Below are 436851 nucleotides of genomic sequence, written 5' to 3' on the forward strand. Positions count from 1 at the left end.
GATGTAGAAGTCGTATCCGGGCACTTTCTCCCACACGGTGTATTTCTTCTCTCCGTTGTATTCGTACTCTACGTATTTCTCTCCACCTTTCTTTGCCTCTTCAAACGCTTTCTCAAAGCCTCCAAGCTCTTTCACCTCTTTCATGAAGTTCCCCATGTCTTTGTGGATCAGTACCTTTCCGTCGCTTGTGACAAGAAGCCCGTAGCCGCTCTTGCTCGCTTTCCCTTCTTCTACAACCGCTTTCCAGAGATCGGTGTTCTCAGAGAGGGATATACCTAATGCTATCAGTCCAGATGGTTCTGAACCGAACGTTGTAACTCCCTCCACGAAAAGCAAAACAGGCTTTCCATCGATGGATTCGGCAAGGACAAGCGAAGTTTTGTTTTTTTCCTTCATAAGGCTGAGGTACTTTTCGTACTCTGAATAGTTCTTCTCTTCTATTTTTTCTGGTAAAACCAAATAAGCGGATTCGCTCATCTCATCGACAACAATACCAACGGAGACTGTATCCGTAGCCCCCTGAAGAACAGACTGAAGGTTCGAAGCAATCGTGTACCCTCCTATGAGAGAGCTACCAAGGAGGGTTTTCAGATTTCTTTGAACCTCGTTCAGCTTCTGGGAGATGTATTTTGAAAGAGAAGACACCGACTTCTCCATGTAATCTTTTGCGTTGCTGATGAGAAGAGACGAGGTACTTCTCTGAACCAGATAAGCACTGAGAACAAAAGAAACAAGAACCACAACCATTATGAATATGATTCTGAATCTTATGTTCATCTCGCATCTCTCCTTTTATGTTTCTGAAATACCCCCGGCGCAAAGCACCGGGGATGTGTCTCATTGAGGGCTCACCGTGACATCATCGAAATAAATCGTAGTTGCCGTTCCTTCTCCGAGTTCGAAACTGATCTGAACGACCTCATCCGCATCGTCTGGATGCGTGTAGGTGAACGTGAACGTCTGCCAGTCCGCTGTGAGATTCACCGTTTGAGCAAAATAGTTGGTCCAGGGATCGTGATTCTGCAGAATTTTCACATTTATAGGTCTTGGTGTATCCGCTTTTGCTTTGAAAAAAATGGTGTAGGTTTTTCCTCTGTAAAGACCTATCCACTGGTTGAACTGAATATGCCACGTGTCAGTTCCAGGATCGGCTATCGTGATATAAGCGTAGCCATCCCTGACACCGTAATCGGAGACCCTGGCACCGCTGATCCCGTAATCTCCCGCCTGCCAAATGAACCATTCGTCCGGGTTGTTGGCCTGATCGTTCACAATAGGTTCGTCGAAAGTGCCGTTATTTATCTGTTCATAGGTCACCTCGGGACCTGCCTGCTGCTGTGCTTGTTCATATTCGCAGTCATCCACTTCCCCGGTGATTGTTTCCGGATTCATATCTTTATAGACTCTGATGTAGTCGATGTACATTCTCTGCGGGAATTGGGTGGTTTCGTCGGGATAACCTGGCCAGTAGCCTCCCACGGCAACGTTCAGAATGAGGAAGAACGGATGGTCGAAAACCCACTCAAGACCGAGTTCGGCCAGTTCATCCTTGCTGAGGACGTGGTAGAGCTGTCCGTCCACGTACCACTCCACTTCGTCTTCGTCCCATTCGATGGAGAAAATGTGGAAGTCTTCGGAAAAGTCCGGTACTCCTTCTGGAAGATGATAGGCAACACCTATACCCGCACCACCAGAATATCCCGGACCGTGTGCTGTTCCATAAACGGTTCTGGTGTCGTGGCCAAGCATCTCCATGATGTCGATCTCACCACAGGTGGGCCATCCGACCTCTCCTATGTTGTTTCCGAGCATCCAGAGAGCGGGCCAGATACCTTTTCCCTTTGGAAGTTTTGCCCTTATTTCGATTTTCCCGTATTTTATTTCGAATTTACCTTCTGTGGTCATCCTGGCTGAGGTGTAATCGTAAGTTCCATACTCATCGGAAACCTGTTCTTTTCTTGCCTCAATCACAAGACAGCCGTTTTCAACGAACGCGTTTTCGTCTGTATAGTACTCGAGTTCCCCGTTACCCCAGCCTGGAATACCTTTTGCATGACCGTTTCCTATCTCGAAGTTCCAGATGTTCGGATCGATAACACCGTCATCGAACTCCTGACTCCAAACGAGCTGCCAGTCTTCCACTTTGTCTTCATCCTCCTCGGTGTAGATTTCGTTTTCCTCACCGCTTACCTCGAGAACACCGATGTCCTCCATCACTACGTCGTCTATCCAGACCGTGCCGGTATACTTTCCAAGCTGAAACTCGAAACGAGCATTTTCATCGGTCTCCTGTCTCATGACGAATTCGAACTCGTACTTCTGCCAATCTGTTCCGAGCTCGAAGACCATGCCGCCGGATTCGTCGGTACCGGGGTTGTACGCGGTCCATCCTCTTCCGGCCGTTCCTCCTATCTTCACCCCGATGTTTCTCTGAGAGGAGGCTTTGGCTCGGAAAGAAACTCTGTACTTGTGGAGTTTCTCAACACGTATGGGAGCCTGTATGATCTGAACCGACCAGGTGTGATCTCCTCCGTTTGTTATCTCAACCACGAGAACGCCGTTTTCAACTCGAGCCGTTCCCTCACCGTTTGAATTGGTGAAGAATACCCAGTTTCCTCCTGTGTCTATAGAGCCATCCTCTGCGGGTGGGTCTATATCCACACCTGCGATGAGAATTGGTTCATCGAAAGAAGCGTTGCCAAGGATGTTTTGAGCCAGAATGAAAACAGGAAAGAGAAGCAGAGCGAAAACCAGCCTGCTCATCATATTACCCCCTTTTCATGGTTTGAATCTCTTCTCTCCCTCAACCAGAAAAATATCTCTCAACCTTATATCCCTCGAAGATGCACCGACCCTGACCTCGTATTCTCCTGACTCGACAACCCATTCTTTCCCATCGAAACTCGCAAGATCTCTAAGAGGAATTTCCAGAAAGATCTTTTCGGATTCGCCCGGGTTCAAAAGTTTTGTTTTGTGGAACGCTTTCAGCTCCTGGAAGGGCTTGTCTATTTTCCCTTTTGGAGCTTTGATATAAACCTGTGAGACTTCCTTTCCAGCTCTGTTCCCGGTGTTTGTGATCGTGTACGACACTCTGAGTATATCTCCGTCGATAGCGATCTTTAAATCTTTGTATTCAAACTTTGTGTAAGAGAGGCCGTAGCCGAACTCGTAGGCAGGTTCCACACCAAAGGTGTCGTAGTACCTGTATCCCACGTAGATGTCTTCCTCGTACACCACTCTTTGCGGATTGTCCTTTGGCTCTCCTGGGAACGTCCAGGATGGAACGTCCGAGTAATCCTTCGGGAAGGTCGTTGGAAGTTTTCCGGAGGGATTAATCTTTCCCACAAGAACATCGGCCACTATTCTTCCCATCTCCTGTCCCGCCTGCCAGACAAGAAGAATTCCATCCACAAGGTCTCTCCAGCTTGCGACTTCGATGGGACTTCCGATGTTCAGAAGAACCACAACTTTCTTACCCTGATCGTGGAATTCTTTCGAGACGGTTTTTATGAGTTCCAGCTCGTCATCGGAGAGGTAGAAATCACCTTTCACCGGCTTTCTGTCGTATCCCTCACCGGAGATCCTGCTGATCACAACAACTGCAACATCGTTTTTCTTTGCAGCTTTCTTTATCTCTTTTTCTGGGAGGAAGTTCTCTGGAAGTTTCGGTTTTATGGCCGTTCCCCAGGAGTCGGTTCTGGGTTTATATTCCTCTGTTTCTCTCATCTTTTTTATGTACTCCTCATAAGTGGAAGCGAGTTCTTCGTCGAACTTCATGTTTCTTTCTTTTATGCCTTCAAGGATAGAGATCGTGTATCTCGGATGGGTGTCTCCACTTCCCGTTCCTCCCTTTATTGTTTCGATTTGACCGGTGCCAAAGACGGCGACATGGGTATTTTCATCGAACGGAAGAACACCGTTGTTCTCAAGAAGGACAACACCCTCCGCACCTGCTTTGTAGGCGACTTCCGCGTGAGATTCGAGATCCGGTTTGTTTGAGTACCTGTACCCTTTGAAGGAAGGCGCGTTCACAAGAACTTTGAGAATGTTTCTCACACACTCATCGAGAACCTCCTCACTCAACTTTCCCTCCTTCAACGCCTCCATGATTTCTTCTATTTCATCTCTTCTTTCCGTGTTCACCTGATACGCTTTTCCAGGCATGATCATATCGTTTCCGGCCTTGAGCTGTTCTACAGGGTTGTCTCCCGCGTACCAGTCGCTCATCACGAAACCGTCAAATCCCCATTCTTCCCTGAGAACCTTCTTCAAAAGCCATTCGTTCTGTGAACAGTATTTTCCATTCAGTTTGTTGTAAGCGCTCATCACGGTCCAGGGTCTTGCTTTCTTGACGGCAATTTCAAAACCTTTCAGATATATTTCTCTGAGGGCTCGCTCGGACACGATCGTGTCCACTACCATCCTGTTCGTTTCCTGGTTGTTCGCGACAAAGTGTTTTATGCAGGCTCCCACCCCTTGAGATTGAACTCCCTTGACAAAGGCTGAAGCCATTTCACCGGAAAGGACAGGATCTTCTGAGTAGTACTCGAAATTCCTTCCACAAAGAGGGTTTCTGTGAATGTTCATCGCAGGTGCAAGAAGCACATCGACACCGTATTCCCTAACTTCTTCTCCCATGGCTTTTCCCACTTCTTCCAGAAGGTCTCTGTTCCAGGTAGAAGCAAGCATGATTTCAACGGGAAATGCCGTCGTGTAGTAAGTGTTTTCATCGTTTTCCCTTGTGGGATTTATTCTGAGTCCTGCGGGACCATCTGCCAGGACAAACGCAGGAATTCCAAGTCTTGGAATGGGATGTGTTTCTCCAGCCGCACCCGCCACTCTGGAATGTGGGTTTCCAAAAAGTCCTGGAAGACCGACCCCCACAACGAGCTTCACCTTTTCCTCTGTAGTTAACTGAGAGAGGATTTCATCGATCCTTTCCATCGTCTTCTTCCCTCCTCTTTTTCTTTTCTCTGACGACAAGAAACACAAGGAAAGGTACAGTGAGTCCGAGGAGTCCTAAATTTAGGTAGAACTCCACTGGCCTCAAGCCGCGCCACAGGTAATAAAACAGAACTATCAATTCAAGAACCAGAGCCCAAGAAAAAATGGAGAGAACCGCTTTTGTAAACATCACAGATCCTCCAGTTTCCTGTAAAGCTTCGGGATGCTACCGACGAGGAGCTTGGTGTATTCGTGGGTCGGCTCGAGAACCACTTTGTCTGGGTGTCCCCTTTCCACGATTTCACCGTTCTTCATAACGAAAATGTTGTCGGAAACGTAATAGGCAAGCCCCAGATCGTGTGTGATGAATATGATGGACGTTCCTTGTTCCTCTCTGAGCTCTTCGAGGAGTTTTATGATACCTCCTCTGGAGGAAGCGTCTATCATGGATGTGGGTTCGTCCGCTACGATCAAAAGAGGCCTCAAGATCCAGCATCTTGCTATCATGATTCTTTGTTTCTGTCCACCAGAAATCTGGTGCGGGTACTTTCCAAGTACATCCTTCGGATCTATCCCCACTCTGAAAAGCGACTCCTTTATGAGTTCGAGCGCTTCTTTCTTGTTTGAAGGCTTGTTCTCGAGAAGACTTATGGCCTGCCAGAGAGTTCTCTCGACTGGATAGAAGGGATTGTAACTCGCAAAAGGATCCTGGAAAACCGCGTGGACCTTCCTTCTGAATTCAACCAGAGATTCCCTGTCCTTTATATCTTTCCAGATATCTTTACCTTCAAAGTAGATTTCACCGGAGGTAGGGGGAAGGAGCCTCAGTATCATCTTTGCGGTGGTTGTTTTTCCGGAACCGCTTTCTCCAACGAGTGAAACGATTTCTTTTTCCTTCACCTCAAAAGAAACATTCTTCACCGCCTCTATACGACGCTTGGAGAAGAATCCAAGTGAAAAGATCTTTGTAAGGTTCTTCACGACGAGCCTGCTCATGCTCTCTCCTCCATGTAAAGCCAGCATGCAACTCTTCTTCCCGGTTCTATTTCCGTTAGTGGTGGTTCTTTTTCTTTACAGACATCCATCGCGTGAGGGCATCTAGGATGGAATCTGCAGCCAGATGGAGGATTTATGAGATTGGGTGGAGCACCAGGAATGGAGGTGATTCCTCTCTTTTTCACCTCTGGTTCTGGAGTGAGAACCGAATTGAAAAGCCCCTGGGTGTAAGGATGAAGCGGTTTTTCCAGGAGACTTTCCACAGGTGCGAACTCAACTATCTTTCCAGCGTACATGATAATCATTCTGTCTGCGATCTGCCTTACAGTCGCTATGTCATGGGTGATGAAGATTATGCTCTTCACGATTCCTTGGCGTTTCATCTGCATCAGGACTTTCAAAAGAACCTTTTGATTCACAACATCCAGAGCGGAAGTTGGCTCGTCAGCTATGAGAAGGCTCGGATTCAATATAGTTGCGATCGCTATCACGGCTCTTTGTCTCATTCCACCACTGAGCTCAAAAGGATACCTTTTAATCCAAAGTGGATCGAGCCCCACCTCTTCAAATCTTCTTCTGGCTTTCTCCAAAAGTTCCTCTTCGTCTATTCCGTGCGATTCCGCAAGATGCCTCACATACTTTTCCATCCTGATGGTGGGCATCAGTGCGTTCATCGCTGCTTGGGGTATTATCGTTATCTCTTTTCCCCAGAATTTTCTTTTCACTTCGTCTCTTGTCATGGACGACAGCTCTACAAACTCTCCGTTAACTCTCAGAAATATCTTTCCATCAACGAGTGTCAACGGCTTTACCATGTTCATGAAGATCACGTTCGAGAGAGTTGTCTTTCCACAACCAGATTCACCGACAACCCCTATAACTTCGTCTTCCAGTATTTCAAAAGACAAACCATCCACAGCTTTGACAGAAACCTTTTCCAGTTTATAGTAGGCCCTCACATTTTCTGCTTTCAAAAGTATTTCTTTCATTCTTCACTCCTCCCTCAAGCGTGGATTGAAGACTTCATCCATTGCAGTACTGATGACCAGCAAAGAAGCAGTGACAGCCACAATGGCGAGTCCTGGTGGCACGAACCACCACCACAGACCTCTTCTCACTGCCTCCATGAGAACTGCCCACTGAAGCATGATTCCAAGGGAGATTCCCTGGGTGGGACCGAGCCCTATCAAGCTCAGACCTGCTTCTCCCATGATTCCTCCGTTTATGAAAAGAACAAAGGACATGAAGGCGTAAGTCGCAATCGTTGGGATGAGGTCTTCTATCACCAGTCTGAGATCGGAATAGCCGGCCATAACAGAAAGGTACACGTACTCCCTCGACATCACACTCATGAGTTGTGCTCTTATCGCTCGCGCAAACCAAGGCCACTGGAATAAGCCCAAGATGACCGCAACCATTTCAACACTTCGTACCTTCAAATAACTCGCTATCAAAATTGCTATGAGTATCGAAGGAGTAGTAAGGACGATGTTTGTTATTCCCATCAATACATCATCCACAATACCCCTTTTCACGGCGGAGAAACTTCCTATGATCGTACCTATCACAAGCGAGATGATTGCAGCCAGAAAACCGATGTAAAGCGAAGAACGAATTCCATGAAGCAGTTGTGCAAGGACGTCTCTACCGTACGTGTCCGTTCCGAGAGGATGCGCGCTGGAAGGAGGTTGCTCGTAATCCCAGGTCATTTCCATAGGATCCACTTTGTAGAACACTGGCCCAAAAATTCCCAGGAAGAGAAAGAAGAGAAAAATCGAAAAACCTATTATGAACTTTTTGTTCTTGAAAAGTGGTCTTATCATCGTTCGAAACATATTTTATGCCTCCTGTCCCAGTCTTATTCTTGGATCTATCAAAGCGTAAAGGAAATCCACAATGAAGTTAGCGAGATAGATAGAGGCAATAAGAATCACAAAGATCCCCTGAATCAATGGATAATCGAGTGTAGTCAAAGCCCTGAAGAGTAGATATCCCGTTCCAGGGTAATTGAACACGATCTCAGTGATGAGGGCTCCTCCTAAAACCCCTCCTAAGCTCAAAGCGAGTCCCGTAATCTGTGGGAGGAGGGAGTTTCTGAAGACATACTTGAAAATTCTCTTGTCTTTCATACCAAGGTATTCAGAAAACATCGCATAATCGCTTCCAAGCTCGTATATCACCATGAGCCTCATTCCTATCGCCCATCCACCCATTGCAGAAACGACGATGGATGCAAAGGGCATTATGTAGTGCTTCAAAACATCAACGAAGAACGACCAGCTCAGGTTCGGTATCGTTCCCTGAGAATAAGCCCCTTGAACAGGAAGCCAGCCGAGTTTAACTCCAAAAAGGAAGATGAATATCATTCCAAGCCAGTAATATGGGATCTGAGAAACTATCAGGGAAGTTGTAAGGACTCCCTTGTCAATCCATGTGTTTCTTTTGTAAGCCGCTAAAGCACCGAGGCTGTTACCCAGAATCCAGGCGACTATCGTTGCTGGAAGAAGGAGTGCCAGTGTCCACGGAATAACTGGAATGATCAGGTCAATGACTTTCCTGGGGTAGAAAGTAATGGATGTTCCAAGATCTCCTCGAAGTGCCTTGGTGATGAATTCGAAATACTGAACGTACCAGGGTTTCCCGAGACCAAATTCTTCCATTAACGTTTTCTCAGCTGCTCTTATAGCCTCTGGATTCGCCTGAGCCACCCTTGAAAGGTTGGAAAGGATTTGAGATAAAGGATTCCCAGGAATCGCTCTTGGAAGTATAAACACAATAGTGGTTGCCACTATGTAGGTAACAAGCAGGAAGATGAAACGTCTCAAAAGGTACTTGAACATCGATTTCGATCCCATTCAATTCTCACTCCCCACTCTGTTTTTGTGAAACCCGGCCCCGAAGTGGGGCCGGGGAAAGATCACATGGCCGCTTTCTGGAGATCTTCGAAGATCTTCGCGGTGGGTATCTCGATTCCTCCTTCATCAACCGTTCCAAGCCAGGACGGTACGGGCTGTGGATCGCTCTTCTTGGAGATGATGAAGAGAGTCGGCCAGGTGTCCGCGTGCCATGGAGAAGGTCTGAACCAGGCTGGATTGTCCTCGCTCGGCCAGTTGATCCAGTACTTCGTCGAGTATTCGTACCAGTGAGCCGTGTAGAACGCGGGTATGCTCGGCATATCTCTGTAGATGATCTGCTGGATTCTGAAGTACGCCTGTTTTCTCACCTCAGGATCGAGTGTAGAAACTGCTTTGTCGAGGAGTTCGACTACCTCATCATTATCGTACCTTTCCCAGTCTCCAGCCCACGTGACTTCACCTACAGGAGCAGACAGCCTCTTATCGAGCACAAACCTGTATATGTTGAACGGATGATCGAAGCTCGGACCAACACTCCAGGATATGATGAGGTCGAACGTTCCTTTCGTCATTCTGTCTGCCCATACAGAGTAATCTGGAAATTCAGTTCTTACATCGATACCTATGCTTCTCAGATTCTTTGCGATCATCTCACACATCATCATCCAGTCAGTCCAGCCGTACGGAACAGATATCGTGTACGGACCAAGTTTCGTGCCATCGGGGCCAACCCTTACACCATCAGGTCCTTTTTTGTACCCTGCCTCGTCCAAGATCTTGTTTGCCATATCGAGATCGAACGGGATTCTTCCATCTTCAGTTCCAAAGGTTTTCTTTGCAAGGTCGTAATCGATGTACTGCTTGTACGGTTCGAAGAGATCGATCACCATGGACGGGTGAGCCTGGCTTCCATAACCGAAGTAAGCCTTTTTGAGCATTTCGTTGTACGGAATAGCGTAAGCGATCGCTTTTCTCACAGCTGGGTCGCTCAAACCAGGTTTGGTATTGTTTACGTACACGAATCCCACACCGTCGGGAATGAAGTAAGGTTCCTTTTTGTACCACGTTCCAACCGGAAGGCCTTTCTTCTCCCACAGTTCCCAGACACTCGGAATGAAGAGTCCGTTCCAGTCAATGTCGCCTCTTTCGAACGCGAGACTGGCACTCGGGTTGTCCTTGTAAATGACGTGAGCCAGATACTTGGGTCTTGGAAGTCCGAAAATGTCTTTACCCCACCAGTCGTCAACTCTCTGGTACACAACGATGTTCGGGTCGTAGTAGTAGAGTTTGTAAGGACCAGAAACAACCTGTTCTTCAGGTTTGTCGTTGATCCAGTCTTTTATGTTCATCTGTGCTCTGATCCTTTCGTAGACGTGTTTGGGCATCGGTTGTGCACCGAGGGAGTAGGAAAGGAACTGGAAGTAATTGAGATTCTCTTCTTTCGCCTTGAATTCAACCACTTTTGTGTCAACAGCTTTCACGTATTCGATGTAGGTATCCCATCCACCGCCGGGGCCTATTCCGAGTTCTTTGGTGAGCTCCAGAGCGTAGACAAAATCCTCTGCGGTGATAGACACCCCATCGCTCCATCTTGCTTCAGGTCTGATGTAGATCCTCAGAGTTTTGTCGTCCACGAATTCGTATCTTTCTGCGATGACAGGAATCCAAGCGTCTCTTCCAAGGTCGTACTGGAACGCCGGAAGGTACATGAACTGATCAGTACCCCACGTGGACTGCGGTGCATAGAGGTTCCAGGTGGTTGCAGGACCCCAGAGGGCTCCTCCGATGTAGACTGTGTCTTCACGTGGCAGGGACACCTGTGCCATCAAACTGGAAAGAACCAAAAGAGCCAGTAACAGTACAAGTGACTTTCTCATACCCACACCTCCTTTGTATATGGATAAAGGTTAAGTTATTTGTCTCAGAAACTCTTCTATCGCCAGAACATTTCCTCCAACAAGGGACGGTGAAATTTCCTTGAAAATGGTATCTCTTATGAGAACATCGGCAATTTCTCTGTCTATTATCTTTTCAAGTTCTCTTTTTATAAAAGAACCAAATGTATCCCAGAGATCGTTGACAACACCGCCGAGTACTATCACACCAGGATTCAGAAAGTAGATGATGTTCTTTAAAACGACTGCTACATATTGTAGGAATTCTTCCATTGTTTCTTTCACGTTCTTTTCCCCTGAAAACCATAACCTTTTGATGTGTCGAAACTTCTCATCCAGCGTTTCTCCCTGAAGTTCTACAAATTTCTCTATCTTTTCTATGAGTTTTGATATAGAGAGAAACTCCTCCACTTCTTTTCCGCTTTCTACATCGAGGACAACATGACCTATTTCCCCAGCAGCGAAATTTTCTCCCCTGACGATTTTGCCGTTCACCGAAATCGCTCCACCGATTCCTTCACCGAAATAGAGAAAGAAAGCAACATCACTTTCCTTTACATCCTGAGAAAAGAATTCTTCAGCCAACAGCGAAAGGTTGGAATCGTTTTCTACCAGAACTTCCAAATCTAGATTCCCAAACTCCTTCTGAAAATCAATATCTCTCCATCCAAGGTTCGGTGCGTGGATCAAAAACTTACTTTCCGTGTTCACAATACCTGGAAGAGAAAACACCACTTTCGATATGTTTTTGTTCAGAACATGGCTTTTGAGAATGTTTTCATAGGAAGAAGTGACTCTTTGTTTGAATTCACCAAAATCTTTCGGAGTAGAGAACCTCTCAATTATTCTCCATGCACCATCCAGAAAACCAACTGCAACCAGCGTCTCAAGTACCTCCACGTTGTATATGATTGATGTGATGAAAGATCTTGTTGGACCGTAAGTTACGGCTTTTCTGCGACGACCAGTCGCTGTTCCCTTTTCTTCTACCAATCCCTCATTCACCAGTTCTTCAATGATCCTCCATATTGCGCTCTGAGCGAGTCCTGTTTTTCTGGCGATTTCCACCCTGCTGTGCGGTCCACTCTCTATCAGATATCTCAGAACCATCTTTTTGTTTTCCGTTTTCATGGATTTTGGATTCAGCTTTTTATGCACTTCATATTCCTCCTGCTTTTTATCTATCTTCCTCAGAAAGAAATTATAACGATATGAATCAAAAAGTACAAACACAAGTAATACTCATTTTTTCATGATTATGAGTGAATAATGGGAATTATTTCAAATTATAGTTCAAATTCTAATATTTTCTTTGAGTTACAACTGATTTTACTCCCGATGCTCTTTCTAAAGAGTTCAATACATTCTCAAAGTGAGAAGAATGTGTGTAACAAAAAATCCGTCGAAACCATAAGTTATTGACTCCATGTAATGATCGGTTGCCGTTATTTTTTATGTTAAAATTACAACATACTCGAAGTGAATTCTGCATCAAAGGGGGTGTAATCACGAGAAGAGGAGCGCTGTTTTTTATTTTCATGGGAATTCTTTCTATACTCTTTGCGCAGGAGGATGTTACTGTGAACGGTGTAACTCTTATTACAAAAGTCTTTCCGGAAGGTGAAAAAGCCTGTGCGGTCGTCATCGAATATCCCGTTGAGATCGATGGTCAGAAACTCTCACCGGATCGGTTCTCGGTGAAAGTGAAAACTAGCGATACCTACTCTTCAAGAACGATTACAAAAGTCTACGCAAACAACAGCGGAGATCTCTCTTTTAGCATTTTCAACAACCGCGGAAAGTATGTTGTTCTGGAACTCTCCACCGAAGATTTACACTCAAACACCATTGTTTTCGGGCCTAATTTTCTCAACACCCGCGTGAAACTGGACTACATCGTTTCACAGCTTGTTCCCATTTTTGACGTAGACGGGAACGAAGTGGAACCTTTTACGTCGAAACAAACGGATGAGAAACATCTCATCATCGATGATTTCCTCGCATTCACTTTCAAAGACCCAGAAACAGGTGTTGAGATACCTTACAGGTTGTTTGTTCCAAAAGATGTGAATCCTGACAGAAAATACCCGCTGGTTGTCTTCCTACACGGAGCGGGAGAGAGGGGAACGGACAATTATTTACAGGTCGCTGGGAATCGTGGAGCGGTTGTCTGGGCCCAGCCGAGATACCAGGTGGTTCATCCGTGTTTTGTTCTCGCACCGCAGTGTCCACCAAACAGCAGCTGGTCCACACTCTTCACTGACAGGAAAAATCCTTTCAATCCAGAAAAACCCCTCCTTGCGGTGATAAAGATCATTAGGAAACTTCTTGACGAATACAACATAGACGAGAATCGAATCTACATCACCGGGCTTTCGATGGGAGGTTACGGCACCTGGAGTGCCATCATGAACTTTCCGGAACTCTTCGCAGCTGCAATACCGATATGCGGTGGAGGAGACGTCAGCAAAGTCGAGAGAATAAAGGACATACCCATCTGGGTTTTCCACGCAGAAGACGATCCTGTTGTCCCAGTGGAGAATTCGCGTGTTCTTGTGAAAAAGCTCGCAGAGATTGGAGGAAAAGTCAGATACACCGAGTACGAAAAAGGTTTCATGGAGAAACACGGGTGGGATCCACACGGATCGTGGATACCTGCCTACGAAAGTCAGGAAGTCGTAGAGTGGCTGTTTGAACAAAGTAGATAGTTGTGGTAGAATTTAAGTGAAAAATCATATACCTCAAGAGAGCCCTGCTGGGCTCTCTTTTTAATTCTCAAAAAAGGAGGGATTCACATGCCAGCAAAGGTTTATTTCACAGACATGACGACCAACCCAAACATGAACATGCTTCAAAAGTTAGAACTTCTTTTGAAGAAAGTGGAACTGGAAAAGATCATCGAAAAAGACAAGTTCGTGGCTGTAAAACTCCATTTCGGTGAATACGGAAACCTCGCATTCATAAGACCCCAGTACGTGAAAATCATTGTGGACCAGATCAAGAAACTGGGTGGAAAACCTTTCCTCACCGACGCGAACACGCTCTACACCGGCCACAGATCGAACGCTGTGGATCATCTGATAAATGCCTACCTGAACGGTTTCACCTACGAGGTGACGGGGGCTCCTGTGATCATCGCGGATGGTCTCAGGGGTTCAGATGAGATAAAGGTGAAAATAGATGGAAACTACGTAAAAGAAGCGAAGATAGGTGCAGCGATAGCCCTGGCAGATGCGATAGTCGCTGTAACACATTTCAAAGGGCACGAAGCAACAGGTTTTGGTGGAACGATAAAAAACGTCGGAATGGGAAGTGCATCCAGAGCTGGAAAGATGGAACAACATTCCGAATCCAAACCGTACGTGGTTGAAGAAAAGTGTGTCGCCTGTGGAACATGCGCGAAGTTCTGCCCGGTTGGAGCAATCACCGTCACAAAAGTGGCAAAGATCAACTACGAGAAATGTATCGGCTGTGGACAGTGTATCGCCATGTGTTCCTACGGTGCCATGTCTCCAAAATGGGACAGCTCGACTGACTCTTTGAGTAAAAAGATGGCTGAATACGCAAAAGCGGTTCTCAAAGACAAGAAAGCGGTCTTCATTTCGTTCATCATGAACATCTCTCCAGACTGCGACTGCTGGAACATGAACAAACCTCCCGTGGCTCCCGATATAGGAATCGCGGTCAGTACAGATCCGGTCGCCCTGGACCAGGCCTGTATCGATCTTGTCCTTCAAAAAACGGGCAAAGATCCGTTCCTTGAGGTTCACCCAGATGTAACCTGGAAGACACAGCTCGAATACGCTGAAGAGATCGGTCTTGGAACAAGAGAATACGAACTCGTGAAGGTGGCTTGTGATTTGAAGTGAAAAGTGGTTTAATAGAGGTGGCAAACTTTATGAGGAGGTCTTATTGTGAGAAAACTTGCTTTGATCAGTTTGGTTCTTTTAGCGGTCCTTGGAATGCCCCAGGAATGGGTTTCACGATCCTTCGGTCCCATCAGCTGGCAGCAACCGTCGGACTGGCAGGAAACACCTCCACTGGCTTTCAATTCGACCGGAGTTTTCAAGGGAATGGGTGATGGCCAGACGCTCAATCAGGGAGTTGGTGTGTTCTTCATCTACGACACAGGTGTCGAAGTAGCACTCGTTTATGGACTATCCCAAGATGCCTCTCTCGTCGATCAGGGTGAGACAGAGTGGAAAGGATTCAAGGGAAGATACTACAAGTTTGAGGGAAACGACCTTTCTTTCAATGTTCAGACCTTTACACTCGGAATGAGAGATCTCGCTTTCTGGAGTTTTGTAGTTGGAGAACCCGCAGACGAGGATTTAAAAACTCTGGAGAAGATTCTCTCAAGCATCGACTTGAACGATCGATTCAGATTCAGCAGATGGAGCTCGCAGGATGGAACGCTTGAGATGTACCAGAACGGCAATCACTTCGAAGGATCTTTTGGAGAGAAAACCTTGGAAGGAATAGTGATCGAAAACGGTATTTTTGGATGGTGGAAAAAATCAGACTCGACCGGCAGCGTGGGACCGTCTTGGTTCTGGGATGGTGCCTTCAACGGAAAGTTCGTAGAAGGGAAACTGCAACTGCTGTTCTCCAACTTGGAAGATCCGTTTCACTCACTGGAAGGAACCACTGTGACCTTTGAAAACGTTTCTGGAAAATTCGAAAGTTCCGCAGCAGAAGAAGTTTTCGTCACAGAATCCCTTCTTTGCAGAAGTGTCTACGAAAACGCGCCTTTCGCTACAGACACTGCGTTCACACCTTTTGACAAACGAATCGTCATGTGGAGCGCGACAAAGCCATTCGAAAACTCCCATATATTCAAATGGGAATGGTACGATCCAGATGGAAATCTTAGAGAAAACGTCTATTACATCGTTGCCACAACGATAGAAACAGGTTACGATTATTACGACAGCGTGTGGGGCTGGATGACAACCGACAGATTCAGAGAAGATGCGTTCGGTGACTGGAAAGTAGTGGTTTACGCGGACGGAAAGAAACTGGATGAAAGCTCCTTTACACTGGTTCGAGAACCCAAAATGAAAACCATCGAGACAGAAACCTTCAAATTGAACGTTCCTGCTTACACATATTATCAGCTTTCTGAAGGAATCCACTACTTCATTTTTGATATCGCTGATTTGATCTTCGCAGAAGCACATTACGAAACAGAACCACTCAACGGTGAGGTTTACAGAACTTCGAACTATGAGGTTAACTTCGTAGAAACATCCATGCCGGATTATCAGACTGGACAGAATTTCACTTACTGGGTCTTTCAATTTCCAGAGAAAAATGGTCAGTACCTCTACATGAGCTTCTACGCTCCAGAAGAAGACTTCAAGAGACTGGAAGGTCTGTTTGAAAAGATTTTAAACAGCGTTGAATTAAAATGAAAATCCTGATCACCGGAAGGCCAGGTGTCGGGAAAACCACTTTAATCAAGAAACTATCACGCCTCCTGCAGAACGCAGGGGGCTTTTACACTGAAGAGATGAGAGAGGACGGAAAAAGAATCGGTTTCAAGATCATCACCTTAGATGGTGAGGAAGGAATATTAGCAAGAACAGACCTCCCTTCTCCATACAGAGTGGGTAAATACTACGTGAATCTAAAAGACCTGGAAGAGATCGGTGTAAGATCGCTCGAAGGAGCCCTTCGGGAGAAAAACCTGATCATCGTAGACGAGATAGGAAAGATGGAACTCCTATCCAGGAAATTCCGGGAGGTAGTCGAAAAAATCTTCGATAGCGAGAAAGATGTGGTAGCCACAATCAAGAAATCGAGCGATCCATTCGTAGAAAAGATCAAAAACAGAAATGATGTCGTCATCTTTGAGCTGAACGAGAAAAATCGTAACTCTCTGTTGAACGAAATTCTGTCTGTTTTAAAATTCAATCGAGGTGAAAAACAATGATACAGATGTTGATTAATTTATTAAAAACGATCCCTTCGCTGGGAAGACACTCATTTCAGGTCGCTTTTCTTTCCGCTCAGATCGCAGAAAAAATGAATCTTGATTCCAACGTTTCATTCTTATCTGGATTGATCCACGATCTGGGACTGATTCTGCCATACGAAGGGAAAACGCTGCTGGATGAAATAGACGACACCTTCGTTATTGTACGGGACACCCCGAGCAAACCTCTTCATCTCCACAGCGTTTTGGGAAGTTTCATCACTGATTATGTTGAAAAACTGAAGCCCATATCCCCCATCGTTTTGAAACATCATTTCCCCGCTACGTATCTGGACAGAACAGAAGAGAATCTGATCTCCAACATTGTCTTCATCTCGGACCAGGTTTCAAGATACACAATGGTAAATTTGGATGCTTCACCCAGAGACATTATTATCGCTCTCGAAGATATGAAAAGCTTTTTCTTCCCGGAGATATTTGAAGCTTGCAAAGAGGTCTTGACCACGGAATTCGTCCAGTGGCAGCTTGAGAACATTCTTGAGGGGTCCAGTGCTACAGATCTGCTACAAGATTACATAAGAAACTGTCCAGACTGTGGTAAAAAAGACTTGATTCAAGCTGGAAAAGTCGTGTCGTTCATCGTCGATACCAAAAGTGAATTCACTACCAGCCACACCTGGAGAGTCGCTGTTTTTTCAGAGAAAATGGCAGAAAAGGCTGGTAAAAACAGCGAAGATCTCTTTATCGCTGGACTGTACCACGACATTGGAAAGATCAGTGTGAGTTACAAAATTCTCGAAAAACCAGCAAAACTCAGTGATGAAGAATACGCTATTATGAAAAAGCACGTCTATTTCTCCTATCTCATCCTTCTCCCCTACAAAGATGAAAACTGGTTTTTCCCTGCGGTGAGACACCATGAAAGACTCGACGGTTCCGGCTATCCCTTTAAACTGAAAGAGGAAGAAATGACCCTTGAAGACAAAATAATCCAGGTTGCCGATGTGTTCACTGCACTTTTAGAAGAAAGGCCCTACAGACCCGCGACCCCCGTGAAAAAAGCTTTGGACATGGTATACGAAGAAGTGAAGAAAAAAAAGTTATCTCAAGAAGCCTTCGAGCTACTTGAATCATCTCTGAAAGATCTTGATCTCAGCAGCATCGAGGTGGGAAGAGAGATTAGAAAAGAAATCAGAGCGTTTGTGGAGAGAGTGGTCGAAAAATTCGGAAACTATGTTCTTTAGAGGTGAGAATATGATCCTGGTGAAGAAATTTTCTTTCGAGGCCGCACACAACCTGACTAAATACCACGGAAAATGTGAAAAGCTCCACGGTCACACATACAGACTCGTTGTTAAGATAGAAGGCCCCCTGAACGAAGAGGAAATGGTCATGGACTTCGTTGAGTTGAAAAAGATCGTCGAAGAACAGGTTGTTTCTAAACTCGATCACTCGTATCTCAACGACATGTTCGACCAGCCCACCACGGAAAGAATAGCGATATGGATATGGAGTCAGCTCTCGAAAGAGATGGAAAAACGCGGTGTCAGGCTCCACGAGATAGAACTGTGGGAGACAGAAACGAGCGGCGTTGTGTACAGGGGTGAGAAGGTTTGAAGGATGTTCAGAACGAAAAAGACCCGAGAATGGTCCCTCTGAAAAAGGTGGGAATAAAGGATCTACACTGGCCTCTCAAGGTGATTCTTAAAGAAGATGGATACCAGTCTACCGTTGCTCGGATAAGCTGTTCGGTGGACCTTCACCGTGAAAAAAGAGGGATACACATGAGCAGATTCATAGAAGTTTTAAACAAACTGGAAGTGATAACTCCTCAAATCTTCGAAGAGATCCTGGATAGCCTGATAAAAATCATGGAAGCAAAAAGGGCACATCTGGAAATCCATTTTCCTTACTTCACATGGAAAGAGTCTCCTGTTTCCAGAAAGAAGTCACCGTTGAAGGTGGATTGTTTTGTTGAAGCAGAAAAGGAGAAGAATTTTTCTTTCAAAATTGGAGTCAGAACACCCGTTCACACACTCTGCCCGTGTTCCAAAGAGATCAGCGATTACGGTGCTCACAACCAGAGGGCTTTTGTTGAAATAACGGTGAAGACCAGAAGGTTCATCTGGTTCGAAGATTTGGTAGAAATAGCGGAGAGAAACGCAAGTTCTCCTCTTTACACCCTACTGAAAAGGCCTGACGAAAAGTTCGTCACGGAAAAAGCTTATGAGAATCCCAGGTTTGTGGAGGATGTGGCAAGGGACGTGGCCTTGGAACTGGAGAAAGATCCAAGGATCACCTGGTACAGAGTCTATGTGGAAAGTATGGAGAGCATACACAACCACAATGCGTTTGCATGTGTAGAGAAAGGAGATTTCGTTCTGGAGGGATGAAACGTGGTTTACACAACTCCGTGGAACAGAAAGATCGAATTCGGAAAGACAATGCTTATGGGAATAATAAACGTCACACCAGACTCTTTCTTCTCCGGTTCCAGAAAACAGAGCGTGCTCGAAGCGGTGGAAGCTGTAAAGAAGATGATAGAAGATGGTGCTGACATAATAGACGTAGGGGGAATGTCCACCCGTCCTGGGTCGGATCCCATCGATGAGGAAGAAGAATTGAACAGAGTGATTCCCGTGATAAAAGCGATCAGATCGATAACCGATGTTCCAATTTCCGTAGATACGTACAGGTGGAGGGTAGCTTTGAAAGCTCTCGAAGCCGGGGCAGACATCGTAAACGATATCAGCGGCTATCAATTCGAACCAGATATCGTCAGGGTAGTTTCTGAAAACAACGCCCCTTACGTTCTCATGCACATAAAGGGGACACCAAAGACAATGCAGGAAAATCCTCATTATGAGGATGTGGTGAAGGAGATAAAAGAGTACTTCTCAGAAAAAATAGAGCATTTAAAAGAAAAAGGTGTGAGCCAGATCATTCTGGACCCTGGTATCGGATTTGGGAAAAGATACGAAGACAACCTCGAAATTCTTCGAAGAATCGACGAGTTCAAAGAGTTCAAACTTCCCATCCTCGTAGGTGCTTCAAGAAAATCTTTCATAGGAATCACCTTGGGAAACGTGCCTCCTGAAGAACGGCTCGAAGGTACTCTTGCGGTCACTGCGTACTGCACACTGAAAGGAGTAGATATAATTCGAGTACACGACGTTCTCCCTAACAAGAGAGTGATAAGAATGATGGAGGCGATACTCTGGCAAAGGTTGTAATAGCGCTTGGAAGCAACCTTGGTGACCGACAGAAAAACATAGAGAAAGCCCTTGAGGAGATGAACAAAAGAGAGATAAAGGTGGAAAAAGTATCCACCATAATCGAAACAGATCCCTACGGCTACGAAGATCAACCGAAGTTCCTGAACGCGGTCTGCATTGCACGAACCTCTCTTTCTCCTCGCGAACTACTGAACACACTCCTTCAGATAGAGAAAAGCATGGGAAGGGTGAGAACGATACGGTGGGGACCCAGAATCATCGATCTTGATATCGTATTCTATGAAGAACTTGTTCTTAACGAGGAAGATCTCACAATACCCCATCCCGACGCGCACAACAGAATGTTCGTTTTAGAACCATTGTGTGAGATAGCCCCAGATTTAATCCATCCTGTGTTTGGAAAGACAGTAAGGGAACTACTGGAAGATCTCAGACAACGAAGATAGACCTCGGCAATGTGGTGAGTATTTCACAGCCCTGCTCTCTCAAGACCACATCTTCTTCTATCCTTATACCGAACTTTCCCTCCAGATAAATTCCGGGTTCCACGGTGAAAACAGCGTTTTCTGGAAGTGGAGAATCGTTTCTGAAGCTTATGGCCGGTCCTTCATGTACTTCGAGGCCTATTCCATGTCCCAAACTGTGCCCGAAGAACTCACCGTAACCTTTCTCCCGTATAAAATCCCTGGCAGCCGAATCGAGTAGCTTTCCCGTCACTCCTGCCTTTGCCACTTTGAGAGCCCTTTCCTGTGCTTTGAGAACTATACTGTGAACTTCCTTCACTTCATCGGAGGGTTCTCCTATGGAAACAACACGGGTAATATCGGCACAGTAATTCTCATATATAGCTCCAAAATCTATTACAATCACGTCTCCTCTCTCAATTACCTTGTCCGAGGCTTTGCCGTGTGGAAGTGCGGACCTATATCCTGAGGCCACTATGGTGTCGAAAGCCACACCCTCCGCTCCTTCTTTTCTCATCGTGTACTCGAGAAGTGCGGCGATCTCTTTTTCTGTCATTCCAGCTCTGATCTGCTGTACCGTTTCGAGAAAAGCCCTTTCAGAGATCTCTATTGCCCGTTTTATCTTCTCTATTTCTCCTTCGTCTTTCACCATTCTCATTTGTTTGACTTCGTCATCTATTCCTACAAACTTTCTATCTCCAAAGGCGCTCGAGATTCTCCGAAAAAGTGAAAGAGAAATCCTTTCTTCTTCCAGGGCTATCGTTCTTATTCTCAGATCATCCACCGCTTTTTTGAGAACATCAATGAAATCTCCACCTTTTACTTCCCTCACCTCGAAATCCGTTTCCTGCTTGGCCTGAACTGTGTATCTGGAATCGGTTATGAGAAGCCTCGTGTTTTCGGAGATGAGAATGATGGAAAAAGATCCGGTGAACCCGGAAAAATAAACCGAAGATGCCTTGGCGGAGTTTTCTATGTTCATTATCAGAAAAGCGTCTGCTTCTTTTTCGGAGATGAGTTGAATCAATCTTTCTGATCTGTCCATTGTTTTCCCTCCCTACGCATTTTCGAACTGTATCTTGTAAAGGTTGTAGTAAAATCCTCTCTTCTCTAACAGTTCATAGTGATTGCCTTTCTCTACAATCCTACCATTGTGGACTACCACTATCTCATCGACGTCTTTCACAGTAGAGAGTCTGTGTGCGATCATTATCACAGTTCTATCCTTTGAAAGCTCCTCTAAGGCCTCCTGAATCTTTGTCTCTGTTATAACATCTACGTTGCTTGTTGCCTCATCGAGAATGAAAATCTTCGCATCAAACAAAACAGCCCTCGCGAGCGCTATGAGTTGTCTCTCACCCGCTGAGAGAGTAGTTCCTCTTTCAACTATTTCGTAATAAACACCTCCAGGTAACCTCTCTATTATATCCAGAGCATGGACTTTTTTCAGGGCTTCAAGAACCCGTTCTTCCGGTATGTTTTCATCGAAAAGCCTGATGTTATCGAGAATCGTTCCACTAAACAGCAGTACATCTTGCGGGACAGCCGCTATTTGTTTTCTCACAAGCTTTAAATTGTATTCCAGAAGCGGAATCTCATCAATGAATATGCTTCCCTTCTGCGGTATGTAAAGACCATTTATCAAGCTCATGAGAGTGGATTTACCACCACCTGTTTCTCCCACTATTGCGTACAGTTTTCCCGGTTGAAAATCCAGATTTATGTCTTTCAACACCCAGTTTTTCCCATCGTAAGAAAACCATACGTTCTCAAAACGAACATAACCTTTTGATATCTTATCCGGTCCATCTGAATTTCCCGTGACCTCTGGCTTTTCTTTCAAGAGGTTCAAAATTTTCTCGGAGGAAGCCATGGAATTCTGGATTATATCGTACTTTTCGGAGAGATCTCTGAGAGGTCTGAAGAACATATCAAGGTAAGACACAAAAGCGTATAGAGAACCGAAGCCAAGGGTTTTATCCGCGATATATCTGGCACCGTACCACAGAACAAGACTCACTCCAAGAAAGTAAAGAAAATCCATGAGAGGACGAAAGACACCGAAGACGTAGAGTTGTTCCATCAGTGACCTGTAATACTCTGTGGCTACTGTGGAAAATTCCTTTTCTTTGTGTTTTTCCAGATTCAAAATTTTTATCACGCCGATACCCGCTATGTGTTCCGCCAGAAAGGCATTGAGACGGGCAAGGTTGGTTCTGACCTTACGATAAGCCCTCCTGTCGAAGTATCTGAACAGGAGGATCGAAATGACGATGAGGGGTAAGAGGTAATAAACGTGGCCAAAAAGTTCTCGGCTGAGCTGGATGAGAGAAACAACAACCGCTCCCAAAAGGAGAACATCCATAATCACGCTGGTCACAACGGAAGAGAAGAACTCCTGGATATTCTGTGTGTCGTTAACGATCCTGGTGGTAACCACTCCGGAAGGTATTCCTGTGAAAAAAGAATACGGAAGAGAAATAACATGGGAAAACACATCTTTTCTCATCAGAAGAACTATCTTTGAGCCTGCGTAACCTGTTACATAAGAATTCGCAAACCCCACCAGAAAGGAAAGGGTATTAATTCCCAGAATAAAGAAAGCTGTTAACACAATCCCTTTCAATCGTTCAACCGAAGAAACGGTGTTCCCAATAAGGAACTTATCTATCGCCGTTTTCATCAAACGGGGTGGAAGGACTTCCAGCACCGTGAGAATCAGAGAGAACACAGTTCCTACAAGAAAAAGATACCAGTATTTTTTAGCGTACCTTAGCAGAAACCTTTCTGGGCTCAAAATCACCACCTCTGTCTTGATATTTTACCACTTCTGTGTGTTATAATTGAACATGGAAAATTTCATTATAAGGAGGGAGTTTTCATGAAAAAGTTTCTTGTGATTCTTCTCGCGGTAGTAGCAGTGGGAGTGTTCGCTTTCTCGTTGGAAGAATTGAAGGTTAGTGTCTTTGGAAATTATAATTTTGTCATTTCTGCGACATCTACAACTTCTGATGCCACGGCCGCTAATTACTTGGATTTTGGTATCGATCTCACGTATCCAGTAGCAGAGAATATGGAGCTGGGTCTTGGACTTGGTTTTGCATATCTCCTCGGTACTGACGCTACTCCTCTTTTCTCTGTTGATGCGACTCCAAGCCAGAGCGCACTCGATCTATTTGCTGTTTTCAAGTATTCCATTGAACTCGACAGAGAATCCAGAGTTGTCATAAGAGGTTTCGGAGGTCCCAGCTGGCCTATGAACAAGTTCGATTTTGGTAGATTCGGTTGGGTCTTTGGTATCGGTGCCAGCTACACAAGAGACTTCGAAGGACTTGTAGTTGGACTCGGTGCCGGTGTTGAAATGAGAATCTACGAGAAAAACAACGTGATCGCAGTCCCCGTAGGAGGAAACTTTGAAATCAATTTCTGACGAAGTTCAGAGAGAAACGGGGGCATCTGCCCCCTTTTATTTTGGGGTGATGTAGATGGACAAGGAAAAATACGTGAAAGGAATAGAAAAAGCACTTCAGAAGATAGCGGTCCGTGAGTTAAAAACCGTCGATATCTCTGAAATATGGATCGAAACGGCTCTTCCAAAAGATCTCATAATTGAAATACTTAAAGAAGAAAAGCTTAACATCCCATCTGACATTGAGACCATAAAAGACGGGAGGGATATCATCTGGAAAAGGTCTGGTTCCTGAACATCTCCAGTTATGAAGAAGTCAGCGCAAGGCTCAGAGAACTCCTTGACCAGCACTTTTCCTACCTGTTTTCACCATCCGATAAGGTTCTTGTCAAACCCAACCTCATATCCGCTCGAAAGCCCGAAGAAGCAGTTACAACTCATCCTATTATTTTGAAAACTGTTCTCGAATTTCTGCTTGATCTCGGTACAAAACCATTTGTGGCGGACAGTCCAGCTTTTAGCAGTTTCAAAAGAGTGGTGAAAGTCACAGGTGTTGAGGATGTTTGTGAAAATCTGGGCGTCCCATGTGTTCCTTTAGACGATCCGGTGGAAGTCAATGGAGAGGTGTTTCAAAAGATAAAAATCTCCAGGAAAGTTCTCGAAGCAGACAAGGTGGTTAATCTTCCAAAGTTAAAGACCCACTCTCAAATGGTTATGACACTCGGAGTAAAAAACACCTTCGGATGTGTGGTGGGACTTGAAAAATCTTCTTGGCATATGAGAGCAAAGAATTACGACGATTTTGCGAATCTGCTGATAGACATTCACCGAATCGTATCTCCAGTTCTCACGATCCTCGACGGTGTGGAAGGCATGGAAGGAAACGGCCCCACAAACGGAAGAAAGAAACACTTTGGCCTTGTGGCTGCTTCGAAAAACGCTTTCGCTCTCGACGACGCTATTTGCAAAGCTTTAGGAATAGATCACGTTGTTTACACAGTTCAACAAGCGAGAGAGAAGAGAATAGTCCCCAATTATGAAACCATAGGAACATTCCACGCCTCCATAGAACTTCCTTCCACCGTCTCGACTCTTGATAGGCTCTCTAGAACCTTCTCAAGATTCTTCGTGAAGTATCCAAAGATCGACACCAGAAAGTGTGTGAAGTGCCGGCTCTGTGAGGAGCGATGCCCCGCCTCGGCCATAGATATCTCCTCCCAGAGAATCAACTACCAGAAATGCATAAGATGCTACGTCTGTCATGAGGTCTGTCCTCAGGACGCTATAAGACTCGTCAGAAGACTCATATAGATGCTATATAGAAAAAGTATATATTGAAACCATTCACGTGATGGTGATAAAATTAATCTGTGGTTTTTTTGAGAATCATTCTCAAAAAGGGGGGCAAGGCTGTGAAACTTTCAAAACTCGTACCAGGAGTTCGCGCAAGAATAAAAAGACTTGAAGTTCCTGGGGAACTACACGAAAAACTCGTAGGAATAGGATTCATTCCAGGTGAAGAAATAGAAATCGTTCAAGTCGCTCCCCTGGGAGATCCTCTCGTTTGCAAGATTGGGAATAGGAACATCACATTGAGAAAAAAAGAAGCAGATTTCATAGAAGTGGAAGTTGTAGATGAGGAATTACCTCTGATCCTCGCAGATGATGGAACTTATGAGATAACCAGATTAGACGTTGGCAGGAGATTTCTCCTCAGAATGAAGAATCTTGGAATCGATCCAGGCAAGAAAATCCAGATTTCGGGAGGGAGATACTACATAGAAGGAAGAGAAATAGATTTGGGATACGGTGAAGCAGCCAAGATATGGGTGAGGAGGGTTAGTGATGCCGGTGAAAAGTCCCACTCGCAGAAGTGAAACTTCTCAAAAAACCGTGAAAGTTGCTCTCGCGGGATGTCCAAACGTTGGAAAGACAAGCCTTTTCAATGCTCTGACCGGCACAAAGCAGTACGTCGCCAACTGGCCCGGTGTGACAGTCGAGAAAAAAGAAGGTATCTTCACATACAAAGGATACACCATCAATCTGATAGACCTCCCTGGAACCTACTCGCTCGGATATTCATCAATAGACGAAAAAATCGCCCGCGATTATTTACTGAAAGGTGACGCCGATCTTGTAATTGTCGTTGCGGATTCGGTCAATCCAGAGCAGAGTCTTTATCTTCTCCTTGAAATACTCGAAATGGAGAAAAAGGTGATCCTTGCCATGACAGCCATAGACGAAGCTAAAAAACTGGGAATAAAAATCGATCGTTATGAACTTCAGAAACACCTGGGAATCCCGGTGGTTTTCACTTCTTCAGTCACAGGAGAGGGTCTGGAAGAACTCAAGGAAAAAATAGTGGAGTACGCGCAGAAAAACACGATTCTCCACAGAATGATTCTGAACTACGGAGAAAAAGTAGAATCTGAGATAAAAAAAGTAGAAAATTTCCTCAAAGACAAAAAAACGAGAATAAAACCAAGGTATTTCGCTTTGAAATACCTCTCAGGAGACCAGGAATTCTATTCGGAAGGTATGAAGCTGGGACTTCCGGAACTGAGTGAGGAAGAAAGAATCGGTTATCGTCTTCTCATATCAAAAAGAAAAAGAGAATACGTTGAGAATGTGGTGAAAGAGGCCTTCGCGGATGCAGGATCAAAATCTCTCTCTCTGTCTGAAGCCATAGATCATGTTTTGACCCACAAATTCCTCTCGTTTCCACTGTTCTTTGCCCTCATGTATCTCGTCTTCAAATTCACCTTTGACATCGCACAGGTCTTTTCGGATTTGCTGGATCTGCTCTTCTCCCAGTTAGGGTCTGCTGTTGTCAGCGTTTTTGGAGAGAACGCTTTCACATCGTTGATATCCGATGGAATAATCGGTGGAGTGGGAAGTATTCTGGTGTTCACTCCCAATATCTTTGCCATGTTCCTCGCACTCGGTTTTCTGGAAGAAAGCGGGTATCTTCCCAGAGCCGCGTTCGTGATGGACAGAATCATGGAAAAATTCAAGCTGAGCGGCAGAGCGTTCATGTCTCTCATACTTGGGTTCGGCTGTAACGTACCTTCCATAATGGCCACCAGATCCATCGATGACCCAAAAGAAAGGCTCGTTGCGATTCTCATCACCCCGTTCATGAGTTGTAGTGCAAGACTTCCAGTTTACCTTCTCATCCTGAGAATCTTTTTCCCAGAATATTCGGCTGCCATGCTCTTTTTGATCTACTCCCTGAGCATTCTGATAACTCTCCTTTCATCGGTTGTCATAAATTGGCTGTTCTATCGGGGAAGAACTTCGCCACTCATTCTGGAGCTACCGAGGTACAGAATGCCAACACTCAAAAATCTGTATATCTACACCTGGAACAGAGGAAAACACTTTTTGAAAAAAGCCGGAACGATCATATTCGTTTCTGCCATTCTTATCTGGGTTTTGAGTTATTTCCCAGCAGGTGGAGACATTGAGAACAGCTTCTCCGCGATGATAGGAAAATCCTTGGAGTGGATCTTCAAGCCTTTTGGATACTCCTGGAAGATAGTGACATCGCTCTTCTACGGGGCCGTAGCGAAGGAAGTTGTTGTCTCGACTATGTCGATGCTCTATGGATTCGAGGAAGAAACGTTTCTGGGTGCAAAAGAAGCTCTGTCAGCGGAAATGGACCCCGTGTCTGCCATAGCGTTCCTTGTCTTCGTCATGGCGTACATACCGTGCTTCGCAACCGTCGCAACCATATACTCTGAAACGGGAAGCCTGAAGTGGACTCTCTTCTCAATAGGGTACTCCTTTGCAGTTGCGTACGTATTGTCCCTGATCATACTTTATACCGGAAAACTGGTGGTGATGCTCATATGAACGTTCTGATGTTCATTTTGGCGCTGATTTCTGGTATTCTTTACATGAAGATCGATCTTTTGTTTGGAATCTTCTTAGGAGTTGTTTCACTCGTTTTCCTTGCGGGACAATTCGAAACATCTAAAGAAAAGTACCGTGCGCATCTGTTCGTTGGAAGTATCATCGTTTTGTTCTTCGCTGGAATGAGTTTTCTTGAGTACCTGACAGGGTTTTTGAGACCCATTCTTGAAGAAGAAAGAATCACCTTGTCAGCGGGACATTACACCCTCTTTCTAACGGGATTGATGGCACTCTTCATGATATTCAAGAAAAGGATGAGATCAGAATGAGATTCTTTCTGGTTGCGATTGTTCTTCTTGGTGTACCAATGTTTGGCTTCAACATCATTCTGGAATCCACACCCACACTCTACGATGTGGTGGAGTACTACGCTGGGAACTGGTGCATATTCAGGATGGTGTACGACGGAACCGTCGATCCATACAACCCTCCCCTTCTCGAAACCAACGCCACGGTCATTGGAAAGGTGATAAAATGGCAAAAACCAGAGGAAAAACTCGTCGAAATATACAAAGAAGGTTCTTCTCTCAATCTCGTAGTGATACACGGAATGGATCCAAGGGAATACACGGGTGAGATGACCGAGTACAAGAAAGAGATTGAGAAGGTGTTCGAGGAAATAGGAGAAAGACTGAGAATAAACGTCTACCTGTTCATCTACCCAACTCTTCTTGCAGATCCGGAAAAGTCAGCCGAAAGATTCATCGATTTCACAAAAAACATGGAAAACATCATCATCTTTGCACACAGCATGGGAGGAATAATAGCGGAACATATCGCTGCCAAGCACCCTGAAAACGTGAAAGGGATAATCTTTGCGGGAACACCTCATTTAGGAAGTCCGCTTGCCAACGTTCTGTTCACTGATCCGGATCGATATGAAGAAGAGTTCCTCATAGACAAAAAGACTGCAGAAAATCTCAGGGCAGCTCTTCTAATATCCTATGCGGGGTTCAGTGCAACGTACGCCCCGGGTTACAAATACCTTCTCTGGAAGAGAAAACCACTGGATTTCTCAACAATTCCCTTTGTGAATCTTGTCGGAACTGTTTCCCTCAACAGTGTAGAAAGTATTCCAGGAATTCTTCTGAACATCATGACAACATCTGCATGGGACACACTGGGATTGATCGGTTTGAAACTTCTCGCAAGTAGCATTTCCACAATGAAAGATGATTTCGAAGAGACGGATGGAATGGTACCGTACAAAAGTGCCTCATACGGAGGAAATGCGCTCGTTTTCGACGCCGACCATGAAGATCTTTACAAAAAGAAAGACATAATCCTTGAGGGGCTCTCATATATTCTTTTTAGGGTACTGGAAAACGAGGTGATTTCAAAGAAGGGGGGATTGTAATGAAAGTTCTTTGGGTTTCCACTGTTCTGTTCAGTCTTATCCTTGCTGGATGTATGTTGACCACGAGTTTTCAAACACCACCAGGTACCGGAGAGATTTCGGAGGAAACACTAATGACGTTTGTTGACCCGGAAGAATCTTCGGAATCAACGATCACTACTGTAGTAGATAATAGTTTACCCGATGCCGATCAACACGGAACTGTTCTCTACGTTTCTCCTGCTTCAACAGATGTCACCGGTTTCATCAGCGTGTGGTTCGATCTAAAGAAGCTCCTTGAAGGAAAAGCTTTCAAAGGAGACATCGTTAAGTTTTATATCGACATACTTCAAACCAGAGAAGACCAGGCGACTGTCACTATGAACATCTATGAAGAAACCAGCGACAGCACCTCACTCACACCGATAGCCACGGCTCTTTTGAAGAAAAATGAATGGACGACCGTGGAAGGTACCACGACCGTCCCTGATCTTGACAACATCGAAAAATACCTACTCGGTGTATGTGCTTCGGAACCTGCCACACTCGATTTCTACATAGACAATTTCGGATGGGAAATCATACATCAACAAGGTGGAGCAACCTGATCATGGATATATCTTTCTTCCCCTTTCATCAGGGATACCTGTTCTCCTGTAAAAGTACGTGTTGATTACATCACACCACTCCTTCGCGTGCTCGAGTTGCATGTGAAGACGCTCTTTCACTCTCTCAAAAATATCCGATGGTACCCTGTCTTTCAGTTCCTCCCATTTTTTTATGAATTCTTCTACTTCCTCAACTCCTTCAAAGTGGAGATCGTACATCGTCTGGAGAAGTGTTTTCCCGGATTTCAAACGATGATCATATCGCACCCTGTGGAAGAAAAGAAGAAGATCCTCAGGACACGTGTTGATATCATCGTATATCTCCTTCCACGGTGAATGGTATTGAAGGGTGTAACCAGTGCCTTTGGAAGTTCTATCGACACCGATCGCTTCCCAGTTGGCTCTGTGGTAAGTGCCCCATTTCGAATATTCGTATCCCTCCGGATTTGGACCGTAGTGGTGACCGGGATTTACCATCCATCCAAGCCCGAACGGAGTGGTGTATTTCTCATACGTTCTGTGGGATTTCATCAACATGTATGAAACATTTTTCAGAACCTTTTCATCATCACCGAAAGTGAGTTTTATCCATTCTTCAACTACCCTTTCGATTTCTTCATCGGGATTCCACGAGAGTCTTCCGAACGCATAGAGATTCGCCTGAGCAAGATCGTGACCCGTCCAGTTAACACTGTCGCCAACATTTGATACTCCGGCAAAACCATTGTTTTTGCGATCAAAGAGAGTTCCATCCACGATTCTCTTCACGTAAGAACCCTCACCCTTAGCAAACGTGTCGAATTCCAGTATCTCCTTCCAGAGGGTTCCTAAAAAGCACAGATGAATCTGCTGACCTGTGTATTCCTGCGTGATTTGAAGCTCAAGGATTTGATTTGTCTTCTCCATCCCCCCGAAAAGCGGGTTGACAGGTTCTCTCACCTGAAAATCCATAGGACCATACTTTATTTGAATGATCACGTTGTCATCGAACTGCCCGTCAAGAGGTTTGAAGTTGTCATAGGCCGCCTTTGCTCTGTCCGTCTTGTAATCTCTCCAGTCTTGAAGGCAGTTGTAAACGAAAGCTCTCCATATTACTACTCCTCCGAACGGTGCCAATGCCCTTGCAAGCATGTTTGCACCTTCTGCGTGCGTTCTTCCAAACATGTACGGTCCAGGATTGAACTCAGAATCGGCCTTGACAAGAAATCCTCCAAAATCCGGAATATAATCGTATATTTCCTTCGCTTTTTCTCTCCACCAGCGAGCCACTCTTTCGTCGAGAGGATCGGCTGTATCCAGTCCCCCTAAATAAACAGGAGAAGCGAAGTTTATACTTAGATAGATCTTAATTCCATACTCTCTGAAGATATCGGCCAATTTCTTCAATTTTTCAAGATAGATAGAATCTATCAAATAAACTTCTCGCTTTTTGACGTTCACATTGTTTACAACAACACCGTTTATACCTATTGAGGCTAAAAGTCTGGCGTAGTCTTTCGTCCTCTGATTTATGATAATTCTGTTGTCTTTGAAAAAAATGGAGCTCCCTGCGTATCCTCTCTCGATCGTTCCATCGAGATTGTCCCAGTGGTTAAGCATACGAAATTTCGCTTTCGGCTTCTCCAGGACGTTCATCTTTTCAATATCCTCGCCGAGTCTTATTCTCTTCATCAAATCAAAAATCCCGTAAACAAGCGACTTCTCCGTCTCGCCAGTTACAATCAGGACTTTCGAACCGTTCCACTCGATCGTTTTCAGTATGAAACCTTCCTCACCAAGATTCTCATCGAACTTGATGGGAAGGGATTCCAAACACCCCACCATGATGTATTTTTCTTTCTTCAGAGGTCTGGAATAAAATCCGGGAGTGATACCAATCGATCTTTCAGAAAACCTTCTGATCTCATCTTTCAAAACTGAGGAACCGGGTTCCAGAATGGAAACACTTGAAAACCAGTCTTTGAGTTTTTTGGCAACGTCAGCTGGTAGACCTCTGTACTCCAGCCAGCACATCCTGTAGTCCACAGCATCTCCCTCCTTGAAAGTTTTGAAACCCCCGGCGTTTGCCGGGGGCTCTGATTCATTTCTGTTCGATGAAGAACTGCATCGGCATGGCATTCAGAGGCGTTCTCAACACATCGTCCGTTACGAGGAATTCCGGTACGTTTCTGAAGTTGTTCTTCGCTATGGCAGGCGAAAGGTCCTCTCCGACGGTTCCTATCATCCAGAGATTTTCTCTATGGATCTTCGTCGCTTCTGCCATGAGCTCTTTGATTTTATCGGGATTCGGCGTGGAGGCTATCTGGTAGTACAGATCGACAAGTCTGTAGACTACTTCTGGTGGTTCAGATCCTTCGGGTACTTCTTCGGGTTCCACGCCTCTTATGTTCTTGTCGATGTAGTACGAGATCCAGTCACTCCATCCTATGTACCAGAAGTCTGCTATGTCCTCGGAACCCGGGAAGATAACCATCGGTGAAGAGAGTGGTTGAGCGGCCCTATCCATGTTCCACACCATCGCATCGAAGTCACCAGCATCGGCTCTTTCGTAGAAGAGAGACCTTTCAACGTTCTCGATTTCTACCCAGACACCTATTTGCTTCCAGTATTCTTTTACCATCGTCCAGACGTCAACATGGAACTGTCCGGTCACGGTGATTGTGAATCGGAGCGGTCTACCATCCGGTAAGAGTCTGTACTCGTGCTTGTTATCCCACTTCAATCCCATCTCATCGAGAAGTTTGTTCGCCCTGTCTGGATCGTACTCTGCGTACGCTTTTTCCCATTCGGAATCGAAGTACGGGGATCCACTCACGAGAGATGCCTGCCTCGGCTCAGCGAGACCGTTGAAGAGGATCTCGTTGATTTCTTCCCTGTTGACAGCGAGTGAAAGAGCCTGTCTGAACCTCACATCGTTGAAGACTTTCCTCATCACCTCGTCGGAGTGAGCGTAGTTCAGTGAGATTCTGCTGGCAGAACCGTTCGCAGCGATCCATTTCAGCACCCTGTATCCTCCACTCTGGGCGTTCTCCATGAGCAGTGTGAAGTTTCCTGCTCCCGCTCCCAGTCCCCCGATGTGTCTCCACTGCATATCGATTTCACCGGAGATCGCCTTCAGGAGTATGACTTCGTCGTTCTTGACGTATTCGTGCCGCACATAATCGATGTACGGAAGCTGGTTACCTTCGATATCAACCGCCCAGAAGTACGGGTTCCTCTCGAGTATGTAGAACTGCTCCGTTGGATCGGTGATAGGCTTCCACGGTGAGAGTGTTGGAAGCTCGGTGTTTTCAAGGAAGTCGTTTTTATCGTTGAAGAGGTCCACCCAGGTGTTGTGCACGCCCTTTACCATCTTCTTCTCTATTTCTTCCATCGGTGTGTACTTTGGATGGAACTGTTTCAGATAGTGTGCTGGTGCTCCGGTAAATCCACCGTATGGAACTTTCAGAAGGAACAATCCGTAAGGCTTGCTGAATTCAAACTTCACCGTGTAGTCGTCGAGCGCCTCGACTTTCACGCCAATGTTGTACCAGTCGGGTTTCGAAGGTGTGATATCGTCGTTTCCTACGATGTCATTAACCCAGAACACAATATCGTGGGCCGTGTACGGTGCTCCATCAGACCACTTCACACCCTTTCTCAAATGGAAGATGTATACCCTTCCGTTTTCCAGAACTTCCCAGCTCTTTGCGAGCCCCGGAACGAGCTCTCCACCCTCTTTGTCCCAGAACGCGAGTTTCACTTCGATGAGCTTGGAAATGCCCCACCTGTCAGAAGGCCCTTTCCAGACCCTTCTCCAGGTACCACCGAACTGTCCAACTTTCTCAACAGGCTGAACCACGAGCGGTTCCTCCGGGAGCCTCTGCTCAACGGGTGGAAGTTTTCCTTCTTTGACGAGTTTGGCAAGCATCGGTGATTCGTGGTACTCAGTAATCTTTTTTCCTGTAACCTTGTAGTACTCCTCCGGTGTTGCGTAAAAGACCCATGTGTCGTTGGCAGCAAGAACAAAAACAACCAAGAGCACAAGTGACAACAAGACAAACAACCTTCTCACAACTAACACCCCCTCACAAAGTGATTTTCACGCCTCTCAATTTCAAACTTTCGGCGAAATGACAGGCCACGTAATGTGGTTTGTCTTCCGTTCTAAGATTTCTGAACTCGGGATACTCTTCCTTACAGATACTTTTTGTATAAGGGCATCTTGGATGGAAGTAACATCCTGATGGAGGATTCGCCGGATTTGGAACCTCCCCTTCTATTGGAACGAGTTCTTCCCTCAAATCCGGATCAGGCTTTGGAACGGACCTCAAAAGCGTCTCCGTGTATGGATGCTTTGGATTTTCGAATATCTCCTCGGTGCTGGCAAGCTCCACGATCTTTCCTAAGTACATCACCGCAACTCTATCAGATATGTGTTCCACAACGCTCAGGTCGTGTGTGATAAAGAGATAGGTGAGAGAAAACTCTTCCTGAAGATCCATCAGAAGGTTCAGTATCTGTGCTCTTATAGAAACATCCAGCGCAGATGTCGGTTCATCACACACCACCAGTTTTGGCCTCAGAGCGATTGCTCTTGCTATAACGATTCTCTGTCTCTGTCCGCCAGAGAAAGCGTGCGGATACCTTATCATATACTCCGGTCTCAATCCAACCGCCTTCAAAAGCTCTGCCACTCGATCTTCCAGTTCTTTTCCCTTCGCTATACCGTTCACCAGAAGTGGTTCACCAACGATCTCTTTGACCTTCATTCTTGGGTTGAGAGAGGTATAAGGATTCTGAAAGATCATCTGCATATACCTTCTGTAGGGTTTCAGTTCATCTCTGGAGAGCTTTGCTATGTTCACGTCCTTTCCATCCAGATGAAGAATAACATCTCCATCTGTGGGATCTATCGCTCTGAGGATACTCTTGGCTGTCGTCGTTTTTCCACACCCACTCTCTCCCACCAGTGCGAGAGTTTCACCCTGTTTTATATCGAAACTGACATCATCCACTGCTCTGACGTAACCTACTACCTTCTTGAAAAAACCCTTCGTCAGCGGGAAGTACTTTTTCAGTCCCTTCACTTCGAGTAGTTTCATTCTTTTTCCCCTCCATAAAGGAAGCACTTTACTTTGTGGCCGGGTTTTACCTCTACCTCGGGAGGTTCTTTCACATCACACAATCCTTTCATGAATTTCTCACATCTGTTGTGGAACCTGCAACCTGTTGGAAGATTGTACGGATCCGGTACCATGCCCTTTATGGTCTCGAGTCTCGTTTTCCTTATTCCAATCTTCGGAATGGATCTCAGCAGAGCCTGTGTGTAAGGATGGAGCGGATTCTTGAAGAGTTCGAAGACCTCTGCCGTCTCCACAATGTTTCCGAGGTACATCACAGCTACTCTGTCTGCCATCTGGGCCACGACTCCCATATCGTGCGTGATCAGAAGGATCGAAGAATGGTACTCCTTTTGAAGTTCCTTCATTAGATAAAGAATTTGTGCCTGTATAGTCACGTCCAGAGCAGTCGTGGGTTCATCCGCTAAAAGCAACGTGGGATTCAGAGACATAGCCATTGCGATCATACATCTTTGAAGCATTCCACCGGAGAGTTCAAAAGGATACATATCCACTACCTTCTCGGCGTTTGGAATCTTCACCTTTTTGAGCATCTCTACAACGCGCTTTCGTGCTTCTTCCTTTGAAATGTTCTCGTGAAGTAATATCGCTTCTACCATCTGTGCACCAACTGTGTACACAGGGGAAAAAGAGGCCATCGGTTCTTGAAAAATCATCGATATATCCTTCCCTCTTATATCCCTTATTTCTTCACCTTCAGGATCGAGTCTCGTGAGATCTAACGTTTTCCCATTTCTGTGAAACACAATCTCTCCATTAACTATTCGAGCGCTTTTTGGAAGGATCCTCAGTATGGACTGTGCCGTGACACTCTTGCCACAACCACTTTCACCAACGAGACCCAGTATTTCTCCCCTTCGAATATCGAACGAAACTCCATCAACCGCTTTTACTGTTCCTTCAGTGAGATCAAAATAAACTCTTAAATCTCTTATTTCAAGAACCTTTTCCATGACTCTCCTCCCTTCATGTCTTGTATGGGTCAGCGGCGTCTCTCAGACCATCACCGACGAAGTTGAAGCAAAGGACAGTGATGATCACAAAGAGACCAGGTATCAGAAGCCATGGATAGAGAGCGACAGTTCTTATGTTCTGTGCTTCCTGTAGAAGAACACCCCAGCTGATCGCAGGTGGTCTGAGTCCCAGTCCCAGAAAGCTGAGCCCAGTCTCACCGAGTATCATCCCGGGTATCGAAAGCGTGGCAGAAGCTATAAGGTGACTCGTCAGAGATGGAAGCATGTGTTTGAAAATGATCCTCCATTCCGAAGCTCCAGCAAGCCTTGCAGCTACAACGAAGTCTTCGTCTTTGAGCGAGAGAAATTTACTTCTCACGACTCTCGCAAGCCCTGTCCAGCCTATCAATGAGAGGATCACGGTGATGGCAAAGTACACCTTTATCTGTGACCAGTACCTTGGAAGCGCCGCAGCCAGTGCCATCCAGAGAGGAATGGTTGGAATACTGATCAGAAACTCTATAGTTCTCTGGATGAAGTTATCGATCTTTCCTCCGTAGTATCCAGATATGCCCCCTATGATGATCCCAAGAACCATGCTGAGAAAAACACCTACCAGTCCTATTGTGGTGGAGATCCTGGCACCGTAAAGGATTCTGGAAAAGACATCTCTTCCGAGTCTGTCAGTTCCAAAAAGGAAGATAGTACCTTCTTCTACTCCAAAGAAATGAACGTCGGATTCCCACGTGTTCCAGAGTTTGTACTTGTCACCGTGAACAAAGAGCTTTATTTTATATATCTTCGTTTTGTCTTCCTTGTAGATTCTTCTGAACGTCTCTGGATCTCTTTCCATTTTGTATCCATAAACAAAGGGACCTATGAATTTTCCTTCATGGAAGAAGTGAACCTTCTGTGGAGGAGCGTATACGTATCTTGCAAAGATCTTGTTTGGATCGTACGGTGAGAAGAATTCGCAGAAAATACCAAGAACGTAGAGTATTCCGAGAATCACCATTCCAATAACTGCGAGTTTGTTTTTCTTGAACCTCCACCACATCAACTTCCATTCTGAAGCAAGATACAGTTCTTCTGTTTTGTCCATCTTCTTCCTCTTCCACACACCTATCACCTCATTCAAATCTTATTCTGGGATCGAGCCAGGCAAGTAAGATGTCGGATATGAGAGTTCCTATGATCGTGAAGACACTCAGTATCAAAACGAGACTCCCTGCAAGGTACATATCCTGGGAAGTGAGTGCGTCAAGAAGAAGCGTACCAACCGTGGGAAGGTTCAAAACGATACCCGTTACAACTGCTCCCGAGACTATCTGAGGAAGTGCCCATCCAGCAGTGGAAGCAAAAGGAATGACGGCAACTCTCAACGGGTATTTCCAGACGAGCTCCCTCTCAGGTACCCCTCTTGCTCTCGCTGCAACCACATAAGGCTTGTTTATTTCATCAAGGAGATTCGCTCTCAAAACCCTTATGAGACCGGCCATGCTTCCCGTTCCCAAAACAACAACAGGAATCCAGATGTGCCTCAAGAGATCAACAAATTTGGCCCACGACCAGGGAGCAACGGCATATTCTGGAGAAAAGAGCCCACCCAAGCTAACACCGGTCGTTACAAACATGAACCACAAAAGAATCAGAGCGAGGAGGAAATTAGGTGTGGCGAGTCCTATATAACCAAGAACAGTGAAAACATAATCACCAATAGAATACTGATGCGTACCTGAATACACACCTATCAAAAATCCGAAAACCCACGCAAAAACCGTTGAAAGAATGGATATCAGTATTGTCCACCAGACTCTCTGATTCAACAAATCACTGACAGGTTTTTCCCACATGAAAGAGTATCCGAAGTCACCTTTCGTAATGATGTTGCCGATCCAGTAAAAGTATCGGACTATCACTGGTTTGTCCAGACCATACCTTTTCTTCAGAACTTCCAGAGCCGCCTGATCGATGGTCTCTCCACTTTGCCTGAGCGTCATAACATATGTGGTGAGATAGTCTCCTGGAGGAAGTTCGATGATGATGAAAGAAACAATAGAGATAACGAACAACAAAGGAATGGCGTAGAGAACTCGTTTTGCTATATAAGCGAGCACCCAGTACACCTCCTCGAAAATTGTTTTCGAAATCAGAAGTTACAATCGCGGGTTACATCGTTCCTTCTTGGAATGAATTCTACACTATCACATCAAAAGAAATCAAGCACCATTAACGGCGATTACACCACATTAACTTCGAATAGCAGAAATTATTGCAGAATATCTTCGTTTTTCTAATTTGAAAGTTCCTTTCACAATAATGGTATAATTTCTTATCGAAGAAGCCCAATTTTTTCTTTACAAAAAATAACTTTAGGGTGATATAATTTCCCAAAAGAAGGTTGGTTAATTTTATGCAGGGAGGTGTGTGAATCTATGCAAGTCAGGAAGAGACGGGGTCTTCTGGATGTTTCAACCGCCGTACTGGTGGGGATTTTAGCGGGTTTTCTCGGTGTCGTACTGGCAGCATCGGGTGTTCTGAGTTTCGGGAAAGAAGCCTCCTCTAAGGGAGATTTTTCTCTCGAAACAGTTCTTGCTTTGAGTTTTGAAGGAACAACAGAAGGTGTGGTCCCATTTGGAAAAGACGTTGTTCTCACAGCTTCTCAGGATGTAGCAGCAGATGGTGAGTACTCTCTAAAGGTCGAGAACAGAACCTCCCCATGGGATGGGGTAGAAATCGACCTGACCGGAAAGGTAAAATCCGGAGCAGATTACCTTCTTTCCTTCCAGGTCTATCAATCTTCTGATGCTCCACAGCTGTTCAACGTAGTCGCGAGAACAGAAGATGAGAAGGGAGAGAGGTACGACGTCATACTCGACAAGGTTGTCGTATCAGATCACTGGAAAGAGATCTTAGTACCGTTCTCACCCACGTTCGAAGGCACACCCGCAAAATATTCTCTCATCATTGTAGCGTCTAAAAACACGAATTTCAATTTCTACCTTGACAAGGTTCAGGTACTTGCTCCAAAAGAATCGGGCCCAAAGGTCATCTATGAAACATCCTTTGAAAGCGGTGTTGGAGACTGGCAACCCAGAGGAGACGTGAACATCGAAGTCTCATCTGAAGTAGCACATTCAGGTAAGAGTTCACTCTTTATCTCCAACAGACAGAAGGGCTGGCAGGGTGCCCAGATCAACCTGAAAGGAATTCTGAAAACAGGAAAAACTTACGCCTTTGAAGCCTGGGTCTATCAGAACTCCGGTCAAGATCAAACGATCATCATGACGATGCAGAGAAAGTACTCATCCGACGCGAACACACAGTATGAGTGGATAAAATCAGCTACTGTACCATCTGGTCAGTGGGTACAGCTCTCTGGAACGTACACGATCCCGGCCGGAGTTACCGTGGAAGATCTCACGCTTTACTTCGAATCTCAAAATCCAACTCTCGAGTTCTACGTAGACGACGTGAAGATAGTGGATACAACTTCCGCAGAGATAAAGATTGAAATGGAACCTGAAAAAGAGATACCTGCTCTGAAAGAAGTACTGAAAGATTACTTCAGAGTCGGAGTTGCACTGCCGTCCAAGGTCTTCCTCAACCCGAAGGACATAGAACTCATCACGAAACACTTCAACAGCATCACCGCAGAAAACGAGATGAAACCAGAGAGCCTGCTCGCAGGCATCGAAAACGGTAAGTTGAAGTTCAGGTTTGAAACGGCAGACAAATACGTTCAGTTCGTTGAAGAAAACGGCATGGTCATAAGAGGTCACACTCTTGTGTGGCACAGCCAGACACCCGACTGGTTCTTCAAAGACGAAAACGGAAACCTCCTCTCCAAAGAAGCGATGACGGAAAGACTCAAAGAGTACATCCACACCGTTGTCGGACACTTCAAAGGAAAAGTCTACGCATGGGACGTGGTGAACGAAGCGGTCGATCCGAATCAACCGGATGGGATGAGAAGATCCACGTGGTACCAGATCATGGGACCTGACTACATAGAACTCGCCTTCAAATTCGCAAGAGAAGCAGATCCGGATGCAAAACTCTTCTACAACGACTACAACACGTTCGAACCCAAAAAGAGAGATATCATCTACAATCTTGTGAAGGATCTCAAAGAGAAGGGGCTCATCGATGGGATAGGGATGCAGTGTCACATCAGTCTTGCAACAGACATCAAACAGATCGAAGAGGCCATCAAAAAGTTCAGCACCATACCCGGTATAGAAATTCACATCACAGAACTCGATATGAGTGTCTACAGAGATTCCAGTTCCAACTACCCAGAGGCACCGAGGACGGCACTCATCGAACAGGCTCACAAAATGATGCAGCTCTTTGAGATTTTCAAGAAGTACAGCAACGTGATCACGAACGTCACATTCTGGGGTCTCAAGGACGATTACTCCTGGAGAGCAACAAGAAGAAACGACTGGCCGCTCATCTTCGACAAAGATCACCAGGCGAAACTCGCTTACTGGGCGATAGTGGCACCTGAGGTCCTTCCACCACTTCCAAAAGAAAGCAGGATCTCCGAAGGCGAGGCTGTGGTAGTGGGGATGATGGATGACTCGTACCTGATGTCGAAGCCGATAGAGATCCTTGACGAAGAAGGGAACGTGAAGGCAACGATCAGGGCGGTGTGGAAAGACAGCACGATCTACATCTACGGAGAGGTACAGGACAAGACGAAAAAACCAGCAGAAGACGGAGTGGCCATATTCATCAACCCGAACAACGAAAGAACACCCTATCTGCAGCCTGATGACACCTACGCTGTGCTGTGGACAAACTGGAAGACGGAGGTCAACAGAGAAGACGTACAGGTGAAGAAATTCGTTGGGCCTGGCTTTAGAAGATACAGCTTCGAGATGTCGATCACACTGCCGGATGTAGAGTTCAAGAAAGACAGCTACATAGGATTCGACGCTGCGGTGATAGACGACGGGAAGTGGTACAGCTGGAGCGACACGACGAACAGCCAGAAGACGAACACGATGAACTACGGAACGCTGAAACTCGAAGGAATAATGGTAGCGACAGCAAAATACGGAACACCGGTCATCGATGGAGAGATAGACGAGATCTGGAACACGACAGAGGAGATAGAGACGAAAGCGGTGGCTATGGGATCGCTTGACAAGAATGCGACAGCAAAAGTGAGAATGCTTTGGGACGAGAACTACCTGTACGTACTTGCGATCGTGAAAGACCCCGTTCTGAACAAAGACAACAGCAACCCGTGGGAACAGGATTCCGTGGAGATCTTCATCGACGAGAACAACCACAAGACAGGATACTACGAAGACGACGACGCACAGTTCAGGGTGAACTACATGAACGAGCAGACGTTTGGAACGGGAGGAAGTCCAGCGAGGTTCAAGACAGCGGTGAAACTGATCGAAGGAGGATACATAGTTGAGGCAGCGATCAAGTGGAAGACGATCAAACCCACACCGAACACGGTGATAGGATTCAACATCCAGGTGAACGATGCGAACGAGAAAGGGCAGAGGGTCGGTATCATCTCCTGGAGCGATCCCACAAACAACAGCTGGAGAGATCCTTCAAAGTTCGGTAACCTCAGGCTCATCAAGTGAGGGGGGAGATTTCCCCCTCCTTATTTGATCATAATCTTAAGGGGGTAGATAGATCATGAAGAAATGGTTTTTGATGAGGGAGTTTTCGCTTTTCTGATCATCCTTTCAGGATGTGTCTCTGCACCTGGTACGGGAGGAGCATTGAACAAGGTTCTAAAGGTAGAAACGGGTGATCAAGGCTGGAAAACGGCATGGTTCTATGGTATTGGGAACTACATCAACGCAGATGCAACCTACACCTACAGCGTCAGAATCTACCACGAAGAAGCCACATCTGTGAAGTTCAACCTCACGTTGAAGACAACAACAAATCAGTACAAATCCATATTCTGGGGAAGAGAAGTGCTACCCGCAACATGGGTGACGATCGAGGCAACCTACACGTTGAACTCCTCTGATGGAAATCCCTCGGACATCTACATCGAACCTCAGACCCCCGGTATCACCTTCTACCTCGACGACTTCGTGATCAAAGATGAGAGTGGCAAAGTTGTTTTGAAAACTGATTTCGAAGACGGTACAGAACAGGGCTGGTCAGGTAACAACGCCACTGTTTCGGTTGTGTACGATCCTGCTCAATCTCAATGAGCTGAGACATCAAAAAACAACCCCCGCTCGTGCGGGGGGTTATTCTTCATACACTGTGTAGATACTCATTTTTCAAATATCTGGAGGAAACGAAAATAAGAAGAGATCCACCGATGAGCTTCAGGAGGTAGATGATGATTTCCGGTAATCCCAACTTATAACCGACCGAGAAGAAAAATGGAGCCTGAAACCCTGCCCAAACAAACATGAGGATTCCTGAAACTGTGAGAACCGCCCTTAGAAGATCCTTCATACTACTTTCCACTTTTTTCCTGAAGTAACTCTCACTGAATATGAAAAATCCAAGGAACGCGATGCCCAAAACTATCACAACGAATTTGTCCACAGCGTTTATGGTTTGTAAACGAGCACTTGTGAGTCCAAGCAAGGTGAAGAAGAATCTTCTACCTTCCATGAATATCACGTAAAATCCAAGAACACTCGTCACTGCAAGAAAGAGATAGGCCAAAACGTAATTGAAAATTTTTTTCATAATTTCCCCCCTCATCCAAAGAAGAGAGCTTTCGGGCCATCGTAACTAACGTGCTTCACGAGTTCTCTTGCTTCCTTAATAGGAATCTGCCCCTTTTCAACCATCTCTCCCACCACATTCGAAAGAACCCTCCTGAACATCTCTGTTCTGGAACCGAAGGAGAGAAGTTTTCTGGAATCTGTGACCATTCCCGCAAGGTTGTACAGAAGATCGACTGAAGCGAGGTATTTCAGGTGCATCTCCATGCCAAATGGACTGTCGTTGAACCACCATGGAGCACCGACATAAACATTCGGAAAAGCACGTGCAATGGTGGATATCGTTGGAAGATGCGTGGGATCGAGTACATAGAGAACGATCTTGAGCTTTCCGTCGAACTCGTTCAGAAAGTACCTCAGCCCTTCTGCGATTCTCAGAAAGTTCGTCGAAATATCTCCTCCTGAGTCCGGTCCGAGCGTTTTGAAAAGGCTGTCTCTATAATCTCTCAAAGCACCGATGTGAAGCTGTGTCACCCAGTTCGTTTCCTGGTTCATTTTCCCAAACTGAACCATCATAAAGGCCTTGTAATCGTTTATTTCATCCTGAGTGAGTTTCTCCCCACTGAAGGCTTTTTCATGAACTGCCCTTGCTCTGTTTTCGTCCACATAGTATACCGATGGCTCCAGGAGAGCATGGTCACTCGCCACACAACCATGCTCTTTGAAATGTTCGTGTGACTTCCAGAGCGCGTTCAGAAAACCATCGAGTGTAGAGGTGTCTTCACCGTAACGCTCCCCCATCTTCTCCACGTACTCTCTCCATCCCTCTTTGTCTACGTTCATTGCTCTGTCTGGTCTCCAGGTGGGAAGGATGGTAACACCTTCCACCGCTTCTTTTGCCTTCCTGTGATGTTCCAGAGTGGAAACAGGATCATCTGTTGTGCAAAGGATCTCCACCTTCATGTCTCTGAGAAGTTTCTGAGGTGTCATCTCAGGAAGCTTCTTTTTCGTTTCTTCCCATATCTCTTCTGCCGTCTCTTCTGAAATTACCTTCTTTATGTTGAACCTTCTCCAGAGATCAAGGTGTATCCACTCGTAGGTTGGATTTCCCACAAATCTTGGAAACACCTTTGCGAGGGCAAGCCATTTTTCTTTGTTACTTCTCGATCCAGTTATGTACTCTTCCGAAACACCACAGCGTCTCATGAGTTCCCACACATAATGATCTGTCGCACCCTCTACTTCCCAGATATCGTTCCAGGGTTTGTTCTCAACGATGTCTTTCGCATCCAGATGGTTGTGTGGATCCACAATGGGAAGATCCTTGACCTCATTGAACAATCGCACAGCTGCTCTGTTTGTCAGAAGGTAATCCTCTCCAAGAAACATACATCCACCTCCATTTGAAAATGGTTTTCTCAAAAAGAAAATCTTCATGGTATTATTATAATTGATTGTAGACAAAGAAGAAAATCAGGGAGGCAGAGAATTTGAATACCCTCAAAAAAGCCTTCGAAATACTGGATTTCATCGTAAAGAATCCTGGCGATGTAAGCGTTTCTGAAATAGCCGAAAAGTTCAATATGAGCGTTTCAAACGCATACAAATACATGGTTGTTCTCGAAGAGAAAGGGTTTGTTCTCAGAAAAAAAGACAAGAGATACGTACCGGGGTACAAATTGATAGAGTACGGTTCATTCGTTCTGAGGCGCTTCAACATTAGGGATATAGCTCACGACCATCTCGTGGATATCATGAAAAGAACGGGGGAAACAGTACACCTGATTTTGAAAGATGGCTTCGAGGGAGTTTACATAGACAAGGTGGAGGGTGAGCAGAGCATTCCTATGGTCTCAAGACTTGGTATGAAAGTCGACCTTTACTCCACAGCCTCTGGTAAATCCATTCTCGCCTTCGTTCCCGAAAAAGAATTGAAGGAATACCTGAAAATTGTGGAACTAAAACCAAAAACCCCAAACACCATCACGAATCCCAGAGTACTGAAGAGAGAGCTTGAAAAAATTAGAAAGCGAGGATACGCCGTAGACAACGAAGAAAACGAAATAGGTATCATGTGTGTGGGAGTTCCTATATTTGATCACAACGGATATCCGGTGGCTGGAGTGAGTATTTCCGGGGTTGCACGAAAGTTCACAGAGGAAAAAATAGAAGAATACTCCGATGTACTCAAAGAAAAGGCAGAAGAAATATCCAGAAAACTTGGATATTGAAACCCGCAGATTTATGGTTTTTGTTTTTTTGAAATATGATTAAATATCACATATCAGGAGGGATGAAGATGGAAGAGCTCTTCAAAAAACACAAGATTGTAGCCGTGCTGAGGGCAAACAGTGTGGAAGAAGCGAAAGAAAAGGCGTTGGCTGTTTTTGAAGGAGGAGTTCACCTCATCGAAATCACCTTCACTGTTCCAGACGCTGACACAGTCATCAAAGAACTCTCGTTCCTCAAGGAAAAAGGTGCCATAATAGGTGCAGGTACAGTGACGAGTGTCGAACAGTGCAGAAAAGCTGTAGAAAGTGGAGCAGAGTTCATCGTCAGTCCACACCTTGACGAGGAAATCTCTCAATTCTGCAAAGAAAAAGGTGTCTTCTACATGCCCGGTGTGATGACACCCACCGAACTTGTAAAAGCCATGAAACTCGGTCACACGATTTTGAAACTCTTCCCTGGAGAAGTGGTGGGACCTCAGTTTGTAAAAGCGATGAAAGGACCGTTCCCCAATGTGAAATTCGTGCCCACTGGAGGCGTGAATCTGGACAACGTGTGTGAGTGGTTCAAAGCCGGAGTCCTCGCTGTTGGTGTTGGAAGTGCGCTTGTGAAAGGAACACCAGACGAGGTGAGAGAAAAAGCAAAAGCGTTCGTAGAAAAGATCAGGGGGTGCACAGAATGAAGGTGGTAACTTTTGGAGAGATCATGTTGAGACTCTCACCACCAGATCATAAGAGGATCTTCCAGACAGACAGCTTCGACGTCACCTACGGCGGAGCAGAAGCGAACGTAGCGGCTTTTCTTGCTCAGATGGGACTCGATGCGTACTTTGTGACAAAACTACCAAACAACCCGCTGGGGGACGCTGCAGCAGGACATCTCAGAAAGTTCGGTGTGAAGACAGACTACATAGCAAGAGGTGGAAATCGAATAGGTATTTACTTCCTTGAGATAGGGGCTTCTCAGAGACCGAGTAAAGTTGTCTACGACAGAGCACACTCTGCCATTTCTGAGGCAAAAAGGGAAGACTTCGACTGGGAGAAAATTTTGGATGGTGCGAGATGGTTCCACTTCTCAGGAATTACTCCTCCTCTTGGAAAAGAACTTCCTCTCATCCTTGAAGACGCTTTGAAAGTCGCTAATGAAAAAGGTGTGACGGTGAGCTGTGATCTAAATTACAGAGCAAGACTCTGGACAAAAGAAGAGGCACAGAAGGTGATGATTCCATTCATGGAATACGTGGATGTTCTGATCGCAAACGAAGAAGACATAGAAAAAGTTCTTGGCATCTCGGTTGAAGGTCTCGATCTTAAGACAGGAAAACTGAACAGAGAAGCGTACGCGAAGATAGCAGAAGAAGTCACTAGGAAATACAACTTCAAGACGGTTGGTATCACTCTCAGAGAAAGCATATCCGCAACTGTGAATTACTGGTCCGTCATGGTTTTTGAAAATGGTCAGCCCCATTTCTCGAACAGATATGAAATACATATCGTGGACAGAGTGGGAGCCGGAGACAGCTTTGCAGGAGCTCTCATCTACGGAAGTTTGATGGGATTTGACTCGCAGAAAAAGGCCGAATTCGCGGCAGCCGCTTCCTGTCTCAAGCACACAATACCCGGGGATTTTGTGGTGCTCAGCATAGAAGAGATAGAGAAACTCGCGTCCGGTGCTACCTCCGGTCGAGTGGAAAGATAAGGAGGTGAAAACGTGCGTCTCAACAGGGAAACGATAAAAGATAGAGCGGCTTGGGAAAAGATAGGTGTCAGGCCTCCGTATTTCGATCTCGACGAAGTAGAGAAAAATACAAAAGAACAACCGAAATGGGTTCATTTCGGTGGTGGAAACATATTCAGGGGATTCGTTGCGGCAGTGCTTCAGAATCTCCTCGAAGAGGGAAAGGAAGACACTGGTATAAATGTGATAGAACTCTTCGACTACGAAGTCATAGACAAAGTTTACAAACCGTACGACAATTTATCGATAGCGGTCACAATAAAACCCGACGGAGATTTTGAAAAGAGAATCATAGCGAGCGTGATGGAAGCTCTCAAGGGAGATCCTTCGCATCCAGACTGGGAAAGAGCAAAAGAAATCTTCAGAAATCCTTCTCTTCAGCTCGCTTCTCTCACCATCACAGAAAAAGGCTACAACATAGAAGATCAGGCCGGGAACCTCTTTCCTCAGGTGATGGAGGACATGAAAAACGGTCCTGTCTCACCCCAAACATCGATGGGAAAAGTGGCTGCACTTCTTTACGAAAGATTCAAAGCGGGAAGACTTCCTATCGCTCTTCTCAGCCTCGATAATTTCTCAAGAAATGGCGAAAAACTCTACAGCTCTGTGAAAAGAATTTCCGAGGAGTGGGTTAAAAGCGGTCTGGTGGAAAAAGATTTCATTGATTATCTGGAAAAAGACGTTGCTTTCCCATGGAGTATGATAGATAAGATTGTACCGGGTCCTTCAGAATTCATAAAAGAGCACTTAGAAAAACTTGGAATAGAGGGAATGGAAATCTTTGTGACATCCAAGAGGACCCACATCGCTCCTTTCGTAAACATGGAATGGGCTCAGTATCTGGTGATAGAAGACAGCTTTCCGAACGGCCGGCCAAAACTCGAAGGAGCAGATAGGAACGTTTTTCTGACAGACAGAGAAACTGTTGAGAAGGCAGAAAGAATGAAGGTGACAACCTGTCTCAATCCTCTTCACACAGCGCTGGCCATCTTCGGTTGCCTTCTGGGATACAAAAAGATCGCAGACGAAATGAAAGACCCCCTCCTGAAAAAACTTGTAGAAGGTGTGGGAGAAGAGGGAATAAAAGTTGTGGTAGATCCTGGTATCATAAATCCAAGAGAATTCTTGAACGAAGTGATAAACATCAGACTTCCCAATCCGTATCTGCCAGACACACCGCAGAGAATAGCAACGGATACCTCTCAAAAGATGCCTATCAGGTTCGGCGAAACTATAAAGGCATACCACGAAAGACCAGATCTGGATCCAAGGAATCTGAAATACATACCACTTGTGATAGCGGGATGGTGCAGATACCTCATGGGAATAGACGATGAAGGAAGAGAAATGCAGCTCAGTCCAGATCCCCTTCTTGAGAACCTGAGGTCTTACGTTTCAAAGATAAAATTCGGCGATCCCGAATCCACGGATGATCATCTGAAACCGATCCTTTCCAGCCAGCAGCTTTTCAGAGTGAACCTGTACGAAGTAGGACTTGGAGAAAAAATAGAAGAACTGTTCAAGAAGATGATCACAGGGCCACGAGCTGTGAGGAAAACACTCGAAGAAGTCGTTGGGAGGGAAGATGGATGAAGCTTGTCTTCAGATGGTATGGTGAAAAACACGATACCGTGACACTGGAACAAATACGTCAGATCCCAGGAGTAGAAGGAGTCGTAGGGGCTTTGTTTGACATACCTGTGGGAGAAGTCTGGCCATTTGAGGAAATAATGAAGCTGAAAGAAACCGTTGAAAAAGCGGGATTGAAACTCGAAGTTATCGAGAGTGTGAACGTCCACGAAGACATAAAACTGGGTCTTCCCACAAGGGACAGGTATATAGAGAACTACAAGGAAACGATCAGAAACCTGGCAAAGGCCGGTGTGAAGGTAGTCTGCTACAACTTCATGCCCGTATTCGACTGGATGAGAACGGATCTACACAAAAAACTCCCGGATGGTTCTGAAACGATGGAGTACGATCACCGTCTCATCGAAGGGGTAACACCAGACGAACTCATAAAACGAGTGAAAGAGGGCTCTCAGGGTTTCGTCCTCCCAGGATGGGAATGGGACAGACTGGAGAAACTGAGAGAAACCTTCGAACTCTACAAGAACGTAGATGAAGAAAAACTCTTCGAAAACCTGGTTTATTTTCTCGAAAGAGTTATCCCCGTTTGTGAAGAATGCGATGTGAAACTCGCAATACACCCGGATGATCCACCATGGAGTATTTTTGGCCTGCCAAGGATTATAACAAACAAGGAAAACATAGAGAGAATGTTGAAAGCTGTTGACAGCCCCTACAACGGAATAACGTTCTGCATGGGATCACTCGGAGCAAATCCTGAGAACAACATACCTGAGATGATCAGATATTTCGGAAAGATGGGCAGGATCCACTTTGCACACGTGAGAAACCTGAAGTTCACCGGTGAGAAGAGTTTCTACGAAACTGCACATCCTTCCTTCTGCGGTTCTCACGATCTCTTTGAAGTGATGAAAGCGTTTCATGACATAGACTACGAAGGGTACATACGTCCTGATCATGGAAGGCTGATCTGGGGTGAAAAGGCACGTCCCGGCTATGGACTCTACGACAGGGCACTCGGTGCAACCTACATTCTCGGCCTCTGGGAAGCCATCGACAAAATGAAAAAGAGATACTGCTGAAAATAAGGGGGCATCGCCCCCTCATTTTCTTTCTTCTATCTTTTTCTCCAGCACCTCTTTTATTGCGTAATAACAAGGCTTGGGGTTGTAATTCTCATCGAAGAGCAACGCTTTTCCGTACCCTTTGAAAAAGCCGGGAACCCAGGAGTATTTGTCTGTGAATCCCCAAAACTGGATCGCTTTAACCGCAGGGTTGTCCAAGCATATATCGAAGATCTTCGCACAAATTTCGGCCTGTTTTTTCAAGTAATAATCTTCCGAACCACTGAGAGGAATTCTCACATCCATCTCTGTGATGTATATTTGAAGACCGAGTTCCGCAAACCTCTCCAAATTCCTTCTGAAACTGTCATAATTGAACCCTCTGTAGTCTATGTGCATCTGAAATCCTATCCCATCTACAGGCACTCCCTTTTCTTTCAACTCTTTTATCATGTTGTAGACGAAGTTCGATTTCGCGTTTATTTCTTCTATGCTGTAGTCGTTGTAGATGAGAATCGCATCTGGATCGGCTTCTTTTGCCCATCTGAACGCTTTTTCAATGTATTCAGGACCGATCGTCTTGTACCACACGCTTTCCCTGTAGGTTCCAGAATCGCTCACCGCTTCGTTCACCACATCCCAGATCTTCACTCTACCTTTGAAATGAGACACCACCGTTTTTATGTGGTCTTCAAGAACGCTCAGAAGTTCTTCCTTTGTCCATTCTCTACCAGTGATCCATCCAGGAAGCTGGTTGTGCCAGACAAGAGTGTGTCCATGCACGATCATGTTGTTTTCTTCTGCAAACTCAACGTGTTTTTCAGCGGGAGTGAAATTGTATCTGTTTCTTTCTGGATGGATCGTATCCCACTTCATCTGGTTCTCAGGGGTCAGGATGTTGAATTCTCTTCTCGCAACTTCCATGTACTTTTCTGCGTCGGAAAGAGACCAGAAATTGTTGATTGCGGCAAAACCAATATAGATGTTCAGCTTTTCTGCGAGCTCTCTCAGAGATACATTTTGAGAGCTGAAAACCGGAACACATCCCAACAAAAGGATCAACACAGAAGGTAATATTTTCATAACATGAAACCTCCTTCTCTATGATTTAACGAAAATATAATACCAGAAAGGAAAAAAGAGAAAAAAGAAGAAAAACGACAATATTTTGAAATAATCTTTTACAAGTGCAGATAACCTCCATTATCCCAAAAAAACGCACCTTGATTTTCTCGGAGATTTACATTAAAATATTTCCCGAAAGGAAAAAATATAACATACAATCAAGGGAGGTGAGTTTTCATGAAGAAGTTTCTTGTAGTTTTGTTCGTCATTTCCATGTTCAGTCTGTTCTTTGCACAGCAGTTGCCACCAGGTATTCCCAGAAACGAAACACTCATAGCTCAATATCTTACGGGAAGGGCAGCAAACGCTGGAAACTTCAACATCTGGGCCACTTGGGTTTGGAACGACAGGGGTATTCAAAACCTGCTCCTTGAACCTCTGTGGTGTGTTGAGTACGCTACAGGAGAAATTATCAATGCACTCGCCGCAGAACCTCCGAAGTACAACTCTGACTTCACAGAAGTTACCATCAAACTCAGGAAAGGTGTTTACTGGAGCGATGGTGTACCGTTCACAGCGGACGACCTCATCTACACTATTGAACTTGCAAAGAACACCGAAGGATTTGGTTACCATGCCCAAATGCAGCAAGTAAAAGAAATAGTGAAGGTTGATGACTACACAGTCCTGATAAAACTCGAAGAACCAAACTCCAGGTTCCACACTTATTTCCTCGACAGATGGGGCGCTCTGAGACCGCTTCCAAAGCACGTGTTTGAAAAGGTGGAAGATCCTCTCACATTCGATTTCAATCCACCTGTTGGAACAGGGCCCTACGTTCTTCACAGTTACGATCCAGGAGGATACTGGACGCTCTGGCAGAGAAGAGAAGACTGGGATAGAACACCAACTGGTATGCTTTACGGAATGCCGCAGCCAAAATATGTATTGATGATTTTCCATAGTGCTCCAGAAAAGAGAGTTCTTGCGATGGCACAGCATCAGCTTGACATTTCAGATATGTCACTTGAAGCTCTCAAAGCGGTTCTCAACAGGGTTAAGACAGCCAGAGCCTGGAGGAAAAACTTTCCGTGGACTGTCAACATAGACCCGTGTGTGACAGGTCTCCACTTCAACACTGCCAAAGAACCCTTCAACAATCCTGAAGTGAGATGGGCTCTTGTTCTTGCAATTGATATCGTTGAATACGCTGCTAACGCATTTGACGGAGCAGTAACGTTGAGCCCAATTCACATTCCTCTCACAACCGCATACTACAACTGGTACTTCACAAAACTTGAAGACTGGCTGAAGAACTTCGAGCTTGATCTTGGAAACGGCGAAAAGTTCAAGCCATACGATCCCGAGGCTGGATTCAGGCTGGCAGAGTACGCAAGAAAGAGAGGATACCCTGTCCCAGATAATCCCGAGCTGATCAAGAGGATCTTCGGACCTGGTTGGTGGAAGTATGCCCCCGATGTTGCAGAAAAGCTTCTGGAAAAGAACGGATTCTATAGAGACAAAGACGGAAAATGGCATCTACCAAATGGTGAACTCTGGAAGATCACTATCAATACAGGTATGAATCCTGCTGGACCTGCCGAAAGGAACGCTTTTGCAGCTTCTCAAGCCTGGAAAAAGTTTGGTATAGACGTAGTTGTTCAGCCGACAGAACTAGGTGGTACTCTCCATCCACAAGGAGAATTTGAAGTATCTACAGATTGGCCAGCAGCAGAGCCATGGGGAGGACATCCTGATCTGTTCAGAACGCTTGAGCCGTTCCATTCCAAATACCTTGTTCCTCTAGGTGAAGATGCGCCGTGGGGTAACTACGCAAGATGGACCAATCCCGAAATGGACAAGATCATAGACGAAATACAGAAGACGGCCTGGGGAGACACAAAGAAACTCATTGAACTCGGAGTGGAGGGCTTGAAACTTCTTGTCAAAGAAATGCCAACAATCCCGACGTTTAACTATCCTGGTGTGGTAGTATACGATGAATATTATTGGACAAATTATCCAACAGCGGAGAACATGTACGCACAACCGTATACACATTGGCCGAACTTCAAGTACATGCTTCCGTTCCTGAAACCAACCGGTAGAAAATGATGTAAAATACTTTCAAACAGGGGGCCGGGGGGAACACCCCCGGTCCTTTAAAGAGAAAAGGAGGGCAGATACCTTGAGTTTTGTAAGAAGATACCTGCTTCCGAGATTGATAACTTATTTTCTTGTCATCTGGGTAGGAATTACTATGATTTTCTTCATTCCGAGATTCCTACCAACAGATCCAGTTCAACAGTTCATAAGTCGTCTTGTGACACAAGGAACGTACATGGATCCAAAGGCGATAGAAGAGATGACAGAAACCTTGAAAGAACTTTATGGGCTGAAAGGAAGCCTGTGGGATCAGTACGTCAACTTCTGGAAAAGACTTTTAAAAGGCGATTTTGGTCCTTCATACTTTCAGTTTCCAACTCCTGTGATGAAATTAATAAGACAATCACTGCCCTGGACTGCCTGGCTCTTGTTTGTAACGACTGTCATTTCCTGGATCATAGGAAACATTCTTGGAGGACTCGCAGGATACTTCTCTGACAGAAAATGGGTGAAGATTCTCGATGGTATTGCGATGGTGATAAGACCGATGCCGTACTACATCCTCGCACTCGGACTTTTGATCCTCCTTGCGTATATACTTCCCATCTTTCCAATCGGCGGAGGTTTTGCAATAGGAATGAAATTCACCTTCAGCTGGGAAAACCTGCTGATACTCCTAAAACACGCTTTTCTTCCCGCGCTTTCTTTACTTTTAATAGGAATATTTGTTTGGTTCCAAGCCATGAAACTCGTGGTTCAGAGTGTGAAATCAGAGGACTATGTGAAATACGCAAAGATGGGAGGAATAGAAGAAAGAAGAATCGTTCGAAGATATGTCATAAGAAACGCTATGTTACCACAGATAACGGGTCTTGCTCTCTCTCTGGGACAGATCTTTGGAGGTGCTTTGATCACGGAGATCGTGTTCTCCTATCCTGGCATTGGAACACTTCTCTACAACGCCATTTTTACAGGTGACTACAACCTTTTGATGGGAGTGAGTACACTCTCCATTCTTTTGATCACAACCAGTATTCTTTTGATAGATCTTCTCTACCCACTATTCGATCCAAGGGTGAGATACAGATGAAAAAGGAGTGGAAAAAATGCAGGTGTTGAAAGATCTGTTGAGAGATACACGTTTCAGATTCGGCTTCATAGTTCTTCTGGTACTTTTGACACTCTCTATCCTGTCTTTCTTTTCACCGTACAACCCGTACCTGTGGAATCAGGTCCCGAGGGATCTTCCACCCCATTGGCCTCACATACTTGGAACCAACTCGATGGGACAGGACATTTTCTGGAAACTCACTTTCGCTGTGAGAAACTCACTTGTCATGTCACTGATCGCGGGACTTGTATCGAGAGTCATAGCCATGATCGTTGGTATGATAGCCGGATACAAAGGAGGAGCCGCAGATAGAGTTTTGACATTTCTCAGCGACTCCTTCTTGGTTATACCACTTTTTATCATCATTGTTCTTATTGCTACAATAGTAAAAGGACGTTTAAATTTACCCACACTTGGGCTTCTCCTTGGAGTCTTTGGCTGGGCATGGGATGCGAGGGTGATCAGGTCTCAGGTTTTGAGTTTGAGGGAAAGGGATTTCACCTACACCGCTCTTCTCTCTGGATCAAAAGCCCTTTCGATCGTTTTCAAAGAGTATTTACCGTTTCTGATACCGCTCATATTCGCCACTCTCATAGGTAACATGTCCTGGGCTATTGGAATGGAAATCACACTCGCGATACTGGGTGTGTCGAACCTGGACATACCCACACTCGGCACCATGCTTCAGTGGTCGATAAACTACCAGGCCCTTCTACTGGGATACTGGTGGTGGGTGCTGACTCCTGTTGTAACGTCTATCTTTTTGTTCATAGCGCTGTACTTGATTTCCATCAGCATCAGTGAGTACTTGGATCCGAGGATGAGGATACAGAGAATAGGACAGGCATGAGGTGATAGCGGTGGAAGTGTTGAGAACAGAAAATCTCAAGTCTTATTACATTCTGGACATATTCGGAAAAAAGAGAGTAGTGAAAGCAGTGGACGACGTGAACATTTCGATCATGGAGAACGAGATATACGGTATCGCAGGAGAGAGCGGCTGTGGAAAGAGCACTCTTTTGAGAGCTCTCTTTGCTGCAATAGAACCACCACAGAGAATAGTGGGAGGAAAAGTCTTGTACAGAGAAAACGGAAAAGAAGTGGATGTTTACTCTCTGAACGAGGAAGAGAGAAGAAGGCTCAGATGGAGTTTCATTTCTTACGTTCCACAGGGATCGATGAGCGTTCTCAATCCCGTGGTGAAGATAAAGGAGACCTTCAAGGATTTCATAGAAAGCCACACGACTGGAAAGACGAAAGAAGAAGCCTATGAGATGGCAAAAGAACACATAAGAGAGCTTGGCCTTCCGATAGAAATTCTCAACGCCTATCCACACCAGCTATCTGGTGGAATGAGGCAGAGGGTGACGATCGCTCTTGCAACCGTTCTGTCACCGAAAGTCATCATAGCAGACGAACCAACGACCGCTCTCGACGTTGTAACTCAGAGAGGTGTGGTCCAGCTCCTTAAGGAGATACAATCTTCAAGACAGAACACCATCATCCTTGTCACACACGATATGGGGGTCCATGCGAACGTGACAGACAGGATAGCGATCATGTACGCAGGAAAGATCATAGAAGAAGGGAAAACAGAAGAGATCTTTGAAAACCCCATGCATCCCTACACGAAGTATCTGATCTACTCGCTTCCAAAGTTTGGAGACAAAGGAAGGAGAGAAAGCGCTCCTGGAAGTCCTCCATCACTCGCCGATCTTCCACCAGGATGCAGTTTCCATCCAAGATGTCCACATGCGTTCGACAGGTGTAAAAAAGAAGTACCCCCTCTCAAGGAATACCTGCCGGGCCACAGAGTTGCATGCTGGTTAGTAGAGGAGGGAAAGAATGCCGCTTCTTGAGATAAAAAATCTGACGAAGATCTTCACCATAGGGAGTATCTTCTCCAGAACGAGGATAGTGGCTGTAGACAACGTGAACTTCGATATAAACGAAGCAGAGATCTTCACCCTCGCTGGAGAGAGCGGCTGTGGAAAGACCACGACCGCCAAGATCATCCTCGGCTTTGAAGAACCCACCTCCGGTGAGATCATCTACAAAGGAAGAAAGATCGATCGTGTGCATCAGAACGAAAAGGAAAGAAGAGAGCTTCTAAAAGAAATACAGGCAGTCTTCCAGAATCCGTTCTCCACGTTCAACCCCCTCAGGAAGGTGGACAGGTACTTCTATGAGACACTCTTCAACCTTGGCATAGCGGATACAAAAAAGAAGGCAGAAGAGATCATCAAAGAGAAACTCTCCGCAGTCGGTATCTCCTTTGAAGAATTCTCCGAGAAGTACCCAAGTGAGTTCTCGGGAGGTCAGCTTCAAAGAATTTCCATCGCAAGGGCGCTTCTCACGAATCCTTCTCTTCTTGTCGCAGACGAACCCGTCTCGATGGTCGACGCTTCTTTGAGAATGTCGATCGTGAACCTCTTCAAGGATCTCAAAGAACAGTACGGTGTGAGCGTGCTCTACATCACCCACGATCTCACAACGGCCTACTACGTCTCTGACAGAATCGCCGTCATGTTCAGAGGAAACATAGTGGAACTGGGACCTGCAGAGAAAGTTCTCATGGAACCAAAGCATCCATATACCCAGCTTTTGAGGGAATCCGTCCCAGAGCCGGATCCGAAGAAAAAGTGGGACATCAGGATAAAACTGTCCGAGACAGAGCAGGCAGAGTATCTGAGACAGGGCTGCAAGTTCGCAGGAAGATGTCCAAAGGCCATGGATATATGCAGAAAGGAGCCTCCTCCGTATTTTGAAGTTGATGGTGTGCAGGTGAAATGCTGGTTGTACAGATGATCTTTATGGTTTCAATAACAGATGAGGAGGGAAAAATATGGAACTGTACAGGGATCCTTCGCAACCCATCGAAGTGAGAGTGAGAGATCTTCTTTCCAGAATGACGCTGGAAGAGAAAGTGGCCCAGCTTGGGTCTGTCTGGGGTTACGAACTGATAGACGAGAGGGGAAAATTCAAAAAAGAAAAAGCAAAAGAACTCCTCAAAAATGGTATAGGCCAGATCACAAGGCCTGGTGGATCAACGAACCTTGAACCTCAAGAAGCCGCGGAACTTGTGAACGAAATACAGAGATTTCTTGTGGAAGAAACACGCCTTGGAATTCCTGCGATGATACACGAAGAATGTCTCACCGGTTACATGGGACTTGGAGGAACCAACTTCCCTCAGGCGATAGCAATGGCGAGTACATGGGATCCAGATCTCATAGAAAAAATGACCACCGCCGTCAGAGAGGATATGAGAAAGATAGGGGCACATCAGGGTCTCGCACCTGTTCTGGATGTCGCAAGAGATCCAAGGTGGGGGAGAACAGAAGAGACGTTCGGAGAATCTCCCTATCTGGTGGCGAGGATGGGAGTCTCTTACGTGAAAGGCCTCCAGGGGGAAGATATCAAAAAAGGTGTCGTTGCCACAGTGAAACACTTCGCCGGATACAGCGCTTCTGAAGGTGGAAAGAACTGGGCACCAACGAACATTCCGGAGAGGGAATTCAAAGAGGTCTTTCTCTTTCCGTTCGAAGCGGCCGTTAAAGAAGCGAATGTGCTTTCTGTGATGAACTCCTACAGCGAAATAGACGGTGTCCCATGTGCAGCGAACAGGAAACTCCTCACAGACATTCTCAGAAAAGACTGGGGATTCGAAGGAATCGTCGTTTCTGACTATTTTGCTGTGAAAGTTCTGGAAGATTATCACAGAATAGCAAGGGATAAGTCAGAAGCCGCAAGACTCGCACTTGAAGCGGGGATAGATGTTGAACTTCCGAAGACAGAATGTTATCAATATTTGAAAGACCTTGTTGAAAAAGGCATCATCTCCGAAGCTTTGATCGACGAGGCAGTCGCCAGGGTGTTGAAACTAAAGTTCATGCTCGGACTCTTCGAAAATCCCTACGTTGAGGTGGAAAAAGCAAAGATAGAAAGTCACAGAGACATCGCACTCGAGATAGCAAGGAAATCCATTATCCTTCTCAAGAATGATGGAATTCTGCCTCTTCAGAAAAACAAAAAAGTTGCCCTGATCGGACCGAACGCGGGTGAGGTGAGAAATCTCCTCGGAGATTACATGTACCTTGCACACATAAGGGCTCTCCTCGACAACATAGACGACGTCTTTGGAAATCCTCAGATCCCGAGAGAAAACTACGAAAGACTGAAGAAGAGCATAGAAGAACATATGAAGAGCATTCCGAGTGTTCTCGATGCCTTCAAAGAAGAAGGGATCGAATTCGAATATGCAAAAGGCTGTGAAGTGACAGGGGAAGACAGAAGCGGTTTCGAAGAGGCGATAGAAATTGCAAAGAAATCCGACGTTGCCATCGTTGTCGTAGGGGACAAATCTGGACTCACCCTTGACTGCACAACCGGTGAGTCCAGAGACATGGCAAACCTCAAGCTTCCAGGAGTCCAGGAAGAACTCGTCCTCGAAGTTGCAAAGACAGGAAAACCCGTCGTTCTTGTCCTCATCACGGGAAGACCCTATTCACTCAAAAACGTCGTCGACAAGGTGAACGCGATCCTTCAGGTGTGGCTTCCTGGAGAAGCGGGAGGAAGAGCGATCGTTGACATCATCTATGGAAAGGTGAATCCCTCTGGAAAACTCCCGATCAGCTTTCCAAGAAGCGCTGGTCAGATTCCTGTCTTCCACTACGTCAAACCATCCGGGGGAAGGTCTCACTGGCACGGAGACTACGTGGATGAGAGCACAAAGCCTCTCTTCCCGTTTGGGCACGGTTTGTCTTACACGAAGTTCGAGTACAGCAACCTCAGAATCGAACCGAAGGAAGTGCCACCGGCCGGCGAAGTGGTGATAAAGGTGGACGTGGAAAACATCGGAGACAGAGACGGAGACGAGGTGGTTCAACTTTACATCGGTCGTGAGTTTGCAAGCGTCACAAGGCCTGTGAAAGAGCTGAAGGGCTTCAAGAGGGTTTCTTTGAAGGCGAAAGAGAAGAAGACTGTTGTGTTCAGGCTTCACATGGACGTGCTCGCCTACTACAACAGAGACATGAAACTCGTGGTTGAACCCGGTGAGTTCAAAGTGATGGTGGGAAGCTCTTCTGAAGACATCAGACTCACAGGTTCTTTCTCCGTCGTCGGTGAAAAAAGAGAAGTGGTGGGAATGAGGAAATTCTTCACGGAAGCCTGCGAGGAGTGAAAAAATGGCCTTCTTCGATTTACCACTCGAAGAACTGAAGAAATATCGTCCAGAGCGGTACGAAGAGAAAGACTTCGATGAGTTCTGGGAAGAGACACTCGCAGAGAGCGAAAAGTTCCCCTTAGACCCCGTCTTCGAGAGGATGGAGTCTCACCTCAAAACAGTCGAAGCGTACGATGTCACCTTCTCCGGATACAGGGGACAGAGGATCAAAGGGTGGCTCCTTGTTCCAAAACTGGAAGAAGAAAAACTTCCCTGCGTTGTGCAGTACATAGGATACAACGGTGGAAGAGGATTCCCTCACGACTGGCTGTTCTGGCCTTCTATGGGTTACATATGTTTCGTCATGGATACTCGAGGTCAGGGAAGCGGCTGGCTGAAAGGAGACACACCGGATTACCCTGAGGGTCCCGTTGACCCTCAGTATCCAGGATTCATGACAAGAGGAATACTGGATCCCAGAACTTACTACTACAGACGAGTCTTCACGGACGCTGTCAGAGCCGTTGAAGCTGCTGCTTCTTTTCCTCAGGTAGATCAAGAAAGAATCGTGATAGCTGGAGGCAGTCAGGGTGGCGGAATAGCCCTTGCGGTGAGCGCTCTCTCAAAGAAAGCAAAGGCTCTTCTGTGCGATGTGCCGTTTCTGTGTCACTTCAGAAGAGCAGTACAGCTTGTGGATACGCATCCATACGCGGAGATCACGAACTTTCTAAAGACCCACAGAGACAAGGAAGAAATCGTGTTCAGGACTCTTTCCTATTTCGATGGAGTGAACTTCGCAGCCAGAGCGAAGATCCCTGCGCTGTTTTCTGTGGGTCTCATGGACAACATTTGTCCTCCTTCAACGGTTTTCGCTGCCTACAATTACTACGCTGGACCGAAGGAAATCAGAATCTATCCGTACAACAACCACGAGGGAGGAGGCTCTTTCCAAGCGGTTGAACAGGTGAAATTCTTGAAAAAACTATTTGAGAAAGGCTAACGGTCTTCCTGTGACAGGATGTTCAAGTACCACGAATTCCGTTTCGAATGTATTCCGGAGCACCTCTTCGGTCACCACCTCTGGGGGTGCTCCGGTTTTTATCATCTCACCGTTTTTCATAACGCCTATTCGATCACACAGAGCAGATGCCACGTTTATGTCGTGGAAAACGGAGATGATGGTTTTTCCCGATTCTTTCAACCTTTTCAAAACGTTTCCCACAAGACTCACGTTGTTGTAATCCAGATGGGCTGTGAGTTCATCGATGAGCAGGATTTCCGTGTCCTGCACAATCGCTTTCGATAGCACAACCTTCCTGCGCTCTCCAGAGCTCAATGTCCAGAAGTTTCTGTCGACAAATTTCAATGTTCCGGTTAGCTCTAGGCTTTTCAGGACTATCTCCTCATCCTTTCTGGATGTTCCACTCAGAAGACTCAAGTGTGGAAGCCGTCCCATCTCGACTATCTCTTTTACAGAAAAGTCGTAGGAAGGAAAGAAATCCTGAGAAACGAGGGTTACTATCTTCGCCATCTCTTTTCTCGAAGTCTCCCACGGTATCCTACCGAGGAGCTGAACCGTTCCTTTCTGAGGACGAAAAATCCCCACAAGGATCTTTAAAAGAGTAGTCTTTCCGGAACCGTTCGGTCCGATGATACCGAAGAACTCCCCTTTTTTCACAGAAAGATTTATGTTTTTCAGAGAGAATCCTCCTTTGTATCGGAAGAACAAATTTTCAATCTTTACGACCTCCACTTCACACACCTCTTTTCATGAGGAAAGCAAGGAAAGGTGCTCCGATCAACGCTGTTACAACGCCGACTGGAAGCTCCGTGGGAGAAAAGAAGGTTCTGGCTGCCGTGTCGCAGAGTGTGAGAAGAACTCCTCCCATGATCAAACTCGAAAGGACGGACTTCAGAAAATTCGGACCAACGAGGTAGCGAGAGATGTGAGGAACTATGAGACCGACGAAACCGATAACACCACTTCTGGAGACCAGAAATGCCGTGATGAAATTTCCAAAAAGAAAAGTGACAACCTTCAATCTCTCAACGTTGACTCCGAGAACGAAGGCCTCTTCTTCTCCAAGCGCCATGGCGTTCAGATGTTTGGAGAAGATCAAAGAGTAAAGTAGAAACGGGATGACGACCATCAGATAGAAGAGAACATCCCCCCACGTGCTCCCTGAAAAGCTTCCAAAGAGCCACATAGAGATGGTGGTTACATTCCTTTTCAAAAGAACGATCGTCATGTAAGTGAGAGAGCTGAACAACGTACTTACCACCACTCCAGAAAGCACGATGGTTGTTACCGGAAAGCGGCCCTCTTTCCTTGCAATGAGAAGGGTCAAGAGTGACGCTATCATGGAAAAACCGAAGCTGAGAAGGGGAATTCTGTATATCCAGGAGATTCCGAGGGTTTCAGCGAGGTAAAACGACACAACAGTACCGAAAGATGCACCCGAGGAGATTCCAAGGAGATACGGATCAACAAGAGGATTCTTCAAAAGATTCTGAAACGAATTTCCCACGATCGAAAGACCGGCTCCAACCAGAAAACTTGCCAGAACCCTTGGAATTCTGAGAGAAAGAATCCTTTCGACCCCGGGGTTTTCTTTCAAACCAAAGAGGACCCCCAGCACTTCAAGGGGGTCCAGAGGCACACTTCCAAAGAAGATTCCAAGAAGAAAACTGAGTATCAGTATCGGAAAAACGAGTTTTCTCACTCACCTTTTCCTCCGTAGAAAAATTCATAGAACAAATCGAGGAGTTCAAACACATCGGGAGAAGGTTGAGAGGCCACGTTTCCGTCCACTGCGAAGACTCTTTTGTTCTTCACTGCGTTTATTTCTTTGAAAGGTTCAAAATTGAGTATCTTCTTTATCTCTTCGTTCTCCGTTCCAGGGATGTAAACTCCAACTATTATCACATCAGGATTTTGAGACACAACATACTCAAGAGAAAGCTGTGGCCAGCCGTTCGGCCCTGCGATTCCAGAAGCAATGTTCACTCCGCCCGCCAGAGAGATGATCTCGTTGAGATAGGATCCCATTCCACACGTCCAGATCTCCTTCACATCAGGACCGGGAGATGAGATCAGGTAGAGTACCTTGGGACGCTTCGATGGAGGAACGTTGTAGGTCTTCTTTCCTATCTCAAGCATTTTTTCTCTCAGCTTTTCCGATTTCTCCAGAGCAAGGTCTCGACGATCAAAGATTGTTCCAAGAAGGACCACGTCTCTAATGATGTCATTGAGAGAATTCGGATTCACAACAAAGACCTTTAAGCCTGCTTTCTCAAGTTTTGGAACTTCGGGAAGCTGGAATCCGCCGAACATCAGAACGAGATCGGGATTCAGACTCACCACCTTTTCGATGTTCACAGGGACCATCGCACCGACTTTTTCAGCTTCGTAGCTGTCGTAATCGGTGACTCCAACGATTTTGTTTTCCAGGCCGAGGAACACAAGAAACCTCGTTGCGGCGGGAGACAGACTGACCACCCTTTCGGGTGCGGATGTGATCTCCACCACTCTTCCAGCATCGTCCACAACCGTTACGGCGAGCGCAACAGCGGTGACAAAGAGAAGGATCAAAGAAACCAGTTTTCTGAACACTTCCATCCCTCCCTGAAAAAGAATATTCCCACCTTCCTGGTGCCGAGGAAGGTGGTTCCCCTTCACCGCGGGCGGGTTTCCCGGCTTCCGGATCATCCTACTCCCCGCGCCTTCCCAGGGTGATCGCCCCAGTGGCGTTCTGCGGGTTTCGTCCCCGGTCACGGTGGCGGCCCCGCGCCGGATTTTCACCGGCTTCCCCTTTGAACCCCGAAGGGTACCGCACGGTGAGGGAGGCTTCTATTTGAAAATCATACCACAGTCTTTGAACGCTCTATCTCTTCGGAAAGGAGGTGTCTCAACTGGTAATCTTCGTTCTCCAGTATCGTTTGAATTCCCTTCTTTTTCTTTTGATTCAAAATTATCGGTGCCCTGAGATTTATCGTGGTCTTTTCCGGTTTTCCTGGGGGAATCGTTAACACACAGAAGAAAAGGAGCGCTTCCTGATTTTCGGCTTCGATCTCCTCGAGATCTTCACTTGGCACTGCGGGATCGTAATCGGCTCTCACGAGCTTTGGATCCACAACGGGAAGTCCCACTTCCGAATCCTCGAGTGAAAGCAGCCATCCTATGGGAAAGGTTTCCTGAGGAAAAACGAGTGCGAACTTTCGCAGATGTTCGAATCCGGGGATTCCTTTTTCGAACGTGAAGATACTTTCATCCGAAATTTCTATCTCTCCGAGTTTGGTTTTGTAAACCACGTTATCACCTCACGAAGTCTACCAGGGTCGCCTGAAGCACTCGACTGGCCGATTTCAAAGCGGCTTCAAGAACCGACTGCTGCATAGCAAGATCCGTCACGAGTTCTGTGATGTCCGCGTCTCTCTCCTTTGAAAGGTACTCGGTGAAGAAGAAATCGAGATCCTGCACCCTCGAGTTCACCATATCGATGAACCTGCTCACACCACCGACCTTTCCTATCGTTCTGGTTATACGCTCTTCGAAGTAGGATAATTCCTTCAAGAAAACGTTCGACACACGTTCAGATATCTGAGTTTCGTTGAGATTGGAACGAAGAGCGGCGGAAACCTCTTCAAGCATCTGGAACACATTCTTTCCGCTGTCCACTTCAAAAACCTCACTGGCTGTGACACCGTAATCAATGGAATGTCCCAGCACCAGAACAGAGCGACTCTTATTTGAGGCCGGAAGTGTTGAGATCTTCCAGGTGCCGTTTTCGTTTTCAACCGGCTGGCTGAAAACATCGTATCCAGAAAAGATGTACTCGTTTCCTATTTTTGTGTTCGCCACTTCCACCAGATTCTCTTTGATTTTATCGATCTCCTCTGCTATAGCCTCCCTCTCTGCTTTCGAAAGAGTCCCATTCGCTGCTCTAACCAGCAGCTCTCTGAGTCTTTGAGTAATGGAGGAAACGGTTTGAAGGGCACTGTCGTACGCGTTCACGTAAGTTTGAACATGATTCACGCTTCTTTGAAACTGTTCGAGCTCTCTCTTTCTCGTCAGAATGTCACTGGCCCTCTTCGCAACAACGGCATCGTCACTTGGATACCTCACCTTGTATCCCGAAGAGAGTTGATCGTGGAGCTTCGCTATTCTTTTCAAACTCGTCTGTATGTTGAACAACACTCTGTCACTGATCATTTTGTTTGTAACCCTCATTCAGATCACCCCACCATGTTGATCACGGTCTGTATCATCTGATCGACAGCGGTGATGACTTTGGCAGCAGCGCTGAACGCGTGCTGATACTCTATCATGTTCGCCATCTCCTCGTCGAGAGAGACTCCCTTCACCTCTTCACGGGCATTGTCGATCTCCTGTCTGAGGATTTCCGTGTTGTTCTTGAGATTGCTGGCAGTTTCCGCCTCCACACCGAGCTCCGAGACTACTCCCCCGAAGAACTCGTAGAAACTCTCCTTGCCGTTCGATAACATCTTTCTGGTGTAAAGATTCTGTATGGTTTCAAGAAGCTCTGGATTGGCTCCACCCGAAGGTTTGATACTCGTCGCGTTCCAGTCGGAATTTTCCAGAGCGTATCCTACATCGACCGCGAGGTTCGCCGGGTTCGTAATAAGAGAAGAACTCACCTCGAACTGATTGACGATGTTCAAGGGTTCATCGTACGGTGCCCTGTCGAAAGTCAGAATATCCGCAACCTTGAAACGTTCGCTCAACGTGGTGAAATCGTCAGATTTTGAAACCAGGGTGAAAGAAGTGTTCCAGTCAAAAGTAGTGGGATCACCGTCTGGATCAACAAATCCGACGGCTTCGAAAAACCCCTGCGGACCTTTTATTTCCATCATTCTGAGATCGAAATCGTAGAGCGACGACGCCCTGAAGACGAGCGAATGATGGGGTGTCAAATCCGCGAGAACTCCCGTGTTCTTTTCGTTGATCTTTTCAACGAGTGTTTCCAGAGTGTCCACAGCTGGATCTATTTCTATATCCGTGGAGTTAATAGTGATCGTGAAAGGCCTTGTTGGGTCAAAACCGGTTTGACCGTAGAAAATGTTTTCCAGAGTGTCTTTGTATTTCAACACCTCGTAATTTCTCACGAACGCGTTAGACTCCGTGAAGAAGTCATCGTCGCTCAACACCTTGACAGCCGAAGGATCGAAATTGAGCTGCTCATCTGGAACGATCACAAGCATGTTTTCTCCAGTGGATGGATCCGCGTAAATCTGCGCCCTCAAATGCGAAGAAGAATTTATGGAAGCTTCTATATTCGAAAGGTTCACCCCGGAAGAAAGATCCACGCTGATTGTTTCTGTCTGTCTTGTGCCATCTTCAAGGGTGTACTCCACGTTTATGTTGTAAACACCGGAAGACAACCCGGAAAGGTCGGATTCTTTTATGGTTATATACCCTTTTGTCTCGGTGTCGAATCCCATCTGTGACAGAGAATCTCCCAGTGAGAGGAAAAGCCTGTTTCTCAGAGAACCGGTGTTGTCCTCCAGGTAAAGTCTGTATCCTCCCGCATGTGAGCCCACCCTAAGAGAGGTACCGAGCAGGTTCCATGAACCAACGAGGTCACCAATGGTCGTTCCAGCCGAGACGTTCAAAACGTTCGATGAACCGCCACCGAAAGAGAGAACGATGTCATCAAAGTTGAAGCGTCTTCCTTCTATTTCAACTTGGCTGCTTGCGGAATGAAGTCCCGTTACAGTGTGGTAGGGTCCCATCTCGAGCTTTCTGCTTCCTTTGATCCTGAAAATGGAAGGATCATCGCTGAAGGCCTCAATTTTCTTGAAGAAGTTGAGGTTCGTTGTCACTCCGTTCGACTCAAAACCATCCCTGTGAACAAGATTCAATGAGTCCGTTATAAAAAGCACGAATTCATCGAGTTTTCTCATGTACTTCACTATGCTGGAATCCCTCAGATCCATCAACGCCTTCAGCTTCCCATCCGAGAGAATCAACTGAGAGTTTCCAACGAAGAGCTCATGGTATCCTTTTCCGTAAGGTCTTTCCAGCGCCCTAAGCTCTCTATAAGTAGAACCGTTCAAAACGATCTGATTTCCTATCCTCAGGGTGATCTGGCCATCTTCCGCCTCGGTGTAGTTGATATTCGCAAGATTGGAGAGCTCGTCAAGGATCCTGTCTCTTTCATCGAGAAGGTCGTTCGGTGGAGAGTTGAGCATCATGCTGGTTCTGATCTTGTTGTTGAGATCTGCCAGTCTTTTTATCATCTGGTTTATCTCGGACACTCTCTGAACGATCTCATCGTCTATATCTTCTCTGAGCTGCTCCAGTCTTCCGTAGAAATCTTTTATCTGAGAAACCATCTGCTGTGCCCTGGAAACAACCTCCGCCTTCGAGGCTGTGCTGCTGGGGTCGGACATGACTTCTTTGAAAGCGTTCCAGAAGTTGTCCACAAGGCTTCTTATACCATCTTCACCTGGCTCTGCCAGAAGCTGCTCTATGAAATGAAGGTTGGAAAGGACAGTGTCCCAGTAGTTGTATCTGTTGTTCACCTGTCTGTACTGAACGTCGAGGAAGGCATCTCTCAACCTCACAATCGTTTTAACCCTTGCACCGGTTCCCATCTGCAAGGGAAAAGAAGGCTGTGTCAGGGTAGTGAGGGGGATGGGAGGATTCGCCTCTATGACTGGTCTCTGTCTCGAGTAACCGGGTGTGCTGGCATTTGCGATGTTGTGCCCCACAACGTTCATCGCCAACTTGTGCGCGTGTATTCCTGTGAGCGCTGTGTTGAGTATTCCAAACATGGACATATCAGGCATATTCAGGACCTCCCGTTGAACATCGAAGGACCGTCTCTATCGAAGGATCCATTTCGATTGTAGGTGAGTTCATTCCTCTGGAGATTGAACACAAAATCTATGTAATTCAAATGAAAACCTATTGCCTGTTTTAACTTTTCTATCTCGAAGACCAACTTGTTCAGCGTTTCAAAGAAACTCCTTAGCTCTGAGAGCATTTCTTCATCGTCCTTGTAGATTTCCAGAAGATCGATGAGCTTTGTGCCATTTCCATGTGATTCCAGTGAAGATTTCAATCTCTCGTTGCAGGTTTCCATAGAAACGGAAAGTTCCTCAATGCGCGGCAGGATGCTTTCAAGACGTTCGAAGTCCTTATTTATGATCGCTTCTAATTCTTCCTCTAGAAGATTCCTCATGTTCTCCATGAGTCTTATCTTCTCTGTGAGAACCCTCTTCAATTCCTCTCTCATTCGGACAGCTCCTCCAGAATTTTTCGGGCAAGTCTTTCGGTATCGATGAAGTAATTCCCACTTTCTATGGCTTTTTTCAGCTCCTCTACCAGCTGTTCGCGGACAGTTGAGATGTTTTTCGCCTCTTCAGCGAATTTTCTGACATCTTCAACGTGTCGAAGTTCCACATTATCGGTGCTTTCCTTTTTCCTCTTCTCCTTTGATTTTTCTACAGAAGGCTTCTTTATTCCTTCGATGGGATTTATGTCTCCCGGTCCGTTTATTCTGTCTATCATCATTCCACCTCCTTCCGTATAATATTATCGGGTGCTTTTTTGCAAACTTGAATCAGGAGGAAGAAAAGTGTCCAGCATAAAGAAAACGCTCGCTTTCTCTCTGGGAACCTTTTTCTCCCGTATCACGGGTCTCGTTCGTGATATAATTCTCGCAAAAACCTTCGGTGCTTCCTCTACTCTCGATGCCTACTATGTTTCCATAGTCTTTCCGTTCTTCCTCAGGAGGACCTTCGCTGAGGGTGCGATGAGCTCAGCCTTCATGGCAATCTACAAAAAGCTGAAGAACAAAGAAGAAAAAGCACAATTCACCTCGGCCGTACTCACCTCTCTCGGGCTTGTTACTCTCGTCATTGTCTTTCTTTCCGAAGTTTTTCCTTACTTCATGGCATCTATCTTCGCCACAGGTGCCGACGAAGAAGTGAAATCGCTGGCAGCCGATCTCATACGCCTGACAGCTCCATTCATAACCATCGTTTTTGTGTGGGCAGTTTTTTATTCGGTACACAACGCCTCACACAGATACTTCCTTCCCGCGTTGACTCCGATGTTTTCGAACGTAGGTGTGATAGTGGGATGTCTATTCGGTGATGTAAGGTGGGCAGCCGCCGGATTCACGATAGGAGGTCTGGCTGCACTACTGGTTTTACTTCCCTTCGGAAAATTTCGATACAGACCAACATTCAAAGGCCTTGGAGAATTCTACAGACTCTTCTTTGGAACGTTTATGACAATGGCAGTCTCTCAAGTAACCACACTGATCGATGTGAACGTTGCCTCTTTTTTAGACCCAGGTTCTCTCTCTTTGATCCAGCTTTCCAGTCGTCTTTACCAGCTTCCACTCGGTATCTTTGGTGTTGCGGTATCCACCGTTGCACTGTCCACCCTCAGCGAAAGCGAAGGGGATTTTCACGAGAATCTGAAAGATTTCATAAGCAAAAGCCTCTTTCTGACGCTTCCTTCCTCGATTGGATTGATGGCTCTTTCCGAGAGAATCATTTCTCTACTTTTCGGATATGGAGCGTTCACCCATGAAGATGTGAAAAAATCGGCTCAGATACTCTTCATGTACGCAATTGGATTGTGTTTTGTGTCCCTGTTTAACCTTTTATCCCGAGCCTATCACGCTTCGAAAGAAGTGAAGACTCCCTTCTTTGCCACTCTGCTCGTTTCTGCTGTGAACATATCGCTCGACGTGATACTCGGTTTCACCATGGGAGCCTCGGGCATCGCACTTGCGACGAGTGTTTCATACATTGCAGGATTCGTTTTTCTCGCTTTAAGGATGAAACCTTCCTTCGACAAAAAGATTTTCAAAATCAGCCTGGCTTCTGCGGTCATGGGAACTGTGATTCTTCTACTGAGAGGTTCATTCAAAGGGAATCTCGGAACGATCTTTCTGGTACTGATCGGTGTGTTCGTTTATGTGTTGTTTTCGAAACTTCTGAAAATAGAAGAACTCGAAGAGATTCTCAGAAGAGGATCGCACTGAGATATCCAACAACCTCCAGCGTATCGCCCGAAACGTCTCCGCTGGTCGCGTGTTTCAAAATCCTGACATTCTCAAAATCCATGTTCAAAATGGTGGCCACTCCACCGTACCCACACATGCTGATATCTTCTCTCACGAGATATTCGTATAGAAGACTTGGATCCATACCTTCTATCGCTTCTATGATATAAGAATCTTTCCTCAGAGTTGTTCTCTGATCCTCGTAGTGATTCAGATCCGTTGAGGCTATTATCAGAACACCCGGAAACTCAGCCACGAGTTTTGCCAAAGCGCTCGCGAGATCTTCAGCAACCGCAGGACTTTGATCCATCAGACATATGGGAACTATGGAAACCTCTCCGAACACAAACTGAAGAAACGGAATTTGGACCTCAATAGAATGCTCTCTGATGTGAGACATGAAGTCTTCCTCGGCGTATCTGGAATTGCTCAAGATGATCTCCACTGCTCGTTCATTCACCGGAACGACTCCAAGTGGAGTCTCCCATTCCCCCTCTGGCCACACACCCACAGGCCTTCCCAGACCCGTGTGATTTGGTCCGATAATAACCACGACAGAAGGTTCGCCGAACTTAACTGCCTCGAGAAATCCCCACGCAGCAACAGGCCCACTGTAGATGTAACCAGCATGGGGAGAGACAAGGCCAATGGGATTTTGAAGCTTTGTTTCGACAGGGCCAGGCAACTTGCCCGGCCCAATCCTTTTGTCAAGAAAGCACATCCTGATTTGTTCGATGAGTTCATCTCTCCTGGAAGGATAGAAGAGGCCGGCCACAGCCGGCTTTCTTTTCATGGTTCCACCACCCTCACGGTGAGGAATATGACAAGATCTCGTTTTTCTTTGTTTTCGGACTTTGTTCTGAAGAACTGACCTATCACCGGTAGATCACCGAGGAAAGGTAGCTTGCTTTCTGTCACGTTCGTTACTTCTCTGATCAAACCTCCTATCGTTATGGTACTTCCATTCTTCACGATGAGGTGCGTCTGGGCTTCTCGCGTCCTTTCCCCCGGCACTTCATTTATGTAGTTTCCGGGTTCACTGGCCTTCACAAAGAGATCGAGCTCTATGGTGTCGTCGCTTCGCACGAACGGTGTGATACTGAGTTCTATACCGGTCTCGAGGAATTGCACTTCTGGAGTTCCGTCTCCGTTGGTATCTGTAACGTACGGTATTCTGTCACCTATCAATATTCTCGCCTCTTTTCCGCTGGTGGTGACGATTCTGGGACTTGCAAGAATGTCATCGAGAGTGTTGGTCTTTTGATATGAGAATTGAAGGGAAAGGGTATTGTTCAAAATCTCTCCGAAGATCTTTTCGAAATCAAGGTAGTCGGTCACGGAAAAAGATATCTCTACGCCAGAGGACCCTACATTCACATTTTCTCCAGTCAATTCGAGACCAGTTTCTTTACTCAATCTGTCAATCAAAGATCTATCAACTATCTTTGCGGATATCTCTATCTGTTTCGTCGGCTTTTTCAATTTTTCTATGATATTATCCAGCTCTTTCTTTATCGTCTCAGAAATCCCTGTTACCACCATGAAGTTGTTCAGAGAATCCACATAGACCGTTCCTCCGTAGAATTCGATCAAAGCCTTTATTTGATCGAAATTGTGCGGCACATCGTAGATGTAGCGCCTTGCAAGATCCTGTTTGGGTTTTGAGACAACGTACACACCGTTTTTGTTGTCAAATAAATAACCATAGTTCTGAGAGATCAGATCAATAAACTTTTCCCATGCGACATTATCTGCCTTCATCGTGATCTTCTCCGAAGGGATGGAAACAAACATCACCGAAATTCCGAGTTCACTGGCGATCTCTTCGAGAAGATCGTAAAGCGAAGCATCCTCTGCGTTTATAGTCAACTTACCATCCAAAACTTTCACGTAGTCTTTCCTTTCCTTCAAAACGATCTTTTCTTTTTCCGCTTCTACGAGTTCTACAGCTTTTTCCACTTCGTTCTCTGGCCCCTCTACGATCATCTGGCCCATGTTCGGGAAGACCGTGATCTCGACATTTCTGAGGAGTTTCTTCAAGTAAGAAGAAAGTTCGTCAGGATTCACACCGGAAGGTATGGTGACACTTTTCACCGCTTTCTTTTCTGATACAGCTTCTTCCTTTTTCAAGAACGTATCGAGGAGACTTTTCACTCTCTCTGACTGTGAAACAGGAACTTCCACCAGAAGCAGGTTCAACTTGTCAAGATAGACAACTTGTTTGACTTCTGGAACGAGGACTTCCAGGAAGGTCTTGAATTCCTCGAAAGAAAAACCGCTCGGAACTTCCAGCATGAGCCGATCGAACACGTTTTCTTTCACTATCTTCTGGTGTCTCTCGAAGAAAGAACGATACATGCTCGAAAGATCTTCCACCGCTTCTGAAGATCCCTTGAGAACCAGAAGGCCCAGTTGATCGAGACTGAAACAGGTAACATCCGGATACAGCTTACCGGAGAGGTTTATAAATTCATCAACAGGGAAGGAAGAATTCGCTTCGAGGAATTCCACTGTTTCTTCCTTACGTACTTCTCCAAGTTTTTCCACTATGTCTGAGAAGAGTTCCTTTGCCTTCTCGACGTTCTCCTTTGTCCCTTCAAAGTAAACTACTCCGTCCAGTATTTCATAAGTGATTCCGGCGCTGTTTTTCACAACTTCGAGGAGTTTCTCTGGTTCATCAATCCAGCCGGGCAACTTCACAAAGTCGCGTGAGATCTCTACTTCAGAAGAGAAGATTTTCTGAAGAAGATCAGCAGCCTTTTCGACTTCTTCTCTTTCACCGATGACGACAAGTTCATTCCCTAACTCTTCTATGGATACACTGTACAGTTGCAAAACAACGTTTTTCGCTTTATCGATCGGTACATTCTCAGTCTTTTTCACGAATCTTATGATCCTCTCCTCCGAAGAAATTATCTGCAACTCTTCAGCGGCCTTTTGAACGTTTTCTTCTTCCTTCCCACTCAGCATTGCCACCTTCAGAGAAGAAAAGTACTCGAATTCAACACCGTACTTTTCCTTCATGAATCTGCCCAAATCTTCCACATTCTCAGTTTTTAAGGCGATTTTCAAAAATTGTGTGTGTTCACTCAGGAGTTTCTTCAGTTGCTCTTCAACGTTTTCAACGGAACTCCTGGCTCCCTCTATGAAGAGGAAGTTCCCTATTTTTTCCATAGAAACCCCGTACATTCTCGTTATCGCGTCTATCATCTCCTGCTGAATCTCCTCTTTCAATTCCACACTTTTCACGATGAAATTCTTTCTTCTGAGTGACAACAATTTTTCCAGAACGGGGGATACTTTCTCATAGGCTGCTTTTGGAACTGAGATAGCGGCTTTTACATTCTCACCATCGATGTTGAGAAATTTCAGCCTTGAATCCGGTATTCCAAGAAACTGTGCCGCTTCTCTGAGAAAATCCTCTTCACCTTTTTTAATATCCAGATAGAACATCTCACCGAGTTCCAGATTGTTTTCCGCGATGAAATCAATCAGCTTCTGTTCTTCATCTATTGGCACCTGGCACACCACCAAGTTCATGTCCTTGAAAGGCTGGGCATCTATTCCGAGAAGCAAAGTGATAAGCGAAGCAGCGGATTCTGGGTCGTAGGCATAAAAGACAAATTTTTTAGCCGGAATCTGGACCTGTTCTTCTACAGACACCTGCTCGCGAGTTTCCAAAATCTTGATATATCTTTCCACTTTCGAAATCGTCTCAGAATCTCCCACAAGAATCATTCTGGATACCGGCTTTAAGAGATGATACTCGAACTGATACACACTTTTGAGAGCGGTCAGGAGCTCTTCCACTCTCCCTGAATCTACCGAAAAGGAAACTTCCTTTTGCTGGAGGGGTGGAGAAACAGAAAGAAGGCTCGCCACGAGGTCATGTTCTTCCGAGGTTCCATAGACGAAGAGAACAGATTTCGACGGAAGGTAGTCTATCATGGCTTCCTGAGAAATGAGACTCTTTATCCTGTCGGCGACGGTCTGGTTCTCTACCCTGTATATACCCCAGAATCTCTGAAACCTTCCGGATACTTCTTCGTATTTTCCTATGAACATAGTTCCATCCGGGAAATAAGCGTAGGCAACCTCTCCGAACGTAACAAGAAGGTCTCTCAGCGCATCTTCGGGTGTGACATCGTTCAGCTTCAAACTCGTTGTTGCACTTTTGACGCTATCGGAAACAATCACGTTGAGATTTAACCTTTCAGCGAGATATTTCACCATATCTTCGAAAGGCATGTTTTCAAAGGACACATCGATTCTTTCCTTACTTCTTGGGAATTCCATCACTATCGTTTTGTCTTCTACGCGGTAACTCCCTGAGAATGGGACCAGCAGACTCGCGGATACCATAACCCCATTGCCAACGTTCACCACTCGTACACCTTCAACAGGACCAACACCAACGGGAACCATGAACCTGCTGATCTTCATTTGAACCCCTTTCATGAAAATGGAGAACACAGTCTTTGAAGAATTCATTTCTGCCGAAACATCTTCAACCGGTGAAGAAATCTGGATCTCTATGATCACCCGATCATTCTCTATCTTAGGAAGTACCCCTACGAGCTCTGCAGAGAACAACACACTGAACATCAACATGACAAGAATAAGAAGTATTCTCCTCACAGATACCACCCCTCCTCATCTTATTGAAAAAAATCTACCATTTTCCACGTCGAGAACCAGAACACCGAGACTCGAAACGTAGGTGACCACATAATTCCCAAAAGTTGGGCTCTCGCCCGACACCTCAAAGAGCTTTCCTCCATCGGAGAGAAATATTTTTAATCCATCACCCGTTCTTATGAAACCCAGGAATCGATATTTCAGGGTAGGAAGTGTCACAATCAGAGTGTCAGCCGCCTCTTTCCCAAAGCTGAGCGTCACGGAATTGAAAACCCTGTACGAGAATTCTGGAGGATTTTCCTGAGCCGTTTTCTTGAGCAAGGGGTTGATCTGTATTTTGTTCACCAGCGCCGTAAAATCCGTTGGCCTTTCCACCTGAAGAGTTCCGGATTCTCTGTTGCCAGCGAATAAATAGAAAAGAACAAATGACCACACAACCCCCATAATTACGAGAAGAATCACTGTTCTTCGGTTCATTGTTTCACCCTTTCCAATTCAAGGGAGATCTTCACACTGGGTTGAGATATTGAAGTACCGAAAAAGTTGATCGGTATAACTCTTTTCGCATCAATGGTCAAGGTCTTCACTGTCACCCTTCGTGTCTCAGCAAGTTCCTTTAAGAGATCTTCAACTTCTTCAACACTGATTTCTTTTTCGGTGAAATTGTATTGAAATTCAGGTGTATTCATGATCGTCTTTATTATTTCCTCGTATTCCCTTTGCTTCAAGGTGAAAACCTTGAAAGCAGGTGCCAGGTTTTGAAGTCGTTGTTCTAACTCCTTTGTGTTGAACATGAAAATCACAAAATCTGGTACCACAAAGCCAAAGACCAGCACGAGGAGAGTCAAAACGGCGAACCAGATAGCGAACTTCCTGTTTATTCCCCTCACTTTTCCACCGCCTCGTACTCAAGCCTGTACTTTCTCAGGTAAAAACCTTCCGGTAGTTTTTCTTCAAACAGGAGACTTGTACTCACATTCGAGTTTTGAAAAGTACTACTTACAACGTTTTTGGAAACTTCGTAAAACTCAACAATGGCTTTTTCCTGAGAGAAATCAAGATAGCACAGAGTGCGATTCTGATCTTCAAAAATATTCAGCAAAACCTTCACAAAATCCTCCCATTTCTTCCTCTTATCAAGGAAAGCATTCAGTTGATTGACTCTCACTTCCAATGATTTTATTTGGTTCATAAAAACGCTTTCCACACGGGAGATTTCCTCCAGATTTTTGGAAGAATCTTTCGAAAGCTTCACAGAATATGCTCTCAAAACCTCGGAGTAATCACTTTGCAGTCTTTCTATCATTTGTTCTTTCGCATAACTAAAGTAAATATTAAAGGAAACGGGTGGCAGCAACATAACGGCCAACAGTACCAGAAAAGTAGATAACTTTACCTTTCGCTTCTTAAACGGATAGATGTTTAACTTTTCCAATTTCCCTGCCCCCCCTTATCATCAAACCAAGGGTTCCTAAAGATATACCAGGTTTGAAAGAAGGAACGATTCCTTGCTTCAATGCTACTCCTTCGAACTTTTCCAGTGACTGAGAAAGAACTGGTGAAAAGATTGGAGGATCAACGATGTAGAAGAACTGATTGACCCTGCTCAGATTGACTTCATCCAAAGACACTTTGACTTCTCTGTCGAGTTCGATCAAAAAATCTCCAAAATATGGTTGCAAGAAACTAAGATCAACATTCACTGTTCCTTCTATCAATTCCTTGGGTTGAATACCAGTGTTCTCCACCACAATGTCCATATAGTCCCAGAACATCGAAAAGAGCAACCTGAGGGAACGATAGTGGTTGTTTTCGAGAACAACTATGGAATAATAGTCACTCAAGAAAGAAATCACCGTAAGAACACTGGTTCCTTTCAAACGCTTCCCAAAATAAAATTCGAACACTTCAAGATATTTAACGATATCGGGAATAACCACATCCGTTTCTGGGAATTCTTTTTTCATGAGGTCTGTTACAAAACTCTTCACCTGATCAACCTTTGAAACAAAAAACAATCCTTCACCGCCACGAATATCCAACGGAGCAACAACAAGCTGTTCAGGGAGTATACCAAGATTTCTTGATATTTCCATCGTGGCATACTCTACAGCATTTTGCTTGTTCAACGTAGGAGGAACTTTTATATTCATCACCAGCACGTTTTCCATGGACACGTTCGCAACGACTATATCTTCAAGATCTTTTTTCACGTTTCTTGAAAGATTCAGTATAATTTCATCTGATTTCTCCTCATCTGTTATTTCCAGAAGAGATAATTTGTGATCTAACAGCTTCAATTTGGACCCTCTCATTCTCGCACGGGATATCTCCACACAATGTGAACACCAATTTAGGGAAAGGATATCATTGTAGAAAAGCTGCAAGCTATCTCCCCCCGTACAATCTCATTCTGCCAGTGACTGGTTCCACGGTGATCCACCACCCATCTCCATAGACAGTACCTGCTGTGGAGACAAATCCATTTTTGAAAGTGATGTCTTCTCCATCTACAGCTACTTTGGAGAGAAAAATGAATGGAAATTCATAGATTTTCTTTTCATTCTTATGAGGATCGTAAGTTACTATTTTTCCATTGTCTTCTATTATCAAAAGTCCGTTTCTGGATGTTTTTTCAATCATTCTAATCGTCATCACCTTAAAAGCAACAGCCTGATGATCTTTTCCCAGCTTGAACATCAGAGTTGGTATGAAAAATCCCATTATCATCAATGAAATAGCGATGACGATGAGAACTTCGATAATGTTCATCCACCTATACTCCTCTGAAGCTGGAATACCGTGGTGTATATCGAATACGCGAGGAAAGCCACAAATCCACCAACACCTGCTATCAATAGAGGCTCTACCAGAGAAACAAGCTGCTTCACACTGTTTTTCACTATGTCCTCGTAGAAGTCGGCCACTCTTTCCATCACTTCGTCGACTTTTCCAGTCTCTTCTCCTGTTCCGATCATCTCATAAATCAATTGTGGAAAAACTCCACTTTCTGCAAAAGTATCTCGAAGGGTTTTACCTTCAGATATCTTCCGAACCATTTCTTCGGTTTTTCTGATAATGGAAGGTGAACTGGAAGCCTGAGCGGCCATCTTTATGGCATCGGTTATTCTGACACCACTACCCACAAGAATTCCCAGTGTTCTGGCAAATCGTTCGAGCCCCATGTTCTGTCTGAGCTTCCTGACAGGTGGAAAAATAAAGGATAGATATTCCTTTATGTAAACACCGTATTTTGACTTCATCAAAACGAAAATACCGGCTATGATACCCGTCACAAGCACCGAGAACCACGGCCAGTTTTCACTCAAAAATTCATTGGCTTTCAGAAGAGACCGAATCGTGGGTGAGAGTGGAATAGAAGTTCCAAAAGCCCTGACGAGGTTGGGGAGTATGTAGAAACTGATCACAAGGACAATTACCACTGCAAAGAAGAGAACAAAGAGAGGATAAGCCATGGCAGATTTTACCTCATCCTGAAGTCTTTTCATACTTTCGTAAAAGTCCGCAGCCCTCTTCAGGGTTCTGTCAAGGACTCCACCTTCTTCTCCCGCTTCTAACATACTGATCAAAACGTTGTCGAAAACACCTGTTTTTCTGAAAGCTTCTGCTAAAGAGTCCCCCGTTTCAACGTTGAGAGCGATTTCCAGTATAACTTTTCTGAAACGTCTTGAAAAAACCGTTTGACGTGCCAGAATGTTCAACGCTTCTTTTATCCTTATACCGGCTGAAATCATTATGGAAAGCTGTCGGCAGAACGTAGCTATTTCGCTGATTGAGATTTGGAAAAACGTTGAACTTCTCTGCGCTTTTTTTCTCTCCTCCACACGAACAACCATCAATCCTCTCTCAGAAAGGATCGATATCGCTTTCAATTTGTTCTCTGCCTCTATGACCCCCGTTATTTTCTTGCCATTCCCCTCCACGGCCACGTATTTGTAGAAAGGCATATCAGGTGATCATCCCCTTTATCCTGAGGAGTTTTACCACGTGCTGTTTTTCCTGCTCTATAATACCTTTAACAAGAGATCTTGCTTTCTCATTCTTCAAGAGCTCTAAAATTTCGTAATAAAAGATGATGGTTTCCTTTTCAACCGATATAGAAAAATCTATTGCTTCCTCGACAGACTTTTCTTTCAGATATCTTTCCATAACTTCAGGAGATGGAAAGAATTTCCCCTCCACAAAGCTTTTGAGATATTCTTCGGTGTCTTCCATATCGAGGTAAGTCTCCTCTTCGGCTCCCACCTCTTCTCCGATCTTTTCAAAGGTTCTGGCATGTTCGGCTTCCTGTCTGGACATGTAAGAGAAAAATTCCTTTATGTCCGGCTGAGTGAAACGTTCGGCAATTTTTCTGTAAAACTCTTCTCCCTCTTTCTCTACTCTGACCGCTATGTTCAGCAATTCCTTTGCAGAAAACATGCTCACACCTCCTTGATGAAATTATAAAACATTTCTTTTAGATTTTGAACATCTTCTATTTTCATAATTTTCTCTCTGAATCTCCTTGCGCCTTTCAGATCTTTTGTATAACCTGCCAGAAACTTTCTCATTTCCACAACCGCTTTTCTTTCACCCTTCGTCTTTATCAACAGCTCGAGATGTCTTTCGAACGTTCTAAGAATCTCTTCCCGGGACGGTTCAGAGTACTTTCCGCTTCGGAGGAAATCCTTTATCTGTTTGAAAATCCAAGGTCTTCCTATAGCACCTCTCGCTACCAGAAGACCATCACATCCGCTTTCTTCCAGAGCCCTCTTGGCGTCTTCTGGAGTGAAGATATCACCACTCACAAAGGTAGGAATTCTCTTTTCCAGAACACTCAACGCCTTCCATTCAGCCCTCCCAGTGAAACTCTGAACCACCGTTCTCGTGTGAATGAATACCTCATCCACCCCTTCCTCAACGAGTATTCGATATATCTCCTCGACTTCATTTTTCTCCCATCCAAGGCGAGTTTTCACAGAAAATTTGCCAGAAACACTCTTTCTGAGCTCCCTCACAATGTATCGAAAATGTCTCAAATCTTTCAACAAAGCTCCGCCTGCTCCTTTTTTTACAACTTTTCTCACAGGGCAACCAGCGTTCAAATCTATCCACTTGTACTTTTCAGAGAGAATCCTCGCTGCCTCAGAAAGTTCGTTCGGTTCGCTTCCAAAGATCTGGACCGCCACGTTTCTTTCATGTGGTTGTGGTAAGAGTTCTTCTGTTTTTTGAGAGTTCATGAGAAAACCCTTTGCACTCACCATTTCAGAGAAAGCAAAATCCGCACCCCATTCGAAAGCCAGAGTGCGGAATGCTGAATCAGTGTATCCAGCCATCGGCGCAAGACCGACTTTAACCTCCATAGAAAACCTCCACTTCCTTCCTGATCTCCTCTGGTACAAACCCTTTCAAAGTCTTCCCGAGTCTGGCCCTTTCGCGGATCTCCGTAGAAGAAATTTGAACGATAGGCATATCCAGAAACACAATCTCGCTCAGATCTCCTAATACTCTCCTGGCGTGCTCATGATAAGGTTTCCCGCAGTACCTCGGATAAACAACCAGGGTGGATTTTTTTAGGATATCGCGGTATCTGTACCATTTCTCAAAGTAGGAGAGCGCATCTTCACCAACGATAAAGAACGGTTTTGTTTTGTAGATCTCTGAAAAATACTCTATCGTGAAGATAGAGTAAGAAACGCCCCCTCTCCTCTTCTCATAATCATTCACTTCCACCTTCTCCATCCCTTCGAAGACTTTTTTCAACCACTCGAATCTCTTTTCAAAGGGGGCGACTGTTTTCTTGTGTGGCGGATTGAAAACGGGTACAACGATCAACCGATCCAGATCGAGAATTTCAAGCGTATAGACACTCACAAGTACATGACCGGTATGAACGGGATCGAACGAGCCCCCAAATATGCCTATTCTATTCCCTGTATTCAAACTCGAAGTCTCCGATCCTGACAACATCCCCTTCCTTCACCCCGGCTTCTTTTAACTTATTGTTTAGACCGTTTTTCTCCAGAACCTGTAAAAGCATCAATCTCGCGTCCCTCTGATTCAGGTCGAATCTCTCTATCCAGACTCTAAGGTTCTCTCCTTCAACCACCCAGTATCCCTCATCTTCTTTGACGACCTCTAAATGGAATTTCTCAGGAAGCCTCCTCCAGACAGGTGAAGGCTTCACGAATCTTTCTTCTTTTCTTTCTGGTTTCTCTACCTTCATTTCCCTGACGATGGAGGCCAGCTTCGAAACAAGCAGATCTATTCCTTCACCTGTCACAGCAGAGACAGGGATCACCTCTCGGTCGGTAGCATCTCTCAGTCTCTTCAGAATTTTCTCCCGTTCTTCTTTGCCGAGAAGGTCTATCTTGTTTGCAACCACTATTTCGGGCTTCTCCAAAAGGAACGGGGAGTACTTCTTCATTTCTTCTCTTATGACGAAGTAATCTCTCACCGGATCTTCTCTCTCATAGCCACTCACATCGATCACATGGGCTATCAAGTAGCACCTTTCAACATGCCTCAAAAATACGTTTCCAAGACCTACTCCTTCACTTGCACCTTCGATGAGACCGGGAATGTCCGCCACCACAAAGCTGAAGTCATCGTATTTCACCACTCCCAGATTAGGTATGAGTGTTGTGAACGGATAATTCGCTATCTTGGGTCTTGCGTTGCTGATGCGCGATATGAGGGAAGACTTTCCCACGTTCGGGTATCCAACGAGTCCAACATCTGCCAGTATCTTCAGTTCAAGTTCGAGCCATCTGGACTCACCTTTTTCGCCGCGTTCTGCTATCAAAGGAGCCTGCTTTGTGGATGTTGCAAAATGGGCGTTCCCTCTCCCACCTCTTCCACCACGTGCCACACATACGATCTTTCCCGGTTCGTTCAAATCGGCGATGACTTCTCCAGTAACGGCGTCCTTGACCACAGTCCCTACCGGCACGTCTATGAAAAGATCCTTACCGTTTCTTCCTTTCATTTTCTTTCCCATGCCGTGCTTTCCGTTTTCTGCCACGAATTTCCTCTTATTCACAAACTCTATCAATGTGGAGACGGAAGGATTGGCCCTGAGGAAGACGAATCCTCCATCACCGCCGTCTCCACCATCAGGGCCACCCTTTGGAACGTATTTCTCTCTTCTGAAGCTCACACAACCGTTTCCTCCGTCACCGGCTTTCACGAAGATTTTCACTCTGTCAACAAAATCCGCTCTCTCTATGTTCAACTCGAGACCCTCCTGAACATCTTATCAATCGTGTCTATCTTTTTCAAAAGATCCAGATTTTCCAGTTCCTCCAGTGCATCTCTTATCAAGACCTTTTCTTTTTTGAAAATGTTCAGATTTATAAGGAGGTCAACCGTTCCTTCTGTTGTCTCCAATTGTTTAGCCAATGAGGCTTTGAATCTGTCCTTGTACTTAGAGATTTCATGAAATGGAGAAAGACGGAAGTTCTTTCCATAGTGTATTCTATCTCCAATCGCCGAAAGCTCCAGGAAGACCTCTCCCGCTGTTTCTCTTAGGAAACTGTAAAGAAATATTGTTTCTAACCTGCTCAGGTTAAACGTCTTGAAGAAATTTCTCGGTCTGATATGAACCTTTGGAGCTTTTGAAGGCTTGGGAAATTTCATTTTTTCCAATTCCTTCAACACTTCCGATTTCATGGCACCGGCTGCCACTGAAAAGATCAACCCACCACCAATTTCCAGGAAGATCTGTGGAGGGAGTGCCAGCAATTTGCGAACTGCCTCCAGAAGACTTTCCGCTTCGTCAGAAGTTCCCCAGACCTTGAGTTTAGAGAATTCCGCATCAATGTGCTTTGAAACATCGAAGTATTCGGGAAGTTCTTTCTTCAGAATTCCCACAAGGTCATCGAAGGTTCTCAACAGAGAACCTCGCAATTCAGGAGGTTCGTGTCTCCAGCCAATGTTGAAAACCATCGAAAAACAAAAGCTCTTCAGTGGTTTTCCCTCGAATATCAACTCCATTCCTTCCAACTCCTCATTATCTCGTCGAAGTTGTATCCCTTCAATTCTGCTCTTTTTCTGACAAACTCGAGGAATTCTTCCTCACTCATCATTTTTACTTTCAACATCTTCGCTCTTTCGTACTTGGAGCCGGGATTTTCACCCACTATGAGATAATCCGTGTTCCTGCTCACAGAGTTGACGACTTTTGCTCCCAGCTTCTCGAGGAACTCTATTATTTCTTCCCTTGTAAAGTTCTTCAAGGTACCTGTCACGGCGAAAGTCAATCCCCTCAGGATATCGAGTTTCACAACTTTCTCTTCGAGCTTCACTCCGGCTTTTTTGAGTTTTTCAATGATTTCCCTTGTTTTTGGATTTCGGAAGTACTCAACGATGCTCTTTGCGATTTCTGGACCGATTCCCGGTATGTCCTTTAGTGTTTCATAAGAAGCATCTGCAATTGCTTCCAGGGATTTGAAATGCTCCGCGAGAATCTTTGCCGTCTTCTGACCTACCATGGGAATTCCAAGACCCGTTATCAGTTTGTGAAGCGGTCTCTTCTTCGCCTCTTCTATCTCTTGGAGAATCTTCGCTATCGTTCGCTGACCGATCCCCGGTCCAAGCTGAGCGAGATCGAAAGGAGTAAGGTAGAAGATATCTGCTATATCCTTTACGAGACCAGCATCGACTAGTCTGTCTATCAGCTTCTCCCCGAGTCCTTCAATATCGAGAGCCTCTCTGGAAACCAGAGTCCTCAAAGCTCTCTTCAGTTTAGCAGGACAATGCGGGTTTAGACACCTGATAGCAACCTCGTCGGGATTCAACTTTCCTACTTTCCCACCACAGACAGGGCACTTATCGGGTGGTTTTATTTCCTTTTCGTTGCCAGTTCTCAATTCTGGTATCGATTTGACTATCTGAGGAATGATTCCACCGGCTTTTTCCACAAAGACGTAGTCTCCTATTCTGATATCTTTTTCTCTTATGTACTCGAAATTGTGCAGTGAAGCTCTCTTCACGATCGTTCCAGCGAGCTGAACGGGTTCGAGCTCGGCAACGGGTGTGAGAACACCTGTTCTTCCAACCTGGATGGTGACATCCAGCACCCTAGTTCTTGCCTGCTCAGCAGGAAACTTGAACGCGATAGCCCATCGTGGTGCTTTCGATGTCTCACCGAGAATTCTCTGGAAATCGAATCTGTTCACCTTCACCACAACGCCATCAACCCAATAATCCAACTCCCTTTTTCTTTCTTTCCATTCCTTCCAGTAATCGATCACTTCCTGAATGTTTTTGCACAGTCTGGAGTGTGGATTCACCTTGAAACCGAGTTCTTTCAGAAACTGAAGAGCTTCCCATTGTGTTTTCAGACCGTAGTTTTCAGGATGAACCACATAGTAAATGAACGAATCCAGACGCCTTGCCGCAACAAGAGCCGTGTTCAACTGCCGAAGCGTTCCTGCAGCGGCATTCCTTGGGTTGGCAAAGGGAGGAAGTCCTTCTTCTTCTCTTTCATCGTTCAATCTTTTGAATTCATCCACAGGCATGTATATTTCCCCTCTCACTTCTATGGTGACGGGCTTTCTCAGACGAAGTGGAATACTGCGTACGGTTTTCACATTCTCGGAGACGTCTTCTCCTTCTATTCCATCTCCTCGTGTCGCTCCCAGAACGAACCTTCCGTTCTCATATCTAAGAGCTATGGAAACGCCGTCTATCTTCAGCTCGGCAACGTACTCGACTTCTGCCTCCTGAAGAGCTTTTTTAACACGCCGATCGAATTCGAGAATCTCTTCTTCGTTGTACGTGTTATCCAGACTCAACATAGGAACGGAATGCTTTACCGTTTTAAAACCTTCGAGTACCTTTCCCCCTACCCTCTGAGTTGGCGAATCCGGTGTAACCAGTTCTGGATACATCCTTTCCAGTTCAATGAGCCTTCTCATGAGTCTATCGTACTCTTCGTCCGTAATAACTGGATCGTTCAAAACGTAGTATCTGTAGTTGTGATACTCGATCTCCTCTCTGAGCCTTTCCACTTCTTCAATTACTTCCTTTGGGATCTTTCTCTCACTCATTCTTGATCACCCCTTGTCTATAGTATAATCCCGAATGGGGAGTTGAGACGATGAAAAAATGGATTTTTCTGTTCTTGTTATTTCTGGTTGTACCCGTTCTTTCCTATGCCATCGATTTAGAAAATGTCACCGCACAGTTTCAAAAGCTGGTGGAAGATTACGAAAGTGGATTCCCCCAGGATCCATTCGTGAGTTATGTAAAAGAAAACATCCCTCAACTTCAAAAGTACAGAATCTTTCGAAGATTTCTTGCAGGAAGTGTGGAAAAAACTGAGTTTGCAAAGACTCCGGGTGACTACCTGTTCGTGCTCTATCAGAACTGGAAAGAAACCAACTGGGAAAGAAAACTCTCCAACGTTCTTTTCCTCTCTTACCTGCAGTCCATGATGTCCGGTTCAAAGCCTTCAGAGAGTGTCCTGAAAAATTCTCCTGCCTTCAATTCCTTCTTTGCCGAATACAGAATGTTCGTTCGCTCCAACGCGTTGAACCTTCTCAGATGGATTCTAGCCTATTACACAGGAGGAACAAACACCCCTCCACCTGTTGAATTTAACCTGGGTATCAGAAACACAGGGTTCTCTTTCAATGTGAATCATGATGTTCATCCAGATATTTTGAAAGTCCTACCTGAAGATCTGGAAGCGAAATTAAAAGAAGCGATCGAGGAAATCGCCTCTTCGAAAAACCAGGCCGAGTACACTCGAAACATAAACAGGCAGGCGAGTCTTCTGTGGAAAGAATTCGAAAGTAATATCTCTGCGCTTCAGAACGAAGTAGCGGACGTTTTTGAAAACACCTCGCCATCGATCTCCAACTTCTGGTGGATCCGGTTTGTCGTCTACGGAATTCTTCTGGTGATTTTCCTGAGAAAGTATCGAACGATACTGCAGTTCATCATCGCCGCAGAGATTCTGTTCATCTGGGTGACAAAATCGCTGTATCTCAACACCGTTGAAAATATGATCTTTTCGACAGTTGTCGTTTTCATGTTCATCTTTTTCAATTTTATCCTCCTTGTCAGAAGAAGGTATCTTTATCCACTGCTCTCACTGATATTTGTTTTCCTCCTTTTCATCCCGTCGTACATCTCAATCAGGGAGATGGGTATGGATAGTGCTTTTGAGAACTCACCGTATTACGATCAACTGAAATTTGAGGTGTTTGAAGGTTCTGACTCGCCTGTGAAAACGGCCATCAGAAGAATGAACACGATCGCTCTTTCAAGCAAAGAACACACAAAGCAAATAGTAGAAACCTTGGGGTCTCTACCAGAAGAACTGTTGAAAATTGGAGCTCTAAAATCGATAGAACCCACCAAGAACGGACTTTTCTTTCTGTTGAATGAACGTTCAAAATTCTTCACCACAGCCGGGTTCGAAGACAGATTGGATTTAACCGGTAAAATCGAAGGCGATCTGAGTGATTACCTCTCACAGGAAAAATCCAGGTACAGAAAATACAGAAGAGAAATCAATTCACTGGACCAGCTCATAAAAAAGATCACCTCGTACACTTCCGAAAAATTCTCACAGGATTTCGAAAGAGAACTGACAAACACCATTGAAAGGTACCCACTCATTGCAGGTGTTTCTTTCTCCTATTCAACGGAGAAAAGCTATCTTTCGCTGAAACCTTATCGCACTATGAATGGATTGATCGGCATCTTCACTTTCTTTTTGCTTTTCTTCTCCGCTGTTCTTGGAGGAAGATACTTGCTCTTTCCCGCAGCGGCGACTCTGTTCACTTCCATCCTTTCGATGATCAAATGGAAACACCTCGAAGTCTTCGTGGAAAGCGGTATTTTCCCTCTGATCATCGAAACTTCGTCCACTCACACCTTCCACATCGAGGTGTTCTTGATATTCGTTTCCCTGTTTCTTCTCTATAAAAACTTCATGAAAAGGAGGGTGAAAGCATGAGAAAGTTTCTCGTTATTTCTTTGATGATTTTCGCGGTTGCTCTGTTTGGTTTCAAAGTCATTATGGTGACGGACGTCGGGGGACTCGGTGACAAATCCTTCAACGACGGAACGTGGGCAGGAATAAAGCAGGCCGCAGAAGAACTCGGAATAGAAGCGAAAGTGATACAATCTTACGAGCAGTCCGACTACATACCGAACCTCAGCAAAGCAGCGGAAGAAGCTGATCTCGTGTTCGCTGTTGGTTTCATGATGACGAATGATCTCTTTAAAGTGGCAAAGCAATATCCGGACACGTACTTTGTGGGAATAGACATCACGCCTCCCGAGGGCCAGATTCTCCCGAACGTACTCACATTCACCTTCAAAGAACAGGAAGCCGCTTTCTTGGTGGGGTACGTGGCAGCCGCCATGACGAAGACCGGAATGGTTGGATTCGTCGGAGGAATCCCGATACCCCCCGTGGAAAGGTTCAGATACGGTTACGAGGCTGGTATAAAGACCTATTCGGTTCTCCACAAAAAGAACGTGAAAATCTTGAGAGGCTACACACAGGATTTCGAAGATCCGAAGAAGGGTAAAGACCTCGCCATGTCTCAGTTCGCGGAAGGAGCCGACATCGTGTTCCACGCCTCCGGTGCCTGTGGAAACGGAGTTATAGAAGCTGCCAGGGAGAAGTTCTCAGCACTGGCTGGTTCCGACAAACTCGTTGACCTTATAGATTACTACACAACGAACGGAAAGGGATTCTTCGCCATAGGAGTGGACATGGACCAGGATTACATGGCTCCCGGTGCTGTTCTGACAAGCGCGATGAAGAGAGTGGACGTAGCGTCTTACTACGGAGTTGTCTGGGCGTACGAAGGAACGTTCGAAGGTGGGCACAGGGTTCTTGGAATCTCCGAAGACGCAGTTGGAATAAGTCCGATGAAGTACACGAAAGGACTCGTTCCCAACAGAGTCATAGCCGAACTTCTTTACCTTGAAAAATTGATGAAAGAAGGCACTCTGAAAGTCCCAGAGACTCAGGAAGAGCTTGACGCTTTCGAAGTTCCACAAATCGAATTCCCATTCTGAGGGGGAGTCCTCCCCCTCTTTTCAGGGGTGATCCGGTGGAGTACGCAGTTGTGATGAAGGGAATCGTTAAAAGGTTTCCCGGAGTTCTGGCAAACGATCACGTGGATCTCTTCGTCGAAAAGGGCGAAATCCACGCTATCGTTGGTGAAAACGGCGCTGGAAAAACCACTCTCATGAAACAGCTCTACGGCCTTTTAAAGCCCGATGAGGGGGAAATTTACATAAACGGAAAAAGAGTAGAATTTTCCGGTCCCGCTGACGCGATAAAAAGCGGTATAGGTATGGTTCACCAGCATTTCATGCTCGTTGACAACCTGACGGCTTACGAGAACGTGATCATCGGGATGGAACCAAGGAAAGGAATTCTTCTGGATAGGAAAAAGGCGAGGAAAGAAGTTAAAAGACTCTCGGAAGAGTACGGATTAACAATAGACGTCGATATGAAAATAGAGGACATGCCCGTGGGGTTGCAGCAGAGAGTAGAGATCATCAAGACACTCTACAGAGGAGCAGAGATTCTCATCTTAGATGAACCCACCGCCGTCCTCACTCCACAGGAAACAGAGGAACTCTTCGAAGTCTTGAAACGATTGAAAAAGAGCGGGAAAACGATCATATTCATTTCGCATAAATTGAACGAAGTGATGGAGATCTCCGATAGAATCACCGTTATGAGGCAGGGAAGGGTCACAGGAAACCTCATCACTTCACAAACCACACCACAGGAAATAGCGAGATTGATGGTGGGAAGAGATGTTGTTCTCACGGTTGAGAAAAAACCAAAAGAAGCCGGTGAAACACTCCTCAAAATAGAAGATCTCTGGGTCAAGGACAACAGAAAACTGGACGCTGTAAAGGGAGTTTCTTTCGAGGTAAAGAGGGGAGAGATAGTAGGGATAGCCGGTGTTGCTGGAAACGGTCAGTCCGAACTGGTGGAAGCGATCACAGGACTTCGCGGAGCGGAACGAGGAAGAGTCTACTTCAAAGGTGAAGATATAACGGGATACGACCCAAAAAGATTGCGAGATCTCGGAATGTTCCACGTTCCAGAAGATCGACTCAAAAGAGGTTTGATAGTGGATTTTCCGGCATATTTCAACACCATTTTGGGAAGGCACATGATAGAGCCTTTCGTGAAGAGCGGTTTTCTCAACATGAAGGAAATAAAAAGATTTTCAAAACAACTTTTTGAAAAGTTCGATATCAGGCCGAGAAACATAGAACTCCTCGCGGGAAGTTTCTCCGGTGGGAATCAGCAGAAGATCATCGTTGCACGTGAAATGAGTTTCTCCCCCGAACTTCTCGTTGTGGCTCAACCGACACGTGGTCTGGACGTGGGTGCGATAGAATTCATTCACAAAACACTCGTATCGATGAGAGATGCAGGTGTCGGTGTTCTTCTCATATCCATGGAACTGGACGAAATCTTCTCGCTCAGCGACAGAATACTGGTTATGTACGAAGGACAGATAATGGGAGAAGTCAAACCGGAAGAAACCACTCCAGAGGAAGTAGGGCTCATGATGGCAGGTAAAAGACTGGAGGAGATCAGAAGATGAACAACAGGGTGTGGTCATTTCTTGTCCCGTTCTTTTCGGTCATCATAGCACTTCTTATAGCGGCCGTGGTGATCATTCTGATCGGGCAAAACCCCGTGATAGCGTACAAAGCCATGATCGAAGGGGCTTTTGGAAATATCCAGGCTCTGGCCGATACGGTGATAAAAACCACGCCGCTCATCCTAACAGGACTCGCCGTTGGATTTGGTTTCAGAGCAGGGCTATTCAACATAGGAGCGGAAGGACAGATGATCATGGGAGGGATTCTGGCAACTGTCGTTGGAATGCACATGAGAGGAATACCGCCAGCACTCGCTATCCCTCTTACGATGATTGCCGGCATGCTGGGAGGTGCCGCCTGGGCCTCTATAGCCGGTTATCTGAAGGCAAAAACGGGAGCACATGAAGTTGTGTCAACCATAATGCTGAACTGGATCGCAACCTACATATCCTCTTACCTCATCACGGGACCACTGGCAGTGGGATCGGGTACTCCCAAAAGTCCAGAAATCGCTCCTTCTGCCAAACTTCCTCCTATCGTTACAGTTGGCGCTTTAGAAATGACCTCCGGTATTCTGATTTCAATTCTTTCAGCGGTGGTTATATACATCGTTCTGGAGAAGACGAAAACTGGCTATGAGGTGAAAGCAGTTGGATTCAATCCGTACGCGGCAGAATATGGAGGAATAAACATCTCAAAGAACATCGTCATGTGTATGGCAATAAGTGGAGCGCTGGCGGGCCTTGCTGGAGCCCTAGAAGTGATGGGATTGCACCACAGGTTCCTAGGAACACTCTCCGGCGGGAAGGGCTTCGACGGAATCTCGATCGCGCTGATCGGACAAAACCATCCCATAGGCATCATCTTCGCCTCATTTCTCATAGCCGCTCTGAGGACTGGATCGAGCAATATGCAGTTCGTTGGGGTACCAAAACACATTGTCACAATCATACAGGGTATCGTCATATTCCTCGTTGCAGCCGACAGGATCGTTAAAACCCTTCTCAGGTTCAGGAAGGTGAAAAGATGAAAATACTGGAAGTGCTCTGGAACATTTTCTCGAATCCCCTCTTTTACAAGCTCACTCTCACAGCTTCCACTCCTCTTCTTTTCGCATCTCTTGGAGGTGTTTTCAGTGAAGTTACAGGGGTTGTGAACATCGCCCTTGAAGGAATAATGCTCCTTGGAGCGTTTTCTTCGGTGGTGATCACATATTACACCGGAAACGTGTGGCTCGGTTTCTTGCTTTCCATCCCCATAGGGATCGGGTTTTCCTGGTTCCACGCCTGGGCGAGTATCAAATGGAGAGGCAACCAGATAGTGAGCGCGACGGCGTTGATACTGGTGGCGCAGGGTCTGACAGGTTTTCTCATGGAACCGATATTCGGTCAGCCGGGGCAGACACCTTATGTGGGTCGAATCGAAGAGATCACACTACCTGGAATTTCCTCCATTCCTTTCATCGGAGAAGCCATCGGAACCATCAGTCCAATAGTTCTCATAGCCTTCGCAATGGTCTTTTTTGCGTGGTTTCTGATCTACAAGACCCCACTGGGTCTCAGAATGAGGGCAGTAGGTGAAAATCCCGAGGCTGCCGATACTCTCGGTGTTGACGTCTTCAAAATAAGGTACTTCGGAGTTCTCATGAGCGGTGCTCTGGCGTCCATGGGAGGAGCGTTCCTTTCCATAGGAGAGGTCGGTAACTTCAGGGAACTCATGACGGGAGGAAGGGGCTTCATTGCCCTTGCGGCCATGATCCTTGGAAACTGGAATCCCATAGGTGCCATGTGGGCCTGCCTCATGTTTGGTATGTCAGAAGCTCTGGCCAATCAACTTCAGAGTAGTCCCATTCTCAACGTACCTGCTACGGCAAAACCGTTGTTCAATCTCTTTCCGTTCGTTGTTACCCTCGTTGTCGTGGCTGGCCTGATAGGAAGAACAAGACCACCAGCAGCCGATGGTGTTCCCTACGAAAAAGAAGAGTAAGACCTCATGAAATCCAGGACCAGCTTCGTTGCTCTCACATCATCCTCGTTGTACAGGAGCATCTGCTTTAGAAGCTCCTCGTTTCTCGTTTTTTTCCATTTCTCATAAAGCCGCAGTATTTCATAACCATTCAGGGACGTTCTCCAATCGTACCCCAGATACTTAGCGATTCTTTTGAGCGAGTAGGACATAACAGGAAAAACGAAATGATTCCTCAGGATCGAGAACACATCGAGAAAATTCATCCTTTTGTTTCTGCCGATCAATGAAATCAGCTTTCTCTTCTCCGGTCCATGATAGTGATAGAAAACACTCTCATCGTCCAGAGAATTCAAAAATGCGATCAGATCTCCTTGATCCTCTTCCAGAAAATATCTGTACTCATCACCTATTAAAAACCCATAGAGAAAATCCCTCTCTTCTGACGGATGATACTCTATGTCAACTATTGTTCCTTCTGGAAGATCCTCCGGAGGGGTTATCATTATCACTCTATTCTCGAGAAACGCCCTCGCCGCCATAACGAATCTTTTTCCTTTCTCTTTTCCAAATACCTTTTCCAGGATTCTCTGGTCCGCCTCCGCGAGATCTTCCAGCGTTTCTATACCCATTCCATAGAGAACCCTGTACGTTTCTTCTCCTATCCCGTTCACCAGAAGCAAACTCTTCTCTTCAAAAAACTTCCCTTCGCAATCTTCGAGGAAATCACAGTATCTACAGTGTCTTCCCACTCTGGGGTGAGGATCATCATCTATTGTCAACATTTCTCTCAAAACATCTTCGACGATGGGTATCAGATTTTTCCAGTTTTCCATCTTTCTTGAGAAGCTGTCAGATACGATCTCCACGCCCGAAACTTCCAGGCCAGCCCTTGAGAAAACCAGGGCATGATAAGCGCTCTCAAGGATGTATTTGTCTTTAAACCTTTTTGCGCTCTTTCTCAGAATAATTCTCCATCCATCCCTGTCTTTCACAATCAGATCGGGATTTGAAACCAGTTCATGACCCTCAAACTCACACACGATCACAGGATTTTCGAGCGGGAATCCAGCCTCCATTAACTCCTCCGAAAAGTTCGGAGAAACCTCTTTTGAAATTTTTTTTGAAAGGTAATATCGCCTTGGGCACACCAAGAAATTTTCTACATCCTCGTAGCTTATTGTCATCGAATCCTCCCTCCACATTTTCAACGTGGTAGAATATTTCTGAAGTTTATTATACTGACAATTGGGGGTGCTCAACATGGATGAACGCACGGAACTTTTGAAAAGAATAGAGGAACTGGAAGAGAAACTGCGGCAGTGCCAGCAGAGAGAGCAGGAGCTCGAGGCTCTGATAGAAGAATACAACGAAGTCATGAAGAAACAATTCCAGGTGTTCGACGATTTCTTTGAAAAGCTGGGAACTACAAAAATGATCGATCCACTGACAAGAGTGTACGCGAAAGACCATTTCCTGAGACTCCTATCTTATCAACATCAGAGGGCCTTCGAAGAGAACACACCTTACACGATATTCTTTGTGAAAACAAAGGTATCTAAGAATGAAAGAGAAAAAGCGCTGATGAAGATAGGAAAAATTCTCAAAGAATGTGTGAGAGTACCCTTAGACAGTGTGGGCAGATACTCCGATGATACTTTTGCACTCTTCGTAATCGGTGTTGGAAAAGAAACGGCCCCGAATATAGAAGAGAGAATAAAAAATCACATCGAAAGTATAGGAGGCATCGAATACTCGATTGCATACAAAAGCTATCCTGAAGATTTCATGGATCTGGAAAAGGCGATCCTTGATCTTGAAAAGGCGGTGGCTTGATTGGGTAAACTGGTCGTTCAGGGTGGCGCCGTTCTCGAAGGAGAAGTGGAGATATCGGGTTCAAAAAACGCTGCTCTTCCAATAATGGCAGCAGCGATTTTGTGTGATGAGGAGGTAATTCTCAAAAACGTACCGAGACTCCAAGATGTCTTCGTCATGATAGACATCCTGAGATCCATTGGATTCAGAGTGGAATTCGAGGAGAACGAACTGAAGATCAAAAGAGAAAACGATATCTCACAGGAAGTGCCTTACGAACTTGTCAGGAAGATGAGGGCGTCCTTCAACGTGCTCGGTCCGATCGCTGTGAGAACTGGAAGGGCGAAGGTTGCTCTTCCAGGTGGGTGTTCCATAGGAGTCAGACCTGTGGACTTTCATCTTGAAGGCCTCAAAAAAATGGGATTCTCGATAAAAGTGGAACATGGCTTTGTTGAAGCCTGCTTTGAAAGAAGAATCGATTATGTGACGATTACCCTTCCTTTTCCAAGCGTTGGTGCCACGGAGCACCTGATGACCACAGCGGCTCTCTTAAAAGGTGCCCGTGTAGTGATTGAAAACGCCGCAATGGAACCTGAAATCGTAGACCTTCAAAATTTCATAAACAGAATGGGTGGACATATTGAAGGAGCCGGAACCAGCCGGATAGTGATTGAAGGCGTGGAGAAAATGCAGGGAGTTGAATACAGCATCATTCCCGATCGAATAGAAGCTGGAACGTACCTGGTAGCCATCGCAGCAAGTCGTGGAAAAGGTCTGGTGAAGAACGTAAACCCGGATCACCTCACAAACTTTTTTGAGAAACTGGAAGAAACAGGGGCGAAACTTAAAGTTCTTGGAAACGAAGTAGAGATCGAAATGAGAGAAAGACCAAAAGCGGTGGATGTTACAACGAATCCGTACCCTGGTTTTCCCACGGATCTTCAGCCTCAGATGATGGCGTATCTATCGACAGCGTCGGGAGTCTCGGTTATAACCGAAAACGTCTTCAAAACGAGGTTCTTACACGTGGACGAGTTGAAAAGAATGGGAGCGGACATAGAAGTTTCTGGAAACGTCGCCATAGTGAAAGGCGTTGAAAAACTCAGCGGTGCCCCCGTTGAGGGAACGGATCTCAGGGCAACCGCTGCCCTTCTCATAGCGGGAATCATAGCAGATGGAGTCACTGAGATAAGCAACGTCGAACACATATTCAGAGGTTACGAAGATGTCATAGACAAATTCAGTGAACTGGGAGCAAAAATCGAGTATGTTGAAAAAGAAAATTGAAAGAATAAAAGAGATCGAAACCACACTGTGGGGCAACCTTGAAAAATGCGAACTCTGTCCTCGAAAATGCGGTGTTGATAGATACAGAACCACCGGTATCTGTGGACTACCCGCCAGAGCGAAGATATCCAACGCGGTTCTTCACTTCGGTGAAGAACCTCCCATTTCTGGAAAGACGGGTGCGGGTACGGTGTTCTTCAGCGGTTGTAACATGAAATGTGTATACTGTCAAAACATGGGATTCAGTCAGAAAGGGATAGGAACAGAGGTTGAAGTGGAAGACCTTGCGGAGATATTCTTGATCCTACAAAAGCACGGTGCGAAGACCCTGAATCTTGTCACCCCCACACCACACCTTCCGTTCATAATCTCAGCCCTGAGAATCGCCATTGAAAACGGATTGAACCTCCCCATCGTCTACAACACCAGCGGATACGAAGATCCTGAGATTCTCAGACTTTTAGAAGGTGTCGTTGATATCTATCTTTCCGATGTGAGATATTCGGACAACGAAGCTTCTAAGAAGTACTCAAAAACCCCGGATTACTGGACAGTTGTTCAGAAGGCCATCGTTGAGATGTTCAGACAGGTGGGAATCTTCGATGAAGAAAAAATGAAAGGTCTCATTGTGAGAATTCTTGTTCTTCCTGGAAACGTGGTGGATTATTCTGAAATTTTTTCTTTCCTTTCAAGCTTGTCCACACGGATTCCTCTCTCCATAATGAATCAATACATCCCTCACTTTGACGCCCAGAAATTTCCCGAAATAAGCAGGAAACTGAACCAGAACGAATACGAAAAAATTTTAGAACTGGCTGAAAGATACGGTTTTACCGAAGGATGGTATCAATCTGAAGAAAAAGAGAGAGTAACCACCAGAGGCCTGAAGGAAATCTCCGAAAAATTGCAATTTTTAAGGTTAAAAACCCATAATTCCTATTAAACAGCCAAAAAAGGAGAAAATAACAGATATCCGACCTTGATTTTAAATTATTTCCTGCATATAATTAATGTGAACATAATATTGAGATCCAAAAGGAGGAATCGAAGTTGAAATACAACTCACCAAGAATAAAAATCCTCAACAAAAAGAGCATTCTCAAAGTGATTCACGAAAACCATCCCATTTCCAGATCGGACATATCGGAGGTCACAGGGCTCACGCCGAGCAGTGTAACAAGACTCACGAAAGAACTAATAGATGAAGGTTATATAAGAGAGATCGGTACAATGGGAAAAAATTCTCCTGGAAGAAGAAGAATTCTCCTCGATCTAAGAAAGAACGCCTTTCTGAGTTTAGTCTTCGATATAGGAGTGAATATAACGACCTACGGTATTGGATTTTTCGATGGAGAAGTGGAACCAAGGGGAACTTTCAACACACCAAAGGAACCAGTGGAATTCTTCAACATAGTCAAAGAAATCTACGAACGTATCTCAGGTGAATATAGAATTTCAAGAATCTCTCTTTCCGTTCCAGGAATGGTGGATATGGAAGAAAAGAAAATACTTCTTGCCCCAAACCTCGAGTGGGAGAACGTGAACATAAAAGAGCTCCTCAAAGTCGACGTTCCTGTTCTTGCAGACAACGAGGCGAATCTTTCCATGCTCGCAGAAAAGTACCACTCAGAAGATCTGAGAAACGTGAAAGAAGCCGTTTTTATCATCATTAGAGAAGGTGTTGGAACGGGATTGATGATCGATGGAAAGATCTTCAGAGGGCCTTCCTTCACAGCGGGTGAAGCAGGACACATGACAGTGAACATGTACTCCGACAGGCAGTGCCACTGCTCTAACTGGGGTTGCTGGGAGCTCGTTTCTTCGATCAACTGGACGATCGAGCAGTACGGGAAAGAACTACCTGGAAAAAACGCCATAGAGAAATTCCAGGCACTGAAGCAGAGAAACGATGCGAAAAGAATACTGATGAAATTTGCGGAAAACATAGCGGTCGGCATCGTGAACCTGGTGAACATATTGAATCCTGAACTCGTGATCCTTGGTGGGGAAGTCGTCGATCTTGGTGATAGTTTTCTCGATATTGTAAAAGACTTTGTCCATCAAAGAGCTTTGAAGGCCGCTGTGAAAGATCTGAAAATCAGGACTACGGAATTCAGAAACATCAGTTCTAACCTCGTGGGTGCGGCCGTATTGGCTGTCGAGGACATAATAGAAGAAGTCAAATGAAGGAGGTGGCAACATGTTCAAAATTTCGTTCTATCTTCCAACGGAGATCATTTTCAGGGTGGGAGCGGTGGACGAACTGGAAAGGAAGGCAAAAGAACTCGGAAAAAAAGCACTGATCGTGACAGGACGATCCAGCACTAAGAAGACTGGCCTTTTGCAGAGGGTGGTAGATCTTCTCAAGAAAGCGGGAGTGGAAAGTTTCGTCTTCGACAAAATAGTTCCCAACCCGATATCGGATCACGTCGATGAGGCTGCAGAAATCGTGAGAAAAGAGAAGATAGATTTCATCATAGGACTTGGTGGAGGAAGTCCCATAGACAGCGCAAAAGCGATCTCTATCACCGCTCCGAACGAAGGAAAGTTCTGGGATTACGTTCCCGTAGGTGGTGGAAAGATTCCAGAAAAATCCATCCCCGTTGTTGCTATACCCACCACACACGGAACGGGAACCGAGGCAGACCCATTTGCGGTGATTACAAATCCTCAAACGAAAGAAAAAGTGGGAATAGGCTATAGAAACACCTTTCCCGTTCTCTCCCTTGTGGATCCTGAAGTGATGAAGACACTACCGAAAGACCAGACCGCGTACACCTCTATGGATGCGTTCTATCACGCCATAGAAGCCTTCCTAAACGTAAATGCGAATCCTTACTCGGATGTTCTTGCCCTGGACGCCATGAAAAGAATCGTGACTTACCTTCCCGTTGCTTACGAGAATGGAGAAGATATGGAAGCCAGAACGAATCTCGCCTGGGCCAGTACTGAAGCAGGAATTACAGAGACTCTGACTGGTGTGATCGCAAACCACGCGCTGGAGCATGGTCTCAGTGGTTTCTATCCAGAAATCACCCATGGTCTTGGTCTGTGCATCACAGGTCCGTACCTGTTCGAGTACATCTTCGATCACGCCTACGAGAGACTCGCCATCGTTGGAAGGGAAGTGTTTGGCGTTTACGAAACAGACGATAGAAAAGCTGGAAGGCTCGCTATCAAGAAACTGAGAGACTTCCAGGAGATGTTCGGTCTCAACAAGAGACTCAGTGAACTGGGTGTGAAAAAAGAGGATATTCCAAAGATGGCAGAAACCGGCTACAGGATACTGAATGGAGTGGTTGTCGTAACTCCCGGTAACCTAACCGCAAAGGATATGGAGGAGATATTCAACAGGTGTTACTGAGGGGGAGATAACTTGGCTTCGAAATTTAAGAAGAGAACTTTCAGAGAACTCGGTCCTTTAGTTGCTCTCGTCAGTCTGGCTGTTTTTACGGCTATCTTGAATCCTCGCTTTCTGACGGCATTCAATCTTCAGGCTCTCGGAAGGCAGATCGCGATCTTTGGCCTTTTAGCTATCGGGGAAACCTTTGTCATCATCTCCGGGGGAGGAGCCATCGACCTCTCCCCCGGTTCCATGGTGGCGCTCACAGGGGTAATGGTTGCATGGCTCATGACTCACGGTGTTCCCGTGTGGATCTCTGTAATTCTCATTCTGTTGTTCTCTATAGGAGCAGGTGCGTGGCATGGCTTGTTTGTCACAAAGCTCAGAGTTCCCGCTTTTATCATCACCCTTGGAACTCTGACGATCGCCCGAGGCATGGCAGCCGTGATCACAAAGGGATGGCCTATCATCGGACTCCCGTCTTCTTTCTTGAAAATCGGGCAGGGTGAATTTTTGAAGATACCGATCCCGGTGTGGATTCTCCTTGCAGTGGCTCTTGTGGCAGATTTCTTCCTCAGAAAGACCGTTTATGGAAAACACCTGAGGGCTTCCGGCGGTAACGAAGTCGCCGCAAGATTTTCCGGAGTGAACGTAGACAGAGTGCGAATGATAGCGTTCATGGTATCGGGATTCCTCGCCGGTGTGGTGGGGATAATCATTGCGGCAAGGCTTTCTCAAGGGCAACCAGGTGTCGGTAGTATGTACGAACTCTATGCCATAGCCTCCACTGTAATCGGTGGAACGAGTCTCACGGGAGGAGAAGGAAGTGTTTTAGGAGCAATCGTAGGCGCGAGTATCATAAGTCTTCTCTGGAACGCTCTCGTTCTTCTCAACGTTTCGACGTACTGGCACAACGTAGTCATCGGAATCGTCATAGTTGTGGCAGTAACTCTCGACATATTGAGAAGGAGACTTGCAAGCAAATAACAGGTGGGTGGGTCATGAAAAGACTTCTGGTTTTTCTTTCGATCTTTTTGACAACAGTTTTGCTTTTTTCAACTGATTCAAAAGTGAACTTCGGGGAGGAAAACGGAGTGAAACTGGTGGCGCTCACTTTCGATGACGGTCCTGATGTAAAACTCACCTCCGCAGTACTGGGTACTCTTGAAAAACACGGTGTTGTAGCTACCTTTTTCGTTGTGGGACAGAGGTTGAACGAAAGTACTCGAGCTATTCTTGAAAGAATGATATCTATGGGATGTGAAATAGGAAATCACTCGTGGAATTATGAACCACTTGACAAAAAAGATCCTGAGACGATAAAAGATTACATCGAACGTACGAAGGATCTCATCAAGAAATACACAGGAAAAGAGCCTCGATTCTTCAGACCACCCAATCTGGCGGTGAGCGATACCATGTTCGATGTGATAAACATGCCGTTCGTGAGCGGCATTCTCGGCTACGACTGGGCGGGATGTGATAGAGATCCCCAAAAGATCGTAAGCAACGTGTTGAAAGACATAAGAGATGGTGCAATAATTCTTCTTCACGACGTACAACCAGAGCCGCATCCGATCGTCGAAGTTCTAGAGATACTGATCCCGGAATTGAAAAAACGTGGATACGGATTCGTCACTCTGAGCGAGCTTTTCAAAAGAAAAGGAGTGAACCCTGAAGATCCGGTGTACAGAAAAAAGATGTGGGTGTATGTGGAATAAAACATCTTTACAAGGGGGTGTTATCATGAGGAAACTTCTGGTTTTTCTTTCGGTTCTCCTGGTTGCTGGTCTGTCGCTGGCTCTCACCATAGGTGTTATCGGAAAATCCGTCCATCCTTACTGGTCACAGGTAGAACAAGGTGTTAAAGCGGCGGGGAAGGCACTTGGAGTGGATACGAAGTTCTTCGTTCCACAAAAGGAAGATATCAACGCTCAGCTTCAGATGCTCGAATCTTTCATAGCCGAAGGTGTAAACGGTATTGCGATCGCGCCGTCCGATCCAACTGCAGTCATCCCCACCATCAAGAAAGCCCTTGAGATGGGTATTCCTGTTGTCACTCTCGATACAGACTCTCCGGACAGTGGAAGGTACGTCTACATCGGAACGGACAACTACCAGGCAGGTTACACAGCTGGTCTCATCATGAAAGAGCTCCTTGGAGGAAAGGGTAAAGTTGTCATAGGAACGGGTTCACTGACAGCTATGAACTCCCTTCAGAGAATCCAGGGATTCAAAGACGCCATCAAGGACTCGGAGATAGAAATAGTCGACATCCTCAACGATGAAGAAGACGGTGCGAGAGCAGTGTCTCTAGCGGAAGCCGCTCTCAATGCCCATCCAGATCTCGATGCATTTTTTGGTGTGTATGCCTACAACGGACCTGCCCAAGCACTCGTGGTGAAAAATGCTGGAAAAGTTGGAAAAGTGAAGATCGTCTGTTTCGATACAACACCTGATATTCTTCAGTACGTGAAAGAAGGAGTTATCCAGGCAACGATGGGGCAGAGACCCTACATGATGGGATACCTGTCAGTCACAGTTCTTTATCTGATGAACAAGATAGGTGTTCAAAACACTTTGATGATGCTCCCGAAAGTCAAGGTTGATGGAAAGGTTGACTACGTGATCGACACAGGTGTTGATGTGGTCACACCAGAGAACCTCGATGAATATTTGAAGAAGATGGAAGAACTCGGAATTCCAATAAAATTCTGAAAAACACGAGGAGGGGTGTTTCCCCTCCTCGCTTTCCGGGGTGATCGAATGGAGATACTGAAAGCAAAGGGCATAGTGAAAAGATTCCCTGGAGTTGTGGCTGTGGACAACGTCGATTTTGAGGTTTACGAAAACGAGATTGTCTCTCTGATAGGTGAAAATGGTGCTGGTAAATCCACCCTCATAAAAATTCTGACGGGTGTCCTCAAACCTGATGCGGGAGAAATTCTGGTCAACGGCGAAAGGGTAGAATTTCACTCTCCGGTCGACGCGTTCAAAAAGGGCATAAGTGTTATCCATCAGGAGCTGAACCTGTGCGACAACATGACTGTGGCGGAAAACATCTTTCTCGCCTATGAAGCTGTCAGGGGACAGAAAAGAACCCTTTCCAGTAGAGTTGATGAGAACTATATGTACACAAGATCTAAAGAACTGCTCGATCTCATCGGCGCCAAGTTCTCTCCAGATGCTCTGGTGAGAAACCTCACCACCGCCCAGAGACAGATGGTGGAAATATGTAAGGCACTGGTTAAAGAACCCAGGATCATCTTCATGGATGAACCCACATCGTCGCTTACTGTCGAAGAGACAGAAAGACTCTTCGAAATCATAGAAATGTTGAAAAGTAGAGGTATTTCTGTTGTTTTCGTTTCACATAGACTGGACGAAGTTATGAGGATAAGTGACAGGATCGTTGTGATGAGAGACGGAAAAAGAATCGGCGTGTTGAAAAAAGGAGAATTCGATGTGGACACGATCATAAAAATGATGGTAGGACGTGAAGTGGAGTTTTTCCCACACGGAATAGAGACCAGACCCGGAGAAATTGCCCTTGAAGTCAGAAACCTGAAGTGGAAGGATAAAGTGAAGAATGTTTCTTTTGAAGTGAGAAAGGGAGAAGTTCTGGGATTCGCGGGACTTGTGGGGGCTGGAAGAACTGAAACGATGCTCTTGGTGTTCGGAGTGAATCAAAAGGAATCCGGAGACATATACGTTAACGGAAGGAAAGTTGAAATAAAAAATCCGGAAGATGCTATTAAGATGGGGATAGGACTCATTCCTGAGGACAGAAAACTTCAGGGGCTTGTTTTGAGAATGACTGTGAAGGACAATATCGTGCTCCCATCACTGAAAAAAATCAGCAGATGGGGGCTCGTGCTCGATGAAAGAAAAGAAGAAGAGATCTCAGAAGACTATGTAAAAAGACTCTCCATAAAAACGCCTTCCATTTATCAAATAACAGAAAATCTATCGGGTGGAAACCAGCAGAAAGTGGTCCTTGCCAAATGGCTCGCCACGAACGCGGATATTCTGATCTTCGACGAGCCAACACGCGGAATAGACGTTGGTGCAAAGGCAGAAATACACAGGATGATCAGAGAACTCGCCGCACAGGGCAAAGCTGTGATCATGATCTCTTCGGAACTCCCAGAAATACTGAATCTCAGCGATAGAATAGTCGTCATGTGGGAAGGTGAAATCACAGCCGTTCTGGACAACAGAGAGAAAAGAGTCACTCAGGAAGAAATAATGTACTACGCATCTGGACAGAAAAAACAGAACGGGAGGGTCGCATAATGAACCTGTACGTGGGACTCGATGTGGGAACGACCGGTGTCAAGGGAATTCTTGTGAACGAGAAGGGAGAGATTCTTGCAACAGCGAATGAAAGACTAACCATGTTCACTCCTCAGCCTGCCTGGGCGGAGCAGGATCCCCTCTCCTGGTGGGAGGCGGTGAAAAAAATATTGAAGAACCTCTCCGACAGATCGAAAGAAATGGGCGGCAAAATAAGAGCGATCTCCACCAGCGGGCAGATGCACAGTCTTGTGGCAATCGATGACAACGGTAAAGTCCTGAGAAACGCTATCCTCTGGTGCGATCAGAGAACATACAAAGAGTGCGAAGAAGCCACCCAGATCCTCGGCGGAGAGGAAAACGTTCTCAAGCTCGTCGGAAATCCCATTTTGCCCGGTTTCACGCTCCCAAAGATACTCTGGATCCGAAAGCATGAACCTGAGATCTACGGAAAAATTTCAAAAATCATGCTGCCAAAAGATTTCATAAACTACATGCTCACCGGTGAGATGAAAACGGAGCATTCCGATGCCTCCGGAACGGTGATGTACAGTGTATCAAAGATGGAATGGAACAAGGACGTATTGAAAGAACTCAACATACCGGAAAGTGTTCTCCCAGAGATAATACCGTCGAACGGCGTGGTTGGAAATGTGAAACCCGAAGTAGCGTCGGATCTTGGTCTCTCCGAAGACACGCTTGTGATAGGCGGAGGAGCTGACAACGCCTGTGCGGCTCTTGGAATAGCCGTCGTAGAACCGGGTGATGTGATGGTGAGCCTCGGTACTTCGGGAACCGTTCTGGCACCCACAAAAGGGGATCAGCCCGATCCAAAGGGTAGAGTCCATTTCTTTGCACACACCGTTCCAGAAACAAGATACCATATGGGTGTGATGCTCTCCGCTACCTATTCACTGGAGTGGTTCAAGGAAAAATTCCTGAGCGAAGATTACGAAACAATCAACGAAGAGGTGGATAAGGTTCCCGTGGGATCAAACGGGATAATCTTCCTGCCGTATCTCAACGGTGAAAGGACACCACACAGAGATCCATTCGCGAGGGGTGTTTTCTTCGGTATATCCTCGTACAACACCAAGTGGGATATGGTGAGAGCCATATTCGAAGGCGTTGCCTTCGGTATCAAAGATTCGTTCGATATACTGAGAGAACTCAAGGTGGATCTCAACAATGTGAGAATCACAGGAGGAGGTTCAAAGAGCAGGGTATGGAACAAAATGCTCGCAGATATGACAGGATTGAGAATACAAAAACCAGCTGTGGATGAAGGGGCGTCTTACGGTGCAGCGATCCTCGCTGTGTCTGGCTCAATGGGAGAAAATCCAGCGAAAATTTCGAAAGAGTGGTTCCGCGTGAAGAGTTACACTGACCCTGTTGTTGAAAACACAGAAATCTACGAAAAACTACACGAGAAATTCAAAAAACTCTACGCATCTCTCAAAGAGATGTTCAGATCTTGAAAAGAGGGCGTTCTGCCCTCTCTATTCTTGAAAGAATGCAAGTAGTTCTTTTCGAGTTCTTTCGAAGTACTCATCCTCAAGTGCCCAGGAAAGTCCGAGTTTCCCATAAAAATCCTTTACGCGCCATCGATAGTGCATGTCGTCGATAAACACGCGATCCACGTGAGGTTTCAACATGCTTGCCAGTTTTTTCGGGTTCATTGGAAGCATGGGACTGATGAAAGCACAGGTCCTTATTCCATTTTCTTTCAGCACCTTCAAAGTTTCCACTCTCTCCTCTATGGAACTCGAGTTGGGCTCGAACATCTTTCGGATTTCGTCGTCATCAGTTGTGACGCTGAGTCCAACCGAGATTCTTCTCATCTTCTTAAACAGATCCAAGTCCCTTAAAACGAGTGTGGATTTTGTGAGAATCATCACCTCGATTTCCAGAAGCGGGAACTCCAGAAAGACTTCGAGACATCTTCGGGTGAGCTTGTACTCTTTCTCGATAGGTTGATACGGATCGCACATGGTGCTCATGAAAACGTGGTGTGGTTTCTTCTTGATGATATCTTTTCTGAGAACTTCGGCTATGTTTCGTTTCACAATGATTTCTAACTTCCAGTTCATCTCTCTGTATCGTCGCGCGTAATCACTTGCGTAACAGTACACACAGGCATTGGTGCAGCCCACGTAAGGGCTGAGGGTGTACCTTCTTTTCGATTCGGAATAAGTCAGCGCACTCCTGACACTCATCTTTTTTACTCTCATCTTCAAAAGGATACCATGGGAAATTCTTTAGAAATTTTCCGATACTGTTTCAGATTTTCACCGGGATGGTGATGTATAATTTCTCGGGAAACCCTACCACATGTTGAATTACTGTGAAAAAACACACAATATGTTGTTTAAAAACAGGAGGGAGAACATGAAATTGTCCGATTTGATCTCAAGGTGGATCGACGTTGAACCTTCAAAAAATGCTCAGATAATTCTCAGAGACAGGTATTTCATGAAGGATCTGGATGGGAATTATCTGGAAACGAAATGGGAAGATGTGGCAAGAAGGGTGGCGAGAGTTGTAGCAACAGCAGAGCTTCTGAACCCATCGTACAAGAAGAACGAAAAACTCGACAGAATAAAGGAATGGGAAGACATCTTCTTCAGAGTTTTGAAGGCGAGACTCTTCATTCCAAACAGTCCCACCCTCTTCAACGCAGGACTCGGTGTGAAGCACGATCTCCTGTGGAAACCCATCGATCAGATGACACTAGAAGATTACGAAGAAATTTACAGATCGAGAAATCATCTTCATATGCTCTCCGCATGCTTCGTAGTACCCGTCGGCGATAGCATCGAAGAGATTTTCGAAGCGGTGAAAGAGTACGCGCTCATAACGAAAGTGGGAGGAGGAGTGGGAAGCAACTTTTCTGAGTTGAGGCCGAAGGGCAGCTTTGTGGCAGGCACACACGGAAAAGCGTCCGGTCCCGTTTCTTTCATGCACGTCTTCAACTCTGCTATCTCTGTTGTGAAACAGGGTTACAGAAGACGTGGAGCGCTGATGGGTATTTTGAACATAAACCACCCCGACATAGAAGAATTCATAGACGCAAAGAAAGAAAACACGGGAGAAGCGGTGCTGAACTTCTTCAACCTCTCTGTTGGATTTCCAATGGACAAGAAAGAGATTCTGAAACTCTACGAAGAAGATGGCGAACTCGAGCTTTCCCATCCAAGAAGCACGATCAGGAAGAAGGTTAAGATCAGAGAACTCTTCAGAAAGATCGCTACAAATGCTTGGAAGAGTGGAGACCCGGGACTTGCCTTCCTCGGAGAGATGAACAAATACTATCCACTTTACCCGCACAGAAAGATCAACTCGACCAACCCGTGCGGTGAAATCGGGCTTTCAGATTACGAAGCCTGCAACCTCGGTTCCATCGATGTTGCAAAGTTCTACAACAATGGTTTTGTGGATTTAGAAGCGCTTCAGGAACTCGTTCAGATAGCCGTTCGTTTCCTCGACAACGTCATCGACGTGAATGTGTTTCCAATAGACAAGATTACAAAAGCGGTCAAAGAGAGCAGAAGACTCGGTCTTGGTATAATGGGATTTGCCGATCTTCTCTACAAGCTCGAAATTCCTTACAATTCTCAGGAAGCTCGTGATTTCGCGGCCAATCTCATGGCTTTCATAGCGCTCCACGCGCACAGAACTTCCTATGAACTTGGAAAAGAAAAAGGAAACTTCCCACTCTTTGAGATCTCGAGGTACAGGACGGAAGACAACTTCGTGCCTTTCGCTATGGGTATGAGCAACTACGACGATGAGATAAGAGAAACCATGAAGATGACAAAAGAGTTTAGAAGAAACGTCGCTCTTCTGACGATCGCACCCACCGGTTCGATCTCGAACATAGCGGACACTTCGTCGGGACTGGAACCAAATTTCCTCCTCGCGTACACCAGATTCGTGACGAAGGAAGACGGGACGAAAGAGCCTCTTCTCTACGTGAACCAGGTGCTCAGAGAGAAGTTGAATCCGGAGATTCTCAAGAAGATAGAGAAAGAACTCATAGAAAAGGGAAGCTTGAAGGATATCCCGGATGTTCCGGAGAAGATAAAGAAAGTCTTTGTGGTCGCACTCGATATAGATCCGATGGATCACCTGCTCATGCAGGATGCTTTCCAGAGGTACGTTGATAACAACATCTCCAAAACAATCAACATGCCTCAGAGCGCAACCGTGGATGATGTTCTCAACGTATACCTTGAAGCTCTCAGAACAAACGTTAGGGGCATCACCGTGTACAGAGACGGTTCTTTACAAACACAGGTGCTGACGAAAGCCTTGAAAACACCGGAGGCTCCAAAGGTTCAGTTCTTCGTCGTCGATGAGAAGCTGAAGCTCCACCCAAGACCGAGAAAAGATACTCTCAGAAGCGTCACGAGAAAGTACAAGAGGCCCGATGGTACCACTTACATAACGATATCTTTCGACGACACGGGAGAAGCAGTGGAGATATTCATTTCCAACGGCAGTGAAATGGCCGAAGCGATAGGAAGACTCTCCTCAATAGCTCTCAGAGCGGGAGTTTCCATAGATGAAATAGTAGAACAGCTTTCGAAGGTGAAAGGAGAGTACTGCAAGGGTCTAGCTGAAGAAATCAAGAAAGCGCTTGAAGACTTCGCAAAACTGTGGCTCAGAACGGGTGAAGAAGCACCAGAGAGTGAGGAAGAACCGATCGAAAGAGAAAAATTCATAGTGGCGCACAACCTCAGATGGCAAAGCGGTTACTACGTGGATGACGAAGGAAACGTGTACTGTCCCGTTTGTCTCTCAAAGAATTCCCTGATAAAGCAAGAGGGATGCGTGAGCTGTAAGAACTGCGGCTGGTCAAAGTGTGAGTGAGGAGATGAGAGCATGAAGGTTGTGCCAGCCCAGAGGTGTGTATACTCGTTTTCAGCGAACATGGCACCCGTAGAAGAGGTATACCCTGGTGAACAGGTCGTGTTCGAAACACTCGACGCACTCGGTGGTAGTTACGATAAAATCGATTTTTCGAAGGTGAATCCAGCGACGGGACCTGTATTTGTCAACGGTGTAAAGCCCGGAGACACACTGAAGGTTCGGATAAAGAGGATAGAACTTCCTCGAAGAGGAGTGATCGTAACTGGCAAGGGGTTCGGAGTTCTCGGTGACGAAGTAGAGGGTTTTCACACAAAAGAACTGGAAATAGAGAAATGGGCCGTTCTGTTCGATGGTGTGAGGATTCCAATTCATCCGATGGTAGGAGTGATCGGGGTCGCACCTCAGGAAGGAGAGTACCCAACGGGAACGGCCCACAGACACGGAGGAAACATGGACACGAAAGAGATAACAGAAAACGTCACAGTGCACCTTCCAGTGTTCCAGGAAGGTGCACTTCTTGCTCTGGGAGACGTCCACGCGACAATGGGAGACGGAGAAGTGTGTGTCTCCGCGTGCGAAGTCCCTGCAAAAGTGGTCGTGGAGATCGATGTATCCAAAGAAGAAATCAAATGGCCCGTGGTTGAGACAAACGATGCCTACTACATCATCGTTTCTCTTCCAGATATCGAAGAGGCTCTGAAAGAAGTCACACGCGAAACAGTGTGGTTTATCCAGAGGCGGAAAACCGTTCCCTTCACAGATGCCTACATGCTCGCCAGCCTCTCCGTTGATGTGGGTATCTCCCAGCTCGTGAATCCCGCTAAGACTGCGAAGGCTCGCATTCCAAAATACATCTTCACGGGGGTATGAGGATGCTCTACGACCTTGCAAAACAGCGAAAGACCGTGAGAAAATTCAGAGAAGAAAAGCCTTCCATTGAGAAGTTGATGTACTGTCTGAAGGTGGCGAACGAGGCTCCTTCGGGAATGAATGCTCAACCCTGGAGATTTCTCGTCGTGGAAGATGAAGAAACGAAAAGACAAATCAGGGAAACCTGTGAAAAGGCCGAGAAAGACTTCTACGAAAACGTGAGAGGAAAACTTAAAGAATGGCTCAACGAAAACAGTTTCAACTGGAAAAAACCCTTTCTCGAAGAAGCACCATACCTTCTACTCGTGTTCTCAAAAAAAGACGCACCCTATTCGAGAGAATCTGTCTGGCTCGCGATCGGATATCTTCTCCTCGCACTGGAAGAGCAGGGACTTGGAACCGTCCCGTACACACCTCCGAATCCCGATGAACTGACAAAAATCGTGAACACACCATCAGATTTGAGATTTGAGGTGATACTCCCGGTTGGATATCCGGACGATCCGAAACCCAAGTATCCAAGAGAAGAAATGAAAGTGAGTTTCAACCACTTTTAATCCCCCGGCAGGGGGATTCACACGGTGTATTCTTCCAAAAGTTCACCGTAGTCGTCGAACCAGAGCGCCTGGGGATTCCTCTTGTACACCATGACTTTTCTTCTATTCTTCTCATCGTGTGCTCTATGGTATTTGAAAACGATGAAATCTTTCGTGAGGGCTGCGATTTCTATCTTCCCTGTTCTGTGAGACATAACGTATCTGACCCGCTTGGCGACACCAGATATGTTCGAAATCGCTTTCGTGAAGATCTCGTAACCCTCTTCAATCGGAACGGCGAATTTCCTGTTTCCAGAAACAGGCCTGTTCTGGAACACGTAGTAGGGAGTCACTCCAACAAAGGAAAGTCTGTCCAGAAGCTCACCGAGCACTTCAGGATCGTCGTTTATTCCCCTCAGAAGAGGAGTCTGATTGCAAAGCACCGCTCCTGCGTCTTTCAAAAGATTCACCGCTTCTATCGCTTCCCTGGTCAGTTCCCGGGGGTGGTTGAACTGTGTCATCACGTATATCTTCTTCTCTTTTGTGCTGTACTTTCTGATCATCTTCAACAGATCCGGATCGTCTATTATTCTGTAAGGGTTAAACGCTGGTATCTTACTACCTATTCTGATAATTTGAACGTGATCTATCTCTCTCAAGGAACTCACTATCTTTTCCAGCTTTTCTGTCGATAAAAGCAGCGGATCTCCTCCCGTGAGCAAAACGTTCGTTATCTCTTTGTGAGTGCGGATGTAATCGAGTTGAGGTGTGATGTCTCGTATGACTTCGGCTCCAACGTTTATGAAGAGTCTCTTCCTGAAACAAAATCTGCAAAATCCACCACAAACATCGTTCACAAGAAAGAGGGCCGTGTCCGGGTATTTGTGCTGAAGCCCCTTCGCAACGGTGTAAGATTTTTCGTTAGAAGCATCCAGCGTTCCCCATTCTTCTAGCTCGTCCTTCTCGGGTACTATGATCTTCCTGATAGGGTCATCAGGGTCTGACCAGTCTATGAGACTCAAGTAATAAGAGTTGGCTCTGAATCGGTACTTTTCCTCTACCCTCTTCAACCTCTCTCTTTCTTCAGGAGACAATTGTTCCACCTGTGTTATGCTGGTGTAGTATTTCACCTTCAATCGAATCACCTCCTGATTTTTGTTTTAACAAAGTTATATTTTCTAAAATAAACCCCTTAAAAAAATCGAAGAACTCAGCTTCGACGAATACGACATCTGCCATCCATTTTCATTATACCATAATACGGTATAATCGGAGAGCACGATGAATACTGAGAAATATATCATCAGTACAATGTTTGAATGATATCTTGAAATCAGCAACTGTGTGTAGTACAATATAACTTGCAAATGCTTTGCATTTGCAGGTGAGAGTATGAGGATGACAAAAAACAGGGAAGCCGTTCTTGAGATAATCGAATCTTCCAGAGTCCCTCTCACTGCCGAGGAGATACATCGAAAACTGGATGTGAACCTCTCCACGGTCTACAGGGCATTGAAGTTTTTAGAGGAAAGAAACCTCGTGGGTTCTTTCAGTGTGGGTGGCCCGAGATACTTCTTCAAGAAGAAAAGACACTATCACTTTTTGATCTGTGAGAAATGCGGGAAGCTCTTTCCTTTCGAAGAATGCGTGGATGAATTTCTTGAAAAACTCCAGAAAAAGTACGATTTCTCTGAAGAAAGTCATCTGTTTTTGATTCACGGAATCTGTAAGGAATGCAAAAAGGAGGTGGAAAAATGAAGAGGATTCTTCTCCTTCTAGTACTCATTGTCGCTGTTTTGAGTTTCGGCAAAACTATCGTGACCACGATAAACCCGTACTATCTCATCGTTTCTCAGCTACTCGGTGATACAGCGAGCGTAAAGCTCCTTGTTCCCCCTGGAGCAAATCCACACTTGTTTTCACTAAAGCCTTCCGACGCTAAGACTCTGGAAGAATCGGATCTGATCGTAGCGAACGGACTCGGATTGGAAACGTATTTGGAAAAATACAAAGAAAAGACAGTTTTCGTTTCAGACTTCATTCCAGCACTTCTTCTCATCGACGAGAACCCTCACATCTGGCTCGATCCTTTCTTCCTCAAATACTACATCGTTCCTGGACTGTACCAGGTTCTCATCGAAAAATTCCCAGAAAAAAAGAGCGAAATAAAACAGAAAGCAGAAGAGATCATAAGCGACCTAGACACCGTGATCAGAGATTCCTTCAAAACACTCCTCCCTTACACCGGAAAAACGGTAGTGATGGCTCATCCGAGTTTTACGTACTTCTTCAAGGAATTCGGCCTGGAATTGATACCACTCTCCAGCGGTCATGAACACAGCACGAGTTTTTCCACGATCAAAGAGATCCTCAGGAAAAAAGAACAGATTGCTGCCCTGTTCAGAGAACCGCAGCAGCCGGCAGAGATTCTTTCGAGCCTCGAAAAAGAACTGAGAATGAAAAGCTTCGTGCTCGATCCCCTCGGAGTGAACGGAGAAAAGACGATCGTGGAACTCCTGAGGAAGAATCTTTCTGTGATCCAGGAGGCGTTGAAATGAAAATCGTGGAAGTGAAGAATCTGACCTACAGAATAAACGATTTTGAGATCCTGAAGAATATAACCTTCTCCGTGGAAGAAGGTGAATTCGTTGGGATAATCGGCCCGAACGGAGCAGGAAAAACCACACTTGTGAGAATTCTGGTGGGGGAGATAAAGAATTATGAAGGCAAGGTAAAAGTCAGGGGGAAGATAGGTTACCTTCCACAGCTCCATCAGGTTCAGAGAGAGTTTCCCATCACCGTAAAAGAGTTCGCTGCGATGGGAATGTACGGCAGGTACAGAAAGATAGACTGGGGAAAGGTGAGATCGACCTTGAAAGATGTGGGGATCCTTCACAAAGAAAACGATCCGATAAAGAACCTCTCAGGTGGTGAATTCCAGAGACTCTCACTCGCAAGGGCCCTTCTTTCAGATCCGGATATTCTCGTATTGGATGAACCTGAGGCTGGAGTGGATGAAATGGGAAAGGCTTCCTTTTACGAGCTTCTGAACCGATTGAGGAAAGAAAAAAATATCACAGTCATCATGATCAGCCACGACATCGGAATGGTGTTCAAAGAATGCAGCACCATCATGTGTCTCAACAGGACCCTTCACTGCCATGGTCCAACTGAAACGATCAACCCTGAAGACCTCAAGAAAATCTTCACAGACTTCGACATATGGATCAGAGGAACAAGACACTACGAGATCTACCATGGGAGGGAGAGAGATTGAGCTTCTTTCACGATCTCGCTGAGTACAGTTTCTTAAGGACAGCTTTCGTTGGGGGAATCCTGGTCGCGTCTTTATCGGGCCTTGTTTCTCCAATAGTGGTTTTTAGAAGGATGGAGTTCATAGGAGACGGAACCGCACACGCAGTCTTTGCCGGGCTTGCCGCAGCCACTCTCATCGGAGCGGATCACAGATTGATCGCCTTTGCCACGGCTCTTCTTTTCGCTTTTGCGGTAAGTCTCTTTTCTCGCTCCAGGATCAGCGAAAGCAGTGCCATAGGTATCCTCCTTCCCTTCTTCATGGCCGTTGGAGTGGTTCTCTTCTCTGTTTCGGGAAGGTATCAGACAGATGTGATGGGATATCTGTTCGGTGACGTGCTTCTTGTGAACAGCACCGACGTCGCGATAACGGCCGTTGTCCTTGCCCTGAACGTGATCCTCACCGTGGTGTTCAGATGGGACATCAAGTATTTCATAGTGGATGAAAAAATGGCCAGGTTTTATGGCATAAAAACAGATCTCATCCGTTTTCTGATCACCTCGTTCATCGCTATCACCGTGGTGACGACCGTTAAAGTGGTTGGTGTGATCCTCACAGGTGCCCTTCTGATCCTTCCTGGTCTCGTTTCGAAAATATTTGGAAAGTCTTTTTGGTCACTCACAACAATATCCGTCATCTTCAGCACCGGCGTTTTCTTCGCGGGGTTTCTGACCGCCTACACTCTTGACCTGCCACCTGGTCCGGTCATTGTGATCATTGCTTTCGTTTCTTTCCTTCCAATGCTAAAATTCTCATGATGTGGAAGATAGCCGTTGTGGATGACGACAAGAATATTCTGAAAACGGTGAGTGAAAAACTCCAGCAGTTGGGACGGGTGAAGACCTTCCTCACAGGAGAGGATTTTTTGAACGACGAGGAAGTCTTTCATGTTGTGGTTCTGGACGTCATGCTTCCAGACTACAGTGGTTACGAGATCTGCAGGATGATAAAAGAAACCCGACCCGAAACCTGGGTGATACTCCTAACGCTCCTTTCCGATGATGAAAGCGTTCTGAAAGGATTCGAAGCGGGGGCGGACGACTACGTGACAAAACCGTTCAATCCAGAGATTCTCCTCGTGAGAGTGAAAAGATTTTTGGAGAGGGAAAAGAAGGGACTGTACGACTTCGGAGATCTGAAGATAGATGCCTCTGGTTTTACTGTGTTTTTGAAGGGGAAAAGAATACATCTTCCCAAAAAAGAATTCGAGATACTGCTCTTTCTCGCAGAAAACGCCGGGAAAGTCGTCACGCGTGAAAAACTCCTGGAAACCTTTTGGGAAGACCCTGTCTCACCAAGGGTTGTAGACACAGTCATAAAGAGAATCAGAAAAGCCATAGAGGACGACCCAAACCGTCCTCGATATATAAAGACTATCTGGGGTGTGGGTTACATGTTCACGGGGGGAGAAAGATGATATCTCTGAGAACCTTTCTCATCACCTTTCTTGTGAATATAGCCTTACTTGGAATCTTCTGGGGAAACAGAATGAACTTTGTGGATGTCGTTATTTTCTCTTTCTTTTCAGCGCTCTTTGTTAGTCTCGCTACTCATATTCTGGTGACCAGCAGACTGAGGAAGCTCAGAGAAGCTGTAGCCAGAAAAAATCGATTCGAAGATTTCCTGAACGATGAGATCACAAAACTCGCCGAAGAGGTGAATTCGGTAGTCGAAAATTCGCTGATTCAGGAAAAAGAAACGGAAAAATTGAAAGACATCGTCACAGGTTTTGTGCACGATGTGAAATCGCTCGTATGGAATGAGGTTGAGGACGAAAATTTACAGAAGATCATAGAAGAATTCTACGAATTCGCCAAGCTCGAAGCTGGTCTTGAAAGGTTGAGAAAAGAGCCGGTTAATCTCGTCGAGCTCGTGAACGACGTGGTGGAAAAATTCCCAGGAAAAGTCATTTTCAAGTACGATGACGTCGTGGAAGTCGAAGCTGATCCCATGAAGCTTTTCAGGGCCTTTTACAACGTGATAGAAAACGCTGTGAAGTATTCAGGACCGGTGGAGGTCCACGTGAAAAAAGACAGGATCATCGTGAAAGGTCCCGGGCCAGAGATCCCCTATGAGGTACGTGCAAATCTTTTTGAGAAAAAGAAAAAAAGCAAAGGCACAGGACTGGGCCTGTACCTCGCAAGGGAATTTTTCGAAATGCATGGCTTCAGAATCGCTTACAGGAGAGAAGGAAATCACAACGTTTTTGAGATTTACACTGGATACACCGGCATGTCATCGGTAAAGTCAGAGAGAGATTCGAGATAGTTGAAGTCCACGCCGATCTTCTCCTCGTACTTCTTCCTCAAAAATTTCCTGCCAACCTCTCCCAGGATCACGGCGATGAGGAGGTCTTCGTCCGTTTCGACAAGTATTCCCAACTCTTTCCTTGTTTTATCCAGTTCGGGTTCCAAAAGATCAGCAGGTCTGCAATCTATGGGTTTCTCATCACCAAGAATCTTTCTCATCAGTTCTGGATCGATCGGTGCGGGTGGTCTGCCATAAAGCCCTTTCACGTAGTTCCTCGTTTCGTTGGTTACTCGCTCGTATCTACCATAGACCACGTTGAGAAACGCCTGAACACCCACGATCTGACTCGTTGGTGTGACGAGTGGTGGATAACCGAGGTCTTTTTGAACCCTCGGAACCTCTTCGAGGACCTTATCCAGCAGGTGCTCCATTCTCTGCTCCTTCAGCTGTTTGAGAAGGTTGGAGTACATCCCACCGGGAATCTGTGAGAATATGATCCTCGAATCTGGATACTTCATCCCCACGTCGTACTCAACGTATTTCATTCTCACTTTCGTGAAGTGATCTACCAGAAACTTCAGCGCTTCTCTGTCAAAATCCTCTTTTCCGTTTCCTTTGAAGGCGTAATACATGGTTTCAAAAGTTGGCTGAGACGTTCCCATGGAAAACGGAGAAATAGCCGTATCGAAGAAATCCGCCCCTGCTTCGTAAGCCGCTTGATACGCAAGGGGAGCAAAGCCCGTGGTACAGTGAGAATGGACCTCAACGGGAACACCGAATTTCTCCTTCAAAGCCCTGACGAGTTCGTAAGCCCTTTTTGGAGTGAGAAGCCCCGCCATGTCCTTTATACAAATCGAGTCCACTCCCATATCCAGAAGTTTTCTTGCGAAGTCAAGATAGTAATCGAGAGTGTGGACAGGACTCACCGTGTAACTGATCGCTACCTGAACATGAAGACCGTGCTTTTTTGACTCTTCAATAGATTTCTGCAGGTTTCTTTCATCGTTCAGCGCATCGAAGATACGTATGATATCCAGTCCATACTCCGCCACTTTCTTTATGAAAAGCTCCACAACATCGTCCGCGTAGTGCCTGTAGCCAACGAGATTCTGTCCTCTCAGAAGCATCTGAATCTTCGTGTTCTTCAAACCCTCTCTTATCTTTTTCAACCTCTCCCATGGATTTTCGTTCAGAAATCTAACGGCGACATCGAAGGTTGCTCCTCCCCAGACTTCCATGGAGTGAAAATTCATTCTGTCGAACGCTTCGAGAGCAGGCAGCATATCTTCCGTTCTCATCCTCGTCGCGATCAGAGATTGATGTCCATCTCTTAAGGTTGTATCAACGAACATTTTTTTCACCTCCAAGTTTTCTCAAAAGATGTACAACCAGATTCACTCTATCTTCAAATTGATCGAGTCTTGCGTATTCATCCTCGGAGTGCATCTTACCACCGGGAATACCCAGACCGTCTATGGAAGGAACGCCGTTCTGCGAGAAAAACGCCACGTCTCCTCCACCCGTTGCCCTCACAAAACTCACAGTCATTCCAATCTCTTCGGCAGACATCTTCACGATGTTCACAAAATCAGGATCTTCTTTCATGGGAAGCCTTCTGAGTTTCAAGGTGTAAGAAACGTTCGCTTCAGGATGTACAGCAGAGAGTCGTTTCAGTGTTTCTTCGAGAAACTCGTACTCTTTGTCGTCGTAGTACCTGACATCGAAATAAACCTCTGCTTTGTCCGGTGTCACGTTGCTTTCCGCACCACCCTTTACGATTGTTGGATTCAGAGTAAGGTTTGGAAATCTCCCGTTCAATGAAAAGAGTTCCACCGCTTTGAAAGCCAGTTCAACGATCGCGTTGGCTCCTTCGTCCAGTCTTGAAGCGTGTCCTTTTTTTCCGCGAGCGAACAACCACAGTGAGATGATTCCCTTCCTGGAGGATATGAATTCTCCGTTTTCTCTTCCCGGCTCGAAGGATAGACAGTGAGAACTCATACCGGAAACTTCTTTGAACACTTCTCCACTGAGCGGTGATCCCAGCTCTTCATCCACGTTCAGAACCACGCAGAGATCGGTGTCGTTCTGTTGGAGGAATCTTTTCAAAGACTCAAGGAGGATCACAACTCCTCCTTTCATGTCACAAACACCAGGACCCTTGGCGATGTTTCCTTCTATTGTGAAAGGTCTTCTCTTCGATTCACCTTCGGGAAAGACGGTGTCGAGATGTCCTATGAGGGTAACGTAAGGCGGTTTTCCGCGGAAGGCCACGTAAGCGGCTCCCCTTTTCTCCACTCTGAAACCAAGGTCTTCGAGAATCTCTGTCAGAAACGACGTTCGTCTCAGCTTCTCCTCGAATGGAAGATCGGGCCCTGTGTCGATGTTCACGAGTTTTTCGTAAATTTCGATCCACTTCATTTTTATCCCTCCAACTACATTATACTATTCTTTAAGAAAACCCCGGTGAGGAGGGATGTTATGTCCAGAAAAAAGGCCTTCCTATTCATCGTGCTTTTGGGGCTGGTCAGTCTTTTCGCGGACGTTACTTACGAAGGGGCAAGGAGCATCATCGGACCGTTCATGAAGACACTGGGAGCGAGCGCCGCCGCTCTTGGATTTGCCGTAGGGCTCGGTGAACTCACAGGATACGCCTTCAGATTGATTTCGGGAATTCTGAGCGATAAAACACGAAAGTACTGGCTTTTCACCATCCTGGGATACGCGATAAATCTCTTTGCGGTACCGGCTCTCGCGCTTGCAGGAAACTGGCAGACAGCGCTTGTTCTCATCATCGCCGAAAGATTTGGGAAGGCCCTGAGAACTCCCGCAAGGGATGTCTTGCTCTCTTTCGCTTCGGAAGAAGTTGGAATGGGCAAAGGCTTTGGCATTCATGAGGCGCTAGATCAGATCGGTGCCATCTTGGGACCTCTTGCGCTCACATTCGCCCTCGCATTTGGAAAAAGCTACAGGTTCTGCTTCTTCATTCTTCTCATACCGGCTCTCGTTGCAATGGTTCTTCTCCTCACAGCACGTATAACTTTCCCGGCTCCTCAGGAAATGAAAAAGAAGAAAGACAATCCAGTGGATCGAAATCTGGGAAAGACTTACTGGTTCTATCTTACCATCGTTTCTATGGTGGCCTTTGCTTTCGCTGATTTTCCCATCATCGCATACCACATGAAGAGTTTCGAAGTCGCAAAAGATTTCTTCGTTCCTGCGACTTACTCACTCGCGATGGCCGTGGATGCGGTGGCTGCGCTGGTTTTCGGTCATTTGTTCGATAAAAAGGGTTTCGTTGCCCTGGCCTACGCGGTTCTTCTCTCTTCTTTCTTTCCCGTGCTTTCTTTTTCGAACAGTTTTCCGCTCATCTTTGCCGGAGTGATTCTCTGGGGAATCGGTATGGGAGCGCAGGAATCGATCATGAGAGCGGTTGTAGCGAAGATCGTACCTGCAGAAAAGCGTGGATTCGCTTACGGAATGTTCTTCACCGTGTACGGTGTTTTCTGGTTCTCTGGATCGTGGATCATGGGAACACTCTATGATATCAACCGGTTCTATCTGATACTGTTCTCTTTCGTAATACAGTTTGCAGCGGCTCTGCTCCTTCTTAGAATGAAAAGATACGAATGGTGAACCATCCTGCCTCCTATGAGGTAGGGTTTTCTGCTTCAACCCGTGATGGCTCGTAGACCCTTTTTAGGTTCCGCCGCCAGAGCACGGTCAACGGGCATGAACTCGGACGGCTCCCGCCCTACTGATAGCATCAAGCCATACCTGGCTAGATTCTTTGCAGCGTCCCTATCATGATGCGCTCCACTCTTTGGCTTCTTTATTTATGTATCCACATTCACTGCATAGCTGACTTGAGGGATAGTATCTGCTTGCTTTTATCACTTTGATCCCACAGCGCTTTGCCTTAAATGTTGAGATCTTTCACCACGATCTTTCCAGTTTGGCTTTCGCTGACAAGATCGCGGATGATTTGTAAAGCCAGTCGTTCTTTACTATTCTTATCACGTAGTTTTCTTTGCACGTTCTGATAAAATTCATTATGGAAAGGGGGGATTTAGGATGAGGGTGAACGACGTAAGTCTGATGCGGTACATTCAGCAACTCAGCCTTGAAAGAAAAGCCCCCACACCGGGAAGTTTCCTCTTCAACACAGTATCTGAACTTGCCGTTCAGCAGAAATTGAGAGGACAGATAGAAGGATACAAAGCGACTCTCTCTCAGATATACAACGGAATGGGCCTTTTGAACACGACTGACGCGGGACTTGAAAGCATATCAACAGCGCTTCAGAGGGCAAGAGAACTCGCCGTTCAGGCTTCGAACGCTACTCTCACAGACGCAGAAAGATCCATGATACAGAAAGAATACGAGGAGATAATGCGCGGTGTGAAAAGGATTATCCAGCAGACAACTTACAACGAACAGAGGGTGCTCGCCGGAGACGTTCGAAACCTTGTGATCCAAACTGGACCCAATGAAGGACAGAACGTAACGGTGAACATACCAAACCTCGAAGAGACTCTCTCCGAACTGTTTGAAGTGGACCTTTCCACCTTCGAAGGAGCACAAAGATCTCTTGAAACCATAGATCAAGCTCTGGAAAACATCTCTCAGATCAGAGGAAACGTTGGATCCTGGATGAACAGGCTGGAGTCTTCAGCAAGAAGTGTGATGAACAGCTACACGGAGCTCTTCAAAACAGAAAGCCTTTTCGAACCGAGCGTGGCAGAACTTCTCCTCGAGTCAACGAAGGAAGACATTTTGAGACAGACGGCACTGACCGGAATTCTCTTCAGAATGGAAAATGCGGGAAACGTACTCAAACTCTTGATGTAGTATGTTTTATTTCCCAGAAAGAGAAAAGAAAAGATTCACTTTGAAAAGGCCGGCACTTCTCATCATCGATCTTCAAAATTATTTCACCTCTCCTGACTCCCCAGCATACCTTCGGGGAGTGGAGGTTGCTATCGAAAACATCAGAAAACTGAAGATCTCCTTCGAAAGAGCGAAACTTCCCGTGATAGCCACGGTCCACGTGGGAGCGTCTCCGATGATGAAGAAGTGGTGGGGAAACGAAGTGGATAAAAGGTGGGCCGTTCCCGTTTTTTCCGATGTTCTTCTTTTTGAAAAGAACACGTACGACGCGTTTTATTCAACGAAACTCGAAGAAGAGCTCAGAGCAAGAAACGTCAACCAGCTGATCATAACAGGTGTGATGACACATCTTTGCTGTGAAACTACAGCCCGAAGCGCTTTTGTGAGAAACTTCGAAGTGATAATGGTGGAAGACGCTCTGTGGGATAAAAACGAATGGTACCACTTCTCTTCACTGAAAAACCTGGCACATGGAGTTGCGTACATCGCTAAGACGGAGGAGATCCTGTGCGCGTTGGAATCGTTGGAGCAGGGCCAGCGGGAGTAGCAGCCGCTGTGTTTCTGAGGAGGTACAACGTTCACGTTACAGTGTTCGAAAAAAACAGGGTGGGAGGACTTTTGCGGAACGCCCATCTCGTTGAAAACATCCCGGTTTTGCCTCCAGCCTCCGGTGAAGAGATCTGCAAAACACTGGAGAAAAGATTATTTGAATCTGGTGCTGAACTCATATGGGAAGAAGTTGTAAAAGTGGAAAACGAAAAAATTCTGACAGAAAGAGAAATTCATTCGTTCGACTACGTGATCGTTGCAAGCGGCACGATTCCAAGGAGAATTCCAGAGTTCGAAGTATCTGAGAAGGTGGTCTATGAGTTCATCGATCTTCCAGAATTCGAAAAACTCGCAATCTATGGAGCAGGAGACGCTGCATTCGACAGTGCTTTGAACGCTCTTGTGAGAGGAAAAGAGGTACATCTTTTCAACAGAGGCAGCAGAATCAGAGCGCTTCCCCTTCTGGTCGAGAGAGCGAAAAAATACGAGAAATTCTATTATCATGAAAGATGCCCCATCCTCAAAGTGGAAGAAGAAAGCAAAATGGTTAAACTGAAAACAGAACACGGTGTTTTCACCTTCGACGCTCTCCTTTTGTCTGTAGGCAGGGTTCCAAACACTTCTTTCGTTGAACCTGGAGAAAGAAATTTCATCGTCGGAGATGCGAGAGGTGGCTTCAGGCAGGTATCGATAGCGATGGGCAGTGCCATCGAAACAGCGATGGAGATCCTGAGAAGAGAGGGAACAGTGTCAGCTACCCTCCCTCTGAAGGAGGGCTTGCTCAACCCAAACGGGGAGCATCAGGCCGGCTGACAACGGCCCCTAAAAGCTTTTCAAGATTGACCTGCTGGTCTTTGGCAAGAACTCTCAGGGCTATGTTGATCGCACCAACTATGTCTGCGTGTTCTTCGTAGCCGCAGCTTTGACATACAAAACGCTCTCCATGGTCTGGTCTGTTTTCTTTCGAGACGTGGCCGCACCTGGGACAGGTTTGCGAGGTGTAGCTGGGGTCGACCTTTTCGGACTGAACTCCGTAGTACAATTTCGCTTTGTACTCTATCTTTTGCTGAAGACTTGCAAACGGCCATTGTTCTGACTGTCTTCTTGCTTCTTTGTCTTTGCCGCGGTAGGTGATTCTGTTAGCTCTGATCTGAGTCAGGTCTTCGAGAACAAACCTGGCACCAGGGTGGCTTGTGGTGAGCTTTTTTGCAATGATGTGCAGTACGTTCTCAGTGAACCGTTTCTCTCGCCTGCTGATCCTGGCAAGCTTTCTCTTAGCAGAGCGAGTGCCTTTTGACATGAGCTCAGAGCGCAGACGCTGATAGTGTTGTTTTCTTTGTTTGAACTCTTCAGGAAGGTCTATCAGATACCTGGTGCCTTTGGTCGAGGTGGCAGCAGCAATGTGTCTTTCTCCAACGTCAACACCGACGATTTCTTTTGGTTGATGTTCCTGAACTTCAAGAGTCACAGGAACAAGCAAGAAGAAGGTTTTGGATGATTTGTCGTAAGTCAGTATCGGATCGCCGATCTTGCAAGACTTGAGGTACTCAAAGTGTTTGGACCAGCCTTTCATCGGGATCCATTTGATTCGACCTTGAAGTGTGGACAAAGAAGCGTGCCACTCTCCGTTGATCTTTTTGAAGCTTGCAGTTCGGTTGTACGTGTATTTGACGATCAAGCTCTTTCGCTTCGGTGGTTTATCCCAGAACTTCTTGACAGCTTTTGAATCAGGTTTGCGGCGCTTGAGTTCTTTGAACTGAGCCCAGAGAGTTTTGTACATTGCAGAGACGTCTCTGTTTACGTTAATAGCCATCTGTGCTGGAAGGTCGAAGTCTTCGCGGATGGTTTTGTAGTAAAGTCTGTGGAGTTTTTTGACGTTCGTCGATTTGTCCTTGAGGTTTTGTTCGAGCACATAGTTGACGGCGTTTGTGTAAGCCGTCGCAATATCCAGGAACTGCTGTTTTTGGTCCTTGCTGAGTTCGAGTTTGAATCTACAGGTCAGAGTCACAGTCATTTGTTCAATCACCTCATCTATATATTAACACTATTGAATCTGGAGGTGGTACACATGTCTGCTTCCTCCCAATCCCCTAAAGGGGATGGGCTTTTGCAAACAATTTCTGTGAAAATTCTCAAGAGAGTAGGAAAAGAAGAAGTCGCATACGTGTATCTTGGAGAAACTTCCAGGGGAAATCTGGTGGAATTCGTTGAATCGATTCAGCCCCCCGTTCCCCGCGAAAAGAAATGGGTTCTCATCGTTTCAACACTCGCTGGATGTCCCGTGGGATGTCTCATGTGCGACGCTGGAGGTTTCTACAGAGGTAAACTCTCCGCCGATGAAATCTTCGAACAGATCGATTTTCTGGTGAAGAGCAGGTACCCAAACGGAAGGATCCCTTCGGAGAAGTTCAAAATACAATTTGCAAGGATGGGAGAGCCCGCACTGAACGAAGCCGTTCTCGATGTTCTGAAGGAACTTCCAGCAAGGTACGAAGCACCGGGACTGATGCCTTCGATCTCCACAGTTGCCCCTTGCGGGACGGATTCTTTCTTCGAAGATCTTCTTAAAATAAAGGAAAAACACTACAGAGGTAAGTTCCAGCTTCAGTTTTCCATTCACTCTACAGACGAGAAAGAAAGAGACCAAATCATTCCCGTCAAAAAATGGTCTCTCGAAAAGATATCAGAGTTCGGAAAGCGGTTCGTGAAAGAAAACGACAGAAAAATCACCTTGAATTTCGCTGTGGCACAGGAGTACTCGCTGGACCCGAAAGTCATCATAAGAGTTTTCGATCCCGAGAAGTTCCTTGTGAAAATCACACCGGTGAACCCCACCTATCGTTCAAAGGAGAACAATCTGAATTCAGATGTTGACGTCGAAAGAAAAGAACTTCTGAAGCATCGGAACTTCATAGAGGAGCTCAAAAAAGCTGGTTTTGAAGTGATCCTGAGTATCGGTGAACTCGAGGAGAACAAGATCGGCAGTAACTGTGGTCAGTACGTCCAGAGACACTTGATGAGCGAAAGAAAGATCGTGGATGGTTACCAATACGTGTGAAAAACCCCGCGCGGGCGGGGTTTTCATTTTCCGAGGAGTTCTTTTACTTTCTCAACAACCTTCCTGGGAATCTCATCCTTCGGATTTTCTTCCATTATTCTCACAAGAGCACTTCCGACGATCACACCGTCGGCGATCTCCCACACCTTTTTCACCTGTTCGTGCCTGGAGATTCCAAAACCCACGAAGAGAGGAAGTTTTATTCTTTCTTTCACCCTCTTTATGTGATCCGCGAAAGGAAGGTCTTCCCTCTCACCTGTGACACCGTACCGGGATATGTAATAGACGAACGGAGCCTGAACGGAATTGATCAAATCTATTTCCTCGTCTTTGGTGTTCGGTGCAACGAAGGGAACTATGGGATACGCTATATCGACGTTCTTTACCTCCCTCAAGGGCAGGTCAGGTATGATCAAGCCCTTCACACCGAGTTTTTTCAATTCATCGAGGAGTTTTTCTTTTCCCTCTGGATAGTTCACTATCGGATTCAGATAACTCATCAGGTAGAGATCGTAATCAACAGATATTTCACTCAGCATCTCCAGAATCTTTTTTATAGTGACACCGTTTCTCAAAGCCACGCTGTGGGCAAGCTGAATAACAGGACCGTCTGCGACCGGATCGGAGAACGGAACTCCTATCTCCACACCTGTGATGCCGAGTTCGTTGAGAGCGATCAGTATTTTCCTTGTTGTTTCAAGATCGGGAAATCCAGCGGGGATGTATGCAATAAAGCCCTTCATCTTATCCTCTCCCTGACGTACGGATGGTTCAAAACTGATTCTAAATCCTTGTCGCCGCGCCCTGAAAGGTTCACAACGACGATCTTACCCTTTATATCGATCTTTTTCAGATAAGCCAGTGCGTGCGAGCTTTCGAGTGCTGGAATGATCCCTTCCAGCCTTGAAAGTTCGATGAAAGCATCGAGAGCCTCTTCATCCGTCACCGCATCGTACAGAACTTTTCCAGTCTCTCTCCAATAAGCGTGTTCAGGACCTACACCGGAATAGTCCAGTCCCGCCGAAACCGAGTGTGTCACCTGAACCTGGCCCCAATCGTCTTGAAGAACGAAGGTTTTACTCCCATGTAGGTATCCAACTTTCCCTTTGAGAAGGGAGGCTGCATGCTTGCCGGTTTCGAGACCTTCTCCGCCAGCCTCCACCCCAATCAGTCTCACACCGGAATCTATGAACGGATAGAAGATACCGGCGGCGTTGCTTCCCCCTCCAACACACGCAACGATGTAATCCGGCAATCTTCCTTCCTTCTCGAGGATCTGTTTCTTTGTTTCTTCACCAATCACCTTCTGAAAGTTCCTCACGATAACTGGATAAGGATGAGGACCCACGACGGATCCAATGACGTAATAGGTGGTTTGAAGGTTCGTGATCCAGTCCCGAAGAGCTTCGTTTATGGCGTCTTTCAGCGTTCTGCTTCCGCTCTTCACGGGAACCACTTTCGCACCGAGGAGTTTCATTCTCTCAACGTTGGGTTTCTGTCTGATCGTGTCTTCTTCGCCCATGTATATGACACACTCCATTCCAAAGAGCGCAGCAGCCGTCGCGGTGGCAACTCCGTGCTGTCCCGCTCCTGTTTCCGCTATTATTCTTGTTTTTCCCATCCTCTTCGCGAGAAGCACCTGACCTATGGCGTTGTTTATCTTGTGAGCGCCTGTGTGAAGAAGATCTTCGCGCTTCAAATAGATCCTGGCACCGTACTTTTCACTCAACCTTCTGGCAAAGTAAAGAGGAGTGGGACGCCCAGCGTAATCCCTTAGAAGGTCGTTTAACTCCCTCCAGAACGATTCATCCTTTATGATTTCCTCATAAGCCACCTCGAGTTCTTCAAGGGCGGGCATGAGAATCTCGGGAACGTACTGACCTCCGTAAGGACCGAAGTAACCTTTCATTCTCACAACTCCTTTGCATTTTTAATGAACTTTTTTATTGAATCGTGATCTTTCTTTCCTGGAAAGGCCTCAACACCGGAAGATACGTCCACAGCGAAAGGCCTTACCACGTCTATCGCACTTCTGACGTTCTCAGGATTCAAACCTCCCGATAGCACGAGATACCTGAATTGGTCTCTGTACGGAAGGATCAAAGACCAGTCGAACGTTTTGCCACTTCCACCATACTCCTGTGTTTTCGTGTCGAGAAGAACCGGAAACTCTCTGTAGTACAAGGCACGTTCTACATCCCTTTTGTTCGAAATCCCAACTGCTTTTATCACCAGTATTCTCTCCGCTATTTTCCTGCACAGTTCGATTGGTTCTTCTCCATGTAACTGGACTGCGTTCAGCTGAACGTGAGAAGCTACATCCAGAATTTTTTCTGGTTCTTCGTTCACAAAGACTCCCACTCGAAAGACGAAGGGAGGTAATTCAACAGAAATCTTCCTGGCATCCTCAGGAGAGATGTATCTTTTACTTTTCGGATAGAAAACGAATCCCACAGCGTCAGCGCCACTTTCCACAGAAAACAGCGCATCTTCCAAGTTAGTTATCCCACAGATCTTCACTCTGACCATGCTCTCATCTCTTCCAAAAATCTTCTTGGATTTTCGGCTTTCATGATGGATGTACCAACGAGGACCGCGTTCACCTTTCCTCGCAGATCTCTGAGTTCTCTGGGATCTTTTATACCGCTTTCAGCGACCAAAACCGTATCATCCGGCACGAGCGGCAGAAGTTCCCACAGCACATTTTTCTTTATCTCAAAAGTGTCCAGATCTCTTGTGTTGATACCGAGTATCTTCGGTCTGATCACAGAAAAGACCTTCTCCAGATCATCTCTAGAATGGACTTCTACGAGACTGTCCATTCCGAGTTCTTCCGCTGCTTCATAGATCTCTTTTATTTGCTCCACAGTGAGTATTCGAGCGATGATAAGAACGGCGTCCGCTCCCACGCTGGAAGCCAGTTTCACCTGGACTGTGTCTATATAGAAGTCCTTGGCGAGAATGGGTCTGTCGGTCAGTGTTCTCGCCGTTCTTACGAAGGCAGGATCTCCTTTGAAATAGTGCTTTTCCGTGAGGATGCTGATCGCGTCTGCCAGCTCGTCGTACATCCTTATGAAATCTTCCAGAGAAGCATCAGCGTTTATATCTCCAGCAGATGGAGAAGCTTTCTTGAATTCCGCTATGATCTTTACTCTCTCTTTTCCTGACAGAACTTCCAGAAATCTGTGGTTCCTTCTTTGAACGATCAAGTTCTCGTCGTTTATCTCCAGAATATCTTTCTTTTTGGTCTCAACTATTTCCCAGAGCCTTCTGATAGTCCATTACCTCCCTCATTTTCTTGTAGGCCTCGCCCGTTCTGATGAGATCGAGGGCCTTTCCGACACCGTCCTTTACGGTGTCACATTCACCTACCAGCCAGAAGACAACCCCTGCGTTCAAAGCCACCGTCTCCACCTGTGTTCTGCTGGCTTCTCCTTTTAGAACACTTTCCATCAACCGGTATGCCTCTTTGGGATCGGAAGGCCCTTTCAACTCTTCGGGATCTCCCCTCTTCAATCCGAGTTCTTCGGGATCCAGCGTCATGGGAACGATCTCTTCCTGGGTAACGAGGAATATGTTGTTCTTACCACATGTGGTGAGTTCGTCCGTGAAACCTCCGTTGACCACTGCCGAACGTTCTGTACCAAGACGTTGAAGGGCCGTTGCGAGTTTGGAAGCGAAAGAAAGATCGAAGACTCCCACCATCTGGTACTTCACTCTGGCGGGATTCGTTATGGGACCAAGGAGATTGAAAGCCGTTCTGATTTTCAGCTGTCTTCTTGCGGGCATCACGTGCTTCATCGCTGGATGAAGAAGCGGTGCGAAAAGGAAAGAAAAACCGGTTTCTCTGAGCTCTCTTTCCATCTCCTCCGGTGTCTTTTCAAGTTTGTACCCACCGGCTTCAAGAACGTCGGCACTTCCCACCTTGCTTGAGACAGACCGGTTACCGTGTTTTGCAACGGGAATACCAGCCGCAGCAACGACAAAGGCCGTTGTCGTTGAAATGTTGAACGTGCCAAAACCGTCTCCACCGGTTCCACAGGTGTCGACCGTTCTTGGAGAAGGTGCTTTTATATGAACCGACTTCTCTCGCATGACGCTGGCCATTCCACCGAGTTCATCTCCCGTTTCTTCTTTCATCCTGAGTGCCACAAGGAAACCCGCGATTTGAGCGTCCGTGGCATTCCCGGACATGATGAAGTTCATCACCTGACGACTCTCTTCAAAAGTGAGATCTTCAAACTCTACGAGTTTTTTGAGAGCGGAAACGATGTCAATTTCCACTTCTTCGAAAGCCTTCTTTCTCTGAATATCCCGGATGTTCAGGAAGTTCTTTATGATTCTCCTTCCTTCTTCGGTCAACACGGATTCTGGGTGAAACTGAACTCCAAAGGTTGGGTGCTCTTTGTGCTGGAGTCCCATGATCTCTCCATCGTCACTTTTGGCGGTGATTTCCAGAACCTCAGGAATGGATGCCTCTTCAACAACGAGTGAATGGTATCGCGTAGCAACGAGTGGATTTCTCACACCGGAGAATACACCCCTTCCGTTGTGCACGATCTTTGATGTTTTCCCATGAAGAATCCTCTTTGCATGCACGATCTTTCCACCAAAAGCGTAGCCGATCACCTGGTGTCCGAGACACACACCGAGTATTGGAACCCTCCCGCTGAAGTGTCTCACAACATCAACGGAGATACCCGCTTCTTCGGGTCTTCCGGGACCAGGAGATACGACTATGTGAGTAGGATTTTTCCTCTCTATCTCTTCGATCGTTATTTCGTCGTTTCTGAAGACTTCGATTTCACAGTCTGGTTCTGCCTCACCGATGTACTGAACGATGTTGTAAACGAACGAATCGTAGTTGTCTATAACGATCACTCTTTTCAAAACAATCCCCCCTGGATCTTCTGCGCAACTTCCAGGCTCCTGAACAACGCCCTGAGTTTGTTCAGGGTCTCCTGATACTCACGCTCTGGGACAGAATCGTAAACGATACCCGCTCCTGCCTGAAGCCATCCCTGTTTACCTTTGAAGAAAAAAGACCTGATAGTGATAGCAGAATCCATATTCATCTTTCCCTTATCATCGGGGAAAGAGAAATACCCGACGGCTCCAGCGTACGGTCCTCGTGGAGTGGGTTCGAGTTCCTCTATGATCTCCATCGCTCTCACTTTAGGAGCACCAGAAACTGTTCCCGCGGGGAAAGTCGCTTCGAACACATCTACAGCATCTTTATCGTCTTTCAACTCGCCGCTCACCTGCGAGACTATGTGCATGACGTGAGAATACCTCTCGATAACCATCTTCTTCTCCACTTGCACGGTTCCTTCCTTACAGACTCTTCCAAGATCGTTTCTTCCAAGATCCACGAGCATAACGTGCTCTGCTATCTCTTTTTCGTCGTTCAAAAGTTCTCTCTCCAGTTTCAGATCTTCCTCAACAGTTCTCCCCCGCGGTCTGGTTCCGGCAATTGGCTTCACAGTGGCCTTGTCTCCTTCCACTTTCGCCATGGTTTCGGGAGAAGATCCCAAAACAACCGTGTCTCCGAACTTCAGATAAAACATGTAGGGAGAAGGATTAATCATCCTTAGCGCCCTGTAGATGTAGAACGGGTCCAGCGTCGTCTTGAAAGTGAAAGCCTGAGAGAGAACCACCTGGAATATGTCACCTTCTATAATGTATTTTTTGGCCTTTTCAACCACTTTGTAGAACTGCTCTCTCTCGAAATTTGATACAGGTTCTGTCACAAAAACGTTTTTCTCTGGTTTCTCTTCAAAAGGACTCAAGACCTTCGATGCGAGTTCCTCAGGGCTTTCGCTGATGATGAAGACGTTATTTTTCAGGTGATCGAATATTATGAGATGCTCGGGTACCACAAAATAAAACGTGGGAAACACAGAGGCTCTGACTTTGACTTTCTCTATGTAAGAAATGTAGTCATAACTGACGAAGCCAACGGCTCCTCCTCTGAACGAAGGAAGTTCGTCGTGTTTGACGTTGTATCTATAGACCTCAAGCCAGTCCTTTATCGCCTTGAGAGGAGAGGAAGTATAATCGAGCTGCTGATTTGAGGTTCTCAAGATTCCCTTTTCAAAAACGATCTCGTCTTTTTTTCCAATGCCTATGAAGGAATGCCTTCCAAAAGCAGAACCGAGTTCTACGCTTTCGAGCAGGAAAGCGAATTCTTCTCCTCTGGAAACTTTCATGAAGGTGGAAACCGGTGTTTCCAGATCCGAAACGAGTTTCAGCACGTGCATGATATCACCCACTGTGATTTTTCAGTTATTATATCACTTGACCTCCCGATTCCCTAAAGGGGATGGGATTCTTCGTGCGGTGTGCTCAACTTACGAGACTTAACCACACCGGACTGGCCAAAATCCCTACTCCTACCCTCTTTGGGCTCGGAGATATCTTTTTCTGGTGCGACCTACTAAGATTTTAGCACTTCTAAACCAAATAACCATTCATCACGATCACCTAAAGGGAACGTGCTTTCTGGCTTATATCACGTAGCGATCTTTTCCAGAACGCTTAGCTGTGTAAAGTTTTCTGTCAGCTTCCTCTATCAATTCCACCGGTGAGGACTCTTTCTTTGAAAACGCAACTCCTCCACTCAGAGTTACTTTCTTTTCACTTCCGAATATCTTCTGCCAGTCGAAATTTCTGATGTTCTCCATGATGCTATCCATCGTTTTTACCACCGCGTCTCGCTCACCCGTTTCAAACACCACCATGAACTCCTCTCCACCGTATCTTCCCGCTTTTCCATTCTTAACAGTTTCTCTCAGTATGTTTGACACTGTTTTCAACACCTCATCTCCCATCGGATGACCGAACGCGTCGTTTATCTTCTTGAAATCGTCTATATCCATCATAGCTACCGCAATATTTTTTCCGTTTCGAAGAACTTCTTCCAGAAATCTCATGATTGCCCTCTTGTTAAACAAACCCGTCAATCCGTCTGTTTCTGAAGCTATCACGTAATCTCGAAAGTCGTTCAGATTTCTGAAAAGAACCATCAGACTCGAAAGAGAATCCTCTAAAACACTTCTCAATAGGAATGGATTTTCAACATCCTCAAACAATATAACCCCGAGTTCTGTTCCGTCATCTTTCACGACTGCAAAAACGTTATCATCCGAAATCGAGCCCTCACCGAAAACACCATAAAAGGACCAGAAGGATGGAGATGTTGGCTTTTCCAGTTTGGAGATCAGAAACTTCCTGAGAACTTCTTTATCAACCGATTTTCCAAAGGAGTAAATCCTTCCTTCACTTGTGGAAAGAAGAAGCACTCTGAAGCTTCCGAACAGGGAGAAATTTCTGAACAGCATAACAAGAAGAGAAATCACGTATCGCTCGTCGCGGGAGTACCTGAGATAAGAGAGAATTTCTTTCTCAAGAATCTCCCTCTTCAATCGCTTTTCAACGATATGAAAAACGTTTCCAGATTCGTCGCTCTCACGGTTTTTGAAAGACTCGTACGGAGTGTTCAGAAAAGCCTGAAGTTCTTTCTCGATTTCCTCTTTCTTTCCTTTGTTTATGAACAAGTTCGCCCCACTCTTTTTCGCCCAGAAGGGATTGACTGTGTCAGAAGATGCGGTCAATATGACTATTCCTGCGTCTTTGAAAGCTCTCATTTCTCTCAAAACAACAGAAAGGTAGAGTCCAGAAAAATCAGGCATGTTGTAATCGATGATGAAGTAGTCAGGCCTGTGATTCAAAGCCTTCTGTAACCCATCCATTCCACCCTCTGCGAGGAGAATATCCACGTCCTTTTTGATATTTTTCACGATATCAGAAACAACAAGCCGCCAGAATTTGCTGTCGTCAACGATGAGAACTTTCTTCATCAATCTCCACCCTATCCCGAGTTTTTATAATAAATTATATATCAATGAGGAAAAAACGAGTTGAACTGGCGACAGATTAATGGTATCATTTAAAAATGGATCGGGGCGTAGCGCAGGTGGCTAGCGCGCCTGCCTTGGGAGCAGGAGGTCGCTGGTTCAAGTCCAGTCGCCCCGACCATTTTTTATCGAAGGAGACAAAGCACTATTGAAGGAGGTGAAAGACTTGCCAATCTATAGATATGTCTGCGAAGAATGCGGATACGAAACAACGGTCATGCATGGCATAAACGAATCACCAGAGGTTATCTGTGAAGAGTGTGGTGCCAGAATGAAGAGAACGATAGGAAGAGTGGGAATTATTTTCAAGGGAAGTGGCTTTTACATAACAGATTCAAGAAAGGGCGAGAAAAAGAAAGAAACAGCGTCCGCTTCAAGCGAAAAGAAAGACTAAACATTCAAGTTGGGATCGGCGTTCAAACTCAAGGGGGAGAATATCCCCCTTTTTGCTTTTTCGTACCCCGCCTTTGCAACCATCAGAGCGTTGTCCGTACAAAGTTCCAACGGTGGAAAGAAAACCTCGTAGTTCCATCTTTCCGCCCTTTTTTGTACCTCTTCCCTCAACATAGAATTCGCGGCAACACCACCGACGAACGCTATCTTTCCAATCCCAAGATTTCTCGCCAGTCGGAAGGTTTTTTCAACGAGAATATCAACAACCGCCTTCTGGAAAGAAGCCGCAACGTCTTCTACCTTGTAGTCTTTTTCCCTCTGGAGGAAATATAGAACGGAGGTTTTCAAACCCGCAAAGCTGAAGTTGTAACTCTCATCATCCAGCATTGGACGAGGGAAGCTGTACTTTTCAGGATCTCCTTTCTTTGCCACTCTGTCGATCACGGGACCTCCGGGATATCCGAGTCCGAGGAGGCGAGCCACCTTATCAAACGCCTCCCCCGCCGAATCATCGAGAGTTTCCCCCAGCACTTCCATGGAATAGTCTTCATTCACTTTCATCAGCTGTGTGTGTCCTCCTGAAACCATCAAAACAACGAGAGGCGGTTTCAGATCAGGGTTCGCCAGAAAAACCGCCTGCACATGAGCTTCTACGTGATTCACTCCAACAAATGGTTTCTCAAGCGATATGGCAAGTCCTTTTGCTGCGGACAGGCCAACAAGAAGAGCACCGATAAGACCAGGTCCAAAGGTGACCGCAACGACATCTATTGTCTCCGGTGGGACTCTTTCAAAAGTTTTCTTCAAAAGAATGGGTAAACTTTTGAGGTGGTGCCTGGCCGCCACTTCAGGCACCACCCCTCCAAACTTCTGGTGGATTTCTATCTGAGAAACTGTGAAATTCACAACAACATTTTTACCATTGTCCAGAACAGCGACCGCTGTTTCATCGCAGGACGTTTCTATTCCAAGAACTCTCATGCCGATTCCCTCATAACAACGATGGGTTTTTCTTTTCCAAGAGCAACTTCTTCCGTAATAACGACCTTTTCTACGTTCTTCAAATTTGGAAGTTCAAACATCATATCCATCATCATTTCCTCAAACACGTTCTTCAGAGCACGTGCACCTGTACCTCTCTTGATAGCCTTCCTCGCTATGATCCTGAGAGCTTCGTCCGTTACTTCCAGCTTCACACCGTCGATCTCGAACAGTTTTTGATACTGCCTCACAACGGCGTTCCTCGGTTCCTTCAGTATCCTGATGAGGTCGTCTTCCGACAAATCATCGAGCGTCGCTATCACAGGAAATCTTCCAACAAATTCTGGAATGAGACCGTACTGTACCAGATCGTCCGGTGTTACATGTTTCAGGATCTCTCCAAGTCTCATCTCTTTTTTGCTCTTTATTTCCGCTCCGAATCCCATGGTGGTACTCTGGATACGTCTCTTTATGATTTCCTCAAGACCGTCGAACGCTCCGCCGGCTATGAAAAGGATGTTCCTTGTATCCACCTTTATGAACTCCTGGTACGGATGCTTCCTTCCGCCCTGTGGTGGAACGTTCGCTATCGTTCCCTCCAGTATCTTGAGGAGAGCTTGCTGCACTCCTTCACCGGAAACGTCTCTTGTTATCGAAGGATTTGGAGATTTCTTGGCTATCTTGTCGATTTCATCTATGTAGATGATCCCGTACTGAGCCCTTTCGACGTCAAAGTTCGCCGCCTCCAGCAATCTGAGAACAACGTTCTCCACATCCTCTCCTACATATCCAGCTTCTGTGAGAGGTGTTGCATCAGCTATAGCGAATGGAACATTGAGAATTTTAGCGAGAATTCTCGCAAGATAGGTTTTCCCTGTGCCTGTGGGACCGATGAGAAGAACATTCGATTTCTCTATCTCCACATCGTTAGAATCCAGGTTTGAGAACACTCGTTTGTAGTGGTTGTAAACGGCCACAGAAAGGACTTTCTTTGCCCTTTCCTGTCCTACTATGTATTTGTCGAGTTCAGCCTTGATTTCCGCAGGTGTTGGAATTTCCTTTATCTCGTTTTTTATACGGACTTTTCTATCGCTTCTCAGAAGATCGTGAAACAGATCGATGCACTCGTTGCATATGTAAACGTTGTTGGGACCAGCAATCAGCCTTTCCACCTGCTGAATATCGCGTCCGCAAAAACTACAGAACTTTCCAGCCATTCTCTCATCCTCCTCAAATACTTATCCTGTCCGCGTCTATCCAAAGCCCTTCAAGATCGTAGAAATCTCTTCCTTTCTCCGTAAAGATGTGGATCACAACACTACCCGCATCTATGATCAACCACTCGTATTCTTCGCCTTTGTCGTAGTAAATTAAAGGTAACGACAATTCCTTTATCAGATCGATCAGTTCGTCCCTCATCGCCCTCATATGGGTGTAGGAATTCGCCGTAAAAATCACAAAGTAGTCCGTTGGAACAGGTGTTTTTCTCATATCGAGCACAACCGGGTTCTCTCCGCCTTTTTCAGAAATCTTTTTCAGGATTTTCCTCAAAACATCTATCACCTGGTTTCACCTCCAAATTATTCCACGGTGACACTCTTCGCGAGATTTCTGGGCTTATCTGGATCCAGTCCTTTCAAATCCGCTATATGATAAGCAAACAATTGTACAACAGGTGCCATCATAAGCGGATAGAGACTCTCGTGGGTTGGAGGAACATGGATGATATCACCTGTGATCTCTTCGAGGCTTCTGTTACCCTCCGTTCCCAAAACGATCACAGGCGCATTCCTCGATTTAGACTCGATCACGTTACTCTTGGTTTTGAAGAACAGGCTATCGTCCGGCATCACAGCGAAAACTGGAAAATCAACATCCAGGAGGGCTATGGGACCGTGTTTGAGTTCGCCCGCCTGATAAGCTGTGGCATGTATGTACGTTATTTCCTTAAGCTTCAAAGCGCCTTCCAGTGCGGTGGGATAACTGTATCCTCTTCCTATGTACATGAAGTTCCTGTAATTCTTGTATTTTTCAGAAAGCTCCCTTATCTGGGGATCCTTTCTCAGCACGTTCTCCAGAAGTTCCGGCATACGAACGAGCTTGTCCAGAATATCTTCTGCTTCCCTGTCCCAGTATCCGTTTATCTCCATTATCTTCAGTCCAAGAAGGTACAGCACCGCGAGTTCGGCCACGTAGGTTTTCGTCGCGGCAACTCCTATTTCGGGACCCGCGTTCATGAAAAGCGTCACATCGGATTCTCTGTCGAGCGTGGAACCCACCACGTTCACAATCGAGACGATTTTCGCGCCGTGTTTTTTGGCAAGCCTAACGGATTCAAGGGTATCTGCCGTTTCCCCAGATTGTGAGATGGCTATCAGGATATCTCCTTCTTTTATATGAGGCCTTTTGTATCTGAACTCGGAGGAAACCTCGATTTCAACATCTATATCTGTGTGATTCTCCAGGAAGTATTTGAACACCAACCCTGCATAGTAACTGGTCCCACACGACACCACGCGGATTCTATCTGCACCCTTCAGAAGTTCTTCATAGTACTCGAGCTCTTCAAAAAATGGTCGATCGTTCTTCACTCTTCCGACGAGTGCATTTACGAGGGCCTGCGGATCCTCCATTATTTCCTTGTACATGAAGTACTTGTATCCACCTTTTTCTGCCGCTTTTTCATCCCAGTCAACGTGGTAAATCTTTCTTTGTTGCTTCACTCCGTCCGTGTTGTAAACTTCAAATCCATCCTTTCTCAAAACCATCACGTCGCCGTCTTCAAGAAAAACGACGTCTTTCGTAAACCTCAAAAGGGGAGTCACATCCGACGCAAGAATTCCCACACCGTTTCCAATTCCAGCGACAAGGGGACTGCCTTTCCTTGCAGCAACAATGGTGTCAGGAACACTTTTGTGAACAACTGCGATCGCGTAGGCTCCTTTCAACTTTTTAACGGCTTTCAGGACGGCATCGAGCAGATCCCCTTCGAACTCTTCCTCCACAAGATGAGCGATCACTTCGGTATCCGTTTCCGATGAAAAAATGTGTCCCCGTTGTTCCAGAAACTCCCTTATTTCTCTATAATTCTCAATTATGCCGTTGTGGACCACCGCAATTTCTTCTTTACAATCCATGTGAGGATGTGCGTTTATATCGTTCGGTTCACCATGTGTGGCCCACCTCGTGTGAGCGATTCCAACAAAGAATCTATCGTTCAGCTTTTGTTTGAGCCCGTTCCTTAGGACATCTATCCTTCCCTTCTTTTTGTACACTCCGAAATTATCTCCCAAATAAGCGATACCCGCCGAATCGTAACCTCTGTATTCGAGTTTCTGAAGAGATATTACGAGATCTTCGAGTTTCAAATTCTCACCGACCATCCCCACTATTCCGCACATGGGAAATCCCCCTCTCTATCTCCTGAACGATGTTCATTCTAATACCCTTCTCCGCAACTTTTATGGCATGCTTTATGGCTTTTGCATCCGAAGATCCATGCGCTTTCACGACGATTCCTTTCACTCCCAGTATGAAGGTACCTCCATAGGACCTGGGGTCGAGTTTCTCTTTCATCTTGTCAAAACTTCTTTTCATGAGAAGCGCCCCAAGAAGAGAAAGAAATCCTCCATCCTTTATAGACTCCTTCAACACACTCGTGATCAACTTTGCAGTACCCTCCATGGTTTTCAACGCGACGTTCCCTGAGAAACCATCGGCCACCACAACATCAACAGTGCCAAGGTTTATATCATGGCCTTCAACGTTTCCAAAAAACGTATCCCCGAGAAACTCCTTCAAAAGCTGATAAGCTCTTTTGATATCATCCGGTCCTTTGTTTTCCTCAGATCCCATATTCAGAAGGCCAACCTTTGGACTTTCCGTTCCCAGAACTTTGGAGTAAACGATTCCCATGAAAGCAAAATCAACCAGATGCTCTGGCCTGACCCTAGCATTCGCTCCGGCATCGATGAGAACGGTGGCTCCTTTGAGTGAAGGTACGGCTACTCCGAGAGCTGGCCTTTCAATGCCTTCCAGTTTACCAACAATCGAAGTGGCACCAAGAAAGAGGGGCCCGGTAGCGCCAGCACTCACAAACGCGTCCACTTTTCCTTCGGAGAGTAATTTCAAGCCCACGTGCATTGAAGAATTCTTCTTTCTGAGAACTTCCAAAGGGGAATCGTCCATTTTAACAGTCTCAGAGGCGAAAACACAGGGAAGCCCTCTGTTCTTCACAATTTCCTCAGGCCCGATTAGTACTATCTCTCCTTCAACCTCTTTTGAAGCCAAAAGAGCGCCCTTCAAAATTTCATCGGGCGCCCTGTCACCACCCATTACATCGATCGCTATTTTCACTCTATCACTCCGATATCTCAAGCACCTGTCTTCCCTTGTAATAGCCGCAGTGCAGACAAACTCTGTGTGGCATCTTGTATTCTCCACAGTTTGGACATTTCTCAAGAGGCACACTTATCGCTCTGTAGATCTTTGCTCTCTTGTGGTGTGTTCTCGATCTTGACCTTTTTTGCTTTGGAACAGCCATCCTTTATACCTCCCTGTTTTTGAGTTTATTTCTTAACCCGGCAAGAATTTCGAATCTGCTATCGACTACAGGAATTTTATCACATTTGTGATCGGGCTCTTCATTCAGATTAGCACCGCAGTAAGGGCATAGTCCTTTACAGTCTGGATTGCACAGAACTTTTTCTGGAATGTCAACCACTATCGCTTCAATGATTCTTTCTGACAGATCAAATTCCGTTTCATGATAGTATACGATGTTTTTCAAAGATTCAAGTTTCTCTTCTTTTACATTTTTCCTCATGCTTTCCGGTAGATAGAGAGCTTCTATAACTCCTCTTATTTCGACACGAGCGGGTTCAAGACATCTGGCACAGGGATGTTCTATTGCCGTGTGAACATATCCACCGACGGTGAAACCATCTTTCGTCTTTGCAACGACCATTTTTACCCGAACAGGTTCTAGGAATCGGCAAAAACCAACATCGAGTTCTATACCGTCTTTTTCGAAAATGCCCTCCAAAAAAAAGCGTTTCTTCTTTTCTATTTCCGAGAGTTCTACCTTCCAGTTCATTTTTTACCACCTCTTTTCAGATCAATTATACTGCTATTATTAGTAGTAGTAAATAATAAGGTACACAGGTGGTAGGTTTCAAGGATTGAAATTTTTGAATAAGCTTTTGATGAGACTTTTAATGATGTCTGCAACTTACCACCCGGGTGGTAGGTAAGTGGTAGGTAAGTGGTAGGTTTCTCTGAAATCAGCTTGGATACTGGATTTTAGGTGGTAGGTTTTCTGTAACGCTCATTAGAAGCACGTTGTAGAATCTCAGATCTGAACGATAATATTATTTGTAAAGACTAAAGTAGTCTATTGATGAGAGATTCAGAAACCTACCACTCTGAAATTAGCCTCAAATGGTCGATACAGAGTCTGGTGGTAGGTTTGCTTTGCATATATTCGATTCTATGCGATTATTTGTTAATTTAATACAATATATAGTGTATCTTTAAAAATCAGATACCACGAAATGTATACAAAACCTACCACTAAACCTACCATTTTAGTTTCAGTTAATAAGATTTTCTCTATAAATTACACAAATTCGACAAAAGGAGGTATAGAGTTATGAGTTTGAGAGATGAACTATGGCTTTGGAAAAAGGAAAAACTTGCAGAGCACGTAGCTAACAACTTAAGGAAGAAAAAACACGAAGTGTGGATTGTTCGTGATCGTGGAGAGGTTCTTGAAAAGGTGAAAGAGCTTATCCCGGAGGGTGCAACCGTATCGGCTGGTGGTTCCCTCACCCTCGCAGACACGGGTGTTATTGAACTTTTGCGCAGTGGCAGGTACAACTTCCTTGACAGGGCGGCTGCCAAAACGAGGGAGGAAGTGGAGGAGATATACAGAAAGAGTTTCTGGGCCGACTATTACTTCACCAGCGCGAATACCATAACGGAAGATGGAAAATTGGTCTTTCTCGATGGGAACGGTAACAGAGTGGCCGCCGTTGTTTTTGGACCAAAAAACGTGGTTGTGATAGCGAGTGTGAACAAGGTGGTGAAAGACGTAAAAGAAGTGCGAGAAAGACTGAGATACATCTCTCCTATGAATTCAAGAAGATTGAATTTGGAAACACCGTGTACAAAAACGGGATTCTGCGCGGATTGTACCTCTCCCCAGAGGATCTGTAACTACTTTCTGGTAGTGGAATCCGGGGTGAGACAGCCGGGAAGGTTCAAAGTGATTCTGACACTGGAAGACTTCGGACTTTAAAAAGGCGGGGAATCCTCCCCGCTTTAAAAATTCATCGGTATGATCTTGAGATAGTCATTGAGAGATCCATCGTCGAGGCAACACTGAATGATTTCCCTTCCTACGGGATTCAGATCCTCGGTTAGGAATTTCTTCAGTTCTCTCTTGAAGAAGTCTTTCAAGTCTTGAGCACCTTTCTCGTAGGCTTCTTCACCTACTTCAGGCTGGAGATTCGGTTGTAAGAGTTCCTTTGGAATGGTGTTTCCTTCAATCTTCATCTCTTTGAGAGAAAAACCGAGGAGTGAACATTTCGATGGGACGAGTTGATCTGGCCTGAACCTGACACCGCCTCTCCTTGAGAGATATTCTCTTGCGAGCCACTCCGGCATGAATCCTACCCTGTAAGCACCGATGTATTGATTTGGTACAAGTATGTATCTTGTCTCCGGTGTGTCTATAATCTGTTCAAGAAGGATGTTGGCGAGTCTCACCATTTTTCCAGAAGAGAAGGGCCAGAAGGATCCCACTCCTTCGCTGGTCATGCCTTTGGTGCTGACTATACTTGGGTTTGCGTGTCCTCTTGGTGCTACCAGTCTCCAAAGCCATGCCAGTGCAGGGGGCAAAATCTGCATCAACCCAACGATTCCATACGTTGGCTTCTCTTTCGTGCAGGGGGGTGTTCTCACTCCAAAGCTTCTCACGTCCACTTTCACAGGTTCAGAAATCGCGTTTTTCATAAAACGTTTCGGTATTATGACGCGCGGGTTTGGACACGGTTTTCCTGGTTCGTCCTCGATGTGTTCCCAGATCAATGCGGTTGAGTTTGGAACAGCATAGATGTTGAGGAATATGAGCGGTTCAGGCGGATGTATGGTCAACCTTTCAAGATCTGGAGCGCTTCCGTATTCTGTTATGTGGTCAACCCTTATAAACCATCCAGCTTCTGCATCTTTAGCAACGAGTTTCTTTCCCGTCTGGAGATTTGGATGACATAGAAACATATCATCGGCTACAGGCATGAGAACACAGGATTGTTTCAGCTCCATGTAGAGTTTTTCACCGGTTACGATGTTTTCGGCGAACTTTATCCTCCCATCCGGTTCTCTGTGTATCTCTTCGAGGATTTCACTTTTTCCCCCACCGCTTGCCCCTTCGTGCATGATCACGAGTTCATTTTCGTAGGGAGTGATGACTTTCACCGCAGATGCGTGGGCGGTAATCCATTTTTCTTTTTCGCCAACATGAAGGAGAAATCCATAAACTCCTTTCTTGGCGCTGGGCCCAGGATAGAGATTGTAGGAAAAAATCTCATAGTGAGAGTTGTGTCTGTAGTGAACGACTACCTGTTTACCGTCGAAGTGTGTGTGCCTGAATGGCGGGGCCAAGAACAAGTAGAGCTTGGGTTTGAAATTCTCGGGAACTTCACTGGCTGGTACAAAGAACTGTAGATCGGCGAGACCGCCGACGAAGAACCCGGCGTTCTTTGGGGCTATAAGAACGGCAGGATAACCGTAATCGTATCCACCGGCCATGAAAGGTAACAGGATTAACTCCTGTTTTTTCAACCACTCAAAAGTTTCCTGTCGAACAGGTTCGAAATCTTTTCCGAATCTCTCTTTGAAACGTGGTTTGTCTGTTTCTAGATCGTCGCCGACTACGAGCGCATTTGGATCTCTTCGCCTCATGTATGGTTCAGAATAATTGACCACCAGACCATTTTTACAGCGGGTAACCGTCGCCTCGACCACGAACCCTTTGCCGGGAACCTCGTAACCTACCTCGAAAAGGTCTCTACCGGCTATGGCAAGATCGAGTATTTCTTTCCTGCTCCCTGGTATTATTATCTCGGGGGCGTTTTCTATGACATCCTTAACTTCGTCAGAAAACACGAATCTGTCGAGAACAGCCGTTTTCACATTATCACCCCTCCATGATATGGTGTTCAAACCAGATTATACCACGTATTATGTGCGTAATAATTATGTGTAAATTCGAATTTTCTTGTATGCAATTTGAAATTTCCTTTAAGAGAACAAATGAGGAAAATCAATTGATGATTAAAATTTCTATGTTATAGAATATTTTGAGAAATCGGAGTTCAGGGAGGTTGGATAATTTGAAGATTTATGTTTCCGGGAAAGGGACTCTTATGGACACCTTGAGAAAAGAATTGGAAGAGCCAGAGTGGCAACTTACTGAATCGATTGAAGACGCGGATCTCATCGTCTCGAGCGAGATTCTGAAGATATCATTTTCGAATCAGAGGATCGTGGATTTCTATCCTATCAAGGAAAAATCAGTCCCATTCTACAGGGAAAAATCGATTCGGTTTGCGAGTATTTTTCCGATCTTTCATGGAGAATTCGCTTACTCTGAGTTTTATGTTGTTGAAAAGGTCACCGATGAAGCGATAGAGAATTTTCTCGATTTTCTGAGAAGATTGGGTGTTGTGGTAAAGGACGTTTCGTGGGATGATTATGAGAAACTTCTGGACGAGTCGTGTTCTGTTTTCTATCTTGGTTCAGCGTTTCGGGATCCCTTTTTGATCGATCATGTTTCCTATCTTCTTTCCTGGAAGGAAGAGAGAGAAACGTTTCTTAGAAGGGGAAAAGAAGTTGTTGTAAGTCTCGGTGAAGGGAGTGTTCCTGAAGAAACACCCAATATCATTGCGAAGGTCCTCAACGCTTTGAGAGCCCCTTCCAATATCACTGAGATGAGGCATAAGATCAGGTTGATAGATTTCATACTGCTCAGATTTATCGAGGAAAGAATGAAGGTGGCGAGAGATGTCGCAAGAGAAAAGAAAAAAACAGACTCTCCCATCGATATAAGGGATATAGAAGAGCAGAAGATAAAGGAGATCCTGGACAGAACAGATCTCAATCCCGTTAGAATGAGGCACATATTCGAAGAAATAATGAAACTTGCCAAAGAAGAGGAGTACAGATTACTTGGAATTTCCAGGACGGTGGCTGTGCTAGGGCCCATGGGAAGTTTCAGTGATGAGATGGCCATGAAATTGATAGGTTCAAGAATACCCCTGAAATACTGCTCCACAACTGACGAAATCATAGAAATGGTGGAAAAAGGTGAGGTGGATTACGGGATCGTACCTATTGAGAATTCCACCTACGGGACGGTAATCCCCGTACTGGATGCCTTGCTCAACCACGAAGTGGAGGTGTTCGGTGAAGCAAAGCTCGAAATACACCACTGCCTTGTGGCGAAGAAAAAACTGGATCTGAAGGAGATAAAAAGGATCTACTCTCATCCTCAGGCCATATCTCAATCTCTTGGATTCATAAACACGTACCTTTCGCACGCTGAGATTCGATACACTTCTTCAACGAGCGACGCTGTGAACCTTTTGGACGACGAATCTGCTGCCATCATGTCGGAGAACGCAGCGAGGATGTATGGATTGCTCATATTGAGGAGAAGCATCCAAGACTTGAAAGAAAAGAATATAACGAGGTTTTACATCATAAGGAGAAAGACAGGAAAGATGGAAGGAAGATACACCTCTCTGTTCTTTGGAGTTCAGGACAGACCAGGCTCTTTGAAGGCAGTTCTGGATATCTTCGCGAACAGAGGGATAAACCTCAGAAAACTTGAATCAAGGCCCGCAAGGACGTTCTTGGGAGATTACGTGTTTTTTGTGGAAGTTGAGGCACCTTTGAGAGAAGAGGATATTAGGGACCTGGAAAGGGTTACGGCGTTTTACAAAATCATAGGTGTGTTTGACGAGATAGGGGAGCTCGATGTGTTCAAATGAGGGGCGGAGTGCCCCTCATTTCGTTGCGGGTTCTTTCAGAAGGGGATACTGAAGGGAGTAACCGGTGAGTTTCATTATGATCCTTGGGATCTCGGTGTTGTCGAGAAATCCAGCGAAGTTTTCGGCACCCGGGCCAAAAGCGAAAATGGGAACGAGAATTCCTGAATGTGTCGTAGTGGTCCATCCAACGCCAACCTTTTCTCCAAGGATCCTTCCGAGTGCGATCTTTGGATCTTTGGACGTGGAAATCCTGTCCAGATCCTCATCAGAGAGAGTCAAACCGAAATACTCCTCGACAACCTCTTTGAATTTTTCCCGATCCTTTGGAGAGTAATTCGCCATGATCCAGTCCGTTGTTCTTTTGAAGTTTCTGATTTTGTCCACATCGACTCTGTAATCGCCAGAGGAAAGCCCCAATCCACCCGTCTCGTGGTCGGCAGTCACGATGACAAGAGTGTCTCCTCTCTTGAGTGCAAAATCGAGCGCTACTTGAACGGCTTTGTCGAATTCCACGACTTCTTTCCAGACCCCGTAGATGTCGTTATCGTGAGCTTCCCAATCTATTTGGGAGCCTTCCACCATGAGGAAGAAGGGTTCATCATCTTTCGACAGTATCTCGAGTGCTTTTTCCACCATTTCATAGAGCATCGGCTGCTCTTCTCTTCTGCTGCTTGCAGGATCCAGATGGCTCGGCGCGAAGAGTGCGAGAACCTTATCCGAATTCGCGGGGATTTTCAAGAGTTCTTCTTTTGTTCTTACGTATGTATAACCCATTTTCTTTGCAAGTTCGATCAGGTTGAGGTTATCATCTCGTTTTCCGCCGAGATCCTTGGGAAGAAAGTTTGCCCAGCCTCCGCCCATCACAACATCGACTGTTTCGCTCTCAACGAGCTGTTTTGCAATTTCGTTCTCTTCATCTCTACTCTTGACGTGTGCGTAGAAAGCGGCCGGTGTTGCGTGTGTTACCCTGCAGGTGACTACGATTCCCGTTCGAACTCCATAAGCCTTCGCCACTTCAAAGATGGTGGGTACCACCGTTCCGTCAGGGAGAACGTTGATCATACCATTGTTTGTTTTGAACCCCGAAGCCAGCGCTGTACCCGCCGCTGCGGAATCGGTCACCCAGCTGTTCGCGGAGTGTGTTTTCACAAGTCCAATGTAGGGAGTCTTCATGAACGAGAGGGGTTTTCCTTCGAGCATACTGGTGAGATAAATCTGAGATAGACCCATACCGTCTCCAATGAGGTAGATAACGTTCTTCACCTGAGAAAAAACGAGCGCGGCCAGCAAAGAGATCAGAATCAGTGTAAAAATCCTTTTCATCCTCGATCACCTCCCGACACCAGTGTACATGGACTTTTTTCGGGCTGTTTTAAGAAACGAAAAAAAAAATAAAGGCAGGGTTCGTCCCTGCCTTTCACAACAGTTCGTGTTCTCCGAATATGAGAGGAGGCTCATCTCTCAGTACTTTCTGTCTTCGCACAGTTCCGAGGTAGACGATGTGATCACCCGCTTCAAATTGTCCGGCCTTGTCGCATTCGATATAAGCGATCGTTCCTTCTGGAATGGGAAGGTTCCCTTCGCTCATCGTGTACGGGTACTTTTTGAACTTGTCTGTGTTTCTACCGGAGACAGTTCCAAAGTATTCAGCTATTTCTTTTGCGTTTTTTCCAAGAATGCACACGGCGAAGGAATCTGTCCTATCCATGAGTTCTCTTGTGTATCTGGTTTTTCCTATCGAAACGGCTACCATGGGAGGTTGCCAGGAAACCCTCGTCACCCACGCCACGGTGATTCCGTTGAGTTTCCCTTCCACGTTCACGGTTACTATAGCGGTCGAGGTGTAAAGTTTCCCCAGAGCATCCATTATTTCACCCCCTAAAAAATGGTATCATACTCACTGTGGGGGTGGAAGTGTGAGCTTTGTTTCCTTTGGGAGAAAGGTGTTTCTTCCAAGAGAAAGAGTAATAGCTGTTATGCCCATTAGTGCTTCTGTGGAAAAGAAACTAAGGAACGTGAATTTTTACGCTAACAAGATAATAAATGCGTCGTTTGGAAGACAACCGAGAACCGCAGTAGTCATGGATAGTGGGCATGTTGTACTCATTCCCACCCGATATAAAATAGCACTGAGGGTTATCTGGGGGCGGAGAAGAAAATGAAAAAATTCCCCGCTTTTCTCTCAATTGCTGCTGGATCGACGCTTTTCTCTGTTTTTCTGTTTATTTTTCTATCGAAGGTTTTCAGCGGAGAAATTCTGCTCAGCAGGTATATATTTCGAATTGGTGAATTTGAACTCAGATGGTATTCAACTTTGATTCTCACGGGCTTTTTGATCAGTTACTTTGTGGCAAGAAGGAGAGCGAAGAGTGAAGACATAAACATAGAAGAATTCGATGAGCTCATTTTCTACGGAGTGATAGCTGGTATCGTTGGAGCGCGCCTTTACTATGTTTTGTTCAATCTGAAGTATTACAGAAATTTGTGGGATGTTTTGAAGATCTGGGAAGGGGGACTTGCCATACACGGAGCTGTGATTGGAGCTTTCCTCACATGTTTCCTGTATGTCAGGTTGAAGAAGCCCTCCTTCACTTTCTTGCAGGCAACAGATCTGTTCACCTCCGTGTTGCCGCTAGGACAGGCAATAGGAAGATGGGGAAATTTCTTCAACTACGAGGCATTCGGTGTTCCCACGAACCTTCCGTGGAAAATGTTTGTGCCGGAGCCGTATAGGCCCGTTGTATACAAAGATTATTCCTTCTTTCATCCAACGTTTCTTTATGAGTCCATATGGGATCTGCTGGTGTTTTTCATATTGAGTGTTTATTTCAAAAGGTACGGGAGAGGGCACGGGGAAGTAACGTGTCTCTACTTTGTCCTCTACTCCCTTGGAAGAATCATGATAGAGAGATTGAGGGTCGATAGCCTCATGATTGGAAGCGTAAAGGCTGCTCAGCTACTGAGTGCCGTGCTGATTCTTCTGGGATTCATCGGTTTCCTGATTCTAAGATCTTCTCAAGAACTGAAAAGAGTTTTCTGAAGGCCTTCGATCTGTGACTGATTTTTTCTTTGAGATGAGGAATTTCGCCAAAGGTCTTGTCGTATCCATCTGGTATGAAGAACGGATCGTATCCGAAACCCCCTGTCCCTCTTATTTCGTTGGCGATTCGTCCTTCTACTCTGTCTTCAACAGAAATGAGAGTGTTTTCCACAGGATCAAAGAAGGTGGCACTACACACGAAAGCGGCTTTTCTATCTTTTCCTTCAAGCATCTTCAGTATGGTTCTCATCTTCTCTTCGTAGGAGTATTCCTCCATGAACCGGGCAGATATGACACCGGGGAATCCTCCCAGGGAATAGATGACCAGTCCAGAATCGTCGGCCATCACAGGACGTTTGATTTTTTTTCCGTAGACCAAAGCCTTTTTCATGGAGTTTTCTAAGAACGTTTCGCCGTCCTCGATTACTTCGATTTTCTCTGGAGAGGGCAAAACTTCCACCCACTCTGGAGCGATCATCTTTATTTCTTCAACTTTGTGCGGATTTGTCGTGGCAAGGTAGACGATCAGTTTTTTCATGTTCTCTTCCTCCTTTCAAATAGGATTCTACAGGAACTGAACGGTACCTTTTTCGTATTGAAATTTAGTTGTAAAATAAGGTCTGGTGCAGAGTGTTTTGGAAAGGAGGGAACTGTCTTGAGAAAAGCCTGGGTGAAGACGCTGGCGTTCGATAGAGTGAGTAACACGCCGGTTGTTATACTCGGTATCGAAGGTACAAATAGAGTGCTTCCTATATGGATAGGAGCGTGTGAAGGACACGCTCTGGCCCTCGCAATGGAGAAAATGGAATTTCCACGTCCTCTGACTCACGATCTCCTTTTGAGCGTTCTCGAATCTCTCGAAGCACGTGTGGACAAGGTGATCATTCACTCTTTGAAGGATAACACTTTCTACGCGACCCTCGTGATAAGAGATCTCACGTACACAGATGAGGAAGATGAAGAAGCCGCTTTGATAGACATCGATTCCAGACCTTCTGATGCGATCATACTCGCTGTGAAGACCGGAGCTCCCATTTTTGTATCGGACAGTCTGGTGGAGAAACACTCCATCGAATTGGAAATAAACGAAACACAAGATGAGGAAGAGGAGTTCAAGAAATTCGTTGAAAATCTAAACATAGATACCTTCAAACAGATGATAGAAAAGAAGAGGGAAGAAGATGAAGAAGGAGAAAGTTGAGGAAAAGATACACGAGATCTTGAAGCCTGGATGGAATCTTCTCACAGAAGAAGCCATGCTGTATTCCACGGTGGCCGGGGGGAAGAGGATCCGCCCTCTCCTCGTTTTGACACTGGGCGAGGACTTGGGGGTGGAAGAAGAGAAACTTTTCAACGTGGCGGTGGCCGTGGAACTATTTCACACGGCTTCGCTGATACACGATGACCTTCCTCCAATAGATAACGCGGATTTTCGGAGAGGAAGGCCTTCCTGTCACAGGGCCTATGGTGAAGATATCGCCCTTCTCGCAGGAGATGGACTGTTTTTCCTCGCTTTTTCCCAGATATCTAAAATCGGAAATTCAAAGATTTTTGAGGAATTTTCGGAAACGGCCTACAAGCTTCTCTTGGGAGAAGCAATGGATGTGGAGTTCGAAAGAAGAAAGATGGAGGTTTCACGGGAGATGGTGGAGAGAATGTACGCTTTCAAAACAGGAGCGCTCTTTGCCTTCTGCTTCTCTGCTCCATTCATCCTGAAGGGAAAAGATCACACCAGAATGAAACTCCTTGGAGAGAGATTCGGGGTGGCTTTTCAGATATACGACGATCTGAAAGACATTCTTGGATCTTTCGAAAAGGTAGGGAAGGACCTTGGAAAAGATGTGGGAAAGGTGACGATTGTGAAAAAAATAGGAATTCAGAAGGCTCGTGAAATGGCCGATATGTATTATGAAGAGGTCCTGAGAGGTATTGAATCGGAAAGACTCTTTCGCACACTGGCTCTTCTGAGAGAACTCAAACAGATGGTGGAGGAGAGATGAGTTTTTTAAAAAAACTCCTGGAAATTGTTTTGAAAAGAAAGATTCTGTTTTTCACCCTGATGTTTATAAGCATAACGGTGTTTCTCCTTCTGTTCTTTTTTCAAAAAGAAGGCTCCTTGAAAATTGGAAAAGAAGGGGCAGAGTCTGGTTTTGTCAATCTGAGGGTGGAGATACCACCTGGTGCTTTTGGAAGACAAAAGGTTTTGAAGATCACAAGAGTTTCTGATGAGGAAAGGAAATTTTACTCGAATGTGTTTGTGGGAGATCTTTACAGGGTGGAATTTGCGGACGGTGTAGATGAATTTGCTTTGAAACCGATACGTCTCAAATACTATTTCGACGCCAAATATCTCAGAGGTGAGAATTACAACAATCTCGCCCTTGCGTATGCGACAAATGATGGTGGATATCGTATCATTCCCGGGTCAATGATAGGAAAGGACGAAAGGGGCTATTTTGTAGAGGCCTTCACGTATCATCTTTCTGTTTTTGGAGTGATTTTGAGATCGACCGGTTTTCAAAAACATGGAATAAGGCTTCTGAGGGAAGCTGTGAACAGTTCCGGGCCGGCTGTTCTTCTGGTCCCAGGAGAAGATCCTACCTTTGAGGGTGTCGTTAAGGACAACAACATATGGGAGACGATTTTCCCCGATAGAACGATAATGACGTACGAATATGCCCTTTATGGATCACGTTCTCTGGCTTATAGTGAAATGTACAGGAATTTCATAAAAAAGGAAGGAAGGAGAAGTTTCATCGACTTCGAAGCGGATTTCCTCTCCCAAGAGATCTTGAAATATTCCCAGTATGAGTTCGATATCCTTGCACATGGAACGGGTGGATTGATCGTCTTGAGAATGTTGCAACGTCATCCCGAAGTGAACAACGTCAGAAAAGTTGTACTTCTTTCAACACCGGTTCAGGGTACCAACGTGGTGAATCCCCTCTACTTCTCTTCTATCTTCTACGGCAAAGATCCAGAGGTGTTGGGGGACATATTCGGAATAGAGTGGACGAAGCTGAAGATGTTGACATTGCACATCAGAAATCTCATAGACACATTGGGTGAGGTGGTACAGGAGATCCTTCCAGATTCTCAACTTGTGAAAGAACTCGGGGAATTTTCAAGAAACGATGTGGAAATAGTATCCATCTGTGGAGACACACCGCCTTACGGAGTTGATGTGTCTGGAACGGAACTCGAAAGGTTCTATCCGGAGTTCGTAAAAGGAAGGGGAGATGGTTTTGTTTCCGTTCAGTCCTGTCGGGTGGGTAAAGTTGAGCAGTTGAAGGGGAATTTTTACGACCTCTATTCCCGCGAGGAGAACGTATCCCACATAAGAGATCTCTTGAAGTACGAAGTTCAGATGTTTTCTGGTTTCAGAAGCGATGATTATGAGGAATACCTCTCATCGAAAAACCCAGAGCTCTCTGAGAAAGATATTCAAGAAGTTGTTGAAGTAAAAAAAACGGAAGACACTGAACTTCCTGTTCTGCCAGTTAAGATTCTCTTTGAAAACTTTTTAGAACGGATCCGATCTCTGGAGCTTTCTTCCTATTTGTCGGGAGCCTTGGTAGGTAAGGAAGTCTACATCGCTAACGAGTCGGGAGTTTTTGCTTGGAACAAGAAGGTTTTCGACAAGAAAATAGAATTTTTTAAAAAGGTAGAAGATTACGTATCGTTTGTAGGTGAAGGCGACATTTTCATAATAGACAACATAGGAATAAAAAAATACGCACCTTTTTCTCTTACCGGTGATATTAGCGACGCTCTGATAACAAGAGACGCGATCCTCCACGCCAGAGTGGTTCCTGGCGGTGTGAGGTACTATCTTTTCAGGAGTGGAACGGAAAAACTACTCGCCACCTCTCCCGGTACAGCGGTTCATATAAAATCGGAGAGTAGAAACTACCTTCTCATAACGGACGGAGAAGTCATTGCAATAGGTTTGGATTTCAAGGAGAAGGGAAGAGTACTGAGTTCTCTGTTCGGAGAGAAAGTGAAGATAGTAGATGCTTCTTTCAAAGACGATGCGTTCTATATTTTGCTCAACGATGGATCTATCGCTTTCATTTCCAGCAGTAAATCAGAAATAAAAAACTACGGTTTCGCTGTTCCAAAAAAGATTCTGAACATTCAGGACAGAATACTGGTTGTTTACGATGGCGTCATTCTGGATCTTTCTGATGGAAAAGCTCAGCGGTTCGACAGGAGAATTATCGATGCATTCCCGGGGAACGAGGGTCTTTTCATTGTGTTCGATGAGAAGGTGAGAGTATCGATAGAAGAGTGGCGGTTGTCAAAGGATTGATTTTGATTTTCATCGTGTTTTCTCTTGTTTCTGTTGCCAGTGATCTCTATTCCAGTGCTTTGAACGCGTACCTCGAAGGCGATTACAGAAGGGCACTCGAACTCTTTGAAAACGCGCTTCGAGAGGATCCAACCATTGAAGAAAGAGACCCCCTTGTGAAGCTGAAAATGGGAATTTGTGCTTACGCAACAGGTGACTACGAGAAAGCTCGTGCATATCTTTCAAATTTTCCAGACAACGTGGTGGCACAAGAAATTTTGAAGAGATTGAGTGTGCCGGAAGAGGTCTGGAAAAAATACATAGAGACCGAGAAGGCAGGTTCTGAATCAAAAAAGGCTGAAGCTACAAATAGTATTCCTTTTTGGCTGCCGGTGGTTGTTTCTGCTGCTACCTTCTTATCGGTTTTCTATCTTCAAAGGCTCTTGATGAAGCGCCTGGTGATACGTTCTGAGAAGAAATCCAGTGTTACCGAAGAGACTCCAGAAATTGTTGAGAAACTGCCAGAAAGTACTATCGAAGAGATTTCGGAGGAATCAAGTGAAGCTTTTTCGGAAAAGCTCGATTTTCTGGAAGAACTCCTCGGTAAGGTCCAGGAATCTAATCGTGAAGGATATGTGGATATCGATGAGGTGAAAAACAGAGCCAGAAAAATCCTCGAAAATTCAGCGGAAGTACCAGATGATCTCACGGCAGAGGAAGTGAACCTTGATGTAGAAGAGGTCATCAAAGAGCTGGAAGAGAAAGAAGCGTACGATGAAAAAGATGCAAGGAAACTTGTTCTTGCGGCCAAGAAGAAACTCAGGGAGGAATGAAAGTGTGGTTCTTCTTTTCAGGCGTCCTTATGGGAATAGCGAACGTTGTACCGGGTGTCAGTGGTGGGACAATCGCCGTTCTTATGGGTATCTATGAGAAACTGATAGAATCCGTGAATTCTTTTTTCCATGGAGATTCGAAATCTCTGAAGATGCTGATACCAGTGGGAATGGGTATCTTAGCAGGAATATTTGGTGTAGCACACTTTTTAGAAATCTTCCTCTCGAAGTACCCAGTTCCAACGCATTTCTTTTTTTTAGGACTCGTCATCGTTAGCTTTGTAAAAACAAAGGAGTACTTCTCGATCAAACCCGTGAACGTATTTTTTGTCCTTCTTGGGATGGTTCTGATTTTCGTGTTGCATTTTTCAAGTGGAACAACTGCGAAAGAAAACTTGTTCTTTCTCGTTTTGGCGGGTTTCATAGCGGCGATGGCCATGGTGGTGCCCGGTATAAGCGGTTCGCTGATCCTTCTGATTTTCGGTGTTTACGATCGCGTTCTCTATCTGGTTTCGCACCTGATAGTTGGTGAACTTTTGATATTCTCCATCGGAGTTGTCGCCGGCATTTTCGCCTCCGTGAAGATCATGAACTTTCTTTTGAAGAAGTTCCGGGAGGAAACTTACAGTTTCATCGGTGGGATGATCCTTGCGTCTCTCTACGAGGTTTTTCCGAAAAAGATGGATACAAACGTTATTTTACCCTCTATTTTGAGTTTTGTGCTCTCACTGACTCTTGGATTCGTATTGCTTCGTATTGAGAAGAAACTATCTGTGACTCAGAAACTTTAAGGCTTCTTTTATCAATTCGGATGTTTTCATTCCCTCTTTGTACACGTGTTTCACGGCTTCTCTTGCCTGTTTCTCCGGATATCCCAGTGACACCAGAGCTTCTAAGGATTCGTGGTAGATTCTCATGTCTTTTATTCCAGCACTCTCGAATTCATCTTTCAATTCCATCACGATTCGTTCCGCTGTTTTCTTACTGATACCGGGGAGCTTTGAAAGGCCCTCCACGTCCTGTGAGGCGATCATTGCCACCAGTGTTTCCGCATCTTCATTCGAGATGATTTTCAAAGCCGTTTTTGGTCCAAGCCTGGAGACCTTTATGAGGGAAAGGAAAAGCTCCTTCTTCGTTTCGTTTGAAAACCCGTAGAGAGTGATGCCGTCTTGTGAAACGCTCAAAAACGTGTGGAGGAAACATTCCTTGCCTTCTTCCACTTCCTCACTGGTCTGAACGTCACAGACGATTTCGAAAACGACACCGGATTTTGTTTCCACGAGGAGAACGTTTCCACTCTTTTTCAAAACTCTTCCAGAAACTCCCGCAATCATATTTTCCACTCCTCGCTTATCTTTCCGGTTGTCAGATATTCTCTCACGTATCCCACCAGAAACAGTGAACCTGTAACAACCGTGGTCCCTTCACTGGATTCAATCGCTTCTAGAGGGTCTTCTGCGACTTCCACGTTTTTGAAGAACTTCTTCGCTGTGTCAACAAGGCCGCTCATGTCTTTCATACGAGGTGAAGGAACGCGTGTGACTGTGACCCTTTCAAAGATTCCGGTATACTTTCGAAGAATATCCTCCCGGTTCTTGTCGTCCAGAATGCCTATTACCAGGTTCAAAGACTCGTTGCTGAAGTACAATTTCAAGCTTCTGGCGAGGCTTTCCGCTCCGTGAGGGTTGTGCGCTCCATCGAGGACGTACGTCTTCCCGTCTTTCTCCAAGATTTCAAATCTCCCCAGGTTTTTTGCATTCTTCAAGCCTTCGCGTATTGCTTTCTCGCTCACCGGAAGTCCTGCTGCTTCAATGGTCTTCAAGGCAACCCCGGCGTTTTCTACCTGGTGAAGACCGTTCATGGTCAGGACGAGATCTTCGAAGGTGTTTTCCCCGTAATAATCGAATTTATTTTCGTGAAGCTTCAGAGATTTAACCCTGACAGAGAAGTCTCTGTCTATGACGTACACCTTTGAATTCTTCTTTCTAGCGACATCTTCCATCACCTTGAGGGCTTCTTTTTTTCGCTCTCCGGTCACAAGTGGAACTCCCTCTTTTATTATTCCGGCTTTCTCCCATGCGATTTGCTCTATGGTGTATCCCAGTGTTTTTTCGTGATCTCTGTCTACCGTGACGATGGTGGAACAAAGAGGGAACACAACGTTCGTTGCGTCCAGTCTGCCTCCAAGGCCAACTTCCAGAACGGCAATGTCGACGTTTTTTTCCGCAAAGTAGAGAAAAGCCATCGCTGTCACGACTTCAAAAAAGCTTGGGGAGAGTATTTCTTCTTTATCGAGCTCGTTCAGAATTGGCTCCATCTTTTCGTAAATCTTCACCACGTCCTCCTCGGATATGTATTCTTCGTTTAACCTTATCCTTTCTCTAAACGTGCTCAGATGAGGGGAGTAATAGGATCCCACTCTGTATCCCTGAGATATCAAAACATGACTTATCATGTTCGTTACGGAACCTTTCCCATTCGTGCCGCCTATGTGTATGGTTTTGTATTTCAGATGGGGATTTCCCAGTTTTGAAAGCAGCATTGAGATCCTTTCAAGGCCTGGTTTCACTTTTCCCATAGGTCTTTTGTGATAAAGGTATTTGAGAACGTCGAGGTATACCATAGTCTCATCTTTCACCCCCATATGAGGTCTTTGAAAGAGGTGCCGTTTTCAAGGGAAGGAACTCCGAAGATATCGGCGATGGTTTGGCCAAGGTCGGCGAAGGTTTCTCTGATGCCAACGTCCACATCTTTTTTCAGTCTACTGCCGTACCCAAGGAGAGGGACCATTTCCCGAGAGTGATCCGTTGAGGGCGTTGTGGGATCACATCCGTGATCTGCCGTGATGAAAAGAACGTCATCCTCTTTCAGATTCTGAATGATCTCAGGCAATCTTGCATCGAACTCCTCGAGGGCTCTGGCATAAGAAATGGGGTCGTTTCTATGACCATACTTGGTGTCAAAATCCACAAGATTTGTGAAGATCAGACAATCATGATTTTTCTCCTTCATGAGAGAGATCGTTTTGTCTATTCCATCGTTGTTGTCCTTCGTTTTGTAATTTTCCGTCACACCTCTTCCGGCGAATATATCTGCGATCTTGCCAACACCGTAAACGGGTATTCCGTTCTCTGTGAGAGCATCAAGGAGTGTTTTACCTTCCGGTTCAAGCGAGAAGTCTTTTCTTTCGGGTGTCCGAACGTAGTTGGGCCACTCCCCCGTGAAGGGTCTTGCGATGACCCTGGCAACTTTGTATCCCATCTCGTCCAAAAGTTCTCTGGCGATCTTGCAGTACCTGTAGAGTTCCTCTACGGGAACGATCTCTTTCTTTGCCGCTATCTGAAACACACTGTCCGCTGATGTGTACACGATCAGAGTACCGGTCTTTTCGTGGATAGGACCGAGTTCTTTTATGATTTCCGTACCAGATGCTGGTTTGTTACCTATGACTTTTCTCCCCGTTCTTCTCTCAAATTCTTCTATCAGTTCCTTAGGAAAACCATTTGGAAACAGGTCGAACGGCTTCTTGAGAACGACACCCGCTATTTCCCAGTGTCCGGTCGTCGTGTCTTTGCCGGGGCTTTTTTCCATCATTTTTCCGTAGATACCTTCTGCGGGTTTCACAGGTTCAACTCCTGGTATGTTGTCGAGGTTGCCGAGCCCCAGCTTTGCCATGTTTGGAAGATGCAAACTGCCCACCGCTTTCGCGGTGTTCACAATGGTGTTGCTCCCTTCATCACCGTACAGATGAGCGTCGGGCATCTCACCAATTCCCACGCTGTCCAAAACTATCAGTACCACCCTCATCCTTCCAGCCCCTTTCCGAAGAATTCTATCACAAATGGCTGAAAAATCTGATATTATTAACTTTGAGAAGGAAATATCAGGAGGTGTAGACATGAAGGAATACAGACCACAGGAAATAGAGAAAAAATGGCAGAAAGTATGGGAAGAAAAGAAGGTTTTCTATACACCTCAGAGGTCTGAGAAACCCAAGTATTATGCCCTCGTGATGTTTCCGTATCCCTCTGGAACTCTCCATGTGGGGCATGTGAAAAACTACGTCATAGGTGACATAGTCGCAAGATACAAGAGGATGAGAGGATACAACGTCCTTCATCCGTTCGGATACGATGCATTCGGACTTCCCGCCGAGAACGCTGCGATCGAAAAGGGAATCCATCCTGAAGAGTGGACGCGGAAGAACATCAACACTATTCGAGGACAGGTGAAAAAACTCGGTATAAGCTACGACTGGAGCAGAGAAATAGCGACCTGCGACGAAGAGTACTACAAGTGGACCCAGTGGATATTCCTCCAGCTCTACAAGAACGGGCTGGCTTACAAGAAGAAGGCAGCTGTCAACTGGTGTCCCAAGTGTAAAACAGTTCTTGCGAACGAGCAGGTGAAAGACGGAAAGTGCGAAAGGTGTGGAACGAGCGTCACCATAAGGCACCTCGAGCAGTGGTTTTTCAAAATCACGGATTACGCGGAGAGACTGCTGAACGACCTAGACAAGCTCACAGGATGGCCAGAACATGTCAAAACCATGCAGAGAAACTGGATAGGAAAGAGTACCGGTGCGGAAATAGACTTTCCTGTCGAAGGATCGGATACAAAGATCAAGGTCTTCACAACCAGACCTGACACACTCTGGGGAGTCACTTTCATGGCCCTTGCACCGGAATCCCCCCTCGTCGAAGAGCTCGTTCTTGAGGAGAAAAAAGAAGATCTTCAAGAGTTTCTTGAACGTGTAAAGCAACAGGACAGATTCAGAAGGACCTCTGTCGAGGCCGAGAAAGAAGGGTTCTTCCTGGGAAGGTACGCCATAAACCCAGTGACCGGTGAGAGGATACCAATCTACGTGGCAAATTACATCCTCATGGAGTACGGAACAGGTGCCATCATGGGAGTTCCCGCGCACGATCAGAGGGACTTCTCCTTTGCCAGAAAGTACGGGATACCGATAAGGGTTGTGATCAAACCGGCAGACAGAGATCTCGATCCGGAGAAGATGGAAGAAGCCTACGAAGACGAGGGTATTATGGTGAACTCCGGACCGTTCGATGGAACACCGAGCAACGAAGGAATAGAAAAAGTCATAAACTGGCTCGAGGAAAAAGGCATTGGAAAGAGGTCGGTCCAGTACAAGTTGAGAGACTGGCTCATATCGAGACAGAGGTATTGGGGTGCTCCAATCCCCATCATCTACTGTGAGAAGTGCGGCGTTGTACCCGTTCCAGAGGAGGACCTTCCTGTGAGGCTTCCAAAAGACGTGGAATTCCTTCCGACGGGTCAATCTCCTCTCTCTTTCCACGAAGGTTTCAAGAAGACAAAGTGTCCCGTCTGTGGTGGAGAAGCCCAGAGAGAAACGGACACCATGGACACTTTCGTTGATTCTTCCTGGTACTTCCTCAGATACGTGAATCCTCACTTGGAAGACAAGCCTTTCGAGCCCGATGACGTGAACTATTGGTTACCGGTAGATCAGTACATCGGAGGGGTGGAACACGCCGTACTGCATCTGCTGTACTCCAGATTCGTAACCAAGGTATTGCACGATCTTGGTTATCTCAATTTCGACGAACCTTTTACAAACCTCTTCACGCAAGGAATGATTTACAAAGACGGTGCCAAGATGTCCAAGTCGAAAGGAAATGTGGTGTCTCCAGATGAAATGATAGAGAAATACGGAGCGGATACCCTGAGAATGTACATACTCTTCATGGCACCTCCAGAGAAAGACGCCGAATGGAGCGACGCCGGTATCGAGGGTGTTCACAGGTTCATCAAAAGGCTCTGGAACACCTTCTACACGGTTCTTCCGTTTGTGAAAGAAGAAAACACGGAGAATCTTGTCTTGAAAAACTCCACAGAAAAGGAACTCAGAAGAAAGCTCCACAGTATCATCAAGAAGATAACGGAGGATATAGAGGGTGGATTCAAGTTCAACACCGCTATAAGCGGTTTGATGGAACTCGTGAACCACCTGAGTCAGTACTTGAACAGTGTACCGCAGGAAGAATGGAACAGGAAACTCCTGCGAGAGATAGTAGAAAAACTCACGCTCGCTCTTTCTCCTTTCGCACCGCACCTTGCAGAAGAGTTCTGGCACGATCTTGGAAACGATAGTCTTGTTGTCCAGCAGTCCTGGCCTTCTTACGATCCGAAAGCGCTCGAAGTAGAGGAAGTCGAAATCGCCATCCAGATAAATGGAAAGGTGAGAGACAAAGTGGTTGTGCCCGTGGATATCTCTGAAGAGGATCTGAAAAAGATCGTCCTCGAAAGAGAAAGAGTCAAGGAACACGTCGATGGCAAACCGATAAAGAAGTTCTTCTATGTAAAGGGAAGAATCGTAAATATCGTGGTATGAGGTGATAGAATGGCGGAAAAGATACCGAAGCCCGTTTCAAAAAGGTTGGTAAGTTATTACATGTGCCTTGAAAGGCTCCTCGATGAAGGTGTAGAGGTGGTATCCTCGGAAGAGCTCGCAAGGAGGCTCGATCTCAAAGCGAGTCAGATAAGGAAGGATCTGTCCTACTTTGGGGAGTTTGGAAAGCGCGGGGTTGGCTACAACGTGGAACACCTTTACGATGCGATTGGTGAGATTCTCGGTGTCAAGAAAGAGTGGAAGCTGGTCATTGTGGGAGCCGGAAACATAGGAAGAGCCGTCTCGAACTATGCTGTAATGAGAGAGAAAGGTTTCAAAATAGTGGGTATTTTCGATAGTGATCCGTCGAAGATAGGAAAGGAGGCGGCACCTGGGCTCGTTGTGAGTGATGTGAGTGAACTCGAAAAATTTGTTGAAGAACACGGCGTCGAAATAGGAGTGATCGCTGTTCCCGCTGAACACGCTCAAGAAATAGCTGAAAGACTGGAAAAAGCAGGCATCATGGGTATTTTGAATTTCGCCCCCGTGAAGATAAAGGTGTCCGTCCCGGTGGAGAACATAGACATAACCGCTTCTCTGAGAGTTCTCACCTTCGAGATCGTGAGGAGGAACAACTGACATGGAATACGACGTTTACGTGAGGGTTTCAAAGGAGGATGTTCACCTTCTGAACTATCTTCTCGAAGTGGAAGAGCATATGTTCAACATCAGAAAATATGAAGATGGAGTTTTAAAGATAATCACTCCTTTTCCCGAGGAGGCCATAAAGCTCCTTGAAGGATGTAAGGAGATGGTGGATCTTGAGATCCTCGAGATAAAGGAGAATCCCGGCGAGGCATGAAAGTCGAAAGAGTTGAAAAGGTCGAAGATATAGACTTCGAAAGTCTTTTGAAAGAAGGCTACACCTGTTTCTTTTTCGATTTCGATAACACCATTGTTCCGTGGAAAGAGAGCAAACTCGAAGAGAGTAAGAGAAGGTTGTTGATCGAACTGGCAAAAAGAGCTCGTGTGGTTGTCGTTTCTAATGGAAAACCAAGGAAGGTCGATCTTCCAGTTACGTTCGTCTGGAGAGCGGGGAAGCCTTTCAGTCTGAAGCTCTGGAGATTCCTGAAAAAGGAAAAAATCGATCCAGAGCGATGCATGATGATAGGAGATCAGATTTTTACAGATGTGCTCACTGGTAAGATTTTCGGATTTCGTGTGATAAAAGTAAAACCGATCAGTGAAAGAGAGTTCTTTGGAACAAAGATTCTGAGATTTTTTGAGAAAATACTGGAGGGAAAAGAGCGATGAAAACTGGCGAAATGAAGATAAACTGGGTTTCAAGATACATGCCTCTTTTGAACAAAATCGCTGAGGAGTATTCAAGTGAAAAACCGCTGTCTGGTTTCACCGTTGGAATGAGCATACACCTTGAAGCAAAAACGGCTTATCTTGCGATTACTCTGTCGAAGCTTGGAGCGAAAGTGGTGGTTACAGGAAGCAACCCACTTTCAACACAGGATGATGTAGCGGAAGCGCTCAGATCGAAAGGAATAACCGTTTATGCGAGAAGAACACACGACGAGAACGTCTACCGTGAAAATCTCATGAGGGTTCTGGATGAAAGACCGGATTTCATAATAGACGATGGAGGGGATCTCACGGTTATTTCTCACACCGAAAGAGAGGACGTTCTCGAAAATCTCAAAGGAGTTTCTGAAGAAACCACGACAGGCGTGAGACGTTTAAAGGCATTGGAAGAAACAGGAAAACTGAAAGTGCCTGTTATCGCTGTGAATGATTCCAAGATGAAGTACCTTTTCGACAACAGATACGGAACGGGTCAGTCCACATGGGATGCCATCATGAGAAATACGAACCTTCTCGTTGCTGGAAAGAACGTTGTGGTGGCGGGATACGGATGGTGCGGAAGGGGGATCGCTCTCCGTGCGGCAGGACTTGGGGCCAAGGTGATCGTGACAGAGGTCGATCCTGTAAAGGCTGTCGAAGCAATCATGGATGGATTCACAGTTATGCCTATGAGGGAAGCCGTTAAGATTGCTGATTTCGTGGTGACAGCCACAGGAAACACCGACGTCCTCTCAAAGGAAGATATTCTTTCACTCAAAGACGGGGCAGTTCTGGCAAACGCGGGGCATTTCAATGTGGAGATCCCGGTGAGAGTGCTGGAGGAAATTGCGATTGAGAAGTTCGAAGCGCGACCGAACGTAACAGGGTACACTCTGGAGAACGGTAAAACGGTCTTTCTGCTCGCGGAGGGAAGGCTGGTCAACCTGGCAGCGGGGGATGGCCACCCAGTAGAAATAATGGATCTGTCCTTTGCGCTTCAGATCCTCGCCGTGCTTTATCTTCTCGAAAATCATGGAAAAATGTCACCGAAGGTGTACACGCTTCCAGATGAAATAGACGAAAGAGTGGCCAGGATGAAGCTGGATTCTCTGGGAATAAAGATAGACGAACTAACAGAGAAACAAAGGAGGTATCTGAGAAGTTGGCAGTGAATTCCAAATACCATCATTCTTGCATCAACTGTGGGGGATTGAACACCGATGAAAGAAACGAAAGGGGACTTCCTTGTGAGGTTTGCCTTCCCGAGGAGTCCCCTTCTGACATTTATGGGGCCCTTCTTGAAAGAAAGACTCTGAAGGAGTATCGTTTCTACCACGAATTCTGGAACGAGTATGAAGATTTCAGGAGTTTCTTCAAGAAAAAATTCGGGAAGGATTTGACGGGTTATCAGAGGTTGTGGGCAAAGAGGATCATTCAGGGAAAGAGTTTCACAATGGTCGCACCAACCGGTGTAGGAAAGACGACTTTTGGGATGATGACAGCCCTGTGGTTGGCAGAGAAAGGAAGAAAATCTGCCCTCATTTTCCCAACCGTTGCCTTGGTGAAACAAACTCTCGAAAGACTTCAAAAGTTTTCCGATGGAAAAGTGAAAATCCTCGGTTTTTATTCCTCGATGAAAAAAGAAGAAAAGGAAAAGTTCGAGAAAAGCTTTGAGGAAGACGATTACCACATTCTGGTTTTCTCCACTCAGTTCGTTTCGAAAAACAGAGAAAAACTCTCCCAAAAAAGATTTGATTTTGTTTTCGTGGACGATGTGGATGCTGTTCTCAAGGCCTCCCGGAACATAGACACGTTGCTCATGATGGTTGGAATACCGGAAGAGATCATAAAAAAGGCTTTCTCGGCTATAAAGCAGGGAAGGATTTACGAAAGGCCAAAAAACCTGAAGCCAGGTATTCTTGTGGTTTCTTCTGCCACCGCCAAACCGCGTGGGATAAGGCCCCTTCTCTTCAGAGATCTCCTCAATTTCACCGTCGGAAGGCTGGTTTCAGTGGCGAGAAACATCACCCATGTCAGGATTTCCTCCAGATCGAAAGAAAAACTGGTAGAGCTGCTGGAGGTTTTCAGAGATGGGATACTGATCTTCGCACAAACTGAAGAAGAGGGTAAAGAGCTTTATGAATACCTGAGAAGATTCAAATTCAATGTGGGAGAGACCTGGTCTGAATTTGAGAAGAATTTCGAGGATTTCAAATCGGGAAAACTCAACGTTCTGATAGGTGTTCAGGCGTACTACGGAAAATTGACGAGAGGTGTCGATCTTCCCGAAAGAATAAAATATGCGATCTTTTGGGGGACACCTTCCATGAGATTTTCCCTTGAGCTCGACAGAGTACCGAGGTTTGTTCTTGCCAGGGTTTTAAAGGAAATGGGATTGATAAAAGTCCAAGAGAACCCGGATGTTGAGGGACTCAGGAAGATGGCAAAAGAACGTTTATCTCAAGAGGAATTCGTTGAGAAGGTGAAAGAGATATTCAGAGGAGCGGTTGTTAAAGATGAAGACTTGGAGTTGATTATTCCAGATGTTTACACTTACATACAGGCGTCCGGTAGATCCTCCAGAATACTGAACGGCGTTTTGGTCAAGGGTGTTTCTGTGATCTTCGAAGAAGACGAAGAAATTTTCGAATCACTGAAAACAAGACTCCTTCTCATAGCAGAGGAAGAAATAATAGAGGAGTCCGAAGCGAACTGGAAAGAACTGGTTCACGAGGTAGAGGAAAGCAGAAAAAGAATTGAAGGGGAACTGACCGACACATCAAAATCTCTCCTGATCATTGTGGAGTCTCCGACCAAAGCCGAGACGCTCTCCAGGTTCCTTGGAAGAGCTTCTTCTCGGAAAGAGAGAAACATAATTGTCCATGAAGCGGTGACAGGCGAGGGAGTGGTACTCTTCACCGCGACGAGGGGACACGTCTACGATCTTGTTACAAGGGGAGGAATCCACGGAGTAGAAGAAGAAGATGGAAAATTCGTTCCCGTGTACAACTCTCTGAAAAGATGCAGGGATTGTGGATATCAGTTCACGGAGGATAGGGATGAGTGTCCTGTATGTTCTTCGAAAAACATAGATGATAAGACAGAAACGCTCAGAGCCCTAAGAGAGATTTCTCTGGAGGCAGACGAAATCCTTGTGGCAACAGACCCGGATGTTGAAGGAGAGAAGATATCCTGGGATGTGACTCAGTATCTTCTTCCGGCCACCAGATCTTTGAGGAGAATAGAAATGCACGAAATCACAAGATACGGTTTCAAAAAAGCGAGGGAAAACGTCCGGTTCGTTGATTTCAATCTGGTGAAGGCACAGATCGTGAGGAGAGTGCAGGACAGGTGGATAGGGTTTGAACTCAGTGGAAAACTGCAGAAAAGATTTGGAAGATCGAATCTCTCGGCAGGCCGGGTGCAATCCACCGTTCTGGGATGGATAGTAGAGAGAGAAGAAGAATACAAAAAGAGCGAAAAGGATTTCACTCTCCTTGTTCTGGAAAACGGTGTGAATCTGGAAGTCGAAGGGAAAATCGCAGATGACGTGGTAACCGTTGTAGAACTACAGGAAGTCGAAGAAGAAAGAAATCCGCTACCACCCTACACAACGTCTTCGGCACTATCAGAGATTTCACAAAAATTGCGGCTCGGTGTTCAAGAAGTGATGGACATCCTTCAAGATCTTTTTGAAAAAGGTTTCATCACCTATCACAGAACGGATTCAACAAGGATTTCTCTTGAAGGTCAGAACGTCGCGCGAACCTACCTCAAGAAGATAGGAAAAGAGGATATATTCATGGGAAGAAGCTGGTCAACAGAAGGTGCTCACGAGGCGATAAGGCCCGTGAAGCCTATAGATGCCAGGGAACTCGAGGAGATGGTCGAGGAAGGTTTGATAGCCGATCTCACCAAGAAACATTTGAGAGTTTATGAACTCATCTTCAACCGCTTTCTTGCCAGTCAATCCGCGGCTGTGAAGGTGAAGAAACAGATCGCAACGGTCGAATTGAATGGCAAACGGTTAGGAATAGAACAGATAATCGAGGTTTTGAAAAACGGCTGGAATCTCTTCGTGCCGTTAACAGTTTCTCCAAGATTTGAACACAGAAACTACAAGATAAAAGAAAAAAAGTTTTACAAAAAACACACCGTTCCTCTCTTTACTCAGGCTTCTATTGTGGAAGAAATGAAGAAAAGAGGTATTGGAAGACCTTCTACTTATGCAAAAATAGTAGAGGTGCTTTTCAGAAGAGGCTATGTGTACGAAGACAAATACAAAAGAGTTCGACCAACCAGACTTGGTGTAAAGGTTTATTCCTATCTGAAAGAGCGTTATGAGAAATACGTCACAGAAGAGACCACACGAAGATTAGAGGAGATCATGGATAAGGTGGAAAGGGGAGAGGAAGATTATCAAGCAACTCTGAGGCTTTTATATGAAGAAATAAAATCTCTCATGGAGGAGGGGTAATGTATGTGGCTGCTCTTTTTAATTCCGCTTGTTGCACTCGGTTTTGCTGCCGCAAACTTCGCAGCCGTCGTCAGAAAACCAGAGGGGACCGAGCGGATGAAAGAGATTTCCTCTTACATCAGAAGTGGAGCAGATTCCTTCCTTGCACACGAAACAAAAGCCATTTTTAAAGTTGCCATCGTCATAGCGATACTCCTCATGATCTTCACAACCTGGCAGACGGGTGTGGCGTTTCTCCTGGGAGCCGTTATGAGTGCATCTGCTGGTATTGTGGGAATGAAGATGGCCACCAGGGCAAACGTCAGGGTGGCGGAGGCTGCCAGAACCATAAAGAAGATAGGCCCCGCTCTGAAAGTGGCGTATCAAGGTGGAAGCGTTATGGGTCTTTCCGTTGGTGGATTCGCTCTGCTTGGACTCGTTCTGGTGTATCTGATCTTTGGGAAGTGGATGGGACAACTGGACAATCTTAATATATACACGAACTGGCTTGGAATAAACTTCGTTCCTTTCGCGATGACCGTTTCTGGATACGCCCTTGGATGTTCAATCATTGCCATGTTCGATAGGGTCGGTGGAGGAGTTTACACGAAGGCCGCTGATATGGCAGCCGACCTCGTTGGAAAAACCGAATTGAACCTCCCGGAAGACGATCCCAGGAATCCGGCAACGATCGCAGACAATGTGGGAGACAACGTGGGAGACGTTGCGGGGCTCGGAGCGGACCTTTTGGAGAGCTTTGTTGGAGCGATAGTTTCTTCCATAATCCTCGCTTCTTACATGTTCCCGATCTACGTTCAGAAGATAGGTGAGAATCTGGTACATCAGGTACCAAAGGAGACGATACAGGCGCTCATAAGCTATCCTATCTTCTTTGCTCTTGCCGGTCTCGGCTGTTCGATGCTTGGAATACTGTACGTGATCGTAAAGAAGCCATCTGATAATCCTCAAAGAGAACTCAACATCAGCCTCTGGACATCTGCGCTGCTCACAGTTGTCCTCACAGCCTTTCTGACGTATTTCTATCTGAAAGATCTTCAGGGACTCGATGTAGTTGGATTCCGATTTGGAGCCATCTCACCTTGGTTCTCAGCGATCATAGGTATCTTCTCGGGAATCATCATAGGATTCTGGGCCGAGTATTACACGAGTTACCACTACAAACCGACCCAGTTTCTGAGCAAATCTTCTATCGAAGGGACCGGAATGGTCATTTCGAACGGACTTTCACTTGGTATGAAGAGCGTGTTTCTCCCCACTCTAACACTTGTTCTTGGTATCCTCTTTGCTGATTATTTTGCGGGTCTCTACGGTGTGGCGATTGCCGCGCTTGGAATGCTTTCGTTTGTTGCAACATCCGTCTCTGTTGACAGCTACGGTCCCATTGCGGACAACGCGGGTGGAATAAGCGAAATGTGTGAACTGGATCCCGAGGTCAGAAAGATCACGGATCACCTCGACGCGGTCGGTAACACCACCGCAGCCATAGGAAAGGGATTCGCTATAGGATCCGCTATATTTGCAGCGCTTTCACTCTTTGCGTCTTACATGTTCTCCCAGATCAGTCCTTCTGATATTGGGAAGCCTCCTTCACTCGTGCTTCTTCTGAACATGCTCGATGCGAGGGTCATAGCAGGCGCCCTCCTTGGTGCAGCCATCACATATTACTTCAGTGGATATCTTATTTCGGCAGTTACCAAGGCAGCTATGAAGATGGTGGATGAGATCAGAAGACAGGCTCGAGAAATCCCAGGACTGCTGGAAGGTAAGGCCAAGCCTGACTACAACAGGTGTATTGAGATCACCAGCGACAACGCTCTGAAGCAGATGGGTTATCCTGCGTTCATAGCGATTCTCACACCGCTTGTGACTGGTTTTCTCCTCGGAGCGGAGTTCGTTGGAGGAGTGTTGATAGGAACGGTCCTCAGTGGTGCGATGCTCGCAATTCTGACGGCCAATTCTGGAGGAGCCTGGGACAACGCGAAGAAGTACCTGGAAGCGGGTAATCTGGAAGGGTATGGAAAAGGTTCCGAGCCGCACAAAGCTCTGGTTATAGGAGACACGGTTGGAGATCCTCTCAAGGACACCGTTGGACCTTCTCTTGACATTCTCATAAAGATCATGTCGGTGGTCTCGGTGATAGCGGTCTCCATATTCAAACACGTTCACCTGTTCTGATAAACGGGGGCTTCGGCCCCCTTTAAAATTGTGGTAAGATTTCATGGGGGGACTTCACGTGGAAAGGAAAAAGCTCATGGCGAAATTTGTCGAAATCGCGTCAGAGAAAATGGGGAAAGATCTTGAAACGGTTGATGAGGAAAACACATTTGAAGAGCTTGGATTCGATTCGATAGACGTGATAGACCTTGTGATGTTCTTCGAAGATGAATTTGCCTTGAGAATAGAAGATGAGGAGATATCGAAAATTCGAAAGGTTAAGGATCTGATCGATATAGTAATCAAGAAGCTGGAGGAGATCGATGATGAGGTATCTGAGAGCTGACGAAAGATGTCTGATCTGCAGCCTCAGACAGGCGGAGAATCTTCTGAAGAAAACCATAACTTCTCCTGAAAAGAGATGGGTGATCTTCAGGGAAGTTTTCAGGATTATGAGTGAAATGAAGTGGGGTATGAAGCCTCTCGAAGTGAACGGAGAGGTTCACAGGTTCATAATGGAGTACATAAAGGAAGAAGATCCGTTCAAAGAAGAGAAAAGAAGATCGAACGATATGGCCATGAAACTCGTTGAAATGTTCAGGCCAGAGATTTTGAACTCTCCTGACCCTGTGTATTCGGCTGCAAAACTCGCCGTTTCTGGGAATCTGATAGATCTCGGGATACCGGGATGGAGTGTTGAGGAAATCTTTGAAAAACTACACGAGGCTTACGAAAGGCCGTTCGACAGAGAAGATTTCGAGGAATTCAGGAATGTGTTAATGAACGCTTCCACTCTGTTCTATGTGGCTGACAACGCGGGAGAAATCGTGTTTGACAAGTTCTTCATAGAAGTCCTGAAGATGGAGAATCCATCGCTGGAGGTAGTTGTGGCGGTTCGTGGCAAACCCATTATCAACGACGCAACCATCGAGGACGCGAAGTACATAGGTTTAGAGGAAATCGCCACTGTTATTAGCTCTGGAGTGGACGAACCTGGCGTCATGCTTGATAAGGCGAGTGAAGAGTTCAGAAAGGCGTTCTTTGAGTTCGATGTTGTGATCTCCAAAGGCCAGGGAAACTTCGAAGGTCTCTACGAAGAGGGGAAAAAGAATCTCTTCTTCCTCCTGACAGCAAAGTGTGATTTCGTTGCCGAAGTACTGAACGTTCCTCTGGGCGGTAAGGTCTTCATCTCTTCTTCCTCCCTCTGATTTTTCTCATGGAGGTGAAAGAAGTTGATAGAAAAAATCAAAGAGTACGTGCTGAGTACTCTTGGAACGTTGATCACTGCCGTTGGGCTCGTTGTTTTCCTCATACCGAACGACATAGCAGCCGGTGGGGTGAGCGGTCTTTCGATAATACTTCACAGTTTTGTGCCGATCCCCGTTGGTGTGTGGATGTACATACTCAACGGTTTGCTCTTTTTGATAGCTTTCTTGACGATAGGATTCGATTTCAGTGCGAAGACTATTTATTGCACCTTTGTTTTTAACTTCTTCGTGGATCTTTTCGACCGCATTATTCCCCTTCCAAAGTACACCGGTGACGATCTGTTCCTTGCCGTGTTTTTTGGAACCATACTCACAGCTTCCGGCCTTGCCATAACTTTCTCCCAGAACGCTTCCACAGGAGGAACGGATATTCTGGCCAGGATTCTGAACAAGTACTTCTGGATATCTATGGGAACGGGGCTGCTCATGGTGGATGTCGCGATAGCGGTGCTTGCAGGACTTGTTTTCAGTGCCAGAACAGGTATGTACGCACTTCTTGGAGTTATTTTGAACGGTATAATGGTGGATTTCATGATGAGAGGTATTGAGCAGTCGAGTGAGGTGATCATTATCTCTGAAAAATGCGACGATATAAAAGACTTTGTGCTGAACGTTCTTCAAAGAGGGGCTACTTACATTCCCGCAAAGGGAGCTTACACCGGCAAAGAAAAGAAGATACTTCTGGTGGTAGTGAGGAGGAGAGAATTGAACGAACTGATCAGGTTCATAAAGAAGGCTGATCCAAAAGCCTTCGTCATAATCAAGGAAGTGAGGCAGGCCCTCGGAGAAGGGTTCAAAGAACTGGAGGAGTTGTGAGATGTACTACAAGGTGGCTGTCTCCGGTTTGGGAAAAGTGCTTAATGTTTTCTCTTCAGAAGAGCTTTTGACTGGTGAAAGAGTGTGGTTGAAGTGGCGAAACGAAAAAGTCAAGGGCTACGTACTGGAACGATCATTTTCACACGAAAACGAAGCAACGCTCAGTGAAAGGGATGGTAAAAGTTTTCTAAGCGAAGGACATGTGAAAATAGCAGAATGGGTGTCTGAAAGGTTTTTCTCACCCGTAGGAATGGTTTTCGATCTGTTTTTCCCACAGGGTATCGACGATTACAAAGAGGAAGTGGTTGTTTCGGAGAGTCCGTTTCTGGATTTCGACAGGATGACTCTACGCGATTTTCTTGAAACTTTCGGGGAAAAAACCCTGAAAGAAATGGTGAAAAAAGGCCTGGTGAGGGTGGAGAAAAATTTCTATGTGAAAGAGCCAAGACCTCGTGTGAAAAAGCGATTGTTTCTGAAAAAGGGAATAAGTGAAATCGTTCGAGAACATTTAACTGTGAAGCAGAGAATGGTGGTGGAATACCTTCAATTCAATGATGGGGTTCATCTTGAGGAGTTGCTGGAAGATCTGGAAGTTTCAAGGAGTGTGATCGAGACTCTTCAAAGAAAGAATATAGTGGAAATAGTGAGAAGCGACGTTCTTCCGAAAAAGAGAAGGATTCTCCGCAGTGGTTTCAAAGAAAATATTTCGAGGGAAAATCTTTTTTTCGGTCCAACGGGGAGCGGAAAAACCGAGGCTTTGTTCGAGTTAATTGATGTGTATTCAAGGAAAGGAACCGTTCTTTTCCTCGTACCGGAAGTTTCTGTTCTCACCCACACACTTTCACGCCTGAAAGGAGCCTTCCCGGACTTGAAAATAGGGATTTATCACAGCTACCTTTCCAGAGCGAGGAAAAATCTGGAATGGTACAGGGCGGTTAGCGGAAAAATCGATGTGCTTTTGGGGACACGCAGTGCTGTTTTTGTTCCAGTTAAGAATCTTTCTCTCTTGATAGTTGACGAAGAACACGATGAGAGTTTCTATCAACACACTCGACCTTCTTATGATGCCGTCGTGGTTGCAAGGAAAATTTCTGAGGTTTTCGATGTTCCAATAATTCTGTCTTCTGCAACACCGGATCTGTGGACCTACAGAGACGCAAAAGAGGGTCGCATCAGAATGTTCAATTTTAGGAGAAGGTTCGGGAATCTGTCTGTGGAAGTTGTCGATATGCGAAATGAAGAGAAGATAGGAAGTTTTGCGAAGAAGACCCTCGACAGAATAGAGGAGACCCTCGAGGAAGGCAAGAGAGTACTTATCTATGTGAGGAGAAAAGGTTTCTGGGGGCGCGTCCAGTGTGAAGTGTGTGGGCACGTGCTCAAATGTGAGAATTGTGATGTGTCTCTGGTGTACCATTCGGATACGCATTCGTTGAAATGTCATCAATGCGGTCATGAATATGGATTTGTTGAATCCTGTCCTCGATGTGGAGGGCGCCTCGTCGGAAGAGCAGCGGGGACGGAAAGAGTGGAAAGGGAACTGAGAAGGTACTTTCCGACCCGCAGGATAGCGAGGGTCGACAGAGAGGTTGTCGATAACATCATGGAGCTGGAAAGTTACATAGACAAATTGATCAGAGGCGAGATAGATATCCTCGTTGGAACCAGGTTGATCACGAAGAGTCTCAATGTACCCGAAATAGGCCTTGTATGTATCACAGATGTGGATTCTTTGATCTTCAACCCTGATTATTCGTCTTCACTTCGTACGTTTCAGTTGATCGTTCAGACTCTGGGAAGGGCATCGAGAGGAGATCAGGGGAAGGCGATTATCCAGACCTATAATTCGGAGGACACGATCATCAAAAAAGCCTTAGAAGAAGATGTGGATGGTTTTTATGCCGAAGAACTCGAAAGAAGAAAAGCCCTTGGTTATCCTCCATATCGCCACCTCGTTCAGGTTGCTGTGAAGTCCAAGAATCCGGAATTTGGAAAGAATTCTCTGAGCTCTCTAAAAGAATTTCTAAAAGGCGAGGAGGTTCTTGGACCCGTTGAGCACTGGGTTTTCAAGCTGAGAGGATTCTACAGGTACCATCTCATTGTGAAAACAGAAGACTTGGAGAGAGTACTTTCGAAACTGGAAAAAGCGTTGAGAATACTGGGAATCGATGCGATTGTTCGGATCGATCCGCCCACACTCGAGGTATCGGATTAACCTTGATGTTACTTTATCGTATCTTTTTCTTAATTGAAAGAGGTTGAAGGGGATGCTATTATTAATCTCGGCGACGTTGAGATGAAGGGTCTTCAGAAAGCGAAAAAGAAGAATAGAACCCGGAAAGAGAAGTTACGAACTCGGAGCCGAAGCAAACTTCAAGGTTTTTGTCCCCGGGTCATTGAAATATGGATAGCAGCCCCCCAGTTTGTTGAGCCTGGATCGAATCTTATATGGAGGGTTTGATCCTGGCTCAGGGTGAACGCTGGCGGCGTGCCTAACACATGCAAGTCGAGCGGGGGAAACTCCCTTCGGGGAGGAGTACCCAGCGGCGGACGGGTGAGTAACACGTGGGTAACCTGCCCTCCGGAGGGGGATAACCAGGGGAAACCCTGGCTAATACCCCATACGCTCCATCAACGCAAGTTGGTGGAGGAAAGGGGCGTTTGCCCCGCCGGAGGAGGGGCCCGCGGCCCATCAGGTAGTTGGTGGGGTAACGGCCCACCAAGCCGACGACGGGTAGCCGGCCTGAGAGGGTGGTCGGCCACAGGGGCACTGAGACACGGGCCCCACTCCTACGGGAGGCAGCAGTGGGGAATCTTGGACAATGGGGGAAACCCTGATCCAGCGACGCCGCGTGCGGGACGAAGCCCTTCGGGGTGTAAACCGCTGTGGCGGGGGAAGAATAAGGTAGGGAGGGAATGCCCTACCGATGACGGTACCCCGCTAGAAAGCCCCGGCTAACTACGTGCCAGCAGCCGCGGTAATACGTAGGGGGCAAGCGTTACCCGGATTTACTGGGCGTAAAGGGGGCGTAGGCGGCCTGGTGTGTCGGATGTGAAATCCCACGGCTCAACCGTGGGGCCGCATCCGAAACTACCAGGCTTGGGGGCGGTAGAGGGAGACGGAACTGCCGGTGTAGGGGTGAAATCCGTAGATATCGGCAGGAACGCCGGTGGGGAAGCCGGTCTCCTGGGCCGACCCCGACGCTGAGGCCCGAAAGCCAGGGGAGCAAACCGGATTAGATACCCGGGTAGTCCTGGCCGTAAACGATGCCCACTAGGTGTGGGGGGGTCATCCCTCCGTGCTGAAGCTAACGCGTTAAGTGGGCCGCCTGGGGAGTACGCCCGCAAGGGTGAAACTCAAAGGAATTGACGGGGGCCCGCACAAGCGGTGGAGCGTGTGGTTTAATTGGATGCTAAGCCAAGAACCTTACCAGGGCTTGACATGCCGGTGGTACCTCCCCGAAAGGGGTAGGGACCCAGTCCTTTGGGACTGGGAGCCGGCACAGGTGGTGCACGGCCGTCGTCAGCTCGTGCCGTGAGGTGTTGGGTTAAGTCCCGCAACGAGCGCAACCCCTGCCCCTAGTTGCCAGCGGTTCGGCCGGGCACTCTAGGGGGACTGCCGGCGACGAGCCGGAGGAAGGAGGGGATGACGTCAGGTACTCGTGCCCCTTATGCCCTGGGCGACACACGCGCTACAATGGGCGGTACAATGGGTTGCGACCCCGCGAGGGGGAGCCAATCCCCAAAACCGCCCTCAGTTCGGATCGCAGGCTGCAACCCGCCTGCGTGAAGCCGGAATCGCTAGTAATCGCGGATCAGCCACGCCGCGGTGAATACGTTCCCGGGCCTTGTACACACCGCCCGTCACGCCACCCGAGTCGGGGGCTCCCGAAGACACCTGCCCCAACCCGAAAGGGAGGGGGGGTGTTGAGGGAGAACCTGGTGAGGGGGGCGAAGTCGTAACAAGGTAGCCGTACCGGAAGGTGCGGCTGGATCACCTCCTTTCTAGGAGATGAACGGGGGCTGCTATCCATATTCCAATGGCTCGGGCTCGTAGCTCAGCCGGTCAGAGCGCACGCCTGATAAGCGTGAGGTCGGTGGTTCAAGTCCACCCGAGCCCACCATTGGTGGGGACGTAGCTCAGCTGGGAGAGCGCCTGCTTTGCAAGCAGGAGGTCAGGGGTTCGAATCCCCTCGTCTCCACCAAGGTGAAGGGTCATTGAAAACTGCATAGGGGAAAGTAGGAGGTCAAGGTACTAAGGGCACGCGGTGGATGCCTTGGCGGCGGGAGGCGATGAAGGGCGTGGCAAGCTGCGATAAGCCCGGGGGAGCCGCAAGCAGGCGTTGATCCCGGGATTCCCGAATGGGGAAACCTGGGTGGCCGTTGAGGCCACTCGCCGCCGAAAGGCGGTGCGATACCGGGGGAAGTGAAACATCTCAGTACCCCGAGGAAAAGAAATCAACCGAGATTCCCCTAGTAGCGGCGAGCGAACGGGGAGGAGCCCAAACCAGCGTGGTGTCAAAGCCCGTGGGCGTTGCCACGCTGGGGTTGCGGGACACGGCCGGGCGAGGCCACGGACTCGCCGGGGAGTTACAAATCCCTCCTCTAGCCGAACCACCTGGGAAGGTGGGCCGGAGAGGGTGACAGCCCCGTAGGCGAAAGGGGAGGGACTCCCTGGGCCGTGCTCCCGAGTACCGCGGGACACGTGGAATCCCGTGGGAAGCTGGGGGGACCACCCTCCAAGGCTAAATACTACCCGCCGTCCGATAGTGCACCAGTACCGTGAGGGAAAGGTGAAAAGCACCCCGGAAGGGGAGTGAAAGAGGACCTGAAACCGCGTGCCTACAAGAAGTCGGAGCCCCCATTTGGGGGTGACGGCGTGCCTTTTGATTAATGAGCCCGCGAGTTGCCGTCGGTGGCGAGGTTAAGCCGATGAAGGCGTAGCCGCAGCGAAAGCGAGTCCGAACAGGGCGTTCAGTCACCGGCGGCAGACCCGAAGCCGGGTGAGCTACCCCTGGGCAGGGTGAAGGTGGGTTAAAACCCACTGGAGGCCCGAACCGGTGGACAGTGAAAAGTCCTCGGATGACCTGGGGGTAGGAGTGAAAAGCTAACCGAACCCGGTGATAGCTGGTTCTCCCCGAAATGCATTGAGGTGCAGCCTCGGGCGGTCTGTGCAGGGGGTAGAGCACTGATGGGGCTAGGGGGGTTTCCTCCGAACCCCGTCAAACTCCGAATTCCTGCACACAAAGCCCGGGAGTGAGCCCGCGGGGGATAAGCTCCGCGGACGAGAGGGGAACAACCCAGACCGCCGGCTAAGGGCCCGAAGAGGTGGCTAAGTGGTAAAGGATGTGGAGTGCCTAAGACAGCTGGGATGTTGGCTTAGAAGCAGCCATCATTTAAAGAGTGCGTAACAGCTCACCAGCCGAGGCGCTCTGCACCGAAAATGTAACGGGGCTCAAGCCACCCCCCGAAGCCGCGGGTCAGTGCCTCCGCTGGAGGTACTGGCGGTAGGGGAGCTTTCCGCTGTAGGGTGAAGGCGGACCCGCGAGGGCCGCTGGACGAGGCGGAAGTGAGAATGCGGGCATGAGTATACGAAAGGAGGGTGAGAATCCCTCCCCCCGTAAGCCCAAGGGTACCTGGGGAAGGGTCGTCCGCCCAGGGTTAGCCGGGACCCTAAGGTGAACCCGAAAGGGGTAGCCGAAGGGAAGCCGGTTAATATTCCGGCGCCATCTGCGGTCGATGGTACGAGGGGTGACGCAGGAGGGTAGGCGCCGGGGGCAAGTGGCATGCCCCTCCAAGCGGTTAGGGCGATGACGGGCGTAGGTAAATCCGCGCCCCGAGCCTGAGCCGTGATGGGGAGGTCCCTTCGGGGACCAACGGCGCTGACCCCACACTGCCGAGAAAAACCTCGCGTACCGCTTGAGACCGTAGGTGCCCGTTCCGCAAACCGACACAGGTGGGCGGGCTGAGAAGGCTCAGGGGAGCGGGTGAACCCTCGCCAAGGAACTCGGCAAATTGGCCCCGTAACTTCGGGAGAAGGGGTGCCGCGTTAGGGTGAACCCAGGGGAAGGGGCAACCCGGAAACTGGGGGAGCCCGAGGCGGTCGCAGTGACAAGGCCCTGGCGACTGTTTACCAAAAACACAGGTCTCTGCTAACTCGGAAAGAGGAAGTATAGGGACTGACGCCTGCCCAGTGCCGGAAGGTTAAGGGGAGGGGTGAGGCTCCTCTTGTGGGAGCGTAGCTCCGACCCGAAGCCCCGGTAAACGGCGGCCGTAACTATAACGGTCCTAAGGTAGCATTCGCTGCCTGCCCACAGGGAAACCTGTGGGGCAATACCCGGCTGTATGCGGGGAAGCCCTTAGAGCCCTTCTTACCTGGGGGCTGCGGCCAGCCCAGGTAAAAATGGAAGGGATTGGGTAATCCGCAGGAAACCCCGTGAGGGGGATCCTCAGAGACTGTACGCCGGGCATCCAGTCCCCGTGAGAAGGGGTGGAAATCTTGGATCTCAAACCTGATTGGGTTGTTGGATTCGTCGATGGTGAAGGCTGTTTCTATGTGGGTGTTAATAGAAATCGCACCATGAAAACAGGTTACCAGGTTCTCCCTGAATTCAGGATCGTTCAACATGAAAGAGATATACAGGTTTTGTACGCATTGAGGAAGTTTTTCGGATGCGGTGTTGTTCGAAGAAACCACGATGATCGATACGAGCTTCGGATCCGGAAGAGATCTTGCTTGAAAAAAGTAGTGGAGTTTTTCGAAAAACACCCTCTGAAAACGAAGAAGAACGTCGACTTCAAGAAATTCAGAAGGATAATCCTGATGATGGAACGGGGAGAACACCTGACGAAAGAAGGTCTCATCAAGATCCTGGAAATAGCCATGGAAATAAACACAGGTAATCACGAGAGACTACGACGAGTCCTTGAAGAGATCCGGGGACTGGATGAAGATACAGTCCACCCCCATTCCGAAAGGATGGGATAAAGGTGAGCGAAATTCCTTGTCGGGTAAGTTCCGACCTGCATGAATGGCGTAACGACTGGGGCACTGTCTCGGCGGGGGGCCCGGTGAAATTTCAGTCTGGGTGAAGATGCCCAGTACCCGCGGCTAGACGGAAAGACCCCGTGGAGCTTTACTGCAGCCTGGTATTGGGCTCCGGTGCATCGTGTATAGAATAGGTGGGAGGCTGTGAAGCCGCCTCGCCAGGGGCGGTGGAGCCGCCAGTGGAATACCACCCTCGGTGCACTGGAGTTCTAACCTGACCCTGTGAAGAGCAGGGTGGGGACAGTGCCAGGTGGGCAGTTTGACTGGGGCGGTCACCTCCTAAAAGGTAACGGAGGTGTGCAAAGGTCGGCTCAGGTGGGTTGGAAATCCACCGCAGAGTGCAAGGGCATAAGCCGGCCTGACTGCGAGGCCGACAGGCCGAGCAGGGGGGAAACCCGGCCCTAGTGACCCGGCGGTCCCGTGTGGAAGGGCCGTCGATCAACGGATAAAAGTTACCCCGGGGATAACAGGCTGGTCCCGCCCGAGAGTTCACATCGACGGCGGGGTTCGGCACCTCGATGTCGGCTCATCCCATCCTGGGGCTGAAGCAGGTCCCAAGGGTTGGGCTGTTCGCCCATTAAAGGGGTACGTGAGCTGGGTTCAGACCGTCGTGAGACAGGTCGGTCCCTATCTGCCGCGGGCGTAGGAGGCTTGAGGGGGGTCCTCCCTTGTACGAGAGGACCGGGAGGAGGGGGCCTCTGGTGTACCGGCTGTCGCGCCAGCGGCATACGCCGGGTAGCTATGCCCCTAAGCGATAACCGCTGAAAGCATCTAAGCGGGAAGCGCGCCCCAAGATTAGGCCTCCCATCCCGTTAAGGGAGTAAGGCCGGTCCGAGAAGAGGACCTTGATAGGCCAGGGGTGTAAGCGCCGCAAGGCGTTGAGCCCACTGGTACTAATCGGCCGAGGCCTTGACCTCCGAAATCCCCTATGCAGTTTCCAGTGACCCTTCGAAGTATCCCCGGGTGCCGATACTGGGGCGGGAAACACCCGGTTCCATTCCGAACCCGGCCGTTAAGCCGCCCTGGGCCGATGGTAGTATGGGGGTAGCCCCATGCGAGAGTAGGTAGCGCCCGGGGATTTGTTTTTTTATAGATCACCTTTTGTTATAATAGTAACAAGGGGGTGATATCGTGGCGGAAAAACTTCCTATAAAAACTGTGATGGCAATCCTTGTGGAAAACAGAAGAGAAACAGCAGAGAAAGTTCAAAAGATTCTCACGGCTTGGGGCTGTCTGATCAAGACAAGACTCGGCCTCCATGATGGTGTTCTCGACAACTGTTCAGAAGCGGGTCTCATAGTTCTTGAACTTGTGGGAAGTCCTGAGCAGCACAGAGAACTCTGTGACAAACTCAACAAACTTCCAGGTGTGAAAGCAGACTACATGGAACTTTCATTCGATGAAGAATGAAGCCCCTCGAAAAGAGGGGCTTTTGTTTTACCAGGCGGTCCAGGTGACCCAGAGCCTCACGTTGGTGATGGTGACCGTGACGGTGGCATCAGTGGTGGACTCGTATTCGTTTTGACCAAAAATCACCCATAGAGTGACATCTTCGCCGTTGTTTATCTTGTCGAGTGCTGCTTTCAAGGCGCTTGAGTCGTTGGCGGAGATGGAAAGAGAGTATTCGGTTTTTTGAGAAGTATCTATATCGATATTCACATCTCCAGTCTCTGGAATGGACGTTGGTTCTTCAAGTGAAAAATCTATGAAACCATTAAATGTGAGGCTTCCTTCAACTGTGATCTTTCCAGACACTTCGATGTTGTGGAAATGTACTGTTCCAGGAACTCCCGCACTTTGCTGCGCGCTTTTCACATCTTCTGCTTTGATCGTGAAGCTTGTCCACCTTGCTTCTAGTGTAGTAGAACTTCCCGCTGGTACTTCGAACACCTGAGGTTCGATACCGGGGTTCCCAAGGTCGATGGGGATAGGCACCGGGATACATCCGGAAACCAGCATGAGAATACCAGCTGTGATCAGAGCCAACCAGGTGAGCACCTTTTTCATATTTTCACCTCCTTCTCTCTGAATGATAACACTTTGAAATTGTTTCTCAAAGCGTGTTAAAATCACCATGAGAGGTGATTGTATGCCGGTCACGTTTCTCACAGGCACTGCAGAGACTCAGAAAGAAGAATTGATAAAGAAACTACTGAAGGATGGAAATGTGGAGTACATAAGGATCCATCCGGAGGATCCTGACAAGATCGATTTCATAAGGTCTTTACTCAGGACAAAGACGATCTTTTCCAACAAGACGATCATTGATATCGTCAATTTCGATGAGTGGAAAGCGCAGGAACAGAAGCGTCTCGTTGAACTTTTGAAAAATGTACCGGAAGACGTTCATATCTTCATCCGTTCTCAAAAAACAGGTGGAAAGGGAGTAGCGCTGGAGCTTCCAAAGCCATGGGAAACGGACAAATGGCTTGAATGGATAGAAAAGCGCTTCAGGGAAAATGGTTTGCTCATCGATAAAGATGCCCTTCAGCTGTTTTTCTCCAAGGTTGGAACGAACGACCTGATCATAGAAAGGGAGATTGAAAAGCTGAAAGCTTATTCCGAGGACAAAAAGATAACGGTAGAGGACGTGGAAGAGGTCGTTTTCACCTATCAGACTCCGGGATACGATGATTTTTGCTTTGCCGTTTCCGAAGGAAAAAGGAAGATCGCTCACTCTCTTCTGTCGCAGTTGTGGAAAACCACAGAGCCCGTGGTGATTGCCACTGTCCTTGCGAATCACTTCCTGGATCTCTTCAAAATCCTCGTTCTTGTGACAAAGAAAAGATACTACACCTGGCCTGATGTGTCCAGGGTGTCCAAAGAGCTGGGAATTCCCGTTCCTCGTGTGGCTCGTTTCCTCGGTTTCTCCTTTAAGACCTGGAAATTCAAGGTGATAAACCACCTCCTCTATTACGATGTGAAGAAGGTTAGAAAGATACTGAGGGATCTCTACGATCTGGACAGAGCCGTGAAAAGCGAAGAAGATCCAAAACCGTTCTTCCACGAGTTCATAGAAGAGGTGGCACTGGATGTATATTCTCTTCAGAGAGATGAAGAATAACTGGTACAGCCTCGCGGCCCTTCTCTCAACCATATACAGCAGGCACCTCGATGTGGAAGCAAGACCTGTGAAGTTTGAGGAAATAAAGAAGTTCCCTCCAGAAAAGACCATCGTTGCCTATTCCTTCATGAGTTTTGACCTTGATACCGTCAGAGAAGAAGTCAAAACATTGAAGGAAAGGGGATACACACTCATCGCGGGAGGACCACATGTGACCGCCGATCCAGAAGGCTGCTTGAGAATGGGATTCGATCACGTTTTCACGGGGGATGGAGAGGAGAATATTTTGAGGTTCTTGATGGGGGAGAGAAAAAAGATCTTCGATGGTATCTCAAAGAGGGTCAACCTGAACCACTACCCACCTTTCCTACCTTCGAAAGGGATCTACATGCCCATCGAAATCACGAGGGGCTGTCCGTTTTCTTGTGCGTACTGTCAGACACCGATCATCGCTGGAAGACAGGTGAGACACCGTGATGTGGACGTCGTTGTTCACTACGCGAAACTCGGTGTGAAACACGGAAGGAAGCTCGCTCGTTTCATAGCTCCCAACTCCTTCGGCTATGGTTCGAAGAATGGAGTAACACCCAATGTAGAGAAGATAGAAGAACTCCTGTATGGACTCAAAAGGGTTGGTATCGAAGAAATATATTTCGGAACGTTTCCTTCCGAAGTGAGGCCAGAGTCTGTGACCGACGAAGTACTCAAAGTGGTGAAAAAGTACGTCAACAACCGTTCCATAGTGATAGGTGCCCAGAGCGGAAGCGACAGGATCTTGAAGATCATAAAGCGTGGCCACACGGTTGAACAGGTAGAGGAAGCGATAGAAAAGATCTCTCTTCACGGTTTTATTCCACACGTTGATTTCATATTCGGCTTCCCGTTCGAAACGGAAGAGGATGTGGAGAAAACTTTCAGCTTTATTGTTAAAATAGTGGAGAGATACGGCGCAAAGATCCATGCGCACACCTTCATGCCGCTTCCCGGGACGGAACTTTTCAATGCTGGGCCCGGAAGACTCACAGAGGTTCATTACAAATTTCTGGGGAGGCTCGCTTCAAAGGGTATTCTCGACGGTTACTGGATGAAGCAGGAAATGCTTGCGAGGAAGGTGTACGAAATTGCGAGTGGCGGCAGTACAGATGTTACCAGCGATCGGTGACTTCGAAGGAAATCTGGAGAGAATAGAACAGTTCATAGAGATGGCTGTTTCGGAAGGAGCCGAAGTCGTTGTCTTTCCGGAGCTCACAATCAGTGGGTACACCTGGGACGAGGCGATTCTGAAAAGGGGAGCCTTGTTTTTTTCAGAAGTCGCAAAGAAAAAGCTCTTGAAGCTTTCAAGGGAAGGACAGATACTGATAGCTGTTGGTACACCAAGGATCGTTCTGGGAAAGCTCAGAAACTCGCTTGTGATTTTCAAGAAGAAAAAGGAATTGCTTTTCTACGATAAAACACATCTCTTTCGTGGAGAGAAAAACGTCTTTGAACCTGGGGAGTATTTTCTTGTGTTTTCTTACAGAGGGGTAGTTTTTGGCACGTTGATCTGTTATGAGATCGGCTTCCCTGAAATATCACGTATTTTAACATTCAAAGGGAGTAAAGTGATTCTCTCAGCCTTTGCTTTTGGGAAGGCTCGGGGGCACACGTACGATGTTGCCACGAGATCCAGGGCAGTTGAGAACGGAGTTTTCCTTGTGGCATCCTCCATGTGCGGCGAAGGTTTTGTGGAATTCGTCGGAAGAACGAGGATAGTGGGTCCAAACGGAAAGGTTATGAACGAGATAGAGAGCGGTGAAGGTTTGATCTGTGAAGATCTCGATCTAGATGCTGTTTATCATTACAGATACGACGAAGAAGGAGATTCTCACGCTTACCTTAGAAACTACATGTCCCACCTTTACACGCTTCAGAAGGGGAGGTTATGAGGGTGAAATACTTCGGAACCGACGGAATAAGGGGAATCTTTGGTGAAACACTCACAGATGAGCTGGCCTTCAAGGTGGGCAAAGCGCTGGGAGAGATTGTCGGAGAAGGAAGAGTCATTGTGGGAAAGGACACGAGAGTTTCGGGGGATTCGCTCGAGGCGGCTATTTCCGCTGGCCTCACGTCTATGGGGGTGGACGTCCTTCTGTGCGGCATCATTCCAACACCAGCGGTGGCTCTCCTCACGAGGATCACCAGGTCGTTCGGTGTTGTCATTTCGGCTTCTCACAATCCTCCAGAATACAACGGTATAAAGGTGTTGAAGGGTGGATACAAGATACCGGACGAGATGGAAGCGGAGATAGAGGAGAGACTGGAAAACGGGAGTTTCCCGCCCCGCTTGGTTGTCGGCAGGACAAAATCGTTCAGAGAAGGAAGAGACATGTACATCGGAGCGGTTCTTGAAATATTCAGGGATCTCGATCTCACGGGTGAGATGGTATCCCTTGACCTTGCGAACGGTGCCACCACGACAACGGCCAAAGAGGTTTTTGAATTCCTTGGAGCGAAGGTAGAGGTGTTCAATGACTCCCAGGACGGACTTCTCATAAATCAAGGGTGTGGCGCCACTCATCCCAGGTTTTTGGCTGAAGAGATGAAGAACGGGAAGGTAGGATTCACCTTCGATGGTGATGGAGACCGTGTGATAGCTGTAGACGAAGAAAGAAACGTTGTGAACGGAGATAGGATCATAGGAATCCTCGCAGTTGGGTTGAAAGAAGAGGGGCGTCTAAACAGCGATACCGTGGTGGGTACCGTTATGACGAATGGAGGCCTCGAAGATTTTCTCAAAGAAAAAGGAATAAAGCTTCTTCGAACGAAAGTTGGGGACAAATACGTCCTTGAAAAGATGCTCGAAAGTGGAGCGAATCTGGGAGGAGAGAGATCCGGTCACATAATAATCCTCGACAGAAGCACTACGGGAGATGGTTTGATAACCGCTTTGGAGCTGATGAGAGTTCTCAGGCGATCAGGAAGAAATCTTTCTGATTTTGCGAAGGAGATACCAGATTATCCGCAGATCACAAAGAACGTAAGGAGAACGGAGCGAATGTCTCTCGAAAATGAGAATCTGAGAAAGATCGTTGAAGAGAGCACTTCCAGGGGCTACCGTGTGGTGATAAGACCGTCCGGTACAGAGCCCGTTATAAGAATCACGGTTGAAGGGAAAGACAGAGAGGAGATAGAAAAGATCGTGGAGGAGATTTCAAGGGTTCTCGAGAGTTGATATCCCGTATTCTATCCATATCTTCGCGAGGGTCAACATTTCTCCCCATCCGACTGCACACTCGAGCTTTATTTTCATGTCCTCTTCGTTGAGGACAATTGTGTGGTCTTCCACTTGAACCCAGGTGCCGGTGTAGCTTGAAGGGAAGAACTCCATCTTGACGCGGGATCTGAATCCATCTTCGTATGTGTTCCAGGAGAACTCTATGAGATTGGGGGGTTCTAACCTATGGATGATGCCTTCGTCCGTCACTTCCTCCCCGAACGTTTTTCTGAACCACCTGAAGAAGATCTTTCCCCCTTCTTTGAGTTCCATCTTCATACCATCGGTGAACCAGCCGTCCCAGCCGTTTTCGTTAACGAATACCCTCCACACCTTCTCCAGAGGAGCTCTGATGTGAACGCCTGCCGTTGTTGGAGGTATCTTCATCCTTCTCCCTCCTGTAGACATCAGTTATTTCTTTTTCCAGTTTCAGGAAGGCTTCGACTACTTCTGGTGAATAGAGCTTTCCGGAGAGGGATTCTATCTCTCTGAACGCTTCTTCAAGTGGTTTTGGGTTTTTGTAGGGTCTTTTGGAAACCATGGCGTCGAAACTGTCCGCCACCGCTACGATGAGACCAGAAATGGGTATTTCTCTCCCCTTCAGTCCCCTGGGATACCCGGCCCCATTCCATCTTTCGTGGTGCGTGAGAGCGATCTCCGCTCCGAGTTGAAGGATAGGGGAGTTGCTCCGGCTGAGGATTCTGAATCCGATGGTGGTGTGCTGTTTCATGATTTCGAACTCTTCCGGTGTGAGAATACCGGGCTTCAACAGAATTCTATCGGGTATTCCGATCTTTCCAATATCGTGGAGGGGAGCAGCGAACTGAATCTCTGTGACGAAAACCTCGCTCATTCCCATCTCTTCAGCGATCCTTCCTGAGAGCCATCCAACCCTCTCTGTGTGTTTGTGTGTCTCCATGTCCCTGTATTCGGAAAGCATGTTCAGTATTTCCAGAACTTCGAAGAGAAAGTCTTCGTATTCTGTGAAGAACTCCTCCGCAGTTTTTTCCAAAAGGAAAAGTTTTTTCTTCAACGATTTCAGATAGCTGTTTCTGTACATATGGAAGACTCTGTTTCTGAGGGCGTGGGTTATTTTCAGTCTCAAAAGTTCGAGATTGACAGGTTTTTTAATAAAATCGTCGGTTCCCACCTCCACACATTTTTTTATTATTCCGGTGTCGTCATACGCAGTTACGACGAAGACCACACAGGATGGATTCTTCGCTTTTATCTTGTTCACCACTTCTATTCCACTCATCCCTGGAAGCATCACATCCACCAGTGCGACATCGACGTCTTTCGAAAGTTCGACGGCTTTCTCTCCGTTTTCTGCTTCGATCACGTCGATGCCTGAGAGTTTCAGATACTGTCCCATGGCTTCCCGTGTGATGTCATCATCCTCTACGATCAGTACTGTCATTTTTATCCCTCCTGAGGGGAAGGGTTATTATGAATGTGGTACCATCCTTTTTTATGACCTCCATCGAACCCTTCAGATAGTTCACCAGTTTCTTCACTGTGAATAGTCCAAATCCGTTCTGTTCTTTCAGCCCCGGTCCTGTGTCGGAAACACGCAAGTTGATTTTATCATTTTTCTTTTCTATTTTGAGAGCCACTCTTCCGGAGGAAGTGTACTTCACCGCGTTCGAAAACAGGTTCGTGACCAGTGCGAGGAAAGCATCTCTGTCGATTTCGAGTTCGTCGAATTCCATTTCGATATCTGTTTCGAGGTTCTTGAGCCGAGCCATTTCCAGAAGCGGCTCCAGGGCTTTTTCCAGGTCATCTTTTCTCAGAACTTCGTTTCTTCCTATCGACGCTTTGAGAATCCTTTCTATCTCTTCTGTCATCTCGTGGCAGAGTTTTTCTATGTTTCTAACCACGGGCGAGGTCTCCGGGAACTGTCGTTTCAAGAGCTGAGCACTCACGTAAATGGCATTCACCGGGTTTTTCAAATTGTGTGCGAGGTTTTTGGTGAGTACAACGTACATGTCCTGGAATTTTTGTTTTTCTTCCAGGAAAGATACGTACTCCTCGACAAAGTTCGAAAAAGTGTCTCTTAACTCTGGAAAGCATGAGGACAATTCTTGCGAAAAATATTTGTTGAAGATCTCTCTCACTCTGTTTTGATCTTCCTCACGCAAAATTTCCGGTATGATTCGCAGGACTTCGATGAGAAAATTGTAAAGGTTCGTGACGACAGAAGAGATTCGTTCGGGAGGGATTCCGAGTTCCTTTGAGAGCTTTTCCGCTTCTTTTTTGGGTGTCTCCACGTACTTTTTCACGAAATGCCACATCAAAAAGATGCTGCCCGATGTTACATGATAGGGGTATGCACTTCTGAAAAAGTAAAAGAAGATCGAGGAAATGGAATAAAGAAACAAACTCACTGAAAGGAGTGTTGTCTGTGGTTTCCTGATGAAGAGGAAAAGCAAAAAGAGAACGAGCGAGGCGCTCTCGAAGTAGAAAGCCAAATTGAATCTCAAGACCGATACAGCAAAAAGGATTGCGAATATGAGAACAACGAGCCATTTGAAATAATTCTTTTTCTTCCCGATCAGGAAGAGAAAGAAACCTTCAGCGAGGATCAGCTTGGAGCTACTCAAAAACATCCACGCGTTTTCTGGATTCATGAGGAAAACTCGAAGAAAAAAGAGAGAAAACAGAGAGGAAAGCAAACACGAAAAAGTGAGGACGTTCAAATCCTCGTCTTTTCTTGAGCTGGTGTAGTGTGTGAAAAACGAGAGAAAAAGCGCTACAAAATTCAGAACGGAAACGACCACCACGTTTGTCGTTTCAGGAAAGAAAAAATACATAACGACCATACCAAAAAGCGAAATTATAATAAAGGGTCCATACTATCTATCCCCTGATTTAATCTAACATATAAAACCGGGGTATGTCAACAAATATTATAAACTATCGTTTTTTTGATTATTATAAAACTCATTTTAATTGTTGATTCTTTATCATAACGAATTCAAATATGTTTTTATGCATAATATTTACAGAGTACGATGATTCCCCAACCAAAGTTTTATTTCTATAAAAATCTCCGAGCGAAGACTTGAATAAAGGGAAGAGATCGAGTATAATAAATCACGGATGTGGGGCCGTAGCTCAGCTGGGAGAGCGCTACCTTCGCACGGTAGAGGTCGTGGGTTCAAATCCCATCGGCTCCACCAAAGAGCCCCTGCGTGTGCAGGGGGTTATTTTTTTAATTTAAAGGGGGAATTGAGGATGTTTCTGTTGAAACAGATTGGTGTGATTAGATCTCCTTTCAAAAGTCCTTCCGAATGCCCTTTCCAAGGGAGATTTTCTCAGGAAAGATTTACGATTGAACTCTTTCCTGAATACGAAGAAGGGCTGAAGGACATCGAAACGTGTACACATCTGATCGTTCTTTACTGGCTTGACAGAGCGAACAGAGACAGATTGATCGCCATTCCACCGTTTGACAAACGTGAGCATGGTGTCTTCGCGACGCGCTCTCCCCACAGACCGAATCCCATCGGTTTTTCTGTTGTGAAACTTTTAGAAGTGAGAGGTAGGGAGCTGGTTGTGGAGGGACTGGACGCTGTTGATGGAACCCCCGTCGTCGATATCAAACCGTATTCTTCGAAAATAGACTGCGTAGAGAACGCCAGAATTGGATGGTTCGAGGAGGTGTAGAGAAATGAAATTCAAGGTTTTCATCTCTGTTTTTCTGATTCTCTCGATCGTGTTGTTTTCGGAAGGAATTGTGATAAAGGATCTTCTTGGAAGAGAAGTAGAAGTTCCTTCGAACGTGAATCGAATCGTGGCGGTGGGTCCCGGGGCGCTCAGGTTGATTGCGTATTTGAAAGCCACCGATATGGTTGTCGGTGTGGAAGACTTTGAGAAACTCAGACCTTACGGGAGGCCTTACATAGTTGCGTATCCGGAGCTCAAGGAACTTCCGAGTGTTGGCCCTGGAGGACCAGGAAAGCTTCCAAATCTGGAGTCTTTGATAACTCTGCAACCCGACGTTGTCTTTATAACGTACGTTGACAGAAAGACGGCGCAGGACATACAGGAGAAAACGGGGATTCCCGTTGTCGTACTCAGTTACGGAGATCTCGGGACATTTGAAGACGAGGATCTCTTCAGATCGCTCGAACTGGCGGGAAAGATTCTTGGAAGAGAAGAAAGAGCCCATGAAGTGGTTGATTTCATAAAGAAAGCGCAGGAGGATCTCTCGACTCGATCTGAGGCTGTCGAAAGTCCTACTGTCTACGTTGGTGGAATCGGATACAAGGGAGTTCATGGAATCGATAGCACGGAGGCGAAGTATCCTCCTTTCGTGGTCCTACACGCGAGGAACGTTGTGCACGGGTTGGGAGAAGGACACAAATTCATAGATCCTGAGAAGCTACTCGTTTGGGATCCAGAGTACATTTTCATCGATGAAAACGGTTTGAGCCTCGTACTGGACGATTATTCGAAACACAGAGAGTTCTATGAGAGTTTAAACGCTGTTAAAAGAGGGAAAGTTTACGGCATTCTCCCTTACAATTACTACACCACCAACATCGGAACGGCTCTGGCCAATGCGTACTTCATCGGAAAAGTCCTCTATCCCGAACGTTTTGCCGATATCGATCCGGAGGAAAAGGCGGATGAAATTTATGAATTCCTTCTCGGAAAAAGGGTTTACGAGGAGATGGCTGAGCAATTTGGAGGATTTGGAAAGATAGATCTTTCTTCAGGAAAGATCCTCCGTGGAACATGGTGATTTACAGAAATTACGTTGCGAGAAGAATTTTCACGATTCTACTTTTATCGTTTTTGCTGGTGCTTGTAGGGATCTATTCTCTATCACATGGCGGCTATTCTCTGTCGTTCAAAGATATTATCGGCGCATTTCTGGGGAAGGGTGACAGGAAAGCACAACTTGTGATCTGGAGCGTCAGATTTCCAAGGGTGGTCGCTGGTATCCTCGTTGGTGCTTCCTTGGCAGTCTCCGGAGCTGTTATGCAGGGAGTTTTGAAGAATCCTCTTGCCAGTCCCTTTACAACGGGTACATCTCATGGTGCTATGTTCGGCGCTTCCTTAGCCATCGCACTGGGAGCGGGGTATTCTGAGAGTACTGGTAGTGTCACACTGAACAATCCCTACACTATTGCTCTCTTCGCTTTTCTCGGGGCGATGAGTTCTTCTCTCGTCATTTTTTTGATGGGAAAACTAAAAGAAATCACTCCGGAAGCGATGGTGCTGATGGGCGTTGCCATGGGTTCTCTTTTCACGGCTGCCACCGCGTTGATCCAGTACTTTGCCGATGATCTGGAACTCGCCACGATGGTTTATTGGAGCTTTGGAGATCTTGGAAGGACAACCTGGAGAGAAAACATCATACTTCTGGTGGTCTTTTTGACGGTTTTCGCTTACTTCCTCTGGAAGGCGTGGGATATCAACGCGATGGTTGTGGGAGATGAAATCGCAAAGTCGACGGGGATTGAAGTGGAAAAAGTGAGATTGATTCTGGTAGTGCTTTCTACTTTGCTGACAGCTATCAGTGTGGCGTTCGTCGGTATAATCGGTTTCATAGGACTGCTGGCACCCCACATGATGAGAATCCTCTTTGGGGAAGATTACAGATTTTTGATTCCCCTCTCAGCGCTGTGTGGTAGTGTTTTGCTGTTATCGGCCGATACTGTGGCACGTGTTCTTCTCTCTCCTACAGTTCTTCCTGTGGGGATTGTGACTTCTTTTCTCGGGGCACCTCTTTTCATCTATCTGCTCCTTCAAAGTAAGGAAAGGTGACAGAGATGCTTCGAATAATGAACCTCTCGTTCAGTTACAGAAGCAAAAAAGTTCTGGATAATGTCACTTTTAGCGCGCGGAAGGGAGAGCTCATCGCTATCCTGGGGCCAAACGGTGCGGGAAAGAGCACGTTGTTGAAGTGCGTAGCGGGTATCTTGAAGTGCCAGGGTGTAGAGATTTTTGGTAAACCTCTCGAGCACTACACCAGAAGAGATCTGGCTAGGATAATAGGGTACGTTCCACAGCGATTCGATCCCGGTATGTTGAACGTTTACAATCTGATCCTTCTCGGAAGAAAGCCATACGTAAGCGTCAGCCCTTCAAAGAGGGATATCGAAGTTGTAAACAGAGTGGTTGAACGATTGAATCTCCAACATCTGGTGTTTCAGAGAGCGAAGAATTTGAGCGGTGGTGAGCTTCAAAAAGTGAGTATTGCCAGGGCACTCGTTCAGGAGCCGGAGATCCTTTTACTGGATGAGCCGACGAACAACCTCGATCCAAAGAATCAGATCGAGATCATGGAGATAGTTCAAGATTTCGTGAAATCAGGAAAGATTGCACTAGTCGTGATGCATGAGATAAACCTGGCTCTGCGATTTGCTGATAGGTTCATTTTCATGAAAGATGGAAAGATCGTAAGCGACGGTGAAAGAGCGATTTTGACACCTGATCTGTTCTGGGAAGTGTACGGGGTGAACGGAGTTGTGAGGGAGATTCTCGACACACCTGTTTTTGTTCTGAGGGGCAAAGAATCTCCGGGACCCCGTGAAAATACTGACTAACAAAACAAAAATCCCCGCACTTGCGGGGATTTCGTTCGTTTTTCTCGTCAGAATTCAATCTTTTGGGAAGACAATGAACTTGATTGCCGTTCTGGTTTCTCCGTTGATCTGAACTTCTGCAAAGGCGGGAACGCAAACAAGGTTGATCCCACTTGGAGCAAGATAACCTCTTGCGATGGCTATAGCTTTCACGGCCTGGTTAACAGCACCCGCGCCAATTGCCTGAAGTTCGGCCTTCCCCTTTTCTCTGATAACTCCTGCGAGAGCTCCTGCGACTTTGTTTGGATTGGAATTAGAAGCAACTTTGAGTACTTCCATGTGTTCCTACCTCCTCTACGGTGAGTGTTCTTCTATGCTTTTCAGCGACATTGGTTTATTGGTTTTCGAGTGGCGCGCCCGGCAGGACTCGAACCCGCAACCATCGGATCCGAAGTCCGACGCTCTATCCAGTTGAGCTACGGGCGCGTCTCTGGGGTGACCAGCGGGACTCGAACCCGCGACCACCTGATCCACAGTCAGGCGCTCTACCAACTGAGCTATGGTCACCACGAAAAAATGGCGCGCCCGGCAGGACTCGAACCTGCAGCCCTCGGATTAGAAATCCGATGCTCTATCCTGTTGAGCTACGGGCGCACCAGAAACGTTGGAGCGGGCGACGGGACTCGAACCCGCAACCCTCGGCTTGGAAGGCCGATGCTCTACCAGTTGAGCTACACCCGCCCTTCAAAGACCCTCCAAGCACTAAAAATATTATCATAACTCTCTGGGAACGTCAAGTGGGGTGTACAATGCATGAGTTTTGGTGACATTAAACGATCAGCTGATCTTCTCTGTTGAAGAAAGCTTTGTATCCCAGATAGAGAAACACACTCACACTGATCGTGACTCCACCAAGTATTCCAAGCATTATTGCGATCTGATACTTTATCGCAGTGATCGGAGATGTTCCAGAGAGGATCTGTCCCGTCATCATGCCGGGGAGAAACACGATGCCCATACCAATCATGGAGTTGAGTGTTGGTAGTATCGCCGAATCGAACGCCTTGTCACTGAACATTCTCACGGCATCTTTTGGTCTTGCACCCAACATCAAAGCCATTTCCACGATATTTTTTTGAACCGTTATTGACTCGGAAAGGGCTTTCACTCCGAGTGAAACACCGGTCATGGAGTTTCCGATGATCATACCCGCAAGGGGAATCACGTACCTTGGATCGAACCAGGGAGAGATTTTGACCACCACGTACAGAAAGTAAACAAGGCTGAGAAGCGTTCCCGTACTCACAGAGATCGCTATGAAGAATTCCAAACGTTTTTTTACCCTCGCTGGAAGAGAAAGCCTTGCTCTTTTGTAAACATTGTAGATGGCGAAGATCTCCATAACGAGAACTGCCAGGATCGTGTAAAGTGGTGAAGGATGATCGAGGATGTAACTCAGGACAAACCCTGCCAACACCAGTTGAAAGGTCATTCTGATGGATGCCACCAGAACTTCTTTTTCTCGCGGTATCCTTCTTATTCTCAGTATGAACATCAAAGCAACAACAAAAACATAGGCACTCAAAAGCTGTATCAGGCTGATATCAACTGGTCCCATCACAAAACCCTCCCGTTTTTGAGTTCGATCAACACATCAGCGAATTTTTTCAATTCCGGGTTATGAGTCACCACGACAAGCGTCTTCCCCTGATTTTTTGCAAAATCGGACACCTTTTTGATGATTTCAATACCGGTTTTCTCATCCAGAGAGGAAGTGGGTTCATCGAGGAGCAGCACCTCAGGATCCATGAGAAGAACCCTTGCCAGAGCGAGTCGCTGTTTTTCGCCTCCGGAGAATTTTTCTGGATCATCGTTCAGGTCTTTTTCGAGCATAACGAACTTTAAGATGTTTCTCAACTCTTCATCGTGTGGTATCTTTTTTCTAGAAAATTTCAAGCCTAAGATAAGATTTTCCTTCACGTTTCCGGGAAACACAACAGGAAACTGAGGAAGCATCACCACTTTCCGTCTGAGTTCAACCGAATCGATCTCTTTCAATGGTGTACCTTTGAAGAAAATCTCTCCACTATCCGGTGAAATAAGTTTGTTCAGCATCTTTAGAAGAGTTGTTTTTCCTGTGCCGCTCTTTCCTGTAATAACGGTAATTTTTCGAGCCGGTATGTGGAGTTCTTCAATGTTTAATATGTCCTTGTATTTCACATTCTTTAAAACAAACACGATTTTTCCTCCCCTTGAATATTCCTGAATATGTTGCTATAATAAATGGCAGGTGGAGAGGTGGCCGAGCGGCCTAAGGCGCTTGCCTGCTAAGCAAGTGTGGGGGTTTCCCCACCGTGGGTTCGAATCCCACCCTCTCCGCCAGTTTTTTATATATGTGCCCGTAGCTCAGTTGGATAGAGCGCCAGACTGCGGATCTGGAGGTTGGGGGTTCGAATCCCCCCGGGCACGCCATCTTTTTTCAAGGATCTCCCACACTATTCCGTATCTATAACCTTTGGTGCTCACCGTCATCTTCGGCGAATATTTTCTCAAAAGAGCAATGGTCACGATTCCTCCCGCAAGTATTGTTTTCTCCCTTCCTTCAGGAAGTACTTTCAGATTCTTCACGTCTTCAAAGCTCATCCTTTTGATCTTGGCCACGAGTTTTTCAACCTCTTCTAATTTTAAAACGCTTCCGTGAAGAATTTCCAGGTTCCAATTTCCTTTCATCAACGCGGCGAGTGCGACAAAACTTCCTCCAACTCCAAAAAGCTCGTCCTTTTTTACCTCAGGAAGTCGCTTCATCACGTATTCAACTATTCCGTCCACCGATTCGATGTATGGAAGCGTCAAGGAAAAAGTGCGATTCAGTACATGTGTTCCAAGTTCTAAACTGACGTATCCGTCTTTCCAGGCGAGTTCGAGGCTACCTCCACCGAGATCAGCCACCATGATATCCCTTTTCCCGAAATCTTTCGCCACAGAAATATAAGAGTAGTATGCTTCTTTTTCTTCCGGTAAAATTTCTCCCCTACCCCCTGTTATCTCCTGGAAGATGTCGGGATGCTTTCTGAAAAATGCCGTTCCAAATACGTGAAGTTTAGCCCCCATTTTTTCAGCTTTTTCCGCGCATTCTTTGAACACTTCTTTCGCCTTCTCGAGGCTTCCAGAGGCTATTCCGACTTCGTGGACCTCTTCGAGAATGGTCTCTCCCTTCTCCGAAACGACAAGAAGAATGAAGGAGTTGCTCCCCATGTCCAATACCGCGACCATTTCCTCACCTCCTGATGTTAGAATATTCCTGGGAGGTGAAAACGTGAGTGTGCAGCTTGAAGTTGTGGATGTGTCCATTCCTGAAAATGCCAATATTATTCTGGGACATTCTCATTTTATCAAGACGGTTGAGGATCTGTACGAGGTGATAGTGACAACTAATCCGAATCTCAGGTTCGGTATAGCTTTCAACGAAGCGAGTGGACCATGTCTCATCAGGTACGAAGGAAACGACGAGGAGCTGGTGAATCAGGCGATCGAGACGGCAAAGAAAATAGGTGCCGGTCACACCTTTGTGATCTACATAAGAGGTGGTTACCCCATCAACATTCTGAATCAGATCAAAAGTGTTCAAGAGGTATGCAGGATATACACGGCAACGGCGAATCCTTTACAGGTGATCGTGGCTATCACTCCCCAGGGAAGAGCGGTACTCGGAGTGGTTGACGGGTACTCACCCAAGGGTGTGGAAGGTGAGGAGGACAAAAAGAAAAGACACGCGTTTCTCAGGGAGATCACAAAGTACAAAAAATGATCCCCCGCTCATGCGGGGGCTTTGTTTTTCCTTTTCTCTACTTGCTTTCTGAGTCTGCAGAAGGAACACACTTCTGCCGTCGTTGGATAACCACACTCTTTACATTCTCTGAGTCCTTCCACTTCGAGTTTCGGCTCTTTCTTTCTTTTCAAAAACCCAAGATAGAAATTCAGTGTGATTCCTGGTTGTTCTTCTTCGAGCTCCCGCAGGATCTTCTTGTATACGAGTGAAGTCGCTCCCACGGAGAATGGACAGGCCATTTCGAGGTGTGGTATCTCGTTCAGGGTTGCGTACAGTTTTATATCTTCTTCGTAGTTCAAAACGAGTGGTTTGGCTTTTGGAACGAGTTTTTCATGGGTTTTCGGAAGGAGCGGCCACTGCCTCTCCATATATCCTTCCTGCCAGTGAAGGATATTCCCCAGCAAAACAGACGCTTCATCGTTCAGGTTGTGCCCCGTGACCACCACGTCGTAGCCGTTTTCGTAGGCGAATTTGTTCATCAGATACCTTCTCACGACTCCACAAATAGAACAAACAGGTCTCCTCAACATGATGGAGATTTCCTGAGTGGAAAGGCCTTCGAAGTATTCCGTCGCATCGACTATGTGAAGTTTGGTGTTGAGAAGCTCTGCGTTTTTTTCAACGATTTCCTGGGCTTTTTGGACCATTCCGCTTTTTCCAGCTCTGATGAACAGTGCGTCCACCTCGTGGCCGAGTTTTTTCAGCATGTGCCACAGGGAAACGCTGTCCTTTCCTCCGGAGACGGCTATCAATATTTTCGAATTTCTGTCAAACATTTTGAACTTTTTTACGGCTTTCTCCACCCTCTGTTCTATGAATTCGTTGAAATGCTCTTTGCAGAGCTTTATGTTGTAGTGTCTCAATTTAACCGAAGCGGGTTTTCCACACTTTGTACACTTCATTTTTTCCCTCCTTTCAAGGAAAGTGTCGTTTAAATTCGGTTCGATTAAATTGTATCACGGATATTTCACCGGCTGTAAATCCGTACGAGAAATTAAATTCGGTGAATCTAATTGTTACCTTTTGCTTTCCTTCCAGGCAAATTTTGAACATTTTTGAAAGGTGTTATGTCCATAAGGGTGATATAATGAAATTGGAAGACCCGGAGGTGATACTATGTTTGATAAGTTCTCGGAAAAGACAGCCCAGATATTCGTAACAGCCCAGGAGGAGGCAAAAGAACTCGGGCATTCGTACGTCGGAACAGAGCATCTTCTGCTTGCAATCTTGAAAGTAGATAGAGGACCCGTCGTCGAACTCCTGGAGGAAATGGGCGCTTCGTACTCTAAGGTGAGATCGGAGATCATCTCCATGGTTGGTATGGGGATGAGGGGTTTCGTCCCCTCTCCACAGATGACTCCAAGAGCCAAGAGAGTGACCGAACTCGCATACGAAGAGGCGAAGATCCTTGGAAGTGACAAGATAAACCCGGAACATCTTCTCCTTGGTATCCTGAGAGAGGGAGAAGGGATAGCTATCCATATCTTGAGAAAACTCGGAGTAGACATCGCCACTCTGAGAAGAGAGATCATTGATATCTACTCCTACTCTTCGAACAAAAGTCTGGAATATGAAGAAGAAGAGGATTACACTTACAGAAGTGTGAAACAACTTGAAGGCTTCGGTGTGAACCTCACGGAACTTGCAGCCAAGAAAGAACTCGACCCAGTTATTGGAAGGGAAGAAGAGATAGAAAGAGTGATGCAGGTTCTTGTCAGAAGGAAGAAAAACAATCCTGTTCTCATAGGAGATCCCGGGGTTGGAAAAACGGCGATAGTTGAAGGTCTGGCTCAGAGAATAGTCACTGGAGATGTGCCTGAAATCTTGAAAAACAAGGTGATCTTCTCTCTTGACGTGGCAGCGCTGGTTGCAGGAACCAAGTACAGAGGTGAATTCGAAAAGAGGATGAAAAAACTTCTCCAGATTGTAACCAAGGATAAGAACATCATCCTCTTCATAGACGAGATACACACCATAGTGGGTGCTGGATCGGCTGAGGGAGCGATCGATGCCGCGAACATTTTGAAACCCGCTCTCGCACGTGGAGAGATAAGTTGTATAGGTGCTACCACACCAGATGAGTATAGAAAGTACATTGAAAAAGATGCTGCTCTGGAGAGAAGGTTTCAGAAGATATATGTGAAAGAACCAACCGAAGAAGAAACACTCGAAATACTGAAAGGTTTGAAGAGAAAATACGAGTCGCATCATAAGGTGATTTATACCGACAAGGCTCTGGAGGCGGCCGTTTATCTTTCCAAGAGATACATAACCGACCACTATTTACCGGATAAGGCGATCGATGTGATAGACGAAGCAGGTGCCAGAGCGAGGTTGAAGGTTTTCGTGCTTCCTCCAGAACTGAAGAGTATGAAATTAGAACTAGAGAGGATAAGGAGTGATAAGGAGCTCGCTGTTCTGAATCAGGATTATGAAAAAGCGGCCCAACTGAAAGAAGAGGAAATGGAGCTGGAAGCGGAATATAGAAAGAGGTACGCGGAATGGAGAAGACACGCGGAAACGGCCGTAGTGAGGGTAGACGTGGATGATGTGGCTGAGGTGGTGTCTTCCTGGACGGGTGTACCTCTCAAAAAGATCGAGGAAACGGAAGTCGAAAAGCTCCTCAATCTCGAGGAGGCTCTCCACCAGAGAATTGTTGCTCAGGACGAAGCTATAAAAGCCGTAGCCAGGGCCATAAGAAGAGCAAGAAGCGGTCTGAAAGATCCAAGAAGACCGATAGGTGTGTTCTTGTTCCTCGGTCCAACGGGTGTTGGAAAGACAGAACTCGCAAAAGCACTCGCAGAGTATCTGTTTGGGGATGAAAGGGCTCTCATCAGGTTCGATATGAGTGAATACATGGAGAGGTTCTCCGTTTCAAGACTCATAGGTGCTCCTCCGGGATACGTTGGTTACGAAGAGGGAGGAACTCTCACGGAGAAAGTGAGAAGAAGGCCGTTCTCGGTGATCCTGTTCGACGAAATAGAGAAGGCGCATCCAGATGTATTCAACATACTGCTCCAGATAATGGACGACGGAAGACTCACGGATTCTCAGGGACGTGAAGTCGATTTCAGGAATACGATCATCATAATGACCAGCAACATCGGAAGTTCTTACATCAACAAATCCAAGAGAACACTCGGGTTTGTGGGTGACAACAACGAGGAGAAAGAATTCGAGAAAATAAAGGATCTCGTTCTGGAAGAGGTGAAAAGAACGTTCAGACCCGAGTTCCTGAACAGGATCGATGAAACAATTATCTTCCATCCATTGAATAAAGAACACATCGAGCAGATCATCGATATACTCTTGAGAGATCTAAGGAAGAGACTCTCGGAGAAGAACATGAAGCTTGTACTGACAAAGAGTGCAAAAGAGTTCCTGGTCGAAAAGGGATTCGATCCGGTTTACGGAGCAAGACCTCTGAAGAGAGCTATACAGAGATACGTGGAAGATCCTCTCTCCGAGGAAATTTTAAGAGGCAAGTTCAACGAAGGAGATACGATTGTCTGTAGTGCACGCAAAGATGCTCTCCGATTCACCAGAAAGGGTGAAAAGAAAGAGAAGGTGGTTCAGTGAAGAAGTTCATCTGTTCCAACTGTGGCTACGTTTCTCCAAAATGGTTCGGAAAATGCCCTCAGTGCGGTGAATACGATACGGCAGAAGAAGTGATTCAAAAGAGGAAAAACAGGGAGGGAAACCCCTCCCTGTTTTTAAATTTAGAAGACGCTGGAGAAATTTCCCTTGAAAGGTTATCCACAGGTTTTTCAGAACTGGACAGGGCTTTCAGGGGAGGAATTGTCCCCGGACAGGTGATCCTGCTCTCTGGTGAACCCGGGATAGGAAAAAGTACGATAGCGCTTCAGATCGCCGAAAAGTTCGCTGAAAGGGGACTGGTTGTTTACGTTTCTGGTGAAGAATCCCCCCAGCAGTTGAAATTGAGAGCGGACAGGCTCCTGATGAAAAGGAAAAAAAACATCCTTTTGACCTTAGAGAACGACATCGATGAAATAATATCCTCTCTGAGAAATGAAAGAGTGAGTTTCATGGTGGTTGACTCCATTCAAACGGTTTTTTCCTCAGACCTTGGAAGCAGCCCCGGAAGTATCTCTCAGGTGAAAAACGTGACGATGAAAACAATTGACTTTGCAAAGAAAAGAGGTGTGCCGGTTCTCTTAGTGGGACATGTGACAAAAGAGGGGGAAATAGCAGGACCGAAACTGGTGGAACACATGGTGGACACTGTAGCATATTTTGAGGGAGACAGGCGTACAGGATTGAGACTCTTGAAGATCACAAAGAACAGATTCGGACCTTCCGACGAAGTGGCGGTCTTTGAGCTCAAAGAAAACGGTTTCGTCCAGGTGGAGAATCCTTCCTTTACGGAAGGAGATACAGACCTTCCAGGAAACGTCCTCACGTGTGTCTTTGAAGGCACAAAACCCTTTGTTGTACAGATACAGGCACTCGTCTCCAAAAACAGAACGTTTTCTCCCAAGAGGGTGTGTAAAGGTGTAGATGTGAACAGGGTGATACTTCTGATTGCCGTGATCAGCAAATATCTGAGGCTTCCCATAGAAACGCACGATGTTTATGTCAACGTTGTGGGGGGACTCAGGATAACGGATCCTGCGGCGGATCTCGCGATAGCTCTTTCCATTGTGTCTTCCTATCTGGAAGTTTCTCTACACGATACGGCGGCCGTTGGTGAAATTGGTTTGGATGGAAGGGTGAGAAAGGTTTACAATATTAATAGAAGATTGAACTCTTTGAAGAATTCGGGGAGGATAATAGTTCCTCCGATCGAAGAAGAGAAAAAAGGAGTTTTTGTAGTGCGCGACCTCAAGGAGGCCGTCTTTATAATTGGGGGTGAAATCCTTGGTTCCCCAGGAATTGATTGAAAAAATAAAGCTCATATCACCAGGGACAGAGTTGAGGAAAGCGCTGGATGACATAATCAATGCTAATTTTGGTGCGCTTATTTTTCTTGTTGATGATCCAAAAAAATACGAGGATATCATTCAAGGAGGATTCTGGCTGGACACCGATTTCTCTGCGGAGAAACTGTACGAGCTTTCAAAAATGGATGGTGCGATAGTTCTCTCTGAGGATATTACAAAGATATACTACGCGAATGTTCATCTCGTACCGGACCCCACGATACCGACCGGAGAAACCGGTACAAGACACAGAACAGCGGAAAGGTTGGCGAAACAAACGGGGAAAGTCGTGATAGCAGTTTCGAGGAGGAGAAATATCATATCGCTCTATTATAAAAATTACAAATACGTTGTGAATCAGGTAGATTTTCTCATATCGAAAGTGACACAAGCGATCAGCACTTTGGAAAAATACAAAGATAACTTCAACAAACTTCTTTCGGAACTTGAAGTTCTGGAACTGGAAAACAGGGTCACTCTCGCTGACGTGGTGAGAACACTGGCAAAGGGGTTCGAGCTTTTGAGGATAGTAGAGGAGATGAGACCCTACATAGTAGAGCTCGGCGAGGAAGGAAGACTCGCAAGAATGCAGCTCAGGGAGTTGACGGAAGACGTGGACGATCTTCTAGTTCTTCTCGTAATGGATTACTCTTCTGAAGAGGTGGATGAAGAGGCGGCGCAAGACATCATGCAGGACTTTGTTAAGAAAAGAGATCCCTCTCCCATTTCAATTTCGAGGGCCCTGGGATACGATGTACAGCAAGTTGCACAGTTGGATGATGTGCTCGTTTCCGCGAGAGGTTACAGGCTCCTCAAAACCGTCGCGAGAATTCCGCTCAGCATTGGATACAACGTGGTTAGAATGTTCAAAACGCTCGATCAGATCAGTAAAGCCTCTGTTGAGGACTTGAAGAAGGTCGAGGGAATAGGAGAGAAAAGAGCGCGGGCCATTTCAGAAAGTATCAGTTCCTTGAAGCATAGAAAAACTTCCGAGTAGTTGTGGTAATATATCCCAATGAGGGGGTCTTTTTAAAAATAATTTGAGAAATTTATCACAAAATAGTGAAACCAATCCTGTGAGGAGGTGCTTTGCCTTGGCGGACGTGACGGTTGTTATAAATGGTAGAACGCTTACAGTACCTGATAACCTGACGGTCATCGAAGCCTGTGAGAAGGCAGGAATAGAGATTCCAGCTCTGTGTCATCATCCAAGGCTCGGGGAATCAATAGGTGCGTGTAGAGTCTGTGTCGTTGAGGTGGAAGGGGCGAGAAACCTCCAGCCTGCGTGTGTGACAAAAGTGAGAGATGGCATGGTGATAAAGACCTCCTCTGACAGGGTGAAAACGGCCAGGAAGTTCAACCTTGCATTGCTTCTCTCCGAACACCCCAACGACTGTATGACATGTGAAGCGAACGGAAGGTGTGAGTTCCAGGATCTGATCTATAAGTACGACGTGGAACCCATTTTCGGATACGGTACTAAAGAAGGACTGATCGACAGAAGCAGCCCTGCCATAGTCAGAGATCTTTCCAAGTGTGTCAAGTGTCAGCGCTGTGTGAGGGTTTGCTCTGAAATTCAGGGAGTAAACATCTATTCTATGGTAGAAAGGGGTTATAGAACTTATCCCGGTACACCTTTCGACATGCCCGTATACGAAACAGATTGTATAGGCTGTGGTCAGTGTGCCGCGTTCTGTCCAACGGGTGCTATAGTCGAAAATTCGTCGGTGAAGGTTGTCCTGGAGGAACTGGAAAAGAAGGAAAAGATCCTCGTTGTTCAAACCGCACCCTCGGTGAGGGTGGCGATTGGTGAGGAATTTGGATACGCTCCCGGCACCATCTCCACTGGCCAGCTCGTAGCCGCTCTCAGAAGGCTCGGATTCGATTACGTTTTTGACACGAACTTTGGGGCAGACCTCACCATAATGGAAGAAGGAAGTGAATTTCTCGAAAGACTTGAAAAAGGAGATCTTGAAGATCTCCCCATGTTCACTTCCTGCTGCCCGGGCTGGGTGAACCTTGTGGAGAAGGCCTATCCCGAGCTCAGAACGAGGCTTTCCTCTGCCAAGTCACCCCAAGGTATGCTTTCTGCTCTGGTGAAAACCTACTTCGCAGAAAAACTCGGAGTGAAACCGGAGGACATTTTCCACGTATCCATCATGCCCTGTACAGCGAAGAAGGACGAGGCATTGAGAAAGCAGCTCATGGTGAACGGTGTTCCTGCGGTGGATGTTGTTCTCACCACGAGGGAACTTGGAAAGCTCATAAGGATGAAGAAGATACCGTTTGCGAACCTTCCCGAAGAAGAATACGACGCACCGCTTGGAATCTCCACGGGAGCGGCGGTGCTCTTCGGTGTTACAGGTGGAGTGATGGAGGCTGCCCTGAGAACCGCGTACGAACTCAAGACGGGAAAGACACTACCGAAGATAGTCTTTGAAGAAGTGAGAGGACTCAAAGGTGTCAGGGAAGCCGAAATAGATCTGGACGGCAAGAAGATAAGGATCGCTGTGGTTCACGGTACGGCCAATGCAAGAAATCTGGTGGAGAAGATTCTGAGAAGAGAGGTAAAGTATCACTTTGTTGAAGTGATGGCGTGTCCCGGTGGATGTATCGGAGGCGGAGGCCAACCTTACAGCAGAGATCCGGAGATCCTCAGAAAGAGGGCAGAAGCCATCTACACCATCGACGAAAGAATGGTTTTGAGGAAATCCCACGAAAACCCTGCCATAAAGAAGCTGTACGAAGAGTACCTCGAACATCCGCTCAGTCACAAAGCTCATGAACTGCTTCACACCTATTACGAAGACAGGTCGAGGAAGAAAAGACTTGCGGTAAAATAAACAGGGAGGGGAAATCCTCCCTTTCTTTTTTAGGAGGTGATTAGATGAAGAAAGTAACGGTTGTGGTTTTGCTCCTGACGATATCCATTCTTTTCGGGGAAACACTTTTGAATCCTTTCGGACCCGCACTGATACCCGTTGTTCCTATCATGGACGGGAAGATACCGGCGGATGTGAAGATCGAAATCTGGAAAAATCCGGAGGAAGCGGTTGCGAGGATAGTTTCAAAAGAGGTTGATTTTGCTGTTCTTCCCGTGACCGTTGGTGCGAATCTCTACGGGAAGGGAATAAGGATAAAACTCGTGGGTGTACACGAGTGGAAGGTGTTCTATCTTGTTGCATCCGACGATGCTACCTTCGATGGATGGAGGAGTCTACGAGGGCAGGAAGTTTATACACCTCACGGAAGAGGACAGACGGTGGATGTTCTGCTGAGATATTTTCTATCGAAAGCAGGACTCACTCCCGACAGGGATGTGAAGATACTCTACGCACCTCCCCAGGAAATAGTCGCACTCTTCAAATCAGGAAAAGTGAAGTACGCTGCTCTTCCTGAACCATTTGTTTCCATGTGTCTTGACAGAGGAAGGGTAGTGCTCGATTTTCAGAAAGAGTGGGGAAAGGAACTGGGAGTACCCGGTAGAATACCAATTGCCGGTCTGTTCGTGAGAGAAGGCGTGGACGTAGAAGCTGTTGAAAAAGTCGAGAAAACTCTCGTAGACTCCATCAAATGGATGAAAGAAAATCTCGATGAAACCGTTCAGCTTTCTTCTGAAAAGTTAGGTATCCCTGCAGGGATTCTGAAATCGTCACTTGAGAGGATAGAATTCGAATACGTACGCGTTGAAGAGTGCAGGGAAGAAGTTGCGACCTTTCTGAAAAAGCTGAACGAACTCTATCCCGAAGGTCTTGAAAAAGTACCGGACGAAGGATTCTATTGGAAATGAGAGTGGTTTTTGGGATACTTCTTGTTTTGATAGCGTGGTACCTCCTGCATTTTCTTTTTCCATCTTCTCTAATATTGCCTGGTCCTGTAGAAACCTTCGAAGTTTTCATTAAAATGTTGAATCGTGAAACCTTCGAGGCCCTTTTGAGCACCCTTCTTAAGGGTCTCGTTTCTACTTTCATCGTTATCGCTGTGGGACTTCCCGTTGGTTTTGTCATGGGTATCAGCGACAGGGTTTATGAATTTCTGCGTCCTTTGATCACGGTGGTGCAGGCGGTACCCGTTGTTTCCTGGCTTGTCGTCGTGATCTTTCTGTGGGGAATAGGCTGGCAAGGGCCTGTCGTCATCTCCTCCCTTTCCCTCATTCCGGTTGCTATCTTCACAACGATTTCTGGGGTCAGAAGTGTAGACAGAAAGCTGTTAGAAGTGATGAAGGTATACAGGATGCCACGGAGGACGATTTTGAAGGAGGTGTATCTTGGTTCGATCTGGCCGTTCGTTCTCTCGATTCTGGAGGTGTCCTCTGGAAACGTGTGGAAAGCGGTTGTCATGGGAGAGTACCTTTGTGGTGACAGAGGACTGGGAGTTCTGATATCCTGGGCACGGCAGTACGTGGATGTCCCCCGGGTGTACGCACTCACCATTTTTACTGTGGTTCTGGGGATATCTTTTGAAAGATCTGTGAAGATTCTCGCGAGGAGAGTGTGGAAGAAGTGGAGGTTATCCTGAAGGTAGAAGGATTGAGGAAAGATTTCAACAATGTGAAAGTGATAGAAGACTGGAGTTTCTCTGTTGGTAAGGGTGAGAGGGTGGCTCTTCTTGGGCCGTCTGGCTGTGGAAAAACAACCTTTTTGAGAATTGTATCTGGTCTCGAAGATTTTCAGGGGAAGGTGGAGGTTTTCACGGATAAGATCGGATACGTGTTTCAGGAACCCAGGCTGATTCCATGGAAAACGGTAACGGAGAATTTGATGTTGATCAGAAAAGATCCAGACAGAATAGCATCCCTTCTTGAGAAAGTGGAACTGAAAGGTTTTGAAAATCACTACCCATGGCAACTCAGCGAGGGAATGAAACAAAGGGTGAATTTTGTGAGGGCGCTCCTTGTGGATCCTGAACTCCTCCTTCTCGATGAACCTTTCGACGCACTGGATTTGAAGACGAAGATGAGAGTGATGAACATGCTGATCGATTTGTGGCAAAAGAGGAGATTTTCCATCGTTTTTGTGACACACAACGTGAAAGAAGCGGTTTTTCTGTCAGAAAGGATCTTTCTCCTATCGGGAAGGCCTTCGAAAATACTCGACGAAGTGAAGTTGAAAGAGAAAGCCGGAGATTTCACTGATGATAAGCTGTTCAGGCTGGAAAAGATGGTGATTGAAAGGCTTCTCAGCCTACTTCGATGAGTTTTATCTCTTCCGGGAGTTTTATCTCTTCCACGTCGACTTCCTGAACGTCTTCTCTTGCCCACTCCAGGAGTTTCAAATCTCTGTATAGATCAGCTACTTTGAAACCACTCAAACCGTGTTGCCTCACACCGAAGAACTCTCCAGGGCCTCTTGTTTTCAGGTCGTACTCGGCTATTTTGAACCCATCCGTGTTGAGTGTGAAGAATCTCAACCTCTCCATTGCCTCTTCTCCAACGTCTCCAACAACGAGGAAGCAGTAGGCCTCCTGACCTCCTCTTCCCACCCTTCCTCGAAGCTGGTGGAGCTGAGCGAGGCCGAACCTTTCCGGGTTTTCTATCACCATCACGTTCGCTCTTGGAACGTCTATCCCTACTTCTATAACCGTTGTGGAAACGAGGATGTCGTATCTTCCTTCGGCGAATTCTAACATGACTCTATCCTTTTCCTCCTGAGAGAGCCGTCCGTGCATGAGACCCAGTTTGAACTCCGGAAAGACTTCTTTCGAGAGGTATTCGTACATCTCCACAGCGGACTTCACGTTCAGCTTGTCCGATTCTTCGATGAGCGGATAAACGATGAAGGCCTGTCCTCCCTTCATCACTTCCTGCCTTACGAATTCGTAGACTTCGTTCACTCTATCCATCGGAACGAGCATGGTCTGTACTTCCTTTCTTCCTGGGGGCATCTCATCTATCACTGTCACATCGAGATCTCCATAGAAGGCTAGGGCCATGCTTCTGGGAATGGGAGTGGCACTCATCACCAGTGTGTCCACCATCTTTCCCTTGTTCATGAGAGCTTCCCTCTGTTTCACACCGAAACGGTGCTGTTCGTCGATTATGACCAGTCCCAGGTTCTTGAAATGAACGTCTTCTTGGATCAGTGCGTGTGTTCCTATCACCACGTCTATCTGACCGTTCCTGAGGCCAGACTTTATCTTCTCCTTCTCTGAGGGCGTGGTTGCTCCTATGAGGAGTGCCACATGGATGTTGAATTTAGAAAAACTCTCAATAGTTCTCCTGTAGTGCTGGATCGCGAGGATCGAAGTTGGCACCATGAAGGCCGTCTGAAAGCCTGCTTCGTAGTTATCGAGTATGGCGAGCTGTGCTACGACGGTTTTTCCAGAACCCACGTCTCCTTGAAGGAGTCTGTTCATTGGTTTTTCAGAGATCATATCGTTTCTTATTTCCTGGTGAGCTCTTTTTTGAGCATTTGTCAGCTTGAATGGAAGGGATTTTATGAACTTCTCTGTTAGTTTCCCCTCTATTTTCTTTGGAATTCCTCCGTGCTTTTCCCGCTCTTTTCTGATCTTCTGGAAGGCAAGTTGAAGCACGAAAAGTTCCTCGTAGGCCAGTCTCTCCCGAGCCTTTTGGAGATGATAGAAGGTTTTGGGAAAGTGCATACCGTAGTACGCGTCTTTCACACCAAGCAGTTTTCTTTTCTCAAGGATCCTTTCTGGAAGGGTTTCTTTCAACGAACAGCAAAGTAATGAGATGTTTTCCTCAAAGATCTTTCTCATTTGCTTTTGTGAGATTCCAGAGGTCAGACGGTATATGGGAAGTATCCTTCTTATGTATTCCCCCTCTTTCGGTGTTACCTCGGCGTTGTGAATCTCATACTGACCAGTGTACGGGTTCGATTTCACGGTGCCAGTCACGAAAACTTCTTTTCCAGTGAGCTGTTTCATGTAGTTCTGGAGGTAGTCCTGGTTGAACCATTTCAAGAGGACGTGCACCAAACCGTCAGACAGAACGGCAGTCAAAATGTTCATGTTCTGGAATTTTTTTGTCTCGACACTCACGATCTTTCCCTGAGTTGTCACCTTTTCACCGGGAAGGAGATCGTTCAGTTTGAATATCTTTCTTCTGTCTTCGTAATCCCTCGGAAAAAATTCGAGGAGGTCTCTCAGAGTTTCTATTCCGAGTTTTTTTAGTTTCTTCTTTCTGTTGGGACCTACTCCTTTTGCGTACTGGATATCCGTTGAGAGATCAACTTCTTCTCCAGAACACTCCAGATAGTCTATGAGAAACCAGCTTCTCAATTTTTCTATCATTTCCAGGGATTTCTGAATTCTGTACCGTTTTCTTGCTTCCGGAAGGTTGGGAATTTCTTTCACGTAATCGAGAAAAGCCTGAAGTTTCTCCTCAAGTTCTTTGTTTTCCAACAAAGGATCATCCAGCTCCTTCAGGAGCTGGTGAATTCTCTGTATATTAACCTGATTCTTAAGCAGTTTTTCGACTTCGTTGAGGAATTCTTCTAACAGTATCGGCAACGCTTCACCCCACAAGAAAAGAAAGGATGTAAAGTATCTGGAGAACAACAAAAGATACCATCATCAAAATGATGAGGGCGAAGACAAGCACGAATCCATTATTCCACATAGCCTATGTAAGGAAGGTTTCGATATTTTTCATCGATGTCGAGTCCGTAACCGACCAGGAATTTGTCGTCCACTTTGAATCCCACAAAATCGAGGGGCACTCCGTGATCGTGAACGGTTTTTTCTATGAGACTCACTATCCTGAAATCTCTTGGGTTGTATTTTTTCAGGTATCGAACTATGTGCTGCAAGGTGAGTCCGGTGTCAACGATGTCTTCCACAAGAAGTACGTATTCATCGTGTATGGATTCATCTATCCAGGATTTCACTCTGATCCTTCCTGTTGAAGAGGTACCTTGATAACTCGAGACATGAATGAAAGAATACTTGACGTTCAGTTTCCTTATGTTCAACATGAGGTCGCTGAAGAAGTGTATGGATCCCTTCAAGATGCATACAGCGTGTATGGTGTCTGTTTTGCCCAGATAGTACTCTTCTATTTCCCGTGCCAGTTCCCTGATCCTCTCCTTGAGAGTCTCTTCGTCTATCAACACCTTTATCATCACTGCACCTCCATGACGACAACTTTTCTTTCTTTCGGCTTTTCAAAGAGCTCGAGGATGTTCCCTACACGTTCGTACGAATCGAAGAGTTTCAAAAAATCATCAACGAGCAGGAGATTGAATTTCAGGTACTTCGTCTTGTAGTGCATTGGAATGATGATTTTCGCGTTCAGCAAATCCGCTACTTCTTTCGCTTCTCTTGGTCCAACGGTGTAAGTTCCACCAACGGGTACCAACAGGACATCGACCTCGCCTATCTCTTTTACCTGAGTAGGAGTGAGCACGTGTCCAAGGTCTCCCAGGTGACATACCTTTATGCCTTCTCCTTCGAAAACGAAGACGATGTTTTTGCCTCTTTCTCTTCCATGAGAGGGATCGTGAAAGGTCTCCACTCCTTTTATTCTTATGCCGTTCACGGTGTAAGTACCGGGACTGTCTATCACACGAAAGTTGCCCTTCACAAGGTGGTGGGCGTTGTGATCGAAGTGCTGGTGACTTTCCGTTACAACGTCGGCGGTTATGTTTGGTATGGGATATCCCACACTCTCATCGAAAGGATCTGTAACGATCGTTTTCCCTTCCATCTCTAAGGCGAAGCACGCATGCCCAAACCAGGTGATCTTCATAGCGATCCCCCCTCAATCCACCCTCAACACCCGTATGGTGTTCGTCGTTCCCACCTTTCCTGGAACACCGGAAGTGAGAACCACCAGATCTCCTTTTTTTGCAAAACCCATCTCTTCTACTTTCTTCAGTCCTTTCTCGATGAATTCCAACTCCTGAGAGCATTTTTCGGCGAGAACGGGTATCACTTTCCTCACGAGAGAAAGTCTGTAGTAAGTCTTCTCTTCAGGTGTCAGGGCCACAATGGGTTGGGAAACGTTGTACTTTGAGACACGAATGGCGGTACTACCGGATATGGTTGGTGTAATGATCAACTTTGCGTTCAAAGAATCAGAGAGCTGCCAGCAGGCGTGTGATATAGCCTCAGATATGTCGCTGGTGTCGTATTCTATCGTTCTGAAAAATTCCAGCTTTTTCTCGGCCTCTTCCGCTACTTTGCTCAACACTTTTATGGCTTCCAGAGGATGTTTTCCGACCGCTGTTTCCGCTGTGAGGAGCAGGGCGTCCGCTCCATCGAAGATGGCGTTGGCTATGTCGGTGACCTCTGCCCTCGTGGGGAACGGATTTTCTATCATCGATTCGAGTATTTGAGTTGCGACTATAACCGGTCTGGAGTAGTACTTGGAGAGTTTGATGATTTCCTTTTGAACGATGGGCACTTCCTCTATTGGTATCTCTACTCCCAGGTCACCGCGTGCGACCATGATCCCATCGCTCACTTTTATTATCTCTTCGAGGCGTTCCAGGGCCTTTTTCGTTTCTATTTTGGAGATCACAGGTGTTTCCTTTCCGTGTTTTCTGATCTCTTCTTTCGCTTTGAGCACATCCTCCGGCTTTCTCACAAAGGAGAGAGCGAAGAATTCAACATCGTGTAGTGTGCCGAGTTTTATGAATTCCCTGTCTCTGTCTGTTAAGGATTCCACTGAGAGATCGGCTGTTGGTACGTTCACACCTCTTCTGTGTGTGATTCTTCCCCCCACCTTTACCACTGCTTTCACATCTGTTTCGGTTGTCTCTATTACCTCAAGTACTATCTCTCCATCGCTCAGTAGAATAGTGTCTCCTTTCTTCACATCCTTTGGAAGAGAGTTGAGATTCACTGAGACCCTGTGTTCGTTTCCCAAGATCTCCTCTGTAGTGAGAGTGAAGATCTGGCCCTCTTTCAATTCTACAAACTCTTTTTCGAGATATCCAGTTCTGATCTTCGGACCTGCAAGATCGATCAGAATGGCTACGGGTTTTTTCTTTTTCTCTCTCAGCTCTTTGATTTTGAGTATTTTCTGTTCCTGTTCGTTCCAGTCGCCGTGTGAGGTGTTTATTCTAAAAACGTTCACTCCAAGATCTATCATCTTTTCTATCATTTCGTAGCTGTCTGTCCTCGGTCCAACCGTACACACGATCTTTGTGCTTCGCACGATTTCACCCCGTTCATGAAAGCATATAGGCTATTTCGTAGAGTTTTTTGTCGATCGTTTTCTTAGTGGAGAGGGCTTCCATTATGGGGACTCTCACGAGTTTGTTACCCTGAAGAGCTATCATCACATCCACCTCTCCATCCAAAAGGGCATCGACCGCTTCAACTCCCATACTCAGCGCCAGTCTTCTGTCGAAAGCCGTTGGAGAACCGCCTCTCTGTACATGGCCGAGGATGGTGATCCTCGTTTCGTATCCTATCCTGTATTCAAGGTGCCTTGCGACGGTGTAGGCACTTGCTGCTCCTTCGGCGACTATGATTATGCTGTTGATTTTCCCTCTTCTTCTTTCTTCGAGGATCCTGTCGGCGAGCTGTGAATAATCCACAGGAATTTCTGGTACTATGATGGCTTCCGCACCGGTGACCAGTCCCGCCATGAGGGCGATGTAGCCGGAGTGTCTCCCCATGACTTCCACAATGAAGGCTCTCTCATGCGAGCTAGCGGTGTCCTTGAGTTTTTGCACGGCGTCCATCACCGTGTTCAAACACGTGTCCACACCTATGCACATGTCGGTCAATCCGATGTCGTTGTCTATGGTCGCTGGGATACCGACAACGGGTATTTTGTGCTCTTCGTAAAGAAGATGAGCGCCGGTGAGACTCCCTTCACCACCTATGACAACAAGCCCTTCTATACCATGTTTTTTTATCTGTTTTGCAGCGAGTTCTCTACCCTCTTCTGTCTTGAACTCCTCACATCTGGAAGTTCTCAGAATAGTTCCACCCTTTTCTGTGATTCCTGCCACATCTTTGTACTCGAGTTTTACAAAGTCACCGTCGATTAGACCAGAATAACCTCTTCTCACTCCGATCACTTCCAGCCCCTGCCTGACACCGTACCTGACCACGGCCCTCACGGCTGCATTCATTCCAGGTGCGTCTCCGCCGCTTGTAAGCACTGCTATCTTCTTCAAGGCAATCAGCCTCCCCGTGAACTGTTTGTTCTCTTCAATGAGAGTTTAGCATATACGTCAAAAGTGATAAAATGTACATGGGTTCCCTATGTCAATTTACCACTTCTCTGTGATATTAACAAACTCTGAATCTTGGTGTAAGGAGGATTAAAATTTTGAAGTGGGAAACTTTAATTGAGGGAAATGAACTGGAGATAAAAATGGTCGAGGATATATTGAAAGAAAATGGAATACCTCACGTAGTTGAAACGTGTGATAATGTTACACCGCGGGCGATTTTTGGCTCCTCAGCCCTCATGGTGATAAAGGTTCCAGAGGAATTTTTGGAAGAAGCAAAGAGAATTCTGGAGGAGATACGAGAATGAAAAGAACGCCTCTATTTGAAAAGCACGTTGAACTCGGAGCGAAGATGGTGGATTTCGCGGGCTGGGAGATGCCCCTTTATTACACGTCCATATTTGAAGAAGTGAAAGCAGTTAGAGAATCAGTTGGAATGTTCGATGTGTCACACATGGGGGAATTTCTCGTTAAGGGACCCGAGACAGTTTCTTTTATTGATTTCATCATAACGAACGATTTTTCTTCACTTCCAGAGGGCAAAGCGCTTTACTCTGTCATGTGCAATGAAAACGGTGGAATCATCGATGATCTTGTTGTGTACAAAATGAGTCCTGATGAAGCTCTCATGGTGGTGAACGCGGCAAACATTGAAAAGGACTTCAACTGGATAAAATCCTATTCAGAGAATTTCGACGTTGAATTACTGAACATCTCAGATACTACCGCACTCATAGCGTTTCAGGGTCCCAAGGCACAGGAGACCCTTCAGGAGCTTGTTGAAGACAGTCTTGAGGAGATTACCTATTATTCTTTCAAAAAGAGCATTGTAGCCGGTGTAGAGGCTCTTGTTTCGAGAACAGGATACACGGGCGAAGACGGCTTCGAACTGATGGTTGAAGCGGAAGATGCACCGAAAGTTTGGGACGCACTGATGAATCTGCTCAGAAAAGTTGGCGGCAGGCCCGCAGGACTCGGAGCGAGGGATGTTTGTCGACTCGAGGCGACTTACTTGTTGTATGGTCAGGACATGGATGAGAACACGAATCCTTTCGAAGTGGGACTTTCCTGGGTTGTAAAACTGGACAAAGACTTCGTGGGGAAGGAAGCTTTGTTGAAAGCAAAGGAAAGAGTCGAGAGAAAACTCGTGGCACTTGAGCTTTCTGGAAAAAGAATAGCAAGAAAAGGCTATGAGGTTTTAAAGAATGGAGAGAAAGTGGGAGAGATCACAAGTGGCAACTTCTCTCCAACTCTTGAAAAATCGATAGCGCTGGCTCTCGTTTCAAAATCGGTGAAGGTTGGAGACCAACTGGAAGTGGTGTTTCCTGGAAGAAAGTTTGTAGATGTTCTGGTAGTAAAAAAACCATTTTACAGAGGCAGTGTGAGAAGGGAGGTTTGAAGATGAAAAAGTACACGAAAACTCACGAATGGGTGGCAGTTGAGGACAAAGTGGCAACGGTTGGAATCACGAATCACGCTCAGGAACAGCTCGGCGATGTGGTCTACGTGGATCTTCCTGAAGTCGGTAGAGAGGTGAAAAAAGGGGAAGTTGTGGCGAGTATAGAATCCGTGAAAGCCGCGGCGGATGTGTACGCTCCTCTCAGTGGAAAGATTGTGGAGGTGAACGAAAAACTCAATGCCGAACCCGAACTCTTGAACAAAGATCCAGAAGGAGAAGGCTGGCTTTTCAAAATGGAAATGTCCGATGAGAGTGAACTCGAGGATCTTCTTGATGAACAGGCTTATCAGGAATTCTGTGCTCAGGAGTAGTTTCTCATAGAAATCCGGAGGTGTCCCGATGAACTATCCTTACATTCCCCACACGGATGAAGACATCCGTGCTATGCTGGAGTTCATAGGAGTTTCTTCCGTAGAAGAACTGTTCTCTTCGATTCCTGTTTCTGCCAGGTCGTCTCTGAATCTGCCGAAGTCCAAAGATGAATTCAGTGTTTTCAAGCGTTTGAAAGAGATCTCTGAGATGAATACCTCTCTCGAAGACTACGCTGTCTTTCTTGGTGCTGGTGTTTATAAAAGGTACGTTCCCACGGTTGTTTACGATCTTGCGATGAAGCCTGATTTTCTCACCGCTTATACACCGTATCAGGCGGAGGTATCCCAAGGGACTCTTCAGGCTCTGTTCGAATACCAAACCATGATATGTGAGCTGACGGGAATGGAAGTGGCGAACGCATCCATGTACGATGGAGCCACCGCACTGGCGGAAGCGGCTCTGATGAGTTTTAGACTCACTGGAAAAGAGAAGGTTGTTGTGGCAAGGTCCGTTCATCCTGAGTACAGGGCAGTTTTGAGAACTTATCTTGAAAAAAGAGGTTTCACTGTAGTAGAAGCCGGATACGACGAAACGGGAAGGGTCTTGTTAGAAGAGGTCGATGAGGAAACAGCGGCGATAGCCATTCAATATCCCAATTTCTTTGGAATCATAGAAGATCTCGATTATGTCAGAAGCCGATCGGGTAACGCTCTGCTGATAGTGGTTGTAGAACCAGTTTCGCTCGCTCTTCTAGAACCTCCAGGAAGCTACGGAGCAGACATCGTGGTTGGTGAAGGCCAGTCGTTGGGACTTCCCATGTGGTTCGGAGGATACTCTCTTGGGATCTTTGCCACAAGAGAAAAATACGTGAGGCAAATGCCAGGAAGATTGATCGGACAGACCGTAGATCAGGACGGCAGTGTAACCTACACCATGATCCTTCAGACCAGAGAACAGCACATAAGGCGCGCCAGAGCTACTTCGAACATATGTTCCAACCATGCCCACGCTGCTCTGATTGCGGCGGTTTACATGAGTGTGATGGGCCCTGATGGTCTAAAAGAGGTAGCCAGGCGTTCTTACAGCGCCGCTCATTACCTCCAGGAAAGATTGGAAGATATGGGATTCAAACTGTGCTTTTCGGGAGAATTTTTCAGCGAGTTCGTTTTCAACGTGCCGGAGGATTATCCTGAGCGATGGAAGAGAATGATGGAGAAAAGAATCCTCGGGCCATTACCTCTGAAAGGATTTTATCCAGAACTTGGAGACACAGCACTTGCGTGCGCTACAGAAGTGACCTCGAAAGAGGATATAGAAAAACTCCTGGAGGCGATGAAATGACGATATTTGAAAGGTCTAAAAAGGGTAGAAAGGCGTATCGGCTTCCCGAGAGCGATATTCCAGAATATTCTCTTCCGAATCGATTTCTCAGGAAGACCCCTCCAGAACTTCCCGAAGTGAGCGAGCCTGATGTGGTGAGGCACTACACCGATCTCGCCAGAAAGAACTACTCTGTGGATCGTGGAATCTATCCCCTCGGTTCCTGCACTATGAAGTACAATCCCAAATTGAACGAAAAAGTTGCGAATCTCGAAGGATTCAGAGAGATACACCCGTACCAACCTGCTGAAACTGTTCAGGGCAGTCTTCGGCTCATGTATGAACTGAAAGAAATGTTGTGCGAGATAACAGGAATGGATGATATGACACTTCAACCCGCTGCCGGAGCTCACGGAGAGCTCACGGGAATGCTGATAGTGAGAGAGTACTTTAAAAGCAAAGGGGACACTGGGAGAAAGAAAGTTCTCGTACCGGATTCTGCCCACGGTACCAACCCAGCATCCGCCTCGATGGTTGGTTTTGAGGTAGTGGAGATAAAGAGCAAAAACGGTATGGTGGATGTGGAAGATCTGAAAAAACTACTGGATGAAGAAGTGGCCGCGGTGATGCTCACAAATCCAAACACACTTGGACTCTTCGAAAAGGACATTCTGAAAATAGCGGAAATGACGCATGAGTGCGGTGCTCTTCTCTATTACGATGGTGCGAACCTCAATGCGATCATGGGTAAAGTGAAACCAGGAGATATGGGATTTGACATCGTTCATCTGAACCTGCACAAGACGTTCTCTACACCTCACGGAATGGGAGGACCTGGATCTGGGCCGGTTGGTGTGAAAAAGCATCTGGTGGATTTTCTGCCTTTCCCCCAGGTGAGGAAGAACGGAGAACTTTACGAGCTCTTCGTTCCGGAAAAGACCATAGGGCGTGTGAGGAGTTTCTTTGGGAATTTCCCGGTTCTCGTAAAAGCGTACACGTACATTCTCACAATGGGAAGAGATGGCCTTGAAAAGGTGAGTGAAATGGCCGTTTTGAACGCGAACTACTTGAAGAAAAAAATAGAGAAGTTCCTTGAGATTCCATACAATGGGTTCTGTATGCATGAATTCGTGGCGAGCGCGGAGAAAGTGTTCAGGGAAACCGGTGTAAGAACACTGGATATTGCGAAGCGAATACTGGACTTTGGTGTGCATCCTCCAACGGTTTACTTTCCACTCATCGTTCCGGAAGCACTCATGATAGAACCAACTGAGACTGAAAACAAAGAAACACTGGATAAGTACGCCGAAATTCTCGAAAGGGTGGTAAAAGAAGCCTATGAGAATCCCGATGTTTTGAAGAACGCTCCCCACAACACACCGATTCGAAGGGTCGACGAGGTTCTCGCTTCGAAGAAACCCGTGTTCAGGTGGAGGGGATAGTATGAAGTACTTTGTCGAAACCGATAAGGCTCCAAAGGCCATAGGTCCGTACTCTCAAGCGGTCGTCGTTGGAAACACGATGTTCGTTTCGGGTCAGATTCCTATAGATCCAGAAACTGGTGAGCTTGTTCAGGGCACAATAGAGGAAAAGACGGAGAGAGTTCTGGAGAATCTGAAAGCAATACTTGAGGCGGGTGGTTTTTCCCTGAAAGACGTTGTAAAGGTGACGGTGTTCACAACCAGTATGGAATACTTCCAGAAGGTCAACGAGGTGTATTCTAAATACTTTGGAGATCACAGGCCTGCCAGATCGTTTGTGGCTGTTTCTCAGCTCCCGAGAAATGTAGAAATAGAAATAGAAGCGATCGCTGTGAAGGAAGGGGAGTGAAAGATGTATCTTCAGGATGTGATAATGAGGCTGAACGAGTTCTGGGCATCCAGAGGTTGTCTTTTGGAACAACCTTACGATATGGAAGTCGGTGCCGGGACGTTTCATCCCGCTACGTTCTTTGGGAGTCTGAGAAAGGGTCCATGGAGAGTGGCTTACGTTCAGCCGAGCAGGAGACCAACCGATGGTAGATATGGAGAGAATCCCAACAGGTTGCAGAGGTACTTCCAGTACCAGGTGATCATAAAACCCTCCCCTGAAAACTCTCAGGAACTGTATCTTGAGTCCCTGGAGTACCTCGGGATAAACCTGAAGGAACACGATATCAGATTCGTGGAAGACAACTGGGAGTCTCCCACCCTTGGAGCGTGGGGCATTGGCTGGGAAGTGTGGTTAGACGGCATGGAGATAACCCAGTTCACGTATTTCCAGCAAATTGGTGGAATTTCCCTGAAAGACATTCCGCTCGAGATAACCTACGGACTGGAAAGGATCGCCATGTATCTTCAGGGAGTCGATAACGTCTACGAGGTACAGTGGAATGAAAACGTGAAATACGGTGATGTGTTCCTTGAAAACGAAAGAGAATTTTCGGTTTTCAACTTCGAAGAAGCCAACGTAGGACTCCTTTTCAGGCATTTCGATGAATACGAGAAGGAGTTTTACAGACTTGTGGAAAAAAATCTCTACCTTCCCGCTTACGATTATGTGTTGAAATGTTCTCACACGTTCAACCTTCTCGATGCACGCGGAGCGATAAGTGTGTCTCAGCGACAAACCTATGTGAAGCGTATCCAGGCGATGGCGAGAAAGGTTGCGAGGGTTTTTCTGGAGGTGCAGGTTAATGAGAACAGCTCTGCTTGAGGTGGGACTCGAGGAACTCCCCGCGAGCGAATTCCGAAGTATTCTGAGGCAGCTCGAGGAAAGATCGATTGAACTTCTCAAAGCGTACAGAATCTCCTCCGGGTCTGTTGAAGTCTTCGTTGGGAGCAGACGTTTTGGTGTGATTCTCAAGAATCTCCCGGAGAGACAGGAGGATTTTACAGAAGAGAAGAAAGGTCCCCCACTGAACGTTGCATACGATGAAAACGGTAAACCGACTAAAGCACTCGAGGGGTTTTTGAGAAGCAACAACGCTTCCTTAGAGAACGTGGTTCACAGGGAAGGGTATGTCTATTTGTCCCGCGTTGTCGAAGGAAGACCTGTCGAAGAGGTTCTCCCAGATCTGTTCAGAGATCTCGTTTTGGGTTTGAATTTTAGGAAACCCATGAGGTGGGGTTCCGGTGAACACGAATACATCAGACCTGTTCACTGGATAGTAGCGATGGTTGATGGAAGAGTCCTTGACCTGGAAATCTTCGGTCTTAAATCGTCCAGAATTTCTTACGGAAAAAGGTATCACGCTGGATCGATCGAAATTCCCGATTCGGAAAGGTACTACGAATCTCTCAAAAAAGGATTCGTGATTTCTTCCCACCTGGAGAGAAAAAAATTCGTCCTCGAACAGATCGATGAATTTGAAAAAAGAAGTAGTATGAAGATCGAACGCGATGAAGAACTCATCGAAGAGATAGTGGCAATAACGGAGTATCCCAGGATCGTTGTTGGACAGTTCGATCGAAAATATCTTGAACTTCCAGAAGAGATCATAGTGACTGCTGTGAAACATCATCAACGTTCTTTTATAGCACATAAAGAGACCCTGACGAACACCTTCGTGGCTTTTCAGGACGGTCCACAGCCACCAGAGAACGTGGTCAAGGGATATGAGAGGGTCATAAACGCTCGGCTGGAAGACGCGCGATACTACTTTCAGAAGGATCTCGAAACTTCATTGGAAAGTATGAATGAAAAGCTCAAAGAAATCGTTTTTCAAGAAAAACTTGGGACACTGTACGATAAAGTAGAGAGGATAAAGAAAATATCACAAAAACTCTGCGAAGATCTGGAATTTCCAGAGGCGTTCACGCAGAAAGTACTGAAAGCCGCTTCTATATGCAAAGCGGACATTGCCTCAAAAGTGGTGTACGAGTTCCCGGAGCTCCAGGGTGTTATGGGCAGGATCTATGCCATGAGGGAGGGAATAAGCGAAGAAATAGCGACAGCCATAGAAGATCACTATTCCGAAAAACCACGAACAGTGATAGGTTCCATCCTTGGAATAGCGGATAGAGTCGACACCATCGTTGGAAATTTCGCCATAGGCAATGTTCCCACGAGTTCTAAAGATCCGTATGGTCTGAAAGGCAAAGTTGACACGATCTTCAGGATCATAAGAAAAAACGAGTGGGATATTTCCTTAGGAGAGCTCCTCGCTTTCGCTTCTTCTCTGGTGGAATATCGTCTTTCTGAAGAACTGGAAACCTTCTTTGCAGGCAGGTTCTACCAGTTTCTGGTCAACGAACTTGGAATATCCTTCGATGTGGCAAGAGCGGTGAACCATCTGTGGAAAAGCCCCCTTCGCGGGATTCTCTCTGCGGAAGCCCTCCAGGAGATCTCTGAAAAACCCGAGTTTCAGGATCTGTTCGTTGGATTCGAACGTGTTCACAACATAACGAAGAATCACAATTCTACCAGATTCGACGGAGCTCTCTTTGAGAAAGAAGAAGAGAAAAAGCTGATGAACAAATTCTACGAAGTCAAAGAAAAAGTTTTGAAAGCTCTGGAGAGGTTGAACTACCGCGAGGCACTTCAACATCTGATCGAGCTGAAACCTTACATAGACGAGTACTTTGACAACGTCTTTGTGATGGTGAAGAGGGACGATTTGAGGGTGAACAGGTTAGGCTTTCTGAAAAACATCGACGAACTCTTCATGATGGTAGGAGACATGACTTACTTAGTCAAGAGATCTCAGGTATAGATCCAATAATTTCTGAACGGTTTCCTCGAACGAAGATCTTTCGAATACACCCTGTTTCAGGAAGGAATCGATCTCGTCTTTCATTTCCACGGCTTTGTCAACGAGCGGATTGGTTCCGCTCTTGTAAGCACCGATTTCAATCAGGTCTTTTGCGGATTCATAAGCCGACATCAGCGATCGGAGGCGGTTCGCCGCCTCTTTGTGTTCTTCAGTGACGATATCGTTCATCAACCTGCTCACGCTTGCAAGAACGTCGATCGCAGGATAGTGGTTAGATTCGGCGAGCCTCCTTGAAAGAATTATGTGTCCATCCACGATGGATCTGACAGTGTCGGAAATGGGTTCGTTGAAGTCGTCCGCTTCGACGAGCACGGTGTAAATCGCTGTTATGCTACCTCTGTCTGAGTTTCCTGCTCTTTCGAGTATCTTTGGAAGGCCGGCAAAGACACTTGGTGGATACCCTCTGGTGGTGGGGGGCTCTCCCACTGCGAGTCCCACTTCTCTCTGTGCCATGGCCCACCTGGTGAGAGAATCCACCATTAGAAGAACATCATATCCCAGATCTCTGAAGAATTCCGCTATGCTGGTGGCGGTGAGAAGAGATTTCACTCTGGCAAGGGCGGGCTGGTCGGAGGTTGAGACCACCAGTATGGACCGTTTCAGTCCTTCCTCTCCCAGATCCCTCTCTATGAATTCTCTGACCTCTCTTCCTCGCTCCCCGATGAGAGCCAGTACACTAACATCAGCTGTTGTGTTTCGTGCGATCATTCCAAGAAGTGTGCTTTTTCCAACACCACTGCCCGCGAAGATGCCTATTCTCTGACCTTTACCTATGGTTATGAAACCATCTATCGATCGTATACCCACCGGCAGAGGATCTTTTATTCTTCTTCTTTTCAGAGGATTTGGAGGGTTGTTGGTCAGGGGATACCTGTCTTCCGGAACAAAGGGCTTTCCATCTATTGGACGGCCCAGACCATCGAACACCCTTCCGATCATCTTTCTGCTGACACCGACTTCGAGTACTTTGTTAGTCCTGATGACTTCACATCCCATCTTCAATCCGGAGACATCCTCGTAGGGCATGAGAATAACACTTTCTTCCTTGAAGCCCACCACCTCTGCAAGGGCGTTCTTACCGTTCTGAAGTGAGATTTTGCACATTTCTCCAAGAAAAGCATCGGGTCCTTTTGATTCCACGGTGAGACCCACCACTCGTGTGACTCTTCCGTTGAATTTATTAAAATCTTCTTCATTCAGTTTCTTTTTCAGTTCTTTCAGTATGTCCTTCAAATCCTACCACCTCTTCGAAAATATCCTCCACGAGTTCCCATTGATGAGAGAACGTTTTGTCCAGAATACCAAAATCTGTCTCAACGATGACTCCTCCTCTTTCTACATTGGGATCCGGTATCAATGCTTCTTTGCTGACTTCACTGAGATCCAGTTTTTTCGCGTCTTCTGGATTTATTCTGATCTTCACATTTTTGATACCCACCACTTTTGATAAGGCGCTCCTCAACTTTCTTTCTGCTGTCGACTCATCCATCTCCTTTTCGAGGATCTTTTTGAAGAGGATCTTGAGTATATCGAGAAGTTCTGGAAGAATTTCTTCTATTTTCTGGTTTATCCGTTTCTGGATCTCTTCCTTCAAGCTAAGAATGTATTTTTGGAGATCTTTCCTCATTGTTTTGGCCTCTTCTAAAACTCTCTTTGTTTCGAGCTTTAAAGCTTCAGCTTCACTGGAGGCGTTCTTCAAGATTTCTTCTGCGTCTTTTCTGGCACTTTCAACTATTTTTCTGGCCTCTTCCTGAGCTTCAGAGATGATCTTTTCTCTCATTTCTTTGATCTTCTGGATCTCTTCTGCTGTGTTCTCTTTTGTTTTTTCTTCTTCCACTCTTTCTTCTTTTTCTATTTTTCTTGGAAGGTCTATGTAGAACACCTCATCCTTTCTGAGAAGCATACTACATGATCAACTCCTCTCCGCCACCTCTTGCAATGACGATCTCGCCAGCCTCCTCCAGCCTTCTTATGATGTTTATTATCTTCTGCTGAGCTTCCTCTACATCCTTGAGCCTCACAGGCCCCATGTATTCGAGTTCATCTTTCAGCAACGCAGCGGCTCTCTTTGACATGTTCTTGAATATCTTCTCTTTCAGTTCGTCGGAGGCTCCTTTCAAAGCGAGGGCCAGGTCCCTCGTATCCACTTCCCTCAACACAAGCTGTATCGATCTGTCGTCGAGCTTCAGAATATCTTCGAAAACAAACATCCTTCTTCTTATCTCGTCGGCCAGTTCGGGGTTCTCCTGAACCAGCTTGTCCATGATTTTCTTCTCAGTGGTTCTATCCAGACTGTTCATGATCTCTGCGGCCGTATCGATTCCACCCACCTTGCTGAACGTTCGACTCACAAATCCAGAAATCTTTTTCTCCAGATTCCTTTCTATCTCTTTAACAACTTCTGGAGAGGTACGTTCGAGTAGAGCAATTCTCTTCAAAACTTCGATCTGAAGTTCTTCAGAGAGCGCTCCAAGGATCTGGGCCGCGACTGGGGGATCAAGGTAACTCAAAACAACCGCTATGGTCTGCGGATGTTCACTCTGGAGGAAATTCACAAGCTGGATGGGATCTGTGTCTCTTACAAAACTGAAAGGCTTGACCTGCAAGGAGGAAGTTAACCTTTCTATGATTTTTCTTGCCCTTTCAGGCCCGAATGCCTTTTCCAGAACCTTTTTTGCGTACTCTATACCACCCTCTGATATCATCTCTTTTGCTTTGGCGAGGCTCAGAAATTCTTCCAAAACCTGCTTTTTTTCTTCTGGAGAAACCCTTCCAATGTTTGCGATTTCTACCACCAGTTGTTCCACTGTTTCCTCGTCAAGGTGTTTCATCACCTGGGCTGCTTTTTCGGGTCCAAGGGCCACCAGAAGAACTGCGGCTTTTCTTCTGCCATCGATCTTTTTCTCGGGCATATCCTCATCCCCTTTCGAAGAACCACAACCGGACTATCTCGGCGATATCGGAGGGTGAACGGGAAAAGATGTTCTCCAGCTCTTCCACAAGTTCGAGCAGCTCCTTTTCTTCTGGCGATACCTCTTCTTCCTTCAATTCCTCCTGAAGAATCTCTTTTACCTCTTCTTCCAATTTTCTTCTCCGTTCTTCTGCGAGTTTCCTTGCCCTTATTCTTCTTATCTGGATGATCACAAGATAGATGAGTATGAACGTGAGAAATCCAAGCAGGGCTATTCCCACCGAATACAGGACGAACCTTCTTCTCGTTTCAATCTGCTTCAGTTCTTCCTGAAGAACCCTTTCGATGGAACGATCGAATGGCAAAAAGGCAACCGCGACGCTGAGAGAGGCGGAAGACGTTATGGATCCTACACCTTTTTCTACGAGATCGTTTATCACACTGCTCCAGTCACTGCTGTTTTGAAGAACAGAAGAAGAAGCATCGATTATGACAGCGACGGAAAGCGAAGAGATTTCTCCTTCGCGGTTCTGTATTATCTTCTGGTACACTTCGTTCAATTCGTAGTTGGTGATGGTATGGGTTCGTTCGTAGGTACTCGTTCCTTCGGACGTGGTTGATGGATAAGTGAGAGGCGGTATGTTCGAATCCGTCCCCGCTGGTCCTCCGGTTGGAGGAAGGTTTTGGCTCTTCTCCACCTGCGTTTCCTGACTTCTCACCAAACCTTCTCTTCTGGCAGGCGCTTCGTACTTTTTCATCTCTGTTTCTATCTTGGACCAGTTGATCGATATGTCGGGTATTACCTCCACCCTTCCAGGGCCGAAAACGCTTTCCAGTGCTTTCTTTATTTTACTTTCGTAGTATTTCTCAAGCTGTTGCTTCAATTCCAGTTTGCTGGAGGCGAGGAAGGTTTCTTCGTCTGTTTCTAACATATCGCTCAGCGATCTGGAGTAGTTATCCACTATCCTCACGTTCTCCGGTTTCAACCCCTCAACAGCCCCCGAGACGAGCTCAGCGATTCCTCTCACCTGTTCACGGGTGAGTTCTGCACCGGGCTCCAAGACCACGAGAACTGATGCTCGGGGTTCTGCCATCTCACCACGAACGTAGTAGGTGTACTTCGGAAGGACCAAGTGAACTCTCGCGTCTTTCACACCTTTTATCGTCATGATGCTTCTTTCGAGTTCTTCCTGTAAAGCGATCTGATATTTGACCTGCTTGTCGAAGCTCGTGGCTCCGAAAGAGTTTTCACTGAGTATAGAAAAACCTTTCCTTGAACTTCCAAGAACTCCTTCAGATGCCAGTTTCATCCTGAGCTCATAAACGTTGTAACTGTCGGGAACGTATATATCTCCTCCAGGGGACACTTTGTAAGGAACGTTCATCTCCTCGAGTTTCTGGATGATCACACCCGCTTCATCTTCATTGAGACCAGCCACGAGGAGTCTGTAGTGAGGGGTGGATGCCACGACGGCAAACAGGATGATCGTTACCAAAAGGGCAACACCTGTTCCTCCTACGAGGAATTTCCTCTCCCGAGACATAGAGTTCCATATGTCTGCTATTTTCTTCCACAGATCTCTCAAACGTTCAAAAATGTTCATAGAGTGATTCACCTCTCGTTAAATTTTACCACGTGATATAATTTTCAACATGAGAATAGAAGTGGTCAACGTCTCTCATATCTTTCACAGAGGAACACCTTTAGAGAAAAAAGCGCTCGAGAACGTGAATCTCGTTATCAACGAGGGAGAGTGTATCCTTGTTGCTGGGAATACGGGATCTGGGAAGTCAACCCTTCTTCAGATTGTAGCAGGTTTGATCGAACCCACTTCAGGTGCTGTGCTTTACGACGGAGAAAGAAAGAAAGGTTACGAGATAAGAAGGAGCATAGGAATCGCTTTTCAGTACCCTGAGGATCAGTTCTTCGCAGAGAGGGTTTTTGACGAAGTGGCTTTTGCCGTGAAGAACTTCTATCCAGATAGAGATCCTGTTCCTCTAGTGAAAAAAGCGATGGAGTTCGTGGGATTGGATTTCGATTCTTTTAAAGACAGAGTGCCGTTTTTCCTGTCCGGTGGTGAGAAGAGACGGGTAGCGATCGCTTCCGTGATTGTTCATGAACCGGATATTCTCATCCTCGATGAGCCTCTTGTGGGGCTGGACCGGGAAGGGAAGACAGACCTTCTGGGGATTGTGGAGAAGTGGAAGACTCTTGGAAAGACGGTCATCCTTATCTCTCACGATATTGAAACAGTGATGAATCACGTGGATCGTGTGGTGGTACTTGAGAAAGGAAAGAAGGTCTTTGATGGGACCAGAATAGAATTTCTTGAAGAATACGATCCCCGATTTTTCACAAGCAAGATGCTGATTATGAGAAAATTAGTTTTGAAGGGAGAATATCCCTTCTCGATGAGCGACGATGAACTTTTGGAAAGGGTGTGCAATTCATGAGATTAGATTTGTTTCTTAAGATTTCGGTGGTGAAGAGAAGAACGGTTGCCCAGAAACTGCTGAAAGGACAGAGAGTTTTGGTGAATGGAAGACCCGCGAAGGCCTCCTACGAGGTAAAAGACGGAGACATCGTAGAGGTGCTTTTACCAGCGAAGAAAATAACCTTAAGGGTCGTAGGAAACGGAGGCTATGAAATCCTCAGTGAGGAGAGAGTGAGTAAACCCTTCTGATCTCTCCGTTGAAGTCTATCAACAGACTATCGGGGTTTATCTTCACGATTTTTCCCTTCTTTCCTTCCAGAAATACGAAATCTCCTTCTTTTTGAAGAAGATATCTCTTCCAGATCCTCGTCAAAGACTCTTTTTTCTTTGAATACTTTCTAAAGATCACGCGTGCGTTTTTCAATATCGACTCCATGAGTTTTATGATACTGATTTCTTTCCCTGTGATCTCTTTCAGGTTGATCGCTCTCGTTTTCAACTCGACCGGGATCTCGTTGTTCACGTTCATACCCACTCCCACAACAACTGCGAGAGGTTTTACACCTTCAAAAATTCCCTCTGAAAGAATTCCCGCGAGCTTTCTTCCGTTTATGTACACGTCGTTGGGCCACTTTATGTTCGCGTGTATTTTCATGTTTTCGAGAGTCTTCACAATTGCTACTGAGAATACCCTCGTGTAAAACGAAAGCTCCAGAGGTTTCCTCGGTTTGAAAAGCACCGAAAACCATAGTCCACCCTTTGGAGAGTGCCAGTGCCTTCCGTTTCTTCCATATCCAGAGGTCTGCTCTAACGCGACAACCACCGTGCCGTCGGGATAGAATCGGCAATTTTCCTTCAAGAAACGATTTGTGGAATCTATGGATTCAAAAGAAATGATCTTTTCTCCTATCAATCTCTCTCCCTCCCGTGCTACAATTCTAACAAACAAAGAGAGGGGGGGAGACGAATGAGAATCGATCTTGCACTTAAACCCACACCCGTTCAGTTTCTCAGAAGATTGTCGGAAGAATGCGGGTTCAACATCTACATCAAAAGGGACGATTTCACAGAGCTTGTGGGATCAGGCAACAAAATCAGAAAGCTGGAGTATCTCCTCTGGGAAGCTCTTAAGGAAGGGGCAACGACCGTGTTCACCTGTGGAGGACTTCAGTCGAACCACGCCAGAGCAACGGCATACGTTTCGAGAAAATACGGTTTGAAACCTGTTCTCTTCCTCAGGAAAGGAGAGAAGGTACTGAACGGAAATCTCCTTCTCGATCTTCTCCTCGGCGCTGAAATAGTAGAAGTCTCCCAAGAAGAATACGAACGCATCGATGAGATCTTCGATGATCACAGAAAGATAAGGGAGAAAAAAGGCGAAAAGGTGTACGTGATACCCGAAGGGGGTTCGAACTCTCTTGGGGCTTTTGGCTACTTCAATGCAGTACTGGAGATGAAGGATCAATTGAATCTCGAATCCTTCGATGCTATTGTGTGTGCTGTTGGAAGCGGGGGAACCATAGCAGGATTGTCGGCTGGTGTCTCTTTTCTGGGATGTCGCGTGCCCGTGGTGGGTGTGAACGTTACCACGAAAAACTCGGATTATTTTGTGGAGAAGGTGAAAAGAATAATTAGTGGTATGGAAGAGTACGGCCTGAGAGTCAATGAACCCGCTTTCGAAGTGGTTGATGATTACAGGGGTCCAGGATATGCGATTCCTTCCAGTGAGGATGTGGAGATCTTGAAAAAAGTAGCTTCAATAGAGGGCATCATCCTTGATCCGGTCTACACAGCAAAGGCCTTCAGAGGAATGGTTGAGATGTTCAAAAACTCGGGAAAGAACGTTCTTTTCATCCACACAGGAGGAATATTTGGCTTGTTTGCACAGAGTGGGAGGTTGGTATGATGTTTCACTACGCTGTTCTTCTGAATGCATTTGGAGTTTTGATCGGTGCGTCCGTGGGTTTCTTGTTCAAAAGAAAAATCCCTCAGAGATTACACGACATTCTTTTCACGGTGATAGGACTCACCACGCTGGGTATAGGTATCCGGATGGTCACCCAGGGTGATGATTTCTTGATGATACTCTTAGCGCTTGTCTCAGGTGGCGTTATCGGAGAATTATTCAGAATAGAGGACAGAATAGAAGGTATTGGGAAGAAGTTCAGTGATTCCCAGGGGTTTGCGGAGAGTTTTCTCACCTCTTCGCTTCTCTTTCTGGTTGGTCCCATGACCATAGTGGGATCTATAAACATAGGACTCACAGGAAATGCGGATTTGATACTCGTGAAAACGGTGCTCGACACAGTGTCAGCCACAGTGCTCACGGCAACCTTAGGAACAGGGGTTTTTCTCTCGGCGGTTTCTGTCTTCCTCGTTCAGGGACTTCTCGTTGTTTTCGCGAAGAGCCTGACCTTTCTTACAGGCGATATCTTTATTTCCGATTTTGTAGGTACGGGTGGTGTCATGATTCTGGGCCTTGGAATAAGAATTCTCAAAGTGAGAGAAGTGAAGGTTGGAAACCTACTTCCGGCGCTGGTTTTAATTCCTATTTTTGACTGGTTGAAAAACCTTTTTTAAATGGCACAGAAAAAGTGGTATAATTTTTCATGAATAATTGTGAAATTTTTGACGAGGGGGAGTGAAGATGCGAGAGGTAATAGCAGAGATCGTCCAGAAAGCTAAAGAAACAGCAGAAGAGAGAGACGTTTTGATAAACACCCTGCACGAGATACAGAAGCGTTTCAACAACTTCATACCACCAGAAGCCGCTGAAATCGTGGCTGAAGAGCTCGGTGTTCCGCTCTCCAGAGTGTACGAGGTGTTAACGTTCTACACCATGTTTTCGACAAAACAGAAGGGAAAATACGTGATAAGGGTTTGTGAGAGTCTTCCGTGTCATGTTGAAAACGGAAGAGAGATAGTCAAGACCATCAGGGAAATTCTGAAAATCGACTTCGGTCAGACCACTTCTGATGGTCTTTTCACACTCGAAATGACGAGTTGTCTGGGCCTTTGCGGTGTTGCACCGGTGATCATGGTGAATGCCGAGTATTACGGTAACATGACGCCCGATCGTGTAAAGGATCTCATAGATAGATTGAGGGGTGAGTCACAATGAAACCGATAACAGTTCTGGTCTCAGTGGATTCGAACAGTGTGTTGATGGGGGCTCGTCACTTTCTCAATTACTTCAGAGATCTCGTGAAGGAACACAACCTCGGAGATACTGTCGATGTGCTGGAAACGGGTAGCATGGGAATTTATCCAGAAGGAGTGATTGTTTCCGTTCTTCCCGATGGTGTTTTCTACGTCGTGAAGAATGAATCGGATGTGAGAAGGATCTTCGAAGAGCACGTTCTCAAGGGAAGGAGAGTGCTCGATCTTGAAATTTCCGAGAGTCAAATAAGAAGAACCGTTGAGGTAGAGAGAGTGGCTGAAGAAACTCGTATCGTTCTGAAAAACGTAGGAGAGATAGATCCCACTCGTATAGAGGAATACATCGCAAGAGACGGTTACTTTGCCCTCGCCAAAGCGCTCCAGATGAAACCAGGAGAGATAATCGAAGAGATAAAACGAAGCGGGCTGAGGGGAAGGGGTGGAGCTGGTTTTCCAACGGGTCTGAAATGGGAATTCACCTACAAAGCTTCTGCTGATCAGAAATATGTCCTGTGCAACGCCGATGAAGGAGAACCCGGTACCTTTAAAGACAGGCTCATCATGGAGGGTGATCCTCATTCTTTGATAGAGGGCATGATCATAGCGGGGTACGCGGTTGGTGCAACGAAGGGCTACATATACATAAGGGGAGAGTATCACAGTTCGATAGAAATCCTGAAGAAAGCCATAGAACAGGCCTACGAGTACGGATTTCTCGGTGAGAACATCCTTGGAAGTGGATTCAACTTCGATCTGAAAATAAGACTCGGAGCGGGAGCATATGTAGCAGGAGAGGAAACGGCGTTGATAGAGTCCATCGAAGGAAAACCTGCTCGGCCCAGATTGAAACCTCCTTACCCCCCCACCTTTGGCCTTTTCGGGAAACCCACCGTCGTGAACAACGTGGAAACCTTTGTGAATGTTCCAAGGATAATAATGAACGGTGCGGAGTGGTTTAAAAAGTTCGGTACTGACTCGTCACCAGGCACAAAAGTGTTCTCCCTCGTGGGTAATGTGGTGAGAAAGGGAATCGTGGAAGTGCCAATGGGGGTGACGGTGAGAGATCTCATCTTCAAATTTGGTGGAGGAGTTGAGGGTGGCAGGAAGTTGAAAGTTGTGCAAACGGGTGGTAGTGCGGGAACGTTCATCGGACCAGACAAACTCGACGTTCCACTCGATTTTGATTCTTACGCAAAGTACGGAGTTTCCCTTGGATCAGGAGTGATTCTCGTTGCTGACGAGACTCACTGTGCGGTGGATCTCGCACTCGCTGTTATGAGGTTCTTCGAGCACGAATCGTGTGGAAAATGCACACCGTGTCGGGAAGGTACAAGGATGATCGTCAACATTTTGGAGAGAATAAGCAGAGGCGAAGGCAAAAAAGAGGATCTTGATACGCTGAGGGAGATCGCTCGGAACGCGGGAGAAACTTCTTTCTGCGGGCTGGGTCAGAGTATTCCGGTTCCTCTGCTCTCGATCGTTGACAACTTCGAAGAAGAATTCAGAGCCCACATAGGTGCTAATAAATGTCCGGTGGGTGTATGTGAGTTCATAAAGAAGAAGGAAAAGAAGAAAATCGGTGTTAGAAAACCATAAAGAGGGCGTCAAAGAGACGCCCTCTTCTTTTGATAAAATCTTTTTCAGGGGTGCACTGAGTGGAATTCTCGATCGTCATACTGATCGGTTATCTGACGAAGAAATTTTTCGAAAAAGATACTGGTAAGGTCCTTTCGAAACTCGTGGTGAACTTCACGTTGCCAGCGGCGATCTTTTACAGTTTTTCCACCTCACGTTTTCACTTTTCGAAGTTCGCTTTCACCGCAACGGGTGTTTTAAGTAACCTCCTTCTCATCTTTCTTGCTTTTCTGTTTTTCTCCCGAATAAAGGATCCAAGAGTGAGAATTCCGATCGTTCTCTCTTTCATTGGTTTCAACACGGGATTGTTCATGTACCCTCTGGCGGAAAGCCTTTGGGGAGAAGGATCGGTGGTTAACTTTGCCTTGTTCGACCTGGGAAATTCTTTCTTCATATTTGGTGTGGGGAAGGCAGTGGCTGAGCAAAATAAAAAGGGAATACTGAAGGTTTTCACCTTTCCACCGTTTCTGGTTCTCCTCGTCGGGATAACGATGAACATCTTCAAAGTAGTTCCACCTGGTATTGTTCTCGATGCTGCGCGGACGATAAAGAACGCGAATGCTTTCCTCGTGTTTTTTCTTGTGGGATACTATCTCAGCTTCAGATCGGTTTACGACAAATTCCGTCTGATTTTAATGGCGGGACTCGTAAAGTATGCTGCCGGGTTGCTTGTTGCTCTGATCGCAGTGAAGATCTTCTCTCTTTCTTCTTTCGAAGAGATGAACCTGTTTCTTTCGCCACTTCTTCCTTCTGCTATCATGACACTCGTGTACTCGGTCGAGAAGGGTTACGATGCGGAACTCGCGAGTGGGCTCATCACTTTCTTCACGGTTGTTTCAACGTCCATAATCATGGTGATAAACTACACATGGGGGTGACGTGAATGTGGCTGATACTCAGTGACACTCACGATAACATGGAAGTTTTGAAAAAGGTGGAAGAACTCGTATCTGAGAAGAACATCGAAAGAATTTTCCACTGTGGAGACTTCGTTGCACCGTTCACACTTGGAAGATTGATCAAAGAAGGGGTGGATTTTTACGGTGTTTTTGGAAACAACGACGGAGAGGTGCTCCTGCTAGACAAAAGATCCGGCGGGAGAATCAAGAAACCACCCATTTCCCTGGAGATCGATGGTTTAAGAATAGCAATGATGCACGAACCCGTTCTTCTGGATGCGATCGTTCATTCCCAGGAGTTCGATCTGATTCTCTACGGGCATACTCATAGAGTGGATGTGAGAAAAGAAGGAAAGACTCTCGTGGTGAATCCTGGAGAAGCGTGCGGTTATCTTTCCGGTAAGAGCACAGTCTATTTGTTCGATCCCAGAACACGTGAAGGAGAACTTTTGGAGCTCTGATAACGTTCCACGAACCTTCTGGAAGAGTAAATGATATCTCCGGCACCGACGAAAAGGAAGACGGTGTTCTCACTCACGGGAATTATCTTTTCCAGTTCCGGAAGTTTCTCAACGAAATACGCTTCTTTTCCAAGCGATCTGAGGGAATCCCAGATCATCTTCCCTGAGATGTTGTTTTTCTTTTCTTCGAACGCGTCGTAGACTTCCGTGACCACAACCTCATCTGCCAGCTGAAGCGCCTTTGCGAAGTTTCCATCTTCCCTTTCCAGTCTGGAGTATCGGTGCGGCTGGAATATCACCACGATTTTTTCGTTTTCGAAGACTTCTTTTGCTGTCTGAAGAAGGTTTCTTATCTCGTCTGGTGTGTGGGCGTAGTCGTCTATCACATAGATGTTCGTTTCCGGATCGTGAAACGCGATGGAAAAACGTCTGTGAACTCCCCGGAATGTCTCCAGTGCTTCGAGCGCTGGGGCCAGATCGTACCCGAGTGAGTCGAAGAGTGCTATCACTGCCAGAGCGTTCAAAACGTTGTGAAAACCGGGAACCTTGAGTTTGAACTCGAGATATCTCTTTCCATTTTTCTCCACTACAGCCTTTTGTTCAGCGCGAGAAGCGCTTCTCATTTCGAGAGTGTATGTACCCTTCTTCACGCCAAAAGTCACATCACCGAGATGAGAGGTGAGTTCGTCCTCTGCGAAGGTGACAACCAGGTCAGTGTTCCTGCTGATCTTTTCGAAGGCCGATCTGTATCTGGACAGAGAGTTTCCGTAGTTTTCCAGATGATCTCCTCTGGCGTTTGTGATTATGAGGTAGTTTGGGGAGAACTCTGAGAAGAACTCTTCACTCTCGTCAAGTTCGTAAACTATGGGCCCGTTTCCTTTCTCGTAGTTTCCATGTTCGAGGGAATCCATTATGCCTCCAAGAAATACTGTTGGAGACTTTCTCAAATGTTTCAAAACGTGCGCAACCATGGCCGTTGTTGTGGTTTTTCCATCGGTTCCGGTTACAGCGAACTCTTCCTTTTTCTCTCGTTTCAGAATGTCTCGGAAATAATGCAGTCTGTTCTCGAGTGGAACCCCTTCCATCCTGGCGCGTACTATCTCCGGGTTGTCGTCACGAACGGCGGGGGTTTTTACAACCAGATCGGGATCGTACCAGTTGTCTGCGGAGTGTGGTACAAAAATCGGAATTCCTAATTTTCTTAGATAAGCGGTTCTTTCTGTTTCCTCTATATTTGAACCGTAAACATCGTTTCCATTCAAGAATTCGTGCAAAGCTACGGCACTCATTCCTATTCCACCAATTCCTACGAAATGAATTTTCACATTATCTCCCCCAGTATTTCCTCAGATATTTTGGAAGCAGGGTTTTCTTTCATCTTCTCTATTTTACCTTTTTTCACTACTTTATCAATAGACTCGATTATTTTCCGGGGAGACGTCTCTTTTTCTCTGATAACAATGCCGTACCCCAGTCTTTCTGCTTCAAGAGCGTTTTCAAGCTGGTGTGATTCAGCGGAGCCTTCCCATGGTATCAATATTCCGGGAACACCGTAGTACATCATTTCTGCGATTGTACTCGCTCCTGCTCTTGAAATGGACGCGATCGCTTTCTTCCAGTAGGCTCCCACAGGATCTATGTAAGTTAGCGCTGTTACATTTGGAAAAGCGGAAAGTCTTTCTGTCCAATCGTCTGACCCTGTGGAATGTACAAATAGAATCTCCGGAAGTTCCGGGTACACCTTTTCCATCAGTTCGTTTATCGCTTCACTCCCCAGACTTCCACCGAGAACGAGCACGAAATCCTTCAAAGGTGCTTCTTTTTCTGTTTCTCTCACCGGACATCCAGTGACGACGATTTTATCCCGCCATTCCCTCAGATAATCTCGTGTTCTCTCGAAAGAGACGAAAACTTTCTTCGCGTACTGCGAGAGAACCTTCACTGCGAGCCCTGGAACGACGTTTTGTTCGTGGACAAAGATGGGTATTCCAAGATCCTTAGCGGCCAAACCCACAACTCCAGATATGTATCCGCCCGTGAGGATTATTAAATCCGGTTTGAAGCGCCTCAAATGTTTCTTCACCTCGATTGTAGCAATTCCTATCTTCAAGGCTCTCCACAGGTTTTTTGGATGGTGGAGCGGTCTGTGCAAACCTCTGACATCGATTACAACTGTTTCGAACTCCGGATGATCCTTTCTCACAACCCTTTCATCGATTTTGCCTTTTACGGCGAAGAACAGAACCTTCACATCAACTCTTTTCACAAGCGCCTCGAGGATGGCCAGAAGCGGGTAGAGATGTCCACCGGTTCCACCGCCAGCTGCAACGACCTTTATCACTCTCTTTCACTCTCCAGAATCATATTTCCGATTATTCCAAAACCCATCATCACGGAAAGAAGGGAGCTCCCTCCATAGCTTACCAGGGGAAGGGTTACTCCTGTGACTGGAAGAATTCCGGATATGACACCGACGTTCGTCATCACCTGAAGCATTATCAAAATAGCGAAACCAGAGATGAACGTCCTGACTGATGGAACCGTGTGCATTTTCGTGGCAACCTTCACAAGACTGTGAACTAATCCATAAAATGAGAACAGGACGACTCCCAAGCCTATGAAACCAAGCTCTTCACCCACTATGGCCAGCACGAAATCACTGGTTACCACGGGCACGAAGAGCTTTTCTTCACCGAGAACCAGCCCTTTACCAAGCGTACCACCGTTTCTTATAGCGTTCACCGCTTCAATAACCTGTTCTGAGACGTTCCCTCTCAGATACGATACGAGTCTTTCCATCTGGTAATTTCTCAGAAAATGTTCCAGAACACCGGTTTTATACATGGAAATAAAAAGGAAAATCGTTACCAGAAAGAAGCTCAGCACATAAATCCCGCGAGTTTCAGCAGCGTAAAGTGTGAGGATGACCGTGAAGACGAGAAGCACGAAAGTGCTGAAATCGGGTTCGATCAGAACAAGGAAGAATAGAGGAGAAACGAGGAGAATCGGCTTCAAAAATCCCCTGAAGAGCCTTTTCATGAACAGGGAGTTCTTTTCGACGTACCACGCAAGAAACAGAAGAATGTAGATTTTGACCAGTTCGGATGGCTGGAATGAAAAGCTACCAAGATCGATCCATCTGTGTGCGCCCCTCTCACCCGAAGGGAGAAACAGCACGACTGTCAGAAGAACAAGGGAGAGGACGTATCCCCCCACTATGATTTGTTTTGAGAAGAGCAATCTGTGATCTGTGTAGAGGAAGACAACGAAAAAAACAATGGCCACTGCCAGTTTCATCAAATGGTTCAGCACCACGTGTGCGGTGTCGCTGGCTGGCTTCACATAATCCTGAACTATTTCAAAACTGCTGAGGGATATGAAGCCCACGCACAGGAGTACTATGACAAAGAAAACGAGAGATTTTTCGTTCAAACTTTATCCCCTCCGTGTCGTTTGAAGATCTCTCTGAAGTGCTCGCCTCTTTTTGCGTAGTTTTCGTACATATCAAAACTCGCTCCTCCCGGGCTGAGAAGAATCACATCACCTTTTTCGGAGACTTCCAGTGCTGTTTCGAAGGCTTTTTCCATATTTTCAACGATGCTGTGAGGAATTTTCTCCACAAATGGAGCGAGCTCTTTCGATATCTCTCCGAACATGATGAGATGTTTCAGCTTTGGCCTGGCTTTTTCCACGAAGAGAGAATAGTTTTCCTTTTTGCCGATACCACACATTATGAGAATTACCTTGTCGAAGTTGGAGAGCGCACCCAGTACCGCGTGTGTCGACGTGGCTTTCGAGTCGTTGTAAAAATGTCTTCCATCTATCTGACCCAGGTATTCCATTCTGTGTGGAAGTGGTTTGAAATCTCTGAGGAATTCTAAGAAACTTTCCAGTTCTTTGAACATCTCCATGTAAAGAACGGAAACTGCCAGTATGTTTTCCCTCATCTGATACGGATAGTTCCCAGGAAGTGCGTAACTTTTTCCGTGGACGATCAGTTCTCTCTCCGTGGCGAAGCTTTCATCTGTCCAGAAGGGAATTTTTCTGGATCTCACGCCTTTCAAATCCTTCAAGTGTTCGATGTGCTTGTTGTAGACGAACAGATCTCCTTCTGCCTGAAGAAAAGCCGGTTTCAACTTTGAATCAACGTACTCTTCTAAAGAAGAGTGCCAGTCTAAATGATCTTCGGATATGTTCAGAACGAGGAAGTTTGAAAGATAAGGTCTTTCGCTCCAGAAAAGCTGGAAACTGCTCATTTCCAGCACGTAATAGTCGTACTCTCCTTCCAGGGCTTCCACGGCTGGTGTACCAAAGTTTCCGCCAAGGAAAGTCTTGAGCCCCTTTCTGGAGAGTACATGGTACATGAGAGCGGCGGCGGTACTTTTTCCGTCGGTGCCCGTGATGCCTACGACCTTTTTTGGATCTGTGTTGTCCAGGAAAAACTGAAGCTCCGTGGATAGTTTCACGCCCTTGGAAGAAAGGAGTTCGATTATGCTTGTGTCTGGTTTTATCCCTGGGCTCACGTAGACAACATCGCACTCCAGAAGTTTTTCGGTATGTCCCCCTTCTTCGTATTCTACGGAGTATTCTTCCAGGAATTTTTTCGTTTCACTGTCCAGAGTTTTTGCTTCGCTCACGAAAAACTCTGCTTTTTGATGTTTCAGAAGATATTTCAGAAGGGATCTGTTGCTCTTTCCGAAACCCAGGAAACCTATCCTCATCCTATCACCCCGAAGACCTCAAGAGCAACAAGAGAAGACATCAGATTGAAGACGGTAAACACTGCCACGATCTTTTCCTCGCTCCATCCGAGTAGTTCAAAGTGGTGGTGCAGAGGAGACATTCTGAATATCCTGCGTTTGAAGATCTTGAAAGACCCCACTTGAAGGATAACGCTCAACGTTTCGACGACGGGAATCAGAAAGAAAAGCACCAGATAGAACTCCGTTTTTGTCAGAACAGAGACGGTTCCCAAAACCCCACCGAGTGTGATAGAACCCGTATCCCCCATGAAGATCTTCGCGGGTTTCGAGTTGAACACGAGAAATGCAAGAACACCGGCTACAAGGATCAACAGAGTGTCCTCTGAGATTCCCCTTTCTTTGAGGAAAAACCAGTAAGGGATGCTTCCGCTCACGTATATCCAACCGGCCAGACCGTCCAACCCATCCGTTAGGTTCGTGGCGTTCGAACTTCCGACGATAACCAAGAGTGCGAAGAGGTAATACCACTTTCCCATCTCAATCGCGGAGCCAAAGAAGTCGACGTTGGTTTCGGGACGTATCAGAAGCAACATAATGAAGGCTACAAGAGTCTGAAGCAGAGCTTTCTGATAAGTTTTCAATCCGGTGGAGTCTTTTCTTGCCACACTGAGAAAGTCATCCAGAAAACCAATGAGGAAGAAGAGAAACATGCCAAGCAACACTATCGTGTTTGTCTTAGAGATCATCCCAAACAAAAAACTGGTCAGAACGAACAGAATACCTCCCATGGTGGGGGTACCCTCTTTGTAACCGTGAAGGTCCGGACCTTCTTTCCTTATGTATTGCCCGATTCTTCTGTGTCTGAAGAGTTTTATGAGGATCGGATAAAGAACGAGGTTCAGGAGAAAATTCGCTGCTATCATTTTCTCTCCAACTCCTTCTCAAACATCTCAAGGACTCTCTCAATTCTCACCGCTCTTGAAGCTTTGAAGAGAACCACATCTCCTTCTGTTACTCTGGCAGCAAGATCTTTCGCTATATCTTCAGGATCGTCTGACTTCAGGATGATCTTTTCGGATTTGATCCATTCTGCCTCGGGCTCCGACAAAAAAACGTACACCCCATCTAGAACGTTCAGCTTTTTTCCCAGTTCTTCGTGAAACTCCTTCGATCTCTCTCCCAGTTCTTTCATCGCTCCGACAACGGCGAACTTTTTTCCGGGAAAGCGAAGAAGTGCCTCTATGGAAGTTTGAAACGCCTCAGGGCTTGCGTTGTACGTATCGTCCACGATCAGCACACCTTCTTTTTCTCTCACGTTGAAACGACCAGGAACGGTCTTCAGGCTGGCAAGATCGAAGATATCCACAGTTTCGCCCAAAGCTCTCATGACACACAGAGAAGCGGCGATGTTCAGAAGTTGCCCTCCGTTCCAGTACCCAGAGAGTTTAACTGTGAAAAGAGACTCGAAAGCTTCGAACTCTGCGATCGTGGAACCTTCGTAATACCACCAGCCTTTCAGAACCGAGTCCCCACTTTCTTTACCGAAGAACAGTGTTTTTCTGTAACGAGGCACTTCTCTTCTCAGATCGGAATCGTCGAAAAATGTTACGGCTGTTGCATTTTCTTTCGAGTACTTGATGATCTCCATTTTGGTTTCCATGATTCTCTCTCGTGTTCCAAAAAATTCGAGATGGGCGTTTCCAACGTTGAGGAGAACGGCGATATCTGGAGGAGCAATTTTGCACAGGTGGGCGATATCGCCGGGTTTGCTTGCAGCCATTTCAAGAATTAGGATTTCTTCTCCTTTGTAATCGTTGAGAATAGAGAGCGGCAGACCGTACTCTGTGTTCATATTTCCCGGTGTTTTGAAAACACTTCTTTTGTTCTTGAGAAGGTTGTACAATATTTCTTTCGTAGTGGTCTTTCCTGACGAACCCGTTATACCGACGACCGTGCCAGAAAAATTTCCGAGCTTTTCTCGGGCCAGTTTTGCAAGTGCGTCAACGGAACTTTCTACGAGAAATATTCTATCGGAATTCACTGTTTTTCTCTCAGCGATAACTGCATAAGCACCATTCTTGAGGGCTTCATCTATAAAATCGTGACCATCGAATCTTTTCCCTTTCACGGCAACGAACACGTCACCTTCTCTCACTTCTTTCGAGTTCAGAACGAAGCGCCTTGTGAGGAGATCTTTCATTGTGCATACCTCCCTTTCAGCTTGTCTCTTATGATCTCTTCCACAACTTCTCTGTCCTGGAACGGTACCTTCTTTTCTTCATCGATTATCTGGTATCTTTCGTGACCTCTTCCCGCTATGACAACAGAATCTCCTCTGTTAGCGATAGTTAGGGCCGTTTCAATGGCTTCCCTTCTGTCAAAGAGCACCAGATACGGTTTGCGTTTATCAATACCCTTTATCAAGTCTTCCATTATCTGTTCCGGGTCTTCTCCTCGTGGGTCATCGGTTGTGAGGATTACAACATCAGCGAGTTTTGAAGCGACCTCAGACATCATGGGACGTTTTCCTCTGTCGCTGTTTCCCCCGGCCCCGAAGACAACTATCACTCTTCCCTGAGAGATCTTTCTGACATTTTTCAAGAGCTTTTCCAGTGCGTCTGGAGAATGGGCGAAGTCGACAACAACGTTGAGCCCAATCTTCTTTGCTCCACGTACTACCTCGAATCTTCCCTCGACCCCTGTGAACGTTTCGAGGGAACTCGCCAGGTCTTTTGGATCGTATCCAAGCTGGTGAAGAGCAGCAATGGCGGCCGCGGCGTTGTAAGCGTTGAAATCACCTATCGCTTTTGTGAAAACCCTCAATAAACCATCGGGAGTTTCCAGAACGAACCGTGTCCCCTCCCAGTTCACCTCTATATTTCCCAGCCTGTAATCGGCGTTTTTCGATGTTCCGAAGGTGATTTTTCTCGATTTTCGATTGAAAGTGTCTGCCAATGATTCGTTCAGAATGGATATCCCGTCATCTTTCAACAGATCGAAGAGATGAAGCTTTGCTTTCAGATAGTTCTCGAATGTACCGTGAAAGTCGAGGTGATCGCGTGATATGTTGGTGAATATACCCACATCGAATCTGACTCCCTCGACTCTTTTTTGAACCAGTGCGTGAGAAGAAACTTCGAGAGAGAAGAACTTTCCCCCACCTTCCCTGTTTTCCTTCATGGCGGAAAGAATGGTGATCGCATCCGGAGTGGTGATGTCGTCGTAGTAGGAGTTTTCAAGAATTCTCTTCACAGCGGTGGTGAGAACGCTTCCTTTTTCTCCAAGGGAGGTGAGCATGTGGTAAATCATCACGGTTGTTGTGGTTTTACCGTTCGTTCCAGTGACTCCAAAGGTTAGAACGTCTTTCCAGGGCTCATCGAAGAAGAGACTGGCGACTTTTGCTTCAAAGTAACGCGAATCGAAAACCTGAATGTGAGGAAAATCGAGATCTATCTCCTTTTCAACAACAACTGCTACTGCCCCTTTTTCGATCACTTCGGGTATTATCTCGTGGGAATCGAATTTCTCTCCTTTTCTGCAGATGAAAAGATCCCCTTTTTTTACCTTAGAAGAGTGGTTAGACACACCTGTTATTTCGAGATCATAAGGCGCTCGAACTTCTAAAATGAGATCCTTTAAATTCGACACAATAGTTGATATATTCATAGTAGAACCACCTCTGAAGGAATTTTAACACTTTATTTAAAGCTTTTCCAGACAGGAGGTAGGAAAAATGATCTTAACTTATCATCTCGAGAAATGGAAAGACAGAGAAATTGTGAAAGTAGAACTGATGGAAGATGAATTCAAGGGGAGTTCAACAATAGTTCCCGAAAGATCGTTGGGGGAGCATTACAAGATTTTTGTGGCCGTGCTAGAAGAATATGAGGGGATCCTCAAGGAAGCAAAATCGAGTCAGATTTTTGGTCTTTTCGAGAGACTCGAGGCGCATTTTCCAGAACATCCGAAAGTGCTCTTCTCTTTATCGTGCGCCATGTTAGAGCTCTTTTCCAGCCGTTATGGAATAAAACTCGAGGAAATGTTCGATCTGCCAGACTTCGAACCAGAGGAGCTCGATTTTCCCTCCGGTGATTTTCTGATCTTCCCTGAGATGATTGGACACGTTCTCAGGGTGATGGGATTCATGTCCGCCATGAGAAGCTTTGGAGAAAGAGTTTATCTTGTTGTGAGAGAATATCCGGATTCTAACACCAATTTCATTGTAGATTTACTGAAAAAACTTTCAGACGGTTTTATAGAAGAGGGGTGGAGGTGATAGAATTTTTTGTGAACGAAGGAGGAGAGGTGTGAAGGATGAGGGTGCTTGGATTGATTCTTGCTGGGGGAAAAAGTGATCGTTTGTGGCCTCTGACAAAGGTGAGAGCCAGTGCGGCGGTTCCCGTGTTTGGGAAGTACAGGGCGATAGACTTCACCCTGAGCAACATGGTGAACTCCGGTATCAGAAAGGTGGGTATTCTCACTCAGTACAATCCGAGGAGTCTGATGGACCATCTGGGTTCTGGAAAGGAGTGGGACCTCGATCGGAAAAGCGGGGGACTGTTCATTCTCCAGCCTTACGTTGGGCCAAACAGAGAAGTTTGGTATAGGGGAACGGCGGATGCTATCTTCCAAAACATGACCATTCTGAGAAGGGGCGAGGAAGATCACGTTTTAATAGGTTCAGGAGATCACATCTACAAGATGATCTATAGAGATCTTTTCAGCTACCATCTGAAAAAGGGAGCAGACATCACCCTGCTTGTTAAAGAACTCGATGAAACGTACAACTTGAGTGAATATGGAATAGTTCAGCTCGACGATGACATGAGAGTGGTGGAGATAGAAGAAAAACCTGCCCATCCAAAAGGAAACATCGCGTTTCTCGGGGTTTATTTCATGAACAAAGAGTTGCTCAAAGAGCTTCTCTACGCAACGGTTCCTCAAGGAAAATACGATCTTCTTCTCGACATAGTGATTCCCAACCTCGACAGGTTGAAGGTCTACGCTTATAGGTTTGATGGCTACTGGAGAAATGTGAAGAAGGGAATAAAAGAGTACTACAGGATAAACATGGATATTCTGAGAAAAGAGGTGCGCGATGAGCTCTTCTACAGAAACGGGAAGGTATATACGAAGCTGAAAGATCTTCCTCCTCCAAAATTCACGACCACGGCCGTTGTTGAGAATTCTTTGATAGCGGATGGAAGCATTGTTTCCGGTACGGTGAGAAATTCTATCATTTTCAGAAACGTGCGAATAAAAGTCGGGGCCATAGTTGAGAATTCCATCATTATGGAAAGTACTGTTGTGGAAGAAGGTGCGGTTTTGAGAAACGTGATTCTGGACAAGAATTGTATTGTGAGAGAAGGTCGTGTCATTGAAGGAGACATAGAGTTACCCGTTTTTGAAAAAAGAGCGGTCTTGTGAGGTGAAATTTTATGGGAAACATCGTTGCGATGATACTGGCGGGGGGCCAAGGAACGCGACTCGGTGTTCTCACGGAGAGGATAGCGAAACCCGCTATCCCTTTTGGGGGGAAATACCGTCTCATAGATTTCACTCTGAGCAACTGTGTGAATTCTGGTATCTATAGAGTAGGGGTTTTGACCCAGTACAGACCTCATGTTCTTTCGAAACACATAGGTATCGGAAGACCCTGGGATTTGGACAGGAAAGATGGAGGGGTCGAAATTCTTCCGCCTTACGTGGGTAGGCATGAGTCTGACTGGTACAAAGGAACCGCCAACGCTGTCTATCAGAATCTTGAATTTCTCGAAGAAAACGACGCGGAACTCGTTCTCATTCTCTCGGGAGATCACGTGTACGCTATGAATTACAACGATCTCATAGATTATCATCTGCTCAAGGAGGCAGACGGGACGATAGCCTGCATGGAAGTACCCATCGAAGAGGCAAGCAGGTTTGGTATCATGATAACGAATGTGGATGGGAAAATAGTAGATTTTGAAGAAAAACCGGCAAAACCCCGATCGAATCTGGCGTCTCTGGGAATTTACGTCTTCAATTATGAATTCCTGAAGAAAGTTCTCATCGAAGACGAAAACGATCCGAACAGTTCTCATGATTTTGGAAAAGACGTGATTCCAAGAATTTTGAGAGAAAATCTCGGTTCTCTCTACGCGTTCAGATTCGATGGATACTGGAGGGACGTTGGTACGCTCAGATCTTATTGGGAAGCCAATCTGGAGCTTGTTCTTCCAGTGCCGCCTTTCAACCTCTACGATCCGAACTGGAGGTTTTTCACCCATACCGAGGAGATGCCACCCGCTTACGTGGCTCCTGGTTCGAAGGTTTCCACCTCTCTCGTGAGTGAAGGAGCAGAGGTGTATGGTAATGTTTTCAACTCTGTTATTTTCCAGGGTGTGAAGATCGGTAGAGGAACGGTGGTGAAGAACTCAGTCATAATGACCAGAGCTGAGATAGGAGAGAACTGCTATCTGGAAAACGTGATAATAGCAGAAAGTGTAAAAATAGGAAACAACGTCAGGATGGGAGTGGGTGAAGACGCTGAGAACAAACTGGATCCAAAGGTGTACTCTGGTCTCCTGACGGTGGTGGGGATGAATTCGGTGATTCCCGACGACATGGTAATAGGAAAGAACTGTGTCATAGGCATTGGTGTAGGACCTGAAGATTTCAAATCGAAAACTCTGGAATCGGGAGATTATGTGATACCCAGGGAGGAGTAGTGAGTGGATCTCTATTTTGTGAAGTTCAGGGTCACATCGAAGCTCACATCCGAGATCGTTCAGGGATATTTCCTCGGCAAACTCAATCAGATCCCTGAGTACGATTTTTTTGTGATGCCGGGTCGGTATGTTCGAAAGTATTCGGTAGATCTGAATCTCGGATTTGAGGAGTTCCTTGAAGATTTTAAAGCAAAAAAAGAACTGGCCTTGAAAGAAGTCTCAGAAGCTTCTGTCATAACGGATGAATTCCTCAATTTCTGGCTGATTCAAACCAGAAAACAGAATCTTAGACTGGTTGGGAGTGAGTTTTTCAGGCTCGTTGAAAGTGGTGATCACGAGGCACTCAAGGTCTTCATGGCCGACCTCTTCAGGGAGTGGTCTGAAAAACTGGAAGTGGAAGCGGTAGGAACCCCGCTGGACTATGAAGATGTTTCTCTTGAAGTGGTGAAAGAACATTTTGAAGAACTTTCGACTGATGAAGTTTTCAAATTGTTTCAGAGAGAAGATTTGAGAAATCTCCCAGAAGTGTTCCCAGTTCTTGATCCTTTGAACGGTGTGACCATAAGAGAGATAGAGGTAGAAAAGAAGATAGATTTTGTTATCCTGAACTACGGAAACGAAGAATTTTCGGAGAAGTTCAAAAGGTTTCTGAAGGAAAAGTTCGGAACGGAAAATGTGGCGAGTCTTCCTGGGAAGATCCTCTCGAAAGAGGTTGTAAAGACCAGAGAAGGAAATCTTTATCTTTTGAAAGTGGAATTTGAAGAAGGGATAATTGGAAAGGCCATAGTATCCCCGAATCTGAAGATAAAACGTGGTGAAAGCAGAGTGAAGATTTCCGATGAAGAGTGGATGGAAAAAATAGGAGAGATGCTCAGGGAGGGGGAAGAATCAAACCAGGAGAAATTGAAACTGAGAAAATCTCCTCAACCCGTTCAGAAAGCGGCGAGTTCAGATTTTCTTCTGGCTTTCGTACTAGCGCTTCTCGTCATGGGAATTCTTCTAATACTCTCTTATCTTCTTTTCAGTTAGGATCTCTTGTCATAGAGGTTCTTTTCGCTCTTTTCATCGTTACAATGGTCTTTTTCACGGTTTGCAGTGTTTCCATTCACGCAAGGAGGATCTTTTTGCTTTACAGAGAAAAAGGAGTGGCCGAGAGAACCGCGGATGGTGTGTTCATGAGGTTGGAAGCAAAACAGCCGATTCCTGAGTTCTTGAACGGCTTCGAGATCAGTGTGGAAGGGAGCAAGGTTCACCTGAGAAACCAAGAAAGAGAATACGAGTTTGAGGTGGAGAAATGATACTCAGAGCATCTTACGGAACGATTCAGAAAGTGAATGGAAAATCGTCTTTAGAAATGGACACCGCTTATTTCATGCTTGGGGAAAGGTGCGTTTACAACTGTCTGTACTGTGCTCAGTCACGCTCTTCCACAAGCCCGTCTCATTTTCTCTCCAGGGTCACCTGGAAGGAGATTTCAGAAGATCTGCTCAACAAATTGAACGATTGTTTCAAGAGGATCTGTATCCAAGTTGTTTCTTATGCTGGGTACAGAGAAGACCTCAGATCGATCATTCCGAGGTTTCGAATACCGGTTTCGGTGAGCGTCAGAGCTATCAGTGTGGAGGAGGTTACAGAGTATTTCAAACTGGGAGCCGACAGAGTGGATATCGCTGTGGATGTTCCCAACGAAACTCTCTTTGAAAAAATCAGAGGAGGAAAATACGAGAGACATCTCCATATTCTCGAGAAAGCAGCAGAAATGTTTCCCGGAAAAATCACGACACATGTGATAGTTGGATTGGGTGAAAGTGATAAAGACATTGTTGATTTCACGGTGTGGGCAAAGGAAAGAAACATCGTGGTTTCTCTGTTTGCTTTTACACCAATCAGGGGAACGGCGTTTGAAAACAGAGAAAGACCTTCCCTCGAGCGTTACAGAAAAATCCAGCTGGTAACTTACCTGCTCGAGAAAAACTTGATAAAGCCAGAGAACATAATTTTCGACTCAAATGGTAAAATTATCGACGTCGAATGGAGCGACGAGTTTCCAGAGGAAGCTTTAAAAACTCGTGGATGTCCTCACTGCACACGTCCTTACTACAACGAAAGTCCAAGAGGTCCCATTTACAACGTTCACTGGAGGTGAAACCGTGCTCACTTTCAAGGGAGGAGTACATCCTCCAGAAATGAAGGAATGGTCGAAGGATAAGCCTATTGAAAGGGTACCATTACCACAGAAGGTCTTCGTCTTTCTCTCCAACCACGCGGGAAATCCAGCGAAACCCGTGGTTTCTCCCGGTGACGAGGTAAAAACAGGTCAGGTCATAGGTGAACCTGAGGGTTTCATTTCCGCTTATCTGCACTCTCCTGTGACGGGAAAAGTGCTCGAGATAAATAAGATCCTGCATCCAATCCTTGGAAAGCCCATCGAAGCGATCGTTATAGAAAGAACCTCTGACGATGAGTGGGTCTACATAGAAACTGGGGATTTCGAACGTATGTCGAAAGAGGAAGTCCTGGAAGTCATCAAAAAAGCGGGAATCGTGGGCCTGGGTGGAGCGATGTTTCCTACCCACGTTAAACTCTCACCTCCTCCCGAGAAAAAAGTGGACACCTTGATCATCAACGGGGCGGAGTGTGAACCCGTTCTCACGATAGATCACAGGCTCATGCTAGAAAGAGCAGAGGATATCCTCCAGGGAATTCTGATAATGATGAAAGTTCTGGGAGTTCAAAAAGCCATAGTCGGTGTAGAAAGCAACAAAATAGATGCATATCACAATTTAAAAAAGGTTTTCAAGGGATATCCCGTCGATGTTGCTCTTCTCAAGACCAAATATCCACAGGGTGCAGAAAAGCAGCTCATATACGCGATAACTGGAAGGGTGGTACCGAGGGGAGGCCTTCCAATGGATGTCGGGGTGGTGGTTCAGAACGTCGGTACCTGTGTTGCTGTGAAGGAAGCGGTTGTCGACGGAAAACCACTCGTAGAAAGAGGCGTGACAGTCAGCGGTGATGCTGTGAAAAATCCAAGGAATCTGATCGTCAGAATAGGAACACCCGTGAAGGACGTTATTGATTACTGTGGCGGAATAGATGAAAACACGGAACGTGTCATCCTCGGTGGTCCCATGATGGGAATATCCATCACAAATCTGGACGTCCCTGTTATGAAAGGAACCTCTGGAATAACCGCGTTTCTTCCAAAGAAGCCTCAGCCTCAGAAACCATGTATCAGATGCAGTGAATGTGTTCAAGTTTGTCCGATGAACCTCCAGCCTTATCTTCTCTATCTCCTTTCCACGAAGAGAAAGTACGATGAAGCTGTGGAAAACGGCTTGATGGACTGTATAGAGTGTGGCTCGTGTACCTACACCTGTCCATCGAAGATAGAACACGTAAGATACATAAAACTGGCAAAAACAGTGTATCGTGCTACAAGGAGGGGTAAGAAATGAAGTTGATGAGCACTTACGCTCCTCATCTTCGGGAAGAGGATGACGTGAGAAAGATCATGCTGGATGTGCTCATAGCCCTTTCACCAGCAGTTATTGGAGCGGCTTATTTCTTCGGGTGGTACGCGCTCTTTCTCTGTATCGCAGGAGCGGTGACAGGGGAACTCTTCGATATATTCGTTATGAGATACCTGAGAGGAGTGAAGGATTTTGTTCCAGACGGGAGTGGGGCAGTGACAGGACTGCTTCTGGCGATGAACGTGAGCACAAGGCTTCCTTTCTGGGCTTTTTTGCTGGGACTTGTATTTGCCCTGGGGATCGGGAAACACGTGTTTGGAGGGCTCGGTCAGAACATCTTCAACCCTGCGCTTGTTGGAAGAGCGTTTTTGCTGATTTCTTTTCCTACTTACATGACCACCTGGGTTGTACCTGGGGCAGGATTCTGGAAATCTCCAGTGGATGTGGTAACGGCGGCAACCCCCCTCGCTCTTTTCAAAGAACAGGGCGTTTTCACTTCCTATTGGGATCTGTTCATAGGTAAGGTTGGAGGATCCTTAGGTGAAACGAGTGCACTTCTTCTCATAATTGGTTTCATTTATCTTCTTTTGAAAAAGAGAGTGAAGATATTCATTCCCGCCTCCTATATAGGAACGGTTCTTGTGTTTTCTTCGATAGCTTATCTAATGAATCCAAAGTACGGTGATCCGCTCTTTCACCTTTTGAGTGGTGGTCTCATGCTCGGTGCACTCTTCATGGCCACTGATATGGTGACGAGTCCCATCACCGAGAAGGGACAGGTGATCTTCGGGATTGGATGTGGCGTTCTCACGATGGCCATAAGACTCTTTGGAGCGTATCCTGAGGGTGTTTCATTTTCAATCCTTTTCATGAACGCGCTGGTTCCCCTGATAGACAGGTACACCAGACCACGCATCTTCGGTGAGGTGAAAGGATGAAAGATATCCTGAAGACAGGATTGATCCTCATGGTTTTCACAGCTATTTCTGGTCTTTTTCTTGGATTCGTGTATGTGGGAGTCAAGGGAAAGATTCAGGAAGCGGATAACGCGGCAAAGTTGAGCGCCATCAAATTCGTCCTGAAAGATCCCCTCACGGGAGATTATCTGGTGGATGAAAAAGAAATCGAGGAAGTCGTCAAAAAAACGGGCATAGAAACAGTTGTTCTGAAAGAGTACAAAGAAGGGGTAGTTCTTGGCCCCATGTACGAATTCGTGACGAAGGATGGCAGAAATGCGTACGTTCTGTCTGGATACGCACCCGGTTTTGGAGGAAACGTGACCGTTGTGGCATGTTTCATAAAAACGGAAGATGGATTCATGCTCAATTCCGTGCGAGTAATAGATTATTCTCAGGAGACGCCCGGGCTCGGTGCAAAGATAGGAGAAGAAAACATCCAGAGACGTTTCTTTCCGGTTCCACCGGAAGGACTGAAAAACGGTCTGAAAGTCGACAAAGATGCGGGACTTCCAAAGGGTTCTTCTGAGGAGTTGAAAAAACAGGGTGTTGTGAAGGTAAGCGATGTAATGACGGGAGCAACGATCACACCAAGGGCCGTGGTGACCGCTTTGAACCTCATGTACAGGTACCTCGAGGAGGTGTCGAAATGAGTCGCTTGAGAGAGTTCACGAAGGGAATCATAAAAGAAAATCCCACTTATGTTCAGGTTCTCGGGATGTGTCCCACACTCGCCGTTACCACGAGTGCCATCAACGGTTTGGGGATGGGGCTCGCTACGACGGCCGTTCTCACCATGTCGAACGTGGTCATTTCGTTGATAAGAAAGATCGTTCCCGATAAGATCAGGATCCCAATATTCATCGTTGTTATCGCGTCTTTCGTTACCATGATAGATCTACTCATGCACGGCTTTGCCTACGATCTGTGGAAGACTCTGGGCCTCTTCATTCCTCTCATAGTGGTGAACTGTATCATAATGGGAAGGGCGGAATCGTTCGCTTCTAAACATGGAGTTTTGGATTCTATGCTCGATGGCCTGGGAGTGGGTCTCGGTTTCACGGGTTCACTGGTTCTTCTTGGAAGCATCAGAGAATTCTTCGGTAACGGTACGATTTTCGGTTACAGAGTGTGGGAGTTGAAAATATTCCTCGAAATTCTTCCACCAGGGGCCTACATAACACTCGGTCTCCTCTCTGCACTCTTCACCTACATCGGCATCAGGAGAAAGAAGAGAGGTGAAGCGAAATGAAGGTGTTTCTGCTTTTCTTCTCTGCCATATTCGTGAACAACTTCGTTCTGGCAAGGTTTCTCGGAATTTGTCCCTTCCTGGGGGTCTCCAAAAGGTTGGAAACGGCGACAGGGATGGGTATAGCCGTTACGTTCGTTATGACGGTTTCTGCTGCCATCAGCTGGTTTCTGGACAAACTCCTTATCTCCACGGGGCTTGAATTTCTGAAAACGATCGTCTTCATACTCGTAATCGCTTCTTTCGTCCAGTTCGTTGAGTTGTTTTTGAAGAAAACCAGTCCGGACCTCTACGAAGCGCTTGGTATTTTCTTGCCCCTCATTACCACGAACTGTGCGATCCTCGGTATGGTGCTTTTGAACAGTCTCATGAAGCTCAACTTTGTTGAGGCGGTCTTCCATGCACTGGGATCTGGCCTTGGGTTCGCCCTTGCTCTTGTGATATTCGCCGGAATAAGGGAAAAAATGGATCTCTACGACCTGCCGGAACCTTTCAAGGGAACCGCCATAGCTCTCATCACCGCGGGACTTCTTTCACTGGCTTTCATGGGATTCCAGGGCATGGTGAAGTTGTGAGGAGGTGAAGGAGTTGGAAGTCATCTACTCGACGCTCTTGCTCGCCGTTCTGGGTTTTGGATTCGGGGCTTTTCTTGCCTATTCTGCGCAGAAATTCAAGGTGGAAGAAGATCCACGTGTGAAGATGATAACAGGGGTTCTTCCTGGAATAAACTGTGGTGCGTGCGGTTTTGCCGGTTGTGAGGCTTACGCGAAGGCGATCGTGAAAGGTCAGGCAGAAACGAACAGGTGCCTCCCCGGAAGACCTCAGGGCGTCGAAGAGAAGATAAAGAAGATCCTCGAGGAGTACAAGAATGTCTCCTCTTGAGATGGCTCTGCTTGTTCATCACGGTGGGTTCCATCTCCAAGAATTGGAACCGGAATTACCCCTTGAAAAATTTTTGAAAAACGCGGATCCAAAAAGGACGAGAAAGTTCCAGGAAAAGTGTGGAAAAGAAGAGATAGAAAGGCAAGAGGCACTGATAAGGAAACACGATGTAAAGCTCGTTTCTTTCTGGGACGATGACTACCCTCAGCACTTGAGGGAGATCAGGTATCCACCTGCTGTTCTTTTTGTGAGGGGCAACACGGAACTCTTGAAAGAAAAATGTGTGGGAGTTGTAGGAACAAGGAGACCCACAGGTTACGGGGTGAATGTTACAAAGCGTTTCGTTAAACTTCTGAGTGAGTACTTTGTGATCGTCTCCGGTATGGCGCTCGGAATAGATTCTGTTGCACACAGGGAAGCTCTGAGTTCTGGAGGAAAAACGGTGGCGGTTCTCGGTACAGGAGTGGATGTCTTTTATCCACGGTCGAACGAACGGCTCTTCTACGAGATTGTGAGAAACGGGTGTGTTGTCAGTGAGTATCCAATGGGAACTCACGCTCGAAAACATCATTTTCCAGCGAGAAATCGAATCATAGCAGGTCTTTCGGATGTGATAATCGTCACAGAGGCTCCCCTCAAAAGTGGTGCACTCATAACGGTGAAGTTCGCCCTGGAGAGCGGTCGCGATGTGTTTGCCGTTCCCGGTGATATAGATAGGAAGACCAGCGAAGGTACAAACTATTTGATAAAGTCGGGTGCCTATCCCCTCACCGACGAGGAGGATCTTGAAATCCATTTTGGAATCAGAAAAAGCGTTTCTCCATCGCTCGATGACGACAAAAAGAAAATCTACGATCTGTTGAGAATTTCTCCAAGAACTGTCGATGATCTTGTTGAAGAGTTGGGATGGAACGTTTCGGAAGTCCTCAGGGTAATTTCGGAAATGGAACTGATGGGAATGATCTGGTTCGACGGTGGTGCATACAGATTGCTGGGGTGATAACGTGTTGGTTCTCACCAGAAGAGTAGGGGAAAAGATCATGATCGGCGAGGACATAGTGATAACTGTCCTGAAGATAGAAGGAAATTCTGTTAAAATTGGTATAGAGGCACCCAGATATGTGAAGATTCTTCGTGAGGAACTCTACGAAGAACTCAAGAGTGAAAACATAAAAGCTTCTGGGGTTTCAAAAGATGACCTGAAGGGGGTTTTGAAAAATGATAAAGGTTACAAAAGACCTGGTGCTTCATCTTGAAAATCTTGCAAGATTGGAACTCTCTGAAGATCAGAGAGAAAGTCTGATGAAAGATTTTCAGGAGATACTCGATTACGTGGAGCTCCTCAACGAAGTCGACGTAGAGGGTGTGGAGCCGATGTACACACCCGTTGAGGACAGCGCTAAACTCAGAAAAGGAGATCCGAGGTTCTTTGAAATGCGGGACCTCATAAAGAAGAACTTCCCTGAAGAAAAAGATGGTCACATAAAAGTCCCCGGAATCCACAGATGATGGACTGGAAGGAAGCAGAAGAACTCGCGTGTAAATTTTTGAGGAAAAAAGGTTACAAAATTCTTGAAAGAAACTACAGAACAAAGTATGGTGAGATAGATATAATAGCGCGCGATGGGAAAGAGATAGTTTTCGTGGAAGTCAAAAGCGGAAATGGAAAAGTGGATCCTCTTGAAAGAATAGATCTCAGAAAAGTGAGAAACTTGGAACGAGCAGCGAGATTTTACATGATCCAGAACAAGTTGAATGGGCCGGCGCGGGTTGATTTTGTGAGGGTGACCCCTGAAAGAATAGACCATTTTGAAGCTATCTGGCTGGGGTGAGATGGTGAAGGTTGTCGCTACGAACAAAAAAGCCTACACGGACTACGAGATCCTGGAAACTTACGAAGCGGGGATCGTTCTCACAGGAACAGAAGTGAAATCCCTGAGGAACGGTTCTGTCAATTTCAAGGATTCTTTCTGTCGGTTCAAGAACGGAGAGCTTTACCTTTTGAATTTACACATTCCACCTTACAGCCACGGAGGAGTTTACAACCACGATCCTGAAAGGCCGAGAAAACTGCTTCTTCACAAAAGGGAACTGAAGAGACTCATGGGTAAAGTGCAGGAAGAGGGAGTAACGATAGTTCCACTGAAGATATACTTCAACGATCGCGGGATCGCAAAAGTGGAAATAGCCGTTGCTCGAGGAAGAAAGAAATACGATAAGAGAGAGGCGATAAAAAAGAAGGAGATGGAAAGAAAGATCAGAGAATACATGAAGTATTCGAGATAGTTATGGTATACTCTTGGAGAGAGAAATCAGACTCATGGGAGGGCATGATCATGGCAAAGAGATGTGAAGTGTGTGGAAAGGCTCCCAGATCCGGAAACACCGTTAGTCACTCGGACAAGAAGTCAGGAAGATGGTTCAGACCCAATCTTCAGAGGGTAAGAGTAGTGCTTCCAGATGGAACGATTAAAAGGATGAGAGTCTGTACATCCTGTTTGAAGTCTGGGAAAGTGAAAAAGTACGTTGGACAAGTTTCGGAGGTGTGAGCGGGCTGTTGGCCCGCATTATTTATGGTCATAGTAAGGTTCAGGGTTCCTTTTTGGTATAAGTTCATCATGGTTCTGCTATGGGTTGTGAGCTTTGACCTCACAATTTTCCTTTTTTATAAACCTCTCCACTTGATTTTGAGGATTTTCTTCCTGATTTTGGATATAATCTTTGGTGTATGGGTGCTCACTCTCTTCAAGAAAGAGATAGTGATCGATGTAGAAAAAAACAGAGTGGTTCTGGAGAGGAAATCTTTTGATTTTTCTTCGATTGAGAGAGTTGAAAGGTACGGGATGTCGATTGTTTTCTATTTGAATGATGGAACACGTCGTGTTTTCTCTCATCCCGTGGAGGATTTTGAACTTTTGAAGAAATTGATTGACGAGAAGGGAAGTGGTTGTTTTGAAGCTCGGTGATTTGATGCCAAGAGATCTGTTAAAACAGGAACTGTTTGTTCAGGATTTGAAGAGTCATATCAACGACAACGTTGAAATCATCCTGAAGGTTAGGAGTAAAAAACTCCAGGAAACAAAAGATAGTAAGAAATTCCTGATCATGACGCTGGAAGACAGGACGGGAACCGTCAGGGCTGTGGACTGGTACAATGCTGAGCTCAACGATCAACGCTTGAAAGAAGGGACCGTCGTCAGGGTGAAAGGCAGAGTGGTATTTTTTGAGAACAGAATACAGATAAACCTGGATAACGATTACGGCGCCATAAAGATTTTGAAGGACGACGAATACGATTACACGAAATTCGTTGCACAGTCGAAAAAAGACCTGGAGGTTTTGAAGAAAAAACTTTTTGTTCTTTTGGATCAAGTAAAAGATCAGCACTACAAAAAACTCTTGAAGGCTTTCTTTGAAGATAAAGAGTTCTCTGAAAAATTCTTCAGATCACCGGCGGGTATGAGAGTTCATCACGCCTACATAGGCGGTCTTCTGGAACACAGTGTCACGGTCGCTGAGATCTGCAGAGAGATCAGCAAATATTACTCTCTCGACAGAGATCTTCTCATAACTGGAGCCCTTCTTCATGATGTTGGGAAGGTGGAAGAGTACAAGATCACAGAATCCGGGATCGAAGTGACCACTGAAGGGGAGTTGAAGGGTCATATAGCGATAGGGGCGGCTATGATCAGGGAAATGGGGAAAAAGTTGTCTATTCCAGAACACAAGATCCTCGAGTTGGAGCACATAATCCTTTCTCACCATGGAGAACTCGAGTGGGGATCACCCGTGGTTCCAAAAACGATAGAGGCTTTAATAGTTCACCACGTTGAGAACTTGGATTCCAAGATAGCTCGATTCATTGAGGTTATTGAAAGTTCCGAAACGGATCAGGGATGGACAGAGTACGATAAGAATCTGGGAAGGAGAATCTTTTTAAGAGGTGAAGTAACTGATGAATAGGAAAGTGAAGAAATACATCGTCGTTGAGTCTCCTGCCAAGGCGAAGACGATCAAGAGTATTCTTGGAAACGAATACGAAGTCTTCGCTTCGATGGGTCATATCATAGATCTTCCCAAAAGTAAATTTGGGATAGATCTGGAAAAGGATTTCGAACCGGAATTCGTGGTAATAAAAGGAAAAGAAAAGGTGGTCGAAAAGCTGAAAGATCTTGCAAAAAAGGGAGAACTGCTCATCGCTTCTGATATGGATAGGGAAGGAGAAGCTATAGCCTGGCACATAGCCAGAGTGACGAACACTCTTGGGAAGAAGAACAGAATCGTGTTCTCTGAGATCACTCCTCGCGTGATAAGAGAAGCCGTTAAAAATCCTCGAGAAATTGACATGAAGAAAGTTCGAGCACAGCTTGCAAGGAGAATTCTGGATAGGATCGTTGGTTATTCTCTGAGTCCGGTACTCTGGAGAAATTTTAAAACCAACCTGAGCGCTGGCAGGGTCCAATCGGCTACACTGAAGCTCGTTTGTGATAGAGAGAGAGAAATCCTCAGGTTTGTACCAAAGAAGTACCACAAGATCACCGTCAAATTCGATGGTCTCACGGCAGAAATAGATGTGAAAGAAAAGAAGTTTTTCGACTCTGAAACGTTGAAAGAGATCAAGAGTATAGACGAACTCGTCGTAGAGGAGAAAGAGGTTTCTTTGAAAAACTTTTCACCTCCAGAACCCTTCAAAACCAGTACCCTCCAGCAGGAGGCGTATTCCAAACTGGGTTTCTCCGTTTCCAAAACCATGATGATCGCCCAGCAGTTGTATGAAGGTGTAGAAACGAAAGATGGACACATCGCGTTCATAACCTATATGAGAACAGATTCAACGCGTGTATCGGATTACGCGAAAGAGGAAGCCAGGAATCTGATAACAGAAGTCTTTGGAGAGGATTATGTTGGTTCGAAAGGAGCAAAGAGAAAAAGCAACACAAAAATACAGGATGCGCACGAAGCGATTCGTCCCACGAACGTTTTCATGACACCCGAGGAAGCGGGGAAATACCTGAATCCTGACCAGAAAAAACTCTACGAGTTGATATGGAAGAGATTTCTCGCTTCTCAGATGAAGCCTTCTCAATACGAAGAAACTCGCTTTGTCCTGAGAACAAAAGACGGAAAGTACAGATTCAAAGGAACGGTGTTGAAAAAGATTTTCGATGGATACGAAAAGGTGTGGACGACGGAAAGAAACACAGGGGAGTTTCCTTTCGAAGAAGGAGAATCTGTGAAACCGGTGGTTGTAGAAATAGAAGAACAGGAAACCAAACCAAAACCAAGGTACACTGAAGGTTCACTCGTGAAGGAAATGGAAAGGCTTGGTATAGGTCGTCCCAGCACCTACGCATCCACGATAAAGCTCCTGTTGAATAGGGGTTACATAAAGAAGATCAGAGGTTATCTCTATCCTACTGTCGTTGGAAGTGTTGTCATGGATTATCTGGAGAAAAAGTACTCCGACGTTGTTAGCGTTTCTTTCACGGCTGAAATGGAGAAGGATCTCGATGAAGTCGAACAGGGCAAGAAGACAGACAAGATCGTCTTGCAAGAGTTTTATCAATCCTTTTCCAGTGTGTTCGATAGGAACGACAGGATTGTGATCGATTTTCCAACGAACCAGAAATGTTCGTGTGGAAAAGAAATGAGACTCTCTTTTGGGAAATACGGCTTCTATTTGAAATGTGAGTGTGGTAGCACCAGAAGTGTGAGGAACGACGAAATTGCGGTCATAGACGATGGAAAGATATTCCTGGGGAGGAAAGACAGTGAGAGTGGCTCTCCTGATGGGAGGAGTATCAAGGGAAAGAGAAATCTCCCTGAGAAGCGGAGAAAGGGTAAAAAAAGCTCTTGAAAAACTTGGGTATGAATACACCGTTTTTGATGTTAAAGAGGATTTTCTCAAAGAAGTGGATCAGTTAAAAAGTTTTGATGTGGTCTTCAATGTTCTCCATGGAACTTTTGGTGAGGATGGAACGCTTCAAGCAATTCTGGATTTTTTGGGAATTAGATACACCGGGTCCGATGCGTTTTCAAGTATGATTTGCTTTGATAAACTAGCAACTTACAGGTTTTTAAAAGACATCGTCGAGATACCTGATTTCATAGAGATCAGGGAATTCATGGAAACTTCTCCCCTCGGGTATCCCTGTGTGGTAAAACCGAGGAGGGAGGGTTCAAGTATAGGAGTGTTCATTTGTGAATCAGATGAGGAGTTTCAACACGCAATCAAAGAAGATTTACCACAATATGGAAGTGTTATTGTTCAAGAGTACATCCCCGGCAGGGAGATGACCGTGTCTATTTTAGAGACAGAAAAAGGTTTCGAGGTCCTTCCCATTCTTGAGTTGCGACCGAAGCGTCGGTTCTACGACTACGTTGCGAAGTACACGAAAGGTGAAACTGAGTTTATTCTTCCTGCTCCTTTGAATCCTTCGGAAGAACGACTCGTCAAGGAAACAGCCCTCAAAGCATTTGTGGAAGCTGGTTGCAGAGGTTTTGGAAGAGTGGATGGTATTTTCAGCAATGGTAGGTTCTACTTTCTGGAAATCAACACAGTGCCAGGTTTAACAGAAACCAGTGATCTTCCAGCAAGTGCGAAAGCGGGGGGGATCGAGTTCGAGGAACTCGTTGAAATCATCTTAAAAAGCGCCTTTTTGAAGGGAGAGGTGAGAGCATGAAATTTATAGAAAGAATGCTCCCGGAGGAGTCTCCTATTGATCTTCTCATAAATCTTTCCAGAAGAGGCGAATCGGCTGTTGTACTTCTCAAGGATGCTATCGAGGATTACTTCGCCGGAAAATTCGGGGAAGGCCACCTCAATCGTGTGATCTCTCTGGAGCGAGAGTCGGATGAGATCAAGTCAAAGCTGAAGAGGATGTATCTCAAAATGAAGTACACCTACTTCGAGAAAGATGACTTTCTTTACATAGTTCACAAAGCAGATGAGATTCTCGACCTTGTCAGGGATATCGTCATTATGCTCGATATGAACAGGGTTGAAGATGTGTCGAAGAATATCAAAGATTTATTTGCGGAACTTGTTGAGAACGTTCTGGATACTATCAGAGAAACCACCGAAGTAATCGAACAGCTCCGCGTACTCGCGGAGAGCGATTTTTCACCTTTTGAAAAAGAAAAGGAAGAAAGAGAAATATTTGACGTGTCCATGGAGGAGAGGGAAGTCGACGCAATATCAAGAAATCTTGGTAAAAAACTCTATTCCCTCAAGAACAGTATGAATCCAATAGATCTGATGTTCCTGAGCAAAGTGGCAAGACTTATTTCGAAGATCGCCGATCAGGGCAAAGATATCACAAAGAGGATAAATTCCATCCTTAGATGAGGAGGGAATAACGTGACAATACTTATCGTAGCTGGCATACTTGGTTTCATCATGGCTTTCTCCATAGGAGCCAACGATGTGGCGAATTCCATGGCGACAGCCGTTGGGGCAAAGGCCATAACTGTACGACAGGCAGCAACTATAGCGATGTTTCTCGAGTTTCTTGGGGCAATTATGTTCGGCTCTCATGTCTCCCAAACGATCGTCAAAGGAATAGTGGAAGTGGAGAAAGTTCAACCGGTGGAACTAATGTATGGTTCGCTGTCGGCACTGATTGCAGCTTCACTGTGGATCCTTATAGCGACCAACTGGGGTTATCCTGTTTCCACAACTCATTCCATAGTCGGAGGAATGATTGGATTCGGTCTTGTGGCAGTGGGCGTAGATGGTATAAACTGGAAAACATTCCTATTCATAGTATTTTCCTGGATTGTTTCCCCTGTTTTCGGCGGTTTGATCTCTTTTGTGATATTCAAGCTGATCTCTCTCTCAGTGTTCCACACAAAAAATCCGAAGAAATCTTCCACTATAGCTATCCCGTTTTTCATATCCCTCGCGGTTTTCACAATGACATCTCTTTTTGTAAAAAAGACGCTCAAACAGTCTCTCAGTGAATCCCTTATTCTTGGTATCATTTTTTCCATTGTAACATTTTTTGGAATTCACTTCACTGTGAGAAAACTGGTGAACAAAACAAAGAATGTGTACGATGCGGTTGAGAACGTGTTCAAACGCGCTCAGATTCTCACTTCCTGCTACGTTTCTTTCTCCCATGGAGCCAACGACGTCGCCAATGCTGCGGGTCCTGTAGCAGCGGTCATGATCGTTGCGTCAACGGGTGTTGTTCCAAAAACCGTGGAGATACCGTTTCTGGCACTTCTTCTTGGAGGAATTGGGATCTCATTGGGAGTGTTCTTCTTTGGGCAAAAAGTGATGGAAACGGTGGGGGAGAAAATAACGACGCTCACAAATTCCAGAGGATTCACCGTGGATTTTTCCACAGCGACGACTGTTTTGCTTGCTTCGTCACTTGGTCTTCCTGTCTCCACGACACACGTTGTGGTGGGAGCTGTCACGGGTGTTGGTTTTGCCAGAGGACTCGAAATGGTGAACGTTGGTGTGTTGAAAAACATCGTTATATCCTGGCTTCTCATAGTACCAACGGTGGCAGCGACTTCTGCAGCTGTTTATTGGGTTCTGAAGCTGATATTAAAATTCTAATGGGGGTGTGATGATGAAAATAACCGTTACGACTCTTGAATTGAGAGACAAAATAACCATTGCTTCAAAAGCACTTGCTAAAAAATCTGTGAAACCCATTCTTGCCGGATTCCTTTTCGAAGTGAAAGATGGAAATTTCTACATCTGTACGACCGACCTTGAAACGGGAGTCAAAGCAACCGTGAACGCCGCTGAAATCTCCGGTGAAGCACGTTTCGTGGTACCGGGAGACATCATCCAAAAGTTGGTCAAAGTTCTTCCGGATGAAATCACAGAACTTTCTTTAGAGGGTGATGTTCTTGTTATAAGTTCTGGAAGCACCGTTTTCAGAATTACCACCATGCCCGCGGATGAATTTCCTGAGATAACGCCGGCTGAATCTGGAATAACTTTCGAGGTCGATATTTCGCTCCTCGAAGAGATGGTTGAAAAGGTCATCTTCGCTGCCGCCAAAGATGAATTTATGCGAAATCTGAACGGAGTCTTCTGGGAACTCCACAAGAATCTTCTCAGGCTGGTTGCCAGTGATGGGTTTAGACTCGCACTTGCAGAGGAACAGATAGAGAATGAGGAAGAGACGAGTTTCTTGCTCTCTTTGAAGAGCATGAAAGAAGTTCAAAATGTGCTGGACAACACAACGGAGCCGACTATAACGGTGAGATACGATGGAAGGAGAGTTTCTCTGACGACAAACGACGTGGAAACGGTGATGAGAGTAGTCGACGCTGAATTCCCCGATTACAAAAGAGTAATCCCCGAAACTTTCAAAACAAAAGTGGTGGTTTCCAGAAAGGACCTTATGGAATCGTTGAAAAGAGTGATGGTAATCGCCAGCAAGGGAAGCGAATCTGTGAAGTTCGAAATAGAAGAAAACGTCATGAGGCTCGTGAGCAAAAGTCCAGATTATGGAGAAGTGATCGATGAAGTTGAAGTTCAGAAAGAGGGGGAAGACCTCGTGATCGCTTTCAACCCGAAGTTCATCGAGGACGTTTTGAAGCACATTGAGACTGAAGAAATAGAAATGAACTTCGTGGATTCCACCAGCCCCTGTCAGATCAATCCACTCGACATTTCTGGATACCTCTACATAGTAATGCCCATCAGATTGGCGTGAGGTGGTTGATTTGAGACCTGAGGACGATCGTGTCTACGATGTGATCGTTGTGGGAGCTGGTCATGCAGGAATAGAGGCGGCTCTTGCGGCCGCGCGGATGGGTTTCAGGGTACTTGTTCTCGCGGTTAATCCAGACACCGTAGGATGGGCCCCGTGCAATCCCGCCATAGGTGGTCCGGCAAAGGGTGTTGTGGTTCGCGAAATAGACGCTCTTGGTGGAGAGATGGCCAAAACCACCGACGAGACGATGATAAACATACGAATGCTGAACGTGAGTAAAGGACCCGCTGTGAGGGCTTTAAGGGCTCAGATAGACAAGATCTTGTACAGCAGAACGATGAAAAGAAAGCTGGAAACGAATCCGAACATAGTACTAAGGCATGGCATCGTTGAAAAGATTCTGACGGAGAAAGGAAAGGTTAAAGGGGTTGTAGACAATTACGGGATAGACTACCTGGGAAAGGCTGTGATTGTGACAACAGGGACTTTTCTGAGAGGAAAGATATTCATCGGTCGTTCCACGTTTCCAGCAGGTCGGATGGGAGAGTTTCCGGCGACAAAACTCACGGAGAGTCTCATAGAACTGGGATTCGAGGTTGGTAGATTCAAGACAGGAACGCCGGCTCGTGTGTTGAAACGCTCTATAAACTTTTCTGTCATGGAAAGGCAAGACACTTCGGATGAACCCCTTGCTTTTTCCTTCTTTGACGAACCGAGAGTGCTTCCGAAGGATTACCCCTGCTGGCTGACCAGAACGAACCCGGAGACCCACAGCATAATAAGACAGTATCTGGAATTTTCGCCCCTGTATGGAACGGTCAAACTCATAGAAGGAGTAGGACCAAGGTACTGTCCTTCCATAGAGGACAAGGTCGTCAAATTCAAAGACAAAGAATCGCACCAAGTTTTTGTGGAACCGGAAGGAAGAGACACAGAAGAGTACTACCTGAACGGTTTGAGTACGAGTCTTCCCTATGAAGCACAAATAAAGATGATAAGAAGTGTGAAAGGGTTGGAAAACGCTATCATCACTCGTCCTGCCTATGCGATAGAATACGACTATATAGATCCCAGACAGCTCTATCCCACACTCGAATCAAAACTTGTGGAGAATCTCTATTTTGCAGGTCAGGTGAATGGGACGAGCGGATACGAGGAAGCGGCTGGGCAGGGTATAATCGCCGGTATAAACGCTGCTCTCAAACTCCGTGGAGAGTCTCCCCTCATTTTGAAGAGATCCGAGGCTTACATTGGTGTTCTGATAGACGACCTGGTAACAAGGGGAGTGGATGAACCGTATCGACTTCTCACTTCGAGGGCCGAGTATCGTCTCCTTCTCCGACACGACAACGCTCATCTGCGACTGGCAAAGTACGGTTATCGAGTGGGACTGATTCCCAAGTGGTTTTACGAAAAGGTACTGAGTCTTGAACGTAGAATAAACGAAGAGATCGAACGTTTGAAGAAGGTCGCTGTGAAACCTTCTGACAGGATCAACGATCTTTTAACTTCTCTGGGAACCAGTCCTCTCAAAGAGTCGGTCTCTCTATATCATCTTTTGAAACGTCCTCAGTTGAGTTACAGTACGCTGAAGTTTCTGGATCCAAACCCCATGGATGATCCAGAAGTCGTGGAGCAGGTGGAAATAAACGTGAAATACGAGGGATACATCCAGAAGATGTTTGAAGAGGTCGCTGTCTTTGAAAAGTATGAAAATTACGAGGTACCGTACGATTTAGATTACGACGCGGTTCCAAATCTCTCCACAGAAGCGAAGGATAAATTGAAGAAGATCAGGCCAAGATCCATCGGTCAGGCTATGAGAATCCCGGGAATAAACCCTTCCGATATTTCGAACCTCATAATCTACCTGGACAAGAAGAAACAATGAGACTGGACAGGTATCTTTCGAACAGTGGTGTGGGAACAAGAAAAGAAGTGAAAAAACTGATAAAACAGGGCAGGGTGACCGTTAACGGGAGAGTGGTGCTCGATCCTGGTCATTCTGTGTCGGAGAACGATGTTGTTGTACTCGATGGTGAGACGGTGAACTTTCACAGAAAGGTTTACATTCTCTTCCACAAACCTTCAGGATACGTGACCAGCACGAAAGATCCCCATTCGGAAACCATCATGGAATTTCTTCCCCCATTGAAAGGAATCTTCCCCGTTGGAAGACTCGACAAAGACGCCGAAGGTCTCCTGATAATAACGAACGATGGTGATTTCGCTCATCGCGTGACTTCGCCGAAATGGTCTGTAGAAAAAGAGTACATCGTGAAGGTAGAAGGAGAAATCACAGAAGACAAGATAGAAAAGTTGAAAAATGGTGTGACTTTGAGGGACGGTTTTTTCGCGAAAGCGAAATGTGTGGAGAAACTGTCGAACGACACGTTGAAGATAGTTATAACGGAGGGTAGGTATCATCAGGTCAAACGGATGACGGCTGCTGTGGGTCTAAGAACAGTGCACTTGAAGAGAACAAGAATCGGTGAACTCGTTCTACCCGATGATATGAAACCCGGAGAGTACAGATTTTTGAGTGAAGAGGAGGTGAAGAAGGTTTTTGAAGGAGAGAATAAGAAAGAAAATACTCCTCGCTCCTGAAGAGCCTGGTGTTTACATCTTCAAGGACAAAGGTGTTCCCATCTACATAGGAAAAGCAAAGATATTGTCCAACAGATTGAGGAGTTACCTCAATCCCCAGACGGAGAAAGTGTTCAGAATCATCGAAGAAGCGGACGAACTGGAAACGATCGTTGTGATGAACGAAAGGGAAGCGTTCATACTCGAGGCAAATCTCATAAAAAAGTACAGGCCGAAGTACAACGTTCGTCTCAAAGACACGGATTTCTATCCTTACATCAGGATATCCGATGATGAGATACCGTACGTTGAAATCGTGAAGAGAAGATCAAAGGAGGGAACGTACTTTGGCCCCTACACCAGCGTTCAATTCGTAAAAAATCTACTGGAAATCCTTCAGAAGATAATGGGCTTCAGAACTTGCAAATCCGATTTGAGAAGGATAAAGAGGCCCTGTTTCCTTTACCATCTTGGCAGGTGTACCGGTCCGTGCATTGGAAACGTAGAATCGCATGAAGAGGCGATAAGAAGGCTGAAAGAGTTTCTCTCTGGGAACATGGGAGAAGTCTTCGATTATTTGAAAGAAAAGATGGAGACTCACAGTAAAATGCTCGATTTCGAGAACGCTGCAAAGTACAGGGATCTTCTTTTGAATCTGTCGAATGTTCTGGAATCTCAGGGTGTGGTTTTTGAAGAAAACATCAACTGTGACGTTTTGGTCCACGCACACGACCTGTTCGTCGTTTTGAGGGTCAGAAATGGTTATCTCGTAGGAAAGATCTCCTTTGAAATGGAAGGGGGAAGTGTGGAAGATTTCATCAGAGAATACTACGTATCCGGAAGAGGTGATATACCGAAAAATCTCATTCTGGAGAGTAATCTGGACGAAATGGATTACTCTTCTCTCGGTTTTGAGTATGTGGGTCCACCACGTTCCACCACAGAAGCGGATCTTCTCGAGAAAGCAAAGAAGAACCTGGAAAACGAGTTGAAAATGAGAGGGCTGAAGAAGGAAGCGCTCGAAGAATTGATGAAGCTTCTGAATTTGAAAGATTTCCCGTACAGGATAGAAGGGATCGATGTTTCTCATCTTCAGGGAAAACACACCGTGGCTTCTCTGGTGGTGTTCGAGGATGGATTTCCCAAAAAGAGCGATTACAGACGTTACAAGATTGAACAGGATCATCCCGATGATTACGAATCGATAAGAACGGTCGTGAAAAGAAGATATTCGAAACACCCTCTTCCAAATCTTCTGTTCGTGGATGGTGGAATAGGTCAAGTAAACGCCGCTATCGAAGCGTTGAAGGAAACAGGAAAGGACTGCCCTGTCGTTGGCCTCGCGAAGAAAGAAGAGACCGTTGTCTTTGAAAACAGAGAAATACACCTTCCACACGATCACCCAGTTTTGAGGCTCCTTGTTCAGATAAGAGATGAAACGCACAGATTCGCTGTGAGTTACCACAGAAAACGAAGAGAGAAAGAAACACTCAAGTCCGTCCTTGATAGTGTGCCTGGGATAGGTCCCATCAGAAAGAAAAAGCTCATCGAACACTTTGGTTCTCTGGAGAATATTCGTTCTGCCTCCCTGGAGGAAATAGCAAGGATTGTTGGTAGTAGTGAAATAGCACGAAGAGTCCTGGATGCTTTGTAAATTTTCTGTAACTGATTCTAAATTTTGTCCTATTTTTCGAAATTCCGCTTTTTATGGGTGTTTTAGAACTTCCAGACTTCGAAGTGCTTTTCTAAAGGGACTTGCAACACCCCGCTGTAAAATGGTATATTTACAAGCAGTGAGAAGAACGCTTTACAACCCTAGAAAGGAGGGGGTTTCATGAACAAAAAGGAACTCATCGACAGAGTGGCGAAGAAAGCAGGTGCGAAGAAGAAGGATGTAAGAGTGATTCTCGACACCATCCTCGAAACGATCACAGAAGCTCTCGCGAAGGGTGAAAAGGTTCAGATCGTTGGATTCGGAAGCTTCGAAGTGAGAAAAGCCGCCGCAAGAAAAGGCGTGAATCCTCAGACAAGAAAACCCATCACCATTCCCGAGAGAAAGGTTCCGAAGTTCAAACCTGGAAAAGCTCTCAAAGAGAAGGTCAAGTGATAGGGGAAGGGGAAACCCTTCCCCTCATTTATTTTCCAACACAGAAGTTGGAGAATATGGTATCCAGCAGGTCTTCTCTGAAGCTCCTTCCCGTCACTTCATCGAGAAGATTGAGGGCTCTCTCCAGATCTATAGAAGCCATATCAACTGGCATTCCTTCCTTCAAAGATCTTATGGCGTCCTCTAAGTGTGCTTTAACGTTTTCAAGCAACTGCTTCTGTCGAAGGTTTGTGATGAGAGAATCAGAACCTCTTTCAAAGATCTCCTGAGTTTCTCTGTAGATGGCTTCCTCCAGTTTTTCGAGTCCTTCTCCTTTCAGGGCAGATATCTTCACCATGTGTCTGTCTGTTCCGAGTTTGTTCTTTATCTCCTCCTCGTTTATCTTCTCCACCACATCCACTTTGTTTATCACCACAAGATAGCGTTTGTTCTTTATCCTTTCAAGGATTTTTCTGTCTTCTTCATCGAGAGGTGAAGATGCGTCGAGCACAAACAGTACTATGTCGGCTTTCTCTACCTCCTGAAGAGTCCTCTCTATTCCCAGTCTCTCGACCAGATCGTTTGTTTCCGATCTCACACCCGCTGTGTCGACTATCCTGAAAAGTATTCCTTTTATGACGATTTCTTCGCTGATAACATCCCTCGTTGTTCCGGGTATATCTGTGACGATAGCCCTGTCCTCGTTCAAAAGTCTATTCAGAAGAGTGGATTTCCCCACGTTGGGCTTTCCCACGATAACCATCCTGAGCCCTCTGTTGAGAAGAATACCCGCATCTGCTTTTCTCAGTTCTTCTGTGAGTTCTTCTTTTATTTGCTCCAGTTTGGTCACCACTCCGCCCGTGTCCGTCTCTATTTCATCTGGATAATCCAGTTCTACCCGTATCTCAGCAAGAATTTCTATGAGGTCTCTTCTTAGATTCTCAATGAAACCCCTCAATCCTCCCTTGAGATTTCTCAAGGAGAGTTTCAAACCGGTTTCACTTTTCGCTTCTATGAGGTCTCTTACAGCCTCCGCCGAAGTGAGATCCATTTTTCCATTTAAGAAAGCCCGTTTTGTGAATTCGCCGGGTTCGGCCATTCGTGTGCCAGATCTTAAGAAGAGATCCAACATCTTCTTTACCACGAGCGGTCCACCGTGACACATCACCTCTACCATGTCCTCTCCTGTGTAGCTCTTCGGTGATTTATAGAAAATGACTACTACCTCATCCACATCCTCTCCGTTTTCATGGATCCATCCGTGGATTGCCCTTCGTGGAATGATTTTCGATCGTGTTCGAAGGTGTTTCTGAACGACCTTCCAGCTATCTGGACCGCTCAACCTGAGAATCGCGATTGCCCCTTTTCCGTGGGGAGTGGCTACAGCGACAATGGTGTCCACACTCTCATCTCCCGAGAGATTTCAGTATTTTTACCGCTTCGGAAGCGTTCTTTGCGTAGTAGTCCGCTCCTAACTCCTTTGCGAGTTTTTCGTTCAGGGAAGCGCCACCCGCTATGACAGGGATTTTCAGGTTCTTTTCTTTGAGCTTTTCCACAACTTCCTTTATTCTGCTGACAGTGGTTGTCATCATTGCAGACAGACCGAGTGCAACGGGTCTTTCTCTTTCCACGGCTTCCACTATTTTCGATGTATCCACGTCCTTTCCAAGGTCCACCACGCGGTACCCGCTGCTTCTGATCACAGATGCCACTATGTTTTTTCCTATGTCGTGCACGTCACCCTTGACTGTTGCAATGACGAATGTTTCTCCCTGACTGTCTGATGGAAGCATCGATGTCAGTTTGTCGAACACGGGTTTCACCGTTTGAGCAGCGAGGATGAGTTGCGGCAGAAAGATCTTTCCTTTATCGTAGAGTTCTCCAATACGTTCCATCGCTGGCCTCAGGTGTTCTTCTATGATGGAGAGAGGATCTTTTTTCTTCAGAAAATCCTCCACGAGCTTCTCGAGTTCCGACTGGTTTCCGGAGAGTATAACTTCAACCAGTTTTTCTTCCTTCACTTCAGCTCTGGGAAGTTCCTTCTTTTCGAGTACCACAAGTGCACTGTTCAGAGTCTTCATCAGTGTTTCGTCGAAAGGATTCATGATGGCAGAACTCAAACCTTTAGATACTCCAAGAACGAGGAAAGCGGTGTTGTAATAACTTCTGTCAGGAAGGCCGAAAGACAGGTTGGAAAGGCCCACTGTTGTGTTGAAACCTCTGCTTGAGATGAATTCTATGGTCTTCAGCACTTCCACCGGTTTCCCTTCTGCGCCGAGAGGCAGAACTCCTGGATCGAAAATCACCCTATCTAAGAAGTCGTGTTTCTCTAAGATTTTCAAGGCCTTTTCGAAGTATCCTTTTCTCTCTTCGAAGCTTTTTGGAACGTCTTTTCCCATCAAAAGTACGATGAGTGTGCCTCCGTACTTCTTCAACAGGCCTATTTTTCTTTCGAGATCTTCTTCATCTACCTTGGACGAGTTGAAAAGAGGCCTTCCCGGGTAGACCCTGAGTGCTTTCTCTGCGAGGTCTACGCTCTGGATGTCCAAGGAAAGAGGAACGTTTGAAACATACGGAAGTGTTTGAACGATTTTTTCCACGTATCGTATGTATATCTGAGATTCTATGCCGAAGTTCACATCGAGTACTTCCGCACCTTTTTCCACCTGTGTTTTCGCTTCGTTGATCACGATCTCTTCGTTTCCTTTCTGCATCTCTGCCCAGAGCTTCTTTCTACCTGCAGGGTTTATCCTCTCTCCTATGACAACAAAATGGTCGAACGTCACGAGTTTTGAAGGGGAAGAGACAGCGAATATTCTCTTTTTCTTTCTTTTTTGAAGAGGTTTTCTGTTTCCGAGAACTTTTCTGAAGAGCTTCACGTGCTCAGGGGTGGTCCCGCAGCAACCTCCGAATATATTCACACCGAGTTCGTAGTAGGAATCTATGTGAACGGCAAAGTCGTGTGGTTTCAAAGGATACACGGTTTTCCCGTTCTCCACGATGGGCTTTCCCGCATTAGGTTCCACTACGAGGAACTTGTCTGTGTACTGAGACAGTTCCTGAAAAATGGGGAGGATCTCTTCGGGTCCGAGTGAACAATTTATACCGAGGGCATCGACATCCAGTTCATCGAACGTGATGGCGAAGTTCGCGGGATCTGTCCCTGTGAGACTTCTTCCCTTCTCGTCGAATGTCATGTGGGCAATCAGGAAAACATCGCGGGAGACTTCCCTCGCTGCGAGTACAGCGGCTTTCAGTTCGAGAACGTCCGAGAACGTCTCAAAGATGATTCCATCGACACCTTCTTCGACCATTATCTTCACGGTTTCTCTGAAGTTCTCGTAGAACTCTTCGAACAAAGTGTTTCCGAGTGGATACGGAAGCTCTCCTGTTGGGCCGATATCTCCAAAAACAAGCTTCTCTCCAGCTGCTCTTCTTGCGATTCTCACAGCGTTTCTCACAATAGGATCCAGTTTGTCCGCCAGTCCATGTTTTCTCAGTTTCATCCTTGTGGCACCGAACGTGTTCGTCAGAATGACATCCGAGCCACTCTCTATGTAACTTCTATGAACCTTCAGCACCACATCGGGTGCTTTTATATTCAGCTCTTCGGGAAGATCATCGTATCCGTACTTCATGAACTCTGTCCCGTAAGCTCCATCCAGGAGCAACACTCTTTCTGAAAGCAATTTTGAAACCTCATGTCTGTTTCTCATTCTTCTTTTCCCTCCAGCCCACGAACGCTGTGATGGTTTTTCTGGGAACGAGCACATAGGAGTCTTCTATCACATTGACGTCCACTTCATCTTTGAAAATTTCGACGATCTTCTTGTTCAAGGAAAGTGGAAGATCACCGTAACCAGGTGAAATTCTGAAACTTCCCTCCAGGTTGAATCTTTCCATTCTGAGTTCTGCGTCTACTTTTCTCAAAGCGTACTCCACCATCTCTGAAGCAATTCCATCGATGAAAAATGCAAGAAGATCCTCCCCGTTTCTAAAGTACTCCTCTATCTTTTCGTCTACCCTCTTTCCAAGTGTTGCAAGAAAAACCGTGATGATTTTACTTCCAGAAAGGTGTTTCTCTGCGAGTTCACCCGTGAGTTTCATGCTATCGAAAGAGAGGGGGTTGTCCACATCAAAATCTCGCCACAGAACCACGGGTCTCGCTACATTGAGTAACTCTTCGTATGCCCTTTCCACTGTTCTCCTGAATTCTTTGGGTATATCCTCCGCTCTTCCGAAACCGAGCTTTGCCTTCAAAACGTTGTCTGGAATCTTTATCTCGCTGGGGTCTATTTCAACTTTTGGCAATTTCTACCACCTTCCTGATCTTTTCGAGATCTTTCACGATGGCCACTATGTAGAAACCATCCAGTACATCTTTTGTCTCTTCAACGAATCTGAGCACACTTTCAAAGCTTTTTTCTTTCAAGTAATCATCACCTTTCTCCGCGGAATTCACTATCTCATCTGGTATTTCTATTCCGGGAACGTTCGAGAAGTAGCTCATCTGTTTTTCATTTTCAAAGAAAACTATCGAAGCGAGGATTTTCGTGCTCAGTTCTTCCTTGATCTTTTTCGCTACCTCGCTGTTGAAAAGCGGCTGAGTGACGAGAAAATCAACGCCGGCTTCGACCTTCTGTTTAGCCCTTTTCATATCCTCATCGCTGAGGGGATTCAGTGCTCCACCAACGAAGAAATCGGTTTTTCCATAGATCTTGTTTCCGGCAAGATCTGTTCCTTCGTTCATGAGCTTTGTGAGTCTTATGAGGTCTAAAATATCTATATCGTTAACGGAAGTCGTGTCGGGGTAATCACCGTGTGAAGGGTTGTCTCCGGACAGGAGGAGCAGATTCTTCACTCCGAGGGCATGACAACCCAAAAGATCAGATTGTATCCTTATCATATTCCTTGTGTTCTTCGTGAAGTGCATGAGAACTTCTTTTCCGCTTTCCACAAGAAGGTGAGAAACAGCCCAGGGAGCCATTCTCACTCTCCCCATTGGCATATCGGTTACCGTGAACGCGTCGATGCCTGTCTCCCAGGCTTCTTCAGCGAATTCCATGAACTTGCTCAGGTTTGTGCCTCTCGGTGTTAACACTTCCAGAACAACACACTTTCCCATTTCAAGGGATCTTCTCAACGCACTACCTCCTTTCCTGTGTTATCATAAGTTTTGGTGAAGAAAAAAGAAGGAGGTTCTGAACATGAAAAAATGGATTGTCTTTATCCTGCTGATTGTCACGGCCCTCTCTTTTTCACAAATATTAAACTATGTACCGGAGAATTTCAAGGTGATTCGATATGTGAAGGATTTATCAGAGTTCTACTCTGAGGTCAAACGCCTTCCCACCGGCCGGTTTCTGACAGAGAGCCTCGGTCTTGAGATGATGATACAGGGTGTTCTGGAGTCCCAGCTCCTCAGCAGAAATATAGAGCCATCCGACTTCTACGATCTCCTCTCTCACGAATTTCTCTTTGTACAGCTCGACAACGAAGACACTTGCTTCGTTCTGGGACCATCTGAAAAGGCAAAGAAACTGAAAGACAGCATAAAGTCTCTTATTGTCGATCTACTGGGAATGGAAGATGCGGTCGTTGTTGAAAAAGATGGGTATCTCTTCTTGGGAACAGCTAAAGCAGTGAACGCTTCTCTGAAAGGTGGGGGGGAGATTCCCGATACTCTGGGAAAGACTGATTTCTTTGGCTACGGTTTGCTGCAGGGGGATAAATATTCCTTCACTGTTGTGAGCACAAAAGAATCCGCAAGTGATCATCTCTCAATAAAGGTGGAAATCACTCCAGCGGATGATACCTCCAGAAACTTCCTCGAAAAAGTCGGACAGCCGAGGGAAATCCCGTCCGATTACTACACGTTCGGCGAATTGACGGTGATTTTCAACACGGAGAACTACGACGGACTGTTAGACGTTCTCTCCAGCGCAGGGTTTTCCATGGAAAGTGAAAATCTTCCTGTTCAGCTTCCCGAGTCGGATATTGAGAAAGTTGTCAAAAATCTCTTTGAAGAGCTCGAGCCTCCGATGTTCTTGAGTGCGAATGTGTCTTCGGCAGTTATGGACCTGATAGCCGGATCCACTCCCACAAATCTCGAAATCGTTGCAAAAGCCAAGCTGAAATCTCCTGATGCCGTGGAAAATGCTTTAAAAACCGCAGGAGTTCAGTACAGAAAGGAAGGCAAATGTTTTGTTTTGGAGAATGGATTATCGATTTGCACAGAGGATGACACGGTCGTTCTGAAAAGTAAGCAGTTCTCTCCCAGAACCCTTGGTATCAAATCTGAGAAGAACGACGTTTTCTTCCTCTTCCTCGATATGAAGGCTCTCATGGAATCGCTTGTGGGAGAAGGTGAAGAAGCCTACGTCTTCGCAAGAGGATTCTACAAAGATGGAAAAATGGTTTTCCATGTTAACGTGAAATGATACCGAAGTTAATCGTGTGGTTTTGATCTTATAATAAATTCTTGGATACGAAAGGAAAAGGAGGGAGTCAGAAGATGGCAAAGAAATACGTGTACTTCTTCGCAAACGGTAAGGCAGAAGGCCGGGCAGACATGAAGGATATCCTCGGTGGAAAAGGCGCCAACCTCGCGGAGATGACCAACCTTGGAATTCCTGTTCCTCCCGGATTCACCATTTCTGCGGAAGTCTGTAAGTACTACTACGACCACGGAAGAACTTATCCGGAAGAGCTGAAAGAACAGGTTGAAGAGGCAATGAGAAGACTCGAGGAAGTTACCGGGAAAAAGTTCGGTGACCCCAACAATCCACTCCTTGTTTCTGTCAGATCTGGTGCAGCCATTTCAATGCCTGGAATGATGGACACCGTCCTCAACCTTGGTCTCAACGATGAGACAGTGAAGGGGCTTGCAAAGCAGACGAACAACGAAAGATTCGCCTACGATGCTTACAGAAGATTCCTTCAGATGTTCGGTGATGTGGTTCTGAAGATACCACACGAAAGATTCGAAAAGGCACTCGAAGAACTCAAGAAGGAGAAAGGTGTGAAACTCGACACTGAACTGGACGCAGAAGACCTCAAAAAACTCGTTGAGAGATACAAACAGATCTACAAGGAAGCAGGAAAAGAATTTCCACAGGATCCCTGGAAACAACTCTGGCTTGCCATCGATGCGGTGTTTGGTAGCTGGATGAACGAGAGGGCCATCAAGTACAGAGAAATCCATGGGATCAAGGAAGGAGATCTACTCGGTACGGCTGTGAACATCGTTGCGATGGTGTTCGGAAACATGGGAGAAGACTCCGGAACGGGTGTCGCTTTCACAAGAGACCCGAACACTGGAGAGAAGGAACCTTACGGAGAATTCCTTCCCAACGCGCAGGGTGAAGACGTTGTTGCGGGTATTAGAACTCCTCTCAAACTTGAAGAGCTGAAAAACAGAATGCCAGAGGTCTACGATCAGCTCCTCGAAATAATGGAAAGACTCGAAAAACACTACAGGGATATGCAGGACATCGAGTTCACCATCGAAAAAGGTAAACTCTACCTGCTCCAGACAAGAAGTGGAAAGAGAACATCTCAGGCAGCCATCAAAATCGCCGTCGATATGGTCCACGAAGGACTCATCACCAAAGAAGAAGCGATTCTCAGGGTGAGACCCGAAGACGTTGAACAGGTGCTCCATCCAGTGTTCGATCCAAAAGAAAAAGCCCAGGCAAAAGTCATCGCGAAAGGACTTCCTGCGTCTCCAGGTGCCGCGACGGGTAAGGTCGTCTTCAACGCCAAGAAAGCCGAAGAACTCGGTAAAGCAGGTGAACAGGTTATTCTTGTGAGACCTGAAACCAGCCCCGAAGACGTCGGAGGAATGGCTGTCGCACAGGGAATCCTGACCTCCAGAGGAGGAATGACCTCCCACGCTGCCGTTGTTGCAAGAGGAATGGGTAAGCCAGCGGTCGTCGGAGCAGAATCTATAGAAGTTCATCCAGAGGAAGGGTACTTCAAAGTGGGAGATGTTGTTGTAAAAGAGGGAGAATGGATCTCCATCGATGGAACGACCGGTGAGGTTCTCCTCGGGAAAGTGACAACCATAAAACCACAGGGTCTTGAAGGACCTGTCGCAGAGCTTCTGCAGTGGGCCGATGAGATCAGAAGACTCGGTGTGAGAACCAACGCAGACATACCAAGAGACGCGGAAGTTGCGAGAAAATTCGGTGCTGAAGGAATCGGACTCTGTAGAACAGAACACATGTTCTTCGAAAAGGATAGAATACCCAAGGTTAGAAGGATGATTCTTGCAAAGACGAAAGAAGAAAGAGAAAAGGCCCTGGACGAACTCCTGCCACTCCAGAAAGAGGACTTCAAAGGATTGTTCAGGGTCATGAAGGGGCTTCCAGTCACCATAAGGCTCATAGATCCTCCTCTTCACGAATTCCTGCCACAGGAAGATGAACAGATCAGGGAAGTTGCCGAGCAGATGGGAGTTTCCTTCGAAGAACTCAAGAACGTCGTGGAGAATCTTAGGGAACTCAACCCGATGCTCGGACACAGGGGTTGTAGGCTCACCATTACCTATCCTGAAATTGCCGTGATGCAGACCAGAGCTATTATCGGGGCAGCCATCGAACTCAAGAAAGAAGAGGGAATAGATGTAATACCTGAAATCATGATTCCTCTCGTGGGACACATCAACGAGCTCAGGTACCTGAAGAAGATCATCAAGGAAACGGCCGACGCTCTCATAAAAGAGGCCGGTGTCGAGCTCACTTACAAGATCGGAACCATGATCGAAGTTCCAAGGGCCGCTGTTACCGCCCATCAGATAGCGGAAGAAGCTGAATTCTTCAGCTTTGGTACCAACGACCTCACGCAGATGACCTTTGGATTCAGCCGAGACGACGTTGGAAAGTTCCTGCCTGAGTACCTCGAAAAAGGCATTCTCGAACACGATCCGTTCAAGACGTTGGATTACGACGGTGTTGGAGAACTGGTGAGGATGGGCAAGGAAAAAGGAAGAAGTACAAGGCCCGATCTCAAGGTTGGAGTCTGTGGAGAACACGGTGGAGATCCGAGATCCATACTGTTCTTTGACAAGATCGGACTCGACTACGTTTCCTGTTCGCCGTACAGGGTACCCGTCGCCAGACTTGCAGCGGCTCAGGCAGCTCTCAAGAACAAGAAGTAATTGAAGGCCGGGCTTGTCCCGGCCTTTACATTGAAGGAGGTGTTACAATGCCTTACGTAAAGAACACAAAGGAAATTTTGGAAAAAGCCAGCAAAGAAAGATACGCTATCGGTGCATTCAATTTCAACAACATGGAATTTCTTCAGGCGATTCTTGAAGCCGCCGAAGAAGAAAAGGCACCAGTCATTGTCGCTACATCGGAAGGGGCAATAAAGTACATAGGAAAAGGCGATATAGAGGCTGGTGCAAGACTTGCCGTTGAAATGGTGAGAACTTACGCTGAGAAACTTTCGGTCCCTGTCGCGCTCCATTTGGACCATGGAAGAGACTTTAAAGTCATCATGGCAGCTATAAAGGCTGGTTATTCTTCGGTGATGATCGACGCTTCACATCTTCCATTCGAGGAAAACCTTAGAGAAACGAAGAGGATCGTGGAAATAGCTCACGCGGTTGGTATAAGCGTAGAAGCGGAACTCGGAAAACTCAAGGGCATAGAAGACAACGTGGTGGAAAAAGAGTCCGTCCTCGTCGATCCGGAGGAAGCAAAGGTATTTGTGAAGGAAACAGAAGTGGATTTCCTGGCCCCTGCCATTGGAACCAGTCACGGTGCGTTCAAATTCAAAGGGGAAGCACAGCTCGACTTTGAACGACTGAAGAAAGTGAAGGAATACACTCAGATACCGCTCGTTCTTCACGGAGCTTCCATGGTTCCACAGGATGTAGTGAAACTGGCGAACGAATACGGCGCCGAACTTTCCGGCGCGAAAGGTGTTCCTGAAGACATGTTGAAGAAAGCTATAGAACTTGGTATCAACAAGATAAACACAGACACCGATCTGAGGATCACCTTCGTCGCGTATCTCAGGAAGATTCTCTCAGAGGACAAGTCTCAGATAGATCCCAGAAAGATTTTTGGGCCTGTCTTCGAACAGGTGAAAGAAATCGTCAAAGAGAGAATCAGAATATTCGGATCCAGCGGAAAGGCGTGAGGTGAAGAGAGAATGAAAGTACTGGTGATAAACTCGGGGAGTTCCTCAATAAAGTACCAGCTCATCGAGATGGACGGTGAGAAAGTTCTCTGTAAAGGTATCGCAGAAAGAATCGGCATCGAAGGTAGCAGGCTGGTCCACAGGGTGAACGACGAAAAGCATGTGATAGAAAAAGAACTTCCGGATCACGAAGAAGCGTTGAAGCTCATATTGAACACATTGGTTGATGAAGAACTTGGAGTCATAAAAGATCTAAAGGAGATCGATGCCGTTGGTCACAGGGTGGTTCACGGTGGTGAAAGATTCAAAGAATCGGTACTTGTGGACGAGGAAGTACTCAAAGCGATCGAAGAGGTTTCACCTCTTGCGCCGCTTCACAATCCTGCGAATCTCATGGGAATAAAAGCTGCCATGAAGCTCCTTCCAGGAGTACCAAATGTGGTTGTTTTCGACACAGCTTTCCACCAGACGATTCCTCAGAAAGCATATCTCTACGCTATACCGTACGAATACTACGAGAAATACAGAATCAGACGCTACGGTTTTCACGGTACAAGTCACAGGTACGTTTCGAAGAGAGCGGCGGAGATCCTCGGGAAAAAACTGGAGGAACTCAAGATCATCACCTGTCACATAGGAAACGGTGCTTCGGTAGCCGCCGTGAAATACGGGAAGTGTGTCGACACTTCCATGGGATTCACACCGCTCGAAGGACTCGTTATGGGTACGAGGTCCGGTGATTTGGATCCGGCAATTCCCTTCTTCATCATGGAAAAAGAAGGTATATCTCCTCAGGAGATGTACGATATACTGAACAAAAAAAGCGGAGTCTACGGACTCTCAAAGGGATTCAGTTCGGACATGAGGGACATCGAAGAGGCTGCCTTGAAAGGAGACGAATGGTGCAAGCTCATCCTCGACATCTACCACTACAGGATCGCCAAATACATAGGTGCGTACGCTGCTGCGATGAACGGCGTCGATGCCATAGTCTTCACAGCCGGTGTTGGAGAAAATTCTCCAATCACGAGGGAAGATGTGTGTTCTTACCTGGAATTTCTCGGAGTAAAGCTTGACAAGCAGAAGAACGAAGAAACAATAAGAGGAAAGGAAGGCGTAATCTCCACTCCTGATTCCCGTGTGAAAGTCCTGGTCGTTCCCACAAACGAAGAGCTCATGATCGCAAGGGATACGAAAGAGTTAGCCGAGAAGATTAGCAAGTGAAGAGAGAGGTGATTCGCAATCCTCCCAAAATACAGAATCATCGAAAAATTTCTGATCGACGAAATAAAATCTGGAAAGTATAAGCACGGAGACAAGCTCCCCACTGAAAAGGAGTTAATGGAAAGATTCGACGCTAGTCGGGAAACGGTGAGAAAAGCCCTCGAAAGGTTGGTAGTTAAAAACCTGGTCATCAGAAAGCCAGGACTTGGAACGTTTGTGAACATAGAAAAGAAAAACAAGGTCGTTGGCATTCTTGTCCAACAGATCACAAGTTACATATTTCCATACATAGCACTCGGCGCCGAAGAGGTTCTGTTCGCAAACGGGTACAAGATGCTTCTTGGAAATGCTTCTGAGGACCCCCACAAGGAGAGACAGATCATAAACGAATGGCTGGAAGTAGGTGTGGATGGTCTGATAATAGACCCTGTCTACAGCGCCACCAAACGTTCCAACAGAGATTTGATAGAAGACATAGCAAAAAAAGGCACGAAGGTGGTTTTGGTACACACCAACTGGGATATAGAAGGTGTGGGAAGTGTTGTTCTCGACGACTGGTACGGAGGAGAAAAAGCAGCGGAGATATTTTATCAGTACGGACACAGAAATGTGGCGGTGTTGTATAAAACAATACACCTTCCCAGTGTGGTAAGAGCCCAGGCCTTTCTGAAACGAGGGAGAGAACTCGGTTTTGAAAAAATCCACGAGAAATCTTTTCACGTTTCAGAATTCACAGGTATCGTTATGCAAAGTGCCTTTGAACTCCTATCTTTGCCGAAAGATCAGCGTCCAACCGCAGTTTTCTGCTACAACGATGCAACGGCCCTTCAGTTTTTCCTTGCAGCAAAAAGAATGGGTTTGAGTATACCAGAAGACGTTTCTGTCATAGGTTTCGACGATGCTCCCATAGGTGATTTCAGAGAGATTCTGACCACTTTCGAACATCCCAAAGAAGAAGTTGGAAAGAAGGCAGTTGAGATCCTTTTGAAGATGATCGATGGTGAAAAGCCCGAGAAATATGTTTTCAAACCAAAACTCATCATGAGAGAGTCGGTGACGTATCCAAAAAAATGAGGGGCCTTCGCCCCTCTTTCATCTTTTTAAAAGCCCCCAGTAGAGTTCGTTCCATCTCAGTTCTTTTTTGAAGTCTTCGAGATCCAAATTTTCATCGATGACGACGTATTCGATTTCCAGTGCCTCTGCCCAGTCGATGAGGTATTCCACGTCAATGGCTGTTGAAAAGGCAGTGTGGTGTGATCCTCCAGCGAGTATCCATGCAGTAGTTGCCCTCTTGAAATCAGGCAGCGGTTTCCAGAGGACCCTGGCTGTCGGAAGTTTCGGCATCTTCTTCTCTATGGGAACGGATAAAACCCTGTTCAAAACCAACCTGAACCTGTTACCCATGTCAACGATCGACGCGTTAACGGCGGGTCCTTCCTGTCCATCGAAAACGAGGCGGGCGGGATCCGCCTTCCCTCCTATGCTCAGTGGATGGACCTCTATCCGTGGTTTTTCCTTTGCTATCGTTGGACACACCTCGAGCATATGAGCCCCTAAGACGAGTTCGTTTCCGGGAGTGAGGTGGTAAGTGTAATCCTCCATAAAGGAAGTTCCGCCGGGAAGACCCGTTCCCATTACCTTGATGGCTCTAACCAATCCCGCTACTTTCCAGTCACCTTCTGCACCAAAACCGTATCCTTCCTCCATGAGCCTCTGAACCGCGAGTCCGGGAAGCTGCGGAAGATCGTGCAGGTCCTCGAACGTGGTGGTAAAGCCAACGGCGTTCTTTTCTTTCAAAAATTCCCTCAGAGCAATTTCTATTTTCGCCTGCTCTCTTATTGCCTTGAGACTGTATTCATCCTCTGGCATGATGTATTTTTCTCTGTATTCTTTGAGAAGTTCCTCTACTTCGCGCTCTGGAACGGCTTTCACTCTCTCTGCAAGTTCTCCAACTCCCCAAGTGTTTATGGACCAGCCGAGTTTTATCTGGGCTTCTACCTTGTCACCTTCGGTGCTGGCGACTTCTCTCATGTTGTCGCCGAACCTGACTATCTGTCCCGTTCTTCCATCCTGTATCGCACAGGCCACTCTCATCCACTTTGTGATCTTTTCTCTGACTTCTTTCTCTTCCCAGTGTCCCACCACAACTTTCCTTGGAAGTCTCATCCTTGCATGTATGAACCCATGCTCTCTGTCTCCGTGTGCAGACTGGTTCAGGTTCATGTAATCCATATCGATCGTATCCCATGGAATCTCTCTGTTGTACTGCGTGTGAAGGTGAAGCAGGGGTTTTTTGTTTATAGAGAGTCCCCGTATCCACATCTTCGATGGGGAAAAAGTGTGCATCCAAACGATAACCCCTGCGCATTTGGGGTCTGCGTTTGCTTTCTCAAAGATTTCTGTGATTTCAGAAGAACTCTTCAAAACCGGCTTCAGAACGATCTTTGAAGGGAAGATGGGGTCATCGTTCAGTGAATCCACGATCTTACTTGCCTGTTGTTCCACCTTTTTCAGGGTTTCCAGACCGTAAAGATACTGACTTCCAACGAGAAACCAGAACTCGTACTGCTTGAGATCTATCATTCTCCGACCTCCTTTCTGAATGATTCATCAGCATAGTATACCATAAAAGGTCTGTTATTATACGTACCTTTAATCGCGTTTGCGTTAATATTTATTTAATTTTGATGTTACTGTGTGTTTATTGTAAGTACCTTTACGTAATGATATAATACGTACAGCACGAAAATTTCAGTAAGCTATCTCAGCGTAAGGGGGGTTCCTATGTCAATCAGAAGAATTTCCATTTTGATCCTATTGGTACTATCGCTCGCACTCTTTGGACAAGTAATAGAAAAGAATAGTTGGAGGATTGAGAAGAGCTTTTACGGGATCACATCAGAAGGTTGCATTGTTGAGAAGTACACTCTGGTAAACGAAAAAACAGGTATGAAAGCGGTCTTAACAAACTATGGAGCAACGCTAATAAGCCTCTATGTACCAGATCGAGAGGGAAAGGTAGCGGACGTAGTACTAGGATTTGACAACCTTTCTGATTACGAAACACGAAATCCGTACTTTGGTTGCATCGTGGGGAGGTACGCCAATCGTATTAAAGAAGGTCGTTTTGAGCTCGAAGGAAGAACATATCAACTTGTGAGAAATAACCTGGGTAATCATCTTCACGGAGGATTGAAAGGCTTCAGTTTCGTGGTTTGGAAAGCAATACCGTTCTTCGCTGATGAGGGACCTGCAGTGAAATTCACCTACTTCAGTCACGATGGAGAAGAAGGCTATCCAGGAAACTTGACAGTAAACGTAACATATATCCTGACTGATAATAACGAATTGAAACTCCTTTATGAAGCCAAAACCGACGCTACAACCATCATTAATTTGACGCATCATCCTTACTGGAATTTGGCAGGTCACGACTCAGGAAAGACCATACTGGACCACGAATTAACAATATTCGCAAGCTATTACACACCAGCGGATGATGTGCTGATACCAACAGGTGAGATAGCACCAGTTGAAGGAACGCCTTTTGATTTTAGAAAACCAAAAAGGATAGGACAAGATATATTCCATCCTGACGTACAAAAACCGAATTACAGGGGTTACGATAATAACTTTGTGCTCGACAAGAAGTTAGGTGAATTCGGTTTAGCTGCGCGATTGAAAGATCCTGTTTCTGGTCGAGTACTAGAAGTGTGGACAACGGAACCAGGGCTCATGTTCTACACAGGAAATTGGCTCGACATAAAAAATGCTAAGGGTGGAGCAAACTACGGACAGTATTCCGGCCTCTGCCTTGAAGCGCAACACTTTCCAGATTCACCGAATCATCCTAACTTCCCGTCCACTATCCTGAAACCAGGAGAAGTCTACAAGCAGATAACTGTTTACAAATTCTATACAGAATGACGTAACAATTCCTATTGGGTAACAGCCGGGGGCTCCCCCGGCTATTTGATGAATTCTGTCATTTTGCCATTTAGTCGTCTTCTGTGATAAAACAGAACGGAATTTGTATGTATGTATAGTTAACCATCATTCTGGTAGGGGGGATACATCATGAAGAGGTTCCTCGTGGTTGCCTTGCTAGTTCTGGCTTCCCTGATCTTCTCCGTGAAGATCTCCGTTCTCTGTTCTCCAGACAACGCGGACGCCCTGAAGTGGCTTGCCCAGGAGTTCATGAAACAGAATCCCGAAATTCAGGTTGAGATCGTACCTCTTTCGTGGGAAGTGTTGTATCCAAAACTACTGCAGGATCTCAGATCTCAGGCTGGATCGTTCGATGCTTTCACTTACGATGTGATGACCACTGGAGCCGTCTCTTTCGGACTGGTTGACCTTGGAGAGTTCATGAAACAACATCCAGAACTTGTTCCAGAAGATTATGATTTGAACGATTTTATCCCACAGGTTCTGGAAGAATCTGGAAAGTGGCAGGGAAAACTCGTCGGGCTTCCGTTCTACAACAACACAATGCTCTTCTATTACAGAAAAGATCTCTTTGAAGATCCAAAGATAAAACAAGCGTTCAAGGAAAAATACGGTAGAGAACTCACCCTCCCGACCACCTGGGAAGAAGTTGTAGAAATAGCGGAATTCTTCACCAAAAAATACAACAAGAGCTCTCCAACAGACTACGGAATCGCCCTCATGTTCCCGAGAACCCACACACTCTTCTACATGTATCTGCTGTTTTTCGGTGAGTACAGGAACGCACCACTCGGTATCATGAGGCACGGAACTGCGGATCTTGAATTCGGTGAATACTTCACAGCGGATCACAAACCGGCCTTCAACAGTGAAGAGGGATTGAAAGCGCTCGAAATGATGAAAAAACTCATGCCTTACAGTCCAGATCCGCTCGGCTCTGATTACGGTGAAACGATTGAGTACTTCAACCAGGGACTCGTTGCTATGGTACCTCAATGGACGGGACCGTACCTGATCTTCAAGAGCACACTCGGTGAAGATAAAGTCGGGATCATTCCCATGCCGGGTCGATCTGTGAGTGGTCAATGGGCACTCGGTATCAACAAATTCATACCCGAGGACAAGAAACTCGCTGCGTTCAAATTCATCATTTTCGCCACTAGCAAATGGGCTGACAAGAACAAGTTCTTGAGATTCGCCGTCGCTCCTGCCAGAATCTCAACACTCCAGGATCCCGAGGTGAGGGCCGCTGACCCGAGAGTTCCCGCCCTCGAGGTAACGTACGTTTCTCAGACCCACAGGCCAAGGATTCCAGAGGAACCGAGACTCGAAGACATCACCGTTGAGATCTTCTCCAAGATCCTCTCTGGAGAACTCCCGCTCTCCATGGAAACGCTGAACGATCTTGCAAAAAAATGGGAAGAGATTCTTGGAAAATAAGGAGGTGAAGAGGGGGCGCTCTGCCCCCTTTTGCCATGAGAAAAAGAATTGTTCCCTGGTTGATGGTTCTTCCCGTTCTCGCTCTTTTCCTTGCAATGACAATCTATCCCTTTGGTTTCATGATCTGGGCTTCTTTCAGAGATTACGATCTTTCAAAGAGTGCGGAGACTCACTTCATTGGTCTTTCGAATTACTTCCAGATTTTCAGAGATTCAACCGCTATCGAATCCATGAAATTCACCGCAAAGCTCCTCTCGATAGCAGTTCCCGTAGAACTTGTTCTCGGTGTTCTCATCGCTTTTCTGATAAGGGGCGTCAAGGGAGAAAAGATAATCAGGTCTTCCCTTCTCATTCCCATGATGATTCCACCGGCGGTTTCCGGTGTTGCCTGGAAGATGTTGTACAACTTTGCCTTTGGACCGGTGAACTGGTTCCTGTCACTCTTCGGTGTTCCCAAAATTTCGTGGCTTGGAGATCCATTCTATGCACAACTGGGGATCATTATCATAGACGTTTGGCAGTGGACTCCTTTCATTTTTCTCATGATATACGCAGGTCTTCAGTCGATACCTCAGGATCTCATAGACGCGGCCCGGGTGGATGGAGCCGATTGGGGAAGAGTCTTTTTGCACGTGGAGTTTCCTCTTCTAAGACCTTTGATCCTGGTCGCTCTTGTTTTGAGAATCATAGACTGTCTGAAGACCTTTGATATTGTCTTCATGACAACCTGGGGTGGTCCAGGATCTGCGACCCACACTTACAGTTTCTACATCTACAAGGTAGGTATTTCTTTTGGGTGGAACATCGGTTACGCCTCTGCGTTGAGTGTTTTGCTATTGATTGTGGCGATAGTCCTTGTGAATGCAGTGTTCAGGCTTGTGAGAATGAGACAACAACTGGGGTTTGGGGGTGAAGAGTGATGAAAAAAATCCTGACAATTGTGAGATACATCCTGATCGCCGTTTGTTTGATATTTTTCCTTTTTCCCGTTTACTGGCTTGTGATCACAGCCTTTAAGCCTTCAGACGAGTGGTTCACCATGCCTCCTAGATTCTTTCCGACAAAGCCCACGCTTGCTAATTTCTTTGGAGCAAAAGAGACAGAAGTTTTCGGTGGAACAACCGGTTCTATTGAGAACATCTTTCCGTACTTGAGAAACAGTATCGTGGTTGGTGTATCTGTAGCACTTATAGGAACGGTAATCAGTGCCCTCGCTGCCTATGCTATTGCCCGATACAAGGTAGGAGGTCCATTCCTGGCGGAGTGGATCATCTCCATCAGAATGCTCCCGCCTATTGTGTCAGCCGTTCCCCTGTACGTGATATTCACGAAACTGAGACTCATCAACACCTGGTGGGCTCTCATTCTGTCACATCTTGTCATAGTTGTGCCTCTCGGGGTCTGGCTTCTTATCAGCTTTTTCAGAGAGATTCCAAGAGAGATAGATGAAGCGGCTTATGTAGATGGGGCTACTCCTTTTCAAACGTTCTTCTATGTGGTTCTTCCTCTCAGTGCCCCAGGACTCGCAGCGGTCGCAGTGCTTTCTCTCATTCAAAGCTGGGGAGAGTTCCTTCTGGCTCTTGTTTTAACGAACGATGCACGTGCTCAAACGCTACCCATTTTCCTTGGAAGATACATCACTGGATGGAGGGTTGCATGGGGACCTCTTTCCGCGGCCGGTATAGTCACCATGCTTCCCGTTGTGGTCTTTGCTCTTGTTGCCCAAAGGTATCTAATTAGAGGCCTCACCTTCGGAGCGGTGAAAGGATAGTTTGTGAAAAAATGAAAAAACATGAGAAAAGAGCTTTTAAACGGAAATATTTGTATCTATTAAGGTATAACATGAAATATTTGTCCAGAAATATACTTGATTTAACAAAAGTGGACAATGTAGAATCTACATGAAAGAATAATGTACGTACCTAAATGTATGAATAGCTTGGGGGGAAACTGTATTGAGCGAATTTTTGGAATTAGACAACGTAAGCAAAATTTTTAAAGTAGGAACTCTAATTTCGAGGATTTCAATACCGGCTGTTTGGAAAGTCACCTTTTCTTTGCCGGAGCGACCTGTAATTTTTTCGCTTGTTGGAGAGAGTGGGAGTGGTAAGTCAACTCTCGCTAATCTCCTCTTGAGGCTCATAAAACCAACGTCTGGGGAAATTTATCTTCGGGGTAAAAAGTTGGAAGAATATTCCCAAAAAGAATTTTTAAGAATGGTACAGCCCATCTTTCAAAATCCGTTTGAGTCATTCAACCCACTGAAAAAAGTGGAAACTTATATCTTTTCAACAGCAAGAGCTTTTAGTAGGGATGGTGGAAGAAACTTGGAAGAAAACATAAGTAGGGTATTGGCTTCGGTGGGTATAAGTCTAGAACAGATACGGGGAAAATATCCTCATGAGTTTTCTGGTGGACAGTTACAAAGATTAGCCATAGCAAGAGCGCTTCTGGCAGATCCCGAACTACTAGTTGCAGATGAACCCGTTTCAATGTTGGATGTTTCACTTAGGGTATCTATACTGAATCTCTTTAAAGAATTAAGAGACAGATTCAAGAAAAAGATTATTTACATAACACACGATCTTGCAACCGCCTATTATGTGAGTGACTTGATAGCCGTTATGTTAAGAGGAACGATTGTGGAAATGGGACCCGCAGGTGTTGTATTAAATCATCCCTTGCATCCATATACTGTTCTTCTCAGACAGAGCGTTCCTGATATATCTAAGGAAAGTGTTCAAACCATTAAAGTTGCAGAAGAAAAAAGTAAATTGGAAAGGAAAACAGTGAGTGAAGAGTATACTCTGAGCGGGTGTAAATTCTATCTTCGATGTCCTTATGCGACTCAGCAATGTTTAGAAGAACCTCCTTATTTTCAGGTTGAAAACAGAATGGTAAAGTGTTGGCTCTTCCAAAACTCTCAGGAAGGGGGGACTAAGCATGTTGTGGAGAAGAAGTAGGTTAATACTTCTCTTGGCGGTAACTGTCATAACAAGTTTCGTGGCATTTGCCCAGGGGCAAGAAGTGCTTCCAGGAATTCCAAGAAATGAAGTCATCATCATCGAAGATCCATCTGGACGTTCTTTGAATCCTGGTAGGTTTAACCTGTGGGGCGGAGGAGTTACTAGCTGGTCAACAGGTCTCCAGCAACTTTGTCTAGGTGCCCTCTGGTACATCGATCCAGATGAAGGGATTGAAGGAGATCCTTGGATCAATCTCCTGGCAGCGGAGCCACCTATCTACAACGAAGATTACACCAAGATGACAGTTAAGCTGAGGAAAGGAATTTACTGGAGTGATGGAGTTCCTTTCACTGCGGACGATGTGGTGTTTACTGTAGAAACGTTGAAAGCTCATCCAGAGATGACATGGGGTGCTTACATGCAAGTGAACGTGGAAAAAGTGTATAAAACAGATGATTACACCGTGGTATTCGAACTTAAGAAACCCAACGGAAGATTCCACACAGTCTTCACAGTGAGATGGTCTGGATGTTACATAATGCCCAAGCACATTTTTGAAAAAGTTGATGATCCCGTTGCGTTCGATTTCAATCCTCCCGTGGGAACGGGTCCGTACGTTTTGAAAGAGTACGATCCCAATGGTTACTGGTTCTTGTGGGAACTCAGAGAGGATTGGGAAAGGTCCGATCTTGGAGTAGCGTTTGGGAAGAAGCCTGGACCCAAGTACGTGCTTTACAAGGGTATCGCTGCTCCCGAAAAGAAAGTCATGGAACAAATGGCGCACAATCTTGATATAATTCACGATTTGCCTCCAGAATCGGCTATCACTTTGTGGCAGAACAATCCTTACTGTGTCACATGGTATGATGGTTGGCCGTGGGCACATCCTGATCCTACATTGCCTGCGATCATTATGAACCACGAGCAGTATCCATTCAACATAAAAGAGGTAAGATGGGCTCTCGCGTTGGCGATCGATATGGTTCAGGTAGTTCTTCAGGCTTACAATGGATGCGCCACTATTTCTCCGATCGATGTTCCACCGACGGGTAAATATCCGGAGTGGTACTTTGACAAGATAGAACCGTGGCTTAAAGAATTCACGATCAAAGTGGGAAACGAGGAGTTCAAGCCGTATGACCCCACAATACCTGAGAAAATAGCCAATGCAGTCAAATATGCCTTTGGTTATGATGTCCCAGATGATCCAGCCAAGTTGAAGAAGATGATAGGGTACGGCTGGTGGAAATATGCTCCTGATATAGCAGAAAAGCTTCTCAAGAGCGTCGGTTTCACCAAAAAAGGTGGTAAATGGTACAGGCCTGATGGAAAACCATGGAAGATCAACATTCTCTGCGAGTCTGCAACAAGGTCTGTGATGACACGAGCTGCCGTTGCGATAGCTGAACAGTGGAGAAGGTTCGGAATAGATGCTAACATAGAAGCTGCGGAACCTTCCATGCTCTGGCAGAGGATGAACTACGGAGAAGATCCAGATACAGTGTACCTGGCTTGGGTTATAGAGACATGGGGTGGACATCCTGATCTCTTCTGGTTCCTGGAATCCTGGCACTCTGAATACTACAAACCTACTGGTGAAGCAGTTGTTGCAAAGAATCCAATGAGGTATAAGAGTGAAAGAATTGACAGAATAATTGATGAACTGAGAAAAACAGACTTCTTTAAAGATATCGACAGAATTATAGAACTCGGCCTCGAATATATAAAAGTAACGACTGAGGATATGCCGTTGATCCCTCTCTTCTCCTATAACGTCTTCACCGTGTGTGACGAATACTACTGGACAGGATACCCAACAGCTGAGAATCCTTACACCAATCCTGTTCCCAACTGGGGTAATACAAGGTTCATGTTCATAAAACTCCAGCCGACTGGTAGAAAATGAATTCTATCCCCCTCCCACCGGAGGGGGATTTGAAACATCACAGATTATCAGCATAATTTAAGGAGTGGTTTGAAATGAAAGCTTTTCTAAAATATGTCATAGTACGTTTTTTAGTGTGTATAGTTTTGATATTTATAGGCGTTACTATAACTTTTTTGATTCCGAGACTAATTCCTGGTACAAATCCTGCAGAGATTGCAATCAGAAGGTTACAAATGGCTGGTACTTACCTGCCTCCTGAAAGTGTAGAGAAAATGAGAGAATCTCTTCTAAAACTCTATGGAGTGGAGGGAACGATTTTTGAACAATATATAAGATTTTGGAGGGAACTTCTGAGGGGGAATTTGGGACCTTCGTTTGCTTCCTTCCCAACACCTGTGATGAAGCTTATCTCCAATTCTCTTCCTTGGACAGTGGGTCTTCTTGCCTTTACAACGTTAGTTTCGTGGATATTAGGGACCATACTCGGAGGTATAGCGGGTTTCAAGAATAAAGGAATTTTCATGAAAGTCTTCGAAATTTTTGCCAATGCAGTTAGACCTATACCATACTATATTTTAGCCTTGTTACTCCTTGTGCTGTTTTCTTATGTATTGCAATGGTTTCCAACTGGAGGGGCTTATCAAATGGGTCTTTCTCCTTCATTCTCTTGGGATTATTTGAAGAGTGTTATAAAGCACGGTTTCTTACCTGCTCTCTCACTGATAATCATAGGCGTTGGTGGTTGGTTCCTAAACATGAGAAACTTGGTTTCCTCAGCTCTTCAAGAAGATTTTGTGCATTTCGCGTTTTTGATGAGACTGAGAGAGAACTTGATCTTCAGGTATTACACTATGAAACCAATGCTACCTCCACAATTGACAGGTCTCGCGTTGCAATTAGGAATGATTTTCAACGGGACTATTATAACGGAGATAGTTTTCAATTATCCAGGTTTGGGTCAATTGATTTATACTGCTATCATGCAGTCAGATTACAATTTGGTGATGGGTATCACCTTGTTCTCAGTCATTGCGGTTGCATTGGCTACTTTCTTGATCGATATTACCTTACCTTTCGTTGACCCCAGAATCCAATACAGCGGTTCTGGTTCATAATAAAGGAGGGAGACAATCATGTCATGGCAGTCAATATTCCTTCCTATAAGGCGGCTTTTTAAATACGATGTGCGATTCAGGTTTGCAATCATAGTTTTAATAGGTTTGGTTGGTTTTTCTCTTCTTTCTTTTCTTTCTCCATATGATGCACGATCTTCCTATTATGCTCCAATAAACCATCCTCCTTCTTGGAAACATCCATTTGGTACCAATGGAAGAGGACAGGATCTTTTCTGGTTGCTGACTTTTGCTATGAAGAATTCTCTGGTCTTCAGCTTAGAAGTTGCTCTTCTCTCACGTTTGATAGCGATCTTCGTGGGTATAACAGCAGGATACAAACGAGGTATTCTCGATCAAATTCTGGTGTTACTGTGTGATTCTTTTATTGTGCTTCCACTTCTACCAATACTCATATTCTTGAAGCTGATAATGCGTGAAATGAACTTCACCATACTAGCTCTTGTTCTGTCTCTTTTTGGATGGCCGTGGGATGCGAGATTCATAAGATCTCAGATATTGAGCTTAAGGGAAAGGAATTTCACTTACTCTGCTATCTTCTCTGGTAGGAACCTATTGACTATGATCTTTTCAGACTACTTGCCTCATATATTGCCGATAACGCTAGCCACAACAGTGAATAACATGCTCTGGTCCTTAGGTTTCGAAATCACGCTTTCCATCTTGGGTTTGACGTCTTTGGATGTGCCAACGATGGGTACTGTTACCTACTGGGCCATTCAGCAACAGGCGATGGTTATGGGAATCTGGTGGTGGTTAGCTTTTCCGATAGGATTGTTAGTGTTACTGTTTATATCGCTGTACTTTCTCTTTGTTAGTATCACCGATTACATAAATCCAAAAGCACGAATTGTTGCCAGATAGGTGAAGGAGGGACAACATGACCTCAATCCAGGTAAGAGACCTGACAGCTCACTACATTGTGGAGCGCTATGGTGAGAAAAAAGAGATCTATGCCCTTGAAAAAGTAAGTTTCTCGCTAAATACAAATGACTTTTTGGCTATCGTTGGAGAGTCTGGATGTGGGAAAAGTACTTTAGCAAAAGTACTCTATGGGGAAATCAATAATCAACTAGTCATCCTGGGTGGAGAAGTGAATTATCAGTTTGATGATGTAGTTTATACAGTAAATACATCAGTAAACGAAGTAAAGAAGGTATGGTGGGAAAAATTATCGTACATTCCACAAGCATCGCTTAGTGTGTTGAATCCGTTAAGAAGAATAAGAGATATATTTTCAGATATGTTGTTTTCCCATGGGAAAGTTTATGAAGAGAATTCTATTGTCAAGCATCTTGACGATTTGGGATTGCCTTCACATATCTTAAACATGTATCCTTTTGAGCTTTCAGGAGGAATGAGACAGAGGGTAGTCATAGCTCTTGCAACTTTTATGAATCCTGGAGTGATAATAGCAGACGAACCAACATCTGCACTGGATGTTGTCACCCAGAATGAAATTTTGCAACTTTTGAAACGAATACACAGGGAAACTGATTCAACTTTCATATTCATAACTCATGATATTTCGCTTATACCAAATTTGGCGAATAAATTGATGATTATGTATGGAGGAACGTTGGTTGAAATAGGTGAAACTGATACAGTCTTTGCTAGTCCCCGACACCCTTATACAAAATTTCTCATCTCGTCTATACCAAGAATAGGTGATGATACTGAAAAACAATCCATTCCAGGTTATCCACCTGATCTTTCAAATCCACCTTCGGGTTGCAGATTTCATCCACGCTGTCCATTCTCTGAAAGAAAGTGTGAAGAAAAGATGCCGCCACTTGAGCTAGTCGATGGTAATCATTATGTTGCCTGCTGGAAACCCTTGAAAGAGCAATAAAATTGTCTGTGCATATAAGGAGGGAACTTCCATGTCCAAAATTGTAGAAGTTTCCAAAAGTCCCTACGCAAAGCTCAGAACAATACCTGTTGGTTCTGTTAAAGTAAAGGGATTCATGGGTAAATACTTTGAAACCCTCGTCAACGTAACCCTTCCCACACAGTACGATCTTTTGGAGAACACAGGAAGACTCGACAACTTCAGAATCGCCGCTGGCAAGATGGAAGGATCTTACAAAACTCTCTTTCCCTTCGACGACACAGACGTGTACAAATGGGCTGAGACAGTGTCCTTCGCCTTGGCGAACAGGAAACTGCCGGAGCTGGAGAAGATCCTCGACAGCGTGATAGAAGAGGTGAAAGCTGCTCAGGATGAAGACGGTTACCTTGGAACCTATCTTTCTGGAGATAGAAAAAAAGAGCGATGGACGAACCTTGCATGGAATCATGAATTGTACAACGCAGGTCATTTGATTCAGGCGGCCGTTGCACACAGAAGAGTGACAGGGAAGAATACACTCTTCGAGGTGGCAAAAAGATTCGCAGATCACATCTACAACACCTTCGGCCCTGAGAAGAAAGAGGGAGCACCGGGGCATCCTGAAGTGGAAATGGCACTTGTAGAGCTCTACAGAGAAACAGGAGACAGAAAATATTTGGACCTTGCAAGGTACTTCATTTACGCACGTGGAAAAGGGCTTGCCAGCGTCCCAAGAAATCCTGGACCAGAGTACTTCATCGATCACAAACCTTTTGTGGAGCTAGAAGAGATCACAGGCCATGCGGTGAGAGCTCTGTATCTCTGCTCTGGTGCTACCGATCTTTATCTTGAAACAGGTGATGAAAAGATCTGGCAGGCCCTCAACAGACTCTGGGAGAATTTTGTGACGAAGAAGATGTACATCACAGGAGGGGCGGGTTCCAGACACGACTGGGAATCCTTCGGAGAAGAGTACGAGCTTCCAAACAGAAGATCTTACGCCGAGTCCTGTGCCTCGATAGCGAACTTCATGTGGAACTTCAGGATGCTTCTTGCAACGGGCGATGGGAAATTTGCAGATGTGATGGAACAGGTACTGTACAACGGACTTCTCTCCGGTATATCCCTCGATGGGAAGCACTATTTCTACTTCAACCCGCTGGAGGACTACGGGAGAACAAGAAGACAGAAATGGTTCGACTGTGCGTGCTGCCCACCGAATCTTGCCAGGTTCATAGTGTCTTTTCCGGGATACATGTACACCACATCGGACGACGGTGTTCAGGTTCATCTGTACGAAAAAAGTACAGCCAGGCTTGATTTCAAAGGTTCGGTTGTGGAGATAGAGCAGGAAACAGACTATCCATGGAGCGGCGAAGTAGCTTTCACGATTAAAACAGACATTGAAGAGCCATTCTCCATTTATCTCAGGCTTCCTTCCTGGGCAGATGATTTTGTTCTCAGGGTGGACGGAAAAGCGGTGATAGCAAAGCCACAGAACGGCTATGTGAAATTGAGCCAGAGCTGGAAAGGAAAACACACAGTGGAACTTTCACTTCCCATGAAAGCGGTGTTTATCGAGGCACACCCATTTGTGAGAGACGACCTTGGAAAAGCTGCAGTGAAAAGAGGTCCAGTCGTCTACTGTATAGAACAAGCAGATAACCCGGATTTCCATGTTTGGACACTGGTGTTGAACTCAGAAAGCCTGAAGGAAGAAAAAGGAAAGATACTGGACAGGGAGGCTGTTTTCCTCAAAGGAACTGGAAGAGCACTGGACATCTCTGAATGGGAGGGGAAACTGTACAGAAAGCTGTCTGAGGTTAGGGAAAAAACGGTAGAGTTCACTCTCATTCCCTACCATATGTGGGCCAACAGAGAACCGGGTGCAATGGCGGTGTGGTTGAAGAGATAAGAGATGAGGAGGGAAAAGAGTATGTCCTACAGGATAGTGGTGGATCCAAAAGAAGTTGTCAAGCCGATTAGCAGACACATCTACGGTCATTTCACGGAACATCTGGGAAGGTGTATCTACGGCGGAATTTATGAAGAAGGTTCTCCGCTCTCCGATGAAAGGGGTTTCAGAAAGGACGTTCTGGAGGCTGTAAAGAGGATAAAAGTTCCGAACTTGAGATGGCCCGGTGGAAACTTCGTGTCGAACTACCACTGGGAAGACGGAATAGGTCCCAAAGATCAGAGGCCTGTTAGGTTCGATCTCGCCTGGCAACAGGAAGAGACGAATAGATTTGGAACGGACGAATTCATTGAGTACTGTCGTGAGATAGGAGCAGAACCTTACATCAGTATAAACATGGGAACTGGAACACTCGACGAAGCTCTCCACTGGCTTGAATACTGCAATGGAAAGGGTAATACCTACTACGCTCAACTCAGAAGAAAGTACGGTCATCCAGAACCTTACAACGTAAAGTTCTGGGGAATAGGCAACGAGATGTACGGGGAATGGCAGGTAGGCCACATGACGGCGGACGAATACGCAAGAGCCGCCAAAGAATACACGAAATGGATGAAGGTTTTCGACCCTACAATTAAAGCGATCGCCGTGGGCTGTGACGACCCCATATGGAATCTCAGGGTTCTTCAAGAAGCAGGTGATGTGATTGACTTCATATCCTACCATTTCTACACAGGGTCCGACGATTACTACGAAACGGTCTCTACGGTTTACCTTCTCAAAGAAAGACTCATCGGAGTGAAAAAGCTCATTGATATGGTGGATACTGCTAGAAAGAGAGGTGTCAAAATCGCCCTTGATGAATGGAACGTATGGTACAGAGTGTCCGATAACAAGCTCGAAGAACCTTACGATCTCAAAGATGGTATCTTTGCATGTGGAGTGCTTGTACTTCTTCAAAAGATGAGCGACATAGTCCCACTTGCCAATCTCGCACAGCTTGTAAACGCCCTTGGAGCTATACACACCGAGAAAGACGGTCTCATTCTCACACCCGTTTACAAGGCTTTTGAACTCATCGTGAATCATTCCGGAGAAAAGCTTGTCAAGACCCATGTTGAATCGGAGACTTACAACATAGAAGGAGTCATGTTCATCAACAAAATGCCTTTCTCTGTCGAGAACGCACCGTTCCTTGATGCCGCCGCTTCCATCTCAGAAGATGGCAAGAAACTTTTCATCGCTGTTGTAAACTACAGGAAAGAAGACGCTTTGAAGGTTCCAATCAGAGTGGAAGGTCTGGGACAGAAAAAAGCCACCGTTTATACACTCACAGGTCCGGACGTGAACGCGAGAAACACCATGGAAAATCCAAACGTCGTTGATATTGCCTCCGAAACTATCACTGTCGACACCGAATTTGAACACACGTTTAAACCCTTCTCCTGCAGTGTGATTGAGGTAGAATTGGAGTAAGAAAAACCGCCATCAGGAGGAGAAAGAAATGGAATATTTGATGAGCCACATTGAAAAGGAGTTCTTTGGAACAACTTCCGAAGGAATACCCGTATATCAGTACACACTCATAAACAAAAATGGAATGATGGCAAAGATCATCACTTATGGTGCGATAGTGAGAGAGTTGTGGGTGCCAGACAGTTCTGGCACCCTTTCTGATGTTGTTCTTGGATTTGATACGCTCCAGGAGTACGAGGAGAAGAACTCGAACTTCTTCTTCGGAGCGATAGTGGGAAGGTACGCGAACAGAATCGCTGGTGGAAGGTTCGAGATCAACGGGGTCACCTATCAGCTTGCCCTGAACGATGGAGATCGTCCAAACGCGCTCCACGGTGGTGTGAGGGGATTTTACACCAGGGTCTTCAAAGCCGTCCCCATGAAAACACCTGCTGGACCTTCCCTCGTTCTGAAATATTTGAGCCACGATGGTGAAGAAGGCTATCCTGGCAATCTGGATCTCACAGTTATCTACACTCTAACAAACGAAAACGAGCTGAAGGTAGAGTATCGTGCCACAACGGACAAATTCACCGTCGTGAACCTCACACAACATTCCTATTTCAACCTTGCCGGTGATGGTTCAATACTTGATCACGAACTTATGATAAACGCAGATAACTACACCCCAGTTGACGAGAACCTTATACCAACAGGAGAAATCGCCCCTGTTGATGGTACGCCTTTCGACCTCAGGACATTCAAAAGGCTGAGAGATGCCATTGAACCGTTGAAAAGTACTCCAACAAAAGGCTTCGATATAAACTACGTTTTAAACGGTGAAAATGGAAAGTTGAAGCTTGCAGCCGTTTTGAAGGACAACAAATCCGGAAGAAAGATGGAAGTTTACACAACAGAACCGGGGCTTCAACTCTATACGGGGAATTTCCTCGATGTGAAAGGGAAATGCGGTACATACTACGGGCCGTACTCGGGTTTGTGTCTTGAAGCACAGCACTTCCCTGATTCCCCGAATCATCCGAATTTTCCAAACACCATCTTGAGACCAGGAGAGGAGTACAGGCAGGTTACCGTCTATAGATTTTCTGTTGAAGTTTGAAAACAAAAACGGAAGTGTGATACCTTTTGCGTGGACAATTTTGACTGTACGTTTACCCATAAAGGAGGTAAAAGTATGTACGAAAAAGAAAGGAAAGAGCTATACAATGCCCATCTTCTGTTGGAAAAATACGGTCTTGTCGCTTACACAAGCGGTAACGTGAGTGTGAGAATCGGTGATCATGTTCTGATAAAGCCCTCCGGTGTTCCATACACCGAGCTGAAACCAGAGGACTTCGTCGTGGTGGACCTTGAAGGAAACGTGATCGAGGGAGAGAAGAAACCCTCCGTCGATACAGCTACACATCTGTATCTCTACAAACACCTCGACTGGGCAAAATCCGTGATTCACACTCATTCAACATTCGCCATGGTGTGGGCAATTCTCGAAAAATCAATCCCCGTTCTTTGCACGGCACATGCGGATGTTTTCGGAGAGGAGATTCCTCTTACAGAATACGCTCCTGTAGGATCCGAGGCGATTGGAAAAGCTGTCGTGAAAGTGATTGGAAAATCCGGTGCTGTTCTTCTCAGAAAACACGGTGTTATGATCGTGGGGACCTCTGTGGACGATGCAGTGAAAAAGGCGATTTTCCTTGAGGAGGTAGCAAAGGCAGCGTACTTTGCGACACTTGCAGGAAAACCCACACCATTGCCACCTGACGAGGTGGATCATCTCTACAATCAGTACCACACCAAGTACGGTCAGAAGTGAGGAGGGGGAACATGTACCTCATCGGAAGTGATATAGGAACTCAGGGGACGAAATCCGTCATTGTGAACGAAAAAGGAGAAGTACTCGCTGAGGCTTTCAGAGAGTACGAAGTCATAACTCCAAAACCAAACTGGGCAGAACAGTGGCCTGATGTCTGGGTTAAAGCAGTCTTTGAAACTGTAAAAGAAGTGGTGGAGAAATCTGGGGTATCGAAGAAAGAAATAGCTGGGATTGCCATTAGCGGGCTCTACGGTGGATCGGGCATTCCAGTTGACAGGAACATGCAACCCCTCAGACCCTGCCTCATCTGGATGGACAGAAGAGCGGTGAAAGAGACGGAGTGGGTGAAACAGAACGTTCCCAAGGAAAAGCTCTTCGAAATCACAGGAAATTACGTGGATTCGTACTTTGGCTTTACGAAAATCATGTGGATCAGAAACAACGAACCAGAGATCTGGGAAAAGATCTACAAGTTCATCACTCCTAAGGACTACGTGATCTATCAAATGACGGGAGAAGTTGTCATCGACTATTCCTCTGCTGGAAACCTGGGTGGTGTTTTTGACATCAGAAAGCTCACCTGGTCCAAGGAGATGTGCGATGTTCTCGGAATACCAATTGAGTTTCTCCCCGAGAGAATAGTGAAGTCTTCTGACGTGGTTGGAAGAGTGACGAAAGAAGCTTCAGAATTGTGCGGACTCCTTGAGGGAACACCCGTAGTGGCCGGTGGAATAGACGCTCCAGTTGCCCAGCTTTCTGCCGGTGCACTTGAGGAGGGAGAACACGTTGCGATGGTGGGTACTTCCACCTGCTGGGGAACGGTCCACGACGGTTCGAAACTGGCTTTCGGGCTTGTGAATTATCCTTACGTGGTTTACGACACTGAAAGGATCTACACATTTGGAGGGTCCGCTACAACGGGGGCTCTCGCCAGGTGGTTTAAGGAACAGTTCGGTGAGAGCGAGACAATCGTCGGTGAAAGAACTGGCATCTCACCGTACCAGCTCTTTGACAAGGAGGTAGCAAACATCCCTGCTGGAAGCGAGGGTATCATCGTTCTTCCATACTTCATGGGTGAAAGATCTCCGATATGGGATCCTACCGCAAGGGGTGTGTTCTTTGGGGTCACTCTCTATCACAAGAGAGCACACCTCTACAGGGCACTAATGGAAGGAGGAGCGTATGCCCTGAGACACAACATGGAAGAGGGCTTGAAAGCTGGTTTGAAACTGAACGACGAGTGCTGGATCGTCGGTGGTGTTTCCAAATCTTCCGTGTGGGTTAAAATATTCGCGGATGTCACCGGTTTCAAAATGAGACAGGTTGCAAGCCTTGTGGAGGCTCCTTACGGAGATGCCTTCCTTGCGGGACTCGGAACAGGCGTTATAGACAAGCCCGAGAGAATAAAAGAGTGGGTGAAATACAGAGATCCCGTGGAGCCAGATCCGGAGAACAAGAAGATCTACGACAGGTACTACGAAATATACAGAGATCTCTATGAGAGAACAAAAGACCTGATGGCGAGGTTGTGAGGGATGAAGGATATCCTGGGAAAAACCTTCGAGTGCAGTTGCGGGAAAACTCATGAGGTTCCAGATATAGAAATCCTGGAGACATCCATAAGAGAGGCACCGGATGTTTTCCCGGATGCGTTTTTCATAGCAGACCTGAACACCGCTTCCCTGGTGGACTTGCCCGGGAAGCGGTCTTTCGTTTTCAACGAGAGAAGACCCATTGCAACGATGGAAAACGTTGAAAAAATAGTGAAAGCATCTGGAGATTTCCCGGAGATCGTATCGATTGGATCTGGCAGCCTCACAGACATAGCAAGATACGCGGCATATCTTTCTGGAAAGCGTTTCTCGTGTGTTCCCACAGCGCCTTCTGTGGATGCTTATACTTCCACCGTGGCACCTATCCTGGTGAACGGTGTGAAAAAGACCTTCATGGCGATTCCCCCCAGGAGAATCCTTTTAGATATCGAGGTGTTGAGAAACGCACCGATGGACCTTTTGAGGGCTGGCGTAGGAGACATCGTTGCCAAGATTCCCGCGAGAATGGACTGGATTCTTTCACATATCGTTACGGGTGAATACATCTGTGACTTCGTCTGGGACGACATGAAAGATCTGTTGAAAGAAATTCTTTTGAAGTCAAAGGACATTCTCAACAGAGAAAGAAGCGCCATCAAAACACTCATAGAGGCCCATCTCGTTTCGGGAATCAACATGGTCATCATGGGAAATTCAAGGCCGGCGTCCGGTGCAGAACACATGGTTTCCCATCTGATAGAGATGTTTCATGAAGAAAAAGAGGAGATGCCTCCTTTCCATGGCCTGACAGTGATGATAGGAGTTTTTGTTTCGATGAAGGCGTACGAGGCACTTGTAGAGAAAAAAGAGATACCTCTAGAAGAGTACTCCATTGAGGAAAGAAGGAAAGAACTTCTTGAGCTCTTCGAAGAAAGAAAAGTAGAAGAATTTTTAAAAACATACGCCGGGAAGAAACTCCCAAAAATCGAAGCAGATATAGTCAGAGAACCAATGGAAAGCATCTATAAGGAATTTTTCCCCCATCTCAAAAGAACTCTTGAGACGATAGATGTGAACTCGATGATCAACAGCTACAGCAAAGACTTTCTGTCAAAAGTTGTACGTCTCGCAAACACCATAAGGGACAGATTCACCGTCCTGGATGTCTTTGATGGGATGAAGATCCTCAAGAATTTTTCCAAAATAGTGTTTTGAAACATTCCAGGAGTCCGGTATAATTTTTGTTGAAAATCATAACTCTATAGATATATCTGGTGACAGTATGAGAGATACGAAAGGGCATCTCAGATTTCTTGTTCTTCACATAATTTCTCAACAACCCTCTCATGGGTACTACATAATGAAGAAGATCTCCCAGATGGTAGGATCAGAACCTCCGAGTCCTGGTGCGCTCTACCCGATACTCTCTTCCCTCAGGAAGCAGAAATACATCGAAACGTACAACGAGGGGAAAAGAAAGGTTTACCGTTTGACTGATAAGGGGAGAAAGTACCTGGAAGAACACAAAGAGGAAATCAAGAAGGCACTGGATTTCGCAGAGAGATTCAGAGTCTTTTCTGAAATTTGTGGTCTTTCCTTGAGAAATGTAGTGGATGTGATTTTCAAAAACGCGAAAGATCTCACACCGGAACAAAAGAAGAAATTAAAACACGCCACGGAAGACTTTGAAAGGAACGTATACAACATCATCTACGGAGGGAAAAACTCGAAATGAAAACACTCGCCAGATATTTAAAACCTTACTGGCTATTCGCCGTTCTCGCACCGCTTTTCATGGTTGTAGAAGTGATATGTGATCTTTCACAACCCACTCTTTTGGCACGTATCGTCGACGAAGGAATCGCGCGTGGAGACTTTTCTCTGGTTTTGAAAACAGGGATCCTCATGTTGATAGTGGCACTGATAGGTGCGGTGGGAGGAATAGGCTGCACGGTCTTCGCGAGTTACGCCAGCCAGAACTTTGGAGCCGACTTGAGGCAAGATCTCTTCAGAAAAGTTCTGAGCTTTTCTATTTCCAACGTGAACAGATTCCACACTTCATCTTTGATAACGCGTCTCACCAACGACGTAACTCAGCTTCAAAACCTGGTGATGATGCTTCTCAGGATCGTTGTCAGAGCGCCTCTTCTCTTTGTAGGTGGAATTGTCATGGCGGTGTCTATCAATGCGAAGCTCTCTTCCGTTTTGATCTTTTTGATACCTCCCATCGTTCTTCTCTTTGTGTGGCTCACTAGGAAAGGGAATCCTCTCTTTCGAAAGATACAGGAGAGCACTGACGAGGTCAACAGAGTCGTGAGAGAAAACCTCATGGGTGTCAGGGTAGTGAGGGCCTTTCGAAGAGAAGAATACGAGAATGAGAACTTTCGGAAAGCAAACGAATCTCTGAGAAGATCCATCATCAATGCCTTTTCGCTTATTGTTTTTGCACTGCCCCTTTTCATATTCATCGTGAATATGGGAATGATCGCCGTCCTGTGGTTTGGAGGGGTTCTCGTTAGAAACAACCAGATGGAGATAGGAAGCATCATGGCATACACGAATTATCTCATGCAGATCATGTTCTCTCTCATGATGATCGGAAACATTCTCAATTTCATTGTAAGAGCCAGTGCTTCCGCAAAGAGAGTTCTCGAGGTGTTGAACGAAAAACCTGCAATTGAAGAAGCGGACAACGCCTTAGCACTTCCAAATGTGGAGGGGAGCGTTTCCTTCGAAAATGTCGAATTCAGATACTTCGAAAACACCGATCCTGTTCTCAGTGGAGTGAACTTCTCCGTTAAACCAGGATCACTCGTTGCCGTTCTGGGTGAAACAGGGTCCGGAAAGAGCACCCTCATGAACCTCATTCCAAGACTCATCGATCCAGAACGTGGACGTGTGGAAGTCGATGAACTGGATGTTCGGACGGTGAAGCTGAAAGATCTGAGAGGTCACATATCTGCTGTTCCTCAGGAAACCGTGCTGTTTTCGGGAACCATCAAAGAGAACCTGAAATGGGGAAGAGAAGATGCCACAGATGATGAAATCGTGGAGGCGGCGAAGATCGCTCAGATACATGATTTCATAATCAGTCTGCCCGAAGGATACGATTCTCGCGTCGAAAGGGGAGGAAGGAACTTCTCGGGAGGTCAGAAACAGAGACTCTCTATAGCCCGTGCTCTTGTAAAAAAACCAAAGGTACTGATACTCGACGACTGCACGAGCTCAGTGGATCCCATAACTGAGAAAAGAATACTGGATGGGTTGAAGCGATACACGAAAGGATGTACGACCTTCATCATCACTCAGAAGATCCCAACGGCTCTTCTCGCCGATAAGATCCTGGTCCTTCATGAAGGGAAAGTAGCGGGATTTGGCACCCACAAAGAGTTGCTCGAACACTGCAAACCCTATCGAGAGATATATGAATCCCAGTTTGGAAACGGGGTGATGAACGATGCCTGAGATCAGAAGAAGGCCACACGGACCAATTTTAGAAAAACCCGCACTGAAAAATCCCACGGCCACGTTGAGAAGACTCCTCGGTTATCTGAGACCTCACACTTTCACTTTGATCATGGTCTTTGTTTTCGTCACCGTTTCTTCCATACTTGGTGTTCTCTCACCGTATCTCATAGGAAAAACGATCGATGTTGTCTTCGTTCCAAGAAAATTCGATCTTCTTCCCAGATACATGCTGATTCTCGGAACGATTTATGCGCTTACGTCTCTTCTCTTCTGGCTTCAGGGAAAAATCATGTTAACGCTTTCCCAAGATGTTGTTTTTCGTTTGAGAAAGGAGCTTTTCGAGAAGCTTCAAAGAGTTCCGGTCGGCTTCTTCGACAGAACACCTCACGGAGACATCATAAGCAGAGTCATAAACGATGTGGACAATATAAACAACGTTCTTGGAAACAGTATCATTCAGTTCTTCTCGGGAATTGTGACACTCGCAGGCGCTGTGATCATGATGTTCAGAGTGAATGTGATCCTTTCACTCGTCACACTCTCAATAGTTCCCTTGACCGTTCTCATCACGCAGATCGTCTCCAGCCGAACCAGAAAATACTTCTACGAAAATCAAAGAGTCCTCGGCCAGCTCAATGGGATCATAGAAGAAGACATCTCCGGCCTCACTGTGATAAAACTCTTCACCCGTGAGGAAAAAGAGATGGAGAAGTTCGACCGGGTGAACGAGAGTCTCAGAAAGGTGGGAACGAAGGCTCAGATCTTTTCAGGTGTTCTCCCCCCTCTGATGAACATGGTCAACAACCTTGGATTTGCCCTGATCAGCGGTTTTGGAGGATGGCTCGCCTTGAAAGACATAATCACAGTGGGTACCATAGCCACCTTCATAGGCTACTCGAGGCAGTTCACAAGACCGTTGAACGAGCTTTCTAACCAGTTCAACATGATCCAGATGGCGCTTGCGAGTGCTGAAAGAATCTTTGAGATTCTCGATCTGGAGGAAGAAAAAGACGATCCTGATGCTGTGGAACTGAGGGAAGTCAGAGGAGAAATCGAGTTCAGGAACGTGTGGTTCTCCTACGACAAGAAAAAGCCTGTTCTTAAAGACATAACTTTTCACATAAAACCGGGTCAGAAGGTTGCACTGGTGGGTCCCACAGGGTCCGGAAAGACGACGATCGTGAATCTGTTGATGAGATTCTACGACGTGGACAGAGGGCAGATCCTCGTGGATGGTATAGATATAAGAAAAATAAAGAGGAGTTCTCTGAGATCCAGCGTAGGTATCGTCCTTCAGGATACTATTTTGTTTTCCACCACCGTGAAAGAAAACCTCAAATACGGAAATCCTGACGCTACCGACGAAGAAATAAAAGAAGCAGCGAAACTGACACATTCCGACCACTTCATAAAACACCTGCCTGAGGGTTACGAAACGGTCCTCACCGACAACGGTGAAGATCTGAGTCAGGGTCAAAGACAGCTTCTTGCCATAACAAGAGCTTTCCTTGCGAATCCAAAGATCCTGATACTGGACGAAGCCACCAGCAACGTTGACACAAAGACGGAGAAAAGCATACAGGCAGCCATGTGGAAACTCATGGAGGGGAAGACCAGCATCATCATAGCTCACAGATTGAACACGATAAAAAACGCAGATCTGATCATCGTTTTAAGAGACGGAGAAATTGTGGAGATGGGAAAACACGATGAGTTGATTCAAAAGCGAGGCTTTTATTACGAGCTCTTCACAAGCCAATACGGTCTCGTTGTAGAAAGATAATGAGCCCCAAGATGGGGCTCATAAAAGTTTTATGGAAGCTCTGTCGTGTGCCAGTATTTCTTTTTGAATTCTTCAGGTTCCATCTTTGCGAGCTTTGCTAGTTTTTCGAGAGTTTCGGGATCTTCGAGATCTTTCTTTTCCAGCCTTATCATGTATTTTCTTGCTACTCTGTAATCTTCCGATCGAACATCCACCACTCTCACCTTTGTCCTTCCGGTCTTTGGATCCATGAAAGCGTCGAAGGGAAGAATCTTGATTCTGCCACCAACCACGCACACCATCCCGCCAGGGAGATCGGAATAATCTCCAAGGAGAAATCTCACAGCACCGTAACCGAGTGTTCTGGTGTATACTATGTCGAAGGGTATGGGACGTGCGCTTCTGAGTTCGTATCCTATTGTGACATCGACGATATGGATTCTTTCACCTCTTTCAGCGTATCTCCTCTCGATCGCCCGTTTCAGAATGGTGGCGAGCGGGATCTCTGCAAGTCTCAGGTGTCCGTGCGGGTCTTTTTCGACTATCACACCGGGAATGTTGGCAAGTTCCTCAGGATCCATCTTTTCTGCGATACCTTCACCTATTATTGCTACTCCATCGTCTCTTCCCATGAGTTTTCTCTTGAGAATCGCCCCATCGAGAACGTCGCACACTTCTTCGAGTGTCACTCCCTCTTTGAACTCTTCAGGAATGATCGTGATCGTTGCACTCGCTGCTTTTCCAACGCCGAGTGCGAGGTGCCCGGCTTCCCTTCCCATCATGGCCACAAAGTACCATCTGTTCGTTGTTCTTGAGTCCTGCATGAGATTGTAAACGAGCTCTGTGGCCACGTGGCGGGCTGTTTCGAAACCGAACGTGGGCATGTTCTCCGGAAGAGGGAGATCGTTGTCTATAGTCTTTGGAACGTGGACCACCTTTATTTCGCCCTTCGATCTTTCACACACTTTGCTCGCGGAGAACGCGGTGTCGTCCCCGCCGATAGTAACAAGATACTTTATCCCGAGCTTTTTGAGAGTCTGAACTGTCTTCTCGAGGGTTTCTTCGGATTTGGCAGGATTCACCCTCGAGGTTCTGAGAATGGATCCACCTTCGATGTGGATTCTGGAGACATCTTCGATGGAAAGTTTTTTCACCATATTCGTTTTTCCCTCTACGAGGTGTTTGAATCCATCGTATATTCCGATCACTTCGAGTCCGTTGTTTATAGCTTCGATGGTAACAGAACTTATCACACTGTTGATTCCAGGTGCCGGCCCTCCACCAACGAGTATCCCCAATCTTTCAGCCACTTCAACCCCTCCCCTTGCTTAATGTCTTCAAAACATATTCTACCAATTTTTCTGCGAAAGTGTTAAATCTTTTTTGAAATGAAAAGCATTAAAATGCCAGCCTGTGCCATGCAGTACTGTTTAACTTTACCTTCAAGTTTGTATGGTAAAATTTCCCAAAGCCCTCCTTCATTTTTAATCGTTCCAGTGTATAGTTATACAACACGGAGGTGTTATTTTGATACAAAAAGGACTGGATGGCGTCAAAATATGTGAAAGTTCGATATGTTATCTGGACGGCATCAACGGAAGACTCTACTATCGAGGAATACCCGTTGAGGAACTTGCTGAAAAATCGACTTTCGAAGAAACAGCCTACTTTCTCTGGTACGGAGAGCTTCCCACAAAGAGTGAACTTGAAGAATTCAAAAGGAAAATGGTAGATTACAGAGAGCTTCCTGCAGAAGCCCTTGGAATTCTTTACCATCTTCCGAAAAACCTTCATTACATTGATGTTTTGAAGATATTCCTTTCTATTCACGGTTCCATGGATGGGAACGATGAGGATCTCAGAGAAAAAGCCATCAGGGTTGCCAGCGTCTTTCCCACAATACTGGCGTATTACTACAGATACTCTAAAGGAAAAGAACTGATAAGGCCAAGAAAAGACTTATCACACGTTGAGAACTTCTACTACATGATGTTCGGAGAGAGAAACGAAAAGATCCGTCTTCTGGAATCTGCGTTCATTCTTCTCATGGAGCAGGATATAAACGCTTCCACCTTTGCCGCGCTCGTGATAGCTTCCACACTCTCCGATCTTTATTCCTGTATTGTAGGGGCTCTCGGTGCACTCAAGGGTCCTCTCCACGGTGGTGCAAGTGAAAAGGTTCCACCCATGCTGGAAGAGATCGGAAGCGAAGACAGGGTGGAAGAGTTCGTTCAAAAGTGTCTGAAAGAGAAAAGAAAGATCATGGGATTCGGGCATCGAGTTTACAAAACTTACGATCCGAGAGCGGTGTTTTTGAAGAGAGTCCTTCAGGAACACTTTCCAGATAGCAAACTGTTCAGAATCGCCAGCAAGCTGGAAGAATACATCGTTTCCAACAAGATCAAAAACATATACCCGAATGTGGATCTGTATTCGAGCGTTCTCTTCGAAGAACTCGGTTTTCCAAGGAACATGTTCACTGCCCTGTTTGCAACTGCGCGTGTTGTCGGATGGACCGCTCATGTGATCGAATACGTGAGTGACAACAAGCTGATCAGACCAACCAGTGAGTACGTGGGTCCTATGGATGTCGAATACATTCCTATCGAGCGGAGGGATGAGAATGGGTAAGACACTCGCAGAAAAGATCTTTTCTGAACATGTTGGAAGAGACGTGAAAGCCGGAGAAATCGTACTCGCGAGAGTGGATATAGCCATGGCCCAGGATGGAACAGGCCCTCTGATGATAAACGAATTCAGAGAACTCGGTTTCAAAGAAGTGAAGGTCCCGAAGGCCTTCCTCTTCATCGATCACGCTTCTCCGAGCCCGAGGAAAGAGCTTTCGAACTCGCAGAAGATGATGAGAGAATTTGGAAAAGAGATGGGAGTCAAGGTTTTCGATGCGGGAGACGGAATATCCCATCAAATCCTCGCGGAAAAATACGTGAAGCCCGGCGATCTGGTAGCGGGTGCGGATTCGCACACCTGCACTGCCGGTGGGCTCGGTGCTTTCGGAACAGGAATGGGTTCCACGGATGTTGCGATCATCTTCGGGCTTGGACAGAACTGGTTCAAAGTACCTGAGACGATCAAAGTTGTGGTGAACGGGAAGCTACAGGATGGAGTTTACGCGAAGGACATCATTCTCGAGATCGCGAGAATTCTGGGAAGCGACGGCGCAACTTACAAAGCGTTGGAGTTCCACGGAAGCTGTATCGAAAATATGAATGTGGAGGACAGACTCACCATCTCCAACATGGCGGTGGAAGTGGGAGCGAAAGCGGGTCTCATGCCCTCTGATGAGAAGACCAGAGAGTTCCTGAAAAAGATGGGAAGAGAGGAGGACTTCAGAGAGTTGAAAGCAGATCCAGACGCGGTTTACGAGACAGAGATAGAGATAGATGCCACCACACTCGAACCACTCGTCTCTTTGCCTCACTATGTGGACAACGTGAGAAAGGTGAGCGAGGTTGAAAAGGAAAAGATAAAGATAGATCAAGTTTTCATAGGAACCTGTACGAACGGAAGACTCCAGGATCTTGAGATCGCTTTGAAGATTCTTGAGAAACACGGAAAGCATCCGGATGTGAGGCTGATCGTTGGTCCTGCTTCAAGGAAGGTCTACATGGACGCCCTTGAAAAGGGAATAATCAAGAAATTCGTTGAACTTGGAGCGGCAGTTATACCACCTGGCTGTGGCCCGTGTGTTGGAATTCACATGGGTGTTCTTGGAGACGGAGAGAGGGTACTTTCCACGCAGAACAGAAACTTCAAGGGAAGAATGGGGAATCCCAATGCGGAGATATACCTCGCTTCTCCTGCAACGGCGGCAGCCACCGCGGTAACTGGATACATCACAGATCCAAGAAGGTTCATTTGAAGGAGGGTGAATCATGATAAGGGGAAGAGTCTGGAAGTTCGGTGACAATATATCGACTGATCATATAGCGCCTGGAAGGTACTTTCATCTGAGGAACAATCTCGAGGAGCTCGCAAAACACGTCCTGGAAGATGCCATGGAGGATTTCGCGAAGAAGGTGCAGAAAGGTGACATCATCGTGGCTGGCAAGAACTTCGGACTTGGTTCTTCCAGAGAACACGCTGCGCGCATCATAAAGATCGCTGGTGTTTCCTGTATCGTGGCGAAGTCTTTCGCAAGGATCTTCTACCGAAACGCCATCAATGTGGGCCTTCCAGTCATAGAGCTCAAAGAAGTCGACGAGATCAACCAGGGAGACGAACTTGAGATAGATCTCGAAAACGGTATTTTGAAGAACCTCACAACAGGGAAAGAATACAGATTCACTCCTATTCCGAAGTTTCTCCTCGAGATACTGAAAGAAGACGGTATAGTGAACTATCTGAAAAAACACGGTTCCTTCCCGAAGGTTTAGGGGGTGAGAGTTGTGGATGAACTCCTCGAGAAGGCGAAGAAGGTACGAGAGGCTTGGGATGTTCTGAGAAACGCGACGACGAGGGAAAAGAACAAAGCGATAAAGAAGATAGCCGAGAAACTCGATGAGAGGAGAAAAGAAATCCTCGAGGCGAACAGAATCGACGTGGAAAAGGCCCGCGAGCGGGGTGTGAAAGAATCCCTTGTCGATAGACTCGCCCTGAACGATAAAAGAATCGATGAGATGATAAAAGCTTGCGAGACGGTGATTGGACTGAAAGATCCCGTGGGAGAAGTAATCGATTCTTGGGTGAGAGAAGACGGACTCAGAATCGCGAGGGTGAGGGTTCCCATCGGTCCGATAGGGATCATTTACGAATCCAGGCCGAACGTCACTGTGGAGACCACGATCTTGGCCCTGAAGAGCGGTAACACCATACTGCTCAGGGGCGGATCCGACGCTCTTAACTCGAACAAGGCGATAGTCTCAGCCATAAAGGAAGCGCTCAAAGAAACAGAGATTCCAGAAAGCTCCGTTGAATTCATAGAGAACACCGACAGATCCCTCGTTCTTGAGATGATACGGCTCAGAGAGTATCTCTCCCTCGTCATTCCACGTGGTGGATACGGCCTCATCAGCTTTGTGCGTGACAACGCGACTGTTCCGGTACTGGAAACAGGTGTTGGAAACTGTCACATCTTCGTCGATGAGAGCGCCGATCTGAAGAAGGCTGTTCCGGTCATAATAAACGCGAAGACACAAAGGCCTGGTACCTGTAACGCTGCAGAGAAACTGCTCGTTCATGAGAAGATAGCGAAGGAGTTTCTTCCTGTGATCGTGGAGGAGCTGAGAAAACACGGCGTCGAAGTGAGAGGCTGTGAAAAGACCAGAGAAATCGTGCCGGACGTGGTACCGGCTACTGAAGAGGACTGGCCCACCGAGTATCTGGATCTCATCATCGCCATCAAAGTGGTCAGAGATGTGGATGAGGCAATTGAGCATATAAAGAAATATTCCACAGGACATTCCGAATCGATTCTGACTGAAAACTATTCGAACGCTAAAAAGTTCGTTTCAGAAATCGATGCCGCAGCCGTTTACGTGAACGCTTCGACCAGGTTCACAGACGGTGGACAGTTCGGATTCGGTGCCGAGATCGGAATCAGCACTCAGAGATTCCACGCAAGAGGTCCTGTGGGACTCAGAGAGCTCACCACGTACAAATTCGTCGTTCTTGGAAATTATCATGTGAGGGAATGATTATGAAAGTCGTTGTAAAGGTTGGAAGCAACCTGCTTGTGGGAAGTTCTGGCTTGAGAAAGTCTTACATCGCAGAACTCTGTCGCGAGGTTGCACGTTTGAAAAGTCAAGGGCACGAAATTTCCATCATCACATCTGGGGCCCGCGCTGCGGGCTTTACTTATCTTGGAAAAGGAAAGAGAACACAGGACCTTCACATAAAACAGGCTCTCTGCGCTGTGGGACAGGTCCAGCTCATGAAGGTGTACGAAAACGCCTTCGATTTCTATGGCATCAAAATCGCCCAGATCCTGCTCACAAGGGACACTTTTTCCAACAGAAAAAGGTACCTGAACCTCAGAAACACACTGATCGGACTCTCGGAGTTCGATGTTGTACCCATCGTGAACGAAAACGACACAGTTGCAACAGAGGAGATCACACTCGGTGACAACGACACGCTCGCTGCCATGTTCTCGATAGCCTGGGATGCGGACTTCCTTGTGCTTTTCACAACGGTGGATGGAGTCATCGATGAGAACGGAAAACTCGTCGAAAGATTCGACGAGTCGGTGAAACTGAAAGATATGGGAAAGAGCAGCTGGGGAACTGGTGGTATCAGATCCAAGATAGAATCTGCGTTGATGGCTTCAAGATGCGGTGTGAAAGCGACCATATGCAGCGGAAACGACGTTTCAAACCTCACAAGGTTTGTGAAGGGAGAACCTGTCGGTACTGTTTTTGAACCACAAGGACGCTTGAAAGCAAAAAAAGCCTGGATTGCCTTTCTCTCAGAACCTGCAGGAAAGATATACGTAAACAAAGGAGCTGAAGAGGCACTCAAAAGCGGTAATAGCCTTCTGCCTGTTGGTGTCACAGGTGTGGAAGGAACGTTCGATGTGGGAGATGTGGTGGAGATAGTGAACGAAGAAGGAGAACTCGTCGGTCGAGGAATCGTGAATTACTCGTCTTCGGATCTGGAGAAAATAGCGGGTCACAAATCTTCCGATTTGAGAAAGATCCTCGGATACGAAGGAAACAAGGTGGTCGTTCACATAGACAACATGTGGGTAGCTTAAAAAAGCCCGCCGGGTGGCGGGCTTTTTTCTCCTCATCACTAAGGAAAAACTCTCCAAAATCCCTTTTGTTCCCACCTTATTTTTTCATGAATTACCGCACCTTACAGAAGGTGTGACTTCCCGTTTCAACCCCTGATGGCTCGTAGACCCCTTTCGGGTTCCGCCGCCAGAACACGGTCCACGGGTATGAACTCGGACGGTTCCCACCCTACTCGACGACAGCGATTTTTGGTCGTAGTTGTAATCGTATTATAGCATATTTCACAAATTCATCCCCACCTTAAGATGGTGTCTTCTTTGCACTTTGTTTGATAAAAAGTTCAAAATCTTTTGCCCACCTCAATTTTTATATTTTCCACCTGGATACCATGTTTGTTTCTGTAATCTAATCGTTATCTGTATTTAATTAAAAATCTTGACTCATGGCATCTTTATAATCTAGAATGAGAAATGATCATGAACAATCACAATATGTCATAATCAATCATAAAGCGATCACAATCGATCAAAAAAGGAGGAATGAGTATGTTCGCGGAAGAAAGAAGAAATCGAATAGCACAGATCATAAAAAGTGGAAAAAGTGTGAGAGTTTCGGAACTTGCAAAGCTTTTTGAGGTATCTGAGTCTACCATCAGAAGAGATCTCAGAGAACTTGAGAATCTGGGGATATTAAAGAGAACACATGGAGGAGCCATTGATAGTTCCCTCACATCTTTTGAACTTTCTTTTGATGAAAAAGAAGAAAAATTTAAGAAGGAGAAAGAGTGCATTGGAAAGATAGCCGCTTCTTTCGTGAGAGATGGCGATACCATAATTTTGGATGCAGGGACAACAACAAAATACATTGCTCAGAACATAGTAGCTAAAAATGTGACCATAATAACAAATTCTGTAAATATAGCGAATGATTTATCCAATAACGATAACTTTGAAGTGATTGTAACAGGAGGGATCATAAGGACGAAAACCAAAGCACTTGTTGGGGATATTGCACAGATGGTTCTCAGACAGTTTAGAGTTGACAAAGCCTTTATTGGTGCGAACGGTGTATCTATAAAATATGGAGTAACAACTCCTAGTCTTATCGAAGCAATGATAAAAAGAACCATGATAGAAATATCTAAAGAAAGATTTTTAGTCGTTGATAGTTCAAAATTTGACCAGGTGACTTTTTCTTTCATATGTTCTGTAGAAGACTTAGACTATATCATCACTGATAGTATTTCAGAAGATCAAAAACGTGAGTATGAAAAGCTAGGAATAAATATTATCACAGGGAAGGTGATGACGGATTGATTTATACAGTTACACCCAACCCTGCAATTGATATCACCATTTACATTGACACATTGGAAAGAGGGAAAGTTAATAGAAGTCGCTATTTCTTGATGGATGCTGGTGGAAAGGGGATCAATGTTTCAAAAGTGATAAAAATCCTGGGGGGAAAATCAAAAGTACTTGGTTTTCTTGGCAAGGAGAATAGTTCCTGGTTCACAAAATATCTTCAAGATATGAAATTAGACTTCGACTTCGTCTTGGTTGAAGGTTTTACAAGAACGAACATAAAGATAGTTGAGGAAAAAGATGAGGTATATACAGATCTTAATCAGAATGGATTTGAAATAACAGAAAAAGACAAGAATGTTCTGTTAGATAAACTGAGAACCCTGGCAAATCCAAATGACATTTTCGTCTTGTCCGGAAGCCTTCCCTCGGGAGTAAAAGCGGATTTCTATGTCGAGATTATCAGACTTTTGAAAAGGAAGGGAACAGTTGTTATTTTCGATGCAGATGGAACAGCCCTTAAATATGGTTTGGAGGGGAACCCCGATATTCTAAAGCCAAATATCAACGAACTTCAGAGTGTTCTAACTCTCAACGAAGAAAATCCATTGGCCATAGCTAGATCTGCAAAATCACTCTTTCAGAAAGGTGTAAAAAAGGTACTCGTTTCAATGGGTGATAAAGGGGCAGTTTTTGTTACAGAACAAATATCTCTTTATTCAAAAGGAATTCCCGTTGAAGTAAAAAGTACCGCTGGAGCAGGAGATTCCATGGTCGCAGCCATTTCTTATGGTCTTTCAAAAGGGATGAACGATGAGGAAATTTTTAAATTGGCAGTTGCCTGTGCCACAGCAAAGGTAGCAACAGAAGGAGTAAAGCCTCCTATCAAGAAAGATATAGAAAGATTCCTTAAAAAAATAAAATTAGAAAGGTTGGTGATGTAATGGAGTTGGAAAAACTCTTTTCTCCAGGATGTATGAGTTTTGATCTTAGGTCAAAGTCAAAGATAGAAGTCATTGATGAGCTGATCGATCTTCTCCACAAAAGTGGAAAAATAACCAACAAAGAAAAGTTTAAAAAAGCAGTTTTAAAAAGAGAAGAAGAATTTTCAACAGGAATCGGTATGGGAATAGCGGTTCCACATGGTAAGGATAGTTCAGTTAAAGAACCTTGTATCGCTTTTGGTGTATCGAAAAATGGTGTTGATTTCGATTCTATGGATGGAAAACCCGCGTATATTTTCTTTTTGATAGCAGTTCCAGAAGACTCAAGTGACGAACATCTTAGAATATTGAGTTTCATTTCTAGAAAATTAATGCACGAGAATGTTAGAAACAAACTTTTTAATGCAAAATCTTTTGAGGATGTTATAGATGCCTTTACAGAAAGTGAGTAGAAAGGAGGAAGGGGAAAATGAAAAAGAAGATTGTGGCTGTAACATCCTGTCCAACTGGGATTGCACATACTTATATGGCAGCAGAAGCGCTTCAGATGGCTGCAAAGAAAATGGGTGTGGAAATCAAGGTTGAAACCCAGGGATCTGTTGGCGCAGAAAATGTAATAACGTCTGAAGATCTGAGGGAAGCACACGCGGTTATTCTGGCCTGTGATACGAAAATAGACGAAGAGAGATTCGCTGGATTGCCCATTTTGAAGGCAAGTGTGCAAGACGCTATAAAAAATGCAGAAAGCCTCATTCAGAAAGCTCTGAACATGGAAAGAAAAAATTTTGTTGATGAAGTTTACAAGGTTAAATCTGAGAGAAAGGAAAAAGCAAAGGGCGTTTATAAACATTTGATGACCGGTGTTTCACACATGATTCCGTTTGTTGTGGCAGGAGGGATTTTAATAGCAATTTCTTTCGCATTCGGTATCAGAGCATTTGAACAAGAAGGATCTTTCGCAGCTGCCCTTATGGAAATAGGAGGGAATGCTGCATTTTCACTGATGGTACCGATCTTGGCTGGTTTTATAGCGTTTTCAATTGCGGATAGACCAGGCCTTGCACCGGGAATGATAGGAGGACTGCTTGCTAGCAGAATAGGAGCTGGTTTTCTTGGTGGAATAGCAGCTGGTTTTGGAGCAGGATATTTGACGGCGTGGCTAAAAAAGACCATAAAACTTCCCAAATCTCTCGAGGGATTGAAACCAGTTCTTATAATTCCTGTTCTCTCCACATTAATTGTGGGGCTTGGAATGCTTTATGTTGTAGGAAAACCAGTCGCTGCTTTGAACAGTTCCTTGACAAGCTGGCTTAATAGTATGAATGACACCAGTATGGTTCTCCTTGGGATACTCCTTGGTTTGATGATGGCTTTTGATATGGGAGGACCTGTAAACAAAGCTGCTTATACTTTTGCAGTGTCAACACTTTCTTCTGGGCAGCCCTCGGTTGTGATGGCAGCAGTGATGGCGGCAGGTATGACTCCTCCTCTTGGAGTGGCACTGGCGACTATTCTTGCAAAGGACAAATTTACCACAGAAGAAAGAGAAGCTGGAAAGGCGGCATTCTTCCTCGGACTTTCCTTTATAACAGAGGGAGCGATTCCATTCGCCGCGGCGGATCCTATTAGAGTGATTCCTTCTATCATGGCGGGATCGGCAGTTGCATCTGTTTTAAGCATGCTGTTTGGATGTACTCTTGCAGTGCCACACGGTGGAATATTCGTTCTTCCAATACCAAATGCTGTTAGCAATCTGTTCATGTACTTGATTTCAATAACAGCAGGTACTTTGGTAACTGCTTTGATACTCTCCACACTGAAACCTAAAAGATCTGAGTAAGGAGGTAGATTATCTGATGGTTGAAGCGAAGATTACATTAAAAAATCCAACGGGACTACATGCGAGACCTGCCAGTATCTTTGTATCGGAAGCTGGAAAACTTAAAAGTGATATCTTCATAGTAAAAGAAGGGAAGGAAGCGAATGCGAAGAGCATCCTCCAAGTTTTGGCAATGGGAATAAAACAGGGTGACGAGATCATTCTTAGAGCTTCCGGTGAAGACGAGGAAGAGGCAATAAAGAGACTGACAGAATTGCTGGAAAACCTAGCAGAATGATATGGGGGTAAGAGACATTATGTTAATGAAAGGAATTCCAGCATCTGAGGGTATTGAACTGGGAAAAGCATATGTTCTGCAAGAAGAAGCCGACACCGATAGCGGTTTCCAAGAATATAATGGGAAGCATTATGAACTGGAAAGATTCTTTAAGGCAATAGATGAAGCAAAGAAACAAATAAGGGAATTGAAAAAAAAGGCTCAGGAGGAATTGAGTGAAAAGGATGCAATGATATTCGAAGCCCATTTATTGATACTTGATGATCCCGAGTTTCTAAAAATGGTTGAGAGAAAGATAGATGAAGGAAAGAACGTTTCAGTAGCTGTTAAAGAATCTATTCGCTTTTTTGAGGAAATGCTTTTGGGTTTGAATGACGAATATATGAAGGAACGAGCGGTTGATGTAAAAGATGTTGGAATAAGACTCATCAGAATATTATCAGGGAAATCGGAGCCTGATCTTTGGAATATACCTGAGGATTGTGTTTTGGTAGCAAAAGACCTGACACCATCTCAAACAGCAAAAATGAGAAAAGAACGCATCAAAGCCATTGTGCTGGAAAAAGGCGGGAAAACCTCTCATGCTGTTATTATTGCCAGATCTTTTGGTATTCCGCTGATTTTGGGAGTTAAGGAAGCCACCCGAATGATTAAAAATGGAGATCTTCTAATTGTTGATGGCAACATAGGATTAGTTCATGTGAATCCCGAAAAAAGTGTTTTGGAAAATTACAGAGAACGAATAATAGATCAATACAAGGAAAGAATGGAATTGAGAGATATTCTTCACCTTGAAACCAGAACATCTGATGGGAGAAGAATAAAACTTTTTGCAAACATAGGAAATTTGGAGGAGCTTGACATCGCTTTAAAGAATAACGCAGAGGGAATAGGACTTATGAGAACAGAAATTCTATTCATGAATAGAGAAAAGCCACCATCTGAAGAAGAGCAGTTCAAGTTCTATAGGACTGTTTTGGAAAGAATGAGGGGTAAGCCTGTTATAATAAGAACCCTGGACGTTGGCGGAGATAAGATAATACCTTATTTGTATGCAGAGATAGGAAAAGAAGAAAATCCCTTTCTTGGATATCGATCCATAAGATTGTGTTTGAACAGAAAAGATATTTTTAAAACACAGCTGAGAGCTCTTTTAAGAGCTTCTATTTATGGAAATCTAAAGATTATGTTTCCAATGATAAGTTGTGAAGAGGAAGTTTTAAAAGCAAAAACCATATTGGAAGAGTGTAAAGAAGAATTGCGAAAGGAAGGAATATCTTTCGATAGGAATGTAAAGGTTGGAATAATGGTAGAAACTCCAGCGGCTGCTCTCATATCTGATATCCTTGCAAAAGAAGTTGACTTCTTCAGTATTGGTACAAATGATCTAATTCAATACACTCTGGCAGTCGATAGAACAAATGAATCTGTCTCCTACTTGTACAATCCATCTCACCCTGCTATTTTACGACTCATCAAAATGACGATTGAGAATGCCCATAAAAATGGTATCGAGGTTGGTGTGTGTGGTGAAGTTGCTTCAGATGAGAATTTTGTTCCTAAATTAATTAAATTAGGAGTAGATGAGTTGAGTGTAAATCCTTCTAAAATACTTGTGATAAAAAAGAAAGTTCTTCAAACAAAATCTAATGAAGATATCATCAACATGTAGCTCATGAAAAAGCCCGCCGGGTGGCGGGCTCTTTATTTCTTCAGGTTCTCCAAATACTTTTTCCAGTCTTCCATGAACCTTTCTATTCCAAGATCCGTCATTGGGTGTTTGAAGAGTCTCTCCAGCACGGCAAATGGTATTGTCACGATGTCCACACCCATGAGGGCTGCCTCCACCACGTGCATCGGATGTCTGATGCTTGCAGCGATGATCTCCGTCTCGAATCCGTAGTTGTCGTAGATCTCGACTATTTCGGCGAGCATTCTCATTCCATCGTTTGAGAGGTCGTCCATCCTTCCGATGAAGGGGCTCACGTAGGTTGCGCCCGCTTTGGCGGCGAGGATGGCCTGTGCCGGGCTGAACACCAGAGTCACGTTCGTCTTAATCCCTTCGGCAGAGAGTGTCTTCACCGCTCTGATTCCATCGGGTGTCATGGGTATCTTGATCACCACGTATTCGCTGAGCTGGGCAAGTTCTCTTGCTTCTTTCACCATACCCTTGTAATCAAGTGAAACAACCTCTGCGGAGACGGGTCCCTTCACCAGATCACAGATCTCTTTCACCCTTTGCTTGAACTCGGCTCCTTCTTTTGAGATCAGTGTGGGATTCGTTGTGACTCCATCGACGATTCCCCATTCGACACCTTTTTTGATCTCCTCTAGATTTGCCGTGTCCAGAAAGATCTTCATCTTTCCACCTCCCAAAGGCTATTTTCTCTCATCTTCTTTAAGAGCCAACTGGGGATTTTTAGAAATTTCGGTTGGTTTTTGGTTAATGAAGTATCAACTCAACGTTTCTGGTTCGATAGAAAGGTTTCGACTTCATCTAACGTGGGCATCGCATCCACCCCACCTACCCTCGTGATGACGATGGCCGCAACGGCGTTTGCGAACCTTCCCATCTCAACGGCATCTTCAATCGTTTCTGGTTTTTTCTCCAGGTATTTGTGTATCAAAGCAGCCGTGAAGGAATCTCCACATCCCGTTGCGTCGACTGGTTCTACCTTGAAAGCAGGTACCATACGCACTTTACCTCTGTACTTCACAAGACATCCCTTCTCTCCCATTGTTACAAAGAGCACTGCATCTTCTCTTATCGGAATCTTCTCAACGGAAGTTTCCAGATCTTCCTGGAAGATGTATTCCAGATCCTTGTCGCTGAGTTTCACAATATCTACCTTCGAAGAGATCTCGAGAAAGTCCTTCACGAAGGTGTTTCTGTCTTCTATCAGTGAGGGTCTCACGTTCGGATCGTAAGAGACGGGCTTCCCTTCTTCCAAAAACGTTTCCATCACTTTCAAATAGGCGCTTCTCGATGGTTCAACGGCAAGAGAATATGATCCGATGTGAAGGAAAGAAAATTGTGCGGGGTTGATGTTCACTTCTTCCGGTCTCAGATTCGTATCGGCTGGTTTTTCTCTGAAGAAGACGAAATCCGGATTTCCCTGAGCGTCTCTTGCCACAAAAGCGAGGGTAGTCTTACAAGAAGAATCGAAGATGATGTGTGTTGTGTCTATGCCTTCTTTTTTCATCACCTCAAGTAGGAACTCGGAGAACTGGTCTCCTCCAAGTTTTCCGAGAAAGGAAACTTCTCTTCCCAGTCTTCTGAGGGCAACGGCGACGTTCAGAGGAGAACCTCCCGCTTTTTTTCTGAAGAGCTCACTCTGTGAAAGGTTCTTTCCTTTGTCCTCGGAGATGAAATCGATGAGGATTTCGCCGGTACAGAGGATGGTAGCCATGATAGTACCTCCCTCACTTTATTGTCGATACAGAAAGTCTTTTTAAGAATTTCACTTTTAAAACAATTTGCATTTTGGTGTTGTTATGCTTTTTATTTTTTAGTTTATTCAATAGAATGGTAGCAGCAATTAATCCTATCTCTCTGGGATCTTGTGAAACACAGGTGATGGGGGGTTCAAATATTTCATTCCATGGTGCATCATCGAAGCTCACTATTGAAACATCTTCTGGTATTTTCAAAGCCATTTCTTTTGCAGCTCTCAAACAACCAAGGGTCATATGATAGCTACCTATTATCACTGCTGTTGGCCTTTCTTTTGAACGCATGAGGTTGAGGAAAGCTTCCCTTGCATCTTCTTCTGAAGATTTTCCATCAATTAACCATTCTTCTTTGAAGACTATTTTGTCTTTGTACTCAAGGAAAGTTTTCAAACGAATTTCAGAAGTGTAGATACCTCGCAATGGATGAATGAATCCTATTTTTTTATGACCCCGCGAAATCAAATAGTCCATCAATAGCTTCATTCCCTCTGAATTGTCAGATATAACATAATCTGTCTCTATTCCTTCAACCAATCTGTCAAAAAATACAACAGGGATTTTATATTCGTTTATTATTACCTCGTAAAGCTCTTTGTTTTCCTTAAAATTCGCAGGTGCTGAGAGTATTCCTTCGACTTTTTGATTTACCAAAATCTTGAGATGTTCTTCCTCCTTTTTTGGATCGTCTTCGGTGGGGCAAAGCAACAATCGATACCCAAGATGGTACAATGCTCTTTCTACACTTTCAACTATTAGAGCAAAAAAATCACCCTTTAACTCAGGAACAAGAATTCCTACCAATTTTGTTGTACCGCTCTTCAAACCGATTGCCAATGGATTGGGTGTGTATCCTAGTTCTTCGGCGAGTTTTATAATTTTTTCACGCAAACGTTTGCTGACGCCAGGCTTTCCGTTTAAAGCGCGAGAAACCGTTGAAACAGAAACGTTCAATCGTTGAGCAATATCTTTTAAAGAAATTCCTTTCAAATTATCACCTCCAAATCTTATTTTCTGTTTTTCGCTTTTTATTTTAGCATTATGTCTTATTACGTGGCAATATGTAATCAAAAGCATGAGAAAAAGAAAGAAAATGGGCAGTAATTCAAAATAATCAAGGATAATGGTTAATGAGTATGAAAAATAGGGAATTTTGGCCCTTGACATTTGAACAAATCTCTATGTAAAATAACGGTGAAAGCAAACGTTTGAGTTACCAAAAAATGATGAAGGTTACAGAAGGAGTGATAACATGAAAGCAGTTTATCTGGTGAGACCTAAAGAATTTGAAATGAGAGAGATTGAAATTCCCTCTCCTGGCCCTGGCGAAGTGTTAATAAGGATTAAAGCAGTAGGGATATGCGGTTCCGATATTCATTACTACCAGCATGGGAGAATAGGAAATTTCGTAGTTGAAAAACCTATTATTCTTGGACATGAAGCAGCAGGTGAAGTTGTGGAAGTAGGAGAGGGAGTAGAAGATTTGAAACTGGGTGACAGAGTCGCTATCGAACCTCAAGTACCTTGTAGAAAATGTAAATACTGCAAATCAGGAAGATACAATCTGTGCCCAGATGTAAAATTTTGGGCAACTCCTCCTATTGATGGTGCTTTCAGAGAATACGTGACACATCCAGCAGATTTTTGCTTTAAACTTCCAGAAAACGTCTCATATGAAGAGGGAGCAATGATAGAGCCTCTATCGGTGGGATTGTGGGCAGTCGAACGATCGGGAGTCAAACCCGAACACAAAGTTGCAATACTTGGTTCAGGAACCATCGGAATTATGGTGTTTCAAAGTTTAAAAGCGGTGGGAGTAACAGATGTAACAGTTTTTGATATCTTTCCTTCGAAATTGGAAATTGCGAAGAATTTAGGGGCGAAAAGAGTAGCAATAGTGGAAAAAAGAGAAGATTATGAGGCTTTTCATAACAGTTTTGATGTTGTTTTTGAAACAGCCGGCAGTGAAACAACTGTTTCTGAAGTGCCTTATCTTCTTTCGAGAGGAGGAACGGGAATTTTAGTAGGTTTACCTCCTTCAAACACTGTTCCCCTGAATGTCAATGAGTTGATTGCCAAAGAAGCTAGGATAGAGACAGTTTTCAGGTATGCAAACACCTATCCCAGAGCCATAAAATTGATTTCTGAAGGAAAATTTGTGTTAAAATCTTTGATTTCCAAATATTTTAATTTGGATAATTTAGCAGGAGCCTTTGAATATGCTATAAATCATAGATCAAATGTGGTCAAAGTTATGGTTGTTAACGAATAATCGGTGAGAAAGATCGATATTTCATAGAGGAGGTGTTTTGTATGAAGAAGTTTGTTACGAAGGTTGTTTTAAGTGCGTTATTGGTAGTGGCCATTCTTAGTTTTTCCCAAAATTCGTGGTGGGCAGAAGCAGCAAAGCCGTACAAAGGAATAACCATAAGAGGGATTAGCGAAAGTACCCCTCCTTCTAAGTACATTAAGGAAGTTTTAGCACCGTTGTTTGAAAAGGAAACAGGTATTAAAGTCATTCTTGAAACAACATCTTGGGATCAGATGTACGATAAGTCTATAAAAGATATGGAAATGGGAACGGGTGTTTATGATTTTGTTTACGTTGAACAAGACATCATATATTCGTATCTACACCGAGGTTTTTTGACTGATCTAACTGCTTTTATGAAAGAGAAATCGAACCTCGTTCACCTAGAACTTGATCTTGAAGATTTCACCAACTTTATAAACTATTTCAAAGATCCTAAAACAGGTCATCTTTTTGGTTTGCCATTTGAAGCTTTTGTAAAACCATATGTTTATCGAAAAGATCTTTTTGATGATCCTAACGTAAGGAAAGAATATAAGGAAAAATACGGCAAGGAATTGGAACCTGCAAAAACTCCTGAAGAATATCTGGAAATAGCGAAATTTTTCACTGAATATGCTCAAAAACATAATTTGGAGCTTTGGGGTACAACTGTGCAGGGAGCTTCTCATCCATCTTGTTTCTATGAATTTGTAGAGACTATACTTCCTATGTTTGGTGTCTATAATTGGGGTATTAACTTGAATAACTATCGAGCCTCCGTTGAAAATGGAGGACAGCTCAATGGTGAAAAAGCAAAGAAAGCTTTAAGATGGTGGGTGGAGTTAGTGAAATATGCACCGCCTGAAGCATTGCAGAGTACATGGGATGAAGTGGCAGCTACAATGGCTGCTGGTCGAGCTGCTCAAGGATTTGTATACGGAGAGAATGTTTGTTGGATAGCTACTGATGAAGCGCGTTCTAAAGTGGTTGGGAAAATTGGAGTAGCGCTCCCGCCTGCTTATCCTGAGGTAAAGGAAGATGCCATTAAAGGAAGAGGTTACATTGGTTACTATGATGGAGGTGCATTTGGAATACCAAAAACTTCTAAGCACAAAGAAGCTGCCTTACTGTTCATTCAGTGGGTTACCGCAAAGGAAAATCAAGTCCCATTTGCTCTAGCAACTGGGAGGGTAGTAAGAAAAAGTACGTTTGAAGATCCAGAGCTTAAAAAGGCTGATCCTAAATTCAGCTATTATTTCTCCTTCATGGAAAAATACGGTAAGTTGTTTGCAGGTGCTCCTCCATTCCCATTCCACTCCATAATTGTTGATATGGGATATCCGTACATTGCAAGAGCTCTGAGAGGGGAAATATCACCTGATGAAGCTCTGGACGAACTAGCTAAAAAGATCGATGAAACACTTGCAGAACTAGGATATTGAAAACAAAGCGTGGAGGGATTGAAAAATGAAAATATCGGAAGAACGCAAAGGTTGGGGGCTGCTGGCCCCCACCATTGTAATCCTTCTTTTTGTAGGAGTTGTTCCCTTCATATATGCACTGTTCCTTTCTTTTTACAGATGGAACATCTTCAGTGCCACGGGTAAACCCATCTGGATAGGAGCCGACAATTTTAGAAAATTGGTATTCGACGAAGCTTTCTTGTCATCTTTGGGTAAGAATTTGTTGTTCGCTGGAATAGTCGTCCCTCTTGAGACCTTCTTGGGTTTGATGCTTGCTATTTCATTGATGAAACCTTATAGATTTAGAAATGCTTTCAGATTGATTCATACTTTGCCTCTTGCGATGCCACCGATTGCCATAGGTGCCATGTGGAAATTGATGACAAATCCTGGTCTTGGAATAATTTACAGATATTTAGAAAAAATAGGGATTGTGTACAACATAGGAAGAAGCTCCACTCAGGCCTTTTGGACGGTTGTGCTTATGGACGTTTGGCACTGGACACCCTTTGTTACTCTTTCGTTCCTTGCAGGATTATCAGCTTTGCCACGTTCTCCTTTTGAGCAGGCTCAGATAGATGGGGCAAACAGATGGCAAACCTTTTGGCATGTTACTTTACCTTTGTTAAAACCAGTGAGCTTAACTGTTGTCTTCATTCGTTTGATGGATGCCCTAAGAATAGTAGATGAGGTGTGGATGCTTACAGGAGGAGGGCCTGGAACAGCCACAAGGTTTACTGGTATACATGTTTGGAGAATGGTGTTTTCCAGAACAGACTACGGTTATGGATCTGCTATCTCTGTTTTTCTGCTTTATTTGACCATAGTTCTAAGCTGGCTATTCCTCCAAGTAGTTACCAGACGCGAGGAGGGATAAAGGATGGCTATAAGGAAAAAAACTGTTTTCAAAGCATTATGGTATGTTCTTTGGATTTTTCTTTCCATTATCACTATTTTCCCGATCTACTGGACTTTGTTAGTCTCCCTGAGAACGAGGCTAGAAGTGTTTACAAGAACAGATCTTATTTTGAATTCTTTTTATTGGGAAAATTATATCCGTCCTCTTTTTAGGGATATATACGGAAAATTCCTCTTCAATTCTGTAATAGTCGCAACAGGAAATACCCTCCTTGTAATATTTCTAGCTTTTTTGGCTACTTTTTCCCTGTCGCGGTTCCGATTGCGTGGATCCAATAATATTTTCTTCTGGACACTAACAAATAGAATGGCACCACCCGCTGCTTTTACTCTTCCTATTTACCTCCTGTTTGCAAAAGTGCTTCCGTTTTTCTATGACACACATTTTGCTCTGATTCTGGTTTACTGTGTCTTTAACCTACCATTTGCTATATGGTTACTCAAAGGAACAATAGATGGTATTCCAAAAGAAATTGACGAAGCAGCATTAGTAGATGGTGCAAATTTATGGCAATTAATATGGAAGATTATATTCCCGGTAGCACGGCCAGGTATAATGGCAGCAGCAGTCTTAACTTGGTTGTTTTCGTGGAATGAATATCTATTTGCATCGACTTTGACTAATTTCAGAGCTCGAACAATGCCAACAGGATTGGCAGAATTCGTAACCGTTACAGGAACAAACTGGGGTGAAATGGCTGCTATGACAATTGTTACTATGATTCCCGCTTTTGTTTTCCTTTTCCTTGTTCAGAAGTATATAGTTGCTGGAATGACATTCGGTGCTGTTAAGGAATAAGTTGTTCAAGAGGGGGAGAAATTATGAGTACAAGGTACAATCTGTTCGACCGGATTTTTATATCTGTTGTAATTTTTGTAGCCATACATCTTCTATGGATGAGGTTTCTCGAGAGCCTTTTACCCATCTACATAGCTACTGTTCTTTCTATTATAGTAGGAATATTTATTGTCACGAAGCTTCGATAATTCCGTATAGGGGGGATTATGGTATGCCAATTCTTGAAAGACTCTTTTCTTTAGAGGAAAAGGTTGCTCTGGTGACTGGTGGAGGACAGGGCATCGGGAAGGCGATCGCTCAGGCGCTGGCAGCGGCGGGTGCAGCTGCTTTAATCATGGACATAAACGAAGAAACAGCCAGAAGAGCGGTCGAAGAGATAAAAGAAAAAGGTGGCGAAGCAGATTTCTATGTTGGAGATGTGACAAAAGAAGAGGATTGTTTTGGAGCAGTCAAGAAGGCGCTGGACAGGTGGGGAAGACTCGACATAGGAGTCAACAACGCGGGAATAGGAGACTGGTGCGAAGCGGAGAATTATCCGGTTGAGAAATGGAAAAAGGTCATAGATGTGAATTTGGTTGGGGTGTTTCTTTCCGCAAAGGCAGAGTTTCACGCCATGAAGGAAAGAAAATACGGAAAGATCATAAACATCGCGTCCATGTCTGGCCACATCGTGAACAAACCTCAGAAACAGACAGCTTACAACGCTTCAAAAGCGGGTGTGATTCACCTCACCAGATCCCTGGCCGCCGAGTGGGCCCCATACGGAATCAGAGTGAACAGCATAAGCCCCGGGTACATCAGAACACCTCTTATAGAATCTCCAAACGTGAAAGATCTTGTTCCCCTCTGGCTCGACATGATCCCTCTTGGAAGACTGGGAGAGGTGGACGATCTGATAGGAGCTGCCATCTTCCTTGCAAGTCCTGCTTCGGATTACATGACAGGGCACGATCTTGTGATTGATGGAGGTTACACCGTCTGGTGAGGAGGTTAGAATATGAAAGTACTTTTGATAGAAAAACCCGGTACTGTAAGTGTTGTGGAAAAAGAGATACCCGTTCCTGGTGAAGATCAGACCCTCGTGAAAGTACTCGCGTGCGGTATTTGTGGAACCGACTACAAGATATTCTCTGGAGGCACCAACGCCAACTATCCAGTTGTTCCAGGGCATGAGATCGTCGGCGCCGTTGAAAGATCGGGTGTTTTCAAAAAGGGGCAGATGGTTGTGATCGATCCCAACAGATCCTGTGGAAAGTGTGACTACTGTAGAAAAGGTATGCCTCAGTTCTGTGAGAACCTTCGAGCAACAGGTGTGACAGAACCAGGAGGATTTGCAGAATACGTGCTCGTGGAGAACTCACAGGTTTATCCTGTGAGAAATGTACCCGCAGAAAGAGCCGTTTTCGCAGAACCGCTTTCCTGTATTCTCGAAGGAGTTAAGATGGTGAAACACGGATTCCACGACAGAATCCTCGTAGTCGGAGCAGGTAGTATAGGTGTGATTTTTGGTTTGATCTTCAAGAAAATTTTTCCGGGTGCAGAGATAGTCCTTGCGGAGAAGGACGAGAAACGCGCGGAATACGTTGTACAAAATTTTGGATTGAAAGTGGATGAACCGAAAGGTGAGTACGATCTCACTGTCGAGTGCTCTGGTACGGTGGGAGGGTTCAAAGCTTGCTTTGAGCACACAGGAAAAGGTGGAACCCTCCTTCAGTTCAGCGTCATCTCCAAAGACAAGACGGTTGAGATCTCACCGTTCGAGATCTATCGAAAGGAGATGAAACTGCTCGGGTCTTACCTGAATCCTTTTACAATGAAAGAAGCGGTGAAGATCATAGAATCTGGAGAGTTTCCCTTCGAAAAACTTGTCACCGATCGTCTGGATCTTGAAGGGGTGAAAGAATACCTGTCGTCTCACAAAAAGGCATTGATGAAGGGAATTTTTTCTCAGTAAGGTGAGGGATCGTTTGTGTATTGCGGTATAGATGTGGGGACAACCAACACGAAAGTTCTGGTGTTCAATGATTATTTCAAAGTGGTGTTTTTGGAAAAATTCAAAACGCCGGTGATTTCCAGTGAAGAGGGCGATTTTCTGTCATCAAAAAAGCTTTTTGAAGAGATATTGAGATCTCTCAAAGAAATTCCAGAGGAGGTAAAAAAGAAGATAGGAGCTATTGGAATTTCTTCACTCGGAGAAACGGTGTTTCCAATATCGAAAGATGGAGAAGTACTTCAGGACGGAATGATGTGGTACAACAAAAGTGTTCTGAGGGAATACAGAGAGTTTCTGGAAAGAGTTCCACCGATTGTGATATTCAAAAAAACAGGGTTATGGCCTTCGTGGATATACTCTGTGTTCAAAATGAAGAGGTTCTACAAAAGAAATGAAGAACTGAGTCAAAGAGTTTACAAATGGCTCGATGTGACAAGTTTGATTGCCTTTTTGTTGACAGGAAACGTCGTGATGGACAGGGCACACTCCTCAAGAACGTTGTTGATGAACATACTCACGGGAGAATGGGACGATGAATTAGTGGAAACATCTGGCATTCCAAAAGAACACCTTCCCGAAGTTGTAGATAGTGGAGTTCCACGAGGAAAGATAGGGGAAGAAATTTCCAAAGAAATCGGTTTTCCTGAGGATGTGATTGTAACAACAGCTGGTCAGGACCATATAACAGCTTCCTATGCCGTTGGTGTTCACGATGAAACCAAGTTGATGGATTCTTCTGGCACGACAGAGGCTATGCTCTGGACGGTCGGTAGAGAAACTTTGGAGGGGTACCTGAAGAAGGCTCCAAAGGTGTTCCAAGCTGGTTTCCACTGTATCCCTGGTAAGTACTATCTTCTCACAGGTCTTCCCACGGGTGGATTCTGTATCGACTGGCTCCTCAACAAAATTCTCAAGGAAGATTACTCCGTTTTCAGGATGTTTAAATACCAAAAGAACACAGCCTTTTTCTTCCCCTACCTCCGTGGTACGTTCGACAGGGAAGAGATCGGAGGAGCGTTCCTCAACTTAAAAGACACGGATGATCGAGATGTTATCATCTCTGCTGTTCTTGAATCGATCGCTTTCGAAATGAGAGGTTGTCTTAGCGAATTCGAGAAACTGGGATTGAAAAACTATGAGGTTGTGGCAACGGGTGGTGGTAGTCAGCTAAGAGAGTGGTTAAAGGTAAAAGCAAGTGTTTTCGGCAGAGCCGTGAAAGTCTTCTCTGTTCACGAGAGCGTCGCTCTTGGTGCTGCTATGATAGCCAAAATCGCAAAAACAGGCCAAAAGAATTGGGAAGAGTTTTTCAAAAGAATTTCTCAAAACTTTGAATATGAATATTTCTACCCGGGTGAGAGCGATTACTTTCAAAGGAAATATCTTGAGTATTTAAAACTCAGAAACAAAATTTATGGATTCTAGAAAAGGAGTGAGTTGGATGCATGGTGGAAAGGCGGTGAGATTTTCAAGGTTTTTGAATCCGAAATCTGGTAGGTCTCTTATTATCGCTTTAGATCATGGTTTGATGTTTGGAAACGTAGAGGGACTGGAGGATCCTGTGGAAACTTTAGAGAGAGCGATACCCTGTGGTGTGGATGGGGTTCTTTTGAGTCCTGGCGTGGCGAGATTGACAGATCAGTTGTTCAGAGGGAAAAGCGCCCCTGCTCGGATTCTAACAATAGATCTTCCAATGGGTTCAACTGTTCCGGGAGGATTCGAAAAAGTATTCGCCCATAAGCTGATATACTCCATAGAACAGGCAGTGAAAATGGCAGTGGATGCCGTGAAGATTCTATTTCCATGGGGATTAGAAAAGAGTGCACAAGCCGAAGTAGTTCAAGTGATATCAAAGGCCGTTGAAGAATGTGAGCATTGGGATATGCCACTGGTAGTCGAACCGGTTTTGTGGGGGGAGAATGTTTCAGAGGGGAACGATCTTGATCTCATAGAATCTGCTGCGAGAATAGCCGTGGAGATAGGAGCGGACATTTTGAAGATTCAATTCTTGGGGGAAAGTCGTCTCTCTCGGATAATTCATAGGCTTCGTGTTCCCGTTTTTGTGCTCGGGGGTCCAAAGTCAGACGATCCAAGACAGATCCTGAAGGTGGTTCAGGAATCGATGAGGTCAGGTGCAAAAGGAGTGATATTTGGAAGAAACTTATGGCAGAGAGAAAACATGGAAGAAGTCCTGACAGCCCTGAAATACATCATACACGATGACTTGAGCTATGAGGAAGTTATCCAGAAGTTTAATTTGTAGAAGGGGGATGCACAGTGAGTCATCGTTACAAACCCACATGGGAATCTCTGAGGGAACACACAGTACCGAAATGGTTCGACGAAGCAAAATTTGGGATCTTTATCCATTGGGGAATTTACTCTGTTCCGGGATGGGCGACGCCCACCGGTGAACTCGGTAAAGTGCCGATGGATGTGTGGTTTTTCCAGAATCCATACGCGGAGTGGTACGAAAATTCCCTTCGGATCAAAGAAAGTCCCACCTGGGAATACCACGTGAAGACCTACGGGGAAGATTTCGAGTACGAGAAGTTTGCAGATCTTTTCACCGCAGAGAAGTGGGATCCACATGAGTGGGCAGATCTCTTCAAAAAAGCAGGAGCGAAGTACGTGATTCCGACAACGAAACATCACGATGGATTCTGTCTGTGGGGGACGAAATACACAGATTTCAACTCCGTGAAGAGAGGACCGAAGAGAGATCTCATAGGAGATCTTGCAAAAGCCGTAAGAGAAGCAGGATTGAGATTTGGAGTGTACTATTCAGGTGGTCTGGACTGGCGCTTCACGACCGAGCCGATAAGATACTCTGAGGATTTCTCTTACATCAGGCCGAATACCTACGAATACGCAGATTATGCCTACAAACAGGTCATGGAACTTGTGGATCTGTACCTTCCCGACGTTCTTTGGAACGACATGGGCTGGCCGGAGAAAGGAAAGGAAGACCTGAAGTATCTCTTCACTTACTACTACAACAAACATTCAGAGGGTGCTGTGAACGACAGGTGGGGAGTGCCGCACTGGGATTTCAAAACGGCTGAGTACCACGTGAACTATCCGGGGGATCTGCCGGGCTACAAATGGGAGTTCACAAGGGGAATAGGACTCTCCTTCGGATACAACCGAAACGAAGGGCCGGAACACATGCTCTCTGTTGAACAGCTCATTTACACGCTCGTGGACGTTGTGAGCAAGGGAGGAAATCTCCTTTTGAACGTTGGGCCAAAGGGTGACGGAACGATTCCGGATCTGCAAAAAGAAAGGCTTCTAGGTCTTGGTGAATGGCTGAGAAAGTACGGAGATGCCATCTACGGTACTTCTGTCTGGGAAAGGTGCTGTGCGAAGACTGAGGACGGAACAGAGATCAGGTTCACCAGAAAATGTAACAGAATCTTTGCCATCTTTTTTGGCATCCCAGTCGGAGAAAAAATTGTAATTGAGGATCTCAATCTATCAGCAGGAACAGTGAAACATTTCCTGACGGGGGAGAGATTGAGTTTCAAAAATGTGGGGAAGAACCTGGAAATTATAGTACCCAAAAAGATTCTTGAAATAGACAGTATAACACTCGTGCTGGAGGCGGTGGAAGAATGAAGGAAAAGTACAGAGTAGGACTCATCAGCTTTTCCGATGGAAGAGAGTACGTGCACAGGGAACTTGAGGGCATTGTGAAAAAGTTCGAAGATGAGATAGCAAAAACTCTGGAAGAAACAGGAGAAGTGGAGGTAATCAGGGCGAAAGAAATCGTGTGGAAGCCTTCAATAGCGAAGAGAGAAGCAAGAAGACTCGCAGAAGAAGGAGCGGAAGTTACCATCTTTAACTACGCGGTGTGGGCGTTTCCTCACTTCACGGTTCTTGCGAGCAAATTCGCACCGGGACCGTTTCTACTTTTTTCCAACATAAACCCACAGTATCCTGGTATGGTTGCGATGCTCTCTGCGGCGGGAGCGCTGGAACAGGACGGAACGAAGCACTACAGGATGTGGGGCAGCATAAAAGACGAGAAAGTTCTCAGGAAAGTGATGGCATTCATCAGAGCGGGAAGCACATACAAAAAACTCAGGGGTCAGAGATACGGTGTGTTCGGTGGAAGATCGATGGGTATGTACACCGCCGTTCCTAACGTGGATCTGTGGAACAAGATCTTCGGTGTCGATGTGGAGCACATAGACCAGTTCGAGATCGTTCGAAGAAGCCAGCTGATACCGGACGAGCGTGCAAGAAAAGGAAGACTCTGGATCGAAGAGAAAGCGAAAGCGGTTCACTACGATGGGAAGTACCTCACACCAGAAAAGCTTGAACTCCAGATAAAGAGCTATCATGCGGTGAGGGAGATCGTGGAGGAGATGGAGCTGGACTTTGTGGGAATAAAAGGCCAGCTCGAACTCACAGAACACTTCGTAACGATGGATGTGACAGAGGCGTTTCTGAACGATCCCTACGACTGGGAAGGAGAGCACGAACCGATCGTGTGCGCAACAGAGGCAGATTCCGATGGGGCACTCACGATGCAGATATTCAAGCTGATTGCGAAAACACCCGTGCTCTTTGCGGACGTGAGACACTACGTGGAGGAGTACGATGTACTGGATCTGTGCAACTCAGGAAACCACGCAACGTACTTTGCAGCCAGATCGTTCAATCCAGACGAGAACATGAAGAAAGTGGAGTTCTATCCACAGACGTTCTACTTCCCTGCAGGTGGTGCAGCGGTAAAACACATAGCAGCACCCGGAAAAGTGACACTTGGAAGACTCACGAGGGAAGATGGAAGGTACAGATTCACGGTCGTTCCCGGAGAGTTCGTGGACTTTGGGGAGGAGAAGAACTACGAGATAGCAGACAGCATACAGAACAACTGGCCGCACGCGTTTTTGAAGATGGAGACACCTATAGACGAATTCCTGGCCAAATATTCCTCCAACCACATCCACGGCGTCTACGGGGACTACGTGGAGGAGATCAAAACCTTCTGTGAAATAGCCAGTATCGATTTTGTGCTTATGAAATGAGGGCGCAGAAGCGCCCTCATTTTGTCTTTAAAATCGCTCTCTGGAAGCTGAGAACCACCTCTGTTCCTTTTTCTAGTTCTCTTGTCTCAGCTCCTTCCACAGCTTCAAGCCTTTCGTTCCAGAACAGCAGCTTCCATGGTTTTCTGGAGTCCTTCAGGACCTCAACGTGTATCTCGTTTCCTTTTCTCTCTACTTTCACACTCAATTCCACCTCGCCCCGTGTGTTGTAAACATGCGCTGTTTTGTTTGAAATTTCAAAAACGTTCAATGTGACACCGTCTGCGTAATCGTAATCCGGCCTGTCATCGACGGACCCTGTCGGAATTATGGAGTTCGGTCTTGTAAAGAGTGGGAGTCCGAAGTAGTCGTATTTTTCTGTTCTCCATCTTCCTCCTTCTACCCTCTCGCCGGTGAGAAAGTGAGTCCAGACTCCCTCTGGAAGGTAGTAGGTCACCTCTCCCGTCTCGCTGAAGATCGGAGCGACAAGGAGTGATTCTCCCAGCATGTACTGTCTGTCCAGATAGAGACAGGTGGGATCGTCTGGAAACTCAAGAATCATGGGTCTCATGACAGGGATTCCCCTCTCATGTACTTCGACTGCGCTGGCGAATATATAGGGCATGAGCTTGCACTTCAGTTTCGTGAAAAATCTGAGCACCTCCACCGCTTCCTCATCGAAGTTCCAGGGAACCTTGTACATCGAATTTCCGTGGAGCCTGCTGTGAGATGACAGAAGACCGAATGCCACCCATCTCTTGTACAGATCCGGTGTTGTGATGTCCTCGAATCCTCCGATGTCGTGACTCCAGAAACCGAAACCGCACAGTGCCAGAGAAAGACCTCCTCTCAAGGTTTCCGCCATGGACTCATAGGAAGCCAGACAATCTCCTCCCCAGTGGACCGGGAATTTCTGACTCCCTGCCGTTGCAGACCTTGCGAAGACGACAGCGTTTCTCTTTCCGAGTTTTCTCTCAATGGTTTCGAAGACCACTTTGTTGTACAGATAGGTGTAGTAGTTGTGCATCTTCTCAGGATCGGATCCGTCGTAATAGACCACATCTGTGGGAATCTTCTCTCCAAAGTCCGTCTTGAAACAGTCAACTCCCATATCTATCAATCTTTCCAGTTTTGAAGCGAACCACTTTCTGACTTCCGGATTCGTGAAATCGATGATCGCCATTCCTGGTTGCCAGTCGTCCGTCTGCCAGACATCTCCGTCTGGTTTTTTCAGGAAATAACCCTTTTCTTTTCCCTCGTCAAAGAGACTCGAAAACTGAGAGACATAGGGGTTTATCCAGACACACACCTTCAGGCCCTTCTCTTTGAGACGTTTCAACAACCCTTCAGGGTCGGGGAAGTTCTCCCTGTTCCACTCAAGATCCACCCAGTGAAACTCCTTCATCCAGAAGCAGTCGAAGTGAAAGACATGAAGGGGTATGTCACGCTCTCTCATGCCATCCACGAACTCCATCACAGTTCTCTCATCGTACTGTGTGGTGAAGGATGTGGTGAGCCAGAGTCCGAAACTCCAGGCAGGAGGAAGTTCTGGTCGTCCTGTGAGAAGTGTGTAGCGTTCCAGAACTTCTTTCAGATCTTTCCCGGCGATGATGAAATAGTCCAGAGTCTCTCCTTTCACACTGAACTGCACCTTTTCCACATGTTCTGTTGCGATTTCGAAGTCCACCTTTCCAGGATCGTTCACAAAGACACCGTATTTTCTGATGCTCACATAGAACGGGATGTTCTTGTAGGTCATATCGGAGATCGTTCCGGCGTCCTCGTTCCACATGACAACTCTCTGACCGTTTTTGACGAAAGGTGAGAACCTTTCTCCGAGACCGTAGATCATCTCTCCCACACTCAGGTGGAGTCTTTCAAGACAGAACCTCCCTTCTGGTGCCACGGCGTATCCCAGATCCGATTTCGTGAGGAAACGATCTTCGTAAAAGAATTCCACACCGAAGGGATTCTTCCTTATGATCGCTTTTGCCTTTCCTGAGGTGAAGATAAAACTTCCTTCTGTTTCTTTGATATCCGGTGTGAAGTTTTCGTCCTGGTAGATTTCGTAGTACGGGGGCTTTTCGAGTACTCCCTTGAAATGTCTGAACCGAATTCTTATTACGTTTTCAAACGGAGAGGAGATCTCGATCTCGAAGACCGGACCCTGAAGCGTCTGTCCCCGGTGCTCCACCCTCTGAAACGGCGATCGAAGGATCAATCTTTTTCCATCGCAGGAGTATTCGTACACCTGTTCTGGCCTGAACAACTGTACCCCCTCTCTCAATCTCCACAGCCCTTCCGTGAAACGCATTTTGACCCACCTCCTTTTGAACTAAGATTATCATGAAAGTGTTTTCACGCAGAGTTCGAATAATTCCTCTGAAACCAGATACCAGCGAATTATAGAAGATTAACGTCGAGTTTCTTTTCTGAAGGCTTTTTCAAATTAGGAAATACGATTTCAGATGAGAAAATTGACGGTAAAAATCGATATTTATCGATAGTTGTGAATAATTCCAGAAAATCGGATTTTTTCGTGTTTGGTTCTCTTTGTACAGCGGTGGTAGTATAATAACGAAGAAATTTCTTTAGAGGAAAAAAATAAAAACATTCATCAAAGGGGGTGTGTTCATGAGGAAAGTCTTTGTTTTTCTGCTCGTCTCACTGTTCATTGTGATTGGTCTTTCCTGGAGTGTCTACGCAACACCTGAAGACTACTACAAAGCCACGGGTAAAAGGATTGAAAAGTTCAACGAGGCACCTATGCTTGCGGAACTTGTGAAGCAAGGAAAGCTCCCACCGGTCGAGCAGAGACTTCCAAAGGAACCTCTTGTTGTAGTTCCTGAGGAGAGTGTAGGACAGTACGGTGGCACCTGGAGGAGAGTCTGGAAAGGACCTTCTGACAGGTGGGGTATTCCCAGAATCAACCAGGCGAGTCTTGTGTTCTGGGACAAGAACGGAGAGAAGTTTGTACCGGGAGTAGCGAAAAGCTGGGACATACTTGAAAATGGAAAAGTATATGTCTTTCATCTCAGAGAAGGCATGAAGTGGTCCGATGGTCATCCCTACACTTCCGAAGATATCCTTTTCTGGGTCGACGATATACTGGGGAATGATGAACTCACCCCTGCGAAACCCGCCTGGTACAGACTTCTCGACAGGGTGGAAGCTCCAGATCCCTACACGGTGAAATTCGTGTTCAAACAACCGTACGCTCTGTTTCTGCTTCAAGTGGCGAACAGAGGATTCACAGGCTCTCCAAAACATTTCTTGAAGCAATTCCACCCAAATTACACTCCTATGGAAGAGATCGAAAAGAAAATGGTTGAGGGTGTTCACAACACATGGGTAGATCTCTTCAATGACAAAAGTGATTTTCTCGAAAGTCTTGATCTGCCCGTTTTAACACCCTGGAAACCCGTCACAGATCCAACAGAACAGTTCTACATTCTCGAGAGGAACCCATACTTCTGGGCAGTTGACATCGAAGGGAATCAACTGCCTTACATTGACAGGATCAGACACGAATACGTTCAAAGTAGTGAAGTTATCATGTTGAAAGCAATCTCCGGAGAAATCGATATGCAGTGGAGGCACATCGGTCTTCTGGGACCCGGCCCGGGTGTTTTGCCGCTTCTTCTCGAAAACGCCAAGAGCGGTGGTTACAGGGTTTTGAGATGGAAAACCGACAATGGATCCGTGAGCATGGTGATGCTGAACATATCCGATCCGCCAGATCCTGTACTCGGAGAAGTTTTCAGGGATGTGAGATTCAGACAGGCGCTGTCACTTGCTATCAACAGAGAGGAGATCAACGAGATCCTCTTCAACGGACTGGCAGAACCAAGGCAAGCCTCGTTCGTGAGCGGATCTCCGTACTACGATCCTGAATGGGAGAAGGCGTATGCGGAGTATGACCCAGACAGAGCAAACAAGCTCCTCGACGAAATGGGACTGAAGTGGGACAGCAGGCACGAGTACAGACTCCTTCCCGATGGAAGACCTCTGAGATTCACCATACAGGTCACCGGTCAGACCCATGTTGATGTCTGGACAATGGTGAAAGAATACTGGAAACAGATAGGTGTTCGGGTCGAAATCGAGAACCTCGAAAGGTCACTCTACGATTCGAGGCTCAGTGCGCACGATTTCGATGCGCAGGCTTGGGTGATGGATAGGGCAAGCCAGCCTCTTGTGGATCCCCTATGGATCATTCCTGGAAGCACGGAGTACGCTTCTGCGTGGTACATTGGCTGGGCTGATTGGGCTGGTTCTTACCTTGAAGGAGAAGAATCTCTGAAGGAATATCTACAGCAGGAAGATGCGATCGTTCCACCCGAGGGTATAAAGGAGACTCTCGAAAAACTACTCGACGTATGGAAGGAGATTCAGAACACTTCCGATCCTGAAAAGATCAAGGAACTCATGAAAGAAGTAACGAAGATTCACAGAGAAAATCTCTGGATGATAGGAACGGTGGGCGAAGATATATCTCCTGCTATTGTCAAGAACAACTTCAAGAACGTACCGGAGGAACTGGTGACAGCAACGCCGTTCTTCAGCCCGTGGAACGCCATGCCGATACAGTTCTACATAGAACAGAAATGAGGAAGCCCCGGCGATCGCCGGGGTTTTTTGGAGGTGAACATGGGTGGTAAATCCGAAACTTCCTGTGATCTGGTACGGAGGAGACTACTACCCGGAACAGTGGGACGAGGAAACGTTCGAAAGAGATATTAGGATGTTCAAAGAAGCAGGTATCAACGTGGTCACCATCGGGGTTTTCTCATGGAGTCTTATCCAACCAGACGAGAACACCTACGATTTTTCGTTCTTTGAAAAAGTAATGGATCGCCTGTACAAAGAAGGTATCTACGTCTGTCTTGCAACTCCCACATCCGCTCCCCCTCACTGGATGACGCAGAAATACCCTGAAATCCTTTTCACAGACGTGAACGGTGTAAAGCGAGAAAAGGGAGGCAGACAGAACTTTTGCCCCAACAGTGAGAAGTACAGATATTTTGCAAGAAACATTGCAGAGAAACTCGCAGAACATTTCAAGGATCATCCTGCTCTCGTTCTCTGGCACGTGAACAACGAATACCTGAACTACTGCTACTGTGATATCTGCAGGGGGAAGTTTCAGAACTGGTTGAAGGAAAAGTACGGCACACTCGATGAATTGAACAGAAGATGGAACACACGGTTCTGGTCCCAGACCTTCACCGCCTGGGAAGAGATTCCTGTTCCAACAACGAGGAGTGTTCTCGTCTGGAGAAAGGACAGGTATCAATCTGTTCTTCCAGAACTTTATCTGGATTACAGACGCTTCATGACACAGAGTATGCTCGAGTGTTTCCTGGAGGAATACAGGGCAATAAAGAAACACACTCCCGACATACCCGTCACCACGAATCTGATTGCGGCAACTTTCAAGGAGTGGAACTATTTCGAATGGGCGAAGCATATGGACGTTGCAGCATGGGACAACTATCCCGGTTACAAAGAAGATTTCTCCGTGATTTCTTTGAGACACTCTCTGATACGCTGTTTGAAAGAAGGAAAACCCTTCGTCCTGATGGAACAGTCTCCTTCGCAGGCGTGCTGGAGATGGTACAACCCCCAGAAAAGACCAGGAGAGATGAGGCTCTGGAGTTATCACGCTCTCGCTCACGGTGCAGAGACTCTCATGTTCTTTCAGCTGAGACAATCAAAGGGAGGAGTAGAAAAATTCCACGGGGCTGTTATCACACATGTCGACAGTCCGAACACAAGGGTCTTTCGGGAAGTGAAAAGAGTGGGAGAAGAGATAAAGTCCTTATCGGATCTTCTCGACACAAGGGTTGTCTCACAGACTGCCCTTCTGTTCGACTGGGAAAGCTGGTGGGCGATGGAAGACACTCTCACACCGAACATAGACTTCAGATATCTGAACGAAGCAGAAAAGTATTTCAAGGCACTTGTGAAAACCGGTCTTGGAGTCGATGTTGTTGGGAAAGATCAGAATTTTGAAAGATACAGGGTCATCGTCGCTCCGGTGCTTTACATGGTGGGCGAAGAACTTGCACAGAAGCTGAAAGATTACGTCTCGAACGGAGGAATCTTGATCCTCACAACGATGAGCGGTATTGTCGATGAAGACGATCAGGTTGTTCTGGGAGGTTATCCAGGTTATCTTCGCGATCTTATGGGGGGCTATGTGGAAGAAATAGATGCTTTGCCACCTGAAGAGAAAAACGAAATCTTGATGTTTGGCAAAAGGTACGAGTGTAGTTTGGTGTTTGACTGCATAAAAACCACCACAGCGGAAGTGCTCGGAAGATTTGGAAGGGACTATTACATGAACGAACCTGCCGTGTTGAGAAACAGATACGGTGGTGGATGGGTTTACTACGTAGGTTCTTCCGCGTCTTTCGATCTTGTATGGGATCTTGTGAAGTTCATAGAGAGAGAACACGATCTCAGAGCAGAGATCACACCGCCAGATGGTGTAGAGGTGATAAAGAAAGTCAAGGGAGAGAAGACCTTCTACTTTCTCTTCAATCACTCTCATGAACCGCAGATCGTTGACTTGCCGGAAGGAACGTTCAGGGATCGGATCAAAGGAAATTTGTATGAAAAAAAGGCAAGGCTGCAACCGCTCGATGTCTTGATCCTTCTGAAAGAGTGAGAGTTTTACCAACAGAAGCGTGTTCAAGGGCGGATTTCCGCCCTTTTTTGTTCTGGTGTTAGAATTTGTACAAGCTTCGTATAGGGGAGGTGTGATGATGCTCTGGAAGGCTTTGATCTTTCTGGGTATCTACGCTGTTCTTCACTTTGGCTACGAACTCTCCGGCTGGGAATTCTTAAAGCCCATCTGTGGAGTTGACGAGTCTGTCTTTGAACATCTCAAGATCGGTTTCTGGGCGTACTTTTTCACGAACATCATCGAGTATTTCTTCGCGAAGAAAAAACACGGGTTCTGGTATCCTCGTATCCTATCAACAGTTCTTCTTCCCTGGTTCATAGTGCTCATCTGGTACATGCTCCCTGTGTTCTTTGGACATATCGAATCGCTTGCTGTGGATCTTTCCTGGGCTTTTGTGGTGACCTTCCTTGCTGCGATTCTGTCAGAGATTTTCGAGAGAAATCTGGAAAGAAATTCTCTCGGAACAGATTTCAAAATAGTGATAGTTGTACTTTTTATCGTCTCCATAATCTTCTACACCGTTTTTTCATTTGAAAAACCCTGGATCGATGTTTTCACCGAACATTGAAATGAAAACATTTTCAAACTATAATGTATTGGGAAGCCACATGAAAGAAGGTGAAGCCTTTGAGAAGAATCAGGTTGGGTGTTGTGGGGTGTGGAATCGCCGCTCGAGAGTTGCACCTTCCTGCCTTGAAGAATCTTTCCCATCTCTTTGAGATCACGGCTGTCACGAGTAGAACGAGGTCTCACGCTGAAGAGTTCGCGAAAATGGTCGGAAATCCTGTTGTTTTCGATAGATACGAGGAACTTTTGGATTCTGGTCTTGTTGACGCGGTCGACCTCACACTTCCCGTTGAATTGAACCTCTCGTTCATTGAAAAGGCCCTTCAAAAAGGAGTCCATGTGATCTGTGAAAAACCCATTTCAACGGACGTAGAAACGGGAAAGAAAGTTGTCGAGTTGTCAAAAAAGTCTGAAAAAACAGTCTACATCGCGGAAAATTTCAGACACGTTCCAGCGTTCTGGAAGGCAAAAGAACTGGTTGAGAGCGGGGCGATAGGTGATCCTGTTTTCATGGGTTGGCAGATCTGGGTGGGAATGGACGAAAACAACGAGTACGTTCACACCGACTGGAGAAAGAACCCAAAACACATCGGGGGTTTTCTCTCGGACGGAGGCGTACATCATGTGGCGGCGATGAGACTGATCTTTGGTGAGATAGCGTGGGTTTCTGCCATCGCAAAGGATATCTCCCCACTCCTTGGCGGAATGGATTTTCTTTCTTCGATTTTTGAGTTTGAAAGCGGTGTTGTTGGAAATTACACGGTTTCCTATTCTCTGAGAGGAGACGACAGGTTCGAGATCGTTGGAACGAAAGGAAGAATGGAAATATTCTGGGACAGAATAGTCCTGAACGGAGAAGAGATAGAAGTTCCCCATCAGGATAGTTATCAGAGAGAATTCGAGGATTTCTACCGTGTGATCATGGGAGAAAAGAGAAACGATCTGGGAGATCCTCTCGAGGCGCTGAAGGATCTTGCCTTCATAGAAGCATGTGTGAGATCTCAGGGAAACAGGGTGTCTGTTTCCAGTCTGCTGTGAGGAGGTGCTGTTTATGGAGTACAGGAAGGTTGGAAAATGGGGTATCAAGATCAGCGAACTCTCTCTTGGATCCTGGCTCACGTTTGGAAAACAGCTCGACCTCGATACTGCCACAGAAGTGGTGAAAAAGGCGTTCAACAGTGGAATAAACTTCTTCGACACGGCAGAGGCGTACGCGGGTGGAATAGCAGAGGCGATGCTTGGAAAAATACTCAAGAACTTCAGAAGAGAGGACCTCGTCGTTTCCACGAAGATCTTCTGGGGTGGAAGTGGCCCGAACGATCTGGGGCTTTCGAAGAAGCATCTTCTCGAGGGGACCTGGAACTCTTTGAAGAGGCTTCAGATGGACTATGTGGATATCCTCTACTGTCACAGACCCGATCCGAACGTTCCCATGGAAGAAGTTGTCTTCGCGATGGACTACATTTTGAGAGAAGGGCTTGCACTCTACTGGGGAACCTCTGAGTGGAGTGCAAAGGAGATAGAGGAAGCGCACAGGGTTTGTAAGGAACTAGGCGTCATGCCTCCCATCGTGGAGCAACCGCAGTACAACATGTTCGTGAGGGAGAGAGTGGAGAAAGAATACGCTCCTCTGTACGAAAAGTACGGTATGGGTCTCACCACGTATTCTCCTCTTGCCTCGGGCCTTCTTTCTGGAAAGTACAACAACGGTATCCCGGAAGGATCGAGGCTTGCCACGTTCCCGCAGGTGAGAAAGTGGCTCGAAGAAGGAGGACTGCTCAACGAAAAGACATTCGAAAAACTCAGAAAACTCCAGAAAATAGCGGATCAACTGGGAGCGAGTCTTCCACAGCTTGCCATCGCGTGGATCTTGAAAAACAAAAACGTCAGCAGTGTCATTCTCGGAGTGAGCAGACCAGAACAGCTCGAAGAGAACCTGAAAGCAGTCGAGATCAAAGAAAAACTCACAGATGAAGTAATGGAAGAGATAGAAAAGATCCTGAATGAATAAAAGGCGCCGGGCGGCGCCTTTTTTTAATCTTTCAATGACAACATCCATGACCACGTGACTTTCCCCGGTGCGCGTATTGTTCTGGATTATCTTTAAACTTTTCAGCACACTCTTGAGAACAGAAGTAGTACTCTTTCCCCATGTATTCCACCTTTTCCACCGCCTCTTCCTTTTCGATCTTCATTCCGCAGACGGGATCCTTCACTTTCATAAAATCCACCTCCTTACTGGAAAAATTCGACTTGAATTAGTCTCTCATAATGTGCTACAATTAGTGTAGCATAATTTGAGAGGAGGAATCAACGATGTGTCCTTTTTGTTTTTGGAGCTGGGGCTTCTGGCCCTGGAACTGGGGAGGAGTTATCATGATGATTTTCTGGGCAGTTATTCTGGTGGTTCTCTTTGCCTTTCTCTTCAGGTGGCTTGGAGGAGAAAGACATGAGAAAACGGAAGGAAGAACCAGTAACAAAAAGGCTCTTGAGATACTGAAGGAAAGGTTTGCCCGCGGTGAGATCACCGAAGAAGAGTACGAAAGAATGAAAAGGAGGATCCAGGATGAGTGAATTTGAACGCTGGAGAAAGGAATTCCCTGAAGTGAGTGGTGCCGTTGTAAGAATGAGAAACAAGGCTTTCGCTGACGGTTCTATCCCTGCAAAGTACAAAGTGCTGACGGCTTTAGCCATAGCGGTTGTGGAAAAGTGCAAACCCTGTGCTCAGGGATATTATCAGAAAGCGATCGAAATGGGTGCCACAAAGGATGAAATAAAAGAGATCCTCGAAGTTGCTGTCACCATGGGAGCGTGCATTGCAGAAACCTGGGCGAGGGAGGTGTGGCAAGATGGCCGATCAGAGGACAATGGAGGATCGTGCTGTGAAGAATGAAGGGATAAAGAAGACCTTCACCGTAACAGGAATGACGTGTGCCACATGTGCGAAAACCGTTGAAAAGGCCCTGAGAAAACTCGACGGGGTGAAATTCGCAGCGGTGAATCTGGCAACCTCCACGGGTTTCATCGTGGCAGAAAGAGAGTTATCCTTCGAGGAAATCAAAAAAGCGGTGGAAGAGGTAGGTTATGGAATCAGTACAGAATCACCAGAGGACGTGGAAAGAAAGCGTTACGAAGAATCGAAAAAGAATTTGATCCTTGCCTGGCTCGTCACGGCTCCTCTTGCCCTCCTTATGATTTATCACATGTTTGTTTCCAAGGTGCCGTATTTCACCTGGATAGAGGTCTTCGCAGGTGCGTTCGTTACGTTCTATGTGGGCAGAGGAACGATCAGAGGGGCATGGATAGCCCTCACACACAAACACACAAACATGGACACACTCATCTTCTTCGGTGCGGTGACTTCCTGGGTAACGGCTGTTCTCGACAGTATAGGACTTCCCGTGATGTCTTTCGGTGCCATAGGTGCCATGATCGTTGCGTTCCACATCACAGGACGTTTCATAGAATCTTATCTGCGTGACAGGGCCAGCAAAGAAATCAAAGCCCTTCTGAAACTTCAGGCGAAAGAAGCCCGTGTCATCACCGATGAAGGAGAAGTGATGATGCCGATAGAGGCGGTGAAAGAGGATTTCATCGTACTCGTGAAGCCCGGCGAAAGAATACCCGTGGATGGGGTGATCGTGGAAGGCCAGTCTTCAATCGATGAGTCCGTAGTGACGGGAGAATCCATACCGGTTTTGAAGAGAGAAAACGATGAAGTAATCGGTGGTTCTTTGAATGTATCGAGCCCTATCAAAATAAAAGTCGCAAAAGTAGGAGAAGACACCTTTTTGTCTCAAATGATCAAATTGATTCAGGAAGCGCAGGGTTCGAAGGTGCCGATTCAGGCTCTCGCCGATAGAATCACCATGTGGTTTGTCCCCACGATCATCGTCCTTGCGATAGCCAGTGCCCTGGTGTGGTACTTCAATTACGAACAATTCCTTCCCTTTGTAGAAAAAGCAAGAGAAATCTTTCCCTGGATCATACAAACCAGTGACCCGCTGACCTTTTCCATCTTCGTCTTTGTTGCCACGATCGTCATAGCGTGTCCATGTGCGCTTGGTCTTGCAACTCCCATGGCCCTTGTGACTGGAACGGGACTTGCGGCAAAGAAAGGTCTTCTCATAAGAAACGCCGAGGCGATTCAGACATCGAAGGACATTGGGGTGGTTCTCACAGACAAAACAGGAACGCTCACCGAGGGCAGTCCAAGGGTGGTGGATCACAACCTTTCCGACGAACTGGTGAGGATCGTAGCGAGCGTGGAGAGAAATTCGAACCATCCTCTTGCAAAAGCAATTTCGGAACTCTCTCAGGATGTGGTCGAGATAGAAAACGTGGAAGAGATCCCGGGAGAAGGGGTAAGGGCACTTTACAAGGGAGAAGAGTATTTTGTTGGAAAGCCCCAGGATTACTCAAGGTACGAGTCTCTTCTGGAAGAGGGAAAGACCGTGGTTGAGGTGAGAAGAAACGGTGAAGTTGTGGGATTTCTTGCGATAGAAGATCCTATCAGGGAAGACAGTCCCGAGGCCGTGAGAAGGCTCAAGGAGATGGGAATAGAACCTGTCATGATAACGGGAGACAACGAAAAGACAGCAAGAGCGGTTGCAAGGCGACTTGGGATAGAGAAGTTCCACGCGGGTGTGAAACCTTCTGAGAAACTGGACCTTGTGAGATATTACCAGGCCCAGGGAAAGAAAGTTGCGATGGTGGGAGACGGTATGAACGACGCCGCTGCTTTGAAAGGGGCAGATGTTGGAATAGCGATAGGTTCGGGAACAGACCTTGCCATCGACAGCGCAGACATCATCATAACAAAGGGCGGTATATCGAAAGTCGTCGATGCGATAGAAATATCAAGAAAGACTTTCAAAATCATAAAACAGAACCTGTTCTGGGCCTTCTTCTACAACGTGGTGGCCATTCCCATGGCGATGATGGGACTGCTTCATCCGGTGATCGCAGAACTCGCCATGGCTTTCAGTTCCATCACTGTGACTCTCAACTCTATGAGGGTGAGAGAGTGAACGATCAAAATCTGAGGAGGTGCTGCCATGAGGTACGTACTCAACGTTCCGGATATTTCCTGCAATCACTGCAAAATGAGAATTTCGAAGGCGCTGGAAGAACTGGGCGTTAAAAACTACGAAGTGAGCGTGGAAGAGAAGAAAGTGGTTGTTGAAACGGAAGATCTGGACAGTGTTTTGAAGAAACTCGAGGAGATCGACTATCCGGTGGAGAGTTACCATGAAGCCTGATTAACAAAGGTGTTGAGAACTTTCTTCAAAAAATCTCTAAAGACCTGATCCTTCAGGCCCTCACTGTGAGCAGATGTGAGGGCCAGTATTTTTCCGTTGTAATATCTTTTCATCCAGCCCGCGATGGAGGTACCGTCTTCTGATTCACTCCAGAGGAATATCTCCACATCGGAATACAGATCCACGAAATAGTGTTCATCTACGAGTTCAAATTCAACGTCCTTGCCGTAGTATCTCACTTTCTTCTGAGGTGGATGGTGGATGAACCTTCCTCCAACAAGCCTGTTGTAGCTCTCTGGAAAACGTGCAAGGCCGGAGTGCCAGACAAAGAGCATTCCTCCGGATCTCACGTAGTCTTCCAGAATCTTTGTTTCTTCCTCTTTGAACCACGGTGTTTCATCGTCGAGGAGGTTCCAGCGTCCTATGACAACAAGATCTGGGAATTTTCTGATCTCTGGGAAATCCTCAGGACGAAGATCATTGATCTCACAGTTTAAGGCATATTTCAAGGTTTCCAGAAAGAGATCGTGATCGTGGTATTTGTCGCCAAGAAAAGAAAAAACTCCCATCTCATCCCTCCTAATCAGTATACTATCACCACATTATGTAACAGAAATGTTAACCATTGACTTTCTATCCGATTGAGACATAAAATTTTTTTGCAAAGATATGGTTATAGTACCATAAGAAAAAAATATTTTTACCGAGGAGGTGTGGGTTAATGGGTAAAAAGCTTCTTTTGATGCTGATTTTAGGCGTGTTTTTAGTGTCGGCTGTGTTCGGTGCAAAGTACACACTGAGATTTGGACACGTTCTTGCTCCAGGTGAACCGTACCATCAGGCGTTTCTGAAATGGGCCAAGGCAGTTGAGGAGAGAACGAACGGCGATGTTAGAATTGAAGTCTTCCCGAGTTCACAGCTTGGTGTGGAAGAGGACATCATCGAGCAGATCAGAATGGGAGCGCCTGTGGGATGGAACACGGACTCTGCAAGGCTTGGAATGTACGTTAAAGACATCGGCGTCATGAACCTTGCATACTTCATCGATTTCATGGGCGCAAAAACTCCTGAAGAGGCGATGGAGGTTCTGAAGAAGATCAAGCAATCTCCAACAATGCAGAAGTGGTTGAAAGAGTTGGAACAGAAATTCGGTATAAAGGTTCTCTCCTTCTACTGGGTGCAGGGTTACAGACACTTTGTGACAAACAAACCCATCAGGGAACCGGAAGACCTGAATGGTTTGAGAATCAGAACTCCCGGTGCGCCTGCATGGCAGGAATCCATAAGAGCTCTTGGTGCCATCCCTGTTGCCGTCAACTTCGGAGAGATCTACACAGCGGTCCAGACGAAAGCGGTCGATGGAGCAGAACTCACTTACGCGAATGTTTACAACGGTGGTCTATACGAAGTTTTGAAGTACATGTCTGAAACGGGACACTTCCTTCTCATCAACTTCGAAATCGTCAGCGCAGACTGGTTCAACAGCCTGCCCAAGGAATATCAGAAGATTATTGAGGAAGAGATTGACAAAGCGGGAATCGAAGTTTCTCTCAAAATCATGAAAGAACTCGAAGAAGAATACAAACAGAAGTGTATTGAAAAGGGTATGACAGTGATACCAGCTTCTGAAATCGACAAGGAAGCCTTTATGGAAAGGGCAAAACAGGCTTACAAGAATCTCGGTCTTGAGGATGCTCTCAACCAGTTGATCAAGGAAGTGAAGGGAGAGTAATCATCAATTGCCCGGCCCTTTCTGGGTCGGGCTTTCACTCTGTTCAGACAGAGGTGAGAGACGTGAAAAAAGTGGACCAGATTCTTTTGAAGTTTGAAAAACACGCCGCCAAGATTCTCCTTATGGTTATGATTGTTCTCGTTTTTGCTTCAGGAGTTGCCAGATTTCTAAAGCATCCAATAAACTGGGCTGTTGATATGAGTAGCTTTTTCTTTGCCTGGGCCTGTTTCTTTGCGGTGGATGTGGCCTGGCGTGAAAACAAGATGATGTCTGTGGACATCCTTGTGAAGAAATTTTCCGAAAGGACTCAAAAGATCATCAGGGTAGTGAATTACATCATTATCCTTGCTTTCATTGTTTATCTTATCGTGTGGGGCTTTTATCTTTCCTATAAAACAAGATACAGAACCTTCGTGGGGATACCAAACTTCAGCTACACGTGGGTCACACTGAGTGTTCCTGTTGGTGCAATTTTGCTATTCAGAACAACTGTACTGAAGCTGATAGAAGAGTTCAGAGGCAACAAGAAGGAGGAAAGATGACATGATCATAGTGCTCATTGCCTTCGCTGTTTTTCTGATGCTTGGCATGCCTGTTGCCTTCGCTATAGGAATATCCGGATTCCTCTGGTTTCTTCAGCATCCAGAACTTCCCATCACTATTCCGATACAGAGACTGCTTTCTCAAACAGTGAATTTCACGCTGCTTGCTATTCCCATGTTCATTGTGGCTGGTAATGTGATGAATTCTGCCGGTGTGACGAGAAGACTCCTTGATTTTGCCTCTACCCTCGTTGGTCACATGAGAGGAGGACTCGGTCAGGTTTCAGCTGTTCTTTCCACGTTGATGGGAGGAGTTTCCGGATCCAGTATTGCGGACGCGGCGATGGAAACAAGGATGCTCGGTCCAGAGATGCTCAGACGAGGCTATCCAAGAGGATTCGCTGTTGCCGTGAACGTCTGGACGTCCCTGATCACTCCTATTATCCCTCCCGGTATCGCTTTCATCATTTACGGTACAATCGGTCAGGTCTCCATAGGAAGGCTCTTTGCGGCGGGAATAGGACCTGGTCTTCTTTTGATGGTGGTTTACATGATCACCATATGGTTTGTTGCTAAAAGATTGAACCTTGCACCTGAACGAGAGAAACGAGCACCGATAAACGAAGTTTTCAGATCTCTTGGAAAGAGTATCTGGGCTCTTATGTTTCCGGTTTTGCTGATTGTGGGTTTGAGAGGCGGTATCTTCACCCCTTCGGAGGTTGGTTCTTTCGCAGTTTTGTACGGAATGCTGGTGGGATTCATAATACACAGGGAGATGTCTTTCAAAACCTTTTATTGGGAAACCCTGGAGAATTCTCTTGGTGATATCGGTAGTGTGATGTTCATACTTTCAATGTCTACAATCTTTGGTTACGGTATGATATGGGAAAGGATACCGGAAAAGCTCGCGGAATTTCTCCTTGGAATATCTTCCAATCCAAACGTTCTGATGATAATGATCTCCTTGTTCCTGGTCTTCGCTGGTTTGTTTGTGGACGCAACGGCTTTGATTCTCATGCTTACAGCAATCCTGCTTCCTGTGGCAAGACAGGTGGGAATAGATCCCGTTCACTTCGGTTTGGTGTTCATTCTATCTGCTGCTATGGGTAATCAGACACCGCCTGTAGGTGCTTCCATGTATGCCGGTTGCTCTGTGCTCGGTGCAACCATAGAAGAATACATACAGGCATCCTGGCCTTTTCTGTTTGTGACGATACTGGCAATATTTCTGGTTATTTTCTTTCCGCAGATCGTACTGTTCATTCCGAATCTCATCTTTGGATAAGGAGGGAGCAAAGCTATGAATTTCCAAGGAAAAGTGGTTTTGATAACAGGAGCAGGTTCCGGCATCGGAAAGAAGGCAGCCATTATGTTCGCAGAAAGAGGAGCGAAGGTAGCAATTAACGATATCTCTGAGGAAAAAGGAAAAGAAACAGTGGAGCTGATAAAGGGTCGGGGAGGAGAAGCTGCGTTTATCTTCGGAGATGTGGCGAAAGATGCAGAACAGATAGTGAAGAAAACAGTGGAAACGTTCGGAAGGCTTGACATCCTGGTGAACAACGCTGGTATTGTGCCTTATGGGAACATAGAAGAGACTTCGGAGGAAGACTTTGACAAAACGATAGCCGTGAACGTCAAAGGGCCTTTCCTTCTTTCAAAATATGCTGTCGAGCAGATGAAAAAACAGGGCGGAGGAGTCATTGTGAACGTTTCCTCCGAAGCAGGACTCATAGGGATTCCAAGAAGGTGTGTCTACAGTGTTTCAAAAGCAGCACTCCTGGGACTCACACGATCTCTTGCCGTTGACTACGTCGATTACGGAATCAGGGTCAACGCGGTGTGTCCAGGCACCACTCAGTCTGAGGGGCTCATGGCGAGGGTGAAGGCTTCTCCGAATCCAGAAGAACTCCTGAAAAAGATGACCTCCAGGATCCCCATGAAGAGACTGGGGAAAGAAGAGGAAATTGCCTTCGCAATCCTCTTTGCGGCGTGTGACGAAGCCGGATTTATGACGGGCAGTATCATAAACATAGATGGAGGTTCTACCGCTGTGTAAGGAGGTCTTAGTGTGGATGTTATTCAGAGGATCAAGGAAAAATACGATGAGTTCACGAATGCAGAGAAAAAAATAGCTGATACCATCCTTTCTGATCCGAAGGGAATTATAGAGAGTTCCATCAGCGATCTCAGCGAAAAAGCAGGTGTGAAGAGTGAAGCTTCCGTCGTGAAGTTTTACAAAAAACTGGGATTGAACAGCTTTCAACAGTTCAAGGTGCTTTTGGCTCAGAGCATCTCCAGGGCACCGCTCGAGATCGTCTACGAAGATGTCTCGAGTGAGGACGATACGAAAACCATCACGGAGAAGATATTCAAAGCAACAGTGAGGGCCATCCTGGATACACTGAATTGGATGGATGTCGATTCCATCGAAAAGGCCGTCGATCTGTTTAAAAACGCTCAGAGGATCATATTCATCGGTTTCGCGGCCTCGGCAGCTGTTGCGTTTGATGCGTTTCACAAATTCACAAGAATAGGAAAGAACTGTCTGTTTTCTAACGATGAGCACATCATAGCAACCATTCTTGCTACAGCTTCACCAAACGATCTGCTGGTTGCCATTTCGCACACCGGAGAAACGATCTCTGTGGTGAACTTCGCTAAAAAAGCGAAAGAGATGAAAATGCCGGTTGTTGCTATCACAGGGAATAGAAAATCCACGCTTGCGAAGTACTCGAATGTTGTCCTTGCCACCAACACAAAAGAGACGAAAATAAGAACCGATGCGATGACTTCGAGAATAGTCCAGCTTGTGATTCTCGATACGATATACACGCTTTTAGCAGCAAGAGATCCAAGGGCAATAGAAATTCTCAACAGGAGTAGACTCGCGGTTTCAGAATTGAAGTACTGAATCTGGAGGGGGAAGATATGAAAAAAGTATTGATCGTGACACGAACCTTCGGAAAGTACTCCCAGGAACCTGTTGAATTCCTCAAAAAAGAAGGCTTCGAAATAATAAGATCCGACACTATAGATCCTGACATCCTGAAGGAAGTAGATGCTTTGATTGTGGGAACACACCCAGTAACAGCAGAAATGATAGAAAATTCCAGTCTTAAAGTCATAGCAAAGCACGGTGTGGGGGTGGACAACATAGATTTGGAAGCTGCCACGAAAAAAGGTATTCCCGTTACCATCACAGCCGGTGCAAATTCCCTTTCCGTCGCAGAGCTCACAATCGCTTTCATCTTCGCACTGATTAGAGGTCTTGTATGGGCTCACAACAAACTGTTTCTCGAAAGAAAATGGGAAGGAACGGTGGGACAGGAAGTTTCTGGAAAAACACTGGGTGTGGTGGGGTTTGGCTCGATAGGAAGAGAAGTGGTTAAAAAGGCTGTCTGCCTTGGAATGAACGTGCTGGTCTACGATCCTTATGTGAGTAAAGATAATGTTAGATTACTGGAGGCTACCCCTGTTGATGATCTGGATCAACTTCTAAAAGAGAGTGATTTCGTCTCACTCCATGTTCCGCTGAACGAAAGTACAAAGAACATGATAGGAGAAAGAGAACTCTCACTCATGAAGAAATCTGCTTTTTTGATCAACACCTCCCGCGGAGGACTGGTAGATGAAGAAGCACTCGTGAAAGCTTTGAAAGAGGGAAGAATAGCAGGTGCTGCCTTGGATGTCTTCTCTGAGGAACCTCCGAATCCCAATTCACCTCTTTTCAAATGTCCCAATCTCATCACCACAGCCCATATAGGTGCGCATACAAAGGAATCCATCCTCAGAATGAATATGATGGCTGCTCAATCTGTGGTGGACTTTTTCAAGGGTAATATTCCGAAATACGTGGTGAATAAAGAAGTAGCCCAGATTTTGAAAGAGAAGGGTTATCAAGAAGTATCTTGAACGGAAAAGGTTCGTGTGTTAAAATAACCACAGAAGCGAGCAGGCGTAGCTTCAAGCGGTGGAGCGCCGCCTTGGTAAGGCGGAGGGTGTGGGTTCGAGTCCCACCGCCTGCTCCATTTTCTATTTTCCTATCCCCAGGGGATGACATTGTGAAGAGAAGAAAATCAACAAGAACCAGTTCTTTTGGAGTAAAAGGCCGGGAAAGCCATGATTCATCTCCATTTTATAGTAGAGCGATCTATTCCAACTTTTCCCTTCCAAAACCTTCAGAGGAAGATCTCATCGAGAACCCACTTCCTGAAAATCTCTTAGACAAGGTCATTGAGGGGGATGCCAGAGAAGTTCTGAAAAAAATACCTGACTGTTCGATACATCTCATGGTGACTTCACCTCCGTACAATGTAGGGAAAGAATACGATGAAGATATGACTCTTGATGAATACCTTGAATTCATAGAAGAAATCATGAAAGAAGTGTACAGGGTTCTCGTCTGGGGTGGAAGAGCCTGTTTTAATGTAGCAAATCTTGGAAGAAAACCGTACATTCCTCTTCATGCGTATCTCATCCATTTGTTTGAAAAGATAGGCTTTTTGATACGTGGAGAGATCATTTGGGACAAAGGGGAAGCGGTGAGTGGTTCTTCGACTGCGTGGGGTTCGTGGATGTCTCCTGTAAATCCCGTGCTAAGAGATCAACACGAATATATAATTGTAATGAGTAAAGGAGATCTAAAGCGAAGAAAACCCAGTGATAGAGAAGCAAAATCAACAATAACAAGGGAAGAATTTTTAGAATTCACAAGGAGTGTGTGGAAATTTCCACCAGAGTCAGCTAAGAGAGTAGGACATCCTGCCCCCTTTCCTGAGGAACTTCCTTACCGTTGTATACAGCTCTACACCTTTAAAGGAGATGTCGTTCTCGATCCTTTTGCTGGTGTAGGAACAACTTGTGTGGCTGCCGTTAAAACAGGACGGCATTTTGTTGGAATAGAGATAAATCCCGAATACGTAAAAAAGGCCGAAGAAAGGGTAAAGGATATTCTCAGCAAACCTACTCTTTTTGAAGATCACTGTTGATATTTTTCTATCAACTCTTTTATGAGATCGTACCATCCTTTGAAATATTCTTCTTTTGCTTTGAGTATCAATTCAACGGGAAAAGGTTTGTAATCGATCTCTAAATAGTTTTCCTCTTTTTTTGAAAGCTCGATCAATCTTTTTACAGTAGAACTCTTCAATCCAAAACCACGCGGGTTTGTGTTGCTGCTCGGGAGTGAGTAGTACTCCTCCAACTTTGATTCATTTTTTTCTACTTCTCTCTGTAGGTCTCTCAATTTTTCTAAATCAATAACGCATAGTATTATTTTGTCTTTGTTTCTTGCAATGTAGAATATATCTGCCTGGAAGTTGAAAGTTAAAATTCTATCTTTGGTTGGGAATCCATCCCATGCTATTTTAACGTCGGAAAATCCTTCAGTTGTTTTTATACTGTACCTCTTTGTTGAGTCGTCTTGAAAAGTTATTTCAATATCCCAGTTTCTTTCTGTGTCTGGGGCTTGATTAACGGATTTTATGAAGTGTGAAAGTTCTTTTCTTATCATCTCAACTATGAAATTCTCACGCCTTTTACCTACATCGGGAGCTCTTCCTTCAAAATAAAAGATATCCCATGCTTTTCCAAGGATATCGATTCTCTCTTTGTTCTTTTTGAAAATATCAATGAGAGGATCCGTTTTTCTCATAAATCTTCTCCCCCTCCACGAACACCGCAACGGGATCATCCTCGAAAAGAAGTGTATTTCTCTCGTAAAGACAAAAGTCTGCTCTGTACCCTGCTTCTATCTTTCCTGTTTTTATTCCCACCTGACCTGCCCCCGCTTCCGTCATCAGGTAGAACGTTTCTTCTCTGGAGAATCCCATTTTGAGTGCGTGTTCTGCGATATATTTTGGGTCACACGGTGAAACGGGAGAATCCGAAGAGAAAGAGATGGAAATGCCCGCTTTGAACATTGTGTAGAACGGATAGTGAAGAGCGTTCACCTTGACTTTCTTCAAAAGGGGTTGATCTTCGAAGAAGAAGTGTGGCTGAACGGAAAAAGTGGTGTTTTTCACCCGTTGTAGATCCTTCTCCTGGACAAACTGAGCGTGAATGATTCTGTGACCACGGTGCCTTTCGAGAACATCGAGAACAAGGCTCACTGCCCTGTCTCCTATGGCGTGAACGTTCAAAATGAGATCGTGTTCGTCGCAGAAGCGAGACAGTTCTTCGAGTCTTTCTTCTGTGAGAAGTTGCACACCCTGTGTTCCGTCGTCGTATTCACCGGAGATGAGAGCCGTTTTTGCTCCAAGAGAGCCGTCCATGAAGACTTTGACACCTTTAACGTGTACTCTCTCGTTGAGATCTCCGAAGTGTTCGGGTTTTAGATCCTTTGGTTTCAGCTTCTCGAAGAGTCTGATTCTGGAGTGTTTTATAATGGAAAGAAGCCTTTCCACGCTCACACCGTAAAGATCGTCGCTCTGAACAAAAGTCACACCGTGTTTGAGAAATTCCTCTTCTCCAACCCTGTAGAATTCGGCCATTTTCTCTTTGAAGACGTACTCGTAGATCTTTTCCAAGTTCTCTACGAGATACCTTTCTTCGACTCCCAGAACCTCCATCGCTTTTTTGTTGAGAAACGCTTTGTGACCGCACCTTCTTATGAGAAAAACGGGCACTTCGATTCTGTCCAGTCTCTCAACAACCGATCCGTCTGGTTCTTCAAACCAGCCTCTTCCCACCACGACTTCACCGGTGAGGTCTCTTTCGAAGAGCTCGTCCCAATCGTTGAACTGGACACTGAGTTTCGAAAAGCCCGTTCCCACAACGTGTGCGTGTGAATCGACAAAGCCAGGAACGAGGAAGTATCCTTTCGCATCGATGACAGGTTCACTCGATTTTTCGACGAATTCTCCGTTTTCCACGAACAGATCTTTTTGAACGAACTCCTTTCCGCTCCACACCAGGGCACCTTTTATTATCATTTCAATCCCCTGCTTCCCGGTTTTTCTGCCGGGATTCCCTGTTTGCAGAGTGGACAGTCTTCAGGATCGTAAACCGGAAGGTCGAGCTTCAGAAGACTTTCGAACGGAACTCCAAAGTCCACTTTTCCGCCGGAGCGATCGATGATGGAACCCACACACACCACGTTTGCTCCATACTCTTTCAAGAGCTCTATCACTTCCTTCACAGAACCACCCGTGGTCACCACGTCTTCAACTACCGCTACTTTTTCTCCAGGTTTCACGAAAAAACCCCTTCTTAGTTTCATCACTCCGTTTTCTCTTTCCGCGAACAACGACCTCGCTTTCAGGTACCTTGCAACGACGTACGAGAGTATCACTCCCCCCATTGCGGGACCCACTACTGTTTCAACATCGTACTTCCTCAGAAGCTTTGCTAATTCTTCTCCCACGACGTCGCCGTACTCTGGAAACTCGAAAAGACGTGCGCACTGCACGTATCTTGAGGAGTGTTTCCCGGAAGAGAGAATGAAGTGCCCTTCCATCAAAGCACCGGTTTTCTCGAGGATTTCCTTTATCACAGTCTCATCTCCTTTATCCTTTTGATCTTTTCTCTGGGATTTTCGCTCAGGTAGATCTCTCTTCCGAGCACAGCAAAATTCGCTATTCCCTTCATCTCTTCGAGCGTTACGACGTCCTTTTGATCGTCTGCTTTCACTTCCATTCTGATGCCGGGAACGAGAATTTTGCCTTTTATCTTCTCTCTCAGAGCCTTTGCCCATGGACCGGGAAGCACGAAATCACACCCAAGCTTGTTCAGTTTTTCTATCCTGTCCATGTAATCCTCGAGGGATCCTTCCATGGAAGTGAGTTTCACCACAACGAACACGTGTTTGTCTGTTGCACTGAGAGCCCTCTCCACGCTTTCGTATCCAGCGCAGGAGTGAACTGTGAAACCTATGATCGCCGGGTGATCCCAGCTCTTTATGGAACGTTCCACCGTTGAAGGGATATCGCAGAACTTCAGGTCGAGGATTATCTTCAAATTTCTCTTTGCGAGCTCGTCGAAGATCTTTTTCCCGTGTATGGCGAGGTTGTGACCCACCTTCACCACTTCGAAACTGCCGTTTTCGTCGATGAATCTGATAGGATCTTCCATGTCCAGACTGAGAACAGGTATCATCTTTTCACCTCCAGCAGATATTTTCCAATTTCTTCCACAACACCAGGATCTTTGAAGAGAGCGCTTCCGACCCCTATCACGTCCGCTCCCACTTTTAAGAATTCTTCTGCGTCTTTCACGGAGTACACGCCACCACTTGCTATCACAAAGAGTTCTGGGAATCTTTTCTTCACTTCGTACACTGCCCTGAGGGCGATCGGTTTCAGCACGGGACCAGAAAGTCCTCCTAAGATCATCGTGTCTTTTTCAAAATGCAACCCCCTCACCGTGTTCACGAGCGTGATTCCGTCCCACCCTGTTTTCATCACAAACTCCGCGGCGTCTTCCACAAAGATACCCTCTACTCCCACTTTCGCTATCAGGAAGGAGTCGGGAAGTTCCTTTCTGAGTGTGTTCAGGAGTTTCTTCCACTCTTCCGCGTTTTTGACTATGGAGAGTCCTCCTTCTTTCACGTTCGGACAGGAGAAATTGAACTCCACCGCATGGAATCTGTCTGCTACTTTCTTGAACACACGGGCCACTTCCAGATACTCCTCGAAAGAATCACCGCCGAGACTTGCGATCATGGGAACAGGAAGTTCTGGAACGTTTTCAACGAACGCGTGTATTCCGGGATTTTCCAGTCCGATCCTGTTTATCACGTAGAAATCGCTGTCTGCCATTCTAGGAGTGGGGTTTCCTTCTTTCGGATGGAGCGTGACGGTTTTCAGCAAAACACCGCCCACGTATCTGTGATCCATGAGCTTCAGATACTCTCCAAAGCCGGCAGGACCGGAGAGAAGAACAAGGGGAGGTTTCAGCTCCAGCACAGTTCATCACCTCTGAATATGGGGCCATCGGTGCAGACGTGTTTCACACCCTCTTTTGTGAAGACGGCACAGGACTTACACGCTCCTATTCCGCATCCCATGTATTCTTCGAGCGAGAAGTAAACTTCTTTTCCTCTCAGGTGTTCCCAGCAGACTTTTTCCATTCCCCGAGAACCGGAGACGAGGTACCAGTCGTACTCTCCCGTGGAGGAGAGTTTTCTCAAAAACTCCTCATCACCAACGGCCGTTTCGTGTTCGAGCGGTATCTGGAAGGGAGTTCTGCTTCCCACGAGTACATCTACGTTCATCTTCTTTCGAAGCGCTTCGGCCATTGTGAGGCATGTGGGAGAGATGATGAGAAGGCCTTTTCCAGGCTTTTCGAAGCCGTTTCCAAGAGGACCGTGACCTTTTATCTTCTCTGCTTCTTCGACGATCCACTTCGTTCCCTTTCCCTTCACCTGAACGGAGATCGCCGTGTGATCTTCCCAGTATCCGAGAACGAAAGGCTTTCTGACGAGTTTCGGTGTCTCCAGCATGACGAACTGTCCTGGAGAGAAATCAATCCGTTCCTCGAAGAGAACGATCCAGGTATCCTCGTTCACTCTAATCGTTTTCTTTTTGGTCAGCAATAACCTCTCCATCTATCATCACCCATCTTCCTTTGAGTTTAAGAGCGACCACTTTTCCCTTCAGTCTGACACCGTCGAACATGGAATTCTTCCCTTTGCTTTTGAATTTTTTTGCATCCACGATGAACTCCGCCTTCGGATCGATGAACACAAGAGTATCTTCTGTGAGACGAGCTTCAACACCAAGCACTTCGAGGGGCTTTTTCGTGAGTTTTTCTACGACGAGTTCGAGATCACCTAGGGCTGTGTAATAGGCAGGAAAGGCGATTTCTATGGATGTTGAGCCGTAAGGAGCGGTGAGAAAATCGTCTGGTTTTTCGTGGTGTGGCGCGTGATCTGTCGCTAAAACATCGATCACATCTTTCTTCACGGCTTCGATGAGAGCTTTTCTGTCTTCTGGAGATCCGAGAGGAGGGTTGATCTTGAAGTTCGTGTTTTTGATGTCTTCGTAGCAGAAAAACAGATGGTGTGGTGTTACTTCACAGCTGACCTTTGCTAGATTCTTCAAAAACGATATCACTTCTACGGAGTACTTCGTTGTTACGTGCTGGATGTGGAATCTTTCGAATCCGTACTCAAGGCCCGTCAAAACGGTTCGTGTTATGGCTATCGCTTCGTTCGATCTCGGTCTTTTCTGAAACGGCAAAGGAGCCCCCTCGTAGAAGATTCCATCCACCTCGTACATCTGGCTGTGGTCGAACCAGAGGGCTTTCTTTTTCTTTTTCATTGTTTCAATGAGTGTAGGGTAGTCGCACTCTATGCCGTCCGTTGAAAAGCCCACCACTCTTTCTCCTTCAGCTTCGATCGATCCGAAGGGAGAAACGGCAAAGAGAAACTCGACCGCTCTGTTTCTGGAGAGATCCAGATGTCTTTCCAGAACTTCTTTGCTTTCTATGGGCGGCTTTGTGTTGGGCTGTACCACCACTTTAAAAAAGCCTCCCACAAGGGAGGCTTCTTCTAAGGAGCTGTAATCTTCTCCACCGTTGAGACGAACATGAACGTGAAGATCGACAAAGGGAAACGTGGCAACCAATCCTTTCGAGGGAAAGGGTGTTTCTATTTCTTCTTCTATCCATTTCTTTCTAAACGGATCGTAGATCCTCACGCTTTTCCCTCCGAATTCCTTTCCTGTTATTTTACCATCCACCTGGCGATCTCATCTATTACTCTTTTGTCAACGTGACCTTTCTTCATGTATTCAACCGGCGTTGATTTTCCTTCTCCTGAAATCATCAGGTGATTGAGATCGTCGAAGACGAGTATTTTCACATTTTCCCTGCCTGAAAGTTCCTTCAACCAGATTTCTCGGTCCTTTTCAGTCACCTGGTAGTCTCTGCCGCCGAAGATCAAAAGCATGGGGATGGTTAGTCTCTTCGCAATTGAAACAGGATCTCTTTCTCTCAAGTCGTAGAAGTACTTCGCGGGAGCTCCAAGGACGAATTCATCTGGAGGAATCTCTTTTCTTTTGAGTTTTTCCAGAATGTTCAGAGTTTCTTCTACGTTGCTTGCAAGACCCAGAGACTGAAGATATTTCAACTGATCTTCCATGACTTCTTCGAGCGGTCTTGCGGGCGGTGCTATCATGACAACACCGTCTGCCTTCGATCTTTCCGCTATCTCCGGTGTGAGCATCGCACCGAGGCTGTGTCCCAGCATATAAACTCGGGAGACGTCTTTTCTCTCTTTGAGTATCTTCACCGCTTCCAGTGCGTCTTCTATGACTTCTTTTTCGACGGTCAAGGTGGTGGGGTCCACTTTCTCGACGAACGTTCTTTTGTGGTATCTGAGAACGATGATACCCTTCGAAGACAGACCGTACGCGATGTCCTTGAATATCTTGTTTGGACCGATGGTTTCGTCCATGTCGTTCGGTCCAGAGCCGTGCACGAGGACAACAGCTGGGAACGGTCCGTTTCCTTTTGGGATCGTGATCTTCCCGGGAAGGCCGTTCACGGTGATATCCTTCTCCTCGAAGCTCTCCGGGTCCACGTAGTCTGGAAGTTCGTACTCTGTCTTTGTAGCCTGTTTGAAGAAGAGTCCGGCGACTTTTCCTTCTCTGTCCATGGTGACAAGTGCTGAGATTTCTCCTCTTTCGAACCTCAGAGTGAAGTTGTAGATCTCGTATTCACCCTGGGTGATTTTTTCGTATCCAGTGATTTCTCTGAAGTCACCGAGCTGTGCTTTCAGAGAGTTCCAGATGTTCAAAAGGCTCTGGACACTGAGCTGTGCTTTTACCTGATTGGAACACATATTCAAAGCCGATTCGAAGTTTTCAGCGGTGAGATGCTGAACGAAGAGAAACGCTTCCTGATCGAAGGCACCAAACACCATCACACCAAGAAAGATCAAAAGGAAGACAGTGAGTCTCATCTCTTTTCCCTCCCCTTCTTTTTGAACAGCACGTTCTCCTTCATCTTGTTTCTCACCTTCAGCGATCTTTCGACGTGGACCTTTTCACCTGTGAAGGGATCCACACCAGAGTAGTACATCGCGGTGCTCACCGTTCCGGGAGTAGGTGTGAAGATCTGGATCTGCTGGGGAAAGTACCCGAGGTGTTTGAGTATGAAGTCTCTCAAGTAATTGTTCTCCCTCCAGCCTTCTCCCGGGTGTCCCACTATGAAGTAGCCGATCACATACTTTCTCTTTCCCATCTTCTTTGCGAGTGTTTCGAAGCGTTTTTTGAACTCGAGAAACAGTTCCACAGGCGGTTTTCTCATCAGAGATAGCACCTTTGGATGAGCGTGTTCGGGGGCGAGTTTCAGCTGTCCCGGGGTGTACTTCACGAGTTCCCTTATGAAGACATCTGGGTCTTTTTCGGCAAAGACAAAGTCGTGTCTGATTCCTGAAGAGACAAAGACGTTTCTGACACCTGGAATTTGCCTGATCGACTCGAGAAGAGAGATGAATTCGTCGTGGTTCGGTCGGACAACCTTGCACACGATGGGATACAAACAGAACTTCTGGCACTGTCCTTTCGTTTCTCTGATGGAACAGCCCGAACCGTAGAGGTTCGCAGTCGGTCCTCCAACGTCTGTGATGGTGCCTTTGAAGTCCTTTTTCTTCGTGAGGATCCTCACTTCTTCGAGAATGGAATCTTTGCTGCGGTAGGAGACGTGAGTTGTCTGATGCTGTGTGAGGGCGCAGAAAGAACAGTTTCCGAAACAACCTCTCACAGCCGTTATCGAGAACTTCACCGTCTCTATCGCTTTCACTTTTCCCATCTTTGCGTAAAACGGATGAACTTCTCTTTCGAAAGGGAGAAGGTAGAGCCGGTCGAGTTCTTCCTGGCTGAGCGGTGGCTGGGGTGGATTCTGCACCACGTACCTCGTGTCTTGCCTCTGGTAGATCGGAATGTTCTTGTATGGATCAGTGTACCAGGTCTGAAGTTTCAATGCTTCGGCGTATTTTTCGGGATTCTCTGAGATTTCATCGTAAGAGGGCAGTTCGATGCCTTCTTCGGGTTTTTGAGAGGCCCACCAGACGACTCCACGAATACTTTTGCACTTTTCTATATCACCCGTTCTGGAAAGGATCTGTGCGATCCCAAGAACTGCCTTTTCACCCATTCCATAGACGAGGAGATCTGCCTTTGAATCGACGAGAACAGACTTTCTCACTCTATCGCTCCACCAGTCGTAGTGTGCGAACCTTCTGAGGCTCGCTTCCAATCCACCAAGGACAACGGGAACTTCCGGGAAGAATCTCTTGATGAGATTCGTATAGACGATGGTTGCCCTGTCGGGTCTTTTTCCACCGATTCCACCCGGTGTGTAGTCGTCCGTTTTTCTTTTTTTCTTCGAGGCCGTGTAATTCGCCACCATCGAGTCAACGTTTCCAGCGGTGACACCGAAGAAAAGACGAGGCCTTCCAAGGCGTGTGATGTCTTTCTCTGTTCTCCAGTCTGGCTGAGCGATGATCCCCACTTTGAAGCCATGAGAGACGAGATAATGACCGATGAAGGCAACACCGAAGGAGGGATGATCCACATAAGCGTCGCCTGTGACAAGGATGATATCGAGCTCTTTCCAGCCTAATTTTCTCATTTCCTCACGTGTTGTGGGAAGAAACACAGTATCACCCTATGTATTTTAAAACAAAAAAAGCCTCGTTTCGAGGCCTGGTTAAAAAATGGGGACGCAGGGGTACGGCACTTACTTTTTGTTATTCTTCTTTCTGTTTTCCTGTGTTTTTCCACCAAAAATCTCTATGACCACATCCAGCGGTATCAGTTCTAACATCTTCTTCACCTCCTTTCAGATATCATCATCCTTCGCCTGTAAATGTAGCATCGGAATATTAAGCACAAAATAAGAATTAATAATTATCTGTTCCTTTTCTGTCCTATCTTCTCGCTGTGAATGGCTATCAACACATCTACCGGTATCAACACAAACATTTTCCTCACCTCCTTTTTGAGAATTACTCTCATTTTTCATGTGTAAGTGTATCATCGGGAGATTAAGAGTCAAATAAGGTAACGCTAATTATATGTAAAGAAAGACTCATTTCACGGTGAAGAAGGGAGCAATAAGAATCCTCACAGAAAAATTTTTGGGGACTTGACAAAATATTTGGTGATAGTCTAAAATATTTTGCAGGAGGTGACAAAATATGTTGCCCAAGTGTCCGGTCTGCGGAAAAGAAATGATAGTTACAGAGCTTCACTGCAAAAGAGACGATGTCACTGTGCGGGGACATTTCAAAGCGAGCCCGTTCGATTTTCTCGACAAAGATGAACTCGAGTTCGTGATTCTATTCTTCAAGGCGCGTGGGAATTTGAAGGAGATAGAGCGTTACACAGGACAGGGCTATTTCGCCTTGAGGGGGAAGCTGGAGAGAATCCTGGAGAAGATGAATCTCCAACCCCTTGGAGAAGTGGAGGAAGAAGCTGCAGAAGAGGATCTCTTCAAGCAGGTGAAAGAAGGGAAGATCAGCGTTGAGGAAGCTTTGGAAATTCTGAAGAAGAGGAAAAAAGGAGGAGAGAGCGATGTCTGAGGAGATCAGAAAGATCCTGGAAGCTGTGGCAAGGGGAGAAATCAGTCCAGAAGAAGGGGAGATGCTGATAAAGGCGGTACAGGAAAAGGAAAGAGAAGAAATCGGGCCAAAAGGTGATTTTTCTGAACGGGAGGGCGACTACATCCTCGGCGAAAACGAGATAGTGGAAGAAGATCTCGTCCTTTCTAAAAAGAAAGCGATCATAAGGGGAAAAATCAAAGGAGATCTTGCGCTCATCAACTGTGAAACGTTCTTTTCCGGAGAGGTGGAAGGTGATCTTGCCGTCATCGGCGGAAAGATCGAATTCGATGGAGGAACGGTGAAGGGAGATCTCGCTCTCATCGGCGTCAAAGAATCAGGGAAAACACCGGTGGTGGAAGGTGATATCGCGAGGATATCGAACTTCTTCGTCAGCGGTATTTTGAAAATGGTCTCTCCTTTCATCAGTAACATCTCTGTTTCTTCCAAGAAGAAGGTCGAAGGAAAAGAATGATCTTCCATGAAGGTGTATCTGATGGTTTCGACGATTCTTGTGGTGATGTTGTTTTCTTTGATATGGCTGTATGTGCTGTTTTTTTCTACTGTAGAGACAGCTCCATCTTCACCGGCGGTTTGGGAACTGGGTGTCACAGAAACATCCAGTGCAATGGTACCTGGAAGTCTTCAGGATCGATGAGGAGGGAGTACTGTGAATGAGCTCTTACACTGGAAGAGGAACTTCTTCCTTCTTGCCCTCGGAAGGTTCGTATCGATTCTTGGAAGTTCCATTCAGGCGGTTGCGATTCCTCTTTTTGTACTGGATCTGACACACTCTGGATCTGCTGTTGCCCTGATGACCGTAGCCTACATGGTTCCGAGGATCCTTTTCACACCCATAGCCGGGATCGTGGGAGACAGGGGAGATAGAAAGTTTCTCATGGTCTCGATGGATTTTCTGAGGGGATTTCTCATCTGTTTTCTGGCCCTTCTTGCGTTCAGAAACTCCGTCACCCTTCCCGTTCTCTACGTTTCTCAGATAGCGATGGCTGTCATGGACAATCTCTTCGACATACCGACAGGTGCGATGTTTCCCGATATCGTTCCTCAGGATTTTCTCATGAGAGCCAACTCCATCATGGGTATGGTGAGGATCTTTCCACAGATCCTGGGCCCCGCACTGGGAGGAGTGATCTACGGATTCTACGGTATAGCGATCGTTTTTCTTGTGAATGGGGTGTCTTTTGTCCTCTCTGCTATCAGTGAGATCTTCATCGTTTACAGCCGAAAGGTGGAGAAAAAGCCAGCAAAATTCTCTCAGATCCTTGAAGATCTCAAAGAAGGATTTCTCTTCATCTGGAACCACGAGCTCATACGAACCATTCTGATCTTCGCACTTTTTCTGAATCTGCTCATCTCTCCGCTGTTCATGGTGGTGTATCCTTACACGATCAGGGAAGTGATGAAATTTTCGGCTCAGGAATTTGGTTTCCTGGAGACTTCCTTCACCTTAGGGGCGCTTCTTGGGAACTTTCTGATCGCATCGTACCTGTCAAAGAAGAACATGTGGAAGGCCATGAAGATTTCTATCTTTCTTTTTGAACTTCCCATCGTCTTCCTTGGCTTTCTCGTCATGCCTGATTTTTCCTTGAACAGACTGGTTCTTTTCTCGCTGTTTTTCATCACGTTCCTGATAATGGGTTTTTTGAATCCCATCATCAACGTTCCTCTGGACACGGCGTTTCAAAAGATGACACCTTCTCACATCAGAGCGAGGGCCTTTTCTTTCCTCATTCTCGTAGCAAACGGAGTCACTCCGCTCGGATCGGTTCTCTACGGATACCTCGTTGATAGAGTGCCGGTCCATTTTCTTTACTATATTGTCGGAGCGCTTTCTTTTCTGGTCGCTGTGCTGCTTCTGGTAGCTTTGAGGGGAAAAGAGCTTCCCACTTGATTTTTCCAGCGTTGTTTGTTAGAATAGTAACCAAACAGGGGTGAAAGGTTATGCGATGTGGAAGAATAATATGTCTCAAATCGATTGAACACAATTATTATTACTTTTGGTTTAACAGGGGCACCTGTCCGTGAGTGCGACCGCTCCGGGCAGGTGCCTCTTTCGGTATCTGCCCGGAGCGATAGAAAACACTGAAGGGCTCCGGGCAGCGGAGCCCTTTTTTTATTACCAAAATCCCGTAGGAGGTGGTAGATCTATGATAGTCGTTTTGAAACCCGGTTCCACAGAAGAAGATATAAGGAAGGTGGTGAAGTTGGCTGAGAGTTACAACTTGAAGTGTCACATTTCCAAAGGTCAGGAAAGAACGGTTATTGGGATCATCGGGGACGACAGGTACGTGGTGGCGGACAAGTTCGAGTCGCTGGATTGCGTGGAAAGCGTTGTGAGGGTGCTCAAACCTTACAAACTCGTTTCTCGTGAGTTCCATCCGGAGGACACGGTGATCGACCTCGGAGATGTGAAGATAGGAAACGGCTACTTCACCATCATAGCGGGACCGTGCTCAGTTGAAGGCAGGGAAATGCTCATGGAAACCGCGCACTTTTTGAGCGAACTCGGTGTTAAAGTTTTGAGGGGAGGGGCCTACAAGCCTCGAACATCTCCTTACTCTTTCCAAGGACTCGGAGAAAAGGGGCTGGAATACCTGAGAGAGGCTGCCGACAAGTACGGTATGTACGTGGTGACGGAGGCTCTCGGAGAAGACGATCTTCCAAAAGTGGCCGAGTACGCTGATATCATTCAGATAGGAGCGAGAAACGCTCAGAACTTCAGATTGCTCTCTAAAGCGGGAAGCTACAACAAACCCGTTCTTCTGAAAAGGGGTTTCATGAACACCATCGAAGAGTTCCTTCTCTCCGCTGAATACATTGCAAACTCTGGAAACACGAAGATCATACTGTGTGAAAGGGGAATCAGAACGTTCGAAAAGGCCACGAGGAACACACTCGATATATCCGCTGTTCCTATAATCAGAAAGGAATCCCATCTTCCCATTCTGGTGGATCCGAGCCACTCTGGGGGAAGAAGAGACCTCGTCATTCCACTCTCCCGAGCCGCTATAGCGGTTGGAGCCCATGGAATCATTGTGGAGGTTCATCCGGAGCCCGAGAAGGCACTTTCGGATGGAAAACAGAGTCTTGACTTCGAGCTCTTCAAGGAACTGGTTCAGGAAATGAAGAAACTCGCTGATGCCCTGGGGGTGAAGGTGAATTGAAAATTTCTGTGCTCGGAGCGGGATGCATCGGTGGATCGATCGCACTGAAATTGAAAGAAAAGCATCATGTCACAGCCTTCGACAGAGATGAAGAAACGATGAAAGCATTGGAAGAAAACGGAATAGAAACTGTTTCAAAGGAAAGCGATCTCTACGATACAGACCTTCTCGTTCTTGCGCTTCCCATGAGCGTCGAGGAGAGATTCCTGAAAGAGACGGACTTTTCAGGCAAGATTCTCGATGTAGCGAGTGTGAAGACACCTTTCATGGAAATAGCCAGAGAGAGGGAATTGAACTTTACAGGAGGACACCCCATGGCCGGAAACGAACGAAAGGGAAAATCGGGTTGGGATCGGGAAATGTTCGGCGGAAAGATCTTCTTTCTCTGCTCTCTCGACGGAAAAGAAGATGGGATGATTGAAAACATCGTGAAAGATCTTGGTGCCAGACCTTTGTGGATAGACTACAGGATCCACGACGAGATCGTCGCTGCGGTGAGTCACGTTCAGTATCTGATCTCGCTGAGCGCGCGGTACGTGGGGAAACCCTTCGAAGAATACGCGGGACCTGGTTATCTTTCCAACACGAGACTTTCTAAACAGAACATGGAGATGGCGCTGGATATGATCAGATATAATAAAGAAAACATCCTCAAATACTTGGAGAACGCAAGAAACTTTCTGAATGTTTTCTATCATCTCATAGAGAAAGAAGATTTCGAAAACCTGAAAAAAGCGATAAAGGAAGTGATATCTTGAAGGTGTTTCCGGCGAAGAAGGTCGAAGGAGTGCTGAGCGTTCCTCCGGACAAATCCATAACTCACAGGGCTCTCATTCTGTCCGCTCTGGCGGAAACGGAGAGCACCCTGTACAACCTTTTGAGGTGTCTCGACACAGAGAGGACCCACGACATTCTCGAAAAACTCGGTACACGTTTTGAAGGCAACTGGGAAAAGATGAAGGTCTTTCCGAAGCCCTTCGCTGAACCGATAGAACCTCTCTTCTGTGGAAACTCCGGAACGACCACAAGGTTGATGAGCGGGGTTCTCGCTTCATACGAGATGTTCACAGTGCTTTATGGGGATCCTTCTCTCTCCAGAAGGCCGATGAGAAGAGTGATCGAACCTCTGGAGATGATGGGAGCGCGTTTCATGGCGAGGCAGAACAACTACCTTCCCATGGCTATCAAGGGAAATCACCTTTCCGGTATCAGCTACAAAACACCGGTGGCGAGCGCTCAAGTGAAGAGCGCTGTTCTTCTGGCGGGGCTCAGAGCCAGCGGACGAACGATCGTTATCGAACCAGCAAAAAGCAGAGATCACACGGAAAGGATGCTCAAAAACCTCGGTGTTCCCGTCGAAGTGGAAGGAACACGTGTAGTTCTGGAGCCTGCTACCTTCAGGGGCTTCACGATGAAAGTCCCCGGTGATATCTCGTCGGCTGCTTTCTTCGTGGTTCTCGGTGCTATTCACCCCAACGCTCGAATCACAGTAACGGACGTTGGCCTGAATCCCACCCGAACGGGACTCCTTGAAGTTATGAAACTCATGGGAGCCAACCTGGAGTGGGAGATCACGGAAGAAAATCTCGAGCCGATAGGAACTGTGAGGGTGGAGACCTCTCCAAATCTGAAGGGAGTGGTTGTTCCCGAACATCTCATACCTCTCATGATAGATGAACTGCCTCTTGTGGCGCTTCTTGGTGTCTTCGCAGAGGGAGAAACGGTCGTGAGGAACGCGGAGGAGTTGAGAAAGAAGGAATCCGACAGGATAAGGGTTCTGGTGGAAAACTTCAAACGGCTCGGTGTCGAAATAGAAGAGTTCAAAGATGGTTTCAAGATCGTTGGAAAGCAGAGCATAAAAGGTGGATCGGTAGATCCAGAAGGCGACCACAGAATGGCCATGCTCTTTTCCATAGCAGGGCTCGTGAGTGAAGAGGGTGTTGAAGTGAAAGATCACGAGTGCGTGGCGGTGTCATTCCCGAACTTTTACGAACTGCTGGAGAGAGTGGTGATATCATGAAATTCTGCATCATAGGGTATCCGGTGAGACACAGTATATCACCACGGCTTTACAACGAGTATTTCAAAAGGGCGGGGATAAGCCACTCGTACGGTATGGAAGAGATACCACCTGAATCTTTCGACACGGAGATAAGAAGGATTCTCGAAGAATACGATGGTTTCAACGCGACAATTCCTCACAAAGAAAGAGTGATGCAGTACGTCGAACCATCGGAAGATGCGCAGAGAATAAAAGCCGTGAACTGTGTCTTTCGGGGAAAGGGATACAACACCGACTGGGTTGGCGTTGTGAAGTCGCTCGAGGGTGTAGAGGTGAAGGAGCCCGTTGTCGTTGTGGGAGCGGGCGGAGCCGCACGTGCCGTGATCTACGCTCTCCTCCAGATGGGCGTGAAAGACATCTGGGTGGTGAACAGAACGATCGAAAGGGCGAAGGCTCTCGATTTTCCTGTGAAAATTTTCTCTCTCGATCAGCTCGATGAAGTTTTGAAAAAGGCGAAGAGTCTCTTCAACACCACTTCCGTTGGAATGAAGGGAGAGAAACTGCCCGTTTCCGAAGCTTCTTTGAAAGGTCTGTCTCTTGTTTACGACGTGGTGTACTTTGAGACTCCTCTCGTTTCTGATGCGAAGAGATTGGGAGTGGAACACGTTGTAAAGGGAAACCTCATGTTTTACTATCAGGCGATGGAAAACCTCAAAATATGGGGAATCTACGATGAAAGATCGTTCAAAGAAGTGTTCGGGGAGGTACTGAGATGAAGCTCACAATAGCGGGAGATTCCCACGGAAAGTACATGATAGCGGTTTTGGAAGGGATTCCTGCGGGTTTGAAGATCGATGAAGAGATCATAAGAAGAGAACTTTTCAGGAGAAGAAATTGCTACGGTAGAGGAAAAAGGATGAGCATAGAAGAAGATGCCTTCGAGATCGTCTCCGGAGTGTGGAGAGGTATCACAACGGGAGCACCGCTGACGATTCTCGTTCCAAACAAAGCGGGCAACCCGGTGAAAGACGTTCGGAGCGTGCCGAGACCGGGTCACATAGATTACGCTGCTTTTGTGAAGTACAAACTGCCGGATCTGAACGTCTACGTGGAACGATCCAGTGCCAGATGGACGGTGGCTCTCACGGCGGCGGGTGCTCTTCTGAAGAGTCTTCTCAGAGAGTTCAACATAGATGTTCTTGGGTTCGTCACGAGACTTGGAAACGTGGAAGCGAAGAATATCCCAGACGATTTTGAGGAGTTGAGAAGAAAGAGGGACGAATCGGCCGTTTTCTGTCCGGATCCAGAGGCAACGGAGGGGATGATCTCCGAGATCGACAGGGCGAAAGAAGAGGGAAACACCCTCGGCGGCAAGGTGAGGATCATTGCAAGAGGTGTCCCGGCAGGCATCGGGAGCTACTCCGATCTTTTCAAAAAGCTCGACTCGAAGATAGGTTCTCTCTTTTTTGCCATTCCCGCTGTGAAGGGAGTGGTGATTGGAAGTGAAGAAATGTGGTACGGCTTCGACTATCTGGATGAATTCGAACTGGAAGACGGCAAGATAAAGAGAAAAACGAACAATCTGGGAGGAATAGAAGGGGGCATCACCAACGGAGAAGACGTGTGGGTGAACGTCTCTGTGAAGCCTATTCCCACCACGGGAAAGCCGTTGAAATCCGTTGATCTGAGAACGATGGAACCAGCGAAGACACCGTACGTGAGATCTGACGTGACGGCCGTTCCTCCTGCTTCTGTCGTGTGTGAAGCCGCGCTCGCTGTGGTGATCTCGGACGCTTTGCTCGAACATCTGGGCGATGGAAACATCGACGACCTGAAAAGGAGGTTCGAGAATGAGAATCTTCCTCGTTGGAATGATGGGTTCTGGAAAGAGCACTATCGGTAAAAGGATTTCCGAGGTGCTCGACCTTCAGTTCATAGATATGGATGAAGAGATAGAAAGAAGAGAGGGAAGAAGCGTTCGAAGGATTTTCGAAGAAGACGGTGAGGAGTACTTCCGCCTGAAAGAAAAAGAACTTCTTAAAGAACTTGTGGAAAGAGACAACGTGGTTGTGGCAACGGGTGGAGGTGTTGTGGTCGATCCAGAGAACAGAGAGCTTTTGAAGAAGGAAAAGACTCTCTTTCTCTACGCTCCCCCTGAAGTGTTGATGGAAAGAGTAACAACAGAGAACAGACCTCTTCTGAGCGAAGGAAAAGAGAGAATACGGGAGATCTGGGAAAAGAGAAAACAGTTCTACGCGGAGTTCAGAAGGATCGACACCTCCAGGTTGAACGAGTGGGAAACAACCGCACTCGTTGTGCTGGAGGCTCTGGACGAGAAAGAAATCTCAACGATAGAAAAACCACACCTGGTGAAGATCATCCTCGGTGGCTTCAAGAGGGTGAGAAACGAAGAGCTGGTTTTCACCACGGAGAGGGTGGAGAAGATATACGGAAGGTACCTCCCGGAGAATCGGCTTCTTTTTCCGGATGGAGAGGAAGTGAAGACGCTGGAGCATGTCTCCAGAGCGTACTACGAACTCATCCGAATGGACTTTCCCAGGGGAAAGACCATAGCGGGTGTCGGGGGAGGTGCTCTCACCGACTTCACCGGCTTTGTAGCGAGCACGTTTAAAAGAGGAGTGGGACTTTCTTTCTATCCAACAACACTTCTGGCTCAGGTGGACGCTTCCGTTGGTGGAAAGAATGCCATCGATTTCGCTGGAGTGAAAAACGTCGTTGGGACTTTCAGAATGCCAGACTACGTGATCATAGATCCCACCGTCACGCTTTCGATGGATGAGGGCAGGTTCGAAGAGGGAGTCGTGGAAGCCTTCAAGATGACGATTCTTTCGGGTCGCGGGGTAGAACTCTTCGATGAGCCGGAGAAGATTGAGAAGAGAAATCTCAGAGTTCTCAGCGAGATGGTAAAAATCTCCGTCGAAGAGAAAGCGAGGATAGTAATGGAAGATCCCTACGACATGGGTTTGAGACACGCCCTGAATCTGGGACACACACTCGGTCATGTGTACGAGATGCTGGAAGGGGTACCTCACGGTATAGCGGTAGCATGGGGCATCGAAAAAGAGACGATGTACCTGTACAGAAAAGGAATAGTGCCTAAGGAAACCATGAGATGGATCGTAGAAAAGGTCAAACAGATCGTTCCAATTCCTGTTCCATCCGTCGATGTTGAGAAAGCCAGAAATCTTATTCTGAACGACAAGAAGATCCTGAAAGGTTCCAGAGTCAGGCTTCCTTACGTGAAAGAAATCGGAAAGATCGAATTCTTGGAGGTCGATCCGCTCGAGCTTCTGGAGGTGGTAGATTGAAAGTACTCGTGGTGAACGGACCCAACTTGAACATGCTCGGAAAAAGAGACAAAAACATCTATGGAAACTTTTCTCATGAGGATCTTGTGAAGATGATAGAAGATTGGGGAAGGAAAAACGGTGTGGAAGTGGAGGTCTTTCAGTCGAACCACGAGGGAGAAATTTTGGATAGACTGCACAGGCTCGATTTCGATGGTCTTGTGATAAACCCGGGGGCTTTCACCCACTACAGCTACGCCATAAGGGATGCCCTGGAGATCGTGAAGGTGCCGAAGGTGGAGGTTCACATATCGAACATACACAGGAGAGAAGAGTTCAGAAGAAGGAGCGTCACGGCTGAGGTGTGCGACGGTCAGATAAGCGGACTTGGTGTGTACGGTTACCTTCTGGCTCTGGAGTACATAAAGAAGAAACTGGAAGAACTCACCTGAGAGAGTCAAGCACGAAGAAAAGGCCAAAACCGATGAGGAACAGACCGGTCACGGCCATCACTATTTTGTAGATCAGTGAGGATTTCAATATGGTGTTTCCAAAGACACCTATCAGAGAGTACCAGAGAATGTCTGAGAGAATGTGGCCGAAGTAGAAGGCAGTAACCCCAGCCAGAAACGATGTCTGCGCTTTGACAAGGAAAGCGCTGCCGACGGACATCCACCAAAGAAGAAAGTACGGGTTGGACAGTGAAACGAGAGCTCCTGTGATGGGAAGGGGGATTTTCAGATCGTTTTTTTCTACCTGTGAGATCTCACCTTTGATGGCTGTTAGCTGAGAAATCCCCATGAAAGCAAGGAAAGATCCTCCAAGAAGACCTATCACTTTTGTCACAAGCGGAGATTTCAGGACCCATTGAAAGCCAAGAACCAGCAGGAGAACAAGAAAAGCTTCCAGAACAACGTGGCCGGATATCAGTTTTATAGAGTTTTTCCAACCTTTTGCACTCTGGGATATGGCTATCATCATTAGAGGGCCCGGTGCGACCGCACCGGAAAGCCCCACAAGGAAACTCCCGAAGAATATGGAAATCATCATCTTCCTCCCCAAGAATTTTGAAAAATTTTACCACTCTGTTCTTTGCTTTTGTGTTAGTGTGAAATATATTTGTTTTAACATATTATGTTTTATGCATACAAACCAGGTTAGTTCCAATCATTCACAAAGTAGGTGATGCGTGTATCTGGCACTGGAAGAACGATACAGAGTATGCAATTACCGGTAACGAAAAATTTCATGCAGGTTTGTGGTACCGGAAGCTATGCGTTAAAAAGGGAATAATGGATGATATTAAGAGACAATATGAAGAGAATTTGTGGTAATCGATGACGTGTAAGTGCTTTGAATTCGAGAAATTAGTAGTTAACTTCTAACACACTGAGGAATACCTTCTTTCATCTATTTGTGAAACATGGAACTAATCGATTTTTACCAGAAACACCTCAAAACACCCTGACGTAGGTTGATATAATTTATCTTCTGTTTTTTGCTTGTGTTCTTTCGTTGTTGGACTATGCAATTATTCCATTTTTCCAAACAGTACTTGAAGGTGCTCTTTTGTGTGTTAGAATGGTTTATGGAAAGGGAGGATATGGAAGGTCAAAAAACATCTTGCTTTCAGAGTGTGTTTGTGGTATAATTTCTCTTGAACTCAACGGGTTTCAATAGTTCCTTAGAGGTATGGAAACGATGGAACATAGACGAGTGCTCCTCTAGAAATCCCCGTTTCAATAGTTCCTTAGAGGTATGGAAACCACAGAGAGAGCCGTCATCATTGTAGATGAGACCGGTTTCAATAGTTCCTTAGAGGTATGGAAACTCCATTTCGACATCGATTTCACTTTTCACTACTCTTTGTTTCAATAGTTCCTTAGAGGTATGGAAACGGATGAAGGTGACGGTGAAGGAGAAAAAGGGAGAGAAGTTTCAATAGTTCCTTAGAGGTATGGAAACGCGTAGTAGATCAACTGGATTCTTCTCATGGTTTGGTTTCAATAGTTCCTTAGAGGTATGGAAACACTTTTCTGCTCCTGACTTATACAGGGATGGCTTCTGCGTTTCAATAGTTCCTTAGAGGTATGGAAACTATGTTCGTCGTACGTCTCAGCCAACCATTTAGAAAGTTTCAATAGTTCCTTAGAGGTATGGAAACATCCTGTGAGCACTGCGTCGACATGAGCACGTTTTGTTTCAATAGTTCCTTAGAGGTATGGAAACTTTCCATATATCTTTAACATTAGTGGTGGATTTGAGTTTCAATAGTTCCTTAGAGGTATGGAAACCTTTCTGCATAAGCTATAGCAAGAATTATTTCGGGGTTTCAATAGTTCCTTAGAGGTATGGAAACATATTACTCCTACAATAGCAAGTTTAGCTTTGCGAAGTTTCAATAGTTCCTTAGAGGTATGGAAACATCTAACTGAAATAACAAACGCAGATACTCTTGATGGGTTTCAATAGTTCCTTAGAGGTATGGAAACAGAAAATTGCTGACGAGCTTGTTGCGATGCTTGAAGGTTTCAATAGTTCCTTAGAGGTATGGAAACCTCTGTGTGACGATAAGGAAGGACGATGTCCCCTTCGAGTTTCAATAGTTCCTTAGAGGTATGGAAACCCATCGATGTAATACTCAACTTTTTTGTACACATGGTTTCAATAGTTCCTTAGAGGTATGGAAACTCGGTTTCTGGATTCATTGCCGCAGCAACCCATGTACGTTTCAATAGTTCCTTAGAGGTATGGAAACTTCCCATGTTGGTTACTACCACTAAACTCTTATCGCTGTTTCAATAGTTCCTTAGAGGTATGGAAACACTATTCACCCGAAAATCCTGACGAATGGTCTCAACGTTTCAATAATTCCTTAGAGGTATGGAAACGCTGTTTTGTAGAATGCCCGGTATAGACATCTTAAGTTTCAATACTTCCTTAGAGGCATGGAAATCTGATACAAAACAAAAAATGCCCCTTTCGGGGCAAATGTTTGTTTTTGTGTTTCCGCTATCCGGTTAAATTACTCGTACCTCAGGGCTTCTATTGGACTCAGTCTGGAGGCTCTGTATGCGGGATAGAACCCAAAGAACAATCCAACGCTTGCCGAAACTCCAAATGCAACAATCACAGAGAGCGGATCTATCACGGCTTTCAATCCGTACTGACTGCCAAAGGTGTTAACTATCGTGTTCGAACCTAAGATACCCAGAGCAACACCTATGGCACCAGCAACGAATGTGATCACAACGCTTTCCACAAGAAACTCCAAAAGAATTCTGAGTCTTGATGCTCCTATAGCCATCTTTATACCTATTTCCCTGGTTCTTTCAACAACAGAGACGAGCATGATGTTCATGATACCGATACCACCAACGATCAGCGACACAGCGGCGATTGCAACGAGAACAAGGTTGATGATAGACACACTCTCAGAGACCACGTTCAAGATGGCTTGCTGACTGATGATGTTGTAGTAACTTTCTTCCTCGTGAAACTTTGTGTAGAGCAGGTGATCTATCTCCATGACTGCCCTTTGAGCAACATCCGCGGATTTACTTGTTGCGAGTATCATGGAAACCTTCCCGTGTGTCTGGAAGACCCTGAATTTTCCCGTTTCATAGGGGATCAGAATCATGTTGTCTGGGTTGAACATGAGAATGCTACCGGTTCTTTCGAAGATTCCAATGATTTCAAAGACGAGTTTTCTATTTCCCTGAACGAGGTAAATCTTTTTGCCCAGAGGATTTTCGTTTCCGAACAGGTTGTACGCCACTTCTTGTCCGATGATCGCGACGTTGGCAGTGTTGTCCTCCTGGGAGAAGGTCCTTCCAGAAGAGACTTTCAGATTCAAAATGTGGAAAATATCAGCTGGTGCAGAGTACACGTTAGATCTGGTGTTTGTCTCTCTGTACTGAACAAGGAAACTTCCATTCACAAGACCGATCGCTTTGTCAACACTCGGGCACATCTTCAGGATATCTTCTACATCGTCTTCCTCGAGCGATTCCACCGATTGAGCGATCGTACCTCCTCTTCCTCCAGTGAATCCAGGTGTGATCATGATGATGTTCGATCCAAGCGAAGTGAGCCTCTCTGTCACGCTTTCTTTCATACCTGCCCCAAGAGACATCACCATGATAACGGCGGTCACTCCGATCACAATACCGAGCATCGATAGAAACGTTCTCATCTTGTTGGCAAGAAGTGATCTCAGAACCTCTTTAAGTATCTCCATACACAACACCTCGACGTTCTACACCTTCGATTTTTCCATCTCTGATTCTCACGATGCACGTTCCTTCGTCCACCATCTCGAGGTTGTGAGTCACAACAACCAGCGTTTTTCCCATCTCGTGGAGTTTTCTGAACAGCTCCAGTATCTCTTCGCCAGTTTTTGTGTCCAGATTTCCCGTTGGTTCGTCTGCGAGGATGAAGACAGGATCGTTTGCCAGAGCCCTCGCTATCGCAACTCTTTGTTGCTGACCTCCTGAAAGCTGATTCGGCCGGTGATGGAGTCTGTCTCCCAGACCGACCAATTCCAGAAGCTCTTTTGCCCTCCTTTTTCTCTCCTTCGCCGGTACACCCGCGTAGATCATTGGAAGCTCCACATTTTCCAAAGCGGTGAGACGGGGAAGAAGGTTGTAACTCTGAAAGACAAAGCCTATTTTCCTGTTTCTAACCTGCGCGAGCCTTCGATCACCCATCCTCGAAACCTCTTCTCCTTCTATGAGTACCTTTCCCTTTGTAGGACGATCGAGACATCCAAGAATGTGAAGGAGTGTAGACTTTCCGCTTCCAGATGGTCCTATTATGATCACGTATTCTCCTTCGAACACCTCGAAAGAAACACCACGAAGAGCCTCGACCTTCACCTCACCCAGGTCATATATTTTCCACACATCGACAAGCTCCATCACCTTTTTCATCTTGCTCGTCCCCCTCCGGGGCCGAACATTGGAAGACCTTGTCTTGTTCGAAGTCTCTGGATTTCCTGCTGTGACGGGATGAGAAGCAAAACGTCTCCTTCGGAAACACCCTTTTTGATTTCTATCTTATCGTTCAGCTCTTCACCCACCTCAACATACACCTTTTGAGGTCCTTGGGGTGTTTGTTTCATCACGTAGTAACCGTTTTGATCCTGACTGACCGCTTCTTTTGGTACAAAGAAAGAACTTGTAGCTTCTTTGATGATTATTTCCACGTCGCACGTGAGACCAGGTATCACTAAGCTGGGAGGTATCTGATCGAAAGAAAACTCCACCGGTATCACGGTAACTCCACCGGACGTTTCCGCAACAGGACTGATTCTTTTCACCTTTCCGGTCAGGGTGAGGCCAAGCTGTTCGAAGGTGAAAACAGCCTTCATTCCTTCTTTGACGTTCTTGAGGTCGTATTCACTGATGGAACCTTCTACTCTGAGGGTATCTGTTTCCACTATAGTGACTATGCTGGTACCAACCGACACACTGTCTCCCACATCCACATTGACCGATTGAACTACTCCATTCACAGGCGAAACCACCGTTGTGTTCTCCAGGTTCTCTTTTGCTTTCTCCAGATTCAAACGGTTGATCTCGGTGGGAGAAGTTTTGTAGCTGTTGAGAGCGGAAAGATAACTGATTTGATAATCTGTGTCGTCTATCTTTGCTATTTTCTGACCTACCTGAACCACATCTCCCTCTTCCACGTAAATTTCCAGAACGTCTCCAGATACTTTGGAAGTGACTTTCTTCGTATCGGCGGTGACCTGACCCACTATTTCTACAGTTTCATTCTCTTTCGTCACAGTGTAGGTGAGATAGACAGGAGCCTGTGTTGAAGTGGCGTCTTTTTCAGAAACGGTCTGGGCACTGGCTCTGTTCAAAAAGATCACAACGATCACCAGGACCACCAGTACTGCTATGATCAGCAGGGTTATCCACTTTTTCAATTCTGATCACCTTCCTTGAGGAATTTCTCAAGATCGTATCCTAAGATGCTTATGTATTTCAGTTTTTCCAGAATCAATGAATTTTCCAGATTTTCTTTCTCGAGAGTTCCTTCCACGTAGTCGAGTTTCGAGAGAGTGTAGTCTTCTTCACTCAGGAAGCCTTTCCTGAAAAGCTGATCGTTTGTTTTGGAGCTTTCCTCCAGATCTTCCAGTTCGATTTCTTTTTGTCTCAGCTGAGACTCGAGATTGGCAATGTTGACAAGCTCTTGGCTCAACGAGTTTTCTATGTTTCGCACCTTTTCCTGATATTCCAGAGAAACCAGCTGGGATTTTCTTTTCTCTGCTTCCAGTTTTCTTTCTCCAAAGTCCCAGAGCGTCATCTGAAATCCTATTCCGATCGACCACTCGCTATCTTCGAAGTCGTAGTTGAACGAGAACGTCAGTTCCGGAAGATACGGAAGAAACCATGTTTTCTTTTCTATCTCTTCGGCTTTCTTTTGAAGCTCCAGAGCTTTCAGGTCTTCTCTGTACTCCAGAGTGGTGGCCGGCAGAGTGACCCCCTCGAGAAACTTTCTTGTTTTCTGATACACTTCTTCGTCGATGTTCTTTGTTTGAATCGTCTGAAGACTGTATTCTGCACTTCTCAGGGTTTGTTCAGTGGAGAGTATCTGCTTTTCCAGAGCTTTCTTTTCGTCGTCATCTTTTGCCTTGCTGAGTTTTTCGTTCAACACCTGAAGTCTCTGCGAGAGTATTTCGATCTTCTTTGTGTAGTAGTACCAGTCGAATATGTCCTGGACGGTCTGGATGAAAATGCTGTTCTTTGTGGATTTCAAAGAATACTTGCTGGAAAGGTAGTTTGCCTCTGTCTTCAACTTGTCCACTGTGTATTCCGTTTTGAGATTTCTGGACACACTGAGCTGTGTTCCTTCGAAGTTAAAAGACCAGTCGTCAGTGTTCACGGAGATCGGAAAGGAAAGTCCGAGCTCGAATCCGTAGATGTTTACAAAGTTGACAATTGGAGATATTGAGAAATCAGAGATACCATCCTCTGTTATGGTGATACCTGTCTTTCCCAATGAAACGGATATCTCAGGATTCCAGAAGTTTGTGTAACGTTTGTAGTTGAGCTGTGCTTCTTTGAACTTTTTCACACTCGACCAGTAACCGGACGAATTTTTCAGGTTCTCCTCGAACAGATCGAAGACGTTCCCCACGAGGAAAACCGGAACAAGGAGAAAAACCAGAAAAAATCGTTTCATTTCTTACCACCTTCTTCAAAAGGAGACTTCTTTTCCAGCGTCTATCAGGAAGTTCACGATCGAAGTGTAGTAGCTGCGTAGCGAATTGAAGTAGTTCTTTTTGGTGTTGAGAAGATTGATCTTCTGGGTGTTCAGTTCTTTCTTTGAGATCAGTCCCTTTTCGTATCTTTCCTGGTAATCTTTGAGGATGTTCTCGTTGAGGTCAACCTTTTCTTTCAGTACTTTCAAATTCAAGAAGGCGATTTCCAGAGAATCGAGGGTGCTCTTATAGCTGTCTTTTGCTTCTTTCAAAGCTTCGTCGTAGTTCATCTTTGATTTCTTGTAATTCAGCTCTGCCTTTTTCTGTTCGTACTTCGAAGCGGAAGCGGAGAGGTTGTTGAGATCGTATTCAGCGATCTTCATGTTCAGCTCCGCGATCTTGACGGAAGAAAGATTGTCGAGGTATTCGTCTTCACTCACAAGGTTCTGATAATCGATGAGAGGAAGCTCTATTTCACTCACTTCCACGCTGAAGATCTCCTCATAATCTTTTTGGGCTTCTTCAAGGTCTTTTTGGGCGGAAAGGAGGTTGTTGCTGGCTTCTTCGAGGGTGAGCTCTGAATCTTTCAGGTCGTTCTCGGAAATGAGATTCTTCTTGAAAAGCTCCTGACTGGTTTTGTAGTCTTCCTGGGCGTTTTCGAAGTTCAGCTGTGCGATTTCGTAGGAAAGGTCAGCGGTCAGGAGATTGAAAATCCTTCCCAGAACATCTTGATAAGCGGATTTCAGCGAGTTTCTGTAGCTTTGAAGGTTGTTGTAGTAGCTGAGTTCTGCGGAGAGTTCTGATCTCTTGTTCGTTGCTTCGAGTTTTGCTTTTTCGTAGTCCATCGTCGCGGATTCTAAGTTGATCTGCGCGATTTGATAATCTGTACTGCTCGCAAGAGCGGTTTGAAGAACATCATTCAGAGAAACAGAAAAGCTCAGCACAGAAACGAGAGACAACAGCACCACGAAGAGATTTTTCATACGAATACCTCCTTTTTCGATTGTTTGACGATAAAATTCTATGCCTTTTTTTGTGAAAAAAACGTGAATTTCTCACAAGTAAAATGAGAAACTCCTTCTTTCAAACGAGTTCGGGCCTGGAGTAAGATTAAAACTGTGGTTGCTCAGAAAACCGGGAGGTGTTTCTCGTGATCACACTCGAGGATATAAAAGAAGCCCAAAGAACGCTGAAGAATGTGGTGCACAGGACCGCTCTTGCTTACAGCTCTGTTCTGAGCGAAGTGACAGGTGGAGAGATCTACCTGAAGATGGAAAATCTCCAGAAGACCGGTTCGTTCAAAATAAGGGGAGCGTACAATAAAATAGCCCACCTGAGCGAAGAGGAAAGAAAGAGAGGAGTCGTTGCCGCGTCCGCTGGAAACCACGCGCAGGGAGTGGCACTTGCTGCTCAAATCTTCGGTATTCCCGCTACCATCGTGATGCCGAAGTACGCTCCTCTTTCTAAAATCACCAAAACGAGGAATCTTGGAGCTCAGGTGATTCTTGAGGGGAACATTTTTGACGAGGCCTACGAAGCAGCTCTCAGAATACAGGAGAAAACAGGTGCGGTTTTCGTGCATCCTTTCAACGATCCTCATGTCATCGCTGGGCAGGGAACCATAGGGTTGGAAATAATGGAAGATCTTCCGGATGTGGAAGTGGTGGTAGTGCCCGTTGGTGGAGGTGGTTTGATTTCGGGAGTATCCGTTGCGATCAAATCGATGAATCCTGAGGTTAAAGTAATAGGCGTTCAAACGGAGAACATGCCTTCCATGATCGCTTCACTGAGAAGGGGCAGGGCAGAGCGGGTCGAGGGTAAACCCACGCTTGCCGATGGAATAGCCGTGAAAAAGCCCGGTGACCTGACCTTCGAGCTGGTGAAGAAGTACGTCGATGAGATGGTCACGGTGAACGAAGAAGAAATAGCGGATGCCATCCTTTTCCTTCTTGAGCAAGCAAAGGTGGTTGCTGAAGGTGCAGGAGCAGTGGGGGTGGCCGCTGTTTTGAACAAACTGGATGTGAAGGGAAAGAAGGTAGCTATCGTGATAAGCGGCGGCAACATAGATGTGAACATGATAGACAGAATCATAAACAAAGGGCTCGTGAAGAGCGGAAGGAAAGTGTTCATAGAAACGTTTGTGATGGACAGACCCGGTACCCTGAAAGAGCTTCTCGGGATAGTGGCGGAACTCGGCGCAAACGTCCTTTCCGTTTTTCACAATCGCTCCGCGAAGGAAGTTCCCATTGGTTTTGCCAAAATAGAGCTCGAGCTTGAGACGGTCGATGAAAAACACGTTGAAGAGATAGAGAGGGTGTTGATCGCAAAGGGATACGAGGTGAGAATAGTCGTGTGAGAAAATTTTCACAAATGTAATTGTTATGAAATTCACAATGAAGAAAGTCCGGGTACAATGAAAATCAGGAGGTGATAGATTATGTGGTCCAAAGAGATTAACATCAAAAATGTAATTGAAATAAGAACAAAAACGACTTGTTACTTTGGGGCGGGTGCATTAGCTAAAATCGAGGATATACTGGATTTTCTGAAGGAAAGAGGTATAAAGTCTGTGGTAGTTGTTAGTGACAAAGTTGCGTACAAAGTTACAGGTGCATGGGATAAAGTGAAGCCTGCTTTGGAAAAGAGAGGTATAGAATACGTAGTTTATGATGATGTGACACCAAATCCCACAACCGAACAGATAAACGAGGCTACAAAAAAAGCGCTTGAAATAAACGCTCAAGCCGTGATAGGAATAGGCGGAGGAAGCCCCATCGACACTGCAAAAAGTGTCGCAATATTACTTGAGTATCCTGAAAAAACAGCTGAAGAATTGTATGAACAAAAGTTCATACCCGAAAAAGCAAAACCCATAATTGCCATAAACACAACACATGGTACAGGAACAGAAGTCGATAGATTTGCAGTGGCATCTATTCTGGAAAAAGAATACAAACCACCAATAGCCTATGATTGCATTTATCCAACCTTCTCTATCGATGATCCAGAGCTAACTAAAAGTCTTCCAGAAAAACAAAGTATTTATACCTCTCTTGATGCACTGAATCATATCACAGAAGCAGCTACAACTTCTTTAGGAAATCCATTTTCAATAAATCTTGCAAGAAATACTGTGGAATTGATATCTGAATACTTACCCGAGGTTCTCAAAAAACCTGATAACTTAGAAGCGCGTTACTTCCTGATGTATGCTTCTGCAATAGCAGGTATCTCTTTCGATAATGGTATGCTACATCTCACGCATGCTCTTGAACATCCGCTGAGTGCTATCAAACCCGATCTTCCTCATGGTTTGGGACTTGCTATGCTGCTTCCAGCTGTTTTTAAATACACATATAAAGCGAAACCACAAATACTTGCTTACGTATATCAGCCTATAATTCCTGATTTAAAAGGAAGACCGAATGAAGCGGAAGAAGCTGCTTCAAAACTTGAACAGTGGATTTTTAACTTGGGTGTCAAAGAGAAACTGGCGGATGTTGGATTTTCTGAAAAAGACATCCCTAAACTTGTAAGGCTTGCTTTTGAAACTCCTGCATTAGATCTTCTGCTGAATTTGGCACCAATGAAAGTAGATGAGAATCTGGTGGAAGCAATCTATAAAGAATCCTTGAAGCCTTATTGAGTAAAGGAATCAGAAACACTAAAGAAGGGCAGGGATTTCCTGCCCTTTTTTTGGTAGAATATCCCCTGCGGAGGTGAGACTTTGAGATTTGTATCGGATTTTCTGTTCTTTGCCGGTTTTGGACTTTTGTTCATCGCGATAGTGTTTTTCGATCTTGGAACACGTGCTATAAAGAAGAAGCAGAATCAAAAGAAAAAGTTCTACGATAAAAAAGGATGGCAGTTTCTCTCTGTGAGTCTTGGAGCCTTTGCTGTATCTATTCTGCTTGCTCTGATCGGAAGGGGATGAACATGGTATTCCTGATCTACAATCCCGCTGCGGGTGGAGGAAGAGCTGGAAAAATCTGGGACAGGGTCGAAGATCTTCTGAAGAAACACGGGATAGATCACAAGGTTGCCTTCACAAAAAGGCCAGGTCGCGCGATGGAAATTTCAAAGAAGGCTTTCAAAGAGGGATACAGAAGAATAGCAGCGTTCGGTGGAGATGGAACGGTAAACGAGGTGGTAAACGGGATCTTCTTGAACGGATACGATTTAAGAGAAGTTGTCTTCGGGTGGATACCGTTCGGAAGCGGCAAAGACTGGGCGAGAACGATCGGCGTTTCTCTTGAGATCGAAGAAGCGATCAAAACATTGAAAGATGGAAAAGAATTCGTTCAGGATCTGGGAGTAGGTGAATACGAAAAAGCGAGCGGAGAGATAGAAAAGCGCGCGTTCGTGAATGTTGCAGGCCTTTTCTTCGACGGATTTGTGACCTACAGGACCAACCTTCTCAAGAGGAAGAACCGCGTTTCTTACTTCTCGAGGATTTTCTCCTCTATCATCGAATACGATCCCCCTACTGCCAGGATCCAGATCGATGAAAAGGTGTGGGAGAAGAGGGTTTTTTCCATGAACGTTGGGATCTGTAAATACAATGGAGGAGGCATGAACCAACTTCCCCACGCTGTGCCAGACGACGGCCTTCTTGCTGTGACAGTGATAAACGACATAGGAAAGTTGAGAATCCTGGCTAACCTGCACAGGGTGTTCAACGGAAAGCTGTTGGAACATCCCGGGGTGGAGGGTTATCAGGCGAAAAAGGTGGTGGTGGAGTTTCAAAGAGATGAACCGGTGGAATTCGATGGTGAATCTTTCTGGGCCAAGAAGATTTTCTTTTCAATAATCCCCGGGGTTATAAGGGTGCTGGTGAAAAAATGAGGAGGCTACCCCCTCATTTGGTGATGGTCTTTGCAAGATCCAGGAATTCCTGAGCGATCTTGTCACCGCCGTACTTTTCCACAAAAACCCTCACTTCTTTCTTGATATCCTCGACCTGCTCTCTGTCCAGCATCAAAAGCTCGAGCTTGTGAACCAGATCGTGAATATTTCTGTACTTCACGATGGGGCCGAATCCGTACGCGTCGGTCTCTATGGTTTCAACGAATCTACTGTCTCTTATGACGATGGGGGTTTCACTCGCTATGATCTGATACAGGGTAGAAGACACAACAACGTTCGGAGTGTTTCCTTTTGGTAGAAGGTGTACGTTCGATCCCTTCAGATAACTGTAGAGTTTTTCGACGGTTGGTCTTTTCTGCCACTGAGTGATCCACTCAGCCTCGTAATCCACCCTTCCATCTGACCTGATGATCCAGTAGTGAACGTTGTCGAATCTCTTTCTGAGTTTTTTCAGGGCGTTGAGGAAGTCACAGTATTCTTCGACGGGTTGTCTTCCAAACGAAAAGAACAGGAACTTGTCTTCACTGACGGGTCTTTCTGGTTCCACATCGTAGGGTTTCATAACCGGGTAGCTGATCACTTCGACCTTTTCCCGGGGGATCTCGTAAAACTCCAGAATCTCATCGTAAAACCTTCTATCGAAAACCACGATTTTATCGCAGGGCAGTTTCACCACTTCTCTTGCTTTGAAGATGTTTGCTTCATGGAAAACGGAAATAACCGGAATCTTCAGCTTTTCTATGAGCCTGGTGAGTGGTTTTACCGGAACTCTCCAGAAGGTTTCTATTATGAGCAGGTCCAGGTTTTCCTTTAAAATCTCTTCTTCTTTCACCCAGCCCTCCTCTGTTACGTTGTCCACTTCCGTGTAGATCTCTCTCTTCACGAACTCCGGATCCTGGGCTTCCGTTCTTTTGTAGTATTTAACTTCCTTGCTGGCACTCTCTTCTGTTGGTGCAAAGACCACAACTTCGTGTCCCATTCTGATGAACTCTCTTGCAAGTATCTCTGCGTGCATCCCCACACCGCACGTGGCACCCCATCTGCTGAGGAATCCGATTTTCATACTCTCACCTCCTTTTTGTGATGCAAATTTTAAGAACTTCCTATAATATATTATAGAATTCATCGAATTTAGGAGCGTGATGAAATTGAAAGAAATTTTGAGCATGGAAACAAAAGAGCTGATTCTAAAAGCAAATAGAATGACAGAACCCCAACCACTTACTATCCCCCTTCAGGGGGATAGGTTTGTTGTGGTGTTAATTATCTTATGATATAATTGAATGTGGTGATAGGTATGCATATCAAGAAGACAAGGTGGAGTCATTATAATCTGAACTATCATTTTGTGTGGATACCTAAATACCGCAGAAAAATCCTGGTCGGCTCCATAGCTGAAGAACTTGAACGAATACTCCGCAACACAGCAAAACAACACGGAATAGAAATACTGGCCCTCTCTATTCAGCCTGATCATGTTCATTTGTTTGTATCGGCGCCTCCGAGATTTTCACCGGCTGAGATAGCAAACCTATTCAAGGGTGTTTCAGCGAGGAAACTGCTGGAGAAATTTCCAGAGCTTAGAACCAAAGAGGGCCTTTGGGCTCGAAGTTACTACGTTGGAACAGCTGGTAATGCCTCTGAAGAAACTATCAGGAGGTACATCGAGGAATGTCAAGACGTGTGATACGAACCTACAAACTCGCCGTACCAGGACACCTGAGTCAAACATGCGAAGAACTCAACCGCACAGCAGCAAGAATCTACAACAAAACGATGTCTCTCGTGCAAAAGATACACCAAAAGAAAGGCTTCTGGCTGTCCTGGCCTGCCGCAGACAAATACATCCTCCGCTGGGCAGAAAACATCAAAATCCACGTCCATTCAAAGCAGACATTTGTTCAGCTCTACTTTCAAGCCCTCAAAGGGTACTTCAAAGCAGCCAAAAAGAATCAAGATGCAAAACCTCCCCACAAGAAAAAACGCTATCTGCCGTTCATATGGAAAGAAAGCGCTGTAAAACTTCTGCCAGACGGTACCCTAAGACTGTCTTTGGGCAAAGAACGAGAATCATTTGTTGTACAAACACCTCTCAAACCTCCCCTTCGCATCAAACAGGCAAGACTTGTCTTTGAAGATGGATACTATCTCCACCTTGCGATAGAGGTGGAGATTGAAGAGAAGAATGCTGGCTCTGGTGTTATGGCGGTCGACCTTGGAGTGCTCCGTCCCATCACGTGCTTTGATGGAAAAGAAGTCATCAGCTACCACGGAGGAGTCCTCAGCAGTGTTCTTCGCTATCGAAACAAACGCCTTGCAAGTTTTCAGTCTGCCATAGCAGAGTGCAAGAAGGGATCAAGAAGGTACAACAAGCTTGTTCGTGCAAAGAAAAGAGTCCTGAGACGGCTCAGAAACCAGATCAACGACATCATGCACAAGATCACAAGTAACTTCATCGGACTGTGCCTCAGAAAACAAATCAGAACCATCGTGATAGGAGACGTCACAGGGATCAGAGAAAGAGCGGACTACAGCGACAACGCGAACCAGAAGATCCACCAGTGGCAGTTCAGAAAACTCATCGAGATGATAAGGTACAAAGCAGAGCAGTTCGGAATCGAAGTGGAACTCATTTCAGAAGCGAACACGAGCAAGACGTGCCCTGTCTGTGGTGCAAAGAACAAGCCGAATGGAAGAAGATACCACTGCAAAGCCTGTGGTTTTGAGTATCACAGGGACGGAGTTGGAGCAATCAACATCTGGAAAAGGTATCCTGGCACAGGCCAGGTAGTAGCGGGCTTGGCCCCCGTCAGAGGTGTGAGGTTTCATCCACACCTCTGTGGCCATGGAGCATCTTTGGCTCCATGGAAGGTGGCCTGAGAGCCACCAAAAGTCCCATCCCCTTCAGGGGATTGGGAGGAGGTCAAGGGATGGTAGAAAGACTTCTTGAAATCATCGAAAGAAGTTTGAGGAAGTGCCCCTGGTTAGAGAAACAGAGCATTGAAACTCTGCTTGAAGCACTCGCTTCTGAAATAGAAGAAGTCGCTGAAGCTGTGAAGAAAAACGACCTCGCAAATCTCGAGGAAGAGATAGGAGATCTCATCTACGACGCTCTTCTCGTGGCAGCAGTGGCACAGAGAGATTACGGAATAGACCTTGAAAGTGCTATTCAGAAGGTGGTGGAAAAGATCTCACACAGGAAACCCTGGCTGTTCTGGGAAGAAAAGATCTCCTTAGAAGAAGCGGAAAAAATATGGAAAGAGCGCAAAAAGAAAATTTAATCTTTCTTCTCCAAAGGAACCTCTCCAAAAAGCTTTGCAGGTATGAAATAAAGAGGTGATTTGAGTTTCCTGTTGAATTTCTCTACCTCAAAGTTGTAGTCTTCCCTGGCTTTTTCGAGGAGCTTCAGTATTTTTTCGTATTTTTCTTTGACAAAGTCATTTCCTGAGACGACTTCTCTTCTGAAGAGCTTCTCTCTTTCTTCTAACTCCAAAATCTCTCTTTCTATGTACGAGATGATCTTTCTGTGACGAACAAGAAACGCCCAGGTGTAAAATGAATATAGAGTGAAACTGAGAACAACAAGCGCAGTGATCCACACGATGTCACCCCCATGCACCGTTTCATTATATCACCGGGAAAGGGGTAAGAAGCATGATAAAAATAGGAGCTCACATGCCCATCTCGAAAGGATTTGACAGGGTACCACAAGACACAGTAAACATAGGGGGGAACTCCTTCCAGATATTTCCTCACAACGCTCGCTCCTGGAGTGCAAAACTCCCTTCTGACGAGGCCGCCACGAAATTCAAAAGGGAGATGAAAAAACACGGTATCGACTGGGAAAACGCGTTTTGTCACAGTGGATACCTCATAAATCTCGCCAGTCCAAAGGATGACATTTGGCAGAAATCTGTTGAACTTTTGAAAAAAGAAGTGGAAATTTGCAGAAAGCTGGGTATAAGGTATCTGAACATTCACCCCGGAAGCCACCTCGGAACTGGAGAGGAAGAGGGAATAGACAGAATAGTAAGAGGTCTGAACGAAGTGCTGAACAACACCGAAGGTGTGGTGATTCTTCTTGAAAACGTTTCACAAAAAGGAGGAAATATCGGATACAAATTGGAACAGCTGAAAAAAATCAGAGATCTCGTCGATCAAAAAGACCGTGTGGCCATCACCTACGATACGTGTCACGGGTTCGACTCTGGATACGACATCACAAAAAAGGAAGGGGTCGAAGCCTTGCTAAACGAAATAGAAACCCTGTTTGGTCTGGAAAGACTCAAGATGATACACCTGAACGATTCCAAATACCCCCTCGGTGCGGCAAAAGACAGACACGAAAGAATAGGAAGCGGATTCATAGGTGAAGAAGGTTTTGCCGTATTTTTCTCCTTCAAAGAGATCCAGGAAGTTCCATGGATCCTGGAAACCCCTGGTGGAAACGAAGAGCATGCGGAGGATATAAAGAAAGTGTTTGAGATCATAGAAAAATTCGGCATAGAGGTCGATTGATATGCCCTTCGATGGGTTGCTTTTGCACAAAGCAGTCAGAGAGTTAAAGGAACTCGAAGGAGAACACTTGAGGCAGATTTATCAACCAACGACGGTTGATTATTATTTTCTTTTCAGAAGTGCGACCGTTCGAGTGTGTTTGAGACCCGACGTTTCCCATGTAGCGATTGCCGAAAAAGAAGAGGCATCGGAGAAGATGCCCTCTTCGTTCACGATGCTTCTGAGAAAGGAACTGAAAGGTGCGAAACTTCTAAAGGTAGAACAAATTGGGATGGACAGAACACTGCGGTTTTCCTTCGAGAAATTCGATGAGATAGAGGGAATCGTTCAAAAAGATCTCTACATCGAAATAATGGGAATCCACTCGAACATGATACTGGTCAGAGATGGGAGGATCATCGACGCACACAGACGCATTGTAACGAAAAAGAGAGAAATCCTCCCCGGCAGGGAGTTCGTGATTTTTCCCTCCGGAAAGGTTTCCATTTTTGAATTGAGAGAGCTTCCACCAGAGAGTGAAAAAACGATCCGAAACGTTCTCCTTTCACTTCTCGAAGGCTTCTCTCCCGTCTCCGTGGAAGAGCTGATCCACAGAACCGGCTACGAACTGGATACTCCGTGGAAGGCTGTGGATCAAAGGAAGATACTCGAAGTTCTTGAGGAGATAAAAAAGGAGCTAGAACTCCCGGGGGTGTTTGTCTACTACGAAGCTTCACACCCTGTGGAAGTTTCCGCCTTCAGGTTCACCATGCTGAGCCTCAAAGAAAGGTACTTTGAAAAACCCTCCGAGGGTATCAACGAATTTGTGAGATGGAAAGAAGAAAAATCCACCTTTGAAAACACCAAAAATCGTTTTATCAAAGTGGTTGTGAGCAGAATTGAAGATCTGGAGGATCTTGAAGAAAAACTCTCGAGGGAACTTTCCGAAGCGGAGAAAGCCGAAAGATACAAAAAACTCGGCGATCTCATCGTTCAGAACCTCTGGAGTATAAAGGGAAAATCCGGAGAGGTCGAACTCACGGATTGGGAGACAAACGAAAAGATCGTTGTGGATGTGGGAAAAGATCCTGCCCAGACGGCCCAGAAGTTCTACAATACCTACAAAAAACTGCAGAGAAAGAAAGAACAGGTAGAAAAACGGCTCGAAGAGATACAGCGGGAAAAAGAGTATCTCTATCAGCTGTGGGAGACGATCGAAGACGCGGAAGATCTGGAAACACTCGAAGAGATAGAAGAAGAAATGAGAGAATTTGGACTCCTGAAAGAGAGGAAAACGAAAAAACAAAAAGCAAAGAAAACCCGTTTCAGAGAGGTGTACTACGGCGGATTCAAAATTCTCATAGGAAGAAACAACAAACAGAACGATGAACTCGTGAGAACTTCCTCGAAGGAGGACCTGTGGTTCCACGCTCACGAGATGCCGGGAGCCCACGTTGTGGTGAAGACAGAAGGAAAGGAGGTGCCTCAGGAAGTCGTGGAGTACGCGGCGAGTCTCGCGGCCGGTTACTCGAAGGGAAAAAACTCCGGGAAAGTGCCGGTCGATTACACATTCATAAAATATGTAAGAAAACCTAAGGGGTTCAAACCCGGTATGGTGATATACACGAACTACAAAACCATTCTTGTTGAGCCAAGGAGGATAGAGGAATGATAGGCTATCAGATCTACGTGAGATCTTTCAGGGATGGAAACCTCGACGGTGTGGGAGATTTCAGGGGATTGAAAAACGCTGTTTCCTACCTGAAAGAACTGGGGATTGACTTTGTCTGGCTCATGCCTGTTTTTTCCTCCATATCTTTTCACGGGTACGACGTGGTGGATTTTTATTCTTTCAAAGCTGAGTACGGTAGCGTGAGAGAGTTCAAAGAGATGCTCGAAGCGTTCCACGACAGCGGAATAAAAGTCGTTCTTGACCTTCCCATCCATCACACAGGCTTTCTCCACACGTGGTTCCAGAAGGCGCTGAAAGGAGATCCACACTACAGAGATTACTACGTATGGGCAAACAAAGAGACGGATCTGGACGAGAGAAGAGAGTGGGATGGAGAAAAGATCTGGCATCCCCTGGAAGATGGGAGGTTCTACAGAGGGCTCTTTGGACCTTTCTCACCCGACTTGAACTACGACAACCCGCAGGTATTCGATGAAATGAAAAGACTGGTTCTCCACCTTCTCGATATGGGAGTGGATGGTTTCAGGTTCGATGCAGCAAAGCACATGAGAGATACGATCGAACAGAATGTTCGCTTCTGGAAGTACTTTCTTTCCGATTTGAAGGGCATCTTCCTCGCAGAGATATGGGCAGAGGCCAGAATGGTGGATGAACACGGCAGAATATTTGGCTACATGCTCAACTTTGACACATCCCACTGTATAAAGGAAGCTGTATGGAAAGAGAACACAAGAGTTCTGATAGAGTCGATCGAAAGGGCCGTTGTCGGCAAAGACTACCTCCCGGTGAATTTTACTTCGAATCACGACATGTCGAGGCTTGCAAGCTTTGAAGGAGGCTTCAGCAAAGAAAAGATCAAACTTTCGATTTCCATTCTTTTCACTCTCCCGGGAGTTCCTCTCGTGTTCTATGGGGACGAGCTTGGAATGAAAGGAATTTACCAGAAACCGAACACAGAAGTCGTTCTGGATCCGTTTCCGTGGAATGAGAGTATGTGCGTTGAGGGACAGACCTTCTGGAAGTGGCCCGCGTACAACGGGCCTTTCTCTGGTGTCTCTGTGGAATACCAGAAGAAAGATCCCGATTCGATTCTTTCGCACACGCTGGGATGGACGAGATTCAGAAAGGAAAACCAGTGGATCGATCGGGCAAAGCTCGAATTTTTGTGCAAAGAGGACAAGTTCCTTGTGTACAGACTCTACGATGATCAGCATTCTTTGAAGGTGTTTCACAATCTTTCAGGGGAAGAGGTTGTCTTTGAGGGAGTTAAAATGAAGCCTTACAAAACGGAGGTGGTTTGATGAAAATGGAAAGGAAAAACGTCTGGCACCACAGGAAGAAGGAGGAGATAGAAGCCTTTTCGAAAGAGTACATAGAATTCATGAGCAAAGCAAAAACCGAAAGGATGACGGTGAAAGAAATCAAGAGAATCCTCGACGAATCGGGATTCGTTCCTCTTGAAGACTTCGCGGGGGATCCCATGAACATGACAGTTTACGCTGTGAACCGGGGAAAAGCCATCGCCGCCTTTCGTGTGGTGGATGACCTGAAAAGAGGCCTGAACCTTGTGGTTGCGCACATAGATTCTCCGAGGCTGGATTTCAAACCCAATCCGTTGATAGAAGACGAACAAATAGCCCTGTTCAAAACACACTACTACGGAGGAATAAAGAAGTATCACTGGCTGAGCATTCCTCTTGAAATACACGGTGTTCTCTTCAAAAACGATGGAACGGAGATAGAGATTCACATAGGGGATAAACCGGAGGATCCCGTCTTCACGATTCCAGATCTTCTTCCGCATCTCGACAAGGAAGACGCGAAGATCTCTGAGAAGTTCAAAGGAGAAAACCTCATGCTCATAGCCGGAACGATCCCCCTCAGTGGAGAAGAAAAAGAAGCGGTGAAGACGAACGTTCTCAAGATTTTGAACGAGATGTACGGTATCACCGAAGAGGACTTTGTGAGCGGTGAGATAGAAGTGGTTCCTGCTTTCTCACCGAGAGAGGTAGGAATAGACAGAAGTCTCATAGGAGCGTATGGACAGGACGACAGGATATGTGCCTACACAGCTCTTCGAGCGCTTCTGTCTGCAAATTCCGAAAAATCGATAGGTGTGATCTTCTTCGACAAGGAAGAAATAGGAAGCGACGGAAACACGGGAGCAAAAGCCAGATTCTACTTGAAAGCCCTCAGACAAATTCTGAAAATGCAGGGTGCGAAAGATTCGGAGTTCGTGCTCGATGAAGTTCTTGAGAATACCTCCGTCATCTCCGGAGATGTGTGCGCTGCCGTGAATCCTCCTTACAAAGATGTCCACGATCTTCACAACGCTCCGAAACTGGGATACGGAGTTGCTCTTGTGAAGTACACGGGTGCAAGGGGAAAATACTCCACGAACGACGCGCACGCTGAATTCGTAGCTCGTGTGAGAAAAGTGCTGAACGAACAGGGAGTCATCTGGCAGGTGGCCACCCTCGGGAAGGTGGACCAGGGCGGAGGAGGAACAATTGCCAAGTTCTTTGCTGAGAGAGGATCCGATGTGATCGATATGGGACCCGCTCTTCTGGGGATGCACTCTCCTTTTGAAATCTCCTCGAAGGCGGACCTCTTCGAAACCTACGTTGCTTACAGGAGTCTCATGGAAAAACTGTGAGGTGGTACTTTGATAGAAGAGCTGGCAAGAGAAATCGTGAAGCGATTTCCAAGGAACCACAAAGAAACGGATCCATTCAGAGTTCTCATCTCCACTGTCCTGAGCCAGAGAACGCGCGACGAGAACACAGAGAAAGCGTCGAAGAAGCTCTTCGAAGTTTACAGAACACCGCAGGAACTCGCAAAGGCAAAACCAGAGGATCTCTACAATTTGATAAAGGAGTCCGGGATGTACAGGCAAAAAGCCGCGAGAATCGTGGAGATATCCAGGATCCTCGTGGAAAAGTACGGCGGAAGAGTTCCCGATTCGCTGGAAGAACTGCTCAAACTTCCCGGTGTGGGAAGAAAAACAGCGAACATAGTGCTGTGGGTGGGTTTCAGAAAACCTGCCCTCGCGGTTGATACGCATGTTCACAGAATCAGCAACAGACTGGGTTGGGTGAAGACAAGAACACCGGAAGAAACAGAAGAAGCCCTCAAGAAATTGCTCCCGGAAGATCTCTGGGGGCCGATCAACGGTTCTATGGTCGAATTCGGAAGAAGAATCTGCAAACCGCAGAATCCTCTGTGTGAAGAGTGCTTTCTGAAGAATCACTGTGAGTTTTACAGAAGGAGGGGAAAGGGTGAAGTACGAAATCGTACTGAAAGGTAGCTACGCTCTTTTGAAGGTGTTTCTTTCGATTGGGGAGAGTGTTGTGGTAGAACCGGGTGCGATGGTTTACATGAAAGGACCCATCGAAGTTAACACTTCAGCAACGGGAGGTGTCTGGAAAGCCCTCAAAAGAGCCATTTTGGGCGGGGAGAACTTTTTCATGAACACGTACATCTCCCGCGGAGAAAGTGAAGTCGGTCTGGCTCCTCAGCTTCCGGGAGATATAGACGTGATACCTCTGAAAGACATCCTCTACGTTCAATCGACTTCTTTCCTGGCATGTGATCCTTCGGTGGAAATGGACGTTTCATTCGGTGGTTTGAAATCATTCTTCTCTGGTGAAGGAATATTTCTCTTGAAATTCGTTGGTCACGGTGATGTGGCCGTTTCTTCTTTTGGAGGAATAAAATCTATAGAACTCCAGTCGGGAGAGGAGTTTACCGTTGACACAGGACATGTCGTGGCGTTCGATGGAACGGTGAAATGGAACGTTAGAACATTTGGTGGGCTGAAATCCACACTCTTCGGTGGAGAAGGTCTGGTGTGTACCTTCACAGGCCCAGGAAGAATTTATGTCCAGACGAGAAATTATCCCGCTTTTGTCGAGTGGATAAAGTCTCTTGTTCCTAGGCAGACGGGTAGCAGATGATTTGATAGGTACATGATAAGTTGTTGGATTTTTTGTTTGCTATTCTTTTGATGTTTGATGTTTTTCGTCATTGTGATAAAATAATTCACATACCGAACTAATTGCTGGAGGGTTGAAGGATGCTCTTTCTCACCAACGTTCTTCGCTCTATGGGCACCATGAGTTTCAATCTTCTGATACAGCTTCGCATGAAAGAAATAGGAGCAACTCTCTTTCTAATAGGGCTCCTTTCCAGTTTGCAAGGGGCAATGAACACCTTTTCTAACGTTTTCTGGGGAAGAATTTCAGACAAAATCGGGAAAAGAAAAGTATTCATCATATTGAGCCTCGTTCTAGCATCTGCTTTTTATCCTCTGTACGCGGTCATAGACGTTCCTTCTGCCATTCTGATCGTTTCCATGATCATAGCGTTCTTCAACGGAATGTATCCTCCCGCTGCCATGGCGCTCAGCAGCACTGCAAAGAGAATGTCACTTGGATTTTCACTTTACAACTCTTCAAATTCACTTGGGATGCTTCTGAGCAGGATTTCCATAGGTTTTCTGCTGATGTTCATGGATCTGAAACTCGCTTTTGTTTTCTTTTCGATAGTCGTGGCAGTATCCGTGATTCCTGCTCTCGGGTTGAAAGAAGAGAAGATCCAAAAGAAGAAAGAGGAAGACTTTCATTTTGGAAGGAAGGTAATGGAGCATGGAATCTGGGCACTGTACCTGGGGAGTCTCTTGAGGCAGATGGGAACTTCCGGCTCCATGTCACTGATAGCTGTCTATCTAAACGAAAGATTTCATTATAGTGCTTCAACGATAGGTTTCGTCACGGCTGTGAATCCACTCATCCAGATACCATCACATTTTTTCTTTGGAAAACTCGTTGAAAAAACAGATCCGAAATTCATAAGTGTTCTAGGCATTTTCATGTCTTCACTGGTTCCCTTTCTCATGATGATACCTGAGAACTGGGCACCAGTGCTGGCTTATGCCTTTTTGGGAGCGAGTTTTGGAGCTTTCATCAACGGATCGAACAATTTTCTTGGAAGAAGATTCCACTACCTTCAGAGGGGAAGAGCACTTGGTCTTTTGAGCTCTGCCAGATTTCTTGGAGCAACCATCGGACCTTTCCTGGCGGGATTGCTCGCAGAAAAGTCTTACTCTCTTATGTTTTCGACACTGGGTCTTGCTGTGCTTTCAGGAGGAATAGTGGTTCTTCTGTTCACAAAAGACGGGGATTGATTCCCCGCCTCACAGTTTCTGAATCACACTTTCAAGTTTCTGTTTGATTTCTTCGAGCTCTTTCTTGACTTCCTGGAGCTTTTCGTCACTACCAGTAGTAGTAGTGACTACCTTGATACCCTCACCTATCAATCCTTCCACACTCAACTTTCCTTCCTTCAGAAGTTCATAAGTTTCGTTCACCAGCTTTCCGGCTTTGGTTTCTCCCTTGACGTGTTCTCTGATTGTTGCTTCTGTCCTTCCGAGTTCCTCTGCTATTTCGGAAGCTGTCATTCCTGCCTTTGCCCTTGCGAGGGCACCGGCGGCCACCGCCAGGCTGTCAACCCAGGTGAGCCTCTCAGCAGAATTTCTGATCTCCTCGAGCACTTCCTTTCTGAAAAGTGTACCAACGAGCAAAGCGATCTCGAGCTGGTGAATCTCCTCTTTGGTCACGGGATTGAAGTTGAGTTTCATTTTTCTTCACCCCCCTCCGAAGGATGTATGACGATTCCTTTATCGGTTATTTCGAACGGATGCCTCCTCATCGAGTGAGACGTTCCTCTCATCTTCCAGACGATCAAACTTCTTTTGAGCTCTCCATCGATTTCATCAAGATCCAGTCTGATGATACCGTCCACTCCGTGTTCAACACCAGGACCTCCGAATCCCTTCTCAGTGACTGACACCTGACTCACAAAGAGCGATGTACATCCAAGACCGGAGAGTATTCTCTTGAGCTGGAAGATAATACTTCTTGCCATTGCGGGTTTCGTGATATAGAGAGTGGTTACAGAATCGATCACAACTCTTTTTGCCTGTGTTTCCTTCACCGCTCTCTTCAGCACTTCGGCGAGCTCTCTGACATCGTCTATGTCTTTTACGACGTATTTTTCTTTCTCGGCATATTCACCGATTCCACCAGTGAACGCGTCCACTATGGCGAACTTTCCTTCCTTCTCAAAAGGATCAACGTTCCAGCCGAAAACTTCCATGTTTTTCTTCACCTGAACGGGGTGTTCCTCGAGTGCAACATAGATGCCGGGTTCCCCCATCTGAAGTCCGTTCCATATGAACTGCTGAGAGAAGATCGTCTTTCCGGTACCGGGTCCTCCAGAGATGAGCACGATGTTTCTCTCAGGAATTCCGCCGTGAAGGATTTCGTCCATCCCCGGAATTCCCGTCTTGACCTTCTTGATCATATTCCCACCCCCCACAATTATCTTAGCAATCATTTTTTTCGTTTGATAAACCAATACGTTACTTTTTTGATAACAACATCATAAAAATTGAATTTTCTGTTCATATTTTTCATATTTATGCTATATATATAGTTGTATGCTTTCAAAAATGTTCTTCGGAGGTGTTTTCAATTGAAAATTTCAAAGAAGAGAAGACAGGAACTGATAAGGAAGATTATACATGAGAAAAAAATAAGTAATCAATTCCAGATCGTAGAAGAACTGAAAAAATATGGAATAAAAGCTGTTCAACCGACCGTCGCTCGAGATCTGAAAGAGATAGGTGCCGTGAAGATCATGGACGAGAGCGGAAACTACGTGTACAAACTTCTCGATGAAACCCCTGTGATCGATCCATGGAAAGAGCTGAAAAGAAACTTCAAATCCTTCGTTGAGAGTATAGACAGGGCAGGGAATCTCATCGTCATAAAGACGATACCAGGTACCGCAAGCGGTATCGCTCGGGTTATAGACAGACTCGACATAGACGAGATAGTGGGCACTCTCGCAGGAGACGATACCATATTCGTTGCTGTGCGCGATCCAGAAAGCTGTGAGAAGATAGTTGAGAAGCTCTCATCTATACTCTGACTTTTCTTCTGATCGCAGTGTAGATCACAGGGATCACAAACAAAGTGAACAGCATGGATATAAGCATTCCAAAGATCACCACCCACGATATTGGAGACTCTATTTCCGATCCTTCTGCGTGGCTAAGTGCAGTTGGTAGAAGCGCAACGATCGTGGTGAAGGTGGTCATCAGGATGGGTCTCAACCTGCTCTGAGCACCTTCAAGTGTGGCCTCTAAGAGACCTTTTTCCTGTCTTATCTGTTCTATTCTTGTCAGCATCACGATGGCGTTGTTCACAACCGTTCCCGAAAGGGTGAGAAGACCAACAAGAACGGGTACATTCAGTGAGTATCCGTTCACGAAAACCGCGAAGGCAACCCCAACGACAGCGAAGGGTATGGTGAAGAATATAATGAAAGGCAGTGTGAAAGACTCGAACTGCGCAGCGAGAATCATGTATACGAGTGCGATCGCTATGTAAACAACATACTGAAGCTCCGAAAACGCTTCGTCCATGAAACTTTTCTGTCCGGTGATTTCCACTTTTACACCAGAAAGATCAATTTCATTTAGAAGATTTTCTACTTTCTTTGCAACTTCGCCGATCGAACCTTCTATACTCACCAGATCTACGTAAACAACACGTTCTCCATCGGAGTGTTCCACTATAGAAGGAAGTGTTTCCCTCGATATGTTTGAAACTGCACCAAGAGAGACATCCCCTTTGAGACCAGTAAGCGAAATCTTCGATAAGTCTTCGGGAGATAGAGATTTTGCCTTTTTCAAAACGATGGGAAGTGTTCCTTCTTCCGTTCTCAGTGTTCCGATTTTCTTCCCGAGAAGGTAGGTCTGGAGATCCAAAAAGACCTGGCCTGTCACCACACCGTTCATGAGGGCTTTGTTCCGGTCTATTTTCACATGAAGGACTTCCTTTTCAAAGGAATTTCTTATCTGAATCTTTTTGACTTCCTGCAGTTCCCTTAAACGCTCGAAGATTTCTTTTGCTTTTTCCTGTATCAGAGAAAGATCATCTCCTCTCACTTCGATCGTCACAGGATAGCCCAGAATTTCGTATATCTGCTGTGATTGCTCAAGAACTTCTATTTTCGCTTCTGGAATATTCAGCTGGGAGATGGCATTCTTCAGTTTCTCTCTGTTTTTCGCGAATTCCCTCCTGCTTCCTCCGAGGTTCACCATTATTCTTGCTTCGTTCTGTCCCCTTCCCATTATTTGAGAGTAGATATTCGTTATTCCAACTTCCGAGTAGAAAGAAGAGATTTTGTACTCGTTTCTGTGTTTGTTCAGGTAATCTTCTATTTGCTCTACAGCTTCGGTGGTTTTTTCATAAGACGACTGAGAGGGAAGTTTCACATCTATCACCATGAGATTCGTCTGGAAAGACGGGAGAAAACCCAGAGGTTTCGAAAGAAGGTAAATCACGGAGATTGCAACCAGAGCAAAAGAAATCACCAGGACCAGTTTCTTTCTCTTCAAACACCATTCCAATGCCTTCCGATAATGCTTTTGCAGTGCTTCGGTGAGTTTTCCCCTTCTTGGCTTTATCCACCTTGTACCCGCTGGAACGACGACTGTAGATACGAACAGCGAAGAAGAAAGTGCGAAGACGAACGCAATGGCGAAATACTTGAACAGTCTCACTACAAAACCTGTGAAGAACACTATGGGAAGAAAAACAGAAACGGTTGTGAGTGTGGAAGCAAGAATCGCCAGCCACACCTCTCCCGCACCTTTTCTCGCAGCGTCCGGTATTGGATCACCGAGGGAGCGATGGCGGTATATGTTCTCAAACACGACTATGGAATTGTCCACCAGCATTCCCAGTGCCATGATGAGACCGCCCAGCGTGAGCGTGTCGAGGTTCAAGCCGAAGGCGTAAAGAAGAACAAAGGTGATCGTGAGGGACAGCGGAATGGAAAACGAAGTGACGATGGTTGACGTGAAATCCTTCAAAAAGATCAAAACCACCACGAAAGCCGCGATGAAGCCGTAGAGAAGATTCTTGAGAAGATTGTCGATCGCTCTTTCAGTGTAATAAGCCTGGTTCATGGCCTCTATGTAATTTATTTTGGAATCTCTCAGTATCCTCTTTATTTCACGGACAGTTTTGACGGTGTTCGCACCGCTTCTTTTGTAGATAGCGATGAGAGAAGCCTTCTTTCCGTTGACCCTGACTTCTCCCTGAACGCTTTCGTTCGTTATATTAACCTCGGCTATGTTTCTCAATCTCACGGGAACGAGTATGTTCGGTACCTTACCCTGCAGAAGGGACTGGTATTTCACTCCCCTGAAACCAACGATTGTGTTTTTGAGATCTTCTATGTTCTCAAACCGGCCATCGACGGAAACGGGGTAAATGTTTCCTTCAGAATCGCTCACATAGCCGAACGGGTAAACGAGATTCCCTGAAAGGATGGTCTCTATCAACGAAGGATCAACATCGAACCGTTTTATTTTCTCCTGATCAAGTATAACCTCGACGATTTTTTCTGGTTTTCCCATCAATTCTACACTGGCGACTTCCGGCAGTCTTTTGATTTTCGACACGACATCTTCGTAGTCATCTTCCGTTGAGAAAGCATACACGGGAAGTAAGGAAGGATCGAACTCTACGACCACAGGATTCGCACCCTCTGGCAGGTCGCGAGTGGCAAGATCTACGTACCTTGAGAGTCTTCCAACGGCTTCGGAGGTTTTCACATTCCAGTCGAACTCGACGAGGATGAAAGAAACGGAATCCATCGACATGGAGGTGAACCTTCTAACACCCGGAGTTGAGGAAATGTACCCTTCAAGAGGTTTGGTTACGAGTTCTTCGACTTCTTCCGTGCCCGCTCCCATGTACGTGGTTATAACAACAGCGTAAGGGTACTCTATCTGAGGAAGAAGATCCAGCTTGAGATGCTGAAACGAAATGAAACCAAGGAAGACAACAGCTGTCAACAGCATAAAGATGGCTATGGGTCTTCTCGAAGAGATTTCCGCGATCTTCACTTCGATCCCTCCCCGACAGAACAAATTATAGCTCACTTTCGATCTGAATTGTTATTATCATTCAAAAGTTTCATTTGCTATACGATATTGTTTCTAAAAAATTATATATTCGATTTCCATCATTATGAGACGAATATATGTTTGTACAAATTCTCATACGACCCCTTGACATCCCATTCTGTGCCTCACTATAATTTCTCATGGATGAGAAAAGGTTCTGAGGAGGTGGCACAATGGCAGAAAAGAAAGAATTCGTTGTGGGAATAGACCTTGGAACGACAAATTCTGTTATAGCTTGGATGAAACCGGACGGTACAGTTGAAGTGATACCGAACGCTGAAGGAAGCAGGGTCACACCATCCGTGGTTGCGTTCACAAAGAGTGGAGAGATACTCGTAGGAGAACCCGCCAAGAGACAGATGATACTCAATCCTGAACGAACGATAAAATCCATAAAGAGAAAAATGGGAACTGATTACAAAGTGAGAATAGACGATAAAGAATACACTCCTCAGGAGATCAGCGCGTTCATTCTCAAGAAGCTGAAGAACGACGCGGAAGCGTACCTCGGTGGTGAAATAAAGAAAGCCGTCATCACCTGTCCCGCTTACTTCAACGATGCCCAAAGACAGGCAACGAAAGAGGCTGGAATCATAGCAGGTCTTGAGGTCTTGAGGATCATCAACGAACCAACCGCAGCGGCCCTCGCTTACGGACTCGATAAAGCTGGAAAAGAAGAGAAAGTGCTGGTTTACGACCTCGGTGGTGGAACGTTCGATGTCTCCATACTCGAGATAGGAGAAGGTGTGATCGAGGTCATCGCGACAGCTGGTAACAACCACCTCGGTGGAGACGACTTCGATCAGAGACTCATCGACTGGATGGCAGAGGAATTCAAAAAACAGCACGGAATAGATCTCAGAGAAGACAGACAGGCGCTTCAGAGATTGAGAGACGCTGCCGAAAAGGCCAAGATAGAGCTTTCAACGAAGATGGAAACCGATGTGAGTTTGCCGTTCATCGCTGTTTCTCCGAGCGGACAGCCTCTGCACCTTGAAATGAGAATCACCAGAAGTCTCTTCGAATCGCTCACAAGAGATCTCGTTGAAATGACAAGAGGCCCAATCGAACAGGCACTGAACGATGCAAAGCTCTCACCACAGGATATCGACGAAATCATACTCGTCGGCGGTATGACCAGAGTTCCAATGGTGCAGAGGTTCATAAAGGAGTTCTTCGGAAAAGAACCCAACAAGAGCGTCAACCCGGACGAAGCAGTTGCTATCGGAGCGGCGATCCAGGCGGCGATACTTGCGGGCACCGAAGGAGCAAAGGGAAGAGATATCGTTCTCGTCGATGTAACACCACTAACACTCGGAATAGAAGTCAAAGGCGGACTCTTCGAACCGATAATCCCAAGAAATACCAAGATACCCGTGAGGAAGAGCAAGATCTTCACAACGGTTGAAGACGGTCAGACCGAAGTAGAAATCAGAGTCTATCAGGGTGAAAGGCCGATTGCGAGGGAAAACATCTTCCTTGGAAGCTTCAAACTCGTTGGAATTCCACCGGCACCGAGGGGTGTTCCTCAGATAGAGGTCACGTTCGACATAGACAGCGACGGAATAGTCCACGTTTCCGCAAAAGATCTCGGTTCTGGAAAAGAACAGTCCATGGTAGTCACAGGAAGACACAAGCTCTCCGAAGACGAAATAAAGAGAATGATAGAAGATGCGAAAAGATACGAAGAACAGGACAAACGTCTCAAAGAAGAAATCGAACTCAAGAACAGAGCAGACGATCTCGCATACAGCGTAGAAAAGACTCTGAAAGAACACGGAGATAAGATACCAGCGGATCTCAAGTCCAGACTTGAAGACATGATCAGAGAACTCAGAGACGCGATAAACAGAAACGACATACCAAAAGTGAAGATGCTCTTCGATGATCTCCAGAAGGAAAGTATGAAGATAGGAGAATACCTCTACAAATCTGCAACTGGTGGAGAAACATCGAACCAGTGAAAAGGGGGTGACACGATGCTCCTTGGAAGAAGAGAAGACATCTTCAGGCCGTTCAGGGAACTCCAGAGGGAGATCGACAGGCTCTTCGATGACTTCTTCAGGACGGAGGTCAGACCCGCTAAGGAGTTCTTTGCACCAGACATGGATGTGTACGAAACAGACGATGAAGTAGTGATAGAAGTAGAAATCCCAGGCATAGACAGAAAAGACGTCAAAATAACGGTTGAAGAGAACATTTTGAAGATCTCTGGTGAAAAGAAACTCGAAAGAGAACAGAAAGGCAAAAACTATTACTACGTTGAAAGAAGCGCTGGAAAATTCGAAAGGGCAATCAGACTCCCAGACTACGTTGACGTAGAAAAGATCAAAGCAGAGTACAAGAACGGTGTTCTCACGATAAGGGTACCAAAGAAAGAAGAAAGGAAGAAGAAAGTGATCGAGGTGGAAGTTCAAGAGTAAGGGGAGCGAACGCTCCCCTTTTTATTTTTTTAGAACTCCACGATATAAACGAAGTCCCCGGTGTTGAGCATCGCTGCGTTCGCTTCATCTGTGTCCACGTGGAATTCCAGTGCGAAGTCTTCCCTCACTCTTATGAGAACATCATCGAAGATCAGTTTTCTGTCTCCGCTTTCAACGATCACCTTCACAAGATCTTTGTCTTTAACTCCATAGTGTTCGGCATCCTTTGGGTGCATGTGTATGTGTCTTTTTGCTATGATGACTCCCTTCTCTTTAACCAGAATGCCGTTTGGACCTATGATGACTATTCCCGGTGTTCCCTCGAGATCTCCCGAGTCTCTAACAGGGGGTCTGAGTCCGAGTTTGAAGGCATCCGTTCTGGAGATCTCGACCTGTGTTTCTCTTCTGACAGGTCCCAGTACGCGAACGTTCTCTATCGCGCCTTTCGGTCCTACTATGGTCACTGTCTCTTTCGCTGCGTACTGACCGGGCTGTCTGAGATCTTTTATGGGGGTGAGTTCGTAGCCTTTGCCGAAGAGAATCTCCAGGTCCTCTTTTGAGAGATGGACATGCCTGTTGCTTACACCAACGATTATTCCAGGTTCTTTCTTTGTCACTGGTACACCTCCCTCACTTTATGCATTATTCCATCTTCTATCATGGCACACTTCTATTTCTTTTTGATTGAAAGTTAATTAAAAAACGTATCTTATTCCAACCACGATTACTGCTGTAAAGACGATCCATCTCACCCAATTTGCACCTTTTTTGATGGAGAAAGTGGCAGCGAGCCACGCACCAGTCATATTCCCAAGAGCGAGAATGAAACCGTAGAGGAAGTTCACCTTTCCGTTCAGAATGAAGATCACAAGTGAGATTATATTGTAAGAAGCCACGATGAAGACTTTTACAGCGTTTGTTTTGACCAGTTCGTATCCAAGAAGAAGAGCGATCGCAGGCATGAGAAGAAAACCGACCCCCGCTTGAATGAACCCACCGTAGATACCGATCAGAAAAAAGACGATGTATATGAGAACCCAGTTTCTTTTGACGAATCTATCCTCAAGCCAGATTCTGGGTTTCCAGACAAGAGAAACGGCCATAACGAGGAAGATAACACCTACGATTTTCTGAAGCATCTCTTTTTCTATCTGAACCGCTATGGAGCTTCCCAGAATCGCTCCCACTATGGCCGGCAAAGCAACAAGAATCGCTTCTTTTATTTTCAAAACCTTCTTGGCTTTGAACCTTTCAATTGCCACAAGATTTTGAAGTATTATGGCGATCCTGTTTGTTCCGTTTGCAACATCTATTCCGAGTCCCAGAGCAGTTAAGATAGGAAGTGTGATCATTGAGCCACCACCTGCAAGAACATTTAAAAAGCCCGCGAGGATACCCCCAAGGAACACAAGAACGATCACCTCAGAACACCTCCAAAAAAGTTTTGAAAAATTTTACCACTCTGTTCTTTGCTTTTGTGTTAGTGTGAAATATATTTGTCTTAACATATTATATTTTATGCATACAAACCAGGTTAGTTCCAATCATTCACAAAGTAGGTGATGTGTGTATCTGGCACTGGAAGATAGATATAGAGTATGCAATTACCGGTAACGAAAAATTTCATGCGCCTTTCTGGTACCGGAAGCTATGCGTTAAAAAGGGAATAATGAATGATATGAAGAGACAATACGAAGAGAATTTGTGATAATCGATGACGTGTAAGTGCTTTGAATTCGAGAAATTAGTAGTTAACTTCTAACACACTGAGGAATACCTTCTTTCATCTATTTGTGAAACATGGAACTAATCGATTTTTACCAGAAACACCCCAAAATGCCCTGACGTAGGTTGATATAATTTATCTTCTGTTTTTTGCTTGTGTTCTTTTCTTGTTTGACTATGCAATTATTCCATTTTTCCAAACAGTACTTGAAGATGCTCTCTTGTGTGTTAGAATGGTTTATGGAAAGGGAGGATATGGAAGTTCAAAAAACATCTTGCTTTCAGAGTGTGTTTGTGGTATAATTTCTCTTGAACTCAACGGGTTTCAATAGTTCCTTAGAGGTATGGAAACCCGCAAAGCTATTTTCTCATGCCAAAGAAAAGGTTGGTTTCAATAGTTCCTTAGAGGTATGGAAACATGCAGAGGTTCAAAGATTTGTGAAAAGTGAGGTTGATTTAGGTTTCAATAGTTCCTTAGAGGTATGGAAACTAAGATTTTCGATACGAACATGGTTAGCTGTGATTGTTTCAATAGTTCCTTAGAGGTATGGAAACATGATTGTTCCAAAGTCGCGTGCAAGCTCCTCGTATGGTTTCAATAGTTCCTTAGAGGTATGGAAACATGGGATTGGAACGGAAACTGGGTTGGTACAACAGAGTTTCAATAGTTCCTTAGAGGTATGGAAACCTGTATTTCCTAACAATCTCCCTTGCCTGCTCCGGGGGTTTCAATAGTTCCTTAGAGGTATGGAAACAGTAAAAGTAGAAAAATATCGTGCTTATTCAAAGTCGTTTCAATAGTTCCTTAGAGGTATGGAAACCATATCCAAAAAACCTTCCGAAAACGATAAATTCTAGTTTCAATAGTTCCTTAGAGGTATGGAAACTTTTTTTCGAGAATCTTGCTCGAATGACATGGGAGCGTTTCAATAGTTCCTTAGAGGTATGGAAACTTGCGTGTATCAGCTTCGAAACGAGCGCCCTTCACGAGTTTCAATAGTTCCTTAGAGGTATGGAAACTTTTAATATGTCTCGTATCATAAAATCAACCTGTCGAGTTTCAATAGTTCCTTAGAGGTATGGAAACTCAGGATTCGAAACGAAGGAGAAAACAGAGAAAGAAGTTTCAATAGTTCCTTAGAGGTATGGAAACATCTCTACTGTTCTCCCTTCAATCTCAACCAAAATGTTTCAATAGTTCCTTAGAGGTATGGAAACTTGCAAAGTAACAGTTCGATGAATTTCATATAGTTCTGTTTCAATAGTTCCTTAGAGGTATGGAAACAAATAGAACAAAAACGAAAGTGGATATATGTCTGGAGTTTCAATAGTTCCTTAGAGGTATGGAAACAGTTCTCTGCAAAATAAAGATTTCTTACTACGTCTCGTTTCAATAGTTCCTTAGAGGTATGGAAACTGAGCGCATCCTTCACGGCGCTGATTCCTGCATCCGGGTTTCAATAGTTCCTTAGAGGTATGGAAACCTTCTGCAACGTAAAGAAACTCCTCTTCCTCGTCCTGTTTCAATAGTTCCTTAGAGGTATGGAAACTTTGCTGTTGCGATCCACACCAGGATGGCATGCCTTCTGGTTTCAATAGTTCCTTAGAGGTATGGAAACAATGGGAGACGGTTTCGGAAACGCTCTTCTGATCAGGTTTCAATAGTTCCTTAGAGGTATGGAAACGGTGTAAGAATACCTTTCGACAATGAAACTTCCAGGTTTCAATAGTTCCTTAGAGGTATGGAAACGGCTAACGGAAGGTATTTTGCTGGATCCCTGAGTAGTTTCAATACTTCCTTAGAGGTACGGAAACTTGTCTTGTATCGATGATCTCCGCTAAGCTCAACAAATTTCAATGCATCCTTTAAACAAAAGTGCCCGTGAGGGGCGCTTTTTTGTTTCAATGTATGGTAGTATTACATTCAAAGGGGGGATTTTTTCTGGAGATTTTGAAAGTCGTTGATCTGAAGAAACACTACGGTGACGTGAAGGCCGTGGACGGGATAAGTTTCACCGTGGAGCGTGGAACTGTTTTCTCCTTCCTTGGACCCAACGGTGCGGGAAAAACCACGACCGTTGAGATACTCGAAAGTCTCAGAAAGAAAGACTCCGGGGAGATCTACTATTTCGGTGAGAGAAAGGATGTCTTAGATAGAGAAACGAAGAGAAAAATTGGTGTGTGTCTCCAGAAAAGTGCCTTTTTTGAAAACCTCACCGTTTGGGAAACCCTCAAATTGTTCCGCGGGCTGTACGGAACGGGATTGGATCTCAAAGAAGTGATGGGATTGTTTTCTCTTGAAAACATAGAGAAAAAAATGGTGAAAACACTCTCTGGGGGCCAGCTTCAGAGACTCGCAGTGGCTGTGGCGTTCATCAACGATCCGGAGATTGTTTTCCTCGACGAACCAACGACAGGTCTTGACCCACAGGCGAGAAGGCAGATATGGGACACCATAGAACACTTCAAAAATCTTGGAAAGACCATCTTTCTCACCACCCATTACATGGAAGAGGCAGAGAGACTATCTGACCACGTCTGCATCATAGACCACGGGAAGATCATAGCAGAAGGGACTCCTTCCTCTCTCATAAGCTCTTCCGGGCTGAAAACCGTCGTCGAGTTTGACTGTGATCAGGACGTGAACGTGAGATACTTGGAGAAAAAAGAGAACCACTACGTTGTGGAAACTGATGCCCCAGAAGAACTCATAAAAGATCTCCTGAAAAATTGGAACGTTTCAAACATCGTGATAAGAAAACCGAATCTTGAAGATGTTTTCCTGAAGCTCACAGGCAGGGATCTCAGAGAATGAGGCATCTTGTTGTTTCCATTCTGAAAAACGATTACTTCAGAACTAAGAGCGTTCTTTTTTGGAATTTCCTTTTTCCAATACTCCTCTATCTCATTCTCGTATCCATCTTCGGAGATATGTCTTCTAACATGAACCTGAGGATAGGACTTGTGGGAGAGAGTAGTTTGGTAGAGAGTGTGTTCAGCCATCTCCCATCCGGTATCGAGATCATCAGAACACAGAACCCTGAAAGAGACCTCAAATACGGAAAGATCGATGTTTGTGTGATTCTACCGGAGAACTTCGACAATCTCTTCACAAAAGCTATCATCTTTTCCAAAACGAAGATCTCTGTTCCTGTGGAGATCACCATTCTCTACGCTCCGGAGAGGCAGGAATCCATTGTCCTTGCGAACGTTGTTTCTAACATACTCGAGTCGCTCGACCTTCAACTAAGAAAGGTAAAGGAGGTAGAAGTGGAGTACAGAAAAAAAGAAAGGCAGGCTATCAATTACTCTCACTACATTCTTCCTGCCGTTCTTCTTGTGGGTGTGATGTCCGTCGGCCTCTTCACTGTTCCGTATCAGCTCGCTCTCTACAGAGAGCAGGGAATTTTGAAAAGAATTCTTGCTTCTCCACTGAGAGGTCATCACTACTTTTTCTCCATAGTCGTCTGCGGACTTTTTGCCATGTCCATCACTTCCGCTTCTGTGACGCTCTTTGCACGTTTTGTGTACGGAGTAGAGTTCCCCATCAATGTATCCTTCTTAGGCGGTGTGCTTCTTTCCTTTCTTACGTTTCTGAGTGTGTCTCTGCTCATGGTGTCTCTGTTCAAAACCTTCTCCGCTTTGAGAGCAGCTTCGCAGGTGTTCAACCAGGTGTTCATGTTCCTCGGAGGTTTTTACTTCGATGTCTCCGGAATTCCTTGGCCGATCAAAGCGGTTGTTCTTGGAAATCCTGCAACCTACTTGGTGGATTATCTGAGGGGATCTTTCGGATACAGAACGATTTACTCGAATCACTTTTTAGTGCCGATCGTGTGGATAGTACTCTCTTTCGTTCTCTTTTTTTTTGAACTGGAGGAGGGTGATGATGGTTGAGTGAGTTTTTGGCTCTGTTCTCTGCTATGTGGAAAGAATCGTGGAGGGATAAAATTTCCACTTTTTTCAGCATTGCTTTTCCCGTCATGTTTCTTCTGATTTTTGGTTTTCTTTTTGGCGGTTCCGGCAATTCTGTGAAAACAGCAGTTGTGACCGTCGATTACGATCTTTCGGATTTTGGAGATGTTTACACCTCGCTCGAGGAGTTGAAGGGCTACTACCACGAAGTGGCGGTGGTGGAGAAAGAAAGAATCATCTTTATAAGAAACACAACGGACGAATACTATCAATCGCTTCTCGACTCCTGGGAGATCTCCCTCAAAAACAAGGTCACAAGGCTCCTCAACGGTCTGAATCCCGTCATCATGGTGAAAAAAGAAGTTCTGAAAGCCGCAAGAGAGCTCACATCTTTCGATTACACCCTCACGGGTGTGATCGCCGTATCTCTACTCTCGATCGGGCTCTTTGGAACCGTGGACGTGTTCTCCCGCTATCGTGAAAGAGGCTTTTTGAAGAGGCTCAAAGCAACTCCCGTTGGAAACTTTTCCTTTGTCTTTGGTCTCATCTCAGCGAGGATGTTCTACGGAATTTTGAGCACCGCTCTCATAATGCTGCTGGGAACTTTGATCTTTAAAGCAAGCTACGAACTGAACGTGTTCCTCTTTTTGATATCCGTCGTCAGTTCTGTTCTATCCTTCATCGTGCTTGGAGCTTTGATATCAATTCTGTTCAAGAAATCCGATGTGGCAACGAATGTTGCTGTGATTCTCTTCACCATTATGATGTTTCTAACAGGTGTTTATTTTCCGGTCTCGTTCCTTCCGGATTATCTGAAAGTTGTCTCACTCTTTCTTCCAGTGAAGTACGGTGTGGAACTCATCAGGTACTCACTGGGCTTTGAGATATTTCCGTTTAGCAGGTACATCGTCACCGCAGTGATTATGTTCATAGCTGGTCTTCTGTTTGTGTTTTACACAGCGTCACTCGTTCTGAGAAAAGAGGACTAAAGGTTCCATCTGAGGATCTCAGAGAGCTCTTTTCTCACCCTTTCTGAGCGTTCCAGCTCCCTGTGTTTCTCGGAAAGCTCATTTTCGTCTCCCAGGTATCCCACGGCGATCAGGGTTATCAGCACGTGATCTTCTGGGAGTTTCAGGATCTCTTTGACCTTCACAGGATCGTAGCCCGCAACGGGATGAGCCACAAGGCCCATTTGTGTTGCTTGAACAAGAAGGTTTCCCACAGCGAGTCCTGTGTCGAACAGGAAGTAATCTCTGTTGTCTGGGAGTGCACAATCGAAATCTTTCTTCGAATGAACCGCTATCAAAACAGGTGCGTTCTTCATCCAGTAGTTTCCACCGGGGAGCGCTTCGTGTATCTTTCTGAGGAGTTCCTCTTCATCCACTACCACGAATCTCCAGGGCTGGGTGTTCATGCACGAGGGAGCAAGGTGAGCCGCCTTTATGAGGAGTTCTATCTCTTCTCTCGGTACTCTGTCTTTTTTCAACGCCCTCCTTGCCCTTCTCCACTCTATGTGCTTGTTCAGTGAAAGGTCTTCCTTTAACAACTGAGAGAGTGCTTCTTTCACTTCTTGGACATGTCCTTCGACCTTCACTCTTCTCCACTCTTTCCTCACAAAGCCCCACCTGTCTATCAAGAAGGTGGATCGAACTGTTTTTCCGTTTTCCAGAACGTTGAAAAATTCGTGGAGAATTCCTTCCGGATCTGAAAGGAGAGTCACTTTGAGATCGTTCCTTTCCTTGAATCTCTTCAATGCTTCAACACTGTCTCTGGAGATCCCCACTACCTGAGCTTTCTCGAAGTTTTCCCTGGAGAATTCGACGGCTTCTCTCGTGCAACCGCTCGTTCCTGCTTTAGGAAAAAAGAAGAGGATGGTGTACTTCCCGTAAAGATCAACGTGAGTGAATGTTTTCCCTTCGTCTGTAAGGAGTTCAAAATGCTTCACCCTCATGAAACTCACCTCCAAAAAGTTGAAACTAATTCTCAATAACAATTGTACCATAAAAAACCCCCGCGTTGTGCGGGGGCTGATCACTTTCTGATTGTCAGCGAATCGTAGAACTGTCTTCTGGGATACTCTATTTCTCTTCTTTCTTTGTTGAAAGCGGAAACCGGAACGAGATACCCTACGATTCTCATGTATTCATCTACTTTGGCTTTTCCGCAGGCCGGGCATCTCTCCCCGTAGAACGCGTGTCCATCCTCACACACGCTGATCTTCGTGTTGAACGCAAAGTACATTACACCCATGTCCGCGATCATTTTCACCATGTTGAAGGATTCTTCCTCCGTCTTGAAAGATTCTCCGAGGTTGATATGCAGAATCGCTCCTCCACTCACCTTTTTGTCCCATTTTCCGGAGTAGCGGATTCTGTTGAGAACATCCGTGTTCGCCATGAGAGGCACCCACTGGTTGGAGTAGATCTCGAACGGCTGTTTCTCACCGAAGAGAAATCTGTCTTTCTGAGCAAGAGTCACAGCCGCTTTCTCTGCGGGTACCTGTTCTATGTTGAAGGTGAAGCCGTACTCATGGTATCCCTTTTCCGCTTCTTCTCGGATGGTGTCCAAAACGTTGTCTACGAACACTTCTCCTTCTTCTGTGTACTTCAGACCGTCGATGTCTTCCGTGGTCAATCCCATGATCGAGGCGCTCTCCCAGACACCAGTGACACCGATGGTTCCGTACTGTCTGTTCAAAAGCATTAGACCGTTTTCGTAGAGAGGAAGAAGTCCTTCGGATATTCTCTCTTTTATGATCTCCCTGACTGCGGCGAGGGCTTTTTTGATGAGCTGAACGCGGTGCCTGAGAATCTGAAGATACTTTTCTCTGTCTCCGCCGCTTTCAAGAGCGATTCTTGGAAGGTTCATCGTGATCACTTTGAAGGATCCGATGTTCAGGTCCGATCCACCGATAGAGTTCATCCTTCCTTTCAGTTTTTCTTCTTCTTCGCTCGAGAGTGAGAACTTCTTCAGAGTTTGAGTAGACGATGTGAGCCTGCAGCAGGACGCCACAGCGTCTATTGAGTCGGAGATGTACCAGTTCGTGTCCTGCCACTTCATGTTGATTTTGTTTATGAAGCGAGCGCTGTCCTCGTCGAGGAACTTGCCGTCTCTATAGAGAAGGCTTGCTGTGAGTACAGGGAAAGTGAACATCTGGCGCTCTCTTTCCTTTGACACCCACTCCCAGTAGTGTTTCTGCAGAGCGATGATGTCTTCCACGTGGTCTGTGATCAAAGAACCATCTGGGTATCTTTCCCCTTCGAAAATCGCTTTTATGTAGTTTCTGTCGAGGTACGTGAAGTTCGTGTACGGAGACTGCGTTGTTCTGATGGGCTGGTTCAGCGAGTAGGTGAGTATCTGGAAATGCTGTTCTATGTACCAGTCGAGTTTGTCGCGAGGAATAATTCCTTCCTCGAGGTCTTTCTTGACGAAGTACCACATCCAGACGAAAAAGTCAGGAAGTCCAACCGCACCAGAGCTTTGGTTGGACGCGAACATCACGAACTGAATGACATGCTGAATGAATGTGGACAGGTGCTTTGCGGGCTCGGATTTTATGGTTTTTATGAACGGAAGCCCCTTCTCCACTATGGGCTGCAGGGTGTAGGCGAAACAGTAAGGCATGAGAGCTGCGTGGTGTCTGTCGTGAAGATAGACGGCACCGTTTATCTGCGCTTCAACAAACTCGTCTGCGACCTCTTTTCCGAACATCTCCTTCATCTTTTGCCAGATCCTGTACAGCGAGTAGAGGTACGTGTGCGGCTTAGATATCTCGATGAAGTAAGTACTGATGTTTGTGACCCTGACGTTCGCGTTTGCGTCGATCGTGGACTCGATGATTCCCCGTCTCACGAAGTCTTCTGTGAACTTTACCACATCGAGCTGGTCGCCGAGGCCGTCCATCTGGAACATCTCATAACCGTACTTGGAAAGAAGATCACTCATCAGTTCTTCAAATTCTCTTTCGAACGAATACTGAACCTTCATGGTGTTCCCTCCTCAACATTGCTTCTATCATTCTCTCAAAAGTTCTCCTGTCAATATGAATCTGGTTTTTAGAAGCTGGAAATCCATCTTGACGATAAGCGTGGAGGTACCTTCCCATGACAAACTCATCCACGTATTGAACGTACTTGAGAAGGTTCTCTTTTACGATGTCCTTCGGAAGCCTCCAGGTGAACAGCAATACCGTCAAGCGTTCTCCGTACTTTTCCTTGAACATCTTCGAAAGAGAAAGCGTCTCTTCTCTGTTGTACGGTGCGAGGGGTTCTCCCCCGAGAAAGACGAGGGTGACCTTTGGAAAGTATTTCAAAAGGCTTGAGAGTTTTTCATCGATGATCTTTGTCACAACCTCTGCGGGTCTTTTGTATTCTTCTGAAAGATGCCATGTTTCTGGATTGTGGCACATGTAGCACTTTGGTTTCGCATCGCACCCCTGGAAGTAAACCGACACCCCATAGAGATCTGGATGATCCCGGAAAGTTCCTATTCGGTTCACATACAAGGGAAGGACCCCCTTCCGGTGAGATCTGCTAAGATTTTACCACAATATATTGTGGTTTGTTTAGTTACATCTCAAAAAATTGTTGGTGGAGATTCTAAAAAGATGGATCTGTTTGTTAATGTTTTTCACCATTTTTCGTAATGGATCCTTTCGGGCTTGAACCTGTCCACCTGGGCAGGTTGCTCTGCGGGGTATCCCACAGGAACAATGGCGAAAGGAACGACATGTTCGGGTATTCCAAGAAGCTCTCTGAAGGCTTTCACTCTTTCCTCTCTTGGATGAACTCCACACCACACGGCTCCAAGACCGAGTTCTGTCGCTCTCAGAAGAAGGTTCTCCACGGCGGCAGAGCAGTCTTGGACCCAGTAGCCTTTGCATTTTTCAAGTGTGGGATCTCCACAGACAAGGATTACAACGGGCGCCTCTGCAGACATTTGTGCATGAGGGTGGATCTCCGCGATTTTCTTTTTTGTTTCTTCGTTTCTGATAACAACGAAATGCCACGGTTGTTGATTGCACGCAGAAGGAGCGTGCATGGCGGCACGGATGATCTCTTTCACCAGCTCGTCCGGAACATCCTTTTTCTGATACTTTCTGATACTCCTTCTCCTGTAGATGATGCTCATCTGGTTCACCCCCCGTATAATTTTAAGTATGAGACTGACAGAACTCTACAGAAAGTTACTGGAAATACACGGATCGGTTGGGAAATGGTGGCCCGGAACACCTGAGGAAATCGCAATAACTGCCATCCTCACCCAGAACACGAACTGGAAGAACGTTGAACGTGTCATGGAAAACATCAAAAACGCAGTCAAAGGAAACAACCTGCTGAAAGAACTGGATTCTCTTCCCGAGGAGAAAGTAGCAGAGCTCATAAGACCAGCGGGGTTCTTCAACATCAAAACAAAGCGCCTCAAGGCACTGTTGAAATTTCTCAAAGAATACAACTACAATCTATCTCGTCTGAGAGATCTTCCAACACATATTTTACGAGAAAGACTCCTCAAAATAAAAGGCATCGGCAAAGAAACCGCCGATGCCATTCTGCTCTACGCCTTGGAAAAACCGATTTTCGTCGTTGACAGCTACACAAGAAGACTTTTGAAGAGAATCTTCAACATCGAACTGAACGACTACGACGAAGTGCAAAGGCTTTTCATGACTCACTATCCAGAGGATGTTCGTCTTTACCAGGAGTTTCACGGGCTTATCGTGGAACACGCGAAAAAATTTTGCAGCAAAACTCCGAAGTGCGGTGTCTGCCCTTTAAAGAAAGAGTGCTGCCATGTATCACAGATGAATGGGTTTTCCTGAGACCCCTTCAAGAGCCCCGAGGATGGTTTCTGTCAGCGTTGGATGCGGGTGAATGGCTTTCTCCAGATCTTCCGCTTTCATTCTGAACTTCACGGCTATGACACCTTCCATGATCATATCGGTAGCCGATGGTGAAACGATGCTCATGCCGAGAACTGTTCTATCCTTCTTGTCCGCTATGACCTTGGCAAACCCTATGTTTTCAAGCATCGTTCTTGCCCTTCCGTTTGCAGAAACCGGGAACTTGGAGATCACAACTTCTTCGGGGTTCACGTCTTTTTCTCTCACACCGACAGATGCCACTTCCGGAGAGGAGAAGATGATACTCGGAACGGCCGAGTAATCCATTTCTTCCTCTTCTCCCGCGATGTTCTTTGCAGCGACTATTCCCTCGTACATGGCCACATGAGCGAGCATGATTCCACTTCTGATATCTCCTATCGCGTAAACGTTTTCCACGTTCGTTCTCATCCTGCTATCAGTGACGACTCCTTTTTCTATCTTCACTCCGAGAGCCTTCACGTCCTCCGGTATGTTGGGCTTTCTTCCTGCGGCGAGCAGGACCTTTTCTGCCTTCAGGGTTTCTCCATTTTCGAGTGCGACTTCAAAGCCGTCATCGACTTTGCTCAGGGAGGAAACTTTTGTTTTTTCCAGGATCTTAACACCTTTCCTTTTGAGGGCCTTTTTCACTTCTTCTGCCACATCCGAATCTTCGTAAGGGAGGATGTGTTCTGCGATCTCCACGATCGTCACATCCACACCGAAAGAACCGAAGAACGTTGCGAATTCAACACCTATGACACCACCGCCTATTATCACAAGCGACTTTGGAAATTCTTTCAAATTGAACACGTCATCACTCGTCCAGACTCCGTCGATATCGAAGGGAGAAAAAACGGAGGGAACGGATCCGTGTGCGAGGACAAGATTCTTTGCTTCCAGTTTCTCTCCCGTTTCTTGGACGACAACCGTGTTCTTGTTTTCCACGACGGCCGTTCCTTTGAAGACTTCAACTCCGTTCTTGTTCAACAGATACTCTATTCCCTTTCTTGACATCATCACACTCTTTTGAACGTGTTTCATTATGGTATCAACGTCGTATTCGACTCCTGAGACTTTCAAGCCGTACTTTGAAGCTTTCTCTTTCATTTCATCCATGAGATGAGAGACTGTGAGCATCGCCTTCGTTGGAATGCATCCCCTGTTGGTACAGGTTCCCCCGAGGGCATCTTTTTCGACAAGTGCGACCTTCTTTCCAAGCTGTACAAGTTTTATGGCGCAGACGTAACCTCCGGGTCCTCCTCCTATGATTACCGCATCGTACATCCTCTTTCCCTCCTGAGAAAACCCCTCCCAAAGGGAGGGGTTATTTCATTTTCCGAGGAATTCGAGGGCGATTTCGTATGCCTTCAAACCATACATGAGTGCAGGACCACCGCCCATACAGACTGCCACTTTGATTGTGTCGAGGATCTCTTCTTCTGTCGCTCCCGCTTTCACTGCGGCTCCCGTATGCCAGACGATACACGGTTCACATCTCACTGCCACAGCTATTCCAAGAGATATGAGTTCCTTCGTTTTTGTGTCGAGTGCTTTTGTGCTTTCAGCCATGTGAACGTATTCTGCGAACTTTCCGATCTCAGGTGCCTTTCCGATGATCTCCTGAAGTTGCTTCTGAATCTGTTCCAGTTTTTCTTTCGCTGTCATGAGCAACACCTCCATATGAGAAATTTATAATACCATTTCAGCCGCTTTCGCCAATGGATACACCGTTGGAGCGGATGTGAGAAGTGGATGGGTCCCGATCTGCATGGTGAACAGATCGTTGGCTGTGATGCCCTTCTGTATGCCGAGACTTATGAGGTTCACTATCTCTCCGACGCTCTTTCCACCACAAACCTGCGCACCGAGCAGGATCTTGCTGTCTTCCGAGAAGATGAGTTTCACCACGAGTTTTGAGGTATCTTCGAACTTTCCGGGGTGTCTGTCTGGTGCCTCTGCCTTTCCAACGACAACCTCGAATCCTTCTTCCTTCGCTATTCTCTCTGTTATTCCCACAGAGCCGAAGGCCTTGCTTCCTATGACGGTCGAGTACGCGTTCAGAGAACCCTTGTTCGTTCTGATCACCTTCAAACCGTACAGGTTGGACGCTGCGATTCTGGCATCGAAAACGGCAGCGGAAGCAAGCATGAGTCTGGAGGGTTTTCCGGTGAGGAAGTCTTTGTGCTGTACGCAGTCGCCCGCAGCGAAGATATCAGGTTTTGAAGTTCTCATGTACTCATCCGTTTCTATGAAACCGAGTTCTGTCACCTTGAGCCCGAGTTTTCTGGCGAGTTCAGAATTTGGTTTGTAACCTGTTGCGAGCACAACCACATCGGCCGGAATCGTTTCTCCGCTGTCCAGCTTTACTCCCTCCACTTTTTCCGTTCCGAGGATCTCTGTTACTTTTCTTCCTGTGAGGACTTTGACGTTGTCAGATTCGAGTTCCTTTCTCGCGAGTTCTCCAAAATCCGGGTCGAAAGATACGGGAAGAAGACTGTCCATTATTTCCACGAGGGTGACGTTCTTTCCGGACTTTTTGATCTCGTCAGCCACTTCAACACCTATGAAACCGCCCCCGATGATGACCACATCGTTAGCATCCTTCACCTTCTCATGCAGCAGTTTGAGATAGTCAGCCTCTTTTGGAACGGTGAACACACCTTTTAGATCCACACCAGGGATCTTTGGTGTGTTCGGTGAAGATCCAGTTGCGATGATGAGCTTGTCGTAGAAAACCTCTTTTCCGCTCTTCGTGAAAAGCTTCTTTTCATCGGGGTTTCCATCGACAACTTCGTCTATCAGAAGATCTATGCCTGCGCTTTTGAAGCGGTCTTCAATTCCCATGTAGTCGTTTTCCACACTGCCGAGAGTGTGAAAGATGTACGGTATTCCACAAGGTACCATTTCTTTCTCGGTCTTCTTGACGACGAGAATTTTTTTGTCTCCAAAGAATCTTTTTGTGGTGAATGCCGCCACAAGACCGGCAGGTCCACCTCCAACAACGACAACATCGTATTTCATGTTTTCCCCTCCAAAAGAGAAATTTTTCACGATCTTCCATTCACAATTTTACTACTTTTCGAATTAAATTTCAACTACAAAGGTAGAAAAAATTATGGTGTCTAATCAGCTCGCCCAGAATTCGTCTTTCAAGCTTCTTCTCATGAGATCTCTCATCGACTGGAGGGGTGATTTTCTTTCGTAAATGACTCGGTAGACCTCTTCAGAGATGGGCATATCTATTTTATTTTCTTTGGCCATTTTCATCACGGCTTTCACAGTGAAGGCACCTTCTACAACCTGGTGTGAGCTTTCAAGAAGTTTCAGCGGATCGAATCCCCGCGCTATCAATTCTCCGAAACGTCTATTTCTACTGTAACGACTGTTGCAGGTAACTATGAGGTCTCCTATTCCAGCAAGACCCATGAAGGTCTTTTGATCCGCTCCAAAAAACATTCCAAATCTCGCTATTTCGTATATACCGCGAGTTTCGAGTGATGCTTTTGCGTTGTCCCAACCACCGAGTCCATCGAGGATCCCTGCGGCGATAGCGATGACGTTTTTCAATGCTCCTGCGATTTCCACTCCTGCCACATCTTCACAGGTGTACACCCTGAAGTACTCGGTGGAGATCCTCTTTTGAAGTTCTTTCGAATTTTCTCCAGCGAGCGTGACGGCAGTTGGAAGTTTCTTTGCGACCTCTTCGGCATGTGAAGGCCCGGAGAGAACAGCGTAAGGACAACCCAGTATCTCTTCAACGATCTCAGACACCCTTTTACCTGTCTTGATCTCTATTCCCTTTGAAAGATTCAGCACCATGGAAGGCTTCACAGGCAGTCTCAGAAGGTGCTTCCTTATGTATTGAACGGGAATCGCTATAACGAGAACGTCTTCTTTTTTGATTTCTTCAAGATCGTTTGTGGCTCTTACGGTGATCTTCGATTCCTCCACATAAGGGCTCGTGTGTGAAACGTTTATGAGATCGACGATCTCTTTCCTCCTTGCCCAGAGAACAACTTCTTCTCCGTTTTCATACAGCATCTGTGCAAAAACCGTCCCCCAGCTCCCTGCACCGAGAACAAAAAATCTCATCTCCATTCCTCCTCAAAAACAGAGTTCCTCAAGAATTTTAACAAAAAACAAAAAGCAGGGTTTTCCCCTGCTTCATAAAATGGTTCTCTCATATCTCACGGAATCGGGTGTTTCCATACCTTTAAGGAAGTATTGAAACGGGCGATGTAATTCCCTCGATGCTTCGAAAGTACGAGTTTCCATACCTCTAAGGAATTATTGAAACTAGTGTTGCTTCCATTTTGATGAGTTTTCCTGCTTGTGTTTCCATACCTCTAAGGAATTATTGAAACACAACTTCTCGCAAACGAATTCTTGTGATGCTTCTGTTTCCATACCTCTAAGGAATTATTGAAACTATTCTCGTTGATAAAAACCTCTAAACCAATCGTAAGTTTCCATACCTCTAAGGAATTATTGAAACTTATTCTGACATAGAGGAAGTATTGGACATTGTTGCGTTTCCATACCTCTAAGGAATTATTGAAACAGAACAACGCCAACGAGATCTCTGACGGTCTTCTTGGTTTCCATACCTCTAAGGAATTATTGAAACTAGGTACATAGTCGGTGAGTCGTATTATGAACCATTGTTTCCATACCTCTAAGGAATTATTGAAACTAGTTGTAACTTCAACTGGGACAATCCAAATAGTCAAGTTTCCATACCTCTAAGGAATTATTGAAACTAGAAAAGAATGCACATGTTCTCCATTTTCGAACAGTTTCCATACCTCTAAGGAATTATTGAAACAAAACGAAAATAGGCATCTTGCCTCTTACCGTGTTTAGTTTCCATACCTCTAAGGAATTATTGAAACTAGAGCAGGTACAGGAAATCATCTACCACGGAGAGCGTTTCCATACCTCTAAGGAATTATTGAAACCCGTTGAGTTCAAGAGAAATTATACCACAAACACACTCTGAAAGCAAGATGTTTTTTGAACTTCCATATTCTCTTTCTCCATAAACCATTCTAACACACAAGAGAGCACCTTCAAGTACTGTTTGGAAAAATGGAATAATTGCATAGTCCAACAACGAAAGAACACAAGCAAAAAACAGAAGATAAATTATATCAACCTACGTCAGGGCATTTTGGGGTGTTTCTGGTAAAAATCGATTAGTTCTATGTTTCACAAATAGATGAAAGAAGGTATTCCTCAATGTGTTAGAAATTAACTGTTAACTTCCTGAATTCAAAGCACTTACACGTCATCGATTACCACAAATTCTCTTCATATTGTCTCTTCATATCATCCATTATTCCCTTTTTAACGCATAGCTTCCGGTACCAGAAAGGCGCATGAAATTTTTCGTTACCGGTAATTGCATACTCTGTATCGATCTTCCAGTGCCATGTACACGCATCACCTACTTTGTGAATGATTGGAACTAATCTGGTTTGTATGAATAAAACAATATTGTTCAAAACTACCTTTATTTTCGCTAACTCGAAAAAACCTCTTGAAACATTTCCATCCTGTGGTATGATTAATTGTGTATTAATTCAAGTTACGAATAAATTCGGGAGGGATCACCGTGGATGTTGTGTTGAGAGAGCGAAACATAGAGGAGTACCGCACCATAATCGGAAACGAGGTGGACGAGATAAAAAAACTTGCAGAACCTCTTAAAGGAAAAAAGGTTCTTCACGTCAATGCGACTGCCTACGGTGGAGGAGTTGCCGAAATCCTCCACAATCTCGTTCCGCTTATGAGATCGGTTGGTCTGGATGCCAGGTGGAGGGTCATAGAGGCACCCGATGAGTTCTTCAACGTCACAAAAAAGTTTCACAACACGCTTCAAGGTGCGGATATAGAGATTTCAGAAGAAGAGTGGAACCTTTACGAAGAGGTCTGTGGAAAAAACGCAGAACTGATCCAGGACGAAGAGTTATTCGTGATCCACGATCCCCAACCAGCAGCTCTGAGAAAATTCGTGAATTTGAACGACAGAAAGTGGATCTGGAGATGTCATATAGATCTATCCACTCCAAACATGAAGGTCTGGCAGAGATTTTCCCAGTATTTGGAGGGATACGACAGACTTGTTTTCCATCTTGAGGAGTATTTCCCGCAGGGATGGGAAGAAAGGAGCATAGCTTTCCCACCGAGTATAGATCCCCTGAGTGAAAAGAATCGAGATCTTGATGAAGACACAATAAGAAAAACTCTCGAAAGACTCGAAATAGACCCGGAAAGGCCTCTGATAACTGTTGTGGCTCGATTTGATCCATGGAAAGATCTCTTCAGTGCCATCGACGTCTATAGACTGGTGAAGAAAGAGATCCCGGAGGTTCAGCTTGCCGTAGTTTCCGCCATGGCAACAGACGATCCGGAGGGATGGTTCTTCTTTGAAAAGGTCCTCAGATACGCTGGAACGGACGAAGATATAAAATTCTGCACGAACCTGAAAGGTGTTGGAAACAAGGAAGTGAACGCTATTCAGAGGGCCACGACTGTCGCTCTGCACACGGCAACAAGAGAAGGCTTCGGTCTCGTCATAAGTGAAGCACTTTACAAGAGAGTTCCGGTCGTAGCAAGGCCAGTTGGTGGTGTTAAGATACAGGTGAAACATGGAGAAAATGGTTATTTGGCATGGGAAAGAGAGGACCTTGCAGGATACGTGGTAAAACTCATAAAGGATGAAGAACTCAGAAGAAAAATGGGAGAAAAAGGAAGGCAAACTGTGGTGGAGAATTTCATTATCACGGTGCATCTGAAGAACTATCTGAAACTCTTCTTAGATCTGTTGAGGTGAGAGAGTGCCTTCACCGCTTCTTCGAAGAGAGAACAAGATAAAGATTTTGAGGTACATACTGAGAAATGGAAAAACTACCAGAAACCAGCTTGCCAGCAATTTGAACCTCGCACACAGCACTCTGAGCTACATAATCGACGAGTTGCTCGATGAAGGTTTCCTCGTCTTTGAAGAGATCAGGAAGAGGAGAGGAAGACCATATCAGATTTTGAAAGTCAATCCAGAAAAATTCACCGCGATCGGGGTGAAGGTGGGTCGCGAAGAGGTACGGGGTGTACTCTTTGACGCAAGCATGAATCCTTTGAAAGAACACAGAGTGCAGATTCTGTCCGGTATGAGAAACAACGACGGTTATACTCGTGCTCTCAGAGAAACCATCGAACAACTTCACAGTGAAAATCTTCTCGGAGTGGGTATTTGCTCTTCTGGAATCGTGAAAGAAGGAAAAGTGATCGTTTCCCATGTGATGAACGTGAAAGACTGGGATCCAAGGAAAGTCCTGAAAGATCTTGAAAGGATCCTCGTCATGAACGATTCGGATGCTCTCTGCCGGGAAATTTCCCAGAGAGTGAACGCAGACTTTCTTCTGGTGAGCTACGGCATCGGCATAGGTGCGAGTCTCTGGAAAGATAAGAGGATTCATCACTTAGAAATGGGACACATGCTGGCTTCTTCAGAAGGAAAGTGCTACTGTGGACAGACAGGTTGTCTGGAGTATCATTCTTCAGAGTACGCTGTTTTGAAGTCTTGCCTTGGAAAAGAGATTGATTTCGAAGATTTCATCACAAGCGAAGAAGAAAAGTACAGGCAGACAATCGAAGAATTGAGAGAAAAAGCCAGAAAGGATTTTGATTCTGTGAAAGTGCACTACGAAAAGGCATTCAAAACCTTTTCTGTGGTCTTGGGGAACGTTATCATGGGTTCGGGTGTTTCTCGGGTGTTCTTCGCGGGAGAGGGTGTGGTCAACGAAGAAATGATCAAGATCTTGGAAGAGATGGTTAGAGCTCGATTCAATCGCGATTTTGTGGGAGAAGTGCAATTTCAGGTGGCCAATGCGAACTGGATGCTCGGCGCGGCTCGGGCGGTTGTTGACAAATACCTTCCTTATATTGTGAAATAAGCTCCCGGAATCCCGGGAGCTCTTTTTTAATACGCATACAATCTTCCGTACGGTCTGTGTGTGTAGGGTTTGAGGATGATGAATTCTCCGTTCAGAATCTCCTCTGAGTCGTAGTCAAAGAGTCTGCAGAACTCTTCAACATAAGGCTTGATCCTGTTGATATCCTCTTCGGTGGGCTGGAAGATTTTCACTTCTTTTCCGAGTTTGTGCTCTTCTACGGTTCCTCTGAGAAAGATCTCCCCACCGTGCATTCCTGTTCCAACGTAGTTTCCTGCGATGTTTCCATCTTCATCTTTTTCCAGTCCCAGCACTATGAGAAGTCCTCCTGCCATGTATTCTCCGAGGAAGTCTCTCGCAAAGCCTCCTATGACGACAACGGGGTAATTTTCTTTGTAGGCCTTCATGTGTATTCCCACTCGATATCCAGCATTTCTTTTTATGTAGATGTGTCCACCCCTCATGGCGTATCCTATGATGTCGCCCGCGTGCCCGTGAACCACGATTTTTCCTGCGTTCATGGTGTTTCCTACACCGTCTTGTGCGTTTCCGTTCACGATGATTTCAGGACCGTCCATGAAAACACCAAGATCGTTCCCCGGAACGCCGTTTATTTCTATTTTTACTTTCTTTCTGATTCCGGCTCCGATGTATCTCTGACCGCAAACGTTGTCCAGAACTATTTCTTCTTCTCCGTTTTCTATCGCTTCCCAGATCAAGTCGTTCAGTTTTTTGTAGTGGAGGCCTTTCGCGTCTATTCTAACCATATCTTGATTTCCCCCTCCAGCATCTTCTTTCTGAACTCTTTTGGAAGGTAAACGAGGCCGAAGTTCTCGTCGAGTAGTCTGTCTTTGAAAGAAGACACGTCGAGTTTTTGAAGGATGAGGCCTGTGTAGATTCCGGCCCTGTCTATGTCGTTCACAAGGATGGCACCTATGAGTCTGTTGTCCTTCAACACCATTTTTTTGTAGGTGTTTCCTTCTTCGAAGGTGAGGATTTCATACCCATCGTCTTCCACGTTCGAGTGCCCGACCGATATGGTTGGAATACCGGCGAGTTCAACGGAGTTCATCGGGATACCGCCGGGATACCTCACGTTTCTCCCAGCCATGTTGTAGCCAGCCACTCTTCCCTGCGCAACAGCCACAGGCCAGATGGCGATCGTTTTTCTCTGACCATCTATCAGATCGTAGAATTCAGTGCAGTCTCCCGCAGCGTAAACACCTTCCACGTTTGTTTCCATCTTTTCGTTCACCACAATACCGCGGTTTATTTCTATCCCGGAGTCTTTGAGGAATTCCACATTCGGTCTCACACCAATTGCGATGACGAGAAGCTTTGTTGGGATCTCCTTTCCGCTTTTTAGAACAACGGAGGAAACCGTGTCGTCACCGTTCACTTTCACCACTGTGTCGTTCGTTATAACGCTGCATCCTTCTTTTTTCAAAGCTTCGGTGATGATCTCAGATGCCTTTCTGTCGAAGGTAACGGAGAGTATCCTGTCTGCCAGTTCAACGATGGTGACCTTCACTCCGAGTTCCATCAGCGCTTCCGTTGTTTTAAGACCGATCAGACCTCCACCGAGCACCACGGCTTCTTTCACATCGTTTTCTTCTATGTACTTTTCTACCTTCTCTTCGTCTTCCCACGTGGTGAATGTGAACACACCTTTCTTTCCAGTGAGTCCTTCTATGTTTGGAACAAACGGCTTTCCACCGGTGGCAATCAGGAGTTTGTCGTAGCGAATTTCTTCTCCGCTGTCTGTTACTACTGTTTTCTCCTCTGGTATCACCTTTTCGACTCTTGTAGCGGGTTTTATATCGACCCTCATTTCTCTCAGATAGTCTTCCGTTCTGTAATACATCTTCTCCTCTGTGACCTTTCTTCCAAGCAAGTAGGTGATCAAAGGTCTTGAGTATCCCACGTATTTCTCTGCCGTGATCAGAAGGATTTCTCCTTCTTTGTCAACTTCTCTGATCGCTTCTATCGCGTTCAAACCGGCTGGTCCGGATCCAACTATCACGTACCTCATTCTCTCACCTCAACCAGAACGAGCGCTTCGTTTGGACAGCCTTCGACACAGCCAGGAGTTCCTCTATCGGCACAGAGATCACACTTTGAGGCAACTTTCTTTTCTTTCGTGTTCCTTCTTATCACACCGAAGGGACAGGCCATCACACACATCCAGCATCCTACACACTTTTCTTGATTCACTCTGATGGCTCCTGTTTTTGGATCTCTGTGCATCGCGCCCGTCATACAGGCCTTCAGACAGGATGGATCATCACAGTTTCTGCACTGAAGTGCGAAAGTGACGTAATCGTGCTCTTCCACTATCACGTTTGGTTCGGGAAGTTCCGGGACGTATCTGTACACCTTTATGAGGTTTCCCGTTTCCACCTGCGCGGCGACACAGTTTATCTCACACAGCTTACATCCCATGCAGTACTCTTCCCTGATAAGTATTCTTCTCACCGCTATCACCACGCCTCTCCTGCGGGTTTAATACCAAGGAGTTTCAACTCGTATTCGTGGAGTCCCACACCCCTGAGGACTTCCCTGTTGCCTCTCAGTGACTCTATGGCGTTGATACCCATTCCACCGAGGATTTCTTTTATCTCATGAGCCCAGGCTCTCAGAAGGTTCGCGGCTCTTCTTGCGCCTATCTCTGGATTCAGTCTCTTTGTGAGTTTTGGATCCTGGGTGGCGATTCCCCAGTTACACTTTCCAAGGTAACACGTCTGACAGAGATGACAGCCGAGTGAAATGAGAGCGGCCGTTCCTATGTAAACCGCGTCCGCTCCGAGTGCGATCGCTTTGATCACATCGGCACTGTTTCTGATTCCACCCGCAACCACGATAGAGGCCATGTGCCTTATGCCTTCCTCTCTGAGCCTCTGATCAACAACGGCTACAGCGAATTCTATGGGAATTCCGACGTGATCTCTTGTTATCTTGGGAGCGGCTCCTGTACCACCCCTTATACCGTCTATCACTATGTAGTCCGCACCGGCTCTGACTGCACCGGCAGCGATTGGAGCCACGTTGTGGACTGCAGCGATCTTGACACCAACTGGTTTTTCGTATCTTGTGGCTTCCTTTATGGCGTAGATGAGCTGTCTCAGGTCTTCTATGGAGTAGATGTCGTGGTGCGGTGCGGGAGAGAGAGCATCGGTTCCAACGGGAATCATTCTGGTTTCCGATATGGGCTCGGTGACCTTTTCTCCCGGAAGGTGTCCACCGATACCCGGCTTTGCACCCTGCCCTATCTTTATCTCAACCGCAGATCCAGCGTTCAGATAATCTGCACTCACACCGAAGCGTCCGGATGCAACCTGAACGATCATGTTGTCCTTGAACTCTCTCAGTTCTTTCGGGAGTCCTCCTTCACCTGTGTTGAAGAAGGTTCCCACGGTCCTTGCAGCTCTTGCGAGTGAAAGGATTGCGTTCAAACTGATCGAACCGTAGGACATGGCGGTGAACATGACTGGAACTTCCAGTTTGAGCTGAGGAGCGATCTCTGTTTTGAGTTTCACTGTTCCATCCTCGTCTTCTTCAATTTCCAGTTTTTCTTCTTTTCTTCCGATGTACGTTCTGATTTCCATGGGTTCTCTGAGGGGGTCTATCGAAGGATTCGTCACCTGACTCGCGTTGAGCACTATGCGGTCGAAATAGCTGAAATAAGGTCGGTCGTTGCCCATGCTGGTGAGAAGAACTCCTCCGGTTTCTGCCTGCTTCATGATGCCTATGAGATGCTCTGGAGTCCAGTGGGCAAGAGGTCTGATGTCGAAATCGTTCTTTCGAACCGTGATGGCCTCTGTTGGACAGATAGCCTCACAGAAGTGACATCCAACACACTTGGTGTTTTCTGTGTACACTCTGTTGGCGTTTTCATCGTAGAAATTCGCACCGTAGGAACAAACCCTCACACAGGCGAGACACCTTATACATTTATAATCATCGCGTTCCACAACAAATTCGGGGGGTACTTTTCTCTTAGCCATTTTCTCCCTCCAGTACCACCTGAGTTTTCCTGGCGGATTTCAGCACTCCAACGACGGGATCACCGGCTTTTGGAGCCCAGACCTCATCAGGTTCCGGACAAACAACTCTTATAGCGGACTCCTCGGAAGCGATGTATAGAAAGTCGTCTTTTGTAGCGGCGACGAGTGGTCTGAGCTTTATTCTGTCGTTCAGCCCCATCATCATGTTGTTGTTCGCAACGATAATGGCAAACGGTCCGTTCAAAAGTGCTCCTCCGTAGTTCATTCTCAAAGCGGTGTAGAGTTTTCTTTCCTCTTCTGGCATGAGGTCTATATCTTTCCAGAGAGGCGCTGCGAGGATCTTTGCCGTGAGCTGAGGACTGTAGCCGAACCGTCTCATGAAGAGATCCACCAGGTACGCCACCACTTCAGTGTCCGTCATGAGTGTACATTTGTAGCCGTACGCTTCCAAAAACCTTCTGTTTATACCGTAGGAAGATATTTCTCCGTTGTGAACGACCGTCCAGTCGAGAATACCGAACGGATGTGCTCCTCCCCACCATCCGACGGTGTTCGTGGGGAACCTGTTGTGCGCGGTCCAGATGTAACCCTTGTACTCGTCTATTCTGTAGAAATCAGCGATGTCTTCCGGGAATCCCACTCCTTTGAAAACACCCATGTTCTTTCCACTGGACATGACGAAGGCTCCGTTAATTTTTTCGTTTATGAACATGACAGTGCTGACGACAAAGTCCTCTTCGCTCATGTCTTCAGGAATGAATTTTGGCTTCAAAAAGTATCGCCAGAGGATGTGGACTTCCTTGATGTGGGGATTTTTCCTGGTGGGGATGGGTTCACTTTCGATGATTTCGTAGTGATCTTTTATGTATTCTTCGGCATTTTTCTTATCGAGATCGCTGTCGTAGAGCATGTGGAAACAGTAAAGATCTTTCAACTCCGGATATATTCCATACGCAGCGTATCCAGCCCCAAGCCCGTTTCCTCTTTCTCTCATGAGCGCCATGCTTTCCACGATCATGTTTCCACTGAATCTCTTTCCAGAGGTGTTCATTATCCCGGAGACTCCACAGGCGGATGGGACTTTGAAATCTTTATCTGGTATCAGACGGGGAAGGTCATAGGACAAGGCATTCACCTCCTGAAGGAGAAGAGCATGAATATAAAATCTTGTGTATAACATTTATACCATATGTGTTCTCTCAATCAAAGGACTGTATCAGTATTGTTTCGTTTGAGAAAAGTAAAAGTCTGTTATGAAACATCCGTGTAATTATTCCAGTTATGGCATAAAAATTAATTTAGTCTGTGGATAAAGAAAAAGGGGATGCATTGCATCCCCTTTCTGGCTGGGAGGGGAGGACTCGAACCTCCACCAGCGGATCCAGAGTCCGCCGTCCTACCGTTAGACGACCTCCCAACGGCCTTTCAAATTATACATCAAGAACAGGGATAGTTCAAGGGGTGGTGTTTCACGTTTTTTTCACGTTCAAACTGATAGAATTTGATCAAGGTCAAAAATCGGGGTGATGAACGTGAGAGTTCTTGTGGTAGAAGACGAAAGAGATCTCGCCGATCTGATAGCCGAGGCTTTAAAGAAAGAAATGTTCACCGTCGATGTTTGTTACGATGGAGAAGAGGGTATGTACATGGCTCTGAACGAACCTTTCGATGTTGTGATTCTTGATATAATGCTTCCCGTCCACGATGGGTGGGAGATCCTGAAGTCTATGAGGGAAAACGGAGTGAACACTCCTGTTTTGATGCTCACAGCTCTTTCAGATGTAGAGTACCGTGTGAAGGGTCTCAACATGGGGGCGGACGATTACCTTCCCAAACCTTTCGATCTCAGAGAGCTCATAGCCAGGGTGAGAGCTCTCATCAGAAGAAAAAGCGAAAGCAAAAGCACAAAACTCGTGTGCGGTGACTTGATTTTGGATACAGCCACTAAAAAGGCATACAGGGGCGGTAAAGAAATAGATTTGACAAAGAAGGAGTACCAAATTTTGGAATACCTTGTGATGAACAAAAACAGAGTTGTCACAAAGGAGGAGCTCCAGGAACACCTGTGGAGCTTCGATGATGAAGTTTTCTCCGATGTTTTGAGAAGTCATATAAAGAATTTGAGGAAGAAAGTGGACAAAGGGTTTAAAAGGAAAATAATTCACACGGTGAGAGGTATCGGTTATGTTGCCCGTGACGAATGAGAAGAAGGCCTTCAGAAAAACACAGCTCATCTGGACGGCCGTGTTCACACTCTCTATAGTTCTCATAGTGGCCATCACGGTGGGCGCTGTTTTTATTGTAGAAAAGAGAAGAATAACCACCCAATTCGATGGTGAGCTGAGGAGAACAGCGGATCTCATCGAAAGAAGACTGAGAGCGCCTGGAATGATGGGCATGCTCCGTACGTTTAGAGGAGTGGATCCTCTCTTTGTTCCACGTGGTGAAGCGTTCCAGTTCCTGTTTCCCTCGGGAGAGGTCTTTCTGGAGGTGGGAGAACAGATAGGAACTCCCGAAACTCCCGTGGAAGAGGGGTTTTCCACGGAAGGGAACTACAGGATTTTCACCAAAAAGATAGATCTGGGAGACACCACAATATTCCTGAGGGTGGGAAAGGACATCTCCGATCTCATAGAGCGAAGCAGAAGACTTCTTTCCATGTATTTGCTCGTGATTCTGTTTTCTGCGGGGGGAGCCGCTGTATTCGGATATTTCGTGTCCAGCCTGGCTCTGCTTCCCGTGAGGAATGCCTACAACAGCCTGAAAAGATTCTCGATGGACGCCTCCCATGAACTGAAAACGCCTCTCTCTGTTCTGAGAACAAGTCTCGATGTTTTGAAGTATCGAGAAGATTTACCAGATGATGTGAAAAACAAACTTGGCATAATGGAAAAGAACGTCGAGAAGATGAGTAAACAAATAAATCAGCTGCTTCTTCTCGTGAAAAGCGAAAGTTCTTTCAACGGTGTTGTGAAAGAGAGAATAAACCTCAAGGAGTTTCTCCAGCAGATCGCGGATGAATTCAAACCAAAGGCAGAATCGAAGGGTTTAGTGCTGGAAATAGATTGCCCAGAAGATCTATTTTTAGAAACCGAGAAAGATACCTTGAGGGTGATACTGGAGAATCTGATCGACAACGCTGTGAAGTTCACAGAGAAAGGGGAAGTGGTCGTCGGTGCAAGAAAAGAAGGAAGATTAACCATCTACGTTCAGGACACAGGACCTGGAATTCCGAAAAAAGAACAGAAGAGAATCTTTGAGAGATTCTACAGAATATCCAGAAACACAGAGGGTTCTGGACTTGGTCTTTCCATAGTCAAAGAACTCGCTTCCAGATTGAAAGCGAAGGTAATTCTTGAAAGCAAAGAAGGAAAGGGTAGCACCTTCAAACTTGTTTTTTGAGGGTTTTGTAACAATCCCTGCAGACCGCGATGTATTTCTCCTGTCCTCCAACGTCTATTTCTTCTTCGCCTCCTGCCACCTTCAGTGTGAGGGTAGCGTTGTACTCACCGCATCTGTGACAGACTGCCTTCTTCTTGATCACGGTGTCAGCGAGACTGAGAAGCAGAGCGGTTGTCTCAAAGGGATTTTGCTTGTGAGTGAGATCGAGCCCCGCACAAAAGACGTCTACCCCTCTATTGAGGAGATCTTTCACCACTTCAAACAAACTCGAATTGAAGAACTGCACCTCATCTATGAAAACTCCCCGGGTGTCTTCTTCGATGTACTTTCGCATTTCTTCAGGACGTTCTATCACGTGTGCTTCAACACCGTTTCCAGAATGAGAGACGATCATGGTGGAGTGATATCTGCTGTCGATTTTTGGTTTAAAAACAGCGACTTTTTTCTTTCCCAGTTTGTATATCTCCACAAAGGAGAGAAGCTCGGTTGTCTTTCCGGAGTACATGGGACCCGTGATTACGGTCAATTTTCCCGACATGTCGATCCCTCCCCGACGATTATACAACCCGGAGTGTTAACAATCTTCCCAGTCAAACTGAAACATTCTCATAATTGACAGCGGTTTTTTGAATTGATAGTATTGAGACATATAAAATCCTCCAGAAATTTATTCCCGGAAATTAGTAATAAATATCCAATCCAACATGGGGTTTGTACCCTCAAGAAAACGAACCCCATGGTGTTTGTTTTTTGTTTTTCAAGAATATTGTTTATTTGTATCATATTGATAGAGAATTAATCTTAAAAGAGTCAACAAACATATTTACCAAAAGGAGGTGTTTTTATGCGAAAGAGAGTTTTTTCCTTGTTGCTAGTTCTTGCTTTTCTTTCTGTGGGTTTCGCCCAGAACGGTGTCACAGATGTCGGCTGGTCACTCGACATGGTCTGGATCCTCATTTCCGCAGCGCTGGTCTTCTTCATGCAGGCGGGTTTTGCCATGGTAGAGTCCGGTTTCACCCGCGCAAAGAACACGGTGAATGTGCTCATGAAAAACCTCATGGATTTTGCGATCGGATCTGTGGTCTTCTTCATCTTCGGTTACTGGATTATGTTCGGGAAACATCCTCTCACCTTTGATCCCTCCACAAAAGAAGGTCTCTGGGATTTTGCCATGTGGATGTTTCAGATGGCTTTCGCAGGTACGGCCGCGACGATTGTGTCCGGAGCGATGGCAGAGCGCACTAAGTTTTCCGCGTACCTCGCTTACACAGGTTTCATAACAGGAATCATCTATTCGGTTGTTGGAAGGTGGATCTGGGGAGGAGGATGGCTTGCACAGAAAGGTTTTATCGATTTTGCAGGTTCCACAGTTGTTCATTCTGTTGGTGGATGGGCTGCCATGATAGGTGCTGCTCTTCTTGGTCCGAGGTTTGGAAAGTACGATAGTCGGGGTAATCCCAAACCAATTCCCGGGCACAACATTCCTCTTGCTGCTCTCGGAACCTTCATCCTCTGGTTTGGATGGTTCGGGTTCAATGGAGGGAGTACCCTTGCCGGAACGAACGGTGCGATAGGGATGATCATATTGAACACCAACCTCGCTGCCGCCACTGGAGCACTTGCCGCGATGTTCACCGTATGGGCAAAATATGGAAAGCCGGATGCGAGTATGACGATGAACGGTGCTCTTGCTGGCCTTGTTGCCATCACCGCACCGTGTGCTGTGGTGTCTCCTGTGAGTTCTTTGATCATAGGAGCGATCGGAGGGGTGCTCGTAGTGTTTGCGGTTGAGTTCTTCGACAAAGTTTTGAAAATCGACGATCCCGTTGGGGCCATATCCGTTCACGGTGTCAACGGTGCTTGGGGGACTCTCGCCGTGGGGCTCTTTGCGGAGAGCAAGTACGCTCTTGCAAGCGGGATGGGGGATGTGAACGGACTCTTCTTCGGAGGAGGAGTGCATCAACTTGGAGTTCAGTTTCTGGGGGTGGTCAGTGTGTTTGCCTGGACAGTAGTGACCAGTTTCCTTGTTTTCTGGTTCATCAAAAAGACAATTGGTTTGAGGGTGGACAGAGACATAGAGTTGAAGGGGCTGGATATAGAGGAGCACGGCATGGAAGGATACGCTGATTTTGAAATCTTCACCACAAGATGAAGGAGGTGACAGTATGAAACTGATCATAGCTGTTATACAACCCCACAAGTTACCGGATGTGAAAAAGGCACTTTTCGATGCTCAGATTTACAAGATGACTGTCATGAACGTTCTTGGATGTGGTCAACAGAAGGGATACACAGAAACGTATCGAGGTGAAGTAGAAGAGGTGAATCTTCTCAAAAAGGTGATGCTTCTCATAGCGGTCAATGAAGAATTCGTTGAACCAACTATCGAGGCGATTCAAAAAGGAGCAAGGACAGGAAACATAGGAGATGGGAAAATTTTTGTGCTGGATCTGCTGGATTGCATTAGGATCAGAACGGGAGAAAGAGGACGGGAGGCCATAGGATAAGGTTTCCTTTCGGGAGGAGAAACCTCCTCCCCTTTTTTCGGCCTCCCTTGAAACGACGTCTGGGATTGAAATTATACTACAGAAGGCGAGGGCACGTAAAGCCCTCGCTTTTGTTTGTGATACAATCTCATAAGGGTGAGTTTGTGAAAGACAGGCTGGAGGAATACCTGAACAATCTGAAAATAGAGAAGAAACCGGATAGTAGAGAATCCTGGGACTCCTACTTCATGAGGATTGCCAGGATGGTTAGTGAGCGATCGACCTGTGTTCACAGAAAAGTGGGAGCTGTGATTGTGAAAGATCACAGAATCCTCGCCACCGGATACAACCAGCCTCCCTCGAAATTTCCCCACTGCAACGAAATCGGATGTATCCGCGATGACCTTGAAATAAATTCTGGAGAACACCAGGAGATATGCTACGCGCTACACGCGGAGCAGAACGCATTGATGCAAGCGGCAAAGTTCGGTATAGCGGTCAACGGTGCTACCATATATGTCACGCACAAACCGTGTTCAATCTGTGCAAGACTCATAGTTAACGCTGGAATAAAGAGAGTCGTTTACGAGAAGGATTATCCTGATCCTCTGACAGATTTCTTCTTCAAGTTCACGGGAGTGGAAAGTGTTCGCTTTGTAGGTGATGAGATGTGAAGACGGAAAGACTCATTTCTTACCTCAGGCCGGGCAGGTGGCCGAGCGTCTGGTGCCCGGGTTGTGGGAACGGAATAGTCCTGAAAGCGTTCCTGGAAGCCGTGGATGACCTCGCACTTCCAAAAGAAAAAGTGGCTGTGGTGTCTGGAATCGGTTGTTCCTCGAGGGCTACAGGGTACCTCGATTTCAACACGTTGCACACCCTTCATGGAAGGGCAATCGCCTTCGCAACGGGAGTGAAGCTGGCAAAGCCGGATTTCGAAGTGGTTGTGATGGGAGGAGACGGAGACATTCTCTCGATAGGTGGGAACCATTTCATACACGCGTGTAGGAGGAACATAGATATAACCGTTGTCATTTTCAACAACATGATATACGGCATGACAGGTGGCCAGGTTTCTTCAACGACTCCTCAGTATTATCAGACTTCGACAACTCCTCTTGGGGCCTTTGAAAAACCGTTCGACGCGGTGGAGATAGCTCTCTCCGCTGGAGCCACTTTCGTTGCGAGAAGTACCGTTTATCACTACGATCACCTGGTGAGAGTCCTAAAAAAGGCCCTTCAGCACCGGGGAATTTCTGTTGTTGACGTTCTAACGAACTGTCACACCTACTTTGGACGGTACAACGGCATGCCCGAACCTCATCAGATGATGGAATACTTCAAGAACAACACGTGTTTTCTGGAACGACCCGAAGAAGGTAAAATAAAGATAGGAATCTTCCGTGAGGAAGAAAAAGAAGACTTTCTGACTGTTTACAGGCGTTTGACCAGAAAAGAAGGTGCGATGGAATGACAGAGCCTGTTTCCATACGAATAGCGGGTATCAGCGGACAGGGAAACATACTGGCGGGTTTGATACTCGCGAAGGCTCTCGTTTATGAAGGTAAATGGGTTGTCCAAACGCAGTCTTACAGCGCTCAGGTGAGAGGAGATGTCAGTTACTGCGACGTGCTTTACGACGACTCACCGATAGACTATCCAGAGAGTGAATATTTCGACATTGTGTGTATTCTTCATCAGAAAGCGATGGACGAGCTTTACAAGTCGGTGAAAGTAAACGGTGTGGTCATTCTCGATCAAACTTTTGTGAAGAACGTTCCTGACTTCGTAAAGAGAATAACCCGAAAGATTCTGTTTGTACCCGCTACAGAAAGGGCCATTTCAGAATTCAAGACGGCTATGGTTTCTAACGTCATAATGGTGGGGGTACTTGCCAAAGTTTGTAACATAGTGAAGCTCGATTCTTTGAAAAGAGCACTGAAAGATCACGTGAGGAGGCCTCTGTGGGACATAAACCTGAAGGCTTTGGAGTTCGGCTACAACATGTTCGAAAAACAGTTCAAGATAAAAACAGAGAGGGTGTGGAAGAGGCTTGCAGCGGGATTCGAATAATATTTTGAAATCCTTCAAAAACGCCTTTGAAGGAATAGAAAATGCCTTAAAACTGGAAAGAAATCTCAAAATACATTTCTTCATAGGGATCGTTGTGGCTATTTTTTCTCTCTTTTTGCCGTTGAGTGCGAATGATCTTTTGTGGATATACTTTGCCATATTCTCTGTCATTGGAGCGGAGCTTCTCAACACGGTGGTGGAAAAATTTCTCGATCTTTTCTTCAAGGAGTACAGTGAATCGGTAAAGCTCGTGAAAGATATAGCGGCCGGTGTGGTTCTCTGGTATTCACTTTTTTCAGTGGTTGTGGGTATTTTGATACTGGGAAAAGCTCTTTTCTCCTGGGAACCTTCGTTTGCCAAGTTCTTCGTTTCTGGTGTTTTGATATTCTTTCCTGTAATCTCTTTTTCCATGAGGAGGTACAGAAATGACAGACAGGGTGATAAGAGTACTGGTGGTAGATGACTCGGCGTTCATGAGGATGGTACTCAAAGATATCATAGATTCTCAGCCAGACATGAAGGTAGTGGGATTCGCTAAAGACGGTTTGGAAGCCGTTGAAAAGGCTGTAGAACTCAAACCAGACGTCATAACCATGGACATCGAAATGCCGAATCTGAACGGAATTGAAGCGCTGAAACTCATCATGAAAAAAGTCCCCACACGAGTCATCATGGTGAGCAGTTTGACGGAAGAAGGCGCGGCGATCACAATAGAAGCTCTCAGAAACGGTGCGGTGGATTTCATCACCAAGCCGCACGGTTCGGTTTCTCTCACTTTCAGACAAGTTGCCCCGGAACTTCTGGAAAAGATCAGACAGGCGATGAACGTGGATCCACGCACTCTCCTCTTTAAGCCGAAGGTTTCACGGCTCACCATAACCAAACCAGCTGTAAGTGGGAAAATCGTGGTTATAGGTTCCTCAACCGGAGGGCCCAGATCGCTCGATATGATCATCCCAAACCTTCCGAAAAACTTCCCAGCTCCAATAGTTGTGGTCCAGCACATGCCTCCTGGTTTCACAAAATCGCTCGCAATGAGGCTGGATAGCACCTCTGAACTCACCGTGAAAGAGGCCGAAGATGGAGAAGAGGTCAAGCCCGGTTTTGTTTATATCGCTCCCGGGGACTTTCACCTTGGTTTGAAGGCCCAGAACGGCAAGGTTTTTTTCTTCCTGGACAAGTCTGATAAAATAAACAACGTGAGGCCAGCGGTGGATTTCACCCTCGACAAAGCAGCGGAGATATACAAATCCAAAACGATAGCTGTGATTCTCACGGGTATGGGCAAAGATGGCACCAAGGGAGCATTCAAGGTCAAGTTTTACGGTGGAACGGTAATAGCCGAGGACAAAGAAACATGTGTCGTCTTTGGAATGCCCAAATCGGTGATCGAGGAAGGTTACGCTGATTACGTCCTTCCGGCCTATAAAATACCTGAGAAGCTGATAGAACTCGTATGAAAGGATGAGGAGGATGAAGAGAGGCTTCTTTTTGCTTTTTCTGGTTGTCTTTTTCGTGTACGGATTTTCATCCTACTTCCTGATTCATTACAAGGTCCAGAAGAACGACACCCTTTACAGTATTTCCCTCAACTTTGGGATTTCCCCCTCTCTCCTTCTTGACTGGAATCCCGGACTCGATCCTCACAGCCTCAGAGTGGGGCAGGAGATCGTAATTCCTCAGCCGCCTGGCTACCTTTACACAGTGAAAAAAGGAGATACCCTCGATGCTATTGCAAAAAGGTTCTTCACAACCGCTACTTTCATAAAGGAAGCGAATCAGCTTAAGTCTTACACCATATATGCGGGACAGAAGCTGTTCATACCTGAAAGTATCATTGGAAAGGCGTTCAACGACGAGAAATTTTTCATCTGGCCTGTTTATGGTGTCATTTCCTCCGGTTTTGGCTGGAGGATTCACCCCATAACCGGGAAATATTCCTTTCACTCAGGAGTTGATATATCGGCACCGGAGGGTACACCCATATTCGCCGCCGAAAGCGGAGTGGTGGAGTTTGCCGGGAAAAACGGTGGGTACGGCCTCATGATAAAAATAAAATCCGCTTCTTACGAACACATATACGGGCATCTTTCCCAAATAGATGTCTACGAGGGTCAGTACGTAAAGAAAGGTCAGATAATAGGAAGGGTGGGAAACACCGGCTTGAGTACAGGGCCTCACCTTCATTTCGAGGTTAGAGTGAATGAGAAAGCCGTGAATCCGATCAATTACCTGCCAAACCAGATCTGGGTGTTGAAAAAAGAGCTCATAGGAACTGGTGGAGAATGAAGATCCTGGTAAGCGCGTGTCTTCTGGGACTTCCCACAAGATACGACGGGCGTTCGGTGGCAGATGAAAGAGTTCTTTCGCTGCTGAAAAGGCACGATCTGATACCTGTTTGTCCCGAGCAACTTGGTGGTCTTCCAACCCCAAGGCCCCGGTGTGAGATTTATGGAGGCTGTGGATGGACCGGGAAGGAAAGAGTTCTCGATGAGTTTGGAAGCGACAGAACTGAGAATTTTTTGAAAGGCGCGGAAACCACCCTCAAGGTTGCTCGCCTTCTGAAAGTAGACCTCGCCATTCTGAAATCTAAAAGTCCCTCCTGTGGAAAAAAATTCGTCTACGATGGAAGTTTTTCCGGAAGATTGGTTCCGGGAAAGGGAGTTACCGCTTTCGTTCTGGAAAGAAACGGTGTGGAGGTACTGGACGAAACAGAAATACCAGGTGATTTGTAGAACTGGGATTTGTCAAAGAAATTGGAGTAGATAAACTCCATGGACAGATTCGCTGATGAGTATGCGGACTCCCTCAACCTTCTGAGAAAGCGTCTGATTCTTGCAGCAGACAACAACAAGACTAAAAAAAGAAGAAAGGTCAAGTGAGGTTTTTTCTCATCCTTCCGTACCTGTCTGCTGCTTTTAGGGCGAAAAACACATCCTTTGATGTCACAGGTTGGGGTTCGTTGTGTATTGTTTCATTCTTGTCACAGGCTTTCTCAGCCACTTTCATCAGATCCTCGTCCGAAACACCATCAAGTCCTATCTCTGCCAGAGTAGTGGGTAATCCCACTTCTTCACAGAAGGAGTAGACCTCTTCGATCATCTTTCTGGGTTTGTCAGTCAAAAACAGTGATGCGAGAACTCCTATGGCCACTTTTTCCCCGTGTAAATACTTGTGGGTATTTTCCAGAACGGTGAGACCGTTGTGAATAGCATGTGCAGCTGCCAGTCCTCCACTTTCGAATCCCAGACCACTTAAAAGGGTGTTCGCCTCAACGATTTTTTCAAGGGCAGGTGTGACAGACTTTTCCTCCACCGACCTTTTCGCAAGTACACCGTATTCTAGAAGTGTCTCATAGCAAAGTCTTGCGAGCGCGTAGGCTGTCATCGAACCAAGTCTTCCCGTCATATTTGGAGCGTATTTCTGTTTACAAGATTCTGCCTCAAACCACGTGGCAAGGGCATCTCCCATTCCGGCAACAAGAAACCTCGCGGGGGCTTTCGCCACAATCTCCGTGTCTACCAGAACGACATCTGGATTCCTTGGCAAAAACAGGTATCTTTTGAATTCCCCGTTTGGTGTGTAAATCACGGAAAGGGCGCTGCATGGAGCATCTGTAGAGGCAATAGTTGGAACAATCACAACAGGCTTTTTCAACTTATAGGCGACCGCTTTAGCGGTATCGAGTGTTTTTCCGCCACCTATGCCCACCACCACGTCTGTTTCTTCTTCAACAAGACCTGAAAGTCGCTCTATCTCTTCGTCTGAACACTCTCCACCAAAGATCTGTTTGTTTACCCTGACTTTTGTGAAAGAGCTGAAGAAATTTTCTCCTAGCACGTTTTTGTCCACAAAATCATCGATCACCACAAATGCCCTTTCTCCAAAACGAGAAAGTTCTTCTTCTAGAATGTTGATAGCACCTGCCCCCTGAACATATCTACCTGGAAATATGGTGGTTGTTATCATGATTATCACCTCCTACCATTATTATCAACCTTAATTGTTAAATTTTTCACGAAGTATAGAAAAATTTTTATTAAGACTTGCAAAGAGGACTCCATCTTCTACAAGGTGCTTTAATGTTAGAGAATGGACGTGAACCGCATGTGGAGCGCATCACGATAGAAACAGGAACCGTCCGAGTTCATGCCCGTGGACCGTGCTCTGGCGGCGGCTCCCGAAAAGGGTCTACGATCTATCACGGGTCGAAGCGGAGAGCCTTGCCTTCTATGGAGCAGGGTAGTTCACAATATCAACCAAATATACTCTCTAGGATGACAGCCCAGACAGGAAGAGTAAAGATGGCAAAGAAAGTGGTGAGAGTAACACCATAACTCACTGTTTCACTATCGCCACCGAGGGCGGAGGTGAGAACCACTGCGTTCACAGCAGCAGGCATCGCGGTTTCCAGCACGAAAACCTTGGCTGTGAGTCCTTCAAGACCGTAAATCAGAGCGAAAACCAGTGCAATGAGGGGGGCAAGGAAGAGCTTATTCACAACGATGATCCCGCCAATCTTTGAAAGATGTCTTCCCAGTTTCAGTTTGGAAACAGACAATCCCACGTAAATAAGAAGGTACGGTATGGCAGATTGCTTCAACATCAAAATAGCATTTACAAGCCATTCGGGAAGTTCCCGAAAACTCCAGCCCAATTTTCCAGTTAGAAATCCAGCAACCAGAGCGTATACGTAGGGAAGTTTGAACAGATTTTTGACATTCACCTTCTCGCCAAGGAACATAGGGAGAACGGCGGAGAACATGATGATGTTCAGGGTGGCGTAAACAACTCCGAGAGAAAGTGCTTCTTCTCCCCACAAAGAAAGAAGGATAGGATATCCCAAATAGCCAACGTTTGCGGTAACTGCGGTGACGTGAATCACTTCTTTTTTCTCCTTGAAGAGTCTGGAATAAAGATAGAAGATAACAAAAATAATAGCCACTCCAAGTCCGAATTCTCCAAGAGTTGAAAAACTGGGAGTGTACTCGTTTATGAAGGTAAACGTTACCGTTGGAACCATGACCCAGATTGCAACTTTTGAAGCAAGACCCATTGTTTCTTCAGAAAAGATTTTCCCCACTGTGTAGCCGATGAGTATGATGAGAAAAGACGGGATTATCGCCGAGAACGTCGTGTAGAGCATTCTTTTTCCTCCTTCAGATCAGAACGATCTGCCCTGTATCTGCTGAAAGTCTTGCTTTTAATGCGATCTCGGTGGTGAGAATGGAGTCTTCCGGTGTTACCATACACTTTCCTTGACCACGAATTTCCCTCAAGAAATCTTCGAAAATCTGCCCTTTTTCAACGAGTGGTACTTCTCTGTGTCCTTTCTCGTCAGTGAGAAACACTCTTTCATTAATGACCTCTACGATTCCTCTGGTTCCCACTATTCTCATTCTGTCGTCGTCGTGGGTAGGGGCACCCTGGGGTCTGAGATAATCTATGGAAAGAGAGGCGAAAACCTCGTTTTCCAATGTGAAGTGGCAGAGTGCTGTCGTTTCGAGTTCTCCATGGCCTGAATTGTGAAGACGTGAGTGAGTAGCATAAACGGAGAGAAATTTTTTTCCGGTGATCCAGTGGATCCAGTCAATCGCGTGTATTCCAACCCAGGGAATGGTCCCTCCGTATGTTTCCCTCTTTTTGTAAAAATCTGGTCTTTGTCCGAGTTTGTATGACTTCTGTGTGTTCACAAGTCTGATTTCACCCACAGCACCTTCACTGACAAGTTTTTTGGCGGTGAGAAAATGTGGCCGGTATCTAATACCAAACATGGCTGTGAAGAAAACCTCGTTCCTCACCTTCTGATAGACAGACCTGATCTTTTCCAGATCTTCAAAGGTGGTAGCTATAGGTTTCTCTACGAAGGCGTGGATTTTCCTCTCTAAAGCTTCTAGCAGGATCTTTCCGTTCAGAGAAAAAACGGTATTTATAACCAGAATATCGGGTTTTTCTTTTTCTAACATTTCCCACCAGTTGTTGTATTTCTTCGGTTTTATGTTCATTTCAGATATAGCTTTTTCCAGCTTTGACAAATCTTCTTCTGGTACCCCTGGTGCGATCCCGGTAATGGAACACTCCTCGTCGAGTCCTTCTAAAGCATATCTGAAATGACCAGAGGAGCCAATTACGCATATCTTCAGCATGTTATCTCCCCTTCGAGCCCCTCGAAGTTTTCAAGCTTTACTTCTTCACCACGCTTCGCCCACGGTAGATTCAGTTCAGAAAAGATTTTTTCCTCCTCGTAGGCTCTCTCCATGGCCTCTTTTAATCCTTCTACCCAAATCATAGGAGGTTCTCCCTCTACTCTTTTCAGTTCTGTTGGAAAATCCTGGATTTCTTTCATGGAAACGTGTGCTCCATTTATAGCAATTGTGTGGGCCATGGCCGATTCAAGGGTACAGATGAATTCCTTTCGCCCCCTCGCTGCATCTACCACAACCCAGAGTTTTCTCATACTACCATGATCTGTTGGACCGTAAATCTCTTTTCTACCATCTTCATAAACAACGAGAAGATTCTCTTCACTTTCAGGATATTCCGGGTAATTACATATGACCCGGGCCTTTTCAAATCTGTATTCAAAAACAGGTCCTTTACGTTCTTTTACAGCGTGTGTTGCGAAGAAAAGAACGGGTATCTTTCTCACAGTCATTTTCAAAGCACAAGTGTCGAAACTTTCTATGTCGTTGGCTCTGTAGAGTTCCGCAACCATACTTTCAGGATACGCACTTTCTTCCATTTTTTCGCCCAGCAAGAAAAGCATGTTGTGCAGAAAGTGTGCTGTAGCGTTTCCTGCCACACTGTCTAAAACCCATCGATTGTTCACCTTCAATTTTCCTGCCCAGGAGTTTCTTCTGTAATAAGCCGTATCTCTTGGCCAGAGGACAAGAGTTTTAAAAAGAACCGGCTTTCCAAATTTTCCAGCGAGAATATCCTCCTTGAGCTTGAGAACCGCAGGATTGTAGGACCACTGATAACCTATCGCTACGATCTTTCTGTATTTTTCTCTGCATTCGATCATCTTTTTTACTTCCTTTACAGTAGCCGCAGCGGGTTTTTCACAGAGCACGTGACTTCCGTTTCTGACTGCCGTGCAGGTTTGCTCGCAGTGATAATGGATAGGAGAAGAAATGATAGCAAGATCCGCTGTATGGTGAGAATAAAATTCTTCGAGTGTACTGTACATAGGAACATTTAACGAACGAAGTTCATCGTAGAACCTGCTATTCTGTGGATACGGATCCACTACACCAGATATTCGAACACCTTTTTCTCTTCCTTCTCTCAGTATGTACTCTACATATTTGTTGCCGTAACCTCCGATACCCACGAGAACCACAGAGATTTCTTTCATGAGTCGTTGCCTCCTTCTCATCTGAAAACTTCTCTCCTCATGAAGCTGTTCCATACCGTTTCGAACCAGGTATCTTCCCTTGGAATTTCCTTCACAGGATCCCAGAAAAATTCACACTTGTTTTCTTTGTAACGAACTCTCTGAATTTTCTTGTTGAAGGATTCGCCAGCCAGGCTGTATCTGAACATCTCTGGTAGATTCGGGACGGGAAGTTTTCCAGTTGAGTCGTGAACAATGTAAGAACCTCTACTCTTTCCACCCGATTCTATGTAATTTTCAACCGCTGAAAGATACACGTATTGTGCGAGAAGAACGTCGTAGAGTCTGAATGCGAAAGGAAGCTGTCTTATAGAGGAGAGTTCTACTTTTTCAATCAGATTATTGAAATCCCTGATGGCCTCGTTTTTACCTTTTCTCGCTTCTTCAAGGGATCTCACTATACCCATACTTCTCATGGAACGCTCGCTTATCTCTTTGAGAATGGATAACACATTGGATTTTCCAGTAATTCTTTTCACAAAACTTTCGCCTAGTTCAATTTTTTTGAGGATTTGATCTTTCGCCTCTTCCAGAATTTCCTCTTCACGCAGAGGATCACCGGAGTAGTTCTCTACTATGTACTGGGCGGCCCTTACTCCTCCAACCTGTCCAGAGTTCAGAGCGCTACCCCCGGGTCTGTATACTCCATGGGATCCGTTCACTTCTCCCACTGGGAAGAAATGTTTCAGATTGCTTTCCCACCAGATGTTTCCGTGAAGACCTCCGTTGTTGTGCTGCGCACAGACTCCGATTTCTAAGTATTCTTTTCTCAGATCTATTCCGTGCTGTAAATAGACTTCTATCGCGGGTCTGTTCATTTTTTCAAGCCTGTCTATGGGTCGACCAAAGAGAGCACCTGAATTTTTCAGGTATTCGTACGCTTCTTTTCCAAGAAGGGAGAAGTCCAGTTCTCCGTTTTTACTTCCCCAACCTGGGTTTTTCGTGAAATCCAACCAGACTCTTCTACCTTTGATCACTGTCTCGTAGAACACAAGAATGTCTATCAAAGAGGAACCGTAGTTTTTTATCTTTCTCACATCGAACGGCCACTGATAACCTTTCAAGAAGATAGCGTTTAGCATCGTGGAAGGATCCGGGAAGTACTCTTCAAGGAACTCTCTTTCGTCGTTTCCATTTTCATCCGTAGAAACGTACCTCGGTATAACCTGTTGATAGGTACCAGACAAATTCCATCTGAACTTTTTGGAAGCGATTCCAAACTGCCATTCCGTCAGATTCTTTCCCATAACTCCCGCTTCGAAAGCGATACCCGTGGCTCCAAAATGAACAGGAGGATAAACCGAGTGGAAATAGAACATTCCCGCAGGTCCACCGGTTGCATAGATTATGTTTTTCACGTTGAAGAGAACGTATCTCTTTTCCGGATCATCGATATTGTTCAGATCGAGTGCGATGAGGCCAATTGTTTTCTCTCCGTTCCTGTCTGTTAATATACCAATCACTTGGTAACCTTCAAGGATCTTTATACCCTTTCTTCTAATCTCCTCCAGAAGTTTTTCGCACATGTAATAGGAAGTCAAAGGACCTGCAGAGGTAGCACGCTGTTTGGGATCATGATCTGTCTTGTATCCAACGTACTCACCGTACCTCGAGTGGGGAAACGGGACTCCAAGTTCCACGAGCCTGAAAAACGCCCGGGCCGAAAGAGCAGCTTCAACGAGCGCGATGTCACCATCCATACTTCCTCCATTGAACAATGTTTCAGCAAGCTCATAAACGGAATCAGGTACATTACCTGCAAACGTGAGCTTGTAGTATGTTTGCTTGTCAGAGCCAGTGTTTCTGGATGTTCCCCATTTTAGGTTGTCAGTTAAAAGTGCCACATCTTTCTGACCAAAGGAGAAAACCCTATCTACCGCATTCAAACCTGCAGCACCAGAACCTATCACGATCGTATTGAGAGAGAAAATTCTTAGGGTGTGTTCATTTAACTTAACAATCGACTCTCTCATGATTTCTTGTTCTCCTCCATCTTTCTGTATATGGGAAGGTACACTTCACTGTCTCTGACAACGCAACCACAGCTTTCTCCCGCGGCTTTCAGTTCTGCACATTTGTTACAGGTGATACAGACCTTCTTCGGATCGAGTTCCCCCTTTGTCAGTATGTCTTTTGGATAGTCTGGATAAGCGAATGTCATTCTTCCAAAACCCACAAGGTCGCACCAGCTGTTCTTCAGCATACCGGCTGCAACGTAGGGTGCGAACTGTCTGAACCAGGTGAAGCCGCTCGCAACAACGAGCGTTCTTGAAAGAGTTTCTTTGGCCAGTTTCGCCAGGTTCAGAAGTCTCATGGCTCCAACGATGGGATGCTCAGGGGGATTGTACTTTCCCATTTCATCATACGGTCTGTTTATATGAGGTTTCAGATACGGTGTGGAAGCGGTCACGTTGATTATTTTCACACCGAGTTCTTCCAGTTCTTTCAGAAGTCTTCCAGGTTCTGTGAAATCGAGTGTTCCTTCTTCTGTCGATCCCCATCCGTATGGGTAAGGAATGAAGTCAGAAAGGTTCAATCGCACGGTAATATCTATTTCGACTTCCTCTCTAACGAGTCTTACGATGTCTTTCAGAAGTTTTGTTCTGTTTTCGTAGGAACCCCCATATTTTCCCTCGCGTGTGTGTGCTGCAAGTAGTTCGGAAAGAAGGTATCTGTGACACGCTTTGATATCAACCGCATCGAATCCAGCTATTTTTGCGAATTTTGCAGCTCTCAGGTACTGTTCTTTCAAGCTGTCCAGTTCTTCATCGGACATGAGGGGGAAATCTTCTGTTATACCGTATTTTTCATCCAAGAATTTATCGTGGAAGAGAATCTTTCTGTTCTTTCCAAATCTTCCAGGATGGGTAAGCTGGGCTACAACGTACGGTTCAAAGTTGTTTGTTTTCAAGGAAGCACTTTTTATCTCTGCAACAAAGCTTCTGAAAGAGTTCACAGTTTCTTCTGTTAACATTAGTTGTCTGTCGTTTCCCCTCGCTTCCCTAGAAATGGCGATGGCTTCCACCCATATCACACCAGCTCCACCTTCGGCGAGTCTTCTGTAACGTCTCAGTGTGAGGGGACCAGGGGTTCCATCGAGCTGTGCGTCGTTTCCTTCCATGGGTTGATCAACGAACCTGTTCGGTATTGTCTTTAAACCAAGATCAACAGGATCTCTGAAAACATCGAAATCATCCAACAGTGGAAGATCCATTCCCAACGTAATAGCTTCCCAGCGCATCTCTTCGAGTGTTCTGTATTTGAACCTTTTTTTCACTCAGATTCACCTCACACTTTGAACTTCTGAACGAGTGCTGAGAGCTGTTCAGAAAGCTCAGACAGTCTTTCAGCGGCCTGAAAGACCTTGGCAGCAGATTCGGTCTGATCTTCTATGAGAGACTCCATTCTGTTTAGACTTTCCACAACTCCTTCGACTATCTTTGTGACGTTGTCCATAGCGCTTGCCATTTCTTCTGCAGCCGCTCCCTGCTCCTGCGCAGTGGCAGCTGTGTTCTCTATCATGCTGTTGATCTCTTCTATCCTTCCAAGGATCTCCCTGAACCTCTTTGTGACTTCTTCTCCCATCACCGCTATCTCGTCCACTCCTTCGAACATCTCTTTCGAGCCGTTCTCCACGTGTTCTATCGTTGCCCTCAAACTGCTCAACATCTTCGCTATGTCTTCTGTCGCCCTCTGGCTCTCTTCTGCAAGTTTCCTTATCTCGTCTGCCACAACCGCAAAGCCCCTTCCCGCTTCCCCAGCTCGAGCTGCTTCTATCGCTGCATTCAAGGCAAGTAGGTTCGTCTGCTCTGCTATCGAGCTGATCGTGTCCACTATCTCTCCTATCGTCTTGGCTGAGTCAACGAGTTCTCTCAGGTAGTCCCTCTGTCTTTCTGCTGACCCTTTGAGTTTGTTTATGACTCCTCCCACCGCTTCTACTCTCTCTGTTCCTTCTCTTGCCGCTTTCGTCACCGCTTCTGATCTTTCTGTCAGATCCTGGGTGATCTTTGAGATGTTCTGCGCACTCGCTGCCACTTCTTCTACCCCACTCGTCACTTCTGTCAGAGCACTGCTCATGTTGTTCGCCTCGTCCAGTATCTTCTTGGCTTCTTCGTGCAGGTTCTCTGACATCTTGTGGCTCTCTTCTGAGAGAACTTTTATCTCTTCTGATGCTCCGCTAAGCTCTTTCGAAGCTTCTATGATGCTCACTATCATCTCTTTGAGTGATAGTACCGCTTCTTTCAGGCTCTCTTCTATCTGGGTCAGTTCATCTTTCCCTTTCGCTTCGAACTCTACTGTCAGGTCCCCTTCTCCGAATCTCTTCACTTTCTCTACCTGCTGCCTCATTCTCTTCACTACCGGCATCATCGAAACAAACAACACCGCAAAGATCACTCCGCCAAACACTACATACGTCACTATCGTCCCAAAGGTCGCTTTCCTTCCTTCTGCAAGAAGTTCATCCAGGTACCCCGTCGAGAAGATGTAGAAGTCGTATCCGGGCACTTTTTCCCACACGGTGTATTTCTTCTCTCCGTTGTATTCGTACTCTACGTATTTCTCTCCACCTTTCTTTGCTTCCTCGAATGCTCTCTCAAAGTCTCCAAGCTCCTTCACGTCTTTCATGAAGTTTCCCATGTCTTTGTGAATCAGTACTTTCCCGTCGCTTGTGACAAGAAGCCCGTAGCCGCTCTTGCTCGCTTTCCCTTCTTCTACAACTGCCTTCCAGAGATCAGAGTTTTCGGAAAGATTTATTCCAAAACCCACAATCCCGGTACGGGTATTCATAGTTTCTATGGGAACCACTACGGTCAGGACGGGCGTTCCCTGAAAGGTTTCTGGTATCAAAACGTAATCTTTGTTTTCGACCAGTTTAACGTACCTCTCATATTTACTGTAATCTTCTCTCACCGTTCTTTCTTTGGTAACAGTGGCGGCACTTTTGTTCAGGGTAAGGACAGCAAAACCAAAAGCAAAAGTTCCCTGATCTTTCTCAACAGTTGGCTTCATCTGATTCGCTATCATGAATGCCTCAAAAAATTGCGAACCAAGATAGGTGGCAGCTGCTTTTGATATGTTTGTGATGTTCACGATTTTTTCGGAAATGAATTTTGAGAGAGCACTCGTTTGGTTTGATATGCTTTCTTTAACAGTGTTAATTATCGATGTAGAGACATTATTGTAGAGGAAACCAAAGCTTATGATCAATCCAGATGCGAGGACTAACATTATAATTAAGACTTTCAATCTCAAAGACATACTTTCTCCTCCCTTCCAGAGTTTTATTCAGTATTTCAATCCACCTGCCATTATACCTCTCATGAAGAATCTCTGGAAGAGGAGGAAAATAATCAAAGTAGGTATTATTGTCAAAGTTGAGAAGGCCAGAATCACGTTCCATGGAGTTCCGCCGTATTCTCCCTGTATAGTTGCGAGAGCAAGCTGGAGAGTGTAAAGACTTCTTTTGTTGACAACAAGGAGTGGAAGAACAAAATCGTTCCATCTCCAGGTGAAAGAGAAAATCGAAAGAGCAGCTACCAGTGGCTTCGAGAGCGGGAAGACTATTCTCCAGAAAATTTGCCATTCATTTGCTCCGTCGATTTTGGCACTTTCCAGTATTTCATCAGGAATTTCCTTCATGTATTGTATAGCGGTGAACATGCCAGTGGGGGTATAAACTGCTGGTATAATCAATCCCCAGAGACTGTTTATGAGTCCCAGGTTCTTAATCATGACAAAGAGGGGAACCATGATAACCTGTGCTGAGACAAACAGTGTCATTACAACAACTCTGTTGAGGACTATTTTTCCGAGAAAGGTACCCTTGGCGAGGCCGTATCCTCCCATTACACAAACTACGACAGTTATTACAGTTGCTACGATTGCGACGAATAGAGTATTTTTGAGATAGGTCAAAAGGTCTTGCCCTTGGATGGCTTCTTTATAAGCCTTCAAGGTGAATACCTTAGGAATTATGGTTGGGGGATAGGAATAGATCTCACCCAAACTTTTGAAAGATGAAATGATAGCATAGTACACAGGTAACATGTAAAGAATGAGGAGCGTTATGAGAAAAAACCATTTTATTATAGAAGATATTTTCATCTCTTCTCACCTCGATTCTCTAATTCTTAGAGATATCATAGCTATTACGAAGGATATAAGTAAGAAAACGACAGAAAGGGTGTATGCATAACCTATTCTGAACTGGGTGAAGGCAGTGAGATAAATGTAAAGAGGTGTGACAGTTGTGGCATAACCGGGACCTCCACCTGTCAAAACATATATAGTCGCAAAATCTCTGAATACATGCGCAATGGACGTGACAAGGACCAGAAGATTGGTATTTTTCAAAAGAGGAAACGTGATTTTCCAGAATATCTGCCATCGATTTGCACCATCTATCATGGCTGCCTCATAATATTCATTTGGAATGTTTTGCAGACCTGTTATAAACATCATCATAAGTAACCCCGTCATTCCCCAGGTTCTGACAAATACTATGGACATAGTAGCAGGTGTGGGAGACAAGAGCCAGGGTACAGGTTTCAATCCTACAATTCTGAGCAAATAGTTCAGCAATCCTGTGTCATAGGAAAGCAACCATTTCCACATGGTCGTTCCCGCCACAGCTGGCATCATGTAAGGCCAGTAAAAGAGTGCTCTTAACACCTTCGAAGATGTTGTCTCTCTGTGAAGAGCAAGTGCTAAAAAAAGTGGTATAAAGAATGTGAAAGGCACTGTGATGATCAGTAGTTTGAGTGATATAAGAATAGAATTCCAAAACATTTTGTCTTTGAACATCATCAGAAAGTTTTTGATGCCGGCAAACTGAGGGGGAGATAGTAAATCCCAATTGTAAAAACTCATAACAAAAACACTGACGATGGGTATCAGAACGAAAAGACTAAGGAAAACAAACGCGGGTATGACGAATATGAACCTGCTCTTTACCAGCTTATAGAACATCAAATTACCTCCTCAGTCTTTTGTGTTTTGTGAAAAAGGAGGGGGTATTCCCCCTCCGGGATTATTTCTTTCCAACTTCTGCTACTATTTTGTCGTATTCATTCCGAAGCACCTTTATAACATTGTCCACTGTCGTTTGTCCGGCTACCAGAGCAGACATCTGACTGACTATTGGAGACTGTAATCTGGACCAGACAACAGAATTTCTTATGGTGACAACCCATTCCGGTGTGTTGTCTATCATATCGCCACAGACTTTCTGAACCTGATCCATGATTGGATTTCCATATTCCACATGGTGATTTTTGTAGGCAGACATATGAAATGTAGTCTTCAAATAGATGTCATAGCCGAAACCTTTCCAGCCAGCCCACAGCGCGAATTTAGCAGCTGCTTCTTCTCTGGCTTTATCACCCGTTTTGAAAGCACCGAAGAACCTTCCACCTTCGATACTCAGCCAGTACATATCTTTTGGAAGATAAGCTGGCACAAAGTTTTTACCTTCGATTGAAAGAAGATCGGCTGTGCTCCAGCTTCCAGCCCACAGAACTGCTGTCAATCCTCCTCCAAATGCCATGTTTGGATCCTGAGCAGAGATCCATTCGGCGGGAACCATGAGACCTTCTTTAAACATGTTTACAAAATCCTGAAGCAGCTGTTTTGCTCTTGGATCCTTATCCAGTGTAAAATCGAGATTTTCATCAATTATTTTGACTCCTCTGATCGCCATGTATGCGAACAATCTTTCGGCAGTTCTCTGCATAGAGAGAGCGTAAGGAATACCGTTCGCTTCTTTCACTTTTTTCAAAGCCAAAATGAATTCTTCCCATGTCCAGGGTTCTTCTCTTCCTCCAAAAGGTGGATAGGGGACGCCTGCTTTTTCGAAATAATCTTTGTTTACCCAGAGACATTGTGCTGTGAAATGCAAAGGAACATATTTGATTTCTCCATCGTTTGTGGTTATACGATTTCTTACAACATTGTAGAGAGATTTTAGGAAATCATCAGGTGTGATTCCGAGATACTTTTGAATGTAAGGCCTCAGATCGAGCATGTATTGCATGTATCCAGGTGCATATGGATATGTAATCGTCACAAGGTCCGGGAGATCACCACTCAGTATTCCTAATCTTATTTTCTGCTCATAAGAACTGTAAGGAACATCCACAAGTTCGATCTCGACATCTGGATTCAATTTCTTGTATTCGGCAACTACTGCTTCAAGACCCTTTCTTTCGGTACCTCCTCCACACCATATGGTGAGTTTCACGGCATTGGCCAGTACCGGTAAAAGTATCAAAGAGATCAAAAGAACAAGCTTGAGTTTCCGCATAACTCTCCCCTCCTGACATAGGATTTGATGTCTGATACTTCAAAGGGATTTTATCACTGAGTTTTCACCTGTGTCAAGTTCAATTAACTTGAAACACAATCGATTATGAGAGGTTAGGAACAATTATGCCTAATTATTGTATATGTTCTTATGAAACCAAAATATTGACTCGAGTTGAAAAAATGTGGTAACATCACTGACGTGAAAATTTGAAACATCAGATATCTCAGTAGGGAGGGATGCTCATGAGGTTTTCTCGTGTGGTTTCTTTAGTATTGCTTCTTATTTTCACAGCTGTTCTAACTGGTGCTGTAAAAGCTTCTCTCAATGACAAACCTGTGGGATTTGCATCCGTGCCGACGGCGGATTTACCGGAGGGTACAGTTGGTGGACTAGGTGGTGAGATCGTTTTTGTCAGAACAGCGGAAGAACTGGAGAAATACACAACAGCAGAAGGAAAGTACATAATAGTCGTTGATGGAACGATCGTTTTTGAACCAAAGAGAGAAATTAAAGTTCTTTCAAACAAAACGATCGTGGGAATAAACGATGCAAAGATAGTCGGTGGTGGCCTTGTGATAAAGGATGCCCAGAATGTGATCATAAGAAATATTCATTTTGAGGGTTTTTACATGGAGGACGATCCTCAAGGTAAGAAGTATGATTTCGACTATATCAATGCAGAAAATTCTCATCATATTTGGATCGACCACTGTACCTTTGTCAATGGCAACGATGGTGCAGTGGATATTACAAAATACTCAAACTATATCACTGTTTCATGGTGTAAATTTGTGGATCACGACAAAGTCTCCCTCGTTGGTTCCTCCGACAAAGAAGATCCTGAACAGGCAGGGCAGGCTTACAAGGTCACGTACCACCATAACTACTTCAAGAACTGTATCCAGAGAATGCCCAGAATTAGATTTGGAATGGCACACGTGTTCAACAACTTCTACAGCATGGGTCTGAGAACAGGTGTCTCTGGAAACGTCTTTCCAATTTACGGTGTTGCCTCAGCGATGGGAGCGAAAGTCCATGTTGAAGGAAACTACTTCATGGGATACGGTGCTGTGATGGCAGAGGCGGGAATTGCGTTCCTTCCCACCAGAATCATGGGTCCCGTGGAAGGTTATCTGACGCTCGGTGAAGGAGATGCAAAGAATGAATTTTACTACTGTAAAGAACCTGAAGTGCGTCCTGTTGAGGAAGGAAAACCCGCTCTCGATCCACGCGAGTACTACGATTACACGCTTGATCCAGTTCAAGATGTTCCAAAAATCGTTGTAGATGGAGCAGGAGCAGGGAAACTGGTGTTTGAAGAACTAAATACGGCTCAGTAATTATCATCAACCAATCCGTTAACATTTGGAGGGGGGAGACCCCCTCTTTGTATTTGAACCATTACCCGGAATTTAGAGGAGGTGCACACATGCCTACC

At 45.9% G+C, this 436851-nt stretch carries 403 protein-coding genes, 12 tRNA genes, 3 rRNA genes, 1 pseudogene, 3 CRISPR repeat arrays and 1 riboswitch; of the genes and pseudogenes, 260 read left to right on the plus strand and 159 right to left on the minus strand.

Features of this window, described 5'->3' with window-relative positions; translation table 11 throughout:
* The 10 genes and pseudogenes from AS158_RS06455 to AS158_RS06500 all read right to left on the minus strand — a co-directional run.
* Window positions 1-777 (minus strand): annotated as a pseudogene (locus tag AS158_RS06455) (cache domain-containing protein); the annotation flags it as partial.
* 60 nt (window positions 778-837) lie between these two features.
* Window positions 838-2766 carry a carbohydrate binding domain-containing protein gene (locus tag AS158_RS06460; RefSeq protein ID WP_165304754.1) on the minus strand — a complete coding sequence of 643 codons (1929 nt, stop codon included), beginning with the start codon at window positions 2764-2766 and terminating at the stop codon, window positions 838-840.
* A 12-nt stretch (window positions 2767-2778) separates the two neighbouring features.
* Window positions 2779-4944 (minus strand): beta-glucosidase, encoded by a 2166-nt coding sequence (locus tag AS158_RS06465; protein WP_165304755.1) that lies wholly within the window; start codon window positions 4942-4944, stop codon window positions 2779-2781.
* Window positions 4928-5134: a hypothetical protein gene (locus AS158_RS06470; protein ID WP_004082479.1), complete on the minus strand. Its 207-nt coding sequence runs from the start codon at window positions 5132-5134 to the stop codon at window positions 4928-4930. The genes AS158_RS06465 and AS158_RS06470 overlap by 17 nt, the downstream gene beginning before the upstream one ends.
* Entirely contained in the window at window positions 5134-5940 is an 807-nt protein-coding gene (locus AS158_RS06475; RefSeq protein ID WP_004082480.1) for an ABC transporter ATP-binding protein, read from the minus strand. Before AS158_RS06475 ends, AS158_RS06470 begins: the two co-directional genes overlap by 1 nt.
* Complete coding sequence (locus tag AS158_RS06480) at window positions 5937-6929, minus strand: ABC transporter ATP-binding protein (RefSeq protein ID WP_012896090.1); 993 nt, start codon at window positions 6927-6929, stop codon at window positions 5937-5939. Before AS158_RS06480 ends, AS158_RS06475 begins: the two co-directional genes overlap by 4 nt.
* A gap of 3 nt (window positions 6930-6932) precedes the next feature.
* A complete protein-coding gene (locus AS158_RS06485) occupies window positions 6933-7775 on the minus strand; it encodes an ABC transporter permease (RefSeq protein WP_011943472.1) in 843 nt (280 codons plus the stop codon).
* Window positions 7776-7778: 3 nt separating this feature from the next.
* Window positions 7779-8795 carry an ABC transporter permease gene (locus AS158_RS06490; protein WP_012310819.1) on the minus strand — a complete coding sequence of 339 codons (1017 nt, stop codon included), beginning with the start codon at window positions 8793-8795 and terminating at the stop codon, window positions 7779-7781.
* Window positions 8796-8857: 62 nt separating this feature from the next.
* Entirely contained in the window at window positions 8858-10672 is a 1815-nt protein-coding gene (locus tag AS158_RS06495; protein WP_012310818.1) for an ABC transporter substrate-binding protein, read from the minus strand.
* Window positions 10673-10702: 30 nt separating this feature from the next.
* Window positions 10703-11848, minus strand: coding sequence for an ROK family transcriptional regulator (locus AS158_RS06500; protein WP_012310817.1), 1146 nt, complete (start codon window positions 11846-11848; stop codon window positions 10703-10705).
* A gap of 296 nt (window positions 11849-12144) precedes the next feature.
* Here AS158_RS06500 and AS158_RS06505 point away from each other — a divergent pair, with 296 nt between their 5' ends.
* From AS158_RS06505 to folK, 9 genes are all read left to right on the plus strand, one after another.
* A complete protein-coding gene (locus AS158_RS06505) occupies window positions 12145-13398 on the plus strand; it encodes a prolyl oligopeptidase family serine peptidase (RefSeq protein WP_038052095.1) in 1254 nt (417 codons plus the stop codon).
* Window positions 13399-13485: 87 nt separating this feature from the next.
* A complete protein-coding gene (locus tag AS158_RS06510) occupies window positions 13486-14559 on the plus strand; it encodes a DUF362 domain-containing protein (RefSeq protein WP_038052094.1) in 1074 nt (357 codons plus the stop codon).
* 45 nt (window positions 14560-14604) lie between these two features.
* Window positions 14605-16104, plus strand: coding sequence for a hypothetical protein (locus AS158_RS06515; RefSeq protein WP_165304756.1), 1500 nt, complete (start codon window positions 14605-14607; stop codon window positions 16102-16104).
* On the plus strand, window positions 16101-16625 hold the full coding sequence (locus AS158_RS06520; protein WP_165304757.1) for an NTPase: 525 nt from the start codon (window positions 16101-16103) through the stop codon (window positions 16623-16625). The genes AS158_RS06515 and AS158_RS06520 overlap by 4 nt, the downstream gene beginning before the upstream one ends.
* Window positions 16622-17872 carry an HD domain-containing protein gene (locus tag AS158_RS06525; RefSeq protein WP_165304758.1) on the plus strand — a complete coding sequence of 417 codons (1251 nt, stop codon included), beginning with the start codon at window positions 16622-16624 and terminating at the stop codon, window positions 17870-17872. The genes AS158_RS06520 and AS158_RS06525 overlap by 4 nt, the downstream gene beginning before the upstream one ends.
* A 10-nt stretch (window positions 17873-17882) precedes the next feature.
* A complete protein-coding gene (queD, locus tag AS158_RS06530) occupies window positions 17883-18245 on the plus strand; it encodes a 6-carboxytetrahydropterin synthase QueD (RefSeq protein ID WP_165304759.1) in 363 nt (120 codons plus the stop codon).
* Window positions 18242-19021 (plus strand): GTP cyclohydrolase FolE2, encoded by a 780-nt coding sequence (gene folE2, locus AS158_RS06535; protein ID WP_165304760.1) that lies wholly within the window; start codon window positions 18242-18244, stop codon window positions 19019-19021. Before queD ends, folE2 begins: the two co-directional genes overlap by 4 nt.
* 3 nt (window positions 19022-19024) lie before the next feature.
* Entirely contained in the window at window positions 19025-19861 is an 837-nt protein-coding gene (gene folP / locus AS158_RS06540) for a dihydropteroate synthase (RefSeq protein ID WP_165304761.1), read from the plus strand.
* Entirely contained in the window at window positions 19846-20310 is a 465-nt protein-coding gene (gene folK, locus AS158_RS06545; RefSeq protein ID WP_038052079.1) for a 2-amino-4-hydroxy-6-hydroxymethyldihydropteridine diphosphokinase, read from the plus strand. The genes folP and folK overlap by 16 nt, the downstream gene beginning before the upstream one ends.
* On the opposite strand, the gene AS158_RS06550 is transcribed toward folK, so the two are convergent.
* Complete coding sequence (locus AS158_RS06550; protein ID WP_165304762.1) at window positions 20294-21373, minus strand: Xaa-Pro peptidase family protein; 1080 nt, start codon at window positions 21371-21373, stop codon at window positions 20294-20296. The two genes, folK and AS158_RS06550, sit on opposite strands and share 17 nt — an antisense overlap.
* Window positions 21374-21385: 12 nt before the next feature.
* Window positions 21386-23125: an ABC transporter ATP-binding protein gene (locus tag AS158_RS06555; RefSeq protein WP_038052075.1), complete on the minus strand. Its 1740-nt coding sequence runs from the start codon at window positions 23123-23125 to the stop codon at window positions 21386-21388.
* A gap of 84 nt (window positions 23126-23209) precedes the next feature.
* On the opposite strand from AS158_RS06555, the gene AS158_RS06560 reads away from it, so the two are divergent.
* The 8 genes from AS158_RS06560 to AS158_RS06595 all read left to right on the plus strand — a co-directional run bounded on the left by AS158_RS06560 (window position 23210) and on the right by AS158_RS06595 (window position 29596).
* Window positions 23210-23758, plus strand: a complete 549-nt coding sequence (locus tag AS158_RS06560; RefSeq protein ID WP_038052072.1) for an outer membrane beta-barrel protein — start codon at window positions 23210-23212, stop codon at window positions 23756-23758.
* A 55-nt stretch (window positions 23759-23813) separates the two neighbouring features.
* Window positions 23814-24032: a hypothetical protein gene (locus tag AS158_RS06565; RefSeq protein WP_038052070.1), complete on the plus strand. Its 219-nt coding sequence runs from the start codon at window positions 23814-23816 to the stop codon at window positions 24030-24032.
* Between the two features lie 65 nt (window positions 24033-24097).
* Window positions 24098-25048 (plus strand): DUF362 domain-containing protein, encoded by a 951-nt coding sequence (locus AS158_RS06570; RefSeq protein WP_081953057.1) that lies wholly within the window; start codon window positions 24098-24100, stop codon window positions 25046-25048.
* Between the two features lie 101 nt (window positions 25049-25149).
* Window positions 25150-25614 carry a FeoA domain-containing protein gene (locus tag AS158_RS06575; protein ID WP_038052068.1) on the plus strand — a complete coding sequence of 155 codons (465 nt, stop codon included), beginning with the start codon at window positions 25150-25152 and terminating at the stop codon, window positions 25612-25614.
* Window positions 25583-27592 carry a ferrous iron transport protein B gene (feoB, locus tag AS158_RS06580; protein WP_165304763.1) on the plus strand — a complete coding sequence of 670 codons (2010 nt, stop codon included), beginning with the start codon at window positions 25583-25585 and terminating at the stop codon, window positions 27590-27592. The genes AS158_RS06575 and feoB overlap by 32 nt, the downstream gene beginning before the upstream one ends.
* Entirely contained in the window at window positions 27589-27921 is a 333-nt protein-coding gene (locus tag AS158_RS06585) for a hypothetical protein (protein ID WP_165304764.1), read from the plus strand. The genes feoB and AS158_RS06585 overlap by 4 nt, the downstream gene beginning before the upstream one ends.
* Complete coding sequence (locus AS158_RS06590) at window positions 27918-29009, plus strand: alpha/beta fold hydrolase (protein ID WP_165304765.1); 1092 nt, start codon at window positions 27918-27920, stop codon at window positions 29007-29009. Before AS158_RS06585 ends, AS158_RS06590 begins: the two co-directional genes overlap by 4 nt.
* Complete coding sequence (locus tag AS158_RS06595) at window positions 29009-29596, plus strand: hypothetical protein (protein ID WP_038052062.1); 588 nt, start codon at window positions 29009-29011, stop codon at window positions 29594-29596. Before AS158_RS06590 ends, AS158_RS06595 begins: the two co-directional genes overlap by 1 nt.
* Here AS158_RS06595 and aguA read toward each other — a convergent pair whose 3' ends face one another.
* Genes aguA through AS158_RS06625 form a run of 6 tightly spaced genes read right to left on the minus strand, consistent with a single transcriptional unit; the run spans window position 29597 to window position 37789 of the window.
* Complete coding sequence (gene aguA, locus AS158_RS06600) at window positions 29597-31621, minus strand: xylan alpha-(1->2)-glucuronosidase (RefSeq protein ID WP_038052060.1); 2025 nt, start codon at window positions 31619-31621, stop codon at window positions 29597-29599.
* Window positions 31622-31676: 55 nt separating this feature from the next.
* A complete protein-coding gene (locus AS158_RS06605) occupies window positions 31677-33650 on the minus strand; it encodes an ABC transporter substrate-binding protein (protein ID WP_038052058.1) in 1974 nt (657 codons plus the stop codon).
* Between the two features lie 13 nt (window positions 33651-33663).
* A complete protein-coding gene (locus AS158_RS06610; RefSeq protein ID WP_165304766.1) occupies window positions 33664-34680 on the minus strand; it encodes a dipeptide ABC transporter ATP-binding protein in 1017 nt (338 codons plus the stop codon).
* Complete coding sequence (locus AS158_RS06615) at window positions 34677-35672, minus strand: ABC transporter ATP-binding protein (RefSeq protein ID WP_165304767.1); 996 nt, start codon at window positions 35670-35672, stop codon at window positions 34677-34679. Before AS158_RS06615 ends, AS158_RS06610 begins: the two co-directional genes overlap by 4 nt.
* A 13-nt stretch (window positions 35673-35685) precedes the next feature.
* Complete coding sequence (locus AS158_RS06620; RefSeq protein ID WP_165304860.1) at window positions 35686-36774, minus strand: ABC transporter permease; 1089 nt, start codon at window positions 36772-36774, stop codon at window positions 35686-35688.
* 28 nt (window positions 36775-36802) lie between these two features.
* Window positions 36803-37789: an ABC transporter permease gene (locus AS158_RS06625; protein ID WP_038052052.1), complete on the minus strand. Its 987-nt coding sequence runs from the start codon at window positions 37787-37789 to the stop codon at window positions 36803-36805.
* Window positions 37790-38107: 318 nt separating this feature from the next.
* On the opposite strand from AS158_RS06625, the gene xynA reads away from it, so the two are divergent.
* Both xynA and AS158_RS06635 read left to right on the plus strand, forming a co-directional pair.
* Entirely contained in the window at window positions 38108-41287 is a 3180-nt protein-coding gene (xynA, locus tag AS158_RS06630; protein WP_165304768.1) for an endo-1,4-beta-xylanase XynA, read from the plus strand.
* 63 nt (window positions 41288-41350) lie between these two features.
* Window positions 41351-41875, plus strand: coding sequence for a carbohydrate binding domain-containing protein (locus AS158_RS06635; RefSeq protein ID WP_241241272.1), 525 nt, complete (start codon window positions 41351-41353; stop codon window positions 41873-41875).
* Window positions 41876-41921: 46 nt separating this feature from the next.
* On the opposite strand, the gene AS158_RS06640 is transcribed toward AS158_RS06635, so the two are convergent.
* Together AS158_RS06640 and uxaC are read right to left on the minus strand one after the other, a co-directional pair.
* Window positions 41922-42368: a hypothetical protein gene (locus AS158_RS06640; protein WP_004082554.1), complete on the minus strand. Its 447-nt coding sequence runs from the start codon at window positions 42366-42368 to the stop codon at window positions 41922-41924.
* An 11-nt stretch (window positions 42369-42379) separates the two neighbouring features.
* Window positions 42380-43735 (minus strand): glucuronate isomerase, encoded by a 1356-nt coding sequence (uxaC, locus tag AS158_RS06645; RefSeq protein ID WP_004082556.1) that lies wholly within the window; start codon window positions 43733-43735, stop codon window positions 42380-42382.
* Window positions 43736-43836: 101 nt separating this feature from the next.
* Here uxaC and AS158_RS06650 point away from each other — a divergent pair, with 101 nt between their 5' ends.
* The 5 genes from AS158_RS06650 (at window position 43837) to uxuA (ending at window position 48984) form a co-directional block, all read left to right on the plus strand.
* Window positions 43837-44577 carry an IclR family transcriptional regulator gene (locus tag AS158_RS06650; protein ID WP_004082558.1) on the plus strand — a complete coding sequence of 247 codons (741 nt, stop codon included), beginning with the start codon at window positions 43837-43839 and terminating at the stop codon, window positions 44575-44577.
* Window positions 44578-44645: 68 nt separating this feature from the next.
* On the plus strand, window positions 44646-45257 hold the full coding sequence (locus tag AS158_RS06655) for a bifunctional 4-hydroxy-2-oxoglutarate aldolase/2-dehydro-3-deoxy-phosphogluconate aldolase (RefSeq protein ID WP_004082560.1): 612 nt from the start codon (window positions 44646-44648) through the stop codon (window positions 45255-45257).
* Complete coding sequence (locus tag AS158_RS06660; protein ID WP_004082562.1) at window positions 45254-46273, plus strand: sugar kinase; 1020 nt, start codon at window positions 45254-45256, stop codon at window positions 46271-46273. The genes AS158_RS06655 and AS158_RS06660 overlap by 4 nt, the downstream gene beginning before the upstream one ends.
* A gap of 12 nt (window positions 46274-46285) precedes the next feature.
* Window positions 46286-47905: a D-mannonate dehydrogenase UxuB gene (gene uxuB, locus AS158_RS06665; RefSeq protein WP_004082564.1), complete on the plus strand. Its 1620-nt coding sequence runs from the start codon at window positions 46286-46288 to the stop codon at window positions 47903-47905.
* The gene (gene uxuA / locus AS158_RS06670) at window positions 47902-48984 is read left to right on the plus strand and encodes a mannonate dehydratase (protein WP_165304769.1); all 1083 of its coding nucleotides are present in this window, start codon (window positions 47902-47904) and stop codon (window positions 48982-48984) included. Before uxuB ends, uxuA begins: the two co-directional genes overlap by 4 nt.
* A 21-nt stretch (window positions 48985-49005) precedes the next feature.
* Here the strand turns inward: uxuA and AS158_RS06675 are convergent, their stop codons facing one another.
* A complete protein-coding gene (locus AS158_RS06675) occupies window positions 49006-50049 on the minus strand; it encodes an endo-1,4-beta-xylanase (protein ID WP_038052037.1) in 1044 nt (347 codons plus the stop codon).
* Between the two features lie 219 nt (window positions 50050-50268).
* Between AS158_RS06675 and AS158_RS06680 the strand changes: the two genes are divergently transcribed.
* From AS158_RS06680 to axeA, 7 genes are all read left to right on the plus strand, one after another.
* The gene (locus tag AS158_RS06680) at window positions 50269-52146 is read left to right on the plus strand and encodes an ABC transporter substrate-binding protein (protein WP_038052035.1); all 1878 of its coding nucleotides are present in this window, start codon (window positions 50269-50271) and stop codon (window positions 52144-52146) included.
* A gap of 73 nt (window positions 52147-52219) precedes the next feature.
* Window positions 52220-53227, plus strand: a complete 1008-nt coding sequence (locus tag AS158_RS06685) for an ABC transporter permease (protein ID WP_038052033.1) — start codon at window positions 52220-52222, stop codon at window positions 53225-53227.
* A gap of 16 nt (window positions 53228-53243) precedes the next feature.
* On the plus strand, window positions 53244-54098 hold the full coding sequence (locus AS158_RS06690; RefSeq protein WP_008194135.1) for an ABC transporter permease: 855 nt from the start codon (window positions 53244-53246) through the stop codon (window positions 54096-54098).
* A 1-nt stretch (window position 54099) separates the two neighbouring features.
* A complete protein-coding gene (locus tag AS158_RS06695; RefSeq protein ID WP_165304770.1) occupies window positions 54100-55107 on the plus strand; it encodes an ABC transporter ATP-binding protein in 1008 nt (335 codons plus the stop codon).
* Window positions 55094-56056: an ABC transporter ATP-binding protein gene (locus AS158_RS06700; protein WP_004082591.1), complete on the plus strand. Its 963-nt coding sequence runs from the start codon at window positions 55094-55096 to the stop codon at window positions 56054-56056. The genes AS158_RS06695 and AS158_RS06700 overlap by 14 nt, the downstream gene beginning before the upstream one ends.
* Window positions 56057-56093: 37 nt before the next feature.
* A complete protein-coding gene (locus AS158_RS06705) occupies window positions 56094-58430 on the plus strand; it encodes a glycoside hydrolase family 3 N-terminal domain-containing protein (protein ID WP_038052014.1) in 2337 nt (778 codons plus the stop codon).
* A gap of 4 nt (window positions 58431-58434) precedes the next feature.
* Window positions 58435-59412, plus strand: coding sequence for a cephalosporin-C deacetylase (gene axeA, locus AS158_RS06710; protein ID WP_004082599.1), 978 nt, complete (start codon window positions 58435-58437; stop codon window positions 59410-59412).
* Here the strand turns inward: axeA and AS158_RS06715 are convergent.
* The 8 genes from AS158_RS06715 to flgM all read right to left on the minus strand — a co-directional run bounded on the left by AS158_RS06715 (window position 59395) and on the right by flgM (window position 66948).
* Window positions 59395-60165: an ABC transporter ATP-binding protein gene (locus AS158_RS06715; protein WP_165304771.1), complete on the minus strand. Its 771-nt coding sequence runs from the start codon at window positions 60163-60165 to the stop codon at window positions 59395-59397. The genes axeA and AS158_RS06715 overlap by 18 nt on opposite strands.
* Before the next feature lies 1 nt (window position 60166).
* Window positions 60167-61135, minus strand: a complete 969-nt coding sequence (locus tag AS158_RS06720) for an iron ABC transporter permease (RefSeq protein WP_008194100.1) — start codon at window positions 61133-61135, stop codon at window positions 60167-60169.
* Window positions 61132-62025 carry a cobalamin-binding protein gene (locus tag AS158_RS06725; RefSeq protein WP_065212801.1) on the minus strand — a complete coding sequence of 298 codons (894 nt, stop codon included), beginning with the start codon at window positions 62023-62025 and terminating at the stop codon, window positions 61132-61134. The genes AS158_RS06720 and AS158_RS06725 overlap by 4 nt, the downstream gene beginning before the upstream one ends.
* Before the next feature lie 52 nt (window positions 62026-62077).
* Window positions 62078-62278, minus strand: a riboswitch (cobalamin riboswitch).
* Window positions 62274-62723 (minus strand): flagellar assembly protein FliW, encoded by a 450-nt coding sequence (gene fliW, locus AS158_RS06730; RefSeq protein WP_004082606.1) that lies wholly within the window; start codon window positions 62721-62723, stop codon window positions 62274-62276. It overlaps the preceding riboswitch by 5 nt.
* 4 nt (window positions 62724-62727) lie before the next feature.
* Window positions 62728-63642, minus strand: coding sequence for a flagellar hook-associated protein FlgL (flgL, locus tag AS158_RS06735; RefSeq protein WP_165304772.1), 915 nt, complete (start codon window positions 63640-63642; stop codon window positions 62728-62730).
* Window positions 63643-63647: 5 nt separating this feature from the next.
* Window positions 63648-66224 (minus strand): flagellar hook-associated protein FlgK, encoded by a 2577-nt coding sequence (flgK, locus tag AS158_RS06740; protein WP_165304773.1) that lies wholly within the window; start codon window positions 66222-66224, stop codon window positions 63648-63650.
* 2 nt (window positions 66225-66226) lie between these two features.
* Entirely contained in the window at window positions 66227-66673 is a 447-nt protein-coding gene (locus AS158_RS06745; protein WP_004082610.1) for a flagellar protein FlgN, read from the minus strand.
* Window positions 66670-66948 carry a flagellar biosynthesis anti-sigma factor FlgM gene (gene flgM, locus AS158_RS06750; RefSeq protein ID WP_029683644.1) on the minus strand — a complete coding sequence of 93 codons (279 nt, stop codon included), beginning with the start codon at window positions 66946-66948 and terminating at the stop codon, window positions 66670-66672. The genes AS158_RS06745 and flgM overlap by 4 nt, the downstream gene beginning before the upstream one ends.
* 67 nt (window positions 66949-67015) lie before the next feature.
* Here flgM and murJ point away from each other — a divergent pair, with 67 nt between their 5' ends.
* Window positions 67016-68437, plus strand: a complete 1422-nt coding sequence (murJ, locus tag AS158_RS06755) for a murein biosynthesis integral membrane protein MurJ (protein WP_029683643.1) — start codon at window positions 67016-67018, stop codon at window positions 68435-68437.
* On the opposite strand, the gene amrB is transcribed toward murJ, so the two are convergent.
* From amrB to ligA, 14 genes are all read right to left on the minus strand, one after another.
* Window positions 68418-69251, minus strand: coding sequence for an AmmeMemoRadiSam system protein B (gene amrB, locus AS158_RS06760; RefSeq protein ID WP_165304774.1), 834 nt, complete (start codon window positions 69249-69251; stop codon window positions 68418-68420). The genes murJ and amrB overlap by 20 nt on opposite strands.
* A complete protein-coding gene (locus AS158_RS06765; RefSeq protein ID WP_165304775.1) occupies window positions 69248-73096 on the minus strand; it encodes a type IV pilus secretin PilQ in 3849 nt (1282 codons plus the stop codon). The genes amrB and AS158_RS06765 overlap by 4 nt, the downstream gene beginning before the upstream one ends.
* 15 nt (window positions 73097-73111) lie before the next feature.
* Window positions 73112-73540 (minus strand): hypothetical protein, encoded by a 429-nt coding sequence (locus tag AS158_RS06770; RefSeq protein ID WP_228378909.1) that lies wholly within the window; start codon window positions 73538-73540, stop codon window positions 73112-73114.
* A gap of 29 nt (window positions 73541-73569) precedes the next feature.
* Window positions 73570-73986 (minus strand): hypothetical protein, encoded by a 417-nt coding sequence (locus tag AS158_RS06775; RefSeq protein WP_004082622.1) that lies wholly within the window; start codon window positions 73984-73986, stop codon window positions 73570-73572.
* Window positions 73983-74531 carry a hypothetical protein gene (locus tag AS158_RS06780; RefSeq protein ID WP_004082632.1) on the minus strand — a complete coding sequence of 183 codons (549 nt, stop codon included), beginning with the start codon at window positions 74529-74531 and terminating at the stop codon, window positions 73983-73985. The genes AS158_RS06775 and AS158_RS06780 overlap by 4 nt, the downstream gene beginning before the upstream one ends.
* Window positions 74503-75396, minus strand: a complete 894-nt coding sequence (locus AS158_RS06785; protein ID WP_010865048.1) for a hypothetical protein — start codon at window positions 75394-75396, stop codon at window positions 74503-74505. Before AS158_RS06785 ends, AS158_RS06780 begins: the two co-directional genes overlap by 29 nt.
* Before the next feature lie 88 nt (window positions 75397-75484).
* On the minus strand, window positions 75485-75868 hold the full coding sequence (locus tag AS158_RS06790) for a hypothetical protein (protein ID WP_004082636.1): 384 nt from the start codon (window positions 75866-75868) through the stop codon (window positions 75485-75487).
* Complete coding sequence (locus tag AS158_RS06795; protein ID WP_165304776.1) at window positions 75865-77064, minus strand: type II secretion system F family protein; 1200 nt, start codon at window positions 77062-77064, stop codon at window positions 75865-75867. The genes AS158_RS06790 and AS158_RS06795 overlap by 4 nt, the downstream gene beginning before the upstream one ends.
* 1 nt (window position 77065) lies before the next feature.
* Window positions 77066-77536: a ferritin family protein gene (locus AS158_RS06800; protein ID WP_008194070.1), complete on the minus strand. Its 471-nt coding sequence runs from the start codon at window positions 77534-77536 to the stop codon at window positions 77066-77068.
* 2 nt (window positions 77537-77538) lie between these two features.
* Window positions 77539-78459, minus strand: coding sequence for a tRNA dihydrouridine synthase DusB (gene dusB / locus AS158_RS06805; protein WP_008194067.1), 921 nt, complete (start codon window positions 78457-78459; stop codon window positions 77539-77541).
* Window positions 78449-79066 (minus strand): nicotinate (nicotinamide) nucleotide adenylyltransferase, encoded by a 618-nt coding sequence (gene nadD, locus AS158_RS06810; RefSeq protein WP_038050894.1) that lies wholly within the window; start codon window positions 79064-79066, stop codon window positions 78449-78451. The genes dusB and nadD overlap by 11 nt, the downstream gene beginning before the upstream one ends.
* A complete protein-coding gene (obgE, locus tag AS158_RS06815; protein ID WP_008194062.1) occupies window positions 79023-80330 on the minus strand; it encodes a GTPase ObgE in 1308 nt (435 codons plus the stop codon). Before obgE ends, nadD begins: the two co-directional genes overlap by 44 nt.
* A complete protein-coding gene (locus AS158_RS06820; RefSeq protein ID WP_008194060.1) occupies window positions 80327-81091 on the minus strand; it encodes a hypothetical protein in 765 nt (254 codons plus the stop codon). The genes obgE and AS158_RS06820 overlap by 4 nt, the downstream gene beginning before the upstream one ends.
* Window positions 81082-83148 carry an NAD-dependent DNA ligase LigA gene (gene ligA, locus AS158_RS06825; RefSeq protein ID WP_008194058.1) on the minus strand — a complete coding sequence of 689 codons (2067 nt, stop codon included), beginning with the start codon at window positions 83146-83148 and terminating at the stop codon, window positions 81082-81084. The genes AS158_RS06820 and ligA overlap by 10 nt, the downstream gene beginning before the upstream one ends.
* A 50-nt stretch (window positions 83149-83198) precedes the next feature.
* Between ligA and AS158_RS06830 the strand changes: the two genes are divergently transcribed.
* Genes AS158_RS06830 through AS158_RS06850 form a run of 5 tightly spaced genes read left to right on the plus strand, consistent with a single transcriptional unit; the run spans window position 83199 to window position 89689 of the window.
* Window positions 83199-85067 (plus strand): hypothetical protein, encoded by a 1869-nt coding sequence (locus tag AS158_RS06830; RefSeq protein WP_004082649.1) that lies wholly within the window; start codon window positions 83199-83201, stop codon window positions 85065-85067.
* The gene (locus tag AS158_RS06835; RefSeq protein WP_004082657.1) at window positions 85064-86143 is read left to right on the plus strand and encodes a BMP family ABC transporter substrate-binding protein; all 1080 of its coding nucleotides are present in this window, start codon (window positions 85064-85066) and stop codon (window positions 86141-86143) included. The genes AS158_RS06830 and AS158_RS06835 overlap by 4 nt, the downstream gene beginning before the upstream one ends.
* A gap of 35 nt (window positions 86144-86178) precedes the next feature.
* On the plus strand, window positions 86179-87702 hold the full coding sequence (locus tag AS158_RS06840) for an ABC transporter ATP-binding protein (protein ID WP_008194053.1): 1524 nt from the start codon (window positions 86179-86181) through the stop codon (window positions 87700-87702).
* Window positions 87699-88733 carry an ABC transporter permease gene (locus AS158_RS06845; protein ID WP_004082660.1) on the plus strand — a complete coding sequence of 345 codons (1035 nt, stop codon included), beginning with the start codon at window positions 87699-87701 and terminating at the stop codon, window positions 88731-88733. Before AS158_RS06840 ends, AS158_RS06845 begins: the two co-directional genes overlap by 4 nt.
* Window positions 88730-89689, plus strand: a complete 960-nt coding sequence (locus tag AS158_RS06850) for an ABC transporter permease (RefSeq protein ID WP_008194051.1) — start codon at window positions 88730-88732, stop codon at window positions 89687-89689. The genes AS158_RS06845 and AS158_RS06850 overlap by 4 nt, the downstream gene beginning before the upstream one ends.
* Here AS158_RS06850 and AS158_RS06855 read toward each other — a convergent pair.
* Window positions 89671-90855, minus strand: coding sequence for a TM0106 family RecB-like putative nuclease (locus AS158_RS06855; protein ID WP_008194047.1), 1185 nt, complete (start codon window positions 90853-90855; stop codon window positions 89671-89673). The genes AS158_RS06850 and AS158_RS06855 overlap by 19 nt on opposite strands.
* Window positions 90856-90931: 76 nt before the next feature.
* Between AS158_RS06855 and AS158_RS06860 the strand changes: the two genes are divergently transcribed.
* The 10 genes from AS158_RS06860 (at window position 90932) to xylB (ending at window position 101887) form a co-directional block, all read left to right on the plus strand.
* Window positions 90932-91504: a diguanylate cyclase gene (locus AS158_RS06860; RefSeq protein ID WP_004082673.1), complete on the plus strand. Its 573-nt coding sequence runs from the start codon at window positions 90932-90934 to the stop codon at window positions 91502-91504.
* Window positions 91505-92770: a UDP-N-acetylglucosamine 1-carboxyvinyltransferase gene (murA, locus tag AS158_RS06865; RefSeq protein WP_004082675.1), complete on the plus strand. Its 1266-nt coding sequence runs from the start codon at window positions 91505-91507 to the stop codon at window positions 92768-92770. It begins immediately after the preceding gene.
* The gene (locus AS158_RS06870; RefSeq protein ID WP_004082677.1) at window positions 92751-93713 is read left to right on the plus strand and encodes a radical SAM protein; all 963 of its coding nucleotides are present in this window, start codon (window positions 92751-92753) and stop codon (window positions 93711-93713) included. Before murA ends, AS158_RS06870 begins: the two co-directional genes overlap by 20 nt.
* Before the next feature lie 107 nt (window positions 93714-93820).
* Window positions 93821-94957 carry an ROK family transcriptional regulator gene (locus tag AS158_RS06875; RefSeq protein WP_165304777.1) on the plus strand — a complete coding sequence of 379 codons (1137 nt, stop codon included), beginning with the start codon at window positions 93821-93823 and terminating at the stop codon, window positions 94955-94957.
* 13 nt (window positions 94958-94970) lie between these two features.
* Window positions 94971-96134 carry an iron-containing alcohol dehydrogenase gene (locus AS158_RS06880; protein ID WP_165304778.1) on the plus strand — a complete coding sequence of 388 codons (1164 nt, stop codon included), beginning with the start codon at window positions 94971-94973 and terminating at the stop codon, window positions 96132-96134.
* A gap of 12 nt (window positions 96135-96146) precedes the next feature.
* Window positions 96147-97100, plus strand: coding sequence for an ABC transporter permease (locus AS158_RS06885; protein ID WP_004082684.1), 954 nt, complete (start codon window positions 96147-96149; stop codon window positions 97098-97100).
* A gap of 14 nt (window positions 97101-97114) precedes the next feature.
* Window positions 97115-97834, plus strand: coding sequence for a polysaccharide deacetylase family protein (locus tag AS158_RS06890; RefSeq protein WP_004082686.1), 720 nt, complete (start codon window positions 97115-97117; stop codon window positions 97832-97834).
* Between the two features lie 25 nt (window positions 97835-97859).
* Window positions 97860-98831, plus strand: a complete 972-nt coding sequence (locus AS158_RS06895; RefSeq protein ID WP_004082691.1) for a sugar-binding protein — start codon at window positions 97860-97862, stop codon at window positions 98829-98831.
* A 15-nt stretch (window positions 98832-98846) separates the two neighbouring features.
* The gene (locus AS158_RS06900) at window positions 98847-100409 is read left to right on the plus strand and encodes a sugar ABC transporter ATP-binding protein (protein ID WP_081501941.1); all 1563 of its coding nucleotides are present in this window, start codon (window positions 98847-98849) and stop codon (window positions 100407-100409) included.
* The gene (xylB, locus tag AS158_RS06905; RefSeq protein WP_165304779.1) at window positions 100409-101887 is read left to right on the plus strand and encodes a xylulokinase; all 1479 of its coding nucleotides are present in this window, start codon (window positions 100409-100411) and stop codon (window positions 101885-101887) included. Before AS158_RS06900 ends, xylB begins: the two co-directional genes overlap by 1 nt.
* A 21-nt stretch (window positions 101888-101908) precedes the next feature.
* Here xylB and AS158_RS06910 read toward each other — a convergent pair whose 3' ends face one another.
* Window positions 101909-102625 (minus strand): DUF5131 family protein, encoded by a 717-nt coding sequence (locus AS158_RS06910; RefSeq protein ID WP_008194035.1) that lies wholly within the window; start codon window positions 102623-102625, stop codon window positions 101909-101911.
* Window positions 102626-102797: 172 nt separating this feature from the next.
* Between AS158_RS06910 and AS158_RS06915 the strand changes: the two genes are divergently transcribed.
* Genes AS158_RS06915 through AS158_RS06925 form a run of 3 tightly spaced genes read left to right on the plus strand, consistent with a single transcriptional unit; the run spans window position 102798 to window position 106708 of the window.
* Window positions 102798-105281, plus strand: a complete 2484-nt coding sequence (locus AS158_RS06915) for an adenosylcobalamin-dependent ribonucleoside-diphosphate reductase (protein ID WP_008194033.1) — start codon at window positions 102798-102800, stop codon at window positions 105279-105281.
* 12 nt (window positions 105282-105293) lie between these two features.
* Window positions 105294-106151 carry an acetamidase/formamidase family protein gene (locus AS158_RS06920; protein ID WP_008194031.1) on the plus strand — a complete coding sequence of 286 codons (858 nt, stop codon included), beginning with the start codon at window positions 105294-105296 and terminating at the stop codon, window positions 106149-106151.
* A 2-nt stretch (window positions 106152-106153) separates the two neighbouring features.
* Window positions 106154-106708, plus strand: a complete 555-nt coding sequence (locus AS158_RS06925; RefSeq protein ID WP_008194029.1) for a nitroreductase family protein — start codon at window positions 106154-106156, stop codon at window positions 106706-106708.
* 17 nt (window positions 106709-106725) lie between these two features.
* Here the strand turns inward: AS158_RS06925 and AS158_RS06930 are convergent, their stop codons facing one another.
* A complete protein-coding gene (locus AS158_RS06930) occupies window positions 106726-107823 on the minus strand; it encodes a KamA family radical SAM protein (RefSeq protein WP_008194027.1) in 1098 nt (365 codons plus the stop codon).
* A 256-nt stretch (window positions 107824-108079) separates the two neighbouring features.
* Between AS158_RS06930 and AS158_RS06935 the strand changes: the two genes are divergently transcribed.
* Genes AS158_RS06935 through AS158_RS06960 form a run of 6 tightly spaced genes read left to right on the plus strand, consistent with a single transcriptional unit; the run spans window position 108080 to window position 112268 of the window.
* On the plus strand, window positions 108080-108445 hold the full coding sequence (locus AS158_RS06935; protein ID WP_008194026.1) for a Fur family transcriptional regulator: 366 nt from the start codon (window positions 108080-108082) through the stop codon (window positions 108443-108445).
* Entirely contained in the window at window positions 108442-109245 is an 804-nt protein-coding gene (locus AS158_RS06940) for a metal ABC transporter substrate-binding protein (RefSeq protein ID WP_008194023.1), read from the plus strand. Before AS158_RS06935 ends, AS158_RS06940 begins: the two co-directional genes overlap by 4 nt.
* Window positions 109242-109964: a metal ABC transporter ATP-binding protein gene (locus tag AS158_RS06945; RefSeq protein ID WP_008194021.1), complete on the plus strand. Its 723-nt coding sequence runs from the start codon at window positions 109242-109244 to the stop codon at window positions 109962-109964. Before AS158_RS06940 ends, AS158_RS06945 begins: the two co-directional genes overlap by 4 nt.
* Window positions 109961-110758, plus strand: coding sequence for a metal ABC transporter permease (locus AS158_RS06950; protein WP_008194019.1), 798 nt, complete (start codon window positions 109961-109963; stop codon window positions 110756-110758). Before AS158_RS06945 ends, AS158_RS06950 begins: the two co-directional genes overlap by 4 nt.
* Window positions 110755-111417, plus strand: coding sequence for a response regulator transcription factor (locus tag AS158_RS06955; protein WP_008194017.1), 663 nt, complete (start codon window positions 110755-110757; stop codon window positions 111415-111417). Before AS158_RS06950 ends, AS158_RS06955 begins: the two co-directional genes overlap by 4 nt.
* Window positions 111414-112268: a HAMP domain-containing sensor histidine kinase gene (locus AS158_RS06960; protein ID WP_008194015.1), complete on the plus strand. Its 855-nt coding sequence runs from the start codon at window positions 111414-111416 to the stop codon at window positions 112266-112268. The genes AS158_RS06955 and AS158_RS06960 overlap by 4 nt, the downstream gene beginning before the upstream one ends.
* On the opposite strand, the gene AS158_RS06965 is transcribed toward AS158_RS06960, so the two are convergent.
* Both AS158_RS06965 and AS158_RS06970 read right to left on the minus strand, forming a co-directional pair.
* On the minus strand, window positions 112214-113602 hold the full coding sequence (locus AS158_RS06965) for a pyruvate carboxylase subunit B (RefSeq protein WP_165304780.1): 1389 nt from the start codon (window positions 113600-113602) through the stop codon (window positions 112214-112216). The genes AS158_RS06960 and AS158_RS06965 overlap by 55 nt on opposite strands.
* Window positions 113592-114668 (minus strand): M20 family metallopeptidase, encoded by a 1077-nt coding sequence (locus AS158_RS06970; protein WP_008194013.1) that lies wholly within the window; start codon window positions 114666-114668, stop codon window positions 113592-113594. Before AS158_RS06970 ends, AS158_RS06965 begins: the two co-directional genes overlap by 11 nt.
* Before the next feature lie 60 nt (window positions 114669-114728).
* On the opposite strand from AS158_RS06970, the gene AS158_RS06975 reads away from it, so the two are divergent.
* The gene (locus tag AS158_RS06975; RefSeq protein ID WP_008194012.1) at window positions 114729-115883 is read left to right on the plus strand and encodes an MFS transporter; all 1155 of its coding nucleotides are present in this window, start codon (window positions 114729-114731) and stop codon (window positions 115881-115883) included.
* 168 nt (window positions 115884-116051) lie between these two features.
* On the opposite strand, the gene AS158_RS09320 is transcribed toward AS158_RS06975, so the two are convergent.
* Window positions 116052-116144: a transposase gene (locus AS158_RS09320; RefSeq protein ID WP_231556600.1), complete on the minus strand. Its 93-nt coding sequence runs from the start codon at window positions 116142-116144 to the stop codon at window positions 116052-116054.
* A gap of 177 nt (window positions 116145-116321) precedes the next feature.
* Here AS158_RS09320 and AS158_RS06985 point away from each other — a divergent pair, with 177 nt between their 5' ends.
* From AS158_RS06985 to AS158_RS06995, 3 genes are read left to right on the plus strand one after another with little or no spacing between them, the layout of a single operon-like run.
* Window positions 116322-117098, plus strand: a complete 777-nt coding sequence (locus AS158_RS06985) for a flagellin (protein WP_008194010.1) — start codon at window positions 116322-116324, stop codon at window positions 117096-117098.
* A 1-nt stretch (window position 117099) separates the two neighbouring features.
* The gene (locus tag AS158_RS06990) at window positions 117100-117684 is read left to right on the plus strand and encodes an isochorismatase family protein (protein ID WP_008194008.1); all 585 of its coding nucleotides are present in this window, start codon (window positions 117100-117102) and stop codon (window positions 117682-117684) included.
* Window positions 117645-118499: an NAD(P)/FAD-dependent oxidoreductase gene (locus AS158_RS06995; protein WP_038051954.1), complete on the plus strand. Its 855-nt coding sequence runs from the start codon at window positions 117645-117647 to the stop codon at window positions 118497-118499. Before AS158_RS06990 ends, AS158_RS06995 begins: the two co-directional genes overlap by 40 nt.
* Here AS158_RS06995 and AS158_RS07000 read toward each other — a convergent pair.
* Window positions 118468-119700, minus strand: a complete 1233-nt coding sequence (locus tag AS158_RS07000) for an RNA-guided endonuclease TnpB family protein (protein ID WP_165304781.1) — start codon at window positions 119698-119700, stop codon at window positions 118468-118470. The genes AS158_RS06995 and AS158_RS07000 overlap by 32 nt on opposite strands.
* A 108-nt stretch (window positions 119701-119808) precedes the next feature.
* Between AS158_RS07000 and AS158_RS07005 the strand changes: the two genes are divergently transcribed.
* A complete protein-coding gene (locus AS158_RS07005; RefSeq protein WP_008194003.1) occupies window positions 119809-120744 on the plus strand; it encodes a hypothetical protein in 936 nt (311 codons plus the stop codon).
* A gap of 23 nt (window positions 120745-120767) precedes the next feature.
* Here AS158_RS07005 and trpA read toward each other — a convergent pair whose 3' ends face one another.
* The 7 genes from trpA to AS158_RS07040 form a co-directional block, all read right to left on the minus strand.
* A complete protein-coding gene (trpA, locus tag AS158_RS07010) occupies window positions 120768-121487 on the minus strand; it encodes a tryptophan synthase subunit alpha (RefSeq protein ID WP_004082732.1) in 720 nt (239 codons plus the stop codon).
* Window positions 121484-122653 (minus strand): tryptophan synthase subunit beta, encoded by a 1170-nt coding sequence (gene trpB / locus AS158_RS07015; protein ID WP_165304782.1) that lies wholly within the window; start codon window positions 122651-122653, stop codon window positions 121484-121486. Before trpB ends, trpA begins: the two co-directional genes overlap by 4 nt.
* A 2-nt stretch (window positions 122654-122655) precedes the next feature.
* Window positions 122656-123273, minus strand: coding sequence for a phosphoribosylanthranilate isomerase (locus AS158_RS07020; RefSeq protein ID WP_165304783.1), 618 nt, complete (start codon window positions 123271-123273; stop codon window positions 122656-122658).
* A complete protein-coding gene (locus AS158_RS07025; protein WP_206516528.1) occupies window positions 123261-124019 on the minus strand; it encodes an indole-3-glycerol-phosphate synthase in 759 nt (252 codons plus the stop codon). The genes AS158_RS07020 and AS158_RS07025 overlap by 13 nt, the downstream gene beginning before the upstream one ends.
* A complete protein-coding gene (locus AS158_RS07030; protein ID WP_241241278.1) occupies window positions 123994-125625 on the minus strand; it encodes a bifunctional anthranilate synthase component II/anthranilate phosphoribosyltransferase in 1632 nt (543 codons plus the stop codon). Before AS158_RS07030 ends, AS158_RS07025 begins: the two co-directional genes overlap by 26 nt.
* Before the next feature lie 5 nt (window positions 125626-125630).
* On the minus strand, window positions 125631-127004 hold the full coding sequence (locus AS158_RS07035) for an anthranilate synthase component I family protein (RefSeq protein WP_165304785.1): 1374 nt from the start codon (window positions 127002-127004) through the stop codon (window positions 125631-125633).
* A gap of 246 nt (window positions 127005-127250) precedes the next feature.
* Window positions 127251-128603 (minus strand): PleD family two-component system response regulator, encoded by a 1353-nt coding sequence (locus AS158_RS07040; RefSeq protein WP_165304786.1) that lies wholly within the window; start codon window positions 128601-128603, stop codon window positions 127251-127253.
* Between the two features lie 101 nt (window positions 128604-128704).
* Between AS158_RS07040 and AS158_RS07045 the strand changes: the two genes are divergently transcribed.
* Both AS158_RS07045 and AS158_RS07050 read left to right on the plus strand, forming a co-directional pair.
* Window positions 128705-128781 (plus strand) — tRNA-Pro (locus AS158_RS07045).
* 45 nt (window positions 128782-128826) lie between these two features.
* Window positions 128827-129054, plus strand: a complete 228-nt coding sequence (locus tag AS158_RS07050) for an FmdB family zinc ribbon protein (protein WP_038051945.1) — start codon at window positions 128827-128829, stop codon at window positions 129052-129054.
* Here the strand turns inward: AS158_RS07050 and tsaD are convergent.
* From tsaD to AS158_RS07085, 7 genes are read right to left on the minus strand one after another with little or no spacing between them, the layout of a single operon-like run.
* Window positions 129051-130034, minus strand: coding sequence for a tRNA (adenosine(37)-N6)-threonylcarbamoyltransferase complex transferase subunit TsaD (gene tsaD / locus AS158_RS07055; RefSeq protein ID WP_165304787.1), 984 nt, complete (start codon window positions 130032-130034; stop codon window positions 129051-129053). The two genes, AS158_RS07050 and tsaD, sit on opposite strands and share 4 nt — an antisense overlap.
* Entirely contained in the window at window positions 130031-131251 is a 1221-nt protein-coding gene (clpX, locus tag AS158_RS07060) for an ATP-dependent Clp protease ATP-binding subunit ClpX (protein ID WP_165304788.1), read from the minus strand. Before clpX ends, tsaD begins: the two co-directional genes overlap by 4 nt.
* 13 nt (window positions 131252-131264) lie before the next feature.
* A complete protein-coding gene (gene rsfS, locus AS158_RS07065) occupies window positions 131265-131597 on the minus strand; it encodes a ribosome silencing factor (protein ID WP_165304789.1) in 333 nt (110 codons plus the stop codon).
* A 17-nt stretch (window positions 131598-131614) separates the two neighbouring features.
* On the minus strand, window positions 131615-133435 hold the full coding sequence (gene glmS / locus AS158_RS07070) for a glutamine--fructose-6-phosphate transaminase (isomerizing) (RefSeq protein WP_165304790.1): 1821 nt from the start codon (window positions 133433-133435) through the stop codon (window positions 131615-131617).
* Complete coding sequence (plsX, locus tag AS158_RS07075) at window positions 133407-134390, minus strand: phosphate acyltransferase PlsX (protein WP_038051940.1); 984 nt, start codon at window positions 134388-134390, stop codon at window positions 133407-133409. Before plsX ends, glmS begins: the two co-directional genes overlap by 29 nt.
* 4 nt (window positions 134391-134394) lie before the next feature.
* On the minus strand, window positions 134395-134577 hold the full coding sequence (rpmF, locus tag AS158_RS07080) for a 50S ribosomal protein L32 (RefSeq protein WP_038051927.1): 183 nt from the start codon (window positions 134575-134577) through the stop codon (window positions 134395-134397).
* Window positions 134578-134580: 3 nt separating this feature from the next.
* The gene (locus tag AS158_RS07085; protein ID WP_038051924.1) at window positions 134581-135129 is read right to left on the minus strand and encodes a DUF177 domain-containing protein; all 549 of its coding nucleotides are present in this window, start codon (window positions 135127-135129) and stop codon (window positions 134581-134583) included.
* Window positions 135130-135684: 555 nt separating this feature from the next.
* Here AS158_RS07085 and AS158_RS07090 point away from each other — a divergent pair.
* Window positions 135685-136332 (plus strand): lactate utilization protein, encoded by a 648-nt coding sequence (locus AS158_RS07090; RefSeq protein WP_165304791.1) that lies wholly within the window; start codon window positions 135685-135687, stop codon window positions 136330-136332.
* Window positions 136333-136355: 23 nt separating this feature from the next.
* On the opposite strand, the gene AS158_RS07095 is transcribed toward AS158_RS07090, so the two are convergent.
* Window positions 136356-138227 carry a DUF4914 family protein gene (locus AS158_RS07095; protein WP_038051919.1) on the minus strand — a complete coding sequence of 624 codons (1872 nt, stop codon included), beginning with the start codon at window positions 138225-138227 and terminating at the stop codon, window positions 136356-136358.
* A gap of 200 nt (window positions 138228-138427) precedes the next feature.
* On the opposite strand from AS158_RS07095, the gene pheA reads away from it, so the two are divergent.
* Entirely contained in the window at window positions 138428-140086 is a 1659-nt protein-coding gene (pheA, locus tag AS158_RS07100) for a prephenate dehydratase (RefSeq protein WP_038051912.1), read from the plus strand.
* Between the two features lie 15 nt (window positions 140087-140101).
* Here pheA and AS158_RS07105 read toward each other — a convergent pair whose 3' ends face one another.
* Together AS158_RS07105 and AS158_RS07110 are read right to left on the minus strand one after the other, a co-directional pair.
* The gene (locus tag AS158_RS07105) at window positions 140102-141409 is read right to left on the minus strand and encodes an alkaline phosphatase (protein WP_165304792.1); all 1308 of its coding nucleotides are present in this window, start codon (window positions 141407-141409) and stop codon (window positions 140102-140104) included.
* A gap of 94 nt (window positions 141410-141503) precedes the next feature.
* Window positions 141504-141953: a flavin reductase family protein gene (locus tag AS158_RS07110; protein ID WP_165304793.1), complete on the minus strand. Its 450-nt coding sequence runs from the start codon at window positions 141951-141953 to the stop codon at window positions 141504-141506.
* Window positions 141954-142002: 49 nt separating this feature from the next.
* Between AS158_RS07110 and AS158_RS07115 the strand changes: the two genes are divergently transcribed.
* Together AS158_RS07115 and lgt are read left to right on the plus strand one after the other, a co-directional pair.
* Window positions 142003-142248 carry a DUF370 domain-containing protein gene (locus AS158_RS07115; RefSeq protein WP_165304794.1) on the plus strand — a complete coding sequence of 82 codons (246 nt, stop codon included), beginning with the start codon at window positions 142003-142005 and terminating at the stop codon, window positions 142246-142248.
* On the plus strand, window positions 142245-143126 hold the full coding sequence (gene lgt / locus AS158_RS07120; RefSeq protein WP_165304795.1) for a prolipoprotein diacylglyceryl transferase: 882 nt from the start codon (window positions 142245-142247) through the stop codon (window positions 143124-143126). Before AS158_RS07115 ends, lgt begins: the two co-directional genes overlap by 4 nt.
* On the opposite strand, the gene rdgB is transcribed toward lgt, so the two are convergent.
* Window positions 143074-143664, minus strand: coding sequence for an RdgB/HAM1 family non-canonical purine NTP pyrophosphatase (gene rdgB / locus AS158_RS07125; protein WP_038051903.1), 591 nt, complete (start codon window positions 143662-143664; stop codon window positions 143074-143076). The genes lgt and rdgB overlap by 53 nt on opposite strands.
* 117 nt (window positions 143665-143781) lie before the next feature.
* On the opposite strand from rdgB, the gene AS158_RS07130 reads away from it, so the two are divergent.
* From AS158_RS07130 to AS158_RS07150, 5 genes are read left to right on the plus strand one after another with little or no spacing between them, the layout of a single operon-like run.
* The gene (locus tag AS158_RS07130; protein ID WP_038051900.1) at window positions 143782-144327 is read left to right on the plus strand and encodes a bifunctional nuclease family protein; all 546 of its coding nucleotides are present in this window, start codon (window positions 143782-143784) and stop codon (window positions 144325-144327) included.
* On the plus strand, window positions 144308-145126 hold the full coding sequence (locus AS158_RS07135; RefSeq protein WP_038051897.1) for a polyprenyl synthetase family protein: 819 nt from the start codon (window positions 144308-144310) through the stop codon (window positions 145124-145126). The genes AS158_RS07130 and AS158_RS07135 overlap by 20 nt, the downstream gene beginning before the upstream one ends.
* A complete protein-coding gene (locus AS158_RS07140) occupies window positions 145123-147438 on the plus strand; it encodes an alpha/beta hydrolase (protein WP_165304796.1) in 2316 nt (771 codons plus the stop codon). Before AS158_RS07135 ends, AS158_RS07140 begins: the two co-directional genes overlap by 4 nt.
* Window positions 147417-148250 (plus strand): tetratricopeptide repeat protein, encoded by an 834-nt coding sequence (locus tag AS158_RS07145; RefSeq protein WP_165304797.1) that lies wholly within the window; start codon window positions 147417-147419, stop codon window positions 148248-148250. The genes AS158_RS07140 and AS158_RS07145 overlap by 22 nt, the downstream gene beginning before the upstream one ends.
* 2 nt (window positions 148251-148252) lie before the next feature.
* On the plus strand, window positions 148253-149041 hold the full coding sequence (locus AS158_RS07150) for a DUF368 domain-containing protein (RefSeq protein ID WP_038051888.1): 789 nt from the start codon (window positions 148253-148255) through the stop codon (window positions 149039-149041).
* On the opposite strand, the gene ruvA is transcribed toward AS158_RS07150, so the two are convergent.
* Genes ruvA through AS158_RS07165 form a run of 3 tightly spaced genes read right to left on the minus strand, consistent with a single transcriptional unit; the run spans window position 149018 to window position 152057 of the window.
* Entirely contained in the window at window positions 149018-149584 is a 567-nt protein-coding gene (ruvA, locus tag AS158_RS07155) for a Holliday junction branch migration protein RuvA (protein WP_038051886.1), read from the minus strand. The genes AS158_RS07150 and ruvA overlap by 24 nt on opposite strands.
* Window positions 149581-150873, minus strand: a complete 1293-nt coding sequence (locus AS158_RS07160; protein ID WP_156105001.1) for a folylpolyglutamate synthase/dihydrofolate synthase family protein — start codon at window positions 150871-150873, stop codon at window positions 149581-149583. Before AS158_RS07160 ends, ruvA begins: the two co-directional genes overlap by 4 nt.
* A gap of 11 nt (window positions 150874-150884) precedes the next feature.
* Window positions 150885-152057, minus strand: coding sequence for a phosphopentomutase (locus AS158_RS07165; RefSeq protein WP_038051882.1), 1173 nt, complete (start codon window positions 152055-152057; stop codon window positions 150885-150887).
* A gap of 91 nt (window positions 152058-152148) precedes the next feature.
* Here AS158_RS07165 and leuS point away from each other — a divergent pair, with 91 nt between their 5' ends.
* The 17 genes from leuS to AS158_RS07250 all read left to right on the plus strand — a co-directional run bounded on the left by leuS (window position 152149) and on the right by AS158_RS07250 (window position 173143).
* A complete protein-coding gene (leuS, locus tag AS158_RS07170) occupies window positions 152149-154623 on the plus strand; it encodes a leucine--tRNA ligase (protein WP_038051880.1) in 2475 nt (824 codons plus the stop codon).
* Window positions 154624-154632: 9 nt separating this feature from the next.
* Complete coding sequence (locus tag AS158_RS07175; RefSeq protein WP_038051877.1) at window positions 154633-155259, plus strand: redox-sensing transcriptional repressor Rex; 627 nt, start codon at window positions 154633-154635, stop codon at window positions 155257-155259.
* Between the two features lies 1 nt (window position 155260).
* On the plus strand, window positions 155261-155482 hold the full coding sequence (locus AS158_RS07180) for a DUF4911 domain-containing protein (RefSeq protein ID WP_038051874.1): 222 nt from the start codon (window positions 155261-155263) through the stop codon (window positions 155480-155482).
* Window positions 155479-155934 carry an HAD-IIIA family hydrolase gene (locus tag AS158_RS07185; RefSeq protein ID WP_038051871.1) on the plus strand — a complete coding sequence of 152 codons (456 nt, stop codon included), beginning with the start codon at window positions 155479-155481 and terminating at the stop codon, window positions 155932-155934. The genes AS158_RS07180 and AS158_RS07185 overlap by 4 nt, the downstream gene beginning before the upstream one ends.
* A complete protein-coding gene (locus AS158_RS07190; RefSeq protein ID WP_011943349.1) occupies window positions 155931-157145 on the plus strand; it encodes an adenosylhomocysteinase in 1215 nt (404 codons plus the stop codon). The genes AS158_RS07185 and AS158_RS07190 overlap by 4 nt, the downstream gene beginning before the upstream one ends.
* Window positions 157136-160450, plus strand: coding sequence for a reverse gyrase (gene rgy / locus AS158_RS07195; RefSeq protein WP_165304798.1), 3315 nt, complete (start codon window positions 157136-157138; stop codon window positions 160448-160450). Before AS158_RS07190 ends, rgy begins: the two co-directional genes overlap by 10 nt.
* Window positions 160451-160453: 3 nt before the next feature.
* Window positions 160454-162625 carry a sodium-translocating pyrophosphatase gene (locus tag AS158_RS07200; RefSeq protein WP_038051861.1) on the plus strand — a complete coding sequence of 724 codons (2172 nt, stop codon included), beginning with the start codon at window positions 160454-160456 and terminating at the stop codon, window positions 162623-162625.
* 58 nt (window positions 162626-162683) lie between these two features.
* The gene (locus tag AS158_RS07205) at window positions 162684-162950 is read left to right on the plus strand and encodes a phosphopantetheine-binding protein (RefSeq protein ID WP_038051856.1); all 267 of its coding nucleotides are present in this window, start codon (window positions 162684-162686) and stop codon (window positions 162948-162950) included.
* Complete coding sequence (locus AS158_RS07210; RefSeq protein ID WP_038051848.1) at window positions 162931-163812, plus strand: DUF89 domain-containing protein; 882 nt, start codon at window positions 162931-162933, stop codon at window positions 163810-163812. Before AS158_RS07205 ends, AS158_RS07210 begins: the two co-directional genes overlap by 20 nt.
* Window positions 163813-163836: 24 nt before the next feature.
* Window positions 163837-164688 carry a YitT family protein gene (locus AS158_RS07215; protein WP_038051845.1) on the plus strand — a complete coding sequence of 284 codons (852 nt, stop codon included), beginning with the start codon at window positions 163837-163839 and terminating at the stop codon, window positions 164686-164688.
* Window position 164689: 1 nt separating this feature from the next.
* Window positions 164690-166900: a primosomal protein N' gene (gene priA / locus AS158_RS07220; RefSeq protein WP_038051843.1), complete on the plus strand. Its 2211-nt coding sequence runs from the start codon at window positions 164690-164692 to the stop codon at window positions 166898-166900.
* A gap of 230 nt (window positions 166901-167130) precedes the next feature.
* A 16S ribosomal RNA gene (locus tag AS158_RS07225) occupies window positions 167131-168690 on the plus strand.
* Window positions 168691-168732: 42 nt separating this feature from the next.
* Window positions 168733-168809: transfer RNA gene (locus AS158_RS07230), tRNA-Ile, on the plus strand.
* Window positions 168810-168814: 5 nt separating this feature from the next.
* Window positions 168815-168890 (plus strand) — tRNA-Ala (locus tag AS158_RS07235).
* Window positions 168891-168930: 40 nt separating this feature from the next.
* A 23S ribosomal RNA gene (locus AS158_RS07240) occupies window positions 168931-172650 on the plus strand.
* Between the two features lie 42 nt (window positions 172651-172692).
* Window positions 172693-172809: ribosomal RNA gene (gene rrf, locus AS158_RS07245) — 5S ribosomal RNA — on the plus strand.
* The 16S, 23S and 5S rRNA genes sit together here with 2 tRNA genes alongside, the layout of an rRNA operon.
* 55 nt (window positions 172810-172864) lie before the next feature.
* Window positions 172865-173143, plus strand: coding sequence for a hypothetical protein (locus tag AS158_RS07250; RefSeq protein WP_008193941.1), 279 nt, complete (start codon window positions 172865-172867; stop codon window positions 173141-173143).
* Window positions 173144-173170: 27 nt separating this feature from the next.
* On the opposite strand, the gene AS158_RS07255 is transcribed toward AS158_RS07250, so the two are convergent.
* Entirely contained in the window at window positions 173171-173740 is a 570-nt protein-coding gene (locus AS158_RS07255) for a hypothetical protein (RefSeq protein ID WP_008193938.1), read from the minus strand.
* Window positions 173741-173822: 82 nt separating this feature from the next.
* Between AS158_RS07255 and holA the strand changes: the two genes are divergently transcribed.
* From holA to glmM, 4 genes are read left to right on the plus strand one after another with little or no spacing between them, the layout of a single operon-like run.
* Window positions 173823-174797, plus strand: a complete 975-nt coding sequence (gene holA, locus AS158_RS07260; RefSeq protein ID WP_165304799.1) for a DNA polymerase III subunit delta — start codon at window positions 173823-173825, stop codon at window positions 174795-174797.
* Entirely contained in the window at window positions 174766-175959 is a 1194-nt protein-coding gene (locus AS158_RS07265; protein ID WP_165304800.1) for a TIGR04013 family B12-binding domain/radical SAM domain-containing protein, read from the plus strand. Before holA ends, AS158_RS07265 begins: the two co-directional genes overlap by 32 nt.
* Entirely contained in the window at window positions 175940-176722 is a 783-nt protein-coding gene (locus AS158_RS07270; protein WP_235280272.1) for a carbon-nitrogen hydrolase family protein, read from the plus strand. The genes AS158_RS07265 and AS158_RS07270 overlap by 20 nt, the downstream gene beginning before the upstream one ends.
* The gene (gene glmM, locus AS158_RS07275; RefSeq protein ID WP_041434300.1) at window positions 176719-178008 is read left to right on the plus strand and encodes a phosphoglucosamine mutase; all 1290 of its coding nucleotides are present in this window, start codon (window positions 176719-176721) and stop codon (window positions 178006-178008) included. The genes AS158_RS07270 and glmM overlap by 4 nt, the downstream gene beginning before the upstream one ends.
* On the opposite strand, the gene AS158_RS07280 is transcribed toward glmM, so the two are convergent.
* The 3 genes from AS158_RS07280 to AS158_RS07290 are packed head-to-tail and all read right to left on the minus strand — an operon-like array spanning window position 177988 to window position 180863.
* A complete protein-coding gene (locus AS158_RS07280; protein WP_012310736.1) occupies window positions 177988-178437 on the minus strand; it encodes an SRPBCC domain-containing protein in 450 nt (149 codons plus the stop codon). The genes glmM and AS158_RS07280 overlap by 21 nt on opposite strands.
* Window positions 178364-179470 carry a cyclic di-GMP phosphodiesterase gene (locus tag AS158_RS07285; RefSeq protein WP_165304801.1) on the minus strand — a complete coding sequence of 369 codons (1107 nt, stop codon included), beginning with the start codon at window positions 179468-179470 and terminating at the stop codon, window positions 178364-178366. The genes AS158_RS07280 and AS158_RS07285 overlap by 74 nt, the downstream gene beginning before the upstream one ends.
* Complete coding sequence (locus AS158_RS07290) at window positions 179445-180863, minus strand: HAMP domain-containing sensor histidine kinase (RefSeq protein ID WP_241241273.1); 1419 nt, start codon at window positions 180861-180863, stop codon at window positions 179445-179447. Before AS158_RS07290 ends, AS158_RS07285 begins: the two co-directional genes overlap by 26 nt.
* Window positions 180864-181156: 293 nt before the next feature.
* Here AS158_RS07290 and AS158_RS07295 point away from each other — a divergent pair.
* The 5 genes from AS158_RS07295 (at window position 181157) to AS158_RS07315 (ending at window position 184610) form a co-directional block, all read left to right on the plus strand.
* Window positions 181157-181232, plus strand: a tRNA-Ala gene (locus tag AS158_RS07295).
* A 55-nt stretch (window positions 181233-181287) separates the two neighbouring features.
* On the plus strand, window positions 181288-181719 hold the full coding sequence (gene tsaA, locus AS158_RS07300) for a tRNA (N6-threonylcarbamoyladenosine(37)-N6)-methyltransferase TrmO (RefSeq protein ID WP_004082829.1): 432 nt from the start codon (window positions 181288-181290) through the stop codon (window positions 181717-181719).
* Between the two features lie 4 nt (window positions 181720-181723).
* Window positions 181724-182800: an iron ABC transporter substrate-binding protein gene (locus AS158_RS07305; protein WP_011943337.1), complete on the plus strand. Its 1077-nt coding sequence runs from the start codon at window positions 181724-181726 to the stop codon at window positions 182798-182800.
* On the plus strand, window positions 182794-183828 hold the full coding sequence (locus AS158_RS07310) for an iron ABC transporter permease (RefSeq protein ID WP_038051823.1): 1035 nt from the start codon (window positions 182794-182796) through the stop codon (window positions 183826-183828). Before AS158_RS07305 ends, AS158_RS07310 begins: the two co-directional genes overlap by 7 nt.
* 5 nt (window positions 183829-183833) lie before the next feature.
* On the plus strand, window positions 183834-184610 hold the full coding sequence (locus AS158_RS07315) for an ABC transporter ATP-binding protein (RefSeq protein WP_038051820.1): 777 nt from the start codon (window positions 183834-183836) through the stop codon (window positions 184608-184610).
* A gap of 54 nt (window positions 184611-184664) precedes the next feature.
* Here AS158_RS07315 and AS158_RS07320 read toward each other — a convergent pair whose 3' ends face one another.
* The 7 genes from AS158_RS07320 to AS158_RS07350 all read right to left on the minus strand — a co-directional run bounded on the left by AS158_RS07320 (window position 184665) and on the right by AS158_RS07350 (window position 186827).
* Window positions 184665-184928: a stage V sporulation protein S gene (locus AS158_RS07320; protein WP_004082838.1), complete on the minus strand. Its 264-nt coding sequence runs from the start codon at window positions 184926-184928 to the stop codon at window positions 184665-184667.
* Between the two features lie 70 nt (window positions 184929-184998).
* Window positions 184999-185075: transfer RNA gene (locus tag AS158_RS07325), tRNA-Arg, on the minus strand.
* A 5-nt stretch (window positions 185076-185080) separates the two neighbouring features.
* Window positions 185081-185156, minus strand: a tRNA-His gene (locus tag AS158_RS07330).
* A 10-nt stretch (window positions 185157-185166) separates the two neighbouring features.
* A tRNA-Arg gene (locus tag AS158_RS07335) sits at window positions 185167-185243 on the minus strand.
* An 11-nt stretch (window positions 185244-185254) separates the two neighbouring features.
* A tRNA-Gly gene (locus AS158_RS07340) sits at window positions 185255-185330 on the minus strand.
* 88 nt (window positions 185331-185418) lie between these two features.
* Window positions 185419-186207 (minus strand): iron export ABC transporter permease subunit FetB, encoded by a 789-nt coding sequence (gene fetB / locus AS158_RS07345; RefSeq protein WP_038051818.1) that lies wholly within the window; start codon window positions 186205-186207, stop codon window positions 185419-185421.
* Window positions 186207-186827 (minus strand): ABC transporter ATP-binding protein, encoded by a 621-nt coding sequence (locus AS158_RS07350; RefSeq protein WP_038051815.1) that lies wholly within the window; start codon window positions 186825-186827, stop codon window positions 186207-186209. Before AS158_RS07350 ends, fetB begins: the two co-directional genes overlap by 1 nt.
* Window positions 186828-186881: 54 nt before the next feature.
* Here AS158_RS07350 and AS158_RS07355 point away from each other — a divergent pair.
* The 3 genes from AS158_RS07355 to AS158_RS07370 all read left to right on the plus strand — a co-directional run bounded on the left by AS158_RS07355 (window position 186882) and on the right by AS158_RS07370 (window position 188397).
* Window positions 186882-186971 (plus strand) — tRNA-Ser (locus AS158_RS07355).
* 13 nt (window positions 186972-186984) lie between these two features.
* Window positions 186985-187061, plus strand: a tRNA-Arg gene (locus AS158_RS07360).
* Window positions 187062-187905: 844 nt separating this feature from the next.
* The gene (locus tag AS158_RS07370) at window positions 187906-188397 is read left to right on the plus strand and encodes an adenosine-specific kinase (protein WP_012896170.1); all 492 of its coding nucleotides are present in this window, start codon (window positions 187906-187908) and stop codon (window positions 188395-188397) included.
* 8 nt (window positions 188398-188405) lie between these two features.
* Here AS158_RS07370 and ttuA read toward each other — a convergent pair whose 3' ends face one another.
* Window positions 188406-189320, minus strand: coding sequence for a tRNA-5-methyluridine(54) 2-sulfurtransferase (gene ttuA, locus AS158_RS07375; RefSeq protein ID WP_038051806.1), 915 nt, complete (start codon window positions 189318-189320; stop codon window positions 188406-188408).
* Window positions 189321-189534: 214 nt separating this feature from the next.
* Between ttuA and AS158_RS07380 the strand changes: the two genes are divergently transcribed.
* The 7 genes from AS158_RS07380 (at window position 189535) to AS158_RS07410 (ending at window position 198553) form a co-directional block, all read left to right on the plus strand.
* Entirely contained in the window at window positions 189535-191997 is a 2463-nt protein-coding gene (locus AS158_RS07380; RefSeq protein ID WP_038051803.1) for an ATP-dependent Clp protease ATP-binding subunit, read from the plus strand.
* Window positions 191994-193319 carry a DNA repair protein RadA gene (radA, locus tag AS158_RS07385; protein ID WP_038051800.1) on the plus strand — a complete coding sequence of 442 codons (1326 nt, stop codon included), beginning with the start codon at window positions 191994-191996 and terminating at the stop codon, window positions 193317-193319. The genes AS158_RS07380 and radA overlap by 4 nt, the downstream gene beginning before the upstream one ends.
* Window positions 193297-194355 carry a DNA integrity scanning diadenylate cyclase DisA gene (gene disA / locus AS158_RS07390; protein ID WP_038051797.1) on the plus strand — a complete coding sequence of 353 codons (1059 nt, stop codon included), beginning with the start codon at window positions 193297-193299 and terminating at the stop codon, window positions 194353-194355. The genes radA and disA overlap by 23 nt, the downstream gene beginning before the upstream one ends.
* A gap of 97 nt (window positions 194356-194452) precedes the next feature.
* Window positions 194453-196201: an NADH-dependent [FeFe] hydrogenase, group A6 gene (locus AS158_RS07395; protein WP_038051794.1), complete on the plus strand. Its 1749-nt coding sequence runs from the start codon at window positions 194453-194455 to the stop codon at window positions 196199-196201.
* A gap of 44 nt (window positions 196202-196245) precedes the next feature.
* Window positions 196246-197148 carry an ABC transporter substrate-binding protein gene (locus tag AS158_RS07400; RefSeq protein WP_038051791.1) on the plus strand — a complete coding sequence of 301 codons (903 nt, stop codon included), beginning with the start codon at window positions 196246-196248 and terminating at the stop codon, window positions 197146-197148.
* Window positions 197145-197876 (plus strand): ABC transporter permease, encoded by a 732-nt coding sequence (locus tag AS158_RS07405; RefSeq protein ID WP_012896177.1) that lies wholly within the window; start codon window positions 197145-197147, stop codon window positions 197874-197876. The genes AS158_RS07400 and AS158_RS07405 overlap by 4 nt, the downstream gene beginning before the upstream one ends.
* The gene (locus AS158_RS07410) at window positions 197861-198553 is read left to right on the plus strand and encodes an ABC transporter ATP-binding protein (RefSeq protein ID WP_200883236.1); all 693 of its coding nucleotides are present in this window, start codon (window positions 197861-197863) and stop codon (window positions 198551-198553) included. The genes AS158_RS07405 and AS158_RS07410 overlap by 16 nt, the downstream gene beginning before the upstream one ends.
* On the opposite strand, the gene recG is transcribed toward AS158_RS07410, so the two are convergent.
* From recG to pfkA, 5 genes are all read right to left on the minus strand, one after another.
* On the minus strand, window positions 198537-200828 hold the full coding sequence (gene recG, locus AS158_RS07415) for an ATP-dependent DNA helicase RecG (protein WP_038051784.1): 2292 nt from the start codon (window positions 200826-200828) through the stop codon (window positions 198537-198539). The genes AS158_RS07410 and recG overlap by 17 nt on opposite strands.
* 98 nt (window positions 200829-200926) lie before the next feature.
* Window positions 200927-201439, minus strand: a complete 513-nt coding sequence (gene hpt / locus AS158_RS07420; protein ID WP_038051781.1) for a hypoxanthine phosphoribosyltransferase — start codon at window positions 201437-201439, stop codon at window positions 200927-200929.
* Window positions 201439-202065: an MBL fold metallo-hydrolase gene (locus tag AS158_RS07425; protein WP_038051773.1), complete on the minus strand. Its 627-nt coding sequence runs from the start codon at window positions 202063-202065 to the stop codon at window positions 201439-201441. The genes hpt and AS158_RS07425 overlap by 1 nt, the downstream gene beginning before the upstream one ends.
* Before the next feature lie 12 nt (window positions 202066-202077).
* Window positions 202078-203478 (minus strand): pyruvate kinase, encoded by a 1401-nt coding sequence (gene pyk, locus AS158_RS07430; RefSeq protein WP_038051770.1) that lies wholly within the window; start codon window positions 203476-203478, stop codon window positions 202078-202080.
* 13 nt (window positions 203479-203491) lie between these two features.
* Window positions 203492-204451 (minus strand): 6-phosphofructokinase, encoded by a 960-nt coding sequence (pfkA, locus tag AS158_RS07435; RefSeq protein ID WP_012310715.1) that lies wholly within the window; start codon window positions 204449-204451, stop codon window positions 203492-203494.
* A gap of 155 nt (window positions 204452-204606) precedes the next feature.
* On the opposite strand from pfkA, the gene AS158_RS07440 reads away from it, so the two are divergent.
* Genes AS158_RS07440 through glyS form a run of 8 tightly spaced genes read left to right on the plus strand, consistent with a single transcriptional unit; the run spans window position 204607 to window position 212292 of the window.
* Complete coding sequence (locus AS158_RS07440) at window positions 204607-204816, plus strand: DUF2007 domain-containing protein (RefSeq protein WP_038051768.1); 210 nt, start codon at window positions 204607-204609, stop codon at window positions 204814-204816.
* Window positions 204813-205907 carry a glycine cleavage system aminomethyltransferase GcvT gene (gene gcvT, locus AS158_RS07445; protein WP_038051765.1) on the plus strand — a complete coding sequence of 365 codons (1095 nt, stop codon included), beginning with the start codon at window positions 204813-204815 and terminating at the stop codon, window positions 205905-205907. The genes AS158_RS07440 and gcvT overlap by 4 nt, the downstream gene beginning before the upstream one ends.
* Window positions 205904-206278, plus strand: coding sequence for a glycine cleavage system protein GcvH (gene gcvH, locus AS158_RS07450; protein WP_156104995.1), 375 nt, complete (start codon window positions 205904-205906; stop codon window positions 206276-206278). Before gcvT ends, gcvH begins: the two co-directional genes overlap by 4 nt.
* Before the next feature lie 28 nt (window positions 206279-206306).
* Window positions 206307-207620, plus strand: coding sequence for an aminomethyl-transferring glycine dehydrogenase subunit GcvPA (gene gcvPA / locus AS158_RS07455; RefSeq protein ID WP_038051759.1), 1314 nt, complete (start codon window positions 206307-206309; stop codon window positions 207618-207620).
* Window positions 207617-209041 carry an aminomethyl-transferring glycine dehydrogenase subunit GcvPB gene (gene gcvPB, locus AS158_RS07460; protein ID WP_038051757.1) on the plus strand — a complete coding sequence of 475 codons (1425 nt, stop codon included), beginning with the start codon at window positions 207617-207619 and terminating at the stop codon, window positions 209039-209041. Before gcvPA ends, gcvPB begins: the two co-directional genes overlap by 4 nt.
* A 1-nt stretch (window position 209042) precedes the next feature.
* A complete protein-coding gene (locus AS158_RS07465) occupies window positions 209043-209429 on the plus strand; it encodes a RidA family protein (protein WP_038051753.1) in 387 nt (128 codons plus the stop codon).
* Window positions 209430-209432: 3 nt separating this feature from the next.
* A complete protein-coding gene (locus tag AS158_RS07470) occupies window positions 209433-210293 on the plus strand; it encodes a glycine--tRNA ligase subunit alpha (RefSeq protein ID WP_038051750.1) in 861 nt (286 codons plus the stop codon).
* Window positions 210274-212292: a glycine--tRNA ligase subunit beta gene (gene glyS, locus AS158_RS07475; protein WP_165304802.1), complete on the plus strand. Its 2019-nt coding sequence runs from the start codon at window positions 210274-210276 to the stop codon at window positions 212290-212292. Before AS158_RS07470 ends, glyS begins: the two co-directional genes overlap by 20 nt.
* On the opposite strand, the gene fliI is transcribed toward glyS, so the two are convergent.
* The 4 genes from fliI to fliF are packed head-to-tail and all read right to left on the minus strand — an operon-like array spanning window position 212269 to window position 216867.
* On the minus strand, window positions 212269-213585 hold the full coding sequence (gene fliI, locus AS158_RS07480; protein ID WP_038051737.1) for a flagellar protein export ATPase FliI: 1317 nt from the start codon (window positions 213583-213585) through the stop codon (window positions 212269-212271). The two genes, glyS and fliI, sit on opposite strands and share 24 nt — an antisense overlap.
* Window positions 213545-214255 (minus strand): FliH/SctL family protein, encoded by a 711-nt coding sequence (locus tag AS158_RS07485; RefSeq protein ID WP_038051734.1) that lies wholly within the window; start codon window positions 214253-214255, stop codon window positions 213545-213547. Before AS158_RS07485 ends, fliI begins: the two co-directional genes overlap by 41 nt.
* 1 nt (window position 214256) lies before the next feature.
* Complete coding sequence (fliG, locus tag AS158_RS07490; RefSeq protein WP_038051730.1) at window positions 214257-215264, minus strand: flagellar motor switch protein FliG; 1008 nt, start codon at window positions 215262-215264, stop codon at window positions 214257-214259.
* Window positions 215265-215268: 4 nt separating this feature from the next.
* Window positions 215269-216867: a flagellar basal-body MS-ring/collar protein FliF gene (fliF, locus tag AS158_RS07495; RefSeq protein WP_038051727.1), complete on the minus strand. Its 1599-nt coding sequence runs from the start codon at window positions 216865-216867 to the stop codon at window positions 215269-215271.
* A gap of 49 nt (window positions 216868-216916) precedes the next feature.
* Between fliF and ecfA2 the strand changes: the two genes are divergently transcribed.
* Window positions 216917-217717, plus strand: coding sequence for an energy-coupling factor ABC transporter ATP-binding protein EcfA2 (ecfA2, locus tag AS158_RS07500; RefSeq protein WP_038051724.1), 801 nt, complete (start codon window positions 216917-216919; stop codon window positions 217715-217717).
* On the plus strand, window positions 217714-217947 hold the full coding sequence (locus AS158_RS07505; protein ID WP_038051721.1) for a S4 domain-containing protein: 234 nt from the start codon (window positions 217714-217716) through the stop codon (window positions 217945-217947). Before ecfA2 ends, AS158_RS07505 begins: the two co-directional genes overlap by 4 nt.
* Here AS158_RS07505 and AS158_RS07510 read toward each other — a convergent pair.
* A complete protein-coding gene (locus tag AS158_RS07510) occupies window positions 217916-218611 on the minus strand; it encodes a biotin--[acetyl-CoA-carboxylase] ligase (protein ID WP_038051711.1) in 696 nt (231 codons plus the stop codon). The genes AS158_RS07505 and AS158_RS07510 overlap by 32 nt on opposite strands.
* Before the next feature lie 54 nt (window positions 218612-218665).
* Between AS158_RS07510 and AS158_RS07515 the strand changes: the two genes are divergently transcribed.
* The 6 genes from AS158_RS07515 to AS158_RS07540 all read left to right on the plus strand — a co-directional run bounded on the left by AS158_RS07515 (window position 218666) and on the right by AS158_RS07540 (window position 223852).
* Window positions 218666-219604 carry a pyridoxal-phosphate dependent enzyme gene (locus tag AS158_RS07515; protein WP_038051708.1) on the plus strand — a complete coding sequence of 313 codons (939 nt, stop codon included), beginning with the start codon at window positions 218666-218668 and terminating at the stop codon, window positions 219602-219604.
* Window positions 219604-220278: a DUF554 domain-containing protein gene (locus AS158_RS07520; protein ID WP_038051706.1), complete on the plus strand. Its 675-nt coding sequence runs from the start codon at window positions 219604-219606 to the stop codon at window positions 220276-220278. Before AS158_RS07515 ends, AS158_RS07520 begins: the two co-directional genes overlap by 1 nt.
* A gap of 67 nt (window positions 220279-220345) precedes the next feature.
* A complete protein-coding gene (locus AS158_RS07525) occupies window positions 220346-220819 on the plus strand; it encodes an NAD(P)H-dependent oxidoreductase subunit E (RefSeq protein WP_038051703.1) in 474 nt (157 codons plus the stop codon).
* Window positions 220816-222453, plus strand: a complete 1638-nt coding sequence (nuoF, locus tag AS158_RS07530; RefSeq protein ID WP_038051700.1) for an NADH-quinone oxidoreductase subunit NuoF — start codon at window positions 220816-220818, stop codon at window positions 222451-222453. Before AS158_RS07525 ends, nuoF begins: the two co-directional genes overlap by 4 nt.
* A 59-nt stretch (window positions 222454-222512) precedes the next feature.
* Entirely contained in the window at window positions 222513-223370 is an 858-nt protein-coding gene (locus AS158_RS07535; protein WP_012896187.1) for an AEC family transporter, read from the plus strand.
* A 5-nt stretch (window positions 223371-223375) separates the two neighbouring features.
* Complete coding sequence (locus AS158_RS07540) at window positions 223376-223852, plus strand: metallophosphoesterase (protein ID WP_038051697.1); 477 nt, start codon at window positions 223376-223378, stop codon at window positions 223850-223852.
* Here AS158_RS07540 and murC read toward each other — a convergent pair.
* From murC to AS158_RS07575, 7 genes are read right to left on the minus strand one after another with little or no spacing between them, the layout of a single operon-like run.
* Window positions 223804-225177, minus strand: a complete 1374-nt coding sequence (gene murC, locus AS158_RS07545; RefSeq protein ID WP_038051695.1) for a UDP-N-acetylmuramate--L-alanine ligase — start codon at window positions 225175-225177, stop codon at window positions 223804-223806. The genes AS158_RS07540 and murC overlap by 49 nt on opposite strands.
* Window positions 225174-226193, minus strand: coding sequence for an undecaprenyldiphospho-muramoylpentapeptide beta-N-acetylglucosaminyltransferase (gene murG / locus AS158_RS07550; protein ID WP_038051693.1), 1020 nt, complete (start codon window positions 226191-226193; stop codon window positions 225174-225176). The genes murC and murG overlap by 4 nt, the downstream gene beginning before the upstream one ends.
* On the minus strand, window positions 226190-227284 hold the full coding sequence (locus AS158_RS07555) for an FtsW/RodA/SpoVE family cell cycle protein (RefSeq protein ID WP_038051690.1): 1095 nt from the start codon (window positions 227282-227284) through the stop codon (window positions 226190-226192). Before AS158_RS07555 ends, murG begins: the two co-directional genes overlap by 4 nt.
* On the minus strand, window positions 227281-228573 hold the full coding sequence (gene murD / locus AS158_RS07560) for a UDP-N-acetylmuramoyl-L-alanine--D-glutamate ligase (RefSeq protein ID WP_038051687.1): 1293 nt from the start codon (window positions 228571-228573) through the stop codon (window positions 227281-227283). Before murD ends, AS158_RS07555 begins: the two co-directional genes overlap by 4 nt.
* Complete coding sequence (mraY, locus tag AS158_RS07565) at window positions 228570-229478, minus strand: phospho-N-acetylmuramoyl-pentapeptide-transferase (RefSeq protein WP_038051684.1); 909 nt, start codon at window positions 229476-229478, stop codon at window positions 228570-228572. The genes murD and mraY overlap by 4 nt, the downstream gene beginning before the upstream one ends.
* Window positions 229475-230755: a UDP-N-acetylmuramoyl-tripeptide--D-alanyl-D-alanine ligase gene (murF, locus tag AS158_RS07570; RefSeq protein ID WP_038051682.1), complete on the minus strand. Its 1281-nt coding sequence runs from the start codon at window positions 230753-230755 to the stop codon at window positions 229475-229477. The genes mraY and murF overlap by 4 nt, the downstream gene beginning before the upstream one ends.
* Window positions 230752-232221 (minus strand): UDP-N-acetylmuramoyl-L-alanyl-D-glutamate--2,6-diaminopimelate ligase, encoded by a 1470-nt coding sequence (locus tag AS158_RS07575; protein ID WP_038051677.1) that lies wholly within the window; start codon window positions 232219-232221, stop codon window positions 230752-230754. The genes murF and AS158_RS07575 overlap by 4 nt, the downstream gene beginning before the upstream one ends.
* Window positions 232222-232288: 67 nt before the next feature.
* Here AS158_RS07575 and AS158_RS07580 point away from each other — a divergent pair, with 67 nt between their 5' ends.
* The 29 genes from AS158_RS07580 to hup all read left to right on the plus strand — a co-directional run bounded on the left by AS158_RS07580 (window position 232289) and on the right by hup (window position 256201).
* Window positions 232289-232831: a hypothetical protein gene (locus AS158_RS07580; protein ID WP_038051674.1), complete on the plus strand. Its 543-nt coding sequence runs from the start codon at window positions 232289-232291 to the stop codon at window positions 232829-232831.
* 38 nt (window positions 232832-232869) lie between these two features.
* Window positions 232870-233982 carry a glucose-1-phosphate adenylyltransferase subunit GlgD gene (gene glgD, locus AS158_RS07585; protein ID WP_038051671.1) on the plus strand — a complete coding sequence of 371 codons (1113 nt, stop codon included), beginning with the start codon at window positions 232870-232872 and terminating at the stop codon, window positions 233980-233982.
* Between the two features lie 11 nt (window positions 233983-233993).
* Window positions 233994-235265 (plus strand): glucose-1-phosphate adenylyltransferase, encoded by a 1272-nt coding sequence (locus tag AS158_RS07590; RefSeq protein ID WP_038051668.1) that lies wholly within the window; start codon window positions 233994-233996, stop codon window positions 235263-235265.
* A gap of 3 nt (window positions 235266-235268) precedes the next feature.
* On the plus strand, window positions 235269-236294 hold the full coding sequence (locus AS158_RS07595) for a DUF4899 domain-containing protein (RefSeq protein ID WP_038051665.1): 1026 nt from the start codon (window positions 235269-235271) through the stop codon (window positions 236292-236294).
* A gap of 95 nt (window positions 236295-236389) precedes the next feature.
* Window positions 236390-236563 (plus strand): hypothetical protein, encoded by a 174-nt coding sequence (locus AS158_RS07600; protein WP_012896198.1) that lies wholly within the window; start codon window positions 236390-236392, stop codon window positions 236561-236563.
* Window positions 236560-237411, plus strand: coding sequence for a radical SAM protein (locus tag AS158_RS07605; protein ID WP_038051662.1), 852 nt, complete (start codon window positions 236560-236562; stop codon window positions 237409-237411). The genes AS158_RS07600 and AS158_RS07605 overlap by 4 nt, the downstream gene beginning before the upstream one ends.
* A gap of 4 nt (window positions 237412-237415) precedes the next feature.
* Window positions 237416-238723 carry an electron transport complex subunit RsxC gene (gene rsxC, locus AS158_RS07610; protein WP_038051660.1) on the plus strand — a complete coding sequence of 436 codons (1308 nt, stop codon included), beginning with the start codon at window positions 237416-237418 and terminating at the stop codon, window positions 238721-238723.
* Window positions 238720-239676 carry an RnfABCDGE type electron transport complex subunit D gene (locus AS158_RS07615; protein ID WP_038051658.1) on the plus strand — a complete coding sequence of 319 codons (957 nt, stop codon included), beginning with the start codon at window positions 238720-238722 and terminating at the stop codon, window positions 239674-239676. The genes rsxC and AS158_RS07615 overlap by 4 nt, the downstream gene beginning before the upstream one ends.
* On the plus strand, window positions 239673-240347 hold the full coding sequence (locus AS158_RS07620) for an RnfABCDGE type electron transport complex subunit G (RefSeq protein ID WP_038051653.1): 675 nt from the start codon (window positions 239673-239675) through the stop codon (window positions 240345-240347). The genes AS158_RS07615 and AS158_RS07620 overlap by 4 nt, the downstream gene beginning before the upstream one ends.
* Entirely contained in the window at window positions 240344-240946 is a 603-nt protein-coding gene (locus AS158_RS07625) for an electron transport complex subunit E (protein WP_038051649.1), read from the plus strand. Before AS158_RS07620 ends, AS158_RS07625 begins: the two co-directional genes overlap by 4 nt.
* Complete coding sequence (rsxA, locus tag AS158_RS07630) at window positions 240943-241518, plus strand: electron transport complex subunit RsxA (protein ID WP_012896204.1); 576 nt, start codon at window positions 240943-240945, stop codon at window positions 241516-241518. Before AS158_RS07625 ends, rsxA begins: the two co-directional genes overlap by 4 nt.
* 13 nt (window positions 241519-241531) lie before the next feature.
* Window positions 241532-241825, plus strand: coding sequence for an RnfABCDGE type electron transport complex subunit B (locus AS158_RS07635; protein ID WP_012896205.1), 294 nt, complete (start codon window positions 241532-241534; stop codon window positions 241823-241825).
* Window positions 241812-242825: a DNA-processing protein DprA gene (gene dprA, locus AS158_RS07640; RefSeq protein ID WP_038051645.1), complete on the plus strand. Its 1014-nt coding sequence runs from the start codon at window positions 241812-241814 to the stop codon at window positions 242823-242825. The genes AS158_RS07635 and dprA overlap by 14 nt, the downstream gene beginning before the upstream one ends.
* Before the next feature lie 4 nt (window positions 242826-242829).
* Window positions 242830-243081 (plus strand): carbon storage regulator CsrA, encoded by a 252-nt coding sequence (csrA, locus tag AS158_RS07645; protein WP_038051642.1) that lies wholly within the window; start codon window positions 242830-242832, stop codon window positions 243079-243081.
* Entirely contained in the window at window positions 243044-243334 is a 291-nt protein-coding gene (gene gatC / locus AS158_RS07650; protein ID WP_004082956.1) for an Asp-tRNA(Asn)/Glu-tRNA(Gln) amidotransferase subunit GatC, read from the plus strand. Before csrA ends, gatC begins: the two co-directional genes overlap by 38 nt.
* Window positions 243331-243657 carry a YraN family protein gene (locus tag AS158_RS07655; RefSeq protein WP_038051632.1) on the plus strand — a complete coding sequence of 109 codons (327 nt, stop codon included), beginning with the start codon at window positions 243331-243333 and terminating at the stop codon, window positions 243655-243657. The genes gatC and AS158_RS07655 overlap by 4 nt, the downstream gene beginning before the upstream one ends.
* A gap of 1 nt (window position 243658) precedes the next feature.
* Window positions 243659-244111, plus strand: coding sequence for an SsrA-binding protein SmpB (smpB, locus tag AS158_RS07660; RefSeq protein WP_038051628.1), 453 nt, complete (start codon window positions 243659-243661; stop codon window positions 244109-244111).
* 50 nt (window positions 244112-244161) lie between these two features.
* Window positions 244162-244374, plus strand: coding sequence for a 50S ribosomal protein L28 (gene rpmB, locus AS158_RS07665; RefSeq protein WP_165304803.1), 213 nt, complete (start codon window positions 244162-244164; stop codon window positions 244372-244374).
* Window positions 244375-244533: 159 nt separating this feature from the next.
* Window positions 244534-244791: a hypothetical protein gene (locus tag AS158_RS07670; RefSeq protein WP_238374317.1), complete on the plus strand. Its 258-nt coding sequence runs from the start codon at window positions 244534-244536 to the stop codon at window positions 244789-244791.
* Entirely contained in the window at window positions 244778-245788 is a 1011-nt protein-coding gene (locus AS158_RS07675) for an HD domain-containing protein (RefSeq protein WP_038051620.1), read from the plus strand. Before AS158_RS07670 ends, AS158_RS07675 begins: the two co-directional genes overlap by 14 nt.
* Window positions 245781-247682 (plus strand): type I DNA topoisomerase, encoded by a 1902-nt coding sequence (gene topA / locus AS158_RS07680; RefSeq protein ID WP_038051617.1) that lies wholly within the window; start codon window positions 245781-245783, stop codon window positions 247680-247682. Before AS158_RS07675 ends, topA begins: the two co-directional genes overlap by 8 nt.
* Complete coding sequence (locus AS158_RS07685; RefSeq protein ID WP_012896211.1) at window positions 247597-248508, plus strand: D-alanine--D-alanine ligase; 912 nt, start codon at window positions 247597-247599, stop codon at window positions 248506-248508. Before topA ends, AS158_RS07685 begins: the two co-directional genes overlap by 86 nt.
* A complete protein-coding gene (locus tag AS158_RS07690; RefSeq protein ID WP_165304804.1) occupies window positions 248505-249173 on the plus strand; it encodes a DUF47 domain-containing protein in 669 nt (222 codons plus the stop codon). Before AS158_RS07685 ends, AS158_RS07690 begins: the two co-directional genes overlap by 4 nt.
* A 12-nt stretch (window positions 249174-249185) precedes the next feature.
* Entirely contained in the window at window positions 249186-250394 is a 1209-nt protein-coding gene (locus AS158_RS07695; protein WP_038051615.1) for an inorganic phosphate transporter, read from the plus strand.
* A 13-nt stretch (window positions 250395-250407) separates the two neighbouring features.
* The gene (gene dnaN / locus AS158_RS07700) at window positions 250408-251508 is read left to right on the plus strand and encodes a DNA polymerase III subunit beta (RefSeq protein ID WP_011943272.1); all 1101 of its coding nucleotides are present in this window, start codon (window positions 250408-250410) and stop codon (window positions 251506-251508) included.
* Window positions 251509-251518: 10 nt separating this feature from the next.
* On the plus strand, window positions 251519-253399 hold the full coding sequence (gene mnmG, locus AS158_RS07705) for a tRNA uridine-5-carboxymethylaminomethyl(34) synthesis enzyme MnmG (RefSeq protein WP_011943271.1): 1881 nt from the start codon (window positions 251519-251521) through the stop codon (window positions 253397-253399).
* On the plus strand, window positions 253396-254115 hold the full coding sequence (locus AS158_RS07710; protein ID WP_012896213.1) for a pseudouridine synthase: 720 nt from the start codon (window positions 253396-253398) through the stop codon (window positions 254113-254115). Before mnmG ends, AS158_RS07710 begins: the two co-directional genes overlap by 4 nt.
* The gene (uvrC, locus tag AS158_RS07715; RefSeq protein ID WP_038051613.1) at window positions 254075-255748 is read left to right on the plus strand and encodes an excinuclease ABC subunit UvrC; all 1674 of its coding nucleotides are present in this window, start codon (window positions 254075-254077) and stop codon (window positions 255746-255748) included. The genes AS158_RS07710 and uvrC overlap by 41 nt, the downstream gene beginning before the upstream one ends.
* A 180-nt stretch (window positions 255749-255928) precedes the next feature.
* A complete protein-coding gene (gene hup, locus AS158_RS07720) occupies window positions 255929-256201 on the plus strand; it encodes a DNA-binding protein HU (RefSeq protein WP_012896215.1) in 273 nt (90 codons plus the stop codon).
* 28 nt (window positions 256202-256229) lie between these two features.
* Here the strand turns inward: hup and mnmE are convergent, their stop codons facing one another.
* Genes mnmE through AS158_RS07740 form a run of 4 tightly spaced genes read right to left on the minus strand, consistent with a single transcriptional unit; the run spans window position 256230 to window position 261323 of the window.
* Window positions 256230-257582, minus strand: a complete 1353-nt coding sequence (gene mnmE / locus AS158_RS07725; protein WP_012896216.1) for a tRNA uridine-5-carboxymethylaminomethyl(34) synthesis GTPase MnmE — start codon at window positions 257580-257582, stop codon at window positions 256230-256232.
* A gap of 4 nt (window positions 257583-257586) precedes the next feature.
* Window positions 257587-259896, minus strand: coding sequence for a homocysteine S-methyltransferase family protein (locus AS158_RS07730; RefSeq protein WP_165304805.1), 2310 nt, complete (start codon window positions 259894-259896; stop codon window positions 257587-257589).
* Entirely contained in the window at window positions 259880-260491 is a 612-nt protein-coding gene (locus tag AS158_RS07735; protein ID WP_038051608.1) for a methionine synthase, read from the minus strand. The genes AS158_RS07730 and AS158_RS07735 overlap by 17 nt, the downstream gene beginning before the upstream one ends.
* The gene (locus AS158_RS07740; RefSeq protein WP_038051605.1) at window positions 260478-261323 is read right to left on the minus strand and encodes a methylenetetrahydrofolate reductase; all 846 of its coding nucleotides are present in this window, start codon (window positions 261321-261323) and stop codon (window positions 260478-260480) included. Before AS158_RS07740 ends, AS158_RS07735 begins: the two co-directional genes overlap by 14 nt.
* Window positions 261324-261387: 64 nt before the next feature.
* Between AS158_RS07740 and AS158_RS07745 the strand changes: the two genes are divergently transcribed.
* The 5 genes from AS158_RS07745 (at window position 261388) to AS158_RS07765 (ending at window position 268627) form a co-directional block, all read left to right on the plus strand.
* Window positions 261388-262620 carry a hypothetical protein gene (locus tag AS158_RS07745; protein ID WP_165304806.1) on the plus strand — a complete coding sequence of 411 codons (1233 nt, stop codon included), beginning with the start codon at window positions 261388-261390 and terminating at the stop codon, window positions 262618-262620.
* A gap of 74 nt (window positions 262621-262694) precedes the next feature.
* A complete protein-coding gene (gene ppdK, locus AS158_RS07750; protein ID WP_038051601.1) occupies window positions 262695-265340 on the plus strand; it encodes a pyruvate, phosphate dikinase in 2646 nt (881 codons plus the stop codon).
* A 47-nt stretch (window positions 265341-265387) separates the two neighbouring features.
* The gene (fba, locus tag AS158_RS07755) at window positions 265388-266329 is read left to right on the plus strand and encodes a class II fructose-1,6-bisphosphate aldolase (RefSeq protein ID WP_038051600.1); all 942 of its coding nucleotides are present in this window, start codon (window positions 265388-265390) and stop codon (window positions 266327-266329) included.
* Window positions 266330-266341: 12 nt separating this feature from the next.
* Window positions 266342-267553: an acetate kinase gene (ackA, locus tag AS158_RS07760; protein ID WP_038051599.1), complete on the plus strand. Its 1212-nt coding sequence runs from the start codon at window positions 266342-266344 to the stop codon at window positions 267551-267553.
* An 18-nt stretch (window positions 267554-267571) separates the two neighbouring features.
* Window positions 267572-268627, plus strand: a complete 1056-nt coding sequence (locus AS158_RS07765) for a GntR family transcriptional regulator (RefSeq protein WP_165304862.1) — start codon at window positions 267572-267574, stop codon at window positions 268625-268627.
* Between the two features lie 18 nt (window positions 268628-268645).
* Here AS158_RS07765 and araA read toward each other — a convergent pair whose 3' ends face one another.
* Window positions 268646-270136, minus strand: a complete 1491-nt coding sequence (gene araA / locus AS158_RS07770; protein ID WP_165304807.1) for an L-arabinose isomerase — start codon at window positions 270134-270136, stop codon at window positions 268646-268648.
* Window positions 270137-270343: 207 nt separating this feature from the next.
* Here araA and AS158_RS07775 point away from each other — a divergent pair, with 207 nt between their 5' ends.
* From AS158_RS07775 to AS158_RS07860, 18 genes are all read left to right on the plus strand, one after another.
* Entirely contained in the window at window positions 270344-271480 is a 1137-nt protein-coding gene (locus AS158_RS07775) for an aldose epimerase family protein (RefSeq protein ID WP_346774453.1), read from the plus strand.
* A gap of 150 nt (window positions 271481-271630) precedes the next feature.
* The gene (locus AS158_RS07780; protein ID WP_165304809.1) at window positions 271631-272941 is read left to right on the plus strand and encodes a sugar ABC transporter substrate-binding protein; all 1311 of its coding nucleotides are present in this window, start codon (window positions 271631-271633) and stop codon (window positions 272939-272941) included.
* A gap of 35 nt (window positions 272942-272976) precedes the next feature.
* Window positions 272977-273861 carry a sugar ABC transporter permease gene (locus tag AS158_RS07785; RefSeq protein ID WP_038033406.1) on the plus strand — a complete coding sequence of 295 codons (885 nt, stop codon included), beginning with the start codon at window positions 272977-272979 and terminating at the stop codon, window positions 273859-273861.
* Window positions 273861-274712, plus strand: a complete 852-nt coding sequence (locus tag AS158_RS07790; protein ID WP_038033407.1) for a carbohydrate ABC transporter permease — start codon at window positions 273861-273863, stop codon at window positions 274710-274712. Before AS158_RS07785 ends, AS158_RS07790 begins: the two co-directional genes overlap by 1 nt.
* A 184-nt stretch (window positions 274713-274896) precedes the next feature.
* Window positions 274897-275904: an ABC transporter ATP-binding protein gene (locus AS158_RS07795; protein WP_029683291.1), complete on the plus strand. Its 1008-nt coding sequence runs from the start codon at window positions 274897-274899 to the stop codon at window positions 275902-275904.
* The gene (locus tag AS158_RS07800; RefSeq protein WP_029683292.1) at window positions 275885-277813 is read left to right on the plus strand and encodes an ABC transporter substrate-binding protein; all 1929 of its coding nucleotides are present in this window, start codon (window positions 275885-275887) and stop codon (window positions 277811-277813) included. The genes AS158_RS07795 and AS158_RS07800 overlap by 20 nt, the downstream gene beginning before the upstream one ends.
* Window positions 277814-277887: 74 nt before the next feature.
* The gene (locus tag AS158_RS07805) at window positions 277888-278910 is read left to right on the plus strand and encodes an ABC transporter permease (RefSeq protein WP_029683293.1); all 1023 of its coding nucleotides are present in this window, start codon (window positions 277888-277890) and stop codon (window positions 278908-278910) included.
* Window positions 278911-278928: 18 nt separating this feature from the next.
* The gene (locus AS158_RS07810) at window positions 278929-279792 is read left to right on the plus strand and encodes an ABC transporter permease (RefSeq protein ID WP_165304810.1); all 864 of its coding nucleotides are present in this window, start codon (window positions 278929-278931) and stop codon (window positions 279790-279792) included.
* Window positions 279793-279808: 16 nt separating this feature from the next.
* Window positions 279809-280780, plus strand: coding sequence for an ABC transporter ATP-binding protein (locus AS158_RS07815; protein ID WP_029683295.1), 972 nt, complete (start codon window positions 279809-279811; stop codon window positions 280778-280780).
* 31 nt (window positions 280781-280811) lie between these two features.
* Window positions 280812-282674 (plus strand): glycoside hydrolase family 127 protein, encoded by a 1863-nt coding sequence (locus tag AS158_RS07820; protein WP_165304811.1) that lies wholly within the window; start codon window positions 280812-280814, stop codon window positions 282672-282674.
* Between the two features lie 21 nt (window positions 282675-282695).
* Window positions 282696-284150 carry an alpha-N-arabinofuranosidase gene (locus tag AS158_RS07825; RefSeq protein WP_165304812.1) on the plus strand — a complete coding sequence of 485 codons (1455 nt, stop codon included), beginning with the start codon at window positions 282696-282698 and terminating at the stop codon, window positions 284148-284150.
* 28 nt (window positions 284151-284178) lie between these two features.
* Window positions 284179-285249: an aldose epimerase family protein gene (locus AS158_RS07830; protein WP_165304813.1), complete on the plus strand. Its 1071-nt coding sequence runs from the start codon at window positions 284179-284181 to the stop codon at window positions 285247-285249.
* 75 nt (window positions 285250-285324) lie between these two features.
* Window positions 285325-285963, plus strand: coding sequence for an L-ribulose-5-phosphate 4-epimerase (locus AS158_RS07835; protein ID WP_004082992.1), 639 nt, complete (start codon window positions 285325-285327; stop codon window positions 285961-285963).
* A gap of 11 nt (window positions 285964-285974) precedes the next feature.
* Window positions 285975-287495: an FGGY-family carbohydrate kinase gene (locus AS158_RS07840; protein ID WP_165304814.1), complete on the plus strand. Its 1521-nt coding sequence runs from the start codon at window positions 285975-285977 to the stop codon at window positions 287493-287495.
* A gap of 3 nt (window positions 287496-287498) precedes the next feature.
* Window positions 287499-288710 (plus strand): sn-glycerol-1-phosphate dehydrogenase, encoded by a 1212-nt coding sequence (locus AS158_RS07845; RefSeq protein WP_008193742.1) that lies wholly within the window; start codon window positions 287499-287501, stop codon window positions 288708-288710.
* Between the two features lie 67 nt (window positions 288711-288777).
* Complete coding sequence (locus AS158_RS07850) at window positions 288778-289230, plus strand: PadR family transcriptional regulator (RefSeq protein WP_165304815.1); 453 nt, start codon at window positions 288778-288780, stop codon at window positions 289228-289230.
* Entirely contained in the window at window positions 289227-290960 is a 1734-nt protein-coding gene (locus tag AS158_RS07855) for an ABC transporter ATP-binding protein (RefSeq protein WP_165304816.1), read from the plus strand. Before AS158_RS07850 ends, AS158_RS07855 begins: the two co-directional genes overlap by 4 nt.
* Entirely contained in the window at window positions 290953-292746 is a 1794-nt protein-coding gene (locus tag AS158_RS07860) for an ABC transporter ATP-binding protein (protein ID WP_012310654.1), read from the plus strand. Before AS158_RS07855 ends, AS158_RS07860 begins: the two co-directional genes overlap by 8 nt.
* 29 nt (window positions 292747-292775) lie before the next feature.
* Here the strand turns inward: AS158_RS07860 and pfp are convergent, their stop codons facing one another.
* Window positions 292776-294035 carry a diphosphate--fructose-6-phosphate 1-phosphotransferase gene (gene pfp / locus AS158_RS07865; RefSeq protein WP_165304817.1) on the minus strand — a complete coding sequence of 420 codons (1260 nt, stop codon included), beginning with the start codon at window positions 294033-294035 and terminating at the stop codon, window positions 292776-292778.
* Between the two features lie 217 nt (window positions 294036-294252).
* Between pfp and AS158_RS07870 the strand changes: the two genes are divergently transcribed.
* From AS158_RS07870 to ptsP, 11 genes are all read left to right on the plus strand, one after another.
* Window positions 294253-295356 (plus strand): citrate synthase/methylcitrate synthase, encoded by a 1104-nt coding sequence (locus AS158_RS07870; protein WP_165304818.1) that lies wholly within the window; start codon window positions 294253-294255, stop codon window positions 295354-295356.
* On the plus strand, window positions 295349-296605 hold the full coding sequence (locus tag AS158_RS07875) for a 3-isopropylmalate dehydratase large subunit (protein WP_004083007.1): 1257 nt from the start codon (window positions 295349-295351) through the stop codon (window positions 296603-296605). The genes AS158_RS07870 and AS158_RS07875 overlap by 8 nt, the downstream gene beginning before the upstream one ends.
* Before the next feature lie 13 nt (window positions 296606-296618).
* Window positions 296619-297119 (plus strand): 3-isopropylmalate dehydratase small subunit, encoded by a 501-nt coding sequence (locus tag AS158_RS07880; RefSeq protein ID WP_008193726.1) that lies wholly within the window; start codon window positions 296619-296621, stop codon window positions 297117-297119.
* 12 nt (window positions 297120-297131) lie between these two features.
* A complete protein-coding gene (locus tag AS158_RS07885; protein WP_038033428.1) occupies window positions 297132-298379 on the plus strand; it encodes a glutamate-5-semialdehyde dehydrogenase in 1248 nt (415 codons plus the stop codon).
* Between the two features lie 2 nt (window positions 298380-298381).
* Complete coding sequence (gene proB, locus AS158_RS07890) at window positions 298382-299437, plus strand: glutamate 5-kinase (protein WP_008193722.1); 1056 nt, start codon at window positions 298382-298384, stop codon at window positions 299435-299437.
* 525 nt (window positions 299438-299962) lie between these two features.
* Complete coding sequence (locus AS158_RS07895) at window positions 299963-300733, plus strand: DeoR/GlpR family DNA-binding transcription regulator (RefSeq protein WP_008193719.1); 771 nt, start codon at window positions 299963-299965, stop codon at window positions 300731-300733.
* The gene (gene pfkB, locus AS158_RS07900) at window positions 300730-301665 is read left to right on the plus strand and encodes a 1-phosphofructokinase (RefSeq protein ID WP_012310649.1); all 936 of its coding nucleotides are present in this window, start codon (window positions 300730-300732) and stop codon (window positions 301663-301665) included. Before AS158_RS07895 ends, pfkB begins: the two co-directional genes overlap by 4 nt.
* Window positions 301665-302117 carry a PTS sugar transporter subunit IIA gene (locus AS158_RS07905; protein ID WP_008193715.1) on the plus strand — a complete coding sequence of 151 codons (453 nt, stop codon included), beginning with the start codon at window positions 301665-301667 and terminating at the stop codon, window positions 302115-302117. The genes pfkB and AS158_RS07905 overlap by 1 nt, the downstream gene beginning before the upstream one ends.
* Window positions 302118-302134: 17 nt before the next feature.
* Window positions 302135-303505: a fructose-specific PTS transporter subunit EIIC gene (locus AS158_RS07910; RefSeq protein ID WP_008193714.1), complete on the plus strand. Its 1371-nt coding sequence runs from the start codon at window positions 302135-302137 to the stop codon at window positions 303503-303505.
* A gap of 16 nt (window positions 303506-303521) precedes the next feature.
* Window positions 303522-303782 carry an HPr family phosphocarrier protein gene (locus tag AS158_RS07915; protein WP_008193712.1) on the plus strand — a complete coding sequence of 87 codons (261 nt, stop codon included), beginning with the start codon at window positions 303522-303524 and terminating at the stop codon, window positions 303780-303782.
* Window positions 303783-303801: 19 nt separating this feature from the next.
* Window positions 303802-305454, plus strand: a complete 1653-nt coding sequence (ptsP, locus tag AS158_RS07920) for a phosphoenolpyruvate--protein phosphotransferase (protein ID WP_008193710.1) — start codon at window positions 303802-303804, stop codon at window positions 305452-305454.
* A 32-nt stretch (window positions 305455-305486) separates the two neighbouring features.
* Here the strand turns inward: ptsP and fsa are convergent, their stop codons facing one another.
* The 3 genes from fsa to AS158_RS07935 all read right to left on the minus strand — a co-directional run bounded on the left by fsa (window position 305487) and on the right by AS158_RS07935 (window position 308399).
* A complete protein-coding gene (fsa, locus tag AS158_RS07925; protein WP_008193708.1) occupies window positions 305487-306143 on the minus strand; it encodes a fructose-6-phosphate aldolase in 657 nt (218 codons plus the stop codon).
* Window positions 306144-306241: 98 nt separating this feature from the next.
* Window positions 306242-307192 carry a carbohydrate kinase gene (locus AS158_RS07930; RefSeq protein ID WP_008193704.1) on the minus strand — a complete coding sequence of 317 codons (951 nt, stop codon included), beginning with the start codon at window positions 307190-307192 and terminating at the stop codon, window positions 306242-306244.
* A 13-nt stretch (window positions 307193-307205) separates the two neighbouring features.
* Entirely contained in the window at window positions 307206-308399 is a 1194-nt protein-coding gene (locus tag AS158_RS07935) for a LacI family DNA-binding transcriptional regulator (RefSeq protein WP_008193701.1), read from the minus strand.
* Window positions 308400-308484: 85 nt separating this feature from the next.
* On the opposite strand from AS158_RS07935, the gene AS158_RS07940 reads away from it, so the two are divergent.
* The 10 genes from AS158_RS07940 to AS158_RS07985 all read left to right on the plus strand — a co-directional run bounded on the left by AS158_RS07940 (window position 308485) and on the right by AS158_RS07985 (window position 319731).
* Window positions 308485-309504: an NAD(P)-dependent alcohol dehydrogenase gene (locus tag AS158_RS07940; protein ID WP_008193698.1), complete on the plus strand. Its 1020-nt coding sequence runs from the start codon at window positions 308485-308487 to the stop codon at window positions 309502-309504.
* A 41-nt stretch (window positions 309505-309545) separates the two neighbouring features.
* Window positions 309546-310967 carry an extracellular solute-binding protein gene (locus tag AS158_RS07945; protein ID WP_008193694.1) on the plus strand — a complete coding sequence of 474 codons (1422 nt, stop codon included), beginning with the start codon at window positions 309546-309548 and terminating at the stop codon, window positions 310965-310967.
* A gap of 25 nt (window positions 310968-310992) precedes the next feature.
* Entirely contained in the window at window positions 310993-311865 is an 873-nt protein-coding gene (locus AS158_RS07950) for a sugar ABC transporter permease (protein ID WP_008193691.1), read from the plus strand.
* A gap of 3 nt (window positions 311866-311868) precedes the next feature.
* On the plus strand, window positions 311869-312705 hold the full coding sequence (locus tag AS158_RS07955; protein ID WP_008193689.1) for a carbohydrate ABC transporter permease: 837 nt from the start codon (window positions 311869-311871) through the stop codon (window positions 312703-312705).
* A 211-nt stretch (window positions 312706-312916) separates the two neighbouring features.
* Window positions 312917-313690 (plus strand): glucose 1-dehydrogenase, encoded by a 774-nt coding sequence (locus AS158_RS07960; RefSeq protein WP_165304819.1) that lies wholly within the window; start codon window positions 312917-312919, stop codon window positions 313688-313690.
* A gap of 12 nt (window positions 313691-313702) precedes the next feature.
* Window positions 313703-314659, plus strand: a complete 957-nt coding sequence (locus AS158_RS07965) for a mannitol dehydrogenase (protein ID WP_165304820.1) — start codon at window positions 313703-313705, stop codon at window positions 314657-314659.
* A gap of 15 nt (window positions 314660-314674) precedes the next feature.
* Entirely contained in the window at window positions 314675-316120 is a 1446-nt protein-coding gene (locus tag AS158_RS07970; protein ID WP_165304821.1) for an FGGY-family carbohydrate kinase, read from the plus strand.
* A gap of 16 nt (window positions 316121-316136) precedes the next feature.
* On the plus strand, window positions 316137-316958 hold the full coding sequence (locus tag AS158_RS07975) for a fructose-bisphosphate aldolase (protein ID WP_008193680.1): 822 nt from the start codon (window positions 316137-316139) through the stop codon (window positions 316956-316958).
* A gap of 14 nt (window positions 316959-316972) precedes the next feature.
* Complete coding sequence (locus AS158_RS07980) at window positions 316973-318313, plus strand: alpha-L-fucosidase (RefSeq protein WP_008193678.1); 1341 nt, start codon at window positions 316973-316975, stop codon at window positions 318311-318313.
* Complete coding sequence (locus AS158_RS07985; RefSeq protein ID WP_165304822.1) at window positions 318310-319731, plus strand: L-fucose/L-arabinose isomerase family protein; 1422 nt, start codon at window positions 318310-318312, stop codon at window positions 319729-319731. Before AS158_RS07980 ends, AS158_RS07985 begins: the two co-directional genes overlap by 4 nt.
* A 16-nt stretch (window positions 319732-319747) precedes the next feature.
* Here the strand turns inward: AS158_RS07985 and yicI are convergent, their stop codons facing one another.
* The gene (gene yicI / locus AS158_RS07990) at window positions 319748-322042 is read right to left on the minus strand and encodes an alpha-xylosidase (protein WP_165304823.1); all 2295 of its coding nucleotides are present in this window, start codon (window positions 322040-322042) and stop codon (window positions 319748-319750) included.
* A gap of 320 nt (window positions 322043-322362) precedes the next feature.
* On the opposite strand from yicI, the gene AS158_RS07995 reads away from it, so the two are divergent.
* From AS158_RS07995 to AS158_RS08015, 5 genes are all read left to right on the plus strand, one after another.
* Entirely contained in the window at window positions 322363-324339 is a 1977-nt protein-coding gene (locus tag AS158_RS07995) for an ABC transporter substrate-binding protein (protein WP_008193671.1), read from the plus strand.
* Between the two features lie 43 nt (window positions 324340-324382).
* Window positions 324383-326401 (plus strand): beta-galactosidase, encoded by a 2019-nt coding sequence (locus tag AS158_RS08000; RefSeq protein WP_008193669.1) that lies wholly within the window; start codon window positions 324383-324385, stop codon window positions 326399-326401.
* 97 nt (window positions 326402-326498) lie between these two features.
* Window positions 326499-326987 carry a DUF6512 family protein gene (locus tag AS158_RS08005; protein WP_008193666.1) on the plus strand — a complete coding sequence of 163 codons (489 nt, stop codon included), beginning with the start codon at window positions 326499-326501 and terminating at the stop codon, window positions 326985-326987.
* Between the two features lie 59 nt (window positions 326988-327046).
* A complete protein-coding gene (locus AS158_RS08010; protein WP_165304824.1) occupies window positions 327047-328024 on the plus strand; it encodes a Gfo/Idh/MocA family oxidoreductase in 978 nt (325 codons plus the stop codon).
* 13 nt (window positions 328025-328037) lie between these two features.
* On the plus strand, window positions 328038-328997 hold the full coding sequence (locus tag AS158_RS08015) for an aldo/keto reductase (protein WP_165304825.1): 960 nt from the start codon (window positions 328038-328040) through the stop codon (window positions 328995-328997).
* Window positions 328998-329028: 31 nt separating this feature from the next.
* On the opposite strand, the gene AS158_RS08020 is transcribed toward AS158_RS08015, so the two are convergent.
* Window positions 329029-329208 (minus strand): YHS domain-containing protein, encoded by a 180-nt coding sequence (locus AS158_RS08020; protein WP_038033454.1) that lies wholly within the window; start codon window positions 329206-329208, stop codon window positions 329029-329031.
* A 94-nt stretch (window positions 329209-329302) separates the two neighbouring features.
* On the opposite strand from AS158_RS08020, the gene AS158_RS08025 reads away from it, so the two are divergent.
* Genes AS158_RS08025 through AS158_RS08040 form a run of 4 tightly spaced genes read left to right on the plus strand, consistent with a single transcriptional unit; the run spans window position 329303 to window position 332247 of the window.
* Window positions 329303-329560, plus strand: a complete 258-nt coding sequence (locus AS158_RS08025) for a PLB family transporter (RefSeq protein WP_012310637.1) — start codon at window positions 329303-329305, stop codon at window positions 329558-329560.
* Entirely contained in the window at window positions 329553-329879 is a 327-nt protein-coding gene (locus tag AS158_RS08030; protein WP_012310636.1) for a carboxymuconolactone decarboxylase family protein, read from the plus strand. The genes AS158_RS08025 and AS158_RS08030 overlap by 8 nt, the downstream gene beginning before the upstream one ends.
* Window positions 329836-332016: a heavy metal translocating P-type ATPase gene (locus AS158_RS08035; RefSeq protein WP_165304826.1), complete on the plus strand. Its 2181-nt coding sequence runs from the start codon at window positions 329836-329838 to the stop codon at window positions 332014-332016. The genes AS158_RS08030 and AS158_RS08035 overlap by 44 nt, the downstream gene beginning before the upstream one ends.
* A gap of 27 nt (window positions 332017-332043) precedes the next feature.
* Window positions 332044-332247 (plus strand): heavy-metal-associated domain-containing protein, encoded by a 204-nt coding sequence (locus tag AS158_RS08040; protein WP_011943213.1) that lies wholly within the window; start codon window positions 332044-332046, stop codon window positions 332245-332247.
* Here the strand turns inward: AS158_RS08040 and AS158_RS08045 are convergent.
* The gene (locus AS158_RS08045; protein ID WP_038033464.1) at window positions 332232-332816 is read right to left on the minus strand and encodes a ThuA domain-containing protein; all 585 of its coding nucleotides are present in this window, start codon (window positions 332814-332816) and stop codon (window positions 332232-332234) included. The genes AS158_RS08040 and AS158_RS08045 overlap by 16 nt on opposite strands.
* A gap of 152 nt (window positions 332817-332968) precedes the next feature.
* On the opposite strand from AS158_RS08045, the gene AS158_RS08050 reads away from it, so the two are divergent.
* The 8 genes from AS158_RS08050 (at window position 332969) to AS158_RS08085 (ending at window position 339509) form a co-directional block, all read left to right on the plus strand.
* The gene (locus AS158_RS08050; RefSeq protein WP_011943211.1) at window positions 332969-333979 is read left to right on the plus strand and encodes a C4-dicarboxylate TRAP transporter substrate-binding protein; all 1011 of its coding nucleotides are present in this window, start codon (window positions 332969-332971) and stop codon (window positions 333977-333979) included.
* 62 nt (window positions 333980-334041) lie between these two features.
* Window positions 334042-334521: a TRAP transporter small permease subunit gene (locus tag AS158_RS08055; protein WP_011943210.1), complete on the plus strand. Its 480-nt coding sequence runs from the start codon at window positions 334042-334044 to the stop codon at window positions 334519-334521.
* A gap of 1 nt (window position 334522) precedes the next feature.
* Window positions 334523-335806, plus strand: a complete 1284-nt coding sequence (locus AS158_RS08060; RefSeq protein ID WP_165304827.1) for a TRAP transporter large permease subunit — start codon at window positions 334523-334525, stop codon at window positions 335804-335806.
* 15 nt (window positions 335807-335821) lie between these two features.
* Window positions 335822-336577: an SDR family oxidoreductase gene (locus tag AS158_RS08065; protein ID WP_011943208.1), complete on the plus strand. Its 756-nt coding sequence runs from the start codon at window positions 335822-335824 to the stop codon at window positions 336575-336577.
* Between the two features lie 12 nt (window positions 336578-336589).
* On the plus strand, window positions 336590-337432 hold the full coding sequence (locus AS158_RS08070) for a MurR/RpiR family transcriptional regulator (protein ID WP_011943207.1): 843 nt from the start codon (window positions 336590-336592) through the stop codon (window positions 337430-337432).
* A gap of 17 nt (window positions 337433-337449) precedes the next feature.
* Window positions 337450-338433: a phosphoglycerate dehydrogenase gene (locus AS158_RS08075; protein WP_011943206.1), complete on the plus strand. Its 984-nt coding sequence runs from the start codon at window positions 337450-337452 to the stop codon at window positions 338431-338433.
* A gap of 39 nt (window positions 338434-338472) precedes the next feature.
* Window positions 338473-338549 (plus strand) — tRNA-Thr (locus AS158_RS08080).
* A 33-nt stretch (window positions 338550-338582) separates the two neighbouring features.
* A complete protein-coding gene (locus AS158_RS08085; protein ID WP_008193633.1) occupies window positions 338583-339509 on the plus strand; it encodes a site-specific DNA-methyltransferase in 927 nt (308 codons plus the stop codon).
* Here the strand turns inward: AS158_RS08085 and AS158_RS08090 are convergent.
* Genes AS158_RS08090 through AS158_RS08130 form a run of 9 tightly spaced genes read right to left on the minus strand, consistent with a single transcriptional unit; the run spans window position 339500 to window position 348123 of the window.
* Window positions 339500-340174 carry a hypothetical protein gene (locus tag AS158_RS08090; protein ID WP_004083091.1) on the minus strand — a complete coding sequence of 225 codons (675 nt, stop codon included), beginning with the start codon at window positions 340172-340174 and terminating at the stop codon, window positions 339500-339502. The genes AS158_RS08085 and AS158_RS08090 overlap by 10 nt on opposite strands.
* Window positions 340149-341453: an amidohydrolase gene (locus tag AS158_RS08095; RefSeq protein WP_165304828.1), complete on the minus strand. Its 1305-nt coding sequence runs from the start codon at window positions 341451-341453 to the stop codon at window positions 340149-340151. The genes AS158_RS08090 and AS158_RS08095 overlap by 26 nt, the downstream gene beginning before the upstream one ends.
* On the minus strand, window positions 341450-342013 hold the full coding sequence (pyrE, locus tag AS158_RS08100) for an orotate phosphoribosyltransferase (RefSeq protein ID WP_038051489.1): 564 nt from the start codon (window positions 342011-342013) through the stop codon (window positions 341450-341452). The genes AS158_RS08095 and pyrE overlap by 4 nt, the downstream gene beginning before the upstream one ends.
* A complete protein-coding gene (pyrF, locus tag AS158_RS08105; protein ID WP_038051487.1) occupies window positions 342010-342615 on the minus strand; it encodes an orotidine-5'-phosphate decarboxylase in 606 nt (201 codons plus the stop codon). Before pyrF ends, pyrE begins: the two co-directional genes overlap by 4 nt.
* Complete coding sequence (locus AS158_RS08110) at window positions 342612-343424, minus strand: dihydroorotate dehydrogenase (protein ID WP_038051485.1); 813 nt, start codon at window positions 343422-343424, stop codon at window positions 342612-342614. The genes pyrF and AS158_RS08110 overlap by 4 nt, the downstream gene beginning before the upstream one ends.
* Window positions 343412-344065: a dihydroorotate dehydrogenase gene (locus AS158_RS08115; RefSeq protein ID WP_038050869.1), complete on the minus strand. Its 654-nt coding sequence runs from the start codon at window positions 344063-344065 to the stop codon at window positions 343412-343414. Before AS158_RS08115 ends, AS158_RS08110 begins: the two co-directional genes overlap by 13 nt.
* Window positions 344028-345158 (minus strand): dihydroorotase, encoded by a 1131-nt coding sequence (locus AS158_RS08120; protein ID WP_038051557.1) that lies wholly within the window; start codon window positions 345156-345158, stop codon window positions 344028-344030. The genes AS158_RS08115 and AS158_RS08120 overlap by 38 nt, the downstream gene beginning before the upstream one ends.
* A gap of 26 nt (window positions 345159-345184) precedes the next feature.
* The gene (estD, locus tag AS158_RS08125) at window positions 345185-346423 is read right to left on the minus strand and encodes an esterase EstD (RefSeq protein WP_008193616.1); all 1239 of its coding nucleotides are present in this window, start codon (window positions 346421-346423) and stop codon (window positions 345185-345187) included.
* A complete protein-coding gene (locus AS158_RS08130) occupies window positions 346420-348123 on the minus strand; it encodes a YgiQ family radical SAM protein (RefSeq protein WP_004083105.1) in 1704 nt (567 codons plus the stop codon). Before AS158_RS08130 ends, estD begins: the two co-directional genes overlap by 4 nt.
* A gap of 541 nt (window positions 348124-348664) precedes the next feature.
* Between AS158_RS08130 and AS158_RS08135 the strand changes: the two genes are divergently transcribed.
* From AS158_RS08135 to aroQ, 11 genes are all read left to right on the plus strand, one after another.
* On the plus strand, window positions 348665-349048 hold the full coding sequence (locus AS158_RS08135; protein WP_011943199.1) for a DUF2089 family protein: 384 nt from the start codon (window positions 348665-348667) through the stop codon (window positions 349046-349048).
* On the plus strand, window positions 349041-349541 hold the full coding sequence (locus AS158_RS08140) for a hypothetical protein (RefSeq protein WP_011943198.1): 501 nt from the start codon (window positions 349041-349043) through the stop codon (window positions 349539-349541). Before AS158_RS08135 ends, AS158_RS08140 begins: the two co-directional genes overlap by 8 nt.
* A gap of 21 nt (window positions 349542-349562) precedes the next feature.
* Window positions 349563-349724 (plus strand): hypothetical protein, encoded by a 162-nt coding sequence (locus AS158_RS08145; RefSeq protein ID WP_162009635.1) that lies wholly within the window; start codon window positions 349563-349565, stop codon window positions 349722-349724.
* A 12-nt stretch (window positions 349725-349736) separates the two neighbouring features.
* The gene (locus AS158_RS08150) at window positions 349737-350978 is read left to right on the plus strand and encodes an MFS transporter (protein ID WP_011943197.1); all 1242 of its coding nucleotides are present in this window, start codon (window positions 349737-349739) and stop codon (window positions 350976-350978) included.
* Between the two features lie 256 nt (window positions 350979-351234).
* On the plus strand, window positions 351235-352251 hold the full coding sequence (aroF, locus tag AS158_RS08155; RefSeq protein WP_004083125.1) for a 3-deoxy-7-phosphoheptulonate synthase: 1017 nt from the start codon (window positions 351235-351237) through the stop codon (window positions 352249-352251).
* The gene (locus AS158_RS08160; RefSeq protein ID WP_165304829.1) at window positions 352248-353009 is read left to right on the plus strand and encodes a prephenate dehydrogenase; all 762 of its coding nucleotides are present in this window, start codon (window positions 352248-352250) and stop codon (window positions 353007-353009) included. Before aroF ends, AS158_RS08160 begins: the two co-directional genes overlap by 4 nt.
* The gene (aroA, locus tag AS158_RS08165) at window positions 353006-354271 is read left to right on the plus strand and encodes a 3-phosphoshikimate 1-carboxyvinyltransferase (protein ID WP_165304830.1); all 1266 of its coding nucleotides are present in this window, start codon (window positions 353006-353008) and stop codon (window positions 354269-354271) included. Before AS158_RS08160 ends, aroA begins: the two co-directional genes overlap by 4 nt.
* Window positions 354268-355029 (plus strand): shikimate 5-dehydrogenase, encoded by a 762-nt coding sequence (gene aroE / locus AS158_RS08170; protein WP_165304831.1) that lies wholly within the window; start codon window positions 354268-354270, stop codon window positions 355027-355029. Before aroA ends, aroE begins: the two co-directional genes overlap by 4 nt.
* Window positions 355026-356156, plus strand: a complete 1131-nt coding sequence (gene aroC / locus AS158_RS08175; RefSeq protein ID WP_008193596.1) for a chorismate synthase — start codon at window positions 355026-355028, stop codon at window positions 356154-356156. Before aroE ends, aroC begins: the two co-directional genes overlap by 4 nt.
* Complete coding sequence (gene aroB, locus AS158_RS08180; protein ID WP_004083135.1) at window positions 356104-357582, plus strand: bifunctional shikimate kinase AroK/3-dehydroquinate synthase AroB; 1479 nt, start codon at window positions 356104-356106, stop codon at window positions 357580-357582. The genes aroC and aroB overlap by 53 nt, the downstream gene beginning before the upstream one ends.
* Window positions 357579-358013: a type II 3-dehydroquinate dehydratase gene (gene aroQ, locus AS158_RS08185; protein ID WP_165304832.1), complete on the plus strand. Its 435-nt coding sequence runs from the start codon at window positions 357579-357581 to the stop codon at window positions 358011-358013. The genes aroB and aroQ overlap by 4 nt, the downstream gene beginning before the upstream one ends.
* Here aroQ and AS158_RS08190 read toward each other — a convergent pair.
* From AS158_RS08190 to AS158_RS08215, 6 genes are all read right to left on the minus strand, one after another.
* Complete coding sequence (locus AS158_RS08190; RefSeq protein ID WP_165304833.1) at window positions 358006-358608, minus strand: LysE family translocator; 603 nt, start codon at window positions 358606-358608, stop codon at window positions 358006-358008. The genes aroQ and AS158_RS08190 overlap by 8 nt on opposite strands.
* A 623-nt stretch (window positions 358609-359231) precedes the next feature.
* Window positions 359232-360517: a CRISPR direct-repeat array (repeat unit 30 nt; unit sequence GTTTCAATAGTTCCTTAGAGGTATGGAAAC).
* Window positions 360518-360586: 69 nt separating this feature from the next.
* On the minus strand, window positions 360587-361801 hold the full coding sequence (locus AS158_RS08195; protein ID WP_012310632.1) for an ABC transporter permease: 1215 nt from the start codon (window positions 361799-361801) through the stop codon (window positions 360587-360589).
* Window positions 361788-362492, minus strand: a complete 705-nt coding sequence (locus tag AS158_RS08200) for an ABC transporter ATP-binding protein (protein ID WP_008193575.1) — start codon at window positions 362490-362492, stop codon at window positions 361788-361790. The genes AS158_RS08195 and AS158_RS08200 overlap by 14 nt, the downstream gene beginning before the upstream one ends.
* On the minus strand, window positions 362489-363496 hold the full coding sequence (locus AS158_RS08205; RefSeq protein ID WP_012310631.1) for an efflux RND transporter periplasmic adaptor subunit: 1008 nt from the start codon (window positions 363494-363496) through the stop codon (window positions 362489-362491). Before AS158_RS08205 ends, AS158_RS08200 begins: the two co-directional genes overlap by 4 nt.
* Window positions 363493-364755, minus strand: coding sequence for a TolC family protein (locus AS158_RS08210; RefSeq protein ID WP_165304834.1), 1263 nt, complete (start codon window positions 364753-364755; stop codon window positions 363493-363495). The genes AS158_RS08205 and AS158_RS08210 overlap by 4 nt, the downstream gene beginning before the upstream one ends.
* A 15-nt stretch (window positions 364756-364770) precedes the next feature.
* Window positions 364771-365757 carry a TolC family protein gene (locus AS158_RS08215; protein ID WP_011943187.1) on the minus strand — a complete coding sequence of 329 codons (987 nt, stop codon included), beginning with the start codon at window positions 365755-365757 and terminating at the stop codon, window positions 364771-364773.
* 167 nt (window positions 365758-365924) lie between these two features.
* On the opposite strand from AS158_RS08215, the gene ilvA reads away from it, so the two are divergent.
* From ilvA to AS158_RS08235, 4 genes are all read left to right on the plus strand, one after another.
* Entirely contained in the window at window positions 365925-367130 is a 1206-nt protein-coding gene (ilvA, locus tag AS158_RS08220; protein ID WP_008193563.1) for a threonine ammonia-lyase, read from the plus strand.
* An 81-nt stretch (window positions 367131-367211) separates the two neighbouring features.
* Window positions 367212-368420, plus strand: a complete 1209-nt coding sequence (locus AS158_RS08225) for an iron-containing alcohol dehydrogenase (RefSeq protein WP_008193562.1) — start codon at window positions 367212-367214, stop codon at window positions 368418-368420.
* Between the two features lie 81 nt (window positions 368421-368501).
* Window positions 368502-368708, plus strand: a complete 207-nt coding sequence (locus AS158_RS08230; RefSeq protein WP_004083158.1) for a hypothetical protein — start codon at window positions 368502-368504, stop codon at window positions 368706-368708.
* A gap of 2 nt (window positions 368709-368710) precedes the next feature.
* Window positions 368711-369619, plus strand: a complete 909-nt coding sequence (locus AS158_RS08235; protein WP_038051478.1) for a diacylglycerol kinase family protein — start codon at window positions 368711-368713, stop codon at window positions 369617-369619.
* 13 nt (window positions 369620-369632) lie between these two features.
* Here AS158_RS08235 and mds read toward each other — a convergent pair whose 3' ends face one another.
* A complete protein-coding gene (mds, locus tag AS158_RS08240; RefSeq protein ID WP_011943183.1) occupies window positions 369633-370703 on the minus strand; it encodes a GDP-mannose:di-myo-inositol-1,3'-phosphate beta-1,2-mannosyltransferase in 1071 nt (356 codons plus the stop codon).
* 234 nt (window positions 370704-370937) lie between these two features.
* On the opposite strand from mds, the gene tnpA reads away from it, so the two are divergent.
* From tnpA to AS158_RS08255, 3 genes are read left to right on the plus strand one after another with little or no spacing between them, the layout of a single operon-like run.
* Entirely contained in the window at window positions 370938-371327 is a 390-nt protein-coding gene (gene tnpA, locus AS158_RS08245) for an IS200/IS605 family transposase (RefSeq protein ID WP_038051475.1), read from the plus strand.
* Window positions 371312-372520, plus strand: a complete 1209-nt coding sequence (locus AS158_RS08250) for an RNA-guided endonuclease TnpB family protein (protein ID WP_165304835.1) — start codon at window positions 371312-371314, stop codon at window positions 372518-372520. Before tnpA ends, AS158_RS08250 begins: the two co-directional genes overlap by 16 nt.
* Window positions 372521-372570: 50 nt before the next feature.
* A complete protein-coding gene (locus AS158_RS08255; protein ID WP_004083161.1) occupies window positions 372571-372921 on the plus strand; it encodes a MazG nucleotide pyrophosphohydrolase domain-containing protein in 351 nt (116 codons plus the stop codon).
* On the opposite strand, the gene AS158_RS08260 is transcribed toward AS158_RS08255, so the two are convergent.
* On the minus strand, window positions 372918-373241 hold the full coding sequence (locus AS158_RS08260) for a hypothetical protein (RefSeq protein WP_165304836.1): 324 nt from the start codon (window positions 373239-373241) through the stop codon (window positions 372918-372920). The two genes, AS158_RS08255 and AS158_RS08260, sit on opposite strands and share 4 nt — an antisense overlap.
* A 53-nt stretch (window positions 373242-373294) precedes the next feature.
* Between AS158_RS08260 and AS158_RS08265 the strand changes: the two genes are divergently transcribed.
* The 7 genes from AS158_RS08265 to AS158_RS08295 all read left to right on the plus strand — a co-directional run bounded on the left by AS158_RS08265 (window position 373295) and on the right by AS158_RS08295 (window position 381015).
* The gene (locus tag AS158_RS08265) at window positions 373295-374158 is read left to right on the plus strand and encodes a deoxyribonuclease IV (protein WP_165304837.1); all 864 of its coding nucleotides are present in this window, start codon (window positions 373295-373297) and stop codon (window positions 374156-374158) included.
* Between the two features lies 1 nt (window position 374159).
* Window positions 374160-375809: an NFACT family protein gene (locus tag AS158_RS08270; RefSeq protein WP_165304838.1), complete on the plus strand. Its 1650-nt coding sequence runs from the start codon at window positions 374160-374162 to the stop codon at window positions 375807-375809.
* On the plus strand, window positions 375806-377131 hold the full coding sequence (gene mgt / locus AS158_RS08275) for a 4-alpha-glucanotransferase (protein ID WP_165304839.1): 1326 nt from the start codon (window positions 375806-375808) through the stop codon (window positions 377129-377131). The genes AS158_RS08270 and mgt overlap by 4 nt, the downstream gene beginning before the upstream one ends.
* Entirely contained in the window at window positions 377131-378486 is a 1356-nt protein-coding gene (locus AS158_RS08280; protein ID WP_165304840.1) for an aminopeptidase, read from the plus strand. The genes mgt and AS158_RS08280 overlap by 1 nt, the downstream gene beginning before the upstream one ends.
* A gap of 9 nt (window positions 378487-378495) precedes the next feature.
* The gene (nth, locus tag AS158_RS08285) at window positions 378496-379137 is read left to right on the plus strand and encodes an endonuclease III (RefSeq protein ID WP_165304841.1); all 642 of its coding nucleotides are present in this window, start codon (window positions 378496-378498) and stop codon (window positions 379135-379137) included.
* A complete protein-coding gene (locus AS158_RS08290; protein ID WP_008193539.1) occupies window positions 379109-379786 on the plus strand; it encodes a TIGR00266 family protein in 678 nt (225 codons plus the stop codon). The genes nth and AS158_RS08290 overlap by 29 nt, the downstream gene beginning before the upstream one ends.
* Window positions 379787-379905: 119 nt before the next feature.
* Window positions 379906-381015 carry an MFS transporter gene (locus tag AS158_RS08295; RefSeq protein ID WP_165304842.1) on the plus strand — a complete coding sequence of 370 codons (1110 nt, stop codon included), beginning with the start codon at window positions 379906-379908 and terminating at the stop codon, window positions 381013-381015.
* A 9-nt stretch (window positions 381016-381024) separates the two neighbouring features.
* Here the strand turns inward: AS158_RS08295 and AS158_RS08300 are convergent, their stop codons facing one another.
* Complete coding sequence (locus AS158_RS08300; protein ID WP_012310618.1) at window positions 381025-381468, minus strand: transcriptional regulator; 444 nt, start codon at window positions 381466-381468, stop codon at window positions 381025-381027.
* Window positions 381465-382193, minus strand: coding sequence for a KaiC domain-containing protein (locus tag AS158_RS08305; RefSeq protein WP_011943170.1), 729 nt, complete (start codon window positions 382191-382193; stop codon window positions 381465-381467). Before AS158_RS08305 ends, AS158_RS08300 begins: the two co-directional genes overlap by 4 nt.
* A 171-nt stretch (window positions 382194-382364) precedes the next feature.
* Here AS158_RS08305 and argR point away from each other — a divergent pair, with 171 nt between their 5' ends.
* Window positions 382365-382823 carry an arginine repressor gene (gene argR / locus AS158_RS08310; protein WP_004083185.1) on the plus strand — a complete coding sequence of 153 codons (459 nt, stop codon included), beginning with the start codon at window positions 382365-382367 and terminating at the stop codon, window positions 382821-382823.
* On the opposite strand, the gene AS158_RS08315 is transcribed toward argR, so the two are convergent.
* Window positions 382813-385815, minus strand: a complete 3003-nt coding sequence (locus AS158_RS08315) for an efflux RND transporter permease subunit (RefSeq protein ID WP_012310617.1) — start codon at window positions 385813-385815, stop codon at window positions 382813-382815. The two genes, argR and AS158_RS08315, sit on opposite strands and share 11 nt — an antisense overlap.
* A gap of 233 nt (window positions 385816-386048) precedes the next feature.
* Between AS158_RS08315 and dnaK the strand changes: the two genes are divergently transcribed.
* Window positions 386049-387839 carry a molecular chaperone DnaK gene (gene dnaK, locus AS158_RS08320; RefSeq protein WP_004083187.1) on the plus strand — a complete coding sequence of 597 codons (1791 nt, stop codon included), beginning with the start codon at window positions 386049-386051 and terminating at the stop codon, window positions 387837-387839.
* A 15-nt stretch (window positions 387840-387854) separates the two neighbouring features.
* A complete protein-coding gene (locus AS158_RS08325; RefSeq protein WP_004083188.1) occupies window positions 387855-388298 on the plus strand; it encodes an Hsp20/alpha crystallin family protein in 444 nt (147 codons plus the stop codon).
* Between the two features lie 29 nt (window positions 388299-388327).
* Here AS158_RS08325 and AS158_RS08330 read toward each other — a convergent pair whose 3' ends face one another.
* Window positions 388328-388915: a phosphate propanoyltransferase gene (locus tag AS158_RS08330; RefSeq protein WP_008193527.1), complete on the minus strand. Its 588-nt coding sequence runs from the start codon at window positions 388913-388915 to the stop codon at window positions 388328-388330.
* Window positions 388916-388993: 78 nt separating this feature from the next.
* Complete coding sequence (locus AS158_RS08335; protein WP_004083192.1) at window positions 388994-389719, minus strand: sulfite exporter TauE/SafE family protein; 726 nt, start codon at window positions 389717-389719, stop codon at window positions 388994-388996.
* Between the two features lie 626 nt (window positions 389720-390345).
* Window positions 390346-391838: a CRISPR direct-repeat array (repeat unit 30 nt; unit sequence GTTTCAATAGTTCCTTAGAGGTATGGAAAC).
* A 94-nt stretch (window positions 391839-391932) separates the two neighbouring features.
* Here AS158_RS08335 and AS158_RS08340 point away from each other — a divergent pair.
* The 3 genes from AS158_RS08340 to AS158_RS08350 are packed head-to-tail and all read left to right on the plus strand — an operon-like array spanning window position 391933 to window position 394924.
* Window positions 391933-392838, plus strand: coding sequence for an ABC transporter ATP-binding protein (locus AS158_RS08340; RefSeq protein WP_011943166.1), 906 nt, complete (start codon window positions 391933-391935; stop codon window positions 392836-392838).
* The gene (locus AS158_RS08345) at window positions 392835-393917 is read left to right on the plus strand and encodes an ABC transporter permease (protein WP_235280263.1); all 1083 of its coding nucleotides are present in this window, start codon (window positions 392835-392837) and stop codon (window positions 393915-393917) included. The genes AS158_RS08340 and AS158_RS08345 overlap by 4 nt, the downstream gene beginning before the upstream one ends.
* Window positions 393914-394924 carry an ABC transporter permease gene (locus AS158_RS08350; protein WP_165304843.1) on the plus strand — a complete coding sequence of 337 codons (1011 nt, stop codon included), beginning with the start codon at window positions 393914-393916 and terminating at the stop codon, window positions 394922-394924. Before AS158_RS08345 ends, AS158_RS08350 begins: the two co-directional genes overlap by 4 nt.
* Here the strand turns inward: AS158_RS08350 and AS158_RS08355 are convergent.
* The 4 genes from AS158_RS08355 to AS158_RS08370 form a co-directional block, all read right to left on the minus strand.
* Window positions 394921-395886 (minus strand): nitroreductase family protein, encoded by a 966-nt coding sequence (locus tag AS158_RS08355; protein WP_165304844.1) that lies wholly within the window; start codon window positions 395884-395886, stop codon window positions 394921-394923. The two genes, AS158_RS08350 and AS158_RS08355, sit on opposite strands and share 4 nt — an antisense overlap.
* Before the next feature lie 80 nt (window positions 395887-395966).
* A complete protein-coding gene (locus tag AS158_RS08360) occupies window positions 395967-397922 on the minus strand; it encodes an anaerobic ribonucleoside-triphosphate reductase (RefSeq protein WP_165304845.1) in 1956 nt (651 codons plus the stop codon).
* A complete protein-coding gene (nrdG, locus tag AS158_RS08365) occupies window positions 397888-398433 on the minus strand; it encodes an anaerobic ribonucleoside-triphosphate reductase activating protein (RefSeq protein ID WP_241241282.1) in 546 nt (181 codons plus the stop codon). The genes AS158_RS08360 and nrdG overlap by 35 nt, the downstream gene beginning before the upstream one ends.
* A gap of 131 nt (window positions 398434-398564) precedes the next feature.
* A complete protein-coding gene (locus AS158_RS08370; protein WP_011943161.1) occupies window positions 398565-399065 on the minus strand; it encodes a nitroreductase family protein in 501 nt (166 codons plus the stop codon).
* A 28-nt stretch (window positions 399066-399093) separates the two neighbouring features.
* Here AS158_RS08370 and AS158_RS08375 point away from each other — a divergent pair, with 28 nt between their 5' ends.
* Complete coding sequence (locus AS158_RS08375; RefSeq protein WP_011943160.1) at window positions 399094-399756, plus strand: endonuclease III domain-containing protein; 663 nt, start codon at window positions 399094-399096, stop codon at window positions 399754-399756.
* On the opposite strand, the gene lpdA is transcribed toward AS158_RS08375, so the two are convergent.
* The 4 genes from lpdA to AS158_RS08395 form a co-directional block, all read right to left on the minus strand.
* On the minus strand, window positions 399733-401082 hold the full coding sequence (gene lpdA / locus AS158_RS08380) for a dihydrolipoyl dehydrogenase (protein WP_011943159.1): 1350 nt from the start codon (window positions 401080-401082) through the stop codon (window positions 399733-399735). The two genes, AS158_RS08375 and lpdA, sit on opposite strands and share 24 nt — an antisense overlap.
* A 45-nt stretch (window positions 401083-401127) precedes the next feature.
* Complete coding sequence (locus tag AS158_RS08385) at window positions 401128-401463, minus strand: carboxymuconolactone decarboxylase family protein (RefSeq protein ID WP_165304847.1); 336 nt, start codon at window positions 401461-401463, stop codon at window positions 401128-401130.
* 24 nt (window positions 401464-401487) lie between these two features.
* Window positions 401488-402819 carry an FAD-dependent oxidoreductase gene (locus tag AS158_RS08390; RefSeq protein ID WP_008193486.1) on the minus strand — a complete coding sequence of 444 codons (1332 nt, stop codon included), beginning with the start codon at window positions 402817-402819 and terminating at the stop codon, window positions 401488-401490.
* A gap of 105 nt (window positions 402820-402924) precedes the next feature.
* Entirely contained in the window at window positions 402925-403890 is a 966-nt protein-coding gene (locus AS158_RS08395) for an NAD(P)H-dependent glycerol-3-phosphate dehydrogenase (protein WP_008193485.1), read from the minus strand.
* A 109-nt stretch (window positions 403891-403999) separates the two neighbouring features.
* Window positions 404000-404756: direct repeats of the CRISPR family, unit length 30 nt; unit sequence GTTTCCATACCTCTAAGGAATTATTGAAAC.
* 656 nt (window positions 404757-405412) lie between these two features.
* Between AS158_RS08395 and AS158_RS08400 the strand changes: the two genes are divergently transcribed.
* Both AS158_RS08400 and AS158_RS08405 read left to right on the plus strand, forming a co-directional pair.
* On the plus strand, window positions 405413-406633 hold the full coding sequence (locus AS158_RS08400; protein WP_008191941.1) for a glycosyltransferase: 1221 nt from the start codon (window positions 405413-405415) through the stop codon (window positions 406631-406633).
* Between the two features lie 4 nt (window positions 406634-406637).
* The gene (locus tag AS158_RS08405) at window positions 406638-407753 is read left to right on the plus strand and encodes an ROK family transcriptional regulator (protein ID WP_012310606.1); all 1116 of its coding nucleotides are present in this window, start codon (window positions 406638-406640) and stop codon (window positions 407751-407753) included.
* A 26-nt stretch (window positions 407754-407779) separates the two neighbouring features.
* Here the strand turns inward: AS158_RS08405 and AS158_RS08410 are convergent, their stop codons facing one another.
* The 6 genes from AS158_RS08410 to AS158_RS08435 all read right to left on the minus strand — a co-directional run bounded on the left by AS158_RS08410 (window position 407780) and on the right by AS158_RS08435 (window position 413171).
* The gene (locus AS158_RS08410) at window positions 407780-408517 is read right to left on the minus strand and encodes a hypothetical protein (RefSeq protein ID WP_008191950.1); all 738 of its coding nucleotides are present in this window, start codon (window positions 408515-408517) and stop codon (window positions 407780-407782) included.
* Window positions 408505-409782: an FAD-dependent oxidoreductase gene (locus tag AS158_RS08415; RefSeq protein ID WP_008191952.1), complete on the minus strand. Its 1278-nt coding sequence runs from the start codon at window positions 409780-409782 to the stop codon at window positions 408505-408507. The genes AS158_RS08410 and AS158_RS08415 overlap by 13 nt, the downstream gene beginning before the upstream one ends.
* Entirely contained in the window at window positions 409779-410234 is a 456-nt protein-coding gene (locus AS158_RS08420) for a 4Fe-4S dicluster domain-containing protein (RefSeq protein WP_052125258.1), read from the minus strand. The genes AS158_RS08415 and AS158_RS08420 overlap by 4 nt, the downstream gene beginning before the upstream one ends.
* Window positions 410231-411754, minus strand: coding sequence for a glutamate synthase-related protein (locus AS158_RS08425; protein WP_004083229.1), 1524 nt, complete (start codon window positions 411752-411754; stop codon window positions 410231-410233). Before AS158_RS08425 ends, AS158_RS08420 begins: the two co-directional genes overlap by 4 nt.
* Entirely contained in the window at window positions 411747-412880 is a 1134-nt protein-coding gene (locus AS158_RS08430; protein ID WP_012895854.1) for a glutamine amidotransferase family protein, read from the minus strand. The genes AS158_RS08425 and AS158_RS08430 overlap by 8 nt, the downstream gene beginning before the upstream one ends.
* 217 nt (window positions 412881-413097) lie before the next feature.
* Window positions 413098-413171: transfer RNA gene (locus AS158_RS08435), tRNA-Gln, on the minus strand.
* A gap of 115 nt (window positions 413172-413286) precedes the next feature.
* Here AS158_RS08435 and AS158_RS08440 point away from each other — a divergent pair.
* Both AS158_RS08440 and AS158_RS08445 read left to right on the plus strand, forming a co-directional pair.
* A complete protein-coding gene (locus AS158_RS08440; protein WP_011943151.1) occupies window positions 413287-413958 on the plus strand; it encodes a response regulator transcription factor in 672 nt (223 codons plus the stop codon).
* Entirely contained in the window at window positions 413939-415156 is a 1218-nt protein-coding gene (locus AS158_RS08445) for a HAMP domain-containing sensor histidine kinase (RefSeq protein WP_165304848.1), read from the plus strand. The genes AS158_RS08440 and AS158_RS08445 overlap by 20 nt, the downstream gene beginning before the upstream one ends.
* Here AS158_RS08445 and AS158_RS08450 read toward each other — a convergent pair.
* The gene (locus AS158_RS08450; RefSeq protein ID WP_165304849.1) at window positions 415140-415694 is read right to left on the minus strand and encodes a thymidine kinase; all 555 of its coding nucleotides are present in this window, start codon (window positions 415692-415694) and stop codon (window positions 415140-415142) included. The two genes, AS158_RS08445 and AS158_RS08450, sit on opposite strands and share 17 nt — an antisense overlap.
* Window positions 415695-416000: 306 nt before the next feature.
* On the opposite strand from AS158_RS08450, the gene AS158_RS08455 reads away from it, so the two are divergent.
* From AS158_RS08455 to AS158_RS08495, 9 genes are all read left to right on the plus strand, one after another.
* On the plus strand, window positions 416001-417308 hold the full coding sequence (locus tag AS158_RS08455; RefSeq protein ID WP_165304850.1) for an ammonium transporter: 1308 nt from the start codon (window positions 416001-416003) through the stop codon (window positions 417306-417308).
* A gap of 13 nt (window positions 417309-417321) precedes the next feature.
* Window positions 417322-417663, plus strand: coding sequence for a P-II family nitrogen regulator (locus tag AS158_RS08460; RefSeq protein WP_011943147.1), 342 nt, complete (start codon window positions 417322-417324; stop codon window positions 417661-417663).
* Window positions 417664-417806: 143 nt separating this feature from the next.
* Complete coding sequence (locus tag AS158_RS08465) at window positions 417807-418316, plus strand: cytidine/deoxycytidylate deaminase family protein (RefSeq protein ID WP_004083243.1); 510 nt, start codon at window positions 417807-417809, stop codon at window positions 418314-418316.
* Complete coding sequence (locus tag AS158_RS08470) at window positions 418313-419113, plus strand: 2-oxoacid:ferredoxin oxidoreductase subunit beta (RefSeq protein WP_004083245.1); 801 nt, start codon at window positions 418313-418315, stop codon at window positions 419111-419113. The genes AS158_RS08465 and AS158_RS08470 overlap by 4 nt, the downstream gene beginning before the upstream one ends.
* Window positions 419110-419712, plus strand: coding sequence for a 2-oxoacid:acceptor oxidoreductase family protein (locus tag AS158_RS08475; RefSeq protein ID WP_004083247.1), 603 nt, complete (start codon window positions 419110-419112; stop codon window positions 419710-419712). Before AS158_RS08470 ends, AS158_RS08475 begins: the two co-directional genes overlap by 4 nt.
* 4 nt (window positions 419713-419716) lie before the next feature.
* The gene (locus AS158_RS08480) at window positions 419717-420175 is read left to right on the plus strand and encodes a diacylglycerol kinase family protein (RefSeq protein ID WP_008191972.1); all 459 of its coding nucleotides are present in this window, start codon (window positions 419717-419719) and stop codon (window positions 420173-420175) included.
* Window positions 420138-421172 carry a chemotaxis response regulator protein-glutamate methylesterase gene (locus AS158_RS08485; RefSeq protein WP_165304851.1) on the plus strand — a complete coding sequence of 345 codons (1035 nt, stop codon included), beginning with the start codon at window positions 420138-420140 and terminating at the stop codon, window positions 421170-421172. Before AS158_RS08480 ends, AS158_RS08485 begins: the two co-directional genes overlap by 38 nt.
* Window positions 421173-421185: 13 nt before the next feature.
* Entirely contained in the window at window positions 421186-422001 is an 816-nt protein-coding gene (locus AS158_RS08490; protein WP_165304852.1) for a M23 family metallopeptidase, read from the plus strand.
* A complete protein-coding gene (locus tag AS158_RS08495) occupies window positions 421998-422447 on the plus strand; it encodes a DUF523 domain-containing protein (RefSeq protein WP_165304853.1) in 450 nt (149 codons plus the stop codon). The genes AS158_RS08490 and AS158_RS08495 overlap by 4 nt, the downstream gene beginning before the upstream one ends.
* 139 nt (window positions 422448-422586) lie before the next feature.
* Here AS158_RS08495 and AS158_RS08505 read toward each other — a convergent pair whose 3' ends face one another.
* The 10 genes from AS158_RS08505 to AS158_RS08555 all read right to left on the minus strand — a co-directional run bounded on the left by AS158_RS08505 (window position 422587) and on the right by AS158_RS08555 (window position 435410).
* Window positions 422587-423681, minus strand: a complete 1095-nt coding sequence (locus AS158_RS08505; protein ID WP_004083283.1) for a glycerol dehydrogenase — start codon at window positions 423679-423681, stop codon at window positions 422587-422589.
* Between the two features lie 286 nt (window positions 423682-423967).
* Entirely contained in the window at window positions 423968-424858 is an 891-nt protein-coding gene (locus AS158_RS08515; protein WP_004083291.1) for an AEC family transporter, read from the minus strand.
* 13 nt (window positions 424859-424871) lie between these two features.
* Window positions 424872-425858, minus strand: coding sequence for a Gfo/Idh/MocA family oxidoreductase (locus AS158_RS08520; RefSeq protein WP_004083301.1), 987 nt, complete (start codon window positions 425856-425858; stop codon window positions 424872-424874).
* Window positions 425852-427069 (minus strand): Gfo/Idh/MocA family oxidoreductase, encoded by a 1218-nt coding sequence (locus AS158_RS08525; protein WP_165304854.1) that lies wholly within the window; start codon window positions 427067-427069, stop codon window positions 425852-425854. Before AS158_RS08525 ends, AS158_RS08520 begins: the two co-directional genes overlap by 7 nt.
* A 17-nt stretch (window positions 427070-427086) precedes the next feature.
* Window positions 427087-429081, minus strand: coding sequence for an FAD-binding protein (locus tag AS158_RS08530; protein ID WP_165304855.1), 1995 nt, complete (start codon window positions 429079-429081; stop codon window positions 427087-427089).
* Window positions 429078-430385 carry an NADH:flavin oxidoreductase gene (locus tag AS158_RS08535; protein WP_038051441.1) on the minus strand — a complete coding sequence of 436 codons (1308 nt, stop codon included), beginning with the start codon at window positions 430383-430385 and terminating at the stop codon, window positions 429078-429080. Before AS158_RS08535 ends, AS158_RS08530 begins: the two co-directional genes overlap by 4 nt.
* An 11-nt stretch (window positions 430386-430396) precedes the next feature.
* Window positions 430397-432367 carry a methyl-accepting chemotaxis protein gene (locus AS158_RS08540; RefSeq protein WP_165304856.1) on the minus strand — a complete coding sequence of 657 codons (1971 nt, stop codon included), beginning with the start codon at window positions 432365-432367 and terminating at the stop codon, window positions 430397-430399.
* 27 nt (window positions 432368-432394) lie between these two features.
* The gene (locus AS158_RS08545) at window positions 432395-433213 is read right to left on the minus strand and encodes a carbohydrate ABC transporter permease (RefSeq protein WP_165304857.1); all 819 of its coding nucleotides are present in this window, start codon (window positions 433211-433213) and stop codon (window positions 432395-432397) included.
* A gap of 6 nt (window positions 433214-433219) precedes the next feature.
* A complete protein-coding gene (locus tag AS158_RS08550) occupies window positions 433220-434077 on the minus strand; it encodes a sugar ABC transporter permease (protein WP_165304858.1) in 858 nt (285 codons plus the stop codon).
* 61 nt (window positions 434078-434138) lie between these two features.
* Window positions 434139-435410 carry an ABC transporter substrate-binding protein gene (locus tag AS158_RS08555; protein WP_008192027.1) on the minus strand — a complete coding sequence of 424 codons (1272 nt, stop codon included), beginning with the start codon at window positions 435408-435410 and terminating at the stop codon, window positions 434139-434141.
* A gap of 239 nt (window positions 435411-435649) precedes the next feature.
* Between AS158_RS08555 and pelA the strand changes: the two genes are divergently transcribed.
* A complete protein-coding gene (pelA, locus tag AS158_RS08560; RefSeq protein WP_241241275.1) occupies window positions 435650-436753 on the plus strand; it encodes a pectate trisaccharide-lyase in 1104 nt (367 codons plus the stop codon).
* Window positions 436754-436851: the final 98 nt, after the last annotated feature.

Source organism: Thermotoga sp. 38H-to, from assembly GCF_011057665.1.
Taxonomy (GTDB): Bacteria; Thermotogota; Thermotogae; order Thermotogales; family Thermotogaceae; genus Thermotoga.

Bases quoted from the DNA above. Each gene is read 5' to 3' on its own strand.
- AS158_RS06460 (WP_165304754.1), bottom strand. From the start codon at position 2,766: ATGATGAGCAGGCTGGTTTTCGCTCTGCTTCTCTTTCCTGTTTTCATT.
- AS158_RS06465 (WP_165304755.1), bottom strand. From the start codon at position 4,944: ATGGAAAGGATCGATGAAATCCTCTCTCAGTTAACTACAGAGGAAAAG.
- AS158_RS06470 (WP_004082479.1), bottom strand. From the start codon at position 5,134: ATGTTTACAAAAGCGGTTCTCTCCATTTTTTCTTGGGCTCTGGTTCTT.
- AS158_RS06475 (WP_004082480.1), bottom strand. From the start codon at position 5,940: ATGAGCAGGCTCGTCGTGAAGAACCTTACAAAGATCTTTTCACTTGGA.
- AS158_RS06480 (WP_012896090.1), bottom strand. From the start codon at position 6,929: ATGAAAGAAATACTTTTGAAAGCAGAAAATGTGAGGGCCTACTATAAA.
- AS158_RS06485 (WP_011943472.1), bottom strand. From the start codon at position 7,775: ATGTTTCGAACGATGATAAGACCACTTTTCAAGAACAAAAAGTTCATA.
- AS158_RS06490 (WP_012310819.1), bottom strand. From the start codon at position 8,795: ATGGGATCGAAATCGATGTTCAAGTACCTTTTGAGACGTTTCATCTTC.
- AS158_RS06495 (WP_012310818.1), bottom strand. From the start codon at position 10,672: ATGAGAAAGTCACTTGTACTGTTACTGGCTCTTTTGGTTCTTTCCAGT.
- AS158_RS06505 (WP_038052095.1), top strand. From the start codon at position 12,145: ATGTTAAAATTACAACATACTCGAAGTGAATTCTGCATCAAAGGGGGT.
- AS158_RS06510 (WP_038052094.1), top strand. From the start codon at position 13,486: ATGCCAGCAAAGGTTTATTTCACAGACATGACGACCAACCCAAACATG.
- AS158_RS06520 (WP_165304757.1), top strand. From the start codon at position 16,101: ATGAAAATCCTGATCACCGGAAGGCCAGGTGTCGGGAAAACCACTTTA.
- AS158_RS06525 (WP_165304758.1), top strand. From the start codon at position 16,622: ATGATACAGATGTTGATTAATTTATTAAAAACGATCCCTTCGCTGGGA.
- queD (WP_165304759.1), top strand. From the start codon at position 17,883: ATGATCCTGGTGAAGAAATTTTCTTTCGAGGCCGCACACAACCTGACT.
- AS158_RS06550 (WP_165304762.1), bottom strand. From the start codon at position 21,373: ATGGACAGATCAGAAAGATTGATTCAACTCATCTCCGAAAAAGAAGCA.
- AS158_RS06560 (WP_038052072.1), top strand. From the start codon at position 23,210: ATGAAAAAGTTTCTTGTGATTCTTCTCGCGGTAGTAGCAGTGGGAGTG.
- AS158_RS06565 (WP_038052070.1), top strand. From the start codon at position 23,814: ATGGACAAGGAAAAATACGTGAAAGGAATAGAAAAAGCACTTCAGAAG.
- feoB (WP_165304763.1), top strand. From the start codon at position 25,583: ATGCCGGTGAAAAGTCCCACTCGCAGAAGTGAAACTTCTCAAAAAACC.
- AS158_RS06585 (WP_165304764.1), top strand. From the start codon at position 27,589: ATGAACGTTCTGATGTTCATTTTGGCGCTGATTTCTGGTATTCTTTAC.
- AS158_RS06590 (WP_165304765.1), top strand. From the start codon at position 27,918: ATGAGATTCTTTCTGGTTGCGATTGTTCTTCTTGGTGTACCAATGTTT.
- AS158_RS06595 (WP_038052062.1), top strand. From the start codon at position 29,009: ATGAAAGTTCTTTGGGTTTCCACTGTTCTGTTCAGTCTTATCCTTGCT.
- AS158_RS06610 (WP_165304766.1), bottom strand. From the start codon at position 34,680: ATGAAACTACTCGAAGTGAAGGGACTGAAAAAGTACTTCCCGCTGACG.
- AS158_RS06615 (WP_165304767.1), bottom strand. From the start codon at position 35,672: ATGGAAAAGGTTCTTGAAATAAGAGATTTAAGAGTTTATTTTGATCTC.
- AS158_RS06620 (WP_165304860.1), bottom strand. From the start codon at position 36,774: ATGGACAAAACAGAAGAACTGTATCTTGCTTCAGAATGGAAGTTGATG.
- xynA (WP_165304768.1), top strand. From the start codon at position 38,108: ATGCAAGTCAGGAAGAGACGGGGTCTTCTGGATGTTTCAACCGCCGTA.
- AS158_RS06635 (WP_241241272.1), top strand. From the start codon at position 41,351: ATGGTTTTTGATGAGGGAGTTTTCGCTTTTCTGATCATCCTTTCAGGA.
- AS158_RS06640 (WP_004082554.1), bottom strand. From the start codon at position 42,368: ATGAAAAAAATTTTCAATTACGTTTTGGCCTATCTCTTTCTTGCAGTG.
- uxaC (WP_004082556.1), bottom strand. From the start codon at position 43,735: ATGTTTCTTGGAGAGGATTACCTTCTGACAAACAGAGCAGCTGTGCGA.
- AS158_RS06655 (WP_004082560.1), top strand. From the start codon at position 44,646: ATGGAAGAGCTCTTCAAAAAACACAAGATTGTAGCCGTGCTGAGGGCA.
- AS158_RS06660 (WP_004082562.1), top strand. From the start codon at position 45,254: ATGAAGGTGGTAACTTTTGGAGAGATCATGTTGAGACTCTCACCACCA.
- uxuA (WP_165304769.1), top strand. From the start codon at position 47,902: ATGAAGCTTGTCTTCAGATGGTATGGTGAAAAACACGATACCGTGACA.
- AS158_RS06675 (WP_038052037.1), bottom strand. From the start codon at position 50,049: ATGAAAATATTACCTTCTGTGTTGATCCTTTTGTTGGGATGTGTTCCG.
- AS158_RS06680 (WP_038052035.1), top strand. From the start codon at position 50,269: ATGAAGAAGTTTCTTGTAGTTTTGTTCGTCATTTCCATGTTCAGTCTG.
- AS158_RS06690 (WP_008194135.1), top strand. From the start codon at position 53,244: ATGCAGGTGTTGAAAGATCTGTTGAGAGATACACGTTTCAGATTCGGC.
- AS158_RS06700 (WP_004082591.1), top strand. From the start codon at position 55,094: ATGCCGCTTCTTGAGATAAAAAATCTGACGAAGATCTTCACCATAGGG.
- AS158_RS06705 (WP_038052014.1), top strand. From the start codon at position 56,094: ATGGAACTGTACAGGGATCCTTCGCAACCCATCGAAGTGAGAGTGAGA.
- axeA (WP_004082599.1), top strand. From the start codon at position 58,435: ATGGCCTTCTTCGATTTACCACTCGAAGAACTGAAGAAATATCGTCCA.
- flgL (WP_165304772.1), bottom strand. From the start codon at position 63,642: ATGAGGGTTACAAACAAAATGATCAGTGACAGAGTGTTGTTCAACATA.
- flgK (WP_165304773.1), bottom strand. From the start codon at position 66,224: ATGCCTGATATGTCCATGTTTGGAATACTCAACACAGCGCTCACAGGA.
- AS158_RS06745 (WP_004082610.1), bottom strand. From the start codon at position 66,673: ATGAGAGAGGAATTGAAGAGGGTTCTCACAGAGAAGATAAGACTCATG.
- flgM (WP_029683644.1), bottom strand. From the start codon at position 66,948: ATGATAGACAGAATAAACGGACCGGGAGACATAAATCCCATCGAAGGA.
- amrB (WP_165304774.1), bottom strand. From the start codon at position 69,251: ATGAAAAGAAAGCCGGCTGTGGCCGGCCTCTTCTATCCTTCCAGGAGA.
- AS158_RS06770 (WP_228378909.1), bottom strand. From the start codon at position 73,540: ATGGGGGTTGTGTGGTCATTTGTTCTTTTCTATTTATTCGCTGGCAAC.
- AS158_RS06790 (WP_004082636.1), bottom strand. From the start codon at position 75,868: ATGAACATTATCGAAGTTCTCATCGTCATCGCTATTTCATTGATGATA.
- AS158_RS06795 (WP_165304776.1), bottom strand. From the start codon at position 77,064: ATGCCTTTCTACAAATACGTGGCCGTGGAGGGGAATGGCAAGAAAATA.
- AS158_RS06800 (WP_008194070.1), bottom strand. From the start codon at position 77,536: ATGTTTTCTGCAAAGGAATTGCTGAACATAGCGGTCAGAGTAGAGAAA.
- dusB (WP_008194067.1), bottom strand. From the start codon at position 78,459: ATGGAGGTTAAAGTCGGTCTTGCGCCGATGGCTGGATACACTGATTCA.
- nadD (WP_038050894.1), bottom strand. From the start codon at position 79,066: ATGTTGTCAGGATCGGAGACTTCGAGTTTGAATACAGGGAATAGAATA.
- AS158_RS06820 (WP_008194060.1), bottom strand. From the start codon at position 81,091: ATGGAGTTGATATTCGAGGGAAAACCACTGAAGAGCTTTTGTTTTTCG.
- ligA (WP_008194058.1), bottom strand. From the start codon at position 83,148: ATGAGTGAGAGAAAGATCCCAAAGGAAGTAATTGAAGAAGTGGAAAGG.
- AS158_RS06830 (WP_004082649.1), top strand. From the start codon at position 83,199: ATGAAAAAATGGATTTTTCTGTTCTTGTTATTTCTGGTTGTACCCGTT.
- AS158_RS06835 (WP_004082657.1), top strand. From the start codon at position 85,064: ATGAGAAAGTTTCTCGTTATTTCTTTGATGATTTTCGCGGTTGCTCTG.
- AS158_RS06845 (WP_004082660.1), top strand. From the start codon at position 87,699: ATGAACAACAGGGTGTGGTCATTTCTTGTCCCGTTCTTTTCGGTCATC.
- AS158_RS06850 (WP_008194051.1), top strand. From the start codon at position 88,730: ATGAAAATACTGGAAGTGCTCTGGAACATTTTCTCGAATCCCCTCTTT.
- AS158_RS06855 (WP_008194047.1), bottom strand. From the start codon at position 90,855: ATGACAATAAGCTACGAGGATGTAGAAAATTTCTTGGTGTGCCCAAGG.
- AS158_RS06860 (WP_004082673.1), top strand. From the start codon at position 90,932: ATGGATGAACGCACGGAACTTTTGAAAAGAATAGAGGAACTGGAAGAG.
- AS158_RS06870 (WP_004082677.1), top strand. From the start codon at position 92,751: ATGTTGAAAAAGAAAATTGAAAGAATAAAAGAGATCGAAACCACACTG.
- AS158_RS06880 (WP_165304778.1), top strand. From the start codon at position 94,971: ATGTTCAAAATTTCGTTCTATCTTCCAACGGAGATCATTTTCAGGGTG.
- AS158_RS06890 (WP_004082686.1), top strand. From the start codon at position 97,115: ATGAAAAGACTTCTGGTTTTTCTTTCGATCTTTTTGACAACAGTTTTG.
- AS158_RS06895 (WP_004082691.1), top strand. From the start codon at position 97,860: ATGAGGAAACTTCTGGTTTTTCTTTCGGTTCTCCTGGTTGCTGGTCTG.
- xylB (WP_165304779.1), top strand. From the start codon at position 100,409: ATGAACCTGTACGTGGGACTCGATGTGGGAACGACCGGTGTCAAGGGA.
- AS158_RS06910 (WP_008194035.1), bottom strand. From the start codon at position 102,625: ATGAGTGTCAGGAGTGCGCTGACTTATTCCGAATCGAAAAGAAGGTAC.
- AS158_RS06915 (WP_008194033.1), top strand. From the start codon at position 102,798: ATGAAATTGTCCGATTTGATCTCAAGGTGGATCGACGTTGAACCTTCA.
- AS158_RS06920 (WP_008194031.1), top strand. From the start codon at position 105,294: ATGAAGGTTGTGCCAGCCCAGAGGTGTGTATACTCGTTTTCAGCGAAC.
- AS158_RS06925 (WP_008194029.1), top strand. From the start codon at position 106,154: ATGCTCTACGACCTTGCAAAACAGCGAAAGACCGTGAGAAAATTCAGA.
- AS158_RS06935 (WP_008194026.1), top strand. From the start codon at position 108,080: ATGAGGATGACAAAAAACAGGGAAGCCGTTCTTGAGATAATCGAATCT.
- AS158_RS06940 (WP_008194023.1), top strand. From the start codon at position 108,442: ATGAAGAGGATTCTTCTCCTTCTAGTACTCATTGTCGCTGTTTTGAGT.
- AS158_RS06945 (WP_008194021.1), top strand. From the start codon at position 109,242: ATGAAAATCGTGGAAGTGAAGAATCTGACCTACAGAATAAACGATTTT.
- AS158_RS06955 (WP_008194017.1), top strand. From the start codon at position 110,755: ATGATGTGGAAGATAGCCGTTGTGGATGACGACAAGAATATTCTGAAA.
- AS158_RS06960 (WP_008194015.1), top strand. From the start codon at position 111,414: ATGATATCTCTGAGAACCTTTCTCATCACCTTTCTTGTGAATATAGCC.
- AS158_RS06965 (WP_165304780.1), bottom strand. From the start codon at position 113,602: ATGTTCGTTGATACAACCTTAAGAGATGGACATCAATCTCTGATCGCG.
- AS158_RS06970 (WP_008194013.1), bottom strand. From the start codon at position 114,668: ATGAAGTGGATCGAAATTTACGAAAAACTCGTGAACATCGACACAGGG.
- AS158_RS06975 (WP_008194012.1), top strand. From the start codon at position 114,729: ATGTCCAGAAAAAAGGCCTTCCTATTCATCGTGCTTTTGGGGCTGGTC.
- AS158_RS06985 (WP_008194010.1), top strand. From the start codon at position 116,322: ATGAGGGTGAACGACGTAAGTCTGATGCGGTACATTCAGCAACTCAGC.
- AS158_RS06990 (WP_008194008.1), top strand. From the start codon at position 117,100: ATGTTTTATTTCCCAGAAAGAGAAAAGAAAAGATTCACTTTGAAAAGG.
- AS158_RS07000 (WP_165304781.1), bottom strand. From the start codon at position 119,700: ATGACTGTGACTCTGACCTGTAGATTCAAACTCGAACTCAGCAAGGAC.
- trpA (WP_004082732.1), bottom strand. From the start codon at position 121,487: ATGAAGGGCTTTATTGCATACATCCCCGCTGGATTTCCCGATCTTGAA.
- trpB (WP_165304782.1), bottom strand. From the start codon at position 122,653: ATGAAAGGTTACTTCGGTCCTTACGGAGGTCAGTACGTTCCCGAGATT.
- AS158_RS07020 (WP_165304783.1), bottom strand. From the start codon at position 123,273: ATGGTCAGAGTGAAGATCTGTGGGATAACTAACTTGGAAGATGCGCTG.
- AS158_RS07035 (WP_165304785.1), bottom strand. From the start codon at position 127,004: ATGCACGTGCTGAAACTCGTTTCGGATCTGGAAACACCGGTTTCCACC.
- AS158_RS07040 (WP_165304786.1), bottom strand. From the start codon at position 128,603: ATGAAGAAAGTTCTCATCGTTGACGACAGCAAATTCTGGCGGCTTGTT.
- tsaD (WP_165304787.1), bottom strand. From the start codon at position 130,034: ATGAGAGTTCTTGGAATAGAAACGTCCTGCGATGAAACAGCGGTCGCT.
- clpX (WP_165304788.1), bottom strand. From the start codon at position 131,251: ATGGCTGGAAAGTTCTGTAGTTTTTGCGGACGCGATATTCAGCAGGTG.
- glmS (WP_165304790.1), bottom strand. From the start codon at position 133,435: ATGTGCGGAATAGTGGGGATGGTCGGTGAGAATTTGAAACTCGAAGAT.
- rpmF (WP_038051927.1), bottom strand. From the start codon at position 134,577: ATGGCTGTTCCAAAGCAAAAAAGGTCAAGATCGAGAACACACCACAAG.
- AS158_RS07085 (WP_038051924.1), bottom strand. From the start codon at position 135,129: ATGAACTGGAAGGTAGAACTCTCGGAAATAGAAAAGAAGAAACGCTTT.
- AS158_RS07090 (WP_165304791.1), top strand. From the start codon at position 135,685: ATGAGTTTGAGAGATGAACTATGGCTTTGGAAAAAGGAAAAACTTGCA.
- AS158_RS07105 (WP_165304792.1), bottom strand. From the start codon at position 141,409: ATGAAAAGGATTTTTACACTGATTCTGATCTCTTTGCTGGCCGCGCTC.
- AS158_RS07110 (WP_165304793.1), bottom strand. From the start codon at position 141,953: ATGGATGCTCTGGGGAAACTTTACACCTCGACCGCTATAGTAACCGTG.
- lgt (WP_165304795.1), top strand. From the start codon at position 142,245: ATGAAAAAATTCCCCGCTTTTCTCTCAATTGCTGCTGGATCGACGCTT.
- rdgB (WP_038051903.1), bottom strand. From the start codon at position 143,664: ATGAAAAAACTGATCGTCTACCTTGCCACGACAAATCCGCACAAAGTT.
- AS158_RS07135 (WP_038051897.1), top strand. From the start codon at position 144,308: ATGAAGAAGGAGAAAGTTGAGGAAAAGATACACGAGATCTTGAAGCCT.
- AS158_RS07140 (WP_165304796.1), top strand. From the start codon at position 145,123: ATGAGTTTTTTAAAAAAACTCCTGGAAATTGTTTTGAAAAGAAAGATT.
- ruvA (WP_038051886.1), bottom strand. From the start codon at position 149,584: ATGATTGCGGGAGTTTCTGGAAGAGTTTTGAAAAAGAGTGGAAACGTT.
- AS158_RS07160 (WP_156105001.1), bottom strand. From the start codon at position 150,873: ATGGTATACCTCGACGTTCTCAAATACCTTTATCACAAAAGACCTATG.
- AS158_RS07165 (WP_038051882.1), bottom strand. From the start codon at position 152,057: ATGAGGGTGGTACTGATAGTTTTGGACAGCGTGGGAATTGGTGAGATG.
- leuS (WP_038051880.1), top strand. From the start codon at position 152,149: ATGAAGGAATACAGACCACAGGAAATAGAGAAAAAATGGCAGAAAGTA.
- AS158_RS07175 (WP_038051877.1), top strand. From the start codon at position 154,633: ATGGCGGAAAAGATACCGAAGCCCGTTTCAAAAAGGTTGGTAAGTTAT.
- AS158_RS07180 (WP_038051874.1), top strand. From the start codon at position 155,261: ATGGAATACGACGTTTACGTGAGGGTTTCAAAGGAGGATGTTCACCTT.
- AS158_RS07185 (WP_038051871.1), top strand. From the start codon at position 155,479: ATGAAAGTCGAAAGAGTTGAAAAGGTCGAAGATATAGACTTCGAAAGT.
- AS158_RS07190 (WP_011943349.1), top strand. From the start codon at position 155,931: ATGAAAACTGGCGAAATGAAGATAAACTGGGTTTCAAGATACATGCCT.
- AS158_RS07200 (WP_038051861.1), top strand. From the start codon at position 160,454: ATGTGGCTGCTCTTTTTAATTCCGCTTGTTGCACTCGGTTTTGCTGCC.
- AS158_RS07210 (WP_038051848.1), top strand. From the start codon at position 162,931: ATGAGGTATCTGAGAGCTGACGAAAGATGTCTGATCTGCAGCCTCAGA.
- priA (WP_038051843.1), top strand. From the start codon at position 164,690: ATGTACTACAAGGTGGCTGTCTCCGGTTTGGGAAAAGTGCTTAATGTT.
- AS158_RS07255 (WP_008193938.1), bottom strand. From the start codon at position 173,740: ATGAAAAAGGTGCTCACCTGGTTGGCTCTGATCACAGCTGGTATTCTC.
- holA (WP_165304799.1), top strand. From the start codon at position 173,823: ATGCCGGTCACGTTTCTCACAGGCACTGCAGAGACTCAGAAAGAAGAA.
- AS158_RS07265 (WP_165304800.1), top strand. From the start codon at position 174,766: ATGTATATTCTCTTCAGAGAGATGAAGAATAACTGGTACAGCCTCGCG.
- AS158_RS07270 (WP_235280272.1), top strand. From the start codon at position 175,940: ATGTTACCAGCGATCGGTGACTTCGAAGGAAATCTGGAGAGAATAGAA.
- glmM (WP_041434300.1), top strand. From the start codon at position 176,719: ATGAGGGTGAAATACTTCGGAACCGACGGAATAAGGGGAATCTTTGGT.
- AS158_RS07280 (WP_012310736.1), bottom strand. From the start codon at position 178,437: ATGAAGATACCTCCAACAACGGCAGGCGTTCACATCAGAGCTCCTCTG.
- AS158_RS07285 (WP_165304801.1), bottom strand. From the start codon at position 179,470: ATGACAGTACTGATCGTAGAGGATGATGACATCACACGGGAAGCCATG.
- AS158_RS07290 (WP_241241273.1), bottom strand. From the start codon at position 180,863: ATGTATTTTTTCTTTCCTGAAACGACAAACGTGGTGGTCGTTTCCGTT.
- tsaA (WP_004082829.1), top strand. From the start codon at position 181,288: ATGTTTCTGTTGAAACAGATTGGTGTGATTAGATCTCCTTTCAAAAGT.
- AS158_RS07305 (WP_011943337.1), top strand. From the start codon at position 181,724: ATGAAATTCAAGGTTTTCATCTCTGTTTTTCTGATTCTCTCGATCGTG.
- AS158_RS07310 (WP_038051823.1), top strand. From the start codon at position 182,794: ATGGTGATTTACAGAAATTACGTTGCGAGAAGAATTTTCACGATTCTA.
- AS158_RS07315 (WP_038051820.1), top strand. From the start codon at position 183,834: ATGCTTCGAATAATGAACCTCTCGTTCAGTTACAGAAGCAAAAAAGTT.
- AS158_RS07320 (WP_004082838.1), bottom strand. From the start codon at position 184,928: ATGGAAGTACTCAAAGTTGCTTCTAATTCCAATCCAAACAAAGTCGCA.
- fetB (WP_038051818.1), bottom strand. From the start codon at position 186,207: ATGGGACCAGTTGATATCAGCCTGATACAGCTTTTGAGTGCCTATGTT.
- ttuA (WP_038051806.1), bottom strand. From the start codon at position 189,320: ATGAAGTGTACAAAGTGTGGAAAACCCGCTTCGGTTAAATTGAGACAC.
- AS158_RS07380 (WP_038051803.1), top strand. From the start codon at position 189,535: ATGTTTGATAAGTTCTCGGAAAAGACAGCCCAGATATTCGTAACAGCC.
- AS158_RS07400 (WP_038051791.1), top strand. From the start codon at position 196,246: ATGAAGAAAGTAACGGTTGTGGTTTTGCTCCTGACGATATCCATTCTT.
- AS158_RS07405 (WP_012896177.1), top strand. From the start codon at position 197,145: ATGAGAGTGGTTTTTGGGATACTTCTTGTTTTGATAGCGTGGTACCTC.
- hpt (WP_038051781.1), bottom strand. From the start codon at position 201,439: ATGATAAAGGTGTTGATAGACGAAGAGACTCTCAAGGAGAGGATCAGG.
- AS158_RS07425 (WP_038051773.1), bottom strand. From the start codon at position 202,065: ATGAAGATCACCTGGTTTGGGCATGCGTGCTTCGCCTTAGAGATGGAA.
- gcvT (WP_038051765.1), top strand. From the start codon at position 204,813: ATGAAAAGAACGCCTCTATTTGAAAAGCACGTTGAACTCGGAGCGAAG.
- gcvPA (WP_038051759.1), top strand. From the start codon at position 206,307: ATGAACTATCCTTACATTCCCCACACGGATGAAGACATCCGTGCTATG.
- gcvPB (WP_038051757.1), top strand. From the start codon at position 207,617: ATGACGATATTTGAAAGGTCTAAAAAGGGTAGAAAGGCGTATCGGCTT.
- AS158_RS07465 (WP_038051753.1), top strand. From the start codon at position 209,043: ATGAAGTACTTTGTCGAAACCGATAAGGCTCCAAAGGCCATAGGTCCG.
- AS158_RS07470 (WP_038051750.1), top strand. From the start codon at position 209,433: ATGTATCTTCAGGATGTGATAATGAGGCTGAACGAGTTCTGGGCATCC.
- glyS (WP_165304802.1), top strand. From the start codon at position 210,274: ATGAGAACAGCTCTGCTTGAGGTGGGACTCGAGGAACTCCCCGCGAGC.
- AS158_RS07485 (WP_038051734.1), bottom strand. From the start codon at position 214,255: ATGCTTCTCAGAAAGGATGAGGTGTTCTACATAGACCTTCCAAGAAAA.
- fliG (WP_038051730.1), bottom strand. From the start codon at position 215,264: ATGCCCGAGAAAAAGATCGATGGCAGAAGAAAAGCCGCAGTTCTTCTG.
- fliF (WP_038051727.1), bottom strand. From the start codon at position 216,867: ATGAACATTTTTGAACGTTTGAGAGATCTGTGGAAGAAAATAGCAGAC.
- ecfA2 (WP_038051724.1), top strand. From the start codon at position 216,917: ATGAGAATAGAAGTGGTCAACGTCTCTCATATCTTTCACAGAGGAACA.
- AS158_RS07505 (WP_038051721.1), top strand. From the start codon at position 217,714: ATGAGATTAGATTTGTTTCTTAAGATTTCGGTGGTGAAGAGAAGAACG.
- AS158_RS07515 (WP_038051708.1), top strand. From the start codon at position 218,666: ATGAGAATCGATCTTGCACTTAAACCCACACCCGTTCAGTTTCTCAGA.
- AS158_RS07520 (WP_038051706.1), top strand. From the start codon at position 219,604: ATGTTTCACTACGCTGTTCTTCTGAATGCATTTGGAGTTTTGATCGGT.
- AS158_RS07525 (WP_038051703.1), top strand. From the start codon at position 220,346: ATGCGAGAGGTAATAGCAGAGATCGTCCAGAAAGCTAAAGAAACAGCA.
- nuoF (WP_038051700.1), top strand. From the start codon at position 220,816: ATGAAACCGATAACAGTTCTGGTCTCAGTGGATTCGAACAGTGTGTTG.
- AS158_RS07540 (WP_038051697.1), top strand. From the start codon at position 223,376: ATGTGGCTGATACTCAGTGACACTCACGATAACATGGAAGTTTTGAAA.
- murD (WP_038051687.1), bottom strand. From the start codon at position 228,573: ATGAGGATAGGTTTCCTGGGTTTCGGAAAGAGCAACAGATCCCTTCTG.
- mraY (WP_038051684.1), bottom strand. From the start codon at position 229,478: ATGATAGCAGCGAATTTTCTCCTGAACCTCGTTCTTTATCCGATCCTC.
- murF (WP_038051682.1), bottom strand. From the start codon at position 230,755: ATGAAAGATCTCCTCACAAGGCGCTTCGTTCTGAACTCGAAAGAAGTG.
- AS158_RS07575 (WP_038051677.1), bottom strand. From the start codon at position 232,221: ATGAATATATCAACTATTGTGTCGAATTTAAAGGATCTCATTTTAGAA.
- AS158_RS07580 (WP_038051674.1), top strand. From the start codon at position 232,289: ATGATCTTAACTTATCATCTCGAGAAATGGAAAGACAGAGAAATTGTG.
- glgD (WP_038051671.1), top strand. From the start codon at position 232,870: ATGAGGGTGCTTGGATTGATTCTTGCTGGGGGAAAAAGTGATCGTTTG.
- AS158_RS07590 (WP_038051668.1), top strand. From the start codon at position 233,994: ATGGGAAACATCGTTGCGATGATACTGGCGGGGGGCCAAGGAACGCGA.
- AS158_RS07605 (WP_038051662.1), top strand. From the start codon at position 236,560: ATGATACTCAGAGCATCTTACGGAACGATTCAGAAAGTGAATGGAAAA.
- AS158_RS07615 (WP_038051658.1), top strand. From the start codon at position 238,720: ATGAAGTTGATGAGCACTTACGCTCCTCATCTTCGGGAAGAGGATGAC.
- AS158_RS07620 (WP_038051653.1), top strand. From the start codon at position 239,673: ATGAAAGATATCCTGAAGACAGGATTGATCCTCATGGTTTTCACAGCT.
- AS158_RS07625 (WP_038051649.1), top strand. From the start codon at position 240,344: ATGAGTCGCTTGAGAGAGTTCACGAAGGGAATCATAAAAGAAAATCCC.
- rsxA (WP_012896204.1), top strand. From the start codon at position 240,943: ATGAAGGTGTTTCTGCTTTTCTTCTCTGCCATATTCGTGAACAACTTC.
- dprA (WP_038051645.1), top strand. From the start codon at position 241,812: ATGTCTCCTCTTGAGATGGCTCTGCTTGTTCATCACGGTGGGTTCCAT.
- gatC (WP_004082956.1), top strand. From the start codon at position 243,044: ATGATAAAGGTTACAAAAGACCTGGTGCTTCATCTTGAAAATCTTGCA.
- AS158_RS07655 (WP_038051632.1), top strand. From the start codon at position 243,331: ATGATGGACTGGAAGGAAGCAGAAGAACTCGCGTGTAAATTTTTGAGG.
- smpB (WP_038051628.1), top strand. From the start codon at position 243,659: ATGGTGAAGGTTGTCGCTACGAACAAAAAAGCCTACACGGACTACGAG.
- rpmB (WP_165304803.1), top strand. From the start codon at position 244,162: ATGGCAAAGAGATGTGAAGTGTGTGGAAAGGCTCCCAGATCCGGAAAC.
- topA (WP_038051617.1), top strand. From the start codon at position 245,781: ATGAATAGGAAAGTGAAGAAATACATCGTCGTTGAGTCTCCTGCCAAG.
- AS158_RS07690 (WP_165304804.1), top strand. From the start codon at position 248,505: ATGAAATTTATAGAAAGAATGCTCCCGGAGGAGTCTCCTATTGATCTT.
- dnaN (WP_011943272.1), top strand. From the start codon at position 250,408: ATGAAAATAACCGTTACGACTCTTGAATTGAGAGACAAAATAACCATT.
- AS158_RS07710 (WP_012896213.1), top strand. From the start codon at position 253,396: ATGAGACTGGACAGGTATCTTTCGAACAGTGGTGTGGGAACAAGAAAA.
- hup (WP_012896215.1), top strand. From the start codon at position 255,929: ATGAACAAAAAGGAACTCATCGACAGAGTGGCGAAGAAAGCAGGTGCG.
- AS158_RS07730 (WP_165304805.1), bottom strand. From the start codon at position 259,896: ATGAGAAACAGACATGAGGTTTCAAAATTGCTTTCAGAAAGAGTGTTG.
- AS158_RS07745 (WP_165304806.1), top strand. From the start codon at position 261,388: ATGAAAAAATGGATTGTCTTTATCCTGCTGATTGTCACGGCCCTCTCT.
- ppdK (WP_038051601.1), top strand. From the start codon at position 262,695: ATGGCAAAGAAATACGTGTACTTCTTCGCAAACGGTAAGGCAGAAGGC.
- fba (WP_038051600.1), top strand. From the start codon at position 265,388: ATGCCTTACGTAAAGAACACAAAGGAAATTTTGGAAAAAGCCAGCAAA.
- ackA (WP_038051599.1), top strand. From the start codon at position 266,342: ATGAAAGTACTGGTGATAAACTCGGGGAGTTCCTCAATAAAGTACCAG.
- araA (WP_165304807.1), bottom strand. From the start codon at position 270,136: ATGATAGATCTCAAGCAGTACGAGTTCTGGTTTCTCGTTGGAAGTCAG.
- AS158_RS07780 (WP_165304809.1), top strand. From the start codon at position 271,631: ATGAAGAGGTTCCTCGTGGTTGCCTTGCTAGTTCTGGCTTCCCTGATC.
- AS158_RS07785 (WP_038033406.1), top strand. From the start codon at position 272,977: ATGAGAAAAAGAATTGTTCCCTGGTTGATGGTTCTTCCCGTTCTCGCT.
- AS158_RS07790 (WP_038033407.1), top strand. From the start codon at position 273,861: ATGAAAAAAATCCTGACAATTGTGAGATACATCCTGATCGCCGTTTGT.
- AS158_RS07800 (WP_029683292.1), top strand. From the start codon at position 275,885: ATGTTGTGGAGAAGAAGTAGGTTAATACTTCTCTTGGCGGTAACTGTC.
- AS158_RS07805 (WP_029683293.1), top strand. From the start codon at position 277,888: ATGAAAGCTTTTCTAAAATATGTCATAGTACGTTTTTTAGTGTGTATA.
- AS158_RS07810 (WP_165304810.1), top strand. From the start codon at position 278,929: ATGTCATGGCAGTCAATATTCCTTCCTATAAGGCGGCTTTTTAAATAC.
- AS158_RS07815 (WP_029683295.1), top strand. From the start codon at position 279,809: ATGACCTCAATCCAGGTAAGAGACCTGACAGCTCACTACATTGTGGAG.
- AS158_RS07820 (WP_165304811.1), top strand. From the start codon at position 280,812: ATGTCCAAAATTGTAGAAGTTTCCAAAAGTCCCTACGCAAAGCTCAGA.
- AS158_RS07825 (WP_165304812.1), top strand. From the start codon at position 282,696: ATGTCCTACAGGATAGTGGTGGATCCAAAAGAAGTTGTCAAGCCGATT.
- AS158_RS07830 (WP_165304813.1), top strand. From the start codon at position 284,179: ATGGAATATTTGATGAGCCACATTGAAAAGGAGTTCTTTGGAACAACT.
- AS158_RS07835 (WP_004082992.1), top strand. From the start codon at position 285,325: ATGTACGAAAAAGAAAGGAAAGAGCTATACAATGCCCATCTTCTGTTG.
- AS158_RS07840 (WP_165304814.1), top strand. From the start codon at position 285,975: ATGTACCTCATCGGAAGTGATATAGGAACTCAGGGGACGAAATCCGTC.
- AS158_RS07845 (WP_008193742.1), top strand. From the start codon at position 287,499: ATGAAGGATATCCTGGGAAAAACCTTCGAGTGCAGTTGCGGGAAAACT.
- AS158_RS07850 (WP_165304815.1), top strand. From the start codon at position 288,778: ATGAGAGATACGAAAGGGCATCTCAGATTTCTTGTTCTTCACATAATT.
- AS158_RS07855 (WP_165304816.1), top strand. From the start codon at position 289,227: ATGAAAACACTCGCCAGATATTTAAAACCTTACTGGCTATTCGCCGTT.
- AS158_RS07860 (WP_012310654.1), top strand. From the start codon at position 290,953: ATGCCTGAGATCAGAAGAAGGCCACACGGACCAATTTTAGAAAAACCC.
- AS158_RS07875 (WP_004083007.1), top strand. From the start codon at position 295,349: ATGGGTAAGACACTCGCAGAAAAGATCTTTTCTGAACATGTTGGAAGA.
- AS158_RS07880 (WP_008193726.1), top strand. From the start codon at position 296,619: ATGATAAGGGGAAGAGTCTGGAAGTTCGGTGACAATATATCGACTGAT.
- proB (WP_008193722.1), top strand. From the start codon at position 298,382: ATGAAAGTCGTTGTAAAGGTTGGAAGCAACCTGCTTGTGGGAAGTTCT.
- AS158_RS07895 (WP_008193719.1), top strand. From the start codon at position 299,963: ATGTTCGCGGAAGAAAGAAGAAATCGAATAGCACAGATCATAAAAAGT.
- AS158_RS07905 (WP_008193715.1), top strand. From the start codon at position 301,665: ATGGAGTTGGAAAAACTCTTTTCTCCAGGATGTATGAGTTTTGATCTT.
- AS158_RS07910 (WP_008193714.1), top strand. From the start codon at position 302,135: ATGAAAAAGAAGATTGTGGCTGTAACATCCTGTCCAACTGGGATTGCA.
- AS158_RS07915 (WP_008193712.1), top strand. From the start codon at position 303,522: ATGGTTGAAGCGAAGATTACATTAAAAAATCCAACGGGACTACATGCG.
- ptsP (WP_008193710.1), top strand. From the start codon at position 303,802: ATGTTAATGAAAGGAATTCCAGCATCTGAGGGTATTGAACTGGGAAAA.
- fsa (WP_008193708.1), bottom strand. From the start codon at position 306,143: ATGAAGATCTTTCTGGACACGGCAAATCTAGAGGAGATCAAAAAAGGT.
- AS158_RS07930 (WP_008193704.1), bottom strand. From the start codon at position 307,192: ATGGCTACCATCCTCTGTACCGGCGAAATCCTCATCGATTTCATCTCC.
- AS158_RS07935 (WP_008193701.1), bottom strand. From the start codon at position 308,399: ATGTCAAGGGCCAAAATTCCCTATTTTTCATACTCATTAACCATTATC.
- AS158_RS07940 (WP_008193698.1), top strand. From the start codon at position 308,485: ATGAAAGCAGTTTATCTGGTGAGACCTAAAGAATTTGAAATGAGAGAG.
- AS158_RS07945 (WP_008193694.1), top strand. From the start codon at position 309,546: ATGAAGAAGTTTGTTACGAAGGTTGTTTTAAGTGCGTTATTGGTAGTG.
- AS158_RS07950 (WP_008193691.1), top strand. From the start codon at position 310,993: ATGAAAATATCGGAAGAACGCAAAGGTTGGGGGCTGCTGGCCCCCACC.
- AS158_RS07955 (WP_008193689.1), top strand. From the start codon at position 311,869: ATGGCTATAAGGAAAAAAACTGTTTTCAAAGCATTATGGTATGTTCTT.
- AS158_RS07960 (WP_165304819.1), top strand. From the start codon at position 312,917: ATGCCAATTCTTGAAAGACTCTTTTCTTTAGAGGAAAAGGTTGCTCTG.
- AS158_RS07965 (WP_165304820.1), top strand. From the start codon at position 313,703: ATGAAAGTACTTTTGATAGAAAAACCCGGTACTGTAAGTGTTGTGGAA.
- AS158_RS07975 (WP_008193680.1), top strand. From the start codon at position 316,137: ATGCATGGTGGAAAGGCGGTGAGATTTTCAAGGTTTTTGAATCCGAAA.
- AS158_RS07985 (WP_165304822.1), top strand. From the start codon at position 318,310: ATGAAGGAAAAGTACAGAGTAGGACTCATCAGCTTTTCCGATGGAAGA.
- yicI (WP_165304823.1), bottom strand. From the start codon at position 322,042: ATGCGTTTCACGGAAGGGCTGTGGAGATTGAGAGAGGGGGTACAGTTG.
- AS158_RS07995 (WP_008193671.1), top strand. From the start codon at position 322,363: ATGAGGAAAGTCTTTGTTTTTCTGCTCGTCTCACTGTTCATTGTGATT.
- AS158_RS08005 (WP_008193666.1), top strand. From the start codon at position 326,499: ATGCTCTGGAAGGCTTTGATCTTTCTGGGTATCTACGCTGTTCTTCAC.
- AS158_RS08015 (WP_165304825.1), top strand. From the start codon at position 328,038: ATGGAGTACAGGAAGGTTGGAAAATGGGGTATCAAGATCAGCGAACTC.
- AS158_RS08020 (WP_038033454.1), bottom strand. From the start codon at position 329,208: ATGAAAGTGAAGGATCCCGTCTGCGGAATGAAGATCGAAAAGGAAGAG.
- AS158_RS08025 (WP_012310637.1), top strand. From the start codon at position 329,303: ATGTGTCCTTTTTGTTTTTGGAGCTGGGGCTTCTGGCCCTGGAACTGG.
- AS158_RS08030 (WP_012310636.1), top strand. From the start codon at position 329,553: ATGAGTGAATTTGAACGCTGGAGAAAGGAATTCCCTGAAGTGAGTGGT.
- AS158_RS08035 (WP_165304826.1), top strand. From the start codon at position 329,836: ATGGCCGATCAGAGGACAATGGAGGATCGTGCTGTGAAGAATGAAGGG.
- AS158_RS08040 (WP_011943213.1), top strand. From the start codon at position 332,044: ATGAGGTACGTACTCAACGTTCCGGATATTTCCTGCAATCACTGCAAA.
- AS158_RS08045 (WP_038033464.1), bottom strand. From the start codon at position 332,816: ATGGGAGTTTTTTCTTTTCTTGGCGACAAATACCACGATCACGATCTC.
- AS158_RS08050 (WP_011943211.1), top strand. From the start codon at position 332,969: ATGGGTAAAAAGCTTCTTTTGATGCTGATTTTAGGCGTGTTTTTAGTG.
- AS158_RS08060 (WP_165304827.1), top strand. From the start codon at position 334,523: ATGATCATAGTGCTCATTGCCTTCGCTGTTTTTCTGATGCTTGGCATG.
- AS158_RS08065 (WP_011943208.1), top strand. From the start codon at position 335,822: ATGAATTTCCAAGGAAAAGTGGTTTTGATAACAGGAGCAGGTTCCGGC.
- AS158_RS08075 (WP_011943206.1), top strand. From the start codon at position 337,450: ATGAAAAAAGTATTGATCGTGACACGAACCTTCGGAAAGTACTCCCAG.
- AS158_RS08090 (WP_004083091.1), bottom strand. From the start codon at position 340,174: ATGAGAAAAACGGATCCTCTCATTGATATTTTCAAAAAGAACAAAGAG.
- AS158_RS08095 (WP_165304828.1), bottom strand. From the start codon at position 341,453: ATGATAATAAAAGGTGCCCTGGTGTGGAGCGGAAAGGAGTTCGTTCAA.
- pyrF (WP_038051487.1), bottom strand. From the start codon at position 342,615: ATGATACCTGTTCTCAGTCTGGACATGGAAGATCCTATCAGATTCATC.
- AS158_RS08115 (WP_038050869.1), bottom strand. From the start codon at position 344,065: ATGGAGAGGTTATTGCTGACCAAAAAGAAAACGATTAGAGTGAACGAG.
- estD (WP_008193616.1), bottom strand. From the start codon at position 346,423: ATGAGACTCACTGTCTTCCTTTTGATCTTTCTTGGTGTGATGGTGTTT.
- AS158_RS08135 (WP_011943199.1), top strand. From the start codon at position 348,665: ATGTTGCCCAAGTGTCCGGTCTGCGGAAAAGAAATGATAGTTACAGAG.
- AS158_RS08140 (WP_011943198.1), top strand. From the start codon at position 349,041: ATGTCTGAGGAGATCAGAAAGATCCTGGAAGCTGTGGCAAGGGGAGAA.
- AS158_RS08145 (WP_162009635.1), top strand. From the start codon at position 349,563: ATGGTTTCGACGATTCTTGTGGTGATGTTGTTTTCTTTGATATGGCTG.
- aroF (WP_004083125.1), top strand. From the start codon at position 351,235: ATGATAGTCGTTTTGAAACCCGGTTCCACAGAAGAAGATATAAGGAAG.
- aroE (WP_165304831.1), top strand. From the start codon at position 354,268: ATGAAATTCTGCATCATAGGGTATCCGGTGAGACACAGTATATCACCA.
- aroC (WP_008193596.1), top strand. From the start codon at position 355,026: ATGAAGCTCACAATAGCGGGAGATTCCCACGGAAAGTACATGATAGCG.
- aroB (WP_004083135.1), top strand. From the start codon at position 356,104: ATGAGAATCTTCCTCGTTGGAATGATGGGTTCTGGAAAGAGCACTATC.
- AS158_RS08190 (WP_165304833.1), bottom strand. From the start codon at position 358,608: ATGATTTCCATATTCTTCGGGAGTTTCCTTGTGGGGCTTTCCGGTGCG.
- AS158_RS08195 (WP_012310632.1), bottom strand. From the start codon at position 361,801: ATGGAGATACTTAAAGAGGTTCTGAGATCACTTCTTGCCAACAAGATG.
- AS158_RS08200 (WP_008193575.1), bottom strand. From the start codon at position 362,492: ATGAAAAAGGTGATGGAGCTTGTCGATGTGTGGAAAATATATGACCTG.
- AS158_RS08210 (WP_165304834.1), bottom strand. From the start codon at position 364,755: ATGAAACGATTTTTTCTGGTTTTTCTCCTTGTTCCGGTTTTCCTCGTG.
- AS158_RS08215 (WP_011943187.1), bottom strand. From the start codon at position 365,757: ATGAAAAATCTCTTCGTGGTGCTGTTGTCTCTCGTTTCTGTGCTGAGC.
- AS158_RS08225 (WP_008193562.1), top strand. From the start codon at position 367,212: ATGTGGTCCAAAGAGATTAACATCAAAAATGTAATTGAAATAAGAACA.
- AS158_RS08235 (WP_038051478.1), top strand. From the start codon at position 368,711: ATGGTATTCCTGATCTACAATCCCGCTGCGGGTGGAGGAAGAGCTGGA.
- mds (WP_011943183.1), bottom strand. From the start codon at position 370,703: ATGAAAATCGGATTCCTCAGCAGATGGGGTGCCACGTGCGGTGTGGGG.
- tnpA (WP_038051475.1), top strand. From the start codon at position 370,938: ATGCATATCAAGAAGACAAGGTGGAGTCATTATAATCTGAACTATCAT.
- AS158_RS08250 (WP_165304835.1), top strand. From the start codon at position 371,312: ATGTCAAGACGTGTGATACGAACCTACAAACTCGCCGTACCAGGACAC.
- AS158_RS08255 (WP_004083161.1), top strand. From the start codon at position 372,571: ATGGTAGAAAGACTTCTTGAAATCATCGAAAGAAGTTTGAGGAAGTGC.
- AS158_RS08265 (WP_165304837.1), top strand. From the start codon at position 373,295: ATGATAAAAATAGGAGCTCACATGCCCATCTCGAAAGGATTTGACAGG.
- AS158_RS08270 (WP_165304838.1), top strand. From the start codon at position 374,160: ATGCCCTTCGATGGGTTGCTTTTGCACAAAGCAGTCAGAGAGTTAAAG.
- mgt (WP_165304839.1), top strand. From the start codon at position 375,806: ATGATAGGCTATCAGATCTACGTGAGATCTTTCAGGGATGGAAACCTC.
- AS158_RS08280 (WP_165304840.1), top strand. From the start codon at position 377,131: ATGAAAATGGAAAGGAAAAACGTCTGGCACCACAGGAAGAAGGAGGAG.
- AS158_RS08295 (WP_165304842.1), top strand. From the start codon at position 379,906: ATGCTCTTTCTCACCAACGTTCTTCGCTCTATGGGCACCATGAGTTTC.
- AS158_RS08300 (WP_012310618.1), bottom strand. From the start codon at position 381,468: ATGAAACTCAACTTCAATCCCGTGACCAAAGAGGAGATTCACCAGCTC.
- AS158_RS08305 (WP_011943170.1), bottom strand. From the start codon at position 382,193: ATGATCAAGAAGGTCAAGACGGGAATTCCGGGGATGGACGAAATCCTT.
- dnaK (WP_004083187.1), top strand. From the start codon at position 386,049: ATGGCAGAAAAGAAAGAATTCGTTGTGGGAATAGACCTTGGAACGACA.
- AS158_RS08325 (WP_004083188.1), top strand. From the start codon at position 387,855: ATGCTCCTTGGAAGAAGAGAAGACATCTTCAGGCCGTTCAGGGAACTC.
- AS158_RS08340 (WP_011943166.1), top strand. From the start codon at position 391,933: ATGGTAGTATTACATTCAAAGGGGGGATTTTTTCTGGAGATTTTGAAA.
- AS158_RS08345 (WP_235280263.1), top strand. From the start codon at position 392,835: ATGAGGCATCTTGTTGTTTCCATTCTGAAAAACGATTACTTCAGAACT.
- AS158_RS08355 (WP_165304844.1), bottom strand. From the start codon at position 395,886: ATGAGGGTGAAGCATTTTGAACTCCTTACAGACGAAGGGAAAACATTC.
- AS158_RS08360 (WP_165304845.1), bottom strand. From the start codon at position 397,922: ATGAAGGTTCAGTATTCGTTCGAAAGAGAATTTGAAGAACTGATGAGT.
- AS158_RS08370 (WP_011943161.1), bottom strand. From the start codon at position 399,065: ATGAGCATCATCTACAGGAGAAGGAGTATCAGAAAGTATCAGAAAAAG.
- AS158_RS08375 (WP_011943160.1), top strand. From the start codon at position 399,094: ATGAGACTGACAGAACTCTACAGAAAGTTACTGGAAATACACGGATCG.
- lpdA (WP_011943159.1), bottom strand. From the start codon at position 401,082: ATGTACGATGCGGTAATCATAGGAGGAGGACCCGGAGGTTACGTCTGC.
- AS158_RS08385 (WP_165304847.1), bottom strand. From the start codon at position 401,463: ATGACAGCGAAAGAAAAACTGGAACAGATTCAGAAGCAACTTCAGGAG.
- AS158_RS08390 (WP_008193486.1), bottom strand. From the start codon at position 402,819: ATGAAATACGATGTTGTCGTTGTTGGAGGTGGACCTGCCGGTCTTGTG.
- AS158_RS08395 (WP_008193485.1), bottom strand. From the start codon at position 403,890: ATGAGATTTTTTGTTCTCGGTGCAGGGAGCTGGGGGACGGTTTTTGCA.
- AS158_RS08410 (WP_008191950.1), bottom strand. From the start codon at position 408,517: ATGGTTAGAATAGACGCGAAAGGCCTCCACTACAAAAAACTGAACGAC.
- AS158_RS08415 (WP_008191952.1), bottom strand. From the start codon at position 409,782: ATGAGGTACGTGATAGTTGGATCCGGACCAGCCGGTTTGAACGCGATA.
- AS158_RS08425 (WP_004083229.1), bottom strand. From the start codon at position 411,754: ATGGCTAAGAGAAAAGTACCCCCCGAATTTGTTGTGGAACGCGATGAT.
- AS158_RS08445 (WP_165304848.1), top strand. From the start codon at position 413,939: ATGTTGCCCGTGACGAATGAGAAGAAGGCCTTCAGAAAAACACAGCTC.
- AS158_RS08450 (WP_165304849.1), bottom strand. From the start codon at position 415,694: ATGTCGGGAAAATTGACCGTAATCACGGGTCCCATGTACTCCGGAAAG.
- AS158_RS08455 (WP_165304850.1), top strand. From the start codon at position 416,001: ATGCGAAAGAGAGTTTTTTCCTTGTTGCTAGTTCTTGCTTTTCTTTCT.
- AS158_RS08460 (WP_011943147.1), top strand. From the start codon at position 417,322: ATGAAACTGATCATAGCTGTTATACAACCCCACAAGTTACCGGATGTG.
- AS158_RS08475 (WP_004083247.1), top strand. From the start codon at position 419,110: ATGACAGAGCCTGTTTCCATACGAATAGCGGGTATCAGCGGACAGGGA.
- AS158_RS08485 (WP_165304851.1), top strand. From the start codon at position 420,138: ATGACAGACAGGGTGATAAGAGTACTGGTGGTAGATGACTCGGCGTTC.
- AS158_RS08490 (WP_165304852.1), top strand. From the start codon at position 421,186: ATGAAGAGAGGCTTCTTTTTGCTTTTTCTGGTTGTCTTTTTCGTGTAC.
- AS158_RS08495 (WP_165304853.1), top strand. From the start codon at position 421,998: ATGAAGATCCTGGTAAGCGCGTGTCTTCTGGGACTTCCCACAAGATAC.
- AS158_RS08505 (WP_004083283.1), bottom strand. From the start codon at position 423,681: ATGATAACAACCACCATATTTCCAGGTAGATATGTTCAGGGGGCAGGT.
- AS158_RS08515 (WP_004083291.1), bottom strand. From the start codon at position 424,858: ATGCTCTACACGACGTTCTCGGCGATAATCCCGTCTTTTCTCATCATA.
- AS158_RS08520 (WP_004083301.1), bottom strand. From the start codon at position 425,858: ATGCTGAAGATATGCGTAATTGGCTCCTCTGGTCATTTCAGATATGCT.
- AS158_RS08525 (WP_165304854.1), bottom strand. From the start codon at position 427,069: ATGAAAGAAATCTCTGTGGTTCTCGTGGGTATCGGAGGTTACGGCAAC.
- AS158_RS08530 (WP_165304855.1), bottom strand. From the start codon at position 429,081: ATGAGAGAGTCGATTGTTAAGTTAAATGAACACACCCTAAGAATTTTC.
- AS158_RS08540 (WP_165304856.1), bottom strand. From the start codon at position 432,367: ATGTCTTTGAGATTGAAAGTCTTAATTATAATGTTAGTCCTCGCATCT.
- AS158_RS08545 (WP_165304857.1), bottom strand. From the start codon at position 433,213: ATGAAAATATCTTCTATAATAAAATGGTTTTTTCTCATAACGCTCCTC.
- AS158_RS08550 (WP_165304858.1), bottom strand. From the start codon at position 434,077: ATGTTCTATAAGCTGGTAAAGAGCAGGTTCATATTCGTCATACCCGCG.
- AS158_RS08555 (WP_008192027.1), bottom strand. From the start codon at position 435,410: ATGCGGAAACTCAAGCTTGTTCTTTTGATCTCTTTGATACTTTTACCG.
- pelA (WP_241241275.1), top strand. From the start codon at position 435,650: ATGCTCATGAGGTTTTCTCGTGTGGTTTCTTTAGTATTGCTTCTTATT.